Annotated in this window: 423 protein-coding genes, 4 tRNA genes and 14 pseudogenes (2 of these 441 only partly in view); 231 read left to right on the top strand and 210 right to left on the bottom strand. The window is 70.5% G+C overall.

What is annotated here, in order from left to right:
• The 8 genes in view from HUT19_RS16040 to HUT19_RS16005 are tightly spaced (at most 56 nt apart) and all read right to left on the bottom strand, a layout consistent with a single transcriptional unit that may run on beyond the window.
• On the bottom strand, positions 1-155 hold the 5' end (the start) of the coding sequence (locus HUT19_RS16040) for an aromatase/cyclase (RefSeq protein WP_176181141.1). 790 nt of this gene lie to the left of the window's left edge; only the first 155 of its 945 coding nucleotides appear in the window; the start codon lies at positions 153-155; its stop codon lies off the left edge, out of view.
• Between the two features lie 56 nt (positions 156-211).
• Positions 212-997, bottom strand: coding sequence for an SDR family NAD(P)-dependent oxidoreductase (locus HUT19_RS16035; RefSeq protein WP_176181140.1), 786 nt, complete (start codon positions 995-997; stop codon positions 212-214).
• Between the two features lie 18 nt (positions 998-1015).
• Positions 1016-1285: an acyl carrier protein gene (locus tag HUT19_RS16030; protein WP_176181139.1), complete on the bottom strand. Its 270-nt coding sequence runs from the start codon at positions 1283-1285 to the stop codon at positions 1016-1018.
• Between the two features lie 40 nt (positions 1286-1325).
• On the bottom strand, positions 1326-2108 hold the full coding sequence (locus tag HUT19_RS16025; RefSeq protein ID WP_176181138.1) for an SDR family NAD(P)-dependent oxidoreductase: 783 nt from the start codon (positions 2106-2108) through the stop codon (positions 1326-1328).
• A gap of 52 nt (positions 2109-2160) precedes the next feature.
• The gene (locus tag HUT19_RS16020) at positions 2161-3132 is read right to left on the bottom strand and encodes a zinc-binding dehydrogenase (RefSeq protein WP_176181137.1); all 972 of its coding nucleotides are present in this window, start codon (positions 3130-3132) and stop codon (positions 2161-2163) included.
• Positions 3133-3181: 49 nt separating this feature from the next.
• Complete coding sequence (locus HUT19_RS16015) at positions 3182-4186, bottom strand: MsnO8 family LLM class oxidoreductase (protein WP_176181136.1); 1005 nt, start codon at positions 4184-4186, stop codon at positions 3182-3184.
• A gap of 34 nt (positions 4187-4220) precedes the next feature.
• A complete protein-coding gene (locus HUT19_RS16010; RefSeq protein WP_254885603.1) occupies positions 4221-5144 on the bottom strand; it encodes an MBL fold metallo-hydrolase in 924 nt (307 codons plus the stop codon).
• Positions 5141-5455, bottom strand: coding sequence for an antibiotic biosynthesis monooxygenase (locus HUT19_RS16005; RefSeq protein ID WP_176181135.1), 315 nt, complete (start codon positions 5453-5455; stop codon positions 5141-5143). Before HUT19_RS16005 ends, HUT19_RS16010 begins: the two co-directional genes overlap by 4 nt.
• A gap of 218 nt (positions 5456-5673) precedes the next feature.
• On the opposite strand from HUT19_RS16005, the gene HUT19_RS16000 reads away from it, so the two are divergent.
• From HUT19_RS16000 to HUT19_RS15955, 10 genes are all read left to right on the top strand, one after another.
• A complete protein-coding gene (locus HUT19_RS16000; protein ID WP_176181134.1) occupies positions 5674-5991 on the top strand; it encodes an antibiotic biosynthesis monooxygenase in 318 nt (105 codons plus the stop codon).
• On the top strand, positions 5981-7228 hold the full coding sequence (locus tag HUT19_RS15995) for a nuclear transport factor 2 family protein (RefSeq protein WP_176181133.1): 1248 nt from the start codon (positions 5981-5983) through the stop codon (positions 7226-7228). Before HUT19_RS16000 ends, HUT19_RS15995 begins: the two co-directional genes overlap by 11 nt.
• A gap of 30 nt (positions 7229-7258) precedes the next feature.
• Positions 7259-7555 carry an antibiotic biosynthesis monooxygenase gene (locus HUT19_RS15990; RefSeq protein ID WP_176181132.1) on the top strand — a complete coding sequence of 99 codons (297 nt, stop codon included), beginning with the start codon at positions 7259-7261 and terminating at the stop codon, positions 7553-7555.
• A 23-nt stretch (positions 7556-7578) separates the two neighbouring features.
• Positions 7579-8658, top strand: coding sequence for an LLM class flavin-dependent oxidoreductase (locus HUT19_RS15985; protein ID WP_176181131.1), 1080 nt, complete (start codon positions 7579-7581; stop codon positions 8656-8658).
• Positions 8655-9476: an SDR family oxidoreductase gene (locus tag HUT19_RS15980; RefSeq protein WP_254885602.1), complete on the top strand. Its 822-nt coding sequence runs from the start codon at positions 8655-8657 to the stop codon at positions 9474-9476. Before HUT19_RS15985 ends, HUT19_RS15980 begins: the two co-directional genes overlap by 4 nt.
• A 162-nt stretch (positions 9477-9638) precedes the next feature.
• The gene (locus HUT19_RS15975) at positions 9639-10904 is read left to right on the top strand and encodes a beta-ketoacyl synthase (RefSeq protein ID WP_176181130.1); all 1266 of its coding nucleotides are present in this window, start codon (positions 9639-9641) and stop codon (positions 10902-10904) included.
• The gene (locus HUT19_RS15970; protein ID WP_254885601.1) at positions 10901-12202 is read left to right on the top strand and encodes a ketosynthase chain-length factor; all 1302 of its coding nucleotides are present in this window, start codon (positions 10901-10903) and stop codon (positions 12200-12202) included. Before HUT19_RS15975 ends, HUT19_RS15970 begins: the two co-directional genes overlap by 4 nt.
• A gap of 168 nt (positions 12203-12370) precedes the next feature.
• The gene (locus HUT19_RS15965) at positions 12371-13471 is read left to right on the top strand and encodes a phosphotransferase family protein (protein WP_176181129.1); all 1101 of its coding nucleotides are present in this window, start codon (positions 12371-12373) and stop codon (positions 13469-13471) included.
• A 27-nt stretch (positions 13472-13498) separates the two neighbouring features.
• Entirely contained in the window at positions 13499-14029 is a 531-nt protein-coding gene (locus tag HUT19_RS15960) for a flavin reductase family protein (RefSeq protein WP_176181128.1), read from the top strand.
• Positions 14026-15081: an LLM class flavin-dependent oxidoreductase gene (locus tag HUT19_RS15955; protein ID WP_176181127.1), complete on the top strand. Its 1056-nt coding sequence runs from the start codon at positions 14026-14028 to the stop codon at positions 15079-15081. The genes HUT19_RS15960 and HUT19_RS15955 overlap by 4 nt, the downstream gene beginning before the upstream one ends.
• A gap of 48 nt (positions 15082-15129) precedes the next feature.
• On the opposite strand, the pseudogene HUT19_RS15950 reads toward HUT19_RS15955, so the two are convergent.
• Positions 15130-15315: pseudogene (locus HUT19_RS15950) on the bottom strand (IS110 family transposase); the annotation flags it as partial.
• Between the two features lie 59 nt (positions 15316-15374).
• Here HUT19_RS15950 and HUT19_RS15945 point away from each other — a divergent pair.
• Positions 15375-16115, top strand: a complete 741-nt coding sequence (locus tag HUT19_RS15945; protein ID WP_176181126.1) for an SDR family NAD(P)-dependent oxidoreductase — start codon at positions 15375-15377, stop codon at positions 16113-16115.
• A 385-nt stretch (positions 16116-16500) separates the two neighbouring features.
• Here HUT19_RS15945 and HUT19_RS15940 read toward each other — a convergent pair whose 3' ends face one another.
• Entirely contained in the window at positions 16501-17097 is a 597-nt protein-coding gene (locus tag HUT19_RS15940; protein ID WP_176181125.1) for a transposase, read from the bottom strand.
• A gap of 67 nt (positions 17098-17164) precedes the next feature.
• Between HUT19_RS15940 and HUT19_RS15935 the strand changes: the two genes are divergently transcribed.
• Positions 17165-17314: a hypothetical protein gene (locus tag HUT19_RS15935; protein WP_176181124.1), complete on the top strand. Its 150-nt coding sequence runs from the start codon at positions 17165-17167 to the stop codon at positions 17312-17314.
• A gap of 311 nt (positions 17315-17625) precedes the next feature.
• Here HUT19_RS15935 and HUT19_RS15930 read toward each other — a convergent pair whose 3' ends face one another.
• The 7 genes and pseudogenes from HUT19_RS15930 to HUT19_RS15905 form a co-directional block, all read right to left on the bottom strand.
• Positions 17626-18843, bottom strand: coding sequence for a methyltransferase (locus HUT19_RS15930; RefSeq protein WP_176181123.1), 1218 nt, complete (start codon positions 18841-18843; stop codon positions 17626-17628).
• A gap of 663 nt (positions 18844-19506) precedes the next feature.
• A pseudogene (locus HUT19_RS15925) lies at positions 19507-19722 on the bottom strand (integrase core domain-containing protein); the annotation flags it as partial.
• A gap of 16 nt (positions 19723-19738) precedes the next feature.
• Entirely contained in the window at positions 19739-20149 is a 411-nt protein-coding gene (locus HUT19_RS15920; RefSeq protein ID WP_176181121.1) for a transposase, read from the bottom strand.
• A 570-nt stretch (positions 20150-20719) separates the two neighbouring features.
• Complete coding sequence (locus HUT19_RS15915) at positions 20720-21283, bottom strand: hypothetical protein (RefSeq protein WP_176181120.1); 564 nt, start codon at positions 21281-21283, stop codon at positions 20720-20722.
• Between the two features lie 23 nt (positions 21284-21306).
• Positions 21307-21465 (bottom strand): annotated as a pseudogene (locus tag HUT19_RS43035) (IS5/IS1182 family transposase); the annotation flags it as partial.
• A gap of 689 nt (positions 21466-22154) precedes the next feature.
• A complete protein-coding gene (locus tag HUT19_RS15910; RefSeq protein ID WP_176181119.1) occupies positions 22155-22625 on the bottom strand; it encodes an NUDIX domain-containing protein in 471 nt (156 codons plus the stop codon).
• 2 nt (positions 22626-22627) lie between these two features.
• A complete protein-coding gene (locus HUT19_RS15905) occupies positions 22628-23371 on the bottom strand; it encodes a helix-turn-helix transcriptional regulator (RefSeq protein ID WP_176181118.1) in 744 nt (247 codons plus the stop codon).
• A 119-nt stretch (positions 23372-23490) separates the two neighbouring features.
• Here HUT19_RS15905 and HUT19_RS15900 point away from each other — a divergent pair, with 119 nt between their 5' ends.
• On the top strand, positions 23491-23769 hold the full coding sequence (locus HUT19_RS15900) for a DUF6415 family natural product biosynthesis protein (protein ID WP_254885600.1): 279 nt from the start codon (positions 23491-23493) through the stop codon (positions 23767-23769).
• Between the two features lie 467 nt (positions 23770-24236).
• Positions 24237-24527, top strand: a pseudogene (locus tag HUT19_RS15890) (tyrosine-type recombinase/integrase); the annotation flags it as partial.
• A gap of 1081 nt (positions 24528-25608) precedes the next feature.
• Here HUT19_RS15890 and HUT19_RS43030 read toward each other — a convergent pair.
• Positions 25609-25911: a hypothetical protein gene (locus tag HUT19_RS43030; RefSeq protein ID WP_254885599.1), complete on the bottom strand. Its 303-nt coding sequence runs from the start codon at positions 25909-25911 to the stop codon at positions 25609-25611.
• Between HUT19_RS43030 and HUT19_RS15885 the strand changes: the two genes are divergently transcribed.
• Positions 25903-26910 (top strand): DUF4041 domain-containing protein, encoded by a 1008-nt coding sequence (locus tag HUT19_RS15885; RefSeq protein WP_250087122.1) that lies wholly within the window; start codon positions 25903-25905, stop codon positions 26908-26910. The two genes, HUT19_RS43030 and HUT19_RS15885, sit on opposite strands and share 9 nt — an antisense overlap.
• A gap of 320 nt (positions 26911-27230) precedes the next feature.
• On the opposite strand, the gene HUT19_RS15880 is transcribed toward HUT19_RS15885, so the two are convergent.
• Positions 27231-27298: transfer RNA gene (locus HUT19_RS15880), tRNA-Phe, on the bottom strand.
• Positions 27299-27969: 671 nt separating this feature from the next.
• Here HUT19_RS15880 and HUT19_RS15875 point away from each other — a divergent pair.
• Both HUT19_RS15875 and dnaA read left to right on the top strand, forming a co-directional pair.
• Positions 27970-29346, top strand: coding sequence for an IS1380 family transposase (locus HUT19_RS15875; RefSeq protein WP_176178549.1), 1377 nt, complete (start codon positions 27970-27972; stop codon positions 29344-29346).
• Positions 29347-30294: 948 nt separating this feature from the next.
• Positions 30295-31458, top strand: a pseudogene (dnaA, locus tag HUT19_RS15870) (chromosomal replication initiator protein DnaA); the annotation flags it as partial.
• A 40-nt stretch (positions 31459-31498) separates the two neighbouring features.
• Here the strand turns inward: dnaA and HUT19_RS15865 are convergent.
• The 3 genes from HUT19_RS15865 to HUT19_RS15855 all read right to left on the bottom strand — a co-directional run bounded on the left by HUT19_RS15865 (position 31499) and on the right by HUT19_RS15855 (position 34107).
• Positions 31499-32869, bottom strand: coding sequence for an IS701 family transposase (locus tag HUT19_RS15865; RefSeq protein ID WP_254885339.1), 1371 nt, complete (start codon positions 32867-32869; stop codon positions 31499-31501).
• Positions 32870-33040: 171 nt separating this feature from the next.
• Complete coding sequence (locus HUT19_RS15860) at positions 33041-33571, bottom strand: transposase (RefSeq protein WP_254886173.1); 531 nt, start codon at positions 33569-33571, stop codon at positions 33041-33043.
• A 41-nt stretch (positions 33572-33612) separates the two neighbouring features.
• Positions 33613-34107: a winged helix-turn-helix domain-containing protein gene (locus HUT19_RS15855; RefSeq protein ID WP_176178559.1), complete on the bottom strand. Its 495-nt coding sequence runs from the start codon at positions 34105-34107 to the stop codon at positions 33613-33615.
• 203 nt (positions 34108-34310) lie between these two features.
• Here HUT19_RS15855 and HUT19_RS15850 point away from each other — a divergent pair, with 203 nt between their 5' ends.
• Positions 34311-35681 (top strand): IS701 family transposase, encoded by a 1371-nt coding sequence (locus tag HUT19_RS15850; RefSeq protein WP_254885339.1) that lies wholly within the window; start codon positions 34311-34313, stop codon positions 35679-35681.
• 206 nt (positions 35682-35887) lie between these two features.
• Here the strand turns inward: HUT19_RS15850 and HUT19_RS15845 are convergent, their stop codons facing one another.
• The 4 genes from HUT19_RS15845 to HUT19_RS15830 all read right to left on the bottom strand — a co-directional run bounded on the left by HUT19_RS15845 (position 35888) and on the right by HUT19_RS15830 (position 39400).
• The gene (locus HUT19_RS15845; RefSeq protein WP_176181116.1) at positions 35888-36769 is read right to left on the bottom strand and encodes a hypothetical protein; all 882 of its coding nucleotides are present in this window, start codon (positions 36767-36769) and stop codon (positions 35888-35890) included.
• A gap of 2 nt (positions 36770-36771) precedes the next feature.
• Complete coding sequence (locus HUT19_RS15840) at positions 36772-37293, bottom strand: SLATT domain-containing protein (protein ID WP_254885596.1); 522 nt, start codon at positions 37291-37293, stop codon at positions 36772-36774.
• Between the two features lie 338 nt (positions 37294-37631).
• Complete coding sequence (locus HUT19_RS15835) at positions 37632-38162, bottom strand: GNAT family N-acetyltransferase (RefSeq protein WP_176181115.1); 531 nt, start codon at positions 38160-38162, stop codon at positions 37632-37634.
• The gene (locus HUT19_RS15830) at positions 38147-39400 is read right to left on the bottom strand and encodes a helix-turn-helix transcriptional regulator (protein ID WP_176181114.1); all 1254 of its coding nucleotides are present in this window, start codon (positions 39398-39400) and stop codon (positions 38147-38149) included. The genes HUT19_RS15835 and HUT19_RS15830 overlap by 16 nt, the downstream gene beginning before the upstream one ends.
• A gap of 250 nt (positions 39401-39650) precedes the next feature.
• Between HUT19_RS15830 and HUT19_RS15825 the strand changes: the two genes are divergently transcribed.
• The 5 genes from HUT19_RS15825 to tgmC all read left to right on the top strand — a co-directional run bounded on the left by HUT19_RS15825 (position 39651) and on the right by tgmC (position 42996).
• Positions 39651-40067 (top strand): ATP-binding protein, encoded by a 417-nt coding sequence (locus tag HUT19_RS15825; protein WP_176181113.1) that lies wholly within the window; start codon positions 39651-39653, stop codon positions 40065-40067.
• Between the two features lie 68 nt (positions 40068-40135).
• Positions 40136-40426: a hypothetical protein gene (locus HUT19_RS15820; RefSeq protein ID WP_254885594.1), complete on the top strand. Its 291-nt coding sequence runs from the start codon at positions 40136-40138 to the stop codon at positions 40424-40426.
• Positions 40427-40545: 119 nt separating this feature from the next.
• Complete coding sequence (gene tgmA / locus HUT19_RS15815) at positions 40546-40848, top strand: putative ATP-grasp-modified RiPP (protein ID WP_176181111.1); 303 nt, start codon at positions 40546-40548, stop codon at positions 40846-40848.
• The gene (gene tgmB / locus HUT19_RS15810; protein ID WP_217712264.1) at positions 40845-41816 is read left to right on the top strand and encodes an ATP-grasp ribosomal peptide maturase; all 972 of its coding nucleotides are present in this window, start codon (positions 40845-40847) and stop codon (positions 41814-41816) included. The genes tgmA and tgmB overlap by 4 nt, the downstream gene beginning before the upstream one ends.
• Positions 41806-42996, top strand: coding sequence for an ATP-grasp peptide maturase system methyltransferase (gene tgmC / locus HUT19_RS15805; RefSeq protein ID WP_176181109.1), 1191 nt, complete (start codon positions 41806-41808; stop codon positions 42994-42996). The genes tgmB and tgmC overlap by 11 nt, the downstream gene beginning before the upstream one ends.
• Here tgmC and HUT19_RS15800 read toward each other — a convergent pair whose 3' ends face one another.
• The 4 genes from HUT19_RS15800 to HUT19_RS15785 form a co-directional block, all read right to left on the bottom strand.
• A complete protein-coding gene (locus HUT19_RS15800; RefSeq protein ID WP_176181108.1) occupies positions 42997-44673 on the bottom strand; it encodes a relaxase/mobilization nuclease domain-containing protein in 1677 nt (558 codons plus the stop codon).
• A gap of 4 nt (positions 44674-44677) precedes the next feature.
• Complete coding sequence (gene mobC / locus HUT19_RS15795; protein ID WP_254886172.1) at positions 44678-45049, bottom strand: plasmid mobilization relaxosome protein MobC; 372 nt, start codon at positions 45047-45049, stop codon at positions 44678-44680.
• Positions 45050-45474: 425 nt separating this feature from the next.
• The gene (locus tag HUT19_RS15790) at positions 45475-46641 is read right to left on the bottom strand and encodes a DUF3631 domain-containing protein (protein WP_176181107.1); all 1167 of its coding nucleotides are present in this window, start codon (positions 46639-46641) and stop codon (positions 45475-45477) included.
• Positions 46642-47344: 703 nt separating this feature from the next.
• The gene (locus HUT19_RS15785) at positions 47345-47578 is read right to left on the bottom strand and encodes an AlpA family transcriptional regulator (protein ID WP_176181106.1); all 234 of its coding nucleotides are present in this window, start codon (positions 47576-47578) and stop codon (positions 47345-47347) included.
• 464 nt (positions 47579-48042) lie between these two features.
• Between HUT19_RS15785 and HUT19_RS15780 the strand changes: the two genes are divergently transcribed.
• The 6 genes from HUT19_RS15780 to HUT19_RS15755 all read left to right on the top strand — a co-directional run bounded on the left by HUT19_RS15780 (position 48043) and on the right by HUT19_RS15755 (position 53907).
• Positions 48043-48324 carry a helix-turn-helix domain-containing protein gene (locus HUT19_RS15780; protein ID WP_176181105.1) on the top strand — a complete coding sequence of 94 codons (282 nt, stop codon included), beginning with the start codon at positions 48043-48045 and terminating at the stop codon, positions 48322-48324.
• Between the two features lie 54 nt (positions 48325-48378).
• The gene (locus HUT19_RS15775) at positions 48379-49506 is read left to right on the top strand and encodes a site-specific integrase (protein WP_254885592.1); all 1128 of its coding nucleotides are present in this window, start codon (positions 48379-48381) and stop codon (positions 49504-49506) included.
• Between the two features lie 64 nt (positions 49507-49570).
• Positions 49571-50692: a tyrosine-type recombinase/integrase gene (locus HUT19_RS15770; RefSeq protein WP_176181104.1), complete on the top strand. Its 1122-nt coding sequence runs from the start codon at positions 49571-49573 to the stop codon at positions 50690-50692.
• Positions 50692-51033: a helix-turn-helix transcriptional regulator gene (locus HUT19_RS15765; protein WP_176181103.1), complete on the top strand. Its 342-nt coding sequence runs from the start codon at positions 50692-50694 to the stop codon at positions 51031-51033. The genes HUT19_RS15770 and HUT19_RS15765 overlap by 1 nt, the downstream gene beginning before the upstream one ends.
• On the top strand, positions 51030-53456 hold the full coding sequence (locus HUT19_RS43965) for a site-specific integrase (RefSeq protein ID WP_217712263.1): 2427 nt from the start codon (positions 51030-51032) through the stop codon (positions 53454-53456). The genes HUT19_RS15765 and HUT19_RS43965 overlap by 4 nt, the downstream gene beginning before the upstream one ends.
• A complete protein-coding gene (locus HUT19_RS15755) occupies positions 53446-53907 on the top strand; it encodes a nucleotidyltransferase domain-containing protein (protein WP_176181102.1) in 462 nt (153 codons plus the stop codon). Before HUT19_RS43965 ends, HUT19_RS15755 begins: the two co-directional genes overlap by 11 nt.
• Positions 53908-54219: 312 nt before the next feature.
• Here the strand turns inward: HUT19_RS15755 and HUT19_RS15745 are convergent, their stop codons facing one another.
• Positions 54220-54567: a hypothetical protein gene (locus HUT19_RS15745; RefSeq protein WP_037657721.1), complete on the bottom strand. Its 348-nt coding sequence runs from the start codon at positions 54565-54567 to the stop codon at positions 54220-54222.
• Positions 54568-55990: 1423 nt separating this feature from the next.
• Between HUT19_RS15745 and HUT19_RS15740 the strand changes: the two genes are divergently transcribed.
• Entirely contained in the window at positions 55991-56785 is a 795-nt protein-coding gene (locus HUT19_RS15740; protein ID WP_176181101.1) for an NUDIX domain-containing protein, read from the top strand.
• Here HUT19_RS15740 and HUT19_RS15735 read toward each other — a convergent pair.
• Positions 56769-57815 carry an XRE family transcriptional regulator gene (locus HUT19_RS15735; protein ID WP_176186926.1) on the bottom strand — a complete coding sequence of 349 codons (1047 nt, stop codon included), beginning with the start codon at positions 57813-57815 and terminating at the stop codon, positions 56769-56771. The two genes, HUT19_RS15740 and HUT19_RS15735, sit on opposite strands and share 17 nt — an antisense overlap.
• 424 nt (positions 57816-58239) lie before the next feature.
• On the opposite strand from HUT19_RS15735, the gene HUT19_RS15730 reads away from it, so the two are divergent.
• The 8 genes from HUT19_RS15730 to HUT19_RS15695 all read left to right on the top strand — a co-directional run bounded on the left by HUT19_RS15730 (position 58240) and on the right by HUT19_RS15695 (position 62079).
• The gene (locus tag HUT19_RS15730; RefSeq protein WP_176181100.1) at positions 58240-58596 is read left to right on the top strand and encodes a hypothetical protein; all 357 of its coding nucleotides are present in this window, start codon (positions 58240-58242) and stop codon (positions 58594-58596) included.
• Positions 58597-58598: 2 nt separating this feature from the next.
• Positions 58599-59954, top strand: a complete 1356-nt coding sequence (locus HUT19_RS15725; RefSeq protein WP_176181099.1) for an FtsK/SpoIIIE domain-containing protein — start codon at positions 58599-58601, stop codon at positions 59952-59954.
• Between the two features lie 81 nt (positions 59955-60035).
• A complete protein-coding gene (locus tag HUT19_RS15720; RefSeq protein WP_176181098.1) occupies positions 60036-60518 on the top strand; it encodes a hypothetical protein in 483 nt (160 codons plus the stop codon).
• Between the two features lie 5 nt (positions 60519-60523).
• Positions 60524-61195: a DUF2637 domain-containing protein gene (locus HUT19_RS15715; RefSeq protein ID WP_176181097.1), complete on the top strand. Its 672-nt coding sequence runs from the start codon at positions 60524-60526 to the stop codon at positions 61193-61195.
• A 13-nt stretch (positions 61196-61208) separates the two neighbouring features.
• Positions 61209-61397, top strand: coding sequence for a hypothetical protein (locus HUT19_RS15710; protein ID WP_176181096.1), 189 nt, complete (start codon positions 61209-61211; stop codon positions 61395-61397).
• Positions 61398-61402: 5 nt separating this feature from the next.
• Positions 61403-61594, top strand: a complete 192-nt coding sequence (locus HUT19_RS15705; protein WP_176181095.1) for a mobile element transfer protein — start codon at positions 61403-61405, stop codon at positions 61592-61594.
• Positions 61595-61606: 12 nt separating this feature from the next.
• The gene (locus HUT19_RS15700) at positions 61607-61762 is read left to right on the top strand and encodes a hypothetical protein (RefSeq protein WP_176181094.1); all 156 of its coding nucleotides are present in this window, start codon (positions 61607-61609) and stop codon (positions 61760-61762) included.
• Between the two features lie 11 nt (positions 61763-61773).
• Complete coding sequence (locus tag HUT19_RS15695; RefSeq protein WP_176181093.1) at positions 61774-62079, top strand: SpdD-like protein; 306 nt, start codon at positions 61774-61776, stop codon at positions 62077-62079.
• A gap of 90 nt (positions 62080-62169) precedes the next feature.
• On the opposite strand, the gene HUT19_RS15690 is transcribed toward HUT19_RS15695, so the two are convergent.
• A complete protein-coding gene (locus HUT19_RS15690; RefSeq protein WP_176179363.1) occupies positions 62170-63375 on the bottom strand; it encodes an IS110 family transposase in 1206 nt (401 codons plus the stop codon).
• Between the two features lie 213 nt (positions 63376-63588).
• On the opposite strand from HUT19_RS15690, the gene HUT19_RS15685 reads away from it, so the two are divergent.
• The 4 genes from HUT19_RS15685 to HUT19_RS15670 are packed head-to-tail and all read left to right on the top strand — an operon-like array spanning position 63589 to position 66479.
• On the top strand, positions 63589-63774 hold the full coding sequence (locus tag HUT19_RS15685) for a hypothetical protein (protein ID WP_176181092.1): 186 nt from the start codon (positions 63589-63591) through the stop codon (positions 63772-63774).
• Complete coding sequence (gene repSA, locus HUT19_RS15680; protein WP_176181091.1) at positions 63767-65140, top strand: replication initiator protein RepSA; 1374 nt, start codon at positions 63767-63769, stop codon at positions 65138-65140. The genes HUT19_RS15685 and repSA overlap by 8 nt, the downstream gene beginning before the upstream one ends.
• 2 nt (positions 65141-65142) lie before the next feature.
• On the top strand, positions 65143-65355 hold the full coding sequence (locus HUT19_RS15675) for a helix-turn-helix domain-containing protein (RefSeq protein ID WP_176186924.1): 213 nt from the start codon (positions 65143-65145) through the stop codon (positions 65353-65355).
• Positions 65355-66479: a tyrosine-type recombinase/integrase gene (locus tag HUT19_RS15670; protein WP_176181090.1), complete on the top strand. Its 1125-nt coding sequence runs from the start codon at positions 65355-65357 to the stop codon at positions 66477-66479. The genes HUT19_RS15675 and HUT19_RS15670 overlap by 1 nt, the downstream gene beginning before the upstream one ends.
• 90 nt (positions 66480-66569) lie before the next feature.
• On the opposite strand, the gene HUT19_RS15665 is transcribed toward HUT19_RS15670, so the two are convergent.
• The 5 genes from HUT19_RS15665 to HUT19_RS15645 all read right to left on the bottom strand — a co-directional run bounded on the left by HUT19_RS15665 (position 66570) and on the right by HUT19_RS15645 (position 71216).
• Positions 66570-66642, bottom strand: a tRNA-Arg gene (locus HUT19_RS15665).
• Between the two features lie 134 nt (positions 66643-66776).
• Entirely contained in the window at positions 66777-68360 is a 1584-nt protein-coding gene (locus HUT19_RS15660; protein ID WP_176181089.1) for a hypothetical protein, read from the bottom strand.
• Positions 68350-69309: an integrase gene (locus HUT19_RS15655; protein ID WP_176181088.1), complete on the bottom strand. Its 960-nt coding sequence runs from the start codon at positions 69307-69309 to the stop codon at positions 68350-68352. The genes HUT19_RS15660 and HUT19_RS15655 overlap by 11 nt, the downstream gene beginning before the upstream one ends.
• 390 nt (positions 69310-69699) lie before the next feature.
• Complete coding sequence (locus HUT19_RS15650) at positions 69700-70497, bottom strand: hypothetical protein (RefSeq protein ID WP_176181087.1); 798 nt, start codon at positions 70495-70497, stop codon at positions 69700-69702.
• Between the two features lie 239 nt (positions 70498-70736).
• Positions 70737-71216: a hypothetical protein gene (locus HUT19_RS15645; protein ID WP_176181086.1), complete on the bottom strand. Its 480-nt coding sequence runs from the start codon at positions 71214-71216 to the stop codon at positions 70737-70739.
• A gap of 524 nt (positions 71217-71740) precedes the next feature.
• Between HUT19_RS15645 and HUT19_RS15640 the strand changes: the two genes are divergently transcribed.
• Positions 71741-72067 carry a helix-turn-helix domain-containing protein gene (locus HUT19_RS15640; protein WP_176181085.1) on the top strand — a complete coding sequence of 109 codons (327 nt, stop codon included), beginning with the start codon at positions 71741-71743 and terminating at the stop codon, positions 72065-72067.
• A 106-nt stretch (positions 72068-72173) separates the two neighbouring features.
• Positions 72174-72650 (top strand): hypothetical protein, encoded by a 477-nt coding sequence (locus HUT19_RS15635; RefSeq protein WP_176181084.1) that lies wholly within the window; start codon positions 72174-72176, stop codon positions 72648-72650.
• Positions 72651-72677: 27 nt separating this feature from the next.
• Here HUT19_RS15635 and HUT19_RS15630 read toward each other — a convergent pair whose 3' ends face one another.
• On the bottom strand, positions 72678-74087 hold the full coding sequence (locus HUT19_RS15630) for an NAD(P)-binding domain-containing protein (protein ID WP_254885591.1): 1410 nt from the start codon (positions 74085-74087) through the stop codon (positions 72678-72680).
• Between the two features lie 288 nt (positions 74088-74375).
• On the opposite strand from HUT19_RS15630, the gene HUT19_RS15625 reads away from it, so the two are divergent.
• The 4 genes from HUT19_RS15625 to HUT19_RS15610 all read left to right on the top strand — a co-directional run bounded on the left by HUT19_RS15625 (position 74376) and on the right by HUT19_RS15610 (position 77532).
• Positions 74376-74750, top strand: coding sequence for a helix-turn-helix transcriptional regulator (locus tag HUT19_RS15625; RefSeq protein WP_176181082.1), 375 nt, complete (start codon positions 74376-74378; stop codon positions 74748-74750).
• 25 nt (positions 74751-74775) lie between these two features.
• Complete coding sequence (locus HUT19_RS15620) at positions 74776-75285, top strand: GNAT family N-acetyltransferase (RefSeq protein ID WP_176181081.1); 510 nt, start codon at positions 74776-74778, stop codon at positions 75283-75285.
• 83 nt (positions 75286-75368) lie between these two features.
• Positions 75369-76109: a TIGR02391 family protein gene (locus HUT19_RS15615; protein WP_217712262.1), complete on the top strand. Its 741-nt coding sequence runs from the start codon at positions 75369-75371 to the stop codon at positions 76107-76109.
• 178 nt (positions 76110-76287) lie between these two features.
• Positions 76288-77532, top strand: a complete 1245-nt coding sequence (locus tag HUT19_RS15610; protein ID WP_176181080.1) for a HEPN/Toprim-associated domain-containing protein — start codon at positions 76288-76290, stop codon at positions 77530-77532.
• Between the two features lie 317 nt (positions 77533-77849).
• Here HUT19_RS15610 and HUT19_RS43020 read toward each other — a convergent pair.
• The 3 genes and pseudogenes from HUT19_RS43020 to HUT19_RS15600 form a co-directional block, all read right to left on the bottom strand.
• A pseudogene (locus tag HUT19_RS43020) lies at positions 77850-78072 on the bottom strand (hypothetical protein); the annotation flags it as partial.
• Positions 78073-78138: 66 nt separating this feature from the next.
• The gene (gene arsB, locus HUT19_RS15605; RefSeq protein ID WP_176181079.1) at positions 78139-79233 is read right to left on the bottom strand and encodes an ACR3 family arsenite efflux transporter; all 1095 of its coding nucleotides are present in this window, start codon (positions 79231-79233) and stop codon (positions 78139-78141) included.
• A complete protein-coding gene (locus tag HUT19_RS15600) occupies positions 79230-79544 on the bottom strand; it encodes a helix-turn-helix transcriptional regulator (RefSeq protein ID WP_176181078.1) in 315 nt (104 codons plus the stop codon). The genes arsB and HUT19_RS15600 overlap by 4 nt, the downstream gene beginning before the upstream one ends.
• A gap of 75 nt (positions 79545-79619) precedes the next feature.
• Between HUT19_RS15600 and HUT19_RS15595 the strand changes: the two genes are divergently transcribed.
• From HUT19_RS15595 to HUT19_RS15585, 3 genes and pseudogenes are all read left to right on the top strand, one after another.
• Positions 79620-80252: a low molecular weight phosphatase family protein gene (locus HUT19_RS15595; protein ID WP_176181077.1), complete on the top strand. Its 633-nt coding sequence runs from the start codon at positions 79620-79622 to the stop codon at positions 80250-80252.
• Positions 80253-80300: 48 nt separating this feature from the next.
• Positions 80301-80720 (top strand): arsenate reductase ArsC, encoded by a 420-nt coding sequence (locus tag HUT19_RS15590; protein WP_176181076.1) that lies wholly within the window; start codon positions 80301-80303, stop codon positions 80718-80720.
• A 5-nt stretch (positions 80721-80725) separates the two neighbouring features.
• Positions 80726-81673 (top strand): annotated as a pseudogene (locus HUT19_RS15585) (NAD(P)/FAD-dependent oxidoreductase).
• Positions 81674-81725: 52 nt separating this feature from the next.
• Here the strand turns inward: HUT19_RS15585 and HUT19_RS15580 are convergent.
• From HUT19_RS15580 to HUT19_RS15570, 3 genes are all read right to left on the bottom strand, one after another.
• Positions 81726-82514: an MIP/aquaporin family protein gene (locus HUT19_RS15580; protein WP_176181075.1), complete on the bottom strand. Its 789-nt coding sequence runs from the start codon at positions 82512-82514 to the stop codon at positions 81726-81728.
• A gap of 318 nt (positions 82515-82832) precedes the next feature.
• Positions 82833-83924, bottom strand: a complete 1092-nt coding sequence (locus tag HUT19_RS15575) for a GTP-binding protein (protein WP_254885590.1) — start codon at positions 83922-83924, stop codon at positions 82833-82835.
• Positions 83925-84341: 417 nt separating this feature from the next.
• Entirely contained in the window at positions 84342-84716 is a 375-nt protein-coding gene (locus HUT19_RS15570; RefSeq protein WP_176181074.1) for a helix-turn-helix transcriptional regulator, read from the bottom strand.
• Between HUT19_RS15570 and pepN the strand changes: the two genes are divergently transcribed.
• Entirely contained in the window at positions 84659-87400 is a 2742-nt protein-coding gene (pepN, locus tag HUT19_RS15565; protein WP_303331908.1) for an aminopeptidase N, read from the top strand. The genes HUT19_RS15570 and pepN overlap by 58 nt on opposite strands.
• Here pepN and HUT19_RS15560 read toward each other — a convergent pair.
• From HUT19_RS15560 to HUT19_RS15525, 8 genes are all read right to left on the bottom strand, one after another.
• Complete coding sequence (locus HUT19_RS15560; protein WP_176181072.1) at positions 87389-88798, bottom strand: hypothetical protein; 1410 nt, start codon at positions 88796-88798, stop codon at positions 87389-87391. The genes pepN and HUT19_RS15560 overlap by 12 nt on opposite strands.
• Complete coding sequence (locus HUT19_RS15555) at positions 88795-90081, bottom strand: NAD(P)/FAD-dependent oxidoreductase (RefSeq protein ID WP_176181071.1); 1287 nt, start codon at positions 90079-90081, stop codon at positions 88795-88797. Before HUT19_RS15555 ends, HUT19_RS15560 begins: the two co-directional genes overlap by 4 nt.
• Positions 90059-91435 (bottom strand): metallopeptidase TldD-related protein, encoded by a 1377-nt coding sequence (locus tag HUT19_RS15550; RefSeq protein ID WP_176181070.1) that lies wholly within the window; start codon positions 91433-91435, stop codon positions 90059-90061. Before HUT19_RS15550 ends, HUT19_RS15555 begins: the two co-directional genes overlap by 23 nt.
• Positions 91419-92819: a TldD/PmbA family protein gene (locus HUT19_RS15545; RefSeq protein WP_176181069.1), complete on the bottom strand. Its 1401-nt coding sequence runs from the start codon at positions 92817-92819 to the stop codon at positions 91419-91421. Before HUT19_RS15545 ends, HUT19_RS15550 begins: the two co-directional genes overlap by 17 nt.
• Positions 92810-93643, bottom strand: coding sequence for a methyltransferase domain-containing protein (locus HUT19_RS15540; protein WP_176181068.1), 834 nt, complete (start codon positions 93641-93643; stop codon positions 92810-92812). The genes HUT19_RS15545 and HUT19_RS15540 overlap by 10 nt, the downstream gene beginning before the upstream one ends.
• Positions 93598-95115, bottom strand: coding sequence for a radical SAM protein (locus HUT19_RS15535; protein ID WP_176181067.1), 1518 nt, complete (start codon positions 95113-95115; stop codon positions 93598-93600). The genes HUT19_RS15540 and HUT19_RS15535 overlap by 46 nt, the downstream gene beginning before the upstream one ends.
• A 115-nt stretch (positions 95116-95230) precedes the next feature.
• The gene (locus HUT19_RS15530) at positions 95231-95371 is read right to left on the bottom strand and encodes a hypothetical protein (RefSeq protein ID WP_176181066.1); all 141 of its coding nucleotides are present in this window, start codon (positions 95369-95371) and stop codon (positions 95231-95233) included.
• A 91-nt stretch (positions 95372-95462) separates the two neighbouring features.
• A complete protein-coding gene (locus HUT19_RS15525; protein WP_176181065.1) occupies positions 95463-97070 on the bottom strand; it encodes an OPT/YSL family transporter in 1608 nt (535 codons plus the stop codon).
• A gap of 448 nt (positions 97071-97518) precedes the next feature.
• Here HUT19_RS15525 and HUT19_RS15520 point away from each other — a divergent pair, with 448 nt between their 5' ends.
• Entirely contained in the window at positions 97519-98031 is a 513-nt protein-coding gene (locus HUT19_RS15520; protein WP_254885588.1) for a GNAT family N-acetyltransferase, read from the top strand.
• 384 nt (positions 98032-98415) lie between these two features.
• On the opposite strand, the pseudogene HUT19_RS15515 reads toward HUT19_RS15520, so the two are convergent.
• Both HUT19_RS15515 and HUT19_RS15510 read right to left on the bottom strand, forming a co-directional pair.
• Positions 98416-98684 (bottom strand): annotated as a pseudogene (locus tag HUT19_RS15515) (transposase); the annotation flags it as partial.
• Between the two features lie 308 nt (positions 98685-98992).
• Entirely contained in the window at positions 98993-100144 is a 1152-nt protein-coding gene (locus HUT19_RS15510; RefSeq protein ID WP_176181064.1) for a serine hydrolase, read from the bottom strand.
• A 106-nt stretch (positions 100145-100250) separates the two neighbouring features.
• Between HUT19_RS15510 and HUT19_RS15505 the strand changes: the two genes are divergently transcribed.
• From HUT19_RS15505 to HUT19_RS15495, 3 genes are all read left to right on the top strand, one after another.
• Positions 100251-100928: an SMI1/KNR4 family protein gene (locus HUT19_RS15505; protein ID WP_176181063.1), complete on the top strand. Its 678-nt coding sequence runs from the start codon at positions 100251-100253 to the stop codon at positions 100926-100928.
• Between the two features lie 91 nt (positions 100929-101019).
• A complete protein-coding gene (locus tag HUT19_RS15500) occupies positions 101020-101577 on the top strand; it encodes a SigE family RNA polymerase sigma factor (protein WP_254885587.1) in 558 nt (185 codons plus the stop codon).
• Entirely contained in the window at positions 101574-102341 is a 768-nt protein-coding gene (locus tag HUT19_RS15495) for a hypothetical protein (RefSeq protein WP_176181061.1), read from the top strand. The genes HUT19_RS15500 and HUT19_RS15495 overlap by 4 nt, the downstream gene beginning before the upstream one ends.
• Positions 102342-102608: 267 nt before the next feature.
• Here HUT19_RS15495 and HUT19_RS15490 read toward each other — a convergent pair whose 3' ends face one another.
• From HUT19_RS15490 to HUT19_RS15455, 8 genes are all read right to left on the bottom strand, one after another.
• Positions 102609-104396, bottom strand: coding sequence for an IucA/IucC family siderophore biosynthesis protein (locus HUT19_RS15490; protein WP_176181060.1), 1788 nt, complete (start codon positions 104394-104396; stop codon positions 102609-102611).
• Positions 104393-105037 (bottom strand): GNAT family N-acetyltransferase, encoded by a 645-nt coding sequence (locus HUT19_RS15485; RefSeq protein WP_176181059.1) that lies wholly within the window; start codon positions 105035-105037, stop codon positions 104393-104395. The genes HUT19_RS15490 and HUT19_RS15485 overlap by 4 nt, the downstream gene beginning before the upstream one ends.
• On the bottom strand, positions 105034-106341 hold the full coding sequence (locus HUT19_RS15480; RefSeq protein ID WP_176181058.1) for a lysine N(6)-hydroxylase/L-ornithine N(5)-oxygenase family protein: 1308 nt from the start codon (positions 106339-106341) through the stop codon (positions 105034-105036). The genes HUT19_RS15485 and HUT19_RS15480 overlap by 4 nt, the downstream gene beginning before the upstream one ends.
• Before the next feature lie 34 nt (positions 106342-106375).
• Complete coding sequence (locus HUT19_RS15475) at positions 106376-107959, bottom strand: aspartate aminotransferase family protein (protein WP_303331907.1); 1584 nt, start codon at positions 107957-107959, stop codon at positions 106376-106378.
• Between the two features lie 239 nt (positions 107960-108198).
• Positions 108199-109080, bottom strand: a complete 882-nt coding sequence (locus HUT19_RS15470; RefSeq protein ID WP_176181057.1) for a siderophore-interacting protein — start codon at positions 109078-109080, stop codon at positions 108199-108201.
• A 48-nt stretch (positions 109081-109128) separates the two neighbouring features.
• Entirely contained in the window at positions 109129-110154 is a 1026-nt protein-coding gene (locus tag HUT19_RS15465; RefSeq protein WP_176181056.1) for an ABC transporter substrate-binding protein, read from the bottom strand.
• 243 nt (positions 110155-110397) lie between these two features.
• On the bottom strand, positions 110398-110676 hold the full coding sequence (locus HUT19_RS15460) for a DUF4190 domain-containing protein (protein WP_176181055.1): 279 nt from the start codon (positions 110674-110676) through the stop codon (positions 110398-110400).
• 3 nt (positions 110677-110679) lie between these two features.
• Positions 110680-110835, bottom strand: coding sequence for a hypothetical protein (locus HUT19_RS15455; RefSeq protein ID WP_176181054.1), 156 nt, complete (start codon positions 110833-110835; stop codon positions 110680-110682).
• A 148-nt stretch (positions 110836-110983) separates the two neighbouring features.
• Between HUT19_RS15455 and HUT19_RS15450 the strand changes: the two genes are divergently transcribed.
• Entirely contained in the window at positions 110984-111613 is a 630-nt protein-coding gene (locus HUT19_RS15450) for a TetR family transcriptional regulator (RefSeq protein ID WP_176181053.1), read from the top strand.
• On the opposite strand, the gene HUT19_RS15445 is transcribed toward HUT19_RS15450, so the two are convergent.
• Positions 111579-112904: a M6 family metalloprotease domain-containing protein gene (locus HUT19_RS15445; protein WP_176181052.1), complete on the bottom strand. Its 1326-nt coding sequence runs from the start codon at positions 112902-112904 to the stop codon at positions 111579-111581. The genes HUT19_RS15450 and HUT19_RS15445 overlap by 35 nt on opposite strands.
• A 263-nt stretch (positions 112905-113167) precedes the next feature.
• Here HUT19_RS15445 and HUT19_RS15440 point away from each other — a divergent pair, with 263 nt between their 5' ends.
• Both HUT19_RS15440 and HUT19_RS15435 read left to right on the top strand, forming a co-directional pair.
• Positions 113168-113833, top strand: coding sequence for a TetR/AcrR family transcriptional regulator (locus tag HUT19_RS15440; protein ID WP_176181051.1), 666 nt, complete (start codon positions 113168-113170; stop codon positions 113831-113833).
• A gap of 218 nt (positions 113834-114051) precedes the next feature.
• A complete protein-coding gene (locus HUT19_RS15435; protein ID WP_176181050.1) occupies positions 114052-115560 on the top strand; it encodes an MFS transporter in 1509 nt (502 codons plus the stop codon).
• A 120-nt stretch (positions 115561-115680) separates the two neighbouring features.
• On the opposite strand, the gene HUT19_RS15430 is transcribed toward HUT19_RS15435, so the two are convergent.
• On the bottom strand, positions 115681-116895 hold the full coding sequence (locus HUT19_RS15430; RefSeq protein ID WP_254885586.1) for an IS30 family transposase: 1215 nt from the start codon (positions 116893-116895) through the stop codon (positions 115681-115683).
• Between the two features lie 97 nt (positions 116896-116992).
• Positions 116993-117517, bottom strand: coding sequence for a MarR family winged helix-turn-helix transcriptional regulator (locus HUT19_RS15425; protein WP_176186911.1), 525 nt, complete (start codon positions 117515-117517; stop codon positions 116993-116995).
• 116 nt (positions 117518-117633) lie between these two features.
• Here HUT19_RS15425 and HUT19_RS15420 point away from each other — a divergent pair, with 116 nt between their 5' ends.
• Positions 117634-118416, top strand: coding sequence for a dioxygenase (locus HUT19_RS15420; protein ID WP_176181049.1), 783 nt, complete (start codon positions 117634-117636; stop codon positions 118414-118416).
• Between the two features lie 47 nt (positions 118417-118463).
• On the opposite strand, the gene HUT19_RS15415 is transcribed toward HUT19_RS15420, so the two are convergent.
• Both HUT19_RS15415 and HUT19_RS15410 read right to left on the bottom strand, forming a co-directional pair.
• Complete coding sequence (locus HUT19_RS15415; protein ID WP_176181048.1) at positions 118464-119585, bottom strand: questin oxidase family protein; 1122 nt, start codon at positions 119583-119585, stop codon at positions 118464-118466.
• A 160-nt stretch (positions 119586-119745) separates the two neighbouring features.
• Entirely contained in the window at positions 119746-120153 is a 408-nt protein-coding gene (locus tag HUT19_RS15410; RefSeq protein ID WP_176181047.1) for a hypothetical protein, read from the bottom strand.
• A gap of 443 nt (positions 120154-120596) precedes the next feature.
• On the opposite strand from HUT19_RS15410, the gene HUT19_RS15405 reads away from it, so the two are divergent.
• Positions 120597-121598, top strand: coding sequence for an RNA polymerase sigma factor RpoD/SigA (locus HUT19_RS15405; protein WP_176181046.1), 1002 nt, complete (start codon positions 120597-120599; stop codon positions 121596-121598).
• Positions 121599-121746: 148 nt separating this feature from the next.
• Here HUT19_RS15405 and HUT19_RS15400 read toward each other — a convergent pair whose 3' ends face one another.
• The gene (locus HUT19_RS15400) at positions 121747-122484 is read right to left on the bottom strand and encodes an SDR family NAD(P)-dependent oxidoreductase (RefSeq protein WP_176181045.1); all 738 of its coding nucleotides are present in this window, start codon (positions 122482-122484) and stop codon (positions 121747-121749) included.
• A 304-nt stretch (positions 122485-122788) separates the two neighbouring features.
• Here HUT19_RS15400 and HUT19_RS15395 point away from each other — a divergent pair, with 304 nt between their 5' ends.
• The 3 genes from HUT19_RS15395 (at position 122789) to HUT19_RS15385 (ending at position 126678) form a co-directional block, all read left to right on the top strand.
• Positions 122789-123550: a DeoR/GlpR family DNA-binding transcription regulator gene (locus HUT19_RS15395; RefSeq protein WP_176181044.1), complete on the top strand. Its 762-nt coding sequence runs from the start codon at positions 122789-122791 to the stop codon at positions 123548-123550.
• Complete coding sequence (pfkB, locus tag HUT19_RS15390) at positions 123547-124491, top strand: 1-phosphofructokinase (protein WP_176181043.1); 945 nt, start codon at positions 123547-123549, stop codon at positions 124489-124491. The genes HUT19_RS15395 and pfkB overlap by 4 nt, the downstream gene beginning before the upstream one ends.
• An 87-nt stretch (positions 124492-124578) precedes the next feature.
• Positions 124579-126678: a fructose-specific PTS transporter subunit EIIC gene (locus HUT19_RS15385; protein ID WP_176181042.1), complete on the top strand. Its 2100-nt coding sequence runs from the start codon at positions 124579-124581 to the stop codon at positions 126676-126678.
• Here the strand turns inward: HUT19_RS15385 and HUT19_RS15380 are convergent.
• Together HUT19_RS15380 and HUT19_RS15375 are read right to left on the bottom strand one after the other, a co-directional pair.
• Positions 126668-127681: an FAD-dependent oxidoreductase gene (locus tag HUT19_RS15380; protein ID WP_176181041.1), complete on the bottom strand. Its 1014-nt coding sequence runs from the start codon at positions 127679-127681 to the stop codon at positions 126668-126670. The genes HUT19_RS15385 and HUT19_RS15380 overlap by 11 nt on opposite strands.
• 109 nt (positions 127682-127790) lie before the next feature.
• Positions 127791-128936 carry a P1 family peptidase gene (locus tag HUT19_RS15375; RefSeq protein ID WP_176181040.1) on the bottom strand — a complete coding sequence of 382 codons (1146 nt, stop codon included), beginning with the start codon at positions 128934-128936 and terminating at the stop codon, positions 127791-127793.
• Between the two features lie 214 nt (positions 128937-129150).
• Here HUT19_RS15375 and HUT19_RS15370 point away from each other — a divergent pair, with 214 nt between their 5' ends.
• Both HUT19_RS15370 and HUT19_RS15365 read left to right on the top strand, forming a co-directional pair.
• Positions 129151-129693, top strand: coding sequence for an AMP-binding protein (locus HUT19_RS15370; RefSeq protein WP_303331904.1), 543 nt, complete (start codon positions 129151-129153; stop codon positions 129691-129693).
• Between the two features lie 3 nt (positions 129694-129696).
• The gene (locus tag HUT19_RS15365) at positions 129697-129885 is read left to right on the top strand and encodes a hypothetical protein (protein WP_176181039.1); all 189 of its coding nucleotides are present in this window, start codon (positions 129697-129699) and stop codon (positions 129883-129885) included.
• Positions 129886-129892: 7 nt separating this feature from the next.
• On the opposite strand, the gene mscL is transcribed toward HUT19_RS15365, so the two are convergent.
• The 5 genes from mscL to HUT19_RS15340 all read right to left on the bottom strand — a co-directional run bounded on the left by mscL (position 129893) and on the right by HUT19_RS15340 (position 134537).
• Positions 129893-130333, bottom strand: coding sequence for a large conductance mechanosensitive channel protein MscL (gene mscL / locus HUT19_RS15360; RefSeq protein ID WP_176186907.1), 441 nt, complete (start codon positions 130331-130333; stop codon positions 129893-129895).
• Positions 130334-130465: 132 nt separating this feature from the next.
• Positions 130466-131143 carry an RcpC/CpaB family pilus assembly protein gene (locus HUT19_RS15355; RefSeq protein ID WP_176181038.1) on the bottom strand — a complete coding sequence of 226 codons (678 nt, stop codon included), beginning with the start codon at positions 131141-131143 and terminating at the stop codon, positions 130466-130468.
• Between the two features lie 368 nt (positions 131144-131511).
• Positions 131512-132360, bottom strand: coding sequence for an S-methyl-5'-thioadenosine phosphorylase (locus HUT19_RS15350; RefSeq protein ID WP_176181037.1), 849 nt, complete (start codon positions 132358-132360; stop codon positions 131512-131514).
• A 138-nt stretch (positions 132361-132498) separates the two neighbouring features.
• Complete coding sequence (locus tag HUT19_RS15345; protein ID WP_176181036.1) at positions 132499-132879, bottom strand: FmdB family zinc ribbon protein; 381 nt, start codon at positions 132877-132879, stop codon at positions 132499-132501.
• A 134-nt stretch (positions 132880-133013) separates the two neighbouring features.
• Positions 133014-134537: a potassium/proton antiporter gene (locus tag HUT19_RS15340; protein ID WP_176186905.1), complete on the bottom strand. Its 1524-nt coding sequence runs from the start codon at positions 134535-134537 to the stop codon at positions 133014-133016.
• Positions 134538-134757: 220 nt separating this feature from the next.
• Here HUT19_RS15340 and HUT19_RS15335 point away from each other — a divergent pair, with 220 nt between their 5' ends.
• Positions 134758-137523, top strand: a complete 2766-nt coding sequence (locus HUT19_RS15335; protein ID WP_176181035.1) for a penicillin acylase family protein — start codon at positions 134758-134760, stop codon at positions 137521-137523.
• 97 nt (positions 137524-137620) lie between these two features.
• Here HUT19_RS15335 and HUT19_RS15330 read toward each other — a convergent pair whose 3' ends face one another.
• Complete coding sequence (locus HUT19_RS15330) at positions 137621-138223, bottom strand: 5-formyltetrahydrofolate cyclo-ligase (RefSeq protein WP_176181034.1); 603 nt, start codon at positions 138221-138223, stop codon at positions 137621-137623.
• A gap of 82 nt (positions 138224-138305) precedes the next feature.
• On the opposite strand from HUT19_RS15330, the gene galU reads away from it, so the two are divergent.
• The 7 genes from galU to HUT19_RS15295 all read left to right on the top strand — a co-directional run bounded on the left by galU (position 138306) and on the right by HUT19_RS15295 (position 143692).
• Positions 138306-139208, top strand: coding sequence for a UTP--glucose-1-phosphate uridylyltransferase GalU (gene galU, locus HUT19_RS15325; RefSeq protein ID WP_176181033.1), 903 nt, complete (start codon positions 138306-138308; stop codon positions 139206-139208).
• 4 nt (positions 139209-139212) lie between these two features.
• Positions 139213-140532, top strand: a complete 1320-nt coding sequence (glp, locus tag HUT19_RS15320; protein ID WP_176181032.1) for a gephyrin-like molybdotransferase Glp — start codon at positions 139213-139215, stop codon at positions 140530-140532.
• A gap of 63 nt (positions 140533-140595) precedes the next feature.
• A complete protein-coding gene (gene moaC, locus HUT19_RS15315; RefSeq protein ID WP_176181031.1) occupies positions 140596-141078 on the top strand; it encodes a cyclic pyranopterin monophosphate synthase MoaC in 483 nt (160 codons plus the stop codon).
• Positions 141075-141608: a molybdenum cofactor biosynthesis protein B gene (locus HUT19_RS15310; RefSeq protein WP_176181030.1), complete on the top strand. Its 534-nt coding sequence runs from the start codon at positions 141075-141077 to the stop codon at positions 141606-141608. The genes moaC and HUT19_RS15310 overlap by 4 nt, the downstream gene beginning before the upstream one ends.
• Positions 141605-142228, top strand: coding sequence for a GNAT family N-acetyltransferase (locus HUT19_RS15305; RefSeq protein ID WP_176186903.1), 624 nt, complete (start codon positions 141605-141607; stop codon positions 142226-142228). The genes HUT19_RS15310 and HUT19_RS15305 overlap by 4 nt, the downstream gene beginning before the upstream one ends.
• 109 nt (positions 142229-142337) lie before the next feature.
• Positions 142338-143543 (top strand): gephyrin-like molybdotransferase receptor GlpR, encoded by a 1206-nt coding sequence (gene glpR, locus HUT19_RS15300; protein WP_176181029.1) that lies wholly within the window; start codon positions 142338-142340, stop codon positions 143541-143543.
• A 75-nt stretch (positions 143544-143618) separates the two neighbouring features.
• Positions 143619-143692, top strand: a tRNA-Ala gene (locus HUT19_RS15295).
• Between the two features lie 242 nt (positions 143693-143934).
• On the opposite strand, the gene HUT19_RS15290 is transcribed toward HUT19_RS15295, so the two are convergent.
• Both HUT19_RS15290 and HUT19_RS15285 read right to left on the bottom strand, forming a co-directional pair.
• Positions 143935-145665, bottom strand: a complete 1731-nt coding sequence (locus tag HUT19_RS15290; RefSeq protein WP_176181028.1) for a hypothetical protein — start codon at positions 145663-145665, stop codon at positions 143935-143937.
• A gap of 71 nt (positions 145666-145736) precedes the next feature.
• Positions 145737-146663, bottom strand: a complete 927-nt coding sequence (locus tag HUT19_RS15285; protein ID WP_254885584.1) for a hypothetical protein — start codon at positions 146661-146663, stop codon at positions 145737-145739.
• A 75-nt stretch (positions 146664-146738) separates the two neighbouring features.
• Here HUT19_RS15285 and HUT19_RS15280 point away from each other — a divergent pair, with 75 nt between their 5' ends.
• The gene (locus HUT19_RS15280) at positions 146739-147101 is read left to right on the top strand and encodes a helix-turn-helix transcriptional regulator (protein ID WP_176181026.1); all 363 of its coding nucleotides are present in this window, start codon (positions 146739-146741) and stop codon (positions 147099-147101) included.
• A gap of 165 nt (positions 147102-147266) precedes the next feature.
• Here the strand turns inward: HUT19_RS15280 and HUT19_RS15275 are convergent, their stop codons facing one another.
• Positions 147267-147863, bottom strand: a complete 597-nt coding sequence (locus HUT19_RS15275; protein WP_176181025.1) for a hypothetical protein — start codon at positions 147861-147863, stop codon at positions 147267-147269.
• A gap of 479 nt (positions 147864-148342) precedes the next feature.
• On the bottom strand, positions 148343-148474 hold the full coding sequence (locus HUT19_RS43960; RefSeq protein ID WP_303331902.1) for a hypothetical protein: 132 nt from the start codon (positions 148472-148474) through the stop codon (positions 148343-148345).
• Between the two features lie 766 nt (positions 148475-149240).
• On the opposite strand from HUT19_RS43960, the gene HUT19_RS15270 reads away from it, so the two are divergent.
• Entirely contained in the window at positions 149241-149891 is a 651-nt protein-coding gene (locus HUT19_RS15270) for a LysE family translocator (RefSeq protein ID WP_176181024.1), read from the top strand.
• A gap of 19 nt (positions 149892-149910) precedes the next feature.
• On the opposite strand, the gene HUT19_RS15265 is transcribed toward HUT19_RS15270, so the two are convergent.
• The gene (locus HUT19_RS15265; protein WP_176181023.1) at positions 149911-150783 is read right to left on the bottom strand and encodes a trypsin-like serine protease; all 873 of its coding nucleotides are present in this window, start codon (positions 150781-150783) and stop codon (positions 149911-149913) included.
• A gap of 354 nt (positions 150784-151137) precedes the next feature.
• Here HUT19_RS15265 and HUT19_RS15260 point away from each other — a divergent pair, with 354 nt between their 5' ends.
• Entirely contained in the window at positions 151138-152304 is a 1167-nt protein-coding gene (locus tag HUT19_RS15260) for a serine protease (protein WP_176181022.1), read from the top strand.
• Between the two features lie 51 nt (positions 152305-152355).
• Here the strand turns inward: HUT19_RS15260 and HUT19_RS15255 are convergent, their stop codons facing one another.
• Positions 152356-152883, bottom strand: coding sequence for a GNAT family N-acetyltransferase (locus HUT19_RS15255; protein WP_176181021.1), 528 nt, complete (start codon positions 152881-152883; stop codon positions 152356-152358).
• A gap of 64 nt (positions 152884-152947) precedes the next feature.
• Between HUT19_RS15255 and HUT19_RS15250 the strand changes: the two genes are divergently transcribed.
• Complete coding sequence (locus HUT19_RS15250; RefSeq protein WP_176181020.1) at positions 152948-153745, top strand: exodeoxyribonuclease III; 798 nt, start codon at positions 152948-152950, stop codon at positions 153743-153745.
• A gap of 989 nt (positions 153746-154734) precedes the next feature.
• Here HUT19_RS15250 and HUT19_RS43015 read toward each other — a convergent pair.
• The 9 genes from HUT19_RS43015 to HUT19_RS15205 all read right to left on the bottom strand — a co-directional run bounded on the left by HUT19_RS43015 (position 154735) and on the right by HUT19_RS15205 (position 162953).
• Positions 154735-154941 (bottom strand): hypothetical protein, encoded by a 207-nt coding sequence (locus HUT19_RS43015; protein WP_254885582.1) that lies wholly within the window; start codon positions 154939-154941, stop codon positions 154735-154737.
• 267 nt (positions 154942-155208) lie between these two features.
• Positions 155209-156420, bottom strand: a complete 1212-nt coding sequence (locus HUT19_RS15240) for a helix-turn-helix domain-containing protein (RefSeq protein ID WP_176181018.1) — start codon at positions 156418-156420, stop codon at positions 155209-155211.
• An 882-nt stretch (positions 156421-157302) separates the two neighbouring features.
• Positions 157303-157470: a hypothetical protein gene (locus tag HUT19_RS15235; RefSeq protein ID WP_176181017.1), complete on the bottom strand. Its 168-nt coding sequence runs from the start codon at positions 157468-157470 to the stop codon at positions 157303-157305.
• A 69-nt stretch (positions 157471-157539) separates the two neighbouring features.
• Complete coding sequence (locus HUT19_RS15230) at positions 157540-158382, bottom strand: hypothetical protein (RefSeq protein WP_176181016.1); 843 nt, start codon at positions 158380-158382, stop codon at positions 157540-157542.
• Positions 158383-158490: 108 nt separating this feature from the next.
• Entirely contained in the window at positions 158491-158760 is a 270-nt protein-coding gene (locus tag HUT19_RS15225; protein ID WP_176181015.1) for a hypothetical protein, read from the bottom strand.
• Positions 158748-159002: a hypothetical protein gene (locus tag HUT19_RS15220; RefSeq protein WP_176181014.1), complete on the bottom strand. Its 255-nt coding sequence runs from the start codon at positions 159000-159002 to the stop codon at positions 158748-158750. Before HUT19_RS15220 ends, HUT19_RS15225 begins: the two co-directional genes overlap by 13 nt.
• A 93-nt stretch (positions 159003-159095) precedes the next feature.
• Entirely contained in the window at positions 159096-159599 is a 504-nt protein-coding gene (locus tag HUT19_RS15215; RefSeq protein ID WP_176181013.1) for a hypothetical protein, read from the bottom strand.
• 2 nt (positions 159600-159601) lie between these two features.
• Positions 159602-160093: a hypothetical protein gene (locus tag HUT19_RS15210; RefSeq protein ID WP_176181012.1), complete on the bottom strand. Its 492-nt coding sequence runs from the start codon at positions 160091-160093 to the stop codon at positions 159602-159604.
• A gap of 1273 nt (positions 160094-161366) precedes the next feature.
• Entirely contained in the window at positions 161367-162953 is a 1587-nt protein-coding gene (locus tag HUT19_RS15205; protein WP_176181011.1) for a recombinase family protein, read from the bottom strand.
• A gap of 31 nt (positions 162954-162984) precedes the next feature.
• Here HUT19_RS15205 and HUT19_RS43010 point away from each other — a divergent pair.
• A pseudogene (locus tag HUT19_RS43010) lies at positions 162985-163126 on the top strand (exodeoxyribonuclease III); the annotation flags it as partial.
• Here HUT19_RS43010 and HUT19_RS15200 read toward each other — a convergent pair.
• Positions 163120-163932, bottom strand: a complete 813-nt coding sequence (locus tag HUT19_RS15200; protein ID WP_176186901.1) for a MerR family transcriptional regulator — start codon at positions 163930-163932, stop codon at positions 163120-163122. The pseudogene HUT19_RS43010 and the gene HUT19_RS15200 overlap by 7 nt on opposite strands.
• A 186-nt stretch (positions 163933-164118) precedes the next feature.
• Here HUT19_RS15200 and HUT19_RS15195 point away from each other — a divergent pair, with 186 nt between their 5' ends.
• The 4 genes from HUT19_RS15195 (at position 164119) to HUT19_RS15180 (ending at position 167897) form a co-directional block, all read left to right on the top strand.
• Positions 164119-165645: an NAD(P)/FAD-dependent oxidoreductase gene (locus HUT19_RS15195; protein ID WP_176181010.1), complete on the top strand. Its 1527-nt coding sequence runs from the start codon at positions 164119-164121 to the stop codon at positions 165643-165645.
• Entirely contained in the window at positions 165642-166604 is a 963-nt protein-coding gene (locus tag HUT19_RS15190; RefSeq protein WP_176181009.1) for an alpha/beta fold hydrolase, read from the top strand. The genes HUT19_RS15195 and HUT19_RS15190 overlap by 4 nt, the downstream gene beginning before the upstream one ends.
• Entirely contained in the window at positions 166601-167506 is a 906-nt protein-coding gene (locus HUT19_RS15185; RefSeq protein WP_176181008.1) for an SDR family oxidoreductase, read from the top strand. Before HUT19_RS15190 ends, HUT19_RS15185 begins: the two co-directional genes overlap by 4 nt.
• Before the next feature lie 121 nt (positions 167507-167627).
• On the top strand, positions 167628-167897 hold the full coding sequence (locus tag HUT19_RS15180; protein ID WP_254885581.1) for a hypothetical protein: 270 nt from the start codon (positions 167628-167630) through the stop codon (positions 167895-167897).
• Between the two features lie 100 nt (positions 167898-167997).
• Here the strand turns inward: HUT19_RS15180 and HUT19_RS15175 are convergent, their stop codons facing one another.
• Positions 167998-171309: a S41 family peptidase gene (locus HUT19_RS15175; protein ID WP_254885580.1), complete on the bottom strand. Its 3312-nt coding sequence runs from the start codon at positions 171307-171309 to the stop codon at positions 167998-168000.
• A gap of 184 nt (positions 171310-171493) precedes the next feature.
• Between HUT19_RS15175 and HUT19_RS15170 the strand changes: the two genes are divergently transcribed.
• The 6 genes from HUT19_RS15170 to HUT19_RS15145 all read left to right on the top strand — a co-directional run bounded on the left by HUT19_RS15170 (position 171494) and on the right by HUT19_RS15145 (position 178626).
• A complete protein-coding gene (locus HUT19_RS15170; protein WP_176186899.1) occupies positions 171494-172063 on the top strand; it encodes a TetR/AcrR family transcriptional regulator in 570 nt (189 codons plus the stop codon).
• 123 nt (positions 172064-172186) lie between these two features.
• The gene (locus tag HUT19_RS15165) at positions 172187-174403 is read left to right on the top strand and encodes an MMPL family transporter (RefSeq protein ID WP_176181005.1); all 2217 of its coding nucleotides are present in this window, start codon (positions 172187-172189) and stop codon (positions 174401-174403) included.
• Between the two features lie 159 nt (positions 174404-174562).
• Complete coding sequence (locus HUT19_RS15160; protein WP_176181004.1) at positions 174563-175720, top strand: energy-coupling factor ABC transporter permease; 1158 nt, start codon at positions 174563-174565, stop codon at positions 175718-175720.
• 1 nt (position 175721) lies between these two features.
• A complete protein-coding gene (gene cbiQ, locus HUT19_RS15155) occupies positions 175722-176486 on the top strand; it encodes a cobalt ECF transporter T component CbiQ (RefSeq protein ID WP_176181003.1) in 765 nt (254 codons plus the stop codon).
• Complete coding sequence (locus HUT19_RS15150) at positions 176483-177295, top strand: energy-coupling factor ABC transporter ATP-binding protein (protein WP_254885579.1); 813 nt, start codon at positions 176483-176485, stop codon at positions 177293-177295. Before cbiQ ends, HUT19_RS15150 begins: the two co-directional genes overlap by 4 nt.
• Positions 177296-177408: 113 nt before the next feature.
• A complete protein-coding gene (locus tag HUT19_RS15145) occupies positions 177409-178626 on the top strand; it encodes a serine hydrolase domain-containing protein (RefSeq protein WP_176181002.1) in 1218 nt (405 codons plus the stop codon).
• A gap of 733 nt (positions 178627-179359) precedes the next feature.
• On the opposite strand, the pseudogene HUT19_RS15140 reads toward HUT19_RS15145, so the two are convergent.
• Positions 179360-180135, bottom strand: a pseudogene (locus HUT19_RS15140) (EamA family transporter); the annotation flags it as partial.
• Positions 180132-180620, bottom strand: coding sequence for a YbaK/EbsC family protein (locus HUT19_RS15135; protein WP_176181001.1), 489 nt, complete (start codon positions 180618-180620; stop codon positions 180132-180134). The pseudogene HUT19_RS15140 and the gene HUT19_RS15135, both read right to left, overlap by 4 nt.
• A 204-nt stretch (positions 180621-180824) precedes the next feature.
• Here HUT19_RS15135 and HUT19_RS15130 point away from each other — a divergent pair, with 204 nt between their 5' ends.
• Both HUT19_RS15130 and HUT19_RS15125 read left to right on the top strand, forming a co-directional pair.
• A complete protein-coding gene (locus HUT19_RS15130) occupies positions 180825-181769 on the top strand; it encodes a TIGR03564 family F420-dependent LLM class oxidoreductase (protein WP_176181000.1) in 945 nt (314 codons plus the stop codon).
• Positions 181770-181842: 73 nt separating this feature from the next.
• On the top strand, positions 181843-182238 hold the full coding sequence (locus tag HUT19_RS15125) for a cupin domain-containing protein (protein ID WP_176180999.1): 396 nt from the start codon (positions 181843-181845) through the stop codon (positions 182236-182238).
• Here HUT19_RS15125 and HUT19_RS15120 read toward each other — a convergent pair.
• A complete protein-coding gene (locus tag HUT19_RS15120) occupies positions 182231-185419 on the bottom strand; it encodes a BTAD domain-containing putative transcriptional regulator (protein ID WP_176180998.1) in 3189 nt (1062 codons plus the stop codon). The genes HUT19_RS15125 and HUT19_RS15120 overlap by 8 nt on opposite strands.
• Before the next feature lie 179 nt (positions 185420-185598).
• Between HUT19_RS15120 and HUT19_RS15115 the strand changes: the two genes are divergently transcribed.
• Positions 185599-185973 (top strand): hypothetical protein, encoded by a 375-nt coding sequence (locus HUT19_RS15115; protein ID WP_176180997.1) that lies wholly within the window; start codon positions 185599-185601, stop codon positions 185971-185973.
• Positions 185974-186069: 96 nt separating this feature from the next.
• Here the strand turns inward: HUT19_RS15115 and HUT19_RS15110 are convergent, their stop codons facing one another.
• On the bottom strand, positions 186070-187707 hold the full coding sequence (locus HUT19_RS15110; RefSeq protein WP_176180996.1) for a penicillin-binding transpeptidase domain-containing protein: 1638 nt from the start codon (positions 187705-187707) through the stop codon (positions 186070-186072).
• A gap of 168 nt (positions 187708-187875) precedes the next feature.
• The gene (locus HUT19_RS15105; protein ID WP_176180995.1) at positions 187876-189642 is read right to left on the bottom strand and encodes a dolichyl-phosphate-mannose--protein mannosyltransferase; all 1767 of its coding nucleotides are present in this window, start codon (positions 189640-189642) and stop codon (positions 187876-187878) included.
• 104 nt (positions 189643-189746) lie between these two features.
• Between HUT19_RS15105 and rsmI the strand changes: the two genes are divergently transcribed.
• The 9 genes from rsmI to HUT19_RS15060 all read left to right on the top strand — a co-directional run bounded on the left by rsmI (position 189747) and on the right by HUT19_RS15060 (position 200519).
• On the top strand, positions 189747-190622 hold the full coding sequence (gene rsmI, locus HUT19_RS15100; protein WP_176180994.1) for a 16S rRNA (cytidine(1402)-2'-O)-methyltransferase: 876 nt from the start codon (positions 189747-189749) through the stop codon (positions 190620-190622).
• Positions 190623-190797: 175 nt separating this feature from the next.
• Positions 190798-191262, top strand: coding sequence for a hypothetical protein (locus HUT19_RS15095; protein ID WP_176180993.1), 465 nt, complete (start codon positions 190798-190800; stop codon positions 191260-191262).
• Between the two features lie 95 nt (positions 191263-191357).
• Complete coding sequence (locus tag HUT19_RS15090; RefSeq protein WP_176180992.1) at positions 191358-192278, top strand: TatD family hydrolase; 921 nt, start codon at positions 191358-191360, stop codon at positions 192276-192278.
• 104 nt (positions 192279-192382) lie between these two features.
• Entirely contained in the window at positions 192383-193582 is a 1200-nt protein-coding gene (locus HUT19_RS15085) for a resuscitation-promoting factor (protein WP_254885578.1), read from the top strand.
• Between the two features lie 54 nt (positions 193583-193636).
• Complete coding sequence (gene rsmA / locus HUT19_RS15080; RefSeq protein WP_176180991.1) at positions 193637-194506, top strand: 16S rRNA (adenine(1518)-N(6)/adenine(1519)-N(6))-dimethyltransferase RsmA; 870 nt, start codon at positions 193637-193639, stop codon at positions 194504-194506.
• 286 nt (positions 194507-194792) lie between these two features.
• Complete coding sequence (locus HUT19_RS15075) at positions 194793-195719, top strand: 4-(cytidine 5'-diphospho)-2-C-methyl-D-erythritol kinase (protein ID WP_176180990.1); 927 nt, start codon at positions 194793-194795, stop codon at positions 195717-195719.
• Positions 195720-195779: 60 nt separating this feature from the next.
• Positions 195780-197597, top strand: coding sequence for an ABC-F family ATP-binding cassette domain-containing protein (locus tag HUT19_RS15070; RefSeq protein ID WP_176180989.1), 1818 nt, complete (start codon positions 195780-195782; stop codon positions 197595-197597).
• Positions 197598-197834: 237 nt separating this feature from the next.
• A complete protein-coding gene (locus HUT19_RS15065) occupies positions 197835-199649 on the top strand; it encodes a hypothetical protein (RefSeq protein WP_176180988.1) in 1815 nt (604 codons plus the stop codon).
• Between the two features lie 183 nt (positions 199650-199832).
• Positions 199833-200519, top strand: a complete 687-nt coding sequence (locus tag HUT19_RS15060) for a response regulator transcription factor (protein ID WP_176180987.1) — start codon at positions 199833-199835, stop codon at positions 200517-200519.
• Positions 200520-200544: 25 nt separating this feature from the next.
• Here the strand turns inward: HUT19_RS15060 and HUT19_RS15055 are convergent, their stop codons facing one another.
• Positions 200545-200880: a hypothetical protein gene (locus tag HUT19_RS15055; RefSeq protein WP_176180986.1), complete on the bottom strand. Its 336-nt coding sequence runs from the start codon at positions 200878-200880 to the stop codon at positions 200545-200547.
• 25 nt (positions 200881-200905) lie between these two features.
• On the bottom strand, positions 200906-202576 hold the full coding sequence (locus tag HUT19_RS15050) for a sodium:solute symporter family protein (protein ID WP_176180985.1): 1671 nt from the start codon (positions 202574-202576) through the stop codon (positions 200906-200908).
• Positions 202577-202747: 171 nt separating this feature from the next.
• On the opposite strand from HUT19_RS15050, the gene galT reads away from it, so the two are divergent.
• The 4 genes from galT to HUT19_RS15030 all read left to right on the top strand — a co-directional run bounded on the left by galT (position 202748) and on the right by HUT19_RS15030 (position 207126).
• A complete protein-coding gene (gene galT, locus HUT19_RS15045; protein WP_176180984.1) occupies positions 202748-203791 on the top strand; it encodes a galactose-1-phosphate uridylyltransferase in 1044 nt (347 codons plus the stop codon).
• Entirely contained in the window at positions 203788-204765 is a 978-nt protein-coding gene (gene galE, locus HUT19_RS15040) for a UDP-glucose 4-epimerase GalE (protein WP_176180983.1), read from the top strand. The genes galT and galE overlap by 4 nt, the downstream gene beginning before the upstream one ends.
• On the top strand, positions 204762-205973 hold the full coding sequence (gene galK, locus HUT19_RS15035) for a galactokinase (RefSeq protein WP_176180982.1): 1212 nt from the start codon (positions 204762-204764) through the stop codon (positions 205971-205973). Before galE ends, galK begins: the two co-directional genes overlap by 4 nt.
• A gap of 331 nt (positions 205974-206304) precedes the next feature.
• Positions 206305-207126, top strand: coding sequence for a response regulator transcription factor (locus HUT19_RS15030; RefSeq protein WP_217712260.1), 822 nt, complete (start codon positions 206305-206307; stop codon positions 207124-207126).
• On the opposite strand, the gene HUT19_RS15025 is transcribed toward HUT19_RS15030, so the two are convergent.
• The gene (locus tag HUT19_RS15025) at positions 207085-207582 is read right to left on the bottom strand and encodes a MarR family winged helix-turn-helix transcriptional regulator (protein WP_176180980.1); all 498 of its coding nucleotides are present in this window, start codon (positions 207580-207582) and stop codon (positions 207085-207087) included. The two genes, HUT19_RS15030 and HUT19_RS15025, sit on opposite strands and share 42 nt — an antisense overlap.
• Before the next feature lie 133 nt (positions 207583-207715).
• Here HUT19_RS15025 and HUT19_RS15020 point away from each other — a divergent pair, with 133 nt between their 5' ends.
• Complete coding sequence (locus tag HUT19_RS15020; RefSeq protein WP_176180979.1) at positions 207716-208540, top strand: trans-aconitate 2-methyltransferase; 825 nt, start codon at positions 207716-207718, stop codon at positions 208538-208540.
• A complete protein-coding gene (locus tag HUT19_RS15015) occupies positions 208537-208899 on the top strand; it encodes a VOC family protein (RefSeq protein WP_176180978.1) in 363 nt (120 codons plus the stop codon). Before HUT19_RS15020 ends, HUT19_RS15015 begins: the two co-directional genes overlap by 4 nt.
• Before the next feature lie 74 nt (positions 208900-208973).
• Here the strand turns inward: HUT19_RS15015 and HUT19_RS15010 are convergent, their stop codons facing one another.
• Complete coding sequence (locus tag HUT19_RS15010) at positions 208974-209681, bottom strand: TetR/AcrR family transcriptional regulator (protein ID WP_176186893.1); 708 nt, start codon at positions 209679-209681, stop codon at positions 208974-208976.
• On the bottom strand, positions 209681-210661 hold the full coding sequence (locus HUT19_RS15005) for a fatty acid desaturase (protein WP_176180977.1): 981 nt from the start codon (positions 210659-210661) through the stop codon (positions 209681-209683). The genes HUT19_RS15010 and HUT19_RS15005 overlap by 1 nt, the downstream gene beginning before the upstream one ends.
• A 248-nt stretch (positions 210662-210909) precedes the next feature.
• Here HUT19_RS15005 and ppc point away from each other — a divergent pair, with 248 nt between their 5' ends.
• The gene (gene ppc / locus HUT19_RS15000) at positions 210910-213630 is read left to right on the top strand and encodes a phosphoenolpyruvate carboxylase (RefSeq protein ID WP_176180976.1); all 2721 of its coding nucleotides are present in this window, start codon (positions 210910-210912) and stop codon (positions 213628-213630) included.
• 100 nt (positions 213631-213730) lie between these two features.
• Here ppc and HUT19_RS14995 read toward each other — a convergent pair whose 3' ends face one another.
• The 6 genes from HUT19_RS14995 to HUT19_RS14970 all read right to left on the bottom strand — a co-directional run bounded on the left by HUT19_RS14995 (position 213731) and on the right by HUT19_RS14970 (position 218541).
• A complete protein-coding gene (locus tag HUT19_RS14995; protein ID WP_176180975.1) occupies positions 213731-214261 on the bottom strand; it encodes a hypothetical protein in 531 nt (176 codons plus the stop codon).
• A gap of 69 nt (positions 214262-214330) precedes the next feature.
• The gene (gene pth, locus HUT19_RS14990) at positions 214331-214927 is read right to left on the bottom strand and encodes an aminoacyl-tRNA hydrolase (protein WP_176180974.1); all 597 of its coding nucleotides are present in this window, start codon (positions 214925-214927) and stop codon (positions 214331-214333) included.
• A gap of 106 nt (positions 214928-215033) precedes the next feature.
• Complete coding sequence (locus HUT19_RS14985) at positions 215034-215633, bottom strand: 50S ribosomal protein L25/general stress protein Ctc (protein WP_176186891.1); 600 nt, start codon at positions 215631-215633, stop codon at positions 215034-215036.
• A gap of 213 nt (positions 215634-215846) precedes the next feature.
• Entirely contained in the window at positions 215847-216824 is a 978-nt protein-coding gene (locus HUT19_RS14980) for a ribose-phosphate diphosphokinase (protein WP_176180973.1), read from the bottom strand.
• Positions 216825-216895: 71 nt separating this feature from the next.
• The gene (glmU, locus tag HUT19_RS14975) at positions 216896-218353 is read right to left on the bottom strand and encodes a bifunctional UDP-N-acetylglucosamine diphosphorylase/glucosamine-1-phosphate N-acetyltransferase GlmU (RefSeq protein WP_176180972.1); all 1458 of its coding nucleotides are present in this window, start codon (positions 218351-218353) and stop codon (positions 216896-216898) included.
• A gap of 116 nt (positions 218354-218469) precedes the next feature.
• A tRNA-Gln gene (locus HUT19_RS14970) sits at positions 218470-218541 on the bottom strand.
• Positions 218542-218743: 202 nt separating this feature from the next.
• On the opposite strand from HUT19_RS14970, the gene HUT19_RS14965 reads away from it, so the two are divergent.
• Positions 218744-220246 (top strand): sensor histidine kinase, encoded by a 1503-nt coding sequence (locus HUT19_RS14965; protein ID WP_176180971.1) that lies wholly within the window; start codon positions 218744-218746, stop codon positions 220244-220246.
• A gap of 31 nt (positions 220247-220277) precedes the next feature.
• Here the strand turns inward: HUT19_RS14965 and HUT19_RS14960 are convergent, their stop codons facing one another.
• A complete protein-coding gene (locus tag HUT19_RS14960) occupies positions 220278-220778 on the bottom strand; it encodes an SUKH-3 domain-containing protein (protein ID WP_176180970.1) in 501 nt (166 codons plus the stop codon).
• On the bottom strand, positions 220775-221296 hold the full coding sequence (locus HUT19_RS14955; protein ID WP_176180969.1) for a YwqJ-related putative deaminase: 522 nt from the start codon (positions 221294-221296) through the stop codon (positions 220775-220777). The genes HUT19_RS14960 and HUT19_RS14955 overlap by 4 nt, the downstream gene beginning before the upstream one ends.
• Positions 221297-221517: 221 nt before the next feature.
• Here HUT19_RS14955 and HUT19_RS14950 point away from each other — a divergent pair, with 221 nt between their 5' ends.
• From HUT19_RS14950 to HUT19_RS14940, 3 genes are all read left to right on the top strand, one after another.
• A complete protein-coding gene (locus HUT19_RS14950; RefSeq protein WP_176180968.1) occupies positions 221518-222495 on the top strand; it encodes an SMI1/KNR4 family protein in 978 nt (325 codons plus the stop codon).
• Between the two features lie 5 nt (positions 222496-222500).
• A complete protein-coding gene (locus HUT19_RS14945) occupies positions 222501-225230 on the top strand; it encodes an SUKH-4 family immunity protein (protein WP_176180967.1) in 2730 nt (909 codons plus the stop codon).
• A gap of 245 nt (positions 225231-225475) precedes the next feature.
• A complete protein-coding gene (locus HUT19_RS14940) occupies positions 225476-226405 on the top strand; it encodes a cellulose-binding protein (RefSeq protein WP_176180966.1) in 930 nt (309 codons plus the stop codon).
• Between the two features lie 296 nt (positions 226406-226701).
• Here the strand turns inward: HUT19_RS14940 and HUT19_RS14935 are convergent, their stop codons facing one another.
• Positions 226702-228201 (bottom strand): MFS transporter, encoded by a 1500-nt coding sequence (locus HUT19_RS14935; RefSeq protein WP_176186889.1) that lies wholly within the window; start codon positions 228199-228201, stop codon positions 226702-226704.
• Positions 228202-228748: 547 nt separating this feature from the next.
• Here HUT19_RS14935 and HUT19_RS14930 point away from each other — a divergent pair.
• The 4 genes from HUT19_RS14930 (at position 228749) to HUT19_RS14915 (ending at position 233898) form a co-directional block, all read left to right on the top strand.
• On the top strand, positions 228749-229537 hold the full coding sequence (locus tag HUT19_RS14930) for an ABC transporter ATP-binding protein (protein ID WP_176180965.1): 789 nt from the start codon (positions 228749-228751) through the stop codon (positions 229535-229537).
• Complete coding sequence (locus tag HUT19_RS14925) at positions 229534-232110, top strand: ABC transporter permease (protein WP_176180964.1); 2577 nt, start codon at positions 229534-229536, stop codon at positions 232108-232110. The genes HUT19_RS14930 and HUT19_RS14925 overlap by 4 nt, the downstream gene beginning before the upstream one ends.
• A gap of 219 nt (positions 232111-232329) precedes the next feature.
• The gene (locus HUT19_RS14920; RefSeq protein ID WP_176180963.1) at positions 232330-233316 is read left to right on the top strand and encodes an aldo/keto reductase; all 987 of its coding nucleotides are present in this window, start codon (positions 232330-232332) and stop codon (positions 233314-233316) included.
• Positions 233317-233481: 165 nt separating this feature from the next.
• A complete protein-coding gene (locus tag HUT19_RS14915; RefSeq protein WP_176180962.1) occupies positions 233482-233898 on the top strand; it encodes a VOC family protein in 417 nt (138 codons plus the stop codon).
• Between the two features lie 84 nt (positions 233899-233982).
• Here HUT19_RS14915 and HUT19_RS14910 read toward each other — a convergent pair whose 3' ends face one another.
• The 8 genes from HUT19_RS14910 to gvpO are packed head-to-tail and all read right to left on the bottom strand — an operon-like array spanning position 233983 to position 237519.
• Positions 233983-234261, bottom strand: a complete 279-nt coding sequence (locus HUT19_RS14910) for a gas vesicle protein K (protein WP_176180961.1) — start codon at positions 234259-234261, stop codon at positions 233983-233985.
• Positions 234258-234482, bottom strand: a complete 225-nt coding sequence (locus HUT19_RS14905) for a gas vesicle protein (protein WP_176180960.1) — start codon at positions 234480-234482, stop codon at positions 234258-234260. Before HUT19_RS14905 ends, HUT19_RS14910 begins: the two co-directional genes overlap by 4 nt.
• Positions 234479-235270 (bottom strand): GvpL/GvpF family gas vesicle protein, encoded by a 792-nt coding sequence (locus HUT19_RS14900; protein ID WP_176180959.1) that lies wholly within the window; start codon positions 235268-235270, stop codon positions 234479-234481. The genes HUT19_RS14905 and HUT19_RS14900 overlap by 4 nt, the downstream gene beginning before the upstream one ends.
• On the bottom strand, positions 235267-235653 hold the full coding sequence (locus HUT19_RS14895; protein ID WP_176180958.1) for a gas vesicle protein: 387 nt from the start codon (positions 235651-235653) through the stop codon (positions 235267-235269). Before HUT19_RS14895 ends, HUT19_RS14900 begins: the two co-directional genes overlap by 4 nt.
• Positions 235650-235907: a gas vesicle protein GvpG gene (locus HUT19_RS14890; protein ID WP_176180957.1), complete on the bottom strand. Its 258-nt coding sequence runs from the start codon at positions 235905-235907 to the stop codon at positions 235650-235652. The genes HUT19_RS14895 and HUT19_RS14890 overlap by 4 nt, the downstream gene beginning before the upstream one ends.
• On the bottom strand, positions 235895-236656 hold the full coding sequence (locus HUT19_RS14885; protein ID WP_176180956.1) for a GvpL/GvpF family gas vesicle protein: 762 nt from the start codon (positions 236654-236656) through the stop codon (positions 235895-235897). Before HUT19_RS14885 ends, HUT19_RS14890 begins: the two co-directional genes overlap by 13 nt.
• Before the next feature lie 3 nt (positions 236657-236659).
• Complete coding sequence (gene gvpJ, locus HUT19_RS14880; RefSeq protein WP_176180955.1) at positions 236660-237151, bottom strand: gas vesicle protein GvpJ; 492 nt, start codon at positions 237149-237151, stop codon at positions 236660-236662.
• 38 nt (positions 237152-237189) lie between these two features.
• Complete coding sequence (gvpO, locus tag HUT19_RS14875) at positions 237190-237519, bottom strand: gas vesicle protein GvpO (RefSeq protein WP_176180954.1); 330 nt, start codon at positions 237517-237519, stop codon at positions 237190-237192.
• 208 nt (positions 237520-237727) lie between these two features.
• On the opposite strand from gvpO, the gene mfd reads away from it, so the two are divergent.
• Positions 237728-241264, top strand: coding sequence for a transcription-repair coupling factor (mfd, locus tag HUT19_RS14870; protein ID WP_176180953.1), 3537 nt, complete (start codon positions 237728-237730; stop codon positions 241262-241264).
• A gap of 468 nt (positions 241265-241732) precedes the next feature.
• Here mfd and HUT19_RS14865 read toward each other — a convergent pair whose 3' ends face one another.
• The gene (locus HUT19_RS14865; protein ID WP_176180952.1) at positions 241733-243283 is read right to left on the bottom strand and encodes a helix-turn-helix domain-containing protein; all 1551 of its coding nucleotides are present in this window, start codon (positions 243281-243283) and stop codon (positions 241733-241735) included.
• A gap of 76 nt (positions 243284-243359) precedes the next feature.
• Here HUT19_RS14865 and HUT19_RS14860 point away from each other — a divergent pair, with 76 nt between their 5' ends.
• Both HUT19_RS14860 and HUT19_RS14855 read left to right on the top strand, forming a co-directional pair.
• Positions 243360-243758 (top strand): hypothetical protein, encoded by a 399-nt coding sequence (locus HUT19_RS14860; RefSeq protein WP_368661696.1) that lies wholly within the window; start codon positions 243360-243362, stop codon positions 243756-243758.
• A 118-nt stretch (positions 243759-243876) separates the two neighbouring features.
• A complete protein-coding gene (locus tag HUT19_RS14855; RefSeq protein ID WP_176180950.1) occupies positions 243877-244224 on the top strand; it encodes a DUF1330 domain-containing protein in 348 nt (115 codons plus the stop codon).
• Positions 244225-244232: 8 nt separating this feature from the next.
• On the opposite strand, the gene HUT19_RS14850 is transcribed toward HUT19_RS14855, so the two are convergent.
• Both HUT19_RS14850 and HUT19_RS14845 read right to left on the bottom strand, forming a co-directional pair.
• Complete coding sequence (locus HUT19_RS14850; RefSeq protein ID WP_176180949.1) at positions 244233-246056, bottom strand: gamma-glutamyltransferase family protein; 1824 nt, start codon at positions 246054-246056, stop codon at positions 244233-244235.
• Between the two features lie 123 nt (positions 246057-246179).
• Entirely contained in the window at positions 246180-246773 is a 594-nt protein-coding gene (locus HUT19_RS14845; protein ID WP_176180948.1) for a hypothetical protein, read from the bottom strand.
• Positions 246774-247142: 369 nt separating this feature from the next.
• Between HUT19_RS14845 and HUT19_RS42290 the strand changes: the two genes are divergently transcribed.
• Positions 247143-247670, top strand: coding sequence for a helix-turn-helix domain-containing protein (locus HUT19_RS42290; protein WP_217712259.1), 528 nt, complete (start codon positions 247143-247145; stop codon positions 247668-247670).
• An 11-nt stretch (positions 247671-247681) separates the two neighbouring features.
• Here the strand turns inward: HUT19_RS42290 and HUT19_RS14835 are convergent, their stop codons facing one another.
• The 5 genes from HUT19_RS14835 to HUT19_RS14815 form a co-directional block, all read right to left on the bottom strand.
• The gene (locus HUT19_RS14835) at positions 247682-248296 is read right to left on the bottom strand and encodes a ClpP family protease (RefSeq protein WP_176180947.1); all 615 of its coding nucleotides are present in this window, start codon (positions 248294-248296) and stop codon (positions 247682-247684) included.
• Between the two features lies 1 nt (position 248297).
• Positions 248298-248951, bottom strand: coding sequence for an ATP-dependent Clp protease proteolytic subunit (locus tag HUT19_RS14830; protein ID WP_176180946.1), 654 nt, complete (start codon positions 248949-248951; stop codon positions 248298-248300).
• A gap of 146 nt (positions 248952-249097) precedes the next feature.
• On the bottom strand, positions 249098-249310 hold the full coding sequence (locus tag HUT19_RS14825; protein WP_176180945.1) for a DUF4287 domain-containing protein: 213 nt from the start codon (positions 249308-249310) through the stop codon (positions 249098-249100).
• A gap of 146 nt (positions 249311-249456) precedes the next feature.
• Entirely contained in the window at positions 249457-250377 is a 921-nt protein-coding gene (locus HUT19_RS14820; RefSeq protein WP_176180944.1) for a phosphorothioated DNA-binding restriction endonuclease, read from the bottom strand.
• Positions 250378-250474: 97 nt separating this feature from the next.
• Positions 250475-251608: a substrate-binding domain-containing protein gene (locus tag HUT19_RS14815; protein WP_176180943.1), complete on the bottom strand. Its 1134-nt coding sequence runs from the start codon at positions 251606-251608 to the stop codon at positions 250475-250477.
• Between the two features lie 530 nt (positions 251609-252138).
• Between HUT19_RS14815 and HUT19_RS14810 the strand changes: the two genes are divergently transcribed.
• Genes HUT19_RS14810 through HUT19_RS14795 form a run of 4 tightly spaced genes read left to right on the top strand, consistent with a single transcriptional unit; the run spans position 252139 to position 256186 of the window.
• Positions 252139-254607, top strand: a complete 2469-nt coding sequence (locus HUT19_RS14810) for an ATP-binding protein (RefSeq protein ID WP_254885577.1) — start codon at positions 252139-252141, stop codon at positions 254605-254607.
• Positions 254588-255058 carry a roadblock/LC7 domain-containing protein gene (locus HUT19_RS14805; protein ID WP_176180941.1) on the top strand — a complete coding sequence of 157 codons (471 nt, stop codon included), beginning with the start codon at positions 254588-254590 and terminating at the stop codon, positions 255056-255058. The genes HUT19_RS14810 and HUT19_RS14805 overlap by 20 nt, the downstream gene beginning before the upstream one ends.
• Positions 255059-255090: 32 nt before the next feature.
• Positions 255091-255615 carry a DUF742 domain-containing protein gene (locus tag HUT19_RS14800; protein WP_176180940.1) on the top strand — a complete coding sequence of 175 codons (525 nt, stop codon included), beginning with the start codon at positions 255091-255093 and terminating at the stop codon, positions 255613-255615.
• Positions 255563-256186, top strand: coding sequence for an ATP/GTP-binding protein (locus HUT19_RS14795; protein ID WP_176180939.1), 624 nt, complete (start codon positions 255563-255565; stop codon positions 256184-256186). Before HUT19_RS14800 ends, HUT19_RS14795 begins: the two co-directional genes overlap by 53 nt.
• A gap of 21 nt (positions 256187-256207) precedes the next feature.
• Here the strand turns inward: HUT19_RS14795 and HUT19_RS14790 are convergent, their stop codons facing one another.
• Entirely contained in the window at positions 256208-256807 is a 600-nt protein-coding gene (locus tag HUT19_RS14790) for a TetR/AcrR family transcriptional regulator (RefSeq protein ID WP_176180938.1), read from the bottom strand.
• 72 nt (positions 256808-256879) lie between these two features.
• Here HUT19_RS14790 and HUT19_RS14785 point away from each other — a divergent pair, with 72 nt between their 5' ends.
• The 5 genes and pseudogenes from HUT19_RS14785 to HUT19_RS14765 all read left to right on the top strand — a co-directional run bounded on the left by HUT19_RS14785 (position 256880) and on the right by HUT19_RS14765 (position 261292).
• The gene (locus HUT19_RS14785) at positions 256880-257704 is read left to right on the top strand and encodes a class I SAM-dependent methyltransferase (RefSeq protein ID WP_176180937.1); all 825 of its coding nucleotides are present in this window, start codon (positions 256880-256882) and stop codon (positions 257702-257704) included.
• A gap of 137 nt (positions 257705-257841) precedes the next feature.
• Positions 257842-258262 (top strand): annotated as a pseudogene (locus HUT19_RS14780) (transcriptional regulator); the annotation flags it as partial.
• Between the two features lie 115 nt (positions 258263-258377).
• Positions 258378-259670 (top strand): hypothetical protein, encoded by a 1293-nt coding sequence (locus tag HUT19_RS14775; protein ID WP_176180936.1) that lies wholly within the window; start codon positions 258378-258380, stop codon positions 259668-259670.
• A complete protein-coding gene (locus HUT19_RS14770) occupies positions 259661-260470 on the top strand; it encodes an endonuclease/exonuclease/phosphatase family protein (RefSeq protein WP_176180935.1) in 810 nt (269 codons plus the stop codon). Before HUT19_RS14775 ends, HUT19_RS14770 begins: the two co-directional genes overlap by 10 nt.
• Positions 260471-260512: 42 nt before the next feature.
• Complete coding sequence (locus tag HUT19_RS14765; protein ID WP_176180934.1) at positions 260513-261292, top strand: hypothetical protein; 780 nt, start codon at positions 260513-260515, stop codon at positions 261290-261292.
• On the opposite strand, the gene HUT19_RS14760 is transcribed toward HUT19_RS14765, so the two are convergent.
• On the bottom strand, positions 261261-261680 hold the full coding sequence (locus tag HUT19_RS14760) for a nuclear transport factor 2 family protein (protein ID WP_176180933.1): 420 nt from the start codon (positions 261678-261680) through the stop codon (positions 261261-261263). The two genes, HUT19_RS14765 and HUT19_RS14760, sit on opposite strands and share 32 nt — an antisense overlap.
• Before the next feature lie 521 nt (positions 261681-262201).
• Between HUT19_RS14760 and HUT19_RS14755 the strand changes: the two genes are divergently transcribed.
• Entirely contained in the window at positions 262202-262495 is a 294-nt protein-coding gene (locus HUT19_RS14755) for a hypothetical protein (protein WP_176180932.1), read from the top strand.
• 315 nt (positions 262496-262810) lie between these two features.
• Here the strand turns inward: HUT19_RS14755 and HUT19_RS14750 are convergent, their stop codons facing one another.
• Positions 262811-263086, bottom strand: a complete 276-nt coding sequence (locus HUT19_RS14750) for a hypothetical protein (protein WP_254885576.1) — start codon at positions 263084-263086, stop codon at positions 262811-262813.
• A 274-nt stretch (positions 263087-263360) separates the two neighbouring features.
• On the opposite strand from HUT19_RS14750, the gene HUT19_RS43005 reads away from it, so the two are divergent.
• The 3 genes from HUT19_RS43005 to fxsT all read left to right on the top strand — a co-directional run bounded on the left by HUT19_RS43005 (position 263361) and on the right by fxsT (position 267192).
• The gene (locus HUT19_RS43005; protein ID WP_254885575.1) at positions 263361-264197 is read left to right on the top strand and encodes a hypothetical protein; all 837 of its coding nucleotides are present in this window, start codon (positions 263361-263363) and stop codon (positions 264195-264197) included.
• 162 nt (positions 264198-264359) lie between these two features.
• Entirely contained in the window at positions 264360-264788 is a 429-nt protein-coding gene (locus HUT19_RS14740) for a hypothetical protein (RefSeq protein WP_176180931.1), read from the top strand.
• Positions 264789-264798: 10 nt separating this feature from the next.
• Positions 264799-267192 (top strand): FxSxx-COOH system tetratricopeptide repeat protein, encoded by a 2394-nt coding sequence (fxsT, locus tag HUT19_RS14735; protein WP_368661695.1) that lies wholly within the window; start codon positions 264799-264801, stop codon positions 267190-267192.
• A 476-nt stretch (positions 267193-267668) separates the two neighbouring features.
• On the opposite strand, the gene HUT19_RS14730 is transcribed toward fxsT, so the two are convergent.
• From HUT19_RS14730 to HUT19_RS14715, 4 genes are all read right to left on the bottom strand, one after another.
• The gene (locus tag HUT19_RS14730; RefSeq protein WP_176180929.1) at positions 267669-267929 is read right to left on the bottom strand and encodes a hypothetical protein; all 261 of its coding nucleotides are present in this window, start codon (positions 267927-267929) and stop codon (positions 267669-267671) included.
• 201 nt (positions 267930-268130) lie between these two features.
• Entirely contained in the window at positions 268131-268313 is a 183-nt protein-coding gene (locus HUT19_RS14725) for a hypothetical protein (RefSeq protein WP_254885573.1), read from the bottom strand.
• An 89-nt stretch (positions 268314-268402) separates the two neighbouring features.
• Positions 268403-268726 carry a hypothetical protein gene (locus HUT19_RS14720; protein WP_176180928.1) on the bottom strand — a complete coding sequence of 108 codons (324 nt, stop codon included), beginning with the start codon at positions 268724-268726 and terminating at the stop codon, positions 268403-268405.
• A 446-nt stretch (positions 268727-269172) separates the two neighbouring features.
• Positions 269173-270357 (bottom strand): helix-turn-helix domain-containing protein, encoded by a 1185-nt coding sequence (locus HUT19_RS14715; protein ID WP_176180927.1) that lies wholly within the window; start codon positions 270355-270357, stop codon positions 269173-269175.
• Positions 270358-270489: 132 nt separating this feature from the next.
• Here HUT19_RS14715 and HUT19_RS14710 point away from each other — a divergent pair, with 132 nt between their 5' ends.
• The gene (locus tag HUT19_RS14710) at positions 270490-271053 is read left to right on the top strand and encodes a flavoprotein (RefSeq protein ID WP_176180926.1); all 564 of its coding nucleotides are present in this window, start codon (positions 270490-270492) and stop codon (positions 271051-271053) included.
• Between the two features lie 3 nt (positions 271054-271056).
• Here the strand turns inward: HUT19_RS14710 and msrA are convergent, their stop codons facing one another.
• On the bottom strand, positions 271057-271716 hold the full coding sequence (msrA, locus tag HUT19_RS14705; RefSeq protein WP_176180925.1) for a peptide-methionine (S)-S-oxide reductase MsrA: 660 nt from the start codon (positions 271714-271716) through the stop codon (positions 271057-271059).
• A gap of 96 nt (positions 271717-271812) precedes the next feature.
• Entirely contained in the window at positions 271813-272910 is a 1098-nt protein-coding gene (locus tag HUT19_RS14700) for a hypothetical protein (RefSeq protein ID WP_176180924.1), read from the bottom strand.
• Positions 272911-273028: 118 nt separating this feature from the next.
• Here HUT19_RS14700 and HUT19_RS14695 point away from each other — a divergent pair, with 118 nt between their 5' ends.
• Positions 273029-274186 (top strand): cystathionine gamma-synthase, encoded by a 1158-nt coding sequence (locus tag HUT19_RS14695; protein ID WP_176180923.1) that lies wholly within the window; start codon positions 273029-273031, stop codon positions 274184-274186.
• 9 nt (positions 274187-274195) lie between these two features.
• Here HUT19_RS14695 and HUT19_RS14690 read toward each other — a convergent pair whose 3' ends face one another.
• The 3 genes from HUT19_RS14690 to HUT19_RS14680 form a co-directional block, all read right to left on the bottom strand.
• Positions 274196-274447 carry a hypothetical protein gene (locus HUT19_RS14690; RefSeq protein WP_176180922.1) on the bottom strand — a complete coding sequence of 84 codons (252 nt, stop codon included), beginning with the start codon at positions 274445-274447 and terminating at the stop codon, positions 274196-274198.
• Entirely contained in the window at positions 274444-275073 is a 630-nt protein-coding gene (locus HUT19_RS14685; RefSeq protein WP_176186883.1) for a sigma factor-like helix-turn-helix DNA-binding protein, read from the bottom strand. Before HUT19_RS14685 ends, HUT19_RS14690 begins: the two co-directional genes overlap by 4 nt.
• Before the next feature lie 142 nt (positions 275074-275215).
• Positions 275216-275764: a MarR family winged helix-turn-helix transcriptional regulator gene (locus HUT19_RS14680; RefSeq protein ID WP_176180921.1), complete on the bottom strand. Its 549-nt coding sequence runs from the start codon at positions 275762-275764 to the stop codon at positions 275216-275218.
• 607 nt (positions 275765-276371) lie between these two features.
• Here HUT19_RS14680 and ilvA point away from each other — a divergent pair.
• The 3 genes from ilvA to HUT19_RS14665 all read left to right on the top strand — a co-directional run bounded on the left by ilvA (position 276372) and on the right by HUT19_RS14665 (position 279656).
• A complete protein-coding gene (gene ilvA, locus HUT19_RS14675) occupies positions 276372-277535 on the top strand; it encodes a threonine ammonia-lyase (RefSeq protein WP_254886168.1) in 1164 nt (387 codons plus the stop codon).
• Positions 277536-277758: 223 nt separating this feature from the next.
• Positions 277759-278793, top strand: a complete 1035-nt coding sequence (locus HUT19_RS14670; RefSeq protein WP_254885571.1) for an ATP-binding cassette domain-containing protein — start codon at positions 277759-277761, stop codon at positions 278791-278793.
• Positions 278793-279656, top strand: a complete 864-nt coding sequence (locus HUT19_RS14665; protein WP_176180919.1) for an ABC transporter permease — start codon at positions 278793-278795, stop codon at positions 279654-279656. Before HUT19_RS14670 ends, HUT19_RS14665 begins: the two co-directional genes overlap by 1 nt.
• A gap of 119 nt (positions 279657-279775) precedes the next feature.
• Here HUT19_RS14665 and greA read toward each other — a convergent pair whose 3' ends face one another.
• Together greA and HUT19_RS14655 are read right to left on the bottom strand one after the other, a co-directional pair.
• The gene (gene greA, locus HUT19_RS14660) at positions 279776-280273 is read right to left on the bottom strand and encodes a transcription elongation factor GreA (RefSeq protein ID WP_176180918.1); all 498 of its coding nucleotides are present in this window, start codon (positions 280271-280273) and stop codon (positions 279776-279778) included.
• 238 nt (positions 280274-280511) lie between these two features.
• The gene (locus HUT19_RS14655) at positions 280512-280922 is read right to left on the bottom strand and encodes a DUF4307 domain-containing protein (RefSeq protein WP_176180917.1); all 411 of its coding nucleotides are present in this window, start codon (positions 280920-280922) and stop codon (positions 280512-280514) included.
• Positions 280923-281017: 95 nt separating this feature from the next.
• On the opposite strand from HUT19_RS14655, the gene mca reads away from it, so the two are divergent.
• Positions 281018-281890, top strand: a complete 873-nt coding sequence (mca, locus tag HUT19_RS14650; protein ID WP_176180916.1) for a mycothiol conjugate amidase Mca — start codon at positions 281018-281020, stop codon at positions 281888-281890.
• 7 nt (positions 281891-281897) lie between these two features.
• Positions 281898-282143 carry a hypothetical protein gene (locus tag HUT19_RS14645; RefSeq protein ID WP_176186881.1) on the top strand — a complete coding sequence of 82 codons (246 nt, stop codon included), beginning with the start codon at positions 281898-281900 and terminating at the stop codon, positions 282141-282143.
• Between the two features lie 113 nt (positions 282144-282256).
• Here the strand turns inward: HUT19_RS14645 and HUT19_RS14640 are convergent, their stop codons facing one another.
• Positions 282257-285538: a tetratricopeptide repeat protein gene (locus tag HUT19_RS14640; RefSeq protein ID WP_176180915.1), complete on the bottom strand. Its 3282-nt coding sequence runs from the start codon at positions 285536-285538 to the stop codon at positions 282257-282259.
• 152 nt (positions 285539-285690) lie between these two features.
• Here HUT19_RS14640 and HUT19_RS14635 point away from each other — a divergent pair, with 152 nt between their 5' ends.
• The gene (locus tag HUT19_RS14635; protein ID WP_176180914.1) at positions 285691-287727 is read left to right on the top strand and encodes a thioredoxin domain-containing protein; all 2037 of its coding nucleotides are present in this window, start codon (positions 285691-285693) and stop codon (positions 287725-287727) included.
• 912 nt (positions 287728-288639) lie between these two features.
• Here the strand turns inward: HUT19_RS14635 and HUT19_RS14630 are convergent.
• A complete protein-coding gene (locus tag HUT19_RS14630; protein ID WP_176180913.1) occupies positions 288640-289266 on the bottom strand; it encodes a TetR/AcrR family transcriptional regulator in 627 nt (208 codons plus the stop codon).
• Positions 289267-289364: 98 nt separating this feature from the next.
• Complete coding sequence (locus tag HUT19_RS14625) at positions 289365-290066, bottom strand: hemolysin III family protein (RefSeq protein WP_176186879.1); 702 nt, start codon at positions 290064-290066, stop codon at positions 289365-289367.
• Positions 290067-290319: 253 nt separating this feature from the next.
• Between HUT19_RS14625 and HUT19_RS14620 the strand changes: the two genes are divergently transcribed.
• Positions 290320-292161 carry a phosphoenolpyruvate carboxykinase (GTP) gene (locus tag HUT19_RS14620; RefSeq protein WP_176180912.1) on the top strand — a complete coding sequence of 614 codons (1842 nt, stop codon included), beginning with the start codon at positions 290320-290322 and terminating at the stop codon, positions 292159-292161.
• Positions 292162-292734: 573 nt separating this feature from the next.
• Here HUT19_RS14620 and HUT19_RS14615 read toward each other — a convergent pair.
• The 4 genes from HUT19_RS14615 to HUT19_RS14600 form a co-directional block, all read right to left on the bottom strand.
• Complete coding sequence (locus HUT19_RS14615) at positions 292735-293145, bottom strand: hypothetical protein (RefSeq protein ID WP_176180911.1); 411 nt, start codon at positions 293143-293145, stop codon at positions 292735-292737.
• A gap of 132 nt (positions 293146-293277) precedes the next feature.
• The gene (locus HUT19_RS14610) at positions 293278-294489 is read right to left on the bottom strand and encodes a pyridoxal phosphate-dependent aminotransferase (protein WP_176180910.1); all 1212 of its coding nucleotides are present in this window, start codon (positions 294487-294489) and stop codon (positions 293278-293280) included.
• 141 nt (positions 294490-294630) lie between these two features.
• Positions 294631-296253, bottom strand: a complete 1623-nt coding sequence (locus HUT19_RS14605) for an amidohydrolase family protein (protein WP_176180909.1) — start codon at positions 296251-296253, stop codon at positions 294631-294633.
• A 330-nt stretch (positions 296254-296583) separates the two neighbouring features.
• The gene (locus HUT19_RS14600; protein WP_176180908.1) at positions 296584-297885 is read right to left on the bottom strand and encodes an amino acid deaminase; all 1302 of its coding nucleotides are present in this window, start codon (positions 297883-297885) and stop codon (positions 296584-296586) included.
• Between the two features lie 136 nt (positions 297886-298021).
• Between HUT19_RS14600 and HUT19_RS14595 the strand changes: the two genes are divergently transcribed.
• The 4 genes from HUT19_RS14595 to HUT19_RS14580 all read left to right on the top strand — a co-directional run bounded on the left by HUT19_RS14595 (position 298022) and on the right by HUT19_RS14580 (position 302113).
• On the top strand, positions 298022-299167 hold the full coding sequence (locus tag HUT19_RS14595) for a sugar kinase (RefSeq protein WP_176180907.1): 1146 nt from the start codon (positions 298022-298024) through the stop codon (positions 299165-299167).
• Entirely contained in the window at positions 299164-300003 is an 840-nt protein-coding gene (locus HUT19_RS14590; protein ID WP_176180906.1) for an IclR family transcriptional regulator, read from the top strand. The genes HUT19_RS14595 and HUT19_RS14590 overlap by 4 nt, the downstream gene beginning before the upstream one ends.
• Positions 300000-300413: a RidA family protein gene (locus tag HUT19_RS14585; protein WP_176180905.1), complete on the top strand. Its 414-nt coding sequence runs from the start codon at positions 300000-300002 to the stop codon at positions 300411-300413. Before HUT19_RS14590 ends, HUT19_RS14585 begins: the two co-directional genes overlap by 4 nt.
• A 227-nt stretch (positions 300414-300640) precedes the next feature.
• Positions 300641-302113 carry a GntP family permease gene (locus tag HUT19_RS14580; RefSeq protein WP_176180904.1) on the top strand — a complete coding sequence of 491 codons (1473 nt, stop codon included), beginning with the start codon at positions 300641-300643 and terminating at the stop codon, positions 302111-302113.
• Positions 302114-302192: 79 nt separating this feature from the next.
• On the opposite strand, the gene HUT19_RS14575 is transcribed toward HUT19_RS14580, so the two are convergent.
• Positions 302193-303566 carry a M14 family metallopeptidase gene (locus tag HUT19_RS14575; protein WP_176180903.1) on the bottom strand — a complete coding sequence of 458 codons (1374 nt, stop codon included), beginning with the start codon at positions 303564-303566 and terminating at the stop codon, positions 302193-302195.
• A 144-nt stretch (positions 303567-303710) separates the two neighbouring features.
• Here HUT19_RS14575 and HUT19_RS14570 point away from each other — a divergent pair, with 144 nt between their 5' ends.
• Positions 303711-304616, top strand: coding sequence for a serine protease (locus HUT19_RS14570; RefSeq protein ID WP_176180902.1), 906 nt, complete (start codon positions 303711-303713; stop codon positions 304614-304616).
• Between the two features lie 117 nt (positions 304617-304733).
• Positions 304734-306026, top strand: coding sequence for a S9 family peptidase (locus HUT19_RS14565; RefSeq protein ID WP_176180901.1), 1293 nt, complete (start codon positions 304734-304736; stop codon positions 306024-306026).
• A gap of 39 nt (positions 306027-306065) precedes the next feature.
• On the opposite strand, the gene HUT19_RS14560 is transcribed toward HUT19_RS14565, so the two are convergent.
• A complete protein-coding gene (locus HUT19_RS14560) occupies positions 306066-307061 on the bottom strand; it encodes a chitinase (protein ID WP_368661694.1) in 996 nt (331 codons plus the stop codon).
• A gap of 258 nt (positions 307062-307319) precedes the next feature.
• Between HUT19_RS14560 and HUT19_RS14555 the strand changes: the two genes are divergently transcribed.
• The 13 genes from HUT19_RS14555 (at position 307320) to HUT19_RS14495 (ending at position 318856) form a co-directional block, all read left to right on the top strand.
• Entirely contained in the window at positions 307320-308228 is a 909-nt protein-coding gene (locus HUT19_RS14555; protein ID WP_176180900.1) for a hypothetical protein, read from the top strand.
• Positions 308229-308278: 50 nt separating this feature from the next.
• Positions 308279-308983, top strand: coding sequence for a Flp pilus assembly protein CpaB (gene cpaB, locus HUT19_RS14550; RefSeq protein ID WP_176180899.1), 705 nt, complete (start codon positions 308279-308281; stop codon positions 308981-308983).
• 23 nt (positions 308984-309006) lie between these two features.
• Positions 309007-310791, top strand: a complete 1785-nt coding sequence (locus HUT19_RS14545) for a P-loop NTPase (protein WP_176180898.1) — start codon at positions 309007-309009, stop codon at positions 310789-310791.
• A gap of 160 nt (positions 310792-310951) precedes the next feature.
• The gene (locus HUT19_RS14540) at positions 310952-311323 is read left to right on the top strand and encodes a TadE/TadG family type IV pilus assembly protein (RefSeq protein WP_254886166.1); all 372 of its coding nucleotides are present in this window, start codon (positions 310952-310954) and stop codon (positions 311321-311323) included.
• Positions 311320-312699: a CpaF family protein gene (locus tag HUT19_RS14535; RefSeq protein WP_176180897.1), complete on the top strand. Its 1380-nt coding sequence runs from the start codon at positions 311320-311322 to the stop codon at positions 312697-312699. The genes HUT19_RS14540 and HUT19_RS14535 overlap by 4 nt, the downstream gene beginning before the upstream one ends.
• 6 nt (positions 312700-312705) lie before the next feature.
• Positions 312706-313644 carry a type II secretion system F family protein gene (locus tag HUT19_RS14530; protein WP_176180896.1) on the top strand — a complete coding sequence of 313 codons (939 nt, stop codon included), beginning with the start codon at positions 312706-312708 and terminating at the stop codon, positions 313642-313644.
• A 12-nt stretch (positions 313645-313656) separates the two neighbouring features.
• The gene (locus tag HUT19_RS14525; RefSeq protein ID WP_176180895.1) at positions 313657-314550 is read left to right on the top strand and encodes a DUF5936 domain-containing protein; all 894 of its coding nucleotides are present in this window, start codon (positions 313657-313659) and stop codon (positions 314548-314550) included.
• A 273-nt stretch (positions 314551-314823) separates the two neighbouring features.
• Positions 314824-314988: a hypothetical protein gene (locus HUT19_RS14520; protein WP_176180894.1), complete on the top strand. Its 165-nt coding sequence runs from the start codon at positions 314824-314826 to the stop codon at positions 314986-314988.
• Between the two features lie 8 nt (positions 314989-314996).
• Entirely contained in the window at positions 314997-315683 is a 687-nt protein-coding gene (locus tag HUT19_RS14515; protein WP_176180893.1) for a pilus assembly protein TadG-related protein, read from the top strand.
• Positions 315684-315723: 40 nt separating this feature from the next.
• Positions 315724-316314: a hypothetical protein gene (locus HUT19_RS14510; RefSeq protein ID WP_176180892.1), complete on the top strand. Its 591-nt coding sequence runs from the start codon at positions 315724-315726 to the stop codon at positions 316312-316314.
• Between the two features lie 8 nt (positions 316315-316322).
• Complete coding sequence (locus HUT19_RS14505) at positions 316323-316955, top strand: OmpA family protein (RefSeq protein WP_254885570.1); 633 nt, start codon at positions 316323-316325, stop codon at positions 316953-316955.
• Between the two features lie 133 nt (positions 316956-317088).
• Complete coding sequence (locus HUT19_RS14500; protein WP_176186872.1) at positions 317089-318351, top strand: SLC13 family permease; 1263 nt, start codon at positions 317089-317091, stop codon at positions 318349-318351.
• 7 nt (positions 318352-318358) lie between these two features.
• Positions 318359-318856: a universal stress protein gene (locus HUT19_RS14495; protein WP_176180890.1), complete on the top strand. Its 498-nt coding sequence runs from the start codon at positions 318359-318361 to the stop codon at positions 318854-318856.
• Between the two features lie 124 nt (positions 318857-318980).
• On the opposite strand, the gene HUT19_RS14490 is transcribed toward HUT19_RS14495, so the two are convergent.
• Both HUT19_RS14490 and HUT19_RS14485 read right to left on the bottom strand, forming a co-directional pair.
• Positions 318981-319391: a cold-shock protein gene (locus HUT19_RS14490; RefSeq protein ID WP_176180889.1), complete on the bottom strand. Its 411-nt coding sequence runs from the start codon at positions 319389-319391 to the stop codon at positions 318981-318983.
• A gap of 82 nt (positions 319392-319473) precedes the next feature.
• Positions 319474-319881, bottom strand: a complete 408-nt coding sequence (locus HUT19_RS14485) for a DUF192 domain-containing protein (protein ID WP_176180888.1) — start codon at positions 319879-319881, stop codon at positions 319474-319476.
• Positions 319882-319946: 65 nt separating this feature from the next.
• On the opposite strand from HUT19_RS14485, the gene HUT19_RS14480 reads away from it, so the two are divergent.
• Positions 319947-320693 carry an A24 family peptidase gene (locus tag HUT19_RS14480; protein ID WP_176180887.1) on the top strand — a complete coding sequence of 249 codons (747 nt, stop codon included), beginning with the start codon at positions 319947-319949 and terminating at the stop codon, positions 320691-320693.
• 188 nt (positions 320694-320881) lie between these two features.
• Here HUT19_RS14480 and mgrA read toward each other — a convergent pair whose 3' ends face one another.
• Complete coding sequence (gene mgrA / locus HUT19_RS14475; protein ID WP_176180886.1) at positions 320882-321928, bottom strand: L-glyceraldehyde 3-phosphate reductase; 1047 nt, start codon at positions 321926-321928, stop codon at positions 320882-320884.
• Positions 321929-322127: 199 nt separating this feature from the next.
• On the opposite strand from mgrA, the gene HUT19_RS14470 reads away from it, so the two are divergent.
• The 4 genes from HUT19_RS14470 to HUT19_RS14455 all read left to right on the top strand — a co-directional run bounded on the left by HUT19_RS14470 (position 322128) and on the right by HUT19_RS14455 (position 327404).
• Positions 322128-322889 carry an isoprenyl transferase gene (locus HUT19_RS14470; RefSeq protein ID WP_176186870.1) on the top strand — a complete coding sequence of 254 codons (762 nt, stop codon included), beginning with the start codon at positions 322128-322130 and terminating at the stop codon, positions 322887-322889.
• Positions 322890-323297: 408 nt separating this feature from the next.
• Positions 323298-324635, top strand: coding sequence for a PhoH family protein (locus HUT19_RS14465; RefSeq protein ID WP_176180885.1), 1338 nt, complete (start codon positions 323298-323300; stop codon positions 324633-324635).
• 440 nt (positions 324636-325075) lie between these two features.
• Complete coding sequence (locus tag HUT19_RS14460) at positions 325076-325789, top strand: transglycosylase SLT domain-containing protein (protein WP_176180884.1); 714 nt, start codon at positions 325076-325078, stop codon at positions 325787-325789.
• Positions 325790-325925: 136 nt separating this feature from the next.
• Complete coding sequence (locus tag HUT19_RS14455) at positions 325926-327404, top strand: AI-2E family transporter (RefSeq protein ID WP_176180883.1); 1479 nt, start codon at positions 325926-325928, stop codon at positions 327402-327404.
• 89 nt (positions 327405-327493) lie between these two features.
• Here the strand turns inward: HUT19_RS14455 and HUT19_RS14450 are convergent, their stop codons facing one another.
• Positions 327494-328033, bottom strand: coding sequence for an alkyl hydroperoxide reductase (locus tag HUT19_RS14450; RefSeq protein WP_176180882.1), 540 nt, complete (start codon positions 328031-328033; stop codon positions 327494-327496).
• An 11-nt stretch (positions 328034-328044) separates the two neighbouring features.
• Positions 328045-328596 carry a peroxiredoxin gene (locus HUT19_RS14445; protein ID WP_176180881.1) on the bottom strand — a complete coding sequence of 184 codons (552 nt, stop codon included), beginning with the start codon at positions 328594-328596 and terminating at the stop codon, positions 328045-328047.
• Positions 328597-328734: 138 nt separating this feature from the next.
• On the opposite strand from HUT19_RS14445, the gene HUT19_RS14440 reads away from it, so the two are divergent.
• The gene (locus HUT19_RS14440) at positions 328735-329688 is read left to right on the top strand and encodes a hydrogen peroxide-inducible genes activator (protein ID WP_176180880.1); all 954 of its coding nucleotides are present in this window, start codon (positions 328735-328737) and stop codon (positions 329686-329688) included.
• A gap of 30 nt (positions 329689-329718) precedes the next feature.
• Here HUT19_RS14440 and HUT19_RS14435 read toward each other — a convergent pair whose 3' ends face one another.
• From HUT19_RS14435 to HUT19_RS14415, 5 genes are all read right to left on the bottom strand, one after another.
• Positions 329719-332133: an FtsX-like permease family protein gene (locus HUT19_RS14435; RefSeq protein WP_254885569.1), complete on the bottom strand. Its 2415-nt coding sequence runs from the start codon at positions 332131-332133 to the stop codon at positions 329719-329721.
• The gene (locus HUT19_RS14430; RefSeq protein WP_176180879.1) at positions 332130-332816 is read right to left on the bottom strand and encodes an ABC transporter ATP-binding protein; all 687 of its coding nucleotides are present in this window, start codon (positions 332814-332816) and stop codon (positions 332130-332132) included. The genes HUT19_RS14435 and HUT19_RS14430 overlap by 4 nt, the downstream gene beginning before the upstream one ends.
• Complete coding sequence (locus tag HUT19_RS14425; RefSeq protein WP_176180878.1) at positions 332813-333337, bottom strand: PadR family transcriptional regulator; 525 nt, start codon at positions 333335-333337, stop codon at positions 332813-332815. The genes HUT19_RS14430 and HUT19_RS14425 overlap by 4 nt, the downstream gene beginning before the upstream one ends.
• 146 nt (positions 333338-333483) lie before the next feature.
• A complete protein-coding gene (locus HUT19_RS14420; protein WP_368661745.1) occupies positions 333484-333693 on the bottom strand; it encodes a hypothetical protein in 210 nt (69 codons plus the stop codon).
• 95 nt (positions 333694-333788) lie between these two features.
• Entirely contained in the window at positions 333789-334721 is a 933-nt protein-coding gene (locus tag HUT19_RS14415) for an SPFH domain-containing protein (RefSeq protein WP_176180877.1), read from the bottom strand.
• 240 nt (positions 334722-334961) lie between these two features.
• On the opposite strand from HUT19_RS14415, the gene HUT19_RS14410 reads away from it, so the two are divergent.
• A complete protein-coding gene (locus tag HUT19_RS14410; protein WP_176180876.1) occupies positions 334962-337193 on the top strand; it encodes a transglycosylase domain-containing protein in 2232 nt (743 codons plus the stop codon).
• Positions 337194-337256: 63 nt separating this feature from the next.
• Here the strand turns inward: HUT19_RS14410 and HUT19_RS14405 are convergent, their stop codons facing one another.
• From HUT19_RS14405 to HUT19_RS14380, 6 genes are all read right to left on the bottom strand, one after another.
• Positions 337257-339683 carry a SpoIIE family protein phosphatase gene (locus tag HUT19_RS14405; protein WP_176180875.1) on the bottom strand — a complete coding sequence of 809 codons (2427 nt, stop codon included), beginning with the start codon at positions 339681-339683 and terminating at the stop codon, positions 337257-337259.
• 57 nt (positions 339684-339740) lie between these two features.
• On the bottom strand, positions 339741-340460 hold the full coding sequence (locus tag HUT19_RS14400) for a bifunctional 2-polyprenyl-6-hydroxyphenol methylase/3-demethylubiquinol 3-O-methyltransferase UbiG (protein WP_176180874.1): 720 nt from the start codon (positions 340458-340460) through the stop codon (positions 339741-339743).
• Between the two features lie 134 nt (positions 340461-340594).
• Positions 340595-341296 (bottom strand): DUF402 domain-containing protein, encoded by a 702-nt coding sequence (locus tag HUT19_RS14395; RefSeq protein WP_176180873.1) that lies wholly within the window; start codon positions 341294-341296, stop codon positions 340595-340597.
• 68 nt (positions 341297-341364) lie between these two features.
• Complete coding sequence (locus HUT19_RS14390; protein WP_176180872.1) at positions 341365-342756, bottom strand: aspartate ammonia-lyase; 1392 nt, start codon at positions 342754-342756, stop codon at positions 341365-341367.
• A 160-nt stretch (positions 342757-342916) separates the two neighbouring features.
• Positions 342917-345181, bottom strand: a complete 2265-nt coding sequence (locus tag HUT19_RS14385; protein WP_176180871.1) for a bifunctional polysaccharide deacetylase/glycosyltransferase family 2 protein — start codon at positions 345179-345181, stop codon at positions 342917-342919.
• Entirely contained in the window at positions 345178-346098 is a 921-nt protein-coding gene (locus tag HUT19_RS14380; RefSeq protein ID WP_176180870.1) for a hypothetical protein, read from the bottom strand. The genes HUT19_RS14385 and HUT19_RS14380 overlap by 4 nt, the downstream gene beginning before the upstream one ends.
• 173 nt (positions 346099-346271) lie before the next feature.
• Here HUT19_RS14380 and HUT19_RS14375 point away from each other — a divergent pair, with 173 nt between their 5' ends.
• Positions 346272-347381, top strand: a complete 1110-nt coding sequence (locus HUT19_RS14375) for a chitinase (RefSeq protein WP_176180869.1) — start codon at positions 346272-346274, stop codon at positions 347379-347381.
• Positions 347382-347451: 70 nt separating this feature from the next.
• Here the strand turns inward: HUT19_RS14375 and HUT19_RS14370 are convergent, their stop codons facing one another.
• Positions 347452-349128: a fumarate hydratase gene (locus HUT19_RS14370; protein ID WP_176180868.1), complete on the bottom strand. Its 1677-nt coding sequence runs from the start codon at positions 349126-349128 to the stop codon at positions 347452-347454.
• Positions 349129-349292: 164 nt separating this feature from the next.
• Here HUT19_RS14370 and HUT19_RS14365 point away from each other — a divergent pair, with 164 nt between their 5' ends.
• Entirely contained in the window at positions 349293-349985 is a 693-nt protein-coding gene (locus tag HUT19_RS14365; RefSeq protein WP_176180867.1) for a DUF1707 domain-containing protein, read from the top strand.
• 179 nt (positions 349986-350164) lie between these two features.
• Complete coding sequence (locus HUT19_RS14360) at positions 350165-350521, top strand: WhiB family transcriptional regulator (RefSeq protein ID WP_176180866.1); 357 nt, start codon at positions 350165-350167, stop codon at positions 350519-350521.
• 103 nt (positions 350522-350624) lie between these two features.
• On the opposite strand, the gene glpX is transcribed toward HUT19_RS14360, so the two are convergent.
• Positions 350625-351656, bottom strand: coding sequence for a class II fructose-bisphosphatase (gene glpX, locus HUT19_RS14355; protein ID WP_176180865.1), 1032 nt, complete (start codon positions 351654-351656; stop codon positions 350625-350627).
• Between the two features lie 185 nt (positions 351657-351841).
• Between glpX and HUT19_RS14350 the strand changes: the two genes are divergently transcribed.
• Positions 351842-352399 (top strand): DUF4245 domain-containing protein, encoded by a 558-nt coding sequence (locus HUT19_RS14350; protein WP_176186864.1) that lies wholly within the window; start codon positions 351842-351844, stop codon positions 352397-352399.
• Between the two features lie 84 nt (positions 352400-352483).
• On the opposite strand, the gene HUT19_RS14345 is transcribed toward HUT19_RS14350, so the two are convergent.
• The 3 genes from HUT19_RS14345 to xseA all read right to left on the bottom strand — a co-directional run bounded on the left by HUT19_RS14345 (position 352484) and on the right by xseA (position 354774).
• On the bottom strand, positions 352484-353074 hold the full coding sequence (locus tag HUT19_RS14345) for a malonic semialdehyde reductase (RefSeq protein WP_176180864.1): 591 nt from the start codon (positions 353072-353074) through the stop codon (positions 352484-352486).
• Between the two features lie 123 nt (positions 353075-353197).
• Complete coding sequence (locus HUT19_RS14340; RefSeq protein ID WP_176180863.1) at positions 353198-353482, bottom strand: exodeoxyribonuclease VII small subunit; 285 nt, start codon at positions 353480-353482, stop codon at positions 353198-353200.
• Positions 353483-353544: 62 nt separating this feature from the next.
• The gene (xseA, locus tag HUT19_RS14335) at positions 353545-354774 is read right to left on the bottom strand and encodes an exodeoxyribonuclease VII large subunit (protein WP_176180862.1); all 1230 of its coding nucleotides are present in this window, start codon (positions 354772-354774) and stop codon (positions 353545-353547) included.
• A gap of 53 nt (positions 354775-354827) precedes the next feature.
• Here xseA and HUT19_RS14330 point away from each other — a divergent pair, with 53 nt between their 5' ends.
• Positions 354828-355844 carry a 4-hydroxy-3-methylbut-2-enyl diphosphate reductase gene (locus tag HUT19_RS14330; RefSeq protein WP_176180861.1) on the top strand — a complete coding sequence of 339 codons (1017 nt, stop codon included), beginning with the start codon at positions 354828-354830 and terminating at the stop codon, positions 355842-355844.
• A 17-nt stretch (positions 355845-355861) separates the two neighbouring features.
• Positions 355862-356629 (top strand): polyphosphate--glucose phosphotransferase, encoded by a 768-nt coding sequence (gene ppgK / locus HUT19_RS14325; protein ID WP_176186862.1) that lies wholly within the window; start codon positions 355862-355864, stop codon positions 356627-356629.
• Here ppgK and HUT19_RS14320 read toward each other — a convergent pair.
• Complete coding sequence (locus HUT19_RS14320; protein WP_176180860.1) at positions 356526-357197, bottom strand: DUF6542 domain-containing protein; 672 nt, start codon at positions 357195-357197, stop codon at positions 356526-356528. The genes ppgK and HUT19_RS14320 overlap by 104 nt on opposite strands.
• 198 nt (positions 357198-357395) lie before the next feature.
• Between HUT19_RS14320 and ychF the strand changes: the two genes are divergently transcribed.
• The gene (ychF, locus tag HUT19_RS14315) at positions 357396-358484 is read left to right on the top strand and encodes a redox-regulated ATPase YchF (RefSeq protein WP_176180859.1); all 1089 of its coding nucleotides are present in this window, start codon (positions 357396-357398) and stop codon (positions 358482-358484) included.
• A 422-nt stretch (positions 358485-358906) separates the two neighbouring features.
• Here ychF and HUT19_RS44280 read toward each other — a convergent pair whose 3' ends face one another.
• The 4 genes and pseudogenes from HUT19_RS44280 to HUT19_RS14300 form a co-directional block, all read right to left on the bottom strand.
• The gene (locus HUT19_RS44280; RefSeq protein ID WP_368661693.1) at positions 358907-359242 is read right to left on the bottom strand and encodes a WbqC family protein; all 336 of its coding nucleotides are present in this window, start codon (positions 359240-359242) and stop codon (positions 358907-358909) included.
• A 116-nt stretch (positions 359243-359358) separates the two neighbouring features.
• Positions 359359-359712, bottom strand: a pseudogene (locus HUT19_RS44275) (WbqC family protein); the annotation flags it as partial.
• The gene (locus tag HUT19_RS14305; protein WP_176180858.1) at positions 359654-360343 is read right to left on the bottom strand and encodes a YdcF family protein; all 690 of its coding nucleotides are present in this window, start codon (positions 360341-360343) and stop codon (positions 359654-359656) included. The gene HUT19_RS14305 and the pseudogene HUT19_RS44275, both read right to left, overlap by 59 nt.
• Before the next feature lie 13 nt (positions 360344-360356).
• Positions 360357-361439, bottom strand: coding sequence for a DNA-binding transcriptional regulator (locus tag HUT19_RS14300; protein ID WP_176180857.1), 1083 nt, complete (start codon positions 361437-361439; stop codon positions 360357-360359).
• A 120-nt stretch (positions 361440-361559) separates the two neighbouring features.
• Between HUT19_RS14300 and HUT19_RS14295 the strand changes: the two genes are divergently transcribed.
• Genes HUT19_RS14295 through HUT19_RS14280 form a run of 4 tightly spaced genes read left to right on the top strand, consistent with a single transcriptional unit; the run spans position 361560 to position 364075 of the window.
• Positions 361560-361967: a hypothetical protein gene (locus HUT19_RS14295; protein ID WP_176180856.1), complete on the top strand. Its 408-nt coding sequence runs from the start codon at positions 361560-361562 to the stop codon at positions 361965-361967.
• Positions 361967-362425 (top strand): hypothetical protein, encoded by a 459-nt coding sequence (locus tag HUT19_RS14290; RefSeq protein WP_176180855.1) that lies wholly within the window; start codon positions 361967-361969, stop codon positions 362423-362425. The genes HUT19_RS14295 and HUT19_RS14290 overlap by 1 nt, the downstream gene beginning before the upstream one ends.
• Positions 362397-363521 (top strand): adenosylhomocysteinase, encoded by a 1125-nt coding sequence (locus HUT19_RS14285; protein ID WP_176180854.1) that lies wholly within the window; start codon positions 362397-362399, stop codon positions 363519-363521. The genes HUT19_RS14290 and HUT19_RS14285 overlap by 29 nt, the downstream gene beginning before the upstream one ends.
• 11 nt (positions 363522-363532) lie before the next feature.
• On the top strand, positions 363533-364075 hold the full coding sequence (locus HUT19_RS14280) for an NUDIX hydrolase (protein WP_176180853.1): 543 nt from the start codon (positions 363533-363535) through the stop codon (positions 364073-364075).
• A gap of 117 nt (positions 364076-364192) precedes the next feature.
• On the opposite strand, the gene HUT19_RS14275 is transcribed toward HUT19_RS14280, so the two are convergent.
• The 4 genes from HUT19_RS14275 to HUT19_RS14260 all read right to left on the bottom strand — a co-directional run bounded on the left by HUT19_RS14275 (position 364193) and on the right by HUT19_RS14260 (position 369591).
• Complete coding sequence (locus tag HUT19_RS14275; RefSeq protein WP_176180852.1) at positions 364193-364444, bottom strand: hypothetical protein; 252 nt, start codon at positions 364442-364444, stop codon at positions 364193-364195.
• Positions 364445-365029: 585 nt separating this feature from the next.
• Positions 365030-368614 (bottom strand): sodium/proline symporter PutP, encoded by a 3585-nt coding sequence (putP, locus tag HUT19_RS44270; RefSeq protein WP_176180851.1) that lies wholly within the window; start codon positions 368612-368614, stop codon positions 365030-365032.
• Positions 368615-368706: 92 nt separating this feature from the next.
• A complete protein-coding gene (locus HUT19_RS14265) occupies positions 368707-369054 on the bottom strand; it encodes a DUF4326 domain-containing protein (RefSeq protein WP_176180850.1) in 348 nt (115 codons plus the stop codon).
• Between the two features lie 24 nt (positions 369055-369078).
• Positions 369079-369591, bottom strand: coding sequence for a PaaI family thioesterase (locus tag HUT19_RS14260; protein WP_176180849.1), 513 nt, complete (start codon positions 369589-369591; stop codon positions 369079-369081).
• A gap of 107 nt (positions 369592-369698) precedes the next feature.
• Between HUT19_RS14260 and HUT19_RS14255 the strand changes: the two genes are divergently transcribed.
• Positions 369699-370658, top strand: a complete 960-nt coding sequence (locus tag HUT19_RS14255) for a GlxA family transcriptional regulator (protein ID WP_176180848.1) — start codon at positions 369699-369701, stop codon at positions 370656-370658.
• Positions 370659-370669: 11 nt separating this feature from the next.
• Here the strand turns inward: HUT19_RS14255 and HUT19_RS14250 are convergent, their stop codons facing one another.
• Positions 370670-372091: a M1 family metallopeptidase gene (locus tag HUT19_RS14250; RefSeq protein WP_254885568.1), complete on the bottom strand. Its 1422-nt coding sequence runs from the start codon at positions 372089-372091 to the stop codon at positions 370670-370672.
• Between the two features lie 179 nt (positions 372092-372270).
• Between HUT19_RS14250 and HUT19_RS14245 the strand changes: the two genes are divergently transcribed.
• The 6 genes from HUT19_RS14245 to HUT19_RS14220 all read left to right on the top strand — a co-directional run bounded on the left by HUT19_RS14245 (position 372271) and on the right by HUT19_RS14220 (position 379597).
• The gene (locus HUT19_RS14245; RefSeq protein ID WP_176180846.1) at positions 372271-373023 is read left to right on the top strand and encodes a GntR family transcriptional regulator; all 753 of its coding nucleotides are present in this window, start codon (positions 372271-372273) and stop codon (positions 373021-373023) included.
• 520 nt (positions 373024-373543) lie between these two features.
• Positions 373544-375256: an APC family permease gene (locus tag HUT19_RS14240; RefSeq protein WP_176180845.1), complete on the top strand. Its 1713-nt coding sequence runs from the start codon at positions 373544-373546 to the stop codon at positions 375254-375256.
• Between the two features lie 161 nt (positions 375257-375417).
• A complete protein-coding gene (locus HUT19_RS14235) occupies positions 375418-375603 on the top strand; it encodes an SPOR domain-containing protein (protein ID WP_176180844.1) in 186 nt (61 codons plus the stop codon).
• 178 nt (positions 375604-375781) lie between these two features.
• Positions 375782-376201 (top strand): (deoxy)nucleoside triphosphate pyrophosphohydrolase, encoded by a 420-nt coding sequence (locus HUT19_RS14230; protein WP_176180843.1) that lies wholly within the window; start codon positions 375782-375784, stop codon positions 376199-376201.
• 98 nt (positions 376202-376299) lie between these two features.
• Positions 376300-376734 carry an ATP-binding protein gene (locus HUT19_RS14225; protein ID WP_176180842.1) on the top strand — a complete coding sequence of 145 codons (435 nt, stop codon included), beginning with the start codon at positions 376300-376302 and terminating at the stop codon, positions 376732-376734.
• Positions 376735-377029: 295 nt separating this feature from the next.
• The gene (locus tag HUT19_RS14220) at positions 377030-379597 is read left to right on the top strand and encodes a SpoIIE family protein phosphatase (protein ID WP_254886164.1); all 2568 of its coding nucleotides are present in this window, start codon (positions 377030-377032) and stop codon (positions 379595-379597) included.
• 46 nt (positions 379598-379643) lie between these two features.
• Here HUT19_RS14220 and HUT19_RS14215 read toward each other — a convergent pair whose 3' ends face one another.
• The 4 genes from HUT19_RS14215 to HUT19_RS14200 all read right to left on the bottom strand — a co-directional run bounded on the left by HUT19_RS14215 (position 379644) and on the right by HUT19_RS14200 (position 383605).
• Positions 379644-380414: a succinate dehydrogenase/fumarate reductase iron-sulfur subunit gene (locus HUT19_RS14215; RefSeq protein ID WP_176180840.1), complete on the bottom strand. Its 771-nt coding sequence runs from the start codon at positions 380412-380414 to the stop codon at positions 379644-379646.
• Positions 380411-382357 (bottom strand): fumarate reductase/succinate dehydrogenase flavoprotein subunit, encoded by a 1947-nt coding sequence (locus tag HUT19_RS14210; protein WP_176180839.1) that lies wholly within the window; start codon positions 382355-382357, stop codon positions 380411-380413. Before HUT19_RS14210 ends, HUT19_RS14215 begins: the two co-directional genes overlap by 4 nt.
• A gap of 16 nt (positions 382358-382373) precedes the next feature.
• Positions 382374-383219 carry a hypothetical protein gene (locus HUT19_RS14205; RefSeq protein WP_176180838.1) on the bottom strand — a complete coding sequence of 282 codons (846 nt, stop codon included), beginning with the start codon at positions 383217-383219 and terminating at the stop codon, positions 382374-382376.
• A 101-nt stretch (positions 383220-383320) separates the two neighbouring features.
• Positions 383321-383605, bottom strand: coding sequence for a hypothetical protein (locus HUT19_RS14200; RefSeq protein WP_176180837.1), 285 nt, complete (start codon positions 383603-383605; stop codon positions 383321-383323).
• A 308-nt stretch (positions 383606-383913) separates the two neighbouring features.
• On the opposite strand from HUT19_RS14200, the gene HUT19_RS14195 reads away from it, so the two are divergent.
• The 12 genes from HUT19_RS14195 to HUT19_RS14140 all read left to right on the top strand — a co-directional run bounded on the left by HUT19_RS14195 (position 383914) and on the right by HUT19_RS14140 (position 400789).
• Positions 383914-386007 (top strand): ABC transporter family substrate-binding protein, encoded by a 2094-nt coding sequence (locus HUT19_RS14195; RefSeq protein ID WP_176180836.1) that lies wholly within the window; start codon positions 383914-383916, stop codon positions 386005-386007.
• A 577-nt stretch (positions 386008-386584) separates the two neighbouring features.
• Positions 386585-388480 (top strand): translational GTPase TypA, encoded by a 1896-nt coding sequence (gene typA, locus HUT19_RS14190; RefSeq protein ID WP_176180835.1) that lies wholly within the window; start codon positions 386585-386587, stop codon positions 388478-388480.
• Positions 388481-388950: 470 nt separating this feature from the next.
• The gene (locus tag HUT19_RS14185; protein ID WP_176180834.1) at positions 388951-390597 is read left to right on the top strand and encodes an ABC transporter substrate-binding protein; all 1647 of its coding nucleotides are present in this window, start codon (positions 388951-388953) and stop codon (positions 390595-390597) included.
• A gap of 152 nt (positions 390598-390749) precedes the next feature.
• Positions 390750-391676 carry an ABC transporter permease gene (locus HUT19_RS14180; RefSeq protein ID WP_176186860.1) on the top strand — a complete coding sequence of 309 codons (927 nt, stop codon included), beginning with the start codon at positions 390750-390752 and terminating at the stop codon, positions 391674-391676.
• The gene (locus tag HUT19_RS14175) at positions 391669-392634 is read left to right on the top strand and encodes an ABC transporter permease (RefSeq protein ID WP_176180833.1); all 966 of its coding nucleotides are present in this window, start codon (positions 391669-391671) and stop codon (positions 392632-392634) included. Before HUT19_RS14180 ends, HUT19_RS14175 begins: the two co-directional genes overlap by 8 nt.
• 20 nt (positions 392635-392654) lie before the next feature.
• On the top strand, positions 392655-393704 hold the full coding sequence (locus HUT19_RS14170; RefSeq protein ID WP_254886163.1) for an ABC transporter ATP-binding protein: 1050 nt from the start codon (positions 392655-392657) through the stop codon (positions 393702-393704).
• On the top strand, positions 393697-394860 hold the full coding sequence (locus HUT19_RS14165; protein ID WP_176180831.1) for an ABC transporter ATP-binding protein: 1164 nt from the start codon (positions 393697-393699) through the stop codon (positions 394858-394860). The genes HUT19_RS14170 and HUT19_RS14165 overlap by 8 nt, the downstream gene beginning before the upstream one ends.
• 196 nt (positions 394861-395056) lie before the next feature.
• Complete coding sequence (locus HUT19_RS14160; RefSeq protein ID WP_176180830.1) at positions 395057-396706, top strand: ABC transporter substrate-binding protein; 1650 nt, start codon at positions 395057-395059, stop codon at positions 396704-396706.
• 2 nt (positions 396707-396708) lie between these two features.
• The gene (locus tag HUT19_RS14155) at positions 396709-397632 is read left to right on the top strand and encodes an ABC transporter permease (RefSeq protein WP_176180829.1); all 924 of its coding nucleotides are present in this window, start codon (positions 396709-396711) and stop codon (positions 397630-397632) included.
• A complete protein-coding gene (locus HUT19_RS14150) occupies positions 397625-398653 on the top strand; it encodes an ABC transporter permease (RefSeq protein ID WP_254885567.1) in 1029 nt (342 codons plus the stop codon). The genes HUT19_RS14155 and HUT19_RS14150 overlap by 8 nt, the downstream gene beginning before the upstream one ends.
• Positions 398654-398721: 68 nt before the next feature.
• Positions 398722-399732, top strand: a complete 1011-nt coding sequence (locus HUT19_RS14145) for an ABC transporter ATP-binding protein (protein ID WP_176180828.1) — start codon at positions 398722-398724, stop codon at positions 399730-399732.
• Entirely contained in the window at positions 399725-400789 is a 1065-nt protein-coding gene (locus HUT19_RS14140; RefSeq protein WP_176180827.1) for an ABC transporter ATP-binding protein, read from the top strand. The genes HUT19_RS14145 and HUT19_RS14140 overlap by 8 nt, the downstream gene beginning before the upstream one ends.
• Here HUT19_RS14140 and HUT19_RS14135 read toward each other — a convergent pair.
• On the bottom strand, positions 400786-401241 hold the full coding sequence (locus HUT19_RS14135; RefSeq protein WP_176180826.1) for a hypothetical protein: 456 nt from the start codon (positions 401239-401241) through the stop codon (positions 400786-400788). The genes HUT19_RS14140 and HUT19_RS14135 overlap by 4 nt on opposite strands.
• Positions 401242-401663: 422 nt before the next feature.
• Here HUT19_RS14135 and HUT19_RS14130 point away from each other — a divergent pair.
• Positions 401664-402005, top strand: a pseudogene (locus HUT19_RS14130) (NUDIX hydrolase); the annotation flags it as partial.
• Between the two features lie 69 nt (positions 402006-402074).
• The gene (cutA, locus tag HUT19_RS14125; RefSeq protein ID WP_176180824.1) at positions 402075-402395 is read left to right on the top strand and encodes a divalent-cation tolerance protein CutA; all 321 of its coding nucleotides are present in this window, start codon (positions 402075-402077) and stop codon (positions 402393-402395) included.
• Between the two features lie 9 nt (positions 402396-402404).
• Here the strand turns inward: cutA and HUT19_RS14120 are convergent, their stop codons facing one another.
• Positions 402405-403667, bottom strand: a complete 1263-nt coding sequence (locus tag HUT19_RS14120; protein ID WP_176180823.1) for a helix-turn-helix domain-containing protein — start codon at positions 403665-403667, stop codon at positions 402405-402407.
• Between the two features lie 261 nt (positions 403668-403928).
• Here HUT19_RS14120 and HUT19_RS14115 point away from each other — a divergent pair, with 261 nt between their 5' ends.
• From HUT19_RS14115 to HUT19_RS14085, 7 genes are read left to right on the top strand one after another with little or no spacing between them, the layout of a single operon-like run.
• Positions 403929-404336: an ATP-binding protein gene (locus HUT19_RS14115; RefSeq protein WP_176180822.1), complete on the top strand. Its 408-nt coding sequence runs from the start codon at positions 403929-403931 to the stop codon at positions 404334-404336.
• A complete protein-coding gene (locus tag HUT19_RS14110) occupies positions 404336-405364 on the top strand; it encodes a radical SAM protein (RefSeq protein WP_176186856.1) in 1029 nt (342 codons plus the stop codon). The genes HUT19_RS14115 and HUT19_RS14110 overlap by 1 nt, the downstream gene beginning before the upstream one ends.
• A gap of 2 nt (positions 405365-405366) precedes the next feature.
• On the top strand, positions 405367-405996 hold the full coding sequence (locus tag HUT19_RS14105) for a thymidylate kinase (RefSeq protein WP_254885565.1): 630 nt from the start codon (positions 405367-405369) through the stop codon (positions 405994-405996).
• On the top strand, positions 405989-406495 hold the full coding sequence (locus HUT19_RS14100; RefSeq protein ID WP_176180820.1) for a hypothetical protein: 507 nt from the start codon (positions 405989-405991) through the stop codon (positions 406493-406495). Before HUT19_RS14105 ends, HUT19_RS14100 begins: the two co-directional genes overlap by 8 nt.
• Positions 406492-407283, top strand: a complete 792-nt coding sequence (locus HUT19_RS14095) for an STM4013/SEN3800 family hydrolase (RefSeq protein WP_176180819.1) — start codon at positions 406492-406494, stop codon at positions 407281-407283. The genes HUT19_RS14100 and HUT19_RS14095 overlap by 4 nt, the downstream gene beginning before the upstream one ends.
• A gap of 21 nt (positions 407284-407304) precedes the next feature.
• Positions 407305-407757: an NUDIX hydrolase gene (locus HUT19_RS14090; protein ID WP_176180818.1), complete on the top strand. Its 453-nt coding sequence runs from the start codon at positions 407305-407307 to the stop codon at positions 407755-407757.
• Between the two features lie 17 nt (positions 407758-407774).
• Positions 407775-408167, top strand: coding sequence for a hypothetical protein (locus tag HUT19_RS14085; RefSeq protein ID WP_176180817.1), 393 nt, complete (start codon positions 407775-407777; stop codon positions 408165-408167).
• Positions 408168-408174: 7 nt separating this feature from the next.
• Here HUT19_RS14085 and HUT19_RS14080 read toward each other — a convergent pair whose 3' ends face one another.
• The 5 genes from HUT19_RS14080 to HUT19_RS14060 form a co-directional block, all read right to left on the bottom strand.
• Positions 408175-409305, bottom strand: coding sequence for an ABC transporter ATP-binding protein (locus HUT19_RS14080; RefSeq protein ID WP_176180816.1), 1131 nt, complete (start codon positions 409303-409305; stop codon positions 408175-408177).
• A 13-nt stretch (positions 409306-409318) separates the two neighbouring features.
• A complete protein-coding gene (locus tag HUT19_RS14075) occupies positions 409319-410395 on the bottom strand; it encodes an ABC transporter ATP-binding protein (protein ID WP_176180815.1) in 1077 nt (358 codons plus the stop codon).
• 61 nt (positions 410396-410456) lie between these two features.
• Positions 410457-411434, bottom strand: a complete 978-nt coding sequence (locus HUT19_RS14070) for an ABC transporter permease (protein ID WP_176180814.1) — start codon at positions 411432-411434, stop codon at positions 410457-410459.
• A gap of 100 nt (positions 411435-411534) precedes the next feature.
• Positions 411535-413331 (bottom strand): ABC transporter substrate-binding protein, encoded by a 1797-nt coding sequence (locus HUT19_RS14065; RefSeq protein WP_254885564.1) that lies wholly within the window; start codon positions 413329-413331, stop codon positions 411535-411537.
• A gap of 64 nt (positions 413332-413395) precedes the next feature.
• Entirely contained in the window at positions 413396-414400 is a 1005-nt protein-coding gene (locus HUT19_RS14060; RefSeq protein WP_176180813.1) for an ABC transporter permease, read from the bottom strand.
• A 451-nt stretch (positions 414401-414851) separates the two neighbouring features.
• On the opposite strand from HUT19_RS14060, the gene HUT19_RS14055 reads away from it, so the two are divergent.
• Positions 414852-416051 (top strand): hypothetical protein, encoded by a 1200-nt coding sequence (locus tag HUT19_RS14055; protein ID WP_176180812.1) that lies wholly within the window; start codon positions 414852-414854, stop codon positions 416049-416051.
• A 31-nt stretch (positions 416052-416082) separates the two neighbouring features.
• Here HUT19_RS14055 and HUT19_RS14050 read toward each other — a convergent pair whose 3' ends face one another.
• Positions 416083-418245: a S9 family peptidase gene (locus HUT19_RS14050; RefSeq protein WP_176180811.1), complete on the bottom strand. Its 2163-nt coding sequence runs from the start codon at positions 418243-418245 to the stop codon at positions 416083-416085.
• Between the two features lie 385 nt (positions 418246-418630).
• Between HUT19_RS14050 and HUT19_RS14045 the strand changes: the two genes are divergently transcribed.
• The 4 genes from HUT19_RS14045 (at position 418631) to HUT19_RS14030 (ending at position 422576) form a co-directional block, all read left to right on the top strand.
• Entirely contained in the window at positions 418631-418825 is a 195-nt protein-coding gene (locus tag HUT19_RS14045) for a hypothetical protein (RefSeq protein ID WP_176180810.1), read from the top strand.
• A gap of 90 nt (positions 418826-418915) precedes the next feature.
• Positions 418916-419800: an N-acetyl-1-D-myo-inositol-2-amino-2-deoxy-alpha-D-glucopyranoside deacetylase gene (mshB, locus tag HUT19_RS14040; RefSeq protein ID WP_176180809.1), complete on the top strand. Its 885-nt coding sequence runs from the start codon at positions 418916-418918 to the stop codon at positions 419798-419800.
• Positions 419797-420165, top strand: coding sequence for a DUF6113 family protein (locus HUT19_RS14035; protein ID WP_176180808.1), 369 nt, complete (start codon positions 419797-419799; stop codon positions 420163-420165). Before mshB ends, HUT19_RS14035 begins: the two co-directional genes overlap by 4 nt.
• Before the next feature lie 194 nt (positions 420166-420359).
• On the top strand, positions 420360-422576 hold the full coding sequence (locus HUT19_RS14030; RefSeq protein ID WP_176180807.1) for a peptidoglycan binding domain-containing protein: 2217 nt from the start codon (positions 420360-420362) through the stop codon (positions 422574-422576).
• 116 nt (positions 422577-422692) lie between these two features.
• On the opposite strand, the gene HUT19_RS14025 is transcribed toward HUT19_RS14030, so the two are convergent.
• Entirely contained in the window at positions 422693-423529 is an 837-nt protein-coding gene (locus HUT19_RS14025) for a transglutaminase-like domain-containing protein (protein ID WP_176180806.1), read from the bottom strand.
• Positions 423530-423546: 17 nt separating this feature from the next.
• A complete protein-coding gene (locus HUT19_RS14020) occupies positions 423547-424563 on the bottom strand; it encodes a GNAT family N-acetyltransferase (protein WP_176180805.1) in 1017 nt (338 codons plus the stop codon).
• A gap of 114 nt (positions 424564-424677) precedes the next feature.
• On the opposite strand from HUT19_RS14020, the gene fdxA reads away from it, so the two are divergent.
• Together fdxA and dapC are read left to right on the top strand one after the other, a co-directional pair.
• Positions 424678-425004 (top strand): ferredoxin, encoded by a 327-nt coding sequence (fdxA, locus tag HUT19_RS14015; protein ID WP_014054705.1) that lies wholly within the window; start codon positions 424678-424680, stop codon positions 425002-425004.
• A gap of 152 nt (positions 425005-425156) precedes the next feature.
• Complete coding sequence (dapC, locus tag HUT19_RS14010) at positions 425157-426278, top strand: succinyldiaminopimelate transaminase (RefSeq protein WP_176180804.1); 1122 nt, start codon at positions 425157-425159, stop codon at positions 426276-426278.
• Between the two features lie 78 nt (positions 426279-426356).
• Here dapC and HUT19_RS14005 read toward each other — a convergent pair whose 3' ends face one another.
• On the bottom strand, positions 426357-426911 hold the full coding sequence (locus tag HUT19_RS14005) for an ATP-binding protein (RefSeq protein WP_176180803.1): 555 nt from the start codon (positions 426909-426911) through the stop codon (positions 426357-426359).
• 214 nt (positions 426912-427125) lie between these two features.
• Entirely contained in the window at positions 427126-428043 is a 918-nt protein-coding gene (locus HUT19_RS14000) for a hypothetical protein (protein ID WP_176180802.1), read from the bottom strand.
• Between the two features lie 99 nt (positions 428044-428142).
• Here HUT19_RS14000 and dapE point away from each other — a divergent pair, with 99 nt between their 5' ends.
• On the top strand, positions 428143-429213 hold the full coding sequence (gene dapE / locus HUT19_RS13995; protein ID WP_176180801.1) for a succinyl-diaminopimelate desuccinylase: 1071 nt from the start codon (positions 428143-428145) through the stop codon (positions 429211-429213).
• A gap of 223 nt (positions 429214-429436) precedes the next feature.
• The gene (locus HUT19_RS13990; RefSeq protein WP_176180800.1) at positions 429437-430186 is read left to right on the top strand and encodes a TIGR00730 family Rossman fold protein; all 750 of its coding nucleotides are present in this window, start codon (positions 429437-429439) and stop codon (positions 430184-430186) included.
• A gap of 13 nt (positions 430187-430199) precedes the next feature.
• Here the strand turns inward: HUT19_RS13990 and folP are convergent, their stop codons facing one another.
• Positions 430200-431060, bottom strand: a complete 861-nt coding sequence (gene folP, locus HUT19_RS13985) for a dihydropteroate synthase (RefSeq protein ID WP_176180799.1) — start codon at positions 431058-431060, stop codon at positions 430200-430202.
• 145 nt (positions 431061-431205) lie between these two features.
• Between folP and HUT19_RS13980 the strand changes: the two genes are divergently transcribed.
• The gene (locus tag HUT19_RS13980; protein ID WP_176180798.1) at positions 431206-431682 is read left to right on the top strand and encodes a DivIVA domain-containing protein; all 477 of its coding nucleotides are present in this window, start codon (positions 431206-431208) and stop codon (positions 431680-431682) included.
• Positions 431679-432275, top strand: coding sequence for a DNA-3-methyladenine glycosylase I (locus HUT19_RS13975; RefSeq protein WP_176180797.1), 597 nt, complete (start codon positions 431679-431681; stop codon positions 432273-432275). Before HUT19_RS13980 ends, HUT19_RS13975 begins: the two co-directional genes overlap by 4 nt.
• 35 nt (positions 432276-432310) lie before the next feature.
• On the opposite strand, the gene HUT19_RS13970 is transcribed toward HUT19_RS13975, so the two are convergent.
• A complete protein-coding gene (locus tag HUT19_RS13970) occupies positions 432311-433132 on the bottom strand; it encodes an enoyl-CoA hydratase-related protein (RefSeq protein WP_176180796.1) in 822 nt (273 codons plus the stop codon).
• 293 nt (positions 433133-433425) lie between these two features.
• Between HUT19_RS13970 and HUT19_RS13965 the strand changes: the two genes are divergently transcribed.
• On the top strand, positions 433426-433593 hold the full coding sequence (locus tag HUT19_RS13965; RefSeq protein ID WP_003966491.1) for a DUF3117 domain-containing protein: 168 nt from the start codon (positions 433426-433428) through the stop codon (positions 433591-433593).
• Positions 433594-433735: 142 nt separating this feature from the next.
• On the opposite strand, the gene HUT19_RS13960 is transcribed toward HUT19_RS13965, so the two are convergent.
• A complete protein-coding gene (locus tag HUT19_RS13960) occupies positions 433736-434401 on the bottom strand; it encodes an O-methyltransferase (RefSeq protein ID WP_176180795.1) in 666 nt (221 codons plus the stop codon).
• Positions 434402-434530: 129 nt separating this feature from the next.
• Between HUT19_RS13960 and sigE the strand changes: the two genes are divergently transcribed.
• The 5 genes from sigE to HUT19_RS13935 all read left to right on the top strand — a co-directional run bounded on the left by sigE (position 434531) and on the right by HUT19_RS13935 (position 439611).
• Positions 434531-435313, top strand: a complete 783-nt coding sequence (sigE, locus tag HUT19_RS13955; RefSeq protein ID WP_176180794.1) for an RNA polymerase sigma factor SigE — start codon at positions 434531-434533, stop codon at positions 435311-435313.
• Positions 435310-436224 (top strand): anti-sigma factor, encoded by a 915-nt coding sequence (locus tag HUT19_RS13950; RefSeq protein WP_176180793.1) that lies wholly within the window; start codon positions 435310-435312, stop codon positions 436222-436224. The genes sigE and HUT19_RS13950 overlap by 4 nt, the downstream gene beginning before the upstream one ends.
• 169 nt (positions 436225-436393) lie before the next feature.
• Positions 436394-438256, top strand: a complete 1863-nt coding sequence (locus HUT19_RS13945; protein ID WP_176180792.1) for a S1C family serine protease — start codon at positions 436394-436396, stop codon at positions 438254-438256.
• Positions 438257-438356: 100 nt separating this feature from the next.
• Positions 438357-438827 carry a sec-independent translocase gene (locus HUT19_RS13940; RefSeq protein WP_176180791.1) on the top strand — a complete coding sequence of 157 codons (471 nt, stop codon included), beginning with the start codon at positions 438357-438359 and terminating at the stop codon, positions 438825-438827.
• Between the two features lie 118 nt (positions 438828-438945).
• Positions 438946-439611 (top strand): hypothetical protein, encoded by a 666-nt coding sequence (locus HUT19_RS13935; protein WP_176180790.1) that lies wholly within the window; start codon positions 438946-438948, stop codon positions 439609-439611.
• 58 nt (positions 439612-439669) lie between these two features.
• On the opposite strand, the gene HUT19_RS13930 is transcribed toward HUT19_RS13935, so the two are convergent.
• Genes HUT19_RS13930 through HUT19_RS13920 form a run of 3 tightly spaced genes read right to left on the bottom strand, consistent with a single transcriptional unit; the run spans position 439670 to position 442647 of the window.
• On the bottom strand, positions 439670-440824 hold the full coding sequence (locus tag HUT19_RS13930) for an Mrp/NBP35 family ATP-binding protein (RefSeq protein WP_176180789.1): 1155 nt from the start codon (positions 440822-440824) through the stop codon (positions 439670-439672).
• A 58-nt stretch (positions 440825-440882) separates the two neighbouring features.
• On the bottom strand, positions 440883-441374 hold the full coding sequence (locus HUT19_RS13925) for a DUF1003 domain-containing protein (RefSeq protein WP_176180788.1): 492 nt from the start codon (positions 441372-441374) through the stop codon (positions 440883-440885).
• Complete coding sequence (locus tag HUT19_RS13920) at positions 441364-442647, bottom strand: CBS domain-containing protein (RefSeq protein WP_176180787.1); 1284 nt, start codon at positions 442645-442647, stop codon at positions 441364-441366. The genes HUT19_RS13925 and HUT19_RS13920 overlap by 11 nt, the downstream gene beginning before the upstream one ends.
• A gap of 204 nt (positions 442648-442851) precedes the next feature.
• Here HUT19_RS13920 and HUT19_RS13915 point away from each other — a divergent pair, with 204 nt between their 5' ends.
• Positions 442852-443598: a hypothetical protein gene (locus HUT19_RS13915; RefSeq protein ID WP_176180786.1), complete on the top strand. Its 747-nt coding sequence runs from the start codon at positions 442852-442854 to the stop codon at positions 443596-443598.
• A 323-nt stretch (positions 443599-443921) separates the two neighbouring features.
• Here the strand turns inward: HUT19_RS13915 and HUT19_RS13910 are convergent, their stop codons facing one another.
• Positions 443922-444449, bottom strand: a complete 528-nt coding sequence (locus tag HUT19_RS13910; RefSeq protein ID WP_176180785.1) for a hypothetical protein — start codon at positions 444447-444449, stop codon at positions 443922-443924.
• Positions 444450-444595: 146 nt separating this feature from the next.
• On the opposite strand from HUT19_RS13910, the pseudogene HUT19_RS13905 reads away from it, so the two are divergent.
• A pseudogene (locus tag HUT19_RS13905) lies at positions 444596-445495 on the top strand (DMT family transporter); the annotation flags it as partial.
• Between the two features lie 6 nt (positions 445496-445501).
• Here the strand turns inward: HUT19_RS13905 and HUT19_RS13900 are convergent.
• The gene (locus HUT19_RS13900) at positions 445502-446602 is read right to left on the bottom strand and encodes a magnesium and cobalt transport protein CorA (RefSeq protein WP_176180784.1); all 1101 of its coding nucleotides are present in this window, start codon (positions 446600-446602) and stop codon (positions 445502-445504) included.
• A gap of 453 nt (positions 446603-447055) precedes the next feature.
• Between HUT19_RS13900 and HUT19_RS13895 the strand changes: the two genes are divergently transcribed.
• The 4 genes from HUT19_RS13895 (at position 447056) to HUT19_RS13880 (ending at position 450133) form a co-directional block, all read left to right on the top strand.
• A complete protein-coding gene (locus tag HUT19_RS13895; RefSeq protein WP_176180783.1) occupies positions 447056-447661 on the top strand; it encodes a suppressor of fused domain protein in 606 nt (201 codons plus the stop codon).
• 185 nt (positions 447662-447846) lie between these two features.
• The gene (locus HUT19_RS13890) at positions 447847-448485 is read left to right on the top strand and encodes a DUF6758 family protein (RefSeq protein WP_176180782.1); all 639 of its coding nucleotides are present in this window, start codon (positions 447847-447849) and stop codon (positions 448483-448485) included.
• A 109-nt stretch (positions 448486-448594) separates the two neighbouring features.
• Positions 448595-449449 (top strand): PHP domain-containing protein, encoded by an 855-nt coding sequence (locus tag HUT19_RS13885; RefSeq protein WP_176180781.1) that lies wholly within the window; start codon positions 448595-448597, stop codon positions 449447-449449.
• A 78-nt stretch (positions 449450-449527) separates the two neighbouring features.
• Entirely contained in the window at positions 449528-450133 is a 606-nt protein-coding gene (locus HUT19_RS13880; protein ID WP_176180780.1) for a MarC family protein, read from the top strand.
• A 72-nt stretch (positions 450134-450205) separates the two neighbouring features.
• On the opposite strand, the gene HUT19_RS13875 is transcribed toward HUT19_RS13880, so the two are convergent.
• Positions 450206-450358, bottom strand: coding sequence for a hypothetical protein (locus tag HUT19_RS13875; protein WP_176180779.1), 153 nt, complete (start codon positions 450356-450358; stop codon positions 450206-450208).
• A 213-nt stretch (positions 450359-450571) separates the two neighbouring features.
• Between HUT19_RS13875 and HUT19_RS13870 the strand changes: the two genes are divergently transcribed.
• A complete protein-coding gene (locus HUT19_RS13870) occupies positions 450572-451501 on the top strand; it encodes an NYN domain-containing protein (RefSeq protein WP_176180778.1) in 930 nt (309 codons plus the stop codon).
• A gap of 42 nt (positions 451502-451543) precedes the next feature.
• Here the strand turns inward: HUT19_RS13870 and HUT19_RS13865 are convergent, their stop codons facing one another.
• Entirely contained in the window at positions 451544-452410 is an 867-nt protein-coding gene (locus HUT19_RS13865; RefSeq protein WP_176180777.1) for an alpha/beta fold hydrolase, read from the bottom strand.
• Between the two features lie 118 nt (positions 452411-452528).
• Positions 452529-452781 carry the 3' end of a DEAD/DEAH box helicase gene (locus HUT19_RS13860; protein WP_254885563.1) on the bottom strand. Its footprint extends 1733 nt past the window's final position, so the window shows 253 of its 1986 coding nt (coding positions 1734-1986); its start codon lies beyond the right edge, outside the window — the gene reads right to left on this strand; its stop codon occupies positions 452529-452531.

Raw genomic sequence — 452781 nt, 5'->3', positions numbered from 1 at the left:
TGCGACCGCCCCTCAGACTCCAGCCGTTCCACATGGATGGTGGGCGGGAAGACATGGGGCCAGCTCGTCACGTCCTCGAGTAGCCCGTACACCGTGTGCGCCGAAGCGTTGATCGTGATCTCGTGCTCGACCTCGCGCGATGCCGATTCGCTCATCGGTCGTCTCCATTCCTGTGGGGTCCTGTAGGGCATTCCTGTACGCCGCGGTCGGCTCAGAAGTTGCCCAGGCCGCCACAGACGTTGATGGCCTGGGCCGTGATCGAGGCGGCGGTGTCGGAGGTCAGATAGGTGACCAGACCGGCCACCTCCTCGGGCGTCGAATAGCGGCCCAACGGGATCTTGGCCCGGAACTTCTCCAGGACTGTCTCCTCCGAGGTGTTCCACGCCTCCGCGTACCCCCGGCGGACCCGCTCTGCCATCGGCGTCTCGACATAGCCCGGGCAGACCGCGTTGACGGTGATACCGGTGGGGGCCAGCTCGTTGCCGAGCGCCTTGGTGAAACCCACGACGCCGTGCTTGGAGGCGGAGTAAGGGGCACCGAGGACGACGCCTTGCTTCCCCGCTGTGGACGCGACGTTGATCACCCGCCCCCGTGCCCGGTCCAGCATGCCGCCGACAGTCAGCACCTCGCGCGACATCCGGAACACGCTGTGCAGATTAGTGTCCATCACATCGGCCCACAGCTCGTCGGATATCGCCGCGGTCACTCCGCCACCGCTGCGTCCGGCGTTGTTCACCAACGTGTCCACCGCGCCGAACCGCTCGACGGCGGCCGCCACGAACGCGCGCACGTCCGTGCCGGACCGCACGTCGCACGGACTGCCGTCGGCCTCCAGTCCTTCCTCGTGCAGGCTCTTGACCGTTGTGGCCACGGAGTCCTCGGTGCGGGCACAGAGGTAGACGAGGTAGCCCTCGCGCGCCAGACTCCTGCTGACGGCGAGCCCGATACCGCTCGTCGCCCCGGTGACGACGGCGACCCGCCTGTCCTGATCAGCCATGGTGTGCTCCAGGCTCGCTCATGCCAGATGGGTGACGGACAGATGCTTGTTGACGACATCGACCAGCGCACGCGGGGTGCGGGCCTGAGCCAGCACCTCCTCGTCCAGAGCGACGCCGAACTCTCGCTCGATCCGCGTGCACGTCTCCAGGACCGCCAGTGAGTCGTAGCCCAGTTCCTCGAATTCGAGGTCGATCGTTGCTGTCTCCACCCCCGGGCCCTCCGGTTCACCGGCCCCTTCGTGGAGAATCCCCTTCAGATCATCGATGTTGAACACATGCTTGCTCATTCTGTTCCCTCCTGGTCCATCTCTTCGATTGCTCCGGCTGTCAGGTGCGCGCGGACGTCATGGCACCGTCGACGATGAATTCCGCACCGGTGACATTGGGCACCCGGTCGGAGGCGAGCAGCAGAGCGAGTGCGGCGACCTCCCCCTGCTCCGTGACCCGTCCGGTGGGAATTCCGGCGAGCTTCGGCATTTCCTTGATGATCTCGGCCAGCGGAATGCCCAGATCCTTCGCCAGCTTGTCCCCGGCCCCGTCCGGCGAGGTCCACAGCCCGGTGTTGACAACACCGGGCGCGATGGTGTTGACCCGCAGCCCCTGGCCGGCGTATTGCTTCGCCAGGGCGGCGGTGAAGTTGCGCGCCGCGCTCTTCGCCGCGCTATACGGCATGTGCCCGGTGTCCGGGGTGTGGGCGGCGACCGAGCCGATGTGGATGATGCTGCCCCGGCGCGCCAGCAGGCTCGGCAGCGTCGCCCGTGTCGTCCGTACCGTGCTCAGGAAGGTGACCTTGAGCGCGTCGTACCAGAGCTCGTCGTCGATCTTCGGGAAGGGCTGGTCGGGGATGGTGCCCCCACCGACGTTGTTGACCAGCACGTCGATGCCACCGAGCTGTTCCAGGGCGTAGTCGGCCAGCTGTTGCGGCCCTTCCGGGGTCGACAGGTCCACTTCCAGGGCGATGATGCCGCTGTTCTTCGGTGCGGGGACGGCCGTACGGGCCGCGCAGACCACGCGTGCGCCTTCATCGGCGAGCCCACGTGCGATGGCCAGGCCGATGCCCCGGCTGCCGCCGGTCACGACAGCGGTTTTTCCGGTCAGGTGCAGATCCATGGGCGAGGACTCCTCGGACATGTGTCGGTGGCCCGTCGGCTGGAGGCCGGGTTCACGGGATGAGCAGGACGCGCCCGATGTGACCGCGCTCCTCGATCAGCTGGTGGGCTTTGGCCGCCTCGGTGAGCGCCAGCGTGGTGCCGAGCGAGACGCGCAGTCCGCCCGAGGCGAGCAGTCCGGTCAGCTGGTCGAGGCCGGCCCTGACCTCGTCGGGTCGGTGCTGCCACCAGGCCCACAGGCTGGACCCGGTCACGAACTGGAGGCCGATCAGCTCCATCGGGGAGATCCGGGGTATGTCGCCGCTGGCCGCGCCGTAGAACACCAGCCGGCCGAAGGGGGCCAGCAGTCCGATGCCCTGGCGCAGGACGTCGCCGCCGACGCTATCGATGATCACGTCGACGCCGCACCCGTCGGTTGCCGCGCGCACCCGGTCGGCCCAGCCGGGGGCCGAGTAGTCGACCGCGATGTCGGCTCCGTACTCGCGGGCGAAGTCGAGCTTGCGCGCCGAGCCCGCCGTACCGATGACCTTTCCCGCACCCAGGACCTTGGCAAGTCGCAGTGCCAGATGTCCGATGGAGCCGGACGCGGCGTGCACCAGTACCGTGTCGCCAGGCTTGATCTGTCCGGTCTTGAGCGTGCACAGCGCGGTCTGTGCGGGCGAGGCCAGGACGCTGGCCTCGGCGAGGCCGAGGCCGGCCGGGATAGGGGCGAGGAAGGTGGCATCGGTGACGGCGTAGTCGGCGTACGCCTCTCCCGCGACGGGCGCGGCTACCCGGTCACCGACCCCGACGCTGGTCACCCCGGCCCCGGCCGCCACCACCGTGCCCACGACATCGCCGTGCGGGGCGTTGGGCAGCGGGGTGGGGAACGGTGCCGAGCCGCGCCGCCGCTGTGTCTCGACGAAGTTCACCCCGATCGCTTCGGCTCTGATGAGCACCTCGGCCGGTCCCGGTTGGGGGACATCGGTCTCCTCGATCGTCAGTACCTCGGGGCCGCCGTAGGAGTGGTACCGGATGACGCGCACGGAGTTTCCTTTCTTTGGGAGCGCCTGGCACTCCGCCCTGGGCGCGGGGTCACCGGGGAGTGAGCTCGAACGCCTCGGCGAGCAGTCGGTATGAGCGCAGTCGGTCGCGCTGATCGTGGATCACCGACACGACGCCCAGCTCCTCGGCGCCCGTGACGTCGGCGATCTTGGTCAGCTGGTCGCGGACCCGGTCCGCTGAGCCGACCACATAGCGCGGCCACTCGAAGGACTCCTCCGCCAGCGGGTCGGGGCCCGGCCGGTCCATCTCCGCCACGGCGACATCGGCCGGCGGCAGCAGCCGTACGTCCCCCTGGGACATCCGGCGGTGGAACAACCGATGGCTGGCGTACACCCGTTGCGCCTCAGTGTCGGTCTCCGCGCAGCACACCACCATCGACAGGATGGGGCGGGGCGACGGGGCTCCCGGGCTCGGTACGAAGGCGGCCCGGTAGGTGTCCAGCGCCGCCCGGGTGAACTGGGGCGCGATGAAGTGCGCGTAGGCGTAGGGCAGTCCGAGTCGGGCCGCCGCCTCGGCGCTGGACACGCTCGCCCCGAGCAGCCACAGCGTCGGCCCGCCGGGCATCTGGGGAGAGACAGGGAACGGAAGTTCGCTGTCCGGGGTCAGATAGGCGCGCAGTCGTTCCAGTCGTAGCCATAGGTCGGCCGAGGACGGCGCCTCGCCGGCCGTGTCGTTCCGCAGCGCCGCGAACGCCGGCGGCTTGACCCGGTTGGCGCGGCCGATGCCGAGGTCGATCCGGTCCGGATAGAGGGCGTGCAGGGTGCGGAAGACCTCGGCGACCTTAAGCGGGCTGTACAGCGAAAGCAGCACCCCGCCCGAGCCGACTCGGATCCCGGATGTTTCCGCCGCGATCCGGGCGATGAGGATCTCCGGAGCGGGTACGGCGTTGAAGATCTCGGCATGATGTTCGGCGACCCAGAAGCGCTCGTACCCCAGGCGGTCCGCGAGGCGGGCCAGTTCGATGCTGTGCCGCAGCGAGTGGGCCGGGGTGAGTCCTTCCACTACGGGTGCCTGCTCGACCACCGACAGTTTCACAGCATGTTCCTCTCATTGCTCGGTGAGGGGTGATTCAGGCCAGGCAGCGCAGTGGGCGGCCGCCGTTGTAGACGGCCATCTCGCGGAATACCGGTCCCGAGGCGATGCGTTCGCCGGGCCGGGCGCCGCGTTCCTCCGCGTAGGCGCGGTGCAGATTGGCGACCAGCCGTTCCGGGTCGACGAGTGCGGCGTACTCCCCGAGCGGGGTCTCCCGTGCCACGGCCAGCGGATCGAGGCCAGCCGCGATGCCCTCCCGAGCCAGCCGCCGTACCCAGAGCAGATACTGCTCGGTGGCGTCGAAGACCTCGGGTCCACACACCGGGCCGTGCCCGCACACAATGGTCTCGGCGCCGAGGGTGCGCAACCGGGCCACTGCCCGTAGGCTGCCCGCCAGCGACCCCATCAGACAGAACGGGGTACAGCCGGACAGCAGGACGTCTCCGGCGAACAGGCATGTGCGCTCTGGCAGCCAGACCACGACATCGTTGGTCGAGTGCGCCGGTCCCACATACAGCAGTTCGGCGGTCTCTTCCCCGAGATGGAGGGTGAGCCGGTCGGAGAACGTGAGGTCGGGGAGGCGCAGTTCGAGGTGCCCCCAGTCGACCTCCGGCCACACCTTGCACAGTGAGAGATGTTTCTCCGCCATCTCCGTCCGTGCGAGGTCGTGGGAGACGACGGTTGCCTCGGGAGTGAAGAAGAAGTTGCCGAAGGTGTGGTCCCCGTGATGATGGGTGTTCACGAGAAAGCGCGGCGGCAAGGCGCTCAGCCGGCCGACCGCGTTGTGCAGCGCGCGGGCTCTGGCCTCGGTGGCGGCCGTGTCGACCACGCAGAGCTGGTCGCCGCCCACAACGACGCCTGCGTTGCTCAGACACCAGCCCCCGTCGGGCTGAACGAAGGCGAAGACCCGGTCGGCGACCTCCGTCACCCGCGGCCGCGGGGACACGCCAGGCGCGGTCACGCGGGCAGTTCCGCCTCGGTGACCACCTCGTAGATTTTCGGCGCGCCCTGCGTCAGCTCACGGACGTGGGCCGCCCGGGAGCGTACGTCCGGCCGGGCGATGGCTGTCTCCAGCACGTGGAGGTCGTCCCACTCGGCGTAGATCAGATAGCACTCCGGGTTCTTAACGGAGCGGACCAGCCGGAACCGGCGGAACCCGGGCTGGCGCCGCATGAAGGCGCCGGCCTCGGTGATGGTGTCTTCCAGGTCCTTGGCGGCCTCTTGGTTCTCCGGGTCCTTGAGCGTGAGGGGGTTCGCGAAGATCGCGGCCATGTCATCCGTCCTTGTGTGGCGATGTGAATTCGGTGTGATGCACCGTGAAAGTATGGAAGTCCGCTCCTCGGCTCATACTCGATCGATGCACGGAAGCCACTCGGAGACATGTTCGGGAATACTCGGGACCGCTTTCCGAGCGGCTTCCGAGCAGGGGCCGAGGCGGTGGCTTCTAGTGTTCCTTGCGCTCGAATTCTGTCCCCCCGGGAGGTTCAGAAATGGTCGTTCTGCTCAGCGAGTTCCGACTGGAATCGGAATCCGACGGATTCCGGGACGTCTTCGAAGAGAGCGCGGAATTCTTTCGTGCCCAGCCCGGCTACCTGAAGCACCTGCTGGTACGCGCGCTCGATGACCCGCTCATCCACATATCAGTCAGTTACTGGGAGAACAACGAGTCGGTCCGGCACATGGCGGCCCAGCCGCAGTTCCAGGACATCATCGGCAAGCTGGGCACAGCCGCTCGGCACATCGCCGACACCAGCACCGCCGTCCTGTCGGTCAAGCACTCCACCCGGACGGCCCCCCATGTCGGCTGAGCCGGGCGGACGGCCGGTCCATCACGCCGAGCACGACGTCACCGTGAGGGCCCCCGCGGACATCGTCTTCGGTATCGTGAGCGACTTCGCCCAGTGGCCCCGTTTCTTCCCCGAGACGGTGCACATCGAGCCCCTCGGCACGGACGGCGGCGAACTTCGTCTCCAGATCTGGCGCGCACCCCAGGGAGCCAGCGGCGAGGTGAAGACCTGGGTGTCGCGGGTCCGACTGGACTCAGGGCGACGGAGTATGACGTTCCGTCAGGAGAGATCTTCGGCGCCCCTGGCCGCGTTGAGCGGCGAGTGGCACATCGAACCGCTCGACGCGGACCGCTCCCGGATCGTCCTCACCCACGCCTACCAGGTCATCGACGAGTCCTTCCAGGCTGGGCTGGACGCGCTCATCGACCGCAACAGCGACCTCGAACTCGGCCATCTGCGGGATGCGGCCGAACAGGACCACCTCGCCGGCGGACTCGTGGTGACGGCCGGCAGTTCCGCCGAACTGCCGCTGGCCGCCGAGGACCTGTACGGGCGTCTCTCGCGGATGGACCCGGACGATACAACCGTACGAGTCGGCGTCCCCGGCAGGCGGATCGCCGAACGGCATTTCACCGCTGACCCGTTGCTGACCGTCAGCACCTCGGTCCTCGAACTCACCCCCACCACCGCGGGCGTCAGGCTGACCGCCCGCCGACACGCGGTCCTCGCCCCCCGCGCGAGCGAAGGCACCTCGATCGACGGCATCAAGGACAAGGTTCGTACAGCTCTCAGGGCGGAGGCGACCATGGCGGTCCAGCAGGTCAGAGAACAGGTTGGCGGCGGCACGGACCCGGTGCTCTACATCGAAGTGGTGCAGTTCTACGCCCGCCAGGCGTACCTGCTCGACTCCGGCGAGGCCGAACGCTGGGCCGACACCTTCACCGAGGATGGCCGGTTCGTGCAGAATGCCCGGCCCGAGCCCTGGATCGGCCGCGACCAGATCCGTAAGCGGATGCGCGCCGGTCTGGACCGTATCTTCGGTGAGGGCCTTCAGCGCCGGCACTGGCTGGGCATGGTGGACTTGGTGTCCTACGACGATGAGACCGTGACCACCCGCTACTACGCGGCCATTTACTCCACAGCCAAGGACGGCGCCCCCCAGCTCTATCTGAGCACCGCCGTCGACGACGTCCTGGTCCGCACCCCCCAAGGGCTGAAGGTGCGCCACCGCCTGGTCTCCCACGACAACGTCCGCTGACACCGACTGGAGGTCCCCCTTGTGATCGTCATGATCAACAGGTTCAGGCTGCGCCCCGGCACCACGGCCAAGCAGTTCGAGGCCCTCTTCGACAAGGTGTCCGACCTGGCCCTGGACCATCCCGGTTACATAGACCACACCTTCGTCCGCGACCAGGACGACCCGTCCCGCTACCTCAACGTGGCCCGTTGGGAGAGCGTCGAGGAGTACCGGAAGTTCATGAGGATGGATGCGCACACCGCCTTCTTCCCCGAGGTCCTCGCCATCACCGAGGTGAGCCCGGCCCTGTACGAGCTCCAGCTGGAATGCGACGAGTCGGCGGCCTGAACCGCCGGGAGGGCAACAACCCCATGAAATTCGGAATCGTGTTCTTCCCGACCGTGGGCGGAGCGGACGGCGAGGCCACCCCCACCCAGTACTACGACGACGGCCTGCACATCGCCGAGCTCGCCGACGAACTCGGCTACTTCCAGGTCAAACTGGTCGAGCACTACTTCTTCGACTACGGCGGCTACAGCCCCGACCCGACCACGTTCCTCGCGGCGGTCGCCGCCCGCACCAGCCGGCTGCGGATCGCGACCGGCGCTGTCATCCCCGCGTTCACTCACGCCGTCAAGCTGTCCGGTCAGCTGGCCATGCTGGACAACATCTCCGGTGGCCGACTCGACGTGGGCTTCGGCCGGGCCTTCCTGCCCGAGGAGTTCGCCGCGTTCGGCATCCCTCTCGACGAGAGCCGCGCCCGCTTCGAAGAGGGCGTCGAGGCATGCGTCCGGCTGTGGACCGAGGACAACCTGAAATGGAACGGTACGTTCCACCAGTTCGGCCCAGTCACCATGCTGCCGAAGCCTGCCCAGCAGCCGCATCCCCCGGTCTTCGTGGCCAGCACCGGCAACCTCGACTCCTGCCGCACGGCCGGTGAGCAGGGCCGTCATCTCCAGCTCATCGCCTCGGCCGCCACCCGGGAGAAGGTTCAGGAAGCCCTGAGCATCTACCGCCGGGCCCGGGCCGACGCCGGACACGCTTCCGGCACCGAGCGCATCGACCTCACCTTCCCCTGTTTCGTCGACGAGGACCGGGCGGCCGCGTACCTACAGGGCGAGTACGTGGAGCGGAAGATGAGCGAGAAGATGGCCTCCGCCGTCAGCGCCTGGACCACCGTCAAGAGCGACCAGTACCCGGGCTACGATCAGATGGCCGCCGCTGCGGTGCGCAACGGCGCCGCCTTCGACGAGAGGGTGACGGAGAACCAGGTTCTCGCCGGCACCCCGGACGACGTCCGCGGCCAACTCGGCGAGATCGCCGAGTGGTACGGCGACGACATCGCGGTCGGGCTGTCCGTACACTCCGGACACCTGCCCCGGGCGGATGTCGAGCGCGGCCTCAGGCTCTTCGCCGAGCGCATCGCGCCCGCGTTCGCGGGCGGCCGGTGAGCGCGGTGCGGATCCTGGTCACCGGGGCCGGTGGCACCCTCGCCCGGCACGTCGCCCGCACACTGACCGAGCGCGGTGAACGGGTGAGGGCGGGCAGCCGTACCCCGGCGGCCGTCAAGGGCTTGCCGGACGAGGCGGAGGTGGTGCCGCTCGATCTTGCCGAGCCGAACACCTTCGCGCCCGCCCTGGAAGGCGTCGACAAGGTCTTCCTGTACTGCGAACCCCGCGGCATCGAGGCGTTCACCGCCACCGCCAGGGACGCGGGCGTCGGCCAGCTGACCGTGCTGTCCTCGACGTCGGTCGTTGACGGGCAGCCGTCCGCCAACCCCGTCGCCGCGCATCGCGCCCGGGTCGAGGCGGCGGTCGCAGTCTCGGGCCCGCGCTGGGCCTTCGTCCGCGCGGGCAGCCTGGCCACTGGCGCGCTGCGCTGGGCCGCACGAGTCCGCACCGGCGTCGTCCGCGGTCCCTATGCCCGCTCCGAGACCGCGCCCGTGCACGAGGGCGACGTGGCGGCGGTGGGGTTGGCGGCCGTGACCGACTCCGGTCACACTGCCAGACGTACGTGGTCACTGGCCCCGAGTCGCTCACCCAGCGCCAGCAGGCGCACATCGTCGGGACGGCCGCAGGGCGGTCAGTACGGTACGAGGAAGTACCGCCCGATGCGGCGCGCAGGGCACTGCATGCCACCGTGCCACCGGATTTCGCGGACGCCGTCCTGGCCCATCTCGCTGCCGGTGTGGACCGCCCTGCCCCTGTCGAGGACACCGTGCTCCGCGTCACCGGCACCCCCGCCCGCACCTTCGCCCAGTGGACTGTAGACCACGCGGTCGACTTCCGCTGACCCCTCCGAGCCCGTGCGAGAACAGACCCGAGCGTCTCTCCTCACGCTCGCCCCCACTCGCCGCAGCAGTCGGAAGGGTGACCAGCACACCGTAAGAAGGAAGCGACGACATGCACATGATTCACTACAGGAGCATCGGATGAACCGCCGAGCGGTGATCACCGGCATCGGGGTCGTGGCCCCGCAGGGAATCGGCACCAAGTCCTTCTGGCAGTTCATCTCCGAAGGGCGCACCGCCACCCGGACCATCTCGCTGTTCGACGCGTCGGCTTTCCGCTCCCGGATCGCGGCCGAGTGCGACTTCGACGCGGCGGCCCACGGACTCACTCCGCAAGAGGTCCGACGCATGGACCGTGCTGCCCAGTTCGCCCTGGTCGCCGCCCGCGAGGCGGTCACCGAGAGCGGCCTGGGGAGCGACCGGCTGGATCCGTACCGCACCGGAGTGACCCTCGGCACCGCCGTGGGCTGCACCATGAGTCTCGACACCGAGTACTGCGTGGTCAGCAACGGTGGCGAGCGGTGGAACGTCGACCACACCTACGCCGTCCCCCACCTCTACGACTACATGGTCCCCAGCTCCCTATCCGCCGAAGTCGCCTGGGACATTGGGGCGCAGGGCCCGGTCACCGTCGTCTCCACCGGCTGCACCTCCGGCCTGGACTCGGTCGGACACGCCGTCTCCCTGATCCGCGAAGGCTCGGCCGACGTCGTGGTCGCCGGCTCCACCGAGGCACCCATCTCGCCCATCACCGTGGCCTGCTTCGACGCGATCAAGGCGACGTCACCCCGCAACGACGACCCCGAGCACGCCTCCCGCCCCTTCGACCGCAGCCGCAACGGCTTCGTCCTGGGCGAAGGCTGCGCCTTCTTCGTCATCGAGTCCCTGGAGCACGCGCTGTCGCGTGGCGCGCACGTCCACGCCGAGATCACCGGCTTCGCCTCTCGCTGCAACGCCTACCACATGACCGGGCTGCGGCCGGACGGCAAGGAGATGGCCGAAGCGATACGACTGGCTCTGGACGAGGCCCGCACTGCCCCGACAGCCGTCGACTACATCAACGCACACGGCTCCGGCACCAAACAGAACGACCGCCACGAGACCGCCGCCTTCAAACGCGCGCTTGGCACGCACGCCTACGCAACCCCGGCCAGCTCCATCAAATCGATGATCGGCCATTCCCTCGGCGCGATCGGCTCGCTGGAGATCGCGGCCTCCGTCCTGGCCATGGAGAACGGCCTGGTACCGCCGACGGCGAACCTGCACGAGCCCGATCCGGAGTGCGACCTCGACTACACGCCGCTGACGGCTCGCGAGCGTCGCATCGACACCGTCCTCACGGTGGGGAGCGGGTTCGGAGGCTTCCAGAGTGCGATGGTCCTGGCTCGGCCCAGGGAGGCGACGTGAGCATGCCAGCGGCCAACTTCCGGGGCGTGGCCGTCCGTTCGGGTTCGGCGACCGACGCGTGGCGGACCGCCGCCCGTCCCGTAGCCGAAGCCGTGGTCACCGGTCTCGGTATCGCCGCGCCCAACGGCCTCGGCCGTGCCCGATGGTGGCAGTCCAGTCTCGGCGCCGCCAGCGGGATCGCCCCCGTCCGGCGGTTCGACCCGGCCGGCTACCCCGCCCGCCTCGCCGGGGAGGTGCCGGACTTCGACGCCGCTGAGCGCATCCCGAGCCGGCTGCTGCCGCAGACCGACCACATGACGCGGTTGGCCCTGGCCGCCGCGGAGGAGGCACTGGCCGACAGCGGAGTGGATCCGGCGGCACTGCCCGACTACGCGGCCGGGGTGGTCACCGCCAGTTCCGCCGGCGGTTTCGAATTCGGCCAGCGCGAACTCGAGGCCCTGTGGCGCGATGGCGGCTCTCACGTCAGCGCCTACCAGTCGTTCGCCTGGTTCTACGCCGTCAACACCGGCCAGATCTCCATCCGGCACGGCCTGCGAGGCCCCAGCGGCGTCGTCGTCTCCGAACAGGCCGGCGGTATCGACGCCGTGGCCCAGGCCCACCGTCAGCTGCGGTCCGGCGTCACCCTCCTGGTCTCCGGCGGGGTGGACGGCTCGCTGTGCCCCTGGGGCTGGACGGGCCAGCTCGCCACGCGGCGGATCACCACCCGCAGTGACCCCCTGCGCGCGTATCTGCCCTTCGACCGGGACGCCACCGGCTACGTCCCCGGCGAGGGCGGCGCCCTGCTGATCCTGGAGGACATCGACGCGGCCCGCGCCCGGGGCGCCACGCCCTACGGCACAATCAGCGGATACGCTGCCACCTTCGACCCCCGGGCGGGAACCGGAGGGGAACCAGGGTTGCGCCGCGCCGCCGGGAACGCCCTGGCCGACGCGGGCCTGTCCGCCCCGGACATCGACGTCGTCTTCGCCGACGCGGCAGGCCTGCCCGAACTGGACCGGGCCGAGGCCGAGGCCCTGCGCGCACTCTTCGGACCGTACGGGGTACCCGTCACCGCGCCGAAGACCATGACCGGACGCCTGTACGCCGGCGGCGGCTCCCTCGACCTTGCCTGGGCGTTCATGGCGCTGCGCGAGGGCGTGATCCCGCCGACCGTGCACACCGTCGACGTCCCGGCGCACTATCAGCTCGACCTGGTCATCTCGCAGCCACGGCGGGCGCCGCTGCGGACTGCGCTGGTGTTGGCACGCGGGTACGGGGGTTTCAACGCGGCGATGGTGCTGCGAAGAGCGGAGGACTGAGAGGGTCGCAGGACTCACGAGGTATCCGCGGTCCTCGGGACCGGCAAGACCCGTGAGACCTGCGTGCCCGAGTCACAGCGGCACTCGCGCCGACGGTGTCGTACGCGCATACGTGGCGTCCCTGTACCACCTGGTCGTTCCCCCCACCTATTCTCCGAGGGAGTCCACTTGCCTGTCCCCCTTCACCGCGACGCGCGGGCTACCGCGGAACGCCTCGCGGTCTGGTTCGGCGCACGCCTCGCCGACGCAACCGACGTCGTCGTGTCCGGTCTGGACGTGCCGACCGGTGCCGGTTTCACCAACGAGACCCTGATGATCCGGCTGACCTGGTGGGACGCCCAGGGGGCCGCGCGCACCCACGCGCTGATCCTGCGCATGGCGCCCACCCGCTACCAGGTACACCCCGACAGCCGCTTCGCCGCACAGGTACGCCTCCAGCGAATCCTGGCCGCCGACACGGACCTCCCCGTGCCGCCCGTCCTCTGGCACGAGGAGGACCCCTCGGTTCTCGGCGCGCCGTTCATGATCATGGAGAGGGTGGACGGGCGGATCCCCGCCGACGTGCCTTCCTACCACCGGTCGGGCTGGGTCGCGGGACTCGCCCCGTCGAAGCGCCGTGCCCTCTGGCTCGCCGGAACCGACATCCTGGCCCGGCTGCACGCCCTGGACGCCGCTGTCCTCGGCCTGGACTTTCTGCCCGCAGGCGGCTCTCGGTCGTACCTGCTCAGACAACTCAACCACTACGAGAGCCACTTCACCTTCTACGCTCCCCACGAACCGCCCGCCGCCCGCCACGCCCTGGCCTGGCTGCACGCCCACCAGCCGCCGGAGTCCGGGCCGGCGCGGCTGCTGTGGGGCGACGCCCGGCTGGGCAATCTCATCTTCCGGGGCCTGTCCCCGGCCGCGGTGCTGGACTGGGACATGGCCGAAACTGGCCCGCCCGAGAGCGACGTCGCCTGGTTCCTCCACCTCGACCGGCACCTCAGCGAGGGCATCGGCGTCCCCCGGCTCGCAGGGCTGCCCGGCCGCGCGGAGACAATCCGCCACTACGAGGGGCGCACCGGCACCCGGCTGCGGCATCTGGACTACTACGAGGTGTTCGCGGCGTTCCGCTTCTGCCTGATCACCGCCCGGGTGACCGCGCTGCTCGGTACCCACGGCTCTCTCCCGCCCGGCACGGACGTCCCGCTGCACCGCAATGCGACCCGGCTGCTGGAAAAAGTGCTGGACGAACGGACCCAGGCTCCGTCCACCGCGTCGGCCCGTTGACCCCGAACCAGGACGAAGGATGGCGCCATGCCCGCCGACACCACGGACATGACCGACACCACCATCGACACCTCTGTCTTCCGCGACGCTTTCGCCTCCCTTCCCACCTCCGTCGCCGTCATCACCACCACCGACTCCCAAGGCACCCCCAAGGGGCTGACCAGCAACGCCGTATGCGCCGTTTCGATGGACCCGCCGCTGTTGCTGATCTGCGTCGACAAGTCCTCCCGCACCCTGCCGGCGCTCCAGCAAGCGAACGGATTTGTCGTCAACTTTCTCTCTGAGAGTGCCGAGCACGTCTCCCGGCAGTTCGCGACGAAGCGCGGGGACAAGTTCGCGGGAGTCCAGCATCGTACGTCGTCGCGGGCGGCGGGCTCGCCGATCCTGTTCGCCGACTCTGTCGCCTACCTGGAGTGCGCCGCCGCGTCCCGCATTGAGGCGGGGGACCACTGGATCCTGCTCGGCCGCGTCCTCGGCGGCGAGGTCCACGACAGGGGCGCCCTGCTCTACCACCGCCGTTCGTACCTGAAGCTCCTTCCCGAGAGGAACGCGTTGTGAAATTCGGCATCAATCTCTTCCCCACCGTGGGCCCCGAGGACAAAAGCGGGGTCCGGTTCTTCGAGGAGAGCCTGGCCCTCGCGGAGCGCGCCGAACAACTCGGCTACCACCATGTGAAGACTGTCGAGCACTACTTCTCGGCCTACGGCGGTTACAGCCCCGACCCGGTCACCTTCCTCGCGGCGGCCGCCGCCCGCACCAGCCGGGTGCGGCTGATCACCGGCGCGGTGCTGCCCGCGTTCAGCCACCCGGTCAAACTGGCCGGCAAGCTCGCCATGCTGGACCACCTCTCGCACGGCCGCCTCGATGTCGGCTTCGGCCGGGGCTTCCTGCCGGAGGAGTTCTGGGCGTATCAGATCCCGATGGACGAGAGCCGGGCGCGCTTCAACGAGGGCGTGGCGGCCTGCCTGCGGCTGTGGACCGAGGAGGCGACGACCCATGAGGGGCGCTTCCACGCCTTCGGCCCGGTGACTCTGTTGCCCCGCCCGTTCCAGTCCCCGCACCCCCGGGTCCTGGTGGCGACGGCGATCACCCCCGAATCCGGCGAGGCGGCGGGCAGGGCCGGGTACGGCGTGATGATGGTCCCGTCGATCAACAAGCAGGAGAAGCTTCAGGAGATGCTCGCCCGCTACCGGGACACCCGGACGGCGGCCGGCCTCGCGACGACCGACGAGGACATCCACTTCAGCTACACCTGCTACCTCGCCGAGGACCGTGACAAGGCGCATCGCTTCGGCCAGATCTACTCGGAGCGCACCAACCGGCTGCTCGCCGCCGCAGTATCCTCCTGGCAGCACAACCGCAGCAGCGACTACGCGGGCTATGAGCGGATTCTGGCCCGGGTCAACAGTAGTGACTTCGGCAAGCAACTCCGGGACAACAAGGCGCTCGTTGGCGACCCGCAGGAGGTCGCGGACCGCGTGGACCTCATCCGCGGCCTGTACGGAGAGACCACCATCAGTCTCCAGATCGTCTCCGGGAACATGCCATTCGAGGAGTCCGTCCGCACCCTCGAACTCTTCGCGGAACACGTACTGCCCCGTTTCGTATGAACACCAATTTCTCATGAGTTCTCACCAGGAGGCTGCCTCATGCTTCTGTCAAGCAGCAAGACGCAGGGGTGGCCGGGACTGGAAGGGCCGGCGATCGCGGAGCAGGGCGTAGAGCACGTTGATCTTGCGGCGGGCCAGGGCGATCAGGGCCTGGTGGTGCCGTTTGCCCTCGGCCCGTTTTCGGTCGCAGTAGGCCCGCGAGGTCGGATCGCGCTGGATCGAGCAGAACGAAGCCTGGTAGCCCCGCACCGGTATACGGAAACGGATACGACGAAGAGGGGAGCGGCGTGCCCATGACGAGGCTGGCCGGCCGGAAGGCCGTGGTGACCGGCGGGACGAAGGGGCTCGGCCGGGCCATCACCCAGGCGTTCATACGGGAGGGCTGCGACGTGGTCGCGGCAGCCCGGAACGCCGATCACTTACAGCGGGAGATGTCCTTCGGTCCGGGCAAGTACCTCTTCCACCCGGTCAACGTCCAGAACCGTGCCTCCGTCGCCACGCTCATGGAGTACGCCGACCTTCACCTGGGCGGCCTCGACATCGTCGTGGCCAACGCCGGGGTGAGCCGCCCGGGCTCCGCTGACACTCTGCCGGAGGAGGCGTGGGACGAGGTGATCGACACCAACCTCACCGGCGTCTTCCGTTGCGTCCAGGCCGCCGTGCCCTACCTGGAGCGCAGCGAACACGCCCGGCTCATCACCATGTCCTCCGTCCTGGCCGGGCAGGTGACGCCCGGGGCCTCGGCGTACAGCTCCTCCAAGGCCGCAGTCGAGGCCTTCACCCGCGTCTGTGCCGCCGAACTCGCCCCCCGCAACATCACCGTCAACTGTCTCTCCCCAGGTCTCATCGACGCCGGCATGGGCAGCCTCCTGCCCCGCAACGAGAAGATGTGGCCCCACTACGAGGCCAAGCTCGCCATGGGGCGTATGGGGAGGCCGGAGGAGGTGGCGGACGCGGCGGTGTTCCTGGCCAGCGCGGACAGCCGGTATGTCAACGGACATGTGCTGGAGGTGAGCGGGGGCCTGTGGTGGTGAGGTGAAGCAACGGGGACGGCCGTCACCGGACAACAACCGGCCATGGGTACACCTTCCAGTACGCGAAGATGATGCCCAACGGTCGGCTCGCCCGTCTTCGTCCGCCGTGAGACGGTCGCAGCAGCGCCTCGGCACCGCGAGTCCGGTCGAGAGTAGTCGACCAGCCGCCCTGCGGTCACCCGGAACGCTACCGACGAGCCGTTCGGCTCGGCCGCCGTCAGGCCCGCTGAACGCCTCTCACTTCCCAGGCTTCACATGGGGCCCACGCGACGGGGCCGCGGTTCAGCTCGGTGACCACCTGGAGGCGGTGGTTGTCGACGGCACCGCCCCACTTGCTGTTCGTTTAGTACACGAACCGGTGGCGTGGGATGCAGGATACTTGGCCTCAATACCGTGACTCGGCTGATGATGTTGGCGAAGTCATGTGGTGGCTGCCCACAGCGCGTGAAGCGTGTGGTGCGGCGGCGGGTTCTGGGGGTGCTGAACATCCAGTCGGCGACGCGGGCGACGTTGCAGGCCATTTCGCGGTGAGGACGTGCTGGACATGGGTGCGGGCCAGGCCGCGGTAGCGGGAACGTCGCAACCCGTGGGCCCGGACATGCTGCGAGGGGGCGGCCTCGATGTCGGCGCGGATCGTGTAACGGCGCTGCCATTGCTCGGTCTGCTGGTCGAGCCGGTTGCGCGTCTGGATCTCATGCAGCGGCCGGGGCAGCACTGCTACTGAGCGCGGCCGGGTCGCGGGGGACGTGCACTGTGTGCGGTCCGGGCAGGATCGGCAGTCCATCTCGGCGAATCGGGTCTGCAGATAGGTGTTCCCCTTCATCCTCAGTTCGGTCCAGGACAGACTCCTGGCCCCGCGTGGGCAGATCACCTGCTCGTTGTCACAGTCGATGGTGAAGGCCGCCCTGTCGGTGCCCGAACCGTCCTTGGCCTGACTGCTGTTGTCGGCGACGGCCGAGCCGAGCAGCGTGATGCCGTGCACGCGCTGGACTCGCTCGATGCGTGCCGGGAGATGTAGCGGAATCAACTACATGCTCGGGGGGCAGCATGTGCTGCTCGGCGAGTTCCTCGTGGATGGTGTCGGTCAGCTCGATGTCCTGGACGGTGGAGATGGTGGTGGCGACATGGACCACCAGCTCGAGGCCTTCTTCGTCGCAGGTTTCCGTGAATGCGTCCGGCATCCGAGGGTGGGGCGCTGACGGCCCAGGGGGCGGTGAGGATCTTCTGCCCGTCCCGGCCGACTCCTCGGCGGCCCGGGCGGTCACGGCCGCCTTCCCGCCCGGCAGCTTGCTCATCTCCACTCGACGTCCGTACCGCTTGGCCCACTCCGGCACGATCAGCGGCGCCAGCCAAGCGGGGGTGGCTTCGGCCAACTCCTCCAGGGCTGCTCGCAGCGTCTCGCCGGCCGGTCGGCTGAGGTGAGGCCGAGCCACTCCGGCGTCGCCCTCACCCCGGGGCTCGTACGCTGTGTCCATACCCTGAGCGATGTCCGGCGACCGCGAGCGTCAGATCATCCGGTGGGGCGGTTCCCTGCCACCTCTCGACACTCCATGATGAAGACACCGGACGACGTAGGTGAGACGGAGGTGATGGCCAGTCCGGCTGCTGCGGCCAATTGGTCGTACTCCGTCAGACAACGTTCCTTGCCGCCGAAGAGCATGAGCATGAGCAGGTTGATCTGAGCCAGCAGCCGCTGGTCGTCGAGGATGCCGCCCTCTCGCTCGCTGTCTCCGTCAGCGTTGGCCTCGGGCAACCCTTCCAGGATGAGCACCCGCCCGTCTGGCCCGACCGCCTCGGCGCACCGGCGCAGAATGTGGATCGACGCTTCGTCGTCCCAGTTGACCAGGACGTTGTGCAGCAGGACGGTGTCGGCGCCCGCCGGAAGAGGATCGAAGAAACTGCCGCCGACCACCGAGATCCGGTTCGCCGCGCTGCTGGCCGACAGTTCACCGACCGCATCGGCCGCCGTCTCGGGCAGCTCCAGCAAAATGCCACGCAGCGAAGGAGCGCTGTCCAGAAGTGCGGCCAACAGGGTGCCACGTCCGCCGCCCACGTCCATCACATGCCGCACCCCGCTCCAGTCGTAGCCTTCGATGAAGGAGGAGGCCAGCAGCGTCGTCTTGCGGCTCATCCACTCCTGGAAAGACTCCGACAGCCCGGGTTCCGTGGCAAAGTCCTCCCACAACGGGAGCCCGAAAAGGTGCTCGTAGACAGGCTTCCCAGTGCGTATCGAGTGGATGACGCCCCGCGAGACCTCGTCGATACGCGCCTGAGCGCTGCCGAGGTCCAGGGAAGAGACCAGACCCGATGCATGGTCTTCCCTCAGTGCACCGGAGAGTACGGTGCCGCGGAACCCGCCGTCGGCCGCTTCGGCGAGGATCCCGTGCCTGGCCAACAACCGCAGCAGACGGTGAAGCGCATCCGGTTCGGTCCCCGTACGGTCCGCCGCCTCCGCCGCGGACAGCGACCGGTCCGCCAGCAGGTCCGGCAGTCGCAGCGTCACCGCGGCCCGGATCGCCCAGGGAGTGACCGTGTCGGTCTTGGCGAGAAGACGCGAGACCAAGGTCTCGGGCCTCATTTCGGCGAACTCCACAGTCGTTCCGTACGGTCCGACTGCGCGGAACCTCCCGGAGGCGATCAGAGGGAGGGGCAGAAGACGAACACCGGCAGCCGCCGCCTCACCGTACACCTCCCATACCTCGGAAACCCACAGCGTCAGGACCGGCATGCCCGCAGAGGCGGTGTCCGCTCGCTCCGAGGCGCACTGGGCGGGGAGGGGAACGGTCAGCCAAGCGTCCGGGGAGGAGACACGAACCGTTCCTTCCTCGGGTCGGAAGACCACCTCGTCCGGCAGATGCCGGTCCCAGAACAACGACACTTCCCGAGTGTCGCCTGCCCGGGCCTCGGCCCTCTCGAAGTCCACAGTCCGTCCGCTCGTGAGAGACATGATTCTCCTCGCACTGTCATAGTGGGACTGTCTCGGCCACAGTGAAGACAGAAGCTGCAACCGATGTACCGATCATGCGGTGAGCGCGCTCAGAGCAAGCTCGGAGAGAACTCAAGGCGTGCGGGTGTCAACGGCCGTTGTGTTCTCCCCGTAGGCGGCCAGGAGTTCGCCCCGCCGACGGCCACGAAGACGTCCTCGGTGACACGGCCAGATAATTCCCCGCCCTCGGGTCGGTCGGGTTACTAAACCTTGCCGGCGTGGTGTCGTGGGGGTCGACGAGCTGTGGTTGTCGCAGTAGGCCAGTCGTATGAGGTCCGCAAGGGGGTGGGCTGACCGCGGAGCGGCGGGCGTTTCGCGAGTACATCCGGATGCAGGCAACCGAGTTATTCGTCCTGCGACACGACATGAGATGCCCCGAATTCCGTAGAGTCCGGCGATCTTGTTTCAGGCGGACTGCGGGGTGGCTTCCTGTTGTCGCCACCAGTCGCGTTCGTACTCGGCGGGCGGTACGTAGTCGAGGGCGGAGTGGAGCCGTTCCTCGTTGTACCAGGCGACCCACTGGAAGATCGCCCACTCGACCTGGTCGACACCCCTCCAAGGGCCTTGCAACTCGATCAGCTCGGCCTTGAAGGTGCCGTTCAGGGCCTCGGCCATCGCGTTGACGCTCCTATAGTTGTCAACTCGCCGCGGAGGCCGTCCGCGGGGTCGGCTGAAGCAGGTGGTAGACCTCGCGGATGACGTAGCGCTTGAGGCATCTGATGATCTCGCGTTTCGTCTTGCCCTCTGCTGTGCGGCGGGCGACGTAGTCGATCGTGGGCTGGTGGAACCGCATTCGGACGATGACGGTTCTGTAGATCGCAGCGTTCAGCTGGCGGTGGCCTCCGTGGTTGATGCGATGCCTGCCGCCGGTCATGCCGGAGCCGGTGGGCACGGGAGCGATGCCCGCGAGCTTGGCGAGAGCGGCCTCAGACTTGATCCGCTCGGGGTTGTCGCCGGTCACGACGAGGACCTCCGCGGCCGTGTCCACGCCGATACCGAAGGGCTCGAGCAGTTGCGGGGCGACCTGCTGGACCAGGTCGCCGATCATCTTCGTCAGTTCCTTGGCCTCGGCGTCCAGGTACTGCCACCGCTTGGCGGGCGTCCGCAGGGTGTGCCGAAGCGCGTCCTCAGGTCCTTCAGACGACGAGGACGCAGAGCTGCCAGTTGCCGCGCCAGTCTGATCTGTGTCTTGCCGGCAGTCTCCCGGCGCAGGGCCTCCGAGGCGTGGATAAGGATCGCCTTGATTGTGACCATTGCCGCCGCACGCTGTTCAACGGCCTGGTCATGGGCGATCTTGAGCTGGACCCCGTGACGGAGGCATCCAGGACCTCCTCGCGGTCGCCGAGAGCGGCGAGCGGCATTTCGATGCAGTCCCGCCGATGCGCCCATCCCTCCGCCGACACCTCGCCGCTCGCCCGCGTTGCACGGATGAGTCTGGCGATACGGCGATGTGCGCCCCCGTTGCCGTCAGCAGCTGCCGTCAGTCCGGCCAGCTGAGCGCTTTGTGGTCCGCCACGAGGCCACAGCACGATCCGAACGGCTCATCGGACACCACGATCCACCCGCAATATTGTCTCGTAATGCGGCGGACTTTCCCTTATCGCCCGACGAGGCTCGCCTACCGGTTCCCGGGAGCCGCTCGGTTGTGCCCCAGTAGCCGGGCCTGCTCGCTCTTGAGCCAGGTGAACCGGTCACGGATGTACTCCCTGAGCTCGCGGCCGGGGAAGGATATGAGTGACACGTGCTGCTCATAGTTGCCTTGGGCCCAGCGCGCAGCCGTGATCTCGTAGCCCGAGACGTGGGCACAAAGCTGGAGGAGTGCCTGGGGCATCTCCTCCTCGATGAGGAGGTCGGCCTTGGTGACCACCACGTCGCGCATGGCTTGGATGTTGGGGATGAAGACGGTGGTGGCCCAGATGCGCCACTCGGCGAGCTCATGCTCGGTGGGTGGTGTGTCGTGGCGGAAGGGGTCGCGGCCATCGGGGCGGGCGTACTTCTCCGAGAAGGTGTCATAGGTACGGCTGTTGGCTTCCATCAGGGCGAACAGTGGCCCGTAGAAGTCGCTCAGCTGCTGGTTGACGCGCGTGAGCCGGGCTTGTCTCTGGGCAAGACGCAGCCCGTTCAGGTAGGTCGTCAGGTAGCCGATGAACGCCAGCCCGACGGTCACGATCACTGTAGCCATGACAGGCGATGCTATGGGTCTGCTCAACAGCTGCTGAGGACAAGGTTGTGCATGTGGGCGACGCAGTGGGTGGCCCAGAACACGCCCTCGCCGTTGAGCCTGCAGTCACGGAGGACCTTCCAGTTCTTCATGCGGGCCAGGACGTGCTCAGCGCGGGCCCGAACGCGACGGTGAGCGGCGTCGTGGCGCCTTATCCGCCGTCGGCGATGACCATTGGACAGACCTTGATCTCTTGATCCGTAGGTTCGGGCAGAGCACTGGCGGGGGGCCTAGCAACGCCCCAACACGAGTCCCGGTGAGGCACTGATCGCCTGCGTGTGGTGCTCGTTGATGTCAGCATCGATGTCAACTGTGGCTACCAGTTGGCGCGTGCTCTCGCAGGTTGGAGGCGCTCTACGACCGGCTCTCTAGATCGACTGGGTCCTTCAGGTTGAACTCTGCCAATGCCCAGCCGTCGATGGCATCAAAGCGGAAGCGGTAGGCGAATTCTCCGTCGTCTCGTCCTCCACCACCAGATGCAAGGCTACGGGCTTGTCCGGGATGGGCGTGTCAGGCCGACCTGCCCGTCGCCTGGCATTTTCCTCGCGCTTCTCCAGGGTCAACCGTTCGACTCCCGCCACATGTCAGCCGTAGTACGGCGCTACCGGAAGCCACAGTCTCAGTGAAACCCTGGTGAAACTCCAGCTCACTAATGAGCCGCCCAGTAATCGAACTCCCGTCGATTCGGAGCTTCAGCCGTATGGTCAGCGTGTCGGCATCGTCGACCAAGGAGACCAGGTCGACGAACGCATCGTCGATGGTGCCTGTCATGTCGGTCAGACTATGCGTAATGGGGCGCGTCGCGAATGAGATCGGAGATCCTTGTCACTGCTCAACCCAGGTACGGGCCCTCGCGGTTCTCCAGAAAGTGGCTGAGTCGGAGACGTTGTGTGTGGTGCATGGGCAAGCTGTCCAGCTCACACTGTGGAACAAATCGCAGTTCCGTGGACTCGTCCGAGATCACGAGTTCCCCACCAACCACCCGGGCAGTGAAGCAGACGTTGAACTGTCGGCGCACCTCGCCGTCCGTGTACGCGATGACGTGCCTGGGGTCTGTGTACGTGCCGACGAGACCCGTGACCTCGACGTCCAGCCCGGTCTCTTCCTTGACTTCGCGGACCGCCGTACCCGGGAGTGAGTCGGTCATCTCCATGCCACCGCCTGGTAGTGCCCAGAGGTCATTGTCGCGGCGGCGCTGGAGGAGGATGCGGCCTTCCTCGTCGGTGACGACGGCGGACGCGGCCACTACCAAGCTGTTCGGCTCAGGTGCGTCCGGGTCGTCGTAGTACTCGGTCCGTGCCATGGTCAGTTGTCTCCTACCGGTGTCGCCGTCACCCACACCGCGTCGAAGCTGGCGGCGTAGGTGTCGAAAATCCCGCCTACCCCGCTCCGCCGCAGGTGCCACACCGGGGCAGCAAAGGCGTTAACTCCCCAGACATGGGCATTGACCAACACCTGATCGTCGGCGCGGTAGATCGAGTTGTAGAGCGTCGTGGCATGCGTCCGCACCACGATGCCCGGCGTCCCTGCGAGGGGCCGGTAGTGCATGAGCGCGAGTCGGCATCGGGATTCGATCCCGTGGCCGAACTTCTCTTCCTCACCCCGCAACCGGACGTTCTCGCTGTCGGCGTCCCCGATCGCGATGCGGACCGTGCAGCCTTCGGCGGCCCGCTCCTGCAAGAGGTCGTTGAGCCGGGGGTATGCCTCGTGCAGAAAGACAGCGGCGTACACAAGGACGTCGATCTGCTCGCGCGCCTCGGACAGTATGTCCACGAACGCAGACACCGGGACGTCCGCCCGCTGGTCGTACAACGCGACCAGTTCAGGACTGACCGCACGGGCGGGTCGCGATTGCCGGAGCGATGGCCATATTGCGTGCACGTCTTCTCCCAGGGTTTCAGCCGCCCTCATGGCCGTGGTCCGGCGCGGCGTACGCCCTAGGTTCACCCACCGCTCTACGGACTTGGGATCCACCTCGACCTTCTCCGCGAGGGTGGCGTACGTCCAGCAACCGGCCGCCATGGCGGCACGTAGCCTCTCGTCCGGCATCCGAGTCTCTCCCTGTTCCCGGGGACGGCACTAGGGACGATTTACATGACGCGGGACGTCCCAAAGTGGGGTTTGGCGGTGGTTCCTACGTCCTGGCGAGCGATCAGAAGATGCGTTCCATGGGCACCGACAACACTCTTGGAGCAGCTGTGGACGTCGCAGGGGTCAAGTCAACGATCGACCGCGCCTTGGTGATGCGGACGGGGCTTCCTCCGTACAGCGAACTGGTGGAGCTGCACCAGACACTCCGGTCACATATCCGGACGCTGTTACCGCTGGCTGAGGCTCGGATTGAGCGCATGGACCGGGGCACGGTGGACTGGTACGACCGGCGGTGCCGGTTGAACACCATCCCGCACAAGGTGGGCCGGGGGCTCGGCTCGGGGTTGCAGTGCTGATGACCACGTGCGCAGCCTGGGCTACACGTGCAAGTTCCTGCTGGAGAACTCCGGCCTCACCCCGGAGCCGGACCAGTGAGGTGAAGACCGGGCGGGAGCTGATGTCCATGGGTCGGCTCACGGCTCCCGCCCCTCACACCCCTGGGTGTGGTGGCTGTACGGCGGACAGCGCCCGTCCGCCGGAACGCAGATGTCACCACCACTCCCAGATGGGCGGCGGACACTGCACCGTCCGCCGTCAGCGGTCCGGCCCGGTGGGCCTGTCCTTCGCCCAGAAGACCGCTGAAGCGGCCGTAGTCGCCCTGGGGGAGGACATCCGGAACTGGCCGGACGCCAGCTCAACCGCACTTCAAGACCCGGCCTACGTCGGAGTGGCTTCTATGGCCCACCAGGGACGTCCCGGCTTCGCCCGCATCCGCACCCCCTACGTCGCCGACGCGGACGCCGCCTGGGCGGACTGGTGGGCCAGCGACTATGTGTTCACCACGCGGAGCGGTCGGCCCATCGAGCCGCGCAACCTGTACCGGTCTTTCGGCCGGATCGCAGAGTCCGCCGGGCTGCCGCGGGTGCGCCTGCATGACACCCGGCACGGATGCGCCTCGTTGCTCTTCGCGGCCGGGGTCGCCCCGCGCGTCGTGATGGAGATCCTGGGTCACTCGCAGATCGCGGTCACCATGAACGTCTACACGCACGTGAACGACGACAGTCGGCGTGAGGCGATGGGCCACATGGATCGGCTGCTCAAGCGCCGCAAGTAGGGAACTGCCGTCAACTTCTGCCGTCAACGCCCCCACGATCCAAGATCGTGGGAGCGTTCGGCCTGTTCAGGTCTGGTGCCCCCGGCAGGATTCGAACCTGCGACACCCGCTTTAGGAGTTTTCTCTGATCAAGGTCGTGACCTGGGGAAACTCCACCATGACCGCGTTTGACCTGGAGAAACATGTCTCGGTGGTTCTTGCAGGTTCCCAGGGTTTCCCGGCCTCATGTGTGCTGAATCCGTTCCGGGCCGACTGCAGGGGGGCGACCTCGTGCCACAGGTCGCGGGCGCGCGGCGTGGCCAGGGGGAGGCGCAAGACGCGGAGGAGTACGCGCCCGTGTGGTGGATCATCACCCCGTTCACGGGGCCCCAGTTGCCGTGCTGGTCGCGGTTGTGGGTGCGCCAGGATCCGTGTTCGACAATGCCAAGTCGTGCGTTCTTGACAACGGACAGGAACTTGTCCGCGGACAGAGGGGTGGCCACCTTCGCTTCACCTTCACCCGGTGCGTCAGGGGCGGTCGGCCGTGCCCGGGGGCACCGGACCGGTCCCTCGAGGACGAAGGGCACTTCGCTACCGGCGGAGGGCCGTCCTGACAGCGGCCGGAGTCTAACGGCTCCCTGCGGCTCACCCACCTCGTCGGATCTGCTGCCAGGAGGGCCAAAAACAGGAGATGGCAAGACGAAGGTCTACAAGGCCGAGTACGTTCGACTCGGCCCGCTGGCTGCCGGACGGCATCGGGGTTACGCCGGCCGTCTCTCGCCCTCGCGACAGGAGTCGTTGCCCCATGACCTACCGGTTCAACCCGCCGCCCACCTGGCCCGCCCCGCCGGAGGGGTGGAGCCCGCCACCGGGCTGGGAACCGGATCCCGCATGGCCCACACCCCCAGGCTGGCAGATCTGGATCCCGGAAGGGGCCGTGCCGCAGCCGAGCGCACCCGTTCCTCAGCAGTCCCCCTACGGTCCCCAGGCCACGGTCCCGGCCACAGGTGGGGGTCTGTTCGGCCGGCGCCGTAGGCAAGCGGAGTCCGAGGCGGCGCGTCTGGCGGGCGAGCTGGCGCTGATGGAGACACAGGTACGCGGACTACAGGAAGACAACCGTCACCTGACGGAGCAATTGAGTCGTCTCATCGGAGCCGACAGCGCTCAGATAGCCGCCGAGCAGCAGCGACTGCGCCGCGCGCATGAGGAGAAGCTCCAAGAGATCGGACGGATCGACGCTCTGCTCGACGAGAAGATAGAGCACGCCGCCGAGAGCGCCGCGCAGTCCCTGGTTGACGTGCGCCGCCAAGCCGACGACATGGCTCGCCAGATGGCGGAGGCCGAACAGCGCCTCACGGCCGCGCGCCGGGATCTGGTGCTCACCGATGAGACGCGGATGCTGCAAGAGGCCGGCATTTACGAGTACCGCCATCCGCTCGCCGACGCGCTCGCCTACAAGGACCGGCTCGACAGTCTCAAGGCCCGCTATAAGCAGTTGGCGAGGGACGATCGGGCAGTGCTCGGGAACCAGTACTGGATGGTGGACGGCTCAGCTGCCAAGGGCCGCAAGATGGTCCGTGACTTCTCCAAGCTGATGCTGCGCGCGTACAACGCCGAGGCGGACAACGCAGTGCGCGGCATGAAGCCGCACCGGCTCGACTCGCTGATCGACCGGCTCGGCAAGACGCGGGAGTCGATCGCCCGGCTCGGCGCCACCATGCAGATCCGCATCGGCGATGACTACCACCAGCTGCGGGTCCAGGAGTTGGAGCTGACGGCGGACTACCTGGTGAGGAAGGAGACCGAGCGGGAGGAGCAGCGAGAGCTACGAGCCCAGCAGCGCGAGGAGGAGCGCCTGCAGCGCGAGATCGAGCGCGAGCGGCAGCGGCTGGAGAAGGAACGCAGCCACTACGAGGGCGCCCTGCGCCGCCTGCGCTCCGGCACCGGCGACGAGGCCGCCATCGCCGAACTTGAAGGAAAACTCGCCGAGTTGGGCGCCGAACTGGAGGCGGTCGAGGCCCGCGAGGCCAACATCCGGGCCGGATACGTCTACGTCATCTCCAACGTCGGAGCGTTCGGCGAACGCATGGTCAAGATCGGTATGACCCGGCGCCTCGATCCCATGGACCGCGTCATCGAACTCGGGGACGCGTCCGTCCCCTTCCGCTTCGACGTACACGCCCTGATCTTCAGTGAGGACGCCGTCGGCCTGGAACGCCGCCTGCACCAGGAGTTCGAGTCCCGCCGCGTCAACCGGGTGAACCTACGCCGGGAGTTCTTCTACGTCACACCGGCAGACGTACGCGCCGCCCTGCAGCGGCTCGCCGGGCAGCACCTCCTGGAGTTCCAGGACACGCCCGAGGCTCCTGAATGGAGGGCCAGCCAGACCGCTGCCGGGCGGTGACGGGCTCGACTCAGTCAACCTCGTCGGGTGCGTCCAGACGGCAGGCGGCGCCATCCAGACTGATCCAGGTGACCTTGGAGGTACTTCCCGCCGCGAGGTGAGCGGTCACTTCTCCGGTTGGGGTGATCGCGAGCCACACGGACACCTACACCTCGCTGATGCCCCAGTTCGAGCAGGAGGCCGCCGACGCCCCCGTGGGGTCGGTAGAAAACCCCGTAACCAGGATGTCGCCTAGCGTTACGTCCCCGCACACACGAAAGCAGCCCCCTCGGAGATCACTCCGAGGGGCTGTTTGAAGCTCCGTGCCTGGTCAGACACTGTGCCCCCGGCAGGATTCGAACCTGCGACACCCGCTTTAGGAGTGGGATTGGATCCTTTCCCGGGGGGCCTGGCTGTGCCGCGTGGTGCTGTTCTTACTGATCAGCGTCACACGGCATGGCGCTCTGTCCGGTGCTGGATGGCCTGTCCGCGGCAGTGCGCTCACGCATCGCTCACGCGTTTCACCCTCATGGTTAGGCGTGCCGTCAACCATTTTCGCGACACGCCTCACCACTTTCCAATCACTCCGGCACTGAACAGTTGCAGACGCCGCCGACGCTGTCTCCCTCGGCGTGTACCTCATGCCTCGACGTACGGAGCCGCGGGCCTGCCGGTGGAGTTCCTGCATCCTTGGACGGCGCGGTCAGCAGCTTGCGGGACTCGGCCGGCATCGTGACCCCCGGCTCCAAGGTTCCGCCATGCTTGGTGTCTTGGCTCGCCTTGTGGTCGGTGCTCCCGGTTCGGTGGTTCTCCGTGCTGGGTCGTCGCCAGGCGGCGTACAGGGTGGAGAGTCCTAGGGCAACAGTTGAGACCGCCTCAGGCCGAACCTTGCACGCGATCAGAACCACTCCCGTCAGCAGTACCGATACGAAGGCGACGAGATCGACGCGGGGATTAGCCTCGCGCTTTCACGAGGCGGGCTGTCCGACTGGTGATCAAGAAAGCAGAAAGTGCCTCTGACCAGCGAGAATGAGGATTGCTGAGGTCCTTGTTCCCGCCACCGCCGGAGGCACTTTCCAGGTGAAGAAGCGTATCGGGTCCTACCCGCGTGTCCGCGTCGAGGGCGGCGGTCGTGGGGTCGTCTCGCAGGCCGGGGCCGTGCTGCTGGTCGAGACGATCCGCAAGTCCGGTCTCGACACGGCGATATCGGCGGCGCTTGAGCCGTGGCGGAAGGCCCGGGCGGTGCACGATCCGGGCAAGATCCTGCTGGATGTCGCGCTCGCGGTGGCACTCGGCGGGGACTGCCTGGCCGACGTGGGCTTGCTGCGGGCTGAGCCGGCCGTGTTCGGGCCGGTAGCCTCCGACCCCACGGTCTCCCGGCTGATCAACACGCTGGCGTCGGGCGGACAGCGGGTCCTGGCAGCACTGCGCACCGCCCGTGCTGAAGTACGCGAACGCGTATGGCGGTTGGCCGGTGAAGCAGCGCCGGACACGGGCGGGCAGGTGATCGTGGACATCGACGGCGTCCTCGTCCTGGCCCACTCCGAGAAGCAGGACGCAGCCGCGACCTGGAAGAAGACGTTCGGCCACCACCCGCTGATGGGATTCGTCGACCACGGCCGCAGCGGGTCCGGCGAGCCGGTCGTGGGCCTGCTGCGGCCCGGCAACGCGGGCTCCAACACCGCCGCCGACCACATCGAGGCCACCAGACTGGCCCTGGCCCAGTTGCCGAAACGGCTCCGGCGCGGCCGGCAGACGCTGATCCGTACCGACTCCGGCGGAGGCACCCACGAGTTCGTCGCCTGGCTCGCCCGGCGCGGAAGGTGGCTGTCGTACTCGGTCGGCATGACCATCACCGACGCCATCCACCAGGCCGTCCTGAAGGTCCCGGCCTCGGCCTGGACACCGGCCGTCGAACCCGACGGCGACATCCGCGACGGCGCCTGGGTTGCCGAACTCGGCGGCGACTGCCTGACCGGCTGGCCCAACGGGCTGCGGCTGATCGTGCGGAAGGAACGGCCGCACCCCGGTGCCCAGTTGCGCTTCACCGACGCCGACGGCATGCGGTTGACCTGCTTTGCCACCAACACAGCGGGCGAGGCGATCGCCGCCCTTGAACTGCGCCACCGCCAGCGTGCCCGTGCTGAGGACCGCATCCGCGCCGCCCGCGCCACCGGCCTGCGCAACCTTCCCCACCATGGCGCCGCACAGAACCAGATCTGGCTGGAGATCGTCCAGATCGCCCTGGACCTGCTGGCCTGGATGCCCCTGCTCGCTCTCACCGGCAAGGCCCGCCTGTGGGAGCCCCGCCGCCTTCGGCTTCGGCTGTTCTCCGCCGCCGCGCAGCTCATCACCACCGGCCGCCGCCGCTACCTCCGCCTGGCCAGGCACTGGCCCTGGGCCGACGTGATCAGCGATGCCCTGGACCGGCTCCGCGTCCTCCCGAACCCCGGCTGACCGGCACGTTCCCGTCCCTGCGAGCAGCACCACCCCCGACCGGAGCCGTGGAACCCGGCGCCCACCCGACGCGACAACCGGGCCGTCAGCCTGCCCAGACGCCGAAACCCCCACCACAAAGAGTCCGCCAGCAAACTGACGACCCCTCATGAACGATCGAGGTTAGGGTTTCGCATGCCGAGCCTCCCTGATTGGTTTTTCGTGGGACACGATCAAGGCTGCGGCGTGTAGGAAGTGTTGCGGTAGCAGGCACAGTTGCCACTTGCTGCAACACCGACGGGAGGGCAGCTTGTGACGAGTCTTGAGCCGCTGGTAAGGCAACTGCCGGATGATTCGCGTGCGCTCGCCAAAGCCTTGAGAAGCATGTTCGATGGTCTGAGGGTTAGCGTTCGTCGCTATGCGGCGCGTCGGCACAGAGACGCAGGGTCTGTCTCCCGATACCTCAACCGGACGCGGATACCACCTTGGGAGTTCGTCAGCGACTTGATGCACGATGTCGCGGAGGAACAGGGAGCTGCCCCGACGCCTGAGGCGATGGAACTGTTGCGTCAACTGCATCGCAAGGCGCTGGCTGTGAGCGGATCCACAGCGCAGAAGCTGCAGTTACTGGAAGATCAGCTTGCTGACGCTGACAGAGAGGTCAGGCGTTCGGCCGTCCGCGAGCGTGCGCTCACCGATGCGTTGCTCGACGCGCAACACCGTGCTGCTGATCTTGAGGTGCAGATCGGACAACTTCATGCCGATCACGACCGGGATCGTTCCGAGACGCGGAGCGCTCTGCAGCTACACGAAGACCAACTCGGTGATCTGCGGGACGAACGGGCTGAGCTTCTAGCGCAGGTAGAGATCCTCGAAGAAGAGCTGAGGGAGGCACACACTCTGCGACTCCGTGCCGAGGCGAGATGCGAGGTGCTGGAACGGCAGCTGGACGCAATCGACAATCTGACGGAGCGGACAGACACGCCTGAACGTGGCGAGGCGCGACAGGGCCAAGTAGAGGATGAGGCAGTGTCCGCTGAAGAAACCCTGCTACAGAAGGTAGGCGGAGAGTACTTTGAAAACCGTGTGTCTACGTCGAGGCACGCCCCAGTCTCAAACCCGCGACTGAACTCGAAGTATCTATTTGAGACGTTCGTCGTCGGCGCCTCAAATCACTTTGCGCATGCGGCCGCCGTTGCTGCCGCCGAAGCGCCGGCGAAGGCGTATAACCCCCTGTTTATTTATGGCGAGTCGGGTATCGGTAAGACACATTTGCTTCACGGAATCGGGAACTATGCTCGCAGCCTGTACCCAGGGGTGAAAGTTCAATGTGTGAGCTCGGAGGAGTTCACTAATGAGTTCATCAACTCAATTCGTGATGGCAAGACTGACGCCTTCCGTAATCGGTATCGCGACGTCGATATCCTACTCGTGGACGACGTTCAGTTCCTGTCGGACAAGGAGGTGACGCAGGAGGAGTTTTTCCACACGTTCAACACGCTACACAATGCGAACAAGCAGATTGTCCTGTCCAGTGATCGGCCGCCCAAGCAGTTGCTGACGGTGGATGAGCGGTTGAGAAAACGTTTCGAGTGGGGTCTGGTCACCGACATTAAGCCGCCGGAGCTGGAGACGCGGATCGCGATCCTGCGCAAGAAGGCGATGCGGGAGCAGCTGAATGCGCCAGTCGAGGTCTTGGAATTCATCGCTGCTCGAATTCGGCGAAGCATCCGCGAACTGGAGGGTGCTGTGCTTAGGGTGGCCGCGTTCGCTGCTCTTAATCGGCGGGAGGTGGATATCGAGCTAACGAATTCAGTTCTCAGTGACATGTTTTCGGGGGTTGCTGTATCAGATCCGCAGGGTGCTGTCACGGGTGACCTTGTTATCGAGCTTACAGGTGACTATTTCGGAGTCGCGGATGAGCTTCTACGTGGGCGCGATGGCGGACGAGTGGCCACGGTCGCGCGGCAGATGGCAATGTATCTATGCCGCGAGCTGACGTCGCATTCCGCTACCGAGATCGGCTCCCTGTTCGACGGCCGAGAACGGACAGCAGTGGACCGAGCTCAGCGGAGGATCCGCGAGCTCATGAAACAGCAGGGCACCGTCTACGAGCAGGTCACCGAGCTGACACAGAGCATTACCGGTAGTTCGTTAAATCCGGCGGTAGAGGTCAATGCCGTGTCCGGTGGTGACCGCGTCGATCAGGGCCTGGAGCTCTGAGGGTGGGTCTGTGTCCGTCCAGGCTCGCCACCACCGGGTGAGGGTGATGGCGGGGGTGAGCCAGGACCGGATGGCCCGTAAGGCCCTGGGCCAGCAGGGCTGTTGGGGCTGGTGGGGTTCGGTTGATCCCCCTCTCTGGCCCGTCGTCGGGGCATGGGTCCGGCGCGGTGGCATCCAGGGGTCCCGGTGGGGCGAACCACTGGTCCCAGCAGAAGGAGAAGGCGCAGTTGACCAGGGTCTGGTGGCGGCGGATGGCGCGGTCGGAGCGGACTTGGAAGTCGGCCCAGCCGAGTTCGTCCTTGATCTGTTTGTAGCTCTGCTCGATCCAGGGCCGCAGTCCGTAGAGGTGGACGATCTCGGCGAGGCCCGCCGGCGGGTGCGGGCCGGTGGCAGCGTGGGGTGTGTCGGGGTGGGGCAGGCTGGTGGCCAGGTACCAGGTGGCCTTCTCCGGCAGGCTGCCCGGATCGGTGGTGGCCACGACCAGCCGGCAGGGAGAGTCGGGGCCGTAGCCGCCCAGGCGGGCATCAGCCGCCCACCAGGTCTCGGTGTGCCCGTCACGGAAGTGACGTTCCACGGGCATCCAGTCGCCTGGATGCCTGGCATCGCGCCAGGCCAGTGAGTGTGCGGCTTCGATGGGGGTGTGCGGCTGGTCGGCCGGAGCCCAGGTGCCGCGGTGCGGCTTGAGCGCGACCACGTAGGCCAGGCCGGCCTCGCGCAGTGCGAGGTACCAGTCGTCGCTGACCGAGTAGGCGCAGTCGGCGACCACCGCCCGGCAGCCGAAGCCGGCCTCCTTCCCTCGGGCCGCGAGGGCAGCGGCCAGCTGTGGTTTCGTGCGGAAGTCCGGGTCGGAGCGGCTGCGGGTGAAGTGGTGGGCGGGGGTGTAGGGAGCCGCGTGCAGCGGGTAGTACACACGGCCGTCGGTCCACACCGTGGTCACCGTGACGATGCCGTTGTCCGTCTTGCCGTACCGGCCCAGCCACTGTCGGCCCACGTGCGCGGTGGCCGTGCCGTCCTTACGGTCCCCGGAATCGTCGATCACGATGACCCCGCCGTCGTGCGGAGCCGTCGCCGACTGCTCACGCAGCAGCTCAAGCCGCCGGTCGTTGACCTGCTCGGCCTCCCAAGGGGACTCGGACAGGAAGAACTGCAGCCGCTGCACCCCCGCCGTCCCCGCACCCGCCACCGGCTCCGCCCCTGCCAGGCATGTGATCGTCTTGTTCCGCTCCCGTGGTGCCAGCAGTCCCGTCAGGTACTCGCGAAACCCCCGCCGCTGAGCCAGACTGAAGAAGAGGTCGTCGAACCGCGCCGCATAGTCCTCCAACGGCCCCGGCGCAGGCGGACACGGACGGCGAGCGGTCATCTTCAGCCCCCAGCCAGGTAGTTGACTCCTACCACCGGCCTACGACCAACCCGGCCTGCCGTCAACCCGCACCACCGCCGGATTTAACGAACTACCGCTACTGAGGTTGAACTCGTGATGTCGCTGGGGTGCTCAGGCGGGTCGGATGGTCAGGCCGGTCTCGGCGAGGCAGCCGTCTATGAGGTCGCTGCGGTACTGGATGTGCCGTAAGCCGCGTCGGATGCGGTGGACGAGGTGTTCGGGAGTGCTGAAGGCGACGTTGGAAAGCCAACCGCGCCGCAGCAGTGACCAGATCCCTTCGACGGGGTTGAGGTCGGGTGCGTAGGGCGGCAGGTAGTAAATGGTCAGCCAGTCCCGGACTGCCGCCCATTCCCGCAGGTCGGCGGCTTTGTGGACGTTCAGGTTGTCCCAGACGAGAACGATCGGGCCGCCGAGCTGCTGGTGGGCGGCGATCAGCAGGTCCCGGTACTCGCGCCAGGAGAAGCTTTTGCGTCCGTCGCGCGGGCCGTCGTCCCGGCGCGGCCGGTAGATCAGCCGGGACCGGTGGCCGGGTTTGTAGCAGGTCAGCGCAGCGATCGATATCCGTCTGCGCGAACGGCCGCGGACCCGCACCACCGGGGTCCGGCCGCGCTGGGACCAGGTTTTCGCCTGCGGCGGCGTCATGGAGAATCCGGCTTCGTCCTCAAAGACCAGCCAGGCTCCACTCACCGCCGCGAGCCTTCCGCGCAGGGCCACACCTCCTTGACCCACCCGGCCACCGCATCGTCGTCCCGCTCCATCGCCCGTCGGGCCGGGACCTGGCAGGACCATCCGTTACGGACCAGCAGCTTGCGCACGCCCTGGACCGTGTAGGTCAGGTGGAAGCGGCGGCCGATCACCGTCTTCACGCGGCTCAGGGTCCACCGCTGGTCTTCCCAGCCGTGAGCGGCCGCCCCTTTGGCCAGCTCTGCCTCCAACTGGGCGAACTGCTTATCGCTCAGTCGCGGCAGCGACGCCGGCCCCTGCGACCGCAGAGCCCGCGGACCGCCCTCGTCCCACACCTGCCGCCACCGCTGTACCGAGCGGACGCTGACGCGCAAGTCCTTGGCGATCACCGAGCTCGCCTCACCCTGGGCGAACCTCTCAGCCGCCTTCAGCCGTAACTCCTCGCGGAACTGCTGCCGTTCGGCGGTCAGCCCGCCCCCTTGTGGATACCGCATGTCCTGGTGATACCGCACAGACGACGAGCCGTCAGCCCCTACGACACCACGAGTTCAACCTCAGTAACGGTAGTTCGTTAAATCCGGCGGTGGTGCGGGTTGACGGCAGGCCGGGTTGGTCGTAGGCCGGTGGTAGGAGTCAACTACCTGGCTGGGGGCTGAAGATGACCGCTCGCCGTCCGTGTCCGCCTGCGCCGGGGCCGTTGGAGGACTATGCGGCGCGGTTCGACGACCTCTTCTTCAGTCTGGCTCAGCGGCGGGGGTTTCGCGAGTACCTGACGGGACTGCTGGCACCACGGGAGCGGAACAAGACGATCACATGCCTGGCAGGGGCGGAGCCGGTGGCGGGTGCGGGGACGGCGGGGGTGCAGCGGCTGCAGTTCTTCCTGTCCGAGTCCCCTTGGGAGGCCGAGCAGGTCAACGACCGGCGGCTTGAGCTGCTGCGTGAGCAGTCGGCGACGGCTCCGCACGACGGCGGGGTCATCGTGATCGACGATTCCGGGGACCGTAAGGACGGCACGGCCACCGCGCACGTGGGCCGACAGTGGCTGGGCCGGTACGGCAAGACGGACAACGGCATCGTCACGGTGACCACGGTGTGGACCGACGGCCGTGTGTACTACCCGCTGCACGCGGCTCCCTACACCCCCGCCCACCACTTCACCCGCAGCCGCTCCGACCCGGACTTCCGCACGAAACCACAGCTGGCCGCTGCCCTCGCGGCCCGAGGGAAGGAGGCCGGCTTCGGCTGCCGGGCGGTGGTCGCCGACTGCGCCTACTCGGTCAGCGACGACTGGTACCTCGCACTGCGCGAGGCCGGCCTGGCCTACGTGGTCGCGCTCAAGCCGCACCGCGGCACCTGGGCTCCGGCCGACCAGCCGCACACCCCCATCGAAGCCGCACACTCACTGGCCTGGCGCGATGCCAGGCATCCAGGCGACTGGATGCCCGTGGAACGTCACTTCCGTGACGGGCACACCGAGACCTGGTGGGCGGCTGATGCCCGCCTGGGCGGCTACGGCCCCGACTCTCCCTGCCGGCTGGTCGTGGCCACCACCGATCCGGGCAGCCTGCCGGAGAAGGCCACCTGGTACCTGGCCACCAGCCTGCCCCACCCCGACACACCCCACGCTGCCACCGGCCCGCACCCGCCGGCGGGCCTCGCCGAGATCGTCCACCTCTACGGACTGCGGCCCTGGATCGAGCAGAGCTACAAACAGATCAAGGACGAACTCGGCTGGGCCGACTTCCAAGTCCGCTCCGACCGCGCCATCCGCCGCCACCAGACCCTGGTCAACTGCGCCTTCTCCTTCTGCTGGGACCAGTGGTTCGCCCCACCGGGACCCCTGGATGCCACCGCGCCGGACCCATGCCCCGACGACGGGCCAGAGAGGGGGATCAACCGAACCCCACCAGCCCCAACAGCCCTGCTGGCCCAGGGCCTTACGGGCCATCCGGTCCTGGCTCACCCCCGCCATCACCCTCACCCGGTGGTGGCGAGCCTGGACGGACACAGACCCACCCTCAGAGCTCCAGGCCCTGATCGACGCGGTCACCACCGGACACGGCATTGACCTCTACCGCCGGATTTAACGAACTACCGGTAGCCAGGCTGCAGTTGCCGCCCAGGGCTGACGCCCTTTACTGTCAACCGGCGAGAGCACCGCTCGTTAGTCCCCAGTCGCACCGTTTACCACTGGAGTAGTGGCGACGTCATTGAAGTGGGATTACTCGCCGGGTGTTCGGGCGCTGTTGACCGCTCGATCCACTAATGCAACGGTCACCCGTAGGTCGGGAACTTGTCGCCAAGGATGATGCGCCACAGGCGCATCGCCTCCTTATGGTCCCCATTTATCTCGGCTCGATTCGCTGCTACAGCGCGTTCCCACGCGCGCTCCATCGCTGTTTGGGCAGCAAACCGAGTTGTCCACGACATTCCGTCCGATAGATCCCCGCTGTAACCGGCAGGATCTTGTACCGACAAGTTCCCCTTGTTGTATCGGAAGAAGTCTTCCAAGGCGTCGCGTGAGTCGGTACCGAGCGACCATTCAAAGGTGCGAGCGACCAAGGCTTCGAGGTGGAAGGAGCCGAAGTAGTTACTGTGTGCCTTGTTCCACTGTTTCGCGAACCGGATGATCTTCTTGATATCTCCATCTACTCGGTTGTTGATTTCATTCAGGTGGTCCTCGTGCTTCACTGGATCGGTGGTGAGCCACCTGCCTGACCCATCTGGGATGCCGTATCCGCCGCTGTCATACTTCACGACAGCGGCCACGTCCACCTCTAGGCCATCGGTGTAGAAGAGTCGCACTGCCTGACCCCGTGCGCCGATCTTCCTTACCGTGGAAGCGTTATTCAGGCTGCGCCGCACGCGATAGAGGAAGTCGGTTGAGTTATCCCGGTAACTTCGACTCCATAGGTCAGGGTCCACATACAGGTGCGTCAGCAAATCGATGTCACTGACAGGACGACTCGCGGTACGGCGCCCCAAGGAGCCGATGATCTTTGTTGACTTGTACGTAATGGTGCTGGTGGCGGGGAAGGCGCTCTGCAGGGCCTTCACGACGGCGTCGCGCCGTTCGTAGACCTTGTCCCAGGTTGCTTGACGAGGCTTGATGTCGTCATCGAACTGATTGAAGGCAGATGCCACTGTGAGCGCCATACTCACACCACCTGATCGGTTTCGTAGGTCTGTCTGCCTCTCTCGATATTGCGAGTGGCCAACTTGAAGGCCAGGCGTCCTGGCGGATCGGAGGTCTTGTTCAGCTCGTCCCGCGTGTTGGTCAGACCGCGCAGGGCATCCCGCGATTCCTCGCGGGTCAGGTCGGCCAGGTCAATCGTGAGGAACTGGCGGGCTGCCGTTTGCAGTTCTAGGTAGGCGTTTGCCGACGCCTGGGCCTGGGTCATCCTCCGTGAGGCGTTGACGGTCGTGAGGGTCGCACTGAAGGCCGCCGCCGCAAGCGCCAGGACACCTGGCCAGATACCAACGTCACCAGCGAGCGCAGTGCCGCCGGACACAGCAGCCAAGGCGGCAGCTGGAACGCCGAGCATCAAGTTGATGAGGCGCCACAACTTGGCTTGCTCGAATTGGCCTTGTGCGCTCCAGAGGGCGCTCTCATGGATGCGGTCGGCTTCTTGGGCGATGGATCGATGCGCCTCAGGGAGACCGTCAGGGATCAGAGACAAGCGCACCTCATCTACCGCAGTCGGGTATGTAGGACGGACCGTGACAGGTGGGGGGACAAGTAGCGTAGACGGGTTACCCCTCTTACCGCCATCCGCTTGCAGTAGCGCAGCACGGTGGTCACATGCTCGCTCGGTACGAGAGGCACGCGAACTGGATGAGCGGGCTCCTGTCGGCACCGTGCGCATTCCCACAGACGGATGGTCGGTTCAGGACACGCCGTGGATTGCTGCAGGCAGCCGCTTGGTAGACGCGTATCCGTGATCACGCAGCCGCACGTCGCGTGACGCTGGGCCTGGAGTGCCTTGAGTGGGCCGACTCGCCGCTCTCTGATGGCGGTTCAGTCTCGAAGGTCTTGGACCATCACTGCGTACACCGGTGAGTCGGCGAACGGTTGCTGCTCGCCGACTTTGGCGTACCCCCACGACTCATAGAGCTCCTGCACCTTGGGGTGGGTGACGTCGACCAGGAGCACGGCGAGGTCTTCCGTACGTTCCTTGAGGAGCGCCTCGTGCAATCGCTCGGAGATGCCCTGCTTGCGCCAGCCAGGGCGCACCATAACCTCGGACACGGCATAGGTGGAGGTGTAGCCGTTGTTCGGCTCGTAGCCCGTGGAGCGCCACCACTCCCGGCCGGGGGTGAGCGGGGCGCCGTAGGCGAAGCCGGCGGGCTCCTCTCCGTCGTAAGCCAGGACGCAGGAGAAGCCCTCCATGCTGGTCCAGTGGTCGACGAACCAGGCGAAGCGCTGGTGGAAGGGGTCGTCCATCTGGTCGGCGTAGGCGTCGGCGTGTACGTCGATGAGCATCTGCCGGAAGCCCTCGGGGAGGTTCCCGTGCTGGAAGTGACGTAGGTCGGTCACGCTCGACTCCATTCGGTGCGCATGCGGTCTGCCCAGTCTCGTGCGTAGGAGGCTGAGGGGGACAGGGCGAACAGGCCCCGGTGGAAGTCGCCGATGAGCGTGCGCATACGGCCGGGCATGGGATCGCCGTCCATGATCGTGAAGACATCGGCGGCTGTCACTGTGGCTTGTTCGGCGTCGCCCTGGTGCAGTTGCGCGAGGGCGAGCTGGGCCGTTGCGAGCGCCCTGTTGCGCCGGAAGGGCTCCGGGATCTTGGCCAGGGCCCGGTGTGCCATTGCTTCGGCGTGGGTGTGGTGTCCGCTGTTGTAGTGGACGATGGCGGCGAGATGATCGAGTTCGGCCTGGCCGTAGAAGGCTGTCCAGCGTGGGCGCTCGCGTTCCGGAGTCTTGGTGAAGGCGTCCTGGGCCGATCCGAGGGATCGCCCAGCGATGCGGCCATCGCCGAGGGCCGCGTAGGCGAGTGCGGCGCGGACGCGACCCAGGGAGTCGAAGAACGGGTCACGTCGTGCGGCCGGAGAGGCTTGTGCGGCCTGCGCTGCCGCGAGCGCTTCCGGCCAGTTCTGGCGCTGGTAGGCGAGCATGGAGAGGTTGACCCACACTCGCATTTCGGTGGGGCCGTCCTGGGAGAGGCCGGCGTACGTCGCGGATTCGTTCAGGTGCCGTTGCGCCTGATCGAGGTTGCGGGCGTCGATGCAGGACCAGGCCGCGATGGTGGAGTACTCGGCGGCCAGCGCATACAGGGCTCGGCGGACGCGTTCACCGGCGTTGCGCTGCTGCAACTCCAGTACGCCGTCACGGCCCTTCCTCGCCGCCTTCTCCAACTCCACGTGTCCACCCTGGCGGTCGTCGGCTTCTACGAGCGCGTTCATCCCGGCGGCGGCCCGAGCCACATCTGACATGCCGACCGTGCGGCGCTGGGCGATCAGGGGAGCCGCGGCGGCTGCGGTCCCGGTGGCCGAGGCGATGAAGGTGCGACGCCGCACAGGGTCCTCCTGCGGGTGGTGCATGGTGCGTGGTGCGCTGAACCCTAAGTCCTCGACGGGGCAGCCGAACACCCGCTCCAGCGCCGCGCATGTACGGCCGATGGGGCGGCGGGACGTTCCGTTGAGCAGGTTGCGGACGGTGCGAGCGGAGACGTCGCCGGGTCTGCCGGTGATCTCTGCCAGCGCAGTGTTCATCCGACCAGCCAATTCGTCCTGGGTGAGTTCGAGTTCATCCATCCGGCTCTTGAGGATGGCGTTCGCTCCCATGCCACTGACCGTAGACCGGCGGTCACCGACTGATCCAGACCCCAGGTCACGGGAACGCAAAGTCTTCCGGGTCGGGGCGGCCAGCGCGGGCACGACTTTTCCTGTTCCTCACGGGCCACAGGCCGTTGACTCGGTAGCAGCCCGTCGAGGTCCTGATTCCCCTTTCCTCGACGGCATGGAGGAGAGCCCGCCCCTGCGCCACCCCGTCGCGGGGGCGGGCGTCCACCCCCGGAGGGATGTTCCTGTGACCATGACCGCAGCCCGACCTACTGCGACCGGCACCCCCGGTTACACCGAGACGATGCCGTGCGAGCCGGAATCCGCTCGCCGGGCCCGCATGCTCGTCTCCGCCGCACTGAGCACCTGGGGCATAGGCGAGTTGGCTGAGGCCGGGGTGCAGATCGTGGCTGAGCTGGTCAACAACGCAATCGACCACACCCGGTGCCGGAACGTTCGTGTCCTGGTCACGCGTCCCAGCCAGGGCGTGGTGCGTATCGGCGTCGCCGACACCTGCAGGGAAGGCCCCGAGCTGGGCAGCCCCGACGACGATGCCGAGGAGGGGCGTGGCCTGCTCCTGGTCGAGGCCCTTAGCTGGAGATGGGGATACGACCGGAAGCGCTGGGGCAAGGTCGTGTGGGCCGAGCTGGAAGTGCCGGCCAAGTGCTGAGACCTCGCGTGCTGTTACGGCTGATGCCTGCTGACGAGCTGGTGGACGATCCCAGCGCGGAAGCGTGCGTGGAGCTCATCATCCTCGGCCCACTCCGCTCGACAAGTGACCCCGGCACCGCGATATTCGCCGAGCCCTTGCGCATCACCCCAGTGGATCTCTTCAGGCTGCACATGGAGTCGGCCCATGCACTTGGGGAAATCCGAGCCGAAGCCACGGGGGCGGAGATCGAGTACAAGCGGCGTCTCCACCGGTGGCATGAGGACGGCCGAGTCGCGGTCGAGTCCATGGAACCGGAGGTAGTGCTCCTTGCGCGCGTGCTTGAGGCACTGCGCCGGGAAGCTCTCGCGCCGGGCTGACCCGGTTCCAAGGGGCGACCGGCGCTCCACGACTTCCGCTTGGCGACTCGATGTCCGAGGCGCTGGGCGGACGAACAAGGCAGGCCAAAGTTCAGAACTTTCCCGGAGAAAGGAAGACCGTGTTCAACTACATGGACCGATTCCCCACCGGCAGCCCGCTGCCACAGGGACACCTGACCGCCGCTCCTTGGGGCCTGCGCCGCATCGCCCCATACCCGCTCGTAGCGGCGCCGGACTACGTGACGGTGGAACTGGACCCGGCGACGCAGACCGCCCGGTACCTGGACGTGTCCGGAGCGCCCACCATGTCTCCGGGGCACGGCACATCGTCCGGTACCAATCCGTCCACCGGCACCACGGGCCAGGGCGACCGCAACAGCGACTCCCCGGACAGCGACACGGGGAACGACACCGACCAGTGACTCCAGTGACGAACGACGATCGTCCAGTCCTGGTCGTCACGAACCTCGACGACCCGACCGCGGACATCGTGATCACCGAGCTGCACGACCGGGGTGTCCCGGTCGTGCGGTTCGACTCCGGTGACTTCCCAGCCACCCTGTCGTGTTCCGCCTCCATCGGCGACACCGACAGGTGGCGAGGAAGCGTGCAGACCCCGAGCCGGCGAGCCGACCTGGGCGCCGTGAGGTCCATGTACTACCGGCGCCCCTCTGGGTTCGCCTTCCCCCACCTCGACAGGCAGGAAGAGCGGTTCGCCATCGCGCACGCCCGCTACGGGCTGGGTGGCATCCTCACTTCCCTGCCTGGCTGCCTGTACGTAAATCACCCCAACCGCATCGGTGACGCCGAGTACAAACCGGCCGGGCTCGCGACCGCGGCGGCGACCGGCTTCACCCTGCCGCCCACGCTGATCACCAATGTGCCTGACGACGCGCGGGCGTTCATCGAGGATCACGGCCCGGCCATCTTCAAACCCATCTCGGTTCCGCTCTACCTGGTCGACGGCAAGGCCCAGACTGTGCCCGTAACCGAAGTGACCACCGACGAGATCGACGACGCGGTGGCCGGCACCATGCACCTGTTCCAGAAGCGTGTGGACAAGGTCGCGGACGTCCGGGTGACGGTCATCGGCGAGCAGATCTTCGCGGTGCGAATCGACTCCGGCCTCCTCGACTGGCGCACCGACTACGGCACCCACACTTACACGCCCGTCACCGCGCCGTCTGAGGTGGAACATGCCATGCGTGCCTACCTGAAGCACTTCGGGCTTGTCTTCGGGGCATTCGACTTCGCCTTGACCGACTCCGGCGAGTGGGTCTTCATCGAGTGCAATCCTTCGGGGCAGTGGGCATGGATGGAGCCGCCGACCGGGCTGCCCATGACCGCGGCACTCGCCGATCTTCTGGAAGGAGGACTCCGTGGCCGGTGAGCCTGATGCCGAGACAACGGCAGCCGACCTCCGACGGCAGCTGGCCGCCGGACTGGAGAAGGACGGCTGGCTGCGGTCACCTCAGTGGCGGGCTGCCGTTGAGGCAGTGCCCCGCCACGTGTTCATTCCGCGCTTCTACCGGGAGAGCGACGGCCTTGGTGTCACCACCTGGGAGCCGGTCACCGAGACGAACGCCGGCCAGGAAGAGTGGCTCCGACTCGTCTACTCCGACGAGACCTGGATGACCCAGTTCGACGGCCGGGACATCGACTGGGCCGATCCGAAGCCGATCAGCAACGCGGTCCCGACCTCGTCGTCGACGTTGCCGAGCCTCGTGGTCCGGATGCTCGAAGACCTGGATGTGCAGGACGGCATGAACGTACTGGAAATCGGGACAGGCACCGGCTACTCGACTGGACTGATGTGCCACCGGCTTGGCAGTGAGGCCGTGACCTCGATCGAGACGGACGAAGGTGTGGCTCGGCGAGCCCGCGAGGCTCTCGCGAGGTCCGGCTATACCCCTGACCTGGTGGTGGGCGACGGCCGCGTCGGCCACCTCGACGGAGCCCCCTACGACCGGTTGATTGCCACGTGCGGTTTCCGCAACATCCCCCCTGCCTGGCTGGAGCAAGTGCCGCCCGGCGGCGTCATCCTCACCACTCTGCGCGGCTGGATGCGCTCCCTCGGCCTGGTCAAGCTCATCGTCACCGGCGACAGCGCGAGCGGCTGGTTCAGCGAGGGCGACCCGAGCTTCATGATCGCCCGCCAGCAGGATGCGCCGGTGAGCCTCGGCATGGTGCCGGGGCCCGACGATGGCACGAAGCGGAAGGTCACGTACGGGCCGGAAGTCCTCACCAGTTCGGGGCCCGGCTTCATGGCACAGCTCGCGGCGCCAGATGCCCGCTTCTTCTCCATGTCGGTCGACGCCGGGCCGGTGAGCACGTTCGTGCTGGACAGCGGCACTGAATCGTTCGCCGTCCTCACTCCCACGGACAACGGCTGGGAGGTCCGCCAGGGCGGTCCGCGCCGCCTCTGGGACGCGGTCGAGTCGGCGGTGGCCACCTGGGAGGAGTACGGCTCACCGAGCACTGCCGCGTTCGGGGTGACGGCATCCCGCGATGCGCAGGTGGTATGGCTCGGGAACCCGAACGGCCCTCAATGGCTGCTTCCCCCCTCGTGATCAACGCCGCCGAGTTTGATGCTCCTGCGCAGGCGGTACGGCTGGGTGCTCTGGCACATGGCGGGTATTTGCTGCCTGCGCTCTCGGTCCCGGCGCGTGGCGTTCGCCGAGGCGGCGGACGCGCCAAGTAAGGGCGCGGGCGGGTCTGTGGGCATCGTCCAGGGTGCGCTGGCTGACCGCGCGGTCGAGGACCATGGCCGCGTTGTGCCCGGCTGCTTCCGCCTCGGCGAGCACGGTGGCAAGGGCGTCCCAGGCGGGGTCGGTCAGGATGCCTTCGGCGTGCTCGGGGACCGCCTGCTGCACGTGCTGGGCGTAGCGGCGTTTGGTCTGCGGGCTGGGTGCCCGGCTGGCGAGGCCAGCCAGTACCGGTCCGGCGATCTGCACGTACGCGGCCTGCAGGTGGATGAGGGTCTGCTCGGCGGCCGCCTGCTGTTGGGTGTGTCGACGGGTGCGGTGCCAGTGCATCGCGTAGGCGACCGCGGTGAGCGCGACGTCCAGCAGCATCGCCAGGCCAGCGCCGTCTCCATGTCGCGCGGGGTCCTTCCAGATCGCCTGGACACTGCGGCGCAGGGCGCAGGCACTGGCGTCGTCGGCAGCGATGCGGGAGCGGGTGGCGCGCTCGAAGGCGACGGCGGCGCGTTCGAGTTCGGCCCGCACCGTGGCGGGGGCGGTGAGCGGGAGCAGATCGAATGCTGCGCCGAGCGCGGCCAGCTGGCCCTGAGACGTCGGGTCGTCGCCGTGGGTGAGGTGGTGGGGGATGCGTTCGGTGGCGGCGGTGGCCTGGTGCCAGGGGTTGCCCGGCCGGACGGCCTTCGGTTCGGGGGTCGTGGTGGTGAGGCGTTGGCGGATCTTGGGCAGGGAGAGGTCGCCGGCGAGGGTGGAACCGGCGTAGAACACGGGCTCGCCCTTGTCGTTGATGTCACCGGGCAGGGCGAAGTTGCAGCCGAGCGCGTCGCCGGAGGGGCCGCGCTTGAGGCGCACGGTCACGCCAGTGGCCTCCAGCAGGGCGAAGAACTCGGCCTCGTCCGTTGCTGCGGCGACGGCACGGCGGACCCGCAGGCGCAGTACATCGCGGGTTGCCGCTTCCTGACCCAGGCGCTTGGCCTTGAAGTGCTCCTTGCTGGTGGGGCGCTTGGCGGCGGTGCCGTCGCCCGGCTTCAACCGCCTCAGCCGGTAGTCGACTTCGATCTGGCGGGCTTCGCGCTGAACGGCACGCTGGTCGTAGTCGCGCTGGGGGCGCCGGCCGTCCTGGCGGACGAGGGTGGCGGCGATGTGGATGTGGTCGTCGGCGTGGCGGACGGCCACCCAGCGACACGCTTCGGCGTCGCCTTCGGGGGCGATGCCGGCGGCGGCCACGATCCGGCGGGCGATGTCGGCCCACTGGGCGTCGGTGAGGATCGGGTCTTCGGGTGCGGCGCGGACGGGGCAGTGCCACACGGTGTACTTGGGGGCCTTGTCGCCCAGCATCGTCACGGGCTGGTCGAGCTGAGCGGCGAGCTGGGCCTGCACCACTTTCGGGTCGCGGTGGGGGCTGCGGCCGGGGTCGGGGGCGAAGTCGTTCCAGGAGGCCACCAGGTGCGGGTCGACGTGCTCGTTGGCCCGGCCCTTGCCGAAGAGGTAGCCGATCGTGCGGCGGGTGGCGTGGGGCCCCTTGCCGAGGATGATCTTCGGGATCAATGGTTCACCGCGCCTCTGTGATCTGGGCGACGGCGGTGTCCACCGCGGCGATGGACGTCTCGACGCGGTCCAGGAGCCGTTGGACGGTGTCGGGGTGGGGCCAGGAGCCCTCCTTGTTGAGGTGCCAGGTGAGCTGGTTGAGGTTGTTGCCTATGCCGCCGAGCTGCCGGTTGGCGGCCATCAGGGTCTTCACCATCGTGCGGTAGTCGGCGACGGCTGCGGTGGGGTCGTCGGCGCGGGCGGCGGCGAGCGCGCACTCGGCGACGTAGCCGCCGGGCTTCATGCGGCTCAGGGCAGCAGCCTTCTGGACGAGCTCGAACTCGTCGTCGTTGTAGCGGGGATGAACGCGGCGCTCACGCAGTTGCTTGTCACGCAGACGACGACGCGGCGCGGAAGTCTGGGGCGCGTTCGACGACGGCTCGACGGCCTCTCCCCCGGTCGGCTCCCCCGGGCCAGCCGACTCCGGTGCCGCCTCGGCGCCGGATGCCTCCGCCTCCCCTGGGGCGGGGGCCGGGTAAGGACTCCTTATCCGACAACTTGCTGCGCTGTATGGGACTGATGTGGTGTGCATCTGCTGCTGAGCTGTGGGGAGTTCGTGGTGATGTTCGTGCACGGTGGTGCTCCGGGGGTGAGGGGGTGGGAGATGTGTCACGTGCGTCGCATGCGTCCCATGCCTGGTCAGGACAGGTACGGACGCGTGGGCAGGTACGGAGATGTCCGTCCCGGTGAGGACATCCGTCCCCGCGCTGACCTGCGTGGGGACGGATGCGACGCAGTGATACGGACCCAGGGGAAGGCGGGTCAGCGGGCGCGGTTGGGGCCGGCGGGGCCGCCGGGCGGGCCGATGGGCAGCTGACCCGACGGGGCGGCGGGCGGCTTGCCCTGCGCCTGGCGTGCGGGCGTGGCGTCATGCGCGGGGGTGGGCGCCGTCTCGGTGAGGTCGGGGCAGTGCCGGGCCCAGCTGTCCAGAAACCGGTTACGGGCGTACCCCTTGGCCTGCCTGCCCTTGTCGAACCGGTAGTTGGCCGGGCGGATGTCGAAGTCCCGCAGCATTCTGCCCAGGTGGTAGGCGTTGAGCCCGTTGGTGCCGTGCTCTGCCCAGGGGGCGTCGGGGTCCTGGAGCAGGGCGGTGACCAGATCCAGGGAGGACAGGGCTTCAGGGTTGCCGTGTGTCTCGAAGACGCGGTGAATGTCGCGCAGCAACCGCGTCTTCAGGTTGGTCTGCTCGTCCTGGACGGCCTCGAACCGGGTCATTGCCACACAGGCCGCACGCGCACTGGCGGGCCAGTGGCCGCCGGCCAGGTCGGCGATGATGACCAGCGGTTCCCAGGTGTCCGCCGCCCGGTCCTCCACCGGCATGGTCGGCGCCATGCGGCCGGCCGTGCCGCGCAGCGGGCCCAGCCAGGCGGCCAGCTTGTCCCGCACAGCGTTCAGTTCCGGTACGGCGTAGCGCGAGCGGAACGGGGTCACCTTCTCGCCCGGCTTGCGCTTTTGCATGCGGAGCACGACCGCCCGATCTGTGATCGTGTCGGGCAGGTCGCCGATCGAGGCCAGTGCTGCCATGGCGAAGGTCGGATACGGGGTCGGCTTGTGCTCCGGACCGGAGATGCGCCAGGCGGGCCGGTTGCGCTGGTGTCCGGCGTTCAGCAGGCCGCGCAGTTCCTCGTTGTCGCCGGCCTTGCTGAAGATGGTGTCGGCCTCGTCCACCAGGATCGTGCGCGGGTTCTTGCCGATGACGCGGAACAGCACCGCCGTGGACATGTTCACCGTCATGATCGGCTGGCGGACGGTCTCGTGGAGCACGTCCAGCACCCGGGACTTGCCGCAGCCCTTCGTCGGGCCGACGACCGCCAGGCGCGGCGCGTGCTGCAAAGCGGTCTGGATGTGCGTGGCCGCCACCCACAGGGTGACCGCTGTCAGCGCCTCGTCACTGGGCAGCACGACGTACTTGCCGATCGCCGCCCGCAACTCATCCAGCAGTTCCGCACCCTCACCGGAACCCCGTTCCCCAGGGGCTGCTGGTCCCCGAGGAGGCCGGGAGCCGGTCCCGTGATCCGGTCCCCGTGCGTCGACGGGACCGGTCCCCTCCTGCTGGGCGGTTCCCGCCACGGGGTTGTCAGACCCTGGCGACTGGCGAAGACCGTGATCACGGTCCCCATTGCGGTCCCCTGGTGCAACTGCAGCCCCTTGGGGACCGGTCCCCGATTTCCCGCCGCTGACCTGCGAGTTTGCACTGGATGCCGATACGGGGACCGGGACGTGCGGGGACCGAGCAGCGGGCACGTCGCGGGGACGGTCCCCAAGCACCTCGCGGGGACGGTCCCCAACAACCGCATCGACAGACGGCCGGGGACGGTCCCCGTGCGCTTCCGCCTCCGCCGGGTGTTCGACGGTCCCCGACGTGGGGGACCGTGTGTCCTCCTGATCCTGGCGGCGCCAGGGGATGCCTTCGCCGGGGACGGCGGGAGTGGGCCAGCCGGTGGGGGAGGTATTGGTGGTGCTGGGGGACGTGGGGTCCTCCATAGGCGTTCCTCTCCGGTGAGAGGCGGGACGGGCAAGGTCCCGCCCCTCACCAGCTCGTTCGTTCAGGGATGGGCGATCAGTTGGGAAGTTTTCGGCCTTCGGCGTTGGCGCGCCGGGGGCCGCTTCGTTGTCCGCGTCAGACGCGGGGTCAGGCCGTGAGGTCGTACGACGTCTGGGCATCCAGCCACGCGTCCACCTCCCGCCAGCGGTAGCGCAGGTGACGGCCGACCTTGTGGACGCTGGGGCCGATGCCCCGGTACTTCCACTGGTAGAGGGTCTTCACCGGTACCCCGAGGTACGCGGCCACGTCGGCGGGAGTGGCGAGCTGGTCACGCTCGGCGCCGGCAAGGCGCGGGGAGTTGTTCGGCAATGAGGTCTCCATATAGGAATCAGGGTTTGGATGGCAGGCGTGGGCAACGCAGCCACACCACCTGGGAAGCGTCCAGAGTGAATTCTGAAACCCCCGGTTACTTCCCTCGGCGTCGCCGGGGAAGACCAAAACAGTAAGGGCGGATCCCCGGTTGCCGAAATCGCTCCCGCGGAAGCCGAAATTTTCTGCGGCGAAGCAACCGGCCGAGGTGCCGGAATCCGGTACCCCAGCAGCTCAGAGGCGGCGTGCAGCAGTCAGAAGTGACGCGGCCAGCCCGCCGGACACTGCATCCGATAGGTGCTCAAATCGCCCGCCTCATTGACGCGGAGGGAAGGTAGCACAACCTCCCCGCTGAAACGGCTCGTGATGTGCCGGAATTCGACGAGACGAACGCCACTTCGCCTCCGAACGACTTTTGGAGAGTTTTAGAGCTAACTCTTGCCATGGTGCCCGGATGCAAGTTACAGCTATCTGTCATGCCCAACCGACCTGTTGAAATAGGCCCCGCCGGCCTCCACACCGCCCGCGCCATCGAGTACCTACGTCTCGTGCGCGGCCTGACCCAACACCAGCTCGCCGCCCGCTGCACCGCGCTGGGCCGTCCGATGGCCAACACCGCTCTCAGCCGCACCGAACGCGCCCGCCGCCGATGCGACGTAGACGACCTCGTCGCCCTCGCCACCGCGCTCGGCGTTTCTCCCACGGCCCTGCTCCTGCCGCTCCCGTCGCTGTCCGGTGATGACCGGAGGGGGTGCTAGTTGGCGCGGGTCTGGATTGAGGACCGCATAGGGCACGCGGCGTATGCACGGGCCGTGGCGGACGCCAAGCGGGCGGGGCGTACGCCACCGGGGCGCTACCGCGTGCGCTGGTACGACCCCGACGGCAAGCCGAAGATGAAGACCTTCGCCCGCAAGGTCGACGCCGAGGCGGAGCGGACAAGGATGGAGTCGCGTCTCAACGACGGCTCCTATCGCGATCCCGCATCCGCGCGGGTGAAGTTCGCAGAGGTGGCGGAGTCCTGGCTGGCGGCGCAGCTCCACCTCAAGCGCTCAACCCGGGCTCGCTACCGCGGTGTTCTCGACGTCCACGTGATCCCCAAGTGGGGCACCACCCCGCTGGACCGCATCCACTTCGAGGACATCGCCGAGTGGCTCGCGGATCTGCTGTCCGGCGAGGCGACCGGCGGCAGGAAGCTCAGCCCCCGGTCGGCCCGCAAGGCGTACGTCGTCCTCAGCCGCGTTCTCGGCTACGCGGTCAAGGCCCGTCGTCTGGCGGCCAACCCGGCTGTCGGCGTGCCTCTGCCGAAGGCGATGCCCGCTGATCACGTGTACCTCGACGACATGCAGGTCGACGCGCTTGCTAACGCGTCAGGCGCCTACCGGGTGTTCATCCTGCTGCTGGCCTACACCGGACTGCGCTGGGGCGAGGCATCCGCGCTCAAGGTGGGCCGCGTCGACCTGGACGCCTGTCGGGCCCACATCGTGGAGGCGTACGCCGAGGACAACGGCAAGCTCTACCTCGACACCCCCAAGAACCACGAGCGCCGGTCCGTACCAATCTCGCGGTTCCTGGCCGACGAGCTGAAGCCCCACGTCACGGGGAGAGGAGATGACGACTTGCTCTTCACCGCCCCGCAGGGCGGGCCGCTCCGGGCCCGGAACTTCCGTCAGCGGTTCTTTGCGCCGGCGGTCGTAAAGGCCGGGCTGGGGCATCTCAAGGTCACCCCGCACAAGCTGCGCCACACGGCGGCCTCGCTCGCCATCGCCAGCGGCGCGGACGTCAACGTCGTACAGACGATGCTGGGCCACAAGTCCGCGACGCTGACCCTGGACACCTACGGGAACCCTCGGGAATTGCATCAGACGGGCGAGAAACCGCAGGTCGCGAGGTCAGGACGGCGTCCGGTGAGGGCTTCATCCTCCTACAGCTTGGCGGTCTGAGCTGGGGGTTTGGCGATCAGATCCCATCTGATGCAGGATTTGCCCTCCGGAAGGGAGGGCGGAAGTGGGTCTTCAGCGACGTGCCGACCTGGCTGGGGCGGCTCATCTGGAGCTGGTCTCCGGCGTCGTCCAGTTGCGTCCGCAGGACGCGATGGTCGAGGCGATGCTGCGGGGCTGGCGGGCCCAGCAGGCCGCCCGCGGGCTGCGCGAGGACACGGTCACCGCCCGGGAACGGCTCATACGCCGGTTTCTGGAGTACACCAACGAATACCCGTGGGTCTGGACGCCCGGTCACGTGGACGAGTGGTCACTGTGGCTGACCAGCGAGAAGCACCTCGCGCCGTCCACGATCCGCAGTTATCAGGGCGGCCTGCGCCTGTTCAGCGAGTTCCTGATCGACGGCCGTTACGGCTGGGCGGTGGCCTGCGAGGACGCCTTCGGCACCCACCCGGTGGCCATATGCCATGAGTGGAACACCATCGCCCACCTGAACGACTACGAGGGCCGCCCCGAGGCGAGGCCGTTCACCCGCGAGGAGATCCAGCGGTTCCTCGACTACGCCGACGACCAGGTCGAACGGGCGATTCGGGCCAAGCGCAAGGGCGCCCTCGCCGCCTACCGCGACGCCACTCTCTTCAAGGTCATCTACGGGTGGGGACTGCGCCGGACCGAAACGTCGAAGCTGGATGTGGTCGACTTCGGGCGGAACCCGAAGGCTCCGCAGTTCGGCCGGTACGGCACGCTCAACGTCCGCTACGGCAAGGCGAAGAAGGGGCAGCCGCCGCGGCGCCGGAACGTGCTGTCGGTGATGGACTGGGCGGTGGAGGCGGTCGCCGACTATGTGGAGAACGTACGGCCGCGGTTCGGTTGCGAGGACCACCCCGCGTTGTGGGTGACCGAGCGGGGCGGCCGGGTCAAGCCGGCGGAGATCAACGCCCGGTTCGTCGCCTACCGCGACGCCCTGAAGCTCCCGAAGGAGCTGACCGTCCACTCCGCTCGCCACGCCTACGTCACCCACCTCACGGAGGACGGGGTTGACCGGCGGTTTCTGCAGCAGCAAGTCGGTCACGAGAATGACAGCTCCACCGCCATCTACACGCACGTCAGCGACGATTTCATGAACACCATGCTCCACAAGGCACTTGCTCCCGTGCTCGCCCCGACCTCCGCAGACAAGGACCGCTGATGGCCGCCAAGCTCGATTACCAATGGCACCTGCGCAAGGTCATGGCCGACCGCGGGCTCTTCTCCACCACCGACCTCATCCCACTGCTGGACGAACGCGACATCACCCTGTCGTCCAGCCAGGTCTACCGGCTCGTCGTCGAGCGCCCCGAACGGCTCAGCCTGAAGATCCTCATGGCCCTGCTCGACATCCTCGACTGCACCATGGACGACCTCATCGAGCCCGTGGCCACAGCCGGTGCCGGATCAACCACCCGGACCAAGAAGGCCGTTGGCGCCGAGACCGGTGTCGGTGACCTGCGGCCCAAGCGGGCCCGCATCCGCGGTGTCGAGCGGCCGTGACCGCACCCGGGCACCCCGAGCGGGCCGTCTCCGATCCGATCGGGATGATCGTGGACCTGGTCGCGGCCGTCGAACACCGACTGAAGCCCGACCGGATCCGCGCCGTGGTCACTGGCGTCGCGGGCGGCCGCGCGAAGTCACGCCGCCTCGCGGCGCATCTGGCCGAGCATCCCAGCGTGCTGAGCGACGGACGCTCTCCGGCACCCAGGGCGGCAGGCGACCTGCTCATCGCCCTGCGTGAGGCCGGAGCCCAGGCCGTCTCGCCGCCGTGTTGCGCCGAGTGCGGCAGACAGATGCGAACCCTCCAGCGCCGCGGTCAGGACTGGTACTGCGGGAACTGCGGACCGCAACCCGAGTCCTGTGCTGCCTGCGGAATCACCCGCCGGGTCGCTACGCGGGACCGGGCCGGGCGACCGCGATGCGCAAAGTGCCCGGACTCCGACGGACGCGATCCCCTCGGGGTGATCGGCGCCCTGATCGCCGAACTGGACCCGCGGGCAGGGCGGGAAATAATCGCCGACGCGGTCCTCCGGTCGGCACCCCGCCCCTCCTACCACCAGAAACTCGCCTGGGCCCTGGAAGCCAACCCCGCCCTGCTGACCGGGGACGGCCACCTCGCACCCCACCGCGCGATCCTCCGGCTGATCGACCTGCTGCACGCGGCCGGCGTCGCCGGGATCGTCCGGCCGTCCTGCCCCGGCTGTCACAGAGTCGTACGCATCGACAAGCCCCTCGGCGGGCAGCGGGTCTGCCGCACCTGCATCGCCCACTCCCGCATCGAGGAGTGCTCAGGTTGCGGAGCCCGCCGGGAGCCGGCCACCCGCGACGACCACGGTCGACCACTGTGTCCGAACTGCCTCGTCAACGCCCCGGCGAACCTGGAGACCTGCATCAACTGCGGCCGACGCAAGGTCGTGAACACCCGCACGCCGGACGGCCCGCTCTGTCAGAGCTGTCCTTCCTTACCAGTCATGACCTGCAGCATCTGCTGCGAGGACAAGCCCTGCGGCACCTCCCGCACCACGGGCCGACCGTGGTGCCCAGCCTGCCAGCACCGCTCAGCACCGTGCTCGGCCTGCGGGAACGTCGCGGCGGTCGCCTCCGGCACCCTCGACCAGCCCCTTTGCGCGGACTGCACTGCCCCTGAGGTCTGGCACACCTGCCCCACCTGCACCGACCCCCATTACCCGCACCCCGGCCAGTGCGCCCGCTGCCTCATCAACCGGCGCCTCAACGAGCTGCTGGGCCCTCCGTCCGATGCCCTCCACCCCGCCCTCGAAGCCCTCCGGCACAACATCGCCACCGCCGAGCACCCCATCACCGCCAGACGCTGGCTGAACAAGCCGTCCGTCTCCCCGGTCCTGTCCGACCTCGCGGCCGGCCGGCGAGCCCTGACGCACGAGGCACTCGATGAGCTGCCTGACAGCCCGCCCCTCGCCCACCTCCGCCAAGTCCTCGTTGGTGTCGGCGCCCTGCCCGAGCGCGACGAGTACATGGTCCGTCTTGAACGCTTCCTCACTGGCCTCCTCGCGTCCCAGCCGAACCCCGAGCACCGCAAAATCCTGCATCGGTACGCGATCTGGCACCTGGTCCGGCGACTCCGTCGACGCAACAACGGCCGCCCCCTCACCCCGCAGCAGTTCAACTCCGCACGTCAACGCACCCACGCGGCCGTCGCCTTCCTGAACTGGCTCACAGCCCACGACCTCACCCTGGAAATCTGCCGACAGGCCGACCTCGACCGGTGGCTCACCGACGACTCCGCCACCTACCGTCACGTGGCCGGGCACTTCATCCGCTGGGCCCGCACCAACAAGCTCACCACCGCCCACATCCCCGCCGTCCGCTGGAACGGCCCCACCCAGCCACTCGACGACGAACACCGCTGGAATGTCGCACGCCGGCTCCTGCACGACCGCACCCTCAAGCCCGAAGACCGCCTCGCCGGGCTGCTTCTCCTCCTTTACGCCCAAGGGCCGTCGGCCATCCACCGGTTGACCACCGAGGATGTCGAGATCAGCGCCCAGGAAGTACGCCTCCACCTCGGCAATGCACCCGTCCATCTGCCCGAGCCCGTCGCCGAACTGGCTCGCACCGTCGCCGCGAACCGCAAGGGCCACGCGACCATCGGTGCCCTGGCCCCATCCCCCTGGCTCTTCCCCGGCGGCCAGCCCGGACGCCCGATCAGCACCAGACAGCTGACCCAGCGGCTGAACAACCTCGACATCCGCCCCAACCAGGCCCGCAGCACCGCGCTCTTCCAGCTCGCCACCGAGATCCCCGCCGCGATCCTCGCCCGCACCCTGGGCATCCACACCGACGTCGCCGTCACCTGGCAACGTCTCTCCGCGGGCGACTGGGCCAACTACGCCGCGGAAGTCAGCCACCGCTACTCACCCGGGAGGCAGCACGATGCACCGTGACAACCAGCCAGCGAGTCAGCGACCTGCGATCTCACCGGAACGGGCTGCCGAAACGAAAGAGATCATCGACCGCGTCACGCGGTGGGCCGCAGGCCGCCACGACGTCGTCGGTCTCCTACTTGTTGGATCGTGCGCTCGCAATGCCGCACGGCCTGACTCCGACATCGACCTCGTCCTTCTCACGACAGACGAGTCCCAGTACTCCGACAATGCATGGGCCGACGAGCTCGCCCTCGGCAAACTGGTCAGAACCCAGTCGTGGGGACCGATCAGCGAACGACGCTTTGCTACAGCGTCAGGGCTGGAGGTCGAGATCAACATCGGGTCTCCCGACTGGGCACAGACGGACCCGGTGGATGCTGGCACACGCCAAGTCGTCACCGACGGCGCCCGTCCCCTGCACGACCCGGGCACTGTCCTCGCGTCGCTGATCCGAGCCTGCCAATCGTGATGTCCCCGGCAGCGAACGGCCGGCTCAAGGGGCATTCGGACACTTCCAATACCCGACGTCACCATTACACCTCTTTCCCGACCGCCTGGACGAGGTCTCGAAGAAGATGCACAAGCGCCGCTCCAAGCAATTGGCCAAGGCGAAGGCCAAGCTGGAGAAGGCGGAGCGGAAGGCCCGTGAGGCCGCCGAGACAGTGGCCGCCCTGGAGGAAGACGCCGCGTGATGTGTGTCTAACCCGTGCCGGGGCGCCGTAACCGAAGGGGGCACCCCACCGCGCTGATGCGGTGGGGTGCCCCCTTCGTCTTCCTCGGATCAGGTCAGTCGCGGCCGACGGCTTTCCTCCCAGAACCGGTCCATCGCAGCAGCGGCCGCATCCCCAGCCAACCGCTCGATCCTCTCGGGCACCTCCCGCTCGTCGAGGACGAAGAGCCTCCCGCCGACAAGGCGGGTGGTCGTCTTCCAGCCGAGACGCCGTCCCGCCTCCCTGGCGGCACGCCGGACGTCCTTGAGCTCGCCCATCTCCGCAAGATCGTCAGAGCCGAGGATCAGCTGCCCGTAGTACCCCTCGTACTCCGGCCTCAGCGCGGCCAGCATCATCGACTCAAGTCGGTCGATCAGCCTCTCGTGCCGGCGGCGGGCCAGCTCGTCCTTCGCGGGCATATCGCACAGCTCCCCACCTCTGCCCGCAGCACCCATGTGTGCCATATGTGTGCTACGAGTACGAAGGCCCTCCCGTCCGATGGACGGAAGGGCCTCTGACCTGGTGTTTTGCTGTGCCCCCGGCAGGATTCGAACCTGCGACACCCGCTTTAGGAGCGAGGTTGGGCGATCATGGGTCTTACCTGCGGTTTCCCTATCTTTAGCGGAGCCTCGTCGTGTGCACCGCTTCGCGCCACGGTTCCCCGTGAGTCCCCGACCGTTCTGGCACGAGAGTGGCACGGCCCACGCGGTCGGAAAGCCGAACGCTGTGGTCCAACGGGGGTGCACCTAGCGGAGCGCCCACGACGGGCTGAGCCACCTCGCGGTAGCAGCTGCTCCCCATCAGCCCATCCCCTCGGCGGCGGTCCGCTCACGCTCCGGTATCCGTGACGGCGGCGGTACGGCGCTCGGCCCCAGCCGGCCTTTCTGCCTGGCGGCGTCGCCTGGCCCGGATACCGCCCCTTCCGCCGCCAGCCTGTCTCGACAGCACAACGGCTATGGCCGCAGACGGCCACGCTCGTGCCATGTAAGCCGCTCAGCGATGCCGCTGTGCTACCCCCTCGCAGGTGCGGTTTCAACTGCTTGCCCGCCGATCGGGACACCTGTCGTTAGTGGTCGTCATCTGTCGTCGCCGATCCCCCATCTGGCGGCTTGCAGGCCGCCCAGCCGATGGGGCCTTGTGCCTGCCCACGCGGTCGGTGAAGGGGTCGGGCCCCAGCCTAAGCCGGGGCCCGTGGGGCGGTCAGCTCTCCCCGTACGCCTCGACGACGTAGTCGGCGTACAGGTCCAGGTGCCACTGCTCGGCGGCGGTGATCTCGTCCTCAGCCTGCTCGGTGTCCTGGGGGGTGGTGTCGGTCGTCATGGTCGCTCCTTAGCGGGTCGGTGCCGTCGTCCTGATGGGCTACGCCCTGCACGGTTCTGGGAGGGGCCACAAGGTGGAGCACACCACTGTCTGAACGACCTTGTGGCCCCTCCCAGGTTCGTGCTGCCCTCGGGCATCAGGACGGCGGCACCGACTCACGGACGCCCGCCCACGACAACCCGCCCACGGCTGGTCGCTGCACGATCACCTGCACACCACACCCAGCAGCGCACTCGCTTCCACCCCCAGGTGCGGGCACTCACGACCTCCCCAGCCACAGAGGGTTTTCTCGCTCACCCCGCTACACGCGGCGCGCCGCCTGGCGCGGCCAGCCGGGGCGAAGACAGGAGGCAGGCCGCGCCGCCGAGGCGGCGCGCGCCCGCGCCGTGCGCGGGCACTTGATGATGTAGAGAAACTCCTACCGCGCCGTGGCTTGGGTCGCCGGTCGTCTCTGTCGGTGGTCGCACTCCGCGGCTACGCTGGTGCGGGCCAGTCGATGACACCAAGGAGTGTGCTCGCAGGATGGGACCGAAGTCGGAGCGGGTGTACCGCACGATTCGTGAGTGGATCTCGACGGGCAAGTACCCGCCGGGCGTCAAGATCCCTTCTGAGCGCACGCTGTCTGAAGATCTCGACATCGGTCGCACGCAGCTCCGTCAAGTCCTGGCGAAGCTCATCGCTGAGGGTGCCATCGAGGTGCATGGCCGTAGCTCCTACCGTGTGCCGGACCGCGCTGTGACCGTCCAGGCACCGGCCGACTTGGAACCGTGGCAGATTCACGGTGAGCGCACGATCTATGACAACCGTTGGGTGAAGCTCGAACTCGTCGATGTCGAGCCGCCCGGCGTTGAGCGGTTCGAACATCACGTGGTGCGGCTCCACCACGTGGCCATTGCCGCCGTACTCGACGACCGAGACCGGGTCCTCATGCTCTGGCGATACCGGTTCGTTCCGCAGTCCTTCGGCTGGGAGCTGCCCGGCGGCATCGTGGACGCGGGCGAAGATCCCGCCGCAACCGCGCTCCGGGAGGTGGAGGAAGAGACCGGTTGGCGGCCGGACGCGCTGGAGCACGTGATCACGTACCAACCTATGGTCGGCATGGTCGACTCGCCGCACGAGATCTACGTAGGCCGCGGGGCGAAGCACGTCGGGGAGCCGACCGACCTCGAAGAGGCCGGGCACGTCGCCTGGGTACCGCTCGCGGACATCCCTGGGCTCATGGCACAGGGGAAGCTGATGGGGTCGGGAACGCTCGTCGCGCTGCTCCAAGTCCTTGCTTCGCGGGCTGCGGGGAAGTCGTCTACAACCGCTGCGTGAGCTGCTCAATCCGCCGACGGTGACGCACTGATCCAGTGCGGTTCGCCAACAGGCGTGCCTGTCGAAGATGATCGTGGGCTTGGTCGTACTCGCCGCGGGCCAAGTGGGCTTGCGCGAGATCACAGCGAAGTCCTGCTGAGGCTCGGATGAACGTCGGGTCGACCGCGTCCAGTGCACCGTAGAGGCTGCTCACCGCGTCATCGTCGCCGATCATTGCGAGAGCATTCCCGCGCCATCGGCTGAGGTGCCCGTGATTCAGGAAGATGCTCAACATGTCCGGGTCGCGGGCCTCATCGCCGGGTGGGAGGCAACGAACTGCGCTGTCCAGCGCCCTGCGGCAGTCGTCGGGCATTCCGGCTCTGGCGCAGATCTCGGCCTCGGCCGCGTACAGCCACGCTGTAAGACGCGGTGACATCATCCCGCCGCCGAGGCGCTGAGCATCGCGGATCAATTCGACGGCGATTGCGGGGCGCCCTGCGTCGCAGAGTACATAAGCCTGCTCTGCCGTCGCGTGGGCGAGATACATCGGCTCGTCGGCCTCCTTGGCCGCGTGCTTGCCCAACTCGTAGTGACGCCACGCTCGTTCAACGGCTCCAACATCGAGAGCCTGCCAGGCTGCAAGCGTCGCTGCACCGGCGAGAGCGCGGGCCACTGGTCGCCGAGTCTCGGGCAACACAGCGAAGGTGAGGGCGTCTTCAAGCGTCCCCAGATGACCGGTCATCTGGTCGACGAGACTTGCCGCGCCCATCTGCCGATCCATGGTCCGCAGCAATTCGGTCTGATCCATGAACGTCTTCACCATGGTAAGGCTGACGTTTCGAGCCGCATCGATCCGGCTCACCAGCTCGTCGTATCCGCCCACTTCGACCGGTGCCCCTGGTGCGCCGGGCGCGGCGCCGTACAACTCGTCATCGGTGATGCCGAGAAGGGGACGCAGGATCTTGGCGTACCGCTCCGAGATGGTGCGCTTGCCGTTCTCCCACTCCGAGACGTAGACGTGCAGGCTGGCCGTAGCTGCCACCGTGAGCATGTGCTGTCGCGCATAACGCTCTATCTCGCGGACCAACCGCTCTTGCGACCACTCGCGCGCGTTCCTCGCTGCCCGGAGTCCGTTCGCCACATGCACCGCCCTACCTGTGAGTCGGGAGCCGTAACAGCAGCATCCCGCACATCGGTGCAGGTCGTCAGGGGTTAACCCAATCTCTGTTAACCCCTGTTGGCTACCGGCCAGTTGGGCAAAGCGGTTCTCTAGAAGTGTTGCAGGAAGACGAGTTGATTGATCCGACCCTCAACACCGCTTGACATCTGGTGCGCACCAGATGCAACCTACTGGTGCGCACCAGTTGGGAACGCAGGCGCCCGTAGGTCAGCTACGGGCCAAGTCAATGCACAGGAGCGGCGACCCACCGCCAAGCAAGTACGCCGCTCCCGCCCCTCTGAAAGGGAGTTCCATCATGCGTCAGATTCCCGTCGACACTTCCGCCGCCTCCGTGATGGTGGCCCAACCCCCGCAGCCCAAGGTCAAGGACCGCCGCACTGGCGAGCGTGCGATGGATGCCGAGACCGGTGCCGCGCTGATGACTGTGGACGTGATGTTCGTCCTCGACGGCAATGCCGAGATCCTGAGCCTGACCGTCCCGGAGACCGGCATCTCCGGTGAGCTGGCGATGGGTACGCCGGTGGCGCTCACCGGGCTGATCGCCCGGCCGTGGGAGAACGAGTTCAACGGGCAGAAGCGGCACGGGATCGCCTTCCGCGCGGTCGCCGTCACCTCACTCGCCGCCGGTGGTGCGCAGTCCGAGGCAGCCTGACCATGACCTCGTTCACGGTCGCTCTGGTGCTGGTCGTCGCCACTGCGGGTGTTCTGCGGTGGCGACGACCCGCCTGGTACTGGTTGACCTTCGGTGTCACCTTCGCCGCCCTGCGGGTCCTGATCCGCTACACCTCGGTCATGGACGCCTGCGGGCTGACGGTCCCGCCCTCGCGGTGGCGGCTGGCGCTCGCCCGTATGAGCCACCGGCCGGTACCCGAGTACCAGGCCCCGCGCATCCTGCGCGTCAAGCCCACCCGGACCGGTCTGGTGCTGCGGCTCAAGCTCCGGCCCGGTCAGGATGCCTTCGACGTGGCTGCGGCGTCGGATCGGCTGCGGCACTCGTTCGGGATGTACGGGGTCACCTCTCGCGAATTGCGCTCGGGTGAGGTCGAGGTGCGAATGACCGGTTACGACGTGCTCAAGCGGGTGCAGATGCCCGCCAAGGTCGACCGCTCCCCGATGCGGGTCCCGGTCGCCCTGCGCGAGGACGGCAGCGTGCACTACCGCGACTACCGCGCCGTCCCGCACGCCCTCACGCTCGGCGCCACCGAATCAGGGAAGTCCGTCTATCAGCGCAACCTGGTAGCAGGGCTGGCCCCGTTGGATGTGGCTCTGGTCGGGATCGACTGCAAGCAGGGGGTTGAGCTGTTCCCGCTGGGACGCCGGTTCTCGGCGCTGGCCGACAACCCCGACACTGCCGCCGAACTCCTCGGCGCCCTGGTGACCCACATGGAGGCCGTCTACCAGCTCATACGCGCCGATCAGCGCATCAGTGTCGCCGTGCCGGATGCGGAGATCGCGGCCGACATCTGGGATCTGCCGGACGACGTCCGCCCGGTGCCCATCGTGGTCTTGGTCGACGAGGTGGCCGAACTCGCCCTCTTCGCCAGCAAGGAGGAGGAGAAGCGGCGGGACCGGATCATCACCGCCCTGGTCCGCCTGGCCCAGCTCGGCCGCGCGGCGGGGGTCTATCTAGAGATCTGCGGGCAGCGCTTCGGCTCCGAACTCGGCAAGGGCATCACCATGCTCCGCGCCCAGCTCACCGGCCGCACTGCCCACCGTGTCAACGACGAGACCTCGGCGAACATGGCCTTCGGCGACATCGCCCCGGACGCCGTCCTCGCCGCGATCCAGATCCCCGCCGAGGCCCGTGGTGTCGCGATCGCCGGTGATTCGACCGGCGGCTGGTCTCGCATCCGCGCCCCGCACACCACGCTCCGGCAGGCGGTGAATACCTGCAACCAGCATGCCGACCGCACCCCTGACCTGCCCGAACTCGCCCCCTTCCGTCCCGCAACCGCGGGCGCCACCCCGCCCCCCGTGCCGCTGTCCAAGGCCGCCCCGGCGACGACCTGACCTCTTCCCGTACCTCGGTCGGCGCGACCGCATCGCGCCACGTCCCTACCCCCGCCATGCCTGAAACGAGAGGAGACCGCGATGTTCTGCGAGCACTGCGGCGATATCGACGGCGACGAGACCGGCATCGACCACGACGAACGTGACTGCCCCTGGCTGGACACCGACGGCGACCCCGTACCGGTCGACGCTGCCGAGCTGGCCGACACGCTCCAGGCCGCTGCGGACGGCTCCCCGGCCCACAGTGCCGCGATCGGGCTCCTCATCGGCCACGGCCTGTGGATCAAGCGTCTTGCCGAACGGCCCGGCCTGCTCCTGATCGACTACTCCGGCCCTTCCCCGGAGGCGTATGGCATCGACTGGCTCAAGGTCGTTGAGGCCTTGGCCGCGAAAGAGTTGGCCGCGTCCAGCGGGGAACTGCGCATCCTCGCCATTGCCGCATCCCTGGCCGACACCGCCGCCCGCATCCCGCTCGGCGACGCCGTCAGCAGCCTGGACGCGACCAACCTCGACCTGGTCCTGACCGCCATCGCCCAGGCCAACGGCCGCCCCCTGGCCCGGTGACCGCCATGCCGTCTCGTCTGCGCATCGATGCCGTGCTGGTTCAGGCCGTCATCGCCGGTGCCCTGTCCTTCGCCCACCTGCACGACCTGGCCGCGGCTGCTGGGCAGGACGGGTGGAAGGCATGGGCCTACCCGGTCAGCGTGGACCTGCTGCTTGTGGCGGCCTGGCGTCGGCTGCGCAACTCCGGCCCATCCCGGCTGGCCTGGTGCTGGTTCCTGATCGCCTTGTTCGCCTCCCTCGGCGCCAACGTCGCCACCGCGGGCTTCCTCGACCTGGCCCACCCCCCGGCCTGGCTGCGGTTCGGCATCGCCGGATGGCCTGCCCTGGCCTTCCTCGGCGGAACGCTCCTCGCCCACTCCGCCACGGACCGGGAGCCGGGTCCGCCGGCACCCGCAGCACCCGAACCCCGAACCGCCCCGAAACCGGAGCCGGAGCCGGTCGCCGCTGCCACCGAAGCTCCGGCCCTGGCCACCGCGGATCCCGATCCGGCTCCGGCGCCAGCCAAACCGGCTCCTGCTCCTGAACCACCGGTCCCGGCCGCACTGGTCGACCACGCCCGCAAGGTCGCCGACGACCACCACGCCCGCACCGGCCACCGCATCGACACCGACACCCTTCGCGCCCGCCTCGGCGTCCCGCCCCAGCTCGCCGACGCCATCGCCGCCCAACTCACCTGAGGGGACTCCCACCATGCGCCCCTTCCGAGGCGACCGTGAGCTGACAGCGGCCGAACACCTTGACGCCGCCCGCGACATGGCCGACACCGGCCGACCGACCCTCGCCCGTCTGCTGGCCGAAGCTGCCGCCCGGCAGGACACCGACAACGCCACCGCCATCCTCGACCGCCATCCTGACCCGTCCACCCAGCGAAAGGACTGACCAAGATGCCCGCCCGTGACCACTTCCACTCGGTGATGCGGATCGGCCCCGTGCAGATCGGCACCTACCGCGACCGCCGCGCCCGCACCAAGCACGCCGCCGTGTGTACCGCCGACCGCTGCGGCTGGTCCGCCGACTACTCCAGCCCCTCCGCCGCCCAGCTCGCTGCCCGCACTCACCGCTGCACCGCCCGATAGGAGCCAATCGCCGTGAACGTCCCGCTCTGGTTCGCCCTCGCCGTCGTCGGCTACCTCGGCTGCAAGCTCATTCGTCCCCCGCTCTGGCTCGTCCTGGTGCTGCTCCTCGGCGGCTACCTCATCGCGGACACCACCCTCGCCCCGGTCATCGACACCACCATCAAGTAGGGAGACGCACCATGCTCCGCCCGAAGATCCCCACCAACCCCACCCCGACCGGCGTCACCATCCCGATCCCCATCGAGCCGACCGCCATCGCACAGCGCCCCCCGGCCCCGGCGCCCGCGGCTGTCCCGGCCGCTCCCGTGTCGTCCCGGCCCACCGTCCAGCTCACCCCGAGCGCGGTGATCGGCGGCACCGCCGTCGTCCTGGTAGTCGGCGCCGTCCTGGTCTCCATGCTCCTCGCGGTCGCTATCACCGCCGCGTCGGTCGCCGTCTGCGCCCTGGTCGTCCGCTCGGTCCTCACCTCGCAGAAACGCCGCTGAACGGCCACCGGGTGGCGCACAAGCCGCCAAGCACGCCGCCACCCGGGGCGTCCCTTCCAACCGCAGTCGAAAGGAATCTCAATGATCGTGTCAAGCCGCCTGCGTGACCGGTGGGGCGGGGGTGAACGGCCTTTTGTCACGCAGCATCGCCCACAGCACGTCGACCCGGCGGCGGGCGAGTGCGAGCAGGGCCTGGGTATGCAGCAGGCCCTCGGATCGTTTCTTGAGGTAGTAGTCCCTGGACGGACCGGGCCGCATCATCGCGGTCTGCGCGGCCAGGTAGAAGATGTGTCGCAGGCGCCGGTTGTAGCGCTTGGGCCGGTGATAGTTGCCGCTGCGGCGGCCGGAGTCCCGCGCGACCGGGGCCAGGCCGGCGTGGGAGGCAAGTCGGCCGGCATCGCGGTAGCCCGACAGGTCCCCGACGATGGCGACGAACTCGGCGCCGAGGATGGGCCCCATGCCGGGCATGGACTCGATGACCTCGGCGCGGTCGTCGTCGCGGAAGGTTTCGCGGATCTCCCGGTCGTTGTCCTTGATCCGCTCGTCCAGCGTCAGCAGCTGGTGGGCGAGGTCGCAGACCAGCTTGGCAGCCCGTTTCTCGCCGGGCAGCACGGTCATCTGGGACTGGGCGGCCTCCACCGCCTTGGTGGCCACGGTGTCGGCGCTTCGGACCTTGCGGCGTTCCAGCCAGGTCGTCAGCCGCTTGACGCCGATCCGGCGGAGGGCTGCCGGGGTCTGGTACTCGGTCAGCATGACGATGGGCCCCTTGGCCGCGGAGTAGTCGAAGGCCCGTTCCAGCGCGGGACAGATCCCGACCAGCAGGTCGCGGAGCCGGTTGATCAGTCTCACCCGGTCGGCGATCAGGTCGGCCCGGTAGTTGGTGAGCACCTGGAGGGTGGTGACCAGCTCCGGGGGTGTGTTCAGCGGGGCGAAGTCCTTCGGGCGCATGCGGGCCTGGTCGGCGATGACACGGGCGTCCTTGGCGTCGGTCTTGCCCTCCCCACGGTAGGCGCCGGACATACGGTTGACCGTCCGGCCGGGCACGTAGACCACCTGCTGGCCGTGGGCAATCAGCAGGGCCAGCAGCAGGGTGGAGGCCCTGCCGGAGATATCCACCGCCCACCGCACTTCATCGGCCCGCTCACGGGCGGTGTCGATGAGGGCGAGAATCTGCGACTCGTCGTTGATCACCTTCGTCGAGAAAAGTGTCTCGCCGTCGGCGTCGACCGCCACCGCCCAGTGATGCCCCTTGCCGGCGTCGATGCCGACCCATATCCGCGTGTGAGACGTGCTCAAACTCGTTGCTCCGTTCCACCGTGACCAGCACCTTTCGTGGTCCGAGGAACACTCCGCCAACAGGTCCCTAACCAGCGATGACCGCAGTTCTCAATCAGTGGTCGGAGCGTCCCGGAGGACCGGGCGGCCATTCCTTTCGAGCCACGAACGGCAACCCACCATCAGCCACACCCGGTCCTCCCGGACCGCCAACATTCTTAGGGAACCACCATCATGGCCCATCCCCCGCACCCCGAGCCTCGCATCTGCCCGGCCTGCGACGGCTTCGCCTCCGCCGCCATCTCCCTCGGCGGGCGAGACGCCCGCGGCAATCTGCGCACCATCACCGTCCACTGCCCGACCTGCCACGGAACCGGCACTCTTCGCCCCGCCCGCACCCGGGAGGGCGCCCGTGCCTGACACGCTGCTCGACCCGACCACCCTCGGCGATCTGCTGAGGGTGGCTTCGGCCCCCGACTTCCACCGCTGGCAAGACCAGATCCACCGCACGGGCGGCTGCGCCGACCCGGTCCACCTACGCGGCTGGACCCTCACCAAAGACACGGTGACCGGGCAGACCCTGCATCACTACTCGACCGAGAACGAGCCAGGCGGACGACTCCGCATCGCCTGCGGAAATCGCCGCGCCTCACGCTGCCCGGCCTGCGCCTGGACCTACGCCGGGGACACCTACCACCTCATCCGCGCGGGGCTGGCCGGTGACGACCGCCGCGACATCCCCGCCACCGTCCGCGACCATCCCCGCATCTTCGCCACCCTCACCGCTCCCTCCTTCGGCCCCGTCCACAACCGGCCCGACACCGGCCACTGCCGCTGCGGTGCCCAGCACACCGCCGATGATCCGGCCCTCGGTACCCCCCTCGATCCCGAGACGTACGACTACGCCGGGGCAGTGCTGTTCAACAACCACGCCGGGCAGCTGTGGCAGCGCTTCACCAACCGTCTCCGCCGCGAGATAGCCGCCCGCGCCGGAATCACCCAACGCCAGCTGAAGGAGGAAGCCCGCATCTCCTATGGCAAGGTCGCCGAGTTCCAGAAGCGCGGCGCCGTCCACTTCCATGCTGTGGTCCGCCTCGATGGTCCGGATGGGCCCGAGACCCCGCCGCCGTCCTGGGCCACCGTCGGCCTGCTGACCGAGTCGATCCGCGCGGCTGCCCACCACTCGTACACGAGCGTGAGCCTCCCGGCCGCCGCTGACCACCCCGCCCGTACCTTCCGCTGGGGCACTCAGCTCGACGTGCGCCCCGTGAAGGCGTTCGGGGACGGCTCGGACATCACAGAGCAAGCCGTCGCCTCATACGTCGCCAAATACGCCACGAAGGCCGCCGAGAACACCGGCGCCCTGGACCGCCGCATTGGCGAGCTGGCCGAGCTCGACCACCACCAGGTCCCCGACCACGCTCGCCGACTCATCGAGGCGTGCAAGTTGCTCGATCCGCTCTACCCGGATCGGCGGCTGTGGGCCTGGGCTCACATGCTCGGCTTCCGCGGCCACTTCTCCACCAAGTCCCGCCGCTACTCCACCACCCTCGGCACCCTCCGCCAGGCCCGCGCCGACTACCGCGCCGCCCAGGAACGCGACGCCCTCGGCCTCGAAGCCACCGAGCCGGACACCGTGCTCGTTCTCGCCGACTGGCAGTACGCCGGACATGGTCACACCCCCGGCGAATCCGCTCTCGCCGCCACCATCGCCCGGGACCTCCGGCTCAACCGCGAAACCGCCCGCGAAGCACTCGCCAACTTGCCTGATGAGGGGGAGTGGTGACCATGGCGGATCCTTTGCTCGACGTGAAGGAGGTTGCCGAACGACTCGGTACGACTGTGCGCTTCCCCCGGCGACTGGTCGAGGAACGCCGGATTGAGTACGTCAAGGTTGGTCGCCACGTGCGCATCCGGGAAAGTGTGGTCGCCGAGTACATCGCCGAGCACACCGTGCATCCGGTGACTGTTCGTCCTGGCGTGCTCAGGAGGGTTGCCTGATGGCGAACAATCAGGGCAGGCGTCGCCGGTTCGGCTCGGTTCGGCAACTCAAGTCCGGTCGCTGGCAGGCTCGGTACCGTGATCCGGCCACTGGGCAGCTCCGCAGTGCCGAGGACATGTACGCCACCAAGACGGATGCCGAAGTGGCCCTGACCCACATCGAGGCGGACATCACTCGTGGCCAGTGGGCTGACCCCGAGGCGGGCAAGGTCCACTTCGGCGAGTACGCCACTGCGTGGCTCAAGGACCGCAAGCTCGCTGCCCGTTCGCGAGAACGTCATGAGTCGGTGATCCGGCTGCATCTGCTGCCGACCTTCGGTGATCGGTCGCTGTCCTCGATCACGACGGCTCAGGTTCGGGCCTGGCGTACGGCGTGCCTCACGCGGACCGGTGAGCCGACTGTGGTCAAGGCGTACCAGATCCTTCGGGCGATCCTGAACACGGCTGTTGATGATGAGCTGATCCGTCGCAACCCGTGCCGGATCAAGGGTGCCGATCGCTATGACGTGCCAGAGCGGCCGGTTCTCACCGTGGCCGAGGTGTTCGCCGTGGCTGACGCGATCCCGTCGCGCTACCGGCTGCTCGTCCTCCTGGCTGCCTTCACCGGGCTGCGCTTCGGGGAGCTGGCTTCACTTCGCCGACGGGACGTCGACACCGAGAATGCCGCGCTGATGGTCCGGCGCTCACAAGCCGAGATGCAGACGGGAGCTCTCTTCGACAAGGCGCCCAAGTCCGATGCCGGGGTTCGGCCGGTGGCCTTCCCGACCGAACTCCTGCCGGACGTGAAGCGCCACCTCGACGGGTACGCCGGACTTGGCCGTGATGGTCACGTCTTCCAGGGTCCCCAGGGCGGTCGGCTGCGGCGGAGCAACTTCCGGGACGACTGGATCAATGCGCGGACCAAGGCGGGCGTCACGGGAGGCGTGCACTTCCACGATCTTCGGCACACCGGGAATACCCTCGCCGCGTCTGGCGCGAGCCTGCGTGAGCTGATGACCAGGATGGGCCACAGCACGCCTCGGGCGGCGCTGATCTATCAGCACATGGTCAATGGCCGTGATCGTGAGATCGCCGATCGGCTCGGTTCGATGATCCGCGAGACGCGGGGTGATGTGGACTCTTAGTGGACTTTGTGGCACGTGCGTGGCACGGCCGTGATCATACGAAAGGGCCAGTTCGAGAGGATCAAGCCTCTGAACTGGCCCTTAGTCGTGTGCCCCCGGCAGGATTCGAACCTGCGACACCCGCTTTAGGAGAGCGGTGCTCTATCCCCTGAGCTACGGAGGCCGGGCCTTGCGTGAAACGTGGATGAATACTCTGAGTGATTATTCGTCCCGTCTCAGCAAGAGGGACCGCCGCTAGCGGCGGTCCCAGACAGAGTAGCGGATGAGGTCAGGGTGTGGTTGGTGCCCCGGATCAGTTCATGATCGTGGGGGCTTTCGGCGGTCGCTGCTGGGGTCTGTTGTCTCGGTGTGGGCGTCGGAGTAGGTGGGGTCTTCTTGGTAGCGGGCGGCGCTGGTGGCGTTCTGGGCGAGGAGGAAGCCGAGGACGACGAGGCTTTGGGCTTGGGCGCCGAAGGCGATCATGCGGCGGTTCCATAGGGAGCGGTCGAGTTGGGAGAAGCCGGCTTCGGTGTCTTCGCGGCCGCCGTAGAGGGATTGGTGGACGGCGGTGTTGTCGGGGATCTGGAGGAGGTGCTCGGCGCGGTGGAAGCCGGTTTCGGTGTCGCTTTGGCCTCGGTTGTGTTCTGCGGGGGTGCTGGTGATGCCGACGGATTCGCGGTGTTGGTGGGGGCCGCGGGGGCAGGGGATGTCGAGCAGGTGGTACCAGCGGTGGGTGTGGGGGCTGGCTCGGCGTTCGAGTTTGTCGACGGGCAGGGGGATGAGGGCGCTGGTGCCGTCGTCGAGGGGGGCGCGTTCGTGGACGCGGCCGCTGTTGGACCACAGTTCGTGGCGGCAGTGGTCGAAGGCGAGGGTGCGGATGTAGCGGGGGATGGTGCCTTTGTGTTGTTTGTTGATCAGTAGGCGGCCGCGGCGGGCGATGACGTCGCGGTGCATCCCGCGCAGGGCGCCGTCGTAGAGGACGCCCATGCAGCCGTCGGCGGCGTCGATGATGGCGCAGGCGAGGTCGAGGGCGACGGCGCCTTCGCCGCTGGGGTGGTTGTGGGGGACGTGGGCGTAGCGGAGGAAGACGCGGCGGAAGTAGCCGCGGTGGCGGGTGGAGAAGACGACGAACTTGGTGCCGAGGACCATCGCCCCCTCGGTGTTGTTCGCGGTGTCGGTGTCGGTGTCGGTGTCGGTGTCGGTGGCTGTGCTGGGCGGTTGGGTCTGCGGGGGTGTGCCGTTGCGGTCGGTGCGGCCTTCTTTCTGCCAGGAGGAGGCGGGGTCGACGCGGTGGCGGCGGATTTCGCCGGTGGTGGGGTCGACGCTGTAGGGGGTGGTGGCCAGGGTGGGGGACTTGGCGACGGTGCCGTCGCCTGCGATGAGTTGGTGGCGTTGCGGGCTGCTCCAGGTGCGTCGTTGGCCCGCGGGCAACAGGCCCTGGCGCAGGGCCTGGGCGAGGGCGAGGTCGGCGAAGGTTTCGCTGAGTTCTTCCAGACGGGGGATGAGGAGGGTGCGCTGGGCGTGCTGCCACTGGTGGCGGGAGGGCCCCGCATCGGGTAGGCGGGCGGCCTCGTCGGCGCCCAGGTGGTGGGCGACGCCAGCTCGGATGGCCGCCCACACGCTGGGGTCTTGGAGGTCGCCGGCGCAGTAGCGGGCGGAGCCGTGGATGCCGCGCAGGGCGAGGAAGAGGAGGTAGAGGTAGGGCGGGTAGTGGGGCGGACGTCCGCGGCGGGGGCCGGGATCGGGGGTAAGGGTCTCGGCGAGGATGTAGAGGTCTTCGAAGTGGGCCACATCGGTGATGCGTTGGGAGATGGTGCGCAGGTCGGTCTCGCCGGCGCGGCGGCGTGCGGTCTTGGTGCGGGCCGCGCGGGGTACGCGGTCGCCGAAGAGGTCATCGGGCATTGCTGTGGCCCCCGTTCGGTGTCGTGTGGTAGGTGGTGGGGGCCTGCCACTGGTGGCCGATGAGGGCGGCGGTGCTGTCGAGGGAGGCCATGCCCAGGCGTCGGGCTGCGACCTCGATCCGGCCGGTGGCGGTGAAGGTCTCCCAGCCCGCGTACGCGGTGATCGAGGCGGGGCGGATAGCCGTGTCGGCGCCGAGGCCGATGCGTTTGAGGACATCGCGCAGGGCGACGCAGACCCGGGCCTGGACCTGTTCGTCGGTGCCGTTGCGTGGGGAGACGGCCAGCCGCAGCCGGTGCCGGGCCGTGTCGGGCGGGGCCGTGGTGCGGATGTGGTGGGCGCGGGCTGCCACCACCTGAGCACCCCAGGCGTCCAGCAGACACCAGCGCGGCCGGGTCTTGGCCGAGCCGTGCATCCACACCCGCGCGCAGACCAGATCCAGGTGGTGGGGGCCGATGTGGCCGATCTCGCCGCTGAAACCGCCGGCCAGGGCCAGGGCTACCGCAGCGGCGTGACGGGTGGGGTGGCCGGTGAACTGGGCTGCGCGGCGCAGCTCGACCGCCTCGGCCTCGTCCAGCGGGCGGGTGGCCCCGCACAGGCGCGGGGGCAGGTCGATGTCGCGGGTCGGATCGGAGTCGGTCAGGGCCAGTCGGCGGGCGGTGGTGAAGCACATCCGCAGCACGCTGCGGCGCAGATGCCGGGTGGACAGCGACGCGGGGGCGATGTGCCGGTGACGGGTACGGCCGTGCGCGTCGATGAACTGCGCGGCCAGGGCGGCATCGGCCTCGGCGAGTAGCACCGCGCCGCGGGCCGCGGCGAACGCTTCGAAGCGGCGCAGCAGCTGGCCGAACCGGCTCAACGTCTGCTCGGACATCTCGCCACGCCTGACCAGGTCCTGCCAGGCGGTCAAGACGGCCACGACGGCGACGGCGAGCGGGACCTCAGCGGCCATACGACGCCGCCAAGACGGCCATCCAGCGGCGTGGCCGGGATGATGAGGGCAGGGGACGTGGGACGGGCATGCGGCAACCTCCACACAATTGGTGCAAACATGCACCACGGTGGGGAGGGTGCGGGAATCCGGCAACCGCAGCGGGCCACACCGGTGACGGGGGCACCCGTTCGGGCTACGAGCTGATGTGCCGCTATGAACCAGGTCAAACTGGGCGGGTGCGCATGGGCGCTGGCTCCCTTCGATGGTGGGCTGACATGCTGTTCGTCAGGGGGTGGATGGCGAGGGGATCGAACCCTCCGCAGGCGGGGTCCAGAGCCGGCCGCGAGCACCAGCCGCCACCCTGGCAGGGCGCCGGTCCGCCATGGGTCGGCGCTCTGCCTGTACGGGTCAGGCGGTCGGCGCCAGGGCGCCGCGCAGGGTCTGCAGGATGCCTTCGAGGAAGGCCGTGTAGCGGGTGTCGGGCAGGTCCTGGATCTCCCGACGGGACATCCCCAGCAGCACAACGGAGTCGGCGACATTGCGGGGACCGGTGTCCTCGCCGTCAGCGGCGCGGTCCTGGCCCTGCGCCCTGTCCTGCTGCCTCTTCGGGTCCGGCGTCTCGCTCTCCGGGTCCGGGCCCGGGTCCTGCGGGGGTGCGGGGGCATCCGGGGCGCGCAGACGGGCCTCGAGCCGCTGCGGGTCACGCTCCACGATCAACGCGATGTCCAGCCACTCGACCATGTACTGACCGCGCATCGCCACCCCGGGCAGGCCGTCACGCAGCAGGCGGGCCAGCTCTTCCTGCGGCAGAGGGCCGCCGGCCAGATGGGCGGCCGCTGCCGCCGCCGACCAGTGCGCCCCGAGAAGCGGACGCAGCACCAGCCGCGCCTGCGCCCGGTCACGCCGCCACGCCTGGGCGAACGCCCGCCCGCGCCCGGTGATCGCGTACTGACCCCGTCCGGCCTCGGCCAGCCCCACGTCCGCAAGGAACGTCATGCAGTCCCCGACCGTGGCCGCGCCGAGGCCGAGATACTCCGCCAGTGCCGCCCGCTGCACCGGGGCGGCGCCGGTATCGAGGTCGGCGAGCCCGATGAGGATGTTGATCTGCTGGCAGGGGTTCGCCCGGTAGCTGGGCAGCGTCCGGCGCGGAGCTGAAGATGAGGAAGCAGTGCTCCGCTGGCTCCTTCGGCGGCGTTTTGCGGTCATGAAAGGGTCCGCGTTACGGCCGGTGCCGGAATCTGTCCGGCGAGAGGAAGAAAAAGACATGTTGAGCCCAATTCCCGGCCCCTTGGGGCCGAATTCCTGCGGGCTCTCGCATTCGCGCCGAAAGGCGCATAGAATCATCGTGATGCGTGAGCCCAGATAACCGCGTGTCCTCGTGCCGCCGACTCTTCCTCGGCGGCACGTTCGCGTTGTGCGGGCCATTTCTGGCGCGGCGGCCTCCTCTACTGATCACCGCCCGCTGCGGGCACCGGCACGTAGAGGGAGCCTTCGACCAGGACCAGCGTCCTCTTGGTGACCATACGGTTCAACTCCCGCCGCAGACTGGCGGGTTTGATGTCCGGGCGTGCGGACTTCATGTGCCGGACGATCTCTGCGCGGGCAGCGCGCCGGCGCGGGCGGAGGAAGGCCAGCACCTCCTGGGCGATCGTCGGCGTCCGCCCCGCCGGGTCGGCCACGGTGCGGGCCCCGCGCGGTTCCTCGCCCCGGTCGTGTGCGGCGGTGTGCAGCAGTTCCTCTGCGCCGTGCACGACGCGCTGGGAGACCCCAGCCCGTGCGCTCGCAGAGTCGAACCCGGAGCGGGCGGCGGCCAGTTCCGCCTCCGCCCGGGCGAGGCGGTCCTTCGCCGCGGACAGCTGCCTCGCATCGTGTGCGGCCAAAGACCTCAGTTCGGCGAGGACAGCCAGTGCCCGATGCGACTTCATGGAAGAACCTCCCCCCGGATATCCCGGCTCCGGCGAATCACTGATGAGCGTATCCAGTGACTTCTCAGTCCAGTAGATCTTCTCCCGGAAATGCCCCCTCAGTGTCACAGTCGGCCAGGTGAAACCGCATCGAACGCAATCCGAAAAAGAACAGGCAGTGCCGCACGGCGGAACAGCATTCCGCCTCTCACCTGCCTTTTCTTCCGGTGACCTCAGTTACTCACCGTCAGTGTGACGCGAGCCGGAAACGCAGGGGGCGCACGGGAGTGAAACGGCGCTCGCGTAAAGGCGGGCAATCCCGGGCGGAATCCTGCACATGCACAAAGCCCCGCGAGCCCGTGCGGCAGGAGGGGAAAGAGGGCGGCGCGGGACGCCGGGGCGTGGACCACATTGCGCCGATGCATTGAAGGGTGTCGATACAAGCTCCCGAAATGGTGTATGTATGCACCAGGGTCTCTGGTGGATGGCTGCCGGGAAACGAGAAGGAGGGTCGGCGGATGACGGGTGCGTGGGATGATCCGGGCATGCCCCGGAGCAGTAACGACAAGGTGCCGCGCGACTATGTCGTCGACGACGCCTGGCCGCATGCCGCTCTCGCGCCCGACGCCCCCGTCAGTGCCCACTACGGCCAGGCACTCGCCCGCAACTTGGGAAACGCCCTCACCGTCAGCGGATACAGCCTGCGGACACTCGCTGAGGTGACGGGGGTCAACCACTCCACCATCAGCCGTGTCATCAACGGCAAAGTGATGCCGGACCTGGGCACCCTGGCCCGGCTGGAGGCCGCCTTCGGCTTCCAGGTCTGGCCCGGCCCAGGGGCATTGCCGGCGCCCTCGTCATCCTCCGGTTGAGGGTGCGGGTCTCTTCCTCTGTGGTTGGGCGCAGGGCGGGGTGCCGGATCGCCCGCCTGCCCGTCCGGGCGCGCGCGGCATCGCATTCGCCCCTACGCTCACGGGCATGTGCATGTATGCACCGCCCTGGGGTGATGTCCTCCTGGTCTGCTTCGACCGGCGCCACCAGGTTGCCCTGTTCCCTCCCGGGCCCTCGGAAACCGGCCGATCCTGGGCCCTGCCCGCCGTGCAGCGCAGGCCGGCTGAGCCCTACCGGCGGGCCGCGCAGCGTCTTGCGTGCGCGATGGCCCCGCCGGGGGGCATCCGCCTGGGGGCGGTCACCGGCCGCATCCGGCCCACCGCCCCCGGCACCTGGCCACGGCGGCGGCAGGGTGAGCGCCGCATCTTCACCGCACATCTCACCGCACGAGGCGCTGTGCACGACACCGCGGTGGCCCTTGTATGGCTTCCGTACGCCCGCGTTGCCGAGCGGGTCGGGGGCGTAGGGGCCGCGGATCTGGACCTGTTCCTCAAGGGGTACGTGGGCGGCTGGATCCCGGACGGCTGGATCACTCTGGAGTGGCACGTCGGCCAGGAGGTCTGAGGTCCGTCGGCATGGTCTTCAGGCCGGTCACGAGCCGCAGCAGCCACCGCCGGCCGGACCCTCTTGGGCCGGGCCCTGCGTCGTGGCCGGGGCAGCGAACTGGATGAGCTGCGGCTCCGGTGCCGCGCAGCAGCCGCCGCCGTCGGTCTGCTGGCCGTCGGGGGTGTCGAACAGTCCGGCGCCCCCGCACACCCCGGTCTCGGGAAGAGTGAGTTCGACGCGGTCGGCGGCTTCGGTGTCGCCCGCGATGGCGGCGGCGACGGAGCGGACCTGTTCGTAGCCGGTCATGGCCAGGAAGGTCGGAGCGCGGCCGTAGGACTTCATGCCGACCAGGTAGATGCCGTGCTCGGGGTGGGAGAGTTCGCGGTGGCCGTGGGGGTAGACGGTGCCGCAGGAGTGCTGGTTGGGGTCGATGAGCGGGGCGAGCGCGACGGGCACCTGGAGGCGCTCGTCCAGGCCGAGGCGGATCTCGGACAGGAAGGTGAGGTCCGGGCGGAAGCCGGTCAGCACGATCACCTCGTCCACCGGATCCAGACGGCGCCCGTCCTCAGCCACCAGCGTCAGGCGGCCGTCGCTGCCGCGCTCGATCGCTTCGGTGCGGAACCCGGTGACCGCATCGGCGTGCCCCTCGTCGACGGCGGCCTTCGCCGCCAGGCCCAGAGCGCCGCGGGCGGGCAACTGATCGGCGGCGCCGCCCCCGAAAGTGGACCCGGAGATGCCCCGGCGCAGGATCCACACAGCCTTGGCGCCGTTGCCGTCGCCGCTCTTGGCGAGGTCTGCGAGGTATGCCAGGGCGGTGAAAGCGGAGGCGCCCGAGCCGATCACCGCCGTGCGCTTGCCCGCGTAGCGGGCACGGACGGCGGGGTCCTTGAGGTCGGGAACCCGGTAGGTGATCCGGTCCACGGCGGCCTTCTCGCCAAGTGCCGCAAGGCCGCTGCCACCGGCGGGGCCGGGAAGGGCCCAGGTGCCGGAGGCGTCGATCACGGCGCGGGCGAAAACCCGCTCCTCGCCGCCGTCGGCAAGGCTGATGTGGACCACGAAGGGCTGCATCTGGCGGTCTGCGTCCACGATCCGGTCCCGGCCGGCCCGGGAGACGCCTGTCACGGCGGCGCCGTACCGCACCCTGTCGCCGAGGACATCGGCCAGGGGCTTGAGGTACTGCTCGGCCCAGTCACCACCGGACGGATAGGCGGCGGCCTCCGGCCGCACCCAGCCGGTCGGGGCCAGCAGCTTCTCGGCAGCCGGGTCGGTGACCTCGCCCCAGGGGGAGAACAGCCGCACGTGCGACCACTCGCGCACCGCGGCTCCGGCGGCCGGTCCGGCCTCCAAAACCAGGGGCTCGATGTCCTGGTCGATCAGGTGGGCGGCGGCGGCCAAGCCGATCGGCCCGGCTCCGATCACGACAACGGGCAGCTTCGCAGCGGCGGGCACGGTCACGGCGACTCCTCGCGTATTTCGACATCCGTCGATGGCTTCCGCCACCAGCATGCGCACTGATTCGACAAACGTCAACATAGACGTTTGTCGAATCAATGGGTGGAGTAGTGCGTCGCCGTCGCGGCGAGTCGGCGGCAGCCAGTGCGGACTGGCCGCCGCGCGCGCCCTGCGGAGGCAGCTCTGGGGCCGGTGGAGGTGGAGAACCTCCGGCCAGATGGCCGGGCCCCGGCTGCAGCCCGAGGTCATCGGCCCCTGCCTGCCTGATTCGATGTGTGTCAACATAGACGCATGTCGAACGCGCAAGCGATGCCGCAGCTCGATACGGAAACCGGCCCGGTGGTAGCGCCATGCTGCCCGCCGCTGGCCGAGCGCCCCTTCACCGCCGAGGAGGCCGAGACAGCCGCGCCGATGTTCAAGGCGCTCGGCGACCCCGTCCGGCTGCGGCTGTTCTCCGCCATCGCCTCGCACGAGGGCGGCGAGGCATGCGTGTGCGACATCTCCGACGTCGGCGTTTCCCAGCCGACCGTCTCCCATCACCTGAAGAAGCTCAAGGAGACCGGGCTGCTGACCTCCCAGCGGCGCGGAACCTGGGTGTACTACCGGGTCGAGCCCTCCGTGCTTGCGGCCATGGGCCAGCTGATCGCATCGCCGGCTACTGCCTGACGGAAGCGGAATCAACGGGGGAGCGATGAGCAACGGGGCTGTGGGTCCGCTGATCGTGCCGCTGACGGCACAGCACGCCGAGCAGGTGCTGGCGACCTACCAGCCGGGCATCGACGAAGGCAACGCAGCCTTCGAGACCACCGCCCCCGCCTGGGACACCTTCGACGCGGCCAAACTCCCCGGCCACCGCTTCGCCGCGCTCGACGCGAGCGGAGCGGTCCTCGGCTGGATCGCGGCCACCAAGGCCTCCAGCCGCTGCGCCGATGCCGGCGTGAGCGAGCACGCGGTGTACGTCGACCCCGGCGCCCGTGGACGTGGCATCGCCTCCGCGCTGCTCAAGGCACTCATCGACTCCACCGAGGCGGCAGGGATCTGGACCATCCAGTCCGGCACCTTCCCCGAGAACACCACCAGCCTCGCCGTGCGCCAGCGTGCCGGGTTCCGGATTATCGGCACCCGCGAACGCATCGGCCGCCACCACGGCACATGGCGCGACGTGCTGCTCATCGAACGGCGCAGCCCGGCTATCGTCTGACGTCCACCCGCCGTATCCGTGATCCGCCAGGGGGCGCGGGAAAGGAGCAGTGTGATGTCGGTGCTGACGGGGATGATGCTCTGATGGGCATCGACATTGACTGGGCCCGCGAACAGCTCACGGGTTTCCTGGAACTGACGGAGCTGTACCGGCCGCCCGACCCTCCCGGGACCACCAACTTGAGCAGTAGTCGGGCGAACCGTGGCACGCAGGACGAGATCGTCGCCAGCGCACAGGTGGTGGAGCGGATCCTGGACCGTGTGCTGCCACGGTGGCGGACGGAAGTCCCCAGCGAGCGCAACAAGCGGGTCAATCGTTGGTGCCAGCACCGCGAGGCGGTCCAGCGGGCTGATGTCGTCCTTGTGCGTGACACGGAGATCAGGGAACGCCTCGGTGATGACGCGCCCCAGATCAGTGCCGCCATGATGCATCCGTGGGTGTGGGATGGGGCGCGGTCGTTGTGGCAGAGCGGCCACTTCCGCGAAGCGGTCACCGCGGCCGCCAGGAAAGTCAACGCCGAGACGCAGAACAAGGTCGTACGCCGCGACGTGAGCGAGACCAACCTCTTCAAGAGCGTCTTCTCCCAGGACCCGCCCAAGCCCGGCCAGCCCCGGCTGCGGATCACGGCCGATGACGGCAGCGACACCTTCCGCAGCCTTCACCGCGGCGCCATGTCCTTCGCCGATGGGTGTTACGCGGGGATCCGCAATCCCAACAGCCACGAGGACGGCTTGCCCGAGCTGCCGGAACACCAGGCGCTGGAGCAGCTGGCGGCCTTCAGTGTCCTGGCCCGCTGGGTGGATTCCGCCACGGTGGAGCTGTGAGCCAGGCGGCAGGGTGTTCTGTGCAGCGTAGATCCAGAAGTCCTTACGTCTCGGGTGGTGTTGCCGTTGGTCTTCGCTCTTCTCCGGAGCCCAGGCATCCTGCTGACGACGATGTTCCCCGCCCACAGCCCATGGAATTTGAGCCACGACGAAGTGGCGAGGATGGGAGCCTTGCTGGATGGGGCATTACTCATATCTCGTAGTCGGGGACTGTCAGTTCTTCTACTTCCGCAACCACTACGACGAGCAGCTGGCGGCACTATTCGACGAGGCTGAACGAGAGTGTGTCGCTCCGAATGAAGCGACGGGCGAGGGAAAGTTCGGGTACTTCACCACCGCCCACGCGCTGCGGCAGCGTCTGGACGTGCAAGGCTTCACCTCGCGGCGGGCGCAGGCCGACCTGGCGGAGGGTCTCTTGCAGTGGCGCAAGAGCTACGAAGACGAACGGGAGGAAGCGGCGAAGGACGAGTGGGTGAGGGAGCCTCGAACCCGGGAACCACGTGAGTCCGCTGATCTGCTGGCGGGCATCGGGAGAGCGGTCAGACCACACAGGAAGTCTTTCGAAACGATCGGGGAGTACCTCCAGTACGAAAATCAGTTCGTGGAGACCGTTCAAGACGTCGACGAGCTCCGCGGCATTGTTGAGGTTCGCAGCCTGATACGACTGCTTCTGGACCAGGCCCCCGACGAGACACGAGTTGGGCTGGATCTCAGCGAGTTGACCGGATGCTGCGTCCATATGGACCCAGTCCAGCCCGTTGCGGGACCGACGCGCATGCGGCAACTCGCATCCCTGCCGGCTGATGCTCCGCTGATTGTGCTGACTGAGGGAAGCACCGATTCCAGATTGCTCACTCAGGCCATGCAGACCACCCATCCGCACCTCGTGGGGTTCGTACGCTTCATCGACTACTCCGGAACGGACGCGCAGGGCAGCGCCGGCGCGCTTGTGGTGATGGTGTCTGCGTTCATTGCGGCCGGCGTCGCCAACCGCTTCGTGGCTATCGCCGACAATGACACTGCTGCACACATAGCCCTTGCCAAGCTCAAGAGCCGAAAGCTGCCAGAAGGGTGCCAGGTTCTGCACTATCCGGATCTGCCCATGTTGGCCAGCTACCCCACCATCGGTCCGTCGTCCTCAGTGGTGTCACTGACCAATCTGAACGGCGTGGCCGGTTCCCTGGAGATGTATCTCGGCGAGGACGTCCTGACTTTCGGCGGCTCGTTGGCACCAGTCCACCTGCAGAACTACGGGCCCACGGTGCAACGCCCCCACGGTGCCCTCTCGAAGCAGCACAAGAGGCTGGTGCAGAAGGCCTTCCAGAAGAAGGTCAGGGCTGCCCAACGGGGGCAGCGGAGCGACTTCGCTGACTGGAGCGGCGTGCACGCCATTGTCGAGAGGATCGTCCACGCCTTCGACTGAGACTCACCAGACAAGGCTGCGGCCGTACCTGGTCCTTAAGGTTCGAAGGCTCCTTCACGTGATCCTTTCTCTCGGGCGGCCATTCTGGCATTTCTGGCCCGGTCCCCGCGGCCGTCGCGGCACACCGCGGACTTCCCCGCCTGGCTCGATGACGGCTGCGGCTTGGTCGTGGAGGTCTGTTCCGACGACAGGAGTGAGCCGGAGGATGCGGAGGCGTTCGCGGCAACCACGCGGGCCTGTGACCTCCACCGGATGGTCGTTCCCGCGAGTGGAGGCGATCCCCGTGGGGGGAGAGATGCGCGCCCGCCCTTCGGCTCCGGGGCCACCCACGCGGCGATCTTCGATGACAGGCGACACACAGCCGCGCGGTCTCGAAGGCGCCGTCGCGCGTCTGGACGGCACCCTGGATGGTGCCCCAGAGCTGCGAGGCGAGCGCCTTCATCCCGGCGTCGCTGAGCAGATCATGGGGAGTCGGCTGGCCAGCAGCAGGTCCGTAACCTGGCGCTGCCCCCGACTGGCGGCGTGGAAGAGCGCAGTGACACGAGGACGCTGAAGGCCCGTTGGTACCCAAGGGACAACCGATCTCCAGCCTTGATGCGGCACCGATCAGGGCGCGACAGGCGCCCTAAACTTCCGTCGCCAGGCCAGCGAGACGTACACCAGCGCCACCAGCACCGGGACCTCGATCAGCGGGCCGACGACACCGGACAGGGCCTGGCCGGAGGTGACGCCGAAGGTAGTTATGGCGACCGCGATGGCCAGCTCGAAGTTGTTCCCGGCTGCGGTGAAGGCCAGGGTGGCGGTGCGGTCGTAGGCCAGGCCGATCGCCTTGCCGAGGACGAAGGTGCCGAACCAGATCAGCGCGAAGTACACCAGCAGCGGCACTGCGATCCGTGCGACGTCCAGCGGCTGTGAGGTGATCGTCTTTCCCTGCAGGGCGAAGAGGATGACGATCGTGAACAGCAGGCCGTAGAGGGCGAACGGGCCGATCTTCGGCAGGAAGCCGTTCTCGTACCGCTCACGCCCGAGCTTGCTCTCGCCGATGCGGCGGGTCAAAAACCCGGCGAGCAGCGGGATTCCGAGGAAGATGACCACGTTCAGGGCGATCTTCCACATCGAGATGTCCAGGTGCTGGCCGTCACCCAGGCCGAGCCAGCCGGGCAGCAGGCCGAGGTAGAACCAGCCGAGCACGCCGAACGCGAGGACCTGAAAGACCGAGTTCAAAGCGACCAGGACCGCGGCGGCTTCCCGGTCGCCGCAGGCCAGGTCGTTCCAGATGATGACCATGGCAATGCAGCGGGCCAAGCCGACGATGATCAGGCCGGTGCGGTACTCGGGCAGGTCGGACAGGAAGATCCACGCGAGCGCGAACATCACTGCCGGACCGAGGATCCAGTTGATGACCAGTGAGGAGATCATGAGCGGCTTGTCGCCGGTGACGGCGTCGAGCTTGTCGTAGCGGACCTTGGCCAGGACCGGATACATCATGATCAGCAGGCCGAGCGCGATCGGCAGGGAGATCCCACCGATCTCCACCTTCGCCAGGGCGTCGTTCAAGCCGGGGACCAGCCGGCCGAGCCCCAGGCCGAGGGCCATCGCGGCCAGGATCCATACGGCGAGGTAGCGGTCGAGGGTGGAGAGCTTGGCGACGACTGAGGACTCCTCGGCCGTCGCGGTCGCGGGGGTGTCGGTGCGGGTCACGGGCAGGCCCTCTTGGTCTCGGCGGCGGCGGTGGCGCGGGCGGTCGCGGCGAGCTTGGTGAACTGGTCTGCCAGGGACTCGATGATGTCGGGCCTGAGCCGGTAGTAGACGTACCGGCCACACGGCTCGGTCTCCACCACCCCGGCATCCCGCAGCACCTTCAGGTGGTTGGACAGGTTCGTCTGGCGGGCGCCGGTCTCCTCCACCAGGTGTGTGGTGCACAGCGTCTCGCGGGCCAGCAGGTTCACGATCTGGAGCCTGAGCGGGTCGGCCAGCACCCGGATCAGGTCAGTGTCGACTGACGTCAGCATGGGCTGATACTCTCACATCACTCGACACTGATACCAGTCCGGGCTGACCCATAGGTCCGACGGAAGGGTCTCGCCATGTCCACCTCCTCACCGCCCCTTCTGCCCGACCCCCGTCTGGCCACCAGCGCGGCCCGGCTCACCACCCGGCACGCAGGCCACTTCTCGGCCGAGACCGTGCAGGGCCTGCTCGCCGACTCCTACCGGCGCCTGGCCGAGACCGCGCGGGTCACCACGCACTTGGTCGTCCTGGCCGAGCGCCTCGCCGCCGAACGCCTCGACGCCCTCGCGCACGTCCACAGCGCGCCGGACTCCGGGCTGGTGCGGGTGCTGTTCGTGTGCAGCCACAACGCCGGCCGCTCCCAGCTCGCGGCCACCCTCCTTCAGCAGCGGGCCGCCGGGCGGGTGACCGTCTCCTCCGCGGGCACGCATCCGGCCGCCGAGGTGGAGCCGCACATCGCGCAGGTCCTCACCGAGCGGGGTGCGGATGTGGCCGACGCGTTCCCCAAGCCGCTGACCGACGAGGTCGTCCAGGCCGCCGACATCGTCATCACCATGGGCTGCGGCGACGCCTGCCCCGTCGTGCCGGGCCGCCGCTACCTGGACTGGCCCGTCGCCGACCCCGACGGCGCCCCGATCGCCGTCGTGAGGCAGATCCGCGACGACATCGACGCCCACATCACCGACCTGCTGACCTCCCTGCCCGCCTGAACCACCGACGCCCCCGTGCAGTTGATCCGCTTGATGAAGGAAGACCCCATGCCTGCCGCTCCGCTCGCCTCCGTGCTGTTCGTCTGCGTCCACAACGCGGGCCGCTCGCAGATGGCCGCCGGATTCCTCACCGCCCTCGCGGGCGACCGGATCGAGGTCCGCTCCGCCGGATCCATCCCAGCCGACCAGGTCAACCCCGCCGCCGTGGAGGCCATGGCCGAGGTCGGCATCGACATCGCCGACCACAAGCCCAAGATCCTTACCACCGAGGCCCTACAGGCGTCCGACTACGTCATCACCATGGGCTGCGGCGACGCCTGCCCGATCTTCCCCGGCAAGAAGTACCTCGACTGGGCCCTGGAAGACCCCGCGGGCAAGGGCGTCGAGGCCGTCCGCCCCATCCGCGACGAGATCAACACCCGCATCCAGGCCCTCATCGCCGAGATCGACGCCAAGCAGGAAGCGTGACGTCCGTGACCGGCACCGCCACCACGACCTCCGACGTGCGCGAGGGCATCATCATCGGCTCCGGCCCCGCCGGATACACCGCCGCCCTCTACACCGCACGCGCCCAGCTCAGGCCCCTGGTCTTCGAAGGCTCCGTCACCGCGGGCGGCGCGCTGATGACCACCACCGAGATCGAGAACTTCCCCGGCTTCGCCGACGGCATCCAGGGCCCCGACCCATGGACAACATGCGGGGCCAAGCCGAACGCTTCGGTGCCGAACTGATCGCCGACGACATCACAGCCGTCGACCTCGCCGACGACATCAGGCTGCTGACGGATGCGGCGGGCACCGTGCACCGAGCCAAGACGGTCATCGTCGCGACCGGATCCCAGCACCGCAAGCTCGGCCTGCCCGGCGAGGACGAGTTGTCGGGACGGGGCGTGTCGTACTGCGCGACCTGCGACGGATTCTTCTTCCGCGAGCACCACATCGCCGTCATCGGCGGCGGCGACACCGCCATGGAAGAAGCCACCTTCCTCTCCCGCTTCGCCAAATCCGTCACCATCATCCACCGCCGCGACACCCTGCGCGCATCCAAAGCCATGCAGGAGCACCCCAAGATCTCCTTCGTCTGGGACAGCGAAGTTGCTGGCATCTACAGCCGTCCTCACCCTGCGCGACACCACGACAGGTACCACCACGGACCCGGCCGTCACCGGACTGTTCGTGGCCATCGGCCATGACCCGCGCACCGAACTCCTCCGCGGCCAACTGGACCTGGACGGCGAGGGCTACATCAAAGTTGCCTCCCCCTCCACGCACACCAGCCTGCCCGGCGTATACACCTACCGACAGGCCATCACCGCCGCCGGCACCGGCTGCGCCGCAGCCCTGGACGCCGAGCGCTACCTCGCCGCCCAGAAGAACGAAAGCGCCACGTCCAAGCGACCGCAGGCGGTACCGGTCGCCTGAACGGCCAAGTGAGTGAAACGGGACTCCGGGGGTGCGGTCACGTGTGACGCGGTCACTCGGCGGTTTTCCGGCCGGGCATGAAGATCAGGGTCACGAGTGCCATCCCGGCCAGGGCGCCGAGGAGTTGCATGGCGATGAAGGCCGGGACCGGCCCGGGGGCGATGCCCGCGAAGGTGTCGGTGAAGGCGCGGCCGATGGTCACCGCCGGGTTGGCGAAGGACGTGGACGAGGTGAACCAGTACGCCGCGCCGATGTAAGAGGCGACCGCGACGGGGGCGACGCGGAGCCGGCCGGTACGGGCCAGGCCGAAGATCAGCAGGATCAGACCTGCGGTGGCAACGACTTCGCCGAGTAGGAGGTGACCCGCCGAGCGGTCGTGGGTGGACCACTTGACCAGGGGCTCGCCGAACATCGCGTCCGCCAGGATCGCGCCCGCGATCGCGCCGACGATCTGGACGGGGACGTAGATGGCTGCCTCGCGCAGAGTGACACCGGGGCCGCCACGGCGTGCGGTCCACCATTCGGCCAGGGTGACAGCCGGATTGAAGTGTGCGCCGGAGACCGGGCCGAACAGGGTGATCAGGACGCCGAGGCCGAAGACGGTGGCCGTGGAGTTGGCCAGCAGTTGCAGGCCTACGTCCTCGGTCAGGTCGGTGGCCTGGATGCCGGATCCGACCACCACCGCCACCAGCGCCGCCGTGCCGACCAGTTCGGCTGCGGCCTTGGCTATCAACGGAGGAGTCTGCGGCGGAGTGCCGCCCGGGACGAACTGCGGCTGGGTGCCGGGCGCGTCGGCGGCTATGGCGGACTGCTCGGCTCTGTCGTGCTCGGTGGCGGTCAACAGAACTCCTCGGTGCGTGCGGATGGCGACGGCGTCGGGTCAGGGACAGGACCGCTTGACGTTGCTTACGCCTGGACCGGGCTAACCACCGGCTGAAACGCCTCCGGACACGGGCTCCGGAGCGAGCAATCTGGGCTGCAAGTCCGGCGGTAGCCTGCCGGGGTTCTCCGGCAGGTGCGGTCCGTGTCCGTTCACTAGGTCGTGCGGCTGCGATTGCAGAGCCGATCACTGCTGTGACGAGTGCCCCGATGCCAAGGCACTCAGTGTGTGCCGTGTCCGGTCTGCCGGGCTCGGTGTGAGGGGTCTGCGCCGTCGGGACTACGCCTGGATACGGTGGACGGGTACTGGGTACCCCGGGCGGAAGGCGGTGGGTGCTGCCAGCGGAACACTGATGCAGGCTGCGGCATCGTCGGCCGCGCGAACCGCATCCTGAACGGCCGCGTCCAGATCGGTGGGGTCGCACACCACGCGGGCGTTGAACTGGATGTCCGCGCTGTGAACGGGCTCCGTCTGGGCGGTGTTGGCGACCGGATCGGCCCCTGCGGAAATCAGGCTCAGCTTAGTCAACGCCGTGCCAGAACGCACGCTCACCTTGGCGTGTCCAATCGTCCAGCCCTTGGTAGCAGCTCGCGCCGACAAGTGCATCAGGGCGGCGGTGGCCCAGGTCTGGGGAACGAATCCCTGTGGGCTGGAGCTGCTGAACCTCTGGTTGAGCCAAGCGAGTTGGGCCTCTGCGTTGGCGTAGCGATCGTAGTCGATCTCCAGCACGGCGCCCGACCCGGTGTCGTTCCCCCACGCGTCCACCAAGTCCGTAATCCCTTCGGCAGTGGCCGCAGAGTACGCAACTATTTTCGCCTGGGGATAACGCTGGGCGAGTCGGCCAGTGATTTCTCGGCGCTCCGCTTGCACCAGGGTGTCTATCTTGTTCAAGGCGATGACGTCAGCCTCTTCCAGCTGCTTGCCGAAGAGATAGGAGAGGTCCGATTCAGTGTCCTCGAGCCGTAGAGCGGTGGCGAGTGCCCGGTGCCGGTCCGGTTCGACGACGGTGGTCAGCGGGGCCACGGTGAACTCGTCCCCGTAGTACCGCTTCATGGGGTTCACGACTGTGGCTTGCAGATCCGTGCAGCTGCCGACCGACTCGGCGAGGAGGGTGTCGACGTTTCCGTCGTCGACCAGCGTCCGCGCGACGCTCACAAGGTCTTCAAAGCGACAACAGAAACAGCCGCCGGTGACCTCGCCAACTCTGTCCACGTGCGACTGGGCGAGCTGGGTGTCGACCAGGTCGGCACCTTGATCATTGGTGATGACGGCGACACGACGACCCTGTTCCTCAAGGGTGCGTGCGGCCGCCATGAGTGTGGTGGTCTTGCCGGCACCAAGGAATCCGCTCAGCGCGATGAAACGTATCACTGCATGCCCTCCCGTTGCGCACCAGTCAGAACGACGTTGCGGGGCTGAGAAGCCCGTCACACAGCCTCCGTTGTCATAGCGAAGCGCCCCGACGGTAATGCCATCTGAAAAGTTGGGTCAACCGGCCAATACTCGCCAATCACAATCTGTGATTAGCCCGGGCGTATATCGGAAATTGGTCGCAAAAGGCAAGGAAGGCACTTCGAGGGAAACGTGCCTCTGAGTAAGTTTGGGCGCTGAGGTTTGAAGCGATCTACGGTTGGACATTAATGCGTCCGCCCTGGTGTCGCGTATGTGATCTTCTTGAACAAGAGGGCCCTGTGTTTCTCGTGATCGCGAAGCAGGGGAAGTGGCGGCTCGAAACTTCAGGGAAACCTCGAATTCGTCCCTGCGGTGACGCTCAGCGACGGCGGCCGCCTAGTGGGACGCCGATCCAGCCTCATACGGGGGCAGCCCCAGGACCGGTCCGAGGGTCTCGCGCGCCGTGGGGCTGATCCAGTAGTAGACCCAGGTGCCGCGGCGCTGCGATTCGACCAATCCGGCATCGCGAAGGATCTTCAAGTGGTGGCTAATGGTGGACTGGGCCAGGTCGAAGGCGCCCACCAAGTCGCAGACACAGATCTCGCCGTCGAGGTGCGAGGCGATCAGGGACAGCAGCCGCAGCCGGACGGGGTCACCAAGGGCTTTGTAGCACTGCGCCAGTTCGGTCGCCCGCTCCAGGGAAAGCGGCAGCTGTGTCAACGGCTCGCGGTGCCCGTCCGCCACAATGGCCGAAATCTGGCTCTTGTCCATCGCCACTCCCTGCCCCTAGGTTCCAGCAAGAGTACTTCTGCGTTTCGTCAGAGATCATTTTAGAACATCTTTACCTTGATTGCGCAGCAGCGGTCCGCAATGCTTTGGGGGATGGTCTGAGCAGTTCTCCGCTGATCCGTACGGACGTCGAGTCGCGGAGTGAACTGCTTCGCGTGAGCTCCTACCACATCGAAGTGGATCTGCAAGACACAGCAACATCGGCGCCGGTGTTCCATACCCGCTCCACGATCAGGTTTACCTGCCGGAGGCCAGGAGCTCACTCGTGGATTGACTGCCTTGCACAGGACGTCATGGGGGCGGTTCTCAACGGGCGCCGTCTGACCGATGCTGATCGATTCGCCGAGGGGATTCGTCTGGGTCCACTCGCCGAGACAAACGATCTCACCGTCGAGGCCGTCTACCCGTATGCGGGACGAAGCCAGGGGTTGCACCGCTTCACCGACCCGGCCGACGGCGAGTGCTATGTGTACAGCCACTTCCAAACGACTCATGCGCGCCGGGCGTTCGCCTGCTTCGACCAGCCCGGTCTCAAGGCCTCCTTCCACCTGTCGGTGACGGTGCCGCGCGGTTGGAAGGCGCTGTCGAACTCTCCCGTAATCTCCCGGACCACACTTCCTTCCGGAGCGGTCCGGTATGTCTTCGAACCCACCGTTCCACTGAGCACCTATCACATCGCCCTGCTCGCAGGGCCGTTCGTGGAGGCGCACGCAACCTTCTCCAGCAGCTCCGGCGCCGTGCCCCTGGGCCTGTACTGCCGGCGTTCTCTGGCACCGCGTTTGGACTCCAAGGGACTCTTTGCCCAGATCAAGGACGGTCTCCGCTTCTTCGAGACCAACTTCGGTCAGCCCTATCCTTTCTCCAAGTTGGACGTTTGTTTCGTCCCGGAGTTCGGGGCCGGGGCGATGGAGAACGCCGGCTGCATCACCGCCGTCGATGACTTCCTCCATGGCGCCCAGGCGACACGCAACGCCGTGCAGCGTCGCAATGCGATGTTGCTGCACGAGAGCGCGCACATGTGGTTCGGCAACCTGGTCACGCTTCGCTGGTGGGACGATCTGTGGCTCAACGAGGCATTCGCCACCTGGGCGGCCTTGTGGGCTCAGAACGAGCTGGGGCAGTTCTCCGACACCTGGGCGTTGTTCGCCTCGACGAAGAAGGCGTGGGCTTACGCACAGGATGGACTCCCATCGACGCACCCGGTGATCTTCGCTGTCGAGGACATCGAGGAGGTGCAGGCGAACTTCGACCACATCACCTACGCCAAGGGTGCCGCCCTGATCCGGCAACTGGTCGAGTACACGGGCATCGAGGCATTCCTCACCGGACTCAAGAGCTACTTCCACCGGCACAGCTATGCCACGGCAACCTCAGCCGACCTGTTTGTGTGCCTGGCCGAGACCTGCGACCGCGACGTGCTCGAGTGGGTGGACCGCTGGCTGCATACGACTGGACCCGGCCTGCTACGTGCCGACTTCGCGGTCGACAATGAGGGACACTTCAGTCGTTTTCGGCTGCTCCAAGCCGGTCCGGCGCCCACACACCGACCGCAGCGGGTCGCGGTGGGAATCTACGGCGGGACCGGGGAAGGTGGTGCCCTGATCCGCACGGCTTACGCCGAAGTGGATTTGTCAGGCCACGCCGCCGAGGTGCCCGAACTGGTCGGCAAGCGATGCGGGATGATCGTGCTGCCCAACGAAGGTGACTTGGGTTACTGCCGGGTGCACCTGGACTCTCGGTCACTGAACGGGCTACTCGCACACATGTCTGAACTGCGGGATCCTCTGGCGCGTTCCCTGTGCTGGGCGAGCGTGTGGAGCATGGTGCAAGACGCCTCCTTGTCTGCCCGGGACTTCCTGCAGATGGTGGTCAACGGGATGCTCAGCGAGTCGCAGTCCGGAGTCCTTCAGCGAGTGCTGCGTCAGGCTCGCACTGTGCTAACCACCTACGTCAGCCAGGAGTGGGCCGAGGAACAGGGATGGCCGCGGTTCACCGCAGCACTGATGGATGGTGTACGAGGAGCACGCTCCACCCCCGATCAGCGGCTGATCTGCTGCCGGTCGCTTGCGGAGGCCCGGCTCGACCCCAATCTGCGGGCGACCGTGCGGGATTGGTGCGCGGGCACACCGCTACCCAACGGGCTCACTCTGGACGAGGATCTGCGCTGGCGGCTGCTTGCCGGGCTCGCCGCACACGGCAACACCACCTTGGAACAGATCGACTCCGATGCACACGAAGGGGAGCCGCTCGCGGAGAAGGCGAGGCGGGTGCGCGCATACGCCTCGTTCCCGGCAGTAGGCGCCAAGGCGGCGGCCTGGGAGCTGGCCGTGCTCGCCGAAGACGTGCCGGCGACGCTCGCCCGCGCGGCCGCCACAGGGTTCGCTCCGCCGGGACAGAACGAGGTGTTGCGGCCGTTTGCACACCGGTATTTCGACGACATGCCGGCCCTGTGGCAGCGGCGGCCTGCAGAACTGGCGGGCCAGCTTTCCCGCCAGCTCTTCCCTTGGTGGGGCGAGGAAGAGGCAGTGCTGTCAGGGGCGGAACATCTGCTGGCGGCGGATCTTCCCCCCGCGCTGCATCGAATCGTCACCGAGGCCCATGCTGAATTCCGCAGAGCGGCCGCGTTGCGGCGCCGGGACCGCGAGCAGGCCGATTCACATATCTGACATCGCGGGTGCGAGGGCCGAAGAAGACCATTCGGCCGGTGCAGTACGCCCGATGGCAGCGAACAGGTCCACCAGGGTGGTGTGTGCCGAGGGGGAAGCCCACCATTGAGGCCCTCCCTGTTGTTCCAAGTACTGCCACAGCGGGTCACGCAGGCGATAGGCCTCGTAGTACACGAGCGGATAGCAGGGCTGCCCCTCCAGGTATGCCTGGAGCCGATTGAATGCATCAGCGCCGCTGACGCTGATGCCGAACTCGCGGCCGAACATCTGCTCGTACAGGTCTCTGGGCGCAGGGTGCCCGTCATGTACCGCCATCTCGTAGCACAGGCTGGTGGCGATCAGACGGCGTACAGCCTCCCGCCCGAACCGCAGCCGGTCAGCGGCCTCGGGAGCCAGCGAAGCGCCCAGATGCTGTTGCTGCCATTGGGGCTGATGCACGACATGCTCCACTGCGAAGCCGACCGCCTCGGTCAGTGCAGTCGGGATCCGCCAAAGCTCCCAGGCGTGCTCCACGCCAGAAGTGAAATGCAGGGCGTGGCCGAACTCATGCAGCAGTGGGGGCAGATCGCGCAGCGAACGGCCAGGAGTGACCGACACCCGTACATCGTGGGGCGGATTCACCGGGGAGCAGAAGGAGAAGCTGAGCTTCCCGGCTCGTGCCTCGCTGTCGACGGTGATGCGGTCCAGGGCCGCAGACAGGCCCCATGCCTTCACGGTGGCGGTGACGACGCCGAGGGGGTCATCGATTGTACCTGCGCCCTCGGCGACGATTCTGGTGTCCAAGAGGCGTGGCGCCGCCAGGCTGTCCTGATCCTGCCAACGGCGCCACCGGGTAAGGAAGTCTTCGCGGGTGCGCTCCAGCCAACTCTCAGCGTCAGTCACCCACCGGTCGGCGTCCGGGTGCAACGCGCGTACCAGATGTGCGTGGGATACGAATCCGAGCCGATGGACGGCCTGAGCATGCTGCTCCAGCCACCGCATGCGGTACTGATCGAGCTTGCTGCTCGCCTCGGTCACGGCCCGGCCGAGGGCATCGTGCTCGGCCGTGGACTGCGCAGTCCTCCGGGCGGCCAAGAGTTCGGCGTGGCTGAGCGAGCGGCCATTCACCTCGACGGTGACCTCACGCTGTCCTTGTCGCAGTTCCTGGGTGGGCCGGGCCAGCATCGTTCGGAAGTACCACAGCGACAGTTCGTGAGCGAGGGAGAGATCTCCGTGATCCAGCGCGAGCGAGACCAGAGAACCGTTCGACAGGTGCGGGTAGCGTTCCGCCGTGTCCGTGGTGGCGTATGCGTCGCGCCCTGTGGCCGCGAGCCAGCGATTATGGGCGACTGCCCGCTGCAAGGCCACGAGGTCCTCGGCATGCGGTGCAAGGTAGTCGGGGAGCGCCGGGCCGGTCACCGGGCCTGCTCCTGTTGCGCCAGGCGTGCGGCTTGGGGCAGGCCTAGGACTTCGGCGGTGGAGTCTGCCGCACGCTGCCAGAATGCCTGCCGGTCAGCAGGCAGTGCTTCGAACAGGCGCGAGCAGTGCGCGGCCAGTTCGAAGGCGAGGCCTGGGTGCCCCAAAGCGCTGCGGATCCAGGCGCGTTGGGACGGTGCGGGAGGCTGAATGGTCAAGTCCTCCAGTCCCTGTCTCATGCGATTCACGATCTTGGTTTCTGTCTCCTCCATGTACTGACTAGCGCTGTGTTCCCAACTGACTCGGCCGCTCAGGGCGTCGTCCAGGGTCTGAGCCAGGGCCCGGGAGCCGGAAACGGCATCAGCGATGCCGGCACCGAACAGCGGGTCCTTGTGGCACAGGGCATCACCTACCAGCCGCCAGCCTGCTCCGGCTGCAGGCCGATGGAAGTTGCGCAGATTCTTGCCCGCGAAGACCTGGGAAACGCGTTCGGCGGTGCGCAGCCGGGCTCGCATGGCAGGTATGGCGCGTAGCCGCTGCTCGTATCCGGCTCCACCGTCTGCGCGCATCTGCTTGAATCGTTCAGGGGGGACCGAGACCATCACCACCCACTGGTCGCCATCACAGGGGCCCATCTGGATCACGTCACCGTCGTCGTGCCACAGCTCCAAGGAAGGCTCCGGGAGGGCGTGCACATCGTGCCAGTAGGCGTGGAAAGTGCAACGCAGGGCACCGGCGTCGAACAGCGGCTCGGCCCCGAGTTGCTGGGCGACCAGCGAGCCGCGTCCGTCGGCGCCGATGACCACACGTGCCTTCTCCTCCCAGCCAGCCCCTGCCACGCCGGTGACCTGGTCACCTTGGCGCAGCAGAGTACGCACGGCGGTGCGGTCGCGTACCTCGACCAGGGGCTCTTCAGCGGCACGGCGCAGCAGAATGTCGTCCAGGGAGTCGCGGCGTACGCACAGGTTGTACGGGTGCTGGGCGCGCGGCAGCATCGGCCCGCCGTAGTAGTTATCGCCCAGGTGGAGATGCCAGTGCGCCAGAGGTGGCGCCCCGGTGGCGCGCACCTTGTCCAGGATGCCCAGCTCCTCGAGGAAAGCAAGCACGGAGGGCCCGAAGAAGTGTGTGGACACCGCGGGACTGGGCAAGGGAGCCCGGTCGAGCAGCAGCACCCGCCACTTGCGTTGCGCCAGCAAGGTCGCGGTGACTGACCCAGCCACCCGACCGCCGACGATGATCGCGTCGTACGTGTGGATCCCTCCTTCAGTCCTGGAGCGAACGGGCAAGGAGGAACGGCATCTTGCCGGTCCACACCTTGCTCACCGGCCAGCTCTGCGTTGACACCCCAGCAAGGTCCGCGCCCAGAGCCTCGCGCAGGTCCATGCGAAAACTTGTGCGCCGCAGCCGCGCCACGACCCGGCCGTGTTGAACGACGAACCCTTGTTGGACGCCCCCCTCGACAACAGGAGACAGCCGCCCCTTCTGTTCGGCTCCGAACAAGGACTCCACCACGATCCCGTTCTCGATGGAGGCCAGCAGTTCATGCCATGAGGTGGTGAGCGTCGCGTCAGCATGCACGCGGACATTGTTGAGGACAGCGGAGATGGGCTGCAGGGGCTTGCGGCGCAGGGCATTGCCGCGAAAGCCGTGCCCCGTCGGTGTTGCACCAACGGCCGCCGCGCTGTGGGAGGTGTGGTACCGGTGAATCGGTCCCCCGGCGTCGATCAGCACCAGGGGGCGACAGGCTACGCCCTCGTCATCGACCGCCGGATGTGGTAACCCGTCGGCCGTGCGGTTCCGCTGCCCGCCTGTGCAAGACCCGTCGGTGACAGTTAAACGCTTGTCCAGGAGCCTGTCACCGAGTTCGGCGGGCAGGAATGAACGCCCGTTGGAGGCCGGGCCGCCGAGTGAGCGCATCAAGGGCGAGAGCAGGGCGTGTACCGCGTTAGGGGCCAGGAGTACTTCCCGCAGTCCGGGAGGGCACGGCAGAGCCGGCAGGTCTTGCCAGGCCCCAGCTGTGCCGGTCCACTCGGCGACCTCCTCGGGCAGCTGGGGCCGGCGGGTCCAGGTGTGCCAAGTCAACTGCAGATTCTCCACAATAGGGCTCTCGGCCACAGCGGATACGCCCCAGCGGCCCAGCCTGTCGTGCACCACGCCGACCGGGCCCGCGATGTACACCGCCTCGTCCGTGCGCGTGATCGTGCCGTGCAGCAGAAGTTTCGAGTGCTGCTGCAGTTCAGCTACCTGGTGAGTCAAGTCGCGGGTACCGGCGAGCACCGCATCGTCAGGCAAGAGGCCAGAGGTGCGATCAGGCGTGTCTGGCTTGGACGAAGGAGCGAAGCTGTGGTCAGCGGTGGGCCCGCAGCGGGCGCAGTCCCAGGCGTCCTGGACGAGTTCCTCGACTCGGTCGGGGCGACTGCTGGTGGCAGTGCCGATCCGCCCGTCGACCATCAGTCGCAGGTAGGCGGTGGTCTCCCCGGACGAACGGGAAGCGTCGACCTGCCCGTTGGAAAGTTCGGTGGTGGTCTGCTGGTGATCGAGCAGGAGCAGGTGCCACTCTGCGGTACGGGCAGAGGCCTCCGCGGAGATCGCTGCGACCGTGGCGCCAAGGTCCTCAGGGGTTTCAGCCGACGTCAACATGCACCCCTCTCATGCGCAGGGCGGGTGCCCAGCAGGAGACCGGAAGCGGTGTCTGACCCTGTTTGCCGCAGCTGGCGGACGTGTCACCGCGCGATACGTCGCGGCCGACGGCGTCCACGGTGGCGAAGGTGTCCAGTACGTCGCCGGTCAGTACCGCGCCCTTGACCAGGCCCCTTGTTTCGCCGTCGCGGATCAAGCGGCAGGAAGCGGGCAGGAAGGCGAACCCGGACCTGTTCGTCTGGCCTCCGAAGAGTCCCTCCGCGAGCAGGCCATTGCTTACGCCGGAGATCATCTCCTGCAGCGTGCTGGTGCCTGCCTCGACGCAGGTCGTGCGCAGCCGCGGCAACGGCGGGTGGCGGTAGTTCAGGGCGCGGGCATTGCCGGTGGGCGCTTCCTGGAAGGCGGTCGCGGTGCTCAGGTCGTGCAGGCGGGGGCGGCTGCCCACCCGCCCGCGTTCGATCAAGGTGATCTCCCTGCCGGTGGTGCATTCGTCATCCACTGGCACATACCCACGCGCTGTTGAAGGCCCCGGGCGGTCGACGACGGTCAGCTCCTCCATACCGAGCCTGCGGCCCGCACGGAGGTCTGCGATGGTCTTTCTCGCCCCTTGCTGATGGTCGGCCTCCGCCAGGTGCCCGACCGTTTCATGAGCCCATGTAGCAGCAAGCGGGCCGTCACACACCACATCGTACGTGCCTGCCTCAAGTGGCGGTGCATGGATGAGATCTACGGCTGTGGCGGCGGCCTCCTCCACACGTTGCTCCAGATCACGTACTGCTGCGAAGTCTCCGTGGCTGCCAATCGAGACCGAGCCGACGCCTCGCTCCTCGCTCCCGCCCGCATAGATGCTCCCGCCCGCATAGATGGTGATCTGCAGCGTCAGGTCGGCTCGGGTCCAGCTGACCTCGCCGCCATCGCTGGTGACCACCTCCACGTTGGATGTCGCATGGCGGTAGTAGACGAGGGCGCCGACGACGGCCGGGTGGGCTCTGAGAGCCTGGGCGTGCCACCTGGCCATCAAGGCCAGCTGTTCGTCCAGCGGGAGGGCTTCCACCGGTTCTCGCACCTGCGGCGCGTAGGAGCCGCGGGCCGGTGTCCGGTCCGCTGGCCGCATGGGCGCTGCCCCCAGGCCGACGGCGTGCTGCCGGGCCTGACGCAGCGCGAACACGGGCGTGCCGTCGGTGAAGGAGACGAAGGACGAGCCGCGCGGGCTGAGCACCCGCACGCACCCGCCCTCGTCGGTAGCTCGGTTGACGCTCTCCAAGGTGCCGCCACGCCATACGGCTGTGAGCAGGCGGCTGCGTTCCCGGCGTATCTCGGCGTATTCGTCGGCACGCAGCCCGGCCTCGGTGAACGGCCGCCGCAGGCCCTGGCTCAGCAGCATGGTGTCTCGGGCGGCTGGCCACGGTAGGCGACGATGGTTGCGCTGGTCACCCGTGCGCCGTCGCGGTAGGCGACCGAGCCGTCATCTCGAATGTCGACATGATCGAAACCTGCCGAAACGACCATCTCCCGGTACTGATCCGTGGTCATTCCCACCACACAGCGTGCGTAGTCGTCCGCGTCAGCCTCGCCGGTGGTGACCGCTCCCTCGGGTACCTCATCCAGGTAGACGACGTCGGAGATCACGGCGTAGCCACCGGGACGCAGCGCCTCGGAGATCGCTTCCAGCACCTGTGCTTTGTCCGGGAACATGCCCAGAACGCAGTTGCTCAGCAGAACGTCGACGCTGGACGGGCGCAGCGGCGGGCGCCGGATGTCCCCCACCCTCACGTCGATGTTGGTGTGACCTGTCTCTTTGGCGGCGCGGCGGGCGGTGCGCACCATACTCAGCGAGCCGTCGATACCGATAACGCGCCCGCCCGGGCCTACCCGCCGGGCCGCGAGAATGAGATCCAGGCCCGCGCCGCAGCCGAAGTCTGCCACTGCTTGTCCCGGGCGCAGGTCGATTGCGCCGAGCGGTGCGCCGCAGCCGCTGGACAGGTCGAGAACCCACTGCGGGATCCCGTCCAGCTGGTCGGGGGTGTAGATGGCTTGCGGAGCGCAGCACAGGTTGCTCGTTCCCGCCTGCGCAAGCGTGTCGTATCGCTCCTTGACGGTGATCTCAATCGGAACCGCCGCGGGTACGGCGGTCTCGACCGCCAGCGTGGGCCGCGGACCGGTCAGCTCATCCAGGGGAACGAACCCGCCTGGCTCATTTCCTGCCATGTTCCCTTTTCCTTCGTCACGGTGTTGGTGTTCCTGCGGCGCAGGGCCATCGGCAGTAGGTAGGCCAATTCGCGCTCTACGTTGGACTTGATGGTCTCGACCTTGGGGCAGTAACAGGTGTCGAAGTTGCCCCCGCTGGCAGCCCACGCCTTGATCGGGCAGCCTCCACCACCGCAGAACAGCTTGACGTTGCACTGGCGGCACATCTCCACGGTGTCGACGTGGCGATGCCGCCAGGGCTCGCGGTAGGCGCGGGCGTATCGGAACTCAGGGGCGTAGCTGCCGCAGGCGTGCTGAGGACGGCCGACGGTCTCCGGGCAGCCGTAGAGCTTGCCGTTGGGGTCGAAGGCGATCACGCTTGTCCCCGCGCTGCAGCCCTGAAGGTTGGGATGGATCCGGTCACCCTCCATGACAGCCGAGCGAATGCGCGCCGGGTCCGGCTTGAGCATGTCGTCGACCAAGGGGTTGGCGCGCAGCATCTCGAAGAACGCTTCACTCAGACCCGGTTTGACATCGCCGCGCACCATGGTGCGGCGCCTTTCCTCGGGGTGGTCGGGAGTGACGTACAGGAACGTCGTCTGCTTCGTGAATCCGTAGAAGAGCGTGACCAACGGGTTGTCGATCCAGCCCTTTTCCTGGGCCATCTCGGCAAAATTTGGCATGTCGTCCACGCTGTCACGGTCGACCAACAAGCGGATCAGGACCCGGACGCCAGCGTCCAACGCGGCATCGATGCCGCGCTCGATGCGATGGAAGGTCGGACGGCCGTTGCGGAAGACTCGGCGCTGGTCGTGCACCGAGGGTGTGCCGTCGAGACTGACCTGGACCTCTTCACAGCCGTACTGCTTAAGCAGCGGCACGTACTTGTCCAGGTCCACCCCGTTGGTGATCGCCGTGGAGGGGTAGCCCCGGTCGTAGGCACGCTTGAGGATTTCCTCGACAGCCCAGCGCTGATAGGCGGTGTCCAGCAACGGCTCGCCGCCGAACAGGGTGATGTAGGGCGGTCCGGAATTCTCGTGGAGCTCTTGGATCATCGGGATCGAGTCGAAGGCCGCCTCGATCATTTCTTCGCTCATCTGCGGGCTTTTCGTGGTCAGTTCGCCTTCGAAGCAGTAGGAGCAGGCGAGGTTGCACACGAAGGAGGGGATGAACATGAACTGGAACGGCGCTTCCTGGATCGTGCGGAAATAGCCGTCCACCAAGTCGCGGTAGGCCTTCTGCTCGGCGGCGGCGTCCTCATAGACGTAGCCGCGTTCCCGGAAGGCGGTCAGGATGTCACGGTCCTCTTCGCTGGTGCGGCCGACTCGCAGGCGTTCGAGCGAGGACAGTTCGCTCCGGCTGACCAGATCCATGCTCCCGGACACGGCATTGGCGAGGAGGGAGACCTTGCCATCCTTGTCCAGGTATTCGGGGCCTACGAGATCAGGTGGGAGCTCAACCCGGAACTCCACGGTGTTCGCACTGACTTGCATGGCACTTCTCCTATTCGACTGAACCGGTATGGCTCGTAGCGCAATAGGGTGAGGGCACGGCAGGAGTGATGACCGGTTCGCCGGTCAGGCAGTGCTCTTGCTGATTGTGCTGGTCTTAATCGCACCCCTCGGGGTCGGCCACCATTACATTGGCCTGCACGTCGAGGTTCTTGCGTCCGCGCAGTGCGGTGCAGCAGTCGGGCTTATTCTCCTCGACCTCGGCATTCTCGATGTTCGCGATCTCCATCATGGTCACAGCACCTCCTTCCTGTAAGGACCTCTGCCGTGCCCTCGCTCCCCCGCCGAGTTCGGCGGGGGAAGATCGTGGATGTTGCTCGCCGAAGCAGTCAGTTCAGAAACGCGCGGGTGATCAAGACGATCACCATGACAACGCCCTCGCCTATGATCAGGCCGGAGGCAGCAGTCTCCATTCCGGTCTTGCGGCCGGGATGGTTACGCAGTACACCGCTGCGGAGTAGTCCGCCCAGCCCGATGGTCAGCGCGTAGGCGGGCGGTAGAAGAATGCCCAGGCCCAGCATCGTCGGCATGGCCTTGCCGACGAAGGTCAGCGCGATACCGATAGGGCCTCCGACGGCGAGTGCCATCCCGACAGTGCCCGAGTAGCCGTTCGTATCGCGCACGGTCGAGTCGATGAACCCCAGCGACTGGGCGACTGGTGCCGGGAATCCCTCATCACCGATCACGTGGAGCCTGGCGAGCAAGACGATGACGCTGATGCCAAGGAGGGCCCCGATCAGGCCGCCGGTCATCTGGGTCCACAGAATGCGTCGCGCAGGAACGGGCGTTTCAGCAGGTGAGCTGTCGGCCACTTTCACCGAATAGGTGTAGTAGACCGAGCCGACGGCCGCGCTGCAGATGGTCGCGGCGCCCAGGGTTGCGGTGGTCGATCCCAGACCAAGCGCTGCCAGCAGGGTAACGCTCAGGTAGAGCGTGGGTGCCAGCGGCGCTATGCCGACCTCGCCGCCGGCACGGTTGAGGAAGAGGCTGAACAGCAGGACCAGTACCGCTCCCAGTGCAACCAGGGCGACCGGTTCGAGTGCGGACGGTCCTCGGACCACGGCTATCACGATGAGAGCTGCTGCAGCCGCGCCGAGCGAGCCCAGCGTCCATCGACGCCTTGCGGCTGAGGTGAACAGAGGGCGGCTCGCTGCCGACAGCGCATGGGCGAGTGGTCCGCGCACCTTCACCAACGACATCAGTGAATAGCCCAGGATGATCCCGACCCCGCAGGCCAGCACCCATGGATAGGCCAGGTGGTGGTCGTAGGAGGGCTCCGTTGTGGCTCCACCCTGTTGAACCACCCACAGCACGACGGTGTACAGCGAGCCGAGCACCATCCAGCCGCAGGCCCGCGGACCGATCAGCATTCCCAGCCCCACCAGCAGCGGGGACAGGGACAGCACCAGGTAGGACGGCAGTCCGGGCAGGGCTGGGGTGCTGCTGCGCCCCAACATCTCAGCAACCAGGGCCACGGCTCCGCCAGCAGCAGCAGTGACCGGCAGAACTCGACGCACGCTCCTCGTCTGCTCGTCGCCACTCTGCGTCAGCGTATTCATGAGGGTCACGGCAGGCTGCAGTGTCGGGTACGGCAGTCTCTCCGCGAATACAAAACTCCGAGCGACCAGAATCCCCAGCAACACACCGCACAGGTTCGCGCCGACGGCCAACGCCGTCAGCAGGATCCAACTCGGCACGCTGCCCGTACGGAGCATCACCGTACCGATTCCGGTATCCAGAGCGGCCGTAGCCACGTACCCGCTGGACGCGAGGGAGAAGACGACGAACAGGTGCTGCCAGTCCAGCCGTCGGGTCACTCGCAACAAGGCGGCGCCCAGCAGTGCCACCAGCGCCGAGCCGCCAAAGGATGAGCCGGTCTTGAACAGCACCAACACGTTCAATACGCACAGCACGGTGCCGATGGCGCAGCCGATCACGACCGTGGAGGTGAACGAGTGCCGCGAAGGCTCACCTGGCGGCCCTGCTAAGTGGGCTCCGTCCGCTGTCTCGGAAACCTCCAGGGAGTCTGCGGCAGGGGATGCGGCGCGTCGCGCCTGACTGTGGGTCAAGCCGAGCACCCCTCTCCCCGTCGCAAACGCGCAGACCGAAGCTCGCCTGAATCGAGATCTACCGATTCAGCATGTGCATGAAGGTACGGGCGGTTCGAGTTGAGCGTCAAGAGCTCCTCTGAGGGCGACCTGAAGGGTTATCAGTGGCCGGTTTGCTTACGACATCGTGACGGCCTGCCAAGGTGTCCGTCCGGGGAGTGCGACCGATGATGCCCCGACGCACCCACCTGCCTTCTGGGCGCCGAGCGGGCGGGGTGACATTCTGACGCCTGCACCGATCCGTGCCCGATGCTGAGCCCGTGCAGGAGGATCTGCCGTGTCCGTGGCCCGCGATGTCGGCCCTGCCCTAATCACGCCACTCACCGAGGTGCATGCCCGCGACGTCCTGACGATCTACCAGGCAGGCATCGACGAAGGTGATGCCACCTTTGAGACATTGGCCCCTACCTGGGAGGCCTTCAACGCCTCGAAGCTGCCGGAGCACCGCTTCGTCGCGCTCGCTAACAAACGCGTCGTGGGCTGGATTGCCGCCAGCCGGGTGTCTTCCCGCCCCGTCTACGCCGGGGTGGTGGAACACTCGATCTATGTCGCGCCGAATGCACGCGGGCAGGGCCTCGGTCGCGCAATGATCAATGCGCTGATCGCATCCACAGAAGCTGCTGGTATCTGGACCATCCAATCCGGCATCTTCCCAGAGAACACCCCCAGCCTCGCCCTACATGCGCATGCGGGCTTCCGGGTCATCGGCACTCGTGAACGCGTCGGCTGCCATCACGGCCGCTGGCGCGACGTCATCCTCATCGAGCGTCGCAGTCCCAAAGTCAACTGAAGCAACCTCGACTGGCTATCCATGCCGTAGCGGGGTGCTTCACCGCAGCCTCCCCGCGTCCGGGCATTCGCCACACGCCTGGTGGCGCTGGCCTAACCCTGGAGCCTCCTATATGCCCGCTGCGAGCCGCAGGGACAGCACCGACTTGCCGACCCCTGCGACGCACCGCGACGGCCACCAGCAGGCCACGGCGACGCGCATGACACTGCTGTCCGCCCGGCTGGGCCGCTGCGGCGGCCAGCACGAGGAAGCCGAGCAGCCGGGAGCGCCCCGGGGCCTCCCGGCCGGCTGGCTGATAAGGATCCTCGAATACGGTTCTGTCCGCAGTTCCGTACATCCCCAGGTCAGGGAAGGGAACGGGGGAACGTTTCAGCGCCGGACTCGGCTGCTGGCTGCAGAAGGACTCGGCGCGGCGATCACGCACGCGGACGGCTCCTCGCGCCTGCCCTCCCGCTGCCGTAACAGTCTGCGCGGCATGCCGGTGAGCTGGGCGAACACGCCCTGCTTCTGCCACTTGGCGAAGTAGCCCCAGGCCGTCTCCCAAGGGTGGGGGTCGTGCGGCAGGTGGCGCCACAGCACCCCCGTGCAGTCCACGTACAGGATCGCATTCATGATCTCGCGCAGATCGTGCTCGGCGGGCGTCCGATGCTCAGCGCATACAGACCCCGCTCGACTCAGAGTCCCCTCAGCGCCACCCTCAGCGTGAAAGCCAGGAGAGGCTGCGCAGCCAGCCACACGGAGCTATAGAGCTGACCTGCGAAGATGCCTCATCCGTTCCCGATTCGAGGGAGAGGCGTTTCGGGACCTCACTGCGATAAAGCCCTGACCTGTGGCGTCGCAATTATCCGCAAGGCCCACGGAGGCCCGACGGTCTGGCGGCAGGGTGGCCGGTGAGGGCCGTGCCGCCGCAAGACAGTGTAGCGGGTGGTGATCCGGAGGCCCCGGGGGTTTGGGGACGGGGTCAGGGGGCGGCGGTGTGGTGCCAGAAGGCGCGCATCAGTGGGGGTGGGGTGGGGCCGGACATCTGGAGCTGGGTGAGGAGGATCGTGACCGCGCCGCTGGAGGGGGTGAGGTGGCCCGCCGTGCCGGTGCCGCCGATCCAGCCGTAGCGGCCGGGGACGTTCCAGGGGTCGGTGGGGGTGATGTCGACCGAGCCGCCGTAGCCCCAGCCCTGGCCCTCCAGGAAGAGGGCGCCGGCCGCGCGCTGGGCCGGGGTGAGGTGGTCGGTGGTCATCCGGGCGACCGAGGCGGGGGAGAGCAGGCGGTGGCCGTCGGGGGTGGTGCCGTCGGCGAGGAGCATACGGGCGAAGGCCAGCCAGTCGTCGGCGGTGGAGACGAGGCCCCCGGCGCCGGACGGGAAGGCGGGGAGGGTGCTCCACTGGCCGTCGGGGGCGTCCAGGAGTTCCGGGGTGCCGGACTGGCCGGGGCCGTAGTAGCTGGTGAAACGGTCCAGCTCGGGGGGCGGGACCGCGAAGCCGGTGTCGGTCATGCCGAGGGGCTCGAAGAGGCGTTCCGCCAGGAACTCGGGGAGGGGGCGGTCCGCGACGCGGGAGATCAGGACGCCCTGGATGTCGGAGGAGATGTTGTACAGCCAGGCGTCGCCGGGCTGGTGCAGCAGGGGGATACGGGAGAGGGCCGCCATCCAGGCGTCCGGGGGCGCGACGTGCTGGGGCTGGGGCGGGCCCTGCCGCAGTTCGCTGAAGAGCGGGGCGAGGGCGGGGAGGGAGAAGTCGGCGGGGAAGCCGAGGCCCGCGCGGGAGGTGAGCAGGTCGGCCACGGTGATCGGCCGGGTGGCGGGGACCACGTCGTCGACCGGGCTGGAGGGGGTGCGGACCACCGTCGGGAAGGCCAGTTCCGGGAGCCATGGCGCGACCGGGTCGTCCAGTGCGATCCGGCCCTCGTCGACCAGAGTCATCACCGCGGCCGCCACGATCGGTTTGGTCATCGAGGCGATCCGGAAGATCGAGTCCCGGGCCATCGGGGTGCTGCCCTCCAGGTCCGTGGAACCGACGGCCGCCACCTCGACCCCGTCGCCGCGGGCCACCAGGGCCACCGCCCCCGGCAGCGGTCCGTCGTCGACGTGGGACTGGAGGAGGGCGCGAAGGGTGGACATCGGGTCTCCTTCTCGGGTGGCTCGCGGGTGCCGGTGTGGGTAGGACCCGCGCCGCCGCGGAAAATCATCGGACCGGGCGCGATGTGCGGCGATACGGTCCCCTTCCATGAGCGGAAGGGTGAGCGGAACATGGACGGGGGTGCGCGAGCGGGTGCTCGCGCTGCGGGCGGCGCCGGGGGCGTCGAAGGTCTTCGGGGCGTCGTGGGGGAAGTCCGGGCACGGCTTCGAACTGCGGCCGCCCCTCGCCGATGCCGATCTGCTGGCCGCCGAGCGGGTGTGGGGCACCACACTCCCCGAGGAGTACCGCGGCTTTCTGCTGGAGGTCGGCGGATCCGGGGCCGGGCCCGACTACGGGCTGTTTCCGTTGAGGTTGCCGGACGGGGAGGGGACCGCATCGGGGTCCGGTCATCTGCGGCGGGTCTTCCGGCCAGCCGCCGTGATGGAGCTCCTCGACGCCCACGAGGACGCCGAGCCGCGCCGGGACGCGTACGCCGACGACGAGGCGTATCTGCGGGCCTTCCGCGCCTGGGACCGGCGGGACGACGAACTCCGCGACGAACTCACCGACGGTGCCCTCTACATCAGTGAACGGGGCTGTGCGTACTACACCCTCCTCGCCGTGACCGGGCCCGAGCGCGGCACCGTCTGGGACGACGTCCAAGCCGTCGGTGAAGGGGTGCTCCCCGTGCGGCGGCCGGGCGTGGAACGGGTGACCTTCGCCGAGTGGTATCTCGGCTGGCTCGCGGCGGCCGAACGCCAGGCGTGGGACGAGGGAGCGAGCTGACCCCCTCGATCTCGTACGCCGGGTGTTCTTGACCGCCGGTCGGGGGACACCCGGCCCGGGGCCACCCGATTTGTGCCCCGCGCCGTTCACCATGGGGGAGACGGGCGGTGCGGACGGGCACGAGGGCGAGGAGACCACGGTGGGCGCTGCGACACCGGGCTTCGAGGAGTTCGTCGCGGCGCGCGGACCGCGGCTGCTGCGCGTCGCGTGGCTGCTGACCGGGGACGCCCATCTGGCCGAGGATCTGCTCCAGACCGTGCTGGCGAAGGTCTGGCCGAAGTGGCGGGGGATCGCGGCCGACAACCCGGAGGCGTACGTCCGCAAGGCCCTGGTCAACACGCATGCGTCCTGGTGGCGGCGGCGCTGGCGCGGGGAGGTGCCGCATGACGAGCTGCCGGACGTGACGGCCGTGCCGGACCCCTTCGAGGGCGTCGATCTGGAGCAGTCGCTGGCCGCGGCGGTACGGCGGCTGCCGGTGCGGCAGCGGGCGGTGGTGGTGCTGCGCTACTTCGAGGACCTGACCGTCGAGGACACCGCCGAGGTGCTGGGGTGCAGCGCCGGGACGGTCAAGAGCCAGGCGTCGAAGGCGTTACGCACCTTGCAGAGGTCGTTGCCGCGGACCGAACCGGTGGAAGGCGGAGGGTGGTGACGGGCGTGGGTGGTGAGGATCCGACGCGCTACGAGCGGGAACTGAGGGAGCTTCTCGAACGGGCCGTACCGCGGCCGGGCCCGCCCGCCGACCGGCTGGGGCAGGTGCGGCAGCGGGTGCTGCGGCAGCGACGGCGGCGGGCGGCCGGGCTGGCCGGAGGAGCGGTTGCCGCGTTGATGGTGATCAACGTGGTGGCCCCGGCCCGCGACGGGGGCGGGGGCGGGGGCGGGGCTGCGCACCGGCCGGACACCGCTCCGCGCTCGGCGGCCACCGGCTCGTTCCGCTTCCCGGCGCTGGCGGGGATGACGGTCCGGCTGCCGGACGGCTGGAGCGGGCGGGCGGTGCCCGCGCGGCCGGGGCGGGATCCGGTGGGCCTGGCCGGTAGCCGACCGACGACGGTGTCGTCGGCGTCGTCGTCGGCCTCGGTGTCGTGCCCGGACGTTCAGCGGTACTGCCTGGGCCGGTCGGCGCTCCGGGCCGGGGAGGGCCTGATCGTCTTCCGGTTGCAGCGTGGGCATGTGGGCGAGGGGGGTGGTGCCGGAGCCCTGCTCATGGCCACCGGACTGGGGAAGTCCTGCCGGGCGGCGGGCGGTACGCGTGAGCTGACGGGCTGGCGCGCGGTGGAGGAGGGCGCGGGGCGCGCGGGCGACGAGCTGGTGGTCGCCTCCGCCTGTCTCCACCGGCCCTCCGCCACCGCGCTCGGCCAGGTGCGGTCCGTCCTGCGGACGGCGGTTTTCCCGGGGGCTCGAGCCACGGGGGCTTGAGCCCTGGAGGGTTTGGGCCCTGGAGGGGTTGGGCTCGTCGGCTTGGGCTCCGGGGCTTGGGCCCGGAGGCTTGAGGGGACCGTACCCCTCAAGCCCCCGCCCCGTGCCCCCGGACCGGCCCCCATGCTGGTCCGGGGGTCGGCCAACCCCCCGCTGGGCGTCGTTCCCCGGCACGCCGCCGCCCCCGAAGGGGGTCCTCCCCGTGCCGGGGCGACGGTGTCATCGTCCCGCCACGGGTCCGGGACCGGTCCCGGGACAGGCCTCCGCTCAGCCCTCCGGGCGGAAGCGCGCGATCGGGTTGCGCAGGGTGCCGATCAGCTGGAGGGCTCCGGCCGGGTCCTGGAGGTCCACCATCTCCCGGTTGTTGCGCAGCTGGAGACGGTTGAGGCAGGACAGCGCGAAGTCCTCGGCGAACATGTCGTACTGGGCGAATTTGTCCGCCAGTTGCGGGGCGGACTCCTGGTAGGCGGTGACGCAGTCGGCGACCGTGCGCCAGAAGGCGTCCTCCGTCAGCAGACCGTCGTTGACCAGGATCCCGTTGAGGAAGCGCAGGAAGCAGTCGAAGACATCGGTGAAGATCGACAGCAGCTTCATGTCCTCGGGGACGTCCGCGCGGATGCGCTCGACGGCCGGTGGCAGCACCGCGGACGGGTCCATGACCGCGATCTCCTCGGCGATGTCCTTGAAGATGACGCGCCGTACCGTGCCGTCCTCGACGACGAGGATGGCGTTCTCGCCGTGCGGCATGAAGACGAGGTCGTAGGCGTAGAAGCTGTGCAGCACCGGGGTGAGGTACGCGTCCAGGTAGCGGCGCAGCCACTCGGCCGGGGTGCGGCCGGACTCCTCGATCAGGGCGCTGACGAAGGAGTTGCCGTCGGTGTCGGTGTGCAGCAGGGAGGCCATGGTGGCCAGTCGCTGGCCGGGTTCGAGCGACGGGACGGGGCTCTCGCGCCACAGGGCGGCGAGCATCTTGCGGTAGGGGGAGTAGCGGTTGGTGGCGGCCTCGTACTGCCGGTGGTGGTAGCCGATGGCCGCCCGCTCCCGGATGATCGAGAAGCGCGCCGCCCGGAAGACGTCGTCGGCCTCGATGACGCCCGCCAGCCAGTCGTTGATGGCCGGGGTGGCCTCCATGTAGGCGGCGGACAGGCCCCGCATGAAGCCCATGTTGAGGACCGACAGGGCGGTCTTCACATAGTGCTTGGACGGGTCGCTGGTGTTGAAGAAGGTGCGGATCGACTGCTGGGCGTAGTAGTCGTCCTCACCGGGGCCGAGGCAGACCAGGTGCTGCCGGGCGACCTCGGCGGCGAAGGAGACCGACAGTTTGTTCCACCACTGCCAGGGGTGCACCGGCAGCAGGTGGTAGTCGGCCAGGTCCAGGCCGAGGCCGGTCATGGTGTCTTCGAAGCGGGTGAGGGTCTCCTCGCCCAGCTCGGAGCGGATCAGCCCGTCGTAGTCGAGGTCGGCGCAGGCGGTGAAGGTGGAGCGGTCGCGGTGGGCGGCGAGCCAGATCAGCCGGACCGGGCTCGCGGTCTCCGGGGCGTACGAGAGGTATTCGTGGACGCCGAAGCCGAGTCGGCCGTTGTTGGCGACGAAGCAGGGGTGACCCTCGGTCATCCCTGTCTCGATCTCCTGGAAGCCGGACTTGGCGAGCTGGGCGGCGTCCACCGGCTCGGCGGCCAGTTTGTAGGCGGAGCCGGACAGGGTGGAGCTGATCTCCTCCAGGTAGACCGGCAGGATCTCCTCGCTCAGACCCAGCGTGGAGCGCAGCTCGATGAAGAAGTCGAGTGCGTCGAGGGGGAGTTCGGCGCCGTCGCGGCCGTGGCGGGTGATGCTGTCGGCGTCGACCAGCCAGTGGTCCAGGGACAGCACGCGGGCGGCGAAACGGTAGGTCGAGGCGCCGTTGTCGCTCGCTACGGCGTAGCGCCCGTCGTCCTCGAGCACGGGCGTCAGCAGCCGCTCATGGCTGAACTCGGCGAGCGCCTTGCGGATGAGCAGGCGTCCCGCCCGTTCCCACAGGTCGGGGGTGAGGTGGGAGACGGCGTCGCGGGGGCTCATCGGGTCACTCCTTGGGCGGTACGGGGTCCGGCGGCCCCGGCGGGATCCTCGGCGGGGCGAGAGGTGCACGTGCTTTCGGCGGCACCCGCCGCACGCGCGGCCTCGAACCGCTGGCGTGTGCACACGCTCAGCAAGGCGTCCTTCTCCGGTTTGGCGATCTTCTCGACGGCCTCGAAGCCGACGGCCGCGTTGAGCGCGTGCACCGCCGTGTTGCGGACATCGGGCTCGACCACGACGCGCCGCACGGCCGGGTCGGCGAAGCAGAACTCCATCACCGTCGTGATGACGGCGAGGGTGAACCCGTGCAGCGGGGTCCGGGTCGGCGCGCACAGGAAGTGCATGCCGACATCGCCCTCCTGGGGTTCGTACAGCCCCACCAGCTCCACCTGGGCCGGGTCGTAGCGCTCGGCGAGGAAGGCGGGACGGCCCTCGTGCAGCCCGATGAACGCGTCGTGGTGCGGGTGTTCGTGGATCCGCCGGTACTCCCGCTCGACCTCGGCGAGATCGGCGTCCTGCATCATCCAGAAGGACGCCTTGGGGTGGGTCACCCAGCCGTGCAGCGGCGCCGCGTCGGCCGCGGGGTCCAGCGGCCGCAGCGCGAAGGCGCCCAGCCGGTCGTCGGTACGGGTGAAGAGGGTCATGACACGGCTCCTTCCGGTGCGCCGAACTCCTGGAACGCGATGGACTTCTCGACCGGGTAGTGCTCGCGGCCCAGCAGCTCGCGGATGATCCACGAGTTGCGGTAGGGGCCCATGCCCAGGTCGGGGGAGGTGAGGCTGTGGGCGTGGGTGGCACCGTTCTGGAGGAAGATGCCGCGCCCGGTGGTGTCGATGCTGTAGTTGCGGGCGACGTCGAAGCGGCCGTGGCCGTCCCAGCGGATGCGGTCCCGCACCGGCTCCAGGAAGGCGGGCACCTGGTAGCGGTAGCCGGTGGCGAGCACCAGCCCCTGGGTGCTGAGGGAGAACTCCCGGCCCTGCTCGGTGTGGTGCAGCCCGAGGGTGTACGTCCCGGTGGACCCGTCGTACGAGGCGTTGTCGAGCGCGGTGTTGGTCAGCAGCCGGGTGGGCACCGGGCCGCTCACGCTCTTCTGGTACAGCAGGTCGTAGATGGCGTTGATGAGGTCCGCGTCGATGCCCTTGAACAGGCCCTTCTGCTCGGACTCCAGCCGGTAGCGGGTGTCCTCGGGCAGTGCGTGGAAGTAGTCCACGTACTCCGGCGAGGTCATCTCCAGCGTGATCTTGGTGTACTCCAGGGGGAAGAACCGCGGGGAGCGGGTGATCCAGTTGAGCCGGTAACCGTGGGTGTCGATGTCGGCCAGCAGGTCCTGGTAGATCTCGGCCGCGCTCTGGCCGCTGCCCACGACGGTGATGGACTCCTTGGCCTGGAGGGCTTCCTTGTGCTCCAGGTACTGCGCGTTGTGCAGCAGGTCGCCGCCCAGGTCCCGGCAGGCGTCGGGGATGTACGGCGGGGTGCCGGTGCCCAGGACGAGGTGGCGGGCGCGGTGCGCGGTGGTCTCGCCGGTGGCGGTGTGGACGGCGTGCACCGTGTAGCGGCCGTCGGTCTCGTCGTACTCGACGCGGGTCACCTCGTGGCCGAAGCGGACGCTGGTGAGTCTGGCGGCGGCCCAGCGGCAGTAGGCGACGTACTCGGCGCGCAGCGGATAGAAGATCTCGCGGATGTAGAAGGAGTACATCCGCCCGGACTCCTTCAGGTAGTTGAGGAAGGAGTACGGGGAGGTGGGGTCGGCGAGGGTGACCAGGTCGGCCAGGAAGGGGGTCTGGAGGGTGACGCCGTCGAGCAGCATGCCCGGGTGCCAGTCGAAGTCGGGCTTGCTCTCCAGGAACAGGCCGTCGAGTTCGTCGATCGGCTCGGTGAGGCAGGCGAGGCCCAGGTTGTAGGGGCCCAGTCCGACCGCGATGAAGTCATGGGTGTCAGGGGTGGACACGGGGGTCTCCGAGGGGGGATCGGCGGTCAGCGGCTCAGCTGGCGCGGGAGTGGCTGAGTTCGGGCTCGATGTGGAGGGCCAGGTACTGACCGGCGTGCTCGGCGAGGAGGTCGAGGACGAACGCGATGTCGCTCAGCGAGGTCTCCGGGTTGAGCAGCGTGAACTTCAGGTAGTGGCGGCCGTCGACGACGGTGCCCGCCACCACGGCCTCGCCGGAGGCGGCCAGGGCCTCGCGGGCGTGCAGATTGGCCCGGTCGACGAGGACGGGGTCGCGGTCCTCACCGGTGGGCGGGACGTAGCGGAACACCAGCGTGGACAGCTGGGGCCGGGTGACGACCTCGTAGCGCGGATCGGTGTCCAGCAGGCTCCAGCCCTCGGCGGCCCGGTCCACCACCTCGTCGAAGAGCGCCCCGACGGCGTCGGCGCCCATGATGCGCAGGGTCAGCCACAGCTTGAGCGCGTCGAAGCGGCGGGTGGTCTGGATGGACTTGTCGACCTGGTTGGGGATCAGCTTCTTGGCGCTGCGTTCGGGGTTGAGGTAGTCCGCGTGGTACGTGGCGTGGCTGAGCGTGCTGCGGTCGCGGACCAAGACCGCACTGGAACTCACCGGCTGGAAGAAGGACTTGTGGTAGTCCACGGTGACCGAGTCGGCGCGCTCGATGCCATGCAGCAGATGGCGGCGGGTGGTGGAGGCCAGCAGGCCGCAGCCGTAGGCGGCGTCCACGTGCAGCCAGGTGCCGTACCGGGCGCACAGTCCGGCGATCTCGGGCAGCGGGTCGATGGAGCCGAAGTCGGTGGTCCCGGCGGTGGCGACGACGGCCATGACGACCTGGTTCTCGCGGCGGCAGCGGGCCAGTTCGCGGGCGAGGGCGACGGTGCGCATCCGCCGGTCCTGGTCACACGGGACGGGGATGACGGCCTCGTAGCCGAGCCCGAGGACGGCGGCGGCCTTCTGGATGGAGAAGTGGCCGGCCTCGGAGGTGAGGATGCGCAGCCGCGGCAGGATCGCGGACTTGGGCGGGATCTCACCGGATCCGGTCGCCGCCGCCTCCTTCTCCACCAGCTTGCACGCCTCGTCGCGGGCGAGCAGCATCGCCTGGAGGTTGGACTGGGTGCCGCCGCTGGTGAAGATGCCGTCCGCGGCATCGCCCAGGCCGATGCGCTCGGCGGTCCAGTCGATCAGACGACGTTCGATCAGGGTGCCGCCCGCGCTCTGGTCCCAGGTGTCCAGCGAGGAGTTGACGGCGGACAGGACCGCCTCGCCGAGCAGCGCCGGGATCACCACCGGGCAGTTGAGGTGGGCGAGGTAGCGCGGGTGGTGGAAGTAGACGGCGTCCTTGAGGTAGACGCTTTTCAGCTCCTCGAGCGCCGCGCCCGCGTCGCCCAGCGGGCGTTCCAGGTCGATGCCGGAGATCTCGGGGGCCAGTTCGGCGGGGGTGACACCGGTGAACGGGCGGTCGGTGCGGGCGACGGTGGAGGCCACCAGGCCGACGCCGTCGGTCACGGAGCGCCGGTAGCGCTCGGCCGTACGGTCGTTGAAGAGGTGGGCCCTGCCATCCGCCGCCCCGGGTATCGACTCCGGCGACGGGTCCTCAGCGGTCTGCGCGAGGAAACTCACGGTCTGTCCCTTCTGGAGGTGAGCGGGTGGGGGGTGCGTCCGCGGGTGGGCGTGCGGGTGCCCCGGCCGCCGGAGCCGGGGCACGCCGGAGCGCACCGCCGGTCAGCCGTCCGTCGGCCAGTGGTGATCGGTATGGGGAACGCGTTCTGGGATGCGGGATGCGGGATGCGGGATGCGGGATGCGGGATGCGGATGCGGGATGCTGGATGTGGGGATAGGGGCGGAGGGGAGTGCGGAGGTCAGTCGTCTTGCGCGGGGCCGGTGCCAGACACGGCTTCCTCGACGAGCTGTTCCTCACAGGCACCCAGGCGCCAGTAGCCGGTGAAGGTCACGGCCTTGCGGTCGTAGCCGCGCTCGCGGACCAGATGGCGGCGCACCTCGCGCACCGTCGCTGCCTCGCCCGCGATCCAGGCGTACGGGGTGCCCCGGGGCAGCTCCGCGGCGCGCAGCGCGTCCAGGACGAGGGCGTGGCGCGGGGCGCCGGGGGCGGCGCCGTCCCGGACCAGCCAGGTGATCTCGGCGTCGGCCGCGGTGGGCAGGTGCTGGATGTCCTCGGAGTGCTGGACCTCGATCCACACCTTGGCGGTGGTGCCCGCGGGGAGCCACTGGAGGCTTCCGGCGACGGCGGGCAGCGCCGTCTCGTCGGCGGTGAGGAGGACCCAGTCGGTGCCGGGCGGCGGACGGAAGTCGACTCCCGCGTTGTCGGCCTCGGTGGGGCCGAGGAGGGTGACCCGGTCGCCGGTCTCGGCACGGGCGGCCCAGCGTGCGGCCGGACCGCCGTCCTCGTGGAGGGCGAAGTCCACGTCGATCTCGTCGGGTTCACGGCGCTGCTCGCGCACGGTGTACGAGCGCATGACCCCGCGGACGCCGGGGTCCATGGCCCGCCAGGCGGTGAACCAGTCCTCGCCGTGCTCGGTGGGCACGACGGGCGCGGGCTGGCCCGGATGCGGCAGGAACAGCTTGAAGCGCTGGTCCCGGCCTCCGGTGGCGAAGTCCTTGAGACATGTGCCGCCGAAGGTGATCCGGGCCATGGAGGGCCCGAGGACACGGGTGCGCACCACCCGCGCGTCGAAGAAGCGGAACGGGACGGCGGTGGGGGTGGTGGTGGCTGCGGTGGTCATGGGAGGGGCACTTCCCTTCGCTTGCCGTGAATCGGCCGGGCCGGCGGGTCAGCTGACCTTCTTCGCGTCCTGGATCGCCTTGGTGAGGGACTCGACGAGCGGGGCGGCACCCGCGTACGAGAAGCGCGGCTCGCTGCTCCAGGGGGTGATCTGACCGGCCTTGACGGCGGGCAGCTTGGACCAGGTCGGCTTGCCGGTCAGGGCCTCGGGCTGGAGGGTGGCGGTGCGGTTGTCGAGGAAGAGCACATCGGCGTCGTACTTGTCGGCGTTCTCCCAGCTGAGGCTCTCGAAGTAGCCGCCCTTGTCGGTCTTGCGGGGCTGGACGAAGTCGACACCGAGCTCGCTGAAGTAGATCAGGTCGGCGTTGATCTTGGGGTTGGAGACATAGAAGAGGTCGGCGCTGGCGGAGCAGGCCATGACCTTGACCCGGTGCGATGCAACCGTCTTGCGGAGCTCTTCGGACGCCTTCTCGAAGCGCTTCTTGGCCTCGGTGACCTTCTTGGCCTTGAGGTCGGCGCCGAGGGCCTCGGCCAGCGCGGCGTAGCGCTTGATGGGCTCGAGCATGGAGACGCGGCCGGTGGTGATGGCGGCGCTCGGGGCCAGCTCCAGGATCTTCTTCTTGCTGTCCTCCGGGATGTAGAAGAGCGCGCCCGGGTCGTACATGTTGGTGATCAGCAGATCGGGGGTGAGCGAGGCGTACTTCTCGACGTTGAACTGCCCCCAGACATTGCCCAGGGACGTCGCGTGGTCGACGGGGAAGTCGCCCGCCTGGACGTCCGGCTTGCCGTTCTTCAGCTTGCTGGGGCCGAAGATGCCGGTGATCTGCTGGTCGACGCCGAAGTCGTGGAGCGCGGCCGCGGCACCGATGTACGCCACGACGTGCTTGGGGCGCCCCTTGAGGCTGATCTTCTTCTTGCGGTCATCGGTGAACGACCAGGAGCCGCCGTCTTCGCTGTCGCCGGAGCCCGAACCGCCCTTGCCGCCACAGGCGGTGACCAGGGCGCCGAGTCCGACGGCGCCGCCCGCGGCGAGGAGGCCGCGGCGGGAGAGGGGGAGTGCTCTGGCGTGGCGCATGAGGGTGTGCTCTCTCTCGATTTGCGTGGTGCACAGGGGACGTGGCCACGGGACGGCAACCCGAGGACGTAGTTAGGTTAGCCTAACCAACTTCGTTGTCCAGTGGGCGGGGTCCCGCAACGTCCTGTGATCGAGCCGGAGCGCCCGCGCCGCCGCCGGAACGCGACGGACGTCACATGCGCAAACACCCCGCGACCGGCACATCGGGTGTGCTGTCGCGGGGTGCTGGGTGCCGCCGGTCCGTCAGCCGCCGAACTGCCAGAAAACGGACTGGTCCAGTGTCACCAGGACGATGAGCAGGACCACGTCCACGACACCGAGCCCGATCCCGAGCAGTGCCCGGCCCCGGCGGCCGGTCTCCCGGGCGAGCGCGAGCGTCCCGAGGACGATGGCGCACGGTCCGAAGACGGCGTTGAAGAGCAGGGTGCCGATGAGCCCCAGGACGAAGGAGGCGACGGCCATGCCGTCGGCGTCCTTGCGGGCCCGGGCCGGCGAGGTGCGGGTGGGTGCGGTCAGTGCCATGGGTCAGCTCCCCTTGTGTCCGGTGCGTTCGCGGATGAAGAAGACCGTCAGCCAGGCGGCGATGGCTGCGGAGGCGGCGAGGAACAGCGGGAGCGGGGTGTGTGCCGCCGCGCCCAGCAGAATCCCCATCAGGGCGAGAGCCGCAACGATGAAGAGCATGTGAGCCTCTCTCGAAGAGATGGATCCGGATGCGGTTGGCGTGGGGGTAGTGTTTCGGTGAACAATTGAAATCACACTTGTTCACTGACTCCTAGGATACCCTCCGCACCCCTGGCCAAAGTCAGCAAACAGCTGTTTACTGAATGATATGAGTCACACGTCCGGGGTCCGGCAGGCCCAGAAGGAGAAGACGCGGCGCGCGTTGCTGGATGCGGGGCTGCGGCTGTTGGAGGAGCAGAGCCTGAGCAGCCTGGGCCTGCGCGAAGTCACCCGGGTGGTGGGGGTGGCCCCCGCCGCCTTCTACCGGCACTTCCGGGATCTGAGCGATCTCGGCGTCGCCCTGGTCGAGGAGTCCCTGGGCAGCCTCCACTCCCTGATCCGCGCGATACTCGCCGACCGGATCGGGGACGAGGAGCGGATCGAGGCCACCGTCGACGCGGTGGCAGAGCAGGTGCGCCGCTACCCCGCCCACATCCGCTTCATCGCACGTGAGCGGCACGGCGGCGTCCGCTTGGTGCGGGAGGCGATCGCCGCCGAACTGGACCGGTTCGCCGACGAGGTGGCCGACGCCTTCGCCCCGCAGCTGACCCCGGAGGGCTGGTCCGCGGAGGATGTCCGGATCCTTGCCCAGATGTATGTGGACCACATGGTGATGACCGCGACCGCGTTCCTGGAGGTCGCGCCGGACCGGCCGGAGGAGGAGCGCCGGGTGGCCGACACCGCCAGGAAGCAGCTGCTGCTGATCAGCCTCGGGCGCCGCCACTGGCGCGACGGGTGACCTCTATGCCGTAGGCGCCGCTCGCGTCCTGCCCCATGACCCGGACCTGGACCCGGATGCCGCCCGCGCTCCCGGTGAAGGTCTCGCCGGGCCCGAACGCCGCGTCGCTGAGGCCGGGGTGGACATTGCGCTCCCGGGTGCAGCCGCGGCCGTCCGGGCGGCTGTCCATGACGGTGACCGGGCCGCCGCCGGAGTCGACGCGGGTGTCCACCCAGGAGATCAGCACCCCGGGTTTGCAGACCGCCTCGTCGTTGCCCCCGTTGGTGCGCACCTCTATGGCGTAGCCGGTGGCCGCCGAGACGGGTACGAAGACCATCTTGGTGCCGTCCGTCCGGTGCAGCGGCGCCACTGTGTGGGCCGAGACACCGGGCTGCGAGGCACAGGCCACCTGGCCCGGCCCGAGCCAGCCCAGCTTCCACTTGTGCCAGGCCAGCAGATCGTTCCCGGCGCCCCAGTCCTCGGACATCACATCCCAGTGGCCCACCTTGTCCCCGCCGCCGCGGGTGTAGAGATCGGGCAGTCCGAAGACATGGCCGTTCTCGTGCGGCAGCACCCGGTAGCCGGTGCGGTGCAGTGAGCCGGAGCCGTCGTCCTGGCGGCTGTAGACGAAGGAGACATTGGCCAGCGGCACCCCGTCGGCGATCGGGGCGCGCTGGTTGTCGGCGTAGGTCACCGAGAGCACGGCACGGGCGGCGGGCGGCCCGGCGTTCGGTGTCACCAGCACGTTGACCAGGTCGTAGCGGCTGAAGTCGATCGTGCGGTCGGCCGCCTTGGCCAGGTCGGCGACCAGCTTGCGGTAGCCGGGCTCGAACGGGCTGCCGCGCTTTATGCCGTAGGACTTGAAGGAGTGCGGCATCCGCAGCCAGTGGGCGATCGGCATCGCGGCACGGTAGTCGAGCCGTCCGTACGAACTCTGCGCGAACCAGCGCGAGGTCTGCGGGAAGAACTCCTCGAAGCGCTCCCGGGCCGTGCCCTTGCCGTGCACGTCCGGGAAGTCGATCATGAGGTTGAGGGCGTGGACCGTACCGGTGCTGCGACTGTAGCCGCGACCGGTGGGAATGCCCTCGGACATCTGGAGTCCATGGCCCGGGGCGAGGGTGCACGGCGCCAGCGTTCCGGAGACCGGACGGGCGGACGGGGCGGCTGCCCGCTCGGGGGACGCGGGCACCGAGGGATGAGGGGCCGCCGCCGGGGCCACCACCGCCACCGTGAGCACGGCTGCGGTGGCGAATGCGCTGCCTCGGCGGGGCCTGCGTATTCGAGGGCGGGAGGACTCACGGGTCTGGCTCATCGCCGACCACGGTGTGTCGGCGCGGGGCGCGGCGCCCGTGGGGTGCGGCCGTGCGGGGGAAATCGCTGGTCCGTCCGGGTGTCCGAACCGTCGGTCGAGTGTGAGGCAGGTCACGTGCGGACGGGGAAATTCCGGGGACTGATTCCCCGTTTAGACGGGGGAACGCACAAACGGGGAGTGACTCCCCGGAAAAGTTGAACCTCGAAACGTCGGAACCGGGCCCTCCGGATGTCGGACGCCGGTGCGCGGAAAGGAGTGCTGCCATGGCCCCCACGGCCACTACGAAGACGGGGAAGACGGCCCGGCCCGGGCAGTACCGGCTGCGCGCCGACGCCCTGCGGAACCGGGAGCGGATCGTCGCCACCGCCCGGGAGGCGCTCGCCGAGTACGGGGGCGAGATCCCGCTCGATGAAATCGCTCGACGAGCGGGTGTCGGCAATGCCACCATCTATCGGCACTTCGCGGACCGCCGCGAGCTGATCCACCACGTGACCCTGTCGGTGATGTCCCGCGTTGCCGAACAGGCCGAATCGGCCCTGGCCGAGGAGCCGGACGCGTTCCTCGCGCTGCGGCGCTTCGTGCACGCGGCGGCGGACGAGCGGATCGGCGCCCTGTGCCCCCTGCTCTCCGACAGCATCGACAAGGAGCACCCTGATCTCATCGCCGCCCGCGACCGTCTGGCCGCCAGTATCGACGCCCTGATGGGGGCGGCGCGCGCGTCCGGCCAACTGCGCACCGACATCGGTGTCGGTGATCTGATGGTCGCCCTCAACCAGCTCACCCGGCCGCTGCCCGGCAGCGGCTGCGTGGACTTCGACACCTTTGTGCACCGGCATCTTCAGCTGTTCCTGGACGGTCTGTCGGCCCCGGCGCGCTCCGAACTACCCGGCTCCGCCGCCACCTTGGAGGATCTGCAACAGCGGCCGTGATCTGAATCTCATCCGCGCCGAGCACCGCTTATTTCTCATGCGTTCACAGGTCTTCTGTGTATGCGTGCCAGCCTCTCGTCACTTCCGTTCCGACGCTTGGTGACCCCGCCCTTCCCTGACGCCTGTCCCAACGACTTCACACCGGTGACCACACGTCGGTGATCACCGGCCCGTTCCGTCCCGTTTTTCACTCTCCGCACCGCTAGGTAGGCCCACTCATGCCTGAAACGGCTCCATACGTCGATCCCCGGCGCTGGAAAGCGCTGATATTCATCGCCATCGCCCAGCTGATGGTTGTCCTCGACGCGACCATCGTGAACATCGCGCTGCCCTCCGCCCAGGCCGACCTCCATATCTCGGACGGCAACCGGCAGTGGGTCATCACCGCGTACGCCCTCGCCTTCGGCGGACTGCTGCTGTTCGGCGGCCGGGTCGCTGACCTGTGGGGCCGCAAGCGGACCTTCATCGTCGGACTGGTGGGCTTCGCCGCGGCCTCGGCGCTGGGCGGCGCCGCGCTCAACAGCGGGGTGCTGATGGGCGCCCGGGCGCTTCAGGGTGTGTTCGGCGCGCTGCTCGCGCCCTCCGCGCTCTCGCTGCTCGCCGTGATGTTCACCGACGCCAAGGAGCGCGCCAAGGCGTTCGGCATCTTCGGCGCCATCGCGGGCGGTGGCGGCGCAGTCGGCCTGATCCTCGGCGGTGTGCTCACCGAGTACATGGACTGGCGCTGGACGTTCTTCGTGAACATCCCCTTCGCCGCCGTCGCCGCCGCTGGTGCGATCGCCGTGATCCGCGAGCCCATCGAGAGCCGCAATACATCCCGGCTGGACATCCCCGGCGTCATCCTGGCCACCACGGGCCTGGTCGCGCTGGTCTACGGGTTCACCCGCGCCGAATCCGACGGCTGGTCCGCGGGCTGGACCATCGGCCTGTTCATCGCGGCGGCCGTGCTGCTGACCGCGTTCGCGGTCGTCGAGTCCCAGGTGAAGGCTCCGCTGCTGCCGCTGCGGGTGGTCACCGACCGGAACCGCGGCGGTGTCTACGCCTCGCTGGGCCTGGCCATCATCGGCATGTTCGGTCTGTTCCTGTTCCTCACCTTCTATATGCAGATCGTCAAGGGATACAGCCCGGTCAAGACCGGTTTCGCCTTCCTGCCGATGATCTTCGGCATGATCGTCGGTTCCACCCAGATCGGCACCCGGCTGATGATCCGGGTCCCGGCCCGGCTGCTGATGGGTCCGGGCTTCGTGGTCGCCGCGATCGGCATGGTGATACTGACCCAGATCGAACTGGACACCTCGTACACCTGGCAGATCCTGCCCGCGTTCATCCTGCTCGGCCTCGGCATGGGTACGGCCTTCATGCCGGCGATGAGCCTGGCGACGCACGGCGTCCAGCCGCGTGACGCGGGTGTCGCCTCTGCGATGGTCAACACCTCGCAGCAGGTGGGCGGCGCCATCGGTACCGCGCTGCTGAACACCATCGCCGCCAGCGCCACCACCGACTACGCCAAGTCCCATCTGCTCAGTGCCCCCTCGCGCAAGGCGCTGGAGATGCAGGCCATGGTGCACGGCTACACCACCGCCATCTGGTGGGCGGTCGGCATCCTGGCGCTGGCGGCGCTGATCGCCTTCACCTTCATCAACGCGGGTCGGCAGGACGGCGGGGGTCCGGTCGCGAGCTCCGGCGAGGGTGCGGTCGAGGACGCCGTGCCGGTCATGGCGCACTGACGCATCTGACGCATCTGACGCACCCTGCCGTACGGCGGCACCGTCGCGCCGTACGGCGATGAAGGCCCCGCTCCCTTGAGGGCGGTTTCTAGGGGTCGTTGCAACACGTGGTCGTGTTGATCAGGCCGCGAGCAGTTTATGCAGGCGCTCGGCTGGGGTTTCCCAGCCGAGCGTTTTGCGTGGGCGGCGGTTGAGCTGGTCGGCGACGGCGGCCAGGTGCTCGGGGCCGTGGGCGGACAGGTCGGTGCCCTTGGGGAAGTACTGACGGAGCAGTCCGTTGGTGTTCTCGTTCGAGCCGCGCTGCCAGGGGCTGGCGGGGTCGCAGAAGTAGACCGGGATGTCGGTGGCGAGGGTGAACTCGCCGTGGCGGGCCATCTCGCTGCCCTGGTCCCAGGTCAGGGACCGTTTCAGCTGGGCGGGCAGGGTCTGGACTGTGGTTGTCAGCGCTCCCAGGACGGCCTCGGCGCCGTGGTCGCCGGGCAGATGCAGGAGCATGGCGTAGCGGGTCGCGCGTTCCACCAGGGTGCCGATCGCGGACTTCCCGTCCTTGCCGATGATCAGGTCGCCTTCCCAGTGGCCGGGCAGGGCCCGGTCCTCGGCCTCGGCGGGCCGTTCGCTGATCATCACCATCGGGGTGGTGAACCGCGGCTGGCGGCAGTTGGCCTGCTTCTGCGGCTTGCGGCGGGCCCGCCCCGAGCGCAGGGTGCCGGCGAGCTCGCGCCGTAGCCGGCCTCTGCCCTGGACGTAAAGGGCCTGGTAGACGGTCTCGTGGACCACGTGCATCTCCGGCCGGTCGGGGAACTGTGCCCGCAGAGCGTGGCATACCTGCTCCGGGCTCCACTTCTCGTCCAGCATCGCCTGGACGGCGGCCCGCAGCTCGGGGTTCTCGCTGATCTTCCGGCGCTTGGGGCGGGGCCGGCGGGCATCCGCGCGGGCCTGGGCCGCGTAGGGCCGGTACTGACCGCTGCCCGGGTGCCGGTTGCGGCGGATCTCCCGGCTGATCGTGGACGGACTGCGGCCCAGCTCGGCCGCGATCGCCCGGACCGTCGCCTTCTCACGCAGCCGGTCGGCGATGTGGATCCGGTCGGCCTCGCACAGGTACCGCGACGGCGCAGAAGGCGGCCCCACCGAGTTGATCGGTGGGGCCGCCTTGTTGCTGCCGGACACGCCGCGTCCGTAGCGCCAGCGTTTCCCGGTCCGCCGGTTGATCCCGACAATCCGGCACGCTTCCGTGTTGCTCACGCCCTGCTGCATGAGCCGGAAGTATGCCTCCCGCTCACGAGTGAGCTTCCTGGGTCCCTGCGGCTGCCGGTCCTCACGGATCTCGAAGTCCATGCCACCCCTTGAGCTGGGGTGTTGCAACGACTCCTAGAACCCAAGGAGGGAGTGGGGCCTTCGGGTGTTTCCGGGTCGGGAGGCGGGTGCGGGCGGCTCAGCGCAGCCAGGGCAGATCGGCGCCCTCCGGCTGGAGCCCCTCGCGGATGATCTGGCAGATGTCGCCGAACTGCTCGACCTGCTCGGGACTGAGCCGGTCGAAGATCGCGGTCCGTACGGCGGCGACATGGCCGGGCGCCGTCTGCTTCAGCACCTCGAACCCCTTGTCGGTGAGGACCGCGTTCTGCCCGCGCTTGTCGGAGGGGCAGTCCTCACGCCGCACCCAGCCGTCCTTCTCCATCCGCGCGATGGCGTGGGACAGCCGGGAGCGGGTGATCTTGGCGGCCTCGGCGAGCTCGGTCATCCGCAGTCTGTGGCGTGGCGCCCGGGAGAGCTTCACCAACAGGCCGTAGTAGACATGCGGCATCCCCGCGTCCCGCTGCAACTGGCGGTCGAGATGGTCCTCCAGGAGCATGCTCGCCTGCATGTACGCCTGCCAGGTGCGCTGTTCGTCTTCGGTCAGCCAGCGGGTCGCTTCGCCGTCTGCGTCTGCGTCTGCGTCTGCGGGGGTCGGGGTCTTCATGGCGTCCACGCGTTCATTGTACGGAGCATTCCTTGAACATTGAACAATTTGATGTTATCGTCCCTCCATTAGTTGAGACTTCAAGTTTCTGGATCGACCTGGATCGAGGAGTCATCGTGTCCGCGTCCGACGGGCGTATGCCCGCCCTCTATCTGAGCCATGGTGCCCCGCCCCTCGCCGACGATCCGGTCTGGCCGGGGCAGCTGGCCGCCTGGTCGGCGGAGCTTCCCCGGCCGAGAGCCATTCTCATGATCTCCGCCCACTGGGAGGAAGCGCCGCTGGCCATCGGGGCCACCCAACAGGTGCCGCTGGTCTACGACTTCTGGGGTTTCCCCGAGCACTACTACCGGGTGCGGTACGCGGCCCCCGGCGCCCCGGAGCTGGCCGAGCGCATCCGCGGGACGCTGCGCACGGCGGGTACCCCGGTGCGGGACATCCCCGACCGCGGACTCGACCACGGTGCGTATGTCCCGCTGGTCGAGATGTATCCGGAGGCCGATATCCCGGTACTCCAGGTGTCGATGCCGACGCTCGACCCGGGGAAGCTGATGGAGACCGGGAGGAAGCTGGCACCGCTGCGGGACGAGGGCGTGCTGATCGTCGGCAGCGGCTTCTTCACCCACAACCTGGCCGCGCTGCGGGACACCGGCCCGACGCCGCCCAGCTGGTCGGCCGAGTTCGACGACTGGGGGCAGCGCGCGCTGGAGGCACAGGACATCGACGCCCTGCTGGACTTCGAGTACACCTCCCCGGCGGGGCGGCTCGCGCATCCGCGCACCGAGCACTTCGCGCCGCTGTTCGTCACCTTGGGGGCCGCCGAGTCCGAACTCGGCAGTCAGCGCAGTGTGATCGACGGCTTCTGGATGGGACTGGCCAAGCGGTCGGTGCAGTTCGGCTGAGGCGACCATGGGCTCTTGGGGTTGTGGGCCGTGGGGGCTCTTGCGGGTTACGCCAGCGGTGAGTCGATGAGCGCGCAGGCGTGCAGGGCGGCGGCGAGGGCGGTTTCGTGATCCTCGCCGGTGGCGACGGCGTCGCGGGCGACATCGAGCGCGGTGTCGGTCAGCTTGATGGCGTGCTCGTCACCGTGTGCGGCGGCATGCGCGATGACCTCCTCTGGGGACACGTTCGCTCCTGCGGCCGCGGCCCCCTTGAGCGCGGCCCCTGCTGACGGCCGGGGGAGCGGCTGCGAGGGCCCGTACGCCGCCGTGACCGCGGCGCTCGCCGCCCAGGCCGCGTCCAGGCTCGGCGCCCACAGCTCGCGGGGGAGCGCGGGCAGCGTCCGCAGCACGGCGTTGGGCGCGGTCGCGGCATGGACCAGCATCACGGGCTCGCCGTGGCCATGGGTGAGATAGCGATGGGTCGCTGCCCGTACCAGCTGGGCCAGCCGGTCGCGTGCGGCGTCGGGGGCGGTGGCCGCGTCGGGGGCGGTGGCGCCCCGCTCCTGTTCCACGGGCCAGGCGGGGAACGCCGTGAGCTGCGGCAGCCGGTCCCGTATGCCACCGCTCTGGTCCGCGACGGGGGCCACGGCGGCCAGCGCGTCGGCCGCCGATCCGGACGCGGGCCCCGGCAGGCGGCCGAGCGGCGGCAGCGGTGCGTGGCGGGCCGCCCAGTAGCCGAGGGCATGGGCCAGTTCGGCGGTGCGGGGCGCGGTCGCGGTGCCGGGTGCGTCGAGCAGGGTGCGTACGGCGTGGCCGACACGGATCACCGGATGGGTGGCCCCGCCCGCGATCCCCGGCAGCAGCCGCGGCCACCACAGGGCGAGTACCTCCCGCCACGGCCGGTCGGCCAGCTCGTGGCCGAAGTACACGGTCCAGTCGGCGATATGGCGGGGATCGCCGAGTGCCTCCCGCCAGTTGTCCGCGGTGATCGGAGTGCGGGCGTCCGGCATCTCCTCCAGCTTGTCGCGGTAGTAGTCGAGCCAGCGGTGGACCGAGCGGCCCTGGCCGTGGCGCACCAGCGCCTCGACGGCCATCGGTCCGTGGTTGCTGAGCCAGCCGCGGCGCTCGGGGCCGGCGGTGTGCAGCCGTTCCAGCGCCTCGTCGAGTGTTCCAGAGGTGTCATCGGTCATACGGCCACGCTAGGAACAGGGGCGCGGGGGCCGGAACCGGCCGTGGACGTACCCGGTGCGGGTCCGCGGACCTACGTCGGAAAGCCGGGCGCGGGGCTGGTCCGCACCCCGGGGCCGGGGCCGGGGCCTGGATCCGGGCCGGGCTGCGGTGACAGGGCGCTCACTCGTCGCGTACGTGGAAGACGTAGAAGGCCGCGGCCCCCATGACCAGGCCCACTCCGAGCCCCATCCCCGAGGCCCGGTAGTTCGAGGCGCCGCTGATGTTGTAGAGGAAGCCGATCGCACAGCCGAAGACCGCGCCGTAGAGGGTCGCCCGGACCTCCGGCAGCAGCTTCGACTGCACTTTGCCGACGCCGTAGCAGACCGCCCCGAAGACGATCGCCGCCACGATGCCGAGGATGAAGGCCGCGGGTATGGAGGAGCCCTGGTTGTGGTCGATGAAGACCGCCCATCCGCCGATCAGGATCCCCAGGACGACCGGGACCACCCAGGAGGCGGAGGGGTGCAGCGGCGGGTGGAGCCGGGGATGGCGATGCTGACGTGCGGTGATGGCGGCAGGGCCATTCATGGCAGGACCTCCTCGTCGCCCGCCGGACCGGTCCCTTCCAGCGCACACCCGTACCTCACCACCGGCAACTCGGGCCCCGGCGCACCGCACCGCTTGCCCGCCCCGCGGCCGGCCCGGGGTCCGCGTGCGGTGCGCCCGCGGTCCGCTCGTGTACGACCCGGTCCCGCGGCATCCGTTCGGGCAACCGGAAACCCGGGAAATTCGTCCTCAAGGGTGGGAGGAAGTCACCGACGGCGCTGTTCGAGGCCCTGACCTGCGCTTCCCGGTGTTCGGACGCCACGCTGACGCGCCTGTGGCCGGACAGGGTACTGCATGATCGTAAAAAGGTGGGCGCGGCTTGGGAATTCTGTCCGGATTCCAGTCGTTGTTTCCATCGGACGGGGCACCCGGCAGGGGCAGGTCCGTCCATAGTCCGCGCCCGATCCATCTGTAAGGGAGCACGCATGGCAACCCGTGCCGTCGCCCGTCATCAGTCCGCCAGCGGTGGCGCTGATGGGGCCAACAGTGTTCGCGCCTCAGGCGGGGAAATCGCCGATCGCGACCTGGTCGGCATGTATCTCGACGAGATCGCTCGTACCCCGCTGCTGGACGCGGCGAAGGAGGTCGAGCTGTCCCAGTCCATCGAGGCGGGCGTCTACGCCCAGCAGATTCTGGACGGAGAGGTGGAGGACGCCGAAGCCGCCGGTGCGAGCCGTGAGGAGCTGGAGGCGATAGCCGCCGAGGGTGCCCGCGCCAAGGACGTCTTCATCCGCTCCAACCTGCGCCTGGTCGTAGCCGTGGCGCGTCGCTATCCGCGCAGTGGGCTGCCTCTCCTCGACCTGATCCAGGAGGGCAACGCGGGCCTGGTGCGCGCGGTGGAGAAGTTCGACTACACGAAGGGCTTCAAGTTCTCGACGTATGCGACGTGGTGGATCCGTCAGGCCATCACCCGCTCGATCGCGGATCAGTCCCGTACGATCCGGCTGCCCGTCCATCTGGTCGAGGAACTCGGCCGGATCCGCCGGGTGCAGCGGGAGTTCAACCGTGAGCACGGCCGGGAGCCGGAGCACGCGGAGATCGCCCATGAGCTCGGCTCCACGATGGAGCGGGTCTCGGATGTGCTCGACTGGGCCCGTGACCCGGTCAGTCTGAACATGTCGGTCGACGACGAGGGGGAGACCCAGTTCGGCGATCTGCTGGAGGACACCTCGGCGGTCTCGCCCGAGCAGTCGGTGATGACGCTGCTGCGGAGTGAGGAACTGGAGGACCTCATCGGCCGCCTGGACGACCGCACCGCCTCGATCATCAAGGCGCGCTACGGTATCGACGACGGCCGGGAGCGCACACTCACGGAGGTCGGCAAGCAGCACGGTCTGACGCGCGAGCGGATTCGCCAGATCGAGAAGCACGCGCTGCTCGAGCTGAAGAAGATGGCTCGCCAGACCGGTTTCGACGCCGCGGCGTGAGCCCGCTGCGGCGCTAGTCCGCCGTGGTGGAGAGCCCGGCCCTGTTGGATCCGCTGAATTCCTTCAACCCCATGGACCGAGCCCCGGCGCCCTCCCCCCCGGCGCCGGGGCTCACTCTGTGCCCGATGTGCTGGGCGGTGCGGTGTGATCAGGCGGCGAAGCCGCCGTCCACGGCGATCGACGCCCCGCTGATGTAGCTGCCGTCGTCGCTCGCGAGATGGGCCACGGTCGCGGCGATCTCCGACGGCTGCCCGTAGCGGCCCAGGGCGGTCAGACTGCTCTGCAGGGCGGCGCTCTCGCCGTCGGCCGGGTTCATATCGGTGTCGATCGGGCCGGGGTGCACCAGGTTGACCGTGATGCCGCGGGGGCCGAGCTCACGGGCCAGTGCCTTGGTGAGGCCGCTCTGCGCGGTCTTGCTGGTCGCGTAGAGGCTGCCGCCGGGGAAGGGGGTGTACTCGGTCATGCAGCTGCCGATGTTGATGATCCGTCCGCCGTCGGACAGCCGCTCCAGCGCCGCCTGGGCCATGAGGAACGGCGCCCGGACGTTGACGGCGAGCACGCGGTCGACATCCTCCAGGGACAGCTCGCCGATCGGGCCGAGGACTCCGGCACCCGCATTGTTGACCAGGATGTCGAGGCGGCCGAACTCGGCGGCGGCCCCGGCGACGGCGTCGCGCACCGCCTGCGCGTCGGCGCCGTCGGCCCGCACGGCCCAGGCCCGGCGGCCGAGCGCCTTGATCTGGTCGACCACATCCGCCGCGCGCTCGGCTTGGGAGTTGTAGGTCAGCGCGACATCGGCGCCGTCCTGGGCGAGCCGCAGCGCCACGGCCCTGCCGATACCACGACTGCCCCCGGTGACCAGGGCGGCCTTGCCGTCGAGTGTCATGTCATCTCCATGATCGCTTTTATGGGGAATGTGTTGGAAGCCCCGGTTCGAGGTGATCCCGGGGGCATGACTCGATCCTGGCCGCCCGTGCACGGGAAGTCCGGCGGCATTCGGACACGGTGCTGGGCGGGCCCGGCGGCACGTGCGTGGCGTGCGTGGTGGGCATGCCGGGCGGGATCGGTTTGTGCTGTAACTGTGTCCGGGCACGTCTGTTTCGTGCCCGAGTCTGTTTACTTTCCGGAACTGGCACCGTAATCTGGCCCGCGAAATCACAGGTTCGGGCATCGAAGGGGCGTAAACCCACATGTACGCACCGGAGCGGCAGCAGGAGATCCTCCGGCTCGCCCGCGAGAGTGGACGGGTGGATGTCCTGTCCCTCGCCGAGGAGTTCCAGGTCACCGCCGAGACCGTACGGCGCGATCTGCGGGCGCTGGACCGGGCGGGGCTCGTCCGCCGGGTGCACGGGGGTGCCATCCCTGCCGGACGCCTCGACTTCGAGCCCGATCTCGCCGAGCGCGAGGGGACCGCCGCCGACGAGAAGGACCGCATCGCGCGGGCCGCCCTTGCCGAACTGCCCTCCGACGGCAGCGTGATCATCGACGCGGGCTCGACGGCGGCCCGATTCGCCGCCGCCTTTCCGCTGGAGGCCGGGCTCACCGTCGTCACCCACGCCCTGCCGATCGCGGCACGCCTCGCCGACCACCCCGGTATCGCCCTGCACCTCGTCGGCGGCCGGGTCCGTCACCGCACCCGCGCCGCCGTGGACGCCTGGGCGCTGCGCGGCTACGGCGAGATCAAGGCCGATGTGCTCTTCCTGGCCACGAACGGCTTCTCGCTCGACGGCGGGCTGACCACCCCCGACCTCGCGGAGGCCGCCGTCAAGCGCGCGATGATCGCCGCCGCCCGGCGGGTCGTCCTGCTGGCGGACTCCGCCAAGTTCGGCCAGGAGCACTTCGCCCGGTTCGGAGACCTCGGCCATGTGGATCTGCTGATCACGGACACCGGACTGAGCCCGCAGGACGCGCTCGCCATCGAGCACCGGGGCACGGAAGTGGCCCGCGCATGATCCTCACCGTCACCCCCAACCCCAGCCTGGACCGCACCTACGAGATCCCGGCGCTGGAGCGCGGTGCGGTGCTGCGCGCCACCACCGACCGGGTCGACCCCGGCGGCAAGGGCGTCAACGTCTCGCGCGCGGTGGCCGCCGCCGGGCGGCGCACGGTCGCGGTGCTGCCGCTCGGCGGACCGGAGGGCGCGCTGCTGGCGCGGCTGCTCGGGGAGTTGGGCATCGAGGCGGCGGGTGTGCCGGTGACGGGCTCGACCCGGATCAATGTCGCCGTCGCCGAGCCGGACGGCACCCTCACCAAGGTCAACGCGGGCGGGCCCGAACTGACCGGCGCCGAGGCGGAGGCGGTGCTCGAGGCGGTGCGGACGAAAAGCGCCGACGCCGACTGGATCGCCTGCTGCGGCAGCCTTCCGCGCGGGCTCGCCCCCGAGTGGTACGCCGAACTCGTCGCCCGCGCCCATCGGGCGGGCGCCCGGATCGCCCTGGACACCTCCGGTCCCTCGCTGACCGCGGCGCTGCGCGAACGCCCGGACGTGGTGAAGCCCAACGCCGAGGAACTGGCCCAGGCCGTGGGCCGCCCGCTGGCCACTGTCGGCGAGGCGGTCAAGGCGGCAGAAGAACTGCGCGGGCTGGGCGCCCGCGCCGTACTGGCCAGCCTGGGCGCCGACGGACAGTTGCTGGTCGACGGGACCGGCGCCTACTTCGGCGCGGCCCGCGTCGCCACGGTTCGCAGCAACGTCGGAGCGGGCGATGCCTCGCTCGCCGGATTTCTCGCGGCGGGCGGCGCCGGACCCGTCGCGCTCGCCGCGGCGGTGGCCCATGGCGCGGCCGCCGTGCAGCTGCCGGGCAGCGCCATGCCGACCCCGGCCGATCTCGATCCGTCCGCCGTCCTGACCACGGCGGACGTCCCGCTGGACCGCGCGCTCACGGAGCCCGTGTGACCGGCCCGCCCCACTCCCACCCCCCGTCCCCACTCCGTTCCGCCCCTCCCCGACACCGGGCGGAACCGCACCCAAGGGAGCCGCGAGATGCGTGAGCTGATCACCGCGGATCTGGTCGACCTTGACCTGTCCGCCGATACCAAGGAAGCCGCCGCCCGGTCGCTCGCCGCACGCATGGCCGCGGCCGGACGGGTCACCGACCTCGACGGGTTTCTCGCCGACGTGGCGGCGCGCGAGGAGCAGATGCCGACCGGCCTGGACGGCGGCATCGGCATACCCCACTGCCGCAGCGAACATGTCACCGAGCCCACACTCGCCTTCGGGCGCAGCGCGGCCCGGATCGACTTCGGCGCACCGGACGGACCGGCTGATCTGATCTTCCTGATCGCGGCCCCGGCGGGGGCGGACAGCGACCATCTGAGCATTCTGTCCAGCCTCGCGCGGTCGCTGATGGACACCGCGTTCACCGACGCACTGCGCTCGGCGGACGAGCCGGAGCGGGTGGCCGCCCTGATCCGCAGGGACGGGCGGACGGAGGCCCCCGGGGAGGCGGCCCAGGCCACGACCGCGACCGGGACGCCGCGGGCGGCCGCGACCGGGACGCCGCGGGCAACCGCGACCGGGACGCCGCGGGCGACCGTCACGGAGCCGCAGGCGCCGGCCGCCCCGTTCCGGATCGTCGCCGTGACCTCGTGCCCCACCGGAATCGCCCACACCTACATGGCCGCCGAGTCCCTGGAGAGGGCCGCGGCCGAGGCGGGTGCCGAGCTGGTGGTCGAGACCCAGGGGTCCGCCGGGTTCGACAGGCTCCCGGCCGCCACGATCGCCGCCGCCGACGCGGTGATCTTCGCGCATGACGTGGAGGTGCGGGACAAGGGCCGGTTCGCCGGAAAGCCGACCGTGGACGTCGGGGTGAAGGCGGGCATCAACCGCCCGGCGGAGCTGGTCGCCGAGGCACGGGAGAAGGCCGCGCGCGGCGAGACGAGCGCACCGGCCGATGGCCCGGAGCAGGGCTCGGCCCCGATGGACGCGGGCGCCGCCGCCGGTGACGGTTTCGGCACCCGGCTGCGCACCTGGCTGATGACGGGCGTGAGTTACATGGTCCCGTTCGTCGCCGCGGGCGGTCTGCTGATCGCCCTCGCCTTCGCGATCGGCGGCTACGAGATCGCCAGTGCCAAGTCGGTGGCCGACCACTTCGTCTGGACCGAGACGGCCAGCTGGGCGGCGCTGCTCTTCCAGGTCGGCGGTGCCGCCTTCACCTTCCTGGTGCCGGTCCTGGCGGGCTACATCGCCTATGGCATGGCCGACCGGCCCGGTCTGGTCCCCGGCTTCGTCGGCGGTTTCATCGCGACCACCATCAAGGCCGGCTTCCTCGGCGGCCTTGTCGCGGGACTGATCGCGGGCGCGGTGGTGATGGGCATCCAGCGGTTCTCGGTGCCTGGTGCGCTGCGCGGCATCATGCCGGTGGTCGTGATCCCGCTGATCTCGTCGGCGGTCGTCGGGTCCCTGATGTTCGTGGTGATCGGCAAGCCCATCGCCTCCGCACAGCAGTCGATGACCGACTGGCTCAACAGCCTCTCCGGTGCCAACGCCGTCATCCTCGGCGTGATCCTGGGCCTGATGATGTGCTTCGACCTGGGCGGCCCGGTCAACAAGGTCGCCTACGCCTTCGCCACGGGCGGTATCGCGGCCTCGGACCCCTCCACCGGCAGCCTCAAGATCATGGCCGCGGTGATGGCGGCCGGGATGGTGCCCCCGCTGGCGATGGCACTGGCCACCACCGTGCGCGGACGGCTGTTCACCAAGGCGGAGCGGGAGAACGGCAAGGCCGCCTGGGTGTTGGGCGCCTCCTTCATCAGCGAGGGCGCGATCCCGTTCGCCGCGGCGGACCCGCTGCGCGTCATTCCCTCGGCCATGGCGGGCGGTGCGGTCACCGGTGCGCTGTCGATGGCCTTCGACTGCACCCTGCGCGCCCCGCACGGCGGCATCTTCGTGGTCCCGCTGATCGGTCGGCCGTTCCTCTACCTGCTGGCCATCGTGGCCGGTACGGCGGTCTCGACCGGACTGGTCATCTTCCTCAAGGGGCTGCGGAAGACCGCACGGCCGGAGGCGGATAGGGTCCCGGCCGCCGGACGGGCCGAGTCGGGCGCCACCGGGGACGAGTCGAAGGCGGCGGTCACGGTCTGACCGCATCTCCGTCACCCCCCGTGCGGTCCGGCGCCGCGGTGCCGAGGTCCACGGGCAGGCCGCGCGAGGCGTAGTAGGCGCCGAGCGCGGCCTCACCGCCCGACCCCATGGCGGTGGCGATCCGCTGGAAGCGGGCCGAGCGCAGATCACCCGCGGTGAACACCCGGGGGTGCTGGCGAGCGGGCGGACAGTAGCCGGACCCGTCGGTGGCAACGGCCCCTGTCGGGAGCGCAGGCGCGCTGCCCAGGTTGAGATATCCGCGATCGGCCCTGAGAGTGTGCCGCTCGCCCGCCACGGTGAGGGCCTCGGCGGTGAGCCCCTCGCGCCCGGGCGCGCTCCCGGGCGCCAACTCCAGCCTCCGCACCGCCACCAGCTCCACCCGCGGGTCCTGGCCGATCTCCTCGGTCTTGTACGCGTCCTCGGGCGGATAGCCGACCAGGAAGCGGACGTTCAGCTCCGGATGGGCCCGTGCACAGGTGCCCAGCGGCCGGTCCGCGCCGAGGACGAGCACGGTGCGGTCGGCCAGCTCCGCCGGATCCGCCTCCCACAGCGGAGACAGCCCCCGGCCTTCGGCACCGCTCAGCCAGCCGGCGCCCTCGGGCCCCATGGGCCCGACTCCGGTGGCCACGACCGCATACGACGCCGTCAGCCGTGTGGCGCCCGCAGGGGCCTTCGCGGGCCGGGGCGGGGAGGTGCCCACCGCCCCGTTCGCGGGCTCGAACGTGATCGCCACATGGTCGTCGAACGCTTCGACCCGCGTGGCGCGCCGCCCCAACTCGACCCGGCACGGAGCGCAGCGCGCGATATCCGTCTCGATCGCCGCCGCCAGCCCGGGGCCGGTGGTGAAACCGAGAACATTGCGCACCACGGGGATGCGCCGCAGCCCACCGCACAGGGCCTCGCCGGACTCCACCAGCACCGAGCGCATCCCGACGCTCGCCGCCATCACGGCGGCCGCGCAGCCCGCCGGACCGCCGCCGACGATCAGCAGATCGGTATCCATGGCCGTCGTCTCCCCCTCATATCCCGGTTGCCTGTCCCCTCATCGCTTCCCAACCCTCCGCATCGCGTCTCAACCCTCCGCATCGCGTCTCAACCCTCCGCATCGCGTCTCAACCCTCCGCTCCGTACAGCTCGCGGTACGCGGGGAAGACACCACCCGGTCCGTCCACCCCCTCCGCCGCCAGCACCGCCTTGACCACCGCCCGCGTCAGGACGTCCGCCCCGGAAGCCAGCACCTCGTTCAGCGCGCCGCTCTCCCGGTGCACCGCGAACGCCGGGTCCGCGCCCTCCTCGCCGCGCTCCGGCACCAGCGGGCGGCCACCCGTGGCCAGGGCGAACACGGTGTCCCCGTCGGACAGCAGATGCACCGGCCGGACCGCCCTCGCCAGACCGTCGTGCGCGGTGCCCGCCAGCTTCTGCGCCTGGGCACGGGTGAGGACGGCGTCGGTGGCCACCACGGCCAGCGTGGTGTTCAACGGCGGCAGCACCGAGGCGGCCTGGCGCCGCTCCGACTCGGCCCGCGCCGCCGCCAGCCTGCGCAGCGCCTCGGCGTGCTCGGCCTCGCCCGGCCGGTGTGGCCCGCCCCCGGCCGACGGCTCGTAACCCTCCCCGTACAGCACGCCCGTCCGCGGATCCACCGCCGAACCCGCCGCGTTGACCGCCGCCAGGGCGGCCACCGTGAGGCCGGACGGCAGTACCACGGAGGCCGAGCCGATGCCGCCCTTCAGACCACCGGCCACCGCACCCGTACCGGCCCCGACGCTGCCCTGCGCGACCGGCGATCCCGGCTCGGAACCCGCCGCGGCCTCGGCCGCCTCCCGGCCCAGCGCCGCCCCTGGCCGGGCCTTCCAGTCCCCACCCCGGCCCAGGTCGAAGAGGGCGGCGGCCGGAACCACCGGGACGACCTGTGAGGGATCGGGGCCGACCCGGAAGCCGCGGCCCCGCTCCTCCAGCCACTCGGCCACCCCCGAGGCGCTGTCCAGACCGAAGGCGCTGCCCCCTGTCAGCACAACGGCATCGACGCGCTGAACGAGATTGCGTGGGTCGAGGGCGTCGGTCTCCCGGGTGCCCGGGCCGCCGCCCCGCACATCGACCGCGGCCACCGCACCCCCTTCGGGAGCCAGCACCACGGTCGTGCCGGTCAGCCAACCGCGGCCGATGCGCTGGGCATGGCCGACCCGCAGCCCATGGACGTCCGTCAGCGCATCGGCCCGGCCGGTGCGGGGGGATCCGGGGATTGTCCCGTCGGTGTTCATGGAAGGTATGCGTAGCACGGGACGCCAGGGAACGGGCCATGGCAGGGGCGGGGAGTGAGGCGCGCGCCGGGCCGGGTGGGATGCTTCCGGGAGCGGCGCCACGAGATGGGCCCGGGGCCGATACGCCGTCATATACAGGACGTTCATCAGACGTTGATGCCCCACCAGCAGTCTGAGCGGTATCCCGTCCGTACCCGCCCGAAAGAAGACCGACGTGCCCCGTACCTCTCGGACGGAGGTGCTCCCGACTCTGGCCGCCGACACCCGGCAGGCCGCCCGGGTGGCCCTCCGCTGGATCAGCGAGCCGGACTGCACCGAGGAGCTCACCCATGCGGAGCTGCTCGACCAGGCGGCCAGGGCCGCGGCCGCCCTCACCCGGCTCGGGATCCGCGCCGGTGACCGGGTGGCGGTCCATCTGCCGCTGGTGCCCGAGTCCGTGATCGCCACGCTTGCCTGCGGCCGTCTCGATGTCGTTCGTGTCAGCCTCCCGGTGGGGCTGCGCCCGCATGAACTGCGCAACCGGATCAGGGAGGCGGGGGCCAGGGTTGTCATCACCGCGGACGGCGAGCAGCGCCGTGGCGAGGCGAAGGCGCTCAAGCAGATCGTCGACCGGGCGCTGACCGGCTGCCCGGAGGTGCGCTCGGTGCTGGTGGTGCACCGGCTCGCCCGCCCGGTGTCCTGGAAGTCCGGCCGGGACCGGTGGTGGCACGAGGAGCTGGGGCGGTACACCGAGCCGCTGGCCCGGCCGTACTCTTGAGGCATGAGCACCGCCCCTGCCCCCGGACCGCGCGATCCGGCAGCCGCGCTGATCTTTGGTGATCCACTGGCGCAGCCGTCGCCGGACGACACGGACCGCGGGTGGGGTGAGCGGACTCCTGGCGGCGACGGCGCCGACTGCGCCGCGGATCTGGCGCGGTTCCTCGACGAGAAACCGCCCCACCACCTCTGACGCGCGGCTAGGCGCCGCTGCCGCGCTGGGCCACCAGCTCGTCGCGTATCTCGCGGAGCAGGGTGATCTCGGCGGCCTCCACCGCGGCCTGCTCCTCCTCCGCCTGCGCCTCCCGGGCGGCCTTCCGCGCCAGATAGCGCGACATCGGCAGCACCATCAGGAAGTACACCACCGCCGCTGTGATCAGGAAGGTGAGCACGGCCGAGAGCACGGTGCCCCACATGAGCGGGATGCCGTGGACGACCTCGCCCGCGGCGTTCGTCTCGCAGGGCGCCTTCAGGCACGAGCGGTACTTCTCCAGGTCCTTCGTGCCGAAGGCTCCGACGATGGGATTGATCAGGCCCTTCACGATGGAGTTCACAACGGCGGTGAAGGCGGCTCCGATGACAACCGCGACAGCCAGGTCGATCACATTGCCGCGCATCAGGAAGGCCTTGAAGCCTTCCATGACGCTCTGCTTCTCCTCGGTCACCTTCTCCTGACTCAAGCCACAGCCTCTCTTTCGCCGCATGGGTGCTGGAGCGGACGGTTCCGCAACCTACACCGGGGCGGACCAGGGGCAAGAGCCCAGGAGGGGTCATCAGGATCGGCACAGCGTCACCGCCAGCCGGGAACTGGCCGCGGCACCGGCCAGCGCCGCGGCGGTCGCCCGGGGAACGGTCAGCACAACCAGCGCCCCGCCGCCGTCCGGCGGCTCAGCCCCGTAGGCCCCGTCTTCGTCCACCCCGGCGGCGTCCGCCGCCCCGCGGGCCCCGCCCTCCTCCGTCCCGCTCGCGTCCACCGCCGCACTCCCGCGGGCCCCGCTCTCGCCCGCCCCGGGCACCTCGGCGACCCGTACCCCGGGCGCGACCACCCGCGCAGGGGCGCCGGACCCGCGGCCCGAAGCCGCGCTCGGCAGGGGCATGGCCAGCACATCCACCCGGTCGCCCGGGTGCAGCAGCTCCACCGCCGCCGCGTCGGCGATCCGGACCGGAGCCGCCACCATGGCGGGCCGTGTACCGCCCCGGCGGCCGCCGTCCTCCGAGGCGGGCACCGGCGCGGGCGCCCCGCCCCCGTGCCCCGGACCGGGCGGTGCCGCGGCAGCGAGCGCCGCGGCGGTCAGCGCGAGACCGGCCGCCATCGGGCGTCTGCGCCGCCGCACCGCCCGCCGCAGCCGATGGCCGCCGTCCCGCCCGATCCGGACCGGGGCGAAACCGGGAACCGTGCTCAGCGGGGGAGCGGAGCGGGGTAACGCGAGTGCGGGGGACGGATGGGACATGGCACATCACCGCCTGGTGTGAAGGGTCCGGAGCTTCCGGCCCCTTCACGATGCCCGTCCCCGCCCGAACCCGCTCGGGCCTGTGGACGGCCAAGCGGACTGTGCACAACTCGGTCACCCGTTCGAGCGATGTCCTGCCCCAGGTGTCGAGCGACATCCCGTCCCGAGTGACGCCCCGCCTCCGGGTGTCGAGCGATGCCCCGCCCCCAGGCGCCAGCCACGCCCTGCCCCAGGCGCCAGCCACGTCCCGCCCCCAGGCGTCAGCCACGTCCCGCCCCCAGGCGTCAGCCACGCCCTGCCCCAGGCGCCAGCCCCGCCCCGCCCCCAGGCGCCAACCACGCCTCCTCCAGGCGCGTTCCCGCACCGCCCTACGGCAGCTCGATCCCCAGGTCCCAGCCGTCGTGCGCGCGGGTGCACAGGCAGTCCCGCTCGGAGCTCTCCGGCAGCCTGACCACCGCGTCGAAGAGCACCTCGCGCAGCCGCCCGATGTTCTCCCCGAACACCTTCAGCACCTCGGTGTGGGTGACCCCCTCGCCCGTCTCCACCCCCGCGTCCAGATCGGTCACCAGCGACAACGACGTGTAGCAGAGCCCAAGTTCACGGGCGAGCACGGCTTCCGGATGGCCGGTCATACCCACCACCGACCAGCCCTGGGCGGCATGCCAGCGCGATTCCGCCCGGGTGGAGAAGCGCGGCCCCTCGACCACACACATCGTCCCGCCGTCCACCGGCTCCCACGCGCGGCCGCGCGCCGCCTCGACGGCCGCCTTCCGCCCCACCGGGCAGTACGGGTCGGCGAAGGTCGTGTGCACCACGTTCGGGATCCGGCCGTCCGGCAGCGGCTCACCGTCGAAGTAGGTCTGGACGCGTCCCTTCGTACGGTCCACGAGCTGGTCCGGCACCAGCAGCGTCCCCGGCCCGTACTCCGGCCGCAGCCCGCCCACCGCGCACGGCCCGAGTATCTGCCGCACACCGAGCGAGCGCAGAGCCCACAGGTTGGCGCGGTAGTTGATCCGGTGCGGCGGCAGATGGTGCTTGCGGCCGTGGCGGGGGAGGAAGGCGACCCGCCGTCCCGCGACGTCGCCGAGGAAGAGCGTGTCGCTCGGTGCCCCATAGGGAGTCTCAACGGTGATCTCGGTCACATCGTCGAGGAACGAGTAGAACCCGGATCCCCCGATGACCCCTATGTCTGCTTGCCTGCTGCTGGTCTCGGCCATGTGATCACCCTAGCCAGCGGTGCCCGCCGGTTCGACACCCGCCGTAGGACGCACACATCGCCGTACGACGCCCAACCGCCGTACGACGCGCGCCACCCCGCCGTCTCCAGGAAGACGGCGGGGTGGCGCGGCGGAAGATCAGGCGGCCGACGTGGCGCTGCTCGCCGAGGAGCGCGACGTGGACGACGACGAGCTGGACGACGACGAGCTGGACGCCGACGAGGACGAAGAACCCGACCCGGACGACGAGTCCGAGGACGAGGACGAGGAAGCGGACGACGAGCTGCCGCTGTCGCTCTTCGCCGCGGGCTTGGCCGAAGCACCGCTCGAGCCGCTGGCGGAGGAGCGGCTGTCGTTCCGGTAGAAGCCGGAGCCCTTGAAGACGATGCCGACCGCCGAGAACACCTTCTTCAGGCGTCCCTGGCAGCTGGGGCACTCGGTGAGCGCGTCGTCGGTGAACTTCTGCACCGCCTCGAGGCCCTCGCCGCACGCGGTGCACTGGTACTGGTAGGTCGGCACGTACTTCCTCCTGGCACTCTCACTCAATGAGTGCTAACGACGCTCCATAGTGCAGTATTCCGGCCCGTCAGTCCACTGGATCGAGCCACACGGTGATCGATCCCACGCTGCGCCGCCGCCCCCGGTGCCCCCGCTCAGCCGCCACCCGTCCCCAGCCAGCCCGCCAGCTTGCCGCCGCGCCCCACCGCCCGCAGCCGCTTCTCCGCCGCGTCGCGCACCGGGTCCGTGGCCACCACCAGCAGTTCGTCGCCGCGCCGCAGCACCGTGGAGGGCAACGGCACAAAGCTGGCCTTGTCCCGGACGACCAGGGTGACCGCGGCCCCGGGCGGCAGCCGCAGCTCGCCGATCTCGACCCCGTGCATCTTGGAGTCCTGGGGGATGGAGACCGACAGCAGATGGCCGCGCAGCCGCTCCAGTGGCGCCGACTCGATCCCGAGGTCCGACGCCTCCTCCGGCTCGCCGAGCCGCAGCCGGGTGGCCAGCCAGGGCAGCGTCGGCCCCTGGACCAGCGTGTAGACGATCACCAGCACAAAGACGATGTTGAAGATCCGCCAGCTGTCGGGCACCTCACCGACCATCGGGATGGTCGCCAGCACAATGGGCACCGCGCCGCGCAGCCCGGCCCAGGACAGCAGCGCCTTCTCCCGCCACGGCACCCGGAACGGCGCCGTGCTGACCAGGACCGACACCGGCCGGGCGATCACCGTCAGCACCAGCCCCACGACCACCGCGGGCCAGATGTCATCGGTTAGGTCGTGCGGTGTCACCAGCAGACCGAGCAGTACGAACATGCCGATCTGGGCGAGCCAGCCGAGCCCCTCGGCGAAGCCGCGCGTCGCCGGCCAGTGCGGCAGCCGGGCGTTCCCCAGGACCAGCGAGGCGAGATAGACGGCGAGGAAGCCGGAGCCGTGCGCCAGCGCGCCGCCCGCGTAGGCGGTCACGGCGATGGCCACCACCGCGATCGGGTAGAGGCCGGAGGCGGGCAGCGCCACGTGCCGCAGACCGTAGGCGCCGAGCCAGCCGATCGCGAGCCCGATTGCCGCGCCGATCGCCAGTTCCAGGGCGATCTCGCCCATCAGGAAGTACCAGGGGTCGATGGGCCCCTGGGTGGAGAAGGCGACCACCAGGATCACCACCGGGGCGTCGTTGAAGCCGGACTCGGCCTCCAGGGCGCCCGTGAGCTTCTTGGGCAGCGGCACCTTGCGCAGCACCGAGAAGACCGCCGCCGCGTCCGTGGAGGACACCACCGCGCCGATGATCAGCGCCTGCCGCCAGTCCAGTCCCACCACATAGTGCGCCGCCGCCGCGGTGACCCCCACGCTCACCGCGACGCCGGCGGTGGACAGTGCCGCCGCCATCGGCAGGGCGGGTTTGATCTCCCGCCACTTCGTGCTGAGACCGCCCTCGGCCAGGATCACGACCAGGGCGGCATAGCCCAGGATCTGCGTCAGCTCGGCGTCGTCGAACTTGACCCCGATGCCGTCCTGGCCGATGGCCACGCCGAGCCCGAGGTAGATCAGCAGGGTGGGCAGCCCGCTGCGGGAGGAGAGCCTGACGGCCGCCACCGCGACGAGGAGGACGAGCGAGCAGACCAGCAGCAGTTCATTGAGGTGGTGGACAGTCAGGGGCCGAACCTTTCTCGCAGGAGCGGCGGGGATCGCGTGAGCGGCACCCGGCCGACCGGAACTTCGTTGCCTTGCCTAACATTTTACGGGTTCTTGACGCGCGCCTCCGGTCAGGGTGGTGGGCCGGGCTGTAATGACCCGGCCCGGTGGCCGGTGCCGGGCGTCAGTCATGACTCCGCGTAGGGGCGGAGACAGCGCTGCGCCTATGGTTGCTCCAGCACTCCAGGATCACCCTGCCCCTCGAAGGACAGCGATGCCCGCCAACAAAACCGGCTCTTCTCCCAAAAAGAAGAAGAGCCGACGTCTCCGCCTGATCGTGATCGCAGTCGTGCTGCTGCTCGTCGGAGGCGTCGGCTACGGCACGTACTGGAGTATCAGTACCGTGCGTGCCTCCTTCCCGGAGACCACGGGATCGCTTCAGCTGAAGGGGCTCTCGGGGCCCGTCCAGGTCAAGCGTGACGGCTACGGGATACCGCAGCTCTACGGCGGCACTCCCGAGGACCTGTTCCGCGCCCAGGGGTTCGTCCAGGCCCAGGACCGCTTCTGGGAGATGGACGTCCGCCGGCATATGACGTCCGGCCGGCTTTCGGAGATGTTCGGATCCGGCCAGGTGGAGACCGACGCGTTCCTGCGCACCCTGGGCTGGCACCGGGTGGCCAAGCAGGAGTACGACACCAAGCTGTCGCCCGCCACCAAGAAGTATCTGCGGGCCTACTCCGACGGGGTCAACGCCTACCTCAAGGACCACTCGGGCAAGGAACTGTCCGTCGAGTACGCGGCCCTGGACTTCAAGAACGAGGGCTACAAGCCGGAGAAGTGGACCCCGGTCGACTCTGTCGCCTGGCTCAAGGCGATGGCCTGGGACCTGCGCGGCAACATGCAGGACGAGGTGGACCGCGCCCTGGCGTCCAGCAGGCTGGACGCGGACCAGATAGAGGACCTCTACCCGTCGTACCCGTACGGCCGGAACAAGCCGATCGTCCAGGACGGCGCGCTCGACGAGGCCACCGAGGAGTTCGACCCCAAGGCGACCACCACGGGCGGCACCAGCGGTACGGGGGGCACCGGTACGGCTCCCGGCGCCGGCAGCACCGCCCAGGGCCTCCAGACCGGGCTGTCCTCGCTCTCCAGGACCCTGGACAAGATCCCGGCGCTGCTCGGCCCGAACGGCACCGGTATCGGCTCCAACTCCTGGGTCATCGACGGCAGGTACACGACCAGCGGCAAGCCGCTGCTGGCCAACGACCCGCACCTCGCCCCGCAGCTGCCGTCCGTCTGGTACCAGATGGGCCTGCACTGCAAGCAGGTCAGCAGCTCCTGCCCGTACGACACGGCGGGCTTCACCTTCGCGGGCATGCCGGGCGTCGTCATAGGTCACAACCAGAACATCAGCTGGGGCATGACCAACCTGGGCGCCGACGTCAGTGACCTCTATCTGGAGAAGGTCACCTCGCACAGCTACCTCTACGACGGCAAGCAGCAACCCTTCACCACCCGTGAGGAGACCATCAAGGTCGCGGGCGGCAAGAGCCGCACCATCACCGTCCGCACCACCAACAACGGACCGATCGTCTCCGACCGCGACGAGGAGCTGGCCGACGTCGGGAAGGCCGCCCCGGTCGGCCGTGGCGCCGACGATGTGGCCCCCGACCGCGGCGACGGCTACGCGGTGGCGCTGAAGTGGACCGCGCTGTCCCCGTCCAACTCCATGGACGCCGTCTTCGGGCTCAACACCGCCCGGAACTTCACCGACTTCCGCAAGGCCGCCCGCGACTTCGACGTCCCCTCGCAGAACCTGATCTACGCCGACACCAAGGGCAACATCGGCTACCAGGCGCCCGGCAAGATCCCGGTGCGCGCCAAGGGTGACGGCCGCTACCCGGCGCCCGGCTGGGACTCGCGCTACAAGTGGCGCAAGTACATTCCGCAGTCGGCACTGCCCTGGGAGCTCAACCCCAAGCGCGGCTACATCGTCACCGCCAACCAGGCCGTCATCGACAAGAAGAAGTACCCGTACCTGCTGACGGACGACTGGGGTTACGGCGCGCGCAGCCAGCGCATCAGCGATCTGATCCAGTCCAAGATCAAGGACGGCGGCAAGGTCTCCACCGAGGACATGCAGTCCATGCAGATGGACGACAGCAGTGAGATCGCCAAGCTGCTGACGCCCTATCTGCTGAAGATCGACATCAAGGACAACTACGTCCGAGAGGCCCAGAAGCTGCTGGAGAGCTGGGACTACACCCAGGACTCCGACTCGGCGGCCGCCGCGTACTTCAACGCCGTCTGGCGCAACACCCTCACGCTCGCCTTCGGCAACAAGCTCCCCAAGGAGCTGCGGGTCAAGGGACAGTGCCTGCGGGTGCGCCCGGCCGACGACTCCGGCCCGCTCGAGGACCTGGACGGCAACACCCGGCTGGTGCGCGAATGCGGCCTGCGCGATCCGGACATGGCCCAGCCCGACGGCGGCGACCGCTGGTACGAGGTGGTGCGCAAGCTCCTCAAGGAGCCGCGCAACGACTGGTGGAAGTCGCCGGGCTCCCGTCTCGACCCCGGTTCGCACAACCGTGACGAGCTGCTGAAGATCGCCATGAAGGACGCGCGCTCGGAGCTCACCGCCAAGCTGGGCAAGGACATCAACAGCTGGAGCTGGGGCCGGCTGCACCGGCTGACGCTGAAGAACCAGACCCTGGGCACCGAGGGCCCCGGTGTGGTGCAGTGGCTGCTCAACCGCGGCCCGTGGAACCTCGGCGGCGGCGAGGCCGCGGTCAACGCCACCGGCTGGAACGCGGCGGGCGGCTACGGCGTCACCTGGGTCCCGTCGATGCGGATGGTCGTCAACCTGGACGACCTCGACAAGTCGCGCTGGATCAATCTCACCGGTGCCTCCGGCCACGCCTACCACGCCCACTACACGGATCAGACCGACATGTGGGCCAAGGGGGAGCTGCTGCCCTGGGCGTTCAGCGAGAGCGCTGTGGACAAGGAGACCGACGACGAGCTGGCGCTGACCCCCTGAGGCCCCGGTGGCCGCCCCCACGGCGCCCGCGCCGTCGTCGCGGCCCCCGGCCCCGCCGATCCTCCCGGCCCCGCTGAGAGACGCCTTCGGGCGCCACTCAGCGGGGCCGCCGCGTGAAGCGGTGGACCTCCGAGGGTGTCACCGCCGCGTGCACCGGGCGGTCGTGGGCCTCCTCGGGGACCTCCTCCAGCAGCTCGCCGTCGTGGAGCAGCACCACCAGCGCCGGATCGGCCCCGGCCCGCGCCAGCCGCTCCAGCACCCGGTCGTACGAGCCGCCGCCGCGGCCCAGCCGCATCCCGCGCCGGTCCACCGCGAGCCCCGGGAGCAGGACGGCGTCCGCCCCGGTCACCGCCTCCGGCCCGAGCCGCGGCCCGACCGGTTCCAGCAGCCCGCGCCGGGCGGGCGCCAGCCGCTCCGGCCCCTCGTCCTCGCCCCAGTCGAGGTCGTTGTCCGCCAGCAGGACCGGGAGCAGCACCCGTACGCCCCGGGCGCGCAGCGCCTCGCGCAGGGCGTGCGTCCCCGGTTCGCTGCCCAGGGACACATAGGCGGCCACCGTGCCCGCGTCCGCCAGCTCCGGAAGCTCCAGCGCGCGACACGCCAGGGCGGTCGCGGCCGCTTCGATGTCATCCGCAGTCAACCTGGATCTCACCGCCAGGAGGCGCCGACGCAACACGCGCTTACTACCGTCGCTCGTGATCACTGAGTGCACAAACTCCCCGTCTCATGTCATATTCACTGAATCCTCATCATCCGCCCCAAAGGCACCGGATAGGGTTCTGTACATGACTCAATCGCGTACTCGGATCAGCAAGGCTGTCATCCCCGCCGCGGGACTGGGCACCCGCTTTCTTCCGGCCACCAAGGCCACGCCCAAGGAGATGCTGCCGGTCGTGGACAAGCCGGCGATCCAGTACGTCGTCGAGGAAGCCGTCACCGCGGGACTCTCCGACGTCCTCATGATCACCGGGCGTAACAAGCGGCCGCTGGAGGACCACTTCGACCGCAACTACGAGCTCGAGGAGACCCTGACCCGCAAGGGGGACGACACCCGTCTCGCCCGCGTCCAGGAGTCCAGCGATCTCGCGACCATGCACTACGTGCGCCAAGGCGACCCCAGGGGTCTTGGCCACGCCGTGCTGTGTGCCGCCCCGCACGTCGGTGACCAGCCCTTTGCCGTCCTCCTCGGCGACGACCTCATCGATGCCCGTGACCCGCTGCTGTCCCACATGGTGCAGGTGCAGGAGCAGCACCGCGGCAGCGTCATCGCCCTGATGGAGGTGGATCCCGCGCAGATCCACCTCTACGGCTGCGCCGCCGTCAAACCGACGGTCGACGAGTCCGTCGTCCAGGTCACCGGTCTGGTCGAGAAGCCGGACCCGGCCGACGCGCCCAGCAACTACGCGGTCATCGGCCGCTACGTCCTGGACCCGGCCGTTTTCGACGTGCTCCGCAGGACCGAACCGGGGCGCGGTGGCGAGATCCAGCTCACCGACGCCCTCCAGGCACTGGCCTCCGATCCCGACCTCGGCGGCCCGGTCCACGGGGTGATCTTCAAGGGCCGGAGGTACGACACAGGAGACCGTGGCGACTATCTGCGTGCCATTGTCAGACTCGCGTGCGAACGTGAAGACCTGGGCCCGGACTTCCGGGACTGGCTCCGCAGTTACGTCACCGAGGAGATGTAGCACCTTGAGCAGCACCGCAGCACGGGCCACCGACCAGGGCCCGGACCAGGACCGTGTCTGGACGGTGTCCGAGCACCTCGACGACATCCTCGGCCACATCCACCCGCTGGAGCCCATCGAGCTGCAACTGCTCGATGCCCAGGGCTGTGTCCTGGTCGAGGACGTCACCGTCCCCGTCGCCCTCCCGCCCTTCGACAACAGCGCCATGGACGGCTATGCCGTGCGGACCGCTGATGTCGCGGCCGCCACGAGGGATCACCCTGCGGTGCTCACCGTCGTCGGCGACATCGCGGCGGGCAGCGGTGAGCTGCCCGCCGTGGGCCCCGGTGAGGCGGCCCGGATCATGACCGGCGCGCCGGTGCCGCCCGGCGGACAGGCCGTGGTCCCCGTGGAGTGGACCGACGGCGGCCTGGACAACGGGCCGGTCACCACCATGCCGGCGCGCGGTGACGGCCCGGACGGCGGCAGCGGCAGGGTGCGGATCTACCGCCCGGCCAAGGAAGGCCAGCATGTGCGCACCCGGGGCAGTGACGCGGGCGCGGGCGAGCTGGCGCTGCACGCCGGCACCGTCCTGGGGCCCCCGCAGATCGGGCTGCTGGCCGCCGTCGGCCGCGCCACCGTCAAGGTCCGCCCGCGGCCCCGGGTCGTGGTGCTGTCCACCGGCAGCGAGCTGGTCCAGCCCGGCGAGGAGGTGGGTCCCGGCCGGATCCACGACTCCAACAGCTACCAGCTCACCGCCGCCGCCCGGGACGCCGGAGCCATCGCCTACCGGGTCGGTGCGGTCGCCGACGACCCGGCCACCCTGCGCTCCGCCGTCGAGGACCAGCTGGTGCGCGCCGACATCGTGGTCACCAGCGGCGGCGTCAGCGTCGGCGCGTACGACGTGGTGAAGGAGGCGATGCACGAGGTCCGGTTCCGCAAGCTGGCGATGCAGCCCGGCAAGCCCCAGGGCTTCGGCCGCGTCGGCCCCGACGCCACCCCGCTGCTCGCCCTCCCCGGAAACCCGGTGAGTTCGTACGTCTCCTTCGAGCTGTTCGTACGCCCGGTCATCCGCACCATGCTGGGCGGCGGTGAGATCCACCGGCCCGTCGTGCGGGCGGTGTGCCCCGGAGGCGTCGCGTCCTCCCCGGAGGGCAGGCGCCAGTTCCTGCGCGGCTGGTACGAACCGTCGGCGGGGGTGGAGCCGGGTACCGTCACCCCTGTGGGCGGTGCGTCATCCCACCTGATCAAGGCCATGGCCCAGGCCAATGCGCTGATCGTGCTCTCCGAGGAGACCACCGAGGTGGCCCCCGGCTCGGAAGTGGACGTGGTCCGGCTCACCTAGGACGCCGCCACGGCGGGTACGGTGTCGTCCCACAGGAGCCGCGCGGCCCGGACCGGGAGAACGATGAGCAGCGCCCAGGACCATCTCACCCACCTCGACCAAGCGGGCGCCGCGCGCATGGTCGACGTCTCGGCCAAGGAGGTCACCGCGCGCACCGCCCGCGCCAGCGGCCGTGTGCTCGTGGCGCCGCGCGTGGTCGAACTGCTGCGCGGCGAGGGCGTTCCCAAGGGCGACGCCCTCGCGACCGCCCGGATCGCGGGCATCATGGGCGCCAAGCGCACCCCCGATCTCATCCCGCTGTGCCATCCGCTCGCCGTCTCGGGGGTGACGGTCGATCTCACCGTCGCCGACGACGCGGTCGAGATCACCGCCACGGTGAAGACCACCGACCGTACGGGTGTGGAGATGGAGGCCCTGACCGCCGTCTCCGTGGCCGCCCTGACGGTGATCGACATGGTCAAGGCCGTCGACAAGGGCGCCGTTGTCACCGACATCCGGGTGGAGGAGAAGACGGGCGGGAAGTCCGGCGACTGGAGCCGGACATGACCGGCTCACCGGTGCCGCGCCACCGCGCCCTGGTCGTCACCGCCTCCAACCGCGCCGCCGCCGGGGTCTACGCCGACAAGGGCGGGCCGCTGATCGCCGAGGGCCTGGCCGAGCTGGGGTTCGCGGTCGACGGCCCCCGGGTGGTGCCCGACGGCGAGCCGGTGGAGGCGGCGCTGCGGGAGGCGGTGGCCGCCGCGTACGACGTGGTCGTCACCACCGGCGGTACCGGACTCACCCCCACCGACCGCACCCCCGAGGCCACCCGCGCCGTCCTCGACCGCGAGATCCCGGGGATCGCGGAAGCCATCCGCGCCGAGGGGCTCGCCAAGGTGCCCACCGCGGCGCTCTCCCGCGGGATCGCCGGGATCGCCGGGACGACCCTGGTCGTCAACCTCCCCGGCTCCACCGGAGGAGTACGCGACGGGCTCGCGGTCCTCGGCCGCGTCCTGCTGCACGCGGTCGACCAGATCCACGGCGGCGACCACCCCGGACCCGCCGGCTCCGCCGGGCCCGCCGGGAGCGCGCGCTGAACGCCCCCTGGCCGGTCGTACTGGCGGACGGCGATACGGTCCTCCGACCGATAAAGCTGCGCGACCAGCGCGCCTGGCGCGAGGTCAACCAGCGCAACCGGGAGTGGCTGCGCCCCTGGGAGGCCACCATTCCGCCGCCTCCGCCGGGCGGCCCCGTCACCCACCGGCCCACCTACCGGCAGATGGTCCGCCATCTGCGCGCCGAGGCGCACGCCGGGCGGATGCTGCCGTTCGTCATCGAGTACCGGGGGCGGCTGGCCGGGCAGTTGACGGTCGCCGGGATCACCTGGGGCTCGATGTGCTCGGGCCATGTCGGCTACTGGGTCGACGAGGCGGTGGCCGGGCGCGGGGTGATGCCGACCGCCGTGGCGCTCGCGGTCGACCACTGCTTCCGCACCATCGGACTGCACCGGATCGAGATCTGCATCCGCCCGGAGAACGTGCCCAGCCGACGGGTGGTGGAGAAACTCGGATTCCGCGAGGAGGGGCTGCGGCCCCGCTATCTCCACATCGACGGGGCATGGCGCGACCATCTGGTCTTCGCGCTCACCGTCGAGGAACTCTCCGAAGGACTGCTGGCGCGCTGGCACCGGATTCGACCAGGGGCGTCACAGAAATAAAAAACCTGTTCGAATTAAGCTCGTACATTTCCAGACCGGTCATCCCATCAATCACAAAAAACTTTTGAGATATCAGCCAGATCGTGCGACACACCGCGCCAATTGGCGGATGGCCTCGCGCGGACCCCTCTACCGTGTGACCGTGAGCAGCAGTGGCCTCATCTACGCAGTCATCGTCGGGGCCTGGGCCGCCTATTTGGTGCCGATGTGGCTTCGGAGGCAGGACGAGCTGAATGAGGCCCGTCCGACGGAACGCTTCAGCACCGCCATCCGGCTGCTGTCCGGACGGGCGGGCATGGAGCGTCGTTACGCCAAGGAGCTGGAGGAGGAGCGCCGGAGGAGCCCGGAGGACCCGGCGGAGCGCACCGCCGAGGACGCGGACGCCCCCAAGGCCGGGGGCGGCGCGGCCGAGCCGGAGCACTTCACGGTCGACCCGGACGCGCTGACCGACGCGATCGACGTCCGGGCCTTCGCCGACCCCGTGACCGTGCGCGCACCCGTCCCCACGGCCGTCGCGGCACCGTCCGCCGAGGGCACCGCCTCCGCCGGCGCGAAGCCCGGCCGTGGTAGCTCCGCCCTGGACCGTGGACGGCGCGCGAGAGTGCTCGCGCGCCGCCGCCGCACCACCGTGATCCTCTTTGTCGCCTTCACCCTCGGTGCGGTCGTGGCGGCGATCGGCGGACTTGCATTCCTGTGGGCACCGGGTATCCCGGCCATACTGCTCAGCGCGTACATCGCCTATCTCCGCAGCCAGGAGCGCCGCCGCTTCACCTTCACCATGGACCAGCGGCGCGCGGAGCAGGCCGCGCAGCGCCTGCGCGAGCGCCGCCCGCGCCCCCACTCCTCCGACGCCACGACGTCCGACGGCGGCCCCGCCGAGCCGCCCGCCCCCGCCGAGGCCGAGCCCGCCGCCGCACCGCCGGCCTCCGCCCACGCGGCGGGGCGCCGGGCGCTGGTCGAGCAGACCGACCACGCCGAGTGGGTGGACCAGGAGCGCGAGCGGGAGCGCGGCCCGGCCGCCGGAGACGGCTGGGAGCCGGTCCCGGTGCCGCTGCCGACCTACGTCACCGCGCCGGTCGCCCCGCGCGCCACCGGCAGTGTCGACCTGGCCGCACCCGACGCCTGGAGCTCCGCGCGCTCCAGCACCGTCGAGCCCACCCAGGACCCCGCCCAGGACGCCGCCCCGGCCCCGACCGCGGAACCCGCCCCCGGCCGACGCCCGGCCGCCGCCTCCCGCCGCCCCCGCGAAAGCGGCCGCACGCCGCTGTTCGACCAGTACGCCGACGAGGACCGGCCCCGTGCTGCCAACGAGTGATGCGCACTCCACTGACCAGCGCGGAACGGATTTCCGAGCAGCCCGCGCGGGATGCTAGAGTTTCACTCGTTGCAAGGGCCTGTGGCGCAGACTGGTAGCGCACCTCGTTCGCATCGAGGGGGTCAGGGGTTCAAATCCCCTCAGGTCCACCGCAGGGCCGTTCTTGAGTTAGCTCAGGTTCGGTTGACGAGATCCCGCCGATCTTCATGATCGGTCGGGGTCTTTGTCGTTTCCGGGGTCTGTTCGAGGCTGTTCGGGGTGGTGGATGGCGGCGAACTGCGTCTGGAGGTGCGCTGGTCTGCTGTCGTGCGGTTGCGTGAGCATGACGGCCAGCCCCGGGGCTCCGGGGCTGGCCGTCGTCATGAGGTTGTGTGGCTGTTCCGCGGGTTGGTCATCCGGCGGGTGGAGGTGGCCGCCCTGTTGTCTCAGGCGGATCGGTGTCCGGTCCGGTCGCTGGTGGGGCCGCTGCGTAGTCGGTGTCCGTGAGTTCGGTGCCGGTGCGCTGGTAGAGCCAGGTCTCCAGGATGTCGAGGTTGCCGATGGTGACCATGATGGCGACCAGGAGGGTCTGGGCGACCTGGCCTGGCGCGGGGCGGTGTTTCGGGTTCCCGATGTCCATCTCGCCGCTCTTGAGACGGCCGTGGATTCCTTCGTTGTGCGAGCGGATCGGTTTGTAGGTCGCGGTCCAGGTGCCCGTCAGGTAGTGGCTGTCCTGCCGGAACTTCGCGATCTTCCGGTCACCGTGGGCGTCGGCGGGGACGTTGATAGCGGACTTGCCGCAGACGTCTGGCAGTTCTTCGGCGGGGGGACGGGTGAGCCATTCGTCGCCGGGCAGCTGGACGGTGGGCCGTGCGGCGGGGTGCGCGGCGCGTTTGCGGGTGTCGGCGAGGTTGATCACCGCGGGTGGCGGTCCGGAGCCACGCGGTTTGCCGGGGCGGAGCCGGTCACGGCGGGGGCAGTTCACCGACGGCGACGGACCGGCCGCTGGGCAGTGCAGGCGTATGGTGCCTCGGGCGTCGGGTCCTTGTTTGGTCTTGAGGAAGTACGGTTCCCGCTCGGCGATCGCCGCTTGCAGTTCCTCGGACGGCAGGCGCACGGCGTCATCGTCCGCGCCCTGGGTCGCCTGGGCGAGTGCGGTGGGCGTGTGGGGGCAGGCCAGGGAGCCGTCGATCAGCAAGGCGCCCTTCCAACTGCCCTGTTGTCCGCGGTCCTCCACTTTGTAGTCCAGGGCGAGGCGGTAGCCGAGGAGGCGTACGGGGATCTGGAAGTTCTCCGGCGCGCACCCGGTGTAGGCGCGGTCGGCCGCGCAGGTGCCGGCCGGCAGTCCCAGTTCGCCGAGCTGTGTGAGCGCGGTGAGGGCGTTGGGGCCGGTGCGGACGGTGGGGGTGTCCAGGATCAGGCCGACACACAGTTGCGGGTAGGCCGTCGGTTTTCCGGCCTGTTCCTTGGGGTGGCGGGAGTGTGCGGCGACCACGAAGCTGGCGCTGTAGCCGAAGGTGGGCTCGTCGGAGCCTGCGCTGTAGTGCCAGCCCGCGGTGATCTCGACCGAGGCGGTGCCGGCGCGTTCACTGCGAGGGCGGGCAAGGACCGGGATCGCGGTTGCGTCGACGCCGATATCGCCTCGCCAGCCCCGCAGGTATCCGCGTTGGCGGGCGAGGCGGACCGGGGTGAGGACCAGTTGGTTGGCCAGCCGCTGCAGGCGCTCGGCGGTCTTCCTCCCGGAGGGGACGTCCCATCCGTCCGCGTAGGCTTCGGCGTCGGCCAGGGACAGGCGGGCCCGGCGGTCGCATCGTGCAGGGTCCAGCACGGTGGTGATGCGGTCCCAGCCTCGGTAGAGGCGTCGGCTGGCCGCGATGCCCTCCCGCGCCGTAGCGGGTGGCTTGTCGGGGATGCCCAGCCAGGTGCGGGCCCTGGACTCAAGGCGGAAGTGGAGGATCCGCCAGGCCTCGGCGATCGTGGCCCGGCCGGTGTAGTAGGCGGACAGCAACAGCCCGGCCAGCACGGTGCGCGGCCGCACCCCCGCGGGCCCGGGCCGCCCGTGCAGCAGGTCTTCCATCTGTTGGGGCAGCCCGGAACGGTCCAGCAGTGTCAGCAGCTGTCCGACTTTGGAGTTGGGGATCATGGTCAGCTTCCCGGGACGGAACCGGGGCCGCAGAGCGCGCGCGGTCGTCTCGTCCTGGGCAGGCCGGGCCATCACCAGCCGTGCCCGCGCAACAGCCGGATGACTTCCTCCTGCGGCAGCGGTGGAACCCAGCGGTGGTAGGGGGCAAGCCCGGCGGGGGAGGCCATGCCCGCAGCGGATGCGATCACGGCTGGGCTGATGCCTTCGGCCAGCAACCGCACGATCCAGGTCGACCGCAGCCGGCGGGCCGACAGCGGTGGGAGACCGGCGTGGGGCCGGTGACGGAGGGGCCAGGAGGAGAGGAGGTTCTTCGCCGCTGTCACTTTCCGGCCGGGCCGGAACACAAAATCCGTCCCTGCTGTCTCGGCCATCTCGGCGAGGGCCGCTTCCCACCCGGCCCGGCAGGCGACCAGACGCCCCAGCATGTCCTGGTCCAGCACCGCGACCCCACTGGAAGTGATGCGGATGTGGCTGCCGCGGACGCGGACGATTTCGCCGGGGGCCAGGCCGCATCCGGTGCCCAGCGCCATCAATGCGAGCCCGTCCAACCGCGCTCGGCCCGGCAGGTGAGCTGCCCAGTCGCGCAGCCGCGACACCTCCCCGGATTCGTAGGGTGGTTGCGGGTTACGCGGCGAGGACAGCCGTGCGGGCGGGGCTTCGCCGCGCTGTACCCAGACCAGAGCCTCGCGTACCCGCCGCAACCAGGACCGGTAGGTCTGCACCGTCGATCCGTCCATGCCCGGGCAGCCTGCCAGCACGAACGCGTCGATCGTCTCCGTCCGCATCCACACGTCAGGATCCGGCGGAAACCCGCAGCCGTCCGCCCACACCGCCAGCCGACCCACCACATGCAGCAGATGTCCCGCCTCGTAGCAGGTGGCCGGGGCGGCAGCCGATACCGTCGCCCTCACCAGGTCGGCGACCGGCGCCCACCGACGTTGCGGCAGCCGGGGGCGGTACTGGCGGATCTTGCGGGAGACCTCAGGACTCAGCGTCACAGACCAACGAAACCGGCTGGACAAGCAGCCGGTGAAGGGGTCGAAGCCGATCTTCACGGAAAGGAGTGCATCGACATGGTGGGAGGTTTGGCCCGCAGCAGGCCGCCGCGCGAGCTTGCCCGCGATCCGGAAGCCTGGCCCGACGCAATCCTCGGCGACCAGGCCGCCGTCGTCGTCCAGGACATCGCCCGCGGCCTCGCCGCCGCACTGGAGAAGCAGGGAAGGAGCCTGCGGCAGGCCGCCGCCGGCTCCGGGGTCAACCGGCAGGCCATCGCCGATCTCCTCGCCGGCCGTTGCTGGCCCGACATCGCCACCGTGGCCCGCCTGGAGAACTTCCTTGCCGTACCGCTGTATCCGCCCCACGGCGGAACGCCCATCGCGCATCAAAACCGGCCTTCCCGCCCCCAAGTACTACCCGACCCGGGAACGACGAAATAGGCCACGCACCCCCCGAGGCGAGCAGCGTTGCTCTAACCTCGGGGATGCGTGAGCCACTACGAGAGGGTCCACGTCAAAGGTTCTGAAGAGGGTCCAAACTCAACAGAACCGGTTCCCTCCTCCCCGCAACGGGAGGAGGGAACATCTCTTATCGGGGGCGCGTCGTCAGGCGGCTCCCTTCACCGGCGGTTCCTCGGCCCGGGCGACAGCGAACACGCCGACCGGATCCTCGACGGCCCGGCCGTTCTTCACCAGCCGCTTGCAGGTCCTGCGGGTCGTCTCGATGGGAGCCCGTCCCTCCTGACCCGTCGTCGGCCGTCCCAGCGCCTCGGTGATGTCCTTCGCCGACAGCGGACGCCCGGCCGTCACCAGGATCTGCAGAACCGCCTGCATCAGCTCCCCGGACGCCGTCGACCGGGCTGTCGCACGCTTGCCGGACGGCTTCTGGTGCTTGTGCTCCGATCGATCACCGGCACCGGTCGCCTTGTCCTCGCGGGGCGGGGTAGGCACGTCCTCCGGCTCGGGAGCAGGGCCGGGAGGCGAGGCAGCAGCGGGCTCCTCCTGTGGCGCCGGAGCGTCAGCGAGGATCTCTTCCAGGGCCTCAGCCAGCTGGTCGCGGGCGCTACTGGCCTTGGCCAGTTCGGCCCGCACAGCCTCAAGCTCGGCTTCCAGGTCCGCTTGCCGCTGCCGCAGCCGGTCGACCTTGCCGGTATAGAACCCGACGGCAGTCCGCAGCCCCGGTGCCGCATCCACCTCGTCCATGCCCACCGAGCCCATTCAGCCCCCTATCCGCCAGCACATCAGCGCAACGCCAGACATCGTAGAGAATGCCAGTCGTGCCAGACGCCCAAACGGCCAAGTAGGTCTGGCAGTTGACAGGGATCGCTGTGCCGCCCGCAGACCGAGGCCCTGACTGGGTAGCTGGCTGTGCTGCCCTGACGCACGTCTGCCGTCCCTGTGCCGTTCGCGCCCCCCGTTCACGGAGACCCTCGGTGCCACGTGGAGGAGTGTGTCCAAAGAGAGGAACCCCGATGGCAAGCAGCGACACGCTCCAGTTGGAGATTGCCCGGCTGGAAAAGAAGGAGCTCGCCTCGGCGGCATCCTCCATGAGTACCGACACGCTGCATGACCTGCCTGGACGAGGTTTCCTGCCAGGGCAGGATCACAGAAGCACGAGATCACCGCAGCCTCACGGCAATAGTGCAGGCTCAGCGTGTGGACGCTGAGCCTGCACAAGTGGATCACTGATGCCGACCGTGAATCGTCACACCCGCCATCGTGAAGACCGGCGAGACGTAAGCCGCGGCTTCAGGAGTGGTTGCGTGATCAGTCACGATAAGAGCCGCTCCGATCAGCAGCGCGGCGAGCATCATCGCCCCAGCGCACCAGTTCAGCGATGCAGCGGGACGCAGAGACGTCATCGACGACAACTGGCATTGCGACGTGACACCTACCCCGCACGCCGGGCCACTGTCGCACGTCGACAAAGGACAACGCTCACTCCACAACGTGCACGAAGTCCGATAACGACCCCCATCGTCGCCAGCGGCTGTTTCCCTGGGTAACGGAGCGGGCCTGGCTGAATTCCTGCTTGATACGCTCAAGGCAGAGTCCTTCGCTAGGGATTCGTTGATCAGCGAGTTGCACCTCGCTGGTTCTTGCGGCGGCCGGGTGCTTCAGCACCTGGCCGCCGCGCTGCCATCCGGCAACGGACGGCAGCGCACCGCGGCACCACTCCACCAGGCATCGCGAGTTCCGTCAAACACTCCACATGCCCTCTGACCAGGCGATATTCTCGATCCATCGTCTAACTCGTCGATCCGTCCCCGCGGAGGGCAGGCGGGTTGAGCTGGTACGTCCCCGCAGAGATGCCATCCGACAGCCTCCTAATCGGCATCTGTCAATGACCACTCAGGGCCGGACACCGCCCGCGCTCAGTCCCCAGCGGTCTCTGGGGAACGATCACTCTCCTCCTAGGAAAAGATCTTGAACCCCGCCTCATCGAAGCAGGTAACCCTCACTCGTGAACGGCCCACCGCAGCTCAAAGCCCCCGCAGGAGAAATCCGGCGGGGGCTTTCTGGTACGGGCGAGAGGAAAACGGGTCGTTGGCGGGAGGGGCCGGGGCCTAGCGTGCGGGCATGCTCACTTCAGCTCTTGCCTTCGCCGGTGTTGCCGCGCTGATCAATATCACTCCCGGGCTGGACACCCTGCTGGTGTTGCGGACCTCCGTCTCCCAGGGGCGGTCCGCCGGGCTCGCCTCCGCGCTCGGGATCCTCGCCGGGTGTGTGGTGTGGGGTGTCGCGACCGCCGTCGGGCTCACCGCGCTGCTGACGGCCTCGCGGTTCGCGTACGACGCCCTGCGGATCGCGGGTGCCGCGTATCTGGTGTGGCTCGGGGCCTCGGCGCTGTGGCGGTCGGGGAAGGTGGCCGCCGGCGGGAGCGCGGGCGTGGAACGTGTGGTGGTCGAGGAGGGGGCGCGGGGGCGGTGGGCCGCGTTCCGGGCGGGGGTGGGGACCAATCTGCTCAACCCCAAGGCCGGGGTGTTCTACATGAGTCTCATACCCCAGTTCACCCCGCACGGGGAGTCCGTCTTCACCATGACGCTGCTGCTCACGGCCATCGACATCGTCGAGTTGGCCGTCTGGTACTGGGTGGTCTCGGGTGCCGCCTCCGCGCTGGCGGACCGGCTCAGGCGGCCCGCCTTCCGGAGGCGGATGGAGCAGGTCAGCGGGATCGCCTTCTTCGGCTTCGCCGTCAACCTGCTGGCCGACCGGGGCAAGGCCGCCTGACCTTGCGTCAGTGGATGTGTCAGGACGCCCTCGTCGTGAGCCACGCGTGGACGGCGGCGACATCGGTGAAGAAGTTCGGGCCGGGGGAACCGCAGGGCTTGCCCGCGGTCTCAATCCCGAAGCTGAAGACGCCCACGACCGCTCGTCTGCCGTGCCGCCGGGCCACCAGGGGGCTGCCGCTGTCCCCGGTGCAGGCGACGGCGTGTGCGCCGCGGCCGCACAGGACCGACGGGCCGTCCACCGGGGCCGGGGTGGCCGGTGCGCAGGAGGCGTCCGGCCGCGTCCGGTAGGTGCCGCGGCGCAGGACGTCGCCGCGGGTGGAGGGGCCGGTGAGGCCGTGGCCGTACAGGGTGGCGGTGGCGCCGGACGACGGTGCCGCACGGGCGACGGGGAGGGTCGGGACGCCGCGCACCGGGCGGTCGAGGGTGACCACCGCGATGTCGTACGCCGCGCTGGAGGCCGCCGGGTTGTCGGGGTCCTGCGGGGAGGGCAGCAGCCGGTAGCGGGGGTGGACATCGACGCCCGCGATTCCCGCCACCCGGCCGGGGTCCCCGGACAGCACCCGGGCGCCGATGTGGTACTCGCCGCTCCGCGGCAGATCGTCGACGGTGACGCAGTGCGCCGCGGTGAGCACCTTGGTCGGCGCGATCAACGCGCCACCGCACGAGGCGCGCTGGAGCAGCGGTTCGTCGCCCTTGACAGCGAGGGTCGCCATCCACGGCGCCTCACGGTCGCTGTGGACCTTCTCCCCGCCCGCGACGGCCTGAGCGCCGGTGGTGGGCAGGACCGTGGCGGCCGCCGTGGCGAGCAGCGTGGCCACCGCGGCGGCCGTCCGCCGGACGCGGCGACGGCCCGGCTCCTGTGCGGAGTTCGTGTCGTTCCGGTGGTTCATCACCCCACCACCGTCGCGTTCCCGATGATGCCGTACCACCGGGGCGGACCCTGAGACGACCCTGAGATCGTTCCCCAACCTCCCTCGGGGACAAGCCGCTCCGGTGCCGTCCTCCAGGGGCGAGGGCCATGGGACGGTGGTCACCGGTGTGTTCTGTTCAGCCGTTCGATGTCATGGAATCGTGCGGACCGCGTTCGTGTTGTGTGCGGGCCATGGCACGGGTGCGGGTCCCCGGCGGGAGCCCAGGCATAGTAGGTGCCTGTTCCATTCAGTGGGCCGTGGCGCGAAAACGCCGCACCACCACCGCACAGCACCACACGCACCGCACAGCACCACACAGGGGGATAAGGCTTCATGCCACTCATACGACGTTCCGCCGTGGCGGCCGCCGTCGTGACCGCGCTGCTCGCGGTCTCCGCCTCGGCCTGTGGGCCGGGTGACGACAAGGCCGGTGCCGAGACCCATGCCTCGGACTCCAGCGGTGAGCAGCAGGCCAAGGACGGGATCAAGCTGCCCGAGGGCGTTCCGACCAGCCTGGAGGATCTGAAGCAGTGGAAGGAGGGCGGCTGGAAGGACTGGGACAACTGGGCGCGCAAGGCATCCGAATTCGCCAATCCCGTCATCAAGAACTTCTGGCAGCCGTCCCGGATGTCCAAGGCGAAGGACGCGCCGCACACCGCCTCCGCGCAGACCGCGGGCCAGAACCAGCCGGCCACCGACCCCGAGCCGCCGGCCGTTCCGGCCAAGGAGGTCTCGCGGCCGTACCACCAGAACATGGCGCCCGTCGGGAAGGTGTACTTCGACAGTCCCAAGGGGCCGATGGTGTGCTCCGGCACGGTGGTCAAGGACCCGGCCCATCCGGGCAAGTCCAACATGGTGTGGACCGCGGGCCACTGTGTGCACTCCGGTAAGAAGGGCGGCTGGATGCGCAACATCGTGTTCGTGCCGTCGTACAACGACAAGGGGCTCAGCGCGCGCCGGGCGCAGACCGCCGCGCAGCGGGACGTCAGCCCGTACGGGGTGTGGTGGGCGGACTGGTCGCAGACCTCGTCGCAGTGGATCGACACCGGCGGTGAGACCGGCGGGGTCTCCTCCTCCTATGACTTCGCGGTGCTGCATGTGAAGCCGGAGAACGGCGGCGGTAAGTCGCTGGAGGAGACGGTCGGGGCGGCGGTGCCGGTGTGGTTCGGGGCGCCCTCGGCGAACCGCGTCAGCTCGATCGGGGCGTACGGCTATCCGGCGGCCCCGCCGTACGACGGGGCGAAGATGTTCAACTGCACCAGCCGCCCGGGCAGGCTGTCGTTCTCGCCCACCTCCCCGACGATGTACCGGATCGGCTGCTCGATGACCGGCGGTACCTCGGGCGGCGGCTGGTTCGTGAACCGCAAGGGCAAGACCGTGCTGGTGTCCAACAGTTCCATCAGCTCCTACGGGCACACCTGGCTCGCGGGCCCGCATCTGGGCACCGAGGCGAAGGGCGTGTTCGACGCCATCAGCAAGAAGTACGCCGGAAAGCGCTGAGCCGTACGGCACACAGCGGGACCCGCTCCGGAGCCGGGGCGGGTCCCGCCGTCAGGGCGCACCGACGCGCCGCTCCCGGTGAGCGCCCCGTTCCTCGCGCTCACCGGTCAGCGCCTTGCCGAAGCAGCGGCTGTCCTCGTCGAAGCGGTAGACGCCGAACTTCGGAATCGGCTCATAGCCGGACGAGGTGTAGAGCGCGATCGCCTCAGGCTGTTTGGTGCCGGTCTCCATGACGATCCGCCGCCGCCCCGCCGCGCGGGCGCTGTCCTCCAGGGCGGCCAGCATCAGCCGGGCCAGTCCGCGGCCACGCGCCGCCCGGACCACAAACATCCGCTTGACCTCGGCGTCCCCGTCCGCGTAGCCCTCCTCACCGCCCTCCTGGCTGCGCCAGCCGCCGCTGGCGACGGGGGTGCCGTCGGGGTCGTAGGCGATCAGGTAGAGGCCGTGCGGCGGGTCGAAGTGGGCGGCGTCCACGGGGGTCACATCCCCTTCTCCGTAGCGCTCCACGTACTCCGCCTGCACTTCGCGGTCGAGTGCGACGGCGTCGGGGTGGTCATAACCAACGGTCCGGATATTCATGCGGAAGATCGTACGTCTATGCAGGCGGGACGGGCATGTGGTTTTTCTGTCGTATCGTGCCGTGGTGCTCACCGTGACGACCGTGAATGTGAACGGGCTGCGTGCCGCGGCCAAGAAGGGCTTCGTGCCCTGGCTCGACGGCACCGAGGCCGATGTGGTGTGCCTCCAGGAGGTACGGGCCGAGCCGCATGAGCTGCCCGAGTCCGTACGGGAGCCGGGCGGCTGGCATGTGGTGCACGCCCCGGCGGCGGCCAAGGGCCGGTCCGGAGTGTCGGTCTACGCACGGCGCGAGCCGGAGGCGGTGCGCGTCGGCTTCGGGTCCTCGGAGTTCGACGGCAGCGGCCGCTATGTGGAGGTCGATCTGCCGGGGGTGACCGTCGGCAGCCTCTACCTTCCCTCGGGCGAGGTCGGCACCGAGCGGCAGGACGAGAAGGAACGCTTCATGGCGGAGTTCCTTCCGTATCTGACGGAACTGCGCGATCGGGCGGCGGCCGACGGCCGGGAGGCGCTGGTGTGCGGCGACTGGAACATCGCCCACCAGGAGGCCGACCTGAAGAACTGGAAGGCCAACCAGAAGAAGTCGGGCTTCCTGCCGGAGGAGCGCGCCTGGCTGTCACGGGTGCTGGACGAGGCGGGATACGCGGACGTGGTGCGTGCGCTGCACCCGGAGGTCGCGGGTCCCTACTCGTGGTGGTCCTACCGGGGCCGGGCGTTCGACAACGACGCGGGCTGGCGCATCGACCTAGTTTGCACAACGCCAGGCATCGCTGAGCGTGCCGTGAAGGCGTACGTGGAGCGGCCCGCTACATACGAAGAGCGCTGGTCAGACCATGCTCCTGTGACAGTCGTGTTCAACCGCTAGATGCGCCTGAGTGAATTGCGACACACATAGGGTCCCTGGTGATGCCAGGGGCCACGGTCGTTGTCGTTCACCAGCGGATAGGTTCCGCATCCCCACCGACGCATACCGGGCAGGGGCGTTTCGCCGTACTGGCCGCTCGATGCTGACGGACCAGGAGAACACCAACGACAGGTAGGACCCATCAGTCGGTAATGAGCCTCAGCCTGGGCCAGGGCGTCCCGGTGCTCCTTCGTGCACGGCGCCCGCTCTGTTGGTCGGAGGGCGCAGGCAAGGCAAGGCCCCGCCCATCGCCACGGGGGAGCGCGTGGACGGGGCCTGGGCCCGCTCCGGCCGAGCGGCCGCGCGGTGGTCAGTCAGCAGTAGCCAGGCAGTCAGGGCAGTTCACTACCCGCTGCCAACGGGACACCTCTCGTCGCGAGGAGACCTCAGCCCTGCATCGGGGAACCATCGGCGTGACGCTGAACTTGTGCACAGTCAGCAGATCATCCCCGATCGTCCCCGGGAACCACTCACGGTCTCCCCGCATGTCAGTCGGTCGCTCTATCTGTGGCTTCCCCATGGTTCCCCCTGGTTGTAGTCCCTTCCGGCGGCAGTGCGCGCACGGGTACGGGCACGGTGGGTGGTCGGCCCCCGCCGGGATGTAGACGACGCCAGAGACGGAGTCCCGGGCGCCGCCGTACTTCGTCCACCACCCCTCGCGCGACCCCTCGTACGCGGTCCCCGCATACGGGTCGGCGGTCATCCCAACAGCCTGCGGTACCGCTTCGCCTGTTCAGTGACCAGCCGGTGAAGTTCGGCCCACGTGGGTGCGCTCACGGTCTGGTCGAGCTTGCTCCTGCCCTCCGCATCCGGGAGACGGGGGATGTGATATGGCGCCGTGGCGTACCACTGGGGCAGCGGGCCCCCCTCCACTGGCTTCACCTCGGAGCGGAAGTACGTCCACCCGTCAGGCAGCGGCAGGGTCAGCGGCGTTGACTGTGTACGTCGGCTCATGACGTGGCCTCCAGGGACTTGCTCTCCAGTACCCGCTCCACCTCTGGCTCCAGAGGATTCGGGGCCGGGAGGCGCCCGCCTCGGGACTCCGCCACGCGGAGGACGTCGAACAGACACTCCGTGAGCCGCTTCATCAGATAGGCGCACTCGTTCGGTTCGATGGGTAGGCCGGTGTCCAGCATGCCCTTAGCGAGCGCCATCACAGACCCCGCCGTAGCGATCTGTTCGGCCTCCACTCGATCGGCCAGCCGAGCAACATCGCCGTTGGGGGAGTCATCTGGCGTGTACGTTCGCTGGCCGTTCGGCCCCGGCCATGGCAGTAAACGTAGGCGGGTAGCCTCCATGTGTCGCGCTCCTTCGCAGCGTGGCCACGCCCCCGGGCCGGTCGCACGGTCGCGGGGGTCTTGTAGGCCCAACGTGCCGAAGGGGACGGCTGCTGGACAGGGATGTAACGTCCTAGTTCCAGCGCCTTAGCTGGCCACCCCTAGGAACTCGGCGAGCTTCCGCAGACCAGCGGGGCGCGAAGATCCGGCCCAAAGGTCGCTGACTATGGCCACGGCCAACGTGTGATGTCGCATCCATGCCGGGGCAATCTGCCGCAGCTTCTCAAGCGCCTTCACGGCGCCTTCCGCATTGCCTAGGTCCGTATGCGCCCGTGCCACGTCCAGCAAAAGCCACGTTCGCCACGAGGGCGGGGTATCGGTGCTGAGGCGCATCCCCTTGGCCAGTGCCAGAGCCTCCTCCGGGCGTGCGTGCTGGACGGCCAGGCGGACGCGCTCAATGCGGACGGAGGAGCGGCTGAAGACCGAAACCATCTTGCTTTCAGCCGGGGGCGGCAGAGTGGCAAGACGCTTCGTCGCTTCCTCGGCCGTCGTCATCATCTCATTCGCCGTGCCGTAGTCGCCGGAGCGGGCCGCAGACGTGGCAGCGGACATGAGCAGACCTCCCCATACCCGCAACCCCTCAGCAGAGTTCCCGTGTTCCTTCTCGACTCCGTCAGCGGCGTAAACGGCAAGGTGTTCCGCATCGTCCAAGCGGTTCTGTCGCTGGTAGTTCCAAGCCACGCTGTTACTGATCATCGGGGCCAACAACGGGTCGGAGGAGTCGGCAGCCGCGTTCATGGCACGTTCCAGAGCACTCAGCGCTAGGTCCGTCTTCCCCAGGCGAATAGCCAGGTGTCCAGCAAGCTGAAGCGACTTCCCCAACGCTGCCTGCCCTGCCGCCCGTTCATCGACGTTGCCCACAGCGGCGGTAAACCGTGCGTCGTTGATGATGCCGGGTAGCACGTCCATGAGGCGCCCGAACTCCGCGTCGTGGTACAGCGTCCAGCCGTCTGCGATCTCCCGCCTGAGGAGTGGCAGGGACAGCCACTCAGCGCCGTTCGGCTCAGGCGGTGGAGTGAACAGCGGCGGCATGATTGCGCGCCGTACAGCGACCAACTGGGGCGGGTCCGCGTCGCCGGAGGAGGGGGCTCCCGGAGGGTCTCCAAGTAGGGCGGTCAACTCCACCCCCAAGCCGCGTGACAGGCCGTGCAGGGTCGGCAGGCGTGCGCTGTGCTTGCGCCTCTGCTCCAGCTTCCTGATCACGTCCACGGACACGCCGGAGCGGTCCGCCAACCCCTCTTGCGTGAGGTCTGCGAGTCGGCGAAGTCGTGCCAGCCGGTCGCCCAGGTGCTCAGCCATGTCACCGAGAGTACGACGGACAAGGCAGGGAGGCAGCGGCTCTGATCGTTAACGACAGCATCAACACGGGTCACTGACGGACAGCGGACACAACGAGAGAAGCCCCAGCGGCCAGCCTGGCGGACAGGCGGTCACTGGGGCTTCGTCGTGTCCGGCCAAGCGGACATCGTGAACGGACAAAGTGGCCACGCGCGGCCAGGGGAGCGGACAGGCTCGGACGGCTGGCCGGACAGCGGCGGACACGCGGCAGCATCGAGCGGCCAGTAGTTGGACCAGGGGGACGACGCCTGGCACTGTCCGCATGCGCTGACCTGCGCGTCTGCCTTCGCTGTCCGTTAGCGGTCAGCGCGGACCAGGCGGGCGGTCAGGCGGAGCCAGCGTTCACGAACTGGGCAGTCACGCCACTTGCTGGCGGCGGCCAGGTTCCAGCGGAGAGCGGTCACGTTGGCCAGGGTGGCGGCCATCAGCGGGGAGGGTCGTCCAGCCTTCGGCCGTGGCCTTCGCCTTGTGGCTCCGCTCCTTCGATGTGAGAGCTGGGCCGGACCTGGAGCGGGCGCCGCCTCTTGCCATGGGTGATCACCTCCCGGAGTCGTCACGATGCGTGCGTGATGGGGGTCACATCAGGTGTTCTGAACCGGGCGCGGGAGGCAGAGACCTCCCCCGCGTTCGGGGCCCCCACCCGCTTGGGGGTCACCCCCCACCCCCTGACCTGCGTAAACACGTCTCGCAAGTCTCTGAGCTGCGATGATGTGCCACTGTCACGCATCGTGAACGACAGAGGGGCCAGGCGCCCCGGGCCCTGGCGCTGAGGCCAGGACCAGAGGCAGGCAGCGAGGCGGGCGCGCGTCCGCTGTCGGCCAGGCGAAGGTCAGTGGTTCACGGTCAGGTCCCGCTGTCCCAGCCGTCAGGCCAGACGCCATCAGCGGGGACGACCAGACCAGTACGTAGCCAGGTAGTGGCAGCGTCGTCGGCCACGGTGAACTCATCACCTTCGCTGTAGTCCTGGCCGTTCAGGACCAGGTGGCGGGAGAGGGCCACACGGACTCTCATAGGGGCCTCCCTTCAGGGGCCAGGCGGGGGCCCAGATAGCGAACTATCCAGGCCCCGCAGTGGCGTTGGTCAGGCAGCGTCAGTCGCCGTGTCGGGGGCGTTGTAGCCAGCGGGCATGCGCTCCGGCTCCAGGATCTGGACCTTCCGCTGGCGCTCCAGGTAGGCCGCGTGGCTGGCCTTCAGCTCCATGTCCTGGCCGCTGTTCAGGGCCGTGACACGGACCATCGGGTCAGCCTGGACGGCAGGGGCGCCGGTCTCGCCGTAGAGGTCCTGGACGCCGATGGCAGCGAAGGACGATTCGATCTGCCTGACCTCCGGCATGCCACGGTCTACGGGGCGGCCGTACAGGTCGGCAGGTTCGTGACCCTGGGCGGTGCGGGGGGTCGCCTGGGAGACGCTGGCGAAGTCCGTGTACACGGCCAGCTCCCAGTTCACGGCGTTGGCCCTGTCGGCCAGGATCGCGCCGAAGGTCTGGCGGGCGGTGTCGGCCAGCCGCTGGGCCTCCAGGTAGGCGTCACGGGCCTTCGCCAGCTCCTGGCCCATGGCCTTCGCGATGGCGGGCATCTCGCGCCGGACCGCGTCCTTGAGCTTCGAGTCATCGCGGCGCACGTCGGCGGCCAGGGCCTCCACGATCGCGATGGCGCGGGGGCGGTCGCGCTCTGCCTTCTCCACGGCGGACGGGAGATCGAAGGGGTTCTTCCCGCTGGCCACGGCCTGGCGCGCGGCTGCCTTGTCGGCTGCGGTGGCCTGATCCTTCCAGTCGCTGGCCAGGAGGTGGACGAAGTCGGACTCCGCGTCGGCCCACTTCGCGTGCGCGTCATCGCGTTCCTTCAGCAGAGCCTTGACGGGGCGCGGCAGGAAGCGCGCGTCAGGGGCGGAGAAGACGTCCAGGTACGAGTCGTATTCAGTCATGGTGTGGTGCTCCATTCGGGGAGGTCAGGGTGGGTCGGGGGAAGGCGGCCAGGCGGCCGTCTGAAGGCGTCCTCCAGGTCAGGGCCCGGAGGAGGCGGGAGAGGCCGTTTACGGGCCGTCAGGCGGGTCCAGGAGGACCAGGCCAGCGACGAACCTCCGGCCAGCGGCCTTGCGCTTGAAGTGGCCACGGGCGCGGAGGTAGCGACCAAAGGCGCCCAGCGGCAGCGACGTGGAGCCGTCCGCCGTCAGGACAGTGGTCACGGCCCGATACAGGTCCAGCTCCCGCTCCAGACCGTGAGCGTCAGCGAAGGCGACGCGAGCCAGGGCAGCATCCAGACGCGGGAAGAAGTCGGGGTCATCGGCGGTCAGCGCGGGCACTGGCTGGCCTCCTGGCGCTTCTTCGCGTCCAGGTGCTGCCAGCGGCGAACGCTCGCCTCCTGGGCCCGCGTCTGGGCGTCCAGCAACTTGGCCAGGACCTCCAGGCCGTCCAGGTCGATGTCGGCGGAGGCGGATAGCTTCAGGGCCGTGCCCGTGATCAGATCGCGGATCGTCTGGCGCTGGAGGGCGTCCGGCGAAGGAGTGCGGGGCGGTATGTCGGCAGGGGAAGGGGAGGCGTTCAAGGTGTGTTCCTTCGGAAGCGCAGGGAGGCGCCCCAGTTGAGGCGCCTGGCACCCCTGAAGGCCCGCCCCACGGAGGGACGGACCAGGGGAGCGTCAGCGGCCGATGCGGCCGTCTTGGTTCATGCGCTTGATCAGGGCGTTGACGACCTGCCTCATCGTGGGCGGGTGGTCCGGCACGCCGTGCGCGGCGGCCACGGTCATGCCCGCGCGGAAGGCGGTCTGGCGGATGTCCCGAGGGACGGCGGAACAGTTCACGTCGTCGTTGTCGAAGACCCAGGGCGCGTCAGGGGCGAACGTCAGGGAGAGCATGAAGAACACGTCCACGACGTAGGCCGCTTCGTCGGCCAGTTCCTCCGCCGTCGGTACGGGAAGGCCCAGGTCGTCAACGGCGGGGGCGGCAGGCTCCGCCTTCAGCTCCTGGCGTCGCTCCCACAAGGCGTGACGGACGGCCAGGACGGCGCTGTCGTTCGCCCTGACGCGGTGCCGCTGGAGGGCCTTGACGATGGGGGCAGTCTTGTCAGTCTCGCGACTGTCAAGGGCGTGCCAGCCAGTGGCGGTCAGGTCGTTCACGATGGTGGTCAGGATGTTGGCGTTCATCGTCAGGCCCCCTTCTGGGTCGAGCGGTACGAGCGGGTACGGCAGGCAGCGGAGTGGAACTTCGAGGGGCGGCCACGGCCCGAGTAGGGAACGGGCTCCTCGCAGTCAGGGCCCTGGCAGATGGCTTCAACGCGGGTCGCCTTCAGGCGGGATTCTGCGTCCTCCGCGTCGTCCTGAAGCTCCTGACAGAAGCTGTCGGCGTCGTCGTAGGGGCATGTCGTGCGGCGGCCACGACCGCGCTGGAGGAACGGCTGGCCGCAGAGTCGGCACGTCGCCAGGGAACGAGGCTTCTCACGGCGGGACCGGGACAGGGCGGTGCGGCACTTCGCGGAGCAAGTCCGGCGCTGGTCGCGGTTCGTGCGTGCGTCGGTACCGGGGCTCTTCTCGCCGGAGTAGGTCCGTCGGCGGGGACGGCCTTCAGGCTGGGGGATCTCGCTCGTACAGCCGGGGGCCTGACAGGTCCCGTCGAAGTCGTCGTGGTGGTCGTTGCGCATGTCGTGAACTCCTGTGTGTGGCGGTGAGTTGAACGCAAAAGGCCCGGCGGTCATGTCGATGCCTCAGCGCCGGAACCGCCACAGTCCGGAGCGCTGAGACACCGGCATGACGGCCGGGCCTGGATTGCGTCTGAGGGAAGCCGAGACGCGCGGCTGGTTGAAGGTCAGCGGCTCACGACGACGTGGCGGTGTCGTGGCGCTGGAGAAGTTGGGGGCCCTGGCCAGGTACCTGCCCGGCCAGGGCGTGGACGCTGCGAGGCGTCACCATCGACCCCATCGATGGCCTCCCTGGGTGCGACCCCAGGAAGCAGAAATGGGCCGCCCGGTCCGCGTCACGTCCCCTGTCAGGTAGGGCGGAGCGGGCTGGACAGCCCAAGATCAAGCGGCGACCCGATGCCTGACAGGCGGTCGCGGAGGAGGGGCGCCGTAGCGTCCTTCTCTACTGTCCGGTGAGGATGTGAGAAGGGCACCGAAGCGGCCTCTACTACTGTCCGGGGAGGATGTCCCCTGCCGCCGGTAACACCTGGGAGACAGCGGGAGAGGCCGCGCGGAGTGGCTCCCAGTCCTGGCCGGAGAGGACGTCCCCCAGGTCACAAACGGCTCTGAGCGCCCCCGTGAGGGCCTGGAGGGCCGCCTGGGGCCTGGGGTCCAGGAGCGGCCCAGAGGTCGTCAGGCGGGTGCCTGGGGCCCTTCCTGGGCCTCTGGTGGGGTCAGCGGTCGTGAACGTCATACGCGGGCCAGGGCAGCGGGCCAGACAGCGGAGGCAGGCGACGCGGGGGAAGGCGGGCGGCTGGCGGGGAGGCTGGCGCGGGGCCAGCGGAGAGGGCGGGCCTCTGGGCGCTGTTCGTTATCGGTCCTGGTTGAAACACCTACTGGGCTAAGCCCCAAAACAGAAAGCTCTATAGGAGTTATTTGTTAGATGTCACCTTCAAAAAATATAAGAACTATGCAGGTCAGGGCCTTCTAAAGTCTGGGTGGCTGACACACCAAAGGCGGTCCGCCCTCCTCCGCCGTGGCTCACGACACAGCGAAGGGGGCCGACCCCATCGGGCCGACCCCAGTCACTCCTCCGCCGTGCCTCCTTCACGCGGCGGGCAACGCCTCCGGCGCTCGGCCGCACGATCCGCATGCGGCCAGCATCTGGGGTGCCTCCCCATAGGAGCGCGGCCTGGGCGGCCTCCAGGCGCATCACGCGTTCGCGGAGACGGGGCGTGTCCTGGCCGCCCAGGATCTGGCCCCAAAGGAGGGTTGCCTGGCGCTGGAGCGCGTCGGCTCAGCCGAGACGGGAAGCGCGCTCCTCCTCTTCCACGGCTTCGAGTGCCGCAGCTTCCGGGTCGTCGTGAGCCCCGATCGTGAACGCCAGCCGCTCTGGGGCCGGGCCCTTCAGCCGCTCAGCCCCTCCGCCTGAACGGCCCTTCGCCACGGTCACGCGTGCGCCAGCGTCTAGGAGGAGCTGGCGGCGGCCAGCGGCGTCATGCCGAGTCCAGAAGCTGGCGTACGTCTCGCCTGTCTCCACCACCTCTGTACGGGCCTCTGTCCGGGGTGTCGCCTCCAGGGACTCCGCGCGCCGCTCCAGGGCGTCTACCTCCTCTTGCCAGATCATCCGGCCAGTCCGGGACTTGCGGCTCTCCTTCTCCGCGTAGAGCGCCCTCAACTCCTCCTCTACTTCTCGGAGTTCCGGGGTCGGGTCGTACCCCTTGTGCGTGATGACCTTCGTCATCTGGAAGTGTCCAAGGCGGGCCAGGAACTCCTCCTCCACGTACTTCTCCAGCCAGTCAGCGCGGATGCCGGCGGGGGCCTGGCAGCGTTCGCCCCGGGCCGTCGCGCGGCAGTTGTAATCGCTGCCTCCGGCCCGCTTCGAGAGGTACAGGTTCCCGCCGCAACCACGGCACTTCGCGACGCCCAGGAGCATGGCCCGGGTGTCCTTGCGGGTGCGGTTCTTCTGGGGCGTCAGAGTGGAGAGATGGTCCTGGAGGGTCTCGAACTCCTCCCGCGTCAGGACAGGCTCCCCGATCAGGACCGGGTTTCCGTCGCGGTCGCTGACGGGTTTCCCCTGGTGGATGCGGTATCCCATCAGGGCAGGGGAGCGGAGGACCTTCGACATGGTCCCCGCTGTCCAGCGGAAGCGTTCGATCTCGTTGCCTCGCCTTGTCCCGCCTGGCTCGCGGCCTGCCTTGATGGCCTGGTAGTCCCTGGGTACGGGTACGCCGTTCTCGTTCAGCGCCATGGCGACGGCGGTCAGGGACTGTCCCTCCAGGACGTCCCGGATGATGCCGGACAGGACTTTCACGGCCTCCGGGTCGGGAGCCAACTTGAAGCCTTCGCCATCAGGGTTCTTCACCTTCCCGTACCCGTACGGGACCAGGCCGCCGGAGTATCGGCCTTGTGTACGGAGAGCAGCCATGGCGCCGGTCACGCGCTCCTTGATGGCCAGGGCCTCCATCTGTGCACTGAAGGCCAGCATCATCATGATGAGCTCTGACACGGGTGACACGGTCCGCATGTCCAGCTCTAGCGGTGCGCCTCCCGGACCTTCAGCGAACACCAGGAGCTTTCCGTGGTCCTTCGCCCAGCGGCCCAGCTCCGCCATGTCCGCCATGGATCGGACTGCGCGGTCCATGCGCCACCAGATGATCATGTCGAACTCGTCTGGGCGGGCCAGCCAGGCGCCCAGCTCCGGCCGGTTGAAGGGCGTCGTCTTCGTCGCTGAGACGTCCAGATCCTCCGCTTCACCGACGACGACAGCGCCACGGCGCGCGGCCTCGTTGGAGTTGGCGGCACGCTGACGGCCTGGTGACGTCGTTTCATCCGTCCTGACGGACAGTCGGATGGCGCTCAGCGCCCGCAGTTGGTTCGTCATGTCGGGGAGCGTACTGGGATCTGTATCGATCGGCCTGCGCATCGACTACCAGATCGCCGACGGCTGGGCTGGCCGGGCGCGCGCTGAAGGCGGATGTGGAGCGCGCGGCCGCGTACGACCAGCGGTGGAGCGACCACGCGCCGGTGACCGTGACCTACGGCGCGGCTCACTGACCCGGGGCCCCGTCCCGGGCCGAACCCCCGGCCCCGGTCCCGTCGCCGTCCCCGTCCCGGGCCGGGCCCTCGGTCCCGGCTCCGCCCTCGGACCGTTCACGCAGCCACGCCTCGATGCCCTCCCGCATCCGGCGGTCCATGGCCATCGACAGCTCCGCGTCCACCACGGCCTTGGCCAGCGGCCGCAGCCGCTCCACCGTCTCGCTGATCCGGGCGGTGTACTCCGCGTCCGGCCCCTGCCCGTCCGTGGCCTCCGCCATGTGGTCGGCCAGTACGTGGGTGCACAGCAGGCCGGTGAAGGTCTCGGCGATCGCGTCCACCTGTGCGCGCAGTTCCCGTCCGGCGGCCAGCACCGCCGCCAGGGGCACACCCCGCTCGACGAGGGTGTGCGAGGCGTCCAGCAGCCGTCTGCTGATGTGCACGATCTCGTCGCCGTCGACCCTGAGATAGCCGATGTCGAGTGAGGCGCTGAGGTTCTCCGGGGTGACCTCGCCCTCGAAGTAGTCGGCGAGCGCCTCGGGGGTGAGCCGGACCGGGGTCTCCTCGGACCAGGTCGGCATGCCGTCAAGGCCGAGCAGTTCGCCCACGTCCCGGCGGCCGCTCTCAAAGGCGGTGATCAACTCCGCTATCCCGCCCAGGGTGTGACCGCGCTCCAGCAGCGCCCCGATCGTCCGCAGCCGGGCCAGATGGTGGTCGTTGTACCAGGCGATACGGCCTTCCCGGCGGGGTGGTGGGATGAGTTTGCGCTCCCGGTAGAAGCGCAGGGTGCGCACGGTGATACCGGCCTTGTCGGCCAGTTCCGCCATGCGGTACTCGGTCACCTCGTTCGCTCCGCTCGTCGCCACAGGTGCAGCCTATGCGGCGACCGATGGGGTGCGACCGCCGGTAACTTCCTCTGTCCCAGCCCCTACCGCTCGGTACGTCGCTGCCTTACGCTCCCATCGTGCCAGTGATTGCTGGCGCGGTTTCGAGCGTTGCGGGAGGGCGGCGGCATGGCTGGGCTGACGCGTGAGCACGTACGGGTGGCGGTGATCGGATCCGGATTCGGCGGGCTGGGGGCGGCCGTACGGCTGCGCCGCGCGGGCATCACCGACTTCGTGGTCCTGGAACGGGCGGACGCCGTCGGCGGGACCTGGCGCGACAACAGCTATCCGGGCTGCGCCTGCGATGTCCCGTCCCACCTCTACTCCTTCTCCTTCGCGCCCAACCCCGACTGGCCGCGCAACTTCTCCGGACAGCCGCATATCCGCGCCTATCTGGAGCGCGTCACCGACACCTTCGGGCTGCGCCCGCATCTGCGCTTCGGCGCCGAGGTGCGCTCCCTGCGCTGGGACGCCGCCGCGCTGCACTGGGAGGTCGAGACCGTACGCGGCACCCTGACCGCCGATGTGGTGGTCAGCGCCACCGGGCCGCTGTCCGATCCGCAGATCCCGGACATCCCTGGTCTCGACGGCTTCCCCGGCAAGGTCTTCCACTCCGCCCGCTGGGACCACAGCTTCGCGCTGCGCGGCAAGCGGGTGGCGATGGTGGGCACCGGTGCCTCGGCCATCCAGATCGTCCCCGCCATCGAGGAGGAGGTGGGCCGGCTCACCCTCTTCCAGCGCACCCCGCCCTGGGTGCTGCCCCGGATGGACCGCCGGATCAGTGGTGTCGAGCGCTGGCTGCACGGCAAGGTCCCGGCCAGCCGCGCTCTGCGCCGCGGGGTGCTGTGGGGGCTGCGGGAGCTCCAGGTCGGCGCATTCACCAAGCGGCCGAACGAACTGGGGCTGATCGAGCGGATGGCCGCCGCGCATATGAAGCGCGCGGTCAAGGACCCGGGGCTGCGCGCCGTGCTCACCCCCGACTACCGCATCGGCTGCAAGCGCATCCTGCTCTCCAACGACTACTACCCGGCGCTGACCCGGCCGCATGTGGACGTGGTCGCCGCCGGGCTGAGCGAGGTGCGCGGTTCGACCCTGGTGGCCTCCGACGGCACCGAGACCGATGTCGACGCGATCATCTTCGGTACCGGCTTCCATGTCACGGACATCCCCATCGCCCGCCGGGTGACCGGGGCACGCGGCACCACGCTCGCGGAGGAGTGGAAGGGCGGGATGGAGGCGCTGCGCGGCGGCAGCGCGGCCGGGTTCCCCAACTTCCTGACCATCATCGGGCCCAACACCGGGCTCGGGAACAGCTCGATGATCCTGATGATCGAGGCCCAGCTGAACTACATGGCCGACTATCTGCGGCAGTTGGACGTCCTGGGCGGCAAGGTCGCGCTGGACGCCCGGCCGTCGGCGGTGCGCGCCTACAACGACATGATCCAGCGGCGGATGGAACGCACCGTCTGGAACTCCGGCTGCGACAGCTGGTATCTGGACCACGGGCGCAACACCACCCTGTGGCCGGGGACCACCGGCGAGTTCAAGAGGATCACCCGCCGGGTGGACCTCTCCGAGTACACGGTGCTGCGTCCCGCCGCGGCGCCCGCCAAGGCCACCGTATCCACCGCCGGCGCGGGGCGGGGATCCCGGTGAGCCGGCGGTCCGCGGCCCTCGCCTCCGGCCCGTACGCCCCGCCCGTCCCGGTGCGCGAGCTGACCGTGGTCTCGGCCGACGGCAGCCGGCTCCACGCCGAACTGCACGGCCCCGAGGACGCCCCCGCCGTGGTCCTCGCCCATGGCTGGACCTGCTCCACCGCCTTCTGGGCACCGGTGCTGCGCCATCTCGCCACCGACCACCGGGTGGTGGTGTACGACCAGCGCGGCCACGGCCGCAGCCCGGCGCCGGGACCCGGCGGCTACAGCACCCATGCGCTCGCCGACGACCTGGCGGCCGTGCTGGACCAGACCCTGCCGCCGGGCCGCCGTGCCGTGGTGGTGGGCCATTCGCTGGGCGGGATGACGCTGCTGGCCGCCGCCGGATGTCCGCAACTGCGCGAGCGCGCCGCCGCGGTGGTGCTGTGCAGCACCGGCGCCGGACGGCTGGTGGAGCGGGCCCGGGTGGTGCCGCTGCGCGCGGGGCGGCTGCGCACCCGGGTGCAGCGCGCGGTGCTCGGCACACGCGCCCCGCTCGGCCCGGTCACCCCGCTCGGGAAGCGGGTGCTGCGGTACGTGACGATGGGGCGCGGCGCGCGGCCCGCCGCGGTGGAGGCGTGCGCGCGGATCGTGCACGCCTGCCCCCGCACCGTGCGCGCCGAATGGGCCCATGTCCTCGCGGAGCTGGACCTCGACGCGGGGATCGCCGAACTCACCATGCCCGCGGCCGTGATCGTCGGCACCGCCGACCGGCTCACGCCGCCCGAGCACGCCCACGCCCTGGTGGCCGGGCTGCCGCACTGCGTGGGCCTCACCGAGCTGCCGGGGCTCGGCCATATGACCCCGGTCGAGGATCCGGCGGCGGTCAGCGGTGTGATCCGCGGCCTCGCCGTCGCCTACGGACAGCCGGCCGAACCGGTTGCGGAAGCAGCCCCCGACGCTGAGGAGCAGACGACATGAGTGCGCGCAGGAGCCTGGACGGCAAGGTCGCGGTGGTGACGGGGGCGGCGCGGGGCGTCGGCGAACTGCTCGCCCGCAAGCTGTCCGCGCGCGGTGCCCGGGTGGCGCTGGTGGGGCTGGAGCCGGCGGAGCTCAAGCGGGTGTCGGAGCGGCTGATGACCGAATCCGGCCACTGGTGTGCCGATGTCACCGACTCCGAGGCGATGGCGCGGGTGGCGCGGGAGGTCGTGGAGCGCTTCGGCTCGGTGGACATCGTCTGCGCCAACGCCGGGGTGGCGCAGGGCGGTCCGTTCCTGGACGCGGACGAGACGTCCTGGCGGCGGGTGATCGAGGTCAATCTGCTGGGCAGCGCCACCACCGCGCGCGCCTTCCTGCCCGCGCTGATCGCCAGTCGCGGCTATCTGCTCCAGATCGCCTCGCTCGCCGCGATCACCCCCGCGCCGATGATGACGGCGTACTGCGCGTCCAAGTCGGGTGTCGAGGCGTTCGCCCACTGTCTGCGGGCCGAGGTCGGTCACCGCGGGGTACGGGTCGGGGTGGGCTATCTCAGCTGGACCGACACCGACATGGTGCGCGGCGCCGACCGGGACGAGGTGATGCGGGAGTTGCGGCAGCGGCTGCCCTGGCCCGCGAACCGCACCTATCCGCTGGGCCCGGCGGTGGACCGGCTGGTGGCCGGGATCGAGCGCCGTTCGGCGCATGTGTACGCGCAGTGGTGGCTGCGCGGAATGCAGTCGGTGCGCGGCTGTCTGCCCGCGGTCATCGGGGCCGTGGGCGGCCGGGAGATGCGCCGCGCCGAGCCGCGGCTCGCGGCCACGCGCCAGGAGCGCCGCGGTCTGGTGGGGGAGGGCGGCGCGGCCGACGAGAAGGCCCGCGCGGCGGGCACTCAGCGTCACCAGTAACGCTGCGTGGCCCGTGCTGACCTGGGCCTTCGCCATGAACTCCGGTCCGAAATGCGGAGCGTGTCGCTGCGTGTAACTCTTGTCGAGCCCGACCCCCTTCACCCGATGAGGAGTGACACTCATGGGCACGATGGACGAGTTCAACGAGAAGGCTCAGCAGGGCAAGCGCCAGGCGCAGGGCGAGCGGAGCCGTCGGCAGCAGCGCGGTCAGAAGCCCGGTGAGCGCGTGGAGGAGCGTGCCCGTGAGGAGATGGGTGCCGAGCGTCGCGGGCCCCAGGACCGGCCGCGGCAGCCCCAGGACCGTGAGCAGGCCCAGCGCATGAGCCGGGAGCGCCGTCAGCGGGGCCAGGGGGACGAGACGCGGGATCAGGACCCGTTCGAGGAGATGTGACCTCCCACGGCTGACGCCGGGCGCCGCCCGGCCGGCGCCGAAGGGCGGCAAGGGGCGTGTTCCCGAGGGAACGCGCCCCTTGGCCGTGTGACACGGGGGATCAGTTCCCGTTGCGCGGCGGGAGTTTGGGGCGGCGCAGATCCGGGACGTCCGAGTAGTCGGGCGGGGTCGCCGCCGGATGTTGTGCCAGCAGATCCAGCGCCGTACGGACGGCGACCCCCAGCTGCGGATGGCGTCCCTCGGCCCAGTCCAGCGGGGAGCGCAGCGCCTCGATGTCCGGTTCCACTCCGTGGTTCTCGACGCCCCAGCCGTAGGCGTCGAACCAGGCGGCGTTCATCGGGACGGTGATCGCCGTGCCGTCGCTCAGGAGATGACGGCCGGTCATCCCGACCACCCCGCCCCAGGTGCGCAGCCCCACCACCGGGCCGATGCCCTGTATCTTGATCGCCGCGGCGATCATGTCGCCGTCGGAGGAGGTCATCTCGTCGGCGACGGCGACGACCGGCCCGCGCGGCGCGTTGCTGGTGTACGACACGGGCTGGGCGTTGCGGGTGAGGTCCCAGCCCATCACCGTGCGGGTGAGCTTCTCGACCACCAGCTCGCTGATGTTGCCGCCCGCGTTGCCCCGGACGTCCACGATCAGCGCGGGCAGCGACATCTCCCGGCGTACGTCCCGGTTGAACTGGGCCCAGCCCGAGCCGCCCATGTCGGGGATGTGCAGATAGCCGCACTGTCCGTCGCTCAGTTCGCGGACCACCGCGCGGCGTTTGGCCACCCAGTCCTGGTAGCGCAGCGGCCGGTCGTCGATCAGCGGGACGACCGCGACCCGGCGCGGCGGCCCTTCCCCGTCCGCCGATTCGAAGGTGAGCTCCACCGTGGTCCCGCCCGCGGCGGTCAGCAGCGGATACGGACCGGCCAGCGGATCCACCGGGCGTCCGTCGACATGGGTGAGGGTGGCCCCCTCCCGGATGCCCGACCCGGCCAGCGGGGAGCGCGCCCGGGAGTCGGAGGACTCCCCGGGCAGGATGCGGGAGACGACCCACGTACCGTCCTTGGTGCGGGCGAGGTTGGCGCCCAGCAGTCCGATGGGGCGCTGGTAGTGGGCCGGGCCCTCGTTGCGGCGGGCGGGGCTGACATAGGCGTGGGAGGTGCCCAGTTCGCCCATCACCTCGCGCAGCAGATCGGCGAACTCGTCGGGGGAGGCGACCCGTTCGACCAGCGGCCGGTACTGGTCGAGCACCCCGTCCCAGTCGATACCGCACATGGCGGGCTCCCAGAAGTAGGCCCGGATGATCCGGCCCGCCTCCTCGTACGCCTGCCGCCACTCGGCCGCCGGATCGACGGTGTGCTGGATCCGGCGCATGTCGATGTGGACGGTGGAGTCGCCGTCGCCGGACTCGGTGGCGGGCACCGCCCGCAGATCGCCCTCGTCGTTGACCACCAGCCGGGAGCCGTCGCCGCTGACCGCGAACCAGTCCAGTTCGGCGGTGAGTTCGCTGCGTTTGGCCTTGGCCAGGTCGAAGTGTTCCAGGGTGGGGCGGGCGGAGGTGTCGGCCGGATTGGCGAACGTCTCGCCGAGCGCACCGGAGATCGGCCAGCGCAGCCACACCAGCCCGCCGCCGCTGACCGGATACAGCGAGGAGTACTTGGAGGCGGACACCGGGAAGGGGGTGACCCGGCTCGGCAGCCCCTCCACCTCGACCGTGACGGTGCCGTCGCTCTCGGCCGTGTCGTCCTCCGGGTCGAGTCCGCCCGCCGCCGGACGCCCCTCGGGGGACAGAGCGAAGGGGGAGGGGGTCGCGGAGGACAGCGGTACGAGATAGGGGCGGCAGCCGAGGGGGAAGGAGAGGTCGCCGGTGTGCACGTCGTAGACCGGGTCGAAACCGCGCCAGGAGAGGAACGCCAGATAGCGGCCGTCGCTGGTGAAGACCGGCTCCTCGTCCTCGAACCGGCCGTTGGTCACGTCCACCGTCGTCCGGTCCGACAGCCGGGCGATCTTGATCGAGCGCAGTGAACGCCCGATGCCCGGATGGGACCAGGCCAGCCAGGCGGAGTCGGGGGAGAAGGCGAGATCGCCCACCGGGCCGTTGAGCGACCGCACCAGTTCGGTCACTTCGCCGTCCCCGTCCGGCGAGGTGTCCACCAGCAGCAGCCGCCCGTCGTGGGAGGCCACCGCGAGCCGGGTCCCGTCCGGGGCGGGTTCCACCTCGTGCACCCGGCCCAGCTTCCCGGCGGCCAGCCGCCGCGGTTCGCCCGCCTCGGTGGCCCGCGGCAGATAACCGATCTCTATCGCGTCCTCGCCCTCGGCATCGGTCACATAGGCCACCCGGCCCGTGGAGCCCAGGATCGCGGGAAGCCGCACCCGGACCCCGGGGGTGTCGGCGAGGGTGCGGGCGGGGCCGTCGCGGTGGGTCAGCCAGTACAGGCTGCCGCGGACGCACACCGCGCTGGCCCGGCCGGTGGCGTCCACCGACAGCGAGTCGACATGGGAGGCGGCCGGTACCTGGTAGGGCCGCCGCCCGGCCCGCGGTCCGCCCAGCCGTACGGCCAGTCTGCGCGGTACGGCGTCCGGCGCGAGGCTGTCCACCAGCCACAGTTCACCGGCGCACTGGTAGACCACGCGGGAGCCGTCGGTCGAGGCGTGCCGGGCGTAGAAGTCCTCGTGGTCGGTGTGGCGGCGCAGATCGGAGCCGTCGGGCAGACAGGAGTAGAGGTTGCCGATGCCCTCGTGGTCGGAGAGGAAGGCGATCCGGCCGCCGACGAACATCGCCGAGTCCAGATGGCCGCCCAGGTCGGGCACCAGCCGGGTGCCGTGCAGCCACAGCCGCCCCGTCGCCCCGCCCCGGTAGCGCTTCCAGGAGGCGGGCTCGTGGGGCGGCTTCCCGGTGAGCAGCAGGGTCCGGTGCTCGCCGTCCAGATCGGCCACGGCGATGTCGGACACCGGCCCCCACGGCAGCCGCCCGCCGGGGCCGCCGTCGGTGGACAGGCCGTAGGCCCAGGAGAAGTAGGAGAAGGGCTGGCCGTGGGAGGCGACGGCGAGGATCTGGGAGTGGCCGTCGGCGTCCGGGGGCGTCCAGCCGCAGACCCGGGCGTCCGTACTGCCCCAGTAGGTCAGCCGCCGGGACGGGCCGCCGTCCACGGGGGCGAGATAGATCTCCGGATCCAGGGTGCGCCAGGTGGTGAAGGCGATCTGCGAGCCGTCGGGGGAGAAGCGGGGGTGGCCCACCCGGGTGCGGTCCACGGTCAGCCGCCAGGCCCGCCCCGGGGTCTCGCCGGGGGCGGCCAGCGGCGCCACCCACAGATCGTCCTCCGCGGCGAAACAGAGCAACTCGCCGTGCAGATGCGGATATCGCAGATAGGCGGAGTCATGATCGCTGCCAGGGCGCGGTGGTTCACGGTGTGCGTCGCTCACCTCACCCATGCTTTCGGGCTCGGCGACGGGGAGCAACTCGGTTCTGTGATGGACACCACCATCGAAACGGCTTGGTTTCGTTAGCGAGGGACCTATGCTGGTGGGGTACGAAACCGTTTCGTTCGGAGGGAGGCGCCCCGTGCAGGCGACGGACCAGCAGACAGAAGACCGGCCCACCGCCCGGGTGCGCCGCAGTCGTCTCTCCGCCGAGCGTGAGCGCGAACTCTGCGAGGCCGTGGTCGAGCTGCTCCAGGAGGTCGGGTACGACGCGCTGACGATGGACGCCGTCGCGGCCCGCACCCACTCCAGCAAGGCCACGCTGTACCGCCAGTGGAAGAGCAAGCCGCAGCTGGTGGCCACCGCGCTGCGGTGCGTGAAGCCGGTTCTGCTCGAGGACATCGACACCGGATCGCTCCGCGGCGATCTGCACGAGATCGTGCGGTGTTCGGAGCCCGCCCGTGAGCGGGACGCGGCGCTGATGAGGGGACTCGCCCAAGCCGTCCATGAGAACGAGGACCTCCAGGAGGCCCTGCGCGAGTTGTTGATCTACCCCGAGATCGAGGCGCTCGACGCACTGCTGGGCCGCGCCGTCGACCGGGGCGAAGTCGCCGCCGACGCACCCGCCCTGCGCTACGTCCCGCACATGCTGTGCGGCGCGTATGTCGCCCGACCGTTCATCGAGGCGAAAGAGCCCGATCTCGAGTATCTCGAGGACTTCATCGATGCCGTGATCCTCCCCGCTCTCGGCGCCTGACTTCCCCGCACTCCCCACCTCCCCACCCCACAACCCCATAGGCCCCAGCCGGCGCGCCGCTCTCGTCGCCGGCTGGTCACCCCACCTGTTCGTGACACCTATTCGACGGGAGCACCTCTTCTCGTGGCCACGTTCCTCTACAAACTCGGCCGTTTCGCCTTCCGGCGACGCGGTTTTGTCGCCCTGATATGGGTGGCGTTGCTGGTGGTCGCCGGTGCCGGCGCGGCCACCGCCTCTCCGCCCGCCAACGAGAACTTCTCCGTCCCGGGTACGGAGGCGCAGAAGGCGTTCGACCTGCTGGAGCAGCGTTTCCCGGGCAGTAGCGCCGACGGCGCCACCGCGCGCGTGGTCTTCCGTGCTCCCCACGGCGAGAAGATGACGGACCCGGAGAACAAACAGGCCGTCAAGAAGGTCATCGCCGAGCTCAAGTCCAGCTCCGACCAGGTCGCTTCGGTCGCCGACCCGTACGCCACCAAGGGGGTCAGCAAGAACCGCACCACGGCGTACATCCTGACCACCTACAAGGTCAACTCCATGGAGCTGGAGGACAAGACGCGGGACGCCCTGGAGGACGCGGGCGAGCACGCCCGTGACTCCGGGATGACCGTGGAGATCGGCGGTGACGCGCTCCAGGAGATGCCCGAGACCGGTGCCACCGAGGTGATCGGTATCGCGGTCTCCGCCGTTGTCCTCGCGATCACCTTCGGCTCGCTGATCGCGGCCGGAATGCCGCTGCTGACCGCGCTGATCGGCGTCGGCATCGGTATCTCCTCGATCACCGCGCTGGCCTCCACTCTCGGGCTCTCCAGCACCACGTCGACGCTGGCGATGATGATCGGCCTCGCGGTCGGTATCGACTACGCGCTCTTCATCGTCTCCCGCTACCGAGCGGAGCTGGCCGAGGGGCGGGACCGGGAGGAAGCCGCCGGACGGGCCGTGGGCACCGCGGGCTCCGCGGTGGTCTTCGCCGGGCTCACGGTGGTCATCGCCCTGGTCGGTCTCGCGGTGGTCAACATCCCGATGCTGTCCAAGATGGGCTTCGCCGCCGCGGGCACCGTGGTGATCGCCGTTCTGATCGCGATCAGCCTCATCCCGGCGCTGCTCGGCTTCGCGGGCAAGCGGATCATCAGCCGCAAGGCCCGCAAGGCCGCCGAGAACGGCGCCGACACGGGCGAGAAGAAGGAGAACGCGGGCACCCGCTGGGCCCGGTTCGTCCTGCGCCGTCCGGTCATGGTGCTGGTGGTGGCCATCCTCGGCCTGGGCGCCGCCGCGGTCCCCGCGGCGAGCCTGGAGCTCGGACTGCCCGACGACGGCTCGCAGCCGACCAGCACCACCAAGCGCAAGGCGTACGACATGGTCTCCAAGGGCTTCGGTCCCGGTTTCAACGGTCCGCTGATGATCGCCGTCGACACCAAGGGCAGCGACGACCCCAAGGGCGCCGCCGAGCGGGTCCGCAAGACCATCAAGGGCGTCGACGGCATCGCCGGGGTCAGCCCGGCCACCTTCAACAAGGCCGGTGACACCGCCATGCTGTCGGTGGTGGCCAAGTACAAGCCCAGCAGCATCGACACCGAGAACGTGGTCGCCGACATCCGCGACAAGGCGGACTCGATCAAGTCCGACACCGGCGCCGACATGCTGGTCACCGGCCAGACCGCGATGAACATCGATATCTCCAAGAAGCTCAATGACGCGCTGCTGCCGTATCTGGCACTGGTGGTCGGTCTGGCCTTCCTGCTGCTGATGGTCGTCTTCCGGTCCATCCTGGTCCCGCTCAAGGCGGCGCTCGGCTTCCTGCTCTCCGTGGTCGCGGCGCTCGGCGCGGTCGTGGCGGTGTTCCAGTGGGGCTGGATGGCGAGCCTGTTCAACGTGGAGGAGACCGGCCCGATCATGAGCATGATGCCGATCTTCATGATCGGTGTGGTGTTCGGTCTCGCGATGGACTACGAGGTCTTCCTCGTGACCCGGATGCGCGAGGCGTTCGTCCACGGCGAGCGTCCCGGCCAGGCCATCGTCACCGGCTTTAGGCACGGCGCCCGGGTGGTCACCGCCGCCGCGGTCATCATGATCAGCGTCTTCTCCGGGTTCATCGGCGGATCCGACTCGATGGTGAAGATGATCGGCTTCGGTCTCGCCATCGCGGTCTTCTTCGACGCCTTCATCGTCCGGATGGCCATCGTCCCGGCGGTGCTGGCACTGCTCGGCAAGTCCGCCTGGTGGCTGCCGCGCTGGCTCGACAAGGCGCTGCCGAACGTGGACGTGGAGGGTGAGGGACTCCAGAAGCACCTCGACACCCACTCCTCGGCACGGGACGAGGACGCGGAGCTGACGCGCGTCTGACCCGCGGGCGTCACCTGGACGTCAACGGCGCCCTCGGCGGCCTCCGCATCAGCGGAAGGCCGCCGTCGGCGTTTTTCGCAATGTCACCGCTCTTGCGAACCCTTTGCAGTCAGGCGCTACCATCGAGCCGAAACGCGCAGCTCAGGAGCGGAGCCCCGGATGCATGTCCCCGACGGATTCATCAACGCCCCGGTGTCGGCGGCGACCGGTGTGGTCGCTGCTGCCGCCGTCGCGGTCAGTCTCCGCGGTGCCCGCCGGGAGCTGCTGGACACGGCCGGCGGGCCCGCCGGTGGTGCCGGTGCGGCCGGTGGGGAACGCACCGCGCCCCTGGCCGGCCTGGTCGCCGCGTTCATCTTCGCCGTGCAGATGCTGAACTTCCCGGTGGCCGCCGGTACCAGCGGCCATCTGCTGGGCGGAGCGCTGGCCGCGATACTCGTCGGTCCCTGCACGGGTGTGCTGTGTGTGTCCGTGGTGCTGCTGATGCAGGGGGTGCTCTTCGCGGACGGCGGTCTCACCGCGCTCGGGGTCAACATCACGGACATGGCGGTGGTCACCACCGTCGTGGCGTACGCGATCTTCCGCGGGCTGCTGAAGCTGGCCCCGGGCCGCCGCCGCACGGTCACCGTCGCCTCCTTCGTCGCGGCGCTGGTCTCCGTACCGGCCGCGGCCGCCGCCTTCACCGCGCTCTACGCGCTGGGCGGCACCACCGACATCGCCATCGGCAAGGTCTTCACGGCCATGGTCGGGGTGCATGTGCTGATCGGCATCGGTGAGGCGGCGATCACCGCGCTCACCGTCGGCGCGGTGATGGCCGTCCGCCCGGACCTGGTCCACGGCGCGCGCGGGCTGACCGCACGCCCCCTGGAGCTGCGCAACACCGGTCCGGTGGCCGCCCCTGGCGCGCCCGTCGCCGCACGGACCGCCGACGGACCCGAGGCCGCTCCGGCTCCGGAGCCCGCGGCGGACACCGCCCCCGCCCCGGCCGCCGCCACCCCGCGCCGCTCCGCCCGGCGGGTCTGGCTGGCCGGGCTCGCCGCCGCCCTGCTCTGTGCCGGTGTGGTCAGCTTCTACGCCTCCGCAAGCCCCGACGGGCTGGAGAAGGTCGCCCACGACAAGGGCATCGACAAGAAGGCCGAGGACCACGCCACCAAGGACTCCCCGCTCGCCGACTACGGCGTCAAGGACATCACCGACGCCCGGCTCTCCGGCGGACTCGCCGGGGTCATCGGGGTCGGAGCCACACTCGCCGTGGGCACGGGGGTCTTCGTGGTGGTGCGCAAGCGCAGGACGGCGGCCGAGCCCGCCGAGACGGCCTGACGTGGGTGCGGGCCACGCCCACCGGCTCTACCGGGAGGGCCGCTCTCCCGTGCACGCCCTGCCCCCGCACTGCAAGATCGCCGCGGTGTTCTGCTTGGTGCTGGTGGTCGTCTCCACCCCGCGCGAGGCGGTCTGGGCCTTCGGGGCGTACGCGCTGCTGCTGGCGGGGGTGGCCGCGGTGGCGCGGATCCCGGCGGGCTTTCTGCTGCGGCGGCTGCTCATCGAGATTCCGTTCGTGGCCTTCGCCGTGCTGATGCCGTTCGTCGCGGAGGGCGAGCGCGTCCAGGTGCTGGGGATGTCGCTCAGCCAGTCCGGGCTGTGGAGCGCCTGGAACATCCTGGCCAAGGGGACCCTCGGCGTCGCCGCCTCGGTCCTGCTGGCGTCCACCACCGAGCTGCGCTCCCTGCTGCTCGGGCTCCAGCGGCTGCGGATGCCCCCGCTGATGGTGCAGATCGCCTCGTTCATGATCCGCTACGGGGACGTGATCACCGATGAGATGCGCCGGATGCGGATCGCCCGCCGCTCGCGCGGTTTCGAGGCGCGGGGCGTCCAGCACTGGGGGGTGCTCGCGAAGTCGGCCGGGGCGCTGTTCATCCGCTCGTACGAGCGGGGTGAGCGGGTCCATCTGGCGATGGTCAGCCGCGGTTACACGGGCACCATGCCGGTGATCGACGATGTGACGGCGTCCCGGGCCCAGTGGACGTACGCCGCCGCCCTCCCGCTGACCGCGCTGGTGGTCTGCCTGACCGGATGGATGCTCAGATGACCGCACCCGAGACACCGAACACACCGGCCGCGGAGACACCGGCCGCCGGGCCGGAGGTGCCGCCCTCGCTCCAGGTGTCCGGTCTCGCCTACGCCTACCCCGACGGCCACCAGGCCCTCTTCGGCGTCGATCTGACCGTCGCCCGCGGTGAGCGGGTGGCCCTGCTCGGGCCCAACGGGGCGGGCAAGACCACCCTCGTCCTGCATCTCAACGGCATCCTCGGCGCGGGCGCCGGGACGGTGACGGTCGCCGGGCTGCCGGTGGCCAAGCGGCATCTGCCCGAGATCCGCCGCCGGGTGGGCATCGTCTTCCAGGACCCCGACGACCAGCTGTTCATGCCGACCGTCCGCGAGGACGTGGCCTTCGGCCCGGCCTCGGCCGGACTGCGCGACGCCGAGCTGGAGGAACGGGTGCGCACCGCGCTGGAGCGGGTCGGCATGGCCGACTTCGCCGACCGGCCGCCGCACCACCTCTCCTTCGGACAGCGGCGGCGGGTGGCCGTGGCGACGGTGCTCGCGATGGAGCCGGAGATCCTGGTGCTGGACGAGCCGTCCTCCAACCTCGACCCGGCCTCGCGCCGCGAACTCGCCGACATCCTGCGCTCGCTGGACGTCACCGTGCTGATGGTCACCCACGATCTGCCGTACGCGCTGGAGCTGTGTCCGCGCTCCGTGGTGCTCTCCGGCGGGGTGATCACTGCCGATGGCACCACCCAGGAGCTGCTGTGTGACGAGGAGCTGATGCGCGCCCACCGGCTGGAGTTGCCGTTCGGCTTCGACCCGAGGTCGGTGACGGTCCCGGCGCGGTGAGCGGACCGGCCGAGGGGGCCCGGTCGGGGCCGCCGCCGGGACCGTGCACCATAAGGAGACGCAGCGGAATTCGCAGCGCACTCGGTCGCGTCGGCAGGGCAGGAGTCGGATCAGTGGTGGACGTCCAGGGCACGGTGGCCGCCGGTTTTGAACCGGTCCGGGACGCTTTCGCGGAGAACTTCGCCCGCCGCGGCGAGCGCGGCGCGGCCCTTGTCCTCTACCGGGAGGGCGAGAAGATCGTCGACCTGTGGGGCGGTACGAAGCATGCCGACGACGGTGACGCCGACGGCGCCGCCGAGCCGTGGGCCCCGGACACCGCGCAGGTCGTCCGGTCCGTCACCAAGGGCGTCGCCGCCGCGGTGCCGCTGCTGCTCCACCAGCGCGGCCAGCTCGATCTGGACGGCCGGATCGGCACCTACTGGCCGGAGTTCAAGGCGAACGGCAAGGACCGGGTACTGGTACGGCATCTGCTGGGCCACCGGACCGGAGTGCCGGTGCTCGACACCCCGCTCACCCCGCACGAGGCGCTGGACGGCATATCCGGGCCGCGGGCCGTCGCCGCCCAGCGTCCCGTGTGGGAGCCCGGAACGGACCACGGCTACCACGCCCAGACCTACAGCTGGCTGATGAGCGAGCTGGTGCGGAGGGTGACAGGGCGGACCATCGGACGCTGGATCGTCGAGGAGATCAGCCGCCCGCTCGGCCTCGACCTGTGGCTCGGACTGCCCGAGGAACAGCGCGGGCGCGTCGGCCGGATCGCGTCGGTGGAGGCGCCCGCGGGCCCCGCCGCCCAGGGGTTGCGGCTGCGCCCCAAGCGCTCGGTCACCGAGGCGTACCGGGACCCGGAGTCGCTGACGCGGCGGGCGTTCGCCGCGATCACTCCGCTGCCGGACGAGAACGACCCGGCGTATCTCGCCGCCGAACTGCCCGCCTCGGGCGGGGTGGCCACCGCCGACGCGCTGGCCCGCTTCTACGCGGCGCTGATCGGCCCGCTGCCCTCGGCCCGTACCGCCCGTGCGGGCGGACGGCTCTTCGCCCCGGCGACCCTGACCCTGGCCCGTACCGAGGAGTCCGCGGGACCGGACCGGGTGCTGGTCGTGGGCACCCGGTTCGGGCTCGGCTACATGCTGCACGGACCGGCGTCCCCGCTGCTGGGACCCGGCTCCTTCGGCCACCCGGGCCGCGGCGGCTCCCTCGCCTTCGCCGACCCCGAGGCCCGGATCGGCTTCGGCTACGTCACCAACGGGATGCAGCGCGGGGTCACCGCGGACCCGCGTGCGCAGGCGCTGGTGCGCGCGGTGCGGACGGCCCTGGCCGCCCAGGAGGCGTAGCGCACGCCCGGCGCGCCCGGTGGCCGGCGATCGCGTGCGTACGGCGTGAACTACCTCTGTCCGCACGCCCCTTGGATGCTTCCGCCCGCCCTCCGGTATCCGTGCCGCTGAGCCGATCAGGGCCAAGGGTCCCTATGGCGCCATCCCCGGTCCGCCCAGACTGGGAGGCCTTCCGGCAGGGAGTGCGTCAGGGGGTGGCGCTGCCCTGCCGGAATCGGGGGACAACGGGGGAAAGCCGGGTGGAGCGCGTACGACGGCGGCCCATGGCCACGCGCGTACGAGCGGTATGCGCTCCGCCCTCCCCGATGGCACGGCGGAATCCGCCCCGCGCACCGTGCCGATCCCTGTCCCGCGCGGCGCGGGCACGGCACGGCGGCACGGCGACGGAGCCGGGACCGGGGGGATCGGCATGAGGGACGGCAGCGCGCAGCACGGCGGCGGACCGCCGCTCCAGGTGGCGGTGGGTAACGGTGACCGGGCGGGCTCCGGTTCGACCTCGTACGGCGGGGGCGGCGGGCCGAAACCCGGCGGAGTCCGGGCCGCGTTGCGGGACAGGGCGAGCCGTCCGGCGGTGTTGCGGTCGCGCTTTTGCGGCAGCGGCCGCCCCTTGGCCCGCGGTGCCGCGTACACCCGGGCGTAGACGGTGTCCAGGTCGAGCAACTCCGGTCCGTCCGGCACCCCGTCGCGCAGCAGCCTGAGCAGCTCCCCGGTGAGCGCCGCATGGGTTCACCGGGAGGCGCGCGACCGGGGCGGGCGGTGCCCGCGTCTGCGCCCACAGCACCAGGCCGTACGCGAAGACCGACAGCACCCCGCCGAGCAGACCGCGCAGCGCCACTGGGCGCAGCCGGCCGATGAGCGCGCGGCGGCGGACCACGAGCGCGTACACCGGGACGGCGAAGCCTCCCAGGACCATCAGCCAGGCGATGTAGCCGGTCGAGCTGCCGGAGGCGCGCACGCCCAGACCGTCCACGACCGTGTACGCGGCGATGGACAGACCGGTGGCGACGGCGGCGGTGAGCGCCGGCCAGTGCCGTCCGCCGCTCGCCTCGCCGCGCTCCCGCCCGTCGTCCCGCCGTCGGCGAGCGGCTGACGGCGGGCGCCCCGGATGCCCCACAGCGCCACCCCCAGCAGCCGCGCCGACGCCAGCGCGATGCCCGTCGCCTGCCAGCCGTCCGGTGTCTCGCCGACGAAGACCGCGGCGAGCACGGTCACCACCAGCGGCGCGGTGCCACGGGCGATGGGGTACATCCGGCCGAAGTCCCCGGGGTGGAACGAGCGCATCAGCAGCAGGTAGTAGATGACGTGCACCAGCGCGGAGGCCACCAGATACGGCCAGGCGGCGGCGTCCGGCACCGGGGTGAAGGCGGCCATCGCCAGCCCGCACACCGCCCCGCCGCCGCCCACCAGGGTGAACGCGAGCAGCTGGTCCCTGATGCCGTGCGCGACGGCGTTCCAACTGGCGTGGGTGAGGGCCGCGATGAGCACCGCGGCGGCGACGAGCGGGGTCACGCGGTGCGCTCGCGCACATCCACCAGGGTGGCACCGGCGTGGCCGACCAGTTCGCCCGGGGCCAGCGGGAACACGGTGTGCGGGGTGCCCGCGGCGGCCCACACCGTTGCGTGGCCGAGCAGTCGGCGGTCGGCCAGCACCCGGGTGCGCACCCGGTGTCCGAAGGGCGGTACCCCGCCGATGGCGTAGCCCGTGGTCTCCCGTACCAGCGCCGGGTCCGCGCGCCGGACGGCCCCGGCGCCCAGCTCATCGCGTACCCGCTCGACGTCGACCCGCGAGGCGCCGTCCATCAGCACCAGCACCGGCTCACCGTCCGCCTCGAAGACCAGCGACTTCACGATCTGGCTCAGCTCGCAGCCGAGCGCGGCGGCGGCCTGGGCCGCGGTGCGGACCGCTTCGGGGAAGCCGCGCACCTCCACCTCCAGGCCGAGTTCGCGCAGGGCGTCGGCGAACCGTGGATGGGCTGAGGTGTCCGGAGTGGCCATGGGCCCGACGCTATCGGGGCGCGGGTGGGCCATGCGAGGGCATTTTCGCTGGTACCGGAATGCGGTCGGGGCCCGCCCGGTTGGCGGTGTCAGGTGGTCGGGGGCGGGCCGTCCCCACGTCGTGACCAGCACAATGCCTGAAAAACGCCCTGAACACCCGGAAAGCCCTGAACACCCTGAACGCCCTGAAGAGGAGACGTGCCGATGTCGCTGGGTATCGCTCTGCCCGCCGGTGACGATCACACCGGCAATCTGGTGACCGAGCTGATCGGCCAGGTCCTGGAGGCCGCCGCGGCCGGGATCGGCACCGTGTGGTTTTCCCAGCGCCAGGACGTCGACGCGGTGACGCTGGCCGCGCTCGCCGGTCAGGCCGTGCCCGGTATCCGGACCGGCACCAGTGTGGTGCCGATCTACCCCCGGCATCCGATCACCCTGGCCGCGCAGGCGCGCACCGCCCAGGCGGCCTCCGGCGGGCGGTTCCAGCTCGGACTGGGGCTGTCCAGCAAGACCTTCGTGGAGGAGAGCTTCGGGGTCCGCTTCGACCGGCCCATCCGTCATCTGCGCGAGTACCTCACGGTGCTGGGCGGTCTGCTGCGCGAGGGCGCGGCCGACTTCGAGGGGGAGACGCTGCGGGCCCGTACCGTCTTCGGCCCGGTCGTGGTGGCGGGCGCCGGACCGGCCCCGGTGCTGGTCGCGGCGATGGGCCCACAGGCGCTGCGCGTCACCGGTGAACTGGCCGACGGCACGGTGCCCTTCCTCGCCGCGCCGAGGGCCCTCGCCGAGTACGTCGTGCCCACCATCGGCGCCGCTGCGCGGGCGGCCGGGCGGCCCGCGCCGCGTGTGGTCGCCGTGGTGCCCGCACTGGTCACCGCCGATGTGGAGGCGGTGCGGCGGCGGGCCCGCGAACAGTTCGCGTTCTACGAGGGGATCCCGTCCTACCGCGACATCCTGGACCGCGCGGGCGTCGAACGGGCCGGGGACCTCATGGCGATCGGCGACGAGGAGAGCGTGGCCGCGGAGCTGCGCCGCTACACGGAGGCGGGCGCCACCGAAGTGATCGTCTCCCAGACCGGGATGGGCACCGGCGAGGACCGGCTGCGCACCTGGCGGCTGCTGGGCGAGCTGTCGGCCGGGAGCCCGGGCCGCTAGCTGCTGAGCCCGGGCCGCGGGGTGCGCACCAGCGTCCAAGACGGCGTCCGGGCCGCCCGCCGAGGATCGGGGCATGGACACCGCACCTGTCAACCTCAGCGAGGCGCTGGCCTCCTTCGACGACGTCTACAGCCCCCGCGTCGTGGCCCGGATGAACGACTACGACATCCGGATCGCCCACACCCTGGGGGAGCACGTCTGGCACGTCCACGACGACACCGACGAATTCTTCCTGGTCCTCGACGGCCGGTTCGACATCGCCCTGAGGGACGCCGACGGCACCGAGACCACCGTCGTCCTCTACCGCGGCGACACCTTCGTCGTCCCCCGGGGCACCGAGCACAAGCCGTCCTCGCCCGGAGGCTCGATCCTCATGGTCGAGCCGTCCGGGACGCGGACGACCGGCGACCGCCACGAGGGCGAGGTCCCGGACCACGTGGACAGCACCGCGGGCCACGCGCTCAACTGACCGGCCAGGCGCCCGCCGTCGGGTGGTAGCCGGTCGCGGCATGGATCCGCCGTGCGCTGTCCGCGTGCCGCCGGGCCCGGGTGCTACGGCCCAGTCGGCGGCAGACCGCCGCCAGGGTGTGATGGGCCCGGCACTCCACCAGCCGCAGCCCCTGGTCGCGGGCCAGGTCCAGGGCGCGCAGGGCGTGACCGGCCGCCGCATCGTAGGCACGGGCGCCATGCCGTACATGGGCCAGTCCCAGATGGGCTTCCGCCTGCTGGCGGCGCAGCCCGTGGGCCGCGGAGGTCTCCAGCGAGCGGGTGAGCCGGGCCTCCGCCCGCTCCGCCCGGCCGGCCCGCCGGTGCAGTTCGCCGAGGGTGGTGAGGCTGTCGGTCTCGTCCTTGACGGTGCCGGTCTCCACCGCCAGCTCCAGGGCGCGTTCGGCGTGGCCGAAGGCCGCCTCCGGGCGTCCGGCGTCCCGGTGCACCAGGGCCAGCAGATCGTGGGCGGTGGACAGATGGTGGCGCTGGCGCAGTTCCTCGCAGATCCGCAGCGCCTCCGAGGCGTCCGCCAGCGCCCGGTCCAGCTCACCGAAGGCCAGATGGGCGAGCCCGCGGTTGATCAGCGGGCCGACCGTACCGGAGGGGTTCGCATGCCCCGCCTGCACCTCGATGGCCTCGTTGGCCCGGTCCACCGCCCGCCGCAACTCGCCGAGCTGGACGTACACACCGGAGCTGTTGGTGAGCGCGGGGCCGATCACCTCGGTCCGCCCGATCGCCCGGAACAGCGCGATCCCGTGGTCCTGCCACGCGCCCGCGCGCCGGATGTCGCCCAGGTCGTCGTAGAAGGTGCCCAGATTGCACAGCATCGCGGCCTCGCCCTCGGCGAACCCCGCCGCGCGATAGCCGTGCAGCGCCGCCCGGTGATGCTCCAGCGACCTCCCCACCTCGCCGGTATGCCGGTACAGCGTGGCCAGGCTCTGGGCCATCGCGGCCTCGCCCAGCGGATCGGCGGCCCGCCGGGCCGCGCGCAGCCCCGCCTCCGCCGCCGTCTCCCACGAGGACAGATGGCGCCGCTGGTAGAAGTAGGTGCGCAGGTCGTCGGCGAGCTGCCAGGCGGTGCGGTACGGACCGGTCTCCGCGCCGCGGACGACGGCGGCGACCAGATTGGCGCGCTCGTCCTCCAGCCAGCCGAGCGCCGCCTCCCGCCCGTCGAACAGACCGGCGTCGGCGCGGTCGCGCGGCAGCCGGACCGGCGGGGTGTACCCGTACGCCGTGGCGGCCTCGGTGTGCCGCAGCCAGAACGCCAGCAGCCGTTCCAGGGCCGCGGTGCGCTCGGCCGCCCCGATCTCCTCGACGGCCCGCTCGGCCGCGTACTCGCGCAGCAGGTCGTGCGGCCGGTGCCGGCCCGGCCGCGGCGACTCGATCAGATGCGCCGCGTCCAGTGCCCGCAGCAGCCGCTCGGCCTCCCGCACGGTGGAGTCCAGCAGCGCGGCCGCGGCGGGTGCCGTGATCTCCGGGCCGGGGGCCAGCCCCAGCAGCCGGAAGAGCCGGCGGGGCCCGTCGGCCAGCGCGCGGTAGGAGAGGGTGAAGGCGCGGCGGACCGCCGTGGCCGGGTCGTCGTCGAGTTCCAGCGCGCCCAGCCGGTTGCCGTCCGCGAGTTCGTCGGCCAGATCGGCGATGCTCCGGCCGGGCTCGCACACCAGCTGGGCCGCGGCGACCCGCAGCGCCAGCGGCAGCGCTCCGCACCGCTCGGTCAGCCGTCCTGCGGCGGCCGGTTCGGCGGCCGTCCGCCGCTCGCCCACGGCCGCGGCCAGCACCGCGCGGGCCTCCTCCGGGGCGAGGGAGCCGAGGACGAGCGGATGGGCACCGTCCCGGGCCACCAGACCGCTCAGCCGCTGACGGCTGGTCACCAGCACCTGACAGGTGGGGCTGCCGGGCAGCAGGGGGCGCACCTGCTCGGCCGAGACGGCGTTGTCCAGCACGATGAGCATCCGCCGCCCGTCCAGCAGCGAGCGGTAGTGGTGCGCCTGCCGGTCCTGGTCGGCCGGGATCCGCTCACGGGGCACGCCGAGGCCGTGCAGCAGCTGCGCGATGGCCTCGGCGGGGCGCAGCGGTTCGCAGTCGTGGTCGAAGCCACGCAGATCGACATAGAGCTGGCCGTCCGGGAAGCGGTGACGGGTGCGGTGTGCCCAGTGCACCGCCAGGGCCGTCTTGCCGACGCCCGCCGTGCCGATGATGGCGGTGATGGTCACGGCGCCGGGCCCGCCGCACGCGCCGGACGCATCGGATGTCCCGTGCGGCAGCCGGGTGTCCAGCCGGGCGAGTTCACCCTCCCGGCCGCGGAACCCGCCCACCGTGTGCGGCAGCCCGGCGGGCACCCCGGGGGCGACGGCCGCGGCCCCGTCCGCCGCCCGCGCGTCCACCACCGGCTCCGGTACCGGGTCCGCTGACGCGGGCGGCGCCATCAGCTCGGGGTCGTTGCGCAGAATCCGTTCGTACAGCCCCCGCAGCTCCGGTCCGGGGTCCACACCGAGCTCATCGGCGAGCCGGACGCGAGTGGCCTCGTAGGCGTCCAGCGACTCCGCCTGGCGTTCGCTGCGGTACAGCGCCGTCATCAACTGCCGCACCGCCCGCTCGTCGAGCGGGTGTTCCTCCGTCAACGCGCGCAGTTCCGCCAGGAGTTCTCGGTCCCGCCCGCGTCGCAGTTCCGCCTCGTACAGCTCCAGCCGGGCCGTGAGCCGCTCCTCGGCGAGCCGGGCCCGGGTTCCCTCCGCCCAGGCGCCGGACAGCCCGGCCAGGGCCTCCCCGGACCACAGGTCCAGGGCGTCCCGCAGCAGGTCGACCGGGTCGCCGTCGCCGCCGCGTGCCCGTGCCACCAGCCGCTGGAAACGGTGCAGATCCACCCGCTCGGGGTCGGTATCCAGCTGATAGCCGCCGGAGCGGCGGGTCAGGCCGACGGCGGGTCCGCCACCCGCCGCCCGCAGGGCCCTGCGCAGCCGGCCGATGTACCCGTAGAGCACATTGCGGACCGAGCCCGGCGGATCCTCCCCCCACACCCGGTCGATCAACTGCTCCGCGGGCAGCGCGCGGTTCGGCTCGCACAGGAGCACCGCGGCCACGGCGCGCTGTTTGGGATGCCCCAGATCCACCGGGCGCCCGTCGACGGATGCCTCCACCGGACCCAGTACCCGGAACTCCACCTCGGCCCCTTTCGGTTCGGCTGCTCCACCCTCCCTGTCCTGGGTAAATGACCCATCAACGTTTCTTCAACTCCCCTTCCACACCCGGGCGGAAGAGTGGTGGACGCCGCACGGGGGAGAGCACCGGCGGCAGCGGTGCCACAGGCATCGCATCGCAACGAACCGAAGGAGCATCATCCATGCGTGTACGTGGACGCCTCACGGGGGCCGGTCTTGTCATCACCGCCGCGGCGATGGTCACGGGACTGGGCGCGACCGCGGCCAGCGCCCAGCCCGCCGACACGGTCGGGACCAAGGCCGAGGCACAGAATGTCACGGTCCATGCGATCTCCGACGCCTATATCCGGTCCGTCCCCAGCACCGGCGGTGCCGACTGGGGCGAGGTCCGGTTCGGTGAGGACTGGGACGCCATCTGCTTCACCGAGGGCGGCAACGCCTCCCTGGGCGGCAGGCAGAGCAACATCTGGGTGCAGCTCGACCAGTGGGGCCCGTCCAACGGCTATGTGACGGAGCTGGCGCTGCGTGACGGCCACGCCAATCTGCCGCCCTGCTGACCCGAAGCGAGCGGTCTCGGCGGAGCGGCACCAAAGGAGCCGGGCGGGCGCGGAGTTCCCGCGCCCGCCCGGCTCCACCGCTGACCGGGGCCGCCGTCAGCCCGCCCGCAGCACCGAGGCCACGATCGGGCCCGCGGTGTCACCGCCGTGGCCGCCCTCGGGGACCACACCGGCCGCGGCCAGGTCGCCGCGGTACGCGGTGAACCAGCCGTTGGGCTTCTTCTGGCCGTCGACCTCCGCCGAGCCGGTCTTCGCGCCGAAGTCACCGGTCATCCCGGACATCGCCTCGGCGGCGGTGCCGGAGGTGGCGGTCAGGTGCATCAGCTTGCGCAGCTGCTCCCGGGTGCTCGACTTCATGGTGCGCGTGGCCTTGGCGAGCGTCCGGTCGTCCAGCGACGGCGAGACCAGGTACGGCTGGCGGAAGACACCGGTGGAGGCGGTGGCCGAGACCGACGCCATGTTGAGCGGGTTCATCCGTACCCCGCCCTGGCCGATCAGCGAGGCGGCCTTGGAGGCCCCGGACTGCACCGGCACCGCGCCGTCGAAGGAGGGCGCGCCCGTCTGCCAGTTGAGGCCGATGCCGAAGACGTCCCGGGCCTCCTTGGAGAGGTCGTCGTCCTTCAGCTTCGGGGCCTGGCTGATGAAGGCGGTGTTGCAGGAGCGGGCGAAGCTCTGCTCGAAGGTGCCGTTCTTGATCTCGAACTTGTCGTCGTTCTGGAACTTCCAGCCGCCGTAGGAGAAGTACTTGGGGCACGGGTGCGGCTTGCCGTACCCGGCCAGGCCCTTGTCGAGGAGGGTGGCCGAGGTGATGACCTTCATGGTGGACCCGGGCGCGTAGGAGCCCTGGAGGCCCGTGTTGAAACCGTCCGCGGGGGAGTTGGCCACCGCGAGGATCTCCCCGGTGCTGGGCTTGACGGCGACCACCGACGCCTTGGAGCGCTTGCTCACCGCCCGCTCGGCGGTGCGCTGGAGCCCGGCGTCGATCGTGGTGCGCAGGGTGCCGGGAGTGCCCTTGGAGAGCACCTTCAGCGTCTCGTCGGGGGACTTGGCGCCCTTGGCGCGGGCGATCCAGGTCTCCACGCCCGCCGTGCCGCCCGCCTTCTTGCCGTAGCGCTCGCGCAAGCCCTCCAGCACGGTCTTCAGGGTCGGGTGGTCGGCGGCGCTCAGCTCCGCGCCGTCGCGGTCCACGGCCTTGATCGGCGGGGCCTCGGACTCACCCGTCTTCAGGGTGTCGCCGGCGTGCAGCTCGGGATGGACCACCGACGGCTTCCAGTCGACGACGGCCTTGCCCGAGCCGGTGTCGCGCGTCACCGTCAGCGAGGATTCATACGTCCAGGGGACCTGGTGGCCGCCGTAGGAGATCCGTGCGCTCACCGAGAACGGCACGGTACGGCCGCTCGGCTGCCCCGGCTCCAGCGCCACCTTGTCGACATGCGCCTTCGTCCGGTACCCGGTGAGCGCCGTGGTGGCCGCCTCGGTGTCGTCGGTGAGCGCCGCGGCCTTCGCCGCCGACCCGGACGACCAGGCCGCCAGGAACTCCTTGGCGGTGGTCCTGACCTCGGCCGCGCTGGGCGGGCCGGTCTTCACGCTCTTCAGCGACGGCTTGTTGTCGCCGCCGGCACCCGCGCCGTTCCTGCCTCCCGACGCATCGTCCTGGCTTCCGCCGCAACCGGCCGTACCGATCATGGCGGCGAACAGCGCACCGGCGATCGCGGCTCTCGCGCCACTCCGCATTGCAGAACCCCCACAGTCCTCGAATCCCCCCACCCATCCGATGGAGGCCGCGGTGCAGGGCACTCTACCGGCATCCCCCGGACTGCCCGGGGCCACCGCCGGTCGGCCCCCGAGCGGGGCCCCGGACCGGCGGGACGCGGGTTCCCGGTCCCGGTCCGGAGCCGGCAGTCAGATCCAGGTGTCCAGCCACATCCGGGCCCGCCAGGCGTCGATCGGCAGGGTCTGGCCGGTGTAGAGCGGGAAGAAGTAGATGAAGTTCCACATGATGAGCAGGACGAGCGCTCCGGAGCCGACGGCACCCACCACCCGCCGGGTCTCCGAGGCCCCCGGCGGCCCCAGCAGCGCGCCGATCATCATCGCCACCGCCAGACACAGGAACGGCACGAAGACCACGGCGTAGAAGGAGAAGATCGTGCGGTCCTGGTAGAGGAACCACGGCAGATAGCCCCCCGCCACCCCGCACAGGATCGCGCCCGCCCGCCAGTCGCGCCGCAGCGCCCAGCGGAAGAGCAGGTACAGCAGGGCGAAGCAGGCCGCCCACCACAGCAGCGGGGTGCCGAGGGCCAGCACTTCGCGGGCGCACTTCTCGGTGGTGCCGGTGGGGCAGCCCGATTCGCCGGGCTTGGGCGACTCGTAGAAGTAGGAGACCGGACGGGACTGGACCAGCCAGCTCCAGGGGTTGGACTGGTAGATGTGCGGAGAGTCCAGGCCCACATGGAACTGGTAGACCTCGGTCTCGTAGTGCCACAGGCTGCGCAGCGGGTTGAGCAGCCAGGAGAACGGCCCGCTGTTGCTGTAGTGGCCGTCGGTCTCGGCCCAGTGACGGAAGTAACCGGAGTCCCGCCAGCCGGTGCGCTTGCTGTACGAGCCGGTGGCCGCGAACCAGCCGGACCAGGAGGCGATATAGGTGACGATCGCCACAGGCACCAGCGACAGGAAGGCCCACCCCAGATCGCGCCGGAGCACCGCCCGGTAGGGGCGGTGGACGCCCGCGAGACGGCGTGCGCCCACATCCCACAGGACGGTCATCAGACCGAAGGCCGCCAGGACGTAGAGCCCGTTCCACTTGGTGCCGATGGCCAGGCCCAGCAGCACCCCGGCCGCGATCCGCCAGGGCCGCGGGCCCAGCTTCAGGCTCTGGGCGACCGCCGGGTCCGGCCGGGCGGTGCCGTCCTCGCCGACCGGCAGCGCCGCGGCGAGCCGGGCCCGCGCGTGGTCGCGGTCGATCAGCAGACAGCCGAAGGCGGCCAGCACGAAGAACATCAGCACCAGGTCGAGCAGTGCGGTGCGGCTCATCACGAAGTGCAGACCGTCCACCGCGAGCAGCGCGCCCGCCAGACAGCCGAGGAACGTCGAGCGGAACAGCCGTCGCCCGATCCGGCATAGCATCAGCACCGACAGCGTGCCGAGCAGCGCGACCATGACCCGCCAGCCGAACGGATCCAGCCCGAAGAGCTGCTCGCCGATGCCGATGACCCACTTGCCGACCGGCGGATGGACCACATAGGCGGCGGCGTCGCTGAGCGGGATGTGCTGCGGTGTGCCGAGGATCTGGTCGTTGGCGTTCTTCGGCCAGGTGCCCTCATAGCCGAACTCCCAGATCGACCAGGCGTCCTTGGCGTAGTACGTCTCGTCGAATATGACGTTGTCCGGGCTGCCCAGCCGCCAGAAGCGGACCAGCCCGGCGCAGAGCGCGACGAGCACCGGTCCGGCCCACCCCGTCCAGCGGCCGAACCCGGCCGCCACGGTGGGGGCCGCGCCGAGCGTCTCCCACAGCCGGGCGCCCGGCTGTGGATACGGCGGGACCAGCCGCTCGCGTACGTCGGACCGGGGCCGGCCCGCGTAGCCGAAGCGGCGCAGCCGGCGCTGCCAGGCCGGCGGGTGCTGGCCGGCGGCTTGGCCCGGCTGGGCGTGGGTCGCGGTGTCACTGCTCACCGGGCCATCGTAGGGAAGCGGTGGGGGAGCGTGGCGCCCCAATGCGGCGGGCCGGGGAATCGTCCCCGTCACGGCGGTGCGGCGTGGCTGCGAGGATGGTGGGCGTGACTGGAACGCTCGTACTGGCAGGGACCCCCATCGGCGACACCGCGGACGCGCCCCCTCGGCTGGCGGCCGAGCTCGCCGCCGCCGATGTGGTGGCCGCCGAGGACACCCGGCGGCTGCGCCGCCTCACCCAGGCGCTGGACGTCCAGCCGGGTGGCCGGGTGGTGTCCTACTTCGAGGGCAATGAGGCGGCCCGTACGCCCGAGCTGGTGGAGGCGCTGGCGGGCGGCGCCCGGGTGCTGCTGGTCACCGACGCCGGGATGCCATCGGTCTCCGACCCCGGCTACCGGCTGGTCGCCGCCGCGGTGGAGCGCGGCATCACGGTCACCGCGGTGCCCGGCCCGTCCGCGGTGCTCACCGCGCTGGCGGTCTCCGGGCTGCCGGTGGACCGCTTCTGCTTCGAGGGCTTCCTCCCGCGCAAGGCGGGGGAGCGGCTGGGGCGGCTGAGGGAGGTCGTGGCCGAGCGCCGCACGCTGGTGTACTTCGAGGCGCCGCACCGGCTGGACGACACCCTGGCCGCCATGGCCGAGGTGTTCGGCGCGGACCGGCGCGCCGCGGTCTGCCGGGAGCTGACCAAGACCTACGAGGAGGTCCGGCGCGGCCCGCTCGAGGAACTGGCCGCCTGGGCCGCCGAGGGCGTACGCGGCGAGATCACTCTGGTGGTGGAAGGGGCCGCCGAGCCCGGACCGGAGGACGCCGGACCCGCGGAGCTGGCCCGGCGGGTCGCGGTGCGCGAGGAGGCGGGGGAGCGCCGCAAGGAGGCCATCGCGGCGGTCGCCCAGGCGGCCGGGGTGCCCAAGCGGCAGGTCTTCGACGCCGTCGTGGCGGCGAAGAACGCGGCGGGAAACACGCCACGCGAAGGTAAAGGGCAGTAGCGCAAAGCAAAGACCGGGTAGCGGCCGGGGCCGTTTCGTAAAGCCCGTCGCCAAAACTCCCTCAAAGTCGGGGAACAGCTGCTGCGGTATCGCACGGAAAGGCGTCCACTGGTGGGGACGGCGCGGGCGGGCCCCCACCCCGGAACCCGTGTCCCGCGTGACACGAGGAGCTGCCATGAGCGATTTCGCGGGAACCCCGAACGGTGCGCCGACGGCCCGCCTCCCCATCGGCCCGGCGGTCGGCGAAGTGGCCCACGAGGCCTATGCCTTCGCCTGTATGAAGTGCGGACACGGCTGGGAACGGTCGTACGACATCGAGCACCACGTGGACGGCGAGGGCCGGCCCTTCGTCGTGTACTTCACGGACGGGACGCGCGTCCGGTCCCCGCTCACGAGCCCCGACTGCGTCAACTGCGGTGCGCACCTGGTGCGCATCATGCGCGCGGGCCAGGTCTCGTCGGCGCTGGAGGGCGCGCGGCGCGGGCGGCGCACCGCCTCGGGGACGTCGCACTCCGGGGCGTCCGGGGCGTCGGCGGCGGAGACCGGCGACGCGGCGGAGGGCGAGGAGGGCGCCGGGAGCCGTAAGCACCACTGGCACCTCTCGGATCTGCTGCACCCGTTTCAGCACCACCGCACCTGAATCCGGCCTTCCGGCCCTTATGGGCCCGATACGGGACAAGTGAGCGGCCGGACGCGATTCACCGCGCATTCACCAACATTCATAGAATCGCGGCCATGGCAAAAACAGGATCGGCCCCCGGCGGTAGCGAGAAGGCGAACGGAGCGCAAAAGGAAAAGGACGCGCCTCCACCGCTTCCCGCACCGCTGCGGGTGCCGGTCGCCGACTCCCACACCCACCTGGACATGCAGAGCGGCACCGTCGAGGAGGCCCTCGCCAAGGCGGCCTCCGTCGGCGTGACCACCGTCGTCCAGGTGGGCTGCGACATCGCCGGGTCCCGGTGGGCGGCGGAGACCGCCGCCGCTCACGAGAGCGTCCGGGCCGCCGTCGCCCTGCACCCCAACGAGGCGCCCCGGATCGTGCTGGGCGACCCCGACGGCTGGTCCCGGCAGGGTGCCCGGGAGCCCGGCGGCGAAAAGGCCCTGGACGCCGCCCTCGCCGAGATCGACGCCCTGGCCGCGCTGGACCAGGTGCACGGCGTCGGCGAGACCGGCCTGGACTGCTTCCGCACCGGCCCCGAAGGGATGGCCGCCCAGGAGCGCTCCTTCCGCCGCCACATCGGCATCGCCAAGAAGCACGGCAAGGCACTGGTCATCCACGACCGGGACGCCCATGACGATGTGTTGCGGATCCTGGCGGAGGAGGGTACGCCCGAAACCGTCGTTTTCCACTGCTTCTCGGGCGACGCCGCCATGGCCCGGGTGTGCGCCGAACGGGGCTACTACCTGTCCTTCGCCGGGAACATCACCTTCAAGAACGCCCAGCCGCTGCGGGACGCGCTCGCCGTCGCCCCCCTCGACCGCGTCCTCGTCGAAACGGACGCACCCTTTCTGACCCCCGCCCCCTACCGCGGACGGCCTAACGCTCCGTATTTGATTCCGATCACCCTGCGGGCCATGGCCGAGGTCAAGGGAGTCCCCGAGGACACGCTCGCGGCCGCCGTAGCAGCCAATACGTCCCGCGCCTTCGGTTACTGACCGCTCGGGAGCCTTGACGACACCACGACGCAGGGTGACGGTATGGCTTTGGAGAGTCACCGCCGCTCCGCTACAGTCCCGGACCCAACGCCCCATCCCCGGACGTGTGGAGTGTTGTCGTGAGCCGTATGCAGGACAGCCACCCCGTCCCGGGCGGCCGCGCCGAAGCGCGCCGAGCCGCCCGGCGCCGACGCACAGCCGACCGGACCGACCCGATGCGGCGGCTGCTGCCGCAGGCGCTGGTGGTCGCCGCACTCGCCGGAGGCACCTCCGCCTTCGTGGCCCATGACAAGGCGGTGCGGCTCACCGTGGACGGTGAGCAGCGCACCCTGCACACCTACGCCGACGATGTCGGGGAACTGCTGGCCGACGAGAAGGTGCGGGTCGGCCGCCACGACATCGTGGCCCCCGCCCCCGGCCAGAGCCTCGCCAGCGGTGACGAGGTGGCCGTCCGCTACGGCCGCCCGGTCACCCTCACCCTCGACGGCGAGCGCCGCCGGGTGTGGACCACCGCCGGCACCGTCGACGGCGCACTGCGCCAGCTGGGGGTACGCGCCGAGGGCGCCTTCCTCTCCGCCTCGCGGTCCTCCGCCATCTCCCGGCGCGGGCTGTCCCTGGACGTCCGCACCGAGCGCACCGTCACCTTCATGGCCGACGGGCGCGAGCACACCGTCCGCACCAACGTCGCGACCATCGGCGAGGCACTGGCGGCCGCCGGGCTCACCCTGCGCGGCCAGGACACCACCTCCGTCCCCCAGGGCAGCTTCCCGCGCGACGGCCAGACGGTGAAGGTGATGCGGATCACCGGCGGCAAGGAGGTCCACGACGCGCCGCTGCCCTTCACAACCGTCCGGCGCAACGACCCCACCCTGCTCAAGGGCACCGAGGTCGTGGAGCGCCAGGGCGAACCGGGCCTCCTGCGCAGCACCTACCGGGTGCGCACCGTCAACGGCGTCCGCCAGCGGCCGCACAAGCTGGGTTCGGAGGTCGTCAAGGCCCCGGTGTCCAAGGTCGTCCGGGTCGGCACCAGGACGCCGCCCCCGGCGTCGCCCGGCGGCGGCTCCGACGGGCTCAACTGGCAGGCGATGGCGCACTGCGAGTCCGGCGGCCGGGCCGACGCGGTGGACGGCAGCGGCCGCTACGGCGGGCTCTACCAGATGGACCGGCAGACCTGGCGGTCCGTCGGCGGCAGCGGCAACCCCCAGGACGCACCCGCCTCCGAGCAGACCTACCGCGCGAAGAAGCTCTACGTGCAGCGCGGCTCGAGCCCCTGGCCGAACTGCGGCAGCAGACTGCACCAGTGACCCCTGGGGATGCCCGGCGAACCGGGCCGCGGAAAAACCACCTAAACTTCCCCGGTGAGCTCCCCCGACCCCGATGTCCTGCTCGGCCCCGCCGACATCCGCGAACTCGCGGCCCGGCTCGGCGTGCGCCCCACCAAGCAGCGCGGCCAGAACTTCGTCATCGACGCCAACACGGTCCGCCGGATCGTACGCACCGCCGGCGTACGCCCCGACGACGTGGTCGTCGAGATCGGTCCCGGGCTCGGCTCGCTGACCCTGGCCCTGCTGGAGGCCGCCGACCGGGTCACCGCCGTGGAGATCGACGACGTGCTGGCCGCCGCCCTGCCCGGCACCGTCGAAGCCCGGCTGCCCGGCCGCGCCGACCGCTTCGCGCTGGTGCACCAGGACGCGCTGCGGGTCACCGAACTGCCCGGACCCGCCCCCACCGCGCTGGTCGCCAACCTCCCGTACAACGTCGCGGTCCCGGTGCTGCTCCATATGCTGGCCCGCTTCCCGAGCATCGAGCGGACGCTCGTCATGGTGCAGTCCGAGGTCGCCGACCGGCTCGCCGCGGCGCCCGGCTCCAAGGTCTACGGGGTGCCGTCGGTGAAGGCCGCCTGGTACGCCCGGGTCAAGCGCGCGGGCGCCATCGGGCGCAATGTGTTCTGGCCCGCGCCCAATGTCGACTCCGGTCTCGTCTCGCTGGAGCGCCGCCCCGAACCGCCCCGCACCACCGCGACCCGGGAACAGGTCTTCGCGGTCGTGGACGCGGCCTTCGCCCAGCGCCGCAAGACGCTGCGGGCGGCGCTGGCGGGCTGGGCCGGTTCGGCCGCCGCGGCCGAGGCGGCTCTCACGGCGGCCGGGATATCGCCCCAGGCCCGTGGCGAGGCGCTCACCGTCGAGGACTTCGCCGCCATCGCCGAGCACGGACCCGCCTCCGGTTAGGGGCCCGCCCGTCGCGGGCGCGACAATGGCCTCACTCGCCGACGAGTCAGCGGCACCCATCGCCGTGCGCCTCCTTGCCCCGCCGGCAGGGGGCACCTCCCAGCGGTAGCTGGGGGAGAGCCGAAGGGGCGCCGCTGTCGAAGGCGAGAGCTCGCGGAGGCCGCGAGGCCGCGATCGACATGCGGCTCCGCCGCGTGGAGGCACCGAGCACGGCCGACCGTCGACAGGTGGCTTGTGGCGTCCCGGAGGCGAACCGAGCACCGAACAAGGAGAGGAACCCGCACCCGTGACCCGCCCCGTGACCGCCCGCGTCCCCGCGAAGGTCAACGTCCAGCTCGCGGTCGGCGGCCTGCGCCCCGACGGCTTCCACGACCTGGCCAACGTCTTCCTCGCCGTGGGCCTCCACGACGAGGTCACCGCCACCCCCGCGGACAGTCTGCGGATCACCGTCTCCGGCGCCGACGCCGACCAGGTGCCGCTGGACCGCACCAATCTCGCCGCCCGCGCTGCTCTCGCCCTCGCCGAGCGGCACGGCATCGAGCCCGGCGTCCACCTCCACATCACCAAGGACATCCCGGTCGCCGGGGGCATGGCGGGCGGCAGCGCGGACGCCGCCGGGGCACTGCTCGCCTGCGACGCGCTGTGGGGCACCGGCACCTCACGCGAGGAGCTGCTGGCCCTCTGCGCGGAGCTGGGCAGCGATGTCCCGTTCAGCCTGGTCGGCGGGGCCGCGCTGGGCCGGGGCCGCGGTGAGCTGCTGGAACCCCTTCAGACCGGCGCCGCGTTCCACTGGGTGTTCGCGGTCGCCGACGGCGGACTGTCCACCCCCGCCGTCTACCGCGAATGCGACCGGCTCCGCGAGGCGTCCGGCACCGGCGCCACCGTCGAGGACATCCCCGACCCCGAGCCGTCCCCGGCGCTGCTGGAGGCCCTGCGCACCGGGGACCCGGCCGCGCTCGCCGCCGCGGTCACCAATGACCTCCAGCCCGCCGCCCTGTCCCTGCGTCCCGCGCTCACTGAGACCCTGCGCGCCGGAGCGGACGCCGGAGCGCTCGCCTGTCTCGTCTCCGGCTCCGGCCCGACCTGCGCCTTCCTCGCCAAGGACACCGAGGCCGCGGAGGCCGTGGCCGCCGCGCTGGCCGCCTCCGGCACCTGCCGCGCGGTGCGGACGGCGTCCGGACCGGCGCCCGGCGCGACGGTGCTGACCGACTGAGCGGGTAGTCGCCGGCGGCGACTACCCTGGGACGTCGATCGATCCGCGTACAGGAGTGTGATGGCCACCAACCTGGTCAACGTCGAAGCCGTCGGCAAGGTGTACGGCACCCGTGCACTGCTCGACGGCGTCTCCCTCGGAGTCAACGAGGGCGACCGGATCGGCGTCGTCGGCCGCAACGGCGACGGCAAGACCACTCTCGTCCGGATCCTCGCCAAACTGGAGCCCGCCGACACCGGCCGGGTCACCCACGCCGGGGACCTGCGGCTCGGCGTGCTCACCCAGCACGACTCGCTCGACCCCGAGGCCACCGTCCGCCACGAGGTGATCGGCGATCTCGCCGACCACGAGTGGGCGGGCGACGCCCGGATCCGGGACGTGCTCACCGGGCTGTTCGGCGGGCTGGACCTGCCCGCCTTCCCGCAGGGCCTGGACACCGTCATCGGCCCGCTCTCCGGCGGTGAGCGCCGCCGGATCGCGCTGGCCAAACTCCTCATCGCCGAACAGGGCCTGATCGTCCTGGACGAGCCCACCAACCACCTCGACGTCGAGGGCATCTCCTGGCTGGCCGGGCATCTGCGGGCGCGCCGCTCGGCGTTGGTGGTCGTCACCCACGACCGCTGGTTCCTCGACCAGGTCTGCACCCGGATGTGGGACGTCCAGCGCGGTGTGGTCCACGAGTACGAGGGCGGCTACAGCGACTACGTCTTCGCCCGCGCCGAGCGGGAGCGCATCGCCGCCACCGAGGAGGCCAAGCGGCAGAACCTGATGCGCAAGGAGCTGGCCTGGCTGCGCCGCGGCGCCCCGGCCCGCACCAGCAAGCCGCGCTTCCGGATCGAGGCCGCCAACGCGCTGATCGCCGATGTGCCGCCGCCGCGCGACAGCGCCGAGCTGATGAAGTTCGCCAACTCCCGCCTCGGCAAGACCGTCTTCGACCTGGAGGACGTGACCGTCACCGCCGGGCCCAAGCTGCTGCTGCGCCATCTCACCTGGCAGTTGGGGCCGGGCGACCGGATCGGGCTGGTCGGGGTGAACGGCGCGGGCAAGACCTCGCTGCTGCGCGCGCTGGCCGAGGCGGCCCGTACCGAGGGCGAGACCCAGCCCGAGGCGGGCCGGATCGTGGTCGGCAAAACCGTCAGACTGGCCTATCTGTCGCAGGAGGTGGCCGAACTGGACCCGGGCCTGCGGGTGCTGGAGGCCGTCGAGCGGGTGCGGCAGCGGGTGGACCTCGGCAAGGGCCGGGAGATGACCGCCTCCCAGCTGTGCGAGAAGTTCGGCTTCACCAAGGAGAAGCAGTGGACCCCGGTCGGCGATCTGTCCGGCGGTGAGCGGCGCCGTCTCCAGATCCTGCGGCTGCTGATGGACGAGCCCAATGTGCTCTTCCTCGACGAGCCCACCAACGACCTGGACATTGAGACCCTGACCCAGCTGGAGGACCTGCTCGACGGCTGGCCCGGCTCGCTGGTGGTCATCAGCCACGACCGGTACTTCATCGAGCGCACCACCGACCGCGTGCTGGCGCTGCTGGGCGACGCCACCCTGCGGATGCTGCCGCGCGGTCTGGACGAGTACCTGGAGCGGCGGCAGCGCGTCCGGGCCGCCGCGGTCCCGGCCGCCCCCGCCCGGCAGAAGGCAGCCGAACAGCCCGCGGGCGGCCGTCCGTCCGCCGCCGAGCAGCGCGCCGCCACGAAGGAACTGCAACGCATCGAACGGCGTCTGGACCGCATCAGCGAGCAGGAGTCCACGCTCCACGACCAGATCGCCCAGAACGCCACGGACTTCACCAAGGTGGCCGAACTCGACGCACAGCTCAGGGAGCTGACCGGGGAGCGCGAGGAACTGGAGACCCGCTGGCTGGAGCTGGCCGACGACGTCTGACGAGGCCGCGCGGTGTGACGCGCGCCCGCAACAGTCCCGTCACAGGCCGGTCTCAGCTGTTCGATGAGTGGAGACCGGCCCGGAGTCCGTCGGTGCCGGGTGATACAAAGAACTCCCGCCTGCCTGCCGTTCACTGGCGGGTCCCATGTCCGATTCGCTCCTTCCTGGAGGGCTTTGACCTCCGGGATCGCGGGGGAGGCCGGTCGGAACCTGGGTCCCGCGTAAGAAGGATTCCGCATGTCACAGCCGCCTCCGCCGCCCAACCAGCCGCCGCAGGGCGGCTTCGGCGCGCCGCAGGACCCCGGTTACGGCTACCCGCAGCAGCCGCCCGCCCCGCCCCAGCAGGGCCACGGCGCGCCGCAGGCACCGGGTCAGCCGCCGCAGGGCCCACCTCCGCCTCCGCCGGTCTCTCCGCCGCAGACGCCCCCGCAGGGCGCCGGTGGCTACGGCTACCCGGGTCAGCCGGGGCAGCCGGGGCAGCCGGTGCACGCCCAGCCGACCCAGGTGGGCATGCCCTCGCCGTTCCAGTCCGGCCCGCAGCAGCAGTACGGCTACCCGCCCCAGCCCCAGTACCCCGGTGCGCCGGGCCCCGGCGGTGGCACCAACAACTCCAACCAGTCCAAGCAGCGCTTGATGATCATCGTGGCGGCCGTGGTGGCGGTCGCGCTGGTCATCGGCGGCGGCATCTGGTTCGCCACCAAGGACAAGGGTGGCAACGAGGCCAAGGACGACGACAAGAAGAGCAGCCAGGGCAGTTCGAGCGGCAGTGACGGCGGCTCCTCCGGCGGGTTCAAGAAGAAGCCCGCGCCGGAGACGGTCGACGGCAAGCTGCTCAACAAGATCCCCATGCCCAAGGTCAAGGAGCAGGTCACGGTCGAGGGCATGTGGACGACCGACGACGCCTTCGTGAAGGTCGGGGTGAACAAGGTCGTCGGCTACCCGCTGGAAGGCGGCAGCCCCAAGTGGGAGATACCGCTGGCCGGTGCGGTGTGCTGGTCCTCGCCCCATCTCACCGATGACGGTCTGACCGCGGTGGTCTACGAGGAGAGCAAGCCCACGAAGAAGGACAAGTACCCCGACTGCAACCAGGTCGGGCTGCTCGACCTCAAGCAGGGCAAGATGCGCTGGCACAAGAGCGTCGACGGCGACTACGGCGACAAGATGCGCTTCGACGAGGTGACCATCGGCGGTGGCACGGTGGCCGCGGGCGGCACCCGCGGCGGCGCGGCCTGGTCCCTCGACGGCAAGCAGCTGTGGAAGCCGAGCGAGAGCGACGAGTGCTCGGACAACGGCTACGGCGGTGGCGCCGACAAGCTGGTCGCCGTGCGCAAGTGCGGTGAATACGGCAATGAGCAGGTCCAGATCCAGACGCTGAACCCGAAGACGGGCGCGGTGCGGTCCACCTACAAGGTCTCCCGCGGCATCGAGTACGCGCACATCGCGTCCACCGATCCGCTGGTGGTCGGCCTGGACGCGGGGGACGAGACCGGCGGCGGCGTCTCCGACTTCCTGGCGATCGACGACAGCGGCAAGACCGGCAAGGTCCGCGGCAAGATCAGCACGGACAACGGCAAGTATGACCCCCGGTGCGAGTCGACCAATGTCGAGGGCTGCCGGAAGATCGCCATCAGCAAGGCCACGGACACCCTCTTCATGCCCTCGAAGGAGCGCAGCTTCAGCTCCGAGGGCACCGGGAACGAGATCGTCGCCTTCAGCATGAAGACCGGTAAGGCGATCGGGAAGACCGACGGCGTCACCTCCGCCACCATGACGCCGCTCGGCCTCGACAAGGACGGCTATGTGATCGCCTACCAGGACGGCGGCTACTCGCGCGGCGGTGCGGTCTGGCGGATCGACCCCAAGTCGTACGAGAAGAACAAGCTGCTCCAGAACAGCACCGACTCGGCCGAGACGGAGTCGGACTTCAGCGCCGACTACTCGGAGATCCTCTTCGACGGTGAGCGGCTCTACATGGGCGACCACTACGCCACCAAGCCCTCGGGTGAGTACGACAAGGACGACCCGCTGGCCGTCGTCTTCGGCGCGAGCTGACCGCGGCCCGTCCGGCACCTCCGGCCCACGACCCGCTCGCACCGGTCGGGTTCGGACGTCGACCGGATGTCAAGTAGGCACGAATGGCCGGGATTTCGGCATTCCGGGGGGCTTCTTCCCGGTAGGGGGCGCGCGACGTCGAACAAGCGTGTAGCTTCCCCCCTGGGCGAATGGGGGGAGCTCATGGGCGTGCGACTCATGGTGGTCGACGATCACCGTCTGCTCGCGGAGGCACTCGCCTCGGCGTTGAAGCTGCGCGGGCACCGGGTGCTCGCCGCGGCCGCGCCGAGCGCGGGGGCGGCGGAGCTGGTGGTGAGCCGGGCACCGGAGGTGTGTCTGCTGGGCACGGCGACACCGGCGGAGCCGGGGGCGTTCGATCCGGTCGTGCGGATCAAGAAGGAGCGGCCGCAGGTCGCGGTGGTGGTGCTCGGCCCGGTGCCGAGTCCGCGCGGCATAGCCTCCGCGTTCGCGGCCGGGGCCTCCGGCTATGTGCGCCACGACGAGCGGATCGAGGGCGTGGAGCGCGCCATGATGAAGGCGCGGGCCGGAGAGGCGGCGGTGGCCCCGCAGTTGTTGCAGGGGGCGTTCGCGGAGCTGCTGAACCCCTCGGCTCAGCCCGATGACGAGGGCGCCCGGCTGCTGCGGATGCTCACCCCGCGCGAGGTGGAGGTGCTGGTGCGGGTCGCGGAGGGCGAGGACACCCGGCTGATCGCGGCCGGGATGGGGATCGCGCCCAGTACCGCCCGTACCCATGTGCAGCGGGTGTTGATGAAGCTGGGCGTCGGATCGCGGCTGGAGGCGGCCGCGTTGGCGGCGCGCACGGGTCTGCTGGAGCGGGCGGCGGCGCACCGGGCGTCGCCGCCCGCCTGAACTCCGTCCTGTCCAGCGGCAGGTGTCAGGCCGCTTCGTCCCCGGGCCGGGCCGGACCCGGCGGTGGCTCGGGGGCGGGTTCGGGGGCGGGCTCGGGGGCGGCCGCGGGCCGCAGCCACATCCAGAGCAGGAACAGCAGCCCGACGACGAGCATCGACAGGCCCGTCCAGAGGTTGATGTTGATGTTCTGGGCCTTCTTCAGATCCGCGTCGGAGGCGGTGAACCCGGCGATCGTGACGATGATCCCGTAGATCACGAACAGACCGCCGATGAGCCGCCGGACGTCGAACAGCCGGGCCGCGGTCGCCGACTTCCCCTCGAGTTCCTCGACCTGGTGCTGGTACTCGTACTCGTCGCTCATGGCACGAACTCCTTTCCGGTCCCGGTCACAGGGAGAACGGGACGTAGCACAGGGCCGCGAGGATGATCGCGCCCCAGCCCAGCAGCGCGGGCTTGCGGTACCAGGCCTCGTCGCCCGCGGCCGGGGGTTCGGCCATCCCGGGCGAGGTGGTGCCGTAGACCAGACCGGCCAGCGACTCCACCGGCTTGGGCGTGGTGAACAGCGAGACCCCGACCATCACCACACCGCCGACGACGAACGCCACGATGGCGGAGACGAAGTTGGCGCCCTGGTCGCTGGGGATGGAGATGACCCCCGCCTTGTAGAACCAGAAGTAGTTGATCATCGCGGCCACGGTGCCGCTGAGCAGCCCCCAGAACCCGGCCGCGGCGGTGGCCCGCTTCCAGAACATGCCGATGATGAAGACGCAGAACAGTGGCACGTTGAAGAAGGAGAACAGGGTCTGGAGGTAGTTCATGATGTTGCTGAACGAGGAGGCGATGAAGGCCGTCCCCATACCGCACAGCACCCCGATGGCGGTGACCACCCGCCCGGTCAGCAGGTAGTACTCGTCCGGGCGGCCCTTGCGGACGTAGGCCCCCCAGATGTCGTTGGTGAACACCGTGTTGAACGCCGACACATTGGCCGCCATGCCCGCCATGAAGGCGGCCAGCAGGCCGGTCACCGCCAGCCCCAGCACCCCGTTGGGCAGCAGATCGCGCATGAGCAGCGGGATCGCGTCGTTGTACTGGAAGCCGCTCTTCTCGCTGCCGATGCCCGGTTCGAGGACCAGCGCGATCAGCCCGGGGACGACCACGATCAGCGGGATGAACATCTTGGGGAACGCGGCGATCAGCGGGGTGCGCTGGGCGGCCGAGAGGTTCTTGGCCGACAGCGCGCGCTGCACCTCGGCGAAGTTGGTCGTCCAGTAGCCGAAGCTCAGACAGAAGCCCAGGCCCAGCACGATGGTCAGCCAGTTGGCGCCCAGCGGGTTGGGGCTGCCGATACCGGTACCGCCCCACGCCGAGGTGAAGTCGGTGCCGTGGGAGGCGTCGAGGGAGTCCATCAGCCCGCCCCAGCCGCCGACCCGCTCGAGGCCGACGATGGTCAGCGGGATGAGGGCGGCGAGGATGACGAAGAACTGGAGCACCTCGTTGTAGATCGCCGAGGAGAGACCGCCGAGGGTGATGTAGGCCAGCACGAAGAAGCCGGCGACGACGATGGCCACCCACTGCGGCCAGCCCAGCAGCGCCTCCACCACGATCGCCATCGCGTACAGGTTGACGCCCGCGATCAGCACGGACGCCACGGAGAAGATCACCGAGCTGAGCAGATGCGAGGACTGCCCGTAGCGGTGCAGCAGGAACTCGGGGACGGAGCGCACCTTCGACCCGTAGTAGAAGGGCATCATCACCAGGCCGAGGAAGACCATGGCCGGGATGGCACCGACCCAGTACCAGTGCACGGTGTAGACGCCGTACTGTGCGCCGTTGGCCGCCATGCCCAGGATCTCCAGGGCGCCGAGGTTGGCGGCGACGAAGGCGAGCCCGGTGACCCACGCGGGCAGTGACCGCCCGGAGAGGAAGAAGTCGAGGCTGGTCTTCACGCTCCGTCTGGCGGCGAATCCGACGCCGAGCACCACGGCGAAGTAGAGGATGAGGATCGAGTAGTCGAGCGCGTTGGTGGGGAGCCGTAGTCCTTCGGCCAGATAGTGCATGGGTGACTCGCTTCATTGCGTGAACGGAATGCACCACAAACGTGCGGTGAAGGTATCCGAATTCTCCATCTTTGTCCGAGCACCTTCACCATCCATTGACGTCGCTGTGCGCTTGTGGTTCATTATGTTTAGTTGTGTTGAGTGGAGATGGCAAGGTGAGGAGCCGGCGGAGTGAAGAAGACGGCGACGCGGCTCGCGGACGGACGCGAGCTCATCTACTACGACGCGCACGCCGACGCGGTGCGCGACGCCGTCGACCTGCGGCCGCTGGACCCGATCACCACCCGCTCCGAGATCCGCCACGACCCGCTGCTCGGCGACGACGTGGCCATCGCCTCGCACCGCCAGGGGCGTACCTACCATCCGCCCGCCGACGCCTGCCCGCTGTGCCCCTCCAAGGACGGGCGGCAGAGCGAGATCCCCGCGTCCGACTACGACGTGGTCGTCTTCGAGAACCGCTTTCCGTCGCTGGCGGGGGAGTCGGGCCGGTGCGAAGTGGTCTGCTTCACCTCGGACCACGACGCCTCCTTCGCCGAACTGCCGGTCGAGCGCGCCGCCCTGGTGCTCGACGTCTGGGCCGACCGCACCGCCGAGCTGGCCCAACTCCCCTCCGTCGAGCAGGTCTTCTGCTTCGAGAACCGCGGCAGGGAGATCGGTGTCACCCTCGGCCATCCGCACGGCCAGATCTACGGGTATCCCTTTGTGACCCCGCGTACCCGCCGGATGCTGGATTCCGCCACCGCCCACCGTGAGCGGACCGGTCGGAATCTGTTCGACGATGTGGTCGCCGGGGAGCTGGCCGACCGGCGGCGGGTGGTGCTCGACGGCGAGCACTGGGCCGCCTTCGTCCCCTATGCCGCCCACTGGCCGTACGAGGTTCACCTCTACCCCAAGCGGCGGGTCCCGGACCTCACCGAGCTGGACGATGCCGCACACAAAGAATTCCCACAGGTGTATCTGGAACTCTTGCGGCGCTTCGACCGGATCTTCGGGGACGGGGAGTCGCCCACGCCGTACATCGCCGCCTGGCACCAGGCGCCGTTCACCGCGGCGAACCGGCGGGATTTTGCTCTGCACCTCGAGCTTTTCACCATTCGCCGCACTTCCGGCAAGCTGAAGTTTCTCGCGGGTTCCGAATCCGGCATGAATGTGTTCATCAACGATGTGCCGCCGGAGGCCGCGGCCGAGCGACTGCGAGAGGTAGCGAGCAAGTGAGCAATGCGCAGCAGAAGAAGTACCTGGTCACCGGCGGTGCCGGCTATGTCGGCAGCGTGGTCGCGGCGCATCTGCTGGAGGCCGGTCACCAGGTGATGGTGCTGGACGACCTGTCCACCGGGCACCGCGCGGGGGTCCCCGGCGGTGCGGAGTTCATCGAGGGCCGGGTCCAGGACGCCGCCAAGTGGCTCGACCCCTCCTTCGACGCCGTCCTGCACTTCGCCGCGTCCTCGCAGGTCGGCGAGTCCGTCGTACGTCCCGAGAAGTACTGGGCCAACAATGTCGGCGGCACCACCGACCTGCTCGCCGCGATGCGGGACGCCGGGGTGCGCACCCTCGTCTTCTCCTCCACCGCCGCCACCTACGGCGAACCCGACCAGGTGCCGATCACCGAGGACGCCGCCACCGCGCCCACCAACCCCTACGGGGCCACCAAGCTGGCCGTCGACCACATGATCAGTGGCGAATGCGCCGCCCACGGCCTGGCCGCCGTCTCGCTGCGGTACTTCAACGTCGCGGGCGCCTACGGTGCGTACGGCGAGCGCCATGACCCCGAGTCCCATCTGATCCCACTGGTGCTCCAGGTCGCCCAGGGCCGCCGCGAGACGATCTCCGTCTACGGCGACGACTACCCGACCCCCGACGGCACCTGTGTGCGTGACTACATCCATGTCGCCGACCTGGCCGAGGCCCATCTGCTGGCGCTGTCCGCGGCGGCCTCCGGTGAGCATCTGATCTGCAACCTCGGCAACGGCAACGGCTTCTCCGTCCGTGAGGTCATCGAGACCGTCCGCCGCGTCACCGGCCACCCCGTCCCCGAGACCGCGGCACCCCGCCGCGGCGGCGACCCGGCGGTGCTGGTGGCCTCCGCCGAGCGTGCCAAGGACCGGCTGGGCTGGCGCCCGAGCCGTGCCGACCTGGCCGGAATCGTCGCGGACGCCTGGGAGTTCGCGCAGCGAAGGGAGAGCGAGTGACCGACAGCGACAGGGCGTGGCAGGCGGCGGACCGGTTCCGGGAGGTCTACGGAACCGATCCCGCCGGGGTGTGGGCGGCGCCGGGGCGGGTCAATCTGATCGGTGAGCACACCGACTACAACGACGGCTTCGTCATGCCGCTCGCCCTGCCGCACACCTGCCTGGCCGCCGCCGCCCCGCGCCGCGACGGTGTGCTGCGGGTGCACTCCGGGGAGGCGCCGGGCGGCGTCGTCGAGCTGCGGGTCGCCGACCTGGCACCGACCGGGTCGAGCGGGCCGGGCGGGGACCGCGGCGGCTGGGCGGCCTATCCGGCCGGTGTGGTCTGGGCGCTGACCGGGGCCGGGCTGCTCCCGGACTCCGCTGACGGCCCGCCCGGAGCCGATCTGTACTTCACGTCCGCCGTGCCCACCGGTGCCGGGCTCTCCTCGTCCGCGGCGCTGGAGGTCGCCACCGCGACCGCCCTGAACGACCTCTACGGGCTGGGGCTCGAGCCGGGGGAGATCGCCCGGCTGTGCCAGCGCGCGGAGAACGACTTCGTGGGCGTCCCCTGCGGGATCATGGACCAGACCGCGTCCGCCTGCTGCACCGCGGGCCATGCGCTCTTCCTCGACGCCCGGGACCTGACGCGCCGCCAGGTGCCGTTCGACCTGGCGGCCGAGGGGCTGCGGCTGCTGGTGGTGGACACTCGTGTCACCCATGAGCTGGGCGAGGGCGCGTATGCCGCCCGGCGCGCCGCGTGCGAGACGGCCGCGCGGGAGCTCGGGGTGCGGGCGCTGCGCGAGGTGTCCGTCGAGGACCTGGACGCGGCGCTCGCCCGGCTCGCCGAGGCCGGCCAGGACGCCAGTGTGCTGCGGCGGGTCCGCCATGTAGTGACCGAGAACCGCCGGGTGGAGGAGACCGTCGCCCGGCTCGACGCCGGAGACGTCCGTGCCATCGGGCCGGTGCTGACCGACGGCCACGCCTCCTGCCGCGACGACTTCGAGATCTCCTGCGCGGAGCTGGACCTCGTCGTGACGTCGGCGAACGCGGCGGGTGCGCTGGGGGCGCGGATGACCGGCGGCGGCTTCGGCGGGTCGGCGATCGTGCTGGTGGCGGAGGAGACCGCGGACGCGGTGGGCAAAGCGGTCACCGAGGCGTTCGCCGGGGCCGGATACGCGACGCCGCGGATCTTCACCGCGGTGCCCAGCGCGGGGGCGCGGCGCCTCTAGCCGCGATCTCCTCGGCCAGCCCCCGATCACATTTCGCCGTTCTGGGGTGACATACTCCACAAGACCGAACACAAAACTCACAGTAAACGGGTGCGGACGGACAGTTTCGCGAAAGGGCTCCGGATTGTGGGTCCCGGCCTTACGCTGAGCACAGCACCGGTGGGGGCCGGTGTTTCATCAGGGGGCGAGACAGTCAGGTACGACGCCCGGGGTGGGGTAGCAATGACGGTGCGGCGGCGGCCGCGCGGATTGCGGTGACCTCGTGCCGGGCGCCGTACCCGCACTGATGCTCGGTGCAGTCCGGGAAGTATCCGGCGACGTGGGGGTGTCCGTGGCACGTATTCGGGTTCTCGTGGTCGACGACCATCGCATCTTCGCCGAGTCTCTGGCCGCCGCCCTCGCGGCGGAGCAGGATGTGGACGTGGCCGCGGCAGGGAGCGGTCCGGCGGCGTTGCGCTGTCTGGAGCGGGGCGCCGCGGAGGGGCGCCGTTTCGATGTCCTGCTGGTCGACGCCGATCTGGGCACGGCGGTCGGTGAGAGTGTGCCGGTGCCGCTGCCCGCGCAGCCCGACACGGCGTACGGCGGAGCGCGGCCACCGGGGCCCGGCGCACCCGCCCGGTCGGTCAACGGCCGTGCGTCGGACGGGATTTCGCTGGTCGGCGGAGTCCGCACCGCCCAGCCGGGGGTGCGGACCGTGGTGCTCGCCGAACGGGACGATCCGCGCCGGGCGGCCGCGGCGCTCCAGGCCGGGGCGTGCGGCTGGGTCGCCAAGGACTGCTCGCTGGTCCGGCTGCTCGCGGTGATCCGGGGGGTGCTGCGGGACGAGACGCATCTGCCGCCCGCTCTGCTCACCGGCGTTCTGCGGGAGTTGACGGCCGCGCGCAAGCACCGCACCGAGAGCGAGCGCCTGGTGGAGTCGCTGACACCGCGTGAGCGCGAGGTATTGCGCTGCATGGTGGCCGGGCTCGGCCGCAAGGCGGTCGCCGAGCGGCTGTTCCTCTCCCCGCACACCGTCCGCACCCATATGCAGAACGTGCTGGGCAAGCTGGGGGTGCACTCCACCCTCGCGGCGGTGGCGCTGGCCCGGCGGGCCGGGGTCGGTCCGGTCGACCTAGCCGGGGAAATTGTCGAACGGGGCGGTCAGCTGGCGTAGCAGCGCCGCCAGTTCCGCGCGCTGGGCCTGGGAGAGTTCGGCGAGGAGGGCGTGCTCCTGCTCCAGCAGCCCGGCGAGTGCCTGGTCCGCGCGGTCCCGTCCCTCGGCGGTGAGCCGGACCAGCACTCCGCGCCGGTCGCTGGGGTCGGGCTCCCGCCGCACCAGGCCCTTCTTGGCGAGCCGGTCGATCCGGTTGGTCATGGTGCCCGAGGTCACCAGGGTCTGGGTGAGCAACTGCCCGGGGGAGAGCTGGTACGGGGCCCCGGCCCGGCGCAGCGAGGTCAGGACGTCGAACTCCCAGGGCTCCAGCTGATGCTCGGCGAAGGCGATCCGCCGTGCCCGGTCCAGATGGCGGGCGAGCCGGCTGACCCGGCTGAGCACTTCGAGCGGTTCCACATCGAGGTCGGGGCGCTCCCGCCGCCACGCCGCGACCAGCCGATCGACCTCGTCCTCCATGGCGATCAGTGTAGTAGGTCTGTCGACATGAAGTCTCTTGACATCAAGAGATATCCTGGAGCACGGTGAGGACGCCCGGAAACGCGATCACGACGTCCCGATCCGACCGTTACCCGCAGGGGGCTTGACGACCATGAGCACCGCACCGCACTGGGATCCACAGCAGTACCTGCGCCACTCGGGCTATCGCACCCGGCCCTTCCTCGACCTGCTGGCCCGGGTCCCCCGGCTGCCCGCGGGACCCGGCCGCCCGCCCCGGATCGCCGACCTCGGCTGCGGCCCCGGCAATGGCACCGTGCTGCTCTTCGACCGCTGGCCCGACGCCGACGTCATCGGCCTGGACAACTCCGCCGAGATGCTGGAGGCCGCCCGTCCACTGGCCGGTCCCACCACCGGCGGCGGCCATCTGGACTTCCGCTCCGCCGACATCCTGAACTGGGCCCCCGACGAGACCTACGACCTGATCGTCTCCAACGCGGCGCTCCAGTGGGTGCCCGGCCACACCGACGCCTTCCCCGCCTGGCTGGACGCCCTGCGCCCCGGCGGCTCCCTCGCCTTCCAGGTCCCCGGCAACTTCACCGCCCCCAGCCACACCCTGATGCGTGAGCTGTGCGAGTCGCCCCGCTGGCACGACCGGCTGGCCGGAGTGCTGCGCCACCGTGCCGCGGTCCTGGACCCGGTCGGCTACCAGGATCTGCTGGCCGGGCTCGGCTGCGAGGTCGACGCCTGGGAGACCACCTACGTCCAGACCCTCCCCCGCGCCGACTCCGTTCTGGACTGGGTCAAGGGCACCGGACTGCGCCCCGTGCTGACCGCTCTCGCGGACGATCCGCGGGCGCGCGAGGAGTTCGTCGCCGAGTACCGCGAGCGGCTGCGCGCGGCGTACCCGGCCCGGCCGTACGGCACGCCCTTCCCGTTCCGCCGCATCTTCGTGGTCGCCCGCAAGGGGAAGAAGTGATCGCCGCCGTCGACCATGTCCAGCTCGCCGCCCCGCCGGGCAGCGAACCCGTGCTGCGCGCCTACTACGCCGATGTCCTCGGCATGACCGAGATCCCCGAGCCACCCGTCCTGGCCGCGCGGGGCGGGGTGGGGTTCCAGACCGGATCCGTCCAGCTCCACCTGGGTGTCGAGGAGGACTTCCGGCCCGCCCGCAGGGCTCACCCCGGGCTGCGCGTCACCGCTGTCGAATCCTTCGCGGCGCGGCTCACCGAGCGCGGCGCCCCGGTCACCTGGAACGGCGACCTCCCCGGTCACCGCCGCTTCTACTCCGAGGACCCGGTGGGCGACCGGCTGGAGTTCCCGGAGCACACCGGCTGACCCGCCGATGCCACCGGCCGCCGGATGATCGGCCTCGCTCCGGGTGGGCCGCGCGCCCGGGGCCACGGCCGGTCTCAGCTCTTGCGGTGGCCTATCAGCCGGGGTTTGGGCTCCAGGCCGTCCAGACCGTGCCAGGCCAGATTCACCAGATGCGCCGCCACCTCGGCCTTCTTCGGCTTGCGGACGTCCAGCCACCACTGGCCGGTCAGCGCGACCATGCCGACCAGCGCCTGGGCGTACAGCGGGGCCAGCTTGGCGTCGAAGCCGCGGGCCTTGAACTCCAGCCCGAGAATGTCCTCCACCTGGGTGGCGATATCGCTGATCAGCGAGGCGAAGGTGCCCGTCGACTGGGCGACGGGGGAGTCACGCACCAGGATCCGGAAGCCGTCGGTGTACGCCTCGATGTAGTCGAGGAGCGCGAACGCGGCCTGTTCCAGCAGCTCGCGGGGGTGGCCCGCGGTCAGGGCTCCGGTCACCATGTCCAGCAGCTGGCGCATCTCGCGGTCCACCACCACCGCGTACAGCCCCTCCTTGCCGCCGAAGTGCTCGTAGACCACCGGTTTGGAGACCCCGGCCTTGGCCGCGATCTCCTCCACCGATGTGCCCCCGAAGCCCCGCTCGGCGAAGAGCGTGCGACCGATGTCCAGCAGCTGCTCCCGGCGTTCCTTGCCGGTCATCCGGACCCGGCGGGTACGCCGGGTCCCGGAGCCGGAGTGCCGGGCGGCCCTGGCGGGCCGGTCCCTGTTGCCGCTGGTATTACTATCGGTCGCCACAGGCTCCATCATGCCGCTCCGACGGACTCCTTTTGACGCCGGGCGTCGATACGGGCCTCGTCCGGCCACCGGACGTCGTACGCCCAGCCCGCCTTCTCGAACCAGCGGATGATCCGGGCGCTGGAGTCCAACTGCCCCCTCATCACTCCGTGCCGGGCACAGGTCGGGTCCGCGTGGTGCAGGTTGTGCCACGACTCACCGCACGAGAGCACCGCGAGCCACCACACGTTGCCGGAGCGGTCGCGCGACTTGAACGGGCGCTTGCCCACCGCGTGGCAGATCGAGTTGATCGACCAGGTGACGTGGTGCAGCAATGCCACCCGGACGAGCGACCCCCAGAAGAACGCGGTCACCGCACCCTGCCAGGACCAGGTCACCAGACCGCCGATCAGCGCGGGCAGCATCAGTGACACCACGGTCCACAGCACGAACTGCCGGGAGATCGTACGGACGGCGTTGTCCTTGATCAGATCCGGTGCGTACTTGTGCTGCGGGGTCTGCTCCTCATCGAACATCCATCCGATATGTGCCCACCACAACCCCTTCATCAGGGCCGGTACCGTCTCCCCGTACCGCCACGGAGAGTGAGGGTCACCCTCGGCGTCGGAGAACTTGTGGTGCTTGCGGTGGTCGGCCACCCAGCGCACCAGCGGCCCCTCCACCGCCAGCGATCCGGCGATGGCCAGTGCGATCCGCAGCGGGCGCTTGGCCTTGAATGAGCCATGGGTGAAGTAGCGGTGGAAGCCGATGGTGATGCCGTGGCAGCCGATGTAGTACATGGCCACCATCAGCGCCAGGTCCAGCCAGCTCACCCCCCAGCCCCAGGCCAGGGGGACGGCGGCGATCAGCGCGACGAACGGGACGGTGATGAACAGCAGCAGGGTGATCTGTTCGATGGAACGCTTGCTGTCCCCGCCGAGTGTGGCGGAGGGATGCGGCGTCTCCTGGGCCTTCGGCGCGTCGTGGACCACGTCGGGGCTTGCAGTCATGGGATCCCTCGTGGGGCTCGGGGGCTGGGCTACGGATCCGTAACCTACGGCGACGTAAGTATGGCAGGGTCACGAAGCGGGGCAAGAGGGCTCTGGACCCTCTCGGGTTACGCGCCGCATATCCTGGGTGCGTCGGACAGCGCGGTCCGCACCTGGCCGAAAGCATGGGGGCCATGTCCCGCGGTACCCGCCGCGCAGGCGCCTCGCCCCGCTTGACGAACCCCGTTCACTGCAAGGAGCCCGCACCTGTGAGCAGTGCCGACAACACCAATGCCGCTTTGCGCGCCGATATCCGCCGACTGGGCGATCTGCTCGGCGAAACCCTCGTCCGGCAGGAGGGCCCCGACCTCCTCGACCTCGTCGAGCGCGTCCGCGCCCTCACCCGCAGTGACGGAGAGGCCGCCGCGGACCTGCTCGGCTCAACCGATCTCCAGACCGCGGCCAAGCTCGTACGGGCCTTCTCCACCTATTTCCACCTGGCGAACGTCACCGAGCAGGTGCACCGCGGCCGTGAGCTGCGCACCCGCCGCGCCGCCGAGGGCGGCATCCTCTCCCGCACCGTCGACCAGCTCAAGGACGCCGACCCCGAGCACGTACGGCACACCGTCGAGCGCCTGAACGTGCGCCCGGTCTTCACCGCGCACCCCACCGAGGCCGCCCGCCGCACCGTCCTCAACAAGCTCCGCCGGATCGCCGAGCTCCTCGACGCGCTCGCCGCCGGGGGCGAGGAGCGCCGCACCGATCTGCGCCTCGCCGAGAACATCGACCTGCTCTGGCAGACCGACGAGCTGCGGGTGGCCCGCCCCGAGCCCGCCGACGAGGCCCGCAACGCCATCTACTACCTCGACGAGCTGCACGCCCACGCCGTCGGCGACGTCCTGGAGGACCTCACCGCCGAGCTGGAGCGCGTCGGCCTGGAGCTGCCCGCCACCACCCGCCCGCTGACCTTCGGCACCTGGATCGGCGGCGACCGCGACGGCAACCCCAACGTCACCCCCGAGGTCACCCGTGAGGTGCTGATCCTCCAGCACGAGCACGGCATCACCGACGCGCTGGAGATCATCGACGAGCTGCGCGCCGCCCTCTCCAGCTCCATCCGCAACTCCGACGCCTCCGAGGAACTGCTCGACTCCCTCCAGCGCGACCTGGAACTCCTCCCGGAGATCAGCCCCCGCTACAAGCGGCTCAACGCCGAGGAGCCCTACCGGCTCAAGGCCACCTGCATGCGGCAGAAGCTGGTCAACACCCGGGAGCGGCTCGCCGCCGACACCCCCCACCAGCCCGGCCGCGACTACCTCGGCACCCCCGAACTCCTCGCCGACCTCCACCTCATCCAGGACTCGCTGCGCGCCCACCGCGGGCGGCTCATCGCCGACGGCCGCCTCGAGCGCGCCATCCGCACCCTGGCCGCGTTCGGTCTCCAGCTCGCCACCATGGACGTCCGGGAACACGCCGACGCCCACCACCACGCGCTCGGCCAGCTCTTCGACCGGCTCGGCGAGGAGTCCTGGCGCTACGCCGACATGCCGCGCGACTACCGCCGCAAGCTGCTGGCCAAGGAGCTGCGCTCACGTCGTCCGCTCGCGCCGTCCCCGGCTCCGCTGGACGCCGCCGGGGCCAAGACCCTCGGGGTCTTCCGCACCATCCGGGAGTCCTTCGAACGGTTCGGCCCGGAGATCGTCGAGTCCTACATCATCTCCATGTGCCAGGGCTCCGACGACGTCTTCGCCGCCGCGGTCCTCGCCCGAGAGGCCGGGCTGATCGATCTGCACGCGGGCTGGGCCAAGATCGGCATCGTGCCTCTCCTGGAGACCACCGACGAGCTGAAGATCGCCGACACGCTGCTCGACGAAATGCTCGCCGACCCCTCCTACCGGCGGCTCGTCGCCCTCCGCGGCGATGTCCAGGAGGTCATGCTCGGCTACTCCGACTCCTCCAAGTTCGGCGGGATCACCACCTCGCAGTGGGAGATCCACCGCGCTCAGCGGCTGCTGCGCGACGTCGCCCACCGGCACGGTGTACGGCTGCGCCTCTTCCACGGCCGCGGCGGCACCGTCGGCCGTGGCGGCGGCCCCACCCACGACGCCATCCTCGCCCAGCCCTGGGGCACGCTCGAGGGCGAGATCAAGGTGACCGAACAGGGCGAGGTCATCTCCGACAAGTACCTCGTCCCCTCCCTCGCCCGGGAGAACCTCGAGCTGACCGTCGCGGCCACCCTCCAGGCGTCCGCCCTGCACACCGCCCCCCGTCAGTCGGACGAGGCGCTCACCCGCTGGGACGCGGCGATGGACACCGTCTCCGACGCCGCCCACGGCGCATACCGCAGGCTGGTCGACGACCCCGATCTGCCCGCCTACTTCTTCGCCTCCACCCCGGTGGACCAGCTCGCCGAACTCCACCTGGGCTCCCGGCCCTCCCGCCGCCCCGACTCGGGCGCCGGGCTGGACGGACTGCGCGCCATCCCGTGGGTGTTCGGCTGGACCCAGTCCCGGCAGATCGTGCCCGGCTGGTTCGGTGTGGGCTCCGGCCTCAAGGCCGCCCGTGAGGCCGGCCTCGACGGCGTCCTCGACGAGATGCACCAGCACTGGCACTTCTTCCGGAACTTCCTCTCCAACGTGGAGATGACGCTCGCCAAGACGGATCTGCGGATCGCCCGCCACTACGTCGACACCCTGGTGCCCGACGAGCTCAAGCACGTCTTCGACACCATCGTGGCCGAGCACGAGCTGACCGTGCGCGAGGTGCTGCGCATCACCGGCGGGACCGAACTCCTGGACTCCAACCCGGTGCTGAAGCAGACCTTCCATGTCCGGGACGCCTATCTCGACCCGATCTCCTACCTCCAGGTGTCGCTGCTGCACCGGCAGCGCACCGCCCGCGAGCGCGGTGAGGAAGCCGATCCGCTGCTCGCGCGCGCCCTGCTGCTCACCGTCAACGGCATCGCGGCGGGTCTGCGCAACACCGGCTGACCGTAGGCCGCACACCACACGGCACCGGGCGGTGGCCCCCTCCACGAGGGAGGGCCACCGCCCGGTGCCGTGCGTGGTGTTCAGCCGCCGGAAGGACGCGTCAGAAGGTGAGCGTGGCGAACGAGGCGCCGAGCAGGGCCACGCCCAGCAGCCCGATCACCCACGCCGTACGCCGCATCCGCAGCCCGCCCGCCACCAGCAGTGCGGCCAGCAGCAGCGATCCGCCGAACGGCACCCACGCGTGCAGCACCCCCGCCGGACCGGTGCGGACCCCCTCGTCGGCACCCGGTATGAGCGCCACCGCCACCCGGTCGCCGGGCCCGTCGGTGACGGCCTTGTCGATCCGGATCCGGCCGTGGTCCTCTCCGCCGCCCCGGGCGGGTGCGAAGGAGCCGGTGCACCAGTCGTCGCCGCAGTGGGAGACCGTGACCACACCCTGCTCCAGCCCCTTGGTGAGCATCGCCGGGCGGGCGTCGCTCCAGGACGACCACACACCGGCGGCCAGCAGGAACAGCGCGATCAGCGACACCGCCGCGTTCTTCGCGAGCAGCATCAGCCCGTACGCGCTCTCGCCCGCACGACGGGTGCGGCTGCGCTTGGTGGTCACAGTGGTCGCACCGGTGGAAGCCATGCGGGGGATCCTGGCCATGACAGGCCCCGGGGTCAACCTCGGGTGCAGAAACGGGCGAACAGGCGTTTGTCAGGAGTTGTACGTGGACTGCGCGCGCTCCAGACCGTCCACGATCAGCGTCTCCACCGCATCGGCCGCACGGTCCACGAAATAGTCCAACTCCCTGCGCTCAGCAGAGGAAAAGTCCTTCAGGACGAACGCCGCGACATCCATCCGGCCCGGCGGGCGGCCGATCCCGAAGCGCACCCGGTAGTAGTCCTGCCCCAGCGACTTGGTGATCGACTTCAGTCCGTTGTGGCCATTGTCACCACCGCCCAGCTTCAGTCGCAGCGCCCCGTAGTCGATGTCCAATTCGTCATGGACCGCCACGACATGACCCACCGGCACCTTGTAGAAGTCGCGCAGCGCGGTGGTCGGTCCGCCCGAGAGGTTCATGAACGACATCGGTTTGGCGACGACGACCCGGCGGCTTCCCGGACCGGGCGGACCGATCCGCCCCTCGACGACCTGGGCCCGCGACTTGTGCGCCTTGAACCGGGCGCCCATCCGCTCGGCCAGCAGATCGGCCACCATGAAGCCGACGTTGTGGCGGTTGGCGGCGTACTCGCCCCCGGGGTTGCCGAGGCCCATCACCAGCCAGGGGCTCGTGTCGTCCGTGGTCGTCATCTGTTGTCTCTCCTGGAGGGACGGCCGCCGTCCCGCCCGCCGCACCGGAACACGGGGCGGCAGGGCGGAACGGCGGCCGGAGAAAGAAAAGGGAGGAAGCCGGAGCTTACGCCTCTTCGCCCTCTTCCTCGCCCTCGGCGGCCTCCTCGGCCGGAGCCTCGGCCTGGGCGGCGACCACGTGCAGCACCGGGGCGTCGTCCTCGACGGCGAGCGTGGTGCCGGCCGGCAGCTTGATGTCCTTGGCGAGGATGGTGGCACCCGCGTCCAGGCCCTCGATGGAGACGGTGACACCCTCGGGGATGTGGGTGGCCTCGGTCTCGACCGGCAGGGCGTTCAGCATGTGCTCGAGCAGGTTGCCGCCGGGGGCCAGCTCGCCCTCGGTGTTGATCGGCACCTCGACGGTGACCTTCTCGCCCTTCTTCACCAGCAGCAGGTCGATGTGCTCAAGGACACCGATCTTGATGGGGTGGCGCTGGACGGCCTTCGGGATGACCAGCTCGTTCTTGCCGCCCTCGACATCGAGGCGGATCAGCACGTTGGGGGTCTTGAGCGCCATCAGCAGATCGTGGCCCGGAAGGGTCACATGCAGCGGGTCGACGCCGTGACCGTAGACGACGCCGGGCACGCGGCCGGCCACACGGGTGCGGCGGGCCGCGCCCTTGCCGAACTCGGTACGGGGCTGGGCGGAGATCTTGACCTCGGCCATGGGGCACTCCTCGTAGATCGTGTCCTGATATGTGGGCGTCACCCGGCCCACGACAGACCTGCTACGAAGAGCGCGTCGATAACGGACAGCTGTGCCGAGCACAGCCTCCCTCGCCGAGCAACCCCACGATTCTACCAATGGCCGGACATGGCTGAGGCCACCCCATGGCGGGGTGGCCTCAGCAGGCTCGCTCAGCGACAGGGTCTAACCCCATCAGGCGTGCTCCTCGAAGAGGCTGGTCACCGAGCCGTCCTCGAAGACCTCCTGCACGGCGCGGGCGATGGTGGGCGCCATCGACAGCACGGTGACCTTGTCGAGCTCGACCTCGTTCGGGGTGGGCAGCGTGTTGGTGAACACGAACTCGCTGACCTTCGAGTTCTTCAGCCGGTCGGCGGCCGGGCCGGACAGCACACCGTGGGTGGCGGTCACGATCACGTCCTCGGCGCCGTTGGCGAACAGCGCGTCGGCCGCGGCGCAGATGGTGCCACCGGTGTCGATCATGTCGTCGACCAGCACACAGACCCGGCCCCGTACATCACCGACCACCTCGTGGACGGTGACCTGGTTGGCCACGTCCGGGTCGCGCCGCTTGTGCACGATGGCCAGCGGGGCGCCCAGCCGGTCGCACCAGCGGTCGGCGACCCGCACCCGGCCGGCGTCGGGGGAGACCACGGTGAGCTTGGTGCGGTCCACCTTGGCGCCCACGTAGTCGGCGAGCACCGGAAGCGCGAAGAGGTGGTCCACCGGACCGTCGAAGAAGCCCTGGATCTGGTCGGTGTGCAGATCGACGGTGAGGATCCGGTCGGCACCCGAGGTCTTCAGCAGATCCGCGATCAGACGGGCCGAGATGGGCTCGCGGCCGCGGTGCTTCTTGTCCTGGCGGGCATAGCCGTAGAAGGGGACGATCACCGTGATGGACCGCGCGGAAGCCCGCTTCAGCGCGTCGATCATGATGAGCTGCTCCATGATCCACTTATTGATCGGAGCGGTGTGGCTCTGGATCAGGAAGCAGTCGGCGCCCCGCGCGGACTCCTGGAATCGGACGTAGATCTCGCCGTTGGCGAAGTCGAAAGCCTTGGTCGGGACCAAGCTGACGCCCAGCTCGTGGGCGACCTCCTCGGCCAGCTCGGGGTGGGCGCGGCCGGAGAAGAGCATCAACTTCTTCTCGCCGGTCGTCTTGATCCCGGTCACAGCAAGTCTCCTTGGATGTCACTTAGGTGCGCTTCTCACGGTACGCCCCGCACGGCATACCCCTGCACGGGTCACTGATCGCTCCGGTGCTCCTGGTGAGCGCTCTCCGCGGCCCGCGCCGCGGCACTTCCGGGGCGCTTGCGGGCCACCCAGCCCTCGATATTCCGCTGCTGTCCGCGGGCGACGGCCAGCGAGCCTGGGGGCACATCCTTGGTGATGACCGAGCCGGCGGCGGTGTAGGCGCCGTCCCCGATCGTGACAGGAGCCACAAGCATGTTGTCGGCTCCGGTGCGGCAGTGGCTGCCGATGGTGGTGTGGTGCTTGCTGACGCCGTCGTAGTTCACGAAGACGCTCGCGGCACCGATGTTGGTGTGGTCGCCGATCGTCGCGTCGCCCACGTAGGACAGATGCGGCACCTTGCTGCCCTCGCCGATCGTGGCGTTCTTCATCTCCACGTAGGTACCGGCCTTGGACTTGGTGCCGAGCCGGGTGCCCGGGCGCAGATACGCGTACGGCCCCACGCCGGCGCCCGCGCCGATCTCGGCGCCGTCGGCGACGGTGAACGACGCGACGGCGCCCTCGCCCACGGTGGTGTCGGTGAGCCGGGAGTTCGGACCGACCTCGCTGTGCGCGGCGAGGTGGGTGGTGCCCAGCAGCTGGGTGCCGGGGTGGACCAGGGCGTCCGGCTCGACGGTGACGGTCGCGTCGATCCAGGTGGTCCCCGGGTCGACCACGGTCACCCCGCTGAGCATGGCGCGCTCCAGCAGCCGGTCGTTGAGCAGCCTGCGGGCCTCGGCCAGCTGGACGCGGTTGTTGATGCCCAGGATCTCCCGGTGGTCCGCGGCCACGGCGGCCCCCACCCGGTGACCGGCCTCACGCAGGATGCCGAGGACATCGGTGAGGTACTCCTCGCCCTGGCTGTTGTCGGTGCGCACCTTGCCGAGCGCGTCGGTGAGCAGCTGGGCGTCGAAGGCGAAGACACCGGAGTTGATCTCGCGGATCGCGCGCTGGGCGTCGGTGGCGTCCTTGTGCTCGACGATCGCGGTGACGGCGCCGCTCGCCGGGTCCCGCACGATCCGGCCGTAGCCGGTGGGCTCGGGCACCTCGGCGGTGAGCACGGTCACCGCGTTCCCGTCGGTGGCGTGGGCCGAGGCCAGCCGCTCCAGCGTGGCGCCGGTCAGCAGCGGGGTGTCACCGCAGACGACGATCACGGTGCCGTCGAGAACGACACCGCTGTCGGACAGCTCCTCCAGGCCCATCCGGACGGCGTGGCCGGTGCCGTTCTGCTCGTGCTGGACGGCGGTGCGCACCTCGGCGTCGATCTCGGCGAGATGTGCGGTGACCTGCTCACGGGCATGGCCGACGACGACCACCAGATGCTCGGGGGAGAGCTCGCGGGAGGCGGCGACGACATGCCCGACGAGGGATCGGCCGCAGATCGCATGCAGGACCTTGGGGGTCGCCGACTTCATACGGGTGCCCTCACCCGCTGCGAGGACGACGACGGCTGCCGGGCGGTTGGCGCTCACGGGTGTGCCCTTCGGCTTCGGGGGTGGACACCCGCAGGATACCGAGAGGTTTCGGGGTGGAAACGTGCGCGGGTCCTGATCGGGGCGATCAGGACCCGTAGGGACGGAAAGCAGAGCTCCCCTGCCAGGACTCGAACCCGGAACAACCGGACCAAAACCGGTAGTGTTGCCCATTACACCACAGGGGATGGAAAAGCACTCAAATCGGACATCCGGTCAGGCTGCCCGACTTGGCCCCCACCACTATGCCGTACCACCAGCCCTCGATGCGACGGTATGGATCAGCGTCGTTGCCCCGTTCCGGGGCGCGGCGCCGTCCGCCGTCCGAGTGGCCTTCACCCCGCCGTGTCCCAGGGAAATGCGTTGCCCCACGGCCGTAGTCTGGTCGCTATGAGTGCTACGGGGGTAGTCGAGGCGGCGAGTGCGCGGGGCGCGCCCGCCGGTCCGTGGTGGTGGCCGCGGCGGCGGAGCATGGTGCTCGACGTGGGGCTCGCCGTCGCGTCGGCGGCGGAATGCGCCGCGGAGGGTGTCGGTTTCGCGCATGACGCCCGGATCCCAACGGTTCTCGGGGTGCTGCTCGGGGTGGTCGTCGGTTCGACGCTGGTGCTGCGGCGCCAGTGGGCGATCGCCGTTGTCCTGATATCGATCGCGGTCACCCCGGCCGAGATGGGCTTGCTGCTCGGTGTGGTCGGCCTCTACACCCTGGCCGCCTCCGAGGTGCCGCGGCGGATCACGGCGGTGCTCGCCGGGATGGCGGGCTCCGGGACGCTCATCATCACCATGATCCGTTTCCAGCAGGACATCAAGAAGGACGGCTGGGAGCCGGGGCTCTGGGTGGTGCCGCTGGTCTCGGTGGTGATGGCGCTGGGGATGACCGCCCCGCCGGTGCTGCTCGGGCTCTACGTCAGGGCGCGGCGGCGGCTGGTGGAGAGTCTGCGGGAGCGGGCCGACGGGCTCGAGCGCGAGCTGTCGCTGCTCGCGGACCGCGCGGAGGAGCGCGCCGAGTGGGCCCGCAACGAGGAGCGCACCCGGATCGCCCGCGAGATGCACGACGTGGTGGCACACCGGGTGAGCCTGATGGTGGTGCACGCGGCTGCGCTCCAGGCGGTGGCGCTGAAGGACCCGGAGAAGGCGTCGAAGAACGCGGCGCTGGTCGGCGACATGGGGCGGCAGGCCCTCACCGAGCTGCGGCAGATGCTGGGGGTGCTGCGCTCCGAGGACGGTCAGCGGTCCGGGGCCGCGGTTCCGGCTCCGGCCCCTCCGAAGGAGCCGCGGCGGGTGCCGCTGGCCGCGGTGGGCCTGGCCGCTTCGGCCGCCGCGCAGGCGGCGGAGGCGGCCGTGCGGGAGGCGGAGCCCCTGGGCGGGCCGTCGCTGGCGGAGCTGGCGGCGCTGGTCGGCCAGTCGCGCGCGGCCGGGATGACCGTGGAGCTTTCGGTGGAGGGCGAGGAGCGGCGCTACGCGTCGCGGGTGGAGCAGACCGCCTACCGGGTGGTGCAGGAAGCGCTCACCAACGTTCACAAGCACGCCCCGGGTGCCAGCGCCCGGGTCCGGGTCGCCCATCGCGCCGCCGAGATCGCGGTGCTGGTGGAGAACGGCCCGTGCGAGGGGGGCACGGCGGACGCCGGGCTGCCCAGCGGGGGCAACGGTCTGGTCGGCATGCGCGAGCGGGTCTCCACGCTGGGCGGGGGCTTTGTGTCGGGGCCGACCGAGACGGGTGGCTTCCGGGTCTCGGCGGTCATCCCGGACCGCACGGCCGACGGGGCCGACGGGGCCGACGGCACGGATGGCGAGGGCGGCACGGACGGCGTGGGCGCCGAGGACGGCGGGCCCGTGGGCTCCACCGCCGGGGAACTCGAGGGCGCCGCGGGGGTGGAGCGCGCCAAGAGCGCGTAGCCGGTCCGGGCCCGCGGTCCGGGTGGCCCTCCTAGGCCCGCGGCAGGCGGGGCGGGAGAGCGCCCGTGACCAGGGTGGCCAGCGCCGCGTCCACGGTCGCGCCCAGATACCAGTCGCCGCAGTGGTCCAGGCTGTAGACCCGGCCCTCCGTGTCGATGGTCAGCAGCGCCTGTCCGTCCGCCTCCTCCCCCAGCGGGCAGACCTCCGTCTCCAGCGCCCGCCCCAAGTCGCTGAGGCTGCGGGCCAGGTGGAGGCCGGGCAGCGGGTCGATCCGGAACGGGGTCGGGGCGATCTGCCGCCCCGCCGCCGGCGGCTGTACGTGCAGTCCGCCGAACTCCGCCCACGCCTCGACGGCCGCCGGGAAGACCGCGTGCTGGTGTCCAGCGGGGGAGGTGTGGGCGCGCAGGGTGTCGGCCCAGACCTCGGCGCGCTGTATGTCCCAGCGGCCGGGCTGCCAGCCCGCCTCGCGCAGGGCGGCGTCCACGGCGATGGGGAAGCGGGTGACGTCCCTGCGGTCGTATGCCTGTTTCACTCGGTCTCACCCACGACCCGTACGCCGAAGTGGGCCAGCAGCGCCGTGCAGGACAGACACGGCGGGGCATAACTGCCGTGCTGGGGGTCGCCCGCCTCGCGGATGCGGCGGGTGGTGAGTTTGGCGTGCTTGAGGGAGCGGCGGGCCTCGCCCTGGCCGAGCGGTTTGCGGGCGGCGCGCTTGGAGCGGCTCGTCTCGAAGGCCGTCAGATGGCGGGAGAGCAGGATCGCCTCGGCGCAGCGGCCGGTGAAGCGCTCGCGCTGGCCGGTGGGGAGGGCGTCGAGGAACTCCTGGACCAGGGGGTGGAGCGTCGGTGGCTGATCGCCCTTGATCCCGGTGCAGGTGAGGGTCTCGCCGCGGACGGAGAGCGCGGCGGCCACGGCGGGCAGGATGCCATCGCGCCGGTGGTGCACCGCGGGCGGCCCGGCGTCGGGGTCGCCGCCGCTCCATCCCAGCCGGGGGTCGTCGGCCGCGGGGGCGGCGTCGTTGCCGCTCCCGTCGCTCCGCGTGGTGTGCATGTGGTGGTTCCCTCCCTACCCCAATCCCCCGGTTGCAGTGATCAGATTGCCAAATGTGCCGGGTGGTGCGGTAGTCCGGTCTGGTGCCGCCAGGTGGGCGGCGGGGCGTGGCCCGAGGCCGGGCGGCGGGGCGGGGGCGGCCGGGGTGACCGACCGGTTCCGGCCGTTGCGCCACCGCATAGGCTGTGTGCAGTAGACAGCATCAGCAGGGGGCAACCGCCATGACGACAGGTCGGCTCGGGCAGCAAGCCGCGCCACCGAACGCGGCCTACGCCGGGCAGGTCGTGCACTTCCCGGACCCGGTCCGGGCCGCTCGCCACCCCAAGGGCGTCCGGGTGGACGAAAACGGCTTTCCGGACTTCTCGCCCTATGCGCGCGCAGCGGCCGAAATCGCCGAGCCCCCGGAGGGGTTCGGCGTCGACGAGCTGCGGCTGACCGACTACGTCTCGGCGAACGCGGCACAGTTCGCCGCCGGTCATGACCTGTGGAAGGACTCCGTACCGGTCGCCACCCCGCACGGCTGGACCTGGCACCACGTCGCCGGCACCCGCCGGATGGAGCTGATCCCGGCCGAGGTGAAGGCGCTGCTGCGGCACCACGGGGGACTCGCCACCGCGCCGGTCGACCAGAACAAGCGCGGCACCCGCCCTCTCCAGGAGACCCGGCCGGTCCACTTCGGGCTGCCCGTCCGCGGACTCTCGGTCACCGAGGAGCAGGTGCTCGGTGTCGAGGAGGACCTCGGCTACCGGCTGCCCGACGCGTACCGCGGGTACCTGAAGGCGGCGGGTGGCTGCGCCCCGGTCGGCGCGGCGCTCGACCCGGAGCTGGGGCTGCTGATCGACCAGCCCTTCTTCACGGTGCGCGACGAGGCCGCGATCAACGACCTCGTGTACATGAACAAGTGTCTGCGCGACCACTTCACCAAGGACTATCTGGGCGTCGGCTTCGTCCAGGGTGGGGTGATCGCGGTGAAGGTGAAGGGCGACGCGATCGGCTCGGTGTGGTTCTGCGCGTACGACGACGCGCGGGACCGCGACGGCTGGACGGTCCAGGACCGGGTGACGGAGCTGATGCTGCCGTGCGGCGATGACTTCGACGCCTTCCTGCTGCGGCTGGCGGGCAATCCGCCGGAACTGGAGACCGTGGCGAACCTGATGGTGGACGGTGGATTCGCGTACGCCGTTCCAGTGGAGGAGTGAGCGCGATGGTGACCTTCGCACAGGCGCAGGAGCGCGCGGAACTCTGGATCAACGGTGATGTGCCCGCCTATCAGCAGCGCGAGGTGCGGGTCCGGGAGTTCGACCTGGGGTTCGTGGTCTGGGCCGAGGACCGGCCCGACGGTCCGGTCTCGGACACGGCCACCGACGGCGCGCGGATGGTCATCGCCCGCGACAGCGGTGACACCACGCTGTGGCCCGGACTGCCGGTCGGTGAGGTCATCCGCCGCTACGAGGAGTGCTACGGGTCGACGGCCGACGCCGACCCCTCGGAGACCACCGGCGGCCGTCAGCGGCGCATCGATCTCAACGCCACGTCCTTCCTGCTCACTCCGCCGGAGTGGTTGCAGGAGGCGGCGGACGCGCTGAGTCTGCCGGACCAGCGGCTGGACATCCCCGACCAGCGGTCGGACGCCGCGCCGGGGGCGGGGCCGTCCGGCGCGCCCGCGGCCGGGTCCGGGGGCGCGCGGCCGCAGGACGCACCGCCGGTTCCACCCGCCCCTGCCGCGCCTTCTGCGCCTTCCGCTTCCTCCTCCGCCTCGGCGCCGTCCGGTGGTACGCCGTGGGCCGGGGCCGACACCAACTCCGGGGGCGACGACGGCGACCGCTCGGTCGCACCGCCCGCGACGGTCTTCGCCCCGCCGCTGGCGGGCTCCGACGACGAGGACACCCCGGCGCCGGGCGTACGGCCGGACGCCAAGACCGAGCTGCTGTCCGGCGGCAGCGCGCTGCCGCCCACCGCCATCGCGCCGCAGATCGACCTCCCGGGCGGTCCGGGCGCCGGTCCGGTGTCCGGCGCCGCTCCCGGCGCGGCCGATATCGCGAACGAGGCCACCCGCAAGGCGACGCCCGGCGGTCCCACGCCTCCGCCGCCGCCCGGTGCCCCGGGTACGCCCGGCGCCCGGCCCGGCGCGGGTGCGCAGACCCCGCACGCCCCGCACACCCCGCCCCCTCCGTCGTCGCCCGCCCCGTCCGGGCCCGGCACCCCGGGCGCTCCGGCCGGGGGTTACGTACCGACCCAGCTGGTCTCGCAGCTCGACCCCGACGCGGGGCCCGGTGGGCAGACCCCGCCGCCCGGTGCTCCGGGCGGCGGCAATGTGCACGCCGCCGCGACGATGCTGGCGGGCGGTCCCGGCCAGCCCGCCGCGCCTGGTGCCCCCGGTGCGCCTGGTACTCCGGGCGCTCCCGGTGCTCCTGGCCAGACCCCGCCGCCGGGTGCGCAGCCGCCCGGTCCGCCCGGTGCTCCGCAGTCGCCCCAGGCCCCCGGCGCCCCGGGTGCGCCCGGGGCTCCCGGTGGTGTGCATGCCGCCGCGACGATGCTGGCGGGCGGTCCCGGCCAGCCCGGCGCCCCCGGCGCTCCCGGCCACACCCCGCCGCCCGGTCCGGGCGGTCCCGGTTTCCCGGCTCCGCCGGGTGCCCCGGGCGTACCCGGCCAGGCTGCCCCATCCGGCCCGCAGCCGCCCGGCCCACCGGGGGTCCCCGGTGCGGGTGGTTCCGCGACGCCGCCGCCTCCGTTCCCCGGCGCTCCCGGCGCCCCAGGGGCTCCCGGGGCCCCCGGTGACGGTGTGCACGCCGCCGCGACCATGCTGGCCGGTGGCCCCGGCGCGCCCGGCGCCCCGGGTGCCCCCGCTATGGCGCCGCCTCCCGGTGCTCCGGTGCCCGGCATGGCGCCGCCTCCCGGTGCCGCGGCCCCCGGCACGCCCCCGCCCGGATACGCGTATCCGCAGCCGCCGCCCGGTCAGCCGACCGTGGGCCCCGGCTATATGGCGGTCCTCCGCTACCGCGCACAGGACGGCTCCGAGCAGCAGCTCATCCGCCGTTCCGCACCGGGCACCCCGCATCCGGAGTGGCAGATCCTGCACGAGCTGCGGTCGATGAACGTGCCGCCGCAGCAGGTGCTGGAGCTCCACACCGAGCTGGAGTCCTGCGATCTGCCCGGCGGTTACTGCGCCCGGATGATCCACGAGACCTGGCCGCAGGTGCGGATCAGCCACACCGCCCCGTACGGCCGGGACCACGCCACCCGCCAGCAGGGCGTCCGCCATCTGCTGGAGCACCAGGGTGAGTTGCACCAGGTGGCGGACGGCCCGGCCCGTCCGGCGCCGAACCGGGCGCCGCTGCCGCACCCCGGCCAGGTGCAGCCGGTTCCGCCGGTTCCGCCCGAGGGTCTGGCGCATGAGCTGGGCCAGTCGTTCGGCCCCGGCATCTTCCGCTTCGACCAGCGCGCGGTCTCCCGGATGGGCGTACCGGACGTGGTCGCGCAGACGCTGGTCTGGGCGGGACTCCCGGTGGACTTCGGGCCGTTCTTCTGGGCCCAGGCCCAGCCGGGCCGCCCGGTGCCGACGCTGGCCGAACTGGCGGCCGAGCGCGGCGTGCAGCCCGCGGCCGACGCCGGGTCGTACCTGGTCATGGGCAATGACTTCGGCCGTCAGCTGTGTGTGCAGTACGGCACCGCGCACATCGTGGCCATTCCTCTGGAGGCGGTGGCGCAGCCGGTGCCGCCGCAGTTCGTGAACACCGGTCTGCCGGAGTTCGTGCGCTGCATGGCGCTGCTGGGCCGGATGTGGCGGCTGCGCTACGGGCTGACGCCCGAGCAGGCGGGCCGCTGGACGGTCGACTTCCAGGCCCAGCTCGCCGCCCTGGACCCGGCGGCGCTGTCCGCACCGGACAACTGGTGGGCGGTGCTGCTGGAGCAGATGTGGGACGGCCTGCTCTGACGTAGCCCGTAGGCCCACCAGGCAGCGCCGGCAGACGGATCGAGGCGCCCGACCCCCGTGACGGGGGCGGGCGCCTCGTCGTTGTTGTCACCGGATTCCGGCGGGATTCCACGGGGGGACCGGAACGCGTCCCGGCCCCGGCCGCCGGGGCGGATGGGCGGAGTGTCGCGTTATGGGCGATTAGCGGCGATCCATCAAGATGTGCGCCGAAGCGCGTTGCATGCCGGACAAAAGGGGTTCCAAGGATGGGCGCATCGGTGTCACCACAGGGCTTCACCATCGTCGGACGGGGCCGCGGCTACCGTCCCGTGCAGGTCGACCGCTGTGTGGCGGAGCTGTCCCAGGCACGTGACGCGGCCTGGGAACGGGCCGCGCGCCTCACCGTGCTCGCCAACGAGCTGTCCGCCGACGCGGAGCGGCTGCGCGAGACGGTCTCCCAGCTGGCCCCCCAGACGTATGAATCGCTGGGCGACCGCGCCCAGCTGATCCTGATGGCGGCCGAGGAGGAGGAGACGCATCTGCGCGCGCAGGCCGAGGCGTGGGCGCAGGAGCAGTGGGAGGCCGTGCAGGTCGACGCCCGTCTGGTGCGCGACCAGGCGCGCGACGAGGCCGAGCGGGTGCGCGAGGCCGCCGAGGCATCGGCGCGCAGCACCCTGGAGGCGGCCCAGGCGGAGGTCGAGGAGGTGCGGGCCGTCTCGCGCCAGGACGTCAAGGAGTGGCGGGGCGAGGCGCTCGCCGCGCTCAAGGACATGCGGCAGCGCACCGCCGCGGTCCTGGTCGAGCAGGAACGGGAGCACGGTGAGCGGTGGGAGGCGGCGGGCCGCGAACTGGCCGAGCGCGACAGCGCGATGACCGCCCGCCTGGCCCAGCTGGAGGAGTTCACGCAGGCCAGACTGGCCGACGCGAAGCGGGAGTACGCGATGGCCGAGCAGGCAGCGCGGCTGCGCCAGGAGGACGCGCAGGCGCAGGCGGCGGAGATCATCGCCCAGGCGCGGGCCCGCGAGGATCGCCTCGCCCGGGAGACCGAGCGCACGCTGCGCGACCACCTCCAGCGGCGCGAGGAGCTGAAGGCACATCTGGAGCATGTGCGCGGCAGTCTGGCGGCGCTGACGGGCAAGCCGGTAGCGGAAGACCCCGGCCCGGGCTCCCGCCCGGAGCTGAGCCCCGAGTCCTGACCCCAGGGCCTCCGGCCCGGAACGGGGACGCCCGGCGGGTGCGGCGATGCGGCCGCACCCGCCGCGCGCCGGTGTGCGGTGGCGTACGGCCTGGCCCCCTTCGCCCGCGCGCCGGGCGGTCACGGCGGCGTGACCACCGGACCCGGCTCCCGCCGGGCGTCATGGGGGCGCAGGCCCGGAGGCGGGGCGGCTGTCCCTCGGCGGCGGCGCCGTGTCCGGCGATCTCCCGGCGGGCGACGTGCCGCACCACCCGACCCCAGGACCGGCGCCGTCGGATGCCGCTCGCCGCCCGCCGCTCAAAGCCCGGGTTCCGGTTCCGTTTCCGGCCGCGAGGCGGCCTCCCGCTCCGGGCGGACCGGAAAGGTGCGCGGGGCGAGGAAGAGCAGGACCAGCAGGGCCAGGAGGGCCGCGGCCGCGGCGCCCAGATAGACGTGGTCGACGGAGGCGTCCACGGCCCGGCGCAGATAGTCCGCGGCCCGGTCGCTGAGGGCCGCCGGGTGGTCCAGGGCGTGGGAGACCGAGTCGAGGTCGTCGGGGAGCCCGGTCCGGATGGCGGCCGGGGCCTCGGTCAGCCGCGAGGCGAGCGTCGCGTTGGCGACGGCGCCGAAGAGGGCCGCGCCCACGCTCTGGCCGACCTGACGGCAGAAGAGGATCGAGGCGGTCGCGGTGCCGCGCTCGGCCCAGCCCACGGACGACTGCACCCCGATGATCAGCGGCAGTTGGAACAGCCCGAGGGACGCTCCCAGCAGCAGCGTGATCAGCGCGGGCTGCCAGGCGGCCCCGGGGTAGGGGAGGAACGGAAAGGCGGCCAGGACCAGCGCGGCGGCCCCGATTCCGGTCATCGCACAGCGCCGGAAGCCGATCCGGTTGTAGACGCGGTTGCTGTACGCGGCCGAGATCGGCCAGCTCAGCGTCATGACGGAAAGCACGAACCCGGCCGCGATCGGGCCGAGACCCAGCACCGACTGGGCGTAGGTGGGCAGAAAGACCGTCGGGGCGATCATCAGCAGTCCGAGCGCGCCGAACGCCAGGTTGACCGCCGAGATCGTACGGCGCCGCCAGACCCAGCCCGGGATGATCGGTTCGGCGGCACTCCGTTCGATGACCACGGTCACCGCCCCGCACACCGCGCTGCCCGCCAGCAGCGCCAGCGAGGGCGCCGACAGCCAGCCCCAGGCCACCCCGCCCTGGACGAGCGCGGTCAGCAGCAGTCCGCCGGAGGCGAAGACGGCCAGGGCCCCCGCCCAGTCGATCCGCGCCCGGTCCCGGGCGGGCCGCTCCGGTTCGTGCAGATGACGGGCGATCAGCGTCCAGGCCAGCGCGCCGACCGGCAGGTTGATCAGGAAGATCCAGCGCCAGTCGGCGTATCCGGCGAGCACCCCGCCGATCACCGGGCCGGTCACCGCGGACACCGCCCACACCGAGGAGAGCCGGGCCTGGATCTTCGGGCGCTCCTTGAGCGGATAGAGATCGGCGGCGACCACCTGGATGGTGCCCTGGAGCGCGCCGCCGCCCAGCCCCTGGACGATCCGGAAGGCGATGAGGGAAGCCATGTTCCAGGCACCGGCGCACAGCAGCGAGCCGGAGACGAAGATGACGATGCCCGCGAGGAGCACCGGTTTGCGGCCGAAGGTGTCGGAGAGCTTGCCGTAGACCGGCAGGGTGACGGTCACGGCGAGCAGATAGCCGGAGAACAGCCAGGAGAAGACGGAGAAGCCGCCGAGGTCCCCGACGATCTGCGGCACGGCGGTGGAGATGACGGTCGAGTCCAGGGCGGCCAGCGCCATACCGAGCATCAGGGCGGCGACGACCGGGCGGCGCTCACGGGCGTCCGGCGGCGGAGAGGTCGCTCCGGGTGCCGGAGGGGTGGGGTCCGCGTCCGTCCGCCGTCGTGCGGTGCCGCCCACCGTGGCGCGCTCCTTCCGCCGGACCGCGCCCGGCCGCCATCCGGCGCCCGGTTGACGTCCGGAGTTCTTGTACGACCCACCTTTCCATGCCGGGGCAGGGCGGGGGAAGGTGTCATACGGGCTGATGGGCCCCGGGTATTGAGCCTCCCCCAGGGTCAGGGTGCAGGATCGACCCGGAGACCGCCTCCCCCTCAGGTCCTAGACCCCTAGGGGATGTCCGCCCGTTCCTCCTACCCGTGGTTCGTTCCGGCGGAGGAGGAGGGCGGGCACCTCCGCTCCGTAATCTTGCTGTGGGCAGCGCGACCGCGGGGGTGGGGCTGCCCCTACCGCGAAGACGGAGTCAGGCACCATCGCGGCGGTTCCCGGAGCTCGGCAGGCTGGATGCCGCGAGCGATCAGGGAGCCGGGATCGCCACAGACAATCGAGGAGAGTCACCGTGACAACGGCTGTATCGATTCCCAAGACCGGGGGCAGCGGGGGACATACGGCCGTTGCCGCCCGCGCGCGACAGGTGGTCAAGGCATACGGCTCGGGGGAGACCCGGGTGGTCGCGCTGGACCAGGTGGACGTGGACATCGCCCGCGGCCAGTTCACCGCGATCATGGGCCCCTCCGGCTCCGGCAAGTCCACCCTGATGCACTGCCTGGCCGGACTGGACACCGTCTCCTCGGGCCAGATATTCATCGACGAGACCGAGATCACCGGGCTCAAGGACAAGAAGCTCACCAAGCTGCGCCGGGACCGCATCGGCTTCATCTTCCAGGCGTTCAACCTGCTTCCGACGCTGAACGCGATCGAGAACATCACGCTGCCGATGGACATCGCGGGCCGCAAGCCGGACCGCGCCTGGCTGGACCGGGTGGTGGAGACCGTCGGCCTCGCCGGGCGGCTCAAACACCGGCCGAACCAGCTCTCCGGCGGTCAGCAGCAGCGCGTCGCCGTGGCCCGGGCCCTCGCCGCCCGCCCCGAGATCATCTTCGGTGACGAGCCGACCGGAAACCTGGACTCGCGGGCCGGGGCCGAGGTCCTGGGCTTCCTGCGGCGTTCGGTGGACGAGCTGGGCCAGACCATCGTGATGGTCACCCACGACCCGGTCGCCGCCTCCTACGCCAACCGCGTGCTGTACCTGGCCGACGGCCGGATCGTGGACGAGATGCACAACCCGACCGCCGAAGGGGTCCTGGAGCGCATGAAGCACTTCGACGCGCGTGGGCGGGTGTCATGACCGTCCTCAAGACCTCCCTGCGCAACTTCCTCGCGCACAAGGGACGGATGGCGCTCTCCGCCATCGCCGTCCTGCTGTCGGTGGCCTTCGTCTCCGGCACCCTGGTCTTCACCGACACCACCAACGCCACGTTCGACAAGCTCTTCGCGGCCACCTCCTCCGATGTCACGGTCAGCCCGAAGAACGCCGACAACGGTGACGACTCGCAGGCCACCAGCCGGATCGAGACGCTGCCCGCCGCCCAGATCAAGCGGATCCAGGGCATCAAGGGCGTCAAGAAGGTGACCGGTGACGCCACCAGCCAGTCGATCACCATCGTCAACAGCCGGAAGAAGGACATCGGCCCCGACTCGGGTGCCCCCACCATCGGCACCAACTGGGACCCCACCGAGCACCGCTCGGTGAAGCTCACCTCCGGCCGCGCGCCGCGCGGACCCACCGAGGTGATGCTCGACGCCGACACCGCCAAGAACAAGAAGGTGAAGATCGGTGACGAGCTGCGGGTGATCACCGTCCCCGGTGAGTTCCGCGCCAAGGTCGTCGGTCTGGCCACCTTCCAGGTGACCAACCCCGGCTCCACCGTCCTCTTCCTGGACACCCCCTCGTCCCAGCGGCTGCTGCTGGGCCGTACCGAGGCGTTCACCAGCTTCGCGCTCACCGCCCAGCCGGGCGTCAGCAACGAGCAGCTCAAGAAGAACGTGCTCGCCGACCTCGGCCCGGGCTTCAAGGTGCAGACGAAGGCCGAGGCCAGCGACGAGGCCCAGGACGACATCGGCTCGTTCCTGGACATCATGAAGTACGCGATGCTCGGCTTCGCCGGGATCGCCGTCCTCGTCGGCATCTTCCTGATCGTCAACACCTTCTCCATGCTGGTCGCCCAGCGCACCCGGGAGATCGGCCTGATGCGTGCCATCGGGTCCAGCCGTCAGCAGATCAACCGGTCGGTGCTGATCGAGGCACTGCTGCTGGGCATCGTCGGCTCGGTGCTCGGTGTCCTCGCCGGTGTCGGGCTCGCGGTCGGGCTGATGAAGATCATGGGCAACGCCGGACTGCACCTGAGCACCGATCAGCTGACGGTGAAGCCCGCCACGCCCATCATCGGCCTCACCGTCGGCGTCGTCGTCACCGTCATCGCCGCGTACATCCCGGCCCGCCGGGCGTCGAGGATCTCCCCGATGGCGGCGCTGCGCGACGCCGGTACCCCGGCGGACGCCAAGGCCGGGCGGATCCGCGCCGTGATCGGCACCGTGCTCACCGCGGCCGGGGCCGCCGCCCTGTTCGCCGCGGGCAGCGCGGACAAGGCGACCGACGGCTCGATGTTCCTGGGCCTGGGCGTGCTGCTGACCCTCGTCGGCTTCATCGTGGTCGGCCCGCTGCTGGCCGGTCTGGTGATCCGGGTGCTCGCCGCCGTGATCCTGCGGATCTTCGGCCCGGTCGGCCGGATGGCCGAGCGCAACGCGCTGCGCAACCCGCGGCGCACCGGCGCCACCGGCGCGGCGCTGATGATCGGTCTGGCCCTGGTCGCCTGTCTGTCGGTGGTCGGCTCCTCGATGGTCGCCTCGGCCAGCGACGAACTGGACAAGTCGGTGGGCGCGGACTTCATCATGCAGCCCAAGCCCGGCAAGCCGGTCACCCCGCAGATCGAGAAGGCGATCGAGAAGGCCAGGGGCCTGGACCACATCAGCCACTACAAGCAGCTCAACGATGTCCGGCTGACGCTCCCGGACGGCAAGACGGTGGGCAAGGACCTCTCCGCCGCCACCCCGACCTACGCGGACGACCTGCGGACCCCGGTGGTCGAGGGCTCGCTCGCCGACGCCTACCGCAAGGACGCGATCTCGCTGCCCGAGGGCTTCGCCGAGGACCACAAGGTGAAGAAGGGCGACACCGTGACCGTCGCCTTCCCGCACGGCCGGAAGGCCGGGCTCACGGTGGCAGCGATCACCTCGGACGACACCTCGCTGGACAAGGGAGCGCTGTACACCAGCATCGCGACCGTCCAGGCCCATGTCCCGGCCGACCGGATCCCGACGGACATGATGGTCCTCGGCACGGCCAAGGACGGCCAGGAGGACCAGGCATACGCTTCGCTCAAGAAGCAGCTGGCGGACTACCCGCAGATCCAGGTCCGCGACCAGACCGACTACAAGAAGATGATGAAGGACCAGATCGGCCAGCTGCTCAACCTGGTCTACGGTCTGCTCGCCCTGGCGATCATCGTCGCCATCCTGGGTGTGGTGAACACCCTGGCCCTGTCGGTCGTCGAACGGACCCGGGAGATCGGGCTGATGCGCGCCATCGGTCTCTCCCGCCGCCAGATGCGCCGCATGATCCGCCTGGAGTCCGTGGTCATCGCGCTCTTCGGCGCCCTGCTGGGCCTGGGGCTCGGCATGGGCTGGGGCGCGACGGCCCAGAAGCTGCTGGCCCTCGAGGGTCTGAAGACCCTGGAGATCCCGTGGCCGACCATCATCACGGTCTTCATCGGCTCCGCCGTGGTGGGCCTGGTGGCGGCGCTGATCCCGGCCTTCCGCGCGGCCCGGATGAACGTCCTGAACGCCATCGCCACGGAGTAGGACGCGACGTAACGGAAACCGCCCGGACCTGCCTCTCCCACATACGGGGGTGAGGGGCGACGGCGACCCGGCCCGGTGTGCTCTCGGGGGTGCACACCGCGCCGGGTCGCGGCGGTTCACCCGGGCTGTGCGTGCTCCCGGTCTTTGACTTCGAGCGCCCTCCAGCTCCTAGCGTGATCGACACGACCGCGAGGAACATCGCTTCCAGGAGGTACAGCCATGAATCAGCTTCCCACCCGCAGCCTCGGCGCGCTGGACGTCTCCGCCCAGGGCCTCGGCTGCATGGGGATGAGCCACGCCTACGGCGCGTCCGACGACCAGCAGTCGATCGCGACCATCCACCGTGCCCTCGACCTCGGCGTCACCCTTCTGGACACCTCGGACTTCTACGGCTCCGGACACAACGAGGAGCTGATCGGCCGGGCCCTGACCGGGCGTCGGGACCAGGCGGTGATCGCCACCAAGTTCGGCTTCGCCAACCGGCTGGGCGAGAAGACCGAGATCCGGGGCGACGCGGAGTATGTGCGGCAGGCGTGCGACGCCTCGCTGCGCCGCCTCGGTGTCGACCACATCGACCTCTACTACCAGCACCGCGTCGACCCCGATGTGCCCATCGAGGAGACCGTCGGCGCGATGGCCGAGCTGGTCCAGGCGGGCAAGGTGCGCTTCCTCGGGCTCTCCGAGGCGAGCGCGGGGACCGTTCGCCGCGCCCACGCCGTCCACCCCATCTCCGCGCTCCAGAGCGAATGGTCGCTGTGGACCCGGGACCTGGAGGCGGAGATCGCCCCGGTCTGCCGTGAGCTGGGCATCGGCCTGGTGCCGTTCTCGCCGCTCGGCCGTGGCTTCCTGACCGGCAGGGTCACCTCGCTGGACACGCTGGAGGAGAAGGACATGCGCCGCACCCAGCCCCGGTTCGCCGACGGAAACCTGGACCGGAACCTGGCCATCGTGGAGCGGCTGCGCGAGCTGGCCGCCGAGAAGGGCGTCACCGCCGGTCAGCTCGCCCTGGCCTGGGTGCAGTACCGGGGCGACGACGTGGTGCCGATCCCCGGCACCCGCCGGGAGACCTATCTGAAGGAGAACCTGGGAGCGCTCGAGGTCGAGCTGACGGCCGAGGACCTCGCCGCGATCGACGCCGCCGCGCCGGCCGGGGAGATCGCCGGGAACCGCTACGACCCCACCGCCCTGGCCTTCGTCGACGGCTGACTCCCGGGCGGGACGAACGGGAAGCGGGACGAACGGGAAGCGGGACGAGCGGGAAGCGGGACGGACGGGAAAGGGGGAACCGGCCGGAAATCCCGTCCCCGCGAGCGATGAGTTCTCCGGTGCCCCGCGGTCTCAAGGGAAAAGCCACTCACCACGGAGGTTCCCATGACCGAGACCGCGAAGGGCACCCGGCTCAGCGAGGTGGGCCGGGTGGCCGTCACCGTCGCCGACCAGGACCGCGCGCTGGACTTCTACGTCGGCACCCTCGGCTTCGACAAGCGCGCCGACATCCCCTTCGGGGAGGGCCAGCGCTGGATCGAGGTCGGGCCGTCGGACGGCGGGGCCGGGATCGCGCTGGTGAACCCGCAGGGCTGCGAAGGAGCTGATGAATCCGGCTCCGGGCCCCGCAAGGAGACCGGCATCATCCTCACCTCCGAGGACATCGACGCCGACCACACCACGCTGCGGGAGGCCGGTGTGGACACCGACCCCGAGGTCATGCGGTACGGCGCCCCCGTGCCGCCGATGTTCTCCTTCCGCGACCCCGACGGGAACGCGATCATGGTCGTCAGCAACGAGTGAGCACCAGGGCCCCGCCCTGACCCGCCGGGGCCGGTCCGCCGACGGGGGAGCGGACCGGCTCCCGGGCCCCGGACGAGGCCCGGTTCAGTCCCGGGGGAGCAGGGTGCCGAGCGGCCCCAGATCGAGATTGAGGTCCTCCGGCTTCAGGCCGTGCTGGTCGCGCAGCTCCGCCATCCGCCGGTCCAGCAGCATCAGCGTGGTGCCGATCCGTTCCACCTGCTCATCGGCGAGACCGCCCGCGTCGATCCGGCGCAGCGCCTGGCGTTCCATCAACTGGCGCAGCAGTTCCACCACGGTGAGGACGAGCGCCACCAGATCGCGGCCCATCGCCTCCTGGTCGAGGTCGACCCGGGCGCCGCTCACAGCGGGCCCGCGTCGGTCCACGGCGCGGGGACGCGCTCGTTGACCGATGACAGCAGGGCGTGCAGGGACAGCCGTACGAGGGGGACCTCGGCGATGGCGATGACCAGGTCGCCGCTGACCACCACCCCGGTGGCCAGCACCCGGTCCAGCAGATCCACCAGCGGTACCCCGATGGGGCCGTGGGCCTCGGCGGGGACCGACCCCCAGGCGGCGACGGTCATGACGCGGCACCTCCGTCGGCGAAGGAGTAGGGGGCCCAGGGGCCGGACAGCTCGATCTCGACGGCCGTCTCGTCCCGGCGCAGCGAGGCGAGCGCGGCGCGCACCTGCCGCTCCCGCCCCCTGTCCACGAGATACGCCGCGTTGAGCACATGGGTGCGGCGCGGGCCCGTCACCTCGGCCCCGTGCGGCCGCAGCCGCCGCGTGGCCACGGCGAGGCCCCGGACGACGGTGTCCACCCGCTCGGCGGCCCGGAGCGCCGCGCCCCGGCGCTCCTCCCGGCCGCGCTGACGGCCGCGGATCTGTTCCAGATAGGCGCGGCCACTGGCCGCCGCGGCGCCGGGGGCGGCCGCGGGATCGGTGGGCTGTCCGGCGAGGGCATAGACCTTCACCCCCCACTCGACCCGGCCGGTGATCCGGGTGAGGGCGGCGAGCAGGGAGTCCTCGCGCTCGCGCAGGGCCTCCCGGGCCCGTTCGTCACCGCGGTAGAGGGTGGCCAGCGGCAGCGGGACGGTCGGGGCCGCGGCCATGGCCGCCGTGATCACCTCGTGGTGGGCGCGGGCGCAGCGTTCGAGCTCGGCGCGGTCGGACAGCCGCTGCCGCAGGGCCTCTTCGGCGTAGTCGGCGGCCGGGACGTCCTGGACCACGGCGGTCAGCGGGCCCGCCGCGAGGGTACGGACCGGGGCGGGCGGGCCGACCCCGGTGAGCCCGCCGAGCGCGGTCCGCGCCTCCGGTCCGGAGGGGCGGCAGACCGCGAAGACATAGGTGAGGGTGGATCGGGTCGCCGTCATGTGCCGCTCCGGTCGGCCCCGTTGGACTCACCGGACTCACCGGACTCACCGGGCTCACCGGACGTGCCGGACTCGCCGGACTCGATCGCCCGCAGCCGCTCGCGCAGCTCCGCGTTCTCCGCGGCGAGGGCGTCGTGCGCGGCGCGGGAGGACAGCGCGGGGTCGGTCTCCCACCAGTCGATCCCCGCCTTGCGCGCGGTGTCGACGGACGAGACGAACAACCGCAGCCGGATGGTCAGCAGTTCGATGTCCAGCAGGTCGATCTTGATGTCCCCGGCGATCACGATGCCCTTGTCCAGGACGCGTTCCAGGATGTCGGCGAGGTTGGAGGTGGTCGGCCCGGTGGGCACCGGCGCCTCCCACACCGTGTCGAGTTCGGTCACGGCCGCCTCGCAGCCGACGGGCCGGCGGAGGCCGGCCGCTCCAGCAGATCCAGCAGCCGGTCCTCCTCGCGCTCGAACTCCTCGGAGCCGATCTCCCCGGACTCCAGCGCCTCGTTGAGCGCCGCGAGCCTGGCACGCACCACCGCCGGATCGCTGAGCTGGCGTTCCGCGGCGTCCCGCAGCTGCTCCGCGACCCACACCACGCCCCGCACCGGTGCCAGCGGCAGCAGTACGACCTCGGTCAGGAGCCCCATGCGCCCTCCACGAAGCTGTAGCAGGGCAGCGGTCCGGTCAGCCGCAGCTCGACCCGGGCCCCGTACCGGGCCGCCAGCCGCTCCACGGCGCCGCCGAAGCGCCCGGTGGCGCTCCGAGGGAGGAGGAAGGAGGCGTTGAGGACACAGCCGGGCACCTCCGGCCCGGCCACCCGCGCCTCCGCCAGGGCGGACAGCTCGGCCACCACCCCGGCCGCCACGGCCGCGGCCCGGCGGGTCAGCCCCCGCGCCACGGCCTCGCCGAGCCGCACACTGGCCTCGTAGCCCGGGGCACCGCGGGCGGCGGCCCGGGCGCGGCCCACCTCCGGGTCCTCGCGCACCAGCGACTCCAGATCGCCCTGGGCCGGGCTCACCTTGACGTTCATCTCGACGCGGCCCTCGACCCGCCGCAGCGCGGTCAGGCAGTCGCCCTGCGAGGACTCCAGCTGCCGCCGCACCGACTCCTCGTCGGGGGCGACCATCCCGAACCGCATCGGCAGCACCGGGCCGTCCGCCGCCAGGGCCAGCGCCAGGTCCTGGTGGGCGAGGAGATCGCGGCGCTTGGCGCGCAGCCGGTCCGGGGCGTCGCTGACGACGGCGGCCAGCTCCCCGGCGGGCAGCGTACGGACCGCACCGGGGAGCCCACCGACCCCGGTGCGGCCCGGCGGCACCGGATGACCGGCGCGGACGACGCCGTAGACATACACACCCCCCGGCGCTTCCGGGGGCGCGGGCTGCGGGGCGGCGGCCATCGGTCAGTCCTCCTCGGAACGGCGGCGGGAACGGCTCGCGGGGCGGCGCCGGGGACGGGACTCCTCGTACGCGTGGCGCTCGTGGCGCTCGTCGCGCTCGTCGTGCTCGTCGTCGTCAGCCTCGTCGCCGTCGTCACCGGCGCCGACGGCCTTCTTGACCTTCTCGCCCACCGACCCGACCGCCTTCTTGGCCTTCCGCTTGCCCACGCCCGCGGCCACGCCCCCGGCGCCGCCCCCGCCGCCGAACAGCTCGGGCACGGTCTTGCTGCGGTCGTACTCCAGGTCCAGGCGGTTGCAGGCTTCGGCGAAGCGCAGATAGGTGTCCACGCTCGCGACCACGATCCGGGCGTCGATCTTCAGGATCTCGATGCCCACCAGGGAGACCCGGATGAAGACATCGATCACCATGCCGCGGTCGAGGATGAGTTCCATGACGTCGTAGAGCGTGCCCGCGCGCGGGATGACGACGACCTCGTCGGTGTAGGTGGCGACCATGATCGGACCGTCCCTTCGGTTGCCCTGTGCGCTGCGGGTCAGCAGTCGTCGGCCGCGCCGCGCCGGTAGCGGCGGACCCTCCGGTACTCGCGGAGCTCGCCGTGGCCGTCGAGGTTCACCTCGTACGTGGCCAGCAGGCTCGTGGTGTCGGGGATCCGCGGCACCTCCAGGACGTCCACGCTCACCCGCCAGCCGTCCTCGACCCGGCACACCGCGGAGACTCCCTCGGGCGGGTGGGAGATCAGGGCGGCGAGCCGTTCGCGGGCCTGTCCGGCCGCCTCCTCGGGACCGGGGTCCCGGGAGCGTCGGCCGGTCCGCTCGCCTCGGCCCGGCGCGTCGGTGGACGTACGGCGCTCTCGCTCTGCCATGTGCACCAGTCTGGTCACACACCGTGCCCGGGCGCGCGCTGGACTGGGCCGGACGTGGGCACCCGCGGTTCGCGAACACGGGGCGGGGCCGGGGCGGGCGCGGACCCGGCCACCGCTGTCGGCGGGTGGCCGTACTCTGGAAGACCCCCGGCCCGTGTCACGTGTCGGGTGATTCGCGTTGTCCGCCTCCGGGATGGAATACCCCTTTATGAGCCTCACCGGTCTGCTCGACGCCGTCGTACGGGACCCCGCGCTCGCTGAGGCGGTGCGCGGCGCCGCCGATGGAAACCGCCCCTATGTCGACCTGGTCGGCCCGCCCGCCGCCCGGCCCTTCGCCGTCGCCGCGCTGGCGCGCGAGACCGGCCGCCCCGTACTGGCGGTGACCGCCACCAGCCGGGAGGCAGAGGACCTCGCGGCCGCCCTGCGCTCGCTGCTTCCGCCGGACCGGGTGGTGGAGTACCCGTCCTGGGAGACGCTGCCGCACGAGCGGCTGTCCCCGCGCTCGGACACCGTCGGCCGCCGGCTCGCCGTGCTGCGCAGGCTCGCCCACCCCAGCGAGGACGACCCGGCGGCCGGTCCGGTCTCCGTGGTGGTCGCCCCCGTCCGCTCGGTTCTCCAGCCGCAGGTCAAGGGGCTCGGCGAACTGGAGCCGGTCAGTCTGCGGGCCGGGCGGACCGCCGATCTGGAGGAGGTCGTGGACGGGCTCGCGGCCGCCGCCTACTCCCGGGTGGAACTGGTTGAGAAGCGCGGTGAGTTCGCCGTGCGCGGCGGCATCCTGGATGTGTTCCCGCCCACCGAGGAGCATCCGCTCCGGGTCGAGTTCTGGGGCGACGACGTCGAGGAGATCCGCTACTTCAAGGTCGCCGACCAGCGGTCCCTCGAGGTCGCCGAGCACGGGTTGTGGGCCCCGCCCTGCCGTGAGCTGCTGCTCACCGACGAGGTGCGGCGGCGGGCCGCGGCGCTCGCCGAGAACCACCCCGAACTGGGCGAGCTGCTCGGCAAGATCGCCGAGGGGATCGCGGTCGAGGGCATGGAATCCCTCGCCCCGGTCCTGGTCGACGACATGGAACTGCTGCTGGACGTCCTCCCGGCGGACGGCATGGCCGTCGTCTGCGACCCGGAGCGGGTGCGCACCCGGGCGGCCGATCTGGTGGCCACCAGCCAGGAGTTCCTCCAGGCGTCCTGGGCGGCCACGGCCGGTGGAGGCCAGGCCCCGATCGACGTCGGCGCCGCCTCGCTGTGGGGTCTCGCGGACGTCCGGGACCGGGCCCGCGAGCTGGGCATGATGTGGTGGTCGGTCAGCCCCTTCGCGGCCGACGAGGAGCTGGACGAGGCCACCGTCAAACTGGGCATGCACGCCCCCGAGACCTACCGCGGCGACACCGCCCGCGCGCTCGCCGACACCAAGGGCTGGCTCTCCGACGGCTGGCGCGTGGTGTACGTCACCGAGGGCCACGGCCCGGCCTCCCGCACCGTCGAGGTGCTCGGCGGCGAGGGGATCGCGGCCCGGCTGGAGGCGGACCTCGCCGGGATCGCCCCGTCCGTGGTCCATGTGGGCTGCGGTTCGATCGACTACGGCTTCATCGACCCCGGGCTGAAGCTGGCGGTGCTCACCGAGACCGATCTGTCCGGGCAGAAGGCCGCGGGCAAGGACGGCGTCCGGATGCCCGCCCGGCGCCGCAAGACCATCGACCCGCTCACCCTCGAGGCGGGCGACTTCATCGTCCACGAGCAGCACGGCGTCGGCCGCTACATCGAGATGGTGCAGCGCACCGTCCAGGGCGCCACCCGGGAGTACCTGGTCGTGGAGTACGCCCCGGCCAAGCGCGGTCAGCCCGGCGACCGGCTCTACATCCCCACCGACCAGCTGGAGCAGATCACCAAGTACGTGGGCGGTGAGGCCCCCACCCTGCACCGGCTCGGCGGCGCCGACTGGACCAAGACCAAGGCGCGCGCCAAGAAGGCGGTCAAGGAGATCGCCGCCGACCTCATCAAGCTCTACTCGGCGCGGATGGCCGCCCCCGGCCACGCCTTCGGCGCGGACACCCCCTGGCAGCGGGAGCTGGAGGACGCCTTCCCGTACGCCGAGACCCCCGACCAGCTGACCACCATCGGCGAGGTCAAGGAGGACATGGAGAAGTCGGTTCCGATGGACCGGCTGATCTGCGGCGACGTCGGCTACGGCAAGACCGAGATCGCGGTGCGGGCGGCGTTCAAGGCGGTGCAGGACGGCAAGCAGGTGGCCGTGCTGGTGCCCACCACCCTCCTCGTCCAGCAGCACTTCGGCACCTTCGGCGACCGCTACGGCCAGTTCCCGGTGGTCGTCAAGGCGCTCTCCCGCTTCCAGACCGACACCGAGGCCAAGGCGGTCCTGGAGGGGCTGCGGGACGGTTCGGTCGACATCGTCATCGGCACGCACCGGCTCTTCTCCTCCGAAACCACGTTCAAGGACCTGGGCCTGGTCATCGTCGACGAGGAGCAGCGCTTCGGCGTCGAGCACAAGGAGCAGCTGAAGAAGCTCCGCGCCAACGTGGATGTGCTGACCATGTCCGCCACCCCCATCCCGCGCACCCTGGAGATGGCGGTCACCGGCATCCGCGAGATGTCCACGATCACCACCCCGCCGGAGGAGCGCCACCCGGTGCTGACCTTCGTCGGCCCCTACGAGGCCAAGCAGATCGGCGCGGCCATCCGCCGCGAACTGCTCCGCGAGGGCCAGGTCTTCTACATCCACAACCGGGTGGAGTCCATCGACCGGGCCGCGGCGCGGCTCCGCGAGATCGTCCCCGAGGCGCGGATCGCCACCGCCCACGGCCAGATGTCGGAGAACGTGCTGGAGCAGGTGGTGGTCGACTTCTGGGAGAAGAAGTTCGACGTCCTGGTCTCCACGACCATCGTGGAGTCCGGTATCGACATCTCCAACGCCAACACCCTCATCGTCGAGCGCGGTGACAACTTCGGCCTCTCCCAGCTGCACCAGCTGCGCGGCCGGGTCGGCCGGGGCCGTGAGCGCGGCTACGCCTACTTCCTCTACCCGCCGGAGAAGCCGCTCACCGAGACCGCCCACGAGCGGCTGGCCACCATCGCCCAGCACACCGAGATGGGCGCCGGTATGTACGTGGCGATGAAGGACCTGGAGATCCGCGGCGCGGGCAATCTGCTCGGCGGCGAGCAGTCCGGCCATATCGCGGGCGTCGGCTTCGACCTGTACGTACGGATGGTCGGCGAGGCCGTCGCCGACTACCGCGCGACCCTGGAGGCGGGCGGCGGCGAGGTCGAGGAGGCACCGCTCGAGGTCAAGATCGAGCTGCCGGTCGACGCCCACGTCCCGCACGACTACGCTCCCGGCGAGCGGCTGCGGCTCCAGGCGTACCGCGCCATCGCCGCCGCCAACAGCGAGGACGACATCCGCGCCGTCCGCGAGGAGCTCACCGACCGCTACGGCAAACTGCCCGAGCCGGTGGAGAACCTGCTGCTGGTCGCCGGACTGCGGCTGCTGGCCCGCGCCTGCGGGGTCACCGACATCACCCTCCAGGGCGCCAACATCCGCTTCAGCCCGGTGGAGCTCCGCGAGTCGCAGGAGCTGCGGCTCAAGCGGCTCCACCCGCGTGCGGTGATCAAGCCCGCCACCAAGCAGGTCCTGGTGCCCCGGCCCACGACGGCGAGGATCGGCGGAAAGCCCCTGGTGGGGCGGGAACTGCTGGCATGGACCGGGGAGTTCCTGACCACGATCCCGGGGTCCTGACCACGATCCCGGATCCCGGGGGCCTGACACCGGCCGCCGCTCCACGGCGTGGTGCGGCGGCGGGAGGAAGCCGTCCGGACCCAGGCCGGCGGGGGCGGGCAAGGATGTGCCATGTCCTGGGCCCGGACGGACAGGGGCTGCCGCCGCGCGACACCCCCGTGGTCGCGCCGCGTGCCGCCCCGGCTCAGCCGGGACTCCCGAGGGGGTCCCGTGGCCGCGCGGTGTGCGCGGCGGGGGTACGTCCGGTCGCCCGGCGGCCCGTACCGAGCTGGGGTGCCGTATGGGCGAAGGGGGGCTTGTCCACACGGCCCTCAGGGAGGTTCGAGGTGGGCTCGGAACGGCCCGCCGGGTCGTGGTCAGGACACTAGGCGCGGGCGGAACGGGCGGCGAGGAACGAACTGCACAGTGAGCGCGGCGGGTGGTTCCGCATCGAACGGTGACCGTGCGCCGTGGCCGCCCGGCCGCCCCTCACAGTGTGCCCAACGCCCGCATCGCCAACCACAGTTCGTACTTCGCGCTCGGCGCGCGCAGCAGTGACCGCCCGAGCGCGTCCTCGGCCTTCGCCAGCCGCTTGCGCGCTCCGGGCAGCGAGATCCCGAGTGCGGAGGCGGTCGCGGGCAGCCGGGCGTCGGCTTGCAGCCAGGCGCGTACGGTCTCCTGTCCGGCCGTCACCCGGGCCTGCTCCAGCGGGCGCAACTGGGTCCGCGCCCAGATCTCGGCGGCGGGCGTGGCCAGCAGGGCGTCCAGGGTGGCGGCGCGGTCCACCGTCGCCGCGTCCACCGCCCCCGCCGTCCACGGCGCGGTGTGCAGCCGCAGCGCGAGCCAGGCCGCCGACTGGCTCGCCAGACGGCGGCTGACGTCCAGCCCGAGCAGCCCGTCCAGATGGCGCACCCGCGCGGCGAGCGTATTGCGGTGGATCTTCAGATGGCGGCTGGCCGCACCGCCGAAGCTCAGCCAGGAGCCGAGGGTGTCCAGCAGCTCCCGCGGACCCGGGTCGGCCCGGCGGGTCGGCGCGTACCGCAGACAGGGCCCCAGCAGCTCGTCCGCCCAGGTGCGGCCCTCGGGACCGGCCAGCACGGTGACATCGGTGTGGCCGCCGAAGCTGGCGCACCGCTCGGGTGCGTCACGGGCCACCGCCAGGGCGTGGAACGCCTGCTCGTAGCCGGCCGGGGTGTCCCGCAGCGCGACCTCGGCGCTCACCCCGACCCGGCACTCCGGTACGTCCCGGGCGATCAGCCGGTCCAGCCGGTCGGGGCCGGGGTCCCGGTCCCGGGGCCCGGGGTCCTCCTCGCTCGGCACCAGCGCGATCAGGTGGTGGGGGCGCACCGGGCACGGCACGATCCAGGCCCGCCCCCGCGCCGTACGGTCGATCCGGACGGCTATCTCGTGCCGCCGGCTGCTGGGGCACTCGATCACGTACACCTGCGCCACGGCGGGCAGCGCCGGGCGCAGCGCCCCGGCGATCCGCTGCGCCGCGGGCACACTGCCGACCATCAGCAGATGCAGCACCGCCTCCCGGCTGTGCACCTCTGCCGACTCGACCCGGCGGCGCGCCCGCTCCGCCTCCTCCAGCCGCCAGCACAGGGCGAGGGTGCGCGAGGCGTCGGCGAGCAGCACCCCGCAGCGCGGATCGTCGGGCCGGACCACGGCGAGATACACGACCCCCGCCGCGTCACCGGCCGCCCCGTCCGTATCCGCACCGGGCCCGGGGCCGAGCGCGACCAGATGCACCGGATGCGCCCCGTCCCCGCCCAGCACGGCGGACGGCGCGCCCCGCCGGTGCAGCTCGACCGCGGCGGTGGCGGCGGACGCGGCCGACGGCGAGGCGGCGGGATCCGGTGTCCCGCCCGGCGCGGCCAGTACGGACCCGTCGGACCCGGCGAGCACGGCGAGACCGCCGGTGCGCCGGGTGAGCCAGTCCAGGATCGCCCGGACCGCGCCGCGCTTGGCGGAGAGCCGGGCGAGGACGAGGACGTCGTCGGCGCGATCGGCTCGCGTGGCGGACGGCGAAACTGCCATGAGCGGCAGGGTAATACCCCTGGCCGACCGTGTGACAACGGTTGGTATCCGGCGGATGTCCGCCGTCATAGCAGCGATGATCACCGCAGTGGCCGGTGTGCTCGGCACCCTCTTCGCACCCCTGCTCCACCAACGCCTCACCGCCCGCCAACGCCTGGACCGGGCGCGGGCCGAGGAACGACGACGGCGGCGCGAGGAGGAACGCCGGGCCGCGTACACGGGGATGAACCGGGCCTCCCGGCAGTTCCACACCCTGCTCAAGGACACGCTGCACCGGATCCGGGACGGTGTCCGCACCGACGAGGGCCGGGCCCAGGTCGAGGAGGCCCGGCGCGACTACCGGGACCGCTGCGCCGAGGCGCGGATGATCGTCCCCGAACGGGTATGGGCCGCCTCCCGTGGGCTCCAGGACGCCGAGCCGCGGCTGTCGGAGATGCGGCGGATCATGCGGGAGGACCTGGGCATCGCCGACTGAGGGCGGGGCCCGGCTGCTGCCTTACGTCGCGGGTAATCGACCGTGCTCGCGGGGCGCGGCAGGGTGGTGGACATCAGCCGGGGACGCCCCGGGCCCCGGCCGGCACCTTGGAGGAACGATGACCGCCTATGCCCTCGCCCATCTGCACGCCGGCAGCTCGCACGCCGACGTCTTCGCGTACATGGAGCGTATCCAGGCCACCATGGACCCCTTCGGCGGCCGCTTCGTCATCCACGGCGCCGAGGTGGAGGTGGTGGAGGGCAGCTGGCCGGGACATGTGGTGCTGATCGAGTTCCCCGACAGGGCCCAGGTCCGCGCCTGGTACGAATCGCCCGCGTACCAGGAGATCCTGCCGCTGCGGACCGACCACATCCCGGCTGATCTGATCTTCGTGGACGGCGTCGGCCCGGACTACAACGCGGCGGGGACCGCCGCGAAGGCGCGGGAGGCGGCCGCCCGGGGCTGACCCGTGGCTCAGCGGCCCACCGCATAGCCCTGTGCGCCGCGCGGGTTGGCCGCCGCCAGCAGGACGCCCGTCTCCGGGTCGCGGGCGACCGCGCACAGCCGCCCCTCCGACCAGGCGGGGCCGACCGTGACAGCGTGCCCCCGGCGCCGCAGTCCGCGGATCGCGGGCTCCCCGATCCGGGACTCGACCACCACCTTCCCCGCCGCCATCGAGCGCGGGTGGAAGGAGCCGGGGAAGCTCTCCTGATGCCAGTTGGGCGCGTCGACCGCCCCCTGGAGGTCCAGCCCCGCGCGCACCGGACGGCGCAGCGCGACACCGAGGAGGAAGTGCAGGCTCCACTGGTCCTGCTGATCGCCGCCGGGGGTGCCGAAGGCCATCACGGGCGTGTCGCCGCGCAGCGCGAGGGACGGGGTGAGCGTGGTGCGCGGACGGCGGCCCGGGGTGAGGGAGTTGGGCAGCCCGGGGTCCAGCCAGGCCATCTGGAGCCGGGTGCCGAGCGGAAAGCCGAGCGTGGGGACGACGGGGTTGGACTGGAGCCAGCCCCCGCTGGGCGTGGCGGCGACCATGTTGCCCCAGCGGTCCACCACATCGAGATGACAGGTGTCGCCCCGGGTGGTGCCGTCGGCCCGTACCCCCGTGCCGCCGACCGTCGGTTCGCCGCCGCCCGGTCCGGCCACCGGTCCGGGGGTGTGCGCCGCCGCGCGGGCGACGGCGGCCAGCGCCTGTTTGCTCAGCCGCGGTACCCGGCCGCCGGGCCGCCCCGGGCGCAGCTCGTACGAGGCGCGCTCGCCGATCAGCGCGCGCCGTCCGTCGTTGTACGGACCGGAGAGCAGCTCCGGGAGCGGCACCTCGGCGGCGTCCCCGTACCACGCCTCGCGGTCGGCCATGGCCAGCTTGCCGCCCTCGACCAGGGTGTGCAGCAGCTCGGGGGTGCCGAGGTCGTCCTCGGTCAACCCCTCCGGGAGCAGGGCGAGTTGCTGGAGCAGTACCGGCCCCTGGCTCCAGGGCCCGGCCTTGCACACCGTCCAGCCGTTCCAGGTGTGCCGGACGGGGGCCTCGTAGTGGGCCTCGAACGCGGCCAGGTCGTCACCGGTGAGCGTCCCCGCATGGCGCTCCCCGGAGGAGTCCATGGCGGGCCGGGCCGCGGCGGCCGCCAGTTCCTCGGCGATGAAGCCCTCCCGCCAGACCCGGCGCGCCGCCTCGATCCGTGTCTCGCGCCCCGGCCCGGCCGCCTCCGCCTCGGCGATCAGCCGCCGCCAGGTGGCGGCCAGCGACGGGTTGGTGAGCAGCCGTCCGGCGGCGGGGGACCGGCCGCCGGGCAGATAGAGCGCGGCCGAGTCCGTCCACTCCGCCGTGAACAGCTCCCGCACGGCCTCCACCGTCTCGCCGATCCGAGCGACGGCGGGATGGCCGTGCTCGGCGTAGCCGATCGCGTACCGCAGGACGTCCGCGAGATGCCGGGTGCCGTGGTCGCGCAGCAGTACCAGCCAGGCGTCGAACGCGCCGGGGACGGCCGCCGCGAGCGGCCCGGTGCCCGGCACCAGGTCGAGGCCGAGCGCGGTGTAGTGGTCGATCGTGGCCCCGGCGGGCGCCGGGCCCTGACCGCACAGCACGGTGGGCTCCCCGCCCGCCGGGGCGAGGAGGATCGGCACCTCACCGGCGGGTCCGTTCAGATGCGGCTCCACGACATGGAGGACGAACCCGGCGGCCACGGCGGCGTCGAAGGCGTTGCCGCCGTCCTCCAGGACGGCCATGGCGGACTGCGAGGCCAGCCAGTGGGTGGTGGACACCATGCCGTGGGTGCCCTGGAGGGTGGGCCGGGTGGTGAACATCGGGCTCCCTGGTCGGGGTGCGGCGCGCGGTGGTGCGGTTGGTGCTGTGGTGCGGCCAGCATGACGCGGGGACCGATCAGCCGTCCATGGAGCCGGAGATCATCTCCCGTGGAGAGCGTGCGGTCAGCCCGTGGGCTTGGTGCGGACGAAGCGGTCGGGCTCGCCGGAGTTCCAGTTGAAGGTGAGGTTCTCGCCGCCGTTGCTGACCACGGCACGGCCCGTCGCGCTCTCGCCCTGGCAGGAGGCGGAGATCGCCATGGCGGCGTTGATGGTCCCGGAGCAGGACTGGCCGCTGTACGCCATGGTCCACGACGTACCGCTGACGCTCAGGGTCGCCAGGCCGTTGCTGCCGCGGACGGGGACGTACCAGGTGCCCTGGACGCTCTGCGGGGCGCCGGCCGGACGGGTCGGCGCGGCCGTCGCGGTCCGGGTGCGACTGGGCGCGGGCGCCGGGGCGGCGGAGGTGCGGGTGGGGCGCGGGCTGGCGCTGGTGCCGGGGCTCTCCTTCTTCTTCGTCTTGGCGCCCCCGGTACGGCTCGGGCTCGGGCTGGCGTCGGCGCTGGGCGACGACGTGGTGTCGCGCTTGCCGGTGGTCTGTCCGGTCGCCTTGCCCCCCTTGGCCGGGGATCCCGAGTCCTTGTCGTCGCCGCCGCAGCCGGTCAGGGTGAGCGCCAATACCGCGACAGCGGCGGCGGCGATCGAAGTCGATTTACGCACGAAGGTTTCCTGTTATGCCTAGATCATGGTCGGTGAGGAATGCGATCCTGGCAGGTGCCGACCCAGGAATTCCATGCCTTCCAGGAATGTTCCGCAGGATATTTCCGCTGGAATTCAGATCATTTCCGCGCCCCGCGCTCAAGGAGACGCGGGACGGGCCGAAATATCGTCCGTCATCGCGCTGACGGCCGGCCGGGCGAAATGGTGCGTTGCCGGGTGGGCCGAACGTTCCGGCCGCACCGCGGACATAGGGAGCATCAGCGGACGACCGGTCAACGGGCGCCGGGCGGCGCGCGGTTCCTCGCCGATTTCGCGGGTGGCAGAACACCACGGCCTTCCTCCCGGGCCCAACACTCCTACGCTGAGGGGGTGAGCAGCCACGCGACGAACCCAGCCCGCGTCATCCCGCTGCGCCCGGCCACCGCGCCGCCGCCGGCCACCGCGCCGCGGGAGACCGCGCCCCCGGGCGCCGCGCCCAAGGAGCCCCTGTGGCGCCATGTGGTGGGCGGCGTGCTGCGCCGTGAGCGCCGCGCCCAGCAGCGCACGCTCAAGGACGTGGCCGACGCGGCCCGGATCTCTATGCCGTATCTCTCGGAGCTCGAGCGCGGCCGCAAGGAGGCCTCGTCCGAGGTGCTCGCGGCCGCCGCGCACGCCCTGGGGCTCGGGCTGGCCGATCTGCTCGCCCTCGCCCATGACGAGCTGGCCCGTGCCGTCGCCCCGCGGGCCCGGCGGCGGCCCCTCGGTGCGGCGGACGCGCGCACCCGGGGTGGCGAGACCGAGGTGACCACGCCGGAGCGGGACGAGGTGACCACCCCCACGGCCCTCGCCGAGCCGCGCGCCCGGCGCACCACCACGCGTACGTCCGCGCACCGGGGCGAGGTGCGGCTCGCCGCCTGAGGACCGTGTGGTCAGGCGGCGAAGGCTGCGGACGCCCTCCGGCGGCTGAGCACCTGGTCGGCCAGCCCGTACGCCACCGCCTCCTGCGCCGTGAAGATCTTGTCGCGGTCCATGTCCTCGCGCAGGGTGGCGATGTCGTGCGGGGTGTGCCGGGTCAGCACCTCCTCCACCTGCGAGCGGATCCGGAGCATCTCCTTGGCCTGGAGGGTGAGATCGGAGACGGTGCCCTGGCGGCCACCGCTCGCGGGCTGCCCCAGCAGCACCCGGGCGTGCTCCAGGACGAACCGCCGCCCCGGGTCCCCTCCGGCCAGCAGCACCGCCGCCGTCGAGGCCGCCTGGCCGACGCAGAACGTGGAGATCGGCGCGGTGACGAAGGTCATCGTGTCGTAGATCGCCATGAGCGAGGTGTACGAGCCGCCGGGGGAGTTGATGTAGATCGCGATCTCCTGCTCGGCGCTCGAGGACTCGAGGTGGAGCAGCTGTGCGATGACGACGTTGGCCACCCCGTCGTCGATCTCGGTCCCGAGGAAGATGATCCGCTCGGACAGCAGCCGGCTGTAGATGTCGTACGCCCGCTCGCCCTGCGTGGTGCGCTCGACCACCGTCGGAATCGTGTACTGGCTCATCTCAGATCCCCATCCGCCGTCGTGCTCCACCCGGCCGTACGTCGTCGAGCGAGTCGACGATCCGGTCGACCATGCCGTACTCCTGGGCCTGTTCGGCCGTGAACCAGCGGTCGCGGTCGCCGTCGCGGGAGATGGTCTCCTCGGTCTGGCCGGTGTGCGCCGCGGTGATCCGCTCGATGGCCTTCTTGGTGAACTCCAGGTTCTCGGCCTGGATCGCGATGTCCGCGGTGGTCCCGCCGATACCGGCCGACGGCTGATGCATCATGATCCGCGCGTTCGGCAGCGCGAAGCGCTTGCCGGCCGTCCCGACGCAGAGCAGGAACTGCCCCATGCTCGCGGCGAATCCCATGGCGAGGGTCGCCACGTCGTTGGGGATCAGCTGCATGGTGTCGTAGATGGCCAGACCGTCCGTCACCGATCCGCCCGGGCTGTTGATGTACAGGCTGATGTCGGTCCGCGGATCCTCCGCGGAGAGCAGCAGCAGCTGGGCGCACACCCGGTTCGCGGAGACCTCGTCCACCTGGGTGCCGAGGACGACGATGCGCTGGTTGAGGAGTTGTGCGGCCAGATGGTCGTCGAACCGCGACGGGGGCGTATCGCCGTCCGCGGCCCGTGGGTTCAGGGCCGGGTCCCGGCCGGTGGTCAGTGGTGACATCGGACCTCCCGTGGTCGACCGCGGCGGATGGTGCCGCGGTCTCACCACTGTCGGCCGCCCGGTGGCGGCACGTCAGTGTTCTTGGCCCCGAGCAGATTCGCCCACGGCAGAGTGCTCCGGGCGGGAGCAACCCGGAGCCGCCGCGGCTACTTCCCGCTGTCCTCGGCCAGGGTGTGCGCGACCAGCGCGTTCGCATGCCCGTGGCCGAGGCCGTGCTCGCTCTTGAGCCAGCCGACGAGCTCCATGTGCTTGGTCAGCGGCGAGGAGCGGATGAGGTCCTTCCACTCGGCGATCGGACGCCCGTACGTCTTCTCGATGGACGGGAAATAGCTGGCAGGGCCCTTCACGGTCGGTGCCATGGCGGTTCTGTCCCCTCGGTGCGGTGTGGTGTTGTCTCTTCCGACCGGACCGCGGGGGCGAACTGATCGTTGTGTTGAAGTGATCCACGCCACATGTGGGCCACGGTGTGCCACCGGCCTCGTCGCGAAGCTGCGTAGCGATGAACTCAGCGCCGCCGAACGGAAGCTAGCGACACCGCCGTCCGGGGCCTGCCCCGGAACACCTGCCCGGTGTGCCAGGCGATGTTCTCCGGCGCGACCGGCTCACCGCCGTGCGGTGGATCCTCGACCCTGCGGTCGGCCAGCTCGAGGACCTGATCGCGTGCCGCCCGGCCGCGTCCCGCGAACGCGTCGGAGACCGTGATCCGCCGACCGGGGTCCATGCCCAGCACACCGCGGTCGAAGAGCCTGTGGTGCAGGGAGCACAGACACAGCGCGTTGTGCAGTTCGTCGGCGCCGCGGAACGCCCACCACCGCACATGGGCGGCTTCCAGCCCGACGGGCACCCGGCCGATCGCGCCGTCGAACCCGCAGAACGCACACCGGTACGCGTACGCGCTCAGCACCTCGCGCCGCAGTTCCGCCGCCCGCCGCCGGTCCCGTACCGAGACCGTCATCCGCCGCGCGTCCTCGGCGGCCTCCAGGTCGAGCCCCGCGGCGGCGGCGATGTCGGCGTGCAGCGAGGGCGGGAAGTGGGTGTCCAGCAGCAGGTGCGCCAGCCGCCACAGCAGCATGGGATCCGTGGCCAGCGCGGACCGCAGCTCCGGCACCAACTGCCCGCGCGCCCCGCTCGCCCGCAGTACCCCTACGCCCGACCCCGGGCTGCCGTGGCCGCTGTCCGTCCGCACCTCCCACACCCCGTCGTTCTCCAGGTGGTGGAACGGGTAGGAGGGCGAGGTCTGACGCGGAGGCCCGAAGTCGTGCAGCAGAGCCTTGAGGTCGCCCTCGACCTCCGTATAGGGCAGGGCCTGTTCGGGTGCCTGCTGGAACCGGCCCAGGGCGTACAGCATCAGCAGCGGCTTGTGCGGCGCCCGCACCCCCTTGTTCGACCACTGCCGTAAGGCGCGCACCCGCTCGACCCAGTCCATGGGAGCGACTGTAGGCCCGTCACACCGCGGGGTGCTCGCGTACGGGGGTCGTATCCATCAGGCGTGCCCGTCGCGGTCGGCGTCGGCGGTCATGGGCCTACTTCCCCCAGATCTTGCGGTACGCCTGACGGTAGCCCTCCGAATCCCATGACAGCGCGCCGCCGCTGTTGGCGGCGGTGGTGATGTGGACGGGTGCCACATAGCCGCTGGGCGACCGGCCCGCGAAGGCCCGGTTGAACTCGTCGACGATCTGCCAGCCCTGCTCGGAGAGCGGTTCGGGCACGGTGGCGGCCTGGAATTGCTCGCCGTTGATGCGCTGGAAGGCCGACGGATCGCCGTCCCCCGCACCGATGTTGTACGGGGCGCCCGCCCCGTCCTTGCCCGCGGCGCGCAGGACGGCGGCGCTGTGCCGGAAGTACAGGTCGTTGATGGCGGCCGAATCGGTCCACCTGTCGCCGAAGCGGGAGAGCAGGGAGCGGACCTCCCTGATCGAGCGGTTGTTGGCCTCGGGGATGGGGATGTTCCGGTAGCTCAGCAGCTTCACGTCCGAGCAGGTGGCGAGCTGCTTCTTGATCAGGTCGGACTTGTGCTTGGCGAAGGGCACGGTCGCGTCGGTGAACAGCACGACCCCCGCCCGGCCGCGGGACCGCGCGATGATCCAGTCGGCGCTGATCCTCGCCACGTCCTCCACCTTGGAGGTCACATTGCTGAACAGCCCGAGCTTCGCGCTGGGGCCGGGGGCGGCGGTGGCATGCCAGCCGATCACCTCGATGCCCGCCGCGTCGGCCCGTTCCACCTCGTCCGCCACGCTCTTGGGGTCGAAGCCGGCGATGACGATGCCGTCCGGCTTGAGGTCGAGGGCCTTCTTGAACGCGGAGCGGATCGCGGTGGGCGTGCCCTGGCCGTTGATGGTGCGGGCGTGCCAGCCCAGGATCGACGCGGCTTCCTGGACCCCCTGCGCGACACCCGCGACACCGGGATTGCTCAGTGTCTGCGCGATGTAGACCACGCTCTTGCCGCGCAGCGCCGCGGGTCCGGTGGTGGGGCCCTTCCAGGGGGCGTCGACGTCCTGGGCCTTCTTGACCGCCTGCTTGGCCCGGGCGAGCGCGGTGGGGCAGCCGGGCTCGGCGGAGGTCCGGTGGGACGAGGTGGCGCCGCCGGGTTCACAGCCGGTGGCGGCCACGGCCAGGAGTACGACGGACGTCAGGACCGCCTTGCGGGTGGGGTGCACGGATCTCCTCGCAGGGCACGGGGGACGACGGACGGAACGGGGCTCGGGGTGGCGGAGGCGGACAGGGTACGCATGACGACGCCCGGCGCGGCAGCCCTCGGGGACATGGGGCAGCCCCTCCGGGGAGTGCGGCGCGCGTCGCCGGGGGCCCGCGCATGGTAACGAACAAGCCAGTCCGCGGGGTGACCTCGGCCTCCGTCCGACCGCCACCCTACGGACACCCGGCCGACCCCGGTGCAGCGGTTCGCGGGACACGAAGCGAACGGGAAGACGGCCCAAACCCAACAAACCATGGACATTCGGTAGCGGTTGCTCCGGCCCGTCTTGCATGGGCGCGCGCAGGCGGTAGTGTTCACCGCCGATCGGGCCTGTGGCGCGATCCCGACAGTCGCGGTCCGCCCGTCAACTGCGTCGGCGTCATGCCCCCGGCCGTCAGCGGTCGACAGCACAACCCACCTCGGAAGCACACCAACACCTCGGCACACCAACACCTCGGTCACCGCTCAGGAGCACATCGAAGGAGGACCTGGGTGTCTGTGGACACACCGGATCACCCACGCGAACCGGACGCGTCCGGACGCGCCCCGCACAGCCCGCGGTTCCGTCCGCGGACGGACGCCCTCCTCGACCGATGGCCGTTCCGCCGCAAACTCAACGTCCTGGTGATCGTGCCGATCACGGTCGTCGGCGCCCTCCTCGGCGTGGGCGTCTACGGCCAGGTGCAACAGGCCCGGGACGCCGACCGGGTGGCACAGCTGGTGCGGGACAGCGAGCAGGTCACCCGCCTGATCAATGACATCCAGACCGAGCACCGGCAGGCCCTGCTGCTGGCCGTACGGCAGGAGTCCGCCCGCCCCGGCACCGCCCTGCCGTCCACCACCGACTACGACCGGGCGCAGCGGGTCACCGACGACCAGGCCGACGCCGTGCGGTCCGCGTTCGGCTCGGAGCTGCCCAAGGAGGAATCGCGCGCCCTCGGCTACGTCCAGCGCCTGGGTGTGCTGCGGGACAAGGTCGAGCGGGGCTCGGTCCCCGCCGCCGGGATCGACCCCGCGTACGCCGCCGCCGTCGGCTACCTGATCGACGGCATCGGACTCGACCGCTTCTCCGGCACCTCGTCGGCCTCGGTGATCGAGCTGCTCGACGCGGTGCTGCGTGCCGACGCCGCCCACGCGGCCTTCGAGGGCGGGGTGTTCTCCGCCCAGACCCGGGACGCCAACGCCGTCACCGAGTACACCCGCGCGGTCGGTGCCCAGCGGATCTTCGAGGAGCAGTCGGAACGCTTCGCCAGGATCGCCGACCCGTACCAGGTCCTGCGGCTGGACGGGATCAAGCGGCACTCCGAGGAGAACGGCATCGAGGACCGCTTCGCCGAGCTCCAGATCGACCCCGGCTCCCTCCAGGGCCAGTCGCCCGGCCGGCTGCGCACGGCGATGGCCGCGGAGACCAAGCAGGCCGAGGCCCGTCTGGACATCACCCACTCCCTGACCGGCGACATCGCCGCCCGCGCCGAGAGCCTCTCCGACGCCGCCCTGTACAAGGCACTGGCACTGCTCGCCCTCGCCGTGCTCGGCTTCGCCGCCTGGCTGGGCTTCTCCTTCCTGGTCCGGCGCTCGGTGGTACGCCCCCTGGCGGCCCTGACCGGCGCCGCGCACCAGGTGGTCGAGGTGGCGGGCGAGGAACTCGCCAAGGTCGAGGACGACGAGTCGGCGGACAGCGCCCCGCTGCGGCCGCGGCCGATCCCCGTCCCGGTGCGCGACGAGATCGGTGATCTGGCCGAGGCGTTCAACCAGGTGCAGGTCACCGCCGCGGCGCTGCTGGAGCGGCAGGTGCTCAGCCGCCGCAACGTCGGTGAGATGTTCGGCAACGTCGGCCGCCGGGTCAGCAACCTCACCACCCGCCAGCTGACGCTGATCGACGCCGTCGAACGCGAGGAGACCGCCCCCGGCATCCTGGAACGGCTCTACCGCATCGACCACATCGCGGTACGCCTCCAGCGCAACGCCGACAGCCTGATGCTGCTCGCCGGTATCCGCGAATCCGAACTGGAGGCCCGGCCGACCACCCTGGCCGATGTCATCCGCGCGGCACTCGGCCAGATCGAGGGCTACCAGCGGGTGTCCCTGCGGGCCGAGACCGAGGTCACCGTCGTCCCCGACATCATCGGCGACCTGACGCTGATGCTCGCCGAACTGCTGGAGAACGCGGTCGCGTTCTCCCCGTCCGACACCCCCATCGAGGTGGTCGTCCGGCCCGGCACCGATGTGACGGCCGACGGCGGGGCGCTGGTCGAGGTCATCGACCACGGTCTCGGCATGAGCGCGGAACGCCTCGCCGAGGAGAACGCCCGGCTGGTGCGCCGGGAGCGGCTGGACCTCGTACCGACCAAGGTGCTCGGCCTGTTCGTGGTCGGCGGCCTGGCCCGCCGCTCGGGCATCCGGGTCACGCTGAGCCGTACGCCGGGCGGCGGGATCACCGGCACGGTGTGGGTGCCCTCGGCGCTGCTGCTACGGGTGGGGCCGGGGGAGGCGACGGCGCCGGAACTGTCGCCGGCGCCGGAGCGGACGCCCGCCACCGCCACCGCCGTGACGGACGCGAGGCGGGAGCCCACGCCCGCTCCGACCACGCCCGCTCCGACCACGCCCGCTCCGGCGACGACGGATTCGGGACTTCCGAAGCGCGTCCCGGCGCCCCGTACGAAGCAGTCGGAACCGGAGCCGGGGCCCGCCGTATCGTCGCCCCCTCCGTCGGCCGCCCCCGCCTCCCGTCCGCTGCGACGCCGGGTCCGGGGCGCGACGCTCGACCAGACCACCGCACCGGGCGACCGTGCGGTCCCGGCCGTGCGCCCGGCCGCCGACGCCGACGCGGTCCGCTCCGAACTCGACGAGTTCGAGGCGGCCGTACGCCGGGCGGAGCGGGACGCGGACCAGCCCGCCCCCACGCCCCCGACACATCAGCGATCCCGGAAGGAGTCGGGCAGTGAACACGCCGACAGATAACAGCGGTTCCACGGCGGACGAACCCACCGATCTACGAGCCGCCGCGGCCGACTTCACCTGGCTGCTCGACCGCTTCGCCACCCAGACCGCCGGTGTGGTGGACGCCATCGCGGTGTCCTCCGACGGTCTGCTGATCGCCGTCTCCCAGCTGCGCGAGCAGGCCGACTCCGAGCGGCTCGCCGCGATCGTCTCCGGTGTGACGTCCCTCGCCGCCGGTGCGTCCGGCAACTACGGCCTGGGCAGCCTCAACAAGGTCATCATCGATCTGGAGGGCGGCCATGTGCTGGTGTCGTCCATCGGCTGCGGTGCCGTGCTCGGCGTGGTGACCTCGAAGGAGGCGAAGCTGGGCAACATCGCCTACGAGATGACCCTGTTCGCCAACCGGGCGGGGGCCGCGCTCACCCCCCAGCTCGTACTGGAGCTGAAGAAGAGCGCGGGCGCCACCGGCTGACCCGTCCCGCAGGGCACTGAGGAGGGGTGGAGATGGCCGCCGGTGAACCGGCCCCGCACGATGCGGAGAACAGCGCTCGGACCGCATCGGAGGGAGCCGAGCCGAAGCAACCGTCGGAGCCGACGGACGCGGAGAGACCGGCGGATCCGTCGGGTGCCGCCGAACCAGCGGACCCGGCGGGCCGCGCTTCCGCGATCCGGCCGTTCCTGCTGACCGCGGGCCGGGTCTCGGGGAGCGGCACCGCTCCACCGCTCCCGGTCGAGACCCAGATCGTGACGACGCCGGAAGGGCTGACGGCCCTGCGCTCGCTCACCTTCGAACGCCACGACCTCGTCGCGGCCTGCCGACACCCGCAGTCGGTGGCGGAGCTGGCCGCCCGGCTGCGACTCCACCTCAACGTCGTCCGGGTCCTGGCGGAGGACCTGTGCGCCGCCGGACATCTGGCGGTCCACGTGCCGAACGCCAGGACAGTCCAGGACATCTCCGTACTGCGAAGGGTTATCGATGGTCTCCGTGCCGTCCCCGACTCACGGGGCACACTCCGTGACAGCGGCTGAACAACCGCCCCTGCCGGTCAAGTTGGTCATCGCCGGTGGCTTCGGGGTCGGCAAGACCACGGCGGTGGGCGCGATCTCCGAGATCCGCCCGCTGACGACGGAGGCGGCCATCACGGAGGTCGCGGCGGGCGTGGACGACCTCACCCACACCCCGGGCAAGACCACCACCACGGTCGCCATGGACTTCGGCTGCATCACCATCGACCCCACCCTGAAGCTCTACCTGTTCGGCACCCCGGGCCAGGAGCGGTTCGGCTTCATGTGGGACGACGTGGTCGAGGGCGCACTCGGCGGCCTGGTGATCGTGGACACCCGCCGCCTGGACGACTGCTACGCGGCGGTCGACTACTTCGAGCACAAGGACATTCCCTTCGCCGTCGCCGTGAACGCCTTCGACGGCGAGGTCCAGCACACCCTGGACGAGGTCCGCTGGGCCCTGGACATCTCCGAACACACCCCCCTGGTCGTCTTCGACGCCCGCGAAACCGGCTCCGTCCGCGACGCCCTCCTGGTCGTCCTCGACGTGGCCCTCACCCGCGCCGAAGCCGCCGGACCCACCCAGCAGGGCTGACGTCCGCAGCACGGTGCGGGCTCATCGCCTGGGTTCCCGCACCGCACCGCCGATGACCGTGGTCACGACCTTGTGGACCGCATCCGTGTCCGGCGGAGTGCCCTCGCGGTCGGCGAAGAGCAGATGTCCGGCGCCGATCAGCGTGGGGGCGAGCGTAGGGACGTCGGCGTCCGGCGCGAGGCGGCCGAGGTCGCGTTCGGCGGTGAGATAGGCGGCGAGCACGGCGGTGGCCTCGGTCAGGACCGGGACGCCGGTCGGCGTGGTCTCGCGCAGGCGGGCGCGCAGTTCGTCCCGGGAGGTGACGAGCCCGACGATGGCCACGGCGACCGACTCGAACAGATCGGTCAGCGCTCCGGCGAGGTTGCCGACCACCGTGCCGGTCCCGGCGGCGTCGTGCAGGGCGGTGGCCTGGTGGCCCAGCCGGGCGATGCGGTCGCGGACGAGTTCGGCGAGGAAGGCGTCGAAGTCGGCGAAGTGCCGGTGCAGAACGCCCTTGGCACAGCCCGCCTCCGTGGTGACCGCGCGGCTGGTGAGCGCGCTCGGCCCGTCCCGGAGCAGGATCCGTTCGGCCGCGCCGAACAGCTGCTCGCGTACATCCCGCATGGCCACGCCGGTCGGCATCGCGCGTCCCTCCTTCGCTCGCCGGACCCGTCCCGGTTGACGAGTGGGCATGTGCCCACTCATAGTGGGCGCATGCCCACTATACCTCCGGCGGGCGGTCGCCCCGCCGCGGACGAACCCCATCAACACCGCGGGGCGGCCGAGTCGTTCGGCTCGGACGCCGAACGCTACGACCGGGCCCGCCCCCGCTACCCCGACGCCCTGGTGCACCGCATCGTCACCGCGGTCCCCGGCCCCGAGGTCCTCTCCGTCGGCTGCGGCACCGGCATCGACGCCCGCCAGTTCCAGGCCGCCGGATGCACGGTGCTCGGCGTCGAGCCCGACGCACGCATGGCCGACCTGGCCCGGCGCGGCGGGGTCGAGACCGACGTGGCGACCTTCGAAGCGTGGGACGCCGGGGGCCGCTCCTTCGACGCGGTCGTCGCCGCCCAGGCCTGGCACTGGATCGATCCGGTCGCGGGCGCGGCCAAGGCGGCCCGGGTGCTGCGTCCCGGCGGCCTGCTGGCAGCGTTCTGGAACGTCTTCCAGCTCCCGCCCGACGTGGCGGAAGCCTTCGCCGCGGTCTACGCGCGCGTGCTGCCCGACTCGCCCTTCAACGCCCAGGCGATGCGGAAGCAGGGCCCGGACGCGTACCGGGCCCTCTTCGCCAAGGCCGCCGACAGGATCCGCGAGGCGGGTGCGTTCGCCGAACCGGAGCAGTGGCGCTACGACTGGGAGTGGACCTACACCCGCGACGCCTGGCTCGACCAGCTCCCCACCCACGGCACCCTCACCCAACTCCCCCCGGACCAGTTGCAAGAGGTGCTGACAGGCGTCGGCGCCGCCATCGACGCGATGGGCGGCAGCTTCACGATGCCGTACACGACGGTGGCGGTCACCGCGGAGCGGACCCGATAGCTGTCCGCCGCCTTCCGGGGGCGGGTCGGTTCTGAGCGGTCGGCCGGACGACGATCCCGTTCACATCAGCACTGCGGTCGCCTCGCCGATGCCGCTGCCGGCTCCCGTGAGGGCCGCGACCTTGCCGTCGATTCCCACTCGCGGGTCCCGCGCCACGGGCCGAGCCCGAGGAACCCGAACCGCTCGCGCCCGAGGCGGCTGCCGTCCCGCTGCTGCTCCAGCCGCACCCGGCGTACATCATCGGCGGCACCTACGACGTGCTCAGCCACCACCAGGCGGCCGGCGAACTGTTCCCCGGCCTCACCTCGGCGGCTGACCACCCGCCGAACTTCGTCCGCTGGGTGGTCCGCGCACCCGCGGCCCGGGACGTGCTCGTCGACTGGGAGCCCGAGGCCCGCGGAACTCCTCGCCCGCCTCCGCGCCCTGGCCGGACGCCACCCAGGCGACCCCCGCTGCACCCGGCTGATCGACGAACTGAAGGCGGGCAACCCGCAAATGCGGTCCTGGTGGCCGCGGTACGACGTCCAGACCCGCCACGGCGGCCGCAAACGGCTGCGGCGCCTGAGCATGAACCCTTCGCCGAGATCACGCCGATCGGGCGGGAAACGCCCCTTCTGCCAGCTATCCTGAGCCTGTCGCGTTGCGGGTATGGCTCCCAGGGGGAGGGACACCGATGACCCACACCAACCGCGCAAGACCTGCCGCGCCGGCCCCGTCGGCCCCGCCGACCCCGCCCGATCGTCCGGACACATGGCAGCGGCTCAAAGACGCCTTGGTGTCCCTGGGGCCGTTCACAGCGGCACTCATCGCCTACAAGGGCCTTCTCGACTACGCGTTACCCGAAGACTGGTTCAGTGTCTCCCTCGTCAGGTACCTGTTCGCCGGACTCTGTGCTCTGTCCATCGGGCTCGCCCTGCGCCTGGTCGGACAGCTGTACGCGACCGGCCCTGTCGCGCCGCTTCCGCCCGAACCCCAGCCCCCGAGCCAGGCCCCGTCCGTCAGACGGGTGATCGACGACTCCGCGCGCGGCCTGCTGGCCGAGTTCCGCGAAGTACACCACCGCGACGCCGCCCTGGCGGGGTGGTCACAGTACCTGAACGACCATCACGTCCCCCCTACGGCAGTGGGCACCTCGTACGGCCTGCGCATGGTCACAGCCTTCGACATACGTGATCCCCGCATCAACCGCCGTCAGGTGATCGACTCTCTGCTGGCCCTCCAGAAGCCGGGGGGAGGCTGGGCGGCCAGCACCCAGCGAGACCGTGCCAGACCCGAGATCACGGCATGGGTGCTCGCGGCGATGGTCCGCGGCGGGCTGGACAACGCGACGAAGAACGACTCGGTCCGGCTTCTCGAGGACATGCTCGACCCCCGGGAGGACCCCGTCGGCATGGATCGCACGACGGTGCTCACCGTCGCGATCTCCACCCTGGCCGAGATCGCTCCCGCTTCCCCCCAACTCTCCTGGCTTGCGCGGAGGCTCGTCGACGGTGCCCACATGGACGACGACGCCGCGTCGCCCATGGCCCACTGGGGAGAGCGCCTGCGCGCATCGACCAAGTCCGTCGCGCACACCGCCCGCGCCGTGATCGCCCTGCACTGCGCGGCAGGTGTTCTCTCCGACGGTGAGATGTTCGAGAACACCGCACGAGCAGGGATCAGATGGCTGAGCGACACAGACCTCGATCTGCGCTCGACCGACGAACAATTGCGCCGCCCCGTCGATGACGGAACCGTGGACGCGTTGCTGGTCGGACACTTCACCCCGGCCTGGGTGGCCAGGGCGCTGATGCTGCCTGGTCTGCAGGGCTGTGAGGAGAAGTTGAAAGAGGCCGTGGGCGAGACCCTCAAGAGCTACAAGGACGGCACCTGGCGATGGCACGACGGCACGAGACCGATCTGGATGACGTACCAGGGGGCGGTGGTGGTGAGGGACTACGCGCTGAGGACAACGCCATGCGGGTGACGCGGACGAGTGACCGCCGGCTGACGGTGGCGAGCTGGAACCTGCATGAAGGCGTGCCGAGTTCGGGGGTACTGGATGCCCCGTCGCCGCACACTGTGGAGGAGGTGGTCGCTCTCCTCGCGGAGAGGGACGTCGACATCGCGGCCTTCCAGGAAGTCGGATTCGACGGTCGGGGGCATTCGGAGGTCCTCGACGCGGTCCGCAAGAACACGGCGCTGCGGCACGTCGCCGCGCACCCGCTGCACGACTCCTCGTTCTTCCCCGGCCGCCGCAGTGGCGTTGCTGTGGTCAGCAGGTTCCCGGTACGGGACTACAGGCACTACATGCTGCCCAACCCCAGGCTGCACATCCACGTCGACGACAAGGAGATCCACAGCCACGACAAGGGCCTCGTGCGCGCGACCATTGCCCTGGGGCATACCGAACTCGACGTCGCCTCGCTGCACGCCCTCCCGTTCTATCTCTTTCAACGAGCCCCGGATGAGGCCGATTTCAAGGAAATCTGGGACGCGCTCTCCGACGAACTGCACCGTCACGTCGAAAGCCGTCCCCTGTTGGTGTGTGGCGACTTCAATACCGAGGACAGGAGGCTCGTCCTGAACCTGGACAACCCTCCCCTGGTCAGCTCTCTGGAAGGCCGGCACACCTATCGGGGCAGATCCGTCGACGACATTCTCTATGCTCCGGGCATCAGCCTCGTCGGCATCGAGACCATCGACAACTTCTCGGACCACCGGGCCTGCGTTGCGTCCTTCCGCATGCCCCCCAGACCTCTTCAGAAGGCCCCTCAGCGCACCTGACCGCCTGCGATATCGCCCGCATCGAACACCCGCGAGGTAGGCATGGGGAAATGTGTCACGGCGGTACGGCGCATGATGGCCGAGGCCGTGGGCTTGGAACTGCCCGAGCCGCAGTTGGTGGGCGCGGCGCGAGTACTCGTGACCGAACTGGCCCGCCCCGACGTGCTGCGGGGACTGATCACGGAGCTGGCTGGGGGAGAAGGTGACCCCGCTGCCTGCGCCAGGCGTTCCTACCGGCATGTCCTCGGCTTCGAGAAACTCCTGCTGATCGACGGTGGGCCCCGGCAGACGCTCCGCCTGCATGTATGGCATCCCACTGGGGGTTCGGCGGACCGGGAGGACATTCACAACCACCGGTCCCCGCTGGCCTCCTACGTGGTGCGCGGCCGGCTGAGGATGGAACTGTACGAACGTTCCGTAGGCACCGGCATCACGACCACCGCCTACCGGGAGACCCTGTCGGACAACGGAACCGACTGGTTGCTCACGCCCCGGGGGCCGGCCCGGCTCAGCCTGACGCACACCGCGCAGTACGCCGCGGGCGCGTCGTACGCACTTCCGGCCCATACCTTGCACCGCGCCTGGTGTGATCCCGGCGACTCGGCGATCACGCTCTTCCTGGAAACGGGCAGTGGACGGCTGGTCCACACGGATGTGTTCAGTCCGTCCACGCACCATCCGGCGACGGTGCGCAAGGTCGCCTTCACAGAAGAGGCCTATCTGACCGCACTCGCCTCCCTGACCACGTCACTGGAGACCGTTCGGAACAACACCGCTGTCGCGGGACCGCTCACGCCTTCGACGCCGGGAACGGGGAACTGAGGACGCCGGCGGGCGCCAACGCGGCCTGCATGGCCACTCCGTCGACATAGGAGTGCTTCTCCTTCACCGCCCCGTCCTCGACCAGGACGAAGTCCGCGAGGTCGATATCGACGGCGACCCCGGCCGCGGAGGTGCCGCTCAGCTTCCACTGGACAACCCAGAAGTCCTCTCCGACGCGGAGCGAGACGAGGTCGAACGCCAAGTCGGGTACCAGCTCGAACATTCCGGCCGCCGCCTCCCGAATGGCAGCCGGACCACGCACGGGGTCCTGACCCGCGTGCAGATGGAACACCGAGTCGGCCGTGTGGAGTCCCGCGATCCGGTCAGGGTCGCGGGACTCCCAGCAGGCGTGGTAGCGCTCGAAGAGATCGCGAGTGGCATCGGTCATGGTCTGGCCTCCGGTCGATGGACGAACAGGCGTACCGCGTACGGCATCCCGATCGATGGTGTAGGTCCAGATCTTCCGTGAAGGCGGTTCACGCTGTCCATGGGCGGGCGCACAAGCCCGAAACAACCTGCGGTGGGCGCGTTCCAACCCACCTGAACAACACCCCTCGCTCAGCAACGACTCGGCGTAGCTGTCGAAACCTGTCTTCACTTACTCAAGGGCGCGCCGGGCGGTCCGGCCGCTCCGCCGGGCTGCGGCGTGGCCGCCGGTCCCGTCGGGCGCCCACCGCTCGGCATCTCCCAGCAGCACGAAGCCCCCACCCACCGGTGCCGGGACTCTCACCTGTGCGCACCAGGCACGAGGCACTGGAGCAGCCATCACCAGCGCGACGCTGTCATCCCTGCCCGGTGGTGGCCGCTACCGGCCGCAGTACACCGGCAGGCCGGCGATGGGCGGCGCCCAAGGCGCGGTACCTGGTATGCGACGATCTTCCCTCACTCAACGCCAACTCTGGGGGTCTCATGCCGCAGCGTGAGAATGACGACTACGAGCCGGTCTTCAAGAAGAGCAACTGGGGTACGAACCGGTACGTCTACAACCCCAACAACCCCGTAGGGATGTTGCTGATCATCTTGAGCGTTGTATTCGCGCTTGTGATGATGTTCCTGATGGAGGAGCAAAAGGGCCCCTTCGAGCCTCCGAAGGAGACGCCCTGGAGCCCGCCGATCGATGACAACCCCACCTACCCGTGGGACGACGACCACAGCGCGACGCCTTCCGACAGCACGACGCCGACGCCGAGCACTACCCCCTGAGCGCTCAGCGAGACGGCCAACCTCGCCCCGCAGCCCCATATCAGCACGTGCACGTATCCGCATGCTGCCGCGTGGCGAACCAACGCCCGCGGTCACCACTGTTGACCCGCACGGAGCCTCGCCGCCCACGCGGGCAGGATTCAAGACCCGCCCGATTCGCCGGGCCAGCGTAAGGCCCCCTGTTCTCTCGCCCCGTGGCAGCTCCCGCCCAAAGCCTCTACGGCGGGCGGCGTGCCCACAGCGCACCACTCAGGCACCGCGCGCCCACCACCGTTGCCTCTTCGGTGGTTGCGCGTGATCCCGGCCGGAACCGTCTCAATACTGCTGACGCCCATCGGGGTAGCGGACCGACTTCCGGCACTCGGGGGCATCCATCGGTGGAGTCTCCGGAGCGAGCGCGAAGCACAGGCCCGCGTGGAGCTGTTCCGCCTCATCCACCGACAGCACCAGCGGAGCGAGCGCCACCCGCCTGCCCAGACGGACGATCCCGAGCGTCACCGTGAGACAGCCATCCCGATCAGGGGATACGCGCAGTCCCGCCGAGGTGGCCTCGAGCCGCCACCCGGACGAGAACCGGGGATCCGGGCTCACTCGTCCACCTCGCTCGCTTCAGCCGATCCATCGTCGTCCGACACCGGCAGACGCCTGCCACGACTCTCCGCGACCCGGAGCGCATCGCGTAGCGCCTCGACCAAACGCGTCTATCGCCTCAGTACTCACCACACCCACGACCCGAGGGGGAAGCGACACTGTGCTGCGCAGAGAGTTCTTCCGAGCCTCAGCCGGGGCGGGGCTGGTCCTTGGCCTTCCCGAACTGACCCAGATCACGACGGACCGTCGCATCGGCCGAGAAGCGCCAGACCAGTTGCGTCAGCGCACCGCCCGACTACGGCGACTCGATGACGTCCTCGGCGGCGGCGACACCTACCGCGTCTACCTCGGTGAATATCAAGCGACCAAGACGATGCTCCGAGAAGGCAGCTACACCGAGGAGACGGGCCGCGCCCTGCGATCGGTCCTCGCCGAGCAGGCGCAGCAAGCGGGGTGGGCGGCTTTCGATGCGGGCAAGCACGCTGACGCCACCAGCCTCTACGAGACCAGTCACCAGGCTGCCACCGAGGCGGGAGACACCGCCCTGGCCGGGAACGCTCTCGCGTTCCTCGCGTACCAGGAGATCAATACGGACCGCTCCGCCGGGATGGAGACGGCCGTCCAAGCATGCCGTACCGCGGGCCCCGACGCCCCGCCCGGCGTGCGTGCTCTGCTGCATGAACGGCTGGCGTGGGCTTATGCCGTCGCAGGGAACGCGAGTGAGACCGACCGCGCGCTGAGCATCGCAGAATCCGCCCTCGGTGAGGGGGATGGCAGTCCTCAGCCCGACTGGTCGGCATGGGTCGATCGCAATGAGCTCCAGATCATGACCGGCCGCTGCTGGACTGAGCTGCGCAGACCACTCCGCGCTGTCCCCGTTCTGGAAGATCTCACCTGGCGCGAGACCGTGAGCGCACGGATACCGCTGCCCGATGGGCGCGCCACGCTCCAGGTCCCCGACGCCACGCCGATCATGCTCACCGCCCGCGTCACCCTCGGCAACGACGACCGCCCCCTGATCCTCGAAGAACTCCGCGCCAGCGCCGACCGCGCCCAACTCGCCTACCACATCACCGCAGACAGGGCCCTACGCGTAGCGACCAGCAGCTGACACGGCCACGAGAGACACGGGGGCCGCATTCACGCCATTGCCCCTGGAGCTGTCGTGCAGTTGGTGGGACTGGTGTCTTCCCAGGTGGCTAAGCTGGATGGCCCACCGCACCGCCGCGTAGCAGGGCGCTGGCGGCTCGTGAATCTCCAGGGGGATGTCGCTATGTCCGTGGACACGATTCAGCTCGCGCAGGACCTCACGCCGTACGCCACCGCAGCCGTCACCGCCTACGGCGCGGCAGTACTGGCCCGCGTGGAGAGCGATGCCGCAGACGCGACCGTCTCTTTCGGTCGACGCCTCTTGCTCCGCCTCACTGGCCGCGATGCGCCCGATGCTCAACCGACCGCCGGCCAGGACGCCATCGCGGACAGCGTCTCCGATTTGGCTGGTGCGCCCGATGACGCGGACCTGGTGGCGATGCTGCGCGTACAGATCCGCCGCCTGATGGTCGCGGATCCGACTCTCGCTGCCGAAATCGCCGGATGGACCCGCCCGGCCGCAGCCGCCACAGTGACCGTGACCACCTCGGGGGAGAGGTCACCAGCCGTCCACAACAACTACGGCACCATCCACACCGGCGACCACTCCTGAGCCCGTTCTCATGACCGGAGACATCACGCAGCCCGCCTTACCGCCCCAGATCGGCCCAGCCACCTCTGGGAGCCGGTCACCTGCCCTGGGGACCAATTACGGCACCGTCCACACAGGAGACGTGCGCGTCCAAACCCCGGTGGCACTACCACCACCGGTAGACCTGCCCACGCCGCACGGGATGCACAACCTTCCACGGCCCGCCTCGCACCGATTCGTGGGCCGGGAGGGGGAAACAGCCAACCTGAAACGCGCCCTGCACCCCAGAAATGCGCGGACCCCCACGCAGGTAGTGACACAGACCGTCTCCGGTCTAGGCGGAATCGGGAAGTCCTCCCTGGCCCTGCACTACGCCCATAGTCACCGCACCGAGTACACGGGGGTCTGGTGGATCAATGCCGAGATCCCCGAGACCATCACCGCGTCCCTCGCCCAGCTGACTGCCCGTCTCACCCCTGGAATCGACACCAGCACCATCGCGAGCGACGTCCTGGCCGAATGGGCCCTGGTCTGGCTGGAGACCCACCCCGGGTGGCTTCTGGTCTACGACAACGCCACCGACCCTCACCACCTCGCCCCCTATTTGGCCAGGCTGACCGGTGGCAGCCACCTCATCACCAGCCGACTCACCCACGGCTGGGACGCGCTAGCCGACGAGCCGCTGCACCTGGACGTCCTGGGCCTAGAGGCTGCCGCCAGCCTGCTGCGCCACTTGGCCAGTCGAAACGATGCAGCCGAGTACTCGGCCGCCGCGGGACTGGCCGCCGAACTGGGCTGCTTGCCTCTGGCACTGGAGCAAGCGGGTACGTACGTCCGCCGTACGCGCAACACCTTCTCCGGCTACCTGGAACGCTTCCGTGCGCAGACCGCCCGCATGCTTGCCACCCCCGGCAACGGCGACCCTCACAGCACCACCATCGCCCGCACCTGGCGCGTCACCGTCGACACGATCGCCAACCGCGATCCCTTGGCCGTCCGCCTACTTCAGATCATGGCCTGGCTCGCTCCGAACGATATCCCCCGCGACCTGCTGGACGGTCTTGCCAACGACCCTGGCGCGGAAGCCGACGCTCTGGCCCTCCTCGCCGACTTCAGCATGATCACGCTCACCGAGACCACTGCGGCCACCCACCGCCTGGTCCAAGCCGTCGCCCGCACCCCTGACCCTGACGACCCCCACCGCACCGAACACGCCATCACCAAAGCCTGTGCCACCAGCACATCCCTCCTCATGGCCGCCCTCCCCCAGGAACCGGAGATCAACCCGACGGGATGGCCACGCTGGCGCGACCTACTCCCCCACATAGAGACCCATCTCACCCATTTCCGCACAGACACCACGGACACCGCCCTCATCCTGCACGGCACGTCCCGCTTCCTACTGAGCCAACGTCAACCCGTCCAAGCCACCGCCTATGCCGAACGTGCCGCCGCTGCCTCAGCCCGTCTCCACGGCGAGGACCACCCCACCACCCTGGCTTGCCGTCACAGCCTCGCCAGGGCCTACCAGGTGGCAGAGAACCTGAACCAGGCAATCTCCCTGCACGAACAGACCCTCACCGACAGCATCCGGACCCTAGGCAAAGACCACCCCCACACCCTGATCTTTCGTCACAGCCTCGCAGGGGCCCATCTCAACGCGGGGAATCTGGCTCGCGCCATTCCCCTGTACGAGCAGACTCTCACCGACCACATCCGGGTGCTGGGCAATGACCACCCCAACACCCTGACCTCGCGTCACAGCCTCGCCCACGCCTACCAGGCGGCGGGGGACCCGGACCGGGCGATCCCCCTGCACAAGCAGACCCTCACCGACCAGATCCGGATCCTAGGCAAAGACCACCCCCAGACCCTGAACTCCTGCAACGACCTCGCCTACGCCTATGAGTTGACAGGAGATCTGGTCCCAGCCGTCCGTCTGTTCAAGCAGACGCTCGACAGCCGGATCCGGATCCTGGGCAAAGACCACCCCGACACACTGACCTCCCGCAACAACCTCGCGGGGATCTACCTGGCGGCGGGGAATCTGAGCCGGGCCATCCCCCTGTACGAGCAGACCCTCACCCACAGCATCCGGGTGCTAGGCGAAGACCACCCCCAGACCCTGATCTCGCGCAACAACCTCGCGGTGGCCTATAAGGCGGCAGGGGACCCGAACCGGGCCATCCCCCTGCACAAGCAGATCCTCACCGACCGGGTGCGGATCCTGGGCGAAGACCACCCCGACACCCTGGCTTCCCGCAACAACCTTGCACATGCCTACAAAGGAGCAGGGGACCTGAACCGCGCCATCCCGCTGTACGAGCAGACCCTCACCGCATGCGTCCGCGTCCTGGGCGAGGACCACCCCATGACGCGTACCGTGCGGGACAACCTGCGGCAGGCGCGTTCCGACTCCGCCTGACAACAGCAGCCCACGCCGTAAGCGACGCGGTGCAGGTGTCGAAATCTGTCTTCACTTACTCAAGGGCGCGCCATGCGGCGCGCCGGGCGGCCTGGCCGCCCCGCCGGGCTGCGGCGTGGCCGCCGGTCCCGTCGGACGCCCACCGCCCACACACCACCGCGCCATAAGTGCGCAGGCAGGCCGACCGCCGTCCGGGCTGGTGCGTTGTGGCTGGTGGCCGACGGCCTACGCGGCTTTTAGGCAGCCACCACGGGGCGAGCCTCTAAAAACAGGGGGCCAATCGGTCGCAAACCCGGGCAGGATCACAGACCCGCCCGATTCGCCGGGCCAGCGTAAGGCCCCCGGTTCTCTCGCCCCGTGGCAGCTCCCGCCCAAAAGCCTCTACGGCCGGCGGCGTGCCCACAGCGCGCCATTCAGCCACCGCACGCCCACCACCGGCCGTCCCGCTCAACTCGCTCTGCCCAGCCGGGCCGCCGTCACCGCGCCAACATCGCTATCTCACGCACCGATGCTGCCGACAGCTCCAGCCGCACCACCCCCGCTCCCTCTGCTCCGGCGGAGGCCCGCAGCCGCGCCCCGGTCGTGTCCACTCCGACGAGCCGTAGCGCGTCGTCCAGCTCGCAAGCCGCCTCCCGCGCATCCCGCCAGCCGCTCATGTAGTCCACTCCGCGCACCCACATCCCCGCATCCAGGTCTGCCGCCTCACCGCCGAACCCGTCGTCCCCACGGCCGCACATCGTTCCAAGTCCCTTTCGCCGGAAGCCGCCTGACACTGAAGATCCCGGGCCACGTCGAACGAGAACACGACGACGGCCCCGGTACCATCGGCACCGGGGTTCGTCATGATCCCCAGCCGGACCACCCCGACAGCTGTCCAGGCGAGGGGTGGTCCGGCGTTGCTTCTTCGGTTGTTGCGCGTGATCCACACCGGAGCTGTCTCAGTACTGCTGGCGACCACCGGGGTAGCGGACCGACTTCCGGCACTCGGGGGCATCCACCGGCGGAGTCTCCGGAGCGAGTGCGAAGCACAGGCCAGCGTGGAGCTGTTCCGCTTCATCCACCGACAGCACCAGCGGAGCAAGCACCACCCGCTTGCCCAAGCGGACGATCCCGAGTGTCACGGTGAGACAGCCGTCTCGATCACGGGATACACGCAGTCCCGCCGGTGTGGCCTCGATCTGCCACCCGGACGTCAACCGTCGGTCCGGGCTCACTCGTCCACCTCGCTCGCTGGCATCGATCCGCCACCGTCGGACACCGGCAGACGCCTGCCACGACTCTCCGCGACCCGGAGCGCATCCCGTAGCGCCTCAACCAGACGGTTGGAAAGGAAGCGCAGCTCTTCGGTCGCCACCTTCGGATCACCCAGCAGCGCGCCAGCGTGATCAAGGAGTTCAGAGCCCATGCGGAGCTGCACCGCTTCCATGTCGTCCGCAAGCTGCGACAAGAACCCCTCACCCTCCGCATCGGACACCAGATAGCACGGCTTGCCAGTAGGCTCCGACCACGGCAGCAGACGCCGTTGCGCACTCACCGGGCCACCACCACCCCGTGTGAAGCACACGCAGACTCCACCCGAGCGCGAGCCCTCCGGCGCGCCTCCAACTGGCGCTCATGCGCCACGACATACGGCCGGACAAGGCCCACGTCCGCACCCCGCAACACCGGCCGACGCAACACCTGATGCACACGAGGCAACCTCAGCGTGGGGGCATCTACGCAGCTCGCCGTTGCACGCGTCTCGGCTGTTCGATGGCGACCCCGGCCGGGCTGTAACGCGCTCCTCACCGATTCGAAGATCCTGCCGATACAGTGCCGCATGTCGACCTGCTTCCTCAGGTTGACCACGCCCCGGGGCGCAGGCACGCGCCGCCGGGGTCCTGTGGTGGGTGAAAACCGCCTGAGTTTTCATGCTGGTGACATACGAAGCCCCCAACTTTCACAGTTGAGTGAAAGCCGGGGGCTGGTGCGGTGAAAGTCCTAGAGACCCACCCAGGCAGCCAGGTGGTCGAGGGTGTCCGGCGTGCGGCGGGACAGGTGGATCAGGCCCCTGATGGTCTCTCGCGCGCCTGAGTGGTACCGCGTCTGTTGGGGCGCCAGCCTGCGCGCGGTGACCATGGACTTCAAGGCCGCTTCGGAACGTCCCGCTTCCATCTGGGCGCGTGCTTGATCGACGTAGAAGTGAGCCGCGCGGGACACGGCCCAATCCTTGGGTATCCGCACCTTCGCGGCCTCCCGCAGCGCTTCACCGTAGTGCCGCATCTCGACATGGGCGGACACCGCGTGCACGGTGACGTTCGTGGGCCCGAAGGACAGCCAGTGGACGTCAGTCGCTTCGCCGACCCGGTCCGCGTAGGACCTCGCCTCCGCAAGGTGGTTCCGAACCGCATCTGCGTCATGGGCTCGGGCCGCGATGATGCTCGCCCCGAGGTGAAGCTGCCCGGCAACGGCCTGCCTCGCCCGGGTCTGAGGCGACTGCTCCAACAGTCCCTGCCCGGAGGCGACGAGCCGCTTGCCGATCGTGTATTCGCCCTCTCGGAAGTAGACCAGCGCACGCATGTACTGACGTACCGCGGAAAGCAGCGGATCCGAAGCACGCGATGCAGCCCAGTCCATGCGGTCCAGAGCCACCGTCGACAGGTCGTAGTAACCCAGCTTCACGGCCAGGTCGTGCGCGGTGCGGTACGTGCTCGACAGCGCGGCCCACAACTCCGATGACGGCGCCCGATACGCCGCTGTAGTGATCTCCGCGATCGTGTCGGGAAGGTCGAGAGCGGCGTCATGGAGTTTCGTGGCCCGGACCTGCTGACACAGGTGCTCGGCAGCTGCGACGAGTTGGGGAATCGGACGAGGACTGATCGCCGGATCGGCCCCCAGGTCGTAGAGGTCGAGGGCTTCACGGATCGGGCGAACCAGCGCGGCCAACCGGTCCTGCTGCAACTCGGTCACGTAGGGCTGGCCAGTCAGCGCGGTGACGTCGATGCACAGCGCTTTGGCCACCGCGGCCACCAAGTCGGGGCTGGCTGGCTTGTGTCCGGACTCCACCTGTGTGAGCAGGCTGTATGAGTAGGGGACTTTCTGAGCCAACCCGCGCTGAGTCAGCCCAGCTCGTTTCCGGTGATGTGCGATCCGAGCACCCGTGTGTTCGTCGCCGGGGAGCGGCATGCATGCCTCCCTTTCGTGACTCACTCAACGGAAACGCTACCCGTCCAAGCCATGGCAGATGACGATGAACGGCGATGTCAGCCTCGACCGGGAGGTTTGCGGGTTGGCGGTGCCACACGGTGGACTGCCCGCATGACCACGAACCGCGTGCTCTACCTGTTCGGAAGTGCCGCCCCGCCCGTGCTGAACATCGCCGGTGTTATTGAGCGAGCGCAGTCGGCCGACTGGGATGTCTGCCTCGGATTTACCCCCACGGCCGCACGCTGGCTTGACGAAGAGCTGCCAGCCTTGGCGGAGCTGACCGGGCACCCGGTGCGCAGCCGGTACAAGCTGCCCTGGGAGCCCGACGTCTGGCCCCCTGCGGATGTCGCCGTCCTCGCACCCGCCACCTTCAACACGATCAACCAGTGGGCCCTGGGCATCACCGAAAAGTTCATTGTGGGATTCGTGGCCGAGGCGATCGGCAAGGGCATCCCCACCGTGACCATGCCGTGCGTCAACGCCGCCTACGTCCAGCACACGCAGTTCGACACCAGCGTTGCCACGCTCCGCGCGATGGGCGTACGCGTGCTGTACGGGGAGGGCGGGTTCATGCCCAACGAGCCGGGCCAGGGCCGACCGGACAGCTATCCGTGGCAGCTGGCACTCGAAGCAGCGGCGTCAGTCCTCACCGGGGGCGACGCGGCTCAGCTGTGAGCCTCAGCCGTCCGCCGGGGCCACCCCGATCGGACAGGAGACCCCCGTGCCGCCGATGCCGCAGTACCCCGCCGGGTTCTTGTCCAGGTACTGCTGGTGGTACGCCTCTGCCGGGTAGAAGGGGCCCGCGGGGAGGATCTCCGTGGTGATGTCGCCGTAGCCCGAGCCGGTCAGGACGGACTGGTAGGCGGCGCGGGAGGATTCGGCCTCGGCCTGCTGCTCGGCGGAGTGGGTGTGGATCGTCGAGCGGTACTGGGTGCCCACGTCGTTGCCCTGGCGGAAGCCCTGGGTGGGGTCGTGGGACTCCCAGAAGAGCTTCAGCAGGGCGCCGTAGGAGGTGATGGACGGGTCGAAGACGACGCGGACGGCCTCGGTGTGGCCGGTGAGGCCGCTGCACACCTCTTCGTAGGTGGGGTTCTCGGTGTGGCCGCCCTGGTAGCCGACGAGGGTGGTCCATACCCCCGGGGCCTGCCAGAACTTCCGCTCCGCGCCCCAGAAACAGCCGAGCCCGAAGTCGGCCACGACCAGACCGTCCGGATACGGGCCGGTCAGGGGGTTGCCGAGGACCGTGTGGCGGTCGGGGACGGAGAACGCCGGTTCCGGGCGGCCCTTCAGCGCCTCCTCGGCGGTCGGGAGGTGGTTCTTGTGGCGGCTGAACAGCATCTGGGCTCCTCGTTCGGGTACGCGGCGCAACCCGTACAACGGATGCGGGCCCGGCAGAATTCCGGGCTCCGGTCAACCGGTCAGCGCGGCGGTGTCTCAGCGCGGCAGCGTCGCCGGGGAGCCCCCGTGGCCCTCCCAGCCCGCCACCGCAAGTGCCCGGTAGACCGCGTACTCGGCCGCCGGGTCCGCGCCGTAGGACCACGGCACCGCGCCCACATGGCCGTCCACGTGCCGCAGCTGCTCCATGGCCTCCGCGTACCGCTCCGCCCGGACCAGGAACCACACCAGCAGATGGCGGACGTGCGGCAGCACCGGGTGGTCGGCGGGGGCCTGGTGGGTGGCGTAGAGCGCGCCCTCGATCGCCTTGGTGATCACTTCGCTCTGGTAGAGGCTCCGTACCAGGTTGACCTCCGGCAGGTGCTCGAAGACGCCGAACAGCGGCAGCGCGGGCAGCAGGCTCTTCGGCGGGGCGGAGGCGGCGGCCGCGTGGGTGAAGGCGTCGGCCAGCTCCTGGGAGCCGTGCCACTTGCCGCACCAGTAGTGCAGCGCGGCCAGATGGGCGCCCATGTGGTGCGGGGCGCGCTCGGTGACCTTGGACCACAGCTCCTCGAAATCGGCCTGCCGGTAGCCCAGGCCACGGGCGACGCCGAGTTCGATGATGTACGGCACCGGGTCGCCGGGGGCCAGCAGCGCCGCCTCCTGGCAGACGCTCCGGGCCTCCTCCAGGATCATGCGGAAGTCGGGCGAGGACGGGTCCAGCAGGGCCTGCCGGACCAGGAACTCCGCGTGCACCGCGGCCGCGCCCGCGTCCTTGGGGGCCGCCACCCGCCAGGTGCGCAGCCACATCCCGCCCCGCCCCGGGGCCTGCGCCAGCTCGTAGGCCGCCGCTCCGGCCAGCGTCTGCACCCGCTGCCAGCGCAGCTCCGAACCCGCCTCGGTCAGCGCGAGCAGCCGGGCGGCGGGCTGCCAGTCCTGGCTCGCCTGGACCTCCTCCAGGGCCTCGGTGAGCGGCTGGTCCGGGCCGGGCAGCCGTACGTCGAGCCGCTCGCGCGGGACGAAGCCGTACTCCCCGGGGTCCGAGGCGCGCAGCGCGCCCCGCATGGTCTCGCGGCCCCCGCGCATCCGCCGTACCGCGGGCACGATGATCAGCCCGCCGACCATGACGACGGCGATGAGGAAGATCAGAAGCTCCATGAGGTGTCCCCGTGAGAAGGCGCAACGGTTCCGACGGTCCTGACGGCCCGTGCTCCAGCCTATGCGCCCGCGCGACCGATGAACCCGGCACCGGCCCGCCGGGCGTTACCCTCGGCCCATGACCGACCAGCATCAGCATCCGCAGAGCTTCGAGACGCTCGCCATCCACGCCGGCCAGGAGGCGGACCCGCTCACCGGGGCCGTCGTGCCGCCGATCTACCAGGTGTCCACCTACAAGCAGGACGGCGTGGGCGGCCTGCGCAACGGCTATGAGTACAGCCGTTCCGCCAACCCCACCCGCACCGCTCTGGAAGAGAACCTGGCGGCGCTGGAAGGAGGCCGCCGCGGCCTCGCCTTCGCCTCCGGGCTGGCCGCCGAGGACTGCCTGCTGCGCACGCTGCTGGTCCCGGGCGACCACGTGGTGATCCCGGACGACGCCTACGGCGGTACGTTCCGTCTGTTCGCCAAGGTCGTCGAGCGCTGGGGCGTGGAGTGGTCGGTCGCCGACACCTCCGACCCGGCCGCGGTACGGGCCGCGCTCCGCCCCCGTACGAAGGTGATCTGGGTCGAGACGCCCAGCAACCCACTGCTCGGCATCACCGATATCGCCGCCGTCGCCGACATCGCCCGCACCGCCGGGGCCCGCCTGGTCGTCGACAACACCTTCGCCAGCCCCTACCTCCAGCAGCCGCTGGCCCTGGGGGCGGATGTGGTGGTGCACTCCACCACCAAGTACATGGGCGGCCACTCGGACGTCGTCGGCGGTGGGCTCGTCGTCGCCGACCCCGGTCTCGGCGAGGAACTCGCCTTCCACCAGAACGCGATGGGTGCCGTCGCCGGGCCCTTCGACTCCTGGCTGGTGCTGCGCGGCATCAAGACCCTCGCCGTCCGGATGGACCGGCACAGCGCCAACGCCGCCCGGATCGCGGAGCTGCTCTCCTCCCACTCCAAGGTGACCGAGGTCTACTACCCGGGGCTGCCCGGGCACGCCGGGCACGAGATCGCCGCCAAGCAGATGCGGGCCTTCGGCGGCATGGTGTCGTTCCGGGTCGCGGGCGGCGAGGAGGCGGCGGTCGAGGTCTGCAACCGCGCCCGACTCTTCACGCTGGGCGAGTCGCTGGGCGGTGTCGAGTCGCTGATCGAGCACCCGGGCCGGATGACGCACGCCTCGACGGCGGGCTCGGCCCTCGAAGTGCCCGCCGACCTCGTCCGGCTGTCGGTCGGCATCGAGTCGGTCGACGACCTGGTGGCCGATCTGACCCAGGCCCTGGGCTGACGCTCCGCCTCACCACCCCTCCAGCGGAGGGGTGGTGTCGGTCGGCGGCGCCGTCCACGGCTCGACGATCGCCGCCCACACGCTGAACGCGACGACCGCGGCGAACAGCAGCACCCAGCCGACGGTCCGTACGGCGCGGTGGCGGCGGAGGATCCGCCGCCCCCGGTCGGCCGCCCGGTCCGCCAGGTCCGGTGGCAGCAGGGGGTGCGGGCCCCCCATCATCCGGCGGACCTCGGCCTCCTTGCGGTCCCAGGCGCTCATGACCCGGCTCCCGCGGTCTTGGGCGCATCCGCCGGTGGGCCTGCTGTTTTGGGCGCTCCCGCCGGTGCGCCCGGCGCCTCGGGTGCTGCCGCCGGTGTGCCTGTTGGCGTGGCCGGCGGTGGTGGCGTGCTCGTCGGCGTTGGCGTGCTCCTCGCCGGGCCCCCGCGCCGCGGCGGTGACGGCTGCCGCGGCACCCCGCTGCGCATCATCGACACCGCGCGCGTGCAGATCGCCCGCACCCGCTCGACCGGGAGTCCGAGCGCGGCTGCCGTCTGCTCCTCGGCCACGCCCTCGTAGAGCCGCAGCACCAGCACCAGCCGCTCGCGCGGGGCCAGCCGGTCCAGGGCGCCGCCGCGCGGGTGGCGGTAGTGGTGACCGCGGCGGGCGAAGAGGGCGGCCAGCTCCATGCGGGTGCGGTCGTACGGATCCTCGCCGCGCAGCCGGTCCCAGCGGGCGTAGGTGCGCGCGAGCGCCGCGGTCAGCAGGCGCTGGGCGGCCGCGGTGTCCCGTTCCGGTTCCCCCGTGAGCAGCGTGGCCGCATGCAGCAGCCGGCCGCCCGCGCCCGCGACGAATGCCTCGAACTCCCGGGCCCGGCGGCTCTCCCGTGCTGCCCGCCGTTCTCGCACCACGCCTCCGCCTCCCCGTTCCTTTAGGACACGGCAGGCACGGGCGCGCGGTCAAGAGGTCTGCCGCCGGTCCGTACGGCCGGTACGGTCCGCGAGGCGGGCGCCGTGACCCAGCGGGCCTGCTCGGCGGGCGCGGGGCGCCTCAGGAGGCGGGTGCGGCCTGCGGTACGGCGTCGTGCGTGGTGTGCGGCAGCGCGCTGGTGGGGTCCTGGGCCAGTGCGTTGTGCGCGGCGGAGAGGGCGACGTTGAAGCGGGTCAGCAGTTCGCAGAAGATATCGCGCTCCTCCGCCGTCCAGCCCGCGGTCACCTGGTCCATCAGCTCGCGCCGGGAGGAGCGGACCTCCTCCAGCCGGGCCTTGCCGCGGGGGGAGAGCTGGAGGACGACCGCGCGGCCGTCCTCGGGGTGCGAGGTCCGCTTGACCATGCCGGAGTCGACCAGCGGGGCGACCTGACGGGTCACGGTGGACGAGTCGATGCCCATGCCTCCGGCGAGCGCCTTGACTCCCATCGGCCCTTCCTGGTCAAGCCGGTTGAGCAGCAGATACGCGGCTCGGTCCATGGAGTTGCGGGCCTGTCCGACGCCGCCGAGGCGGGTCTGTTCCGCGCGGCGTGCGAAGACCGCGACCTGATGCTGGAGGGAATCCAGTACGCCTGTGTTGAGTTGAGTCGTCATGTCCGATTGCGTGGGCATGGCCTAGGGCTCACTTCATGCGGTGGTCTGTGGGATGTGGCACAGAGTACGCGGCCGGGGCCCTGCCCGTACGGGAGCTGTAGAAACCTGCCGATCCCAATGCGTCCCCATCGGCCGCCGCCCCGGCGCGTTACGGAGGGTTATGCCTGGTGGCGCGGGGGCCCCGGGTCGTGGCGCGGTGGTTGGACCTGTGGCGGCTGGTTTCCGGCAGGTTCCGCCCGGTCCGCCTCACGGGGCCCGAACGCGGCTCCGTTGGCGGGATGCGGCCACAGCCGACCGGGATGCGGAGTCATGCGTCCGGGATGCGGACTCGTGGCAGTCGAGGTGCGGACTCGTGGCGGCCGAGGTGCGGACTCACGGCGGCCGAGGTGCGGACTCACGACAGGGGATGCGGACGCGCGGCGGCCGGGGGTACGGACTCGCGCGGCTGGTGGGTCATGCGGCTCCGTACCGCCGGACCCTGCCCCGCGGGCCGCCGTGCGGGGCATGAGCTGTAAGACTGGGGACCATGGCTCCACGACTCGGCGGCGAGGGCGGGCGAAACGATTCGGCCCGGCGCACCGCACCCTCCGCGATCACGCTCGACGATGTGCGCAAGGCACAGAAGATGCTGTCGGGGGTCTCCCGGATCACCGCCCTGGAAGGCAGTCGCCACCTCTCCTCGCTGGTCGGCGCACCGGTACAGCTGAAGTGCGAGAACCTCCAGCGCACCGGCTCCTTCAAGCTGCGCGGCGGCTATGTGCGGATCGCGGGTCTGAGCACCGAGGAGCGGGCGGCGGGCGTGGTCGCGGCGAGCGCCGGGAACCATGCGCAGGGCGTCGCGCTGGCCGCCTCGCTGCTGGGAGTGCGCTCGACCGTCTTCATGCCGGAGGGCGCGCCGCTGCCGAAGATCGCGGCCACCCGGGACTACGGCGCCGAGGTACGGCTGTGCGGTCAGATCGTGGACGAGACGATGCGGGCGGCGCAGGAGTACGCCGAGCGTACCGGCGCGGTCTTCATCCACCCCTTCGACCACCCGGACATCATCGCGGGCCAGGGCACGGTGGGGCTGGAGATCCTGGAGCAGTGCCCCGAGGTGCGCACCGTGGTGGTGGGGATCGGCGGCGGTGGTCTGGCGGCCGGGGTCGCGATCGCGGTGAAGGCGCTGCGCCCTGACGTACGGGTGGTGGGGGTGCAGGCGGAGGGCGCCGCGGCGTATCCGCCGTCGCTGGCCGCCGGGCACCCGGTGTCGATCGACGCGCCGGTGACCATGGCCGACGGCATCAAGGTCGCGCGGCCGGGCGATGTGCCGTTCGCGATCATCGGTGATCTTGTCGACGAGGTCCGGACGGTCACCGAGGACGAGCTGTCCAGTGCGCTGCTGCTCTGTCTGGAGCGGGCGAAGCTGGTGGTGGAGCCGGCGGGGGCGAGCCCGGTGGCCGCGCTGCTGTCGGCGCCGGAGTCGTTCGAAGGTCCGGTGGTGGCGGTGCTCTCGGGTGGCAATGTCGATCCGCTGCTGATGCAGCGGATCCTGCGGCACGGTATGGCCGCGGCGGGGCGTTACCTGTCGCTGCGGCTGCGGCTCACCGACCGGCCGGGTGCGCTGGCCTCGCTGCTGGGTGCGCTGTCGGTGGTGGACGCCAACGTCCTGGACGTCAGCCACGTGCGTACCAATCCGCGGCTGGGGCTCAGTGAGGCGGAGGTCGAGCTGCATCTGGAGACGAAGGGGCCGGACCACTGCGACGAGGTGCGGGAGGCGCTGAGCGCGGCGGGTTACACCGTGATGGCCTGACCGGACCGCCGCGGCGGAACCCGTCGCGTTGATGTTCATCAAACGTATGTCGCGATGTATCGCGTCTACGCTACTCTTCCCTCTACTTGCTGCCGCGCGCTGCACACGGTGGCGGAAATATGCCTTTATTGAGGGGGGCGCATCCGCCGTGGCGAAAAACAGTCGCGCGCCGCGGCGTCGAAAGATCTCCGTGGAACGACCCAAACCTCCTGGGAGTGCCAACATGCCAGGCGCTATTCATGCCGAGGGTCTGGTGAAGACCTTCGGCGACGTAAGGGCTCTGGACGGCGTCGACCTCGACGTACCCGAAGGAACCGTGCTCGGACTGCTCGGCCCCAACGGCGCCGGCAAGACCACGGCGGTGCGTGTGCTCACCACGCTGCTCCGCCCGGACAGCGGGCGGGCGGTGGTCGCGGGAGTGGATGTCCTGAAGCACCCCAACGAGGTGCGCCGTTCGATCGGTCTCTCCGGGCAGTTCGCCGCCGTCGACGAGTATCTGACCGGCCGCGAGAACCTCGAGATGGTCGGTCAGCTCTACCAGATGCGCGCGCGTGCCGCGAAGGCCCGCGCGGGCGAACTGCTGGAACGGTTCAACCTCGCCGACGCCGCCGACCGCACCGCCAAGACCTACTCCGGCGGGATGCGCCGCCGGCTCGACCTCGCGGCGGCCCTGGTCGTCAGCCCGCCCGTGATGTTCATGGACGAGCCGACCACCGGTCTGGATCCACGCAACCGGCAGGCGCTGTGGGAGGTCATCCAGGAACTGGTGGCCGGTGGTACGACCCTGCTGCTGACCACGCAGTACCTGGAGGAGGCGGACCACTTGGCGCACGACATCTGCGTCATCGACCGCGGCCGGGTCATCGCGCGCGGCACCTCCGACCAGCTCAAGGCCCGCACCGGCGGGGAGCGGGTGGAGGTCGTGGTGCACGAGCGCGACCACATCGCGGTCGCGGAACAGGTACTGCGCGCCCTGGGCAAGGGCGAGACCACCGTGCAGGAGCACACCCGCAAGGTCACCGTTCCGGTCGTCGGCGGGGCCAAACTGCTCGCCGAGGTCATCCGTGAACTGGACACCCGCGGAGTCGAGATCGACGACATCGGGCTGCGCCGCCCGACCCTCGACGACGTGTTCATCTCCCTCACCGGCCACGGTGCCGAGGAGGACGGCGCGGACAAGGCGTCCAACGGCAAGGCATCCGCGGGCAAGGCGTCCGCGGGCAAGGCGTCCGCGGGCGCGGGCAAGGGAGGAAAGTGATGGCCGTCGTCGAGGAGACCGGTGCCACCGTCGCGGCGGCACCCCGCCCGCGCGGCGGACCGCTGGCGTCCGTCCGCGACTCCCTGGTGGTCGCCAAGCGGAATCTGATCCGCATGGTGCGCATCCCAGAGGTGGTGATTTTCGGCCTGATCCAGCCGATCATGTTCGTGGTGCTGTTCAGCTATGTGTTCGGCGGAGCGATCATGATCCCGGGCCAGAGCAGTACGGACGCGACTGTATATCGCGAGTTCCTGATGGCCGGGATCTTCGCCCAGACCGTGACCTTCGCCACGGCGGGCGCGGGTGCCGGGATAGCCGACGACATGCACAAGGGTCTGATCGACCGCTTCCGCTCCCTGCCGATGGCGCGCGGCGCGGTCCTCACCGGCCGTACGCTCGCGGATCTGGTGCAGACGGCGCTGACGCTGGTCGTGCTGGCGATCGTCGCGCTCATCGTGGGCTGGCGGATCCACGACGGCATCCTGAACGCGCTCGGCGCCTTCGGGCTGCTGCTTCTGCTCGGTTACGCCTTCTCCTGGATCGGCGCGCTGATCGGGCTGTCCGTACGGACCCCCGAGGCGGCCACGTCCGGCGGGCTGATCTGGCTGTTCCCGCTGACCTTCATCTCCAACGCCTTTGTGCCGTCCAGCAAGATGCCCGCCTTCCTGGGGCACGTCGCCGACTGGAACCCGTTCAGCGCCACGGTGCAGGCGTCCCGCCAACTGTTCGGCAATCCGGAGGGCGTGGTCTCGGACGCCTGGCCGATGCAGCACCCCGTGGCGGCGTCGGTGCTCTGGTCGATCGTGATCATCCTGGTCTTCCGGACGCTGTCGGTCCGCAAGTACCGCTCGGCGACCGCCTGAGTCGTGCGAGCCGCCTGGACCTCCTCGGCCGCCTGAGCCGCGGAGATCATCGGAAACGCCGGAGAGCCCCGGCCGTGGTGCCGGACGGGGCTCTCGGGTGTCCGAGGGGCGAGGGGCGCTCAACCCTGGTACGGCTTGGCCTCCAGGATCCGCACCGATGCGGTACGGCCGTTGGGCAGCTCGTATTCGGCGTCCTGGCCGACCTTCTTGCCGGTCACACCCGACCCCAGCGGGGACTGCGGCGAGTAGGTCTCGATGTCCGCGCTCGCGTACTCACGGGAGGCGAGCAGGAAGGTCAGGGTGTCGTCCGGGTCGCCGTCGAAGGCGATCGTGACCACCATGCCGGGGGCGACCACGCCGGTGTCCGCGGGTGCCTCGCCGACCTTCGCCTGCTCCAGCAGCTGCGTCAGCTGACGCACCCGGAGTTCCTGCTTGCCCTGCTCCTCCTTGGCGGCGTGGTAACCACCGTTCTCCCGGAGGTCACCCTCCTCCCGGGCGGCCTCGATCTTCTTCGCGATCTCGATACGTGCGGGACCCGACAGGTACTCCAGCTCGGCCTTGAGCTGGTCGTACGCCTCCTGGGTCAGCCAGGTGACGTTCTCGCTGGTCTGGGTCACAGGTGCTCCTCGTCGGTGCTGGGAATACAAATGAACGCCCTACTCAGAAGGGTGCGCCTTCAAAGCCGGGCGAAACCACGAGCCTAACAATTCCGGCAAGAAACGGGGAGGAGGGAACTGGGCGCAATGTGGAGGAAACCCGTCAGCCCTGGTCAGATCGCACTCCGCTGACCGACACGTAGCGTCCGTTCATCGGACACCCGGTCGGCGGACGCCCCGCTCGGCTCCCCGGGGCGGCTCAGCCGCCCGAGGCGGACTCGCAGTCGACCAGCTCCGCGCTGGTGGCACGCCCCGTGGTGCGCACGGTGACGACCTTGACGAGCTCGTCCTCACGCTGGGCGAAGGTGAAGTCCTTGCGGCCCACCTCGCCGTGGTCCTTGTCCAGGGTACGCACCGTACAGACACCGGTGGTGTCCCGGTCCTTGATGACCTCCAGCCGGACCTCGACGGCGTCGTCCGCGACCACCTTGAAACCGATCACCCGGCCGCTGACGTCCTCGCCGGTGATGTACGCGTATCCGAACCAGGAGATCAGGGCGAGCAGCCCGGCACCGAGCACGGCGCCCACGATCTTCAGCGTGCGATCGGCGCGTGCGTCCGCCGATCGGCCGTAGCGCCCGTCGGGCAGACCCTCGCGCACCGCGGCCATGATCCTTCCTCCTGCTCGGGGGACTCGGAATTATTCGCCCCCGCCGTGGGTCACTATAGAAGCCGTCTTCCGCGACGAATCACTGAGGATCGAACTTGACTGAGCAGCTGCGTTTGATGGCCGTGCACGCGCACCCTGACGACGAGTCGAGCAAGGGCGCGGCCACCATGGCCAAGTACGTGTCCGAGGGGGTGGATGTGCTGGTCGCGACCTGCACAGGCGGTGAGCGCGGCTCCATCCTCAACCCCAAGCTCCAGGGGGATCCCTATATCGAGGAGCACATCCACGAGGTCCGCGCCAAGGAGATGGACGAGGCGCGCGAGATCCTCGGCGTGAAGCAGGAGTGGCTGGGCTTCGTGGACTCCGGGCTGCCCGAGGGCGACCCGCTGCCGCCGTTGCCCGAGGGCTGCTTCGCGCTCCAGGACGTGGAGGAGGCGGCGGGTCGGCTGGTGAGGCTGATCCGCACCTTCAAGCCGCAGGTGATCACCACCTATGACGAGAACGGCGGCTATCCGCACCCCGACCACATCATGACCCACAAGATCTCGATGGTGGCCTTCGACGCGGCGGGTGACCCCGAGCGCTACCCCGAGGCCGGGGAGCCGTGGCAGCCGCAGAAGCTCTACTACAACCAGGGCTTCAACCGGCCGCGCACGGTCGCCCTGCACGAGGCGCTGCTGGCCCGGGGACTGGAGTCGCCGTACGGGGAGTGGCTGGAGCGCTGGAAGGACTTCGCACGGCCCGAGCGCACCCTGACCACGTATGTGCCGTGCGCCGACTACTTCGAGATCCGCGACAAGGCGCTGATCGCGCACCGTACGCAGATCGACCCCGACGGCGGCTGGTTCCGGGTCCCGATGGACATCCAGAAGGAGGTCTGGCCGACGGAGGAGTACGAGCTCGCCAAGTCGCTCGTGGACACCTCCCTCCCCGAGGACGACCTCTTCGCGGGCATCCGCAACAATTGACCCCATGATGAGCGCGACCAGCACCCTCGCCGTAACGCATCTCGTCCCGCTCGCCAAAGAGCTGGACGAGAACAAGGTGACTCCGGGCGTCCTCGGTTTCATCGTCTTCGCACTGATCGGCGGCGCGGTGTGGCTGCTGATGAAGTCCATGAACAAGCATATGAAGAAGGTGGACTTCGAGGAGGGCCCGGAGCCCGCCAAGGCCCCGGGCCCGGCGTCCGCCGACCGCCCCAAGGGCGAGAGCCCGGCCTGACCCCGGCCCGGCACGGCACCTGACCCCTGCCGTCCGCCGCACCGGACCCTTCTCGGCCGGTGCGGAGCCCGTGCGGTCGCCGCCCGGCCCGGTGGGTCCGGGCGGCGGACCGGCTAGCCCGCCGTGCCATTCGGCAGCACCGCCATGACCTCGCGGGAGTGGCGGCTCGGGACCATGCCGAGCTGCCACGCCTGCCAGCCCGTCTCCGGCTCCACACCGCGCTCCAGCACCAGCGCGAACGCGTCCGCGCAGCCCTCCAGCCGGGTGTCCCCGGGCGGGCCCTGCTCGCGGAGCTCGCGGCGGAGCTCCGCCAGCTCCTCCTGGGCCACCGCGGTGCCGATCACCGAGCCGCCCGCCGAGGCGAACGGCAGCAGGGTGCAGCGCAGGAAACGGGCCCAGGAACGGCCGCGTCGGTCCCCGTACCCGGCGAACAGCGCGGCCGCCTCGTCGATCAGCTCCAGTGCCTGGGCCGCCTTGCCGTTCCCCGCGTCGATCACGGCCAGCTCCACGCAGGACCACGCCTCGCCATGGGCCACCCCCACCCGGTGGAAGTCCTGCCGCGCGTCTTGGAGCAGCTGCCGGGCGAAGCCGCTGTTGCGCAGCGAACCGGTCTGCGCCGCCCGCAGATCGCGGGTGACCCGCGCCGAGTGGTGCCGGGCGCACGCCAGCCCGTACGCGTCCCGCATCCGGCTGAACAGCGTGCGCGCCCGCTCCAGCTCGCGCACCGCCGAATCGTGATCGCCGCGCTCCTCCAGCGCCTGGCCCAGGTAGTACAGCGTCCATGCCTCGCCGCGGGCGTCCTCGTTCTCCCGGTGGCGGGAGAGGGCCTGGCGGAGCTGGTCGACGGCGACCGACGCCTCGCCGTCCACCAGCCGGGCACGGGCCAGCTGGGTCAGCGCCCATGCCTCGCCGCGCTGGTCGTGGGTGGTGCTGTAGGCGTCCAGCGCCTCCCGCAGCTCGGCCTCCGCGCGCCCCACCTCACCCATCCGCAGACATGCCTGGCCGAGCTGGAAGTGGGCCCACGCCTGGCCGTGCAGACTCTCGCTCTCCCGGTGCAGCTCCAGGGCCCCGGCGAGCAGCTCCAGCGCCTCGGCGAGCTGTCCGCGGTCGCGCTCCACGGCGGCCAGGGCGTGCATCGTCCAGGCGCGGTCCCCGCGCAGCTCCTCGGCGGACTGGAGCGACAGCGCCTCCCGCAGCTTCGCCGCGGCCTCCCCGAGCTGGCCCTGGTGGTGCAGGGTGATGCCCAGGCTGCACAGCGCCCGGGCCGCCCCCGCCTCGTGCTGGGCCTCGAAATACAGGTTCACCACCGAGGACAGGGTGGTGCGCGCCTGGTCCAGCTCGCCGAGCTGACGGGCGGCGATACCGGTACGCCACTGCACGGAACGCACCAGCAGCCCCTGGTCGACGGCCTGGGTCAGCTCGCTGATCTCGCCCAGCCGGTAGAGATCGCCGCGCAGCAGGCAGTAGTCGCACAGGGCGCCCAGGAGGTGCAGCACGGCGGACTGGTCCACACCCTCCGCATGGCGCAGCGCCGCGGTGATGAAGCTGGACTCGTCGTCCAGCCAGCGCAGCGCGGATTCCAGTGAGGTGAAGCCGTGGCCCGCGCCCTTGGCGAAGATGTCGGCGCGGGTGGAGGTCTTGCCGTCGACCAGCCGGATCACCGAGTCCGCCAGCTCGGCATAGCTGCGGATCAGCCGCTCCTGGGCTGCGGTGCGCTGCTCCGGCTCCTCCTCGTCCAGCAGACGGGTCTGGGCGAAGGTCCGCACCACGTCGTGCAGGCGGTAGCGGCTGCCGCGGACGTGCTGGATCAGCCCGGCGCGGCCGAGCGCCTCCAGATGACGGGCCGCCTCCTGCTCATCGGTGGCCAGCAGCGCGGCGGCCGCCGCCGCGCCCAGACTGGCCCGCCCGGCCAGCGCCAGCCGCCGCAGCAGCCGCCGGGCGCCGTCCTGCTGGTCGGTGTAGCGCAGCCACAGGGTGCGCTCGACCGCGCCCACCGGCCCGTACGCCTCCAGCTCGGTGACCAGGGCGGCGGGGGTGCGCACCCCCAGGGAGGAGCCCGCGATCCGCAGCGCCAGCGGCAGCCGCCCGCACAGCTCCGCGATCCGCTCGACGGACTGCGCGTCATACGGCCCGGCCCCCGCGGGCTCCTCGGCGGAGGCCCGCAGCAACTCCTCGGCGCCCGGCTCGTCCAGCGGGCCCACCTCCAGCCGGTGGACCCAGGCGGCCAGATCCGGGGGCAAGGTGACCGGGGTGCGCGAGGTGACCAGGATGAGGCTGTCGGACCGCTCGGGAACCAGCGTGCGCACCTGCTCGGCATCGCTTGCGTCATCCAGCACGATGGTGACCGGCAGCCCGGTCAGATGCTGGTGATACAGCTCGGTGAGCCGCTTGACGTGCTGGTCCTGGGTGGAGCGCTCGCGGAACAGCAGCTGGTCCCGGGGCGCGCCCAGCCGGTTCAGCAGATGCAGCAGCGCGTCACGGGTCGGCAGCGGGGACTGCTCGGCGCTGTCCCCGCGCAGATCCACCAGGCACGCGCCGCGGAACTCGTCCCGCAGATGGTGCGCCGCCCGCACGGCCAGCATGGTGCGGCCCGAGCCCGGCGGCCCCTCCAGCAGCACCACGGTGGGCCGGGTCTCGGTGCTCGCCCGCGCCTGCCGCACCCACTGCGCGATCTGGGTGATCTGGGCACGGCGCCCGGCGAACGGGCCGTCCGCCTCGGGGAGATGGGCGAAGGACTGCTCCAGCACGGTGCGCCTGCGGGCCGCCTGGCTGCGGTCGGCCCCGCGCAGCCGCGGCACCTGCCCGGCGGAGGCCGAGACGCGCTTCGACCCGCCGCCGCCCTGACGGGTGGCGGCCGTGGTCATCCGGTGCTGGTCGATGAACGGGCGGATGCCCCGCACCTCGACCGCCGTCAGCCACTGGAGCCGCAGCTGCTCGGCCCCGCCGGGCTGGTGGCGCAGGGCGGCCTGGCGGTGGGCCGCGGGCCAGTGGCCCGCGGTGAGCTTCAGGACCGCCGCGGCCGATCCGGCCACCGCCGCGGTCACCCCCGCGCCCAGCGCGGCGCCCGCCGAGACCCCGAAGGTGAGATCCGCGCCGAACGCCGCGGCCGCCGCGACCGCGACCGCCAGCGCCGGGGTACCGAGCCGCCCGCGGGTCAGCCGCGCGGACAGCGGACGGCTGCCCGCCTCCGACTCCTCCAGGGCGCGCACATACGCGCCGTACTCCTCGGCCGCGGTGGCCGCCATCCCCTCCAGCGCCCCGCGCGCCCGGCTGAGCAGCACCCCGCCGTCCGTGCGCCCGGCCGAGCGGCGCACCTCCTCCTCCACGGCGCGCGACAGCAGCCGCTCGACCTCGGTCCGGTGGCTGTCCCGCAGCACCTCCACTGAGCCCGGCATGAATCCCCCTCCTTGCGCATGTGCCACGCGTCGACCGCGCGTTGCTCCCAAGTCTTCCGTTTCTGGTTCTTATCCGGCAGCCCTGTGGATAACTCCCTCCGGGGCCCCTGTGGATAACTCGCACAATCCGAGAGTTGGGAGAGGATGGGGGCATGCCGAACCGTCTGGCGCACGAAACGTCCCCGTACCTCCTTCAGCACGCCGACAACCCGGTCGACTGGCGGCCGTGGTCCGACGAGGCGTTCCAGGAGGCGCGCCGCCGCGGGGTGCCCGTGCTGCTGAGCGTCGGCTATTCCAGCTGTCACTGGTGCCATGTCATGGCGCACGAGTCCTTCGAGGACGAGACGACCGCCGCCTACCTCAACGAGCACTTCGTCTCCGTCAAGGTCGACCGCGAGGAGCGGCCGGATGTCGACGCGGTGTACATGGAGGCGGTGCAGGCAGCGACCGGCCAGGGCGGCTGGCCGATGACGGTGTTCCTCACCCCCGACGCCGAGCCCTTCTACTTCGGCACCTATTTCCCGCCCGCGCCGCGCCACGGCATGCCCGCCTTCCAGCAGGTGCTGGAGGGGGTGCGGGCGGCGTGGACGGACCGTCGCGAGGAGGTCCGGGACGTCGCCGGGCGGATCGTGCAGGACCTGGCCGCGCGCACCGGCATCGCGCTGGGTTCCGGCGCGCCCCAGCCGCCCGGCACCGAGGATCTGCACGCCGCGCTCATGGGGCTGACCCGCGAATTCGACGCCGTGCGCGGGGGGTTCGGGGGCGCACCCAAGTTCCCGCCGTCCATGGCGCTGGAGTTCCTGCTGCGCCACCACGCCCGGACCGGCTCCGAGGGCGCCCTCCAGATGGTGTCGGCCACCTGCGAGGCGATGGCCCGCGGCGGTATCTACGACCAGCTCGGCGGTGGCTTCGCGCGCTATGCCGTCGACGCCACCTGGACCGTGCCGCACTTCGAGAAGATGCTGTACGACAATGCGCTGCTGGGCCGGGTCTACGCCCATCTGTGGCGGGCCACCGGCTCGGACCTCGCCCGCCGTATCGCCCTGGGGACGGCCGAGTTCCTGGTCCGCGAGATGCGCACCGAGCAGGGCGGTTTCGCCTCCGCGCTGGACGCCGACAGCGACGACGGCACCGGACGCCATGTCGAGGGCGCGTACTACGTCTGGACGCCCGAGCAGCTGCGCGAGGCGCTGGGTGGGGCCGACGCCGAGTTCGCCGCCGGGTACTTCGGGGTGACCGAGGAGGGCACCTTCGAAAAGGGGGCCTCCGTGCTCCAGCTCCCCGACGGCGCGCGGCCGGTGGAGGCCGAGAGGATCGCCTCGGTGCGGCAGCGGCTGCTGGCCGCCAGGGAGCGGCGGGCGCGCCCCGGCCGCGATGACAAGATCGTCGCCGCCTGGAACGGGCTGGCCGTCGCCGCCCTCGCCGAGACCGGCGCGTACTTCGACCGGCCCGATCTCGTCGAGGCCGCCACCGAGGCCGCCGATCTGCTCGTCCGTGTCCACATGGACCAGCAGGGGCGGCTCGCCCGCACCTCGCTGGACGGCACCTCCGGCAGCCATGCCGGTGTCCTGGAGGACTACGCCGATGTGGCCGAGGGCTTCCTCGCCCTGTCCGCGGTCACCGGCGAGGGAGTGTGGGTCGAGTTCGCGGGGCTGCTCCTGGACACGGTGCTGGGCCACTTCACCGCCGAGGACGGCACGCTGTTCGACACCGCGGATGACGCGGAGGCGCTCATCCGCCGCCCCCAGGACCCGACGGACAACGCCGCGCCGTCGGGATGGACGGCGGCCGCGGGCGCCTTGCTGTCCTACGCGGCCGTCACGGGCAGCACCCGCCATCGCGAGGCCGCCGAGCGGGCGCTCGCCGTGGTGCGCGCGCTCGGCGCGCGCGTCCCGCGTTTCATCGGCTGGGGGCTCGCGGTGGCCGAGGCGGCGCTCGACGGACCGCGCGAGGTGGCGGTCGTCGGCCCCGACGGCGATCCGGCGACGCGCGCCCTGCACCGCGCCGCGCTGCTGGGCACCGCGCCCGGTGCGGTGGTCGCGGTCGGCGAGCCCGGCTCCGAGGAGGTCCCGCTGCTCCTGGACCGCCCGCTGCTGGAGGGCCGCCCGGCGGCCTATGTCTGCCGCCACTTCACCTGTGACGCACCCACCGCCGACGCGGACGCGCTGGCCGCGAAGTTGGGGGGCTGAGGGACGCGTTGCCGGGGTCCGCGCGGCGCCCAACGGCGCGTGCCGGGCTCCACGGCCGCCCACGGGCCTCGGTATCCACCGGGCTCCGTGGCCGCCCGTGGGCCTCGGTACCGACCGGGCTCCACGGCTGCCCGCGGCCCTCGGTCCACCGGGCTCCGTGGCCGCCCGCGGGCCTCGGTACCGACCGGGCCCCGTGGCCGCTCGCTGCACCCAGGCGCGTGCCGGGCTCCACGGCTGCCCGCGGCCCTCGGTCCACCGGGCTCCGTGGCTGCCCGCGGGCCTCGGTACCGACCGGGCCCCGTGGCCGCTCGCTGCACCTAGGCGCGTGCCGGGCTCCACGGCTGCCCGCGGCCCTCGGTCCACCGGGCTCCGTGGCCGCCCGCGGGCCTCGGTACCGACCGGGCCCCGTGGCCGCTCGCTGCACCCAGGCGCGTGCCGGGCTCCACGGCTGCCCGCGGCCCCCGGTCCACCGGGCTCCGTGGCCGCCCGCGGGCCCCGGTACCGACCGGGCCCCGTGGCCGCCCGGGCTCCGTGGCGGCCCGCGGGCCTCGGTATCCACCGGGCCCCGGCTGGCACCGACTCGGGCCGCTGACCGGCGTCCTGCCGCCCGCGATCCGGGCCCCCGGGCTGTTGCCAACGGCCGTCACCGCGGCCTGACCGGTGGATGCCGGGCGCCCGATCGCGCTCCCTCGGTGCTCGGACCGCGGTCCGCCCCTCGGTCCGGCCCGGCTGCGGTGATCCCGTCAGCCCCGTTGCCCGATCGGCCCGCGGCTCCCGGCCGCCGGCCGGTCGCTCGGTCGTCACCGGTCCGCGGGCGGCGGGAGCGGCCGTGGCTCCGTCCGTGCCCGTCCGCCGGACAGGGCCCGGCGCCCGCCGTCGGTGGTTCTCCCAAGGGCTCGGTGGGGCCCGGGGTCAGAGGGGGAGGCCGCGGGAGAGGAGGGCCAGGGCGTGGTCGATGGTGGCTTCCATGTCCTCGACCCGGCGGTGGTCCAGACAGTGGAAGACGGCCTCCTGAAGTGCGCCCAGGATCGCTCCGGCCACGATGCGCACCTCGAAGTCGTCCGGTGCGCGGCCGCCGCGTTCGGCCATCGCTTCGCCCAGCGTCACGGCCGTCGTGGCCAGGCCCTCGCCCATCCGGGCGCGCAGGGCCGGGATGCGGCGGACGAGGGCGAGCCGGGTCAGGAGTTCCTTGCGCTCCGCGGCGGTGAACTGCCCCAGCAGATCGAGGATGGCGCGGCGCAGCGCGGTGACCGGGGATTCGTCGAGAGGGCGGTCGCGGATCGCGGCCGCGAGGATCACGTCGTACTCGTCCGTGAGCACGATGTCTTCCTTGGTGGGGAAGTAGCGGAAGACGGTGCTGGGGGAGACATCGGCGGCTTCCGCGATCCGGTCCACGGGGGTGGCGTCGTAGCCCCGTTCCGCGAAGAGCCGGTAGGCCGCCTGCCGGATCGCCCGCCGGGTCTTGATCTTCTTCCGCTCACGGAGCCCCGGGGCGGTCCGCCGCGCGGACCGCTCGGCGGCGGACGTCGTGCGTGCCATGTCTCTCATTGTCAGGCATCGGCTCCGGGGCGGGGCCGATTCGGCCTCCGCTTCCCGGCGGCCTCCCCTTCCGGCGGAGGGCTGGTACCCGCCGCGGCTCAGGCGTGCTGATAGGCCACCAGCGAGATACCCACGTAGTGCACCACGAAGGCCGCCAGCGTGAACAAGTGGAACACCTCGTGGAAGCCGAACCAGCGCGGCGAGGGGTTGGGGCGCTTGGTTCCGTAGATCACCGCGCCAGCGCTGTACAGCAGTCCGCCGATGATGATCAGGGTCATCACGGCGATGCCGCCGGTGCGCATGAAGTCGGGCAGGAAGAAGACCGCCGCCCAGCCCAGCGCTATGTAGCACGGGGTGTAGAGCCAGCGCGGGGCGCCGACCCAGAACACCCGGAAGGTGATCCCGGCGATCGCCCCGGCCCACACCAGCCACAGCAGCAGCTGCTGTTTGCCTTCCGGCAGCAACAGCAGTGTGAAGGGCGTGTAGGTGCCCGCGATGATCAGGAAGATATTGGCGTGATCCAGCCGCCGCAGTATCGCGGTGGCCCGCGGGCCCCAATTGCCGCGGTGGTACAGCGCGCTCACCCCGAACAGCGCGCAGGCGGTGAGGGTGTAGACGGCGCACGCCAGGCGCCCGCGCGGGCTGTCGGCGAGCGCCGTGAGGACCACCCCGGAAACCAGCGCGGCCGGGAACATGCCGGCGTGCAGCCAGCCGCGCAGGAGGGGCTTCAGAGGGAGCGGTAGGGCTGCTTGAGGCCCTGGGGGATTGTCAACGACGGCGTCGGGCTCGGCGGCAGGCATGGCGCTCATGCTACCTACGCAACCGTAAGTTACCGGCCCATGTCGAGTGGTGATGGTCACCAAGGTGCCCACTGGACAGATGGCTCACACCGTCGGATGATCAAATGAGCGCGGTCGGCACCGGATGAGCTGAGCATCCGGGTCGCAGCCCCCAAGGGGTAGCTGTCTCCAGAAACGGATGTGCGTGCACATATCCGTACAAACCCTCAATCGATAACGCCGGACCATGCCGTTCCGGCGGGATGGAGCGATCGTGGCGCCCAGCAATGTGGCTTCCTCCCCCACCAGCCCGGCCCCGACCAACCACCAGGAGCTCATCGCCTGGGTCGGCGAGATCGCCGCCCTCACCCAGCCCGATGAGGTGGTCTGGTGCGACGGCTCGGAGGCGGAGTACGACCGGTTGTCCGGAGAGCTGGTCGAGAAGGGCACCTTCAAACGCCTGGATCCGATCAAGCGCCCGAACTCGTACTACGCGGCCTCCGATCCCAGCGATGTGGCCCGGGTCGAGGACCGCACCTTCATCTGCTCCGAGAAGGAGGCGGACGCGGGCCCGACGAACCACTGGAAGCACCCTGCCGAGATGCGCGAGATCTTCGCCGGTGAGCAGGGGATATTCCGCGGCTCGATGCGCGGCCGCACGATGTACGTGGTGCCCTTCTGCATGGGCCCGCTCGGCTCGCCGCTGTCCGCGATCGGCGTCGAGATCACCGACTCCGCCTATGTCGCCGTCTCCATGCGCACCATGACCCGCATGGGACAGGACGTCCTGGACGTCCTCGGTGACGAGGGCTTCTTCGTGAAGGCCGTCCACACCCTCGGCGCCCCGCTGGAGCCCGGCCAGGCCGATGTGCCCTGGCCCTGCAACTCGACCAAGTACATCTCGCACTTCCCCGAGTCGCGGGAGATCTGGTCCTACGGCTCCGGCTACGGCGGAAACGCCCTGCTCGGCAAGAAGTGCTACGCGCTGCGTATCGCCTCGGTCATGGCGCGTGACGAGGGCTGGCTCGCCGAGCACATGCTGATCCTCAAGCTCACCCCACCGCGCGGTGAGGCCAAGTACGTCGCCGCCGCCTTCCCCAGCGCCTGCGGCAAGACCAACCTCGCGATGCTGGAGCCGACCATCCCCGGCTGGACGGTCGAGACCATCGGCGACGACATCGCCTGGATGCGGTTCGGCGAGGACGGCAGGCTGTACGCGATCAACCCCGAGGCGGGCTTCTTCGGTGTCGCGCCCGGCACCGGTGAGCACACCAACGCCAACGCGATGAAGACCCTGTGGGGCAACTCGGTCTTCACCAACGTCGCGCTCACCGACGACGGCGATGTGTGGTGGGAGGGCATGACCGAGGAGGAGCCCGCTCATCTGACCGACTGGAAGGGCAACGACTGGACCCCGGCAACCGGGACCCCCGCGGCCCACCCCAACGCCCGTTTCACCGTCCCGGCCGGTCAGTGCCCGATCATCGCCCCCGAGTGGGAGGACCCCAAGGGCGTGCCGATCTCGGCGATCCTCTTCGGCGGCCGCCGCGCCAGCGCGGTCCCGCTGGTCACCGAGTCCTTCGACTGGCAGCACGGCGTCTTCCTCGGCGCCAACGTGGCCAGCGAGAAGACCGCGGCGGCCGAGGGCAAGGTCGGCGAACTGCGCCGCGACCCCTTCGCCATGCTGCCGTTCTGCGGCTACAACATGGGCGACTACATGGCCCACTGGGTCAAGGTCGGCAAGAAGGAGGACGCGGAGGCGGCGGCCAAGCTGCCGAAGATCTACTACGTCAACTGGTTCCGCAAGGACGCCGAAGGCCGCTTCGTGTGGCCGGGCTTCGGCGAGAACAGCCGGGTGCTGAAGTGGATCGTCGACCGGCTGGACGGCAAGGCCGAGGGCGTGGAGACCCCGATCGGCGTGCTGCCGACCCGTGAGGCGCTCGACACCGAGGGTCTGGGCATGGCCGACGCCGACCTCGACCTGCTGCTCACCGTCGACAAGGACGTCTGGCGCGAGGAGGCGGCGCTCGTTCCCGACCACCTCAACACCTTCGGTGACCACACGCCGAAGGAGATGTGGGACGAGTACCACGCGCTGGTCGAGCGTCTGGGCTGAGCCGCGAGCACGTCGAAGGCCGGGGCCCGCCCGCACGGTGCGGGCCCCCGCCTCGTGGTCACCGCCCCCTGGTCAGCCGAGCTGCCGGGGCGTGAGGTACCGGGTGCTCTCGGTGTCCAGTCCGGTGTCCGACCCCGGCAGCGTCCAGTCACGATCCGGACGCGGTCCGTGTCGTACGCGGCGAAGTCGTCGTACCCGTCCCCGTTGAGATCCCCGCCCCGCCCTTTCCGGGACACCGCGGCCGTGCCCTCCGCGGGGCGCCGCGGCCCCTGTTCCGGGGCGCTCCAGCGCAGCCCGCCGGCCTGTGCCGGCGGCTCGCCCCGCCCGGCCCCCTTGGTGAGGCCATCGCCTTGGCCCGAGCCGCATCAGGTGAGCAGTGTGCCCAGCGCGCAGGGCGCGAGCAGTCCGGCGAGTCCTCCGCTTCCGCGCGATGCCATGGGCCCAGCTCACACGGTGCGAACCCGGGGCCGCCATGGCCGCTACCGCACCGTTATCGGGCCGGAGCCGGAAAGGGATCAGCCGGAGCCGCACGGCTCGTCCGCCGGTCAGCCCCAGCCCGCCGCGCGGGGCCCGTCAGTCGGTCAGCCCCAGCGCCGCCGCATGGACGTCCAGGCGCTCGGCCGCCAGCGCCGTGCCCGCGGTGTCCTCGCGGGAGGTGGCCAGGACCAGGGCCCAGCCGGCCAGGGTGTGCGCCCGCTGGTGCAGGGCGGCTATCCGGGCCGGGTCGGCGGAGTTCGCCGAGGGGGCGGCCCGCAGCGGGCGGCGGCCGTCGCCGAGCCGTACGACCTGGGCGGCGATCCGCTCGGCGGCCTCGTCCAGGGCCGGGTCCGGGGAGAGGGCGCGCAGCTCGTCGGTGACGGTCAGCAGTGCGGTCAGATGTCCGCCGAGCCGGATGTCCAGCTCCTCCTCGCGTGAGCGATGGGGGAAGTCGGGCTCGGGCTCGGCCATGGTGTGGACCGACTTGGTGCGGATCGGCTCGTACATGGATGGCCTCCCAGATGTCCAGGAGGCCATCTTAACTTAGACGCTGTCTAAAGTTGAGTCTTCGCTAAAACGGATCATCGAATTCCTGGACCGGGGCGGCCCGGGGCGGTCCGGCCATCCTCGGGGCCGGGCTCAGGGCTGGCCGTAGCCGTCCAGGAAGTTGCCGATCCGGGTCACCGCGTCGGCCAGGTCCTCCTTGGCCGGGAGGGTGACGATGCGGAAGTGGTCCGGCTCCGGCCAGTTGAAGCCCGTGCCGTGGACGATCATGATCTTCTCGGTGCGCAGCAGATCGAGCACCATCTGCCGGTCGTCCTTGATCTTGTAGACGTTGGGGTCCAGCTTGGGGAACGCGTACAGCGCGCCCTTCGGCTTGACGCAGGTCACGCCCGGGATCTGGGTCAGCAGCTCATAGGCGACATCGCGCTGTTCCACCAGCCGCCCGCCCGGCAGCACCAGGTCGTTGATCGACTGACGGCCGCCGAGGGCGGTGGCCACCGCGTGCTGTGCGGGCATGTTGGCGCACAGCCGCATATTGGCCAGGATCGTCAGCCCCTCCAGATAGCTGGCGGCGTGGGCCTTCGGACCGCAGACCGCGAGCCAGCCGCTGCGGTAGCCCGCGACCCGGTACGCCTTGGACAGCCCGTTGAAGGTCAGGGTCAGCAGATCGGGGGCGACCGAGGTGGTGGGGGTGTGGGTGGCGTCGTCGTAGAGGATCTTGTCGTAGATCTCGTCGGAGCAGACGATCAGCCGGTGGCGGCGGGCGATCTCGGTGATCCCGCGCAGCACCTCCTCGCCGTAGACCGCGCCCGTGGGGTTGTTCGGGTTGATGATCACGATCGCCTTGGTGCGGTCGGTCACCTTGCGCTCGATGTCGGCGAGGTCCGGCAGCCAGTCCGACTGCTCATCGCAGCGGTAGTGCACGGCGGTGCCGCCGGAGAGCGAGACCGCGGCGGTCCACAGCGGGTAGTCGGGGGAGGGAACCAGCACCTCGTCGCCGTCGTCCAGCAGCGCCTGCATGGACATCTGGATCAGTTCGGAGACACCGTTGCCGAGGAAGATGTCCTCGACATCGAGGTCGATTCCCTGGGTCTGGTAGTGCTGCATCACCGCGCGGCGGGCGGACAGCAGACCCTTGGCGTCGCCGTAGCCATGGGCGTCGCCGAGGTTCCGGAGCATGTCCTCGAGGATCTCCGGCGGGCACTCGAAGCCGAAGGTCGCCGGGTTGCCGGTGTTCAGCTTGAGGATGCGGTGACCCGCTGCCTCCAGTCGCATCGCCTCCTCGAGCACCGGGCCACGGATTTCGTAGCAGACGTTGGCGAGCTTCGTGGACTGGATCACCTGCATGTCGGCAACCCTACGGTGCCGCCCCCGGCCACGCTCGGTGTTTTTCACCACGTGGACGGTGGTCGGGAGCGCCCGGGGGCGTCCGGCGCCGGAGCGTTACGCCGCCGTCGGTGCGGTCCGTCCGGCCCCGAGGACGGCCGTTCAGCCCGCGCGCCGCCGTACCGACCGGCCCGCCAGCACACTCGTCCGGCGGCCGTCCTCCACCACGAACCGCCCGTCGATCAGAACGTGCGGAATCCCCACCGGAAGGGTGCGCGGCGCCTCGAATGTCGAGCCCGCCGCCACCGTCAGCGGATCGAAGAGCACCAGGTCCGCCCGGTACCCCTCGCGCACCAGACCCCGGTCCGGCAGCCGCAGCCGGGCCGCCGGGCGGCCGGTCAGATGGGCCACGCACTCCTCCAGCGGCAGCACCCCGAGCTCGCGCACATAGCGGCCGAGATAGTGGGGGAAGGTGCCGTACGCGCGCGGATGCGGTTTGGCGCCGTGCAGGATGCCGTCGCTGCCGCCGGTGTGCACGGGGTGCTTCATGATCGCCTGGACGTTCTCCTCATGGCCGACGTGTTGCAGGATCGTCGAGCCGAGCCGGTCCGCCAGCAGCAGCCGGCGCGCGGTGACCCAGGGCGCCTCACCGCGCGCCCGCGCGCTCTCGGCGACCGTCCTGCCGACGTGGTCGCTCAGGGCCGGGTCGCTCACCCCGGAGATCTCGATGGTGTCCCACGCGATCGGCACCCCGTGGCAGCCGTCCGCCCCGTCCACCTCCATGACCCGCCGGATCCGCTCGGCCGTGGCGTCGTCCCGCAGCCGGGCGAGCGTCGCCTCCGGTCCGCCCTCGGCGGCCCAGCTCGGCAGCATCGCGGCGAGCGTGGTGCAGCCGGGGAGGTAGGGGTAGGTGTCCAGGGTGATGTCGGCGCCGTCGGCGAGCGCCGCGTCGAGCAGGGCGAGCAGCTCGGGGGCGCGGCCCTCGTTCACCTCGAAGTTCAAGGTGGCGTGGGCCAGGTGCAGCGCACAGCCCGCCTCGCGGGTGAGCGCCACCATCTCCTCGTACGCGCGCAGGGCGCCCGCGCCGTAGGAGCGGTGGTGCGGGCAGTAGTAGCCGTCGTACGCCGCGACGACCCGGCACAGCTCGGTGAGTTCGGCGTCCGATGCGTACATCCCGGGGGTGTAGGTGAGTCCGGAGGACATCCCGACGGCGCCCTGTTCCAGCCCCTCGGCCACCAGCCGCTTCATCCGGGCGAGTTCACCGGGCGCAGCGGCGCGGTCCTCCCAGCCGAGCGCGAGCATCCGTACGGTGCCCTGCGGGACGAGATACGCGGCGTTGACGGCGATGCCCTCGCCGTCGAAGCCACGGTCGAGGCGGTCCAGATAGCCGCCCACGTCGCGCCAGTCGAAGTCGATGTCCGCAACTCCGGGCGCACCGCCGTTCCAGCCGGCGATGGCGGTGCGGATCTGGGTGAGCGTGCGGTCGTCGACGGGCGCGTAGGAGAGCCCGTCCTGGCCGATGACCTCCAGGGTGACGCCCTGGGCGGCCTTCGCGGAGTGGTCGGGGTCGCGGAGCAGCGCGAGATCGCTGTGCGCGTGCATGTCGATGAAGCCGGGGGAGAGGGCCAGCCCGTCGGCGTCCACCACGCGCCGTCCGCCCGGCCGCGGGCCGCCGTCCTCCCGGACGACGGCGGCGATCCGTCCGCCGTCCACGGCCACATCGGCCCGGTAGGCGGCCCCGCCGGTGCCGTCGATGACGTGTGCGTCGCGGATGACCAGGTCCATGGCGGATGCCTCTCGTTCTGCCGGTCGCGCCTGCGGCGCGCTGTCGTTCCCGTCCAGCCGCCCCTGGTTTCGTGGGGAACCCGGGCGCAGCCCCGGGAAGGGCGGGGGGATGGGCCAGGCCCGTCTTCAGGGGGGCCGCCCTGCTCCCGACGCCTGGCACGGCGCCCCCGGCTACCGCTGGGAGGTGCCCGGCCGCGTGGTCACCAGCCGCCCGCGTACGCCCGGTACGAGGGCGATCCTCCGCCGTGCGGTGTTCCCCCAGCTACCGCTGGGAGGTGCCCCCTGCACCAGACGCCGCTCGCGTCCGGACGCCCCCTGTGAAGACGGACCCTAGAAGAACGTGCGGATGTAGTCCGTGACCGTTCCGTCCGCCTCGGCCAGCGGGATCAGCTGCCACTTGTCGAAGCTGGTGCACGGGTGGGAGAGGCCGAGGCCCACCCAGTCGCCGACCTCCAGTTCCGTGTCGTCCGCGACCGCGACCCAGGCGTGCTGGTCGGACAGGCCGGTGACGGTGAGACCGGTGGCGGGGCGGGTGGCGCCGTCCCGGGCGGAGCGGACGACCTGGGGTTCGGGCAGGTCCAGGTCGTACGCGGCGTCCCGCTTGCCCGCGTTGAGGAACGCCTGGCCCGGTTCGGGGCGGGAGACGACCTGGGCCCACAGCCGGAAGGCGGGGTGCAGCTCGCCCTCCTCCGGGATCCGGTTGAACGGGGTCCGCTTGCGGTAGTGGCCGTCGTCGTGGGAGACGTACGCGCCCGAGCGCAGCAGTTTCAGCACCGGCCGGGACAGCTCGGGAAGCTCCGCGAAGACCTCCGCCACCACGTCGAACCACGCGCTGCCGCCCGCGCTCACCACGATCTCGTCCGTCTCGCCGAGCCCCGCGAAGCGGCCCGCCGCGTCGAACCCGGCGGCCAGCGCGGTGAGCCGGCGCAGCCAGGTCCGGACCCGCTCGGCATCCGGCTTCGGCACCTCGCCCTCGTATCCGGCGACGCCGACCAGCCGCAGGGTGGAGGTGGCCGCCACCGCGTCGGCGACCACGGCGCACTCGGCCTCGGTGCGCACACCGGTCCGCGCGCCCTCGCCCGCGCCCAGTTCGACCACGACGTCCACCGGCCGGCGGGCGCCCGCCTCGCGGAGCGCCGCGTCCATCAACTCGACCCCGCGGGTGGAGTCGACGTAGGCGATGAAGCGGAAGCCGGGGTCCGCGTCGAGCTCGGCCGCGAGCCAGTGCAGGGCGGCGGCGTCCACGACCTCGTTGGCGAGGAAGATCCGCTGGATGCCGAAGGCCCGGTACATCCGCACGTGGGAGGGGACGGCGGCGGTGATCCCCCAGGCACCGTGGACGAGTTGGCGCTCGAAGAGCTGTGGGGCCATCGAGGTCTTGCCGTGCGGGGCGAAGGCCAGGTGGTGGGTGGCGGAGTAGCGCTCCATCTCCATGAGGTTGTGCTCCAGGGCCTCGGCCGACAGCGCCAGCACCGGGGTGGTGAACCCGCCGGTGAACAGGGAGCGCCGCTCGGCGGCCAGTTCGCCGAGGGTACGGCCTTCGGCGGTCGGGGGCAGCCCCTTGAAGCGGTGGTCGACACGCTCCCGCGCGAGTCCCGCGAGGGACGACGGACCGCTGTGGTCGGTGGCCATGGAGGCGCCTCCCTTTTGATCGATTGCAACATGTGCAACATTCATTGCGTATGACGCTCAGCGCTGTCTAACATCCCGCCAAGCACCCGGTCAACGGTGTGTGCCGTACCCCGACGAGCGAGGAGCGAGACCGATCGTGCCCCCTGCCGTGAGCGTCGACGTCGTGTGCCTCGGCGAGTCGATGGTGACCTTCGTGCCGTCCCGGCCGGGCCGCCTCGCCGATGTGCCCTCCTTCGCACGCGGCATCGGCGGGGCCGAGTCCAATGTCGCCTGCGGACTGGCCCGCTGCGGGCACCGCGCACGCTGGATCAGCAGGGTGGGCACGGACGGGTTCGGCGACCATCTGCTGACCGAGATCGCGGCCGCGGGGGTGGACATCAGCCGGGTGCAGCGCGACCCCCGCCGCCCGACCGGTATCTACTTCCGTACGGCGGGGGAGCGGGCGGTCGGCCAGGAGCCCGGTGCGGCGGCCGGCCGGGAGTCGGTCGCGGCGCTCGACCGGGAGCCCGGCACACGGGAACGCCCGGCCGGGGAGCCGCTCGCCGAGGTGGTCTACTACCGGGCCGGTTCCGCCGCCGCGGCCATGTCGCCGTCCCTGATGGAGCGGGAGCAGCTGTGGTCCGGCCGGATCCTCCATCTGACCGGGATCACCGCGGCCCTCTCCGACGGCTGTCTCGCCCTGATGCGCGAACTGACCACCCCCGCCCCCGGCCGCCCGCTGGTCTCCTTCGACGTCAACTACCGCTTGGCGCTGTGGCAGGACGAGGGCGGGCGCGGCCCCTCCGTCCTGCTCGACCTCGCCCGCGGCTGCGATCTGGTCTTCGTCGGCGAGGACGAGGCCGAGGCCGCCTGGGGAGTGCGCGGCGCCGACGCGATCCGGGCGGCGCTGCCCGAACCGTCGGTGCTGGTCGTCAAACGGGGGGCCGCCGGGGCCACCGCCTACGCCCGCGGGCCCGGCGGAGCGGACACCGTCACCGTCGAACCCGCCCCGCGCGTCGAGGTCGTCGCGCCCGTCGGTGCCGGGGACGCCTTCGCGGCCGGATTCCTCTCCGGCACCCTGCGCGGCCTGTCCGTGGCCGAACGGCTGCGCCACGGCCATCTGATGGCGGCCGCCGCGCTCACCGTCCCCGGCGACCTCGCCACCCCGCCCTCCCGTGCGCGGGCCGATCGATGGGTGGCACTCGATGCCGCCGCGTGGGGCACACTGCGATTCGGCCCCGGCCGGACGAATCCGGCGCATTCCGGCCCCGAGACCGCAGCGGTGGAGGTATCCAACCCATGAGCCAGACCGTCGACCGAGCGCTGAGCATCCTGCCCCTGCTGGCGGAGGGGCCCGCCAACCTGGAACAGGTCGCCACCCGGCTCGGGGTGCACAAGTCCACCGCGCTGCGGCTGCTGCGCACCCTGCACGAGCACGGCATGGTCTACCGCCAGGAGGACCAGCGCTACCGGCTCGGGGCCCGGCTGTTCGCGCTCGCGCAGCAGGCCGTGGAGAACCTGGACGTCCGCGAGATCGCCCATCCCCATCTGGTCGCGCTCAACGAACAGTGCGGGCACACCGTGCATCTCGCGGTGTACGAGGAGGACGAGGTCCTCTACATCGACAAGGTGGAGAGCCGCTATCCGGTGCGGATGTACTCCCGGATCGGCAAACCCGTCGCGATCACCGTCGCCGCCGTCGCCAAACTGCTGCTGGCCGATCTGCCGGAGCCCGAGCGGCGCGCGGTGGCCGAGCGGCTCACCTACCCCGCGTACACGGCCCGTTCGACACCGAACGCCGCCGCGTTCCTCAAGGAGCTGGCCACCGTTCGGGAACAGGGCTGGGCCACCGACCTCGGTGGCCACGAGGAGTCGATCAACTGTGTCGGGGCGCCCATCCGGGGAGCGGACGGCAGGGTGGTGGCCGCGTGCTCGGTGTCGGCGCCCAATGTGGTCGTCACCGCGGACGAACTCCTCACGCTGCTGCCGCTGGTGCGCCGTACCGCGGAGGCGATCAGCCGGGAGTACTCGGGAAGTGCCCCGGCCCGGGGGCCGCATGATGCCATGGCAGAAGCGCCCGGGGCTGTGAAGCCCGAGGCGGTCAGATCCGACAAGAGAACCAAGGAACCCCTTTCATGAGCGAGAAGCTGCAGAAGACCGCGATCACCCCGGCCGGACACACCACCCCGCCCGCCAAGTTCTCGCACGGCGTGAAGAAGGGGAACATCCTCCAGGTCGCCGGTCAGGTCGGCTTCGGCCCGGCGGTCCCGGGCCAGGCCCCGGCCCCCGTCGGACCGACCCTGCGCGAACAGTCCCTCCAGACCCTGCGCAATGTGCAGGCCGTCCTCGAAGAGGGCGGGGCGAGCTGGGAGGACGTGGTGATGGTGCGCATCTACCTCACCGACACCGCCCACTTCGCCGAATTCAACGCCCTGTACGACGAGTTCTTCGCGGACCTCGAGGAGGCGCCGCCGGCCCGTACGACGGTCTACGTCGGCCTCCCCGCCGGACTGCTCGTCGAGATCGACGCGCTCGCCGTCCTCGGCTGACGCCCGTCCCCGGCCCCCGCGGTGGGCGGGGGGTGCGCAAGGCCCGTCCCCGTTGTGTCCCCCGGCCTTCCCCGCCCCGCCCGCCGCGGATCCCCCGTCCCCGAACCATCCCGGCCAACCCCCCACACCAGCAGGACACGGAGTTCTGATCACCCCCATCCCGGCATCCCGACCGCGCGGCCCTCCGCCGTGCGGCGCCGCCCCCTACCCTTTTTCCGGAGTTCCCCATGCTGCTCGCGGCCGCTCCCGCTGCCGAGACCCCACCGCACACCGGTGGTCTGCTCGCACTCATCCATGGCACCGCAGGACTGCTGACCGTCGCCGCCCTCGGTATCGCGCTTCTGCTCTACCTGATCATCAAGGTCCGCCTCCAGCCGTTCGTGGCCCTGCTCGGCGTCTCCATCGCGGTGGGCCTGGCCGCCGGGCTCTCGGTCACCGAACTCTTCGGCACCGTCCAGAAGTCCGACGCCGTCTCGCTCATCGAAACCGGGATGGGCGGCATCCTCGGCCACATAGCCATCATCATCGGCCTCGGCACCATGCTGGGGGCGATCCTGGAGGTCTCCGGCGGCGCCGAGGCGCTCAGCTCCCGGCTGCTCGGCCTGTTCGGCCAGGAACGGGCACCGCTCGCCATGGGACTGACCGGGCTCATCTTCGGCATACCCGTCTTCTTCGACGTCGGCATCTTCGTCCTGGCGCCGATCGTCTACGCGGCAGCCCGGCGCAGCGGGAAGTCGATCGTGCTCTACGCGATGCCGCTGCTCGCGGGGCTGTCCATGACCCATGCCTTCCTGCCGCCGCACCCGGGGCCGGTGGCCGCGGCCGGACTGCTCCATGTCGACCTGGGCTGGGTCATCCTGATGGGTGTGCTGGTCGGGGTGCCGTCGGTGCTGGCCGCCTGGGGCTACGCGGCGTGGATCGGCAAGCGCCTCTTCGTCCCCGTACCGCAGGACATGGTGGAGGCGGCCGAGGAGGCCAGAGCGGCGGTCGAGGCCGAACAGCGGGCCGCGGGTGCCACTCCGGCGGAGCGGCCGGTGCCGGTGGGCACGGTCCTGGCGATCATCGGGACCCCGCTGGTCCTCATCCTGTGCGCCACGTTCTCCTCCGTCGCGCTGGACCCGAGCACCGGACGCTCGGTGATCGAGTTCTTCGGCCATCCCTTCGTGGCGCTGACCATCGCGCTCTTCCTCGCCTTCTACCTGCTGGGCATCCGGCGCGGCTGGTCGCGGAATGCACTGGAGTCGGTGTGCACCGCCTCGCTCAAGCCGGTGGGCAACATCCTGCTGGTGGTGGGCGCGGGCGGGGTGTTCGGCGCGGTGCTCAAGGGCAGCGGGGTGGCCCAGGCGCTGGCGGACGCCTTCGACAGCGCGGGGCTGCCGGTGATCCTGCTGTCCTGGCTGATCGCGCTGGTGCTGCGGGTCGCCCAGGGCTCGGCGACGGTCGCGATCGTCACCACGGCGGGGATCGTCTCCCCGATGCTGGCCGACGGCGACTGGTCCCAGGCGCATCTGGCCCTGGTCATCATGGCGATCTCGGCGGGCTCGATCTTCGCCTCGCATGTCAACGATGGCGGATTCTGGATGGTCGCCAAGTACTTCGGCATCTCCGAGCGGGACACGCTCAAGTCGTGGACGGTGCTGGAGTCGGTGCTGTCGGTGGCGGGCTTTGCGGTCGCGGGGCTGCTCAGCCTGGTGATCTAGGACCTGCCGCCGCAACCGGGCGTTCGGCCGCGGACCGCCCCGGTGAACCACCGGGGCGGTCCGCGGCCGGGTCACCGGCTCAGCCGGTGCAGTACTGCGCCTCCTTGCCGATCGACCGGTACATGCAGTCCGCGTTCTCCAGCAGTTGGAGCACCGCGTCCCGGTTGCGCTCCGTCTCGCGGTCGATCACCTCGTCGGGCGGGTAGAAACCGCCCCCGCCGAAGGACGACGGATACATCTCGAAGGTGTAGGCGAACACCTTCTGGGAGCCCCACAGCCAGTCGTCGATGGACCCGTCGGTGATGTAGAGATCGCTCGACTGCTCCGGGGTGTAGCCGTTGCTCGCGGCCATCTTCTTGCCGACGGCCGCGAACGCGTCACGGTCGTCCTGGGTCATCCCGGTGGTGGTGTCGCTGGTCGTCCAGCCGAACGGCCACAGCACCAACTCGCTGTAGGTGTGGAAGTCGATGGCGGCCTTGAGCTGCTGCTTCCCGCCGACGACCCGGCTGCGGGCGAAGTCCGCGACCACCTTGACCTCGGGGGCCGACTCGGCCCGGGGGCCACGGTAGGTCTCGGATCCGGCGGAGCCGGAGGAGCCGCCGCAGCAGCCCCACTTGAAGTCCCAGTTGCGGTTGAGGTCGGTGCCGACGGATGAGGAGCCGGAGTTGGGCTGGCGGTTCTTGCGCCAGCTCCGGTAGCGGCCGGTGGCGATGTCGTACTCACCGCCGTCCGGGTTGAGATCCGGGACGATCCAGATCTCCCGGCCGTCGACCGCGCTGGTGATCCGGGGGTCGCTGCCGTAGCCGGTGGTCAGCTCCCGCACCAGATACAGCGCCATCTCCACCGTGAGGTGTTCGCGCGCGTGCTGATGGGCGGTGAACAGCACTTCGGGCTCGGCCTCGTCAGTGGCCACATTGTCGCTGATCTTGAGGGCGACGATGTCCCGTCCCTCATAGGACTTTCCGATGACGCGCTTGCTCAGAATGGCCGGATACGCGGCGACCGCCTTGTCGATCTCGGCGTTGGCCTCGGCGTAGTTGTGGTACCCCGCGTCGGCGGAAGGGAAGTCGAAGGGCTGCCGGCCGGACCTGCCCCCGGAGCGGTCGGGCGGGCCGTCCAGTTCGGTGAGCCGGTAGCCGAGCGCGCGCAGCCGCCTGGCCTCCGCGGCGTTGGCGGTGACCACGAGGGAGCGGGCGTCCACCTCGTCGATCGAGACGCCGGTGGCGGCGACGGCGGAACGTTCCGCTTGGGTGGCCGGGCCCGCGACCTCGTACTGGGCGACCTTCTCGTCGGCCGGGACCGCGGAGGTGGTCCCGGCGGTGGTCCCGGCCGCGGCCTCGGGTGCGGGGCCGGAGGCCGGGTCGTCGGCTGCGGCGGCGATGGGGGCGGCGAGGGCGAGGGCCAGCAGGGCGGCGAGGGCGGTAGAACGTCTGCCGCGGATGCGTGGTCGCATGAGTTCTCCTGGGGGGTGAAGGTCTCCTGTGGGGGTGAAAGACGAGCGACTGCTGCGCCAGTGTTCGGCCATGTGCATGACATGGTCAAGGGTGGGAAATGGTCGTCGGGGAAGGAACTTCTCATCGAGGGAAGGAAACCCCCCATGAAAAGACCTCTCGCCGGTGCGCTCTCGGCCCTCTTACTCGCCGGGGCGGCCGTCCTGGGCACCGGCGCCGCCCCCACGGTGGCCGCGACCCCCACCCACTCCTCCGCCGCGTCCTCCGCCGCGTCCTCCGCCGCGTCCTCCGCATCGGCTCCGAAGGGCGCGGCGGCGCGCGCGGTGGACTTCGCGGGCACGGTGGCGCTCAGCAACTGCTCGGGCTCCGTGGTACGGACCCCGGGCTCCGCCGACACCGACCCCGCGCTCGTACTCTCCAATGGACACTGTCTGTCCAGCGGCTTCCCGGCCGCGGGCGAGGTGATCGTCGACCAGCCGTCCAGCCGGAGCTTCACCCTGCTGAGGAGCTCGGGTGCCAGTGCGGGCACGCTCCGGGCCACCAAGGTCGCGTACGCGACGATGACCGACACCGACATCTCGCTGTACGAACTGAGCTCGACATACGCCCAGATCGAGCAGCGGTACGGCATCAGGGCCCTACAGCTGTCCGACAGCCACCCGGTCCAGGGCGCCAGCATCAATGTGGTCTCCGGCTACTGGAAGAAGATCTACGCCTGCAATATCGACGGATTTGCATATCGTCTTAAGGAAGGGGAGTGGACCTGGAAGGATTCGGTCCGCTACACCTCCGCCTGTCACACGATCGGCGGAACGTCCGGCTCGCCCGTCGTGGACACCGCCTCCGGCAAGGTCGTGGCCGTGAACAACACCGGCAACGAGAGCGGCGGCCAGTGCACCCTGAACAACCCCTGCGAGGTCGACGAGAGCGGCACGGTGACGGTCCGGCAGGGGATCAACTACGCCCAGGAGACCTACGGCATCACCCGGTGCGTGACCACCGGCAACAAGATCGACCTCGGTCTGCCGGGGTGTGAGCTGCCCACGCCCTGACCGAACGGAACAGGGGTGCTGGCAACACCCCGGCCCGGGGGCGGCCACCAGTGCGCCCCCGGGGTACCGCGCGGAAGGCTGGGGTCCTGGTCACACCGCATCAGAAACGGGGACCCCATGCGCATCCATGTGAACCGCCGCACCACGACCCGCGCGACCGCCCTCTGCGCCGCGCTGCTGCTGGCGGGCACCGCCGTCCCGGCCGTGGCCACGGCCGCCGCCCCCACCCCCGGCGCCGGCTCCCCGGTCTCCGCGGCCGGCGGGCAGCAGCGGCAGGACCACGGACGGGGGACGCTGGTGTCGGCCGAACGGCTCTACCGCCTGGCCGGACCGGAGGACGTCGCCGCCGAGCTGACCTCCGCCGGTTTCGAAGCTGGAACCGCCCGCTACGGCGTGGACGCCTACCGGCTGGTCTACCGCACGGTCGACGCCCAGGGACGGCCCACCACCGCCAGCGGGCTGCTGGTCCTCCCGCGCGGTGCCGACGGCAGGCTGCGCCCGGTGTCGTTCGCCCATGGCACCGGCGTCCACAAGAGTGACGCCCCCTCGATGCAGCGGCGCGACTTCCTGACCGGCCCGCCCGTGACCTACGCCTCCGCCGGGTTCGCCGCGGTGGCCCCCGACTACCTCGGCATGGGCACCGGCCCCGGCCTCCACCCCTGGATGGACGTCCCGTCGGAGACCACCGCCTCCCTGGACATGCTCCGTGCCGCCCGCGCCTTCGCCCCGCGCACCGGCCACACCCTGGACCGCGAGGTGGCGGTCACCGGCTTCTCGCAGGGCGCGTCGGCCGCGCTCGGCCTCGCCCGCTCCCTCCGGGCGGGGGAGGACCGCTGGTTCCGGCTGGGCGCGCTGGCCCCGGTCAGCGGGGCGTACGACTTCGGCGGCAGCGAGCTGCGGGCGCTGCTCGACGGCAGGCTGGAACCCAAGTCGAGCGTCATCTACGCGGCGTACACCCTGGTCGCCTTCAACCGGCTGCACCGGGTGTACGACAGCCCCGGCCAGGTGTTCCGGGCGCCCTACGCGAAGACCGTCGAGGCGCTGTTCGACGGAGCCCACACCGGGCGGCAGCTCATGGAGGGCACCCCGGACACCCTCGACAAGCTGCTGACCCCGCACGGCCGCCGGATCCTCGACCAGCCCACCGGGGGGATGGCCGCCGCGCTGCGCACCACCGACGGCGTCTGCACCGACTGGGCGCCGCGGGTGCCGACCCGGCTCTACCTGGCGCGGGGCGACGAGCAGGCCACGGTGGAGAACACCGCGGTCTGCCACGCCGCCCTGCGCCGTCAGGGAGTGGACGCGCCCGTCATCGACCTCGGGGCCGTCGACTACGAGCACTCCCGCCATCTGGGCTCCAACGTCGCCGCGACCGCCGACATCGTCCGCTGGCTCCGCACCCTGCGGTAGCCGTGCCGGGGTGAACGGGAACCGCCGAGGTCCTCACGGCTACAGCCCGTGGACATGCGGGCCGACCGCCTTGGACCAGGCGTTCCCGTTCGCCGCGTCCCAGTTGGTGGACCAGGTCATCGCCCCCCGGATCCCCGGGTAGGTGCGGGAGGGCTTGAAGCTCCCGCAGCCCGTGCCCTTGGCCAGGCAGTCCAGCGCGGCGTTGACCACGCCGGGCTCCACATAGCCCGAGCCCGCGCCGCGCGAGGAGGCGGGGACGCCCAGGCCGACCTGCGAGGGGTCGAGTCCGTTCTCCACCTGGATACAGGCGAGGGCGGTGAGGAAGTCGACCGAGCCCTGGGAGTACACCTTGCCGTCGCAGCCCAGCATCGAACCGCTGTTGTAGTACTGCATGTTGACCACCGTCAGGAAGTCCTTGATCCCCAGGGCGGTCTTGAAGTAGGCGTTGGACGGCGACTGCATGTCGATCGTCTGGGGCGCCATCGTGACCACCACGTCGCTCTTCTTGTCGTGGACCGCCCGGAGCGCCTTCGTCATATAGGTGGCGTCGAGCCCGTTCTCCAGGTCGATGTCGACGCCGTCGAAGCCGTACTCGTCCATCAGCCCGGTGATCGAGGAGGCGAAGGCGTTCGCCGAGGCGTCGTCGTTGACCGACACGGTGCCGTTCTGCCCGCCGACGGAGACGATGACCGACTTCCCGGCCGCCTGCTTGGCCTTGATGTCGTCCTTGAACTGCTGCTCGCTGCTGTAGCCGACGGCCGGGTCGAGGTGGAAGTCCACGGCGCCGGGCGTACCCGTGGCGTCGGCGAAGGCGACCGCGATGATGTCGTAGTCGCCGGGCACGTCGGCGAGTTTCTGCACGGTCGCGCCGTTGTTGAAGTTCTGCCAGTAGCCGGTGACGGCGTGGGCGGGGACGGCCGCGGCGGAGTGCGTCTCGGACGCGCCCGCCGTACCGGCCGCCATCAGCCCGCCGGCGCCGAGGGCGGCCGCCGCGGCCGCGGTGAGCAGTCTTTTCCCGAACCTTGCGCGTATCACGACAGCCTCCGTACGTGGGGGAAGGGGGGAGGTAATGCGAGTGCGCGTCCAGGGGCCCCTGAGGCGTGCCGTACAAAATGGTTCAGACCAATGGGGTTGTCAAGGGGAAGCGCCGTCCGCCACCGGACCGGGTGGCCGTAACTCAGAGGAACTGTTCTCTGACGCGGCATTCGTGGATAAAGTGACGATGCACCAGGACCGGCAGTAACGACCTGCGGCCGCGGCCGCTCGGTGCCGATGTGAGACGGGGTAGCCGACGTGCCCACCGCGATAGCAGTCACCGGCCGCGAGCTGGTGCTTCCGCCGCCCGACGGGCAGACCCCGTCGGCCGTTGTGCTCCGCCCGCCGCGGGAGCAGCCGCTCGACCACGCGCTCGCCGAGGTCGCCGCGCTGCTGGACCGGCAGGGCCATCTGGTGGTGCTCTATCCCGCCGCGACCCCGCCGCCCGTGGTCCGCCGACTGCACACCCTGCGCGCCGTGCTGGAGAGCGACCGGATGGCGCTCGTCCCCGTCGAACTCCCGCCGCTGGCCGTCGCCGTGCTCGCCCGTCAGCTGCGCCAGCTCTCGCTGTCCGACTTCAGCCCCGGGGTGCTCGCCTGCTCCGCCCGGCTGCTCGCCCACTACATCCACGCCGGTGCGCTGCTCGGCAGCGTCGCCCGGCTGGACCGGGTGCCGGTCGGGCTCACCTCGCACGTCAGGTCCTGGCTGCCGGGGACCCATTTCGCGGTGCTCGCCCATCCGACCCCGCGGCTGGTGAAGGCCGGTGGTGACGGGGTGCTGCCCGCCCCCTCGTACAGCACCCGGATGACCGTTGCCCCCGGACAGCTCAACAGCCATGGCCACCGGGACGGTTCGGTGGCCGGGCGGGAGGACTGGGTCACCGGGGCGCTCGCCCCCGCCTGGGGCATCCGGGACGTGGAACTGGTCGAGCCGTCCTCCGATGCCGCCCGCTGGTGGGGCACCCCCAAGCTGATCGAGTTCGCGGCGGCCATCCCGGACCTGTCCGTCCTCTACCAGCTCGTGGCGTCCGTCCGCAGAGAGGAGTGCCACTGGTGCGGCTTCGAACTCATCGGGGACCGCTGTGCGTTCTGCTCCGCGCCGGTGACGCGCGGAGATGACATCCCCGCCCTGATCCCGACCCACCGACCCGCACTGACCAGCCGGTAACGTCCCCGCGTCCCCGCAGTCCCGCGTCCCCGAACGAGGTTGTCCGTCCCATGAATTCACGCCAGCGCCGCGGAGTCGTACTGCTGCTCCTGTCGGTCCTGTGCGCCGCCGGCGCGTTCGCCGGGGTGCTCTCCGTCATCGACGACGTGGAGTCCAAGGTCGGGCCCGAGACCACCGCCTACAAGCTCACCTCGGACATCCCCGCCTATGAGGCGCTGGACGCGGGGAAGTTCGAGAAGGTCTCGATGCCGGAGCGGTGGGTGCCGTCCACCGCCGTCACCGACCTCGACGACATCCGCGGCAAGATAGCCGTGACGCCGCTGCGCAAGGGGTCGCTGCTCCAGGACGACATGATCGTGAACCGCCCCGCGCTCAAGGCCGGACAGCAGGAGATCGCCATCATGATCGACGCGGCGACGGGCGTCGCGGGCAAGATCAATCCCGGTGCGAAAGTGAACATCTACGCGACCTTCGAGGGCAAGGGGCAGGGCGACGAACCGGTCTCCAAGCTCATCGTCGAGGGCGCCCGGGTCATCGACGTCGGCAAGCTCACCGCCCTGGAGCCGGACCAGGACGACGAACGGCGCATCGACAAGGCCGTACCGATCACCTTCGCGCTCGACACCAAGAACGCGCAGCGGGTCGCGTACGCCGAGTCCTTCGCCTCGCATGTGCGGCTCGCGCTGGTCGCCCCCGCCGGGGACGGCCCGGTATCCCCCGGGGACCGCACCTACACCCTCGACGGCGACAAATGAGTAATGAGTGAGGAGGTGCCGCGGTGACGATCAGGATTCTGCCGGCCGTCGGTGACCCCGACGCCGCCCGCTCCCTCGACGGGCTGCTCGGCCAGCTGCCCGGTGTGGAGCCGTCGGCGCCCGTGGGCGACTCGACCCAACTGCTCGACACCCTCGCCGCACTGGCCGCCGCCTCCCTGGAGGAGCTGCCGGAGGTTGTCCTCGTCCATGAACGCATCGCCCCGGCGCCCGCGCTGGAGGTGATCCGGGAGGTCGCGCTCCGCTTCCCCGCGGTGGGGGTGGTGCTGGTGACGGCGGACGCCGGGCCCGCGCTGTACTCGGCCGCCATGGACGCCGGGGCGCGCGGGATCGCCGGAATACCGTTGTCCTACGACGAGTTGGCGGCCCGGGTGCACGGTGCCGCTCAGTGGGCCACCGGGGTACGGCGTCACCTGGGCGGCGGCGGGGACACCCTCACCACCGGCCCGGGCGGACGGCTGGTCGCGGTGACGGGCGCCAAGGGCGGTGTCGGCACGACCGTGACCGCCGTGCAGCTCGCGCTCGCCGCGCGGGCCGCGGGCCGTACGGTCGCCCTCGTCGACCTGGACCTCCAGTCCGGTGACGTCGCCTCGTACCTCGACGTCCAGTTCCGCCGTTCCATCGCCGATCTGGCGCAGATCACCGACATCTCCCCACGGGTGCTCCAGGACGCGGTCTTCACCCACCAGACCGGTCTGGGGCTGCTGCTGGCGCCCGGTGAGGGCGAACGCGGCGAGGAGGTGACCGACCGCACCGCCCGGCAGGTCGTCGGCGCGCTGCGGTCGCGGTTCGAGCTGGTGGTCGTGGACTGCGGCACCCAGATGACCTCGGCGGGCGCGGCCGTCGTCGAAACCGCCGATATCGCGCTGCTGGTCACCACCCCGGACGTGGTCGCGGTCCGCGCCGCCAAGCGCATGGTGCGGCTGTGGGACCGGCTCCAGGTCCGCAAGGCGGAGGAGACGGTCACCGTCGTCAACCGCCACACCCGGCAGGCCGAGATCCAGCCGCAGCTGGTCGCGCGCGCCACGGGAACGACGGTGGCCCGTACGGCGATCCCGGCCGGGTTCAAGGAGCTCCAGCCCGCCGTGGACTCCGGCCGGATGCAGGACCTGGACGCCAAGTCGGCCGTCAAACAGGCGCTGTGGGGGCTGGCCGGGGAACTCGGCCTGGTCGACGCGGCGTCCGCGGGCGCCGCCGGTGGTGGTGGCGGAGGCGCCGGTGGCCGCCGCGCGGCGCACCGGGGCGGCCACGCCGCCGCATCCGGCGAGCGGACCCTGCCGGGGCTGCGGCGGCGCCGTGCCATAGGAGCGGGCGGCACGGGTGGCTCCAGGGGGGCGGAGGGGGGCACCGGCCCGGAGGCGCTGAACGAGGTCCCGCCGTCCTCCACCGGCTCCTTCCTCCGCAAGCGCGGTGGTGACCGCGGCCAGGTCACGGTCGAATTCCTCGGCGTCCTCCCGCTGGCCCTCATCGTGCTCGCGGTGATCTGGCAGTTCGTCCTCATCGGCTACACCTACTCGCTGGCGGGCAACTCCGCGGACAAGGGCGCCCGCGCGGGCGCAGCGGACGGCGGTGGCCCGGCCGCCTGCCAGTCGGCGGCCCGGAAGGACATCCCGAGCGCCTGGCGGGGCAGCTCCTCCATCTCCTGCGGAGCCGGTGCCGACGGGGTCTTCAACGCCACGGTCCGTCTGAAGGTCCCGGTCCTCTTCCCCGGCGCCGCCGACTTCCCCTGGACGGTCACCGGCACGGCGGGCGCGACCGACGAATCGGACCTGGCGGGCGGAGATGAGTAACCGCATGCGGCCCAGCCGACGACGCCCCGCGCCCGCACCCGTTGCCCCGCCCCGCGCCATGGCGCGCCCCCGCCCCGGCGGCCCCGCGGCCTCCGCCGAGAGGGCCGACGGCCCGGCCGTCACCGCCCCACGGCGGGGGCGCGACCAGGGTTCCGCCTCGATCGAGTTCCTCGGGTTTCTTCCGGTGCTGCTCATCGTCGCGCTGGCCGCCGTGCAGTTGGGGCTGGCCGCGTACACCGTGCAGCAGACCGGGACCGCGGCGCGGGCGGCGGCGCGGACCGCTTCGCTGGACGAGCCGCGGACCAGTCCGGCCGCCGCCGGGCAGGCGGCGATGAGCGGCTGGCTGGCCGACGGGGCGGACGTCAGCAGCGGTGGCTGCGGGGGCGGACAGGCCCGGGCCACCGTCACCGTGGAGATCCCCTCGGTGATCCCCGGGTTCGACTTCGGCAGTGCCAGGAGGAGCGCCACGATGCCCTGCGACGACGGTTCGGACGACATCGGCGGAGCCGGGGCCGGGGGAGAGGGCCGATGAGCCTGCGGGCCCGTATCACCGCGCCCGACCGGCCCGGTGAGGAAAAGGGACGCCAGGACGGACATCTCGTCTCCGTCTACCGCGCCAAACTGCTCGAGGAGATCGACCTCGCGGAGATGTCCTCGCTTGCCGCCGCCGAGCGCCGCTCCCGGCTGGAGCGGGTGCTCGGGCACATCATCAGCCGCGAGGGCCCCGTGCTGTCCACCAGTGAACGGGCCCAGCTGATCCGGCGGGTGGTGGACGAGGCGCTCGGCCTCGGGGTGCTCGAACCGCTCCTGGAGGACGCCTCCATCACCGAGATCATGGTCAACGGACCGGACCAGATCTTCGTCGAGCGCGCGGGCAGAGTGGAGCAGGTGCCCGTCCGGTTCGCCTCCGAAGAGCAGCTGATGCAGACCATCGAGCGGATCGTCTCCACCGTCAACCGCCGGGTGGACGAGTCGAATCCGATGGTCGACGCCCGGCTGCCGTCCGGGGAGCGGGTCAACGTGATCATCCCGCCGCTCTCCCTCACCGGCGCGACCCTCACCATCCGCCGCTTCCCCCGCGCGTACACCCTGCACCAGCTGATCGGCATGGGCACACTGGACGAGCAGATGCTGCTCCTGCTGTCCGCGCTGGTGCGGGCCAAGTGCAATGTGGTGGTCTCCGGGCCGACCGGCTCCGGGAAGACCACGCTGCTCAACGCGCTCTCCGGGCTGATCCCGGAGGGCGAGCGCATCATCACCGTCGAGGACGCCGCCGAGCTCCAGCTCCAGCAGGCACATGTCATCCGGCTGGAGTCCCGGCCGCCGAACGTCGAGGGCAAGGGCCGGATCACCATCCGCGATCTGGTCCGCAACTCCCTGCGGATGCGCCCCGACCGGATCATCGTCGGCGAGGTGCGCGGCGGCGAGACCCTCGACATGCTCCAGGCCATGTCCACCGGTCACGACGGCTCGCTCGCCACCGTCCACGCCAACAGCGCCGAGGACGCGCTGATGCGGCTCCAGACCCTGGCCTCGATGTCGGACGTGGCCATTCCGTACGAGGCGCTGCGCGACCAGATCAACAGCGCCGTGGACTGTATCGTCCAGCTGGTCCGGCACGCCGACGGATCACGGCGGATCAGCGAGATCGCGCTGCTCGACAGCCACGGCCACGAGGAGTACCGCATCGCCACCGTCTGCCGGTTCGACGCCGAACCGATGGCCGCGGACCGGGTGGTGCACGGCCGGTTCGGCTACTTCCCGCTGCCGGAGCGGATCGCCGAGCGGCTGCGGATGGCGAACGAGTCGGTGCCGCCCGCGTTCGGGGTGGCCGCCTTCCCGGCCCAGCTGACCACCCGCGGCGCCGTGTTCGACCGGTCCGCGTACGACCCGAGGGAACGGAGGTAGCCGGGCATGGACCGTCTGGCGACGGTGGCGCTCGGCGCGACGCTGATGTGCGGCGCGCTGGCGGTCGCGGGACTGCACGCCTACGCCCGCGGCAAGGAGCAGCAGCGCGCCCTGATCGACCGGCTGTCGGACGCCGGCCCGGTGGCGGCGCCCGGCCGGTCGCGCCGCTTCGCCCGGATCGACCGGCGGCTGCGTACGACCTCGGCGGGACAGAAACTGGAGCTGCGGCTCGCGGCGACCGGTCTGGAGCTGACGCCCGGGGAGTTCACGGTCTACACGGCCGCCGCTGCGGCCGGGCTGTGGGTGATCGCGGCATCCCTCCTGGCGTCGTTCTTCGGGCCGATAGCGGCGGTGATCGCGGTCTGGGCCGCCTTCGCCTTCCTCGACTGGCAGCGCCAGAAGCGCATCGAGCGCTTCATCAACCAACTGCCCGAGCTGTCCCGGATCCTGGCCAACGCCACCCAGGCCGGGCTGGCCCTGCGCACCGCGCTGGCGATGGCGGCGGACGAGATGGAGGCCCCGGCGGGCGAGGAGCTGGCCAAGGTCGCCGCCAAGCTGGCCGTCGGCCATTCGATCGACGACGCGCTGGAGGAGCTGGCGCGGCGGCTGCCGTCCCGGGAGCTGGTGGTGCTGGTCACCACCCTGGTGCTGTCCAACCGGGCGGGCGGGACCGTGGTCACCTCGCTGCGCAATCTCACCCAGACGCTGGAGGAGCGGAAGGAGACACGGCGCGAGGTCCGCACCCAGCTCTCCCAGGTGACCGTCACCGCCTATGTCGTCCCGCTCATGGGCATCGGGACGCTGCTGCTGATGAACAGGATCTCGGCGGGTTCGCTGGACCGGATGACCTCCTCCTTCTGGGGCCAGGCCGCGGTGGTCGTGGCCTTCGTCCTGTACGGGATCGGCTTCTTCCTCATCCGCCGTATGTCGAAGATCGACGTCTGAGGGGCGGGAGGCATGGCAATCGCACTGCTGCTGGCGCTGGCGGCCGGGCTCTCGGTGGCGGGCATCGCCTACGGCGTCGCGCTGTACCGCAGCGAGGCCAAACTGCCCGCCGATCTGGCGGTGGCCCTGGAGGTCGGCGCGACGCGCACCACCGTCGTCGGCTCGGCCGTCGACCGGCTGGGGATGCGCTACGCCCCGCTGGTGCTACGGCTGATGGGCGACAAGCGGGTGGCCCGGGTGCGCCGCCGGATCGATCTGGCGGGCAACCCGGGCGGGCTGACGGTCGACCGCTACGCGGCCCGGCGGGCGGTCTACGGCGGGCTCGGCTTCGGCGGCGCGCTGGTGATGCTGATGAAGGGACAGATCCTGCTGGCGCTGCTGCTGGTGGCGTTCGGCCTGTTCTGGATCGAGGTCGGCATCTGGGCGGCGGTACGCGAGCGCAGGGACGCGATCGAGCGCACGCTGCCGGACTTCCTGGACGTCCTGGCGGTCGTGGTGAGCGCGGGGCTGAGCTTCCGTCAGGCGCTGGACCGGGTCGCGGAGAAGTACGAGGGCCCCTGGGCGGATGAACTCCGCATCACACTTCGGCAAATGGATATGGGGGTCAGCCGCCGCCAGGCCTTCGAGGAACTGCGCAAACGCAATGACTCCGAGCAGGTCGCGCAATTCGTCACGGCGCTTCAGCAGGGGGAGGAACTGGGCGCTCCGATCGTCGAGACACTGATCGCCATCGCGAACGACATGCGCCGTACGGACGCCCAGAACGCCCGTCGGCGCGCGGCCCGCGCGGTGCCGAAGGCCACCGTGGTCATCACCACCTTCATGGTGCCGGGGACGATGGTGCTGCTCGTGGCCGGGTTCTTCATCGGCTCCGGCACGGATTTCGGCTCGGTCACCGGGGACTGACCTCGCAATTCAACCATTGCCCTTCGCGGTTGCAATTGGGTGTGGGACAGTCGTCGGGTGACGGCTCCCGGGGCCGGGAGGGGGTGAGGCAAATGAGCCGTGGCGGCAGTGGCGTGCGGGCGCGAATCGAACGCGGGGCATCGGGAAGGCAACGGAGCGTGAGGCACTGTTCCCAAGGCGGTGTTTCGGCGTACTTTGCTCCTGTCGCCAGCGACGCCACGGGGGTTGAGTCGCCGGACCAGAGTGGGACGGCAACCCATGGAGGGGAACACGATGGGGAAGCGCGTTGTGGGGAACGACCGGGGGCAGACCTCGATCGAATACCTGGGAATCATCGCCGTGGTGGTGGCCATCGTCCTGGTCCTGTCGACCACGGACTTCGGCAGCATGATCGCGAATGCGATCTCCGACAAGATCGCTCAGGTCGTCGGCATCTGACCCGCCCCGTGACAGCCCGCAGAGACCTCGGAAGTGACGCGGGGCAGGCTTTTCCCATCTACATCACCGCGGTGGCGGGCCTGCTCTTCCTGGCGCTCGCCCTCTTCGCGGTCGGCCAGGCCGGTGCGACCCGCAACGGCGGACAGACCGCCGCCGACGCGGCGGCGCTCGCCGCGGGCCAGGACTACCGCGACCAGCTGCGCAAGGCTTTTCTGAAGGCGATCACGGACGGCAGTGCCTGGGACGATCTGCTGAACGGCCGGGGGCTCGGCGTCGGGGACGCATGTGAGCAGGCCGGGTGGTTCGCGGGGAAGAACGACGCGGAGGTCACCGGCTGTACCCCGGGCTATCTGCCCACCTCCTTCACGGTCACGGTCAGGACGCGCGAGCCGGTGGGCGATACCGTCATCCCCGGTACCGAGAGCCAGCACGCCAAGGCCAGGGCCAAGGCGGTGGTCACCCCGCGCTGCGCCGTGTCGCCGACTCCCAGCCCCACGCCCGCTCCCACGACCGAGCCGCCCGCCGACGACGAGGGCGGGAACGACGACGGCGGCACGGGTGACGACGAGGGCGGCGAGGACAACAAGCCCGCCGTCGACCTCCGCTGCGACGGTGAGGACCTGACGATCGACCCGGCCCACCCCGATCTCTTCCCCGACGCCAAAGACCTGTTCTCCGTGCACCTTGCCGATTGACGAGTGAAACCACGAGTAGCCGAGTGAAGGACAGCGAGCGATGAGCATGCGGCACACGACGAAGGCCCGGAGGGGGGCTGCCGCGGCGGCGCTCGCCGCGGGCTTGGCCCTCGCCGTGGCCGGATGCGGAAGCGGCGACGACGGCGACGGGAAGAAGCCGGACGACGGCTCCTCCCCGAAGTCCACCGCGGCCAAGGACGACGAGCGTGACCAGGAGCCCGCGGCGGACTCGTCGAAGTCCATCGGCGAGATGAAGGGCCCGAAGGACATCGTCATCACCCTGCACTCCGCGGTGCGGGACGGCGGCGGCTTCGTCACGGTGAGCGGGACGGTGACCAACCACGGGAACATGCTGTTCACCCCCGTCGACTGGCGCTCCACCGAAGCGGAGCTGGCCAAGTCCCGCTCGTCCCTCTCCGGTGCCTCCCTCGTGGACCAGGCGGGCAAGAAGCGCTACCTGGTGCTCCGGGACACCGATGGCCAGTGTCTGTGCACCACCGGACTCTCCGGTATCAAGCCCAACGAGAGCCGCCCGGTGTTCGCGCAGTTCCCCGCCCCGCCCAAGGACGTCAAGGAAGTCGACTTCCAGATCCCCACGATGCCGTCCGTCAGCATCGAGCTCTCGGGATGAGCCCCGCCATGACGCACCGTCCGTCCCGGCACGCCGTCGCGCGTTGCGGCCCCGTCCTCGCCGTACTGACCTGTACCGCGCTGTGGGTCACCGCCGCCCCGGTCCCCGCGGCCCGTGCCGACTCCGGCCCCGGCGCGCCCGCGGACACCACACCACCGGTCAGGATCGACGCCAAGGACTCCGATCTGCGGATGCCCGAGGGGGCCAAGCTGGCGCCCGGCCGGGTGCTGGACATCAAGTCGGTGGTGGAGACGGACGACGGCGACGAGCGGCGCGAGGACACCAACGCCAAGGTGAAGTTCGCCCTCCAGGCCGAGGTGCTCTTCGGCAAGGACAGCGCCAAGCTGGGCGGCGCGGCCACCGCCAGGATCAGGGAGATCGCCGGGGAGATCGAGAAGCAGAAGGCGAAGACCGTCCGGGTCTTCGGCTTCACCGACAACCTCGGCTCCTCGGCCCATGGCGACCAGCTGTCGAAGAAGCGGGCCAACGCGGTGCAGCGCAAGCTCTCCGAGAACCTCGACGCCTCCGTCAACTACGAGATCCGCGGCTACGGCGAGCAGTACCCGATCGCGGACAACTCCTCCGAGGAGGGCCGCCGGAAGAACCGCCGGGTCGAGGTCAGCTTCCCCCGTACGGGCTGACCGGCGGCCGGGCCATCGACCCGCCCCGGCGGCGGGCCCCGGCCGTACCGCATGATGGGTGCGTCCATCACCGCCCCCGGGGGTCCGCCGCCGCCCGTGCGCAGTCCGCCAGGAGCCTTGCGGGGAGTCCGCCCTGAGCACCGTCGTCACCGCATGCCTCGCCGCCGTCCTGCTGCTGGGCGTGCTGGCGTTCGCCGTGGTACGGCCACGGGGGTGGCCCGAGGCCGTGGCCGCCGTGCCCGCCGCCGCCCTGGTGGTGGCCGTCGGGGCGGTCTCGCCGTCGCAGGCGTGGGCGGAGACCCGCAGTCTGCTGCCCGTGGTCGGTTTTCTGGCCGCGGTGCTGCTGCTGGCCCAGATGTGCGCGGACGACGGGCTGTTCGACGCGGCGGGCCAGGCGGTGGCCCGGGCCTGCGCGGGGCGCACCGACCGGCTGCTGGGCGGGGTGTTCGCGGTCGCGGCCGTGGTCACCGCGGTGCTGAGCCTGGACGCCACCGTGGTGCTGCTGACCCCGGTGGTGTTTGCGACCGCGACCCGGCTCGGTGCCCGGTCCCGGCCGCATGTGTACGCCTGCACCCATCTGGCCAACTCCGCGTCCCTGCTGCTGCCGGTCTCCAACCTCACCAATCTGCTGGCCCTGGAGGCCAGCGGGCTGTCCTTCACCCGGTTCGCGGTGCTGATGGCCCCCGCCTGGCTGCTGGCCATCGGCATCGAATACCTCGTCTTCCGCCGCTTCTTCGCCGCCGATCTGGCCGCCGGGACCTCCCTGCCGCCGCCGGACCGATGGCCGCGGGTGCCGCGGTTCGCCCTGGCCGTGCTGCTGCTGACGCTGGCCGGGTTCGTGGGGACGTCCCTCGTCGGCCTCGATCCGGCGTGGGCGGCCTGGGCGGGTGCGCTCGTGCTGGGTGTACGGGCGCTGCGGCGGCGTACGGCCACGGTGCGGGGGGTGATCGGCGCGGCGGGACCGCTGTTCTGCCTGTTCGTGCTGGCGCTGGGGGTGGTGGTCCAGGCCGTGCTGGCGGGCGGTCTCGAGGAGTGGCTGGCCCGGTTGCTGCCCGGCGGTACGGGGCTGGCCGCGTTGCTCGCCGTCGCCGGGGTGGCGGCGGTGCTGGCCAATCTGATCAACAATCTGCCCGCGGTGCTGGCGCTGCTGCCGATCGCCGCCGAGAGCGGGCCGGGGCCGGTGCTCGCCGTGCTGATCGGGGTGAACCTGGGGCCCAACCTCACCTATGTCGGTTCCTTGGCCACCCTGCTGTGGCGGCGTATCGTCCGCCACCACGACGCGGACGCCGACTCGGGCCTGGGCGAGTTCACCCGTCTCGGGCTGCTCACCGTGCCCGCCACCGTGGTGGCGGCGACCGTGGCCCTGTGGGCCGTGCTGTCGACCACCGGAGGCTGAGCGAACCGTGATCGTGCTGATCTGGATCACCGAGGGCACCTGGCGGTCCACGGTGGACGCCGCCCGTGCCCAGCTGTCCTCCGGCGGCGGGGCCGGGGAAGCCGAGGTCCGGCTGCTGTACGTCACCGACGACCAGGTCGCGGACGCCGCCCACGCGGCCTTCGCCGGACTGCTCGGCCGTGGCCACCCCGAGCGGGACCCCGGGGACCGGATGGAGGAGCTGGGCCGGACCGCGGCGGCCGAGCTGCTGGAGGCCGCCGCCGCACGGCTGGGCCACCCCGCCGTCCGGCTGCACCGCCACGGCCGGGTCGAGCACGAGGTGGTGCGCGCTGCCGACGGCGTCGACCTGCTGATCTGCGCCCGGGACGGGGACCGTGACCGGCTGGGGCCGCACAGTCTGGGGCACGCCACCCGCTTCGTGGTGGACCACGCACCGTGCGCCGTGCTGCTGGTGTGGCCCGTTCCGGCACCCGGTCTGGACTCCCTGCCGCCGCCCCCGGGCTGAGGTGCGTCCGTGCGTCCGTACGGAGTCCGTACGGACCTCCGCCCGGAGGGATGAAAACCGCCGCGCCGGGCGGACCCGGGCGGCGGTGGCGGCTGGACGCCGGGACCGGACCGTCAGGACCCGATCAGGACTCGATCCAGTTGTGGGCCTGGGCCAGCTCGACGATCCTCCGGCGGACCTGCTTGATCTGGTCGGCGGTCAGACTGCCGCCCACCTCGACCAGGGCCTCGGTCAGTTCACTGCGGAACTCGGCGACCGACAGCACGTCGCACATCGTGTCGTCACCCGCGTCCGGGCCCGCCGTCCGTATCACCGACGGACCGGCCGCGCGCTCGACGATGCGGACCTCGGACGCCTTGGGGCCCTTGTCCCCGTACTCCGGGACGAACTGCACCTTGGATCCGGGCTGGAACAGGTGCTTCTCGTCCAAGAGGTCGTTGGCGTGCATGAAGACGTCCTCGCCACCGTCGTCCGGTGCGATGAAGCCGTAGCCGCGAAACTCGTCGAACCGCAGAATCTTGCCCGTTGTTGTCAACGTGCTACCCCTACCCCTGTACCTCTGCCTCGTTGTCCTCGACCATGATCGAGGGATGTGTCCCCACCATGACACCTGGGGCTCAGCCTAGCGAAGGCGGGTGGGCCGGAGAAGGCCCGGACAGGACCGCCACCCGCGCCCCCGGCCGCAGCCCCCAGCGCTCCATCGCCCCCGCCTCGGCCTCCAGAACGTGGCGGGCGCGCAGCCGGGGCCGCCCGAGCCGGCCGGGCCGCAGGGTGTGCACGGCCAGCACGGTCAGCCGCCGGTCGAGATAGGCGACGTCGATGGCGAACCGCATCCGGAAGGTGTGCACCCCGCTGGCGGGGGTGAGCAGGATCGCGCCGGTCAGCCCGTCCCGGCCGAGCAGTCCGCGGGAACGGGCCCGCCAGGAGGCGGCGATCAGCAGCGGGACACCATCGGCGCCCCCGGACACCCGCAGGGTCCCGGTGCCGTCCCGCGGTCCGTCCGCCCCGTGCGGTCCGTGCCCCATTCCGCGCCCCTTTCCGCCCCTCCGCGCAGTGTTCCACCCGAGGGGCGCTTCCGTAGGCTCGGGCCGTGCATCCGCTGTTGACCGCCTTCGCCGCCGCGTACGGCGCGGCCGCCGGGGCGCTGGTGCCCCGTCCCCTCTACCGGCTGGCCGTCGAACCCGACGAGCCCTGGCGCACGGACTGCCCGCGCGGGCATGTGCTCACCGGCCCGGCCCGCGGCTGGCTCGGCCCCGCCCGCTGCCCGGGCTGCGGGGGCGGTGCCTGGGACGGAGGGCGTGGGGCGGCGGCCGCGGTGGTTCTCACCGCGCTGGTGTGCGCGGGGCTCGCGGCGGCGGTCGGCACCCGTCCGGAGCTGGCGGTGTGGCTGTTGCTCGCCCCGCTGGGGGTACTGCTGGCCGGGGTGGATCTGGCGGTGCACCGGCTGCCGGACGTCCTCACCCTGCCGATGGCGGCCGGGGCCGCGGCGCTGCTCGGCGCGGCGGCGCTGCTGCCGCACAGCGCCGGGTCGTGGCCGCGGGCACTGCTGGGCGGGGCGGTGCTGGGCGGGGCGTATCTGGTGCTGTTCCTGATCAGCCCGAGCGGTATGGGGTTCGGTGACGTCAAGCTGGCGCTGACGCTGGGGATCGCGCTCGGCTGGTACGGCTGGGACGTGCTCCTGGTGGGTGCCTTCGCCGGGCTGCTGCTGGGTTCGCTCGCCGCCGCGGCCCTGGTCCTGACCCGGCGGGCGCGGCGCGGGACCGCCATGGCGTTCGGCCCCTGCATGATCCTGGGGGCGTGCGCCGGGTTGGTACTGGGGGCTCTGGGGGCTGGATGACATCAGCGCCGCGCTGATTGTCACCCTCGCCGATGCATGGACAACCCCTCACGAAGGGTTATGGTGGAAACCCCCCCTCGGGCCGGTCCGTACTCCCCCCCACGGACCGGCCCGCTCTATTTCGGGGCCTGCGGGGCCCCGTGGGCGTACATACGGCCCACGGAGCCCGCAAAGATGATCACTGAGTGTTACGGCGCGCTGCGGGCCGCCCAGATGTTCACGCCCTCGGTGGTCTGTGCGAGGGATTCGATTTCGGACAGCTCCTCCGTGGTGAGGGCGGGCGCGTCGAGCGCGGCGACATTCGACTCCACCTGCCGCACGCTGGACGCCCCGCTGAGCGCCGAGGTCATCCGGGGGTCCCGCAGCACCCAGGTGAGGGCGAGCTGCGCCAGCGTCTGGCCGCGCCGCCGGGCGATCGCGTCCAGTCCGCGCAGCCGCCGCACGGTGTCCTCGGTGAGCAGTGCCGGGTCCAGCGACTTGCCCTGGGCCGCGCGCGACCCCTCGGGGACGCCGTTCAGGTACTTGTCGGTCAGCAGACCCTGGGCGAGCGGCGCGAAGCAGATGCAGCCCATGCCCGCGTCCTGGAGGGTGTCCAGCAGTCCGTCGTCCTCCGTCCAGCGGTTGATCATCGAGTACGAGGGCTGGTGGATCAGGGCGGGCACGCCCAGCTCGCGCAGAATCCGGGCCGCCTCGCGGGTGCGGGCGGAGCTGTAGGAGGAGATGCCGACGTACAGCGCCTTGCCCTGCTGGACGGCGGTGGCCAGCGCGCCCATCGTCTCCTCGAGCGGGGTGTCCGCGTCGAAGCGGTGCGAGTAGAAGATGTCCACGTAGTCGACGCCCATCCGGCGCAGCGAGGCGTCGAGGGAGGACAGCAGGTACTTGCGCGAGCCCCATTCGCCGTAGGGGCCGGGGTGCATCCGGTAGCCGGCCTTGGTGGAGAGGATGAGTTCGTCCCGGTACGGGCGGAAGTCGCGGGCGAAGATCTCTCCGAAGTTGCGCTCCGCGGACCCGGCGGGCGGACCGTAGTTGTTGGCCAGGTCGAAGTGGGTCACCCCGAGGTCGAAGGCGCGGCGCAGGATGGCGCGCTGGGTCTCCCGCGGGGTGTCGTCGCCGAAGTTGTGCCACAGACCGAGCGAGAGGGCGGGCAGCAGCAGACCGCTGCGGCCGGTGCGCCGGTAGCGCATGGTGTCGTAGCGGCTCTCGGCGGCGCGATACGGGGCATGGATGTCGTTCACAGGGCTTCGTCCCAGGTCCGGGGGTGGGAACAGATGACCCTATACGGCTCGTCCCGGGTTCCCGGCGGCCGGGAGAGGGAGCCGTGGGCAACCCCGTCCGGGCGCCCCGGTTAGCCAGCCCCGCCGCCCCGCAGTAGTGTGTCGGCCTTGGGGCGGACCGCCATGGTGAGCCATGCGAGGCACTGAGGGGCTGGAAGACGTGAAGTTGCGCGACCTGGTGTACGGGCTGTACGCACGCCGGGTGGAAGGCCGCCTCGACCACGCCCAGGTGCCCAAGCACATCGGCGTCATCCTCGACGGCAACCGCCGCTGGGCCCGCGCCGCCGGTGGCACCACCGAGCAGGGTCACAAGGCGGGAGCCAGCAAGATCCAGGAGCTGCTCGGCTGGTGCAACGAGACGGACGTCGAAGTTGTCACGCTCTGGATGCTCTCCACCGACAATCTGGACCGCCCCGAGGCGGAGCTGGTACCGCTGCTGGGCATCATCGAAAACGCGGTGCGCGACCTGGCGGCCGACGGCCGCTGGCGGGTGCACCACGTGGGCAATCGCGATCTGCTGCCCTCCCGCACCCAGACGGTGCTGAAGGAGGCCGAGCACGCCACCGAGCACATCGACGGAATACTGGTCAACGTCGCCATCGGGTACGGCGGTCGGCAGGAGATCGCCGACGCGGTGCGCTCGCTGCTGCTGGACCACGCCAGCCGGGGCACCACCTTCGAGGAGCTCGCCGAGGTCGTCGACATCGACCTCATCTCCGAACACCTGTACACCCGGGGGCAGCCCGACCCGGACCTGGTGATCCGCACCAGCGGCGAACAGCGGCTCTCCGGCTTCATGCTCTGGCAGAGCGCTCATTCGGAGTACTACTTCTGCGAGGTTTTCTGGCCCGCCTTCCGCAAGGTGGACTTCCTGCGGGCGCTGCGCGACTACGCCGCCCGGCACCGCAGGTACGGCGGCTAGTCTCCTTCACCGTCACCGCAGTTCACCGGCCGGGGCCGGACGCCGCTCGGCGTCCGGCCCCGGCCGTCGTGTGACGCTCTGGTCTCACAACGTTCATATACGTGCCGTCATATGCCGTTGCATGGCTCCGCACGTTCGAGGGAATATCCCTTGCAGGTCGACGCCCTGTCCCGGCGAACGGTGGGGACGGGGCATCGTCGGATTTGCCAGCGGACGGCATCGGGCCGTCCGCCCGGGAGGCCCTTTGCACACGGACGACTGTGCGGATCGTGCGTATGACGCGGAGGGCCGGCGCACGGCCTTCCGTGGAGGGCCGGGCCCGGTCCGTCGTCCCCCGCCTGTGGCGGGGAGACCCCACTCCCGCGACGCCGTCGCACCCCGACCTCTCCCGAGGGGGTTCGTCCACCCGTGGTGACCAGCACAAAACGCCGCGAGCACGACCGGCGCACCTATGTCCTCGACACCAGCGTCCTGCTGGCCGATCCCAATGCCATGGCCCGTTTCGACGAGCACGAAGTTGTGCTGCCCGTCGTCGTGGTCACGGAGCTGGAGGCCAAGCGGCACCATCCGGAGCTGGGGTACTTCGCCCGGCAGGCACTGCGCCTGCTGGACGAGTACCGCATCCGGTACGGCCGTCTGGACGCTCCGATCCCGATCGGCGAACTGGGTGGCACCCTGCGTGTCGAGCTCAACCACTCCGACCCCGGTGTCCTGCCGGCCGCCTTCTGGAACCACGGCGGCCGAGTGGGGGACAACGACTCGCGGATCCTCGCGGTCGCCAGAAACCTCCAGGCCGAGGGGTACGACGTCACCGTCGTCTCCAAGGACCTGCCGCTGCGCATCAAGGCGTCCTCGGTGGGCCTGCTCGCCGAGGAGTACCGCGCGGAGCTGGCGATCACCGACTCGGGCTGGACGGGGATGGCGGAGCTCGCCGTCTCCGCCGAACAGGTGGACGATCTGTTCGCCGCCGAGACCGCGTACATCCCCGAGGCGGCCGAACTGCCGGTGCACACCGGACTGGTCCTCCAGTCCGAGCGCGGCAAGGCGCTGGGCCGGGTCACCCCGGACGGGCAGGTCCGGCTGGTGCGCGGCGACCGCGAGGCGTTCGGGATCCACGGGCGCAGCGCCGAACAGCGCATCGCACTGGATCTGCTGCTCGACCAGGAGGTCGGCATCCTCTCCATGGGCGGCCGGGCCGGTACGGGCAAGTCGGCGCTGGCGCTGTGCGCGGGTCTGGAAGCGGTACTGGAGCGGCGGCAGCACCGCAAGGTGATGATCTTCCGCCCGCTGTACGCGGTGGGCGGGCAGGAGTTGGGCTATCTGCCCGGCAGCGAGGCGGAGAAGATGAGCCCCTGGGCTCAGGCGGTCTTCGACACGCTGTCCGCGGTGACCAGCGCCGAGGTGATCGAGGAGGTCGTCGGGCGCGGGATGCTGGAGGTGCTGCCGCTCACCCATATCCGCGGCCGTTCGCTCCATGACGCCTTTGTGATCGTCGATGAGGCGCAGTCGCTCGAACGGAACGTGCTGCTGACCGTTTTGTCCCGCATCGGCGCCAACTCCCGGGTGGTTCTCACCCATGATGTGGCACAACGGGACAATCTCCGTGTCGGGCGCTACGACGGTGTGGTGGCGGTGGTCGAAAAGCTCAAGGGCCACCCGCTGTTCGCGCATGTCACCCTCACCCGCTCCGAGCGGTCGCCGATCGCGGCCCTGGTGACCGAAATGCTGGAGGACGGCCACATCTGAGTCGATAGCGGCCGGTTGGGACCGGCATGGGCGACGGGACGCCGCGCACATGGGCCAAGGAGCCTAGCCGCGCGGCGTCTTGCTGCGCTGGGATTTCCAGAAATCCCTGGGCGTAAACGAGGTGTGAGCTTTCACACCCAGCGGGGAATTGCCTCCGGGCCCACGCTTCCGGCAGTGTGTGGGTCCTGTCAGGCCCCGCATACGGCACACCAGTACCCCCAGCGGTACCGAACCACAGCAGCACCAGAATTGAAGAGCGTTCGTCGTATGCCGCCCGAGCACCTCGGGGCCCTCTGTCGGGGGGACCCACCGGGCCCGTGCCTCCCGTGACCAGCCGAACCCACCGAGCGCAACCGGGGACGGAACAAGGGGAGGACAGCGCCAGGGGCACGATTGCGCCCGCGAGGTCACCTAACCGGGCGATGCTGGAAGGAAACCGAGTGAGCCGGATTTCGGTCCGGGGATTCGCAGTGGCCTCGGCCACCGCGGTCACCACTGTGGGCGCCGTCGTCGGTGTCGCCGCGGGTAGCGAGCAGCAGCAGGGCTCGTCCGACCCGATCGAGGCGACCGCCGCCGACTCGACGCTCCTCGCGGACATACCCGCCGGGCAGCAGGCCGTGGCGCAGGGCGCTTCTCTGGCGCAGCAGGCGGATGTGCAGTCCACCGCCGCCGACGCGGAGGCGAAGAAGTCCGCCGAGGAATCTGCCCGCAAGCAGGCGGCCAAGGACGCGAAGGCCAAGAAGGCCGCCGCGGACAAGGCGGCCGCCGAGAAGCTGGCCAAGGAGCGCGAGGAGAAGAAGCAGGAGGTCGCGAGCCGTTCCGCCAAGCGTGAGGCCGTCGACATCCCGCAGAAGGCCTCGTACACCATCGCCGAGACCCAGGCCATCGCGCGCCAGATGATGGCGAGCGACCAGTTCCAGTGCTTCAGCAACATCGTGGACCACGAGAGCGGGTGGAACTACAAGGCCACCAACGCCTCTTCGGGTGCCTACGGTCTGGTCCAGGCGCTGCCGGGTTCCAAGATGGCCTCGGCCGGTGCCGACTGGCGCACCAACCCGGCCACGCAGATCAAGTGGGGCCTGAACTACATGAACGACCGCTACGGCAGCCCGTGCGGCGCCTGGTCGTTCTGGCAGGCCAACAGCTGGTACTGATCGGAGCCGGCCGCACGGCCGACACCGGATCGAGCTTCCCGAAACCCCCGGCCGCACCCGGTCGGGGGTTTCGGCTGTCCTCAGCCGGTAACGTCTTCCCGACGGCTGAGGGGGAACTGGGGGTAGGGAAAGAGAAATGTCCAGATTGCCGCAATGGGTGGGCAGGCTGGGAGCCGGTCTGACCCGGCTCGCCACCCGGCTCGAGACCCAGCAGGCCGCCGCCTCCGGAGCCGGTGAAGGCGCCGCGAGCGCCTCGGGATCCGGGGCCGACGGCCCGGGTGGCTCCGGCGCGTCCGCCGACGGCGCCGCGTCGTCGTCATCCGGGGCGCCCGACTCCGGTGCGGCGGAGGGTACCGGGGAGGGCGGAACCGCCCGTCCGGAGCAGCCCGCCAGCGTTCCCGCGCCGCCCGCCTACGCGCCCGCCGTCACCGCCAGACCCGATCCGGTGGCCACCGTGCCCTGGGGCGTGCGGGTCGCCGCCGAGGCCGGATGGCGGCTGTTGGTGCTCGCCGGAACGGTCTGGGTGCTGATGCGCGTCATCAGCTCCATCGAGCTGGTGGTGCTGTCCTTCACGGTGGCCCTGCTCATCACCGCGCTGCTGGAACCGACCGTCACCCGGTTCCGCAACCGCGGCGTACCCCGGGGCCTGGCGACGGCGATCACCTTCATCGGCGGCTTCGTGGTCATGGGGCTGGTGGTCTGGTTTGTCGTCTGGCAGGTGATGGAGAACATCGACGAGGTCTCCAGCAAGGTCCAGGACGGTATCGACGATCTGCGCCGCTGGCTGCTGCACAGCCCGTTCCATGTGACCGAGGCCCAGATCAACCACATCGCCAAGTCACTGCGCGAGGCGGTCGGCGCCAACACCGAGGAGATCACCTCGGCCGGTCTTGAGGGCGTCACGGTTGTTGTCGAGGTGCTGACCGGCGTTCTGCTGACGATGTTCAGCACGCTGTTCCTGCTCTACGACGGACCGAAGATCTGGAACTGGACGCTCAAGCTGGTCCCGGCCGCCGCCCGCGAGGGCGTGGCGGGTGCGGGCCCGCGGGCCTGGGCCACCCTGACCGCCTATGTGCGCGGCACGGTGCTGGTGGCTCTGATCGACGCGATCTTCATCGGGGTCGGACTGTTCTTCCTCGATGTGCCGATGGCGGTACCGCTGGCCGTCTTCATCTTCCTCTTCGCCTTCATCCCGCTGGTCGGTGCGGTGGTCTCCGGCGCGCTGGCGGTGGTTGTCGCACTGGTCACCCAGGGCGTGTTCACCGGGGCGATGGTGCTGCTGGTGGTGCTGGCCGTCCAGCAGATCGAGGGCCATGTCCTCCAGCCGTTCATCCTCGGCCGGGCGGTGCGGGTCCATCCGCTGGCCGTGGTGCTCTCGGTCGCGGGCGGCTCGCTGATCGGCGGGATCGGCGGCGCGGTGGTCGCCGTTCCGCTGGTGGCGGTGGCCAATACGGCCGTCGGCTATCTGCGTGCGTACAACAAGGAGAACGCCCTGCGGGCGGTCCCCGGCCCGCACGGCGCGACCGCCGTCGGGGTGGCGCCCACCGCGCCGCCCTCGGCCGCTCCGCCCGGGGAGGCCCCCGAGGGCGAGGGGAACGGAGACGAGCGCCGCTGAGCTCCTCCCGTGAGGGAAGACGGACGAGGGGCGCCCACCGCCGTGGCGGTGGGCGCCCCTCGTGGTGCGTGCTACCGGTGCCGCTCGGCTCAGCCGTTGGCGGCGAGGGTGGCCTCGGCGTCCAGCGTGGCGCCGACGGCCTGGAGCACAGCAGCGATCTTGAAGGCTTCCTGGATCGTCTCGCGGTCCTGGCCCGCCTTGCGGAGCACCTGCTCATGCGAGTCCAGGCACATTCCGCAGCCGTTGATCGCCGACACGGCCAGCGACCACAGCTCGAAGTCGACCTTCTCCACACCCGGGTTGCCGATGACGTTCATCCGCAGACCCGCGCGCAGGTTGTTGTACTCCGGGTCGGACAGCAGGTGCCGGGTCCGGTAGTAGACGTTGTTCATCGCCATGACGGCGGCGGCCGACTTGGCGGCCGTGTACGCCTCCGGCGACAGGTTGGCCTTGGCCTCCGGCTCCAGCTCCGACAGCACGCGCGGCGAACGCGAGGCGATCGCGCAGGCGAGCACGGTGCCCCACAGCTGCTGCTGCGGCAGGTCGGAGTTGCCGATCACCGAACCGAGGTTCAGCTTCAGGTCCTTGGCGTAGTCCGGCAGGGCGGACTTCAGCTCGTCGAGTGCCATATCAGCTCACTTCACTCGGACAGGAGCTTGACCGGGTCGAGGGTGTCCTCGCCCTTGCTCCAGTTGCACGGGCACAGCTCGTCGGTCTGCAGGGCGTCCAGCACCCGCAGGACCTCCTTGGGGTTACGGCCCACGGAACCGGCCGTCACCATGGTGAACTGGATCTCGTTGTTCGGGTCCACGATAAAGACGGCGCGCTGCGCGAAGCCGTCCTCGCCCTCGATGCCGAGGTCGCGCATCAGCTCGTGCTTGGAGTCGGCCAGCATCGGGAAGGGCAGGTCACGCAGGTCGGCGTGGTCCTTGCGCCAGGCGTGGTGGACGAACTCGGAGTCGCCGGAGAAGCCGAGGATCTGCGCGTCACGGTCGGCGAACTCGTCGTTCAGCTTGCCGAACGCCGCGATCTCGGTCGGGCACACAAAGGTGAAGTCCTTGGGCCACGCGAAGACGATCTTCCACTTGCCCTCGTAGGTCTTGTGGTTGATCTGCTCGAACTCGTTGCCGCTCTCCAGCGAGACACAGGCGGTCAGGTCGTACTCGGGGAACTTGTCACCGACAGTGAGCACGCGCTCTCCTTGCAGCTTTCGGGTAGGAACCCCTTTTGATCTGGGATTCCATGGGGTTGGACGGCTTACACCCTGGCACAGCTGGCATTGATCAGTGAAATAGCTAGACTCGGTGATGTTGATTGGAGGTGGTTATCAGTGGCCGTACCAGCCACCCCGGGCAAGCCCCGGCAGCCCAGCCTGTCCCAGCTCAGAGCCTTCGCGGCGGTTGCGGAGCAGCTGCACTTCCGGGACGCCGCGGCCGCCATCGGGATGAGCCAGCCCGCGCTCTCGGGCGCCGTCGCCGCCCTGGAGGAGACGCTCGGAGTGCAGCTGCTGGAGCGTACGACGCGGAAGGTGCTGCTCAGCCCGGCGGGGGAGCGGCTGGCGGCCCGGGCCCGTACCGTCCTGGAGGCGGTCGGTGAGCTGCTGGAGGAGGCGGAGGCGGTCCGGGCGCCGTTCACGGGGGTGCTGCGGCTCGGGGTGATCCCGACCGTGGCGCCGTATCTGCTGCCGACCGTGCTGCGGCTGGTGCACCAGAACTACCCCAGCCTCGATCTCCAGGTGTACGAGGAGCAGACCGCCTCGCTGCTGGACGGGCTGGCCCACGGGCGGCTCGATCTGCTGCTGCTCGCGGTGCCGCTCGGTGCCCCCGGCGTGGTCGAGCTGCCGCTCTTCGACGAGGACTTCGTCCTGGTCATGCCGCAGGACCACTGGCTGGGCGGACGCAGCGACATCCCGCGCGAGGCGCTCAAGGAGCTGGATCTGCTGCTGCTGGACGAGGGCCACTGTCTGCGCGACCAGGCGCTGGACATCTGCCGGGAGGCGGGCCGGACCGAGGGAGCCCCGGTGACCACCAGCGCCGCCGGGCTCGCCACGCTGGTGCAGCTGGTCGCGGGCGGCCTCGGGGTGACCCTGTTGCCGCGCACCGCGCTGCGGGTGGAGACCGGCCGCGGTGACCACCTGGCCACCGGCTACTTCGCCGACCCGGTGCCCGCCCGGCGGATCGCGCTGGCCATGCGCGCGGGCGCCGCGCGTGCGGAGGAGTTCGAAACGTTCGCCTCCGCGCTGCGCGACGCCCTGCGCCCGCTGCCGGTGCGTATCACCTCGTGACGCGCACCGGCCCCCCGTGCGGCTCCCCGGCTACTCGGTACGCAGCCCCTCCGGGCGCATCATGCGCCACAGGGGCGGCAGGCTGACCAGGGTCACCAGGAGGATGACGCCCGCGCCGACACCGGTCATCAGGCTCAGGCTCGTCCAGTCCACGGTCCAGGGCTCGCCGACCATCTTCAGCAGCATCGTGCCCAGCGCGAGCCCGCCCGCGATCGACAGTGCCAGCCCCAGGATCACCGGGACGGCGGTCTGCCACAGCACGGACCAGCTGAGCGTGGACCGGCGGGTGCCGAAGGCCACCAGGACGGACAGCAGCCGCTTGCGCTCGCGCAGTTGCTCCAGCGTCGAGACGATCATGCTCGCCCCGATGAGCAGCAGGGTCGCGGTGGCGCCGATGAGCAACCCCTTGCGCAGCGTCGCGAACTGATGGGACTCCGAGGTGCTGGTCAGCGTGTACACGTCCATCATCGGGGACAGCACCGCACTGGTGTTGCGCACGTACTCCACCGCGTCCGGCACCTTCGGGTCCAGCCGCAGCATGGCCTGGGCCCTGGGATCGGTGAGCCGGGAGACGTTGAGGGCGCCGGGGGTGGCCAGGATGCCGGGGTTCTCCGAGCCCTGCGGGTCCAGCTTCGTCTTCACGGTCTTGGCCGAGCGCGGGACGGTCCACAGCTTCGGGTTCCCGCTGACCGGATAGCCGTCCCCGTCCAGCCGCAGATTGACCCGCACACCGGGCTTGAGGAACGAGGGCTCGTCCGGCGGGAAGGTGTCGGACTCGGCCACGAAGACATCGCCGTCGGAGCAGCGGCCGAGCGCGGCCATCTCGCGCAGGGTGGCGCAGTCGGCGACCGTGACGGACTCCGTCGGGGTGTCCTGGGGCGCCCGCTTCTTCTTGGGGTGGGCCTCGGCCACGTACCCCGAGGTGCTGCCGAGCACCTGACGCACGCCTTTGGTGGCGCGGTACTCGGCGAAGGCGGCGTTGGCCTGGGAACCGTTGTCGACCTGGATGGCCGCGGCCGCCTGGGCGCGGTGGGGGTCCTGACCGGTGTCCTTCGTCTGGTTGTCCTGCACGGTGGCGAAGAGCATCTGGATCGCGATGGCCCCGGCGACGGCGACGGTGATGCCGCTCACCGCACGGGCCGCCGTCCCGCTGCTGAGCTGAAGCCGCCGGGTGGCGAGCTGCCAGGGCAGCGGTCCCTTGCCGAACCTCTCGACCACCGCCTCGACCAGCCAGGGCAGCAGCGCCGTGGTGCCGATCAGCAGCAGTACGGCACCGGCCGCCGCCTGGTACACCTCCCGGTCCCCGCTGTTGCTGGTGGCGCCGAAGCCACCCGCGAGCGGCAGCAGCAGACCGATGCCGAGCACCGGGAGGAGCAGCCGCCACCACAGCCTGCGGCGGCGCGGGGTGGCGTTGCGTACGACGCCCAGCGGTTCGATGGCGATCCCGCGCAGCGCGACCAGGGTGACGAGCACGGCCGAGGCGGGTACGACGACCGCGATCAGCAGCGCCAGCGGCGCGGAAGGACGGATGTCGGAGGCGAAGAAGCTGACGTCCCACAGCGTGACCGTGCTGGCCAGCTCCCGCACCCCCAGGAACAGCACCCCACCGGTCACCAGCCCGAGGAGCGAGCCGAAGAGCGACTCCCCGGCGGCGATCCGCCGGGTCATATGGCTGTCGGCGCCGACCAGGCGCAGCGCGGCCAGTCGGCGGTCGCGCCGCTCGCCGCCGAAGCGTGCGGCGGTGGCGATGAAGATCAGAACCGGTAGCAGCAGCACCACACAGCCGACGATGACCAGCAGCAGCACCCCGGGGTTCAGGGGGCTGGTCGTGGGCGGTGTGCCCCAGTGGTCGATGCGGTACCCCTGGTCGTGCTCGAACGCCGCGCCGTCGACACCCGCGTAGTACCGCAGATCGGCCGGGCCGGACAGTCCGCTGTCGGTGATGGTGCCGACGACGCGGTAGGGCAGGCGCTTGCGCAGCAGGTCGTTGTCGGCGAGCAGCTTCTTCAGCACGGGGGAGACCCACATCTCACCGGGGGCCGGGACCCGGTTCACCCCCGGGGGCTTGGGCGGGCTGTTCCCGTCGGGCGCCAGCACTTTGCCCTCGATGTCGTCCGAGTGGAACGTGGTGTTCGCGTCGGCGAGTCTGACGGTGTCCGGTCCCGCCTTCACGTCGGGGTCGATGCCGGTGCCGAAGGTCGAGCGGGCCGCGCCCCGGTCCGCTCGGAGGTCGTAGGCGTTGGGGGCGGACGAGGCGAGCAGCAGCAGCACCACGCCGAGCCCCACCCCGACCGCCGTCATGATCGTCCTGGCCCAGCTCTCCCGGCCGCCGGTGACGGCGAACCGGGCCCCCATGGCGAGGTCGGCGGCCCAGCGGGAGAACGCACCGCGGCGCGGGGGCTCCATCCGCTCCGGTGGTGCGGTCGCGCTCCCCTGGGCCGTCATCGGACGCCCGCCATGTCCCGCGCCTTGCCGTCGCGCACCACGACCTCGCGGTCGGAGTAGGCGGCGACCCGGGCCTCATGGGTGACCAGGACCACGGCGGCGCGGGTCTCCCGGGCCGCCTCGGTCAGCAGCTCCATCACCCGTTCCCCGTTGAGGGAGTCCAGCGCTCCGGTCGGCTCGTCGGCGAACAGCACCCGCGGGCTGGTGACCAGCGAGCGGGCGACGGCGACGCGCTGCCCCTGACCGCCGGAGACCTCACCGGGCCGCTTGGCGCGCACGTCCGCGACCTCCAGCCGCTCCAGCCAGGACAGCGCCCGGGCCTCGGCCTCCTTGCGCTTGACGCCGTTCAGCCGCAGCGGAAGCGCCACGTTCTCCACGCAGTTGAGCTCCGGGACGAGCTGGCCGAACTGGAAGACGAAGCCGAACTCGCCGCGGCGCAGCCTGCTGCGCTCGGCGTCCGACATCGAGGACAGCTCGCGCCCGCTGTAGTGGACCGACCCCGCGTCCGGTTTGACGATCCCGGCCAGGCAGTGCAGCAGCGTGGACTTGCCGGAGCCGGAGGGGCCCATGACGGCGACGACCTCGCCGGGGTGGATGGAGAAGTGCGCGCCGTCGAGCGCGGGAGTGGGGCCGTACGCCTTGTGGAGGCTGTCGGCGATGAGGAGGGAACCCGCGGGAGTCATGAGCGTACCGCCTTGCCGAGTTGGCCGAGGCGGGCCGCGGTCAGCTCCAGCCAGCGCAGATCGGCCTCGAGATGGAACAGAGCGTGGTCGCAGATCAGTTGGTCGCTGAGGTCGCCCTCGCGCTTGCGCTGGGTCAGATCGCGCATCAGCCGCAGATGCTCGGCCCGCTGGACATCGAGCAGATCGGCCGCGTCGCGCCCGGTGAGCAGGGCGAGGACGACCTTGGTGTAGAGCACCGACTGGAGGTACGGCTCGGGCTTCTCGGGCTGGGTGAGCCACTGCTCGACATCGGTGATGCCCGCGTCGGTGATGGCGTAGCGCTTGCGTTCCGGGCCGCCGCCGTGCTCGATGCCGTCGACCTCGACGAGACCGTTCTTCAGCAGGCGGGACATGGTCGAGTAGACCTGCCCGTAGTGGAGCGGGCGGTCGTGACCGAATCGTTCGTCGAAGGCCCGCTTGAGGTCGTAACCGTGGCGCGGGCCGGACTCCAGGAGTCCGAGCAGGGTGTGGCCGATGGACATGCGCGGCACTCTACACGATGGGTATACATCGCGTGTATAGATACGGTGAATAGATCGTTTATGCGGGTCAGAGACGTGCGGAGGGAGTGGTGTCGCCCCGGGCCGGTCGGTCGGTCAACCGGTCGGTCAGCCGGTCAGTCGGCCGGTCAGTCGGCCGGTGAGCCGGCCTCACCCGGGGCGGCGTCGCGCGGCGGGCGGCCGCGGCGCGGGATCGGCCGCACCGACCCCGGCAACCGGCCCGCGTCCGAGAGTGCCTTGCGCAACAGGAACTCGATCTGTGCGTTGGCGCTGCGCAGTTCGTCGTTGGCCCAGCGCGCGAGCGCGTCGTGCACGGCCGGGTCGAGCCGCAGCAGCATCTGCTTGCGCTGCTGCCGCGGCCGACGCGGCTGCCGTTCGGGCGGCCGCTCCGGCCCGGCGGGCAGGGCGGGCTCGGAGGGGTGCTCGCGATCCGTCACTGGTAGAGGGTGCCGGTGTTGAGGACGGGCTGCGGCGAGCGGTCCCCGCACAGCACCACCATCAGATTGCTGACCATCGCGGCCTTGCGCTCCTGGTCCAGCTCCACGATCTCCTCCTCGGTGATCCGGGCGAGTGCGGCCTCGACCATGCCGACCGCGCCGTCCACGATCTGGCGGCGCGCGGCGACCACGGCGCCCGCCTGCTGCCGCTGGAGCATCGCGGAGGCGATCTCCGGGGCGTAGGCGAGGTGGGTGAAGCGCGACTCGACGATGCGCACCCCGGCCGCCTCGACCCGGGCGTGCAGCTCGGCGGCCAGCTTCTCGGTGATCTCCTCGGCGTTGCCGCGCAGCGACAGGCCGTTCTCGTCGTGGGCGTCGTAGGGGTACTCGATGGCGATGTGCCGCACCGCCGCCTCGGTCTGGGTGGCGACGAACTCCAGGAAGTCGTCGACCTCGAACATGGCCTGCGCGGTGTCCTCCACCTTCCACACCACGACCGCGGCCAGTTCGATCGGATTGCCGTACGCGTCGTTGACCTTGAGCACCGCGGTCTCGTGGTTGCGCACCCGAGTGGAGATCTTCTGCCGGCTGGTGAGCGGGTTCACCCAGCGCAGACCGTCGGTGCGGATGGTGCCGCGGTAGCGGCCGAAGAGCTGGACGACCCGGGCCTCGCCCGGGGCGATGGTGTTCAGTCCGCACATCGCGATCAGCGCGGTGAGGGCCACCGCGATCCCGGAGACGATCAGCGCGGTCGGTCCGGCGCCCTTGTTCTCGGCGGCGACCGCCGCCCCGGCGAAGATCAGCCCGGCTCCCGCGGCCAGTCCGGCCAGCCCGCCGAGCAGGGCGAGACCGCCGCTGACGTGGCGGGCGGCCCGCTCCCGTATCCGGGGTTCGGTGCGGGGTGCTGCGGTGGATGCGACGTCGGACATGACGGTCCCCGTGTTCTCTCGAAGGCCCGGCGCTGCGGTCCAGCGACCGGCGATGTCTAGCAAAGTGCTAGCACTTTAACGTGCATGGCAACCCTGTGCACCTCCCAGCCGTCAGTTCCCGTGAGGTGGGTGCTTTTTGTCACCTTCGGAAAAAGCATGATCGATGAGTATGTGAGGGTTGTTGCGGTGTTAGCTTCATGAGCTGGGCTGGGGAGCTGACTGACTGGAACGGCAGGAGAGATGGGCAGAGCGGAAGAGCGGCGCGCACGGCAGCAGGGTGCCCGCAAGGCCAAGAAGGCCGGAAAGAAGGGGGGCATACGCCGCTTCTTCACCTGGAAGAAGATCCTCGCGTATGTCGTCACCTTCTGCGCACTGCTCGTCGGAGGGTTCTTCGCGCTCTATCTGCTGGTGGACGTCCCTCCCGCCAACGCCCTGGCCAGGAAAGAAGCCAACATCTTCAAGTACAGTGACGGCACGATCATGGCCAAGGACGGCGAGGTCAACCGTGAGTCCGTACCGCTGAGCAAGATCCCCAAGGCGGTGCAGCACACCTTCGTCGCCGCCGAGAACAAGGACTTCTACACCGACTCCGGTGTCTCCTTCACCGGCACCGTCCGCGGCCTGATCAACACCGCGCTGGGCAGGGGCAAGCAGGGTGGTTCGACCATCACCCAGCAGTATGTGAAGAACTACTACCTCAGCCAGGAGCAGACCGTCACCCGCAAGGCCAAGGAGCTGGTGATCTCCCTCAAGGTGGATCAGCAGAAGTCCAAGGACTACATCCTGGCCGGGTACATCAACACCAGCTACTACGGCCGGAACGCCTACGGCATCCAGGCCGCGGCCCGCGCGTACTACGACAAGGACGCCGAGCAGCTCAGCGTGGCGGAGGGCGCCTATCTCGCGGCGCTGCTCCAGGCGCCCAGCCAGTACGACTACTCGACCGCGGGCCCCAACGGCAAGAAGATGGTCAAGGCCCGCTGGAACTACATCCTCGACAACATGGTCGACAAGGACTGGCTGTCCAAGAGCGATCGCCAGGACATGAGGTTCAAGAAGCCCATCGACCCGCGTCCGATCCCCGGGCTGGAGGGCCAGACCGGGTACTTCATCGCCGCCGCCAAGAAGGAGCTCTTCAAGGCCGGTGTGGACGAGCGGGAGTTCGAGGCCGGCGGCTGGAGCATCACCCTCAACATCGACCGCAAGAAGCAGAAGTCGCTGGAGAAGGCGGTCCGCACCGAACTGACCGACAAACTCGACCCCAGCAAGCGCGAGGTCGACAAGCACGCCCAGGTCGGCGCGGTCTCGGTGGACCCCAAGACCGGTGGTGTGGTGGCCATGTACGGCGGTGCGGGCGCCACCAAGCACTGGACCAACAACGCGACCCGTGAGGACTACCAGCCCGCCTCCACCTTCAAGCCGCTGATCCTCGCCTCCGCACTGGAGAACGACTCCACCACCCAGGACGGCACCCCGATCACCTCCGGGACCATCTACGACGGCACCAGCAGGCGGCCGGTCAAGGGCAGCGAAGTCGGCTTTGCCCCACCCAACGAGGACAACAAGTCCTACGGCCCGGTCAGCGTCCAGAAGGCGATGAACCACTCGGTCAACTCCGTCTACGCGCAGATGGCCGTGGACGTGGGCCTGTCCAAGGTCAAGAAGACCGCCGTGGACCTCGGGATGAACGGGAAGGCCGGAGGCTTCGGCGAGAACCCCTCGATGTCGCTGGGCGTGATGGGCGCCAGCCCGTACGACATGGCCGGGGTCTACGCGACCCTCGACAACCACGGCAAGAAGGTCACCCCGACCATCGTGAAGTCCGCCGAGAAGGGCGACGAGAAGGCCGAGCTGCCCGATCCGACCAACGGCCAGGCGATCAGCCGCGGCGCCGCCGACTCGGTGACCTCCGTCCTCACCGGGGTGGTCGCCGACGGCACCGGCCAGTCGGTGCGCCGCCAGGGGATGGACGTGGCGGGCAAGACCGGTACCTCGGACGACAACAAGTCGGCCTGGTTCACGGGTTACACCCCCGGTCTGGTCACCTCCGTCGGCATGTTCGGCGAGGTTCCGGGCGGCAAGCAGGTCAGCCTCCGGGGCACCGCCGGCGGCGGCCGCGTCAACGGCGCCGACTACCCGGCCTCGATCTGGGCGGCGTACATGGGCGCGGCGGTGGACGACACGAAGGACACCGAGTTCGACCTGGACACGGACATGGGTGCGGCCGTCCCGCCGAACACCCCGCCGTCCCCGACGCCCAGTGAGGAGACGGAGTCCCCGACGCCGTCGCCGAGCGAGTCGGAGTCCGAGTCGCCGTCCCCGACGCCGACCCCGTCCCAGTCCACGACGACCCCGACGCCGACGCCGACGCAGTCGACGCCCACCCCGCCCGGCGGGGAGACCCCGCCCCTCCCGACGGCCCCGACCACCCCGCCGGACGAGGGCGATCCCGACAAACGGCAGAGGCCGTAAGCGCACCCGGGCCCCGAGCCGTTCACCACGGCTCGGGGCCCGATGGTTCTCGGGGGCGGTGGGTCAGGACGGCATCGCGAGCTCGAACCAGACGACCTTGCCCGTGCTCAGCCGTGTCGCGCCCCAGCGCCGCGCCATCCGGTTGACCAGGTACAGCCCGCGGCCGCCCTCGTCGGACGGCCGGGCCTGGCGCAGCCGCGGCAGCTGCGGCACATCGTCGCCGACCTCGCAGCGCAGTACGTCCGTGCGCAGCAGCCGCAGGGTGATCGGCCGCTCGGCGTAGCGCACCGCGTTGGTGACCACCTCGCTCACCAGCAGTTCCACCGCGTCCGTCAGATCGTCCAGATCCCAGCGGGCCAGGGCGCGGCGGGCCAGCCGCCGTGCCTGCCCGGCGGTCTGCGCCTTCGGATCCAGGAACCAGTACGCGACATCGCTGGGCGCGATGCCCTCGAACCGGGCCGCCAGCAGCGCCACGTCGTCATCGCGGTCGCCGGGCCCGAGCATGTCCAGCACCTCGTCGCACAGCGGCTCCAGCGGCGGCGGATTGGGGCCGGTGAGCCGGGCGGTGGCGGTCAGCCGCTCCCGGAGCTGCTCGATCCCGGTCCACACATCGCGCATCCGCGACTCGACCAGGCCGTCGGTGTAGAGCATCAGGGTGGCCCCGGCCGGGGCGTCCAGCTCGACCGCCTCGAAGTCGACCCCGCCGACCCCGATCGGCGCGCCCGGTGGCACCCGCAGCACCTCGGCGCGGCCGCCCCGGTGCAGCAGCAGGGGCGGCGGATGGCCCGCGTTGGCCACCACGATGCGGTGCGCGACCGGGTCGTAGACCGCGTACATGCAGGTCGCCATGCGGTCGGTGCCCAGCCGCTGGGCCTGTTCGTCGAGGTGGTGCAGCACTTCCTGGGGCGGCAGATCGAGACCAGCCAGGGTCTGCGCGGTGGTGCGCAGCTGGCCCATGATCGCGGCCGAGGTCATGGAGTGGCCCATGACGTCGCCGACGACCAGGGCCACCCGGTTGCCGGGCAGCGGGATCGCGTCGTACCAGTCGCCGCCGACCCGCGCGGTCTCCGCGGCGGGCAGATAGCGGCTGGCCAGCCGGACGCCGGTGGGCTGCGGCAGCGAGTCGGGGAGCATGGTGCGCTGCAACTCGTCCGCGATGTAGACCTCGCGCCCGTACAGCACCGCCTTGTCCACACCGAGCGCGGTGTGGGTGGCCAGCTGGGCGGCGACCAGCAGATCGTCCGGTTCGAACGGCGGCCGGTCCGGGCGGCGGACGAACACCGCGGCGCCGATCACCCGGCGGCGGCCGCGCAGCGGCGCCAGCACGGTGCGCTGACCGGTGGCCACCGAGGGCCCCTCGCCGAGGAGTTCGGGCAGCGCGGCCCGGGCGGCCTGGGAGTCGCCGAAGACCGGGCGCACCCCGCGCAGCACTTCGGCCAGCGGGCCGCCCGCCTCCACCTCGCACAGCTCGGCCGCCGGACCGCCGCCGACGGCGGGCGACAGATCCGGCTGGGAGGGCATCAGCGGCAGCCGTCCGCTGTCGGTGTCCGGGTCCAGCGGGATCCGGTCGGTACGGCGCAGCCGCAGCACCACCGGACCCACCGGGCGCTCGTCGCCCACCGGGAGCGGATCGCGCAGATAGACCAGGATCGCGTCGGCGAAGGTGGGCACGGTGGCCCGGCACAGGCCGAGCACGATCTCGTCGAGGTCGATACCGCGCGCGATCCGCCGGGTCGCCGCGCCGACGAAACGCAGCCGGTCCCCGCCGCGGTCCCGTGCGGCGGCCGTCTCGGCCACTCCGGGGCCACCGGCGGGCGGCACCGTGGGCACCGCGCCGCCGGGCGTGCTGTACGCGACCTCACCGGCCGCCGTGGCCACCGCGTCGGCCGACTCACCGGGCTGGGCCGGATGTTCGCCCGCGGCGGCCCCGGGGCGGCCGGAATCCCGGTGCTCGGTGTCCGGGGTGCGCCGGTCCCGGTCGGAGGAGCCGTCCCGCGCTCCGGGTCGGCGTGCCGCGCCACTGGCGGCATTGCGGTCCGCGTCCCACACAGGCTCGCCCTCCGGTGTGCCGTGCTCCGGCTGTGCCGGGTGCTCGCTGTGCGCCGCGTTCCGGCGCTCGGTACCTCCGCCACCGCGCGGGGCGCCCTTCGCCGCGCCGCGGCCGCGCCGCCGGGGCCGCGCCGAGCCCTGCGGGGCCGCACCGCCGCCGGGCTCCTGGGCCGGACCGCCGCGTCCTCCGGCCCGGCCGGAGGGTTCTGCGGGCTCGGCGGTCCGGCCCGGCGCGCTGTCCCGGGCCGGTGTTGCCGACGGCTCGTCCCCGGGGAGGGCCGGCCGCGGGCGGCCGCCGGCCGGCTCCTGTCCGGGGGCAGCCGCCTGCCGCACGGCGGTCCGCGGGTCCGGGACCGCGCCGTGCGCGTCCTCGGGCGTGCCCGAGGCGGCGACAGGGGTGGCGGCCTGTCGCCTGTTGTGGGAGGTCGGGTGCTCCGTCACGCGTGGGTTTCCATCCGTCCGGGGCCGTGCGCCCTGGTGTGGGGGACGCACCGAGTGTCAGGCACGTCGTCGGCAGTGCAGATAGAGCTGGATCTCGGGTGGTACGTCCGTGCTGGCCGGGGCGTACGCGTGCGAGTCCTCCCCGGTGATCTCGAAGCCCGCGTCACTGACCACCCGTCGAAGATCCTCCCGCAGATAGCCGGATACCCGGACCGAGTTGCCGAGGAACGGGATGGCGAAGTCGTCCACGTCCGCCTCCACCATGCCGATGGTCATCGGTCCGCCGGGTCTGAGCACCGCGTGCAGTGCCCGCAGCGCGTAGGGGATCTCCGGGCGGGGCAGCAGCACCAGCGAGAAGAAGGCGGCGATGCCGTCGAACGGGCCGAGTTCACGTGTCCCTCCGGGGCCGTAGCGCCCGCCGGTCCGCAGATCGACGATGTCCACCTGGTGGAACTCGGCGCCGGGGACATTGTCCCGGGCCAGCTTGAGCATGGCCGGAGAGATGTCGATTCCGGTCACCCGGTGCCCGGCCTCGGCAAGTTGACGGGACGTGGGCAGCCCGGTACCGCAGCCGACATCGAGCACCCGGGAGCCGGGAGCGAGCGTATCGGCCAGCCACTGACCGGCCTTGACCTGGCCGTCCTTATGCGGAAAGGCTTCGTCGTAGCGGTCGCCTATCGCGTCGAAGGCCTCGGCCTGGCCGCTGCGGTCCAGCGCCAGACGGTCGAAGTCCTGGTACCCCTCGTAGCCGTCGCCGTAGTCGTCCTCACTGCTCACGACTCCGCCCCTCCCTGTGACATTGCGTCAGATCTTGCGCATCGTCCGTGAGTTGCGCCAGTGTCTGGTTTCCCGCTGGTGCGGTGTTCCGGACGACGATCCTACGTTTGAAACACTGGTGCACAGCAAGAGGTTCAGGACCTCGAGTGCGCGGACGTATGCCCCCTGTCGTTGCGGTCCCAGTCCGCCGGAAGCGCGGGGACCGGCCAGGCCGGGTCGGGCCGCCAGTCCTGCCAGCCGTCCCGGAACGGCGCTCCCCACGCTTCGATGAGTCCCACGGCCGCCCGGCCGGCGGCCCGGACGCGGCGCGCCTGTGCCGCGTCCATCAGACCGGCCCGCTGGGCCTGCGCGAACTCGTCCTCGTCCTTCCATTCCCAGCTGCGGTCCGGGTAGACCGCGATGTCCAGGAAGTGGTCCTCGGAGTCCACCCCGCCGGCCCAGCGGGCCAGCGGTTCCTCCAGGTTCACGTACCAGTTCTTGAACCGCCAGCCGTGGTCCCAGAACAGCCACACCGACCAGGGCTCACCGGGCCGGGCCAGCTTGAGCACCCCGGTGCCCAGCCACTGGCACAGCGCGGTGGTGCGCGGCTTGGTGTAGCGGGTGGACAGCGGCTCGCGGTGCACCGAGGTGCCGTCGGTCAGCTGCGGTTTGACGCAGGGGGTGCCCGGGGCGAGCCACACGGCCAGCAGCTCCGGGGTGTCCTCGACGACGGTCACGGGACGGCAGATGTGGATGCGGTCGGCGGCGTTGGCGCGGTAGCGCCAGAGGATGTGGTCCCCCGGCGCCCATCGGGCGGTACCCGCCGTCCCCGTCGTCTCCACGATGTCCGCTGTCATGTGCAGATCTTAGGTGTGAGCGGGCCGCGGTGCCGTGACCTATGCCGCAACGGTTGCCTCACACAAGGTTACGGACGCGTCATACGCAGCACGTCCAGCGCCTCGTCCAGCTGCTCCCGGGTCAGCAGCCCGCGCTCCACATAGCCCGACTCCAGCACCACCTGACGGATGGTCTTCCGCTCGGCCAGGGACGTCTTGGCGACCTTCGCCGCCTCCTCGTAGCCGAGGTAGCGGTTGAGCGGGGTGACGACCGACGGGGAGGACTCGGCGTACTCGCGGGCGCGCTCGGCGTCGGCCGTGATCCCGTCGATGGTGCGGTCGGCCAGCAGCCGGGAAACGTTCGCCAGCAGCCGGATCGACTCCAGCAGGTTCTTCGCCATCACCGGGAGCATCACATTGAGCTCGAAGTTCCCGGCGGCCCCGGCCGTGGCCACGGTGGTGTCATTGCCGGTGACCTGGGCGGCGACCATCAGCACCGCCTCGGGGATCACCGGGTTGACCTTCCCCGGCATGATCGACGAACCGGGCTGGAGGTCGGGCAGCGCGATCTCGGCCAGCCCGGTGCGCGGGCCCGAGGCCATCCAGCGCAGATCGTTGGCGATCTTGGTCAGCCCGACCGCGATGGTCCGCAGCTGACCGGAGGTCTCCACCAGCCCGTCCCGGGCGCCCTGCGCCTCGAAGTGGTCCCGGGCCTCGGTGAGCGGCAGCCCGGTGGCACGGGTCAGCTCGGCGATCACCGCGGCGGCGAATCCGGGCGGGGTGTTGATCCCGGTACCCACCGCCGTACCGCCCAGGGGCAGCTCGGCCAGGCGGGGGAGCGAGGAGCGCAGCCGCTCGGCTCCGTACCGGACCTGCGCCGCGTAGCCGCCGAACTCCTGACCCAGCGTCACCGGGGTGGCGTCCATCAGATGGGTGCGCCCCGCCTTCACCACCTCGCCGAACTCCGCGGCCTTGAGCTCCAGCGCCTCGGCGAGACGGCCGAGGGCCGGGATCAGATCGGCGGTGACGGCGGCGGTCGCCGCGATGTGGATGGAGGAGGGGAAGACGTCGTTGGACGACTGGCCGGCGTTGACATGGTCGTTGGGGTGCACCGCACGGCCCAGCCGCTCGCTCGCCAGGGTGGCCAGCACCTCATTGGTGTTCATGTTGGACGAGGTGCCCGAGCCGGTCTGGAAGACGTCCACCGGGAAGTGGTCGTCCCAGCGGCCCTCGGCGACCTCCTCCGCCGCCTCCGCGATGGCCCCGGCGATGTCCTTGTCGATCACGCCCAGCTCGGCGTTGACGGTGGCCGCCGCGGCCTTGATCCGGGCCAGCGCCTCGATGTGCGCCCGCTCCAGCCGCTGTCCGCTGACGGGGAAGTTCTCCACCGCCCGCTGGGTCTGGGCCCGCCACTTGGCGTGCGCGGGGACCCGCACCTCTCCCATGGAGTCGTGCTCGGTCCGGTAGCTCTCGTCGGTCATCGTGGGACACCTCCGCCTTTCTCAGGGCTCGGTTCTCGTCCGGGGCGCCGAAGCCCCTGCCGACGGTCGACGGCGCGCCCCTGCGGCTCACTCGCCAAGGACAGCGCGTACCTGCCCCGGCGTGTTCCCGCCGCCGCGGTACGGGGGCGGGTGAGACCGGTCACCGTACGGCTTCCCGGGCCCGCTGGGAGTCCACCTCGCCGGTGCGCTTGAGTTTCTGCCACGGCAGCAGGGCGCCGGTCGCGGCCGTGACACAGGAGTGCAGCAGCACCAGGTACATCAGCTGGCGGTAGGCGATCTGCTGGAGCGGCAGCACCAGCAGCGCCCGGCAGCGCTCCCGGTCCAGCCGGAACGCGTACGCCGCGCCCAGCAGCTGCACCAGCATCAGCGCCCCCCAGGCCAGCAGCGAACGCACCGGGTCCAGGAAGACCACGCCGTACAGGGTGAACAGGTCGATCAGCGGCGCGCACAGCGGGGTGACGATCTGGAAGAGCACCACCAGCGGCATCCCCACCCGGCCGAACCGCCCCGACGGGCCCCGGTCGACGATCGAGCGGCGGTGCTTCCACAGCGCCTGCATGGTGCCGTAGCTCCAGCGGTAGCGCTGCTTCCACAGCTGGCCGAGGGTGCCGGGCGCCTCGGTCCAGGCGCGGGCGTGCTCCTGGTAGACCACCCGCCACCCGGCCCGGTGCAGCGCGATGGTGATGTCGGTGTCCTCGGCCAGGGTGTCCGCGCTCATCCCCCCGGCATCCAGTACCGCCCGGTGGCGGAAGGCGCCGATCGCGCCGGGGATGGTCGGCATGCAGCGCAGCAGGTCGTACATCCGCCGGTCCAGGTTGAACCCCATGACGTACTCGATGTGCTGCCAGGCGCCGATCAACCGGTTGCGGTTGCCGACCTTGGCGTTGCCGGCGACCGCGCCGATCCGGGCGTCGGCGAAGGGGCGGACCAGCTCGCGGATGGTGGTCGGTTCGAAGACCGTGTCGCCGTCCATCATCACGATCAGCTCGTGGCGGGCGTGGGCGATGCCGTGGTTGAGGGCGGCGGGCTTGCCCGCGTTCGGCTGGCGCAGCACCCGGACATTGGGCAGCCCCATGGCTTCCACGATGTCGGCGGTGCCGTCGGTGGAACCGTCGTCCACGACCAGGATCTCGATCGGATGGGTGCTGGCGGCCAGCGAGGTCAGGGTGTTGGCGATGCACTCCTTCTCGTTGTACGCGGGCACGATGACGCTCACCGGGTCGTCCACCTGTTGCACCACCCGGTAGCGCCGCCGGGCCCGGCTGTGGTGGTGCCACGAGGCGAAGCCCACCATCATCAGCAGCCGCCCGGCCACGGCGGCGCCGACCAGGCCCAGTAGCCCGGTCAGACACGGCATGGCGGCCTGGGTGAGCGCCGCGGCCCAGATCAGCGTCCGGCCCTGCCAGACCCGTACGGCTCCGGCGCCGTGATTGGCGCTCCGGGCGCCGAGCGCGCCGGTGACGGTGGTGAAGGAGTAGCCCTTGTGCTGCATCCGGCCGATGTACCGGTCCAGGGCCCGCACGGTGCGGGAGCGGTTGCCGCCCGCGTCGTGGAAGAGGACGGACGCGCCCTGGGAGCCGTGGGGCGTGGCGTTCTGGACGATCTCCTTGACCGGGGGCCGCTGCCAGTCCTCGCTGTCGGCGTCCACGAAGGCGCTGATGTAGCCCTTGGCCCCGATGTGCCGCTGGACCGGCCAGGTGCGGTCGTCCAGCGCGCGGACCTTGGAGGCGTACGGCGCCCGGAAGAGCGAGCTGGTGATGCCCGCCGCGCCCGCCAGGGCCAGCTGGGACTGGGCCAGTTCGCGGTCGATCCGGCCCTGGCCCTGGTACGACAGATCGACGTGGGAGAAGGTGTGCACCCCGATCTCATGGCCCGCCTGCCGCATCCGGCGCACCAGTTCGGGGTGACGGACCACCATCTGGCCCACGACGAAGAAGGTTCCGGGGACGTGGTGCTTGCGCAGTACCGCGAGGATCTCGGGGGTCCAGCGCGGATCCGGGCCGTCGTCGAAGGTGAGCGCCACGGTCCGGGAGGGGATGGTGTGCTCGGTCGCCCTGCCGTCCCGGTCGAAGGTGAGCACCGGCCCGCCGTGCCGCAGCCGGTCGGGGACGCTCTGCGAGGGGTGCGAGCGGTGGACGCGGGCGTCATTGCCGACCTCGGCGTGCAGATAGCCGTCCAGCAGCATTCCGCACACCACCGCGAGCAGTGTCGCGAGCGCCAGCACCGTCCGGGTGCGGGTCTTGGCGACCCCGCGGCGGAACGGGCCCCGGCCGCGGAACCGGCCGCCGCCACCGCGCCCCGGCCCGGTGATCCGGGGCACGGCGCGGGGTGTGGCGGCCGGGCGGGGTGCGGGAAGTCCGCGGCGGCGCGGCCGGGGGAGTCTCGGCTGTCTGCCGAAGGTCATGACGGTGCGTCCCCGTACCGCGGGACGCCGGGCCCCTGAGCCCGGGAGGGGCCGCCCGGGTTCAGCAGGCCCTGGAGGTTCAACGGGGCTTTGGGCCGCGGGCGCTGGGGGAGCCCGGCCCCCGCCGCGGGCCGTTTGGCGGCCGGGGGCTTGCGGGACGGGAGCTTGCGCGCCGGGGGGTGCGCCGCGCCCGGTTTCGCGGGCTTGGCGGCCTCGCCGGACTCGCGGTGCCGGATGGGCTTGGCGGGTTTGCGGTGCCGGCCCGGCCTGGCGGCCTTGGGGTGCTCGGCGCGGTGGCCCGGTTTCCGTCCGGCGGGGCGGGGGTGCGCGTGCTTCCGGTGCGCGGCGCGCTTCTTGGCCGTGGAGCGGTGCCGCGCCGGGGCGTGCTCCCGGTCCCGGGCCCGAGCCCGGCCCCGGTCCTGGCCCCGTTGCTCGGGACGTACGCGGGCGGGGGGTTCGGCGGGCGCCGGGCGCGACCGGGCCGGGCCGGGGCCGTCCAGCGCGACGGGCTCGCCGAGAGCCACCGGACGCGCGGCCCGCGGTGCGTCGCGGCCGGTGTCCGCGCCGTCCTCGTGCGGTCGCGGGCCATGGTGGTGTACGTCCCGGTGCCCGTACGGCTCCCGCCGGTGCTCCGGGCGGCGCCGCTCCGGACCGCTCCCCGGCTCGTGGCCGAACGCTTCGGTGGCGGTCGGGCGCCCCGGGATCAGGGTTTCGGGCGCGAAGGCGGGACCACCCGCGAAGCCCGTCGCCAGGACCACCGAGTAGCCGAGGCAGACGGCCCCCACGACCACACCCGCCTGCCGCACCAGACGGCCGCGTCGCCCGGAGAGATCGACGAACACGGGCCCCTTCCCGGCCACTTCGGGGTGGAGGGGTCGCGAAGGCGCTCGCTCGACCACATCTGACTGAGGATCCATGAGCGAGAGGCTAGTCGAGGAAATACGACTTGAGACATATAAGTCAAACATGCGGTGTGTCATAGTTCTTTCCATTTCTCGGATATGCGAGGTTGGCAGTGGAGAGCGGCACGGGGGCGGAGTCCCCCGGTGCCCACACCCCCGAACCGGACACCGAAAGAGGAGCGAGTGCCATGAGGGCCAGCCCCCGCATGAGCGGAATCGCCGTGGCCGCCGCCGTGGTCTGCGCCACCATCGCCGTATGGGCCGGACAGCAGGAGCCGTCGGAGCCGGCGGCCCGGGTGGCACCGTCCCCGCGGAGCCCGCATCCGGCGCCACCGCCCTCCGCCGACTTCGTCCCGTACGTCAGTGCCTGGTCCGAGGCCGGGTATGACATGGCCGCCGCCGCGGGGCGCGGCATCAAGGAGTTCACTCTCGGCTTCGTCGTCGCGGGCGACGGCTGCGCCCCGGTGTGGGACGGCGGCGCCACCCTTGACGACCGGGCGCTGGACACCCGGATCGAGGCCGTGCGCCGGGCGGGCGGCGATGTCCGGGTCTCCTTCGGCGGCGCCGACGGCACCGAGCTGAGCACCGCGTGCGCCGATGTCTCCGAACTCGCCGCGGCCTACACGCAGGTGATCGAGCGCTACGGGCTGACCAAGGCCGACTTCGACATCGAGGGGGACAGCCTCGCCGACACCGCGGCGGCCGTCCGCCGGGCCCAGGCCGTCGCCCTGCTCCAGCGCACCCATGAGGGCCTGGAGATCTCCTTCACCCTGCCCGCCATGCCCGACGGGCTGACCGCCGAGAGCACCGCCCAGCTCGAGGCGGCCAGGAACGAGGGCGTCACCGTCTCGACGGTGAACATCATGGCGATGAACTACAGCGGTGAGCACACCGGCGACATGGGCGACTACGCGATCCGGGCCGCCACCGCCGCCCAGTCCCGGGTGCGCGGGGTGCTCGGACTGTCCGACGAGGCCGCATGGAAGGCCCTCGGAGTGACGCCCATGATCGGGCTCAACGATGTCTCCGGCGAGGTGTTCACGCTGGAGGACGCGGCCGGGCTGGCGCGGTTCGCCGCGGAGAAGGGGATCGGCCGGCTGTCGATGTGGTCCGCCGAGCGCGACCGGTCGTGCGACGACGTGGGTACGGACGAGTCCTCGCCCGGTCCGGCGGGATCGGACGGATCCTCGCCCGATCCCGCCGCGGCCGGCGAGGAGAGCACCGGAGCGGCCCCCGAGAACCGGTGCAGCGGTGTCGCCCAGCGGCCGGGAGCCTTCGAGGCGGTGCTGAGGGGCTGATCCGGATCACGGATCAACGGCCGGGGGCCGGGACGGCACCGCCGCCCCGGCCCCCGGCCGCGTCCGCCGGTCAGGCCCCCGTGCGCACCGGGATGCTGGTGACGAAGGGCTGCGCCGGACCCGGATCCGTGAAGAAGTCGTTGCCCTTGTCGTCCACCACGATGAACGCCGGGAAGTCCTCGACCTCGATCTTCCAGACCGCCTCCATGCCCAGCTCCTCGTACTCGAGGACCTCGACCTTCTTGATGCAGTCCTGGGCCAACCGGGCCGCCGGGCCGCCGATCGAGCCCAGGTAGAAGCCGCCGTGCGCGGCACACGCGTCGGTGACCTGCTTCGAGCGGTTGCCCTTGGCCAGCATCACCTTCGAGCCGCCGGCCGCCTGGAACTGCTCGACGTACGCGTCCATCCGGCCCGCCGTCGTCGGGCCGAACGAACCGGAGGCGTACCCCTCGGGGGTCTTGGCCGGGCCCGCGTAGTAGACCGGGTGGTTCTTCAGGTACCCCGGCATCTCCTCGCCCGCGTCCAGCCGCTCCTTGATCTTCGCGTGGGCGATGTCACGGGCGACGACCAGCGTGCCGGTCAGCGAGAGCCGGGTCTTGACCGGATGCCTGGTCAGCTCGGCCAGGACGTCGTCCATCGGCCGGTTGAGGTCGATGGCGACCGCGTCCAGGTCCGGGCCCGCGCCCTTGGTCAGCTCCTCGTCCGTGGTGTCCGGGAGGAAGCGCGCCGGGTCGGTCTCCAGCCGCTCCAGGAAGACCCCCTCGGGGGTGATCTTCGCGAGCGCCTGGCGGTCGGCCGAGCAGGAGACGGCGATGGCCACCGGGCAGGACGCGCCGTGCCGGGGCAGCCGGACGACCCGTACGTCGTGGCAGAAGTACTTGCCGCCGAACTGCGCCCCGATGCCGATCTTCTGGGTCAGCTCGAAGACCTTCTGCTCCAGCTCCTTGTCGCGGAAGCCGTGGCCGGTCGGGGAACCTTCGGCGGGCAGCTCGTCGAGGTAGTGCGCCGAGGCGTACTTGGCGGTCTTGAGCGCGTACTCGGCGCTGGTGCCGCCGACCACGATCGCCAGGTGGTACGGCGGGCAGGCGGCGGTGCCCAGCGAGCGGATCTTCTCCTCCAGGAACTTCATCATCGATGCCTCGTTCAGCACCGCCTTCGTCTCCTGGTAGAGGAAGGACTTGTTGGCCGAGCCGCCGCCCTTGGCCATGAAGAGGAACTTGTAGGCGCCGCCGTCGGTCGCGTAGAGCTCGATCTGCGCGGGCAGGTTGGAGCCGGTGTTCCTCTCCTCCCACATGGTCAGCGGGGCCATCTGGGAGTAGCGGAGGTTGAGCTTGGTGTAGGCGTCGAAGACACCGCGCGACAGGGCCTCCTCGTCGCGCCCCTCCGTCAGCACGTTCTGCCCGCGCTTGCCCATGACGATCGCGGTGCCGGTGTCCTGGCACATGGGCAGCACACCCGCCGCCGCGATGTTCGCGTTCTTCAGCAGGTCGAGCGCGACGAACCGGTCGTTGGCGCTGGCCTCGGGGTCGTCGAGGATCCGGCGAAGCTGGGCGAGATGGGCCGGGCGCAGATAGTGCGAGATGTCGTGCATCGCCTCGGCCGCGAGCCTGCGCAGCGCCTCCGGCTCGACCTTCAGGAAGGTGCGTCCGTCGGCCTCGCAGGTGCTCACGCCCTCGCTGGTCACCAGCCGATAGGGCGTCGGGTCCTCGCCCAGGGGCAGCAGATCCGTATAGGCAAACTCAGGCATTCCGGCCATTCCTCACTCGGCAGACGGCGCTGGCATCGACGACAGCGCCCATAAGCGTAGAACGGGGGCGGCGGGGCGGGCCTGTGAGGTAAGGCTCAGTCGCCTCCGCGGGTGAGCCATCGCGACCCTGGTCGCGATCTATCGCGACTGGGTACGCTGATCGCGTGGATGAGCAGCAGCCGGTGCCGTTGGCCAAGTCCCCTTCCGATTCCGCGTCCGTGGCGTCCGCGCCGGCCGCGTCCGCCCCCGCGCGTGCGCCGCTGCGCGCCTCCGACGCGGACCGCGACCGGATCGCGGACATCCTTCGGGAGGCCCTCGCCGAGGGGCGGCTCGACCCCGAGGAGCACGCGGAGCGGATCGACGCGGTCTACCGCGCCAAGACCCTCGGCGAACTGGAGCCCCTGGTCCGCGATCTGCCCGCGGCGCCGGGCCGCGTCGCCGGGCCGGAGGCGGCCCGGGGCGGGGAGGATCCGGCCTGGGCCCGTACCCCGCCCGCCGCGGAGAACCTGGTGGCGATCTTCGGCGGGGCGGCGCGCAAGGGCCGCTGGCGGGTCCGCCGCCGGACCAACGCGCTGGTGGTCTTCGGCGGGGCCGAGCTCGATCTGACCGAGGCGCTCTTCGAGCAGCGGGAGATCGTCATCCGTGCCTGGGTGCTCTTCGGCGGGGTGGAGATCAAAGTTCCGGAGAACGTCACCCTGCACGGCTCGGGCGCCGGGATCTTCGGCGGCTTCGATGTGTCCCCCTGTGACGCGCCGGATCCCGAGGCGCCCGTGGTCCACGTCGGCGGATTCGCTCTCTTCGGAGGGGTGGAAGCCCGCCCGAAGCGGGGTAAACGACTGAAGAACCTGCGGTCGTAGCCGCGCGAAGTCGGGGCGGGCGCAGGGAATTTGCGGTCGGGACAACGGTGTGCATAAGCGCGCGCACAGCGGGTAAGGCTTGGTGCATCGTCTCTCGTACGGCTGATGGGGGTGCACACGGGGCCGTACGCCGCGAGGCGGGCAAGGGTGACCACCGGAGCCGTCGTCAGGAGTAGACCGTGCTGCAACCGCATCAGCCCCTGCTGGACGCCGCCGTGCCCCCGCAGCGCATTCCCGCTCGGGATCAGGCCGGCCCCTGGCACTCGGAGGCGGTGTGCCGCCGGGACGAGGCCGGGCTGTTCTTCGCTCCTTCCAAGGAGCCCACTGCTGCGAGGCTGTCGCGGGAAGAGGCCGCCAAGCGCGTCTGCGCGCGCTGCCCGGTCATGGTCGAGTGCAGGGAGCACGCGCTGTTGCAGCCCGAGCCGTACGGGGTGTGGGGTGGGCTGACCGCGGCCGAGCGCCGGGTCGTGCTGGCCCGCCGCCGTCGCCGGGAGGCCGAGCTCCAGCGCGCCATGAGGGTGGCCGCCGCGGGCTGAGCGCTTCGGATCGCACAGGGCCGGGCCCCGCCGGGAAGGCGGGGCCCGGCCCTGGTGTGCGATGCCCGGGCGCGGGCGCCGTGCGCGCGCCCTCGGGGCGCGCTCAGCGGGCGCGCTCGAAGTCCACCGAGGCGTACGCGCGCAGCTTGGACAGCCGGTGGGTGGAGTCGATCTGCCGGATGGTGCCGGACTTGGACCGCATCACCAGCGACTGGGTGGTCGCGGTCTCCGCGCGGTACCGCACCCCGCGCAGCAGATCGCCGTCGGTGATCCCGGTGGCGACGAAGAACACGTTGTCGCCGCTGACCAGGTCGTCGGTCTGGAGCACCTGGTCCAGGTCATGGCCCGCGTCGATGGCGCGCTGCTTCTCGTCGTCGTCCTTGGGCCACAGCTTGGCCTGGATGGTGCCGCCGAGGCACTTGATCGCACAGGCCGCGATGATGCCCTCCGGGGTGCCGCCGACGCCCAGCAGCAGATCCACACCGGTGCCCTCGCGCACCGCCATGATCGCACCGGCCACATCGCCGTCGGAGATGAACTTGATCCGGGCGCCCGCCTCGCGGATCTCCTTGACGATGCCCTCGTGGCGGGGGCGGTCGAGGACCACCACGGTGACGTCCTCGGGGCTGGACCGCTTGGCCTTGGCGATCCGCCGGATGTTCACCCCGGGCGGCGCGGTGATGTCGACGAACTCGGCCGCATCCGGGCCGGTGACCAGCTTGTCCATGTAGAACACGGCCGACGGGTCGAACATCGTGCCGCGCTCGGCCACCGCGAGCACCGAGACCGCGTTGGCCATGCCCTTGGCGGTGAGGGTGGTGCCGTCCACCGGGTCCACGGCCACATCGCACTCCGGGCCGGTGCCGTCGCCGACCCGCTCCCCGTTGAAGAGCATCGGCGCCTCGTCCTTCTCGCCCTCGCCGATGACCACGACGCCGTTCATGGAGACGGTGTGCACCAGCGAACGCATGGCCTTGACGGCGGCACCGTCGGCGCCGTTCTTGTCGCCGCGGCCCACCCAGCGGCCGGAGGCCATGGCACCCGCCTCGGTGACCCGGACGAGCTCCAGGGCGAGGTTGCGGTCGGGAGCCTCGGGGCTGACCTCGAGCTGGGAGGGCAGATGATGCTCGGTCATCGGAGCGCACCTTTCTGTACGGCGACGGCCGGAGGACCCCTCTTCGCCGAAGGCGGGCGAGGAGGGAGAGGGTGCTCATGACTTTATCCGCTGATTGCGAACGTGAGCAGAGGACCCCACGCCTGAGCGCGGCCCTGTTGCGGGGCGGCGCGGCGGGATGAGGGACGATAGGGGACGTGGCAGGTATGCGAGGCAAAGAGACGGTCCGGGACATGATGCTGTCGATGGCGGCGATCGGCGCTGTCGCGGCGGGCATCTATGTCTTCCAGATCCCGCACGACGACAGCGACAAGGACGGGGGTGTCAGGACGGTCGACTACCGGGTGGAGCTCCAGACGGCCCGCCGTGCCGCGCCGTACCCGGTGGCCGCCCCCGAGCCCGGCAGCCTGCCCAAGGGCTGGCGCGCGACCTCCGTCACCTACACCCCGGCGACCGGCAGCGGCAGCGGTGGTGCCGACGGCGGCGCCGCCTGGCACCTGGGCTTCCTGGACGCGCAGCGGGAGTACGTGTCCGTCGAGCAGAGCGACGGCAAGCCGGCGCCCTTCATCGCCAACGTCACCCAGCGGGCCCGGGCGACCAAGGACACCCAGCGGATCGACGGCAAGGAGTGGGTCCGCTACGAGGGCGACAAGTACGACGCCCTGGTGTGCCGGGAGCGGGGGGTGACCACGGTGGTCACCGGGACCGCGTCCGCCGCCCATCTGACGAAGATGGCCGCCGCGCTCGAGGCCCGGAAGGGCTGAGCACGGCGGCCTGAGGGCCGCGCCCGGTTCACCGGACGGCAGCGCGGACGGACCGTGTCGGGTGGGCCGCGTCGGACGGACCTGTCAGACGCTGGTGACCACCTGGTCGAAGTCCAGACGCGGGCCGCGCGGGCGCGAGGCGTCCTCGCCCGGCTTGCCGATGTTGACGACCATGAGCGGGGTGTGGTCGCCGTCCAGGAACTCCTTCTGCACTCCGACGGCGTCGAAGCCGCTCATCGGCCCGGCGGCCAGACCGGCGGCGCGGATGCCCAGGATGAAGTAACCCGCCTGGAGCGAGGCATTGAGCCCCGCGGCCCGCTCACGGGCGGCGCGCTCGGCGAAGAAGACGTCTTTGGCCTGCGGGAAGTGCGGGAAGAGCGTGGGCAGCTCCTCGTGGAACTCATTGTCCGCGGCGAGGATCGCGACCAGCGGGGCGGTGGCGGTCTTGGGCCGGTTGCCCTCGGCCATATGCGGCACCAGCCGCTCCCGGGCCTCGGGGGTGCGCACCAGGACCACCCGCAGCGGCGACTGGTTGAAGGCGGTCGGGGCGTACTTGACCAGGTCGTAGATCGCCCGCACCTGCTCCTCGGTCACCGGCTCGTCGGTGAAGGTGTTGGCGGTGTGCGCCTCACGGAAGAGCAGGTCCTGGGCGGCGGGGTCGAGGGCGAGAGTCATGGCACAACCTTCGGGTCACGGCGACGGGATGTGATGGCGCCCTCCACCGTACCGGATTTAGATTAACTTTCAACTAAAGGGGGGTGGGATGCTCCGCATCACAGTGCGCGCCCCCTCGCGCGCTCAGGCGCCGTCGGCCCCGGTGTCCCCCGCACGCTCCCCGGCGTCCGCCCCCTCGGCCTCCTCCGTGCCCGACTCGGCCAGCGCCGCGTCCAGCCGCGCCCGCGCCCCCTCCAGCCAGCGACGGCAGACCTTCGCCAGCTCCTCGCCGCGCTCCCACAGCGCGAGCGACTCCTCCAGGCTGGTGCCGCCCGCCTCCAGCCGGCGCACGACCTCGACCAGCTCGTCCCGCGCCTGCTCGTAGCCGAGGGCCGAGGTGTCGTTCGCCTTCTCGTCCGTTTTCGCCATGCCGCACACCCTATGCACAGGGACCGACACCGGACGGGCCGTCCGGTCAGCCGCCCTCCGCCTCAGCCGCCCTCCGCCGAAGGCCCGCCGAGCGCCCGGACCGCGAACTCGCCTTCCGCCACCCGCGCCCTCAGCTCCTCGTCCCGCGCCACCTCGTCCGCCGACCGCACCACCGAACCGTCGGCGTGCTGGAGCACCGCATAGCCGCGGCGCAGGGTGGCGGCGGGGGAGAGGGCCACCACCCGGGCCCGGGTGTGCGCCAACTCGGATTCGGCCCGGTCCAGCAGATGGCCCAGACAGCGGCGGCCGCGCTCGAGCACCGCGGCGATCTGCTCCTCGCGCTCGTCCACCATCCGCCGGGGCTGCTGAAGACACGGCCGGGCCAGCGCCACCGAGAGCCCCCGCTCCTCCCGGTCCAGCAGCCCGTGGACACTGCGCAGCGCGCGCTCCCGCAGCTGCTGGATCCGCAGCAGCTCCTCGCCCACATCCGGGACGATCTTCTTCGCCGCGTCGGTGGGAGTGGACGCCCGCAGATCGGCCACCAGGTCCAGCAGTGGGGAGTCCGGCTCATGGCCGATCGCGGACACCACCGGCGTACGGCACGCGGCCACCGCCCGTACCAGCTGTTCGTCCGAGAACGGCAGCAGGTCCTCCACACTGCCGCCGCCGCGCGCCACGACGATCACATCCACCTCGGGCAGCGCGTCCAGCTCCTTGACCGCCTCGATCACCTGCGGCACCGCATGCACGCCCTGCACCGCCACATTGCGCACCTCGAAGCGGACGGCGGGCCAGCGCAGCCGGGCGTTCTCCAGCACGTCCCGCTCGGCGGCCGAGGCCCGCCCGCACACCAGCCCTATCAGCTGGGGGAGGAACGGCAGCCGCTTCTTGCGGTCGGCGGCGAACAGCCCCTCGGCCGCCAGCGCCTTCTTCAGCTGCTCCAGCCGCGCCAGCAGCTCCCCGACCCCCACCGGGCGGATCTCGGCGGCCCGCAGGGACAGCTGACCGCGCGGGGCGTACCACTCCGGCTTGGCGTGTACCACCACGCGCGCGCCCTCGGAGACCGTGTCCGCGATCCGGTCGAAGACGGCCCGGAAGCAGGTGACGGTGAGCGAGATGTCGTAACTGGGGTCGCGCAGCGTCAGGAACACCACCCCCGCCCCGGGACGCCGGGAGAGCTGGGTGATCTGCCCCTCCACCCACACCGCCCCCAGCCGGTCGATCCATCCCCCGATCAGCCGGGACACCTCGCCGACCGGGATCGGCTCCTCCGCGGACGTGTTGACAGCCATGACCGCGAGCGTATCGGCCGCCGCTGACAGGACGGTGGGTCGTCGCCCCTACGATGGGACTCATGACTGCAACCTCCGCCCGCCGGGTCCTGCTCGCCGCCCCGCGTGGCTACTGCGCCGGTGTCGACCGTGCCGTGATCGCCGTCGAGAAGGCCCTGGAGCAGTACGGCGCGCCGATCTATGTGCGCAAAGAGATCGTCCACAACAAGTACGTCGTGCAGACCCTGGAGAAGAAGGGCGCGATCTTCGTCGACGAGACGGAGGAGGTGCCCGAGGGGTCGATCGTGATCTTCTCGGCCCACGGTGTCGCGCCGGTCGTCCACGAGGAGGCCAAGCAGCGGCAGCTGGCCACCATCGACGCCACCTGCCCCCTGGTGACCAAGGTCCACAAGGAGGCCGTCCGGTTCGCCAAGGAGGACTACGACATCCTCCTGATCGGTCACGAGGGCCATGAGGAGGTCATCGGGACCAGCGGTGAGGCGCCCGACCACATCACGCTGGTCGACGGCCCGGGCGATGTGGAGAACGTCGAGGTCCGCGACGAGTCCAAGGTCGTCTGGCTCTCCCAGACCACCCTGTCGGTGGACGAGACCATGGAGACGGTGGACGCGCTCAAGGAGCGCTTCCCGCGGCTGATCAGCCCGCCCAGCGACGACATCTGCTACGCCACCCAGAACCGCCAGACCGCGGTGAAGCAGGTCGCCGCCGAGTCCGACCTCGTCATCGTCGTCGGCTCCAAGAACTCCTCCAACTCGGTGCGGCTGGTCGAGGTCGCCCTCGGCGCCGGTGCCAAGGCCGGTCACCTCGTGGACTACGCGAGCGAGATCGACGAGGCATGGCTCGAGGGTGTGTCCACGGTCGGGGTGACCTCGGGTGCCTCGGTGCCGGACGTGCTCGTCGAGGGCGTCCTGGAGTGGCTGGCCGAGCGCGGCTTCGGCGATGTCGAGGTCGTCCAGCCCATGGAGGAGAGCCTGACCTTCTCGCTCCCCAAGGAGCTGCGCCGTGATCTGCGGGCCGAGGCCGCGGCCACCTCGACGGGCGGCTCCTCGACGGGTGGCGCGGAGCGGTGACCGCCGGGGGCGGTGCCATGGCGCGGCTGTTCGGGGTGGACATCGGCGGGTCCGGTATCAAGGGCGCGCCGGTGGACCTGGACCGCGGCGATCTGGCCGAGGAGCGCCACAAGGTGCTCACCCCGCATCCGGCCACCCCCGAGGCGGTCGTGGACGGGGTGGTGGAGGTCGTCCGGCACTTCGACTGGTCCGGGCGGCCGGTCGGGGTGACCTTTCCCGGGGTGGTGACGGACGGCACGACCCGTACCGCCGCCAATGTCGACAAGAGCTGGATCGGCACCGATCTGGCCTCGCTGCTCCGCGAGCGGCTGGGCTGCCCGGTCACCGTGCTCAATGACGCGGACGCCGCCGGGGTCGCGGAGATGACCTTCGGCGCGGGTCAGGGGCGTCGGGGCACGGTCATCCTGCTCACCCTGGGCACCGGCATCGGCAGCGCGGTCTTCACCGGCGGCACGCTGGTGCCCAACACCGAGCTGGGCCATCTGGAGCTGCACGGCCACGAGGCGGAGAAGCGCGCCTCGACCAAGGTCAAGGAGGACCACGACCTCAGCTGGGAGCACTGGGCGCAGCGGCTGCGGAAGTACCTGGCCCATCTGGAGATGCTGTTCTCGCCCGAGCTGTTCGTGATCGGCGGCGGGGTGAGCCGCAAGGCCCACAAGTTCCTGCCGCTGATCGGGGACATCAGAGCCGAGATCGTGCCTGCGCAGCTCCAGAACAATGCGGGGATCGTGGGGGCCGCGATGGCCGCGTCGGCCGCCTCGGCCGCTGCCGACGGCGCTGGCTGACCAGGGTCGCCCGGCGCACCAGCACGATCAGCACGGTCAGCAGCGTCCCGGAGTAGAGCCACCCCGCGTGCAGCGAGAGCACGGTGAACACACCGACCGCCTGGCTGCCGAACCCGTCGCCGCCGTCGTTGATCGGCAGCAGCCCGGCCGTGAACGCGAGCGGCACCGTCACCGGTCCCGCCAGAAGATCGGCCGGGCGTACCCACATGGCGCAGGCCGCGCAGGCGAACAGGAAGAACCAGCTGTACACAGCGGGTGAGCCGGAGAAGAGTAACGCGTCCAGACAGCCGAAGCCCAGCATGATCAGCGTGGTCAGCAATCCGGTGCCGAGCCCGGTGAGCCGGGGGTTCGGCCAGCTCAGTCCGCGGCCGCGCAGGCCGGAGAGCGCCGTGGCGGCGGCGGCGAGCGGTCCGGCCCGCCGGGCGGGCGCCCGCGCCGGACGTGACGCCCGGTCCGCGCCGCTCCTGCCCGGCCCCCTGCCGCCTCGGCCCGTATACGTGTCGTCCGCGGCCGGGCGGGGCGGCGGGGCGGCCGTCCGGCGGGGCGTACGTGTGCTGTAGTGCTCCACCCGACCAACGTAGGTTGCCGGAGGGCGGTAATCCGCCCTTGGACACGCCCTTCGCAGGACCTTGGCAGTGTGTTCGACCGATTGTCGGCCCGGGTGGGTGATCGGAAGCGGCCCCGTAGACTGGTGGACCGGCCCCCGTCAGGGGCCACGTCCCTGTCACCACATCCCCGCTACGGGAAGCTACGGGAAGTCGCCAACGTGTCGCTCACGATCGGAATCGTCGGTCTGCCCAATGTCGGCAAGTCGACCCTGTTCAACGCCCTGACCAAGAACGACGTGCTCGCGGCCAACTACCCGTTCGCCACCATCGAGCCCAACGTCGGTGTCGTCGGCGTCCCGGACCCCCGGCTCGACAAGCTCGCCGAGCTCTTCGGCTCCGCCCGCAAACTGCCCGCCACCGTCGACTTCGTCGACATCGCCGGGATCGTGAAGGGCGCCTCGGAGGGCGAGGGCCTGGGCAACAAGTTCCTGGCGAACATCCGTGAGTCCGATGCGATCTGCCAGGTCATCCGCGCCTTCAAGGACGAGAACGTCGTCCACGTCGACGGCAGGATCTCGCCCAAGAGCGATATCGAGACGATCAACACCGAGCTGATCCTCGCCGATCTCCAGACCATCGAGAAGGTGCTGCCCCGCCTGGTCAAGGAGTCCCGGATCCAGAAGGACAAGCAGGCGCAGGTCACGGCGGTCGAGGAAGCCAAGGCCATCCTCGAGGAGGGCCGCACCCTCTTCTCCGCGGGCATCGTCCAGGGCAGCGAGCGCGCCGCCGTCCTCCACGAGCTGCACCTGCTGACCACCAAGCCCTTCCTGTACGTCTTCAACGTCGACGAGGACGAGCTGACCGACGACTCCTTCAAGGCCGAGCAGCGCGCCCTGGTCGCCCCGGCCGAGGCGATCTTCCTCAACGCCAAGCTGGAGGCCGACCTCGCCGAGCTCGACGACGACGAGGCCCTGGAGCTCCTCCAGTCCGTCGGCCAGGACGAGCCGGGCCTGGCCACCCTCGCCCGCGTCGGCTTCAACACCCTGGGCCTCCAGACCTACCTGACGGCAGGCCCCAAGGAGTCCCGCGCCTGGACCATCAAGAAGGGCGCCACGGCCCCCGAGGCCGCCGGTGTGATCCACACCGACTTCCAGAAGGGCTTCATCAAGGCCGAGGTCATCTCCTTCGAGGAACTCGTCGCGACCGGCTCCGTCGCCGACGCCCGCGCGGCGGGCAAGGCCCGTATGGAGGGCAAGGACTACGTGATGCGCGACGGGGATGTCGTGGAGTTCCGCTTCAATGTGTGATTGATCAACGGAAGGGCCCGCTGACCTGCACTGGAGCGGTTAGCGGGCCTTTTCGCTCCGCGCAGGCTCCCCATGATCTTGAAACGCCTTGTCGACGGCCTGCCTGGTCCGCTCCTCGGAGTCCGGGAACCAATGGCTGTACGTGTTCAAGGTTATCGCCGCGTTGGTGTGCGCGTTGACCTGTTCCACGGTGAGCGGCACAACCTGCCGACGCGGCACCGGGGCGGACCGCCCCGTCACCCCGGCTGGTCTCGAAAGATTCCACACGCCGTGCGCTCTGCAACGCGGAGCCTGTACCGCAAGCCATCTTGCAGTTCGAGCATGCTGAGTTGCCGGAGCTTTTCGCTGTGTGCAGGGGAGGGCGATTGGCCGCAGTCGCTCCTGCCCCCGCTGTTCCTACCGCTGCGTTATAGCGGCTGGCCCTATGCGTGCGGCTCGGCTGCGCCTTGCTGTGCTGAGGCCACGCTGCGCAGGGCCTCAGCAAGGCTGCTCGGCCCGATGGACGCGAGCGCCCACAGCGCACTGACTTCGCGGGCGAACTGCCAGACGGGGGCAACGGCAGGGGTGCGGAAGGGCACAACAGCGATGCGGCGTTCGGCGAACGGCTCGACCTCGAGGTATCGCATTCCCCCCGTACCGCAGAGGTAGACCGTGCTGCCCGTCGCCGCGGCGAGGTCGGCGAGGCGTTGCGAGCGCCCGTCGCGGGCCGGTAGAGCGCTGCTGCGCAGGACCTCGCCGCGCCAGCCCAACGACGACAACAGGGCGAGGGCGGAAGCCTCGGTGACGTCCGCTGTGTGGTCGGTCGCCCGAAGCGATCGAGAACGGGCTCGAGGACCTCCTGTACGGCGTGCCAGTGGTGGCTACGGCCGTAGTGCTGGCGGACGAGCGCGGCAACCCGGCGCCGGCATCTGAGGGGCTCGGCGAGGCGCGCCTCGAGGATCAAGGTCGAGCGTCCTCGGGGGAGGTGCGTGGACAACGACAGCCACTGTCGGGCGCGGGGCTCTCTCAAGCTGGCCAGTCGGGCGCGGTGCTGATAGTCCCGTCGCGCGAACTGCACGTCGTCGAGGACGATCCACCGGTCGGCCGCGTACAGTTTCGCCAGCGTGGACAGCCGCGGGAACAGGTTCGGCTGATGGATGGCGCACACCGCGCCCGGCAGTGCAGGCGGCTCAGGACTTGAGGAGTCGGGTGTCGAATCCGGCGCGCAAGAGGCGCTCGTAGGCGGCATGGACATCATCGGGTACTTCCTGCTCGATGGCGAAGCCCAACTTCGGGTACTCGATCACTCGTTGCAGGTCGCCGACCATCGTGTCGATGACCAACTTCTCGTCGCCGATGCTCTTCACGTAATCGGCGAAGTCCAGAGGATCGGAAGCACACACAGCCTCGACCTCGGGCCACACCTTGCGGCACGTCGCATAGGCGCGCCGCTCCATGTACGGCATGGCGATCAGCATCACGGACTCGACCTCGACGCCGGCCCCACTCAGGACCTCACGCGAGAACGCGATGTTCTGCCCGGTGTTCCCGGCGTTGGGCTCGAGGAGGATCGCGTCGTCGGGTACGCCCAGGTCGAGCGCGTGCTCACGGAAGTGCACGGCCTCGCCGCGAGGGTAGAGGGCTGCCGTGGTCGGACTGTTGCCGCCGCTGAACACGAGCACGGGGAACAGACCGGCGTGGTACTGCTTGGCCGCGAACGTCGCGGCTCCGAGATCGTGGCTGCCGAGGCAGATCGCTGCCGAGCAGGGGCGCGGCTCGTGCCCCATCTGGTGGTAGGCCCAAATCAGCTTGGCGTCGTGCCACTGCGCATCGGTGATCTCGTGCTGCTCGCGGTCCGGCACTGATACTCCCTGGTTCATCCTCGCTGGTCACTTACCTCGACAGGACAGCCGACGGGCCATCGCAGGACCGCCGGATGCCCTCGATGCTGCGAAGCTGGTGGCTCAATCCGTATTGCCTCGCCACCTGCGCCGCGTCGTCGAGGACGGAAAGCCCATCATCTCGGGTGGCGGGGTCGGACAGAAGGATGTGCCCGTGTGCGGTGTCCAGACGCACATGCTGCATGGGGGAGTCGACCGTACCGGTAGAGCGTGCGATGTCGATGTACTGGAGTGCTCGCGTAAGGTCGCCGGCCCCGCGGTAGGCGAGGGCGATCTTCTGGTGAGCGACAGACCAGTCCTCGGGTTCCGCGAGATCCTCAAAAGCGTGGTTGGCGGCCGCCATCACCTTGACCGCGTAGCCGTTGTTGCCGTTCTTGCTGAGCGCCGTGCCCACCCACAGCCGGGCTCGGGCGCGGTCGCGCCCGCTCAGCCGCTCGTCGGTCGCCAGCCGCTCGTACTGTCGGGCAGACATCTCGAGCTTCCCGGACATTTCGTCGACCACGGCGAGCGACAGCTCGATCTGCGCGACCCGGCGAGGGATGTCGAGCTCGGCGAACAGGCTGCGTGCGGTGTTGTACGAGTGGTGTGCAGAGAGGGGGCCGAGGGTCGCGCCCTGGTCCCGTTGCAGGTCGCCGAGGAGGACGAGCGACCGGCCGTAGAGGTACAGGCCCTTGTCGTCGAGCGCACGCGGGTTGTGGCTGCCGAGCCAGCGGTTTAACAGGTGTGAGGCGAACGAGAAGTTCTGACGACTCAGACACACGATGGCGCGGTCGAGGTCCTCCGTCCATGTCTCGTAGTCCGCTGAGCGAACTGGGCTGCGCCCTGCCCGGCCGTCCATGGAACGGGAGAGCAGCGCCTCGAAACGGCCTCGCGCCAACATGTCAGCATGTGCGAGCGCCGTGTCGAGGATGGCCTGCGTATCCGGCCGGGGAACGGTGTCCGCACCGAGCTTCTCCCACTTCGCCACGGTGCGCAGAGCGACGCCCAGGTGCTCAGCGAATGTGCGCGTACTCATCCGGAGCGCAGCGCGCAGGGCGCTCGCTTCGCGGCCGGTCCACTGCTGCACGCTGATCACGGGCTGCCTCCCTCTTGTCACGTATGGAAGCACGCTGCGTGGTGGCTGCGGTCCGGAAGTGCAACGGAAGTGCAACGACCGGTCATTTCGAGGCCGTTGGTCCGCCACGACGCTCGAGCCATGGAACAGATCACAGAGCAACGACCCGTGAACGGCCCCCATGTGTATGGCTACTTGCGTCGCACGAGCAGCGAGGCCCGGCATGCTGCCCTTGCCGACTCCCTCGTCGAATACTGCCGACAACACGAGCTGACGCTGTGCGGCCTCTTCACCGAGTGGGGAACGATCGCCGAGGTACGGTCGGCGGCTTTCGTGGGGTTGCTCGACGTCCTCGCGCTGCCGGACACGTACGGCGTTGTCCTGCCCGCTCGTAGCCACCTCGGGCCGAAACGCATCGTTGTGGAGCGCGAACGGCAGATAGCCCAGACGAACGCGCGCCTGATCGTGGTCCGCTCCGCCAAGCCGAGGCACGGCGATCTGCGCCCCGTCGACGCTGGCCCTGTGGCCCGGCGGAAAGGGGGCGTCTGATGTCCCTGCGGGAGGCGCTGCGCGCCGCGCCGCTCGTCGAGGACGTCCCCGGTGTGCACTTGCTTGCGATCGGCCACGCATGGGACGTCGTACGGGTGTCCGCCGATGCCGGATTCCTCGCGCTCGCACGGCTCAGAACGGCCGAGGAGCGGCTCGGCCCGGTGCTCTACGACCGTCCGGGCGAACGCCTCTACTTCGCCGTTCCAACCGGCAGCCGAGGCGCGTGGGACGGCTTGCCGGCGCGGCTGCTGTGCAAGGGCTCATGGCTCGTCGCCCCGAACCCGTACCGCTGCGACGAGTGGTTCGGCGGATGGTGCGAGTTGCCCGACGACGAGAGGCTCACCGCCCCCGAGGCCCTGCGCCGCGCCCTTGAGCAACCACAGATCGACTCAGCACAACCCGTGATCGTCGCAAGGGAGGAGAGGCAGAATGGAAACCTTCGAACGTGCTCGTCTTGACGCCTACTTCGGGCGCATCGCTACGCGGTTCGCTCCCCAGGAACGCCCCGCATCCTTCCTGATCACGCACCTGTTGCCGGAGCGCCCGGCGTTCGTGCGGGGCGTGGCGAGCGTGACCGACCTGCGGGCTGTACTGCCCAAGCCGAAGTCCGTACAGGCCGAGGCCCGGCACCAGATCGAGGCCGACGGGCACGCGTGCGACAGGCTGACGCGCGAGATGTTCGCCGACCCCGAACGCGCCGTGCGGTACGTCGAGGCGCGCGCCGCCGGCCGCCCGGTCGCGCTGCTCGACGTCGGCGGGTACTTCGCCCCGGCCCTCGACGCGCTGTGCGATCGCTTTTCGGGTCGCGTCCTGGGCGTGGTCGAGGACACCGAGAACGGGCACAAGCGGTACGCCGAGCGCGACAAGCTGCCCTGCCCGGTCGTCTCCGTGGCCCGCTCGCCGCTGAAGGACCCCGAGGACTTCCTCGTCGGGCAGTCCGTGGTGTTTTCCACCGAGGCCCTGATGCGCAGCCGCGGCGACATCCTGCACGGCCGTACCGCGCTCGTGATCGGCTTCGGCAAGCTGGGCGGCTCCATCGCCCGCCTGTTGCATGCCAAGGGCGTACGGGTGACCGTCTACGACATCGACCCCGTGCGCCGCACACAGGCCCTCTCGCAGGGCTTCACGGTGGCCCGCGACCGCGCGAGCGGTCTCAAGGACGCCGGGCTCGTACTGTGCGCGACCGGTTCGCTGGCGTTGCGCGGCGAGGACTTCCCGCGGCTGCGCAACGGTGCGTACGTGGCGACCGTGACCAGCAGCGAGGACGAGCTCGAGCTCAACGGCCTGCCGGACATCTACGAGCGTGCCCACATCGGCGAGCACGTCACCCGGTACCTGACGACCGGCCACTACTTCTACCTGCTCAATGGCGGTAACGCCGTCAACTTCCTGCACGGCGCCAGCGTGGGACCGTTCATCTTCCTCGTGCAGGCCGAGATACTCGCGGCTTCCGCCATACTCGCCCGCGGCGAGCTGGGCCCCGGTATGCACGAGATCAGCCCGACCGACCGCGCAGCCATCGCGGCGACGTGGCTCGACTACTTCAACCGATAGGAGACCTGCCCGTGCCCATCACGGCCGAGCACATCCGTGAGACCGTCGACAACTACCTCGACGCTCACCCCGATGAGAAAGGGACGCTGGCGCCCATCCTCGACCTTCTGGACGCCGCGGTTGACCTGACCTCGCGGAAGGAGTTCCGGGGGCACGCCACGGCGGGTGCGATCCTCGCCGACCCCGCCGGCCGCGTGCTCCTCATCCGGCATCTGGCTCTCGACCGCTGGTTGCTGCCTGGCGGACACCTCGAGGCCGATGACGCCCGGCTCGTCGACGCGGCGCAGCGCGAGCTCACGGAGGAGACCGGCATCCCCGCGTCAGTCGTCGTCCCGGCAGGGCTGCGCCCGCTCCACATCGATGTGCATCCCATCCCGGCGAACGATGCCAAGGGCGAGCCCGAGCACCAGCACGTCGACTTTCGGTTCCTCTTCCGGACCTCGGCCGATGTCGGCGAACTCCAGACCGAGGAGGTTACGGCCGCAGCGTGGCGCGATGCCGAAACCCTCGCGGATGAGGCGCTGCGCAGCCGCGTCATGAAGGCCCTGCGCTGACCAGAAGACAGGCCGCTGCGGTGCTGCGTTCCCCTACGCGCGCCCCGGCAGCCTCGTAATGCGAACGCCCCGACTCGCACCCTCCCCCGCGAGTCGGGGCGCTCGTTGGCTGGGCGCTTACCGCTCACCCCACGCGACGTAGCCCGTCGCAGGGGTTTTGGCGAGCTGCTCGCGCAGGTACTCGGTCGTCCACTCGAGGCCGAGCAACGGTTCGCCGCCGGCCTCGACGACGGAGCGCAGGGCGATTACGGCGTGTATGGCGCGGTCGGCGAGCACCCGATCGTGCCGATCGACGTCGCCCACGGTCGCGGGGTGCGGAATGTCGAGAGCCTTGAGGACGGCCGCGAGCAGATCGGGAGTTCGGATCAAGGCGTCGCCCGACGGCAGGGCACGGGGCGACGCCCGGCCCCGGCCCGTCTGTCCGCGCGGTCCGCAAGGAGTCCGCAGGATCTTCGAACGGGCTCAACTCCAACCAACATCACCAACCGTAGTAATTCCAGGTCAGAGGGGGCCTGGTGTCTCCGGTGCAGGTCAGCGGAACGGGTCATGAGTTCCGCTAAAACGTGTGAGCGGGTGAAGCATCACCACCTAGGTGGCCTGACAAATATGCAGGTCAGATGGGGTCCGACTCTTCGGAGTCGGGCCCCTCTGCGCTTCCTCCACAGCCCTGCGCTCGCCGGCTCTCGCGGTACCCGATGACTCACCCGGCATTGCGGTGAATCACGAGGTGCCCTGGCTGGTCGAGCAGGATCAGGAATTCGAGGGCGCACTCCGCTGTCCGGGGCCGTCACCTCTCTTCCAAGCCCGTGCTTCCGCTGCTGGTCGGCAGCGATACATCGGTTATGGAGGCACTGCAGTCGTACGGGGCGCCCGTTCTTCGGCCGGGCAGCGGGGAATGACCGTCCGTCCCCTGAACCTGGCCGACGTGCAGGCCGCATCCCTGAGGTGCCGGCGTCACGTCACCATGTCGGCGGGTAGGGGCTGTTCGGTCCAGAGGATCTTGCCGGTCCTGGTGTAGCGAGTGCCCCATCGTCCGGTGAGCTGTGCGACGATCAGCAGCCCCCGCCCGCCCTCGTCCGTGGTCCGGGCGTGGCGCAGGCGCGGGGAGGTGCTGCTGGCGTCGGAGACCTCGCAGATCAGGGAACGGTCCCGGATCAGGCGGAGGCCGATCGGTCCGGTCGCATGGCGGATGGCGTTGGTGACCAGTTCGCTGACGATCAGCTCCATGGTGAACGTCAGATCCTCCATGCCCCACTCCGACAGCTGCCGGCCGGCGACCGCGCGGGCGTGCGCGACGGCGGCCGGGTCGACGGGCAGGTCCCAGGAGGCCACCTGGTTCGAGCCCAGGACATGGGTCCGGGCGAGGAGCAGGGCGGCGTCGTCGGACGGCAGACCGGTCAGCAGGGCGTTGACCACGTCGTCGCCGGTCTCCCGCAGTGTCGGTCCGGGTACCGCGAGGGTGTCGCTCAAGCGGGAGAGTCCTACGCCGATGTCCCGGTCGCAGGTTTCGATGAGGCCGTCGGTGTAGAGCGCGATCAGGCTGCCCTCGGCAAGCTCCAGCTCGACGGACTCGAAGGGCAGGGCCCCGAGGCCGAGCGGTGGTCCGGCGGGCAGGTCCAGGAAGTCGACGGCGCCGTCGGGGCCGACGATCACGGGCGGGAGGTGACCGGCCCGGGCCAGCGTGCACTGCCCGCCGACCGGGTCGTACACGGCGTACAGGCAGGTGGCTCCCAGGAACGCGGCGCCCACGCTCTCGTCCCCGGCCGCCGCCGGCTCATCGCCGCTGGGCGTCTCCATGAGGCCGATGACCAGGTCGTCCAGGTGGGCCAGCAGTTCATCGGGGGGCAGATCCAGGTTGGCGAGCGTACGCACTGCCGTGCGGAGCCGCCCCATGGTCGCCGCGGCATCGATTCCGTGCCCGACCACGTCTCCGACGACCAGCGCGACCCGGGCCCCGGAGAGCGGGATCACGTCGAACCAGTCACCACCCACACCGCTGGGCGCGTCCGCCGGGAAGTACCACGACGCCACCTCCAGAGCGGATCCCCCTGCCAGCTCCCGCGGCAGCAGGCTGCTCTGCATCGAACGGGCCGCGGTGCGCTCACGGGTGAAGCGGCGCGCGTTGTCGATGCACACCGCCGCACGCGAGACGATCTCCTCGGCGAGACGCACATCGTCCGCTTCGAAGGGACCCAGACGCCGGGACCGGACGAACGTCGCCGCGCCCAGTGAGACACCGCGGGCTTGCACCGGTACCACCATCACCGAGCGGAACTTGAACTCGCGGATGACGGCGGCCTGCGACGGGTCCTCGGCCACCCACGCACTGCGGGAGGGGTCGAGGATCGGTTCCACCAAGGTCCTGCTCTCCAGCAGGCAGCGGGCCACGGGCGACGAGGGGGAACGCTGGACCGCTTCACCCACGGCCAGACTCGCCTCCGGACAGCCCTCACGCACCGACTGCTGCCCCGCGCGACGCATGAGGGGAGTGGTGTCGACCGGTCCGGGGGCCGGTTCCTCGCCTCTGATGACCGAGTCCAGCAGGTCGACGGCGACGAAGTCGGCGAGTGACGGCACGGCGTCGTCGGCCAGTTCCTGTGCGGTCAGCATCACATCCAGCGTGCTGCCGATCCGGGCGCCCGCGTCGTTCAGCAGGGCCAGGCGTTCCTGGGCCCGCCAGCGCTCGGTCACATCGATGACCATGTACCAGATGCCCACGTGACGACCGTGGCGGTCCTGCATACCGAAGAAGGAGGCCGAGTAGGCGCGCTCCCGGTTGGGATCGGCGTAACTGGGGCCGCGGAACTCGTGGTCCATCACCGGGGCCCCGGTCCGCAGGACCGTCTGCATCTTCTCCTCGAACGCCTCCGCTTCCAGTCTCGGCAGCACCTCTTTCACCTGCCGCCCCAGCCGTCGCTCGAGGGGGATCAGGCGCCCCAGTACGTTGTTCACCCAGACGTACCGCAGATCCGTGTCCAGGATGGCCACACCGACCGGTGCGTGGGCGAGGAACGGCTCGAGCATCAGCTGGCTCACCCCGCCCCCCGGCAGGCGCCAGAAGGCACGTTCCGGTGGTCGGCCCACCCATCTGCCGAAGACCAGCGCGGCGACCGTGGCGACCAGCACGCCCGGGACCATCTCGTAGATGCCGGACTCGAGCGGCCCGAGCAGCGGATTGATCTTCTTCCAGAGAAGCACCGTGGCCGCCCCCGAAACGATGCCGGCCATGGCTCCCGCCCAGGTCATACGCGGCCAGTACAGGGAGAGGAGGACGACCGGACCGAAGGCGGCGCCGAAGCCCGCCCAGGCATAGGCGACGATGTTCAGCAACCCGCCACCCTTGAGCGCGATCACATAGGCGACCAGGATCACCAGCACCACGGCTCCGCGACCGACCGTCACCAGTGCCTTGTCCGGGGCCCGTCGGCTGAGAAACGCGTGGTAGAAGTCCTCGGTGAGGGCGACCGACGACACCAGAAGCTGGCTGTCCGCAGTCGACATGATCGCGGCCAGGATGGCGATCAGCATCGCCCCGGCGATCCAGGGACTGCTGAACAGTGTCTCGCTCAGTGCGATGAACACGGTCTCCGGATTGTCGAGCGGGGTGTTGAGCTGCCCGATTCCCACGAGGCCGACGAGCGTGGCGCCGGCGAGCACGACGAGCACCCAGCCCGTTCCCACGCGCCGGGCCGCGGGAATGGCACGGGTGCTGCGGATGCCCATGAACCGGGCCAGCAGGTGCGGCTGGCCGAAGTACCCGAGGCCCCAGGCGAGCAGCGAGATGACGGAGACGGCACTGAGCGCACCGCCCGCCGACCACCGGCCGTCGGCGAAACTGGCCCTGGACCCCAGCTCGAGCAGGGCCGGTGTCTTGTCGCTGAGGGCGTTGTCCAGCGCCCCGAAGCCCCCGAGCGCCGTGATACCGACCACCGGGAGCACGAGCAGCGCCAGGAACATCAGCGTGGCCTGCACGACATGTGTGGTGCTCACGGCCAGGAAACCGCCGAGGCACGAGTAGACCATGATCACCAGGGCGGTCAGGGTCACCGCGAGCTCGAAGTTGACGTTGAAGACGTGCTCGAACAGCAACCCGCCGGCCACCAGACCACTGGCGACGTAGACGGTGAAGAACACGATGGTGACGGCCGCCGAGACGATCCGCAGCATCCGGGTGCGGTCCTCGAACCGCTCCTCCAGGTAGGCCGACAGGCTCACGGCGTTACCGGCGCGCTCGGTGTAGGTGCGCAGCCGGGGCGCGACGAAGAGCCAGTTGAGGTAGGTGCCGATGGCGAGCCCGATGGCGATCCAGCTGGCGCCGAGGCCGGCCGCGTACACGGCCCCGGGGAGGGCAAGGAACAGCCAGCCGGACATGTCGCTGGCCCCCGCGGAGAGGGCGGCGACCAGCGCCCTGAGCCGACGGCCGCCCAGGGCGAAGTCGGCGAAGGTGTGGGTGCGGGTGTACCCCCAGACACCCACGCCGATCATGGCAGCCACATAGACGACGAACGTGATCACGATCGGCGCGCTCAAGTGGAACATGTTTCCCTCGCTCGCCAGGGCCGCAGCCGTTCGCGGCCTGGTCCCCTACCAAACAGAATGCACAGATTTCCGTCGGAAGGAGTGGATGCCCATTAGTGCTGCAATGTCGGCCCGGTATCGGCGGACGGGCCGGCCCCCTGGTCGGCCAGTTCCGCGATGACTTCCGCGTGGCACGGCTGCGGGACGCACCAGCAGCCGAGGCGGCGGCCGCGCAGGTCGGGCAGGAGCGCCAGCAGGTCGGGGCGGCCGAGGAGGTGGGCGCGGTACTTCTCGAGGACCTCCTCGCGGGTGCCGTCCGGGCCGGGGCGGTACGGGCTTGCCAGCGGAGAGGCGTCCAGGTGCCAGCCGCCGCGGTGCATGGACCGGCCGACGTAGACCACATCCGCGTACGCCGGGTCGTCGCGGTGGCCCTTGAGGTTGACCACGGTCGTCCTGGGCATGGTGTGCGTTCCTTCCCCGCTCCGTCAGCCGCCCTGCGGTCCGCCGATGACGGCGCAGGTGGTGGTGGCGTGCGCGTACAGCTTGCCGTCGGCGGCGCCGGTGACCCGCGCCTCGGCGGTGGCGGTCGTCCGGCCCGCGTGCAGGACCGTACCCTCGCAGCGCAGCGGCGGGGTGTCCGCGAAGACCGGACGCACCAGATGCACCCCCAGTTGGACGGTGGTGTAGAGGCGTCCGGCGGGCAGGGTCGTCAGGACGGCGCTGCCGAGCGCCGAGTCGAGCAGGGTGGCCAGGAAGCCGCCGTGGACGGAGCCCATCGGGTTGAGCAGGTGCTCCCCGGGCTCGCCCTCGAAGACCGCGCGCCCCTCGGCGGCGTCGACCAGCCGGAAGCCGAGGGTGGAGCAGATCGGCGCCGCGGGCCGGTGTCCGTCCAGGGCCTGCTGGAGCAGTTCCAGGCCCGAGCGGTGGGCGTCCTCGGCGTCGGGGGCCGGAAGAGCCCAGGTGTGGGTGCGGGTGCGCGCGGTGAGGGAGTGCGTCATCGGTGGTGCGTCCGTTCTCGCTGGTCGGGGTGGTGAGAACGCACGCTAGGTCCGGGGACGCATCGTCTCCCAGTGTCGTAAACGACGGCTCCGATACCGTTTCCGTCATGGACATCGCGGTGCTGGCCTACGACGGCTGCTTCGACTCCGGACTCGCGGCCGCCCTCGACGTGCTCGCGGGCGCCAACGCGATGCGGGAGGAACTGCCGGAGCCGCCGCCCGCCTGGCGGGTCACCACCGTGGGCTTCCGCCGCCGGGTACGCACCGGGGCCGGGTTGGTGGTGACCACCGCGCCGGTGGCCGAGGCGGCGGACGCGGATCTGCTGCTGGTACCGGCGCTGGCCGAGCGGCGGCCGGAGGCGCTGCTCGCCCATGTCTCCGGGGAGCGGTCGGCGCAGGTACGGGGTCTGGTGGCCCGGACCCGGGAGCGGGGCGCCCCCGTGGCCTCGGCGTGCACGGGGACGTTCCTGCTGGCCGAGTCGGGCGTGCTGGAGGGGCGGCGGGCGACCACCAGCTGGTGGCTGGCGCCGGTCTTCCGCAAGCGGTATCCCGGGGTCACGGTCGACGAGACGCGGATGGTGTCCGCGTCGGACGGAGTGATCACCGCCGGGGCGGCCTTCGGTCATGTGGATCTCGCCCTCGCGGTGGTCCGGATGACCAGCCCCGCGCTGGCCGACCTCGTCGCCCGCTATCTGGTGGTGGACGAGCGGCCCTCGCAGTCGGCGTACACCATTCCCAGCGCCCTCGCCCAGAGCGACCCGGTGGTCGCCGGATTCGAGCGCTGGGTCCGGCAGCGTCTGGAGGAACCGCTGAGCGTCGCCGACGCCGCGCGCTCGCTCGGCGTCAGCGAACGCACCCTCCAGCGCACCGTCCGCCGCACCCTCGGCACCTCACCGGTGCGCTTCGTCCAGGACCTCCGGGTGGAGCGGGCCTCGCATCTGCTGCGCACCACCGATCTGTCCCTGGAGGCCATCGCCCGCAAGGTCGGCTACGAGCACGCCAACACCCTGCGGGTGCTGCTGCGGGAACGCACGGGTGTCACGGCGGGGGCGCTGCGCGGCCGCTGAGCCTCGGGGGCTCAGGGCTTGTTCGGCTTGCCCTTGCCGTACAGCCAGACGTCGAAGAGCTTCCCGAGGTCCTTGCCCGAGATCCGCTCGGACAGCGCGATGAACTGCCGGGTGTCGGCGTTGGCGTGGCGATGCTCCTTGACCCAGGTGCGCAGGATGGTGAAGAAGGCCTTGTCGCCGACGGCCTGGCGCAGCTTGTGCAGCACCATCGCGCCGCGCCCGTAGACCGGTGCGTCCGAGATCTTCGCCGCGCTGGGCGGGTCGGCGGGCGGGAAGTCCCAGATGCCGCCGCTCTCGTCGTCGGTGCCGTCGTAGAAGTCGCGGAAGATCCGGTCGGCGGTACGGCCGTCGTGGTCCTCCTCCCACAGCCACTCGGCATAGGTGGCGAACCCCTCGTTGAGCCACATGTCCTTCCAGGCGCGCGGGGTGACCGAGTTGCCGAACCACTGGTGGGCCAGTTCATGGACGAGGAGTTGCTCGTCCGGCGCGTCGGCGAAGTACGGCTTGGTCTGGGTCTCCAGGGCGTATTCGAGGTCGGGGAGGTGGTCGACGATGGCGCCGGTGGAGGAGAAGGGGTAGCGGCCGAAGGTCCGGCTCTCCCACTCCGTCACCTCGGTGACCTGGTCGGGGACCCTCGTGGAGCCCTCGGCCTCGTCGGGGTCGACGGCGACGTACTGGGGGAGTTCACCGTTGGTGGTCGTGGTGTGGACGTCGAAGTCCCCCACGGCGACGGTGGCCAGGTAGCTTGCCATGGGCTCACCGTTGTGCCAGTGGAAGGCGGTCCGGCCGCCGCGGTTCTCGCGCCGTTTCAACTCACCGTTGGAGACAGCGGTCAGGCCCTTGGGCACGGTCACGGTGATGTCGTAGGCGGCCTTGTCGGAGGGGTGGTTGTTGCCGGGGAACCAGGCCATGGAGCCGGTCGGTTCGCCGAGCCCCACCGCTCCGTCGTCCGTCTGGATCCACCCCTCCTTGGATCCGTCCGGGTCGGTGATGGTCTTCGGCCTGCCGTCGTAGACCACGGTGGTGGTGAAGGTACGGCCCTTGGGGAGGGTGCCGGCGGGGGTGAGCACCAGTTCCGTGCCCCGGCGCTCGGCTTCGGCCGCCCGTCCGTTCACCGTGGTCCTGCGCACGTGCAGCCCGGCGAGGTCGAGGTGGAAGGAGCTGAGCGCGCTGGTGGCCCGGGCGGTGATCCGGGCGGTGCCCTTCAGACGGTTGGAGTCGGGTGTGTAGTCCAGGTCCAGGCGGTAGCCGGTGACGTCGTAGCCGCCGTTGCCCAGCTTAGGGAAGAGGGCGTCGCCGACGCCCGCGGAGCCCGGGCGGGCGCCGTGGGTTCCCCCGTCGGCCTCCCGCGCCCCGGCGCCTCCGGTGCAGGCCGCGCACAGCACGATGGTGAGGGCGCCGACGAGGGCGCGGGAATGGGGTCGAGCGGACACGGGCTGCTCCTTGGTCAGGTGAGCTGGTGATCGCCAATGAAACCGGCTGTACGGGGCATTGTCGAAGTAAACGTCTCTGAGCTGCCGTTCACCACTTCTGGTGAAGCTCTGGCCCTTAGTTGCAATCGACAACCCTCGGTTGCCAAGCTGTTGCCGACTGTCAACCGCCGGGAGCGCACGTGGCCTTTGGTGACCAGCCCGCATATCTCCGCGTCGCCGACGACCTCCGCAAGAAGATCGCCGCGGGCGAGCTGCCACCCCACGCCCGTCTCCCCTCCCAGGCCAGGATCCGCGAGGAGTACGGGGTCTCCGACACCGTCGCCCTCGAGGCCCGCAAGGTGCTGATGGCCGAGGGTCTGGTGGAGGGCCGCTCCGGCTCGGGCACCTATGTGCGCGCCCAGCCCGTGCCCCGGCTGCTCGCCCGCACCGGCTACCGCGGCGCGGGCGATTCCTCCCTGTTCCGGCAGGAGCAGGCCGACGACCGGATCATGGGCACCTGGGATGGCGTGAGCGAGCGGGAGGCGGCCGGACGGGAGATCGCCGAGCGGCTGGGGATCGAGCCCGGTGACCGGGTGATGCGCACCCGCTATCTCTTCCGGTCGGGAGGGGAGACGGTGATGCTCTCCACCTCCTGGGAGCCGCTCGCGATCACCGGCCGGACTCCGGTGATGCTGCCCGAGGAGGGCCCGTTGGCCGGGTGTGGGGTGGTCGCGCGGATGGCCGCGCTCGACCTGGTGGTGGACAACGTGACGGAGGAGGTCGCCGCGCGCCCCGGGCAGGCGGAGGAGGTGCTGGCGCTCGGCGGGGTGCCGGGCCATGTGGTGCTCGTCGTCTCCCGTACGTACCGCGCGGGTGGGCGCCCGGTCGAGACGGCGGATGTGGTGGTGCTGGCGGAGCGCTATCGGGTCGCGTACCACCTGCCGGTGAGGTGACCACCCGCCCATGAAGTGACCGCGGCCGCCGCCGAGTTGAGCGGTGCCGTCCCACCGGTCTCCCTCCGAGTCCAACTCGGTTTATCGCAGGCAGCTTTGAGCTCGATGTGAGCTCAACTGAATTTGAGGTAGATTTGAGCCGCACGATTGTGGCTCACAGCCCGGCACATCGGACTCAACTCGCGTCACTCAACCATCGCGGTTCATTTGAGATGGCTGGGCACGAACATTCATCAAGAGCCCTCGTTTCCTTTGCGGGTTATACAGGACCGCCCGGGGGTCAAAGAGTTTCCGAGAGCGATCCGTGGAGATTTTGCGAAGGGGCCGTTCAGTGACGCTTCCCTCTGCTTCCCACGGGCTTTACCAGCCGTTGACCTGCGACGATGTGTTGCGCACATCACATGAGCGGCCCGGAGCTCAAGATCAGCTCAAACCCGTGCGGTGCCCCTTCAATTCGCTTGTACGATGACGCCCGTTTGCATGAGGTACAGGTATGGGGGTCGAAAGGAGCGTCAGGGCGTTGAGCACTGAACAAGGAGCCCACACGCATTACAAAAGGTCGCTGGGTACGGTGGCCCTGACCGCGGTGGGTCTCGGTTCCATTATTGGCTCCGGGTGGCTGTTCGGCGCCGAGCGGGCCGCGGCGCTCGCCGGTCCCGCCGCTATCCTGGCCTGGGTGATCGGCGCCGCCGTGGCGCTGACCATCGCCCTGACCTATTCCGAGCTCGGCTCGATGTTCCCCAAGGCCGGCGGCATGGTCCGCTACGGCCAGTACTCGCACGGTTCGCTCGCCGGATATCTGGCCGCCTGGGCCAACTGGATCGCGATCGTCTCCGTGATCCCCGGTGAGGCCACCGCCTCGGTCCAGTACATGAGCTCCTGGGACTTCGGCTGGGCCAAGGCGCTGTACGACGGCAAGGAGCTGACCGGCAGCGGTGTCGCCCTCGCGTCCGTGCTGCTGGTCTTCTACTTCTTCCTGAACTGGTTCGCGATCACGCTCTTCGCGAAGACCAACACCGCGATCACCGTCTTCAAGCTGGTCGTCCCGGCCCTGACCGCGGGCGCCCTGCTGCTGTCGCACTTCGACACCGGCAACGTCACCGGCAACGGCGGTTTCACCCCCAACGGCTGGAGCTCGGTGTTCACCGCGGTCGCCGTCTCCGGCATCGTCTGGGCCTACAACGGCTTCCAGTCCCCGCTGAACATGGCGGGCGAGGCGCGCAACCCCGGCAAGTCGCTCCCCAAGGCCGTCATCAGCTCCATCCTGATCGCCCTGGTGATCTACGTCGCCCTCCAGATCGCCTTCCTGACCGCCGTCCCGGCGGCCGACCTGGCGGACGGCGGCTGGTCGGGCCTGTCGTACAACTCCCCGCTCGCCGATCTCTCCCTCGCCTGGGGTCTGAACTGGCTGGCGCTGCTGCTCTACGCCGACGCCTTCGTCTCCCCGTCCGGCACCGGCATGATCTACGCGGCCACCACCTCCCGGATGATCCAGGGTGTCCAGGAGAACGGCCATCTGCCGGGGATCTTCGGCAAGGTCGACGCCAAGACCGGTATCCCGCGGCCGGCGCTGCTGCTCAACCTGGGGATCGCCTTCGCCTTCCTCGCCGTCTTCCGCGGCTGGGGCTCGCTGGCCGAGATCGTCTCCGTCGCCACCGTGATCTCCTACATCACCGGCCCGGTCGCCGTGATGTCGCTCCGCCGTCTCTCCCCGGACCTGCCGCGTCCGGTCAAGCTGCGGGCGATGCCGGTCATCGCCCCGATCGCGATGGTCTTCGGCTCGCTGGTGCTCTATTGGGCCCGCTGGCCGCTCACCGGCAAGGTGATCTTCATCATGGCGATCGGACTGCCGGTCTGGGCCTGGTACGAGCTGCGCAAGCCGTGGGCCGAGCTGCGCCCGCATCTGGCGGCCGGCGCCTGGATGGTGGCGTACCTGCTGGTCATGGCGGCCGTCTCATGGGCCGGCGGCAAGGACTTCGGTGGCCGCGGCTATCTGCCCGAGGGCTGGGACATCCTGGTCGTCGCCCTGATCGGACTGGCCTTCTACGTCTGGGGCGTCCGCAGCGCATGGCGCAATCCGACGCTGGTGGAGACGGAGCGGGAGCTGTTCGCCGCCGCTGCCGGGGAGTCCCACGAGCACGATGACAAGGGCGATGACAAGCGCGATGACAAGGGCGATGACAAGGGCGGCGACAAGGACGAGGACCGGGAGAAGACGCCGGTCCGCGTCTGAGCGCACCCGGGCGCATGGCCGGATGCATGCCTCCACGTGAGAACACGTATCCGCTGAGTGAAGGTTGGGCGTAGGCTCGGGCATATGCGGACCGGGAATTCCTTGACGGTCCCGCGGCGGCTGACGTCGCCGCGGGACCCCGTGACGGAGGGGGCGGGGAGATGAGTGACGGCAACGCCGTACTGCCATGGCTCGTGATCCGCCAGGACGACAACGGCAACCGCTACCGCGTCGGCCGGTACGCCACGCGGTCGGAGGCCCAGGAGGTGGCCGACCGGCTCGACGCCCAGGGGCCGGAGCACCGCTACGTCGTGGAGCGCACAGCCGCTTCCCGGCAGGCCCAGTAGCCCGCCCCACTCCCCCTCCCCGACTCCCCGAATCCCCTGGGTCCTGTCCGGTGGATCTTCGAGGATCAGCCCGCGGCGTCCGGTGCGGGGGGCACCTCCCAGCGGTAGCCGGGAGCGCGGTGCCAGGCGTTGCGGGCCCGACAAGATCCACCGCCGGACAGGGCCTAGGGTTCGCCGCATGAGTGTGCGCGTTGTCGTGGGAGGAGCGGTGTTCGACCGGGGACGGCTGCTGGCCGCCCGGCGCAGCGCCCCGCCGGAGCTCGCGGGCCGCTGGGAGCTTCCGGGCGGCAAGGTCGAGCCCGGGGAGACCCTGCCGCAGGCCCTGGTCCGTGAGCTGCGGGAGGAGCTCGGCGTCGAGGTCGAGCCGCTGGAGCCGCTGACCGGTGAATGGCCGCTGAAGCCGGGTTATGTGCTGCGGGTGTGGACCGCGCGGCTGCGCTCCGGTGAACCCCGCCCGCTCCAGGACCACGACGAGCTGCGCTGGCTCACCCCCGACCGGGTGGACGAGGTCGACTGGCTGGACCAGGACCGTCCCGCGGTGGCGCAGGCCGTCCGCCTGTTGCGCGCCGCCGAGCACACCCCTCCGCGCACCCGCTGAGGCCCGTCCGGACGATACGGCACCCCGGATATCGGGTATGTGCTGATTAACCTCCCTGAATCCATACATTCCGGCGGAGGCTGCACCGGGGCTGGGAAGTGATCGGCGTGAGTGACAGCACAGGGTGGGCCGGGTCGGCGCCCGGCTTCGCCGAGTGGGTCTTCCCCGCCGAGCCGGGGGCGGTGCGTGCCGCCCGCTGCCGGGTTCAGGCCGTGCTGGAGGAGTGGGGGCTGTCCGCCATGAGCGATGTCACGGTGCTCCTGGTGAGCGAACTGGTCACCAATTCGCTGCGGTACGCAAGCGGTCCGATCGGTCTGCGTATGTACGCCCACCGCGAAAATACGACGCCCGAATCCGTACTGATGGTCGAAGTGTCGGATCCGTTGGCCGATCCGCCGCGGGCGCGGACCGCCTCAGCCGAGGACGAAGGCGGCCGTGGCCTGGAGTTGGTGGCCCGGACGGCGCGGCGCTGGGGGACCCGGCGCAGGCACGCGGGAAAAACGGTGTGGTTCGAGTTGGCTCTGCCCGGTTAGGAGTGAGGGGGAGCGCTGATCTTGAGCGCTTAACCAAAAGCCGGGACGGAAACTGATTGCGGGCTGAGATAGTGCTGTGATCGTGAAGACCGTACTCCGGATGGCCGAGGTGCTGGATACTCGGCTATCTGTAGCCGGTCGGAGCACCTGAGCCGGAGGGGACGGGCGCATGAGCGAGAAGCCAGCGGGGGCTGAGATGCCCGAGGAGTCGGTTGGTTCGCAGCTGTCGCCGGTGTCGGAAGTGTCGCCCGAGACACAGGTGTCGCCGGTAACGCATATGTCGTCGATGTCCGCGATGTGGCAGAGCAGTCCCCCTGGATCCATCTATGACTACATCCGTGTCGCCTCCTTCGCGCTGGGCGCCGACGGACGGATCACCCAGTGGAGCGAACGGGCCGCGGAGCTCCTGGGGTTGACGGCCCGGCAGGCCATCGGCCGGGACCCGGTCGAGGCGTTCGTTCCCTCCGAACTGCGCGACACCGGCCACCGCAAGGTCGCCGACATCCTGGACGGCCGCGAGTGGACCGGACTGGTCCCCTACCGCAACCCCGACGCACCGCACGGCCACGGGGTGGCCGAGGTCTATGTGATGCCCGCTCAGGACGGGGACGGTGAGCGCTCGGCGCTGTGTATCGCCGTCGATGTGAGCGCGCTCCGCGGCCTCGAAACCGACCTTGCCGCGTCACAGGCCGTTTTCGGTCAATCTCCGCTCGGTTTCTTTCTCTTCGGTACCGATCTCCGCATGCTTCGGGTCAATGAGCGCTTCGCGAAGGTTTTCGGTCGCCCGGCCGAGGCCTACCGCGGCGCCACCGCGCACGATCTGCTGCCGCGCGCCGAGGCAGAGCGGCTCGCCGCCGCCCTGCGCCAGGTCCTGGACACCGGCAAGTCGCTGACCGACATGCCGATCGTGGGCACCGTGCCCGGCAACCCGGACCGCCGCCGCTGGTCGGTGTCGCTGTACCGGCTGCACAGCAGCTCCGGCCGCCCCATTGGCGTGGCCGGGCTCGCCACCGACGTCACCCGCCGCCGCCGCGCCGAACAGGAGGCCGCGGGCGTACGGCGCAATCTGGCGCTGCTCAACGAGGCGGGTGCCCGAATAGGCACCTCGCTGGACCTGGAGACCACCGCCCGCGAGCTGCTGGACGTGGCCGTACCGCAGTTCTGCGACCTGGCCTCCGTCGACCTCTACCAGGGGCTGCTGTCCGGCGACGAGGCCCCGCCGGGGCTGGCCGACGGCAGTGCCGAACTCCGCCGCGTGGCATTCGCCTCCGCGGTCTCCGACGGCCCGGTCGCCTTCGGCGACATCTGCCGCGTCGACGCCGACGGCGGACTGCCCAAGCCCATCCAGGTCGGCGAGGTCCACCGCTACCCCTTCCACTCCCTGTGCGCCGGGGCGCTGCGCACCGCCCAGGTCAAGGTCGTCCCCGGCCGGGACAGCGGCGAGGGCCCGGAGCTCGGCGCCATGCTGCAGTCCACGCTGGTGGTGCCGATGGTGGCGCGCGACACCGTGGTGGGACTGGCCCAGTTCTCCCGCACCAAGGGCAGCGAGCCCTTCGGCGAGCGGGACCGCGCCCTCGCCGTCGAGCTGGCCGCCCGCGCGGCCGTCAGCATCGATAACGCCCGCCTCTACCGCAGAGAGCACGAACGGGCGCTGATACTCCAGCGCAGCCTGCTGCCGCCCGGTGACCCCGAGGCCGCCGGACTCGACATCGCCTGCCGCTATCTGCCGGGGAACGCGGCGACCGAGGTGGGCGGCGACTGGTTCGACGTCATCGAGCTGCCCGGGCACCGCACCGCGCTGGTCGTCGGCGATGTGATGGGGCGGGGGCTGCGCGCCGCGGTCGCGATGGGCGAACTGCGCACCGCCGTACGCACCCTGGCCCTGCTGGACCTGGAGCCCGCCGAGGTGCTCTCCGCACTCGACGAGATCGCCCGCGGGCTGGGCGCGCCCAGCGGTTCGCACACCCCCGCCCGCTCCGGGTCACGCACCCGCTCCGGCGCCGAGGACTCCTCCGACCTGTCCGAGGTCTACCTCGCCACCTGTGTCTACGCGGTCTATGACCCCGTCACCCGCCGCTGCACCTTCGCCAACGCCGGGCATCTGCCCCCCGTCCTCGTCGAACCCGGCGAGGACGCCCTGCTGATGGAGGTGCCGCCGGGGATGCCGCTCGGGGTGGGCGGTGAGCCGTTCGAGGAGATCGAGGTCGAACTGCCCGACGGCGCCCTGCTGGCCCTGTACACCGACGGCCTCGTCGAGTCCCGCGAACACGCGCTGGACGAGGGGCTCCAGGACTTCCGGGCGGCCCTTTCCTCGCACGACGGCACCCGGGTCCCCGACAGCTCCCTGGAGGACATCTGCGACCACGTGCTGAGCAGCCTGGACACCCGCCACGGCGAGGACGACATCGCGCTGCTGATGGCCCGGGTGCAGGGGCTGCCGACGGAGTCGGTCGGCGACTGGAAGCTGCCGAGCGCGCCCCAGTCGGTGGGCCGCGCCCGGGAGCTGGCCCGGGAGCAGTTGGAGTCCTGGAACATGGACGATCTGGTGGACACCACCGAGCTGCTGGTCAGCGAGCTGGTGACCAACGCGCTGCGGTACGGCGAGGGCGAGATCCGGCTGCGGCTGCTGCTGGACCGCACCCTGGTCTGCGAGGTCTGGGACGGCGGTCTGGTCCAGCCCCGGCGGCGGCGCGCGAGGGACACCGACGAGGGCGGCCGCGGACTCCAGCTGGTGGGGCTGCTCAGCGCCGGCTGGGGCAGCCGCCGCACGCCGCACGGCAAGACCGTGTGGTTCGAACTGGCCCTCCCCGACGGCCGGTCCAACGGACCGGACTCGGTCGAGGCGCTGCTGAGCCTGTGGTGACGGCGCGGGCCCACCGGCCGGCGGGCCCGCGCCGTCATGCCAAGGCCTAGCCCTCCCGGCGGCGGATCTTGTTGCCCAGCCAGACCAGCGGGTCGTACTTGCGGTCCGCCGCCCGCTCCTTGAGCGGGATCAGCGCATTGTCGGTGATCTTGATCTGCTCCGGGCAGACCTCCGTGCAGCACTTGGTGATGTTGCAGTAGCCCAGACCGTGGTCCTCCTGCGCACCGCGCTTGCGGTCGATCCCGGTGTCGGCCGCCGCGTCCAGCGGATGCATGTCCAGTTCGGCCACGCGCATCAGGAAGCGCGGTCCGGCGAAGGCCTCCTTGTTCTGCTCGAAGTCACGCACCACATGACAGGTGTCCTGGCACAGGAAGCACTCGATGCACTTGCGGAACTCCTGCGAGCGTCCCACGTCCTCCTGGCGCATCCGGTACTCACCCGGTGCGAGGTCCGCGGGCGGGACGAAGGACGGCACCTCCCGGGCCTTGGCGTAGTTGAAGGACACATCCGTCACCAGGTCCCGGACCACCGGGAACGCCCGCAGCGGGGTGATGGTGATCGTCTCCTCGCGGCCGAAAACCGACATCCGGGTCATGCACAGCAGCCGGGGACGGCCGTTGACCTCGGCACTGCACGAACCGCACTTGCCCGCCTTGCAGTTCCAGCGGACCGCCAGATCCGGGGCCTGGGTCGCCTGGAGCCGGTGGACGATGTCCAAAACGACCTCGCCCTCATTGACCTCCACGTGGAAGTCCTTCAGACCGCCGCCGTCCACATCGCCCCGCCACACCCGGAAGTGGGCCTTGTACGCACTCACTGGGTCAGCTCCTCGTCGGTCAGGTACTTCACCAGCTCGTCCTTCTCGAACAGGCCGAGCAGATCGGGGCGGATCGGCGGCATCTCGCGCCGCTCCAGCCGGATCTGCCCATGGCCCGCGTCCGGCGCGGCCAGACCGCCGGAGGGGTCGGAGAGCCGGCACACCAGAGTGGCGCGCCGCCATTCGCGGTCCATCCGCGGACAGTCGTCCCGGGTGTGGCCGCCGCGGCTCTCGGTCCGCTCCAGAGCGGCCCGGGCCACACACTCGCTGACCAGCAGCATGTTGCGCAGATCGATCGCCAGGTGCCAGCCGGGGTTGAACTGCCGGTGGCCCTCCACGCCCGCGCGCCGCGCCCGCACCCGCAGACCGGCCAGCCGGCGCAGCGCCTCCTCCATCTCCCCGGCCTTCCGGATGATCCCCACCAGGTCGTTCATCGTCTGCTGGAGCTCCTGGTGGAGGGTGTACGGGTTCTCGGCCGGGCCGGCGGAGCCGGGTGCGTCACCGCCCTCGGCGCTGAACGGGCGCAGCGCCTCGGCCGCCGCGAGGTCCAGCTGTGCCTCGTCCGGCGCCGGGTGGCTGCCCGATTCAGCGCTCCGCTGTGCGTACTGGGCGGCGTGGAGCCCCGCGCGCCGCCCGAAGACCAGCAGATCGGAGAGGGAGTTGCCGCCCAGCCGGTTGGAGCCGTGCATCCCGCCCGCGACCTCGCCCGCGGCGAACAGCCCGGGGACGCCGGTGGCGGCCGCGGTGTCCGGGTCGACGTCCACCCCGCCCATCACGTAGTGGCAGGTGGGGCCGACCTCCATGGGCTCGGCGGTGATGTCGACATCCGCCAGCTCCTTGAACTGGTGGTGCATGGAGGGCAGCCGCCGCTTGATGACCTCGGCCGGCATCCGGGTGGAGACGTCCAGGAAGACCCCGCCGTGCGGGGAGCCGCGGCCCGCCTTCACCTCGGCGTTGATGGCGCGGGCCACCTCGTCGCGGGGGAGCAGCTCCGGCGGGCGGCGGTTGTGGTCCGGGTCCTCGTACCAGCGGTCGCCCTCGTCCTCGGACTGGGCGTACTTCTCCTTGAAGACGTCCGGGATGTAGTCGAACATGAACCGCTTGCCCTCGCTGTTGCGCAGCACCCCGCCGTCCCCGCGCACCGACTCGGTGACCAGGATCCCCTTGACCGAGGGCGGCCAGACCATACCGGTCGGGTGGAACTGCACGAACTCCATGTTGATCAGCGGGGCCCCGGCGAGCAGCGCCAGCGCGTGGCCGTCCCCGGTGTACTCCCAGGAGTTGGAGGTCACCTTGAAGGACTTGCCGATACCGCCGGTGGCCAGCACCACGGCCGGGGCGTCGATCGCGAAGAAGCGGCCGGACTCGCGCTCGTAGCCGAAGACCCCGCGGACGCGGTCACCGTCCTTGAGGATCCGGGTGACCGTGCACTCCTGGAAGACCTTCAGCCGTGCCTCGTAGTCCCCGGTCTCGGCCTGGTCCTCCTGCTGGAGGGAGACGATCTTCTGCTGGAGGGTGCGGATCAGTTCCAGTCCGGTGCGGTCCCCGACATGGGCGAGCCGGGGGTACTCATGGCCGCCGAAGTTCCGCTGGGAGATCCTGCCGTCGGGGGTGCGGTCGAAGAGCGCGCCCCAGGTCTCCAGCTCCCAGACCCGGTCCGGGGCCTCCTGCGCGTGCAGCTCGGCCATCCGCCAGTGGTTGAGGAACTTGCCGCCGCGCATGGTGTCCCGGAAGTGCACCTGCCAGTTGTCGCCCTCGTTGACATTGCCCATGCTGGCGGCGATACCGCCCTCGGCCATCACCGTATGGGCCTTGCCGAAGAGCGACTTGCAGATGACGGCGCAGCGCATGCCCTGTTCCCGGGCCTCGATCGCGGCCCGCAGCCCGGCGCCCCCGGCGCCGACCACGACCACGTCCCACGCCTGCCGTTCGACTTGCGTCATCGGTTGAGCACCTCTCCTAGAAAAAGCGCGGATCGTCGAAGGCGCCGCTCGCCAGCAGATAGACGTAGAAGTCCGCGGCGGCGACGCTGACCAGGGACACCCAGGCCAGCTGCATATGGCGGGCGTTGAGCGTGCTGACCCAGCCCCACAGCCGGTAGCGCACCGGATGCCGGGAGAAGTGCTTGAGCCGCCCGCCGACGATATGGCGGCAGGAGTGGCAGGAGAGGGTGTACGCCCAGATCAGCACGATGTTGACGAGCAGGATCAGCGTGCCGAGGCCCATATGGCCCCACCGGCCGTGCTCGTCCCGGAAGCCGAGCACCGTGTCGTAGGTGAGGATCCCGGCGACGATCAGCGCGAAGTAGAAGAAGTAGCGGTGGATGTTCTGGAGGATCAGCGGGAAGCGGGTCTCGCCGGTGTAGCGGGAGCGCGGCTCGGCGACGGCGCAGGCGGGTGGTGAGGCCCAGAAGCCCCGGTAGTACGCCTTGCGGTAGTAGTAGCAGGTCAGCCGGAAGCCGAGCGGGAAGATCAGGATCAGCAGGGCGGGGGAGAGGCCCCACCACGCGCCGAAGATCTCCCAGTTCGCGCCGCCCTTCATGGGCACGCAGTTCTGCGCGACACAGGGCGAGTAGAAGGGCGAGACATACGGTTCGGCGTAGTAGTCGTCCCCGGCGAAGGCCCGCCAGGTGGAGTAGACGACGAACGCGAACAGCCCGGCGGCGGTCACCGCGGGCGCCAGCCACCAGCGGTCGGTGCGCAGGTGGCGGGCGGGGATGGCGGCCCTCGACGGGCTGTGCACGCCGCCGGCGGGCGCCTCCCGGTCGGTGGGCGTGGCGGCTTGGGGGTCGGTGCCTGTGGACAAAGTGGAACTCCGCGGTGGAGTGGTGTGGGGACGGTCGGGTGAGCACCCCTGCCAGTGCGCCGGCGGCCCTTCACAGGGGCGGCCGGTGCACCGTGCGGTCCCTAGGGCGCGTGGCGATCGCGCGCGCCGAGGCCCTCGTCATCGACGTCCGACCACAGCGCACTGTTGTACGGAGCGTCGGGGACCGGAACCATTTCGGGGCGTGGTCGCTCCTGGGGAGCCGTGGCGCGCAGCAGGGCGAGGCTCTCGCGGAGGTGGTCCGCGTCGGTGCGTACCCGTCGTATTTCCAGCCCGCCGGGACCCACCTGCTGTTCCAGCCGGGTGACCGAGCGGACCAGGTCATCGAGACAGCGCTGGACAGCCGTCAGGTCTTCGTTCAAGGACATGACTTGCCCTCACTTCCGCGGTTGCGGTTGGCGACGGTCATGCGACAGCGAGTGTTACGCGCCACGGTCGCCGTTGGGAAGGGATCTGTCGCGATTCGCCGCGCCACCGGTGCGATTCCGCCTTTGTGCGCCGGAGTGTGCGCCGTCCGTATTGATCCGGTCGGGTGATCCTTTCCTCTCATGGCCGACTCCGTGCCCGTCCCGGCGTGCTGCCCCGTGAACCGTCGCTTTGAGTGAGCAGTATATGCGATAAGCGTCACACCATGCCAAAGACGTATATATCTGGCATACCCCGGAGGTTCGTCGCCATGTCCATCGCCAAGCGCCGCTGTGCCTTGTTGCTCGCCGCGGGTGTGATGCTGCCGCTGCCCGTCCTGACCGGGTGCAGCTCCGACGACGACGGCGCCCCGCCGCCCGCCTCCCGGGACATCGCCACGGCGCCCCGCGCCCGGACGGCCGCCACCGGCACCCTGCGCTGGGCCCTGGACACCACGCCGAAGACCTTCAACGCCTTCCAGTCGGCCGCCGACACCGGCACCCAGCGGGTCGCGGGCGCGGTGCTGCCCGCGCTGTACACCCTGGACGCCCGGGGCAAGCCGCAGCGCAACCCCGACTTCCTGGAGTCCGCCGACGTCACCTCGACCGAGCCCAAGCAGGTCGTGGTCTACAAGCTCAACCCCAAGGCGGTCTGGAGCGACGGCCGCCCGCTGAGCGCGGAGGACTTCACCGCCCAGTGGAAGGCCCTGCGCGGTACGGAGAACGCGTACTGGACGGCGCGGAACGCCGGGTACGACCGCATCGCCAAGATCGAACCCGGCGACAAGGACCACGAGGTCAGGGTCACCTTCGCCAAGCCCTACACCGACTGGCGCTCGCTGTTCACCCCGCTCTACCCGAAGAGCGTGATGGACAACCCGGCGGTCTTCAACGCCGCGGCGAACAAGGGGCTCGCGGTCGGCGCCGGTCCGTTCACGGTGCGCGGCGTCACGGACGACTCCGTCACCCTGGTCCGCAACCCCCGCTGGTGGGGCGACCGGGCGCGGCTGAGCCGGATGGTCTTCCAGACGGTGCCCGCCGACCAGCGGGCCGACGCGCTGATCTCCGGCCGGGTCGATCTGGCCGAAGTCGACCGCGCCACCGCCCGTCGGATCCAGGCCACCGCCCCCAAGAAGCGGGCCGCCGGGGCCAAGGCCCACACCGCCGGGGCCAACGCGCCGGACCTGGCCCGGGACGGACAGCGGGCCGCGGACGCCCTGCACACCTGGGCGGCCGAGAACGCCTCGGACAAGAAGCGGGCGGAGACCGTGGCCCTGAGCCGGTTCACCCTGCGCAAGGCGCTGGAGCCCGCCTACACCCAACTCGCCCTGAACGGCACCAAGGGCCCCCTCGCGGACGAGCGGGTGCGCCGCGCGGTGGCCCGCGCGATCGACCGCAAGGCGCTGGCCAAGCTGGTCCTGAAGCCGCTCGGCCTGCCCACCGATCCGCTCGGCAACCATCTGCTGATGGCGGCGCAGAAGGGATACAAGGACCACAGCGGCGCCCTCGGCGACTCCGACGCCCAGGCCGCGCAGTCGCTGCTGGCGGACGCGGGCTGGCGCGCCTCCGGCCGCCAGAAGGCACTGGACGGCAAGACGGACGACCTCGGCATCCGGCGCGCGGTGCCCACCGACGCGGGCGCGGGCACCGCGAGCGGGACCGCCTCCGGCAGCGCCACCGCGTCCACCACCGGCTCGGTCTCCGCCACCGCCGGTGATGACGCCTCCGCCACCGCGAGCGGCGGCGCCACCGCCTCGCCCTCCGCCACCGCGAGCGGCGCCTCCCCCGCCGCGGGCGACGCGGGCCGCACCGGGCACCTCCCCGACTCGGCGGTGGTCCGGAAGAAGGGCCGTCCGCTGGTGCTGCGCTTCGTCCTCCCGGCCGACACCGGCAGCGCCCCACTGCGCGCCGTCGGCGAGCGCATCGCGCGGATGCTGGAGTCGATCGGCGTCCGCACCGAGATCACCAAGGTCGAGGGCGAGGGCTATTTCAAGAACTACATCGCCTCCGGCAAGTACGACCTGGCCCTCTATTCCTGGCCCGCCACCGCCTACCCGGCCACCGACGGCCGTCCGATCTACGCCAAGCCGCAGCCGGCCGCGGACGGCTCGCTGGTCGTCGAGCAGAACTACACCCGAGTGGGCACCGACCAGATCGACCAGCTCTTCGACGAGGCGGTCTCCGAGCTGGACAGCGGCGCCTCGCGCTCCCTGGTCGGCCGGGCGGACGCCCGGATCTGGGCGGCGGCCGGTTCGGTCCCGCTCTACCAGCGGCCGCAGCTGGTCGCGATGCGCAAGGGCGTGGTCAACGCCGGAGCCTTCGGCTTCGCCACCCCGCGCTACCAGGACATCGGCTTCCGCAAGTGAGCTCCGGCCCGCCGGGCCCGGCACCTCCGCCGGGCCCCGCGGGCCCACCTCGCCCAGAAGGCGCTCAACTCCTGTGAACATCTCCCAGCGCGCGGTGGCGACCGATCTGCGCAACCGCCCCTACACCAAGGGCCGGGGCCGGGACGCCCGGTACGACCACCACGGACGATCCCGGCAGCTGCGCGACGCGCAAGGCGGAGAGGCCCGGGTACTACGTCACCGCCCGCGCGATCGACCCGGTCGACGCCGGCTTCCGCTACGGCTGCGGGAACGGCTCCTCGGCGAATCCGGGCCACGCCGTCTCCTGGCAGTCCGCCCAGGAGATCATCATCATGTGCGGAACCGGCCCGCGGAAGGGCCGGGACGAGGCCGCGGGCGAGGCCGCCGGGGTGGGCTGCCGCAAGGGCGATCCGGCCCGCGTCCGCGCCGGTGGCGGGCGGGCGGGGACGGGTGGCGGCGTCCGTTCCCGCGGTGTCCCCTTACCATGGGGGAGAGGCCGTGGCGTGATCTGCCCGGCGGACGGGCGCACCGGACCGGACGCGCCGTCATCCACGATTCCGGGAGAAGCGCCGCAAGTATGCCCACGCGTCACGACATCCGTAACGTCGCCATCGTCGCCCACGTCGACCACGGCAAGACGACCCTGGTCGACGCCATGCTCAAGCAGGCCGGCGCGTTCGCCGCCCACCAGCAGGTGGACGACCGGGTCATGGACTCCAACGACCTGGAGCGCGAGAAGGGGATCACCATTCTCGCCAAGAACACCGCCGTGAAGTACCACCCGGCGGACGGCGGCGACCCCGTCACCATCAACATCATCGACACCCCCGGCCACGCCGACTTCGGCGGTGAGGTCGAGCGCGGGCTGTCCATGGTCGACGCGGTGGTCCTGCTGGTCGACGCCTCCGAGGGCCCGCTGCCGCAGACCCGGTTCGTCCTGCGCAAGGCGCTCCAGGCCAAGCTGCCGGTCATCCTGTGCATCAACAAGACCGACCGTCCGGACTCCCGGATCGACGCCGTGGTCAACGAGGCGTACGACCTCTTCCTGGACCTCGACGCCACCGAGGAGCAGATCGAGTTCCCGATCGTCTACGCCTGTGCCCGGGACGGCGTGGCCTCGCTGAACAAGCCGGAGGACGGCACCGTCCCGGCCGACAGCGACAGCCTCCAGCCGTTCTTCACCACCCTGCTGGAAACCGTCCCCGCGCCCGAGTACGACGCCACCGCCCCGCTCCAGGCCCATGTCACCAACCTGGACGCGGACAACTTCCTCGGCCGTATCGCGCTGCTCCGCGTCGAGCAGGGCGAGCTGAAGAAGGGGCAGACCGTCGCCTGGATCAAGCGGGACGGTTCGATCTCCAATGTGCGCATCACCGAGCTGATGATGACCGAGGCGCTCACCCGCAAGCCCGCCGAGGTGGCCGGGCCCGGTGACATCTGCGCCGTCGCGGGCATCCCGGACATCATGATCGGCGAGACCCTGGCCGACCCGGAGAACCCGATCGCGCTGCCGCTGATCACCGTCGACGAGCCCGCGATCTCGATGACCATCGGCACCAACACCTCGCCGCTGGTCGGCCGCGGCCCCGGTGGCAAGGGCGCCGACAAGTCGGCGGTGAAGGACCGCAAGGTCACCGCACGGCTGGTCAAGGACCGGCTGGACCGCGAGCTGATCGGCAATGTCTCGCTGCGGGTGCTGCCCACCGACCGCCCGGACGCCTGGGAGGTGCAGGGCCGCGGTGAGCTGGCGCTGGCGATCCTGGTGGAGACCATGCGCCGGGAGGGCTTCGAGCTGACCGTCGGCAAGCCGCAGGTGGTCACCCGGGAGATCGACGGCAAGGTCCACGAGCCGGTCGAGCGCATCACCATCGATGTGCCCGAGGAGCACATGGGCGCGGTCACCCAGCTGATGGGCACCCGCAAGGGCCGGATGGACAACATGTCCAACCACGGCTCCGGCTGGGTCCGGATGGAGTTCGTCGTCCCGTCCCGCGGTCTGATCGGCTTCCGCACCGAGTTCCTGACCCAGACCCGCGGCACCGGGATCGCCCACTCCATCCACGAGGGCCATGAGCCGTGGTTCGGGGAGCTGAAGACCCGGAACAACGGCTCGCTGGTGGCCGACCGCTCGGGCGCGGTGACCGCCTTCGCGATGATCAACCTCCAGGAGCGCGGCGTGCTGTTCACCTCGCCGGGCACCGAGGTCTACGAGGGCATGATCGTCGGTGAGAACTCCCGCACCGACGACATGGACGTGAACATCACCAAGGAGAAGAAGCTCACCAACATGCGGTCCTCCACCGCGGATGTGACCGAGTCCCTGGTCCCGCCGCGGCTGCTCTCGCTGGAGCAGTCCCTGGAGTTCTGCCGCGACGACGAGTGTGTCGAGGTGACCCCGGAGACGGTGCGCATCCGCAAGGTGGTGCTGGACCAGAAGGAGCGCGGTCGCGCCGCCTCCCGCGCCAAGCGCTGACGCGTACGCGGGCGCCCATCACCCAGGGTGAGCGCTGGGGCGTGCGTCCGTGAGCCGCCGACAGCCCGGAATCCTCTCTTCCGTGAGAGGGGTCCGGGCTGTTGCCATGTCAGGAAGGTGTTGGTCAAGGAATTATCCGGGGTAAGGCGTTCGGATATCGGCAAGAGGGTTCCGCATGATGTGTTAACAGTCCGTTTCGCGTGTGTCTGTCAGTGGCACTTTTGTCCGGATTTCGAAGCTCCGCGCGTAGATGATGTGACCAAAGCGAGACCCATAAGGTGTGGTTTACGGGGCGAGCGTGCTCAATCATGGGGTCCGTTGAGCTCGGGTCAATGGGTCACACGCTGTGGGGAGCGCGGGCCTACGAGCACATCTGGGGGGTTTCCGGTCCCTTTCGCTGTCAGGGGTGTCAGCGTGCTTTCCGGACACCCCCTCTCGTAGTGGCAGAGGACTCCTGAGGAGGCAAACCCATGCGCGGTGCCAAGAGCGCCAAGTGGGTCGCACTGGCCGCGGTTGTGGCGCTGGCCGCAACCGCCTGTGGTGGCGGCGACGACAGCGACAGCGGTAGCAACGACATGAACAAGGGGACGGCGGACCCGAAGGGGATCGTGACCGCCCAGCTGAGCGAGCCGCAAAACCCGCTGCAGCCGGCGAACGCCAAGGAGAGCCAGGGCAGTCGTGTCCTGAGGACGGTTTTCTCCACGCTCGTGGACTATGAGCCGCATACCGGAAAACTCCAGTACATCAACGCCGAGTCCGTCACCCCGAACAAGGACTCCTCCGTCTGGACGGTCAAGCTCAAGCCGGGCTGGAAGTTCCACAACGGTGAGCCCGTGACCGCCAAGTCCTATGTGGACTCGTGGAACTGGTCGGCCAACGTCAAGAACAACCAGACCAACTCCAGCTGGTTCCAGGACATCAAGGGCTACGCGGATGTCCACCCGGAGAAGGGCAAGCCCAAGGCCGACAAGATGTCCGGCCTCAAGATCGTCAATGATAACGAATTCAAGATCGAGCTCACCAGCTCGGTTTCGTACTTCGCCTACAAGCTGGGGTACGACGTGTGGGCGCCGCTGCCCAGCGGCTTCTTCAAGGACCCCAAGGGCTACGGCGAGAAGCCGATCGGCAACGGCCCCTACAAGTTCGTCTCCTGGGACCACAAGAAGATGATCAAGGTCCGGAAGTACGAGGACTACAAGGGTCCGAACAAGGCCAAGAACGGCGGCATCGACTTCAAGAACTACACCAACGCCGAAGCCGCCTACTCCGACCTGCGCTCGAACAACCTCGACTGGATCGAGCAGGTTCCGACCACCGCGCTGACCAACTACAAGTCGGACCTGGGCAAGCGCGCGATCGACGAGGAGTACTCGTCGATCCAGACGATCGTCCCGGCCTTCTACACCAAGCAGTTCAAGGACATCGACCCCAAGGTCATCCAGGGTCTGTCGATGGCGATCGACCGCCCCACCATCACCAAGACGGTGCTGCACAACTCCCGTACCCCGGCCGACAGCTTCGTCGCCCGCGGTGTGCTCGGCTACAAGGCCGGTGCGCTGAAGGAGCAGGTCACCTACGACCCGAAGAAGGCCAAGGCCCTCATCAAGGAGGGTGGCGGCGTCCCGGGCAACAAGATCTCGATCCAGTTCAACGCCGACCAGGACCACAAGCCCTGGGTCGACGCGGTCTGCAACAGCATCCGCAAGGCCACCGGCGTCGACTGTGTCGGCGACTCCAAGCCCGACTTCCAGGCCGACCTGAACGCGCGTGACAAGAAGCAGGTCAAGTCCATGTACCGCAGTGGCTGGGTGCTCGACTACCCGGTCAACTCCAACTTCATGAGGGACCTGTACGGCTCCACGGCCGCCGGTAACACCAGCGGTTACGCCAACAAGGAGTTCGACAAGCTCGCCAACAAGGCCGACAAGGCCGCCACCCTCGACGAGACCGTGAAGCTCTACCAGCAGGCGGAGCAGGTTCTCGCCAAGGACATGCCGGCGATCCCGCTGTGGTTCTACAAGGTCAACAGCGGCCAGTCCAACAAGATCCTGGGGAAGATTCCCTACGGTCAGGACGGCGACCCCATCTTCACCAACGTCCAGGTGAAGAAGAAGTAGATCTCGGGACCGCCGGCCGGTGCCGCCGCATCCTCTCCCCGGGGAGAGCGGCGGCACCGGCCCGCAGGCGTGAGGCCCGCGACCCTCTCCCCCCACCCCCGTGGAGCAGATGAGCCGTGGTCTCCGCCGCCCCCCAACGGCATGGAGGCATGATGGGGCGCTACGTCGTCAGGCGACTGCTCCAGATGATCCCGGTCTTCATCGGGACCACTCTGTTGATTTTCCTCATGGTCCACGTTCTTCCCGGTGACCCCATCCGGGCGATGTGGGGAGAGAAGGCCGCCGACCCCGCTCAGGTCGCGCAACTCCGCCATGAGTTCGGACTCGACAAGTCCTTGATGTGGCAATACATCGACTACATGAAGGATCTCTTCCAGGGAGACTTCGGCAAGACCTTCGGCGGCCGTCCGGTCTCCGAGGAAATGAACATGGCCTTCCCGGTGACCCTCCGTCTCGCTGCGGTGGCCCTCACCATCGAGATGGTCATCGGCATCGCGCTGGGCGCCTGGTCCGGTCTCAAGGCGGGCAAGGCCGTCGACACCGGCGTGCTGATCTTCACGCTGATCGTCATCTCGATGCCGGTCTTCGTCATGGGCTACCTGGCCCGGTTCATCTTCGCCGATGAACTCGGCTGGCTGCCGCCCAACGTCCAGAACTCGGAGGACATCCAGCAGCTGCTGCTGCCGGGCTTCGTCCTCGCGATGCTCTCGCTGGCGTATGTGGCCCGGCTGACCCGGACCACCTTCGCGGAGAACCTGCGCGCCGACTACATGCGCACCGCGCTGGCCAAGGGCCTGCCGCGGCGCCGGATCGTCGGAGTGCACCTGCTGCGCAACTCGCTCATCCCGGTGATCACCTTCCTCGGTACCGACATCGGCACGCTCGTCGGCGGCGCGGTGGTCACCGAGGGCATCTTCAACATCCAGGGCGTCGGCAACCTGCTGTTCAAGGCGCTCGGACAGCGCGAGGGCACCACGATCGTCGGTGTGGTGACGATCCTGGTCCTCGTCATCCTGGCGATCAACCTGCTCGTCGACCTGCTGTACGCGGTCCTGGACCCGAGGATTCGATATGTCTGAGCCGCTGACAGACGCGACCGTCATTCCCGGCGCCCAGGCTTCCCACGCCGAGGTGGCGGCGGACAAGGACCCCTCGCAGGGTTCCGGTGCCGGCAAGCCCCGCTCGCTGTGGGGCGACGCCTGGTACGAACTGCGCCACCGGCCGCTGTTCTGGGTCTCCGCGGTGCTGCTGGCGCTGCTGCTCACCGTCGCCGCCTTCCCGGGGCTGTTCACCGGCGCGGACCCCCGCGACGGCGATCTGACCAACCACTTCCTGACCAAGCCGGAGCTGACGCACTTCTTCGGGGCCGACTGGTTCGGCTACGACGCACAGGGCCGTTCCATCTACGCCCGTGTCATCTACGGCACCCGCGCCTCGATCCTGGTCGGTGTCGGAGTGACGGCGGCAGTCACCCTTTTCGGCGGCCTGTTGGGCATGCTGGCCGGATACTTCGGCGGCTGGATCGACTCGATCGTCTCCCGCATCGTCGACATCTTCTTCGGACTGCCGTTCCTGCTCGGCGCGATGGTCGTGCTGAACGCGTTCACCGAGCGCAAGGTGTACGTGGTGATCGCGGCGCTGGCCTTCCTGGGCTGGACCACCATCGCCCGGGTGATGCGCAGTTCGGTGATCACGGCCAAGCAGGCGGACTACGTCACCGCGGCGCGCGCCCTCGGCGCGGGCACGAGCCGGATCCTGTTCCGGCATGTGCTCCCGAACGCGGTCGCCCCCACCATCGTGGTCGCGACCATCGCGCTCGGCGCGTATATCTCCGCCGAGGCCACCCTGTCCTTCCTGGGCCTGGGTCTGGCCGACCCGACGATCTCGTGGGGTATCGACATCTCCGACGCCAAGGACGCCATCCGTGACAACCCGCACGTGATGCTCTTCCCGGCCGGGATGCTGAGCCTGACCGTGTTCGCATTCATCACGCTCGGCGACGCGGTGCGCGACGCCCTCGACCCCAAGCTGCGCTGAGGAGGGCGTACGTGACCACCATCGAGAAGACCACGAGCGCCACCGCCCGCGTGGGCGAGGGCGACGACGGCACCCCGCTGCTGGAAGTCCGCGACCTGCACGTGGAGTTCCACACCCGGGAGGGCCTGGCCAAGGCCGTCAACGGCGTCAACTACAGCGTCCGCGCCGGTGAGACGCTCGCCGTGCTCGGCGAGTCGGGCTCCGGCAAGTCGGTGACCGCCCAGGCCATCATGGGCATCCTCGACATGCCGCCCGGGAAGATCCCGCAGGGCCAGATCCTGTACCGCGGCGAGGACATGCTCACCATGTCGGGCGAGGAGCGCCGGAAGATCCGCGGCCGGAAGATCGCCATGATCTTCCAGGACGCGCTCTCGGCCCTCAACCCGGTGCTCTCCGTGGGCTACCAGCTGGGCGAGATGTTCCGCGTCCACCAGGGGCTGTCCAAGAAGGAGGCCAAGGCCAAGGCCATCGAGCTGATGGACCGGGTCCGCATCCCGGCGGCCAAGGAGCGGGTGGGCGACTATCCGCACCAGTTCTCCGGCGGTATGCGCCAGCGCATCATGATCGCCATGGCGCTGGCCCTGGAGCCGGACCTGATCATCGCCGACGAGCCCACCACCGCCCTGGACGTCACCGTCCAGGCCCAGGTGATGGATCTGCTCGCCGAGCTCCAGCGCGAGTACAACATGGGCCTGATCCTCATCACCCACGACCTCGGGGTGGTGGCGGACGTCGCCGACAAGATCGCGGTGATGTACGCGGGCCGGATCGTGGAGACCGCGCCGGTGCACGAGCTCTACAAGCGCCCGGCCCACCCCTACACCCGGGGTCTGCTGGACTCCATCCCGCGGCTGGACCGCAAGGGCCAGGAGCTCTACGCGATCAAGGGCCTGCCGCCCAATCTGCTCAAGATCCCCTCGGGCTGTGCCTTCAACCCGCGCTGCCCCAAGGCGCAGGACATCTGCACCACCGAGGTCCCGGCGCTGCACCCGGTCACCGAGCAGGACGGCACGGAACTGCCGGGGCGCGGCAGCGCGTGCCACTTCTGGAAGGAGACCATCCATGGCTGAGCTCGAGAAGAACGCGGCCGCGGACCGGTCCGACGACATCCAGGACGCCACCCCCAACGTCACGGAGGTGGACACGTTCGAGGGGGCCACCGAAGAGGCGGCCGTGGAGGCCCTCGAGGCGCCCGTCGAGCGCGGTGAGCCGATCCTCCAGGTGCGCAATCTGGTCAAGCACTTCCCGCTGACCCAGGGCATCCTGTTCAAGCGGCAGATCGGCGCGGTCAAGGCGGTCGACGGGGTCTCCTTCGACCTCTACCAGGGCGAGACCCTGGGCATCGTGGGCGAGTCCGGCTGTGGCAAGTCCACCGTCGCCAAGCTGCTGATGACCCTGGAGACCGCCACCGCCGGCGAGGTCTTCTACAAGGGCCAGGACATCACCAGGCTGTCCGGCCGCGCGCTGCGGGCCGTCCGCCGCAACATCCAGATGGTCTTCCAGGACCCGTACACCTCGCTCAACCCGCGGATGACGGTGGGCGACATCATCGGCGAGCCGTACGAGATCCACCCGGAGGTCGCGCCCAAGGGGGACCGCCGGCGCAAGGTCCAGGAGCTGCTGGACGTCGTGGGCCTGAACCCGGAGTACATCAACCGCTATCCGCACCAGTTCTCCGGCGGTCAGCGGCAGCGCATCGGGATCGCGCGCGGTCTCGCGCTCAACCCCGAGATCATCATCTGCGACGAGCCGGTCTCGGCGCTGGACGTCTCCGTGCAGGCGCAGGTGATCAACCTGATGGAGAAGCTCCAGGACGAGTTCAACCTGTCCTACATCTTCATCGCGCACGACCTGTCCATCGTCCGGCACATCTCCGACCGGGTCGGTGTGATGTACCTGGGCAAGATGGCCGAGATCGGCAGCGACACCGAGATCTACGACCACCCGACGCACCCCTACACCCAGGCGCTGCTGTCGGCCGTCCCGGTCCCCGACCCGGAGTCGCGCGAGGGCCGGGAGCGGATCATCCTCGCGGGTGATGTGCCCTCCCCGGCCAACCCGCCCTCCGGCTGCCGGTTCCGCACCCGCTGCTGGAAGGCGGAGGACAAGTGCGCCAAGGAGGTGCCGCTGCTCGCCGTCCCGGAGCGGTTCGCGGGCAGTGACACCCCGGCCGCCCATGAGTCGGCGTGCCACTTCGCGGAGGAGAAGGACGTCGTGCACGCCTGATCCGCGCCGAGGAACACCGCACGAGGGCGCCCGGACCGCCGACACGGTCCGGGCGCCCTCGCCCCGTCCGGGTGACGCCCCGCCCCGCCGTTCCCGGGCGTTGCCACGGACAGCCGCGGTGGAGGTGCGAGCCGCCCGGCCCCGGGATGCCATAGGGGCCTAAGGCGGATCTTGGACCGGATCCTCGGGAGGCGCCATGCGCACCGCATCGCACCGCAGGCGTACCCGCCGCACGCTGGGCGCCGGATGCGCCACGGCCCTCGTGGCCGTGGTCGCGCTGACCGCCACGGCCTGCGGCGGCGGTGACAGCGGCTCCGGCTCGGGGATCGTCCGCTCCTCCTGGGGCGACCCGCCCAACCCGCTGGAACCGGCGAACACCAACGAGGTCCAGGGCGGCAAGGTGCTGGACATGATCTTCCGCGGGCTCAAGACCTACGACCCGCGGACGGGCGAGGCCAAGGACGCGCTCGCGGACCGGATCACCACCTCCGACCAGCGCAACTACACCGTCACCATCAAAAAGGGCCAGCACTTCGCCAACGGCGAGAAGGTGACCGCCCGGTCCTTCGTGGACGCGTGGAACTACGGCGCGCTGCTCGACAACAAGCAGCGCAACGCCTACTTCTTCGAGTACATCGAGGGATACGACAAGGTCCACCCCGTCTCCGGCAGCCCGACCGCGAAAACCCTCTCCGGGCTGCGGGTCAAGGACGACCGCACCTTCACCGTCCGGCTCACCCAGAAGTTCTCCACCTGGCCCAAGACGCTCGGCTACAACGCCTACGTACCGCTGCCCCGGGCGTTCTTCACCCACCACGCCGCCTGGCTGAAGCGGCCCGTCGGCAACGGCCCGTACGAGGTGCGGTCCTACACCAAGGGCGCCGTGATGAAGCTGCGCGCCTGGGACGGCTACCGGGGCCCCGACAAGGCCCGGAACAAGGGCGTGGACCTGCGGGTCTACACCGATTCCAACACCGCCTACACCGATCTCCAGGCGGGCAATCTGGACCTGGTGGACGATGTCCCCGCGCAGCAGCTGAAGTTCGTCCGCGCCGACCTCGGCAACCGCTACATCAACCAGCCCGCCGGGATCATCCAGACCCTCACCTTCCCGATGTACGACAGCGCCTGGCGCGGCCCCGCCAAGGCGAAGCTGCGCCGCGGCATCTCGATGGCGATCAACCGGGAGCAGATCACCGAACGGATCTTCCGCGGGACCCGCACCCCCGCCAGCGACTGGACTTCCCCGGTGCTGCGCCGCGAGGGCGGCTACCGGCCGGGGCTGTGCGGTGACGCCTGCGCCTACGACCCCAAGCGGGCCCGCAAGCTGATCGAGGCGGCGGGCGGGCTGCCCGGCGGCCGGATGACCATCACGTACAACGCGGACACCGGCTCCCACAAGGACTGGGTCGACGCGGTCTGCAACAGCATCAACACCACGCTCCGCAGCGACCGGGCGTGCGTCGGCAAACCGGTCGGCACCTTCGCCGACTACCGCAACAGGATGGCCGGTAAGCAGATGACCGGGCCGTTCCGGGCGGGCTGGCAGATGGACTACCCGCTGATCCAGAACTTCCTCCAGCCGCTGTACTACACCGGCGCCTCCTCCAACGACGGCCACTGGAGCGACACCGGCTTCGACCGGCTGGTCAACCAGGCCAACGCCGCCTCCGCCACCGGCGCGGCCATCACCTCCTTCCAGGACGCGGAGAAGATCCTCGCCGAGCAGATGCCCGCCATCCCGCTGTGGTACCAGAACGGCAGCGCGGGCTACTCGGAGCGGCTGAGCGATGTGGTCCTCAACCAGTTCAGCGTCCCGGTCTACCACCAGATCAAGGTCAGCTGACCATGAGCCGCTATGTGCTCCGGCGGCTGTTGCAGATGATCCCGGTGTTCATCGGCAGCACCTTCCTGATCTTCTTCATGGTCTACGCGCTCGGTGACCCGGTGGCCGCGCTCTTCGGTGACAAGGCCCCCGACCCGGCCACCGCCGCCCGTATCCGCGAGGACCTCTACCTCGACGAACCGCTGTGGAGCCAGTACGTCCACTACATGGGGCAGGTGTTCAGCGGGGACTTCGGCACCGCCTTCAACGGACAGCCGGTCACCGAGCTGATGGCCGGGGCCTTTCCGGTCACCCTGCGGCTGACCGTGGTGGCCGTCGTCTTCGAGATGGCGCTCGGGGTCACCCTCGGCGTCCTCAGCGGACTGCGCCGCGGCCGGGGGCTGGACACCTCGGTGCTGCTGCTCACCCTGGTCGTGGTCTCCATCCCGACCTTCGTCAGCGGCACCGTGCTCCAGTATCTGTTCGGGGTGAGGTGGGGGCTGGCCCGGCCGTCGGTCTCGCCGGAGGCGCCGTTCCTCCAACTGCTGCTGCCCGGTGTGGTGCTGGGGCTGGTCTCGCTCGCGTACACCACCCGGCTGACCCGCACCTCCGTGGTGGAGAACGCCCGCGCCGACTACGTCCGCACCGCCGTCGCCAAGGGGCTGCCGCGCCGCCGGATCGTCACCCGCCATCTGCTGCGCAACTCGCTGATCCCGGTGGTGACCTTCCTCGGCACCGACGTCGGCGCGCTGATGGGCGGGGCCATCGTCACCGAGCGGATCTTCAACATCCACGGCGTGGGCTTCCAGCTCTACCAGGGCATCCTGCGCCAGAACTCACCGACCGTGGTCGGCTTCGTCACCATCCTGGTGATCGTCTTCCTGCTCGCCAACCTCCTTGTCGACCTCCTCTACGCCGTGCTCGACCCGAGGATCCGCTATGCCTGAGCCCTATGAGACGCAGCTCGACATGACCGAGGCGCTCGCGCCGGCCGCGGGCGGCGGCGGGCCGATGGACCTCGCCGCCTCCGGCGCCGAGACCCTCCAGGGCGGCGGCGGGCCGCCGCGGGCGCCGCGCCGCGCGCCCTGGCGCCGTCACCTCCGGACCGGCGACGACGTCCCCGGCAGCCGCGGGCTGTGGTCGGACGCCTGGCACGATCTGTGCCGCAACCCGGTCTTCATCGTCTCCGCGCTGGTGATCCTCTTCCTCGTCACCATCGCGATCTGGCCGCAGCTGATCGCCGACGGCAATCCGTACCAGGGCGATCTGGCCAAGGCCCAGGAGGGCCCGGCGCCCGGCCACCCCTTCGGCTACGACCTCCAGGGCCGCGACGTCTACACCCGCACCGTCTACGGCGCCCGCGCCTCCATCACCGTCGGCATCTGCGCCACCGCCGGGGCGGCCCTGCTCGGCAGCGTGCTGGGCGGACTCGCCGGGTTCTTCGGCGGCTGGTGGGACGCGCTGCTCTCCCGGCTCGCCGATGTCTTCTTCGGCATCCCGATCCTGCTGGGCGGACTGGTCTTCCTGTCCGTCGTCACCAGCGGCTCGGTCTGGCCGGTGGTCGGCTTCATCGTGCTGCTGGGCTGGCCGCAGATCTCCCGGATCGCCCGCGGCTCGGTCGTCACCGTCAAACAGCACGACTACGTCCAGGCGGCGCGGGCCCTGGGGGCGGGGAGCGGCCGGACCCTGCTGCGCCATATCGCGCCCAACGCGGTCGCCCCGGTGATCGTGGTGGCGACCATCGCCCTGGGCACCTACATCGCCCTGGAGGCGACGCTGTCCTTCCTCGGCGTGGGGCTCAAACCGCCCACCGTCTCCTGGGGGATCGACATCTCCTCCGCCTCCTCCCAGATCCGCAACGCCCCGCACATGCTGCTGTGGCCCGCGGGCGCGCTCAGCATCACCGTCCTCGCCTTCATCATGCTCGGCGACGCGGTGCGCGACGCCCTGGACCCCAAGCTGCGCTGAGAGCGCCGAGCCGCGCTGAGAGCGCCGAGCCGCGCCGAGGAGCCCGCCGACCGCCCCGAGGAGCCACCGTGACCCGCTTGCTGGACGTACGCGACCTCCGGGTCGAAATCCGCACCCGGGACGGCGTCGCCGAGGCCGTCGCCGGGGTCAGCTACGGCGTGGACGCCGGCCGGACACTGGCCGTCCTGGGCGAGTCCGGCTCCGGCAAGTCGGTGACCGCCCAGGCCGTCATGGGCATTCTCGACACCCCGCCCGCCTTCGTCACCGGCGGCCAGGTGTTCTTCCGGGGGCGTGACCTGCTGACGATGGGCCCGCGGGAACGGCGCTCGGTGCGCGGCGCCGCGATGGCGATGATCTTCCAGGACGCGCTGTCGGCCCTCAACCCCGTTCTGACAGTGGGCGCCCAGCTCGCCGAGATGTACGAGGTGCACCGCGGGATGTCCCGCAAGGACGCCCGGGCGCGGGCGGTCGAGCTGATGGACCGGGTCCGCATCCCCGCGGCGACGGCGCGGGTGAACGACTATCCGCACCAGTTCTCCGGCGGGATGCGCCAGCGGATCATGATCGCCATGGCGATCGCCCTGGAGCCGGAGCTGATCATCGCCGACGAACCCACCACCGCCCTCGACGTCACCGTCCAGGCCCAGGTGATGGATCTGCTCGACGAGTTGCGCCGGGAGTACGCCATGGGTCTGATCCTCATCACCCATGACCTCGGGGTGGTCGCGGACGTCGCGGACAGCATCGCCGTGATGTACGCCGGGCGGATCGTGGAGACCGCGCCGGTGCGCGAGCTGTACCGGCGCCCGGCCCATCCGTACACCCGCGGACTGCTGGACTCCATTCCCCGGGTGGACCACAAGGGCAAGGAGCTGTACGCCATCAAGGGCCTGCCGCCCAGTCTGCTCACCGTCCCCACCGGCTGCCCCTTCCACCCGCGCTGCCCACGTGCCCAGGAGCTCTGCCGCACCGAACGCCCGCCGCTGTACGAGGTGCCGGACGCGCTGGACGCCACGGACGCAGTCGCGCCCGGACGGGCCAGCGCCTGCCACTTCTGGAAGGACGAACTCGATGCCTGAGCCGCCCGCTGAGCCCGCTGAGCCCGCTGAGCCCGTTCTCGAGGTTCGCGACCTCGCCAAGCTGTACCCGCTCACCCGGGGCGTGGTGGTCAAACGGCGGATCGGCGCGGTCCGGGCCGTCGACACCGTCTCCTTCGACCTGCGGCGCGGCGAGACGCTCGGCATCGTGGGCGAGTCCGGCTGCGGCAAGTCCACCGTCGCCCGGCTGCTGGTCAACCTGGAGCGGCCGACCGCCGGGGCGATCCGCTACCGGGGCGAGGACATCAGCGCACTCTCCGGCCGGGCGCTCAGCCATGTCCGGCGCAACATCCAGATGGTCTTCCAGGACCCGTACACCTCGCTCAACCCCCGGATGACGGTGGGGGACATCGTGGGGGAGCCGTACGAGATCCACCCCGAGGCCGCGCCCAAGGGCGACCGGCGGCGCCGGGTCCAGGAGCTGCTGGACGTCGTCGGCCTCAACCCCGAGCACATCAACCGCTATCCGCACCAGTTCTCCGGCGGTCAGCGCCAGCGCGTCGGCATCGCCCGCGGACTCGCCCTCCGCCCGGAGGTCATCGTCGCCGATGAACCGGTCTCCGCGCTCGATGTCTCGGTCCAGGCGCAGGTGGTGAACCTGATGGAGCGGCTCCAGGACGAGTTCGGCCTCTCCTACGTCTTCATCGCCCACGATCTGTCGGTGGTCCGGCACATCTGCGACCGGGTCGCGGTGATGTACCTGGGCCGCTTCGCGGAGACCGGCACCGACACCGAGATCTACGAGCACCCGACCCACCCCTACACCCAGGCGCTGCTGTCCGCCGTCCCGGTCCCCGACCCCGGCGCCCGCGCCCGCCGGACACGCATCCTGCTCTCCGGCGACGTCCCCTCCCCGGCCGACCCGCCCTCCGGCTGCCGCTTCCGCACCCGCTGCTGGAAGGCACGCGACCGCTGCGCCGTGGAAGTCCCGGAACTGGCCGTCCCCCAGGAGTTCCGCACCACCCCCGGCCCGGCCGCCCACGCGTCGGCCTGCCACTTCGCCGCGGAGCGCGTCGCGGTGGCCCCCGGGTCCGGCTAGGTCCAGTGCTCCCGGTGGAACTCGACCGGAACACCCGGGGCGAAGGCGCTGACGGCGGCCTCGAGACGATCGGGATCCACCCGCCACAGGACCAGCGTCCGGCTCGCTCGGAAGACCTCGTAGTCGATGTGCGGCGCCAGCACCGCGGCCGTCCCCGGCTTGAGCTTCCGGTTGGGCCCCGGCAACTCCGGTGCGCCCGGCCGTCGTCGGACCCCCACGTACCGCATCGGCGAGGCCCCGGCCGTCCGGTGCGCCCACATCACCACGGCCTCGATGTCCTGCCACGGCACCCGAGCGGTCTGCTGCCGATGCCGCCCCGGCGCCCCGCCCAGGGTCACACCGCTCTCGTCGACCCGGAGAGCGATCAGCTTCTGCCAGCCGTACCCGGCGATGAGTTGGATGGGCGACCGGATGTAGTGCTCTTCGTAGATGGGGAAGACGGCTTTGGACATGGCCGAGACCCTACTGGGCCCGGGGCACCCTTGATGATCCGGCGCACATCTGCCTCAGTGCAGAGCCTCCTCGATGGCCTCGAAGATGTCAGCGTCGGTCAGGTTCTGCTCGATGCGTCGATCTCTGCCCCGAGTTCGGCCACGCGGCCATCGCGGACCAGAAGGCCGAATTCGGCTCGCAGCATGCGGAGTCTACGGGCGACGTAGCCGGAGGAAGAGTCTTGCGCAAGCTGCACAGCTTCACGACTGGACGAGACCGCCTACGCAGACTTGCTGAAGAAGAATGGCGAGACAGGAGTTGATGCCAGCGCTGACGTCACCCACGGTGGACCACCCCGGGCTTCTGGGGTGCTTGATGCCACATGCGAGAGGGGCGGCATCCATGCAGTGGAAGACCTACGGCGAGCGGCAGCTCTACACCAACCCCATCATGGGCCTGGGAACTCCCCATGGGACTGATCGGGGAAGGCGACTCACCCGCGGACGCCGCCGCCCGGGAAGTGGAAGAGGAGACCGGCTGGCGCCCGGAGCCGGTGAAGCCGTTGGTCTATGGACAGCCGGCGAACGGGATCAAGGACTCCCAGCACCACGTCTTCCGCGCCGATGGAGCAACCCACATCGGAGACCCGACGGAGAAGAACGAGTCGGACCGCATCGAGTGGATCGCCTTGGACCGCATCCGAGGCATGATCGACCGACGCGAGATCGTCAGCAGTTCCCCGGTGGGCCTGTTGTACGTGCTGGTGGACGAATCGATCCGCTGACCATCAGCGCAGCAGCGCCGACTTGGAGATCCGGAGCGGTGGAGACCGTGGGAGACGTAGGCTCTACGCATGACGGACAGCGGACACGCCGTAGTGATCACGACGACCGACGCGGAAGAGAAAGCCAACGACCTTGCGGGCGTCGTGGTGAACGAGAAACTCGCCGCCTGTGCACAGGTCTACTCGATCTCCTCCGTCTATCGCTGGGAGGGAAAGATCGAGCGCGATCAGGAATGGCGGATTGACTTCAAGACCCGCCATGATCTGGTCAGCGAGCTGACCCGTTTCATCGCTGAGCATCACGACTACGATGAGCCAGAGATCATCGCTGTGCCCATCACTGGTGGCTCCGCTGGATATCTCAACTGGGTATCTGCCGAGACCGCATAGCTCCTCTCCTCATACTACTGCGGCGCGAATCTCCTGCTGGAGATCCCTCGCCGTTGTGTTGTCGGGGAGCACACCCGCGATCTCCTTCATGCGCACATCGACCATGGTCACCCCGATGTAGTTGAAGGACACGGCCGTATCGAGAGCCTGGCGGGCAACCGCCGCGCCACGCTCTCCGTCGCCCGCCACGAGGTGGGCCATGGCAGCGTCGCAAAGCACTGCCACGTTGACCTTCGGGTTCCCCACGTCGAGGTGGTCCATGGATGCCTGGGCTTGCGCCACGGCTTCCGGGTGCCCAAGTCGTGTGTAGGTGGAGACTGCCATCGAGTCGAGTCGTGCGGGGCGCAAGAACCGAACCCATGGCTGCTCTGCTTCTGGCGAGGCGTAGTCGTATGCCGTCCGAGCCCGTTCGATAGCGCGCTCGGCGGCAGCCGACTGACCCAGCCGGGCTTGCTCCTCCGCCTCTCTCGCGGCTGCCCAGGCATGGGCCGTGGCATAGCCGGGGCCCTTCACACAGAGCTGCGCCTCCTTGAGCATCGTGGTCGCTCTGGAGGGGTTGTCGGCCCCATAGGAGGCATAGAGGATCGCGAGTGCTTCAAGCGGCCGGTGCCCTGTCTCCTGCGCCGCATCGTGAACCGCCCGGAAGTAGTGCGCGGCCTCTGCGTGTTCTCCCCGATCCCAGGCTGCCCAGCCGGCGAGCGCGGCAGTTTCACCTGCGGAGATGATGAGCTCGGATCGTCGCTGCCCCGCTCTCGGGATTGCCGCGGTGATGCAGTCAAGGTGCGCCGCGATACGAGCGGAGAGTAGAGGAGCGGGGACATGCTCCTCGTCCGTGTACAGGTCGGCGGTGCCGCCGACGAGCTGCCGTACGGCGGCTTCATCCACCCGGCCACCGGAGAGGGCCACAGCCAGCCTTCCCCACGGTTCTGCCGCCGCGCTGGCTGCCACGGCTGCCGTGCCCAGGAACTTCCTTCGATCCACTGGTCCCTCCGCGTTTTCGTCGGGTCCTTCCAGAGAGAGTCGTTCAAGTTTGCGTCGTCGCCGGGATGCCGCTGCGGCACGGTTCAGCAGGTCCACCGGGACTCCGAGGGAGTCCGCGAGCTGCTCGCGCCAATAGGGCCCCGGGATGACACAACGCTCCCAGTCTGAGACCTGATGACGGTCGCTGTTGCGCCCGGTCCGCTGGTTCAGGTCGTCGGCAAGCTCCTGTTGTGTACGACCGGTGCTCTCCCTCAGCCTCCTGAGCAGCGGCCCTAATTCGTGCTCTCGCATGTCCCGTCCCCTTGGACTCGATCGGCCAGCACATGACGTAGAAGCCAACAGAGAAAGCCAACACGAAGAAACGCCCAACACGCTGGCGACTCCGCACATTGGGGGTCCCGCCGTTGACTTATCCGGTAGAGGAGCGGCGTCCGGAGGTCTCTCCCCGCGGCTTGGAGGAGTGCATCCCCCTTGCTCGCCAGTCAGGTCGATACGCAACTACCCCGGAGGGACCCAGTGACCACGACAGCGACGAGGCCCACCGGAGTCGGTGTGGCTGATTACACCCTAGTGCTACCCCGCGAGGAGGCGTCTTCCTCCCACGCGCGCAGGTTGATCAAGACAGCACTCCACGCCTGGAGGCTCGAATTGCTCGTGGATGACGCGTCCGTGATCGCTGCCGAGTTGATGAGCAACGCCGTGCGGCACGGAGAGGGAACGGTCATTCGCATCGAGATCGGCCGACTTCCCGAGCAGGTGGTCCGCATCGCTGTGAGTGATGGATCGCGCAGTCTGCCGCAGATCCGCTCCCTCGACGCGGACGAGGACTCCGGGCGCGGTCTCCTGCTCGTCGACGCTCTGGCTCACCGTTGGAGCTCCGACTTGGACGAGTCGGGCAAGGTCGTCTGGGCCGAGTTGCTTACCTGTGACAGCCCGGCTCAAGCATCGGGAAAAGCGTGATGGAGCACCCTGCTCATGCCTCTCTGACCGCATCTGAAGTCGACTGGACCGCATTACAGAATTTCGCCGCTCTCGGCGGCCAATTGCGGGTCTCCTTCGGCCCCCGCTGCAACATTGCCTGCTGGTTCTGCCACAACGAGGGCGATGTACCGCCGCCGCTGACCCGCGCCAACAGAAACCGACAGCCGCGCCCCCGCGGCCTCGATCCGGCCGGATACCTCGTGCTCATTTCGTCTCTGATGGAGGCCGGGCTGAAGCGCGTCTATTTCACCGGTGGTGAACCTCTGACCTCCCCCCTCGCCCGCGCCGTCCTGGAGCAGCTCCCGGAGCCCGGCCCAGATGCCTCGTACACCTTGGTCACGAACGGCACTCGCGTGCGGACACACCGGTCGTGGCTGTCCAAGACACACGTGGACAAGGTGAAGGTGTCCCTGCACTACTTCTCCGACGCGTCCTTGAAGGCCATTGCCGGAACCCGGATCCCGATCGATACCGTCCTCGACGGGATCGAGGCCGCTCGAGAGATTTTCGAGCGGGTTGAGCTGAACACTCTCCTTCAGAAGGAGAACGCTCACGAGGTTCGCCGGATCCTCGACTTCGCACTTGAGCGGCGACTGCCGGTGCAGTTCATCGAGCTCGTCGGCACCGACTTCAACGAGGGCCGGGCCTCCTCCGCCGTACCGGCCGACGACATCATCGCGTACCTGCGCACGCTCACCAACGACGAGCACACCGAGGTGGCGGGTGTCGGACAGGGGCGCCGTGTCTTCCGTGTCGATGGCATCGAGATCGATGTCATCCACCGCGACCTTGGACGTCACCATGTCGGCCAGTGCGGCGCTTGCCCCGTGCGGACCAAGTGCGTCGAGGGCTTCTGGGCGCTCCGCGTCGACCACGACGGCGGAGTCCAGCCGTGCCTGTTACGGGATGACCTGCGGATGAACGTGAAAGAGCTCCTCGCTGACCCGATACGGCTCGCCGAGGCCGTCGCCGGGCACTGCACATCGTTCACCGAGGGGACCTTATGAGCATGCCGTCCGCCTACCTGCCGATCGAGCTCAAAGGCTCGCCAGGACCTTTCGTGGTCTTCGAAGGCGTTTCCGGAATCGGGAAGACAACACTCGCCAGCACTGTGACCCGACGCATGGAAGCGACGAGCCTGCACACGTTGCCACTTCCGCACTCGGACTGGTCCTCTGCTGTGAACTCGCGCCTACGATCCCTGCCGCAGTTCGCGTTCTATCTCTCCGGGTTGCTCCACGCCTCCGACATGATCCGGCATGCCCGAATGATCGGCCCGGTGATCGCCGACCGGTATGTCTCATCGGTGATCGCCTGCCACGGGGCTGTTCACGGCGTCGCGGTGCAACAGGTCGTCAAACTTTTGGAGGCGTTCCGCTCCTACCTGGTACAGCCGACTTGCACGTTCTACCTCAGGTGCTCCGAGTCAGCCCTGCGAGAGCGCATGTCCGGCAAGAGGGACGTGAAACAGGACGACACCGATCTCTTCGCCATCCCGGACCGCCTGTCCCGCCTGCTTGCCAACTTCGAGGCAGTAGCGGCTTCGGACCCCACCGCCGTCTTGCTCGACACCGACGACAGGACGCCTGACGAGCTGGCTGACCAGGTGATCGCCCGCATGGAGGCGGACAGTGCTTAACCCCATCGACACCGATGCCGTGATCCGTGATGGTGGCGCTGTCGGGCGGTTTCCTGGCGAGGTCCACGAAGGCGTGGCGTGGTGGCTCGGGGCCTGTCTTGTCGTCACCCAGCAGGCCCGCCGGATCGTGGTCGCCCACGACGGTCATCCTGCGATCGTGGAATTTGCTAGCCGCTTGTGCCGCGGCGCAGCCAACGCTCAGCACTATGCCTGCAACGTGCGATTCCTGGGCCATCAGACCGAAGAACGCTTGATGGACACGCTCAAGATCCTCGAGGCCGTCCCCGGCGCGTGGCTCTCAGCCAGTGACGACGTCGTGCTCATCGTTCGGATCACCCTCTACGACCATCACGGCCACGCTCTGAGTGAGACGAACGGTCTTGCCGAGATTCGGCGGATGATCGCTGAGGACCATGTGCCCGTTCCCGTCAACGATCAGGCCAGGGGAACCATCGAGCCGTGGCACCAAGAGTTGAATCAGCGGGAGGGGCTGTCGTGATCAATGCGGCAGAGATCATTCGCACTGGGACCAGCATCCTGTTCATCACTCTCGACTCGCTTCGTTACGACGTGGCTCGGACAGCACTGGACGATGGGCTGACGCCACGGCTCGCGAGCCTGTTGCCCGAGGGCGGCTGGGAGCGGCGACACACCCCCGGGAGCTTTACTCTCCCGGCTCACATGGCGTTCTTCTCGGGGTTCCTACCCAAGCTCGCCCTGCCCGAGCAGCCGCCGCGGCTGTGGGAGTGCCGACCACCGTCCTTCAAGACCGTTCCGAAGGAGACATTCGTCTTCGAAGCTTCGAATCTGCTCAACGGTCTTGCCGAGTACGGCTATCGAAGCGTCTGCGTGGGCGGCGTTACCTACTTCTCTCGCGAGACGCCGCTCGGTTCCGTCCTTCCCGACCTGTTCGATGACGACTACTGGCGACCCGAGTTCTGCTCTCCTGAGATGGACTCCACGCGCCACCAGGTCGAGCAGTCTCTGGAGATCGCCGAGAGGTATGAGAACCGCCCGCTGTACCTCTTCGTCAACATCTCGGCCACCCACGTCCCCCACGGCCACTACCTCGGTGACAGCCGGGACACACTGGCCTCCCAACGCGCTGCCTTGGCCTACGCCGACGACCACCTCGGCGACCTCGTCGCCACCCTGACAGCGAACCGGCGATGGCTGATCATCATCTGCGCCGACCACGGAGAGGCTTTCGGCGAAGACGGATTTCATGGCAGAGGCATCGCTCACCCGGTGGTCATGAACGTGCCGTTCGCGGCCATGGTGCGCTGAGGGCCGCTAGTCTCGCCTGGCATGAGTGACGACTTCCAGGGCTGTGGGCCGGTCCGCGACGCCTCTGTTGTGGTGGCACGGGATGGCGATGGCCTTGTGGCCGTCATGAGTGCTGATTTCCCTCAGCACGGCGGCGCCTACCTCTTCCTTCCGGGAGGTCGGAAGGAGCCGGGAGAGAGCGACGAGGACTGCGCCCGTCGCGAGCTCCGTGAAGAGGCCGGTGTCACAGCCCGGAGATGGAGGCCGCTCGGGGCGTACGCCCTCTCTCTCGGATCGTCGGCGAAGGTGCATTTGTTCGAGGCGCGGGAGCTGACCTGTGGGCCGCAGGAACTCACCCCCACGGAGGAGGGCTTCAAACTCTCCTGGTGGCCCATGGACGAAGCGATCGGCGCAGCCGTGGAAGGCCGCTTCCTCCTTCCTGCCGGTCCCTTGGCTCTCTTCCTGGCACAGCGTCGGGCACCCCAGGTGAGTTGATGGGCTACGGTCCCGGCATGGGCGATGAACACACCGTCGAGATCCGGCTCGGCGTCTACGCGACCGAGGAGACCGCCGCGCGGCTGGCCTCGGCCTGCGGGCGGCTGCTGGAGGCGCGGGGGCATCGGTACCGGCTGTCGGTCGTCGGTGCGGGGGAGTTGGCGAGTGGGGACGATGGCGTCCCGCTCGGTGAATTCCACGCGGACCTCGTCGAGCAGTGGCGGCTGACCCACCCCGGGGCGGACCCCGGGACGCGGGCGGTCCACGAGATCCGGGTGGCGCTGTCCTCCGCCCCGGCCGGGACGGAGGAGCTGCGCGCGGAGCTGGCGCGGGTCATCTGCCCGGAGCCCGGGCACCGTTCGCCCTGTGAGGTGCCCTGGGCCTCGTACGCCACCGGCCCTGCCGGGTGAAGCCGGGTCAGTCCTTGCCGAGGTCCTCGGCCGCGATCAGCGCCGGGTCCAGGACGATGTCCTGGGCGCGGGCCTCGAGGGTGGGGTCCTCGGGGAAGTGGCAGGCGGACAGATGGCCTTCGCTGTTGCCGGGGATCCGCAGCAGTGGGGGCTCCTCCCGGGCGCACCTGTCCTGCGCCTTCCAGCAGCGGGTGCGGAAGCGGCAGCCCGAGGGCGGCCGGATGGGGGAGGGGACGTCCCCGGCGAGCCGGATGCGCCCCCGGCGGGCGGCCGTTGAACCGCCGCCGTCCTCGGCATCCGCCGCGTCCATGACGGCCGCCGCGTCCGGGACCGCGGAGAGCAGCGCGTGGGTGTACGGGTGGCGGGGGCGGCGGTAGATGGAGTCGCGGTCGCCGACCTCCACCACCTTCCCCAGGTACATCACCGCGACCCGCTGCGAGAAGTGCCGTACGACCGCCAGGTCATGGGCGATGAACAGGAAGGCGATGCCCAGCTCGCGCTGGAGCTGCCGGAGCAGGTTGACCACCTGTGCCTGGATGGAGACATCGAGCGCCGAGACCGGTTCATCGGCCACGATCAGTTTGGGTTCCAGGGCGAGCGCGCGGGCCACTCCGATGCGCTGCCGCTGGCCGCCGGAGAACTCGTGCGGAAACCGGTTGTAGTGCTCGGGGTTGAGCCCGACGGTCTCCAGCAGCTCCCGCACCCGGGCCTCCCGGCCGCCCGGCGGACGGATGCCGTTGATCTCCATCGGGCCGGAGATGATGGTGCCGACGGTCTGCCGGGGGTTCAGCGAGGAGTACGGGTCTTGGAAGATCATCTGGATCTCGGAGCGGATCGGCGCGAGCTGTCTGCGGTCCGCGTGGGTGATGTCGCGGTCCCGGTAGCGGAGCGTCCCGGCGGTGGGCTCCAGCAGCCGGGTCAGCAGCCGTCCGGTGGTGGACTTGCCGCAGCCGGACTCGCCGACCAGGCCGAAGCTCTCGCCCGCGTGGACGGTCAGGTCGACACCGTCGACCGCCTGGACGGCCCCGACCTTCCGCCGGATCGGAAAGCCGCCCATGATCGGGAAGTGTTTGGTCAGCTTCTCGGCGACCAGGAGGGGTTCCCCCGCCGCGATCGGCGCGTCCGGCACAGTGCTCATGGTCAACGGCTCCCTAGCCCCGGCCCAGCCGGGGCTTGATCTGCTCGGTGAAGAGGGTCTGCTTCCGCTCGTCCGTGAGGTGGCAGGCGCCGCCCCGCCGGTCCGGCAGCACCGGCCGCTCGGTCCGGCACCGTTCGCCGTCCACCTCGCCGGTGAAGGCGCACCGCGGATGGAACGGGCAGCCCGGCGGGGGGCTGAGCAGACTCGGCGGCGTACCGGGGATGGGGCTCAGCGGCTCGTCGACGTCGGAGGACAGCCGTGGCATGGACCCCAGCAGCCCCCAGGTGTACGGGTGCCGGGGCGCGCGCAGCACCTCGCGGACGGTGCCCCGCTCCACCGCCCGGCCCGCGTACATCACCAGCAGATCGTCGGCGGTGTTGGCGACCACGCCCAGATCGTGGGTGATGAGGATGATCGCGGAGCCGAACTCCTGCTGGAGGTCCTTGAGCAGATCCAGGATCTGGGCCTGGACCGTGACGTCGAGGGCGGTCGTCGGCTCGTCGGCGATCAGCAGATCGGGGTTGCAGACCAGCGACATGGCGATCATCGCGCGCTGGCGCATCCCGCCGGAGAACTGGTGCGGATAGTCGTCCACCCGCAGCGTGGGGTTGGGGATGCCGACCTTCTCCAGCATCTCGACCGCGCGCGCCCGGGCCTCGCGCTTCGATGCGCCGGTGTGCTTGCGGAACGGTTCGGCGATCTGGCGGCCCACCGTGTAGTACGGCGACAGCGCGGTCAGCGGATCCTGGAAGATCATCGCCATGGTGTTGCCGCGCAGCGTCTCCAGGGTGCGTTCCGGCGCGCCGGTCAGCTCCCGGCCGTCGAGCAGGATCTCGCCGCGGACCTCGGTGGTGCGCGGATCGTGCAGCCCGAGCACGGTGAGGTTGGTGACGGACTTGCCGGATCCGGACTCACCGACGATCCCGAGGGTCCGGCCGCGTTCGAGGTCGAAGGAGAGGCCGTCCACGGCCTTGACGACGCCGTCCTCGGTGGTGAAGCGGACGTACAGGTCGCGCACCGACAGAAACGCGGAGCCGGAGTCGGCCGATGGCGTCGCGCCGCCGTCGTCGGGTTTGGTGAGGGTGGTCATCTCGGGCAGGCTCCCGGTCTCTCGGGCTCGCAGGCTCTCGGGCTCGCAGGCACGGGGGCTCTCAGGCGAGCCGCACGCGCGGGTCGATGAAGGCGTAGGCGGCGTCGACCAGGATGTTGAACACCACGATCGCCGCGGCGCTGACCAGCATCACGCCCATCAGCATGGGCAGATCGGTCAGCTGGACGGATTCCACCGCCAGCCGTCCGATGCCGTGCAGGGTGAAGGTGTACTCGGTGACCATCGCCCCGCCGAAGAGCGAGCCGAGGTCGATGCCGAAGATGGTGACGATGGGGGCGATGGCGCCGCGCCAGGCGTAGCGGAAGAACACCGTACGGCCGGACAGCCCCTTGGCCCGGGCCGTGCGGACATGGTCCTCCTGCAACTGCTCGACCATCTGGGAGCGGGTCATCCGGCTGTAGTTGGCCATGAAGATCAGCGAGAGCACCAGCCAGGGCAGCAGCATCCCGCTGAACCACTTCGCCGGATCGTCGGTGACGGGGTAGTAGGCGGGCTGCTCCAGGATGCCGAGGCCGCTGACGAACCAGGCCAGGCAGAGCACCCCGACGAAGTAGATCTGCATGGACGCGCCCAGCAGCGACAGCGAGCTGAAGAACTTGTCCACCCAGGTGCCGCGCCGCCAGGCCGCGAGCATGCCGATGCCGACGCCGACCACCAGGAACACCGCGGCGCCGCCGATGGCCAGCGAGAGGGTGGTGGGGAAGCGGTCGACGATGGTGCCCCAGACCGGCTCCTGGCTGACGAAGGAGTAGCCGAAGCAGGGGGCGTCGCAGTTCCCGACGGCGAAGTCGCGCCCCACGAAGATCCCCACCATGAACTTCGCGTACTGGACCGGGACCGGCTGGTCCAGGCCGAGGTTCTTGTTGATGATCGCGAGCGATGTGGGGTCGCAGTTCTTGCCGCAGGCGAGCCGCGCGGGTTCGGCGGGCAGGGCGAAGAAGAGGAAGAACGTGATCGCGCTGATCAGCAGGAGGATCACGATCGCGCCGAGGGTGCGGCGGGCGAGGAATCTCAACATGGCGTCGGGGATCTTCCGGTAGGGGCGGGTCCCGGCCGCGCAGCGCGGACGCCGGGGGCGGCGTCGTACGCGGCGTGGCCGGGCTCCGGTACGGCCGCTGCTACTTGACGAAGACGGCCGTGGGGTCCACGGCCCCGTAGACCGTGTGGTACTTCACTCCGCCGAGACCCGGGCCCCAGAGGGTGAACAGCCGGTTGTAGAAGGTCGGCACCGCGGGCACCTCATCGGTGAAGATCTTCTCGCTGAGCTTGATCCATTCCTTGGTGGCCTGGTTCAGATCGCTGACCTTCGCGACCCGGCCGATCTCCTTGTTGACCCACGGGACGTCGAGGTGGGAGTAGTTCGCGGAGTCGTCGTAGACGTTCTTGCCGTTGTACAGCGGGGGGACCACGGTCGAGGCGGAAGGCCAGTCGGCACCCCACGAGGACCGGTACAGGTCGTACTTGTTGTCGACCTTGCCGATCTGTGTGTAGTAGGTGGTCTGGTCGATCTCCTTCTTCTGGACCTTGAACCCGGCGCGCTCCAGGGCCCGTTCGACGACCACCGAGGCGTCCTGGTGGGTGTCGCCGTTGCCGTAGCCGTAGACCAGCTCGTAGCCGTCCTTGCCCGCCTTCTTCAGCAGCTCCCGGGCCTTCTTGGCATTGCCGCCCGGGTACTTCCGCTTCTCGAACGGGTCGAAGGAGGCGTTGTAGCCCTTGAGCGTGGGGCCGACCAGACCGCCGCCGATCTCACCGGCCTTGGGACCGCCGAACTGCTGGAGGTACTGACCGCTGGGGAAGGCCCAGGCGATCGCCTCGCGCACCCTCTTGTCCTTGACGCGATCGGTGTTGATCGAGACGACATCCACATAGGGCTGCGTTTCGGTCAGCGACCGGGCCATCGCCTCCTTGTCCTTGAGGACCGAGGAGATCTGCGAGGGGTCGACCGCGTTGGTGAGCGTCATCCCGTTCCGGTCGCCGCCCTTGGCGGCCTGGAGCCGGCGGGTGGAGTCCACCCACTGGTGGCCGAAGGAGACGTCGAAGGTGTCGACGTACTGATGGCGTATCGAGTCGGTCCTGGGGTCCCAGTGCTTGTTCTTGACGAACTGGATGCCCTTGCCCGGCTTGAAGTTCTTGATCTTGTAGGGGCCGGAGGCGACCGGGGCCTTGTCGTACTTCTCCTTGGTGTCCTTCGCCGGCGGGACCGCGCCGATGTTGGGCATGGCCACCGCGAAGGGCACCTCGGCACGCGGCTGGTCGAAGTGGAAGACCACGGTCTTGTCGTCCGGGGTGTCCAGCACCGTCTTGGGCAGGTGCTTGCCCTTGTACGGGCCGTCCGGCAGCGCCTTGCGGTACTTCTGGCCCTCACCGGAGAGCCACTGCTGGAGATAGGTCGGGCCGTTGGTCTCGAACGGGGCGTAGAGCCGCTCGACGGCGTGCCGGACGTCCTTGGAGGTGATCGGCGAGCCGTCCTCGAACTTCAGCCCGTCCTTGAGGGTGTAGGTCCAGGTGCGGCCGCCGTCGGAGGATTTGCCGGTGTCGGTCGCGAGGTCGCCGACCAGCTTGACCTTCCCCGTCTTGTCGTCGACCTGGTAGTTGGTCAGGGTGCGGTTGTAGAGCGTCTGCATGATCAGCTCATCGCTGACATAGATCTGCCCCGGGTCCAGATGCTCGAACGCGTCCCGCTGGAGCACCGTCACCGTGCCGCCCTTCTTGGCGCCCGGCAGGTCCTTGGCGGGGCCCGTGGAGTCGGCGGTGGTGCCCAGGGAGATGTCCTGGGACTCCATCTTCTTCTCCTTGGACTCCTTGGGGCCGGAGCCGCCCCCGCTGCTGCATCCGGCCAGCGCCAGGGCCCCCGCGGCCAGGGCGACGGTCACTGTGCGGGCTCTGCGCCCGTGGTTCGACGTCATGGTGGTCATGCACCTGCCTTGTCGGAGGGAACACTTTGCCGTTGTCTGCCTCTGCGGTATCTCCGGTCCTGGATCAGCGTGTGGTCTTCGGGTCCATCGCGTCCCGGACCGAGTCCCCGAGCAGGTTGAAGGCGACCACGAAGACCACCATGGCGATGCCGGGGAAGAACATGTAGGTGATGTCGCCCTCGTAGAAGTTGGCGCCCTTGGCGAACATCCGGCCCCAGTCGGGTGTCGGTTCGACCATCCCGACCCCGAGGAACGACAGCGCCGCCTCCGTCGTCACGAAGTTCGGCAGCATCAGTGTGGCCTGCACCAGGATCGGGGTGCCGAGGTTGGGCAGCAGCTCCTTGCGGACGATCCGCCACGGCGAGGCGCCGGTCACCTTGGCCGCCTCGACGAACTCGCGTTCCCTCAGGGAGAGCACCTGACCGCGCAGCAGCCGGGCCAGTTGCATCCAGCCCAGCAGCCACAACACCATCACCAGGGCGGTCACCCGGAAATAGGTGGGCGTCTCCTTCTGCGGGCTGACGAACAACGCGGTGACCACCGGCATGAAGGCGACGAAGAAGAGCTGCTGCGGAAAGGACAGCAGCAGATCGATGAGCCGGCCCAGGAAGTAGTCTGTGCGGCCGCCCAGGTAGCCCGCGACCACGCCGATGGCGATGCCGGTGAGCGTGGAGAGCACGGTCGCGGCCAGCCCGATCAGCAGGGAGGTGCGGATGCCGTACACCAGTTGCATCAGCACGTCGCGGCCCAGCTTGGGTTCGATGCCGAACCAGAACTCCCCGTCGATCCCGCCGTTGGGCTTCATCGGGTACCCGGTCAGGGGGTCAAGCAGCTCGGGGCGGTCCAGGCCGTAGGTGGTGTACGGATCCTTGCCGTACAGCGACGAGATCAGCGGCGCCAGCAGTGCGACGGCGAAGAAGAACAGCACCACGCAGGCGGAGATCACACCGGTCCGGTCGCGACGGAAGCGCCGCCACATCAGTTGACGCGGGGCCAGGCCGACCGGAGTCTTGCCCTCCGCGACCGGTGCGGCCTTCTCGACCACGTCGGCCCGGGATGGACTTGTCATCGCGTAACGCCCCCCGCACTGGTGTCACACCGTCAACGCCCGTTGTTTACGCGCGTCATATGCTGTACCCCGCCCGCTGTGGTGGTGCGTGCGTGTCGGGTTGAGCGGACTGTCGCAACCCGCGAACTGCCCAGTCAAGATGCGTACGAGGGCGGATGTGCCGGTCATCCCAGTCTTGAGCGAACATTTGGCAGATCGAGGTGACCACGTGCTTGACAGTGGTCACACTCCGCGGGCAAACCGTGACGATTGCGTCGTAACCGCTTTAACACACGGGCAACTTCACTGTCGCAACACCGATATACGGACGCGTCAGACTGGTTGGCGTACGGCCGTGCGGGTGCCGTTGGACCGGCCGGGGTGCGCCATGTCGCCCCGGCCGGTCACCATTCCCAGGTCACTTCCTGCCACGACGGTTGACCGGGGTGTGAGATGGGGCAGACCTACGGCTATGGGGCAGGGACGGATACTTACCCGCGGAGCGCGCGTCTTCGGCGCACTCGTCTGCGCGGTGCTCGGGATGATCTCGCTGGCGTGGATCATCCGCGACCTGGACAAGGCCGATGAGGCGAACCACCTGTGGTGGACCTGGGCGGGGATGCCGTTCCGGTCCTCGGGCTCGGTGTTCGGCTCCTCGCTGCTGGATCTCATCCTGCTGGCGGTCTACGCGGCCGTGGGGCTCACCGCCCTGCGCTCCCCGTCCGCCGCGGGCGCGCTCGGCGTGGCGGCGGCGGTGACCGTGGCGGTGCGGCTGCCGAGTCTGTGGAATCTGGACGCCGACTGGATGCAGGGCATCCCCGACGATCTCAAGACCCGCGCCGAGCTGACCGCGTGGGCGGGTGTGGTGCTCGGCGGGCTGCTGCTGGCCACCGTGGCCGCCGCGCGCCGTCCCGTCGATCCCGCTCCGCCCGGCGGTCCCGGCCCCGGCGCCTTCGCCGACCAGCCGCCGGGGCGGCCCGCACCGGGGGCGGCGGCCACCGGCGCGCTGTTCCTGGGGGCCATCGCGGCGGCCCTGGGCGCCTGGCAGATCTACTGGGCCCAGGAGCGCGGCTGGGACATCTACAAACACCTGCTCAGCGGCAAGCACACCCTGATCACCCTGCTGGCCGCGCCCGCCGCCTGGACGGTGTGGGCGGTGATCGCCCTGGCGCTGGCCGCCACCGGTGCCGCGCTGGCCCGGGCGCCGCTGTCCCGGCCGCTGGGGATGACGGCGGGGGCGCTGCTGCTGGGCGACGGCATCAGCGAGGCGTCGCTCTACATCAAGCTGGACTACGTCGACCACATCGACGATCTGCCGACGGTGGGAGTGCTCAGTGTGCTCACCGCCTTCTTCGAGGCGCTGGCGGGGCTGGTCGCGCTCCTCGTGCTGGCCCGGCGCCCGCTGGACGGTTACCTGCCCCCGGCCCCGGCGTACGGCGGCTACGGCACTCCGGGCGGCTACGGCGGTTACGGCGATGGCGGCCCCGGCGGCCCCGGGGGTTACAGCGACGGCGGCTACGGCGGGGGTTACGGCTACGGCGGCGGTGCCGGAGGATACGGCGACAGCGCTCCCGGCGGCTACGGGGGCGGCTACGGGGGCGGTCACGCCCCGCCGCCCACCGCCCCGCCGCCGCCCGCGGCGCCCCCGCCTGCGCCGCCTCCGGGCTGGTAGCGGCGGCCGGGGCCCGGGGCGGCGGTGCCCGCTAGCGCAGCCCCAGGGACCGCTTGAGGAAGTCCACCTGGAGCAGCAGCAGATTCTCCGCGACCTGCTCCTGCGGGGTCATATGGGTCACTCCGGACAGCGGCAGCACCTCGTGCGGACGGCCCGCGGCCAGCAGCGCCGAGGAGAGCCGCAGGCTGTGCGCGACGACCACGTTGTCGTCCGCCAGCCCGTGGACGATCATCATCGGCCGGACGGTCTCCGCCGCACCGGACAGCCCCTCGTCGGTCACCAGCGAGTTGGCGGCGTAGACCTCGGGCCGCTCGTCCGGCCGGCCCAGATAGCGCTCCATGTAGTGGGTGTCGTACAGCCGCAGATCGGTGACCGGGGCGCCGACCACCCCCGCGTGGAAGACATCGGGGCGGCGCAGCACCGCGAGACCGGCGAGATAGCCGCCGTAGGACCAGCCGCGGATGGCCACCTTCGTCAGGTCCAGGGGGAAGCGTCCGGCCAGCGCGGTGAGCGCCGCCACCTGGTCCTCCAGCGAGACGGCCGCCAGGTCGTCGCGCACCGCCTTCTCCCAGCCGGGGGAGCGGCCGGGGGTGCCGCGGCCGTCGGCGACGATCACCGCGAAGCCCTGGTCGGCGAACCACTGCGAGGTCAGATGGGCGTTGTGAGCGGCCACCACGCGCTGGCCGTGCGGACCGCCGTAGGGATCCATCAGCACCGGCAGCGGCCCATCGCCCTCGCGGTGGCCGGTCGGCAGCAGTACGGCGCAGGGGATGTCGTGCTTGCCCGCGAAGACCAGCCGGGGGCGGGCGGTGAGCACCGGCGCTTCCGCGTACGAGGCGATCTCCCCGAGCGGTTCGGCCGTGCGGTGGTCCGCGGGCCGGAAGATCTCCACCCGGGCCCCGGGCCGGTCCAGGCCCGCGTATGACAGGGCGATCACCTCACCGCCGCGCGCGGCGGAGTGCACCGCGGGGAACGGCCGCTTGCCGACCGGCTCCCAGCCGCCCTGGTCGCCGCTGCCGCGGAACCAGGCGCGGTGCACATCGATCTCACCGGGCAGTTCGGGAAGGGCCGCGCCGGCCCCGGGGGACGCGGAGAACAGCACGTCCTCCTCCCCGATGCCGAGGACCGCGCGCACCTGGAGGGCGCCGGAGGTGAGTTTGCGGTCGCCGACCATCAGCACCCGTGCGCCGCCCTCGTCCGCGATCCGCACGAGCCGACCATCTTGTGTCCACGCCGGTACCCCGGGGAAAAGATCCAGCCAAACCGGGTCCTCGTCGACATGGACCGTGCTGGTCCGGCCGGTCTCGGTGTCCACGGCCAGATAGAGCTGGCTGCGCTGGTCCCGCGCCTGGACCAGGAGGAGCGGCGGACCGTAGGACGACCAGTGCACCCGGGCCAGGTAGGGATAGCGCTGCCGGTCCCACTCGACCTCCGTACGGGAGCCGTCCAGGCCCAGCAGCACCAGCCGCACCTCGGCGTTGGAGGTTCCGGCGGCCGGGTAGGCGATCTCGGCGGGTTCCCGGTCGGGGTGGGCGGGATCGGCGATCCACCAGCGCCGTACGGGGGCGTCGTCGACCCGCGCGGCGAGCAGGGCGTCCCCGTCGGGCGACCACCAGAAGCCGCGCGAACGGTCCATCTCCTCGGCCGCGATGAACTCCGCGAGGCCATAGGTGATGGTGTCGCCCTCCGGTTCGGCGAGCGCCCGGTCGCCCTCGCCGTCGGTGCCGACCACCCGCAGCGCACCGCTCGCCGCATAGGCGACATGGCGGCCGTCGGGGGACGGGCGCGGATCCACCACCGGCCCCGGAACCCGCAGTTCACGGCTGGTGCCGCCGGTCAGATCGGCGGTGAACAGCCGTCCGGAGAGGGCGAAGGCGGCCAGCTCCACGGCCGCGTCCACCGCGTAGCCGACCACGCCGGCCGACCCCTCGCGGCTGCGCTCGCGGCGCGCCCGCTCCTCGGCGGACAGCTCCTCCTCGGCGCCGCCGAGCAGCTCCGCGGGGTCCGCGACCGGGTACTCCCGGTGCCCGGCGAGGTCGTACACCCACAGCAGGCCGGTCCGGTCGGTGCCGGTGCGGGACCGCAGGAAGACGACGCGCGAATCGTCGGGCGCCACGGTGAGGGCCCGGGGTGCCCCGAGGGTGAAACGCTGGGTGCGCGCGTGTTGCCGAGGGAACGAGAGCTGTCCGGTCATAGGGCGAGCGTACGGGTCCGGTTGATCTCCAGGGGGCGGACGGGCGGATCGGCGCGGGGTCGAGGCGGAGCGGGGCGGCCGGGGACCCGAGGCCGGGCGGGGCGGCCGCGGGTCCGTTTGGGCCGGGTTGCCGACGGCACGGTCCCGGCCGCGCGGGCGGCCGTATCAAGCCAGCCCGAACGGCGCCGATATGGCGCATTACCAGCGTGAAGTAGGCCTGCCAGCAGGGCAGTTCGTGCATTCGGGCATGCGCCCCTGTCATGCTCCCATGCACCGAGTCGTGCGCACGCGCCCATAGTTATGATCGATTGCGCATAGTGGGTAGGGCCCCCGTGGCATCAATAATGTTGTCCGTCCGAGCGCGTGTACCTGGAGGTGAGCCGCTGTGGCGCTCTCGATTTCGCTGGTAGTGCTGCTGCTGATCATCGTCTTCATGCTCGTCAACAAGGCAGGGCTGAAGGCGGGGCACGCGATCATCTGTGTGCTCCTGGGCTTCTACCTGGCCAGCTCGTCGGTCGCGCCGACGATCGACGACCTCACCACCAATGTGGCGGACATGATCGGTGACGTGGACCTCTGACCCGGGGGGCGAGCGGTCGCCCGGTCGCGGGAACCGGGGGCGCCGCGCCGTGCCCTATGGGCACGGATGTGCGAATCGTAGGCTGTGCCCATGACCGCTCTTCCCGCCCGTCGGCTGCTGCTGGTGCACGCGCATCCGGACGACGAGTCGATCAACAACGGCGCGACCATGGCGAAGTACGCCGCCGAGGGTGCCCATGTCACGCTGGTGACCTGCACCCTCGGTGAGGAGGGCGAGGTCATTCCGCCCGACCTGGCGCATCTCGCCGCTGATCGCGACGACGCGCTCGGCCCGCACCGGATCGGTGAACTGGCCGCGGCGATGGCGGCCTTGGGGGTCGAGGACCACCGCTTCCTCGGCGGGCCCGGCCGCTACCGCGACTCGGGGATGATGGGCGCCCCGCAGAACGACCGCCCCGACTGTTTCTGGCGGGCCGACCTCGATGAGGCCGCGGGCCATCTCGTGGCCGTGATCCGCGAGGTCCGGCCGCAGGTCATGGTCGCGTACGACCGGAACGGGGGCTATGGCCACCCCGACCACATCCAGGCCCACCGGGTCGCGATGCGCGCCTTCGAGCTGGCGTCGGACGCCGGGTTCCGTCCCGGTCTGGGCGCCCCCCACAAGATCGCCAAGGTCTACTGGAACTGTGTGCCGCGGTCGGCGGTCGAGGAGGGGTTCGCCCGGCTGCGGGCGGCGGGCCGGGAATCGCTCTTCCCGGGTATCGCCTCGGTCGACGACGTCCCCGGTGTGGTGGAGGACGCCGAGGTGACCGCGGCCGTCGACGGCAGCGGCCACGCCGGGGCGAAGACCGCGGCCATGCGCGCCCACGCCAGCCAGATCGCGGTGGACGGACCCTTCTTCGCCCTCTCCAACGACCTCGGCCAGCCGCTCTTCGTCCGTGAGCACTACCAGCTCGTCCGGGGCGAGGCCGCCGCGGACCGCGAGGACGACCTCTTCGCGGGGGTGACCGCATGAACGCCGCACGTCTGGGCGGATACGCGCTGCTCGCCGTGATGGGGGCGCTGGTGGGCACCGCCGGCGCGCTGGTGCAAGCCGCCTGGTTCCCCGGCGGGTTGCTGCTGGCGCTGCTCGGGGTGGTGGCGCTGTGCTACGGCGGGGTCAAGGCCACCGGCACCCGGATGGGCGGCGGAGTGCCCGCGGGGGCCTGGACGGTCACCGTGCTGCTGCTCACCGCCACCCGACCGGAAGGGGACTTCCTCTTCGGCGCGGGGCTGGGGCCGTATGTCTTCCTGCTGGGCGGGATGTTTGCCGGTGTGATCTGCGCCACGCTGCCGCTGGTCCCGCAACCGGCCCGGCGGTCCGCCCGACTTGGTAAGTGACGTGACGTTTCCGTCGTGACGTCCCCCCGATGCGCGTGACGCATCCACGCCGTCGGACGCTGTCCCTAGGGTGCGTGACGGTGGCGATACGGCGGCCGTCAAGTGCGCCACCGCGGCGCCCAGTAAGGTGGTGCGCGCCGCCGAGCCGCCCGCGCGAGTCTGACGGGCGGCGGAGCTAACTGGGAGAACCTGCTTTGAGCCGTGAATCTGACAGTTCGTCCTCCGGGCCCCGGGGGGGAAGCGGCGGTGCCGCCTACCCGTCGGGCACCCCGCCGTACGGATCCCGCCAGTCCCCGTCGCTGAACCGGACGCAGGAGGCCCCGCAGGGCGCATCCGGCGAGGGTGAGGCGCGTGCCGCGGCCAAGCCGGAGGAACCGAAGACCGAGACCACGCTGACGACCCGGATCCGGATCAATATCCCCGGTTCCCGGCCGATCCCGCCGGTCGTCATGCGCACGCCCGTCGGGGAGGACGGCGTTCCGGCCCCCCGCTCCGGCGAGGACGACAGCCCCAACGAGCGCACCGGCGCCGTGCCGCGGCCCGAGGCCGCCGCCGCGCCGGAGGCCGCTCCGGCCGAGACCGGTGCCGACGGCCCGGACGGCAGGGGCGCGAAGGGTGACGGCGAGCGCACCAGTGATTGGTTCGCGCCCCGCAAGTCGAAGGGCAACGCGTCGACCGGGAACACCCCGCGGCCGCCCGCGGGGCCCGAGACCACTCAGGCGTTTCCCGCTCCTCCGGGGCCGGAGATCACACAGGGCTTCCCCGTGCCTCCGGGGCCGGAGACCACACAGGGCTTCCCCGTGCCTCCGGGGCCCGAGACGACGCCGGGCTTCCCCGCGCCCTCGGGACCTGAGACCACGCAAGGGTTCCCCGCGCCCCCGATCGGCGGCGCCCCCACCGCCGACCTGCCGTACTTCACCGACGCCCCGGCGGGCGGCGGTTTCCCGGGCGATCCGGAGCCGAACGGCGCGACCACCGGCCCGGCCACCGGCGACATGCTGATGCCGCCCGGCCTCGGCGGCGGACCGCACGACGACGAGCTGCCGCCCCCGCCGGGCGGCCACCTTCCCGGTCCGTTCGACAGCGACCAGCGCACGCCCCCCGGCGGAGTGGGCCCGCTCGGCCACGGCGGTCCGGGCGCGCAGCCCCCGACCCCGCCGGGCGGCTCCCCGCTGTCCGGCAGTCTGGGCGCCACCACCGGCACCGGCCCGCTGGGGGGGCTCGGCGGGGAGCCGGACACCGACCGTCCGCTGTTCCGCGACCCCGACCCCACCCCGGGCGGCGGGGTGCCGCCCGAGCAGATCTCCAGCGACACGCTGGTCAGCGGGGTGCCCGTGGTGCCCCCGGCCGAGAGCCTGCCGCCGTCCCCGCCCGTCGGCGGCGGCCCGGCGGCGCCCGCCGGGGACAGCGGCCCGCCGAGCACTCCGGCACCGTCCGCCCCGGCGGCCGGGAAGCCGAAGAAGAAGGGCCGCTCCAAGCTGGTCATGCTGGTCGCCCTGCTGGTCGTGGTGGGCGGGGGTGCGTACAGCGCGGGCCTGGTGATGAACCACGCCGACGTGCCCAACGGCACCACCGTGCTCGGCGTCGACATCGGCGGCACCTCCAAGGAGGCCGCCGTCGAGAAGCTGGACTCCGAGCTCGGCAACCGCACCACCGCCCCGCTGAAGGTGTCGGTGGACGGTGAGCAGAAGGAGATCAAGCCGTCCGTCGCGGGCCTGGCCCTGGACACCGAGACCACCGTCCGCAATGTCGCGGGCCGCGACTACAACCCGCTCACGGTGATCGGCTCGCTGTTCGGCGGCACCCACGAGGCCGAACCCGAGGTGACGGTCGACGAGGAGAAGCTCCGGGACGCCCTGGAGCGGCTCGCGGGCACCTCGGGCACCGCTCGCGAGGGCACCATCAACTTCACCTCCGGCCGGGCCGTCCCGGTGTACGGCAAGGCGGGCAAGGCGCTGGACGTCGACCGGGCGGTCGCGGCCGTCTCCGACGCCTACCGCGAGCGCGCCGAGACCGGCAAGGACAAGGTCATCAAGCTGCCGGTCAGCGTCAAGCAGCCGACGGTGAGCAAGGCCGAGGTCGACAACAAGATGAAGACCTTCGCCAAGCCCGCGATGTCCGGCCTGGTGACGGTGCAGACCGACCCCCAGCACTCGCTGCCGCTCAGCCCGGGGCGGTCGCTGCCGAAGATCCTCTCGATGCGGGTGGTCAACGGCAAGCTGGTGGAGCACTACGACCTCGCCGTCCTCAAGCAGCTCTACGGCTCCACCTTCGACGGGGTGCTGATCGAGCGCGGCACCGGCGCCAAGAGGCCCGTCAGCCCGCAGGACGTGGTCGTGGCGCTCAGCAAGGCGCTGGTCGGCAAGTCGGCCTCCGAGCGGATCGGCGTCATCGACACCACTCCCAACTGAGGTCCCCGCGGCCGACTCGGCACGGCCCCCGCCCGGCACCGGGCGGTGGCCGCGCCCAGCCCGCAATGGCGCGGACGCGGTCCGCATCGCCCGCGACAAGGGCTGGCCGCAGTCCGTCAGTTGAGCATCGCGCGGGCCGCGCGCGCCTGGCGCCGTACCGCCGCCGCGGCCTCGGGCTCCACCGCGGCCACCACCTCCGCGTAGTCCTCCAGCTCCTTCGCCCCGGCGAGGAAATCGCCGCGCTCCACGAGCAGTTGGGCCCGCTCGTAGCGCAGCCGGGCCGGGTGGCTGGGCAGCAGCAGCGACAGCTCGATCGCCCACAGCTGGACATCGGTGCGCTCGGGGCGGGCGGCGGCCCAGGCCCGGATGTTGTTGAGGATCCGCAGCACGATCTCCAGCGGAGTGGACGGGGTGAGCGCCGACGGCGCCAGCGGAGTGCCCGTGGCGCCCGCCACCAGTATCGCCGCGTCCTCGTCCGACAGGCTCCGGCCCCCGTCGAACGGATCGACCAGCACATGGTGCCCGTACGGATCGCCGAAGCCCACCACGAAGTGGCCGGGCAGCCCCACCCCGTACACCGGCGCCCCCGCCCGCCGCGCCACCTCGATCCACACCACCGACAGCAGGATCGGCAGTCCCCGGCGGCGCCGCAGCACCTCGTGCAGCAGCGAGGACTCCAGCCGCCGGTAGTCGGCCGGGGTGCCCCGGAAGTCATGGCGCTCGCCGAGCAACCGGGCCAGCGCGGTGGCCCAGCCCTCCGGACCGCCGGGGGCGAAGGGCAGCAGACCGGCCAGCCGGTCCAGTTCGATCTGCGCCCGGTCAAGACCGTCCTCGTCCAGCCCGGCGTCCGCCTCCATGCCCACCAGCAGGCACAGCAGCGCCAGATCGGGGCGTTCCTCGCGGGCCGCCTCGGCGAATCTCCGGCGCCGGGAGGTGTCGTTCATACGCGGCATGGTGGTCCGGTACCCGCTCAGCGGGGGTCGTCGTGCGGGGCGCGCCAGTGGTGGTAGGAGTGATGGACGGTGAAGCCCATGTCCTCGTAGAGCGCGTGGGCACCGCCGTTGTCCGTCTCGACCTGGAGGTACGCCGCCGAGGCGCCCTCGTCCAGCGCCTTGCGGGCCAGCGCGGTCATCACCGCCCCGGCGAGCCCCTGCCGCCGCCGCTCCGGGGCGACCTCCACCGCCGCGAACCCGGCCCAGCGGCCGTCCACCACCACCCGCCCGATCGCGGCCGGGACCTCGTCACCGGGCGCGCCGCCTATCGTCGCGAACCACACCGAGGGGCCGCCGGAGAGCACCGCCCGCACCTCGGGGGAGGGGGCGGCGGAGCGCTGGTAGCGGGCCAGCCAGGCGTCGTGGATCCGGCGGGAGAGCGCCACCGCCGAGACGTCGGCGTCCCGGTCGGCGACCGGGGCCAGGCCCGCGATCCGCACCTGTGCGGACACCTCCCTGGTCCAACCGCGCGCGGCCAGCTCCGCTGCCAGTAGCTCCTGGGTGTTCTCGGCGCCGGTGCTGAGCTGGAGGTACGCGGGCAGCCCGCGCTCGGCGTACCAGCCGGTGACCCGGTCCAGCGCCGCGTCCAGCGGCAGGCCCGGGTCGCCGAGGGCCAGAACCGAGTTGGCCCGCCGGGTGAAGCCGCCGGACGCCCGCAGCTCCCACTCGCCCAGCGGTGCGCTCTCCACCGCGGGCCAGCCGCGCGCGGCGATCCGGTCCAGCTCGCGCGCGCTCGCGGCCGGGCCGCGGCGGCGGGCCGGTGCGGCGGGCACCACCTTGCCCGCCACCAGCGAGGACCGCGCGATTCGCACCGCTTCCCCGGTCCGCCGTGTGACACACAGCACATCTCCGGTCCACGATGTGAGAACCCCGACCACGTCAGTGAATGTGGCGTGCGGGTCGGGCTCCCCGGTCAAAGGCCGCACCGAAACGCGTTTGCCCACGTCAGCGGGGGTGATCCGAACCTCGAGACGTCCGCCGGTGGTGAAATCCACAGCTGTGTCAGCCCCTCATGTGCGTCTGGTGCCCTGGAACGGCGATACTAGGTGCGGGCATCGACGACGCCGCGCTCCCGCGCGATAGCAGCCCTAACGAGGAGGAACGACAGCGTGACCTACGTCATCGCGCAGCCTTGTGTCGACCTGAAGGACAAGGCGTGCATCGAGGAGTGCCCCGTCGACTGTATCTACGAGGGCCAGCGGTCCTTGTACATCCATCCGGACGAATGCGTCGACTGCGGAGCCTGTGAGCCGGTCTGCCCGGTCGAGGCCATCTTCTACGAGGATGACACTCCGGAGGAGTGGAAGGACTACTACAAGGCGAACGTCGAGTTCTTCGACGAGCTCGGCTCGCCCGGTGGCGCGAGCAAGCTCGGTCTGATCGAGCGCGACCACCCCTTCATCGCCGCGCTGCCGCCGCAGGAGCACGACGAGTGACCTTGCGCCCCAGGGCCCCGACCACGCGGGCCCTGGGCGCAGCCCTCGGTCCCGTACGGCCTGTTGCCTGCGGGGCCGGTCTGTTTTCCCGGTCGGCCACCGGGTTCCCCGGGCCGGCCGACCGGGCTGCTTACGACGAAAGCGAGCCACCCGTGCCACCCGTCTCCGCCCGCCTCCCGGTCTTCCCCTGGGACCGGCTCGAACCGTACAAGGCGACCGCCGCGGCCCATCCCGACGGCATCGTCGACCTCTCGGTGGGTACGCCCGTCGACCCGGTCCCCGAGTCGGTCCAGCGGGCGCTGGCCGGTGCCGCCGACAGCCCCGGCTACCCCACCGTGTGGGGGACCGCGGAGTTGCGGGACGCGCTGACCGGCTGGGTGGAGCGGCGCCTCGGTGCCACCGGGGTCCGCCACACCGAGGTGCTGCCGGTGGTCGGCTCCAAGGAGCTGGTGGCCTCGCTCCCCACCCAGCTCGGGCTCGGGCCCGGGGACCGGATCGCCTTCCCGCGGCTGGCCTACCCCACCTACGAGGTGGGCGCACGGCTGGCGGGCGCCGAGCCGGTGCCGTACGACGTGGGGACTTTCGCTGGAGGTGCCGCGGGCGCCGGGCCGGACCCGGCCGGGCTCAAGCTGCTGTGGCTGAACTCCCCGTCCAACCCCACCGGCCGGGTGCTGACCCCCGACGAGCTGCGGGCGGCGGTCGCCTGGGCCCGGGAGCACGAGGTGCTGCTGGTCAGCGACGAGTGCTATCTCGAACTGGGCTGGGAGGCCGAACCGCGGTCCGTGCTGCACCCGGAGATCTCCGGCGGCAGCTTCGAGGGGCTGGTCTCGGTCCACTCACTGTCCAAGCGGTCCAATCTGGCGGGCTACCGCGCGGCGTTCCTCGCCGGCGACGAGACGGTGCTCGGCGAACTGCTGAAGATCCGCAAGCACGGCGGGCTGATGGTGCCCGCGCCGGTGCAGGCCGCCACGGTCGCGGCGCTCGCCGACGACAAGCACGTGGCCGAGCAGCGTGAGCGCTACGAACGGCGCCGCACCGCGCTCCGCTCGGCGCTGGAGGGCTTCGGCTTCCGGATCGAGCACAGCGAGGCCTCGCTGTATCTGTGGGCCACCCGTGACGAGCCGTGCTGGGAGACCGTCGGCGCCCTCGCCGAGCTGGGCATCCTGGTGGCGCCGGGCGACTTCTACGGTCCGGCCGGAGAGCGGAACGTCCGGGTCGCGTTCACCGCGACCGATGAGGGGGTGGCGGCGGCGGTCCGCCGGCTGACGGCCTGAGCCGCACCGCGTACGGCGCACATACGGGGGCCCGGGGAGTGACACTCCCCGGGCCCCCGCGGTGTGCGGTGCGGGCGATCAGCCGCCGAGCATCGGCAGACCCCCCAGCGGAAGACCCTTGAGCGGCAGGCCCGGGCTCTGCCGGCTCGGCGCGGCCTGCTGCGGGGCCTTGGGGGTCTGCGGGGCGGCCTTGGCGGCCTTGGCGCCCTTGCCCTTGGCGTGCGCACCGCCCTTGCCCTTGGCATGGGCGCCCTTGACCGCCTTGCCCTTGGCCGGGGCGGCCTTGGCGTGCGCGCCCTTGGCCTTGGCCTTGGCCGGGAGGGTCTTGGCCTGCTGGGCGGGCTTGGCCGGAGTGGTCTTCACCGGAGCGGCCTTGCCCGGCAGAACCTCCGTGACGGTCCGTCCGGCCTTGCTGCCGACGACGTCGCCCGCCGCGCTCCCGACCTGCCGCGAGGCAATGTCCGCGACCTGGTCGACGGAGGCGGTGTCCAGGGCGCTCAGCCCGCCCAGCTGGGACTGCGGCAGGGCTGTTTCCGCCGCACTCGCGGCGCCGGCGGTGGCGACAACGGGAACGGCGCCGGCGGCGACCAGCAGCGCGGCCCGACCGATCCGACGCGTGAGAGGGAGGGACATGATTCTCCTTTGACGGAGGGACAATGGCGTGCAGTGTCCGGTGATCGGACGTTGTGCATACCGATATGGGCCGCGAGAAGGTTGCGGTGCCCCCGGGCAAAGAATTGGCAATGTGTCGCATAATCCGTTTCGGTGCGCATTCCTGGTGCGCACGGTGTCCCGGTCCCGTACCGAGTATCTGATCAACGGACTTGAGCTGCGGAGATCCGTCGCGCTATCGCTCGAGGACGAGTGTGACGTCCGGCCCGGAATTCTCGTCGGAGGTGTGCCAGCCGTCCCCGGAATTCCCGGCGTTCCACACGTGCTTCCCATAAGAGACGCGTTCGATGCGCAGCTCGTCCGAGTGAGCCACGGCCCAGTGCGCCAATTCCCAGCCGCGCTCCGGTGTCCCGCCCCGCGCGGTCGCGGGCCGGACCGGCACCAGGACCGCGCGCGCGGTGGGGGCGTGCTTGCCGCCGCCCTGCCCGGCGGTGTCGAGTCGGGGCCGTGCCTCCCGCCCGAACTCCCGCACCAGCGCCGACCGGACCCGCTCCGGATCGCCCGCGGTGCCGTCGTCCGGCGGCCCCGGGCAGCTGATCGCGGCCTTCGCCCGCCCGGTGAGCGCGGCGGTCAGCACCACCGCTTCCGTCTCATGCTTGGCGTACGCCTGCGGATAACCGCTGAACTGCACCCGCTGCGCGGCCACCGTGAGGGGCAGCCGGGAGTAACCGGGCACCCGCACCAGGCGGTCGTAGAACTTCCCCGCCGCGTAGACCGGGTCCTGGATCTGTGCCGCGGTGCCCCAGCCCTGGGAGGGCCGTTGCTGGAACAGGCCGAGCGAATCCCGGTCGCCGTGACGGAGGTTGCGCAGTCCCGACTCCTGGAACGCGGTGGCCAGCGCGATGGTGACCGCCCGCTCGGGCAGTCCGCGGGCGGCGGCCACGGCCTCGACGGTGGCGGCGTTCACGGCCTGTTCGGGGTCGAGCAGCACCTCCTCGCCGCCCGCGCGCACGGTGCAGCGCGGCGGGCCGCCGCCACCGGTCAGCACATGTGCCGCCACATATCCGGCCAGGCCCAGCAGGACGGCACAGGCGACCGCGGCCCGGAGCAGACGGGGGCGGCTGGAGAAGACGGACAGGGGCACGCGCCACACGTTACTGGAGCGCTGCGAGCACCTGCCGGGGAAGGGACCAGGGGTGGGGAAGACCACGTGCGCTGGGGCCGTGGGAGCCCGCGGGTTAGGGTCGCGAGTATGGAGCACCCAGCACTCGACCTGTCCCTGGACGCGGCCCGGCTCACCGCCCGGCTCGTCGACTTCCCCTCGGTCAGCGGCGACGAGAAGGCCCTCGCCGACGCCGTCGAGCAGGCTCTGCGGGCCTTTCCGCATCTGACCGTCGACCGTGACGGGGACGCCGTCGTCGCCCGGACGAACCTGGGGCGCGCGGAGCGGGTGGTGCTGGCCGGACATCTGGACACCGTGCCGATCGCCGACAACGTGCCTTCCCGCCTGGACGAGCAGGGCGTGCTGTGGGGCTGCGGCACCTCCGACATGAAGTCCGGCGTCGCGGTCCAGCTGCGCATCGCCGCGACCGTGCCCGCGCCCAACCGCGACCTCACCTTCGTCTTCTACGACCACGAGGAGGTCGCCGCCGAGCTCAACGGCCTGGGGCGGCTGGTCAGGAACCACCCCGAGTGGCTGGCCGGTGACTTCGCCGTGCTGCTGGAGGGCACCGAGGGCCAGGTCGAGGCCGGCTGCCAGGGCACGCTGCGGGTGCGGGTGACCACTCAGGGACGGCGCGCGCACTCCGCGCGCGGCTGGCTGGGCGAGAACGCCATCCACGGGGCCGCCCCGATCCTCGACCGGCTGGCCTCGTACGCCCCGCGGCAGGTGGACATCGACGGGCTCGTCTACCGCGAGGGGCTCAACGCGGTGGGGATCGAGGGCGGTCACGCGACCAACGTCATCCCGGACTTCTGCGCGGTGACCGTGAACTACCGCTTCGCCCCCGACCGTTCCGAGGAGGAGGCGCTCGGCCACGTCCGGGAGGTCTTCGACGGCTTCGCGATCGAGCTCACCGACAGTTCCCCCGGCGCCCTCCCCGGGCTGAGCCACCCCTCGGCCGCCGCCTTCGTGGACACGCTGGGGGTGGAGGTGGCCCCCAAGTACGGCTGGACCGATGTCGCCCGCTTCTCGGCGCTCGGCGTGCCCGCCGTGAACTACGGTCCCGGCGACCCGAAGCTGGCGCACACCCGCGAGGAGCATGTGTCGACCGAGGCCATTCTGCTGGCCGAGGAGCGGCTGCGAGCCTGGCTGACCCGCTGACCCGCTGACCCGCTGACCCGCTGACCCGCTGACCCGCTGACGCCGGGCCGGTCCGGGCCTGGCCGGCCGTCGATCGGACACCGCCCGGCCGCGGAGCGGGCGGTGATCGACCGCTGCTCGGCGGTCCGCCGGGTGGGCGTGGTCCGGATGTCGGCTGTTCGCCGTTCGGGGGGCCTACCCTGAACCACAGATCTTTGGCAGATCTTGGCGAAGGGAGCACACAGTGGGCAACGCCGAGGAAGAGCGAGCGCTGCACGAGCAGCGTCTGGGCCCGGTCGTGCGCCGTCGCCACCAGATGCGACCCGGTACCACCGACCAGCGGCTGCTGGACACCCAGGGCGCCACGCACTGGGTGCACGAGGACCCGTTCCGGGTGCTGCGCATCCAGTCCGAGTTCGTCGAGGGCTTCGGCACCCTGGCGGAGCTCGGCAAGGCGGTCAGCGTCTTCGGATCCGCCCGCACCCCCGAGGGGTCGCCGGAGTACGCGGCCGGGGTGCGGATCGGACGGGCCCTCGCCGAAGCGGGCTTCGGAGTGATCACCGGCGGCGGCCCCGGCGCCATGGAGGCCGCCAACCGCGGCGCGAGCGAGGCGGGCGGGGTCTCCGTCGGCCTCGGTATCGAGCTGCCGTACGAGCAGGGGCTCAATCCGTACGTCGACATCGGGGTCAACTTCCGCTACTTCTTCGTCCGCAAGACGATGTTCGTGAAGTACGCGCAGGGGTTCGTGGTGCTGCCCGGCGGGCTCGGCACCCTCGACGAGTGCTTCGAGGCACTCACTCTGGTCCAGACCAAGAAGGTGACCCGTTTCCCGATCGTGCTGTTCGGCAGCTCCTACTGGCGGGGGCTGGTCGACTGGCTGGAGAACACGCTGATCGCGGAGGGCAAGGCGTCCCCGCAGGACCTGGAGCTGTTCCACCTCACCGACGACATCGACGAGGTGGTCGACCTGGTGACCAAGGAGTCCGGCGTCTGAGCCCCCGGAGCTCTCAGGCCAGTCCCCGGCGGGCGACCGCCGGGGGCCGGTGGCCCGCGATGGTCGACACCATGTCCAGCACCTGCCGGGTCTCCGCCACCTCGTGCACCCGGTAGACCTGCGCACCGAGCCAGGCCGACACCGCCGTGGTGGCGAGCGTGCCGAGCACCCGCTCCTTGACCGGACGGTCCAGCGTCTCGCCCACGAAGTCCTTGTTGGACAGCGACACCAGCACCGGCCAGCCGGTCTCCGTCAGCTCACCGAGCCGCCGCGTCGCCTCCAGCGAGTGCCGGGTGTTCTTCCCGAAGTCATGGCCCGGGTCGATCAGGATCCCGTCCCGCCGCACCCCCAGCTCCACGGCGCGGTCGGCCAGCCCCAGGGTGACCCGCAGGATGTCCGCCACCACGTCGTCGTAGGCGATCCGGTGCGGCCGGGTGCGCGGCTCGGCCCCGCCCGCGTGGGTGCACACCAGCCCGGCCCCGTACCGGGCGGCGACCTCCGCCAGCCGGGGATCGACCCCGCCCCACGCGTCGTTGAGCAGATCGGCGCCCGCCTCGCAGACCGCCTCGCCCACCTCGTGCCGCCAGGTGTCCACGCTGATCACCACATCCGGATGGCGCCTGCGCACCTCGGCCACGAAGCCGACGGTGCGCCGGGCCTCCTCCTCGGCGTTCACCTCGTCCCCGGGGCCCGCCTTGACCCCGCCGATGTCGATGATGGCCGCGCCGTCGGCGACCGCCTGCTCGACGCGGGCGAGCGCGGGCTCGTCGCGGAAGGTCGCGCCCTGGTCGTAGAAGGAGTCCGGCGTCCGGTTCACGATCGCCATGATCACCCGCTCGTCGGCGCCGAACTCACGTCGTCCCAGCCGTAGCATGCTTGTCCCTCGCGTTCTTCGCGCTCTTTGGTCCAGGGGCGGGCGGCGACGATAACTGTCGTGGGGTCATGGCACGATCGAGGCAGACAGATATCGAGGCCGTCGGGCACAGACTCAACCATGCACCCCCGGGGAGACGATCACCGTGTTCTTGTTCTTGCTGATCGCGCTGGTCGTAGTGGTCGGCGGGGTCACGCTCGCCGTCGTCGGGGGCGGTCAGGGCGGGACGCTGAGCGAGGCACCGCCGGACCGGCTGGACGACCGGCTGCCCGCCGACCGGCCCCTGGGGCGCGCTGATGTGGAGGCCCTGCGGCTGCCGATGACCCTGCGCGGCTACCGGATGGCCGACGTCGACGACGCGCTCGGCCGTCTCGGCGCCGAGCTCGCCGAGCGCGACGCCCGGATCGCCGAGCTGGAGCAGGCGCTCGCCGGGGCCCGCGGTGCGGTCCACGGCGGGCCCGCACCGCTGACCGGGCCGGAGCGGGCGGACCACCCCGCGCCGCCCGGCGGCCTCGGCGACCTGGAGCCGGACGAGGACGAGCGCGAGCACGACATGTTCCGGCCCCCTCGCCGCCACGGCGAGCACGGGGACCACGGCGGCCATGACGGGTTCGGCGCATGAGCGGCCAGGGCCCGGTCACCGGGCCGGACGGGCTGCCGCGCTGCCCCTGGGGGCTGGAGTCCGTGACCATGGCGGACTACCGCGTCTACCACGACACCGAATGGGGCCGCCCCGTCCACGGCGATGACGCCCTCTACGAGCGGATCTGCCTGGAGGCGTTCCAGTCCGGGCTGTCCTGGCTGACGATCCTGCGCCGCCGCGAGGGCTTCCGCGCCGCCTTCGCCGACTTCCGGATCGCCAAGGTCGCGGCGTTCACCGAGGCCGATGAGCAGCGGCTGCTCGCCGACCCCGGCATCATCCGCAACCGGGCCAAGATCGTGGCCACCATCGCCAACGCTCGCGCCGCGGCGGAGCTGGACCCGGGCGAGCTGGACGAGCTGATCTGGTCCCACGCCCCCGACCCAGACGGCCGCCCGGTGCCGCGGACCACCGCGGATGTCCCTGCGATCACCGACGAGTCCACGGCGCTCAGCCGCGCCCTCAAAAAACGCGGCTTCCGCTTCGTCGGACCCACTACGGCCTATGCCCTGATGCAGGCGTGCGGTCTGGTCGACGACCATCTCGCGGGCTGCCATCTGCGCGGCGCGGACTGAGGCACCGGGCCGCGCGGGCGGTGTTCCGCCGTCGCTCAGCGGCCGGTGAACCGGGGCTTCTCCTTCTTCACGAAGGCGTCGACGGCGGCGAGATGGTCGTCCGAGGCGCCCAGCCGCCGCTGCAACTCGTCCTCCTTGGCGAGCGCGTCGGTCAGGGTGTGCCCGGCCGCGTAGGCCAGCGACTCCTTCATCGCCGCATAGGCCGCGGTCGGGCCCTGGGCCAGCGTGCGGGCCACCGCCGCCGCCTCGGCCGCCAACTCCGCGGCCGGCACCACCCGGTTGGCGATGCCCAGCTCCAGCGCCTCCTGGGCGCTGACATTGCGGGGGAAGAGCAGCAGTTCGGCGGCGCGGCCGTGGCCGATCAGCCGCTGGAGGGTCCAGGAGATCCCGGAGTCGCCGGTGAGGGCCACCGCGACGAAGGAGGTGTTGAAGGTCGCGGAGTCGGCGACGATCCGGTAGTCGGCGGCCATGGCGAAGCCCGCCCCGGCACCGGCCGCGACCCCGTTGACGGCGGCGACCACCGGCTTGGGCATTCCCGCGATCGTGGTCACGATCGGGTTGTAGTGCAGGGCGACCGTGGTCATGGTCGATCCCTCGGCGGCCCCCTCGCCCCGGGCGTGGGCCTCGCGGTCCGCCGCCAGCAGCCCGATGTGCTCCTTGAGATCCTGACCGACACAGAAGGCGCGGCCGGAACCGGTGAGCAGCACGGCCCGCACGGCCGGGTCCTCGGCGGCCTGGAGCAGCGCGTCACGCAGCGCCACCTTGATGTCGAGGTTGAGCGCGTTCATGGCGTCGGGACGATTCAGGGTGATCGTCGCGAGCCCGTCGGTCAGCTCGTAGAGCACGGTGTCGGCCATGGGCGGTCCTCCGGGATGTGGCTGGTCGCGGCTGAGGGCGAGGCCGCGCGGCCGGGCCGGTGAACGGGCCCGCTGCGGCGGTCAGCGCTCAGCATGCCGGAGATCATGACCAGGCGACATGCCCCCCTCCCCGAATTGGGTGGATTTGGGGGAGTGGCTACCGCAGGGGTTGCCGACTGATGTTGGTCATCGGGTCGTGCCATGCGGGATAATGGCAGGGAAGCAACGTGTTCGATGCCGGTGACACCTGGGTTGTCGGCTGCGATGAGCTGGTTTCAGGAAGGGGAACGAGCATGGCGGCCATGAAGCCGCGGACGGGCGACGGCCCGCTCGAGGTGACCAAGGAGGGGCGGGGCATCGTCATGCGCGTTCCGCTCGAAGGCGGCGGTCGGCTCGTCGTCGAGCTGACACCCGACGAGGCCGACGCCCTCGGCGACGCCTTGAAGAAGGTTGTCGGCTGAAGGACCGGCCCCACCAACACCCGAGTGCTGCCCCGGCGGCCGGTACACCGGTACCGGCCGCCGGGGCGGTGCTGTATCGGGGCCCGGCCGCACCGGGGGCCGGGGCGGGGGTGCGATCCGGCCGGGGCCGGACGTCCGGCGGTCAACCGCGTTTGACGGCGCAGAGCAGTCCGTCGCCCACCGGCAGCAGGGAGGACTGGAGCACGGTGGACTCCCGCACGGTGCGCAGCAGCTCCCGCAGCCGCAGCACCTCCTGCGGCTGGGCGGCGGAGTCCACGGTCCGGCCGCCCGCGAAGACCCCCTCGAAGCAGACCAGGCCCCCCGGCCGCAGCAGCCGCATGGCCTCACCGAGGTAGTCCAGGCACTCCAGCCGGTCGCCGTCGCAGAAGACGAGGTCGTAGCCGCCGTCGGCGAGCCGGGGCAGGACGTCGAGGGCATGGCCGGGGATGAAGCGCGCCCGGTTCCCGGCGAACCCGGCCGCCCGGAACGCCTGTCGGGCGAACTGCTGCATCTCCGGTTCGATGTCGACGGTGGTCAGCACCCCGTCCGGGCGCATCCCGTGCAGCAGATGGATTCCGGAGACACCGGTTCCGGTGCCGATCTCGGCGACGGCCTTGGCGTCCGCGGCGGCGGCGAGCAGCCGCAGCGCAGCGCCGGTGCCCGCCGACACCGAGCGCAGCCCTGCCTCCCGGGCCCGGTCACGGGCCCAGTGAAGGGCTTCGCCCTCGGCGACGAACGCGTCGGCGAACGCCCAGCTCGTCTGCCGGTTGCCGGTAATGACCCTCTCCTGTCCCCGTAGTTCGCGCAACGGTGACTGTATCCGCTGCGCACGGGAACCCGCAGATGGGACCGGGCGTTGAAGGGAAGGGGGGATCGTATGGACCATGACCAAATGCAGGTCAAAAATGCTTATCCGGAGCTAACGGGCGAGGTGGATATGGTAGGGGCTCTACTGGACACCACCAGAGCCGACAGGGGAGGTGCGGCTGCGGCCGGTGACCGGAGAGTGCTGAGGCGCTTTCGCAGGTCAGCGGGCGAGCCGAAATCCGTGACCAACACCGCTGACCGTTCCCGTTCCGCCGATTCCGCCATGACCGCGACCTTCGCCAGTGATGCGGACGCCCCGGCGTGGACGCCTCCCACCTGGGAGGAGATCGTCAGCACCCACAGCGCACGGGTCTACCGCCTCGCCTACCGGCTCACCGGTAACCAGCACGACGCCGAGGACCTCACCCAGGAGGTCTTCGTCCGCGTCTTCCGCTCGCTCTCGACGTACACCCCGGGCACCTTCGAGGGCTGGCTGCACCGCATCACCACCAATCTCTTCCTCGACATGGTCCGGCGCCGTCAGCGCATCCGCTTCGACGCCCTCGGCGAGGACGCGGCGGAGCGGCTGCCCAGCCGTGAGCCCTCCCCCCAGCAGCACTTCAACGACACCCACTTCGACGCCGATGTGCAGCAGGCGCTCGACACCCTCGCGCCGGAGTTCCGCGCGGCGGTGGTGCTCTGCGACATCGAAGGGCTGTCGTACGAGGAGATCGCCGCGACGCTCGGGGTCAAGCTGGGCACGGTGCGCAGCCGGATCCACCGCGGCCGCTCGCATCTGCGCAAGGCGCTGCGCCACCGCGCCCCCGCGGCACGGGCCGGGCAGCACGAGGTGACCGCCGTCGCCCCGCGCGTCGCCGGTCCCCGGGTGAGCGGGGAGGTCGGAATCGCGTGACCCGATCAGGCGGTCCGTCCCCCGCCGAGCAGCATCTCGGCGACCGCCTTGCGGCTCTGGTCGATGGTGAGCTCGGGCATGACGCCCGGGAGCGCGTTCTCGCGCATCTCGCCACATGCTGCAAGTGCAAGGCGGAGGCCGACGCGCAGCGTCGGCTCAAACGTGTGTTCGCCCAGACGGCGCCCCCGGCCCCGTCCGAGGGCTTTCTGGCGCGTCTCCAGGGGCTGCCCGGCGGCTCCGGCGACGACGGTGGCGGTTCCCCCTTCGGCGGTTCCGGTGTCTTCGGCATGCGGGGCATGCCCGGCGGCGCCCAGGATGTGCGGGAGGTGCCGGACCCGCGGGAAAGACGCGAGCGGGCGTTCGCGTTGCTGCCTCCGGTGGCACCGGGCACCGCCATCGCCCCGGCGGCCTCGGCCGCGGCCTCCCGGGAGCGCGGCTTCCGCATCCATGAGGTCGAGCGGTCCGCGCCGCGCCGCCGGTTCGCCTTCGCGGCCGCGGGCGCGGTGTCCCTGGCGGCCTTCGCGCTCGGCGCCGCCCTCCCGCTGGACGCGGCGGTCGACCCCCCGGGCCGGATGGCCGAGGGGCCCGACACGGCGGTCACCCCGGCCCGCGCCGACGCCTCGACCGCGGGCGTGCGCGAGCGCACCCGCCGTGAGGTGGGGATGCGGTCCGCCGGGGACTCCCGCGCGGACGTCCCGTCCCCGGCCGCCACACCGCATCCGCAGGCTCTGCGCCAGGCCGCGGGAGCGGCGGCGCTGAACCCGCTGATACAGCCGCTGCTGTCGGCCACCGAGCTGCTGCGCACCCGCTCCTCCACCCCACCGGCCCCCGCGCCGACGCTGATGGAGGGTCCGACCCAGCCCGCGACGCGCACCTCGCCCTCGCTCGGCGTCAGTGCCTCGCCGGACTAGACCGAGCCACCGGGAGCGGTGTGCGCGCACCTGACACGGTCCATCGTCCGCACTGCGCCAGCATCGGCGGACCTGATTGAATCGCCTCCGGGCAGCGCGCCCCGGAGGGGGTGATGTACGCCCTCGCGGCGGCGCGGTCCGTGCCGTGTAGCGGGAACTTGGGGAGATCATGGACGAGCGGAAGGCCTCCGGGCCCAAGCCGAAACCGAAGTGGTGGAGCCGTCCGGCCGCACGACCCGGAGACGACCGGCCGACGGCCGCGGCGGAGGAGACTCCGGCCACGGCCGAGGAGACCGCCGGTGCGGCGGACGAGACCGCCGGGCAGGACGGCGGTCCGGCCGCGGAGCGGGCCTCCGGCGCCGGTGAGACCGCCGCAGCCGCGGCAGCCGCCGGAACCGCCGGACCGGGCGGCGAGCCCGAGGACGCGGTGCCGCCCGCCGAGCCACCCACCCGGCCGCTGCACGAGCCCGACCCGTACGGCACCCCGCCCTACGGCGGACCCGGGCCCTGGGCCCCCGCACCGCCCGTCCAGCACCCCGTGGCCACGCCGGGGCACGGTACGCATGTCCCGCCGGGGGCGACGCCGGGGCACGGTACGCATGTCCCGCCGGGGGCGACGCCGGGGCACGGTACGCATGTCCCGCCGGGGGCGACGCCGGGGCACGGCACGCACGTCCCGCCCGGAGCCACCCCGGGCCACGGCACTCAGCTGCCGCCGGGCGCCGCGGCCGTACCGCCGCAGGCTGCCCCCGCGCCCCTGCCGCACCCCGGGATGACCCCGCCCCACGGCACCCAGCTTCCGCCCTCCGCCGGCGAGACCACGGCCCCGCTCGCGCCACTCGCCCCAGCCGCCCCCCAGGCCGCCCACTGGCGGCAGTACGACCCCTGGAGCGCGCCCCGGCCGCCCGCCGGGCCGCGGATGGTCACCCGCCGCCGCGCCTGGATCGCCGTGCTGCTGATCGCGCTGATCGCCGGCTGCCTCGGCGGCGCCATCGGCGGCTATCTGGAGCACGACCGCGCCACCGGCGGCGGTGACGTCGAGCTGCCGCAGGCCCCGGTCGACTCCGAGCCGCGGGCCCGGGGCTCCATCGCGGGCATCGCCGCCCGCGCGCTGCCGAGTGTGGTGACCATCCATGTCCGCGGCGGCTCGGCCGAGGGCACCGGCACCGGTTTCGTCCTCGACAACCGGGGCCACATCCTCACCAACAACCACGTCGTGGAGCCCGCGGGCACGGGCGGCGACATAACGGTGACGTTCAACGGCGGCCACACCGCCGACGCCGAGGTGATCGGCCGGGACGCGGGCTACGACCTCGCCGTGATCAAGGTCGAGGGCGTCACCGGGCTCCGTCCGCTGCCGCTGGGCAACTCCGACTCGGTGCGGGTCGGCGACCCCGTGGTGGCCATCGGCGCCCCGTTCGACCTCGAGGGCACCGTCACCTCCGGCATCATCAGCGCCAAGGAGCGCCCGATCACCGCGGGCGGCGAGAAGGGCGACGGCAGCGACGTCAGCTATGTCGACGCGCTCCAGACCGACGCCCCGATCAACCCGGGCAACTCCGGGGGTCCGCTGGTCGACGGCAAGGCCCGCGTCATCGGCATCAACAGCGCGATCCGCGCCGCCGACGACGGCTCCGAGCTCGGCGGCCAGGGCGGCAGCATCGGCCTGGGCTTCGCGATCCCGATCAACCAGGGCAAGCGGGTGGCCGAGGAGCTGATCAACACCGGCAAGGCCACCCACCCCGTGATCGGCGTCACGCTGGACATGGAGTACCAGGGTGACGGGGCACGGGTGAACACCAAGGGTGTCGGCGGGCCGCCGGTGAAGCCGGGCGGACCGGGTGACGACGCCGGGATCGAGGCCGGTGATGTGATCACCGCGGTGGACGGGGTGCGGGTGCACAGCGCCCAGGAGCTGATCGTCAAGATCCGCAGTCACCGCCCCGGGGACCGGCTCGAGCTGACCCTGAAGCGGGGCGACGACAAGCGCTCGGTGGAGCTGTCCCTGGGCTCGGCGAGCAGCGAGGGCTGACCCTGATGTTGGCCCGGCCGTCTCCCACCTCATCCCCGCCGACAGGTACCGTGTGGAGTGGCCTGGACCGTGGCCACGGGACCTCTCTAGGAGCTGCACGGTGTTGGACATAGGACCTCTCGAGCTTGTCGCGCTCGTTGTCCTTGCGGTGCTCGTCTTCGGCCCGGACAAGCTGCCGAAGGTGGTCCGTGATGTGTCGCAGTTCATCCGTAAGATCCGGGAGTTCTCCGACAGCGCCAAGGAGGACATCCGTACCGAGCTGGGGCCGGAGTTCAAGGACTTCGAGTTCGAGGACCTCAATCCCAAGACGTTCGTGCGCAAGCACGTCCTGGACTCGGACGAGCTGGGCCTGAAGGAGATCCGTAACGGCTTCGACCTGCGCAAGGACATGGCGGAGGTCGCCGATGCGGTGCACGGCCGGGAGAGTGAGCCGTCCCAGGGCTCTTCAGGCGCTTCCGGCTCCCCCTCGCCGTCCACTCCGTCGTCCGGTTCCGGCACCCCTGACCTGCTGCGCAAGCGAGAAGAGCCGCGTGGCGAGGACCGTCCGCCTTTCGACTCCGACGCCACCTGATCCCCCCGTATGCCCGGCCTGGTTGACCCGTATGGCTATCCTCCCTTTGTCCGGGGTGAGGACGCCTGAGGGGGGGCGGGCCGCCCACGACGCAGGGCAACGAGGAGGCCGCGCGCACATGGAGACGACGAGTCGGCTAGGGGTGCGAGGAGTGGGCGCAGCCGCGCAAGGAATGCCCGCCGACGCCCGGCGGAGCGTCGACGGCTATCTGATGGCCGCTTTCCCCTGGTACGGGCTTGACGAGGCGTTCACCGGCCCCCGCTGGCTGATGCAGGTGGGCGCGGCGGCGGACGGCACCGTCGAGTACGGCTCCACCGGCCACGGCGAGGAGCCGTCGCTGCGGGTGGAGACCGACATGGACCAGCAGCGCTTCACGGTGGTGGTCACCGTCGCCAGCCGCCCGGTGCGGGACAGCGCGGACGGCACGGGCGTGCTGGAGGCCACCTCGGTCTCCTCGGCCGCCTGGCTGGCGGGCTCGGGCCTGCTGTCGTGCACCTGGCCGACCCGGATGGAGCGGGCGCTGCGCCAGGACTGGCTGGACCAGCAGACCGCGATCGCCTGGGAGCTGGCGGACGACCTCGAGGGCGAGGGCTGGACGGCGCTGTCGCTGCCGGTGGACGGGGTACCGACCGACTTCCACTACCGCGAGTCCGAGTACGGCTGGGTGCTGGCCGGATCGGCGCGTGACGGGGTGCACATCGGGGCGTACGGGCGCGGGGTGAGCGCCTACGGGCTCGGCTTCTCGGTGATCAAGGACATCACCGAGTACGACAACGACGCGTGACCGGCGTCCAACGGCGCGGGCCCGCTGCCGGGCCCGCGCCGTTGCGGAACGTGTCGCGTCAGAACTTGTTGCGCGGCGTGACGCCCAGCGACATGCCCGCCAGTCCGCGCTGCCGACCGCCGATCTTGCCCGCGATCGCCTTGAGCGCGGCGCCGGCCGGGGAGTCGGGGTCGGTCAGCACCACCGGCTTGCCCTCGTCGCCGCCCTCGCGCAGCCGGACGTCGATCGGGATGGCGCCGAGCACCGGCACCGTCGTGCCGGTGGTCCGGCTGAGCCCGTCGGCGACCACCTGGCCCCCGCCGGTGCCGAACACATCGACCATCTCGTCGCAGTGCGGGCAGGGCAGCCCGGACATGTTCTCCACCACGCCGACGATCTTCTGGTGGGTCTGCACGGCGATCGACCCGGCCCGCTCGGCGACCTCGGCGGCGGCCTGCTGCGGTGTGGTCACCACCAGGATCTCGGCGTTGGGCACCAGCTGGGCCACGGAGATCGCGATATCGCCGGTGCCCGGGGGCAGGTCCAGGAGCAGCACATCGAGGTCGCCCCAGTAGACATCGGCCAGGAACTGCTGGAGCGCGCGGTGCAGCATCGGCCCGCGCCACACCACCGGGGCGTTGCCCGGGGTGAACATCCCGATCGAGATCACCTTCACACCGTTCGCGGACGGCGGCATGATCATGTTCTCGACCTGGGTGGGCCGTCCCTCGGCGCCGAGCATGCGCGGCACGGAGTGGCCGTAGATGTCGGCGTCCACCACGCCGACCTTCAGACCGTCGGCGGCCATCGCCGCGGCCAGGTTCACCGTGACCGACGACTTGCCGACGCCGCCCTTGCCGGAGGCCACCGCGTAGACCCGGGTGAGCGAACCGGGCTGGGCGAAGGGCACCTCGCGCTCGGCCTGCCCGCCGCGCAGCGAGGCGGCCAGCTCCCGGCGCTGCTCATCGCTCATCACATCGAGCTCGACCGTGACCGAAGTCACACCGTCGACCCGGGTGACCGCGTCCCGCACGTTCGTCGTGATCGTCTCCCGCATCGGACAGCCGGAGACCGTGAGGTAGACCACCACCGCGACCGCGCCGTCGGCGGCGATGTCCACGGATTTGACCATGCCGAGGTCGGTGATCGGCTTGTGGATCTCCGGGTCGTTGACCGTGGCGAGCGCGGCGCGGACCGCGTCCTCGCTCGGCGATGGGGGAGTGTCGGTAGCCATACGGAGATGGTACGGCGCCGTGGGCGAGCCACGGAAAGACTGTCGGTGGTCGCGTTCCTCACTCCCCGCCGGGGGCGGCCCGTCCCTCGTCCAGCTCCCTGATCAGGTCCTCGAACTCCGCGCGGATCCAGTCCCGGGTGGCGACCTCTCCCAGGCCCGTGCGCAGCGCCGCGATCTCCCGGGTCAGGAACTCGGTGTCGGCGATGGACCGTTCGTTCTGCTTGCGGTCGCGTTCGAGGTTGACGCGGTCGCGGTCGGCCTGCCGGTACTGGGAGAGCAGGATCAGCGGCGCCGAGTACGACGCCTGGAGCGACAGCATCAGCGTCAGCAAGATGAACGGGAAGGGGTCGAACCGCAGATGGCCCGGAGCGAGGGTGTTCCAGATCACCCACAGGAGGACGAAGGCCGTCATCCAGGCGATGAAGCGGCCGGTGCCCAGGAAGCGCGCGATCCGCTCCGACGCCTTGCCGAACGCCTCGGGGTCCCAGGCCGGCAGCGGACTGCGCCGCCGCGGTTTGGGCCGGTCCAGCCGGCTTCCCTCACCGTCCATCGGTGACCTCCGGCATGGTCACCCCGGTGTGCAGCTCCCGCTCCCGCCAGTCGGACGGCAGCAGATGGTCCAGGACGTCGTCCACGGTCACCGCGCCGAGCAGCGATCCGCTCTCGTCCACCACCGGCGCCGCCAGCAGGTTGTAGACCGCCAGATGGCTCGCGACGACGGGCAGCTGGGTGTCGGGCGGCAGCGGCGGCAGATCGGTGTCGACGACCGAGGCGACGAGGGTGAACGGCGGGTCGCGCAGTAGCCGTTGGAAGTGGATGGTGCCCAGGTAGCGTCCGGTGGGCGTCTCGTCCGGCGGGCGGCACACGTACACCTGGGCGGCCAGCGCCGGGGTCAGATCCTGGTTGCGCACCCGGGCCAGGGCGTCCGCCACCGTGGCGTCCGGCCGCAGCACGATCGGCTCGGTGGTCATCAGGCCGCCCGCCGAGCCCTCCTCGTACGACATCAGGCGGCGCATGTCGGCGGCGTCGCGCGGGCGCATCAGAGCGAGCAGCCGCTCCTTGTCCTCCTCGGGGAGCTCGGAGAGCAGATCGGCCGCGTCGTCGGGGTCCATGGCCTCCAGCACATCGGCCGCCCGCTCCTCCTCGAGCTTGCCGAGGATCTCCACCTGGTCGTCGTCGGGCAGCTCCTCCAGGACGTCCGCGAGCCGGTCGTCGTCCAGCGCCGCCGCCACCTCACCGCGCCGCTTGGCGGAGAGGTGGTGCAGCACATTGGCGAGGTCGGCGGGGCGCAGCCGCTCGAAGGTGGCGAGCAGGTTCTCGGCGCCCTGGCCGTGCTCCTCCAGCGAGAAGCCGGTGACGGCCGACCACTCGGCGGTCAGCGTCTCGCCGCGGCGGCGCAGCGCACCGGACTTGCCGCGTCGGACATGGACCTTGTCGATCTCCCATTCGCGGCGCGCGGGCAGCTGGGCCATGGCCACGTCCAGGACCGTGACCTCTTCGCCCGTCTCCACCAGCCGCACCCGGCGGTCGAGCAGTTCGCCGAGGACCAGTGTCTCGGTGGGGCGCTGCTCGAAGCGCCGCATGTTGATCACGCCGGTGGAGATGACCTGGCCGGACTCGACCCCGGTCACCCGGGTCATGGGCAGGAAGATCCGGCGGCGGCCGACCACCTCGACCACCAGGCCCAGCACCCGTGGCGGCCGTCCGGCCAGCCGCAGCATCGCCACCAGATCGCGGACCCGTCCGACCTGGTCGCCGTTCGGATCGAAGACGGCGACGCCCGCGAGGTGCGAGACAAAGACCCTGGGGGAGCCTGCCGGCATGTCATGCCTCTCCTCGTCCGTGGCCCTTCACGGGCTTTCCCGCTGCGTCGCTTCCGCGGTTTTTCATCCTGTTTCGCCGGGTTCAGGCTAACGTGCCCGTGTCCGCCGTGCCGCCGGACGAGGGGCCGTCCGGCACCCTGCGGACACCCGTGGACGGCACCGGTACGCTGCCCTACTGCAGCGGCATCAGGAGGCAGAGCGGACGTGCGCACCCGGAAGAGCGCCCTTGTCGTCACGATGTGCGCGGGGTTGGCCGTGACGCTCACGGCATGCGGCGGCGAGGGGGGCAAGGACCCCGACGCGGGCACCAACGGCGTGGGCAAACTGCCCGCGGCCAAGATCGAGAGCAAGGCCCGTACGGTGGCCGCGAGCGCGAGCGCGGTCCGGCTGTCCGGCAACCTCGTCACCAAGGGGCGCACCTACACGCTGGACATGCGGCTCAAGGAGGGCGGCGGCACCGGCCAGGTCTCCACCAAGGGCAGCACCTTCGAGCTGCTGCGCGTCGGCAAGGACCTCTACCTCAAGGCGGACGCGGGCTTCTGGGCGCACCAGGGCGGAAAGTCCGGTCAGGCGGGCTCCGGGGACGCCGCGCACAAGCTGGACGACAAATATGTGAAGGTCCCCTCCGGCGATCCCTCCTACCGGCGGCTCACCGGCTTCACCGACAAGAAGGTGCTGCTCGACGGGTTGCTCGGACTGCACGGCGAGATCACCGCGGGGGACCGCGGCGAGCTGAGCGGTGTGCGTACGATCCGCGTCCTCGGCGGCGAGGGTGGAGAGGGCGGCTCGCTGGACGTGTCCCTGGAGGGCCGTCCGTACCCCCTGCGGTTGCAGCGGGCGGGGCGCGCCGGGGTGATCCGGCTCGCCGACTGGAACAAGGACTTCAAGCTGACCGCCCCGGACAAGGACCATGTCCTCGACTACGGACGGCAGATTCCCGCGGGGCCGTAGCGCTCTGCGCGTCCTGCCCCGGGCCCCGGCGCGCCCCGGGCCCTGAGCGGCCTCGCTGACGTCCGGTGCGGTTCGGTTGCGCCCCGGAGGGGCGCGGGGCTGCGTCGATGTGCGGCTCCGCCGCGCGTGGGCGCGACCGGCCGCGGCGCGGCCGCGGAGACGCATGGTGGCCCCTCGCGCCTCTTCCCGCGGAGCCCTTGGGCCCTGTCCGGCGGATCTCATCGGGGCCCCGCGACGCCTGGCACCGCGCCCCCGGCTACCGCTGGGAGGTGCCCCCGCACCAGACGTCGCGGGCTGACCCTCAAAGATCCACCGGACAGGAGCTAGCGCTTCCGGGCCCGACGGCCGCGCGCCAGCAGCTTCGGCAGTCCCTCCGGCATGGGACGGCGGGTGACCGCCGCGGACGGCAGCGGGGCCGCCGCCAGCGAGCCGGTGGGCTGCTCGGCGAGCGCCCCGGGCGCGGGCTCCAGCCGCAGCACCCGGCTGCCGCTCGCCCACCGTTCGGCGATCCGGTCGGCGTCCGCCGCGTTCAGCCGCTTGCCCTTGAGCTCGTCGACCGCCGCCGTCCACGCCTCGCTGTGCGGGGCCAGCTCCACCACCCGCGCGGGAAAGCCGGCCAGCCGCCCGCCCTTGTCCTTGCTGCGCACGGTCACCGTGGCGGTGCCGCCGTCGGTGAGGCCGAGCCCGGTGAGGGGCTGCTCGTCGGGGCCGTCCCCGACCAGGCAGACGGCACCCTCGTGCCAGATGTGCCACAGGGGGCGGGCGGCACCCTCGCTCCCCTGGACCCAGATGAGGGCGGACTTCTTGGCCGCCTCCTCGACAAGGGCGCGGTCCATCGGCGTCTGCGTCATGTGCACAGCCTAGGACGTGTGCGCGGGGCCGCCGCCGGGCGGCCGGGGGCGTCCCAGCCCGCGGGACGACAGGTGCCCGGCCCGCCTACGCGCCTTACGCTGAGGGTGTGTCCACCGCCCGCCCCGCCCGCAGGTCCGCCGCCGACGTGCCGGACGGCACCGGCGGCGGCACCCTGCGCACCCCGCTTCCGCTGGACGCCGTGCTGCTCGCGGTGGCCGTGGCCGGGGTCTCGTTCTCCGCACCGCTCGCCGCCGCGACGGCCGCGCCCGCCCTCGCCATCGCCTTCTGGCGGAACGCCATGGCGGTCGGCGCGCTGGCCCCGTTCGCGCTGTGGCGCCACCGGGGCGAGCTGCGCGGGATGGGACGCCGGGCGGTGCTGCTGTCGGCCGGGGCCGGAGCGCTGCTCGCGGTGCACTTCGGCACCTGGCTGCCGAGCCTGCGGATGACGTCCGTCGCCTCGTCCACCGCACTGGTCACCACCACTCCGATCTGGACCGCGCTGCTGCTGCGGATGCGCGGCCACCGCCCGGCCGCGCGGGTGTGGCTGGGCATGGGGCTCGCCCTGCTCGGTGTGGTGATCCTCACCGGTGTCGATCTGTCGACCTCGCCCCGCGCGCTGCTGGGCGACGCGCTGGCCCTGGTCGGCGGGGTGGCCGGGGGCGGGTACGTGGTGCTCGGGGCGGAGGTGCGCCGTTCGGTGAGCACCACCGCGTACACCCTCGTCTGCTACGCCACCACCAGCGCGCTGCTGCTGGCCGTCTGTCTGGGCTCGGGCGCCGCGCTCGGCGGCTACCAGGGCGTCACCTGGCTCCAGCTGGCCGCGCTGACGGTCACCGCCCAACTGCTGGGCCACACCCTGATCAACCGGGTGGTGCGGGGTCTGGGCCCGTCGGTCACCTCCACCGCGGTGCTGCTGGAGACACCGGGGGCGGCCCTGATCGCGGCGCTCTGGCTGGGCCAGACACCGCCCGTGGCCGCCTACCCGGCGCTCGCGGTGATCCTCGGCGGGCTCACCCTGGTCATCCTGGCGGACCGCCGGAAGGCGAGCGGGCTACAGCCAGCCGTTGCGCTTGAAGCCGCGGTGGATGGCGACGCAGATTCCGACGGTGACCAGCAGCACGGCCGGGTAGCCGAACTTCCAGCGCAGCTCCGGCATGTAGTCGAAGTTCATGCCGTAGATCCCCGCGATCATCGTGGGAACGGCGAAGATCGCCGCCCATGATGTGATCTTGCGCATGTCCTCGTTCTGCGCGACGGTCGCCTGCGCCAGATTGGCCTGGAGGATCGAGTTCAGCAGGTCGTCGAAGGACAGCACCTGCTCATTGACCCGGGCCAAGTGGTCCGCCACATCCCGGAAGTACTTCTGGATGTCCGGGTCCACCAGCCGCATCGGACGCTCGCTCAGCAGCTGCATCGGCCGCAGCAGCGGCGAGACGGCCCGCTTGAACTCCAGCACCTCACGCTTGAGCTGGTAGATCCGGCCCGCGTCGCCGCCGCGCCGGGAGGTCGCCGCCGAGAAGACGTCGATCTCCACCTCGTCGATGTCGTCCTGGACGGCGTCGGCGACCGCGAGATAGCCGTCGACCACCTGGTCGGCGATGGCGTGCAGCACCGCCGAGGGGCCCTTGGCCAGCAACTCCGGGTCGTCCTGGAGACGGTGGCGCAGCGCGCGCAGCGAGCCCTGGCCGCCGTGCCGGACGGTCACGATGAAGTTCCGGCCGGTGAAGCACATCACCTCGCCGGTCTCCACCACCTCGCTGGTGGCGGTGAGTTCGGTGTGCTCGACGTAGTGGATGGTCTTGAAGACGGTGAAGAGGGTGTCGTCGTACCGCTCCAGCTTCGGCCGCTGATGGGCCTGGACGGCGTCCTCGACGGCCAGCGGGTGCAGCCCGAACTCCTGTGCGATACCGGCGAACTCGCGCTCGTTCGGCTCGTGCAGACCGATCCAGGCGAACCCGCCCTCGGCGCGCACCCGCTCCATCGCCTTCGCCGGGCTGACGTGGTCGCTGACCCGTCGTCCGTCCCGGTAGACCGCGCAGTCGACCACGGCGCTGGTGACCGACGGGTCACGCGTGGCGTCGTAGTTGTGGGCGGTACGGGCCCGGCGCAGGGCGGGGCGGACAACTGCGCGCAGGTCACGGATCATCGACATGACGGGCTCCTTCACGGGCCGGCCGTCAGCGGCGGGCGCGGGGCGCAGCGCGGCACCCGGAAGGTGGGCGTACGGCGGTCCGGCCTCGGTACGTCCGCAAAGCGGGCGGCGCTCCGTGCGATGGCGCTGACGGGAGTTCGCGTAAGAAAACAGAACAAAGCGGGACGAAGGCGCTCTGCCGTCACATGCCCTGGATGCGAACTGACTTCACGTGTTTCACCGCGAGGCGGTGGGGTACGGAAGGCTCAGATCATGCGTGCGCATCCCCAGGGGAAACGACGGGAGAACTGTCGGTACTGCACGGTCGACTAGGATCCACCGCAGCCCCACCTCCTCCGGCCGGTCCCCCGTGGGGGACGACGTGTAACTCCCTGGGCAGAGGTAAAGGCTATCAGTCGGCAGAAGCGCCACGGCGCCGCTTTGCCTGTTCGATACGCGATCTATGCTCACCGCATGTCAGACGTTCTTCAGCTGGTCGAGGCCCGGTTGATCACCGCGCTGGGTGAACCGGACGGTCGCGCGGCCCTCACCTTCGTCGGCACGGACCGCATCGAAGTGCTGCGGTTCCGGGGGGAGGGGGACGTCGTCCGCTACGCCACCCTCGGCATGTCGGACACCCCGATGACCGACCCCACCGCCCCCGCCGCCGACCCGCTGCGCGGACCGCGCGCCGAGCTGGTGCTCACCGTGCGGTCCGGCGGCACGGGGCCCGGCACCGGCACCCTGGACGAGGTGCTGCGGCCGCTCGCCGTACTGGCCGCCTCCCCCCAGGTCGAGGGTCTGGTGGTGGCGCCGGGCGCCTCGCTGGACATCGGCGCGCCGCTGTGGACCGGCGCGCCCTTCACCTCCGTGCTGGTCGCCGAATCGGGCGGACTGGTGGAGGACTTGGAGCTCCTGGAACCGATGGAGCCGGTGCGCTTCCTGCCGCTGCTGCCGATGACGGGGAACGAGGCGGCGTGGAAGCGGGTCCACGGCGCGGGCGCGCTCCAGGACCGCTGGCTGCGGCACGGTACGGACCTGCGCGATCCGATGCGCTCCGGGGTTCCCTTGGACGACTGACCCCGTGCGCGGGCGGCCGGCCCGGTACCGAAGCCGCCCACGGGTGCGGAAGCGGCCTACTCGGTGCGCACGCGGGAGCACGGCGTACCGCACGCGGCGTACGGGCGGAAACTCTTCGACCGCACGGCCTCCGGACGGGTGATCGTCCTTGACGCGAGGGCGACCGGGGAGGACCGTGGGGCCCTATGAGGGGCGAACCCAGTTGCCCGAAGTGCGGTGGCCGGGTGCGAGCGCCCGGTCTCTTCGCCGACACCTGGCAGTGCGGCATGCACGGCACCGTGCATCCGCTCCAGCCAGTCGTCCCGCCGAGCGTCGAAGCACTCGTGGTGGTCACCAATCGCGCCCGGGTTCCGGTCTGGATGCCGTGGCCGCTGCCCGTGGGCTGGCTGTTCACCGGTGTGGCGTGCGCGGGCGACGACCGCAGCGGCGGCCGCGCCACCGCCGTGGCCTGCTCCGGCCCCGGCCCGCTGGGCGGCCCCGGTGAGCTGCTGCTGGTGGCCGAGGAGCTCGGCGTCGGACTCGGTGCGCGCTATGCGGGCATCCCGGGTCCCGACCCCGGGCCGGGGATGCGGGTGGACAAACCCCCGCATGTGAAGGTGCTGGCCGCTGGGCGGCCCACCCCGCTGTGGCATGTCGAGGGCACCCCGGACGACCGGGCGGTCTTCGCGGGCGAGGCCTGCGGGCTGTGGCTGTGGGCGATCGTCTGGCCCGAACAGACCGGGCTGCTGATGTACGACGAGATGGTGCTCACCGATCTGCGGGACGCCGGGGCCGAGGTGGACCTGGTGCCGTGCGGGGCGCTCTCACCGCGGATCCTGTCCTGACCGCCGCAGTTCCGGCCGGGGGTGGATGCCCCTGACACGGGCATGCCCGGGGCGGCGGTTATCCTGAAGCGTCCCCTCCGTTCCTTCCACCGCAGCTTGGAGCCGTGTCGTGCGCATCGATCTGCACACCCACTCCACTGCCTCGGACGGTACGGACACCCCCGCCGAGCTGGTCCACCACGCCGCCGCGGCGGGGCTGGACGTCGTCGCGCTGACCGACCATGACACCGTCGGCGGTCACCAGGAGGCGATACGGGCGCTGCCGCGGGGCCTGACCCTGGTCACCGGCGCCGAGCTGTCCTGCCGGCTGAACGGTGTGAGCCTGCACATGCTCGCGTACCTCTTCGACCCGGCCGAGCCGGAGTTCGCACGTGAACGCGAGCTGGTGCGCGACGACCGGGTGCCCCGAGCCCAGGGGATGGTCGCCAGACTGCGGGAGCTGGGCGTACCGGTCACCTGGGAGCGGGTGGCGGAGATCGCCGGTGACGGGGCCGTCGGGCGGCCGCACGTGGCCACCGCCCTCGTCGAGCTGGGCGTCGTGGACAGCGTCTCGGACGCCTTCACCCCCGAGTGGCTCGCCAATGGCGGCCGCGCCTACGTCGAGAAGCACGAGCTGGACCCCTTCGAGGCGATCCGCCTGGTCAAGGCGGCGGGCGGGGTCACCGTCTTCGCGCATCCGCTGGCCCTCAAGCGCGGTCAGTGCGTCCCGGAGAGCGCGATCGGCGAGCTGGCCGCCGCGGGCCTGGACGGTATCGAGGTCGACCATATGGACCACGACGGGCCCACCCGCGCCCGGCTGCGCGGCCTCGCCGCCGAGCACGGTCTGCTCACGACCGGCTCCAGCGACTACCACGGCAGCCGTAAGAGCTGCAGTCTGGGCGAGTACACCACCGACCCCGAGATCTACGGCGAGATCGTGCGCCGGGCCGCCGGCGCGTTCCCGGTGCCGGGCGCGGGCGGCTGAGCCCGCTCACGCCCTGCCCTCGCCTTCCCCACCCCCCTTCACCCGTCGCTCGCCCACCTCTGCGCAAGGCCCTTCACCGTGTTCGACACCGCTGTCTTCGGTTCTCTCTTTCTCACCCTTTTTGTGATCATGGATCCTCCGGGGATCACGCCGATCTTCCTGGCGCTGACCTCCGGCCGCCCCGTCAAGGTCCAGCGCCGGATGGCGGGCCAGGCCGCCGCCGTCGCCTTCGGGGTCATCGCTGTCTTCGGTGTCGCCGGTCAGCAGATCCTCGACTATCTCCATGTCTCGGTGCCCGCGCTGATGATCGCGGGCGGGCTGCTTCTGCTGCTGATCGCGCTCGACCTGCTCACCGGCAAGAACGACGAGCCGACCCAGACCAAGGACGTCAATGTCGCGCTCGTCCCGCTCGGCATGCCGCTGCTGGCCGGGCCGGGGGCGATCGTCTCGGTGATCCTCGCGGTGCAGCACGCGAAGGGCGCCGGTGGCCAGGTCTCGGTGTGGGCCGCCATCGTGGCCATGCATGTGGTGCTGTGGCTCACCATGCGCTACTCGCTGCTGATCATCCGTGTGATCAAGGAAGGCGGAGTGGTGCTGGTCACCCGACTGGCCGGAATGATGCTCTCCGCTCTGGCCGTGCAGCAGATCATCAACGGTGTCATCCAGGTGGTCCACCAGGCCTGAACGCGAAAGCGCCCCCGTACGTCCGTTGTACGGGGGCGCTGTGCGTGCTGCGTCAGGAACTTCTCACCGGCACTACCGGGCGACGGTGTCGGCCGGGCGGATGTAGATGCGCTGGCCGATCGCCGCGGCCTGCTGCACGATCCGGTTGACGGAGGCGGCGTCCACGACGGTGCTGTCCACGGCGTTACCGTCGACGTCGTCAAGACGCATGATCTCGAAGCGCACGGCTTCTCCCTTCGTCTGATCCTCCTGAGGAGAACTGATGTGTACGGAGGCGGCGCGGCCTCGCTGCCGCACGCTCCTGTACGTCTTCAACGAGAGTGTGCCCTGAAAACATTCCCTACGCTAATGAAATTTTTCGCCAGACTAAGTACCTGCTGGTAGCGGAGGGTGGTCCGGTTGTGATCCCCGAGCGGCCGCCCGGAGAATGAACCGCGTATGAGTGACGTGCTGCCTCCGGGCCAACCAGATCTCGCCTCGATCGTCGTGGGCATCGAGCGCACCAATGAGCTGCTGCAACGCGTGCTCGCCGAGGTCGCCACCACCCCCTCCACCCACGCGATCTTCGTGGACGCGGGGTATGTGTACGCGGCCGCCGGACGGCTGGTCGCGGGCACGGAGGACCGCCGGGCCTTCGAGCTGGACGCCGAGGGGCTGATCGAGGCGTTCATCGACAAGGCCCGCACGATCTTCCCGGACAGCAGGCTGCTGCGGGTCTACTGGTTCGACGGCGCCCGGCGCCGTATCCACACCCCCGAGCAGCAGAGCATCGCGGAGCTGCCCGACGTCAAGGTCCGGCTCGGCAACCTCAACGCCAACAACCAGCAGAAGGGCGTCGACTCCCTCATCCGCTCCGACCTCGAATCCCTCGCCCGGCACCGCGCCATCGGCGACGCCGTGCTGATCGGCGGCGACGAGGACCTGGTCTCGGCCGTCGAGGCGGCCCAGGGCTACGGGGCGCGGGTCCATCTGTGGGGTATCGAGGCCCTGGACGGCCGGAACCAGGCCGAGCCGCTGCTGTGGGAGGTCGACAGCCAGCGCACCTTCGACCTCGACTTCTGCAAGCCGTATGTCAGCCGCCGGGCCACGGGCTACGAGCCGAACGGCGAGACGGCGCCGTGCGGGCCGGCGCCGAGCCGGGACGAGGTGCGCTTCGTCGGGGCCCAGATCGCCGCCCAGTGGCTCTCCTCACGCGGCCGGGAGACGCTTGCCGAGCTGCTGCCGGGCCACCCCTATCTGCCCGGCTCGATCGACCAGGAGCTGCTGATCGACGCGGAGGGGCTGCTGCGGCTGTCGCTGCGCGCCCACGCCGATCTGCGGCGGGCCCTGCGGGACGGCTTCTGGGAGCACCTCCAGGCCCAGTACTGAGTGCCCGGCGCGGCCCCGGGTGCTCACCCGCTGCGACGGGGCTCAGCCCAGGCTCCGCCAGAACGCGATCAGCGCCTCGGCCGTGGCCCGCGGCCGCTCGACGTTGGGGGAGTGCTCGGCGCCCTCGATCACGGTCCGGCGCGCCGACAGCCGCTCCGCCATCTCGTCCATCAGCGGCACCGGCCAGGCGTAGTCCACCTCGCCGGACAGCACATGGGTGGGCACCCCGGACGCCGCGAGCTCGCCGACCCGGTCCGGTTCCGCGTTGAGCTGCCGGCCGGTCGCGATCAGCTGCTCCGGCACCGTGCCCAGCCAGCGCCGGTGCAGGAACTCCCGTACGCCGGGCGGAGTCGCCGCGTCGGCCGCCTCGGGCGGGTCCAGTTCGCGCATCGCCTGCCAGACGGACTCCATGTCCATCACCGTCAGCGCGTCGATGAGCAGCTTGGTGCGGGCCTGCTGCGCGGCCGAGATGGCAGCCGGACCGGAACTCATGATCGTCAACGAGCTGAACGCGCCCGGGTCCCGCAGCACGGCGGTCCGTGCGATCAGCCCGCCCAGCGAATGCCCGAGCAGATGGACGGGGTCCTCGGTGGCGGCGCTGACCGCCGTGGCCTGCGCGAGAAGGTCGAGCGCCAGCTCGTGCCGGGCATACGCGGCCTGGTCCCGGGGTCCGGGGCTCTCGTACTGGCCGCGGCCGTCGACCGCGACGGCCCGGAAACCCGCGGCGGCCAGCGGCTCCAGCAGGGCGATGAAGTCTTCCTTGCTGCCGGTGAACCCCGGCACCAGCAGCACGGTGCCGCGTGCGGCCGAGCCGGGCCGCGCGTCGTGCACGGCGAACTCTCCGCGCGCGGTCCCCAGTCGGTATGCGCGGACGCCCGAGGGCAGTGTGAGAAACGGCGGCCTGCTCATGGGGATGAGGCTATACAGGGCACGGGACACGGACCATGAACGCATCGGGCCCCGTCCGCGGTGTCGCGGACGGGGCCCGGAGGCGCTCTCGGAGACGCCTCGGACGCGCCTGGTGCCGTCAGCTCTCGGCCGCGGCCTCGGGCTGGGCCGCCGCACGGGTGCGACGACGGCGGCGGACCGGCTTGGCCTCGCCGTCGGCTGCCGTCTCCGCGGTCGCGGTGGCCTCGGCGGTCTCAACCGCCTCGGCGGCCTTGGTGCGGGTGCGGCGGCGGACCGGCTTGGCTTCCGCCGTGTCGGTACCCTCGGCGGTGGCGACGGCCGCTTCGGCGGGGGCGTCGGCCTTGGCCCGGGTGCGGCGGCGGCGCGGCTTG

Origin of the sequence: Streptomyces sp. NA02950, from assembly GCF_013364155.1 — a bacterium.
Taxonomy (GTDB): domain Bacteria; phylum Actinomycetota; class Actinomycetes; order Streptomycetales; family Streptomycetaceae; genus Streptomyces.
This window is presented reverse-complemented; position numbering and strand designations above follow the sequence as displayed.

Bases quoted from the DNA above. Each gene is read 5' to 3' on its own strand.
- HUT19_RS15610 (WP_176181080.1), top strand. From the start codon at position 76,288: ATGGGGCATTACTCATATCTCGTAGTCGGGGACTGTCAGTTCTTCTAC.
- HUT19_RS15825 (WP_176181113.1), top strand. From the start codon at position 39,651: ATGACCGCAGCCCGACCTACTGCGACCGGCACCCCCGGTTACACCGAG.
- HUT19_RS15205 (WP_176181011.1), bottom strand. From the start codon at position 162,953: ATGACGAACCAACTGCGGGCGCTGAGCGCCATCCGACTGTCCGTCAGG.
- HUT19_RS14235 (WP_176180844.1), top strand. From the start codon at position 375,418: ATGAGTGACGGCAACGCCGTACTGCCATGGCTCGTGATCCGCCAGGAC.
- HUT19_RS14175 (WP_176180833.1), top strand. From the start codon at position 391,669: ATGTCTGAGCCGCTGACAGACGCGACCGTCATTCCCGGCGCCCAGGCT.
- HUT19_RS14615 (WP_176180911.1), bottom strand. From the start codon at position 293,145: ATGTACGAGCCGATCCGCACCAAGTCGGTCCACACCATGGCCGAGCCC.
- HUT19_RS15540 (WP_176181068.1), bottom strand. From the start codon at position 93,643: ATGGCAGGAAATGAGCCAGGCGGGTTCGTTCCCCTGGATGAGCTGACC.
- HUT19_RS14085 (WP_176180817.1), top strand. From the start codon at position 407,775: ATGGGCGATGAACACACCGTCGAGATCCGGCTCGGCGTCTACGCGACC.
- HUT19_RS14485 (WP_176180888.1), bottom strand. From the start codon at position 319,881: ATGGGGCACGGACCGCACGGGGCGGACGGACCGCGGGACGGCACCGGG.
- HUT19_RS14985 (WP_176186891.1), bottom strand. From the start codon at position 215,633: ATGGCCGAGGTCAAGATCTCCGCCCAGCCCCGTACCGAGTTCGGCAAG.
- HUT19_RS14410 (WP_176180876.1), top strand. From the start codon at position 334,962: ATGGGCAGAGCGGAAGAGCGGCGCGCACGGCAGCAGGGTGCCCGCAAG.
- HUT19_RS15860 (WP_254886173.1), bottom strand. From the start codon at position 33,571: ATGACGCCGCCGCAGGCGAAAACCTGGTCCCAGCGCGGCCGGACCCCG.
- HUT19_RS13930 (WP_176180789.1), bottom strand. From the start codon at position 440,824: ATGGCTACCGACACTCCCCCATCGCCGAGCGAGGACGCGGTCCGCGCC.
- HUT19_RS15625 (WP_176181082.1), top strand. From the start codon at position 74,376: ATGTCGAACGCGCAAGCGATGCCGCAGCTCGATACGGAAACCGGCCCG.
- HUT19_RS15335 (WP_176181035.1), top strand. From the start codon at position 134,758: ATGCCCGCCAACAAAACCGGCTCTTCTCCCAAAAAGAAGAAGAGCCGA.
- HUT19_RS14850 (WP_176180949.1), bottom strand. From the start codon at position 246,056: ATGTTCACCACCCGGCCCACCCTCCAGGGCACCCACGGCATGGTGTCC.
- HUT19_RS15425 (WP_176186911.1), bottom strand. From the start codon at position 117,517: ATGAAGACCCCGACCCCCGCAGACGCAGACGCAGACGCAGACGGCGAA.
- HUT19_RS15445 (WP_176181052.1), bottom strand. From the start codon at position 112,904: ATGAGCCAGACCCGTGAGTCCTCCCGCCCTCGAATACGCAGGCCCCGC.
- HUT19_RS15290 (WP_176181028.1), bottom strand. From the start codon at position 145,665: ATGATCCCCAACTCCAAAGTCGGACAGCTGCTGACACTGCTGGACCGT.
- HUT19_RS14075 (WP_176180815.1), bottom strand. From the start codon at position 410,395: ATGACCACCCTCACCAAACCCGACGACGGCGGCGCGACGCCATCGGCC.
- HUT19_RS14350 (WP_176186864.1), top strand. From the start codon at position 351,842: ATGCGAGGCAAAGAGACGGTCCGGGACATGATGCTGTCGATGGCGGCG.
- HUT19_RS15405 (WP_176181046.1), top strand. From the start codon at position 120,597: ATGGCAACCCGTGCCGTCGCCCGTCATCAGTCCGCCAGCGGTGGCGCT.
- HUT19_RS15835 (WP_176181115.1), bottom strand. From the start codon at position 38,162: ATGGAGTCGAGCGTGACCGACCTACGTCACTTCCAGCACGGGAACCTC.
- HUT19_RS14430 (WP_176180879.1), bottom strand. From the start codon at position 332,816: ATGACTCCCGCGGGTTCCCTCCTCATCGCCGACAGCCTCCACAAGGCG.
- HUT19_RS14820 (WP_176180944.1), bottom strand. From the start codon at position 250,377: ATGGACTGGGTCGAGCGGGTGCGCGCCTTACGGCAGTGGTCGAACAAG.
- HUT19_RS15910 (WP_176181119.1), bottom strand. From the start codon at position 22,625: ATGGCACGGACCGAGTACTACGACGACCCGGACGCACCTGAGCCGAAC.
- HUT19_RS15160 (WP_176181004.1), top strand. From the start codon at position 174,563: ATGCATGTCCCCGACGGATTCATCAACGCCCCGGTGTCGGCGGCGACC.
- HUT19_RS14995 (WP_176180975.1), bottom strand. From the start codon at position 214,261: ATGGCTTCCACCGGTGCGACCACTGTGACCACCAAGCGCAGCCGCACC.
- HUT19_RS14005 (WP_176180803.1), bottom strand. From the start codon at position 426,911: ATGTCCCTCCCTCTCACGCGTCGGATCGGTCGGGCCGCGCTGCTGGTC.
- HUT19_RS14905 (WP_176180960.1), bottom strand. From the start codon at position 234,482: ATGACCGTCGCCGCCTGGGGGTCGGTCCCCGCCGAGGCCCACGGCCCC.
- HUT19_RS15135 (WP_176181001.1), bottom strand. From the start codon at position 180,620: ATGGCCACTCCGGACACCTCAGCCCATCCACGGTTCGCCGACGCCCTG.
- HUT19_RS14665 (WP_176180919.1), top strand. From the start codon at position 278,793: ATGGCCGTCGTCGAGGAGACCGGTGCCACCGTCGCGGCGGCACCCCGC.
- HUT19_RS13975 (WP_176180797.1), top strand. From the start codon at position 431,679: ATGAGCGGCCAGGGCCCGGTCACCGGGCCGGACGGGCTGCCGCGCTGC.
- HUT19_RS14885 (WP_176180956.1), bottom strand. From the start codon at position 236,656: ATGGCCGCCGCCCCGCAGCCCGCGCCCCCGGAAGCGCCGGGGGGTGTG.
- HUT19_RS15645 (WP_176181086.1), bottom strand. From the start codon at position 71,216: ATGAAGTCGCATCGGGCACTGGCTGTCCTCGCCGAACTGAGGTCTTTG.
- HUT19_RS14295 (WP_176180856.1), top strand. From the start codon at position 361,560: ATGGAACAGATCACAGAGCAACGACCCGTGAACGGCCCCCATGTGTAT.
- glpX (WP_176180865.1), bottom strand. From the start codon at position 351,656: ATGACCGAGCATCATCTGCCCTCCCAGCTCGAGGTCAGCCCCGAGGCT.
- HUT19_RS15635 (WP_176181084.1), top strand. From the start codon at position 72,174: ATGTGCATGTATGCACCGCCCTGGGGTGATGTCCTCCTGGTCTGCTTC.
- HUT19_RS14570 (WP_176180902.1), top strand. From the start codon at position 303,711: ATGAAAAGACCTCTCGCCGGTGCGCTCTCGGCCCTCTTACTCGCCGGG.
- HUT19_RS15740 (WP_176181101.1), top strand. From the start codon at position 55,991: ATGGGACCGAAGTCGGAGCGGGTGTACCGCACGATTCGTGAGTGGATC.
- HUT19_RS13970 (WP_176180796.1), bottom strand. From the start codon at position 433,132: ATGGCCGACACCGTGCTCTACGAGCTGACCGACGGGCTCGCGACGATC.
- HUT19_RS15375 (WP_176181040.1), bottom strand. From the start codon at position 128,936: ATGAACACCGACGGGACAATCCCCGGATCCCCCCGCACCGGCCGGGCC.
- HUT19_RS14450 (WP_176180882.1), bottom strand. From the start codon at position 328,033: ATGGCACTCGACGAGCTGAAGTCCGCCCTGCCGGACTACGCCAAGGAC.
- HUT19_RS14455 (WP_176180883.1), top strand. From the start codon at position 325,926: ATGTCCAGATTGCCGCAATGGGTGGGCAGGCTGGGAGCCGGTCTGACC.
- HUT19_RS15705 (WP_176181095.1), top strand. From the start codon at position 61,403: ATGCCCGCCCGTGACCACTTCCACTCGGTGATGCGGATCGGCCCCGTG.
- fxsT (WP_368661695.1), top strand. From the start codon at position 264,799: ATGACCGGAGACATCACGCAGCCCGCCTTACCGCCCCAGATCGGCCCA.
- HUT19_RS14210 (WP_176180839.1), bottom strand. From the start codon at position 382,357: ATGACGCAAGTCGAACGGCAGGCGTGGGACGTGGTCGTGGTCGGCGCC.
- HUT19_RS14635 (WP_176180914.1), top strand. From the start codon at position 285,691: ATGCCGAACCGTCTGGCGCACGAAACGTCCCCGTACCTCCTTCAGCAC.
- HUT19_RS15725 (WP_176181099.1), top strand. From the start codon at position 58,599: ATGACCTCGTTCACGGTCGCTCTGGTGCTGGTCGTCGCCACTGCGGGT.
- HUT19_RS14070 (WP_176180814.1), bottom strand. From the start codon at position 411,434: ATGTTGAGATTCCTCGCCCGCCGCACCCTCGGCGCGATCGTGATCCTC.
- HUT19_RS15640 (WP_176181085.1), top strand. From the start codon at position 71,741: ATGCCCCGGAGCAGTAACGACAAGGTGCCGCGCGACTATGTCGTCGAC.
- HUT19_RS14855 (WP_176180950.1), top strand. From the start codon at position 243,877: ATGACCGCCTATGCCCTCGCCCATCTGCACGCCGGCAGCTCGCACGCC.
- HUT19_RS15235 (WP_176181017.1), bottom strand. From the start codon at position 157,470: ATGAGAGTCCGTGTGGCCCTCTCCCGCCACCTGGTCCTGAACGGCCAG.
- HUT19_RS14755 (WP_176180932.1), top strand. From the start codon at position 262,202: ATGCCGCAGCGTGAGAATGACGACTACGAGCCGGTCTTCAAGAAGAGC.
- HUT19_RS14830 (WP_176180946.1), bottom strand. From the start codon at position 248,951: ATGTCACCACTGACCACCGGCCGGGACCCGGCCCTGAACCCACGGGCC.
- HUT19_RS15470 (WP_176181057.1), bottom strand. From the start codon at position 109,080: ATGACCACCGCAGCCACCACCACCCCCACCGCCGTCCCGTTCCGCTTC.
- HUT19_RS15535 (WP_176181067.1), bottom strand. From the start codon at position 95,115: ATGCAAGTCAGTGCGAACACCGTGGAGTTCCGGGTTGAGCTCCCACCT.
- HUT19_RS15050 (WP_176180985.1), bottom strand. From the start codon at position 202,576: ATGCACTATCTGGCCGAAGGACTACGGCTCCCCACCAACGCGCTCGAC.
- HUT19_RS15255 (WP_176181021.1), bottom strand. From the start codon at position 152,883: ATGAATATCCGGACCGTTGGTTATGACCACCCCGACGCCGTCGCACTC.
- HUT19_RS15010 (WP_176186893.1), bottom strand. From the start codon at position 209,681: ATGGAGCCTGTGGCGACCGATAGTAATACCAGCGGCAACAGGGACCGG.
- HUT19_RS14670 (WP_254885571.1), top strand. From the start codon at position 277,759: ATGCCAGGCGCTATTCATGCCGAGGGTCTGGTGAAGACCTTCGGCGAC.
- HUT19_RS14525 (WP_176180895.1), top strand. From the start codon at position 313,657: ATGGCAATCGCACTGCTGCTGGCGCTGGCGGCCGGGCTCTCGGTGGCG.
- HUT19_RS15435 (WP_176181050.1), top strand. From the start codon at position 114,052: ATGCCTGAAACGGCTCCATACGTCGATCCCCGGCGCTGGAAAGCGCTG.
- HUT19_RS15545 (WP_176181069.1), bottom strand. From the start codon at position 92,819: ATGCTGCTGAGCCAGGGCCTGCGGCGGCCGTTCACCGAGGCCGGGCTG.
- HUT19_RS13965 (WP_003966491.1), top strand. From the start codon at position 433,426: ATGGCGGCCATGAAGCCGCGGACGGGCGACGGCCCGCTCGAGGTGACC.
- gvpO (WP_176180954.1), bottom strand. From the start codon at position 237,519: ATGGCAGAGCGAGAGCGCCGTACGTCCACCGACGCGCCGGGCCGAGGC.
- HUT19_RS15735 (WP_176186926.1), bottom strand. From the start codon at position 57,815: ATGCTCACGGTGGCAGCTACGGCCAGCCTGCACGTCTACGTCTCGGAG.
- HUT19_RS15595 (WP_176181077.1), top strand. From the start codon at position 79,620: ATGTCCACCTCCTCACCGCCCCTTCTGCCCGACCCCCGTCTGGCCACC.
- HUT19_RS14610 (WP_176180910.1), bottom strand. From the start codon at position 294,489: ATGCAGGTGATCCAGTCCACGAAGCTCGCCAACGTCTGCTACGAAATC.
- typA (WP_176180835.1), top strand. From the start codon at position 386,585: ATGCCCACGCGTCACGACATCCGTAACGTCGCCATCGTCGCCCACGTC.
- HUT19_RS15410 (WP_176181047.1), bottom strand. From the start codon at position 120,153: ATGAATGGCCCTGCCGCCATCACCGCACGTCAGCATCGCCATCCCCGG.
- HUT19_RS14025 (WP_176180806.1), bottom strand. From the start codon at position 423,529: ATGCCGCGTATGAACGACACCTCCCGGCGCCGGAGATTCGCCGAGGCG.
- HUT19_RS14195 (WP_176180836.1), top strand. From the start codon at position 383,914: ATGTCCATCGCCAAGCGCCGCTGTGCCTTGTTGCTCGCCGCGGGTGTG.
- putP (WP_176180851.1), bottom strand. From the start codon at position 368,614: ATGTTCCACTTGAGCGCGCCGATCGTGATCACGTTCGTCGTCTATGTG.
- HUT19_RS14050 (WP_176180811.1), bottom strand. From the start codon at position 418,245: ATGACCGGACAGCTCTCGTTCCCTCGGCAACACGCGCGCACCCAGCGT.
- HUT19_RS14940 (WP_176180966.1), top strand. From the start codon at position 225,476: ATGGGCGCATCGGTGTCACCACAGGGCTTCACCATCGTCGGACGGGGC.
- mscL (WP_176186907.1), bottom strand. From the start codon at position 130,333: ATGGAAGGCTTCAAGGCCTTCCTGATGCGCGGCAATGTGATCGACCTG.
- HUT19_RS15210 (WP_176181012.1), bottom strand. From the start codon at position 160,093: ATGCGCAACGACCACCACGACGACTTCGACGGGACCTGTCAGGCCCCC.
- HUT19_RS14415 (WP_176180877.1), bottom strand. From the start codon at position 334,721: ATGTCCGACGTCGCATCCACCGCAGCACCCCGCACCGAACCCCGGATA.
- HUT19_RS14520 (WP_176180894.1), top strand. From the start codon at position 314,824: ATGGGGAAGCGCGTTGTGGGGAACGACCGGGGGCAGACCTCGATCGAA.
- HUT19_RS14690 (WP_176180922.1), bottom strand. From the start codon at position 274,447: ATGAGCGCCTGGGACCGCAAGGAGGCCGAGGTCCGCCGGATGATGGGG.
- HUT19_RS15655 (WP_176181088.1), bottom strand. From the start codon at position 69,309: ATGGCCGCTGAGGTCCCGCTCGCCGTCGCCGTCGTGGCCGTCTTGACC.
- HUT19_RS15885 (WP_250087122.1), top strand. From the start codon at position 25,903: ATGCTGCAAGAGGCCGGCATTTACGAGTACCGCCATCCGCTCGCCGAC.
- HUT19_RS14865 (WP_176180952.1), bottom strand. From the start codon at position 243,283: ATGGCAGTTTCGCCGTCCGCCACGCGAGCCGATCGCGCCGACGACGTC.
- HUT19_RS14395 (WP_176180873.1), bottom strand. From the start codon at position 341,296: ATGACAGCGGACATCGTGGAGACGACGGGGACGGCGGGTACCGCCCGA.
- HUT19_RS13935 (WP_176180790.1), top strand. From the start codon at position 438,946: ATGGAGACGACGAGTCGGCTAGGGGTGCGAGGAGTGGGCGCAGCCGCG.
- HUT19_RS15675 (WP_176186924.1), top strand. From the start codon at position 65,143: ATGGCGGATCCTTTGCTCGACGTGAAGGAGGTTGCCGAACGACTCGGT.
- HUT19_RS16005 (WP_176181135.1), bottom strand. From the start codon at position 5,455: ATGGCCGCGATCTTCGCGAACCCCCTCACGCTCAAGGACCCGGAGAAC.
- cutA (WP_176180824.1), top strand. From the start codon at position 402,075: ATGACGGACAGCGGACACGCCGTAGTGATCACGACGACCGACGCGGAA.
- HUT19_RS16035 (WP_176181140.1), bottom strand. From the start codon at position 997: ATGGCTGATCAGGACAGGCGGGTCGCCGTCGTCACCGGGGCGACGAGC.
- HUT19_RS15275 (WP_176181025.1), bottom strand. From the start codon at position 147,863: ATGGACGAGGTGGATGCGGCACCGGGGCTGCGGACTGCCGTCGGGTTC.
- HUT19_RS15590 (WP_176181076.1), top strand. From the start codon at position 80,301: ATGCCTGCCGCTCCGCTCGCCTCCGTGCTGTTCGTCTGCGTCCACAAC.
- HUT19_RS14155 (WP_176180829.1), top strand. From the start codon at position 396,709: ATGAGCCGCTATGTGCTCCGGCGGCTGTTGCAGATGATCCCGGTGTTC.
- HUT19_RS15615 (WP_217712262.1), top strand. From the start codon at position 75,369: ATGGGCATCGACATTGACTGGGCCCGCGAACAGCTCACGGGTTTCCTG.
- HUT19_RS15745 (WP_037657721.1), bottom strand. From the start codon at position 54,567: ATGCCCGCGAAGGACGAGCTGGCCCGCCGCCGGCACGAGAGGCTGATC.
- HUT19_RS14285 (WP_176180854.1), top strand. From the start codon at position 362,397: ATGGAAACCTTCGAACGTGCTCGTCTTGACGCCTACTTCGGGCGCATC.
- HUT19_RS16030 (WP_176181139.1), bottom strand. From the start codon at position 1,285: ATGAGCAAGCATGTGTTCAACATCGATGATCTGAAGGGGATTCTCCAC.
- HUT19_RS14935 (WP_176186889.1), bottom strand. From the start codon at position 228,201: ATGCTCGGTATGGCGCTGGCCGCCCTGGACTCGACCGTCATCTCCACC.
- HUT19_RS15060 (WP_176180987.1), top strand. From the start codon at position 199,833: ATGGGCGTGCGACTCATGGTGGTCGACGATCACCGTCTGCTCGCGGAG.
- HUT19_RS15915 (WP_176181120.1), bottom strand. From the start codon at position 21,283: ATGGCTACAGTGATCGTGACCGTCGGGCTGGCGTTCATCGGCTACCTG.
- HUT19_RS14925 (WP_176180964.1), top strand. From the start codon at position 229,534: ATGACCGTCCTCAAGACCTCCCTGCGCAACTTCCTCGCGCACAAGGGA.
- ilvA (WP_254886168.1), top strand. From the start codon at position 276,372: ATGCTGTCGGGGGTCTCCCGGATCACCGCCCTGGAAGGCAGTCGCCAC.
- HUT19_RS15650 (WP_176181087.1), bottom strand. From the start codon at position 70,497: ATGACCGCAAAACGCCGCCGAAGGAGCCAGCGGAGCACTGCTTCCTCA.
- HUT19_RS14955 (WP_176180969.1), bottom strand. From the start codon at position 221,296: ATGCACACCACGCGGAGCGACGGGAGCGGCAACGACGCCGCCCCCGCG.
- HUT19_RS15230 (WP_176181016.1), bottom strand. From the start codon at position 158,382: ATGACTGAATACGACTCGTACCTGGACGTCTTCTCCGCCCCTGACGCG.
- HUT19_RS15025 (WP_176180980.1), bottom strand. From the start codon at position 207,582: ATGGAGGACGAGGTCGATCGGCTGGTCGCGGCGTGGCGGCGGGAGCGC.
- HUT19_RS15730 (WP_176181100.1), top strand. From the start codon at position 58,240: ATGCGTCAGATTCCCGTCGACACTTCCGCCGCCTCCGTGATGGTGGCC.
- HUT19_RS15005 (WP_176180977.1), bottom strand. From the start codon at position 210,661: ATGACTGCAAGCCCCGACGTGGTCCACGACGCGCCGAAGGCCCAGGAG.
- HUT19_RS14645 (WP_176186881.1), top strand. From the start codon at position 281,898: ATGAGCGCGACCAGCACCCTCGCCGTAACGCATCTCGTCCCGCTCGCC.
- HUT19_RS14945 (WP_176180967.1), top strand. From the start codon at position 222,501: ATGGTGACCTTCGCACAGGCGCAGGAGCGCGCGGAACTCTGGATCAAC.
- HUT19_RS15260 (WP_176181022.1), top strand. From the start codon at position 151,138: ATGCCACTCATACGACGTTCCGCCGTGGCGGCCGCCGTCGTGACCGCG.
- HUT19_RS15195 (WP_176181010.1), top strand. From the start codon at position 164,119: ATGGCTGGGCTGACGCGTGAGCACGTACGGGTGGCGGTGATCGGATCC.
- HUT19_RS14600 (WP_176180908.1), bottom strand. From the start codon at position 297,885: ATGGCCACCGACCACAGCGGTCCGTCGTCCCTCGCGGGACTCGCGCGG.
- HUT19_RS15505 (WP_176181063.1), top strand. From the start codon at position 100,251: ATGAGCGGAAGGGTGAGCGGAACATGGACGGGGGTGCGCGAGCGGGTG.
- HUT19_RS15380 (WP_176181041.1), bottom strand. From the start codon at position 127,681: ATGGATACCGATCTGCTGATCGTCGGCGGCGGTCCGGCGGGCTGCGCG.
- HUT19_RS14435 (WP_254885569.1), bottom strand. From the start codon at position 332,133: ATGACGGCCCAGGGGAGCGCGACCGCACCACCGGAGCGGATGGAGCCC.
- HUT19_RS14390 (WP_176180872.1), bottom strand. From the start codon at position 342,756: ATGACCGACGAGAGCTACCGGACCGAGCACGACTCCATGGGAGAGGTG.
- mshB (WP_176180809.1), top strand. From the start codon at position 418,916: ATGACCGCTCTTCCCGCCCGTCGGCTGCTGCTGGTGCACGCGCATCCG.
- HUT19_RS15600 (WP_176181078.1), bottom strand. From the start codon at position 79,544: ATGCTGACGTCAGTCGACACTGACCTGATCCGGGTGCTGGCCGACCCG.
- HUT19_RS15660 (WP_176181089.1), bottom strand. From the start codon at position 68,360: ATGCCCGATGACCTCTTCGGCGACCGCGTACCCCGCGCGGCCCGCACC.
- HUT19_RS14790 (WP_176180938.1), bottom strand. From the start codon at position 256,807: ATGCCGACCGGCGTGGCCATGCGGGATGTACGCGAGCAGCTGTTCGGC.
- HUT19_RS14590 (WP_176180906.1), top strand. From the start codon at position 299,164: ATGAGCCAGACCGTCGACCGAGCGCTGAGCATCCTGCCCCTGCTGGCG.
- dapE (WP_176180801.1), top strand. From the start codon at position 428,143: ATGGAGCACCCAGCACTCGACCTGTCCCTGGACGCGGCCCGGCTCACC.
- HUT19_RS15280 (WP_176181026.1), top strand. From the start codon at position 146,739: ATGGTGGGAGGTTTGGCCCGCAGCAGGCCGCCGCGCGAGCTTGCCCGC.
- HUT19_RS14505 (WP_254885570.1), top strand. From the start codon at position 316,323: ATGACGCACCGTCCGTCCCGGCACGCCGTCGCGCGTTGCGGCCCCGTC.
- HUT19_RS15620 (WP_176181081.1), top strand. From the start codon at position 74,776: ATGAGCAACGGGGCTGTGGGTCCGCTGATCGTGCCGCTGACGGCACAG.
- HUT19_RS14795 (WP_176180939.1), top strand. From the start codon at position 255,563: ATGGTCTCCGTGCCGTCCCCGACTCACGGGGCACACTCCGTGACAGCG.
- HUT19_RS14055 (WP_176180812.1), top strand. From the start codon at position 414,852: ATGGGGCAGGGACGGATACTTACCCGCGGAGCGCGCGTCTTCGGCGCA.
- HUT19_RS14345 (WP_176180864.1), bottom strand. From the start codon at position 353,074: ATGACTCTCGCCCTCGACCCCGCCGCCCAGGACCTGCTCTTCCGTGAG.
- HUT19_RS14530 (WP_176180896.1), top strand. From the start codon at position 312,706: ATGGACCGTCTGGCGACGGTGGCGCTCGGCGCGACGCTGATGTGCGGC.
- HUT19_RS14140 (WP_176180827.1), top strand. From the start codon at position 399,725: ATGCCTGAGCCGCCCGCTGAGCCCGCTGAGCCCGCTGAGCCCGTTCTC.
- HUT19_RS14510 (WP_176180892.1), top strand. From the start codon at position 315,724: ATGAGCATGCGGCACACGACGAAGGCCCGGAGGGGGGCTGCCGCGGCG.
- HUT19_RS15685 (WP_176181092.1), top strand. From the start codon at position 63,589: ATGGCCCATCCCCCGCACCCCGAGCCTCGCATCTGCCCGGCCTGCGAC.
- HUT19_RS15485 (WP_176181059.1), bottom strand. From the start codon at position 105,037: ATGACCCTCTTCACCCGTACCGACGACCGGCTGGGCGCCTTCGCGCTG.
- HUT19_RS15440 (WP_176181051.1), top strand. From the start codon at position 113,168: ATGGCCCCCACGGCCACTACGAAGACGGGGAAGACGGCCCGGCCCGGG.
- HUT19_RS14765 (WP_176180934.1), top strand. From the start codon at position 260,513: ATGGGGAAATGTGTCACGGCGGTACGGCGCATGATGGCCGAGGCCGTG.
- HUT19_RS15500 (WP_254885587.1), top strand. From the start codon at position 101,020: ATGGGGGAGACGGGCGGTGCGGACGGGCACGAGGGCGAGGAGACCACG.
- HUT19_RS14715 (WP_176180927.1), bottom strand. From the start codon at position 270,357: ATGCCGCTCCCCGGCGACGAACACACGGGTGCTCGGATCGCACATCAC.
- HUT19_RS14220 (WP_254886164.1), top strand. From the start codon at position 377,030: ATGTGGCAGAGCAGTCCCCCTGGATCCATCTATGACTACATCCGTGTC.
- HUT19_RS14420 (WP_368661745.1), bottom strand. From the start codon at position 333,693: ATGCTGCTGCGGCTCGACCCGGCCGTGCACGACGCGCTCGCGCGCTGG.
- HUT19_RS15125 (WP_176180999.1), top strand. From the start codon at position 181,843: ATGGACACCGCACCTGTCAACCTCAGCGAGGCGCTGGCCTCCTTCGAC.
- HUT19_RS14775 (WP_176180936.1), top strand. From the start codon at position 258,378: ATGACCCACACCAACCGCGCAAGACCTGCCGCGCCGGCCCCGTCGGCC.
- HUT19_RS13870 (WP_176180778.1), top strand. From the start codon at position 450,572: ATGAGTGACGTGCTGCCTCCGGGCCAACCAGATCTCGCCTCGATCGTC.
- HUT19_RS15945 (WP_176181126.1), top strand. From the start codon at position 15,375: ATGACGAGGCTGGCCGGCCGGAAGGCCGTGGTGACCGGCGGGACGAAG.
- HUT19_RS15460 (WP_176181055.1), bottom strand. From the start codon at position 110,676: ATGGCACTGACCGCACCCACCCGCACCTCGCCGGCCCGGGCCCGCAAG.
- HUT19_RS15310 (WP_176181030.1), top strand. From the start codon at position 141,075: ATGACCGGCTCACCGGTGCCGCGCCACCGCGCCCTGGTCGTCACCGCC.
- HUT19_RS15670 (WP_176181090.1), top strand. From the start codon at position 65,355: ATGGCGAACAATCAGGGCAGGCGTCGCCGGTTCGGCTCGGTTCGGCAA.
- HUT19_RS14385 (WP_176180871.1), bottom strand. From the start codon at position 345,181: ATGACCTTCGGCAGACAGCCGAGACTCCCCCGGCCGCGCCGCCGCGGA.
- HUT19_RS15395 (WP_176181044.1), top strand. From the start codon at position 122,789: ATGTACGCACCGGAGCGGCAGCAGGAGATCCTCCGGCTCGCCCGCGAG.
- HUT19_RS15490 (WP_176181060.1), bottom strand. From the start codon at position 104,396: ATGAGCCCCCGCGACGCCGTCTCCCACCTCACCCCCGACCTGTGGGAA.
- HUT19_RS15070 (WP_176180989.1), top strand. From the start codon at position 195,780: ATGGCCACCAACCTGGTCAACGTCGAAGCCGTCGGCAAGGTGTACGGC.
- HUT19_RS15720 (WP_176181098.1), top strand. From the start codon at position 60,036: ATGTTCTGCGAGCACTGCGGCGATATCGACGGCGACGAGACCGGCATC.
- galU (WP_176181033.1), top strand. From the start codon at position 138,306: ATGACTCAATCGCGTACTCGGATCAGCAAGGCTGTCATCCCCGCCGCG.
- HUT19_RS14680 (WP_176180921.1), bottom strand. From the start codon at position 275,764: ATGCCCACGCAATCGGACATGACGACTCAACTCAACACAGGCGTACTG.
- HUT19_RS15240 (WP_176181018.1), bottom strand. From the start codon at position 156,420: ATGGCTGAGCACCTGGGCGACCGGCTGGCACGACTTCGCCGACTCGCA.
- HUT19_RS15110 (WP_176180996.1), bottom strand. From the start codon at position 187,707: ATGCGGAGTGGCGCGAGAGCCGCGATCGCCGGTGCGCTGTTCGCCGCC.
- HUT19_RS14265 (WP_176180850.1), bottom strand. From the start codon at position 369,054: ATGCCCAGGACGACCGTGGTCAACCTCAAGGGCCACCGCGACGACCCG.
- HUT19_RS14605 (WP_176180909.1), bottom strand. From the start codon at position 296,253: ATGGACCTGGTCATCCGCGACGCACACGTCATCGACGGCACCGGCGGG.
- HUT19_RS14915 (WP_176180962.1), top strand. From the start codon at position 233,482: ATGACCGAGACCGCGAAGGGCACCCGGCTCAGCGAGGTGGGCCGGGTG.
- HUT19_RS14105 (WP_254885565.1), top strand. From the start codon at position 405,367: ATGCCGTCCGCCTACCTGCCGATCGAGCTCAAAGGCTCGCCAGGACCT.
- HUT19_RS13890 (WP_176180782.1), top strand. From the start codon at position 447,847: ATGAGGGGCGAACCCAGTTGCCCGAAGTGCGGTGGCCGGGTGCGAGCG.
- HUT19_RS14160 (WP_176180830.1), top strand. From the start codon at position 395,057: ATGCGCACCGCATCGCACCGCAGGCGTACCCGCCGCACGCTGGGCGCC.
- HUT19_RS14060 (WP_176180813.1), bottom strand. From the start codon at position 414,400: ATGACAAGTCCATCCCGGGCCGACGTGGTCGAGAAGGCCGCACCGGTC.
- HUT19_RS14425 (WP_176180878.1), bottom strand. From the start codon at position 333,337: ATGTCCATCGGCCACACCCTGCTCGGACTCCTGGAGTCCGGCCCGCGC.
- HUT19_RS13900 (WP_176180784.1), bottom strand. From the start codon at position 446,602: ATGTCGATGATCCGTGACCTGCGCGCAGTTGTCCGCCCCGCCCTGCGC.
- HUT19_RS14255 (WP_176180848.1), top strand. From the start codon at position 369,699: ATGGACATCGCGGTGCTGGCCTACGACGGCTGCTTCGACTCCGGACTC.
- folP (WP_176180799.1), bottom strand. From the start codon at position 431,060: ATGCTACGGCTGGGACGACGTGAGTTCGGCGCCGACGAGCGGGTGATC.
- HUT19_RS14920 (WP_176180963.1), top strand. From the start codon at position 232,330: ATGAATCAGCTTCCCACCCGCAGCCTCGGCGCGCTGGACGTCTCCGCC.
- HUT19_RS14165 (WP_176180831.1), top strand. From the start codon at position 393,697: ATGGCTGAGCTCGAGAAGAACGCGGCCGCGGACCGGTCCGACGACATC.
- HUT19_RS15090 (WP_176180992.1), top strand. From the start codon at position 191,358: ATGGCAAAAACAGGATCGGCCCCCGGCGGTAGCGAGAAGGCGAACGGA.
- HUT19_RS14135 (WP_176180826.1), bottom strand. From the start codon at position 401,241: ATGTCCAAAGCCGTCTTCCCCATCTACGAAGAGCACTACATCCGGTCG.
- HUT19_RS15695 (WP_176181093.1), top strand. From the start codon at position 61,774: ATGCTCCGCCCGAAGATCCCCACCAACCCCACCCCGACCGGCGTCACC.
- HUT19_RS15975 (WP_176181130.1), top strand. From the start codon at position 9,639: ATGAACCGCCGAGCGGTGATCACCGGCATCGGGGTCGTGGCCCCGCAG.
- HUT19_RS14800 (WP_176180940.1), top strand. From the start codon at position 255,091: ATGGCCGCCGGTGAACCGGCCCCGCACGATGCGGAGAACAGCGCTCGG.
- HUT19_RS14655 (WP_176180917.1), bottom strand. From the start codon at position 280,922: ATGGCCGCGGTGCGCGAGGGTCTGCCCGACGGGCGCTACGGCCGATCG.
- HUT19_RS15755 (WP_176181102.1), top strand. From the start codon at position 53,446: ATGCACCGTGACAACCAGCCAGCGAGTCAGCGACCTGCGATCTCACCG.
- HUT19_RS14110 (WP_176186856.1), top strand. From the start codon at position 404,336: ATGGAGCACCCTGCTCATGCCTCTCTGACCGCATCTGAAGTCGACTGG.
- msrA (WP_176180925.1), bottom strand. From the start codon at position 271,716: ATGCTGTTCAGCCGCCACAAGAACCACCTCCCGACCGCCGAGGAGGCG.
- HUT19_RS15845 (WP_176181116.1), bottom strand. From the start codon at position 36,769: ATGGCGCTCACAGTGGCATCTGCCTTCAATCAGTTCGATGACGACATC.
- mfd (WP_176180953.1), top strand. From the start codon at position 237,728: ATGAGCCTCACCGGTCTGCTCGACGCCGTCGTACGGGACCCCGCGCTC.
- HUT19_RS15985 (WP_176181131.1), top strand. From the start codon at position 7,579: ATGAAATTCGGAATCGTGTTCTTCCCGACCGTGGGCGGAGCGGACGGC.
- HUT19_RS15265 (WP_176181023.1), bottom strand. From the start codon at position 150,783: ATGAACCACCGGAACGACACGAACTCCGCACAGGAGCCGGGCCGTCGC.
- HUT19_RS14760 (WP_176180933.1), bottom strand. From the start codon at position 261,680: ATGACCGATGCCACTCGCGATCTCTTCGAGCGCTACCACGCCTGCTGG.
- HUT19_RS14740 (WP_176180931.1), top strand. From the start codon at position 264,360: ATGTCCGTGGACACGATTCAGCTCGCGCAGGACCTCACGCCGTACGCC.
- HUT19_RS14380 (WP_176180870.1), bottom strand. From the start codon at position 346,098: ATGGATCCTCAGTCAGATGTGGTCGAGCGAGCGCCTTCGCGACCCCTC.
- HUT19_RS15355 (WP_176181038.1), bottom strand. From the start codon at position 131,143: ATGTCCCATCCGTCCCCCGCACTCGCGTTACCCCGCTCCGCTCCCCCG.
- HUT19_RS14950 (WP_176180968.1), top strand. From the start codon at position 221,518: ATGACGACAGGTCGGCTCGGGCAGCAAGCCGCGCCACCGAACGCGGCC.
- HUT19_RS15400 (WP_176181045.1), bottom strand. From the start codon at position 122,484: ATGACACTCGACGGCAAGGCCGCCCTGGTCACCGGGGGCAGTCGTGGT.
- HUT19_RS14580 (WP_176180904.1), top strand. From the start codon at position 300,641: ATGCTGCTCGCGGCCGCTCCCGCTGCCGAGACCCCACCGCACACCGGT.
- HUT19_RS14150 (WP_254885567.1), top strand. From the start codon at position 397,625: ATGCCTGAGCCCTATGAGACGCAGCTCGACATGACCGAGGCGCTCGCG.
- HUT19_RS14625 (WP_176186879.1), bottom strand. From the start codon at position 290,066: ATGCCTGCCGCCGAGCCCGACGCCGTCGTTGACAATCCCCCAGGGCCT.
- HUT19_RS14890 (WP_176180957.1), bottom strand. From the start codon at position 235,907: ATGGGGCTCCTGACCGAGGTCGTACTGCTGCCGCTGGCACCGGTGCGG.
- HUT19_RS15065 (WP_176180988.1), top strand. From the start codon at position 197,835: ATGTCACAGCCGCCTCCGCCGCCCAACCAGCCGCCGCAGGGCGGCTTC.
- HUT19_RS14200 (WP_176180837.1), bottom strand. From the start codon at position 383,605: ATGTCCTTGAACGAAGACCTGACGGCTGTCCAGCGCTGTCTCGATGAC.
- HUT19_RS14230 (WP_176180843.1), top strand. From the start codon at position 375,782: ATGAGTGTGCGCGTTGTCGTGGGAGGAGCGGTGTTCGACCGGGGACGG.
- HUT19_RS15930 (WP_176181123.1), bottom strand. From the start codon at position 18,843: ATGCCGGTCCTGACGCTGTGGGTTTCCGAGGTATGGGAGGTGTACGGT.
- HUT19_RS14180 (WP_176186860.1), top strand. From the start codon at position 390,750: ATGGGGCGCTACGTCGTCAGGCGACTGCTCCAGATGATCCCGGTCTTC.
- HUT19_RS15385 (WP_176181042.1), top strand. From the start codon at position 124,579: ATGCGTGAGCTGATCACCGCGGATCTGGTCGACCTTGACCTGTCCGCC.
- HUT19_RS15350 (WP_176181037.1), bottom strand. From the start codon at position 132,360: ATGGCCGAGACCAGCAGCAGGCAAGCAGACATAGGGGTCATCGGGGGA.
- pfkB (WP_176181043.1), top strand. From the start codon at position 123,547: ATGATCCTCACCGTCACCCCCAACCCCAGCCTGGACCGCACCTACGAG.
- HUT19_RS14375 (WP_176180869.1), top strand. From the start codon at position 346,272: ATGAGGGCCAGCCCCCGCATGAGCGGAATCGCCGTGGCCGCCGCCGTG.
- HUT19_RS13920 (WP_176180787.1), bottom strand. From the start codon at position 442,647: ATGCCGGCAGGCTCCCCCAGGGTCTTTGTCTCGCACCTCGCGGGCGTC.
- HUT19_RS15855 (WP_176178559.1), bottom strand. From the start codon at position 34,107: ATGCGGTATCCACAAGGGGGCGGGCTGACCGCCGAACGGCAGCAGTTC.
- cpaB (WP_176180899.1), top strand. From the start codon at position 308,279: ATGAATTCACGCCAGCGCCGCGGAGTCGTACTGCTGCTCCTGTCGGTC.
- sigE (WP_176180794.1), top strand. From the start codon at position 434,531: ATGGTAGGGGCTCTACTGGACACCACCAGAGCCGACAGGGGAGGTGCG.
- HUT19_RS15115 (WP_176180997.1), top strand. From the start codon at position 185,599: ATGCGTGTACGTGGACGCCTCACGGGGGCCGGTCTTGTCATCACCGCC.
- HUT19_RS15990 (WP_176181132.1), top strand. From the start codon at position 7,259: ATGATCAACAGGTTCAGGCTGCGCCCCGGCACCACGGCCAAGCAGTTC.
- HUT19_RS15780 (WP_176181105.1), top strand. From the start codon at position 48,043: ATGCCCAACCGACCTGTTGAAATAGGCCCCGCCGGCCTCCACACCGCC.
- HUT19_RS14185 (WP_176180834.1), top strand. From the start codon at position 388,951: ATGCGCGGTGCCAAGAGCGCCAAGTGGGTCGCACTGGCCGCGGTTGTG.
- HUT19_RS14785 (WP_176180937.1), top strand. From the start codon at position 256,880: ATGCCCACTATACCTCCGGCGGGCGGTCGCCCCGCCGCGGACGAACCC.
- HUT19_RS14965 (WP_176180971.1), top strand. From the start codon at position 218,744: ATGAGTGCTACGGGGGTAGTCGAGGCGGCGAGTGCGCGGGGCGCGCCC.
- HUT19_RS13895 (WP_176180783.1), top strand. From the start codon at position 447,056: ATGTCAGACGTTCTTCAGCTGGTCGAGGCCCGGTTGATCACCGCGCTG.
- HUT19_RS15710 (WP_176181096.1), top strand. From the start codon at position 61,209: ATGCGCCCCTTCCGAGGCGACCGTGAGCTGACAGCGGCCGAACACCTT.
- HUT19_RS15020 (WP_176180979.1), top strand. From the start codon at position 207,716: ATGAGCACCGCACCGCACTGGGATCCACAGCAGTACCTGCGCCACTCG.
- ppgK (WP_176186862.1), top strand. From the start codon at position 355,862: ATGGCGCGGCTGTTCGGGGTGGACATCGGCGGGTCCGGTATCAAGGGC.
- HUT19_RS14835 (WP_176180947.1), bottom strand. From the start codon at position 248,296: ATGAGCCAGTACACGATTCCGACGGTGGTCGAGCGCACCACGCAGGGC.
- HUT19_RS15185 (WP_176181008.1), top strand. From the start codon at position 166,601: ATGAGTGCGCGCAGGAGCCTGGACGGCAAGGTCGCGGTGGTGACGGGG.
- HUT19_RS13910 (WP_176180785.1), bottom strand. From the start codon at position 444,449: ATGACGCAGACGCCGATGGACCGCGCCCTTGTCGAGGAGGCGGCCAAG.
- HUT19_RS15785 (WP_176181106.1), bottom strand. From the start codon at position 47,578: ATGGAGACCTCATTGCCGAACAACTCCCCGCGCCTTGCCGGCGCCGAG.
- HUT19_RS14080 (WP_176180816.1), bottom strand. From the start codon at position 409,305: ATGAGCACTGTGCCGGACGCGCCGATCGCGGCGGGGGAACCCCTCCTG.
- HUT19_RS15765 (WP_176181103.1), top strand. From the start codon at position 50,692: ATGGCCGCCAAGCTCGATTACCAATGGCACCTGCGCAAGGTCATGGCC.
- HUT19_RS14090 (WP_176180818.1), top strand. From the start codon at position 407,305: ATGAGTGACGACTTCCAGGGCTGTGGGCCGGTCCGCGACGCCTCTGTT.
- HUT19_RS15095 (WP_176180993.1), top strand. From the start codon at position 190,798: ATGAGCGATTTCGCGGGAACCCCGAACGGTGCGCCGACGGCCCGCCTC.
- moaC (WP_176181031.1), top strand. From the start codon at position 140,596: ATGAGCAGCGCCCAGGACCATCTCACCCACCTCGACCAAGCGGGCGCC.
- HUT19_RS15715 (WP_176181097.1), top strand. From the start codon at position 60,524: ATGCCGTCTCGTCTGCGCATCGATGCCGTGCTGGTTCAGGCCGTCATC.
- HUT19_RS14565 (WP_176180901.1), top strand. From the start codon at position 304,734: ATGCGCATCCATGTGAACCGCCGCACCACGACCCGCGCGACCGCCCTC.
- HUT19_RS14535 (WP_176180897.1), top strand. From the start codon at position 311,320: ATGAGCCTGCGGGCCCGTATCACCGCGCCCGACCGGCCCGGTGAGGAA.
- HUT19_RS14695 (WP_176180923.1), top strand. From the start codon at position 273,029: ATGACCGACCAGCATCAGCATCCGCAGAGCTTCGAGACGCTCGCCATC.
- HUT19_RS14710 (WP_176180926.1), top strand. From the start codon at position 270,490: ATGACCACGAACCGCGTGCTCTACCTGTTCGGAAGTGCCGCCCCGCCC.
- HUT19_RS15570 (WP_176181074.1), bottom strand. From the start codon at position 84,716: ATGGACAAGAGCCAGATTTCGGCCATTGTGGCGGACGGGCACCGCGAG.
- HUT19_RS14770 (WP_176180935.1), top strand. From the start codon at position 259,661: ATGCGGGTGACGCGGACGAGTGACCGCCGGCTGACGGTGGCGAGCTGG.
- glpR (WP_176181029.1), top strand. From the start codon at position 142,338: ATGGCCTCGCGCGGACCCCTCTACCGTGTGACCGTGAGCAGCAGTGGC.
- HUT19_RS14120 (WP_176180823.1), bottom strand. From the start codon at position 403,667: ATGCGAGAGCACGAATTAGGGCCGCTGCTCAGGAGGCTGAGGGAGAGC.
- HUT19_RS14260 (WP_176180849.1), bottom strand. From the start codon at position 369,591: ATGACGCACTCCCTCACCGCGCGCACCCGCACCCACACCTGGGCTCTT.
- HUT19_RS15455 (WP_176181054.1), bottom strand. From the start codon at position 110,835: ATGCTCTTCATCGTTGCGGCTCTCGCCCTGATGGGGATTCTGCTGGGC.
- HUT19_RS14330 (WP_176180861.1), top strand. From the start codon at position 354,828: ATGGGACTCATGACTGCAACCTCCGCCCGCCGGGTCCTGCTCGCCGCC.
- HUT19_RS14065 (WP_254885564.1), bottom strand. From the start codon at position 413,331: ATGACCACCATGACGTCGAACCACGGGCGCAGAGCCCGCACAGTGACC.
- HUT19_RS16025 (WP_176181138.1), bottom strand. From the start codon at position 2,108: ATGGATCTGCACCTGACCGGAAAAACCGCTGTCGTGACCGGCGGCAGC.
- HUT19_RS14575 (WP_176180903.1), bottom strand. From the start codon at position 303,566: ATGCGACCACGCATCCGCGGCAGACGTTCTACCGCCCTCGCCGCCCTG.
- HUT19_RS15215 (WP_176181013.1), bottom strand. From the start codon at position 159,599: ATGAACGCCAACATCCTGACCACCATCGTGAACGACCTGACCGCCACT.
- HUT19_RS15510 (WP_176181064.1), bottom strand. From the start codon at position 100,144: ATGTCCACCCTTCGCGCCCTCCTCCAGTCCCACGTCGACGACGGACCG.
- HUT19_RS15905 (WP_176181118.1), bottom strand. From the start codon at position 23,371: ATGCCGGACGAGAGGCTACGTGCCGCCATGGCGGCCGGTTGCTGGACG.
- HUT19_RS14585 (WP_176180905.1), top strand. From the start codon at position 300,000: ATGAGCGAGAAGCTGCAGAAGACCGCGATCACCCCGGCCGGACACACC.
- HUT19_RS15995 (WP_176181133.1), top strand. From the start codon at position 5,981: ATGTCGGCTGAGCCGGGCGGACGGCCGGTCCATCACGCCGAGCACGAC.
- HUT19_RS14035 (WP_176180808.1), top strand. From the start codon at position 419,797: ATGAACGCCGCACGTCTGGGCGGATACGCGCTGCTCGCCGTGATGGGG.
- HUT19_RS14730 (WP_176180929.1), bottom strand. From the start codon at position 267,929: ATGTGCGGCCGTGGGGACGACGGGTTCGGCGGTGAGGCGGCAGACCTG.
- HUT19_RS14700 (WP_176180924.1), bottom strand. From the start codon at position 272,910: ATGGAGCTTCTGATCTTCCTCATCGCCGTCGTCATGGTCGGCGGGCTG.
- HUT19_RS15430 (WP_254885586.1), bottom strand. From the start codon at position 116,895: ATGGACTTCGAGATCCGTGAGGACCGGCAGCCGCAGGGACCCAGGAAG.
- HUT19_RS15920 (WP_176181121.1), bottom strand. From the start codon at position 20,149: ATGATCGGCGACCTGGTCCAGCAGGTCGCCCCGCAACTGCTCGAGCCC.
- HUT19_RS15180 (WP_254885581.1), top strand. From the start codon at position 167,628: ATGGGCACGATGGACGAGTTCAACGAGAAGGCTCAGCAGGGCAAGCGC.
- HUT19_RS15960 (WP_176181128.1), top strand. From the start codon at position 13,499: ATGCCCGCCGACACCACGGACATGACCGACACCACCATCGACACCTCT.
- HUT19_RS13945 (WP_176180792.1), top strand. From the start codon at position 436,394: ATGGACGAGCGGAAGGCCTCCGGGCCCAAGCCGAAACCGAAGTGGTGG.
- HUT19_RS15900 (WP_254885600.1), top strand. From the start codon at position 23,491: ATGGGCACCGACAACACTCTTGGAGCAGCTGTGGACGTCGCAGGGGTC.
- HUT19_RS15055 (WP_176180986.1), bottom strand. From the start codon at position 200,880: ATGAGCGACGAGTACGAGTACCAGCACCAGGTCGAGGAACTCGAGGGG.
- HUT19_RS14340 (WP_176180863.1), bottom strand. From the start codon at position 353,482: ATGGCGAAAACGGACGAGAAGGCGAACGACACCTCGGCCCTCGGCTAC.
- HUT19_RS15365 (WP_176181039.1), top strand. From the start codon at position 129,697: ATGAGCACCGCCCCTGCCCCCGGACCGCGCGATCCGGCAGCCGCGCTG.
- xseA (WP_176180862.1), bottom strand. From the start codon at position 354,774: ATGGCTGTCAACACGTCCGCGGAGGAGCCGATCCCGGTCGGCGAGGTG.
- HUT19_RS15830 (WP_176181114.1), bottom strand. From the start codon at position 39,400: ATGGGAGCGAACGCCATCCTCAAGAGCCGGATGGATGAACTCGAACTC.
- HUT19_RS16000 (WP_176181134.1), top strand. From the start codon at position 5,674: ATGGTCGTTCTGCTCAGCGAGTTCCGACTGGAATCGGAATCCGACGGA.
- HUT19_RS13925 (WP_176180788.1), bottom strand. From the start codon at position 441,374: ATGGACGGTGAGGGAAGCCGGCTGGACCGGCCCAAACCGCGGCGGCGC.
- HUT19_RS14305 (WP_176180858.1), bottom strand. From the start codon at position 360,343: ATGAACCAGGGAGTATCAGTGCCGGACCGCGAGCAGCACGAGATCACC.
- HUT19_RS43960 (WP_303331902.1), bottom strand. From the start codon at position 148,474: ATGATGCTCGCCGCGCTGCTGATCGGAGCGGCTCTTATCGTGACTGAT.
- gvpJ (WP_176180955.1), bottom strand. From the start codon at position 237,151: ATGGTCGCCACCTACACCGACGAGGTCGTCGTCATCCCGCGCGCGGGC.
- HUT19_RS15150 (WP_254885579.1), top strand. From the start codon at position 176,483: ATGACCGCACCCGAGACACCGAACACACCGGCCGCGGAGACACCGGCC.
- HUT19_RS15550 (WP_176181070.1), bottom strand. From the start codon at position 91,435: ATGTTGACGTCGGCTGAAACCCCTGAGGACCTTGGCGCCACGGTCGCA.
- HUT19_RS15465 (WP_176181056.1), bottom strand. From the start codon at position 110,154: ATGCGCCACGCCAGAGCACTCCCCCTCTCCCGCCGCGGCCTCCTCGCC.
- HUT19_RS14630 (WP_176180913.1), bottom strand. From the start codon at position 289,266: ATGGCACGCACGACGTCCGCCGCCGAGCGGTCCGCGCGGCGGACCGCC.
- HUT19_RS15200 (WP_176186901.1), bottom strand. From the start codon at position 163,932: ATGGCGGAACTGGCCGACAAGGCCGGTATCACCGTGCGCACCCTGCGC.
- pth (WP_176180974.1), bottom strand. From the start codon at position 214,927: ATGACGACCACGGACGACACGAGCCCCTGGCTGGTGATGGGCCTCGGC.
- HUT19_RS15415 (WP_176181048.1), bottom strand. From the start codon at position 119,585: ATGACCGATGACACCTCTGGAACACTCGACGAGGCGCTGGAACGGCTG.
- HUT19_RS14860 (WP_368661696.1), top strand. From the start codon at position 243,360: ATGATCACCGCAGTGGCCGGTGTGCTCGGCACCCTCTTCGCACCCCTG.
- HUT19_RS14640 (WP_176180915.1), bottom strand. From the start codon at position 285,538: ATGCCGGGCTCAGTGGAGGTGCTGCGGGACAGCCACCGGACCGAGGTC.
- HUT19_RS14370 (WP_176180868.1), bottom strand. From the start codon at position 349,128: ATGCCTGAGTTTGCCTATACGGATCTGCTGCCCCTGGGCGAGGACCCG.
- HUT19_RS14900 (WP_176180959.1), bottom strand. From the start codon at position 235,270: ATGACGGCGACCCGATCCACCCTCACCTATGTCTTCGCGGTCTGCCGC.
- HUT19_RS13865 (WP_176180777.1), bottom strand. From the start codon at position 452,410: ATGAGCAGGCCGCCGTTTCTCACACTGCCCTCGGGCGTCCGCGCATAC.
- HUT19_RS15270 (WP_176181024.1), top strand. From the start codon at position 149,241: ATGCTCACTTCAGCTCTTGCCTTCGCCGGTGTTGCCGCGCTGATCAAT.
- HUT19_RS15130 (WP_176181000.1), top strand. From the start codon at position 180,825: ATGTCGCTGGGTATCGCTCTGCCCGCCGGTGACGATCACACCGGCAAT.
- HUT19_RS15450 (WP_176181053.1), top strand. From the start codon at position 110,984: ATGAGTCACACGTCCGGGGTCCGGCAGGCCCAGAAGGAGAAGACGCGG.
- HUT19_RS14290 (WP_176180855.1), top strand. From the start codon at position 361,967: ATGTCCCTGCGGGAGGCGCTGCGCGCCGCGCCGCTCGTCGAGGACGTC.
- HUT19_RS14825 (WP_176180945.1), bottom strand. From the start codon at position 249,310: ATGGCACCGACCGTGAAGGGCCCTGCCAGCTATTTCCCGTCCATCGAG.